We start from the raw sequence: 461,373 nt of genomic DNA, 5'->3' as shown, positions 1-461,373 counted from the left end.
TCGGCCGATCAGCCAGTCGGCCGTGGCGTGATTAGCAAACCTCATGCCGCTTGTGTTGCCTTCAGCCGCCCTGCGAGGTGCGAACATCGCGATGCACCTCGTCACGAGGCGCCCGCGCACGCCTCGTCCAGCAGGGCGAGCACGGCGGAGGGCGCGCTCGGCAGCGCGCGCTCGAGGTCGATGCGCGTGAAGTCGGCGGCGCGGCAGCGATCGAAGAAGCGCTCGACGACGGCTGGCGAGAGCGCCGCGAGCGAGCTCGCGACGGCGACGCCGGCCCGCTCGGCGAGGAGCGCGTTGAGCGTCTGCTCGTTGTGGCGGTCGTCGTAGAGCGCGAGCACGGGCTTGCCGGCGAGCACGCACTCGGCGAGGACGTTGCTGCCGGCGGTGGTCACGACCGCCGACGCTCCCTGCAGGTGAGCGAGGAACGCTCCCGGATCGAAGGGGCGCGCCTCGACGCCGGGCACGTCGAGGCCCGGGTCGCCGAACGCGATGACCCGCCGGCCGTCGCGCGCGACGAGCTCGAGCGGGCGGCGCGCGTCGCACTCGCTGAAGTAGCAGACGACGGCCCCCGACTCGACGGCGCGCGCGGGGGTGAGCCTGCGCTCCGGCCGCGCGACGAGGGTGCCCGGCGTCGCCGGCTCGATCGGCAGGAAGTGGACGGCGACCGCGCGGGGCGCGCGGCTGGAGGCCCAGGTCGTGCGCCGGCACGCGAGCACCCGCAGCGTCGGCAGCCCCTCGGGCAGGCGGCAGCGCGAGAAGACGAGATCGTGGCCGAGCGCGACGGCGGGGATCCCGAGCGCCCGCGCGGCGAGCAGCGACGGCACGTCGCCGTCGCTCACGATGGCGTCGGGCCGGAAGCCCCCCTGCTCGACGAGCTCCTTCGCGAGGCGGCGCGGGAGCTCGATCACGCCCGCGAGCCCGCGGCGGATCGGCCGCACGTGGCGGTGCTCCGGCAGCGCGCCGAGCAGGTCCGCCGCCTGGCCGCCGCCGTAGATCCGTAGCTCGTGGCCGCGCTCGCGGAGGGCCTCCGCGATCGGGAGCGCGCGGCTCGCGTGCCCGCGCCCGCGCCCGTGGACGTAGTAGCCGATCTTCGCCACGGGCCGTCAGCGCACCGGCGCGCAGCGAACGTCGCGCGCGCGCGAGGAGAGCGCTCCCGGGATCGCGCGCAGGCCCACCGTCGCCCCCACGGGGGCCTCGCTGGCGAGCGCGCCATTCTGGACGTCGATGATCACGAGCGCACTTCTCTGCTTCATCCAATTTCCCTGCGGATCGCCGCCCAGATCGCCGCCCTCGGCGGGGCCTCGGGGCGGGCGCGGAGCGCGTCTACAACGGACGCCCCGCCGGCGGAACCCCGGAGGCGCGCTCTTCGAAGGCCTCGCTCGCGGCGTCACGCCCGGAGGCGCTCGCGCGGCGCGCACGACGTGGGCAACGCGTACGACGTGTGCGATGCGTGCGAGGCGTGCAACACGTGCGAGACGTGCGATGCGTCATTTCTCGCCCCTCCAGACAGGCGACGCGCGCTTTGACTCCGCGCCAGCGCGGCGCTCCAATGACCGCCTGCGACACGGCCTGCGCCGCACCATGACCGCCTCGAGCAGCTTTCATTCGACGGGATCCCAGGGACCTCGCGACGCCAGCTCGGCGGACGAGCGCCGCGCGATGGCGCGGGGCCTCCCGACGGCGCTCGTGACCTGGCCCACGTTCGCCGCGCTCGACGTGTTCGTGGTGCTGGCGGTGTTTCCGAGCGCCTCGGTCACCCGGCTGCTGCTCTACCGGCTGCTCGGCGAGGTCATCCTCCTCTGGCTGTACCTCCTCGCCCGGCGCGAGCGGACCTCGGCCGAGCTCCTCGACGCGGCGCACGTCTTCGCGGTCTGGAGCACGGGGGGGCTCATCTCCGTGATGGCCCTGGAGTTCGGGGATCTCACCTGGAACTACATGCACGGGCTCTCGATCGTGATGCTCGTCGACGCCACGATCCTGCCCACGCATTTCTCGCGGTCGCTCCGGATGACGATCCCGGTGGCGCTCAGCTTCCCCATCATCATGGGCGCGGGGGCGTCCCTCGACCCGGCGCTCGCGGCGCAGTGGACGTCGCCGCGGTCGCTCGTGATCTTCGCCTGCAACTACATCTTCGTGCTCGCCACGGCGATCCTTGTGTCGGCGGCGAGCCACGGCCTCTGGTCGGCGCGCCAGCAGGTCTACGAGGCCCGCAAGCTCGGCCGCTACCGGCTCGTGGCGCCGGTCGGTCGGGGCGGGCAGAACGAGGTGTGGCTCGCCTGGGACGAGTCGCTCCGCCGCGACGTGGCGCTGAAGCTGCTCCGCAGCGAGAGCAAGTCCGAGGGCGACGTGCGCAGCTTCGAGCGCGAGGCGCGGGCGACGAGCCGGCTCACGTCGCCGCACACGATCCGGATCTTCGATTTCGGGGCGAGCAGCGACGGCATCTTCTACATCGCGATGGAGCACCTGGCCGGCGCCGACCTGGCCACCCTTGTGCGCGATCACGGCCCGATGCCGCCCTCCCGGGTCGTCCACTTCGCGCGGCAGGCGTGCCTCTCGCTGGCGGAGGCGCACGACGCGGGCGTCATCCACCGCGACATCAAGCCCCACAACCTCTACATCACGCGCGTGGGCGACGAGCAGGACGTGCTCAAGGTGCTCGACTTCGGGATCGCGAAGCAGGTGAGCCTGGAGGGAGACGCGAGCATGACGGACGTCGGCGTCATCAAGGGAACGCCGACGTACATGTCCCCGGAGATGATCTCGGCCGGCGCCGTGGACGCCCGGAGCGACATCTATTCGCTCGGGGTCACGCTCTACTACCTGCTGACGGGCGTCGCTCCCTTCGACGGCCGGAGCTTCGGCAAGCTCGTCTACTCGCACCTGACGATGCCCCCGATCCCGCCGTCGCTCCGCGCGCCCTGGCCGCTGTCGTCGGAGCTGGAAGAGCTGGTGATGCGGTGCCTCGCCAAGCGGCCCGGGGATCGCTACCAGAGCGCGCGCGATCTGCTCGCCGCGCTCGATGCCTGCGAGCCGACGCCGCCCTGGACGCCGGAGGACGCGAGGACCTTCTGGGCAGCGCGCGCCGCGATGCCGCGCGCCGAGCCCCCGCCCCCGGAGCCAGGCCCCACCGTGCGCCTGCGGCCAGAGAAGGCCGTGCCCGCGGCCTGAGGCAGGCCGGGGCGAGCGCAGGGCTGCGCGCGGCCCTTCAGGCCTGGCCCACCCCGAGCTGCGCGCCGTCGGGGAACCGGCGCGAGGGGGGCGGCGCCCATCGCGCGGACGCAGGGGGTTGCGCGTCGGCCTGGAGCGCGGGGCGCCTGTCGAGCACGGGCACGCGCAGCGGCATGGGCGAAAGCGCCGGCGAGCGCCGCTCGCCCCGCGCCGAGAGCAGCGTGTCGTGGAGAGCGCGAGCGCTCTCGTCCCACCCCTTGCACCCGGAGAGCGCCGAGATCCGCTCGGGATCGTACGGCGCGTGCGCCGCGCGCGCCATGGCGTCGGCCAGCGCGGGCAGATCGCCGGGCGAGACGAGCTCGCCGAGCTCGGGGCTGCTGATCACGTCAGGGATGCCGCCGACCCGCGTCGCGACCACCCGTCGGCCCGACGCGAGCGACTCGATCACGACGTTGGGCGTGCCCTCGTGATGGCTCGGCAGGACCAGCGCGTCGCAGGCGGCGACCCAGCGCGCCACCTCGGTGTGCGGCAGGCGACCGGTCAAAAGGACGCGGCCGCCGAGCCGCTCCGCCGCCGACCTGCAGGCCTGCTCGTCCGCGCCGCCCCCGACCAGCACGAGGTCGATGTCGGGGTGCGCCGCGGCGATGCGCTCGAACGCCGCGATCGCGTCGAGCGCGCCCTTGTCGCGGAGCAGGTGGCCGACGTAGAGCAGCGTCCGGCGCTCCGCGGGGCGGCCCAGGGCGGCGCGGGCCTCGCCCCGGTCGCGGGGGTGGAACATGCCGCGATCGACGCCGTTCATGACGACATCGATGCGATCGCGCGGGACGCCGAGCGCGTGGACCCCATCGGCCAGCTGCTTGCTCACCGCGACGACGCGGGCCGCGCGCTGCAGCCCCCACTCGAGCGAGGGCCTGACCGCCGGCCGCTGCGAGAGCACGTCGATGTCCGAGCCATGGACCTTGACGACCGCCGGGACGCCGAGCAGCTCCGCGAGGCACACCGCGGCGAACCCGTCCGGATAGGCGAACGAGCCGACGATGACGTCCGGCGCCGGACGGTGGCGCGCCAGCTCGAAGAGCATCGACGCCGCATAGAGTGGGCCGTTGAGATACGGAGCCACCCTGGGCACATAGAGGAATCGCGGGTGGCGGACCCGCAATCCCTCGATCACTTCTTCATCAGGCGCGTCGACCGACATGGCCCATCGAGAGAACCTGGAGGCCCCCGGAAACCAGGGGATCGTCGCGAAGACGTCGATATCGCAATATCTGGAGAGCGCGGCGAATTGCCGCCGGTTGAACGGCGCTTTCCCCGGGTCCGTCGCGTTCGGGAAGATCTTTGTGATAAGCAGGATGCGCATACCTCTGCTCCTCTGGACTCGACCGCTGGGCTCGGCAGGCGGCCCCCTCCGGATGAAGGTGGTTCTCGCCGCACGGTCGAGCGGTGTCGAGCAGAGAGCATGCCACTCCGAGAAGGCTGGAAATAGGCCCAGCGACGGAGCTGAGGACCCCGACTAGCCATCCTGGAGACAGCCACCCTGCCCCAGCGAGGCAAATTGACACGCACTCGCGGATGCCTCGACAGAAGAGGCAGCACGTAGCAGACAGTGCAGTCAAACGGAATATTTACATCAGGAACGCTACGGAGCAAGTTTCGCCACGAACGCGTCTCCCTGGCCGGCGCTCGAGAGCGCCCCTTGACCGAAGTCGATGCTGCCGTAGAAACGGCCGGCGATCAGCACGTCCGCGCCTGAGCCCGCCGCGATGTCGAGGCCGACTTGCGTCTGGACATCGCCGAAGAGCGAGCTGAACAGGTGATCGCCGGAGGCGTCGAGCTTGACCACGTAGACATCGGTCTTGCCCCGGCTCTTCAGAGGCCCGCCGCCGAAGTCCGCCGACCCGAACAGCGGCCCCGCGAGCAGGACATCGCCGGCGGCGTCCACCGCGACGCTCGCGCGCGCGCCCGTCTCGAAATCGGTGAGCAGCTGGTCCTCCGCGTCGCCGAAGCGCTGGCTCATGAGGTGCGCGCCGGCGCCGGAGAGCCTGGCGACGAACAGATCCCGCGCGCCGGCGCTCACCAGCGGCCCGCCGCCGAGGTCGATGGTTGACGCGAATGTGCCCGTGAGCACCACGTCGCCCGTCGCCTGGTGGACCGCGACGTCGTGGGCCTCGTCCGCCTCGGCGCCGCCGAACCGGGCGCTCCAGAGGTGGTCACCGGAAGGACGGAGCTTCGCGACGAAGATGTCGGAGAGGCCGGCGCTCGCGAGCGGCGCGCCGCCGAGATCGATGTCTCCCTCGAAATGGCCCGCGACGAGCAGGTTGCCGTCGGCGTCGGCCGCGATCCCGTAGGCGTAGTCGTCGCCTTTACCGCCGGCGCGCACGGCGAGGAGCGTCCGGCCGTCCTCCGGGGCGAGCCGCAGCACGAAGGCGTCGCGCATGCCCGCGCTCGTGAGCACGCCGTCGCCGAAATCGACGTCGCCGTGGTAGCCGCCCGCCACGAGGACGTTGCCCGCCGGATCGACGGCGATGCGATCGCAGCGATCCGCGCCGGATCCGCCGAAGATCCTGCTCCAGATGTGCGCGCCGTCGCCGCCCAGCTTGGCGACGAAGACGTCGTCGCTCCCGTGGGACGCGAGCTCCCCGCCGCCGAGATCGATGCGGCCGAAGGCGCGGCCCGCCACGAGGACGCTGCCCGCCGGATCGATCGCGAGCGCCATCGCGAACTGGTTGCCCTCGCCCGGGAAGACCTTGCTCCAGAGGTGCGCGCCGAACCTGTCGAACTTCGCCACGAAGGCGTCCGTGCCGGCGGCCGTGAGCGGGCCGCCGCCGAAATCGACGGTCCCCTCCAGCTGGCCGGCCACGATCACGTTGCCGTCCGCGTCCGACGCGACGGACCGGGCGTACTGGCCGGTCGCGTCGCCGAAGCCGCGGCTCCACACGTCCTCGCAGGCGGGCGCCTTCCCGTCGCAGTCCTCGTCGTCGGGCGTGTCGCACGCGTCGAACGTGGGCAGGACCTCGCCCATGCACGGCCCCCACGACGTGCCCTCGGCGTTGCAGACGCGCGTACCGGCCGCGCAGCGACCGACGCCGCGCGTCGCCTCGGAGCCCGTGTAACACGCCTCCTGCGCGCCGGGCGCGCACACACACCCGGGACAGCCGCAGTCGCGGCCGCTGCACGCGGCCGGCGTGAGCTCCGCGATCCAGGCGGCGACGCACGCGATCTCCTCGGTCGAGTACGGGGTCCCGCCGAGCGGCATGCGCGCGCCGCACGAGGGAGCGTCGGTGAGCCGCACGTAAAGCGCGCTCTCCTCCGGCCGATCGGGGTCGGCGAGCACCCCGGCGCAGCTCGTGGCCGGGCGGCCGGCGACGCGGTCGCCGACGCCGAGCGTGACGAGGTCGAGGCCCGCCGCAGGCTCGCCCGGCCCGTGGCAGTTCGCGCCGCCGCACCGCTCGGCGAACACCGAGGGCACGTCAACGCACGCGGCCTGCGGGCCGCCGTCCTTCCTGCCGAACCGCTCCTGATCGTCGATCGTCCCCGGACACCCCGCGAGCAGCGGCAAGGCCGGCGCGACGAGCGCGACCGCCGTCGCCGCCATGAAGCGCCCGCCGCGGCGGGCAGACACGGCGCGCGCTGCGCGCGCCGAGCGCACCTCACTCCCCATAATAAGCCACCCCCACCTGAACGCTGAACAGCTGATCGAGCGCCCCGCCCGCGATGTACGCGTCCTCGGGCTCGGAGTCGAAGTCATAGAAATACCGCGCGTACGACGCCCCGGCGCGCGCCTCGATCCCCGACGCGAGCGGGGCGGCGACCGCGACGCGGAGGTCGACGCCGCCGGCGCTCGGCGCGCGAAAATGAGACGCGAGCGCTCCCATCGAGAGCGGCGCTTGGTAGCCTCCCCCGGCCTCCAGCGCGACCGGGCCGACAGGCAATCGCCCGTCCACGCCCAGGCGCAAGGCGAGGTAAGACACCGACGCTGCGTCGCGCGACGGGTCGCCCGTCGACTCGATATCGAAGTCCGTCCAGCGGAGTCCGCCTCCTGCAAACAGGATCAACCCCCCCTGCCCGGCGGGGCGGTAACGGCCCCGGAGACCGGCGTGGAGCCGGCTCCACGAGGTCGACACGCTCGCTCCCCCGGCGCCCTCCGAGTCGAGGCCGAAGGCGCGAGCGTACGAGAGCTCGACGCCGACGTCGCGGAGCACGGGGATGGCGCTTCGCGCGAGCGGGTACAGCTCGCCCCGAAAGCACGGCATGGGCACGCCCAGCACCTCGTAGGTGCGGAGGTTCTCGGAGAGCAGATCGCTATAGGAGAGCGTGCGACCCGCGATCTCGAGATCGACTCCCGCGCTGAAGAGCGCGGTCCCCGCGGCGAGCGGGCGGTCACCCGCGCCGCGTTCATCGCGCGGAGCGCGCTCGGCGCCGGGCGCCGCGGCCGGCTCGGCGAGCGCGGAGCCTGGCAAGACTGGCAAGAGGAGCGTCGAGAGCGCCGCGCCGAGCAGCGCGGCCGACGAAGAGCGGCGCGCGCGGCGCCGCGACGGACGAGGAGAGACAGGACAGGCGAGCGTGCGCCTTTGCATTGGGCGCGAGCATAGTCGCTCCGGACACCGCGGGTCGAGCGCCGCCTTCGAGGGCAGGAGTCGGCGGCAACACCGTAAGACACGCGCACACGGGATGATCACATCGGCCCCGTGCTCCCACTTGATTCGGCCGCTCCGAGCGCGGCTCCTATCCCGGCGCGGCGGTTTGCCATACGCTCCCTCGACGATGGCGAGATGCGCGCCGCGCACACTGCCGCGCCGCGCACGCTGCACGGAGGGGACCGCCCCCCGTCCTCTGCTCGCGCTCGCCGACGAGGCACCATGGCTGAACCACGAGCTCTCCGCTGGCCCATCGGCCTGCTCTTCCTCGCCTCCTGCACAGGGCAGTTCGGCGATCTCCCAGCGAACGATGATGGCGAGGCGACAGCACCGCTCTGCGCGTCGCTCGAGCCGGGCGAGTCCCCACTCCGCCGCATGACACGCGTGGAGTACGACAACACCATCTTCGATCTCCTCGGCGACGACACCCGCCCTGCGAGGGGCTTCGTGCCCGAGGAGGAGTCGCTCGGCTTCAACAACCAGGCGGCGGCGCTCGTGGTGAGCCCGCTGCTCGCGGAGCAGTACATGACCGCGGCCGAGGGGGTCGCGGCGCGCGCGGCGGGCAAGCTGCTCGGGGAGGCGCCCGCGTGCCGCGAGGCCGCGGCGGGCGCCGCGTGCCGCGGCGAGATCGCGGCGCTCATCGCGTCGCTCGGCAAGCGGGCGTTCCGCCGACCCCTCGCCGAGGACGAGATCGCCGAGCTCGCGGCGCTCTTCGACCGCGGGCTCGGCCTCGGAGACACACCCGACGACGCGTCGACCGGGCTCTCGCTCGTCGTCCAGGCGATGCTCCAGTCCCCCCACTTCCTCTACCGCGTCGAGCTCGGCATGCCGGATCCGGTGGAGGGCGACGTCGTGCCGCTCACCTCCTACGAGATGGCCTCGCGGCTCTCGTACCTGCTCTGGGGCACGATGCCCGACGACGCGCTCTTCGCGGCCGCCGAGCGGGGGGAGCTCGGCTCCGCCGCGGAGATCGAGGCGCAGGCGCGGCGCATGCTGGGCGATCCCCGGGCGCGCGAGGCCGTGAAGAACTTCCACCGCCAGTGGCTCGGGCTGTCGAAGATCGACGAGATCGCCGCGGGCGGGAAGGATCCGAAGCTCTACCCCGAGTACCGGGACGAGCTCCTGCCGCTGTTCCAGACCGAGACCGAGGCGTTCCTCGATCACGCGATCTTCGAAGAGGACGCGAGCGTGAGCACGCTGTTCACGGCGTCCTACTCGATGATGAACCGGGAGCTCGCCGAGCTCTACGGCGTCGAGGGGGGCCCCAAGGGCGAGGCGTTCGAGCGGGTCGAGCTCGATCCGTCGCAGCGCGCCGGCTTCCTGACGCACGCCGGGCTGCTCTCGCTCTACGCGAAGCCGAACCGATCCTCGCCGGTCCACCGCGGCCGGTTCGTGCGCCAGAGCCTGCTCTGCCAGATCCCGCCGCCGCCGCCGGACGTGGTCCCGGAGCCGCCCATGGTCGACCCGACGAAGACGACCCGCGAGCAGTTCTCGCAGCACGTGTCCGACCCCGGCTGCAGGAGCTGCCACACGCTGCTCGACCCGATCGGGTTCGGCTTCGAGCACTACGACGCGCTAGGCCGCTGGCGGGACGCAGAGAACGGCATCCCGGTCGACGCAAGCGGCGAGCTGACGCAGACCGACACCGACGGGCCGTTCGACGGGGCGGTCGAGCTCGCGCACCGGCTCGCGGAGAGCGAGCAGGTGCGCGCGTGCGTCGTGAAGCAGTGGTTCCGCTTCGGCTACGGGCGCGCCGAGCAGCGCGAGGACGCCTGCAGCCTCGCGCAGGCGACGCAGGCGTTCGAGGCGTCCCGCTACAACATCCGCGCGCTGCTCGTGGCGCTCACCCAGACCGACGCGTTCCGCTACCGGCGCGAGATCCACGTCAGCGGCGCCGCGGAAGGCGCCCCCGAAGGAGAGCCGTGATGAAGCCGTTCCGACTCAGCCGCCGCGCCGTGCTCAGGGGCCTTGGGGGCGCGGCGCTCGCGCTGCCGTTCCTCGAGGCGATGGGCTGCTCGAAGCGGCTCGCCCCGGCGTCGGAGGAGACGGGGCGGGCCGCGTTCGGGGTCGAGTTCCCGAAGCGGTTCATCGTGCTCTACACGCCGAACGGCACCGTCCCGCCGGATTTCTGGCCGTCGTCCTCGACGTTCCAGAGCGGCGAGGAGCTGTCGCCCATCCTCGCCCCGCTCAAGGACCACACAAAGGATCTCTTGGTCCTCGGCAACGTGAGCGCGCTGTCGGCGCTGACGGGGCCGGGCGACGCGCACCAGAAGGGCACGGGGCAGTGCCTGACCGCGCGGCCGATGCAGGAGGGCGACTTCCCCGGCGACGCCGGGCTGTCGTGCGGCTGGGCCGACGGGATCTCGGTCGACCAGGAGATCGCGAACCACATCGGCACGAAGAACAAGTTCCTCTCGCTGGAGCTCGGCGTCCTCGTCTACGGGGCGACCGTGGGCGCGCGCATCGCGTACCGCGGCCCGGCGCAGCCGCTGCCGCCCGAGAACAGCCCGTATGCCGCGTTCGACCGTCTCTTCTCCGACCTGTCCGTCGCGCCGGAGGCGGCGACGCGGAAGACGGAGCAGCGGAGGGCGGTGCTCGACAGGGTGGCCGCCGATTACAAACGGCTGCAAGGACGCCTGGGCGCCGCGGATCGGGAGAAGCTCGCGGGGCACCTCGCGTCGGTGGAGGACATCGCGTCGCGCCTCGATCGCAGCGTGATACCGACCTCCGAGGCGTGCGCGGCGCCGACGCTGACGCCTGACATCGACCCGGACAAGGTCGCCAGCATGCCCCAGATCGCGAGGCTCCAGCTGGATGTCATGGCGATGGCCCTGGCCTGCGATCTCACGCGGGTCGCGAGCCTCCAGTTCACGAACTCCGCGACGACGAAGGTGCTGAGCTTCCTCGGCGCCGACATCACCGAGGGCCACCACCCGATGGCGCACAACGGCTACGCCGACCCGGCGAACCGGCAGCGGCTCATGAAGATCAGCCGCTTCTACGCCGAGCAGCTCGCTTACCTCATCACGAAGCTGAAGAGCATGCCGGAGGGGGACGGCTCGGTGTTCGACAACACGGTGATCTTCTGGACGAACGAGCACGCGGACGGCAATCACCTGCGCCAGAACATCCCGTATGTGATCGCCGGGAGCGCAGGCGGCCACTTCAAGACGGGCCGCTTCGTCTCCCAGCAAAAGCAGGTCGGGCACAACGACCTGCTGGTCTCGCTCCTGCAGGCGACGGGCGTCGACACGGAGACGTTCGGCGATCCGCGCTACTGCACCGGGTCGCTCACGGGGCTGACCAGCTAGAGCGACAAACAGGGTAAAAGTGGTATAAATTCAGCCACTTGCAAAACCCAACGGTCCTCCAGAAAAAGCGCCAAGGACAAGGGAATGCAGAAGAGAAGAGAAACCGCAAGGACGCAAGGACGCAAGGACGCAAGGTGCGCAACAGATGAGAGGTGAGATAGTTTCCTCTCTTCCCCTTGCGCCCCTTGCGTCCTTGCGGTTTCTCTTCTCTTCTGTTGATTTCCCCGACACTCTAATGTGATAGGTGTTCTAGGGGCCGTTCATGAGGAGGATACCGGCCGACAAAGCCCCGGCGACGACCGCCCCGGCGCCGGTGAGCCATACCCACGCCGGCGTCGCGCCGGACTTCTCGGTCGGCACCAGGCCCACGGTGACGCCGCTCAGCGCATCGTCCCGGATCAGGATCGCGGCCTGGTAAGGCACCTTCCCCGGCGCCGTCACCCTCACCACGTGACGGCCGCTCGGCACCATGCCCTCCCACTGCCATTCGCCAAGGAACTCGCCGTCGAGCGCGAGGTGATCGCCCGGAGAGGCAAGGATGGATAGCTTGCCTGCACGGGTCTTCCGCGCCAGCCGGACGTCGAGCGCCAGCTGGGCGCCAGGGGCCACGCTCTCCACGCGGACATGCTCCTTGAAGCCCGGCTTGAACACACGGATACGCCTCGATCCAGCGTCGACGAACACCTTGCCCGAGAGCGGCGTCTTCCCGATCGGCGCGCCGTCGATCGTGACCTCCGCGTCCCGCTCGCTCACGACGACGTCCAGCTGGCCGACAAGGGCCCTGGCGTTCCGCTCGACCTCGGCGATCGTCGCCCAGTCCTCCGGGAGCAGGGCGCCGCGGTCCTCCTGCCTCAGCCTCTCCACCAGCGCAAGGAGCTGGCTGTACCGGTGCATCTTGGACGTGCACGCGATCATGTTCCAGAGGAGGCGCGCGTCCTTCGAGCTCTCGTACGCGCCCTCGAACTTGAGGAAGGCGCCGGCGAAGTCGCCATTGCGAAAGAGCGTCTTCCCGAGCTCGTAATCGGCCCTGGCCGCGCCGCTCAGCCCCTCGGCGAGAGGCGCAGCAGGGGCCTTGCCCGGCGCAGGCGACGTCGGCGCAGGCGACGTCGGCGCAGGAGCGCTCGGCGCAGGGGCCGCCGGCGCAGGGGGGGCTTGCTGCGCTGCCGCGCCGCCGGCCGCGGTCAACGCCACGATGGCGACCGCTGGCGCGAGCCCCCTCGCCAGGCGGCGTGAACGCATCGGCGCCTCGCCTGCCCCCTCCAGGAATGCGCGGTGGCGGGTGGTCGTCAACTTTGCCCGAGAAAGATCACAGGGAGACGGGGAGACAGGGAGATTTACCAAGTCGTTTCTCCCTGCCTCCCTGCCTCCCTGTTCAAATTGGACCAGTACCCGGCGACGCCGGTCGGAGTCCGGTGATTCCTGTCTCATGGGATCGGCATATTCCTACAGATTCGTCTCTCCGGGCGCGGACGTCGCCTTCGGCGTCGCCGGCGCGCTCGTCGTCGAGGGCGCGCGCTGGCCCTGCAGCGCCGGCCTGGGGGGCGCCGCAGCGGTGGCCGGCGCGACGACCGGAGAGGCCGACGGCCGCTGCGGCGGCGTGGCGCCTCCGCCCGCTGGCTGCGGCTCCGGCGCGATCAGCGGGTCCGCGCCGCGCGCCGCGGCGTCCTGCCGCGCGCGACGCGGCGCCGTGTCGTCCCGCGAGGCCGCCGCGGCGGCGTGCAGCGCCGCTTCCTCGGGCGCTCGTCCGGACAGCGCGACCGCGCCCCAGAGGACGAGCGCGAGCACGGCGATCACGACCGCCCCGAGCGCCACCCCGAGGATGCCGCGCGAGGCGGGCGGCGCCGGCGTTCGCGCGAGCCCGCGCGCCGTGGGCAGGAGGCTCACCATCGCGCCGGACGGGGCGCTCGGAGGGCCGCTCACGGGCCGCGGCGGCGGCACAGAGCCGGCCGACGGCGACGCCGCGGGCGCCCCCGCCCCGAGGATCCGCGCGGCGCGCTCCGCGCGCTCCTGCCCGCCCGCCGGAGCAAAGGGCGCCAGCGCGCGCGCCAGATCGGCCACCGTCTGCGGCCGCCGGGCCGGATCCTTCTGGAGGCAGTGGAGGATCACGGCCTCGATCTCCGGCGGGATGTCGCTCCGGAGCGCGGTGGGCCGGATCGGCTCCGCCGTCGCGACCTGCAGCACGAGCTCGGCGAGCCCCGGGGCATCGAACGGCGGCTGCCCCACCAGCAGGCGGTAGAGGAGCGAGCCGAGCGCCCAGACGTCGGAGCGGGCGTCGACCGAGCGCGACGATCGCATCTGCTCCGGCGACATGTAATTGGGCGAGCCGAGCATCTCCCGCGTCTGCGTCAACGACCCGCCGGCGCCCTCGGTGCTGCCCGGCACCTCCTTCGAGACCCCGAAGTCCAGGACCTTGATGAGCTTCGTCCCGCCGGGCGTCGTCGTGAGGAAGAGGTTCGCGGGCTTGAGATCGCGGTGCACGATGCCCGCGGCGTGCGCCTCGGCCATCCCCACGCAGGCCTGCAGGACGTAGTCGGCCGCCTCCACGACGCCGAGCGTGCCGCGGGCGCGGAGCACATCGGAGAGATCTTCGCCCTCCAGATACTCCATCACGATGTACGGGACGCCCGAGCCGTGCTCGCCGACGTCGAATACCCGCACGACGTGCTCGCCCTTGAGGCGAACCACCGCGCGCGCCTCGCGGAGAAACCGCTGCACGAGCGCCGGGCTCTCATCGCTGAGAAGGAGCTTGATCGCGACACGGTGCGGCAGGAACAGGTGGCTGGCCGCGACCACGATGCCCATGCCGCCGCGGCCCAGGACGCGATCGACCCGGTACTTGCCGGCGATCACGTCTCCTTCGACGACAGGTACCTTCATGAGAGCTCCGCGCTTCACGCCCGGCCACGGGGGCGTGCCGCCATCCGAGCCTGCCGTGGTCGATGGTAGCACAGGTGACCCCCTGATGGTCCAGGGGTGGGGGCGCGCAGGCGCCGCGCGGCTCGCCGCTCGCCGAGCCGCGATCGTCCTCAGTCGGTGATCATCTCGTATTGCAGCATCGTCCCGCACGCCGCCGCGAAGTAGCCGAGGAGCAACATCATGTCCACGCCCGGCCCGAACGCGGTCATCTTCGCCGAGGAGAAGAACGCGAACAGGATGTCTCCCACGGCCATGAGCGCGCAGCCCGCGAGCAGCGCCCCCCAGATCGCCCAGACCTTGCCGCCGCGGAAGGCGCGCGTGATCCGCAGCATCACCAGCGCGGGGACGAGCGCGATCAGATCGAGGACGGGATAGGCGACGTTGATCGACCGCTCGCCGAGCGGCACCGGCGCGCGCGCGATCGGGGCGAGCACGGGATAACCGGCGAGCGCCAGCGCCACCGCCGCGCCCGCGGCGATGCCGAGGTGCTCGCGCGCGCTGCCGACGGGGAAGCCGGACGCGCGGTACACGAAGACGAAGCGCACCGACGCGGCGATCAGCAGCGCGTACCCGAGGAGGAACGCGGCGTCCGCGATCGACGGCAGCGGCGCCGGCGCGCGCGCGACGAGCGGGTAGTACACGAGCCCGACCTGGCCCAGGGTGAAGAGCGCGAGCCACGCGCCGAGGAGGAACCACGGGCCGCGCGCCGGGTTGTCGCGCTCGAGGCGCGCGGCGCTGCGCAGCCCGAAGACGGCGCCCACCGCGAGGCACGCGAGCCGCACCAGCGACCCGACGGCGTCGACGACCGGCGTGGGCAGGAGCCGCTCCGAGAGCGCGGCGGTGGGCGGCAGCAGGCGCGGCAGGTACACCGCGCACACGATCGCCACGACCACCGGCGCGAAGCGGCGAACGGGGACTCGCGTCATCGGGCTCCTCCATGCGCGCCGATCGCGGCGCGCGCCTCGTCAAGGATCCGCTGGGTCTTGTCGCGCCCGACGAACACGTTGAGCCCCGACGCGACCGCGGCGAGCAAGCGCTCGACGTCCGCGGGGGAGAGGCGCCCGTGCTTGAAGCCCAGCTTGTCGGCCTGGCTGCGCACGGCCGCGCGCGCCATGTTCTCGCCGAGATACGGCGTGAGCACGTGCACCAGCCTCTTGATGACCTCGTCGGCCGGGAGCATCGCGCTCAGGTTCCGTGCGCGCGGCTCAACGCATCACGCGTGCTCTCCATGCGGGTGCCGCAAGGTAGCCTGCGCCGCGCGAGCGGATCAATCATCGGGCGAAGACCGGTCGGTGGGCGGAAGCCGCCCCCTCCGCGAGGGCGACGCCGAGTCGAACGGGACGAGCGCTCGCGGACTGCAGCGCTGAAGAGACCGCTCTGTCGATCGACGGCAGGGATCGAGCATCGAAATACCGTCGCTTTTCCAGGAGAGTGAACAAATCTGGGTTCTATGATCGGACCTGCGCGCGCAACGTGACTGTATCTTGCAAATCTTGCAAGATGCAGTGGGGACGCCGCTGAGCAAAACGGCCGCGCGACTAAGAAAAGACTCTTGACTTTGTCCCCCTATTTGTATGAATAGCTTAATCCCCCTTGGCGGTCCGGACCGTTCTCGACCGGGCGCCGCAGTCGGTTGCAGGATCGCTCAAGGGCCGGCTAAGAGGGTGGTTACTGCCGGGATTGCTTGCTTTTTGCGGCTGCGCGTCCGAGTTGTTCTTGCTTTCTCTGAGTTGATGCTCGGCCCCATCACACGGGGTGTTCGCATGTGAGCATCTGTCCGACAAACATCGTGATTGCCAGGCATGTGGTCGGCGCAGGCCCGCGGTTGCACCCGTGATCACCGGGATCACGAGCACGCTGGCCGGAAATTTTGAACATTAACCAAGGGCTCGGAGGGCTCGCGGGCGTCTCGATGGTTCACAAATCCATTTCGAGCAAAGTCCCACGAATCAACCGGTCCGATCATGGAGAAATCTTAATGCGCATCGTTCCCTTACTTGGCTGCTTATCCGCTTCGGTCGTGTGCGGCTTGCTGGCATGCAGCGTTGAGCCCATCGCGGACGAGGACATCGACCTCATGGACTCGGCGCTGGAGAGCGCGGATCGCTCGATGTCGGCGAATGTCGCCGTCACCTCGGACTGGGGCAACGGCTACTGCGCGAACGTCACGGTGAAGAACAACACCCGCAGCCCGGCGACCACGGGCTGGAGCGTGGTGGTGGGGCTCAACGGCTCGACGGTGAGCAACGCGTGGAACGTGAACACCACGTCGTCGAACGGGCAGTTCACCGCCACGAACGTGACCCATAACGGAGCGATCGCCAAGGGCTCCACGACGGAGTGGGGGTTCTGTGCGAACGGCAGCGGGCGGCCGTCCGTCGCGTCGGTCACCGGTAGCGGCGGCACGATCGACGGCTCGAGCACGTCCTCCTCGTCGAGCACCACCTCGAGCACCACCTCGTCGACCACCTCGAGCACCAGCTCGGGCGCGGGTGGCGCCGGCGGCAGCGGCGGAGCGGGCGGCAGCGGCGGCTCCGGCGGCTCCGGCGGCAGCGGCGGCTCCGGCGGCGGCAGCACGTGCACGTCACCCAACCAGCAGGTCTGCGCCAACCAAACTGGCACCCACTGCGGCTACACCTTCGAGTACTGGAAGGACTCAGGGAGCGGGTGCCAGACCAACACGGCGACCGGCTTCAACGTAGACTGGAACAACATCAACAATCTTCTGGGTCGCAAAGGCCTGAGGCCCGGCTCGAAGAATCAGATCGTCACCTACTCGGCCGACTACCGGCCGAACGGCAACTCCTACCTGGGCGTCTACGGGTGGACGAAGAGCCCCCTCGTGGAGTATTACATCGTTGACAGCTGGGGCACCTGGCGTCCGCCGGGCGGCGAAGGGTTCATGGGCACCGTCACCAGCGACGGCGGCACCTACGACATCTACCGGACCCAGCGCGTCAACCAGCCTTCCATCGAAGGCAACAAGACGTTCTACCAGTTCTGGAGCGTCCGGCAGCAGAAGCGTACGAGCGGGACCATCACCGTCGCCAACCACTTCAACAAGTGGCAGAGCCTGGGGATGAACATGGGGAGCCTGTACGAAGTCTCGATGGTCGTCGAAGGCTACCAGAGCAGCGGCTCTGCCAACGTGAACGTGTCGATGAAATGAGCGCTGGGTAGGCGGGCCAACCGCACCGGCTCACGCGCACCAGCGCGAGGCCTGAACCGCCGAGGCGCCGAGATCTCTCCCGGCGTCCTCGGCGGTTCGGAGCGATGCTCTCTTCCGTCGAAGTCTTTAGTGGGCGCGAGGTTCGTGGGATACGGACTCAGCGCTCGCCCTGCTCGCCGCGCAGGAAGGCCAGCGCCGCGCGGGCGAACGGCTCCTTCCATTCACCGAAGATGGGGCCGTGTCCGCTGTTCGGCAGGAGCCACAGGCAGGAGCTCGGGATAGCGCGGTACATCTCCAGCGCGATCTCGGCCGGGTAGAGGGGATCGCGGTCGCCGTTCACGATCATCGTGCGCGCCGTGATGGTCGACAGGTAGGGCGGCGTGAAGTTCATGTCGTCGTAGCTGTCCGCGAAGCGGCGCGGCTGCCTCCACAGCGCTCGGATCTGCGCGTCGCCGAGCGCGTGGCGGCTCCTCATGTCCCGCCATTCCTCCTCCGATCGGCCCTCGTCGGAGACGCTCCGCATGATCGCCCTGGCCTGCTCGGGGAAGTACGGCGTCGCGGACACGAGGACCATCGACTCGACGCGCTCCGGCTGCTGCGTGGCGAGGTGCAGGAGGCACTTTGCACCGAAGCTGAGGCCGATGGCCCGGAACGCCTTCACCCCCAGGTGATCGAGGAGGGCGAAGACGTCGGAGGCGCACTGACGAAGGGTCAGAGAGCCCGCCGGGTTTGTCGAGCGCCCGTGGCCGCGCAGATCGGGGGCGATGACCGTGTGCTCGCGCGCGAGCTCGGCGAGGTCGAACACGTGAGCCCAGTCGCCGCCCGCGCCGGTGAAGCCGTGGAGCAACACGAGCGGCGCCCCGTCGCCGCGAGTTTCATAGTACATCTCGATGTCGTTGATGCGCGCCGTGCGCCCGATGGACGTCGCTGTCGCCATTCGCTCCTCCGATCGCTCGACCGCGGCCAATCCGCGGCCGTTCGCGCACGATCTGTAAGCGGGGCGCTTCGCTCTTGATAGCTGTGCTCTTCGGGCGTAGAATGCCACTCGGTCGTTGAGGGGACGGCTGTCTCGCGTGTCATGCGTAACGCGTCACCCGCCGGCGACGCGCGCACGGAGCTGAACAGGCATTCAGCGTCCACGCTCCAGGCGGCGAGGCGCGCTCGTCAGCCGCCGAGGAAATGGCGCAGGAGCTCGTCCGCCTCGCGGACGATGCGCGGGATCGAGGCGACGAGCTCGTGACCGTCATCCACCTCGATGAGCCGGACATGCCGCTTCCCCGCGGCGAATGTCCGCGAGAGCTCGATGTCCACCACCTCATCGCTCCGGCCGTGGACGATCAGCGTGGGCACCCGCACGTCCGGCCAGCCCCCCGAGCGCTCATCCACCTCGGCCGCGTCGACGGCGAAGCCGAAGTCCACCCGGGCTCGCCGCTTCTCCGCGTAATCGTCGACCTCGATCCACCCTCGCTCCTCCCACGCCCGAAAGCCCTCCTCGCCCAGCCGCGACCGCCATCGCTCCATGATCCGGAACGCGGGCGCGAGCAGCACCAGCGCGCACACCCGCGCGTCCTCCTCGGCGACGCGGCACGCGGTGAGGCCGCCGAGGCTCGATCCGAACACCACGGCCCGGTCGCGCTCGCCGCCGATCGCCTGCTTCACGGCGCCGATCATCGCGCGGAGGCGCAGGCGCTCGAGCGACGGGACCCGCAGGTCGAGCCGCTCGACGGCGACCCCGCGCCCCTCGAAGTGCGCGGCGATCCGGACACCCTTTGTCGAGCCAGGGCCCGAGGCGAAGCCGTGCAGGTACAGCCAGCGCGGGCCGGCGGCGGAGGGCGGTGTCGTCGTGCTCATGCGGCGAGGAGCCTAGGACGGGCGCGCGGCGAGCGACAGGCCGCGCCGCGCGCGCCCGGATGCGGTATGACGCGGCCGAGAGACGCCATGATCCGCCCCGCCTCCGCCGCCGACATCCCCACCATCGCCCGCCTCATCCGGATGCTCGCCGAGTACGAGCGGCTCGCGCACGAGGTCACCTTCGATGAGAGAGAGCTAGAAGCGCACCTCTTCGGCCCGAAGCCAGCCGCCGAGGTCGTCCTGGCCGAAGCGGAGGGGACCGCGGTCGGATTCGCCCTCTTCTTCCAGAGCTTCTCCACCTTCCTCGGGAAGCCCGGGATCTACCTCGAAGACCTCTTCGTGCTCCCCGATCACCGCGGAGGAGGTCACGGCAAGGCCCTGCTCGTTCACCTCGCCAAGCTCGCGGTGGAGCGCGGCTGCGGGCGCTTCGAGTGGTCCGTGCTCGACTGGAACGAGCCGGCGCTCGGCTTCTACCGGAAGCTCGGCGCGAAGCCCATGGACGAGTGGACCGTCCACCGTGTCACGGGCGAGGCGCTCGTCCGGCTCGCGCAGGGCTGACGCCCTCGCGACGGGCATTGCTCGCGGCGGCGCACCGGAGCACCACCGGCTGCTGCTGGGGCAGCAGCGACCGCGACCCCTCGGCGCGCTCGCGGCCCGATCGCGCAGGGCGCGCCGTTCACTCGGTCACCGCGCGTCCCGGTGCCGTGGTACGGATGTTGCAATCTTCAGAGTGAGAATCGAACACGCCGCGTGTGCTGAACTCGGCGGCGCGACTCCTGGACTCGGTCGCGGCATGCCCTAAGGCTCATCGTGCATGAGCGAGAGTCCACAGCGCCCCTCCAGGGCCGCCGCACGGGCCGAAATGTCTTCCAACAACCTCACCGGGCTCGGCGTGCTGCGCCACCGGAGCTTCGCGTTCTACCTCGCGGCGAGGCTGCTCTCCGCGGTCGCGGTGCAGATGCAGAGCGTCGCGATCGGCTGGCAGGTCTACGCGCTGACCGGCGACGTCTTCGATCTGGGCCTCATCGGCCTCGCCCAGTTCGCGCCCTTCTTCGCGCTGATCCTCTTCGCCGGCCAGGCGGCCGATCGGTTCGACCGGCGCCGCATCATCACGGGCGGCCTCGCCGTGGAGCTGCTCTGCTCGCTCTTGCTGCTCGCGTTCACGGTGTCGGGCCTGACCGTGGTGTGGCCCGTGTTCGCGGTGCTGGTGCTGTTCGGCAGCGCGCGCGCCTTCATGATGCCGGCGCAGCAGGCGATCTTGATGAACCTGGTGCCCCAGGAGAGCTTCAGCAAGGCGGTCGCGCTCAGCTCATCGAGCTTCCATGTCGCGGTCATCGTCGGGCCGACGCTCGGCGGGCTCCTTTACCTCGCCGGGTCGAAGATCGTGTATTCGATCGTCGCGGCGCTGCTCCTCGTCTCGCTCCTGCTCATGAGCCTCGTGCGCGCGGCCCGGCAGGCGAGGCGCGCCGAGCCGACGTCGTGGAGCGCGGTGCTGGAGGGGCTGCGCTTCGTGTGGTCGAAGCCGGCGGTGCTCGGCGCGATATCGCTCGACCTGTTCGCGGTGCTGTTCGGCGGCGCGGTCGCGCTCCTGCCCGCGTATGCGCGCGACGTGCTCCACGCCGGCCCGACCGGCCTCGGCCTGCTCCGCACGGCGCCGGCCGCGGGCGCCGCGATCACCGCCGGCGTCCTCGCCTTCCGGCCGATCACGCGCCAGGTGGGCCGCTGGATGTTCGGCGGCGTCGCGGTGTTCGGGCTCGCCACCATCGGCCTCGGGCAGACCCGGAGCCTCACCGTGGCGCTCATCGCCCTGTTCCTCGTCGGCGCAGGCGACATGGTGAGCGTCTATATCCGTCACATCCTCGTGCAGTTCGAGACGCCCGACTCCATCCGAGGGCGGGTGAGCGCGGTCAACGCGGTGTTCATCGGCGCCTCCAACGAGCTCGGCGAGTTCGAGTCCGGCCTCACCGCCAGCTGGTTCGGCCTGCTGCGCGCCATCTTCATCGGCGGCAGCGCCACCGTCGTCGTCGCGGCGCTGTGGGCGCTCGGCTTCCCCGTGCTCAGCCGCATGGACCGGTTCCCGCACGCGAAGCGAGATCCCGAGGAGAGCGCCGGCGCGGAGGGGACGACCGAGGCGACCGCGACGACGTGAGGCGCGCCAGGCCGGGTTCAGGCCAACACGGCGAGCAGCTGCGCGATGAGGATCTTGCCGATCATCGCCAGCGGATACACCAGCGCGTACGCGACGTACGTGTCCTCGGAGCGCTGGGACAGCTCGAAGGCCGCCTCCAGCGTGGCCGGCTGGGTCTGCAGGCCGCTCGCGCCTCCGAGCGCCGCCACGACGCCCGCCCCGCCCCAGCGCCGCATCAGGACCAACGCCAGCGCGCTTGTCGTCACGGTGACGCAGGCGCCGATCGCGATGATGGCCAGGCCCTCCCGGTTCATCAACCCCGCGAGCTTGCCCCCCGCGTTCACGCCGACCCCCGCCAAGAACAGGAGCAGTCCGATCTCTCGCAGGCTCAGGTTGGCCTCGTGCGGCAGCACCCACATCAGCTTGCCGGTCCGCCCCAGGCGACCGAAGATCAGCGCGGCCACGAGCGGCCCTCCGGCGGTGCCCAGCGTAACGGACGTCCCGAAGAGATTGATGGGCACCCGCGCCAACAGCAGGCCGACGCAGAGGCCCACCGCCAGCGCGACGTAATCGACATCGATCTCGCGCTCCGAGTCGCCGAGGAAACGGCTCAGCTCGCCCAGGCGCTCGACGGGCGCCACGACGCGAAGGCGGTCCCCCAGCTCCAGGCGGAGCTCGTCGGAGGGGATCAAGTCGAGGTCGGCCCGGCGCAGGCGCGTCACCTGGGCGTTGAAACGGCGCGCGAGGTCGAGCTCCCCCAGCGTGAGCCCGACGAACTCGCGCTTCGAGACAAGGACCCGACGCATGTCGACCCTGTCGCGGCGCAGCTCCAGGCGCTCGCTCGAGACCCTCCCGAAGAACTCGATGGCGGATTGAATCGACGCCAGTGTGCCGACCACCGTAATCACGTCACCCGCGTGAAGCACCGTATACTTGTTCGGGACCGAGTCGACCTCACCACGCCGGAGGCGGGAGACCACGACCCCGAACTCGTCGCGCACGCGCAGCTCCCCGATCGAATGTCCCAGCACGCGGGGGTTCGTGACCTCGATGCTCCTCGACTCGATCGCGACGCGCGACGCGGCTTGCCGCGCGACCTCGCCGGCGAGCTCGTCGCGGCGCCACTTCGCGAAGCCACGTCCGAGCAGGAGCGCCCCCAGCACACCCGCCGGGTAGGTCAGCGAGTAGGCGAGCGCGGGGGTCGCCTCGAGCGCGGTGCCGGCGAGCCGGCTGCTGACGGCGCCGAGCGCCGGTGTATTCGTCAGGGCCCCGCAGAACAGGCCGGCGATCTGCGCGCGGTTCAACCCGAAAAGCCAGCCTGCGACACACGCGAGCAGCGCCCCCGCGACGAGCGCCGCGGCGCACGCCAGGTTCATCCCCAAACCGCGGCTGCGCCACGCGGCGAAGAAGCCGGGAGCGCTGGTGAGGCCGACACAGTACACGAACAGCAGCAGGCCGAGCTCCTTGATCTGCGGCGCCAGCTCCAGCTCTCCCAGAGGGTGCAGCCAGGCGCTGAGCCCCAAACCCGCGAACAGGACGCCGGCCATCCCGAGCCGCAAGCCGCGATACTCCAGCCGACCGAGCATCAGCCCGAGCAGGATGACGGTGAAGAGCAGGAGCAGCTCTTCTCTCGCAAGGAGCTCGTACAGGCCGGTCATGGTGTTCCTCTACAGCCTCCCGAAGCCGTGCACCAGCCGAAGCCCGCTCCTCCGCGAGGCGTCTCCCGCGAAGCCGCGGCTTCACGTCGGAGCGTGCGCGAGCTCCCGCCGCGCCGTCTCGCCATGTCGTCACCACGAGCGACAAGGGCTCGACCTGGAACGCTCAGCGGCCGCCCCCCTGCGCGAGCAGCGCGCTGGCGCTGACCTCTACATGCGCTGCTCGACCCGGGGCGACCCCCTGCCCGACGACACGATGCGGTCGCGCCGGATTGTCGCGCTCCGCGGCTTCCCCTACCCTGGCGAGCGTCTGTCGGGGGCAGCGCACGTCGGGAGGTTCTCTGATGGATTCGCAGGAGCGGTCCACAACCGGTGAGTTCGAGTTCGACATCGGGGTGTTCAACCTGGATGAGCGCGGCCTGGACGCGCAGCCCTTCGGGATCATCCGGCTGGATCGCGAGGGCACGGTGCTCTCCTACAACCTCTACGAGGAGCGCCAGGCGCGCCGGAAGCGCCAGGATGTAATAGGCAAGAACTTCTTCACCGACATCGCGCCCTGCAGCCGGGTGCAGAAGTTCCACGGCCGCTTCCTGGTCGGGGTCGAGCAGCGCGAGCTCAACGCCACCTTCGGCTTCGTATTCCACTTCCCTCACAAGACACGGCACGTCGACGTCTCGCTGTTCTACAGGGCGGCCGCGCGACAAGAGGACGATGCGGTCTGGGTGATCATCCGAGGTTGAGCGGCGCGGACCGGGCCGGCGTCGCGCCGCGGGCCGGCCCTACTCCGAGCGGAGCGCCTCGATCGGGTCGAGCCGCGAGGCGCGCCAGGCCGGGTAAAAGCCGAAGACGACGCCGATCGTGACCGAGAGGCCGAGGCCGAGGAAGAGCGACCAGGGCTCGACCTGAAACGCCCAGCGGCCGACCAGCTTCGCCAGCAGCGCGCCGGCGAGCCACGAGAGGGTGAGCCCCGCGAGCACGCCGAGCACGCCGCCGAGCAGCGAGACGGCCGCCGCCTCGCACAGGAACTGCAGCAGGATCGCTCGAGGCGAGGCCCCGACCGCGCGGCGGATGCCGATCTCCCGCGTCCGCTCGGTCACGGTCACCAGCATGATGTTCATGATGTTGATGCCCCCCACGACCAGCGCGACCACGCCGGTGCTGAGCAGCAGCATCTTGATGATGTCGAGCACGAGCCGCTCCTGGCCGTGGCTCTCCTTGTCCTCGATCTTGAAGTTCTTGACCCCGTGATGGCGGCGCTGGAGCGTCGCGTCGATGACGCCGCGGAGCGCGGCGAGCGGCGTCCGCACGGTGACGAGCGGATCCTGCCGGACATACAGGCGGTCCGTCCCGTGCGACGGCGCGTAGAGCGCGTCGTAGGTGGTCTCCGGGACGAGGACCTTGCGGTTCCAGATGTTCGTGTCGTCCGTGGAGCCGAGGATCGGCCGGTCCCGGAGCACGCCGACGATCGTCCACACGTGCCCGTCGGCCGTCATGTGGAGGGGCTCTGCCTGCGTGGCCCGCGCTGGAGGGCCGCCGAAGAGCTCCGCCCAGACCTCGTGGCCGACGACGCACACGCGCCGCCGCGCCGCGAGATCCGCCTCGACGAGGAACCGGCCCGCCGCGAGCTCGAGGTCGTAGAGGGCCGGCGCCGCCGGCACGGCGCTGACGAGGGAGATCCGCTTCTTCTTGCCGCCGGCGCGGGCCTCGGTCGAGCGCACCGACTCGCTCAGGGCAGAGGCGCCGCCGAGGGCGCGCGACGCGGCGAGCGCGCGGGCGTCGTCCCGCGAGAGATCGCGCCGGGTGCGGCGCCGGTCCTTGACGCTCACCTCCGCGGGGTAGACCTGGATGAGATCGGCCTCCACGGCCTGCTGGCTCGCCCGGAGGAGCGCCTCCTCGCCGCCCGCGAGGAGCGAGGCGAGCAGGACGATCGAGCCGGTGCCGATGATGATGCCGAGCAGCGTGAGCGCGGCGCGGGTCCGGTCGGCGACCACGGCGCGCGCCGAGTGGAGCAGGTCGTCGAGCCTCATCGCCGCATCGCCGCCACGGGGTCGAGCCGGCCCGCGCGCTGGGCCGGCAGCCACCCGAAGACGACACCCACGCCGGAGGAGACCACGAGCGCCGCGATCACGGCCGACGTGGAGACCGCGCCGATCCAGCTCGGCGTGAAGCGGCGGATGATCGACGAGGCGAGCTCGGCCGCGGCGGCGCCGCCGAGGACCCCGAGCAGGCCGCCGAAGCCCGACAGCAGCGCCGCCTCGGCCAGGAACTGGGCGCTGATGTCGCGCGGCGACGCCCCGAGCGCCTTGCGGATGCCGATCTCGCGCACGCGCTCGGACACGCTCACGAGCATCATGTTCATCACGCCCACGCCGCCGATGAGCAGCGCGACGCCCGCGATGAGGCCGACGATCGCCTTCATCACGGCGAGCATGGACTCGAATTTCTGCATGATGCTGCTGAAATCGAAGAGGGTGAAGTCGTCGACGCCGTGGTGGCGATCGACGAGGAGCGCGTTGACGATCCGCTTCACCGGGTCGTTGTTGCGGACGTCATCGGTCTTGATGACGAGGAGCGCCGCGGCGCCCGCCCCCTTCTCGACGTCCGCCACCGTGTCGATCGGGGCGACGAGGAGGTCGACCCAGCTGAAGCCGAAGTTGACGCCCATCCGATCGGCGTCGGCCAGCACGCCGATGACGCGGCAGCGCAGGCCCCCGACCGTCACCCACCGGCCGATCGGGTCGCCGCGCCAGAGCCGCGCCGCGAGCTTCGGGCCGGCGACGCAGACCCGGGCCCGGCGGCGGTCCTCCTCGTCGGAGAACGCGCGGCCGCGGGCGACGGGCATCCGGAAGGCGTCGAGGAAGCCGCTGTCGGCCGCGACGAGGTCGGTGCGATCCTCCTTGCCCTCGTCGGAGATGACGTCGCGCGAGCCGAGCATCGCGTACATTGTGTGCTCGGCGACGTGCGGGACGCCGCGCGCGAGCCGATCGCGATCCTTGCGGGTGAAGCCGGTGACGTACATCGTCTTCTTCCGCTCGGCGCGCTCCGGCTCCTTCGGGGCGACGAGGATGAGCCGCGCGCCGCCGAGCTGCTCGATGCCGCGGCCCAGCGTGAGAAGGCCGCCCTCCGCGAGCGAGGTCATGAGCACGATGGCGAAGGCGCCCAGGGTGATGCTGAGGACGGTCAGCAGCGACCGCAGCTTGTGCGCCGAGAGGGCCTTCGCGGCGATCCCGAGGTAGGCTGTCCACCTCACATCTTGGTCTCGTTCTCGGCCGCGGAGGGCGGGTTGATGAGCACGCGGGCCCCCTCCGGGACGCCGTTCACGATCTCGACCTCGCGATCGTTGCGCGCGCCGAGCGCGACCTCGACCTTCTCGGTCGTCTGCTTGCCGTCGGGGCCGTCGACGACGCGCGTCACGAGCTGCTTGCCGCCCTCGTCGGACACCGCCTCGATCGGCAGGGAGACAACGCCCGGCCTGCTGTCGAGCCGGATGCGGACGTCGGCGGTCATGCCGGGCTTGATGAGGCCGTCGATCTGGGTGAGCTCGGCCTCGACCGGGAAGACGTCGACCTCGCGGCCCTGGAGCTTCACCGAGGCGGGCGCGATCTTTGTGACCCTGGCCGCGTACGTCTTGCCGGGGAGGGCGTCGAGCGTGAGGGTCGCCGTCTGGCCGAGCGCGACCCTGGCCACGTCGATCTGGTTGAGGTCGACCTTCACCACGAGCGTCGAGAGATCGGCCACGGTGAGCAGCGGCTTGCCTTCGAAGGTCGACTGCACCCCCGGCGTGACGACCTCGCCGGGCTCGATGTTGCGCTGGATCACGGTGCCGTCGAGGGGCGAGGAGATCTTCGTGTACCGGAGCCGGTCCTTGGCGGCGCTCAGGGCGACCTCGGCGAGCCGGATGGCGATGGTCTTCTCGGCGAGGTCGTGCTTGGCCGTGTCGAGCTCCTGCGAGGCGACGACGCTGGCCTCGACGCCGGCGGTCCGCTGCGCGACGACGCGCTTGGCGAAGCCGGCGGCGGCCCTGGCCTGGGCGAGCTCGGCCTCGGCGCGGGCGACCTCGCGCTCGAAGTCGGTGGGGTCGAGCACGAGCAGGAGCTGGTCCTTCTGGACCCGCGCGCCCTCGTCGGCGTGCACCTCGGTGACCTCGCCCGCGACCTTGGACTTGAGCTCGACCTGCTCGCGGGCCTCGATGCGCCCCGTCTCCAGGATCTCGACGGCGAGGTCGCCGCGCTTGGCGGTCACGACGAGCGCGGGGTCGATCGGCGCGGGGCCGGAGCCGGCCTTCGCGAGGACGACAGCGCCGCCCCCGGCGAGCGCCAGCGCCCCGACGAGCCACGGCCAGAGGCGCCGCCGCCTGCGGGCGCTCACGAGAGGCCTCCGGGAGGCGACGACGGCGGTCCAGCAGGCGACGACGGCGGTCCGGCCGGCGACGATGAGACGTCGGCGCGACGGCCGCGAGGGCCGGTGTCCTCGACGATGGCGCCGTCCCTGAAGGTGACGACGCGGGTGGCGTAGTCGGCGATCGAGCGGTCGTGGGTGACGACGACGACCGTCATCCCCTGCGCGTGCAGGGCGCAGAAGAGCTCCATGACCTGCCGGGTGGTGGCGGAGTCGAGCGCGCCGGTCGGCTCGTCCGCGAGGAGGAGCGGCGGCTCGTTGACGATGGCGCGGGCGATCGCCACGCGCTGCTGCTGGCCGCCGGACAGCTGGTTCGGCAGGTGGTGCGCCCGGTCCTCGAGGCCGACGCGCGCGAGCGCGCGCGCGGCCCGCGCCCGCCGGTCGGTCGGTCGGACGCCGGCGTAGACCATCGGCAGCTCGACGTTCGCGAGGGCGCTGTCGCGCGGCAGGAGGTTGAACGACTGGAAGACGAACCCGATCATGCGGTTGCGGAGCTGCGCGAGCTCGACCTCGTCGAGCTCCTCGACCGGCTCATCGTCGAGGAGGTAACGGCCGCCGGTGGGGCGGTCGAGGGTGCCGATGACGTTCAGGGTCGTCGATTTGCCGGACCCCGAGGCGCCCATGATGGCGACCATCTCGCCCCGCGAGAGCTCCAGCGAGACGCCGCGGAGCGCCTGCACCTCCACCTCGCCCATCCAGTAGACCTTGGTGATCGCGTCGAGCTTCACGAGTGGCGACATGCGGGGTTCTCGGGAGGCGTCAAAATCTGTCCGGGACGTTCGCCACGGGCGCGCTCGGGGACCTCCGAGCGCGCGCCGTGAAGATGAGCCGACCCCTAGCACTCCTTGCGGAAAGTTGCCCCGGATCAGCAGAAAAACCGCCATGACGCTAAGACCGCCAACAGGAGCGGGGACGGGCCGCCCCGGCGTTCCCCTCTCCTATTTCCCTGGTTTCTTGGCGCCCTTGGCGTCATGGCCGTCCGCTTCCCGGGCCGACTTCCCGCAGCGGACGAGATGCGCCTGCGCCGCACCACCATGCATTGGAATTCAGCCACGTAGCTCGCGATTCCCAGGGCGGCGCCCCAGGCGAACGACGATGGCGAGCCAATCGGAGCGCACGGGCGAGTCGCGCCTATGGAACGCATATCGGAGCGGACGCCATCTTACAGGATCACCGCCTCTTCCGCAGAACACACGGTCTCCAGCGGTCTGTCCATGTGAAAGCGGGCCATTCGAAGGGAGTGGGGGCGGACACCACGCGTCACGGAATGACACCATTGCTGTCGAGACTCCCGGTCATCGCGTGCGCGCCGGATCGGGTCGACGTCTGGTATCGTGTCTCCTCTATGCGCTCACCGCTCCTCCCGCCCCTCGTCCTCGCCGCCCTGCTCCTTCCCGCGTGCAGCTCCACGCCTCCGGACGAAGAGGTGGACAGGCGGATGCGCTTCGAATCGCCCGAGGCGACGGTCGAGATAAACACCGCGCCCTTCGCGCTGCGCATCCTCGACGCCGACGGCAAGACGGTGCTCGCGACCGCGACGGGAGCCGGCGACGGCGCTTACGGCGGCCCTGCGGCCACGGTCGACGAGGGCCCCCGCGGCGCGAAGATCCTGCCTGGCTGGGATCGCTACACGCCCGTCGAAGACCCCTGGCGGCGCGTCGGAAACGCGAGGGTCCGCGCGGAGCGGATCGACGGTGTCGTGCTCGAATTCGCGGGCCGCGGGCTCTTCCTGACGCTCGACGTATCGCTGAAGGGCCCGCGCGTCCGCCTCGAGCTCGACGCCCGCGAGGCCGAGGACGAGGCGACGCCGGGCACGCTGAACAAGACGAGCCTGTCGTTCGCGCTTCGCCCTGACGAGCACTTCTACGGCCTGGGCGAGCGCTTCGCGACCGTCGATCACCGGGGCCAGTCGCTCTACGCGTGGGCCGAGGAGGGCGGCCTCGGCCAGGGCGAGGAGACGCCCGAAGGGCCGGGCAACCCCTATCCGAACGGCCCGTCGATGACCTATTTCCCGGTCCCGTTCTTCGTCTCGAGCGAGGGGTACGGCGTCTTCGTCGACACCACGTTCCGGAGCGAGGTCCACCTCGGCAGCGAGTCGAGCGACGCCTGGCGGACGGCGGTCAACGCGCGTTCGTTCGCGACCACCATCTATGTGCGATCCGAGCCGCTCGCGGCGATCGCCGATTATACCGAGGACACCGGGCGCCCACCCGTCCCCGCGCCGTGGGTGTTCGGCCCGCGACGGCGCGTCAACCGAGGGGCGATGGTCGAGGGGGTCGACGAGTACCTCCTCATGCGCCAGCGCAAGATCCCGATCACCGGGATCGACGACGCCCTCCATTTCCTCCCCGCGCTCTCCCATGTTGGCGTCGAACCCGACGTGGCGCAGTGGACGAGCGACCTGCACGCCGCGGGCTACAAGGTCATGGCGTACAACAACCCCTACGTCGCCGAGAGCTCCCCGAAGGCCGAGGGCGACTACACCTATGGCAAGGACCATGGCTACTTCGTGAAGGGTCCGGACGGCGAGCCCTCGCTCACGTCGTTCATCTCCGGCAACCCCCTCACGGTGGCCGCGATCGACCTCACGAACCCCGAGGCCGTGGACTGGTACAAAGGGCTCCTGCGCCGCACGCTCGACCTCGGCTACGACGGCTGGATGCACGATTTCGGCGAGTACACGGCGTACGACGCCGTGTTCCACGACGGCCGTCGCGGCGACGAGGTCCACAACGAGTTCCCGGTCCTGTCGGCCCGCGCGGCGCACGAGCTGCTGGAGAAGGAGCGCCCCGGCGATTACCTCTTCTTCGTGCGCTCGGGGTACCGGGGGACCCAGGCGCTCGTGCCCGCGGTCTGGGGCGGCGACGCCGAGGCGACCTTCGACGAGACCCAGGGGCTGCCGTCGGCGGTGCGCGGCGGGCTCAACCTGTCGATGTCGGGTGTGCCCTACTGGGGCAGCGACATGACGGGGTTCAAATGCATCACCGACGCTCCGAACGACAAGGAGGTCTTTCTCCGGTGGGTAGAGTTCGGCGCCGTGTCGCCGATCATGATGGAGCAGAACGCGTGCTCCAACCCGGTCCTGAAGAAGACGAAATGGAGCCTGTGGAATGACCAGGAGACGCAGGACGTCTATGCAAAATACGCCCGGCTCCACACGCGCCTCTTTCCTTATTTCATGACGCTGGCCCGGGAGGCCGCTGGCAGCGGGCGACCGCTCACGCTGCACCCATTCTTGCTCCACCCGCGCGAGCCGGCCGCGTGGTCCGTCGGGGATGCTTATTACCTCGGCCCGGCCCTCTACGTGGCGCCGGTGGTGCGGCGCGGCGAGACCACGAAGAAGGCGTGGCTGCCGCCCGGCGCCATGTACGTCGATCTCGACGATCTCACCGTCCTCGCCGGCGGCGGCGAGCGGATGATCCCGGCGCCGCTCGAGAAGCTGCCGCTCCTGCTCGTCTCGGAGCAGATCCTCCCGCTGCTCGACCCGAGCATCGACACGCTGGCCAGCGCGACCGACCCATCGGTCGTGACGCTCGATCAGGTGAGCGATCGGCTCGACGTGCTGGTGGCGCTCCCGCCCGGCGGGCGCGCGAGCCTGACGCTCGCCGACGGCACCGTCCTCGAGGCGTCGCGCGCGGCGGATCAGGGGAATCCGGGCGCCCTCGCGAAGGCGAGCGCCGCGACAATCGACGCGTGCGCGTCGTGTTTCCTCGCGACGCGCGAGGGCGATGTGGAGCGCCTCCGCGCGACTTCGGCGCTCGCCGCCGGTTCGGAGCTCGTGATCGAGGATGTCACGCTCACCGTGAAGGGCGGCCCCGCACGCCGGGTGCGCTGGGACGTGCTGAGGATCGCGCCGTGAACGCCGCGAGCGCGCCGCGCGCCTGGCGAGCTGAGCACGGATCTCTCCTGTCGTGTAGATAAGAGGAAATCCGCGAGACCGTGATTTCGGAAGATCCGATCAGGCGCGATCGCGCAGGGTGGTGCGATCCTGCTCTACCACGCGCTCCAGGGCGCGGAGACCCACTCACAGTACATTCAGGACGCGAAGCAGCAGGGGGACCAAGAGCTCGCCTCCTTTTTCAGCGAGGTCCAGCAGGAGGAGCTGCGGCTCGCCGAGCGCGCGAAGCAGCTCCTCGGACAGCGGCTGAGCGGAGGGCGCCAGGGCCAGGGAGGAGCCCGCGCGAGCGCTTAGCTCCGCGTACCAGGAGCCCCGCCAGGCCCGCCGCCGCTGAGTCTACCTACGTGAGCGCGACCTGCGCGGCCGAGACATCAACGATGTATCCAGGCCTCTAAACAAGGTCGCGCTCACTCGACAGCCTTCGGGGCTCGCTGGGCCCGCTGGCGTCAGGGGGAGTAGATCTCGGAGCTCGTCAGCATCGAGGCGCCGCTCCCGAAGCCGCCCGTGACCAGCACCCGGCCGTCACCGAGCTCGGTCGCGAGCGGGATCCTGCGGGCGGTGCTCAGCGACGAGGCCGTGACCCAGACGTTCGACAGAGGATAGTAGAGCAAGGCGGTCGCCAGCACGGTGGGGCTGCCCAAGGTGCCGTTGAAGCCCCCGGCGACCAGGATGCTGCTGTCGTTCAGCTCGATCGCGACATGACCCGCGCGGGCGGTGATGGAAGGCGTGTTGTTCCAGGTGTTCGTCCCTGCGTCGTAGACCTGGGGGACCGTCGAGTACGCGCTGCTGTCGTGTCCGCCCGCGACAAGCACTTTGCCGTTGAGCATCCGCGTCAAGGTGTGCTCCGCGCGCGCGCTGTTCATCGGTGCCGCGGAAGTCCAGGTGTTGGTCCCCGGGTCGTAGATCTCGGAGGAGCTCAGGTAACCACCGACGTTGAAGCCTCCTGTGACAAGCACCTTACCGTTGCCGAGCAGGGCCGCAGCATGGTTGACGCGAGCCACGCTCATCGACGCCTTGACCGTCCACAAGTTGGTCGCCGGGTCGAAGATCGTGACGGTGTTCACGGGGGCCGGGATCGCGCCGGTGCTCCTTCCCCCGACGATCAGCACCCGGCCGTCGGCGAGCACCGTCGCGGTATGGTCGCTGCGGACGGAGCTCGCATCACCCACGTACGACCAGCTGTTGCCCGCGGGATCGTACAGCTCGGCGCTCGTCAACGGGGTCGTGAGGGTGGTCCCCGCGACAAGCACCTTGCCATTGCCGAGCCGCGTCGTGGTGCTCCACGAGTGGCTGGCCCCCGTCCCAGCGGCCGATGCCCAGCCGTTCAGCGACGGATCGTAGAGCTGGGCGCTCGTGCTCCCCGAGGAGTCCAGACCCGCCGCCAGCACCCGACCGTCGTTGAGCACCGCCAGGCCGTTCCAGGCGCGACCGCTGGTCATGCCCGCGGCCGGCCTCCACGTGGTGGTCCACGGGTCGTAGAGCTCGCTGCTCGCCAGGTAGTTTGTCGAGAACGCGCCGTACTGGTGGCCGCCCGTGATGAGCACCCGGCCGCTGTTGAGCAGCGTCGCGGTGTGCGAGGTGCGTTCGGTGGCCATGCTCGCGATCGAGGACCAGCTGTTCGTCGCGGGGTCGTAGAGCTGGGCGCTCGCAGTCCCCGTGCTGAGCCCGGTGTCTCCGCCGGTCACGAGCACCTTGCCGCCGCTGACCGGAATCGCGTTGTGCCCGGAGCGGGGGACGCTCATCGTTCCGGCCGACGTCCAGGCGAGCGTTGACGGGTCGAAGACCTCGGCGCTCGACAGCTCGCCGGAGGTCGAGTTGTAGCCGCCCGACACGAGCACCTTGCCGCTGCCGATGCTCAGCCATGCCGAGGCGGCGCGATAGCGGCCGGTGGCCATCGATCCGACGGTCGTCCACGAGTTCGTGCTCGGATCGTACAGCGCGGTGCTCGTCAGGTAACTGCCGTTACGCCCGCCGGCCACGAGGACCTTTCCACTGGCGAGGATCTCCGCGACGTGTCCGGAGCGGCTCGTGGCCAGCGACGCGGCCGTCGTCCACGTGCTGCTCAGCGGATCGAAGATCTCGACGCTCGACAGGTACGAGCCGCCGCTCCCCATTCCGCCGGCCACGAACACCCTGCCGTTGGCGTCGGCGAGACGCGTGGCGGTGTGCACGCCGCGGGCCGTGGCCATGGGCGAGGTGGAAGACCAGCTGTTCGTCGCGGGATCGTAGATCTCGGCGGCCGCGACGGGGGTGTTGATGGCGCTGAAGCCGCCCGCGACGAGCACCTTGCCGCTGTTCAGGATCGTCGCCGTGTGGTTCATGCGGGCGGTGATCAGCGTGCCAGCCGAGGACCAGGTGTTGTTGGCCGGGTTGTAGAGCTCCGCGGTCGACACGGAAGCGCTGCCGTTGTAGCCACCCACGACGAGCACCTTGGCGTTGTGGAGCTTCGTCGCGGTGTGCTGATCGCGCGCCGCGCTCATCGAGGCGGCCGACTGCCACACCGGATCGATCAGCGCCGGCTCGCCGCCGGCGTCGGCCCACACCTCGATCGTCTGGCCGTGCACCTGGAGGCGCACCGCGATGGGCCGCCCGCCGCGCGCGTACGCGGCCGGCGCCGTCACGCGCAGCCGCGCCGCGCCGGACTCGTCGACGACCTCGACCGCGTCACCCTGCTGCCGGAGCGTCGCGCCCTCGACCTCCCAGGCCGCCGCGGGCGCGTCCGCGCGCGCGCGGCCCGCGTCGAGCAGCAGCCACTCCTCGTAGCCTTCGTCGATGGCGGACCAGAACGACGAGCCGCCGTCGCGCCGGTAAGCCACCGCCTTCTCGACGATCTCGCCCTCGCCCTCGGCGCCGATCTCGCGCACGCGCGCCTCGAAGCCGCCGGGCAGATGGAAGCGGAGCTCGCCGTCGCCGTGCGCCGGCATGGCGGCGTGCAGCCCGCCGCGGCGGCGGAACAGGGCCTCGACGTCGCCCGTCGGCGCGCTCGTCGAGGCGAGCCCGAAGCCCCCTTCGACCGCCACGAAGGCCTCGCTGGTCCCGAGGACCTGCGAGGCCTGGTCAGGGAAGTGAAGCCGCAGATCGTCGGCCGTGGGCGGCTCGGCGCCCATCGTGCAACCGGCGACGCCGGCAGCGATCGCGCTGCCGGCAAGCAAGGTGGATGCGATAGACCACCAACGATGAACCGGAAAGTTCATTCAAGATCCTCTCTTGAGCCATGGGCTCGTCAGAGACAGCCGTCTCGGTGCGCACCCGTGCGTGTTCACATCCACGGGCACGCGCCGCGTCAATGTTGTGATTGCAGGGCGCGTGCCAGCCTGACGCCCTCGGCTCCTCGGGTGGATTGAGATCGGATCTGGAGCTCCGGAAGGCGCGCGCGGAACGCTCCGGCAGAACAGGGCTGCCTTGGAGCGCGATCATCGGCGCGCCGTGCATGATCTCGAAGATCGAGAGCCCCCACAGCGCGCCTCGCCGGCGCGGAATATCAGGCCGAAAAGGCCGATTCTCGCCGCCCGCCGGACCGGGGATCTCGGCGGGATCGCCGGACGAACGACCGTGACATGTCACGCTCTCCGTCGTGACATGTCACGGTGGATGTCACGCTTCACCGTGACATGTCACGCTCTCCATCGTGGCTGGTCGGTCGCGCTTCACGGTCGGCGCGCCCCTCCTGGGCGCGAGCACGGCGGCCGGGGTGATCACTGGAGGGTCGGCGTCGTCCACTTCATCCACTTGGCCAGATCGGCCCTCGCCCCGTCGCCCTTGAGCAGGTTGGTGTCCGCGGTGCCGCCGCCGACAAGGAACTTCTTTACGTACGCATCGAGGGCCGCCCTCTGCGAGGACGGGAACGCGCAGTGGCTATGGCCGGTGGTCTGCCAGTAGCCCATCTTGTCCTGCACCCCGAGCCCCTTCCAGATCTCGCGGGCGATCGACCCCGCCGTGAACGTGCTGTCGATGCCGAGCCAGTCGATCTGGTTGTCGATGACGAGCAGCGCGCGCGGCGCGACGAGCCCCATGACCATGTGATGATCGAACGGCAAAGATGTCACCCTGTTGCCGAAGGTCGAGCCGAAGTTCGCGCGGAACCACGGCTGCTCGCCGGCCGCGCTGGACAGGGTCTGCACGTTCTCCCCGGCGTTGGCGCCCGCCTGCGAGACGCGCCAGCTCGCCGAGCCTCCGGCGCCCGACTCTTGAGGGATCGTCAGCACGATCCGCTCGTCGAACGCGCCCACCGTCAAGGCCCCCTTGCCGTTGCGCGAGCAGCCCGTCACGGCGATGCGCTTCGGGTCGATGTTGGCCCCCGGCGTCTTCTCCAGCGCGTCGATGATCCGGCTCACGCCCCAGGCCCACGCGATCATCGAGCTGGCGGAGTGAGAGCTGCCGTAGAGGTTGTAGAACGTGCCCGTCCCACGCGAGCCGCCGCCGCTCTGAGCGCCCATCGCGTTGTTGTCGAAGTTGGCCATCGCGACGCCGTTCTGGGTGAACACGCTGGTGTCGAGGTTGTTGCCACCGATGCCGATGACGAGCGGGATCGGACCAGAAGGCGCCCCGGAAGGCCGGCTGATGTTGATGGAGAAGGAGGCGCTCTTCCCTGCGTCGTTGACGTTGACCGTCAGCTTGTTGGCCGAGAACTGACCCGTGACGTTGTCCTTGGACACCACAGGCTTCGATCCGGACTCGTACTGCTCGACCTGCGCCTTGATCTCCGAGCGCCGGCACGCCCACTCCGACTTCTTCGTGATGCGCGAGCCGCTCAGCATCAGGAACGGATCGTGGTGCGTCTCGAACACCGGGAGAGACGAGGCAGCAGGCAACGTCGGCTTGGGGCAGCTCGTGCCGCTGTCTTCGACCGCACCCGTGCTCCCTCCGGCACCGCCGGAGCCGCCGGAGCCGCCGGAGCCGCCGGAGCCGCCCGCGCCTCCGGAGCCACCCGCGCCGCCGGAGCCGCCCGCGCCGCCCGCGCCGCCGGAGCCGCCCGAGCCGCCCGAGCCGCTGCTCGACGACGCGCTCGAGCTGCTGCTCGACGACGCGCTCGAGCTGCTGCTCGACGAGGAGGATGCGCCCGTGCCGACGACCATGCCCCCGCTGCCGGTGACCGACGCGACAGTGGGCCGTCCGGTGCCGTTCGCGCAGAACCCCCACGTCGTCGAGCCGTTCTGGTTGATCGCCCCGTTGTGGCTCACGTTCGTCGCGGTGAACTGCCCGCTCGCAGACGCGACGCTCACGTTCCACGAATTGGCCATCGTCGAGCCGTTGAGCCGGACGACCATGCTCCAGCCGGTGGTGGCCGGGGAGCGGGACTTGTTCTTCACCGTCACGTTCGCGCAGTAGCCGCTCCCCCAGTCCGACTGGAGCGCTATATCCGCCGACATCGTGCCGTCAGCGCTGTCCAAAGCAGCGTCGAGCGTGTCGAGCTCCTCTTCCTCGATGGGCTCGACGGCGCACGCGAGCAGACCGAACGCGAACGAAGCGGAGATGTAGCCAAGCAAGTGAGCAGTACGCATAAGGTTCTCCATGATCGGAACGGCTGAGTCGCAGGCCTCTGCTCGAGGTGAATACGTGCACCAGCGAAGCGCCTGCGAACCCCCCGTTCTATGGGTTAGAGTTCGAATTTCCCGGCCAGCGCGCGCCCGTTCACGGGCGCTCCGCGGACCTGTGCCGACCACATGCCTGGCAATCACGGTGTTCGTCGGACAGACACTCACACGCGGATACCCCGCGATGGGGCGGGGCACCGTGAGAAAGCAAGAGCAACTAAGACACGCAGCTGCAAGGAGCGAGTGCTCCGAGCAGCAATCTCCCCCCGAGTCAGCCCCTCAACATTCAGCGACCGACGCGGCGCCCGGCAACTACCGGCCTGGGACGCCAAGGGGGATTAGAACATTCATACAGACAGGGACCCAAAGTCAAGACTCTTTTTAAATCGTCGTGTCGAGATCGTTGGCTTCGTGTTGCGTGTTGCGTGTTGCGTGTTGCGTGTTGCGTGTTGCGCGTCGCGCGTTCCGCTGTTCCGCGAGCTTGCCGCGTTTACGGCTGCGGTTGCTGCGGTTGTCACGGTTGTCACGTATGAGTACAGCCACATTGAAGCCGGGTGTCACGCCGGCGTGCGCCCCGACACCAGATAGAACGTCACCCCGCACGCCCCGCAGAGCGTGCGCTCGAGCGCGGCCTGCTTCCACGCGCGCGTCTCCTGCGCGGCGATCGCCCAAAGACGCTCGAACTGCGCCGGATCGCCGCCGCCGGCCAGGTACCAGGCGTGGGTCTGGTCGCGGGTGCCGCCCGTCCCAAGCCAGACGCCGCCGTCGATCCACGCCAGCACCTGGCGCAGCTCCGCGCGCTCCGCGGGCGTCTCGTAGGGTGGGATGAGCGCCGCGCACTTGTCCGACTGGTACACGCGGAGCTCGCCGAGCCCTGCCTCGCGGAGCAGCCCTGGCAGCCGCTCGCCCACGGAGCTGTCGCCCTGCCCCAGCGCGCGCTTGCCGTCCTGGCAGGTGGCGTCGAGCTCGAGCAGCGCGAGCCGGTCGGCGCGCGACAGGCCGGGCGCGGTCACCAGGGAGGTGGCCTTCTCGGCGAAGTTGTTCGGCTCGACCGCGAGCAGGAGGCCGCCGGGGCGGAGGACGCGGCGCATCTCGCGCAGGACGCGGAGCGGATCGGCGACGTGCATCAGGACCGTCTGGCACGTGGCGAGGTCGACGCTCGCGTCGGGCAGCGGGAGGGCCTCGGCAAGGCCTTCCCGGTACGACGCGCGCGCCGCGACCCCGCGCGCCTCGGCCTCGGCCGTGGCGCGCGCGACGAACGACGGCTCGCGATCGACGCCGACCAGGGTGGCCTCGCCGTGGAGCACGGGCAGGAGGGTGCGGCCCCAGTGCCCGACGCCGCAGCCGACATCGACCGCCGCGCGCACCTCGTCGAGCCGGAGCCGGCGCGCGATGAGGTCGACGAAATCGCGGTTCCACCAGGTGTCGCGCCAGTCGCCCTCGAAACCGGCGAGCCAGCCGTAGTCGCTGGCCTCGAGGGCCGGAGGCGGAGCGGTCACTCCGGTCGCTCGATCGTCGGCGCTGTCCACTTCATCCACCTGTTCAGATCGGCCGGAAGTAACGTGGTTCCGAGGAGGAGTTTGGAGTGATTCGTAAGTAAGTGCATCGCGGATCTCGCTGGTCTCTAAGGCTCGGCGTCGTCGTGCGCGAGCCGTTCGCGCGGCGTCATCCTCCGTCGGGAACACTGGACCGCAGCGCGATCGGGTGAGCATTCCCAGTGGAAGGCACATTGATCACGTCACTGGCCGTTGCAGTCCGCGCTTCTGCCGTTTTCTTGCGCTGACCCCGCCAAAAGTTCAGGGACGTTGAACACTTCGCGCACGACCACACAAGAAACGTTCTCTCACGATGGGGGCAACGGACCGGCGGAACCACGGTGCGTTGCGGTCTTACACGGCGCGTTTAGCCCTTGACGGGCGTCGCGATTCACCCTCGAGATCCCCGAGTCTGTTGGTCCCTATTCCCCCAGGCCCCCCTCCACGGAAAGGCTGTTTCAGATGATGCCTCCTTCGGAAAACAAGAGCTCGAGCTGCCCGGGCCGACCGCCCACCGGACGGCCTCGTTCGATGAAGATCCTGAGGGTACCGCTCCTCGTCGTCGGGCTCTTGAGCGCCGCGCTCTCGGGGGCCTGCTCCTCGAGCGGCACCGATGAGCCGAACGAGGTGACGGGCAGCGGCGGCTCCAGCTCGGCGGGGAGCTCCGGCCAGGGCCAGGGCCCGGGCGCCGGCACGGGCAGCACCAGCGGCGGCACGGGCGGCGGCGCCTCGGTCGGTCAAGGCGGCGACGACACGGGATCATCGACGGGGAGCACGGGCGGGATGTCGGGCTCCGACGAGGAGTACGTCCCGCCGGAGTCCCTGCCGGACGAGAACGGCGCTGACCTCTGGCTCAGGTACCCGAAGGTGCCGATTCCGGGGCGCCTCGCGGAGTATCAGGCGGCTTTCAAGCGCGTGGTCAAGTCGGGGACCGGCGCGAGCCTCGACGTCGCCGAGGCCGAGCTCGTCAAAGGGCTGAGCGGCTTGACGGGCGGAGCCGTCGAGGCGGGCGCGGCCGTCGAGGGCCCGGGCGCCGTGGTGATCGGGACGGCCACCGCGGCTGTCATCAAGGACCTGCCGCTCGCAGCGCGCCTCGGATCCCTGGGCCCCGAGGGTTACCTCGTCGAGGCCGCGGACGTCGGAGGCCAGCCGGTGATCGCCGTGGCAGGCAACACCGAGGTGGGCGTGCTCTATGGCACCTTCGCGCTCCTCCGGCACCTCCAGAGCCACAGCGGCCTCGCGAAGCTGTCGCTCAGCGGCTCTCCCAAGATCGCCCATCGCATCCTGAACCACTGGGACAACCTCGATCGCAGCGTGGAGCGCGGCTACGCGGGCCGATCCATCTGGGACTGGAGCGCGCTGCCCGGCACGCTCTCTCCCCGCTACAAGGACTACGCGAGGGCCAACGCATCCATCGGCATCAACGGGACGGTGCTGACGAACGTGAACGCCAACGCGCAGGTCCTGACGCCGTCGTACCTCACGAAGGTCAAGGCGCTCGCCGACGTCTTCCGGCCTTATGGCATCAAGGTCTACCTCACGGCCCGCTTCAGCGCGCCGGTCGAGATCGGCAACCTGAGCACGGCCGATCCGACGAACTCCAGCGTCAAGCAGTGGTGGACGAACAAGGTCGACGAGATCTACAAGCAGATCCCCGACTTCGGAGGTTTCCTCGTGAAGGCGAACTCCGAGGGGCAGCCAGGGCCGCAGGACTACGGGCGGACCCACGCCGACGGCGCCAACATGCTCGCCGACGCCCTCGCGCCGCACGAGGGCATCGTGATCTGGCGCGCCTTCGTCTACTCGGACACCAGCCCCCCGGACCGCATCAAGCAGGCCTACGAAGAGTTCAAGCCTCTCGACGGCAAATTCAAGAGCAACGTCCTCGTGCAAGCCAAGAACGGCCCCCTCGATTTCCAGCCCCGAGAGCCGTTCCATCCCCTCTTCGGAGCCATGCCGAAGACGCCCCTCGCCCTCGAGCTCCAGATCACGAAGGAGTACCTCGGCGAAGACACGCACCTCGCCTATCTCGGCCCGCTCTACGAGGAGGTCCTCAAGGCGGACACCTACGCGGCCGGCGAGGGGTCGACCGTGGCGCGGGTCATCGACGGCACCCTCCACAAGTACACGACGACCGCGATCTCGGGCGTCGCCAACGTCGGTGACGACGCGAACTGGACCGGGTCGCAGATGAACCAGGCGAACTGGTACGTGTTCGGACGCCTGGCGTGGAACCCGGACCTCTCCTCCGAGGGCATCGCCGAGGAGTGGGTCCGACAGACCTTCTCGAACGACCCCGTCGTCGTCGAGCCGGTCGTTCAGATCATGATGAAGTCCCGCCAGGCGCTCGTCGACTACATGACGCCCCTCGGCCTCGTCCACATCATGGGCAACGACCATCACTACGGGCCAGGGCCGTGGCTGAACAGCCTGAGCCGCGCCGAGTGGAACCCGGTTTACTATCACAAGGCGGACGCGAACGGCATCGGCTTCAACCGCTCCTCGTCGGGCAGCAACGCCGTTGCCCAGTACGCCGCGCAGGTAGGACAGAAGTTCGGGAGCCGGGACACGGTGCCGGACGATCTGGTGCTCTTCTTCCACCACGTCGGCTGGAAAGACCAGCTGAGCTCGGGGAGGACGGTCTGGGAGGAGCTCGTCCATCGCTACAGCCAGGGCGTCGATGAGGTGGGCGTCATGCGAGAGACATGGAAGGCCGTCGAGGGCCGCATCGATGGCAAGCGCTTCGCTGACGTGAGCGACTTCCTGGAGATCCAGCACTACGAGGCGCGCTGGTGGCGCGACGCGTGCCTCGCCTACTTCGGCTCGGTGTCGAAGCTCCAGGTCCCGAGCGGCTACTCCCCCCTGGCGAACACGCTGAGCTTCTATCAGGGGCTCCGCTGCCCGTCCGACGTGAAAAAGCCCCGCTGCTCGCAGGTCTATACGGGGAATCCGTCGCCGGCCATCCTCCAGTGAGTGAGAGCCGCGGGCCGGCTCGGTCCGACCCGCCGCCTGCTGGCGCTCTTCACGACCCTGCGACTGTCAAGCGCGCAGCATCCTCTGGATCTCGCTGACTCCCCGCCATAACACCGCATCGCCCAAGGACGAGCGCTCGCCGGGCGGCATCCTCGTCATATCCCGGGGCCGTCGTCGCTCTTCGCCAGCGTCGCGGCGTTTTCTTTCACCTGCGCGAGGGTCAGCGGCTTGCCGTACAACGCGGCATACTGGATCGAGCCGCGGAGAGAGCGCCCTCCCTTCCGCGTGTTTCCGAGCACGAGATACCACGTGGGCTCCGCCCACGTGAAGACATAGTCGGCGGGCGGCCGATCCGGGATCGCATTCGTTTGCACCTCGCCGTTCACGTAGAGATCGACGACGCCCTCGGCGGCGTTCAGCACGAGGTGCAGGACGCACGGCCGCTCCAGCGCCTCGAGGGGGACGAACCACTGACCCACGAACTGCGTCTTGGAGTCGGCGTAGATGTGGAACTGCAGCTCTCGGTTTCCCATCCCGTCGGGGTCGCCCGCGCTCAGCGAGTACTTCCCGAACTCTCCGGTATCGGTCCCGAGGTACAGAATGCGAGCCGGCACGCCCTCGACCGCCGCGGCCGTCACGCTCACCACGGTCTCGAGCGTGAGCGCCGCCTTCGAGACGAGGAGCTTGCTCGGGGGCGTGGCGGTGGACGGAAACGCGGCCTCCACGCGCGCGTTGCCACCCAGGTTGTTCCACCAGATGCCCACGCGCCCCGCCTCGCCTTGCAGGTTGAGCCTCTCTCCGTCCGACACCACGTCGAGCGAGAGCCCCGGCTCCGGGCCCGAATCGACGAGCTTGCCATCCGTGCCGTACGCGTCGAGGAAGTACCGCGCGAGCAAGCCATCATCGACAAGGCACGTCGAGATATGGCTCCCCGGCCCATCGCAGCCCTCCGGGGGCGCCCCGCCGCAGCCGCCATCCCCCTGCCCGCAAGGCTCCACGGTGCCGCCGGCGCTGCCGCTCGTTTCGCCCGTTCCGCCCGTTCCGCCCGCGCTGGCGACGACATCCTCGTAGCTGAAAAAGATGCAGCTACCTCCGCTGAGCGCGACAAGCGGGACGATCATCGAGAGCGCCCGGCCCATCCACCTCCAAGATACGATGCGCACCATCGGGAAGATCCCTCTCCTCGGAAACCTCACCAGCGCTTGCTGAGCACGAGCCCGCCCGGCACGGGGATCACCGACAGGCCGGTTGCCGTCGCGTCCCGCGCGTCGGGCTGTCCTGTCATCAGGACGTACGCCACCGTGCCGAGCCCCGCCGCGCCCGCGGCCAGGAAGCTCCAGACCGCCGCGTTCGCGAGGTCTGCCTTGGCGTGTCCCAGGTCGTTGTACTCGCGCAGGTCGAGCCCAGGGCAGCGCGCGGGGTCCGTGCAGGTCGGCCCCAGGAGGCGCGACTGCGAGCTCGCCTTCCCGTTCGAGAGGAGCACGAACGCGGTGCCGAGCCCCGTCCCCGCGGCGGTCACGGCGAGCCCCGCGACCACGACCGCGGTGCTGCGTGAGCGCGGGCGTCCATCCGCCGCGTCGGCGCCCTCCTGGGCGCTGCCGTCGGCCGTTGCCTGCCCAGGGCCGAGCGGCTCGCCGGCCTCCTGGGCGCTGCCGTCGGCCGCACCCTGCCCAGGGCCGAGCGGCTGCGGCTCGCCGCCCGCGCCGCGCCCGGTCCCGTCGCTCTCGATCCGCACCTTTCCGGCCGCCAGATCGACCTCGACCCTGGCCCTCATCCCCTCCTTGAGGACGATCTCCTTCGTCAGCCCGCGTCGTCCAGGCGCGCCCACGGCGAGCGTGTGGCTGCCCGGATCGCGCGCGACGGGCGTCGACAGCGGCACGTCCAGCCCGCCGAGCGCCACCTGCACGCCCCCCGAGCCCGCGCCCGTCACGGTGATCTCCACGGTGGGGATGCGCGACGAGACGGCCTCGAGCTCCGTCCTCGCCTCGGCCTGAGCCTGCCGGAACGCCTGCGAGGCGTCGGCCGGGAGCTGTTCGTCGACGATGACCTGGTAGACCGAGCGCGCCTCGGTCAGGCGGCCGAGCTTGTGGCAGGAGCGCGCGACCATGATCAGGAAGGTCGGCGCGTGCACCGTGGCCTCGGCTCGGCGGAAGGCCTGGAGCGCTTCCCGGTACCGGCGCGCTCGGTAGGCCGTCCACCCCTGGTTGGCGTACCCGACGGCCGCCTGTCGCGCCTTCGCCGACGGCGGAGGCGCCTGCGCTGACGCCTCCGCGCCGGCGAGAGTCACCAGGAGGAGCACACCCATCACCGCCGCTCGGAAGCGCATTCTTGCTCTCTGGGGACGCGGAGCCACCCGGCTAGAGCCCCCAGTCCGGCCTGCTCCCGCCGGACTTCTTGCGAGGAGCCGGCAGCGCCTTGCGCGGCGCCGGTGTCGACGCGGTCCGCGCGGTGGCCGGGGACGTGGGGCGCGCGGGCGCGGCGCTTCGCGCCGCCGCGCTGGAGGGGACAGAGGGCGCGGGTGATGCCTGTGCCAGCGCCGGGGAAGCGGCGCTCGGCGCGCCCGCGCCCGGGTCGAGCGGCAGCGGGGCAGGCACCACCGCAGGCGTCGCCGCGGTGGGCGCCTCGGGAGCGCTCGCGATCGCGGGGGCCGTGGCGAGCCCGGCCGGCGCGCCGCCCGAAGGCACGGCGGGCGCGGGCGCTGATGCGGCCGCGGACGCCTGGGTCGTGGTCTGGTCACCGTCGGTCGATGCGCTTTTGAGCGTGGCGACGAACAGGCCGACCCCCACGACGGCGATCGTCGCCCCGACGGCGACGCGCCCCGCGACCCGCGCGATGGCAGCGCGCCCCGTGTGCGGCGCCGACAGGTTGATCGCGCCGGTCAACGTGCCCGGCAAGGATGCCGGGTTCGGCGTCGAGGCACGGACATCGTTCGGCTCCGAGCGCCGCTGGATGGGCATCGTCGTCACCTGCGCCACCGGCGCGGAGCCGGGGTCGGCGAGCCCTGGCTCCCCGCCGGAGCCCCGCCGTGACCACCCGGTGCCCAGCGAGGTGTCCCCCCCGAGCGAAAAGAAGGGCGGCGCGCCCGCGACGCGCGCGAGCTCGTTGATCATCTCGCGCACGTTCTGGAACCGCTCGTCCCGATCGCGCGCCAGCGCCCGCGCGAAGAACGCGTCGATGCCGCTCGGCAGATCGGGGGCGAGCTCGCGCGCCGACGGCACCGAGCCGAGGATCACCTTCGTGACCACGCGCCCGATCGCGTCGCCCGGGAACGGCAGCTGCCCCGTGAGCATCTTGAACAGGATGACCCCGAGCGACCAGAGATCGCTGCGCGCGTCCACGTCCCGTTCGCCATAGAACTGCTCCGGGCTCATGTAATTGGGCGAGCCCATCACCTCGCCCGTGGACGAGATGTCGGCCGCGAGCGCCGCCGAGACGTCCTTCGCGATCCCGAAGTCGAGCAGCTTCACGATCTCGCCGTCCTCGCCGTCGACGCGCGCCAGGAAGAAGTTGGCGGGCTTGAGGTCGCGGTGCACGTACCCCGCTTCATGGACGCTGCGGAGCGCCTTCCCGGCCTGGACGGCGATGTGCAGCGTCTCCGGGAGCGAGATGCGGCCGCAGCGCTGGAGGCGCTTGCTGAGATCCTCGCCTTGCAGGAGCTCCATGACGAGGTAGGGCACCTCGTCCTCCTCCTCGAAGCCGAAGTCGTGGACCTGCACGATATGAGGGCTCTTGAGCTGCGCGGCGGCGCGCGCCTCCCGCTCGAAGCGCGCCCGGAGCACCGGCAGCTCCGAATACGCGTGGCGCATGAACTTGACCGCGACGAGCGTGCCGAGCTGGACGTGCTGCGCCACCCAGATCGAGCCCATCCCGCCGTGCGATAGCTCTCGCTCGAGGCGGAACTTGCCGGCCAGAAGGACGTCTTTCTCGAACCTCATACGCCGGACACCTCCCGAGGGGGGAGTCGAGAGGATACCGAATCCCGGGCGGGACGCGAAGCTTCGTGTGGTCGAGCCGACGCGGGGAGCAGCACCTCGTACGGCCGTCACGCGGGGCGGTATGCAACGGTGCGAGAATGTGAGGAACGCAGGACCCCCCGGTCGTGCCGGAGCGGCCTCCCTGCCCCCCTTGGCGGCGCGCCTGCCCTGACGAGCTCGTTAGCGCGTCGGAGCTCGCTAGAGTACCGAACAGGTTGAAAGTTGCCTGAATTCAATGAATTGCGAAGCCCGACCGCTCTGCCGGGAAGCGAGCTCCAGGGACCAGGAATGCGAGAAAGATAGAAACCGCAAGGGCGCAAGGGGCGCAAGGGACCAGAGACGAGATAGTTTTTGTCTTCCCCTTGCGCCCCTTGCGGTTACTCTTCCCTTCCGTTGGTTTCTTCGGGACTTCAACGTGATCGGTGCCCTAGGCGCTCTCGCCGTGCAGGGCCGTGCGTGTGGCACATCCATCGACGAACTCTTGCAGCTTCCGCAGCTGGTACGTCCGTACGAGCCCCCTGAGCTGATCGAGCCACGGGCCGAGTCGCGGGTCGATTTCCTCCATTCGCACCGCCTCCGCCACCACGTTCCGGACGCGCCCCGACGCCACCAGCCGCGATAGAAGGGCAAGCTCCTCGGCCGAAGGCGGCACCAGCGGACCATTCTCCCTCGCCGCCGTGACAGGGGCCTTCTCCTCGGCACGAATCCACTCCACGCCAAGGAAGCGCTGGATACAGTCGAAGAGCGCGCCCGCTTGCACGGGCTTGTGCAAGGTGTCGTTCCAACCGGCGCAGGCGCCCTCCTGCTGTTCGGCTCCGGATACGTTCGCCGACGAGATCAGGATGACGACCTCGCCGAGCTCGGGCACCTGCCGCATGCGGCGCGTCGCCTCACGGCCGTCCATGCCCGGCATGACAAGGTCCATCACGACGAGCGCCGGCCTCCGCTCCAGGGCCAGCCGGAGCGCCGCCTCACCGTCTTCGGCCTCCACGACATCGAAGCCGATCGGCACCAGCAGATCGCTCATCAGGGCGCGGTTGTGCGGGTTGTCATCCACCACGAGGATCGTGCGGCGCTCTCCGCGATACCCGGTGATCGTATGCCACCCGAGCGCTTTGTCGGCGAGCGCGGAGGCAGGCCCCTCCGCGAGCGCGAGCGTCACCGTGAAGGCGCTGCCTCGGCCGAGCTCACTCTCGACTTCGATCGTGCCGCCCATCTGGTCGACGATCTTCTTTGTGATGGCGAGGCCGAGCCCCGTGCCGGCGCTTTTCGCCTTGTGATCTCCGACTTGCTCGAACGGATCGAAGATGCGCGAGACGTGCTCCGGGGCGATCCCGGGGCCGGTATCCTCGACCCGGAACCGCAACGTGCTCCCTTCGTCGGGGCCGCGCTTCAGCTCGTCAATGACGAGCGCGATGCTCCCTCGCTCGGTGAACTTGATGGCGTTGCTCAGGAGGTTCAACAGCACCTGCGTCAGGCGCTTCTCGTCGCCATAGAACGCAGACGTCGTCACACCGCGCATCTCATGGGTGAAGGCGATGCCCTTCTGGTCCGCGCGTACGCGGCACAGATCCACCACCGTGCGCACCAGGGCTTGGACATCGAACCTCTTCGAGACGAGATCCATCTTGCCGGCCTCGATCTTGGCGAGGTCCAGCACGTCTTCCAGCAATGAAAGGAGGTGCTCGCCCGATTTCTTGATGACCTGCACCCCATCACGGCTCTTCACGGAGAGCTCGGGCGCGCGAGCGAGGACCTGCGCATAACCGAGGATGCCGTTGAGCGGCGTGCGCAGCTCGTGGCTCATGCTCGAGAGGAAATCGCTCTTCGCCCGGTTCGCTCGATCGGCCGCCTCCTTGGCGACCTGGAGCTCGGCCGTACGCTCCTTGATCTTGGACTCCAGGTCCCGGTACAGAACGGCATTCTCGACGGCGATGGCCGCCTGCGAGGCCAGCACCGACAGGAACTCCACGCGCGCAGGAGGGAACGCCGACGGCACGTCGCGGTGCTCGAGGTACAGCACGCCCACGAGATGGCCCCTGTGCGTCAAGGGCAGCGCCAGCAGCGAGAGCACCACGCGCGCCGCGAGGTAAGGGTCGGCGGCGAAGCGCGCCTCGCTCGTCGCGTCGCCTGTCACCACCGGCTCGCCCGTGCGGGCCGCATACTGCACCATGGTCGCCGGCACGTCGCGGCTTTGCCCGAGCGGCTCCGACAGCCCCGTCTCGATGCGAGCCCCCTCCACCGACAGCCGCGCCACGACGGAGAGCGCCTCCCCTTCGCGGAGCACGAGGGCGCCGCGCTGCGCCCCCGCGTTCGCCAGCACGAGCTCCATCAGCCGGCCCACGACGCGCTCCGGATCGCGCTCGCTCGAGAGCGCCTGCGCCGCGCGCACCGCGGTGTTCACGTCGAGGCTCGCGCCCGTGGAGGCGCCCGTGGTCGCCGTGGTCGCCGCCGCCATCATCGTGCGCTCGACAGGCGCCCCCTGCACGGCCGCCTTGAGCAAGGCAGGGTATTTCGCGTTCAGATGGGCGACCAGGTTGACCGCACCCCAGCGCGCATGGGCGTCGCGAGCCTCGCGCAGGTACATGGCGCCGATGTGCCTCTTGCCCGCTTGCAGTCGGAACTCGGCGGCGAGCTGGATCGAGAGCGCCTCGATGTGCAGGAAGCGGTGCTCGCGCGCGAGCTCGATGGCCTCGTCGTACCTGGCGATGGCCTCTTCGGCCTCGCCGAGGACGCGGGCGTATTCGGCCTCGACGAGGCGCAGCTTGTGGACGAAGTTCGGCGCACAACCTTCCGCGAAGTAGCGCAGGCGCTCGAGGCCGCGCTCGATGTGCTCCCGCAGCCGCGCCTGCTCCTCGGCGCCGGCGGCGTCGTGCCAGCACTTCGCCGCCGAGAGCGCGAGGAAGAACGGGATATCCGTCACCGGCGGCATGCCAAGGATGTCTGCGCGAAACTTGTCTGCCTCGCGCGCCCGCGACAGCGCTCGCTCCCACCTCCCGGTGACACAGAACAGATAGGCTTCCAGGGTACGAGCGAGCCCTCCCGTGAACCCGTCCCCGTCGGCCAGGAGGGACTGCGACCCTCGCGACAACGGCTCGTCGTTCAGGAGCTTCGGGGCGCCCTCAGGGGTCATCAGCACCTCACAATAGGACGCGATCGCCTCGAAGTGGTGCCTCCCCACGGCGTCCCCCGCGCGCTGCACGAGATCCCAGCGAGCCTTGACCTGCGCGTCGACCTGGCCGAGCGGCAGGCCACGCCAGACGCGGTGATAGAACAGCTCGGCGAGGAGGCCCCAGCTCGTGCCCTGGAACGAGCCGATCTTCAGGCCGGCCGCCATGCCTCGTTCATAGAGGGCAGCCGTCTCGTCGACAGGCCTGGAATAGACCATGTAGATGCCGTGGAGCACCAGGCACTCGGGGAGCATCGGGGACCCCACGCGCTCCGCGGCGCGCACCCCGGGCTCGACCCAGCGCAAGACGCGGCGGTACATGCCCGTGGCCACCGACCACACATTGGCGAAGCTGCAGAGCATGAGGGTGGCCGCCGGCGTGAGGGCCCCCCGCCGCACCGCCTCGGAGACCAGGCGAACGATGATGAGCGTGTAGAGCATCGGCCGGCCGCCGTAGATGGAGCAGAGCTGCGTCTGCGTCATCAGGGCATCGATGAGCCGGTGCTCCGGGGACTGCTCGGGCGGCATTCGATCGAACGCGCCGAGGTCCTGCTCCAGCCATCGATCCAGCGTGGCCGACTCCTCGAGGAGCGCCGGCTGACACGCTTCGTCCGTCTCGGGGAAGGAGAAACCCCGCTCCGCGAGCGCCGCGATGCCAAGCCCGATTCCGCGCGCATACTGGCCCGTCGCCAGGCAGCAACGGACTCGGATCTCCTGCGCCGACAGCCAGGGCACCGCCCCGAGAGGCCTCGCGAGCAAGCCGAGCGCACGCGCTTCGACGTCCTCGAAATCTCGCAACAGATAGGCCGCCTCGAGGCGCTCCAGCGCTATCTCCACCGACAGCGCTCGCTGTTCGTCGGCGGCTCGCTCGCCGAGGAGCGCCCGCGCGTTCTCCAGCAGGCTGGCCATCAATCGGTGGGAGCTCGCGGCCTTCGCGACGCGGGCGGCCTCCAGATTCATCCGCGCGACGTCATCGAGCTCTTCCACGGACGAGATCCGCGCCGAACCCTGGTTCATGTGCCGCGCGAGCTCCAGGAGCTGCTGCGCCGTGCCCCCTTCTGCTCGATACCGCGCCCAGAGCCGCCGGCCGATCTCGAGGTGCGCGAGGACGCGCTGCTCCGGCGAGATCCGCTCGTAGCTCGCCTGCTGCACGCGGTCGTGCAAGAACCGGTACGCGGCGTCCAGCGCTCCGTCGCCCACCCCCCCGAGCGCCTGCGCCGGGCGATAAGCCCCATCGACCGGCACGACCAGCTCCTCCTGGAGCGCCGGCCATAACGCTCCCGTCACCCGGGCGGGCTCCCACCCGCTCAATCGCTCCAGGTCGTGGAGGTGGAACGTGTGCCCCGCGCACGCCGCGAGCCCCATGAGCTGCTGCGTCGCGTCCGGCATCTCCCGAACTTTGTCCGTCAAGAGCGCCACCACGTTGTCGGTGATCTGCGCTCGCTCCAGGCTCGCTTGATCCCATTGCCATTCCCCGCTCTCCGCGTCCCTCACAAGGAGCCTCTGCCGGTGCAGGGAGAACAGCAGTTGCTCCAGGAAGAACGGGTTTCCTCGCGTCTTTTGCCACTGCACACGCGCGAGCGGCTCCACGCGCCTCGGCTCGCTCTCGAGCGTGCGCGAAAGCCACTTTTGCACCTGCTCTTCGGACAGGGGGCCGACCGTCAGCCTGGATACCTTGGCATCGCTCGCCTCCACGGCCTCCACGAGCTTCCACAGCGGATGCTCGGGCGGCGTCTCGTTGTCACGGTAGGCGGCGATCACCAGCAGCGACCTTCGCTCCACGTCCGTCAGCAGCGTCTGCAGGATGATCAGCGTGGCGCTGTCTGCCCACTGCATGTCGTCCAGGAACATGACGAGCGGCGGGTTCGGCGTCGTGACGGTTCGAACGAAGTTCAGCCACGTCAACTTCTGCCGATTGAGCACCTGCTCGCCCTCCACCGGCGGCACCGGCGGCAGCTTGCCCATGACGAGGTCGAGCTCCGGCACGACATCCGCGATCAGCCGCGCGTTGTCCCCGACCTCGCTCCGGATCCGATCCTGCCAGGTCTCCAGCACCGTCTTCGGGCTCGAGATCCATTGACGCATCAGCCCACCGAACGCCTGGGCTATCGCGGCGAACGGCGTCGACCGCGCGAGCTGGTCGTGTTTTCCTGCGATCAAGAGGCCGCGCCCCGCCTTCGCGATGTCGTGGTAGACCGTGCGCACCAGCGCCGTTTTGCCGATGCCCGACGGCCCTCCGACGAGCAGGAGCTCCGCCGCGCCTCGCTCGGCGCGGGCGAACGACTCGCCTACCCGCTCGACGTCCTGCTCCCTTCCCACGAGCACGTGCGGCAACCGCAGCTTCCGTGAGAAGTCCTTCCTTCCAAGCGAAAAGGGCTCCGCCGTACCACGCTCGTGGAGCGCGCGGAGCGCCTCCTCCAGATCCTCGGCCGCGCCTCTGGCGGTCTGGTACCGCCGCTCCGGGTCCTTCGCCAGGAGCTTCGATATGATCGCCGACACGGCGCTCGGCACCTCCGGCGCGACCGCGTCGAGCGGAGGAGGGCTCTTGGCCAGGTGCGCGTGCACCAGCGAGAGCGGATCGCGGTCCGTGAAGGGCCGCCGCCCCGATAGCACCTCGAAGAGCGTCACGCCCAGCGAATAGAGATCCGTGCGCGTATCGAGCGCACGCGCCGTGCGCCCCGTTTGCTCTGGCGAGATATACGCCAGGGTCCCTTCCAGCGCCTCGGGAATGCTCGCCTCGGTCGCTTCCTGGGACAGCAGCGAGGCGATGCCGAAGTCGAGCAGGGTGACCTGCTCGTACGTGTCATCCACGAGCAGGTTCTGCGGTTTGACGTCCTTGTGCATCACGCCGGCGGCGTGTACGCCCTCGAGCACCCGAGCAAGGCGTCTCCCGAACCGCAGCCCGGCCGCGACCGGCAGACGACCGTGCTTGGCGAGCACCTGATCGAGCGAGCTCGCTCCAGGGTTTTCGAGCACCAGCGCCGCCGTGCCGTCCCGCTGCTCGAACGCGTGCACGCGCGCCACGCCGGGCACGTCCGCGAGTTGCCGGAGCACTTGATGCTCGTGGACCAGTCGCCCCATGACCCGCGGGTTGGGCACCTCGGCGAGCGGGAACTTGATCGCCACCTGCGCGCCCGAGGGGACATGCACCGCGCGACAGACGCGCGTCTCGCTTCCCTCGTATGCGATATCCCTCAGTGCATACTCCGACAGTTCCATGCCGAACCCCTCCCGTGCACCTGCACCGCGGCACGATAGCCGAGTGTGCGTTAAACTAGCCTGGGCAGACCGACACAAGTCAATGCAATTGTGAAAGACGCTTCGCGACTGCCACATTCGCGCACCCCGCGCACGTGCGCGAGCGCACCCGGGTGCGCCGTTTCCAGATCGTGACCAGCGTTGCGCAACGCCGTACACGTTGGCACACGTACAGTTCTATCTATCCTGGGATTGTCGACGTGAAGCAAGTTACAGATACGTCTCTGAGCACATGCAGGGATCGTCGAAGCCGCGCTCCCCGGAGCGCCGCTGCACGCGTGGCCCTTTACAGTCGTCACGCTCCTTGATAGGGTCCACCCTGCGTTTTTCAGGCACTGGGGGCACGATTTGACGCAATTCAATGGTTTCGTGGTCGCGGTCGACGACAATCCCGCCAACCTCGACACGCTCCTCGACGCATTGTCGAGCGAGCACCTGGACCTCGCCGTCGCCACGGATGGCAGCATGGCGATCAGCCTGATCGAGCGCGAGCAGCCGGATCTCGTCCTCCTCGACGTCATGTTGCCAGATATCGACGGTTTCGGGGTGTGCAGGCGCCTGAAGGCCAACCCGCAGACCGCCGACACTCAGATCGTCTTCATGACCGCCTTGAACAATCGGGAGCACCGGCTGCAAGGGTTGAAGGCGGGCGCCGTGGATTACATAAGCAAGCCCTTCGATACCGAGGAGCTCCTCGCGCGGATACGCCCGCACATCGCCGTAAGGCGCATGACGCGAGCGTTGCAGGAGAAAAATGCGAGCCTGGAGTCGGAGGTTCGGCAGCGCGTCGCCGTCGAGGCCGCGCGCGAGGCGCTGCTCGTCGAGCTCATGACCCGTACCGACGAGCTGCGCGAGGCCAAGGAGGGGCTCGAGCGCGAGCTCGTCGAGAAGGGGCACGCGAACGCGGAGAGGACGGCGCTGCACGAGCAGATCATCGCCGCGCAGCGCGGCCGGCTCCTCGAGCTCTCCACGCCGCTCATTCCGATCACGGATCGCATCCTGGTCATGCCGCTCATCGGTACGATGGACAGCGACCGGGCTCAGCAGGCCAACCATGCGATGCTCCACGGCGCCAGCAGCCGAGGCGCCGAGTTCGTGATCATCGATATCACGGGCCTCAAACGTGTGGACGAGAGCGTCGCCACCATGCTCCTCGCTGCTGCCAGCGGCCTGCGGCTCCTGGGGGCGCGCACGGTGATCACCGGGATAGGTCCGGAGGTGGCCCGGACGCTCGTGCACCTCGACGCACCGCTGCAAGGCGTCGTCACGAAGGCCACGCTCCAGGACGGCATCGCCGTCGCAATGCACGTCTCCCGTCATCGAGGGTAGTGCGTCTGCTCTGCCGGAGGCTCCCGCTCGCTTGGCGCCGAATCCGCGTCAGCGACGCGGCAGCCGTCGGTCGACGTGCCCTCGATCGAGCCGTTGTCCGCGGAGCTGCGCCCCGTGCGCGGGTCGTAAATCGCGTTTACCGGGCGAGCGCGAAGGCGAACGGCGCGAGCCCTCGCCTCCGCACCACGGAGGGGATGAGCAAGACGACCGCCTCGGGGCCGCGAGCGGTCTCGATGTCTCCGAGATCTTCGATCCAGTCTGCCGGCCAGCCCAGATCGCCGAGCAACCGCCCGACGACGGCCTTCGCGCCCTCGTCGTTGCCGGAGAGGAACGCGGTCGGGGCCGCGCGCAGGCTCCTTGGATCCGCCATGACGGTGAAGAGCATGGTGTTCAGCGTCTTGACCACGGCCGTCTCGGGCAGCGCGGCCTGCAGGCGCTCGGCGACGCTGCCGTTCGGGTAGAGCAGGCTGCCGGGAAGGCCGTCGGGGCCGCGCACCGTCGCGTTGGAGACGTCGACGAGGATCTTTCCCTTCAACGGATCGCGGAGGGCGCCGAGCCGCTCCACGCTCGTCTCCCCGGGGGTGGCGTTGATGACGATCGCGGCCAGGCGCGCCGTCTCCGCGTGATCCCTGAGCTCGACGCGCGCTCCCGACCATTTCATCGCTGCTCGCACCGGGTCTCTGGCGCCGATCGTGACGGCGTGCCCGGCGCTCGCGAGCTTGTTAGCGAGGACCGTGGCGACCCGGCCCGAACCGAGGATTCCAATGTTTCCCGCGACGTGATCCATGTTCAGCCTCCTCCTCTCATCGGATGGTCGAAAGGACGCCGACCGCGCCGGCGTGGAGCCCGGGCGCTGCAGCCAGGAAGTCCTCGCTGGCCAGGCTCCAGCGGTCCCCGCGTGTGTCCGTGACCGCGCCCCCGGCTTCCGCGACGAGCAGCGCCCCCGCGAGGAGCCCGGAGCGGATCTGGCTGAACTGCCAGAAGGCGTCCATCCGGCCGGCCGCGACCTGAATGAGCTGGAGGGTGGCCGGGACCGAGACGCGCAGGACGAGCGTGCTCCGGAGCATCGCTGTGACGGACATGCCAATCCGCCTGTACGTCTCGTCGTCCTCGCCCGGCCTCGCCTGGCCGGTCCCGACGAAGGCAGCGCCGAGATCCGTCTTCGCCGACGCTCGAATCCTCCTCGTCCCGAGGTATGCGCCGGCGCCCTTCCGGGCGGTGTACGTGTCGCCGGTCAAGGGCAGGTGCATCGCCGTCAGGACCGGCTCGTTGTCGCGGACGAGGGTCGCCGTGACGCACCAGTCCGCCATCCCGTGAACGTGGTTGATGTTCCCCTCGACGGTGTCCGTGACCCACCACTCCCCTTTCGGGAGGGGCCCGCACTCGAGCTCGTCCTCGACCCACCGGGCCTCCGGGCGAGCGCGCGACAAGGGCTCGCGGAGCGCCTCCAGGGAGACCGCATCGTTGGCGGCAAGAGCGGCGAAAATGTCCTCTCGACTCCTCAGGCGCGGCTCTGTCGAGAAGCGACCGACGAGCCGCTCGCCTGCCGCGGAGAGCGCCGCGACGACCGCGGGCAGCAGGGGCTCGTCCTCCGCGCGGCCCGCGCTCCGGTCTCGCCCTGTCGCATCGTTGTTCATCTGCTCGGAACGGGTCGACATGAATCCTCCTCGGACGAGCGGCTCGTGAACCGCTGAACCGCCGCGCGGTGGAATAAACCCTGGACGACTCATGTCGTCCAATGCATAGTTGTTATGAGGAATAATTACCGACATGCATGTGGACCTGAACCTGTTGCCGGCGCTGGACGCGTTGCTCGAGGAGCGGAGCGTCAGCGCTGCGGCGGCCCGCTTGCACCTGTCCCAGCCCGCGATGAGCCGGACGCTGGGGCGCATCAGGGACGCCACGGGGGACCCGATCCTCGTGCGCGCCGGCCGGACGATGGCGCTCACGCCCCGTGCGCTGGCCCTGCGACAGGAGGTCCAGGCCATCGTCCAGCGAGCGCAGGCGGTGTTCGCGCCCGAGCGGGAGCTCGACCTGGCGAGGCTCGAGCGGACGTTCACCGTCCGCTGCCACGACGCCCTCACGACGGCGCTCGGTACGCGGCTCTTGCGAGCGGTGCAGGAGCAAGCCCCTCTCGTGAAGCTCCGGCTCCTGGCCGAGCCCGCGGGAGATACGGACGACCTGCGCCACGGGCGCGTGGATCTCGAGATCGGCTCGGCGGAGCCCGCGCTCCCCGAGATCCGCGGGGAGCGGATCGGCGAAGATCGCATCGTCGTCGCCCTCCGCCGGGCTCACCCGCTCGCGCGCGGCCGGCTCACCGCCAGGCGCTACGCCCAGGCGCTCCACGTCATCGTCTCACGCCGTGGCCGCCTGCGCGATCCGATCGACGACGCGCTCGAGGCTCTGGGGCTGCGGCGGCGCGTCGTCGCGGCGGCTCCCACGTGCGCGGCGGCCATCCATTTCGCCCACGAGAGCGATCTCGTCGTCGCGCTGCCGGCGCGCGTCTGCGGTCCCGTCGTGCGGACGCTGGGCCTCAGCGCCCGTCCGCTGCCGCTCGATGCGCCGGAGCTCAGGATCGTTCAGCTGTGGCACCAGCGCTGCGAGGACGACAGGGCACACGCATGGCTGCGCGGGCAGACGCGCGAGATCGTCCGAGCGATCTGCCATGGAGAGACGTGACCCAGGAGCAGGGTGCCAGTCGCCCAGCGCTCGCAGGCGCTGAGCAGCCTGGCGAACGTGCTCCGCCGCCGGAGGTGCGGCTGGCGCGGCCCTCTCACCCCCTCCTCCGGCGGCGCGGGGCCTTCCCGGCCACCGCCGGCGCCCCGGCGCCGTGGCCGCAGCGCCGCAGCTCCTCCCAGAGCGCCTGCGCGACGACGCCGTGCGGCCGGTCGCGGCGGCGGATCACGAACAGCTCCATCGTGTCGGCCACGAACTCGGGGACCTGCAGCGCCACGAGCTCGCCTGCCGCCAGCGCGCCGGCGGCCACGTGCTCGGGCAGCCCGCCCCAGCCCATGCCCGCGAGGATGACCTCCTTCTTCGCCGCGACGTCGGTGACCGTCCAGCGCAGGCCGCCCTCCAGCACGTTGAGGGACGGCGAGCCGCTCCCCCTCGCGCTGTCGCGCAGGACGATCTGCGCGTGCGCCCGCAGCAGCGCGGGCGGGATCGGCGCGCCGCAGGTGGCCACGGGGTGATCGAAGCGCGCCACGGGGATCACCCGCACGTCGCAGAAGCGCGCGATCTCCACGCCCGACGCGTCGATCCCGAGCGTCGTGGCGACGGCGAGATCGGCGCGATCCTCCCGCAGCGCGTCGGCGGTGCCCGCGAGCCGCTCGGTGCCGAGCTCGATGCGCACAAGGGGATATCGGGCCTGCAGCGCCCGGAAGATGTCCATGATGGGGCCGAGCGGCGTCACCGCGTCGACGGCGAGCCGCACGATCGGCTCCACCTTGCCCGAGAGGCGCATGCCGAAGCTCCGCAGCGCCTCGGTGCCCTCGATGACGGCCGCGGCGCGCTCGTGGAACAGGCGGCCGGCGTCGGTGAGCGTGGCGCGGTACTCCCGGCGATCGAACAGCTCGACCCCCAGCTCGCGCTCGAGGTTGCGCACCAGCTTGCTCACGGCCGGCTGGGACTTGTGCAGCCGCGCGGAGGCGGCGCTGAACGTGCCCTCGCCCGCGACGGCGAGGAAGGCGACGAGCTGATCGTAGGTCATGGCGGCGCCCGCAGGATCAGAACCTGTAGTTATGGAGTCCATCGAAACATACCACTTTCTTGGTTCGAGGGGAGGTCCTAGGTTGTCGACGCGAAAGGAGCGACACTCCATGTCCACCAGGATCGATCGCGTCATCATCACAGGCGCCAGCAGCGGTATCGGCCTCGACCTCGCAAGGCGCTTCCTTGCCGAGGGCTCGAGCGTCATCATGAACGGGCGTGACCCGGAGAAGCTCGAGCAGGCGAGGCGGAGCCTCGACGGCGGCGCGCGCGTCGTCGCGGTGCCGGGCCAGGTGGGTGATCGGGCCACGGCGCGGGCCGTCGCCGCCGCCGCGCGCGAGCGCTTCGGCGGCGTCGACGTGCTGATCAACAACGCCGGGATCTTCGGCGTGAAGCCGTTCCTCGAGAGCACGGAGGAGGACCTGGAGCGGTTCTTCGCCACCAACGTGAGAGGGACGTTCCTGATGACGCAGGCGGCGGTGCCGCTGATGATCGAGGGCGGCGGGGGCTCGATCATCAATGTCGGCACGGTGCTCGTCCAGCAGGCCATGGCGCGGATGCCGGCCTCGGCCGCCATGGCCAGCAAAGGCGGCGTCCACGCGCTCACCGTCTCGCTGGCCGCCGAGCTCGCACGCCACAACATCCGCGTGAACACGCTGGCGCCCGGCATCATCCGCACGCCGCTCATCGGCGATAACGCGGATTCGATGGCCTCTATCCACCCGCTGGGGCGCATCGGAGAGGTGCAGGATACGACGGACGCGGCGCTGTTCCTGGCCAGGGCCGGCTTCGTGACGGGCACGACGCTCGACGTCGACGGAGGCTACTCCCATGGGCGCTGAGGGCCGGCAGCACGTGCTCCTGGTGGGGCTCCAGCTGGAGGACGAGACGACCTACGCCCGCTACCGCGCCGGCATGATGCCGATCCTGTTGTCCCACGGCGGCGCCTTCGGCCACGATTTCGTCGTGGCGCGCGTGCTGAAGGGCGACCCGGGCATCAACCGCGTCTTCACCCTCGTGTTCCCCGACCGCGCGGCGCGGGAGCGGTTCTTCGCCGACGCGGACTACCGCGCCGTGCGCGCCGAGCTCTTCGAGCCCGCGGTCGCGGCGACCTTCATCCTCGGCGAGTTCGAAGCGACGGCGGGCTGAGCCGCCTGCGGCGAGGCGAGGTCGCCGGGCGTCGTGCCGCCGGGCGCCGGGCTCTGGGCTGTACCGATCGCGCGGCTGATACAGTGCTTTCGCGCGGCCCAGCCCCTGTGCCTTCACCGGCGTACGCCGCCTCCTTACGCTCTGGCAATCCCTTACCGGAGCGACCCGCGATGACCGAGCTGCTGCCTCTGGTGACCTATTGTTTCGTGATGTCCAGCACCCCGGGGCCGAACAACATGATGCTCACGGCCTCCGGCGCCAACTTCGGCTACCGCGGATCGCTGCCGCATCTCCTGGGCATCAGCGTGGGCGGCGCGGTCCAGAGCTTCATCACCTGCCTTGGTCTGGGCGCGCTGTTCACCGCCTACCCCGTGCTGCACGGCGTCCTGCGCGTGGCCGGCGCGCTGTACCTGCTGGTGCTGGCGTGGAAGCTGACCGGCGGCGCCGTGCTCAAGGGCGCCGAGGTGCCGCGGCCGCTGTCGTTCGCGCAGGGGGCGCTGTTCCAGGCCGTCAACCCGAAGAGCTGGGTCAAGGCGATCACGCTCGCATCGGTGTTCATGCCGGCGGGCATGGGCGCGGCGAGCGGCGCGCTCCTCGTGTCCGTCGTCGGCCTCGGCATCACCTTTCCGTGCACCTCCGCGTGGGCGCTGTTCGGCGTGGCGATCCGGCATTTTCTGACCGATCCGCGACGGCAGCGGCTGTTCAATGGCATCATGGCCGGCGCGCTGGCGGTGCTGGCGCTCCTGTTCCTGCGCTGACCCATGTTCTCGCTCGACCGCGACTCCGCAGTTCCACTGGCCGATCAGATCGAGGCGCGGCTGCGCGCGCTGATCGAGGGCGCGCGGCTGCCGCCGGGCGCGCGGCTGACGTCGATCCGCCAGCTGGCGGGTCAGCTGGGCGTGAGCCCCAACACCGTGGTGACGGCCTACGATCGGCTGGTGGCGGCCGGGCTGCTCGAGTCGCGCGGCACGGCCGGGTTCTTCGTGTGCGAGGCGGCGTCGGCCATGCCCAACGAGGCGTGGCTCGAGGCGGGAGAGGAGCAGGAGCCGGTGTGGCTGGCGCAGCAGTCCAACGACCAGCGCGCGGGCGTGCTTCTGGCCAGCAGCGGCGCCCTGCCGGCGAGCTGGCTGAGCGACGCCATCCCCGCGGCCGTGCTCCAGCGCGCGCTCGCCCGCAACGACGCGGGCATGGCCGCGCGCTGTCCGCCGCAGGGGCTGCCCGAGCTGCGCGAGCGCATCGCGATGCTGATGCGCTCGCAAGGCATCGCGGCCGACGCGGGCCGCGTGCTCACCACCTGGGGCGGCACGCACGCGATCGACCTGATCTGCCGGAGCTACCTTCAGCCCGGCGACGCGGTGCTGGTGGAGAACCCCGGCTATTTCTTGATGTTCGGCCGCCTGCGCCAGGCTGGCTGCCGCGTCGTGCCGGTGGCGCGAAGGCCGGACGGCATCGATCTGGACGCGCTGGAGGCGGCCTGCCGCGACCACCGGCCCAAGCTGCTGTTCCTCCAGAGCGTGCTGCACAACCCGACCGGCTGGGGCTCGAGCGCCGCGAACCTGCACCGCGTGCTGGTGATCGCGCAACAGCACGGGGTCCTCATCGCGGAGGACGACGTGCACGGTCACTTCCACCCCGGGCACCCCACGCGGCTGGCGCAGCTCTCAGGGCTGGATGGGGTCATCTATTACTCGAGCTTCTGCAAGGCGCTGAGCCCCGCGCTGCGCCTGGGCTACATCGCGGCCGAGACAGCGCGGCTGAAGCCCCTGCTGCGCGAGAAGATCTACTCGGTGCTGACCACCGGCGCGCTCAACGAGCTCGTGCTGCTGGAGGTGCTGTCGGCCGGTCGGTGGCGCAAGCACATCGACCGCCTGCAGCAGAAGCTCGGCGCGGCGCGCAACGCTGCAGCGCGCCGCCTGCGCGACGCCGGCGTGCAGCTCGACCACCCGGGCGAGGGCGGGCTGTTCCTCTGGGGGGAAGCGCCGCCCGGCGTGGACGTCGACGAGCTGGTGAAGGACGCGTATCTCAACAAGATCCTGCTGGCGCGCGGCGCGACCTTCAAGGCCGATGGGGCGGCGGATCCGCACATCCGGTTCAATGTAGTGTTCAGCCAGCACGCGAGGGTGGCAGAGCACCTCGGGCAGCGGTTCGCGGCGCTGGCGAGCGCGCGGGCGGCGATGGAGCGGGCGGAGGCGGCGGTGGTGCGAGACGACGAACCGTGGCGAGGGCTCGAGCGATGAGAGGCGCGTCGCCGTCCTTTACACGACTACACGACGAGGCTTTGACGGGCGCGCGGCCGCCGGGGCTCGCCGGTACGGATGCCATCGCCGCCCGAGTCGCCCGTTGGCCCGCGCGGCCGGCACCCAGGCGTGGAATCAAGGTGTGTAGACGATGTCGCCGTCGTTGAAATAGCCGCCGGGGATCGAGGCGCCGACCGCGCCGTAGTAGTTCACGTCGACGTAGTCGACACCCGCGCCTGGGCTGCCGTAGTCGACGAACACGAAGCGGTTCGCCGCGGCGAACGTGCCGCCCGAGCCCCAGCACGTGCCATAACCATCGAAGTTCCAGCTCGCGCCGCTCACGACGTTGGGGCGGAAGCGCAGGTAGCGGCAGGTGACGGGGTCTTCGCCAGGTTTGTGGATGACGATCGTGAAATGCCCCCTGAGCGAGCCGTCGGCCTGCTGGCTCACCGAACCCATGAAGCTGCCGTAATCGCGCACGCCCCAGCCGGAGAGCGTCGGCAGCGGCCCGGCCGCCGCGGGGGACGTGAACGCGGTGACGGCCAGGCCGGCGGCCATCGTGAGCGACAGGACGAGGGAGCGGGTCTTGTGGGTCGTGTTCGTGGGCAGCATCGTCTCTCCTTGGTCGTTGCAGCGAGCGTCGCGCGCGGCTTGTTTCGCGCGGAGACGAGGGGGACACTCGCACGCGCCGTACCAGGGCCGACGAGGGGAGCGGGTCGAGCGGGAGAGGCGGTTTCAGCCGAGATTCTGGACGTTGCGCGGCGCGAGGGGGGCGGGGCTGGAGGGGCGCGCCTCCATGTCGGGTGGTGGCTCGCGGCACCATGGGGGGCGCGACCCGCCGTGCCTTGGTGAGAGGGCATCACAAGCAGGCTTCGCTCTGACAAGCAGGCTTCGGCATCGAGGGCGCGCTCGCGCCTTCGTCTGGCGCAGAGAGGGAACCGCCATGGCGCCCGCTGCTCGGGGCGAACAGAAATGAAGATCATCTCCCTCTCTTCCCTTGCGCCCGTTGCGCCCTTGCGGTCTTCTCCCTCTTCTCATTCACGCGGCCCAACAGCCCGCTGCTGCCCGCAGCGCTTCGCGCCGCGGCAGACTGGAGCTGCGTTGTGCGGCTGTCCTGCCGAGCTCCGGCGTCGCCGGTACGACCGGGTGCGCACGCCGCTCGTCGTGGCGCGGCGCATGAGGTATGATGCACCTCTTACCTCCAGTTGCTGGCAACCGCATGTCACGCTAGCCTGGCATCCAAGGAGTCTGATTTGGAAGCGGAGCAGCGGATCGAGTATGGCACCATGACCGACGACGTGTACGCGAAGCTGCGCGTACACGCTTACGTCGACGACCGCTACGCCGGGCATGTCTTCCAGTACCTTGTACTTCCGTCGTTTGGCGCCCCAGTTGCCTGGGATGTGTTCAGACGCCGACGTGAAGGGTACGATGACGATCACGTCCTCGTAAGAACAACATGGGACTGCGGCGCGGACCGCAGCAAGTTCAGCACGCCGGTCGAGCGCCTCCGCCATCCGTATCCCCTCGTTCCAACCATCGAGGTGCACCAACTCGCGGCGCCGTCGGACACTCTGCGTGAGCTCGCGGTCGAGCTCGCAGGGCTTGAGATCCGCATCGGCTCACTGGGGGTGGGCGGCCTCGACGGGACGACGTACGAGATCGCCCTCGACCAGCCGCCCCACCACATCCCGTTTGCGGCGAAATGCCGGCTCTCTTTCTGGCACGAGCCGCCCACGGGCTGGAGAGGTCTCGGCGCGTGGGTGTCGCGCGCCGAGCGCGTCTTCATCGAGGCGTGGAGCACGCATGGTCCCGCGGCGCGAGTTCCGCTGCCCATCCGGGCCATCGACGACGGTGCTGCGCGGCAGGAGGCGCAGCGCGCCTTCCACGCGGGAAGCTATGCTAGAGCCGCCGAGCTTCTCGCGGATGTCGCCTCGCGTGAGCGGCTCACGCCGGCCGAGGCGAAGATGCTCGAGCTGGCGTTGAAACGCATGGGTGGCGGCCGTGGGGGTTAATTGGCACCATGGCCGCACCGGCCGCCATCTACACAGCGGGCACCTGCTTGACGATATCGATGATCGCGGCGCGCACGAAGGCGCACGCGTCGTCTCCGTCGAGCGCGGCGGGCCAGAGTAAGTCCATGCCGCCGGCGGGGTGCGCGAAGGGAAAGGGCGCGCTGCGAAGGTGCGGCCGCTGCCGCAGGAGCTGCGCCGCGAAGACGTCGGGCAACGTCGCCACGAGCGGGCTGCCGTCGACGATGGCGCCGATGGCGCTGAAGCTCGCGACCGAGCAGCGGACACGCCGCTCGACGCCGAGCCTGTCCTCGACCGTGCCGCGGAGGTCGGCGTTGTACGAGACGATGACGTGCTCCTGCGCGAGGTACGCGCGCTTAGTGGGGCGCGCGCCGAGGCGCACGTGGCGCGGGTCGAACAGGCAGACGAAGTGGCCGCGGTTGAGCGGCGTGTGCAGGATGCCCCGCGGCACCTTGCCGACGACCGTGGCCGCGAGGTCGACGCGACGGGTCGCCAGCGCCTCGAACACCGTGCGGAACTGGACCGGTGTGCAGATGAACCGCATCTTCGGCGCCTCGCGCCCGAGCCGGCGCAGCAGCGGCGCCAGCAGCCACTCGTCCGAGAAGTCGGAGAGCCCGAGGCGGATCGTCCGCTCGCTCGTGCGCGGATCGAAGCGCGCCGGAGCGAGCGCGGCCTGGACCATCGCCTCGAGCAGCGGACGCACCTCGGTCACGAGCCGCGCTGCCCGGCTCGTCAAGATCACGCCGCGGCCATGGCGCACGAGCAGCGGGGTGTCGAGCGATGCGCTGAGCCGGGCGAGCGCCGCGCTCACCGCCGACTGTGTGAGGTAGAGCCGCGCGGCCGCCTTCGTGACCGATCCCGTGTCGGCCACGGCGACGAGGACGCGCAGAAGGTTGAGGTCGAGATCTCTGGCATGAACAGCGCTCATGGTTGCCATGCATGCTATTTGCTGGTGTGACGTGTGACCAGCACTAGGATCGAGCGCATGACGACTACAGAAAAGCTCGGCGGTCGGTTCACGTTCCCCGGCACGGCGCTCACCGTCCACCGCATGGGCTACGGCGCCATGCAGCTCGCGGGCCCGGACGTCTGGGGACCGCCGCGTGATCCCGAAGCGGCTGCAGCGGTGCTGCGCGAGGCGATCGCGATCGGCATCGACCACGTCGACACGAGCGACATCTATGGGCCACACGTCACGAACCAGATCATTCACGCCACGCTGCATCCGTATCCCAAGAACCTCGTGATCGTGTCGAAGGTCGGTGCGCGGCGTGGCGCGGACAAGTCGTGGATCCCGGCGCTCTCGCCCGCCGAGATCCGCTCGGCGATCCACGACAACCTGCGCCACCTCGGGCTCGACGCGATCGACGTCGTGAACTTGCGCATGATGAGCATGACGCCGACGGAAGGTCCGCTGGACAAAGAGCTCTCTGCCCTCATCGACCTCAAGCGCGAGGGGCTCGTCCGCCACATCGGTCTCAGCAACGTGACTGCGCGTCAGGTCGAGCAGGCGCAAGCGCTCACCGAGATCGTGTGCGTGCAGAACCACTACAACCTGGCGCACCGCGGAGACGACGCGCTCATCGACGCGCTGGCGAAGCAGGGCATCGCCTACGTGCCGTTCTTCCCGCTCGGCGGCTTCACGCCGCTCCAGTCATCCACGTTATCGAAGGTCGCGAACGAGCTGGGCGCGACGCCGATGCAGGTCGCGCTCGCGTGGCTGCTGCACCGCGCGCCGAACATCCTGCTGATCCCGGGCACGTCGTCGGTCGCGCACCTGCGCGAGAACGTGGCCGCGGCGTCGCTCGTGCTGCCGGCAAAGAGCATCGCCGCGCTCGACGGAATCGCGCGTGAAGGCACCAAGTAGTCGTGTCGCTGCCGCTGGGCGCGAGGGAGCTCGCCTGAGCTTCACCTCGAGGCCGATCAACCGCGTCGCCCAACGTGATCGGCCAGGCGGCGGCGGAGCCCCAGCTCCAGGAGCAGGCGCGAGCGGTGCCTGGAGCTGTTCGATGTCACCAGCAAGGGCGTGGCCGAGGTCTGGCTGCTGGGCCAGCAGGAGATTGACTTTCGGATCGCGTTTGGATTTCCTTCTATGTAGTGGCAAGAGAGATCCCTAGCCCCCCCGGGGCTATCGTAGAAGGGGAGGCGGCCCCGGCGATGGCGCGGCCCGCGCAGGCAGAGCGGCGCTGGCTCTCGGCGGCGATCCCCGGCGCGCTGTTCGCGCTGGCCCTGGCGGTGAGGCTGGTGTTCGTGTCGCGGTATCACTCGCCGGAGGACTTCGTGTTCTCGGACATGTGGGTCCATGACCATCGGGCGAGGAACTTGCTCTCGGGGTCGTTGAGCGCCTGGGACACGTTCACGCCCGTGGGCTACCCGGCTCTGCTCGCGCTTGTGTACCGGCTGGGCGGGACGGCGCAGACGGTGGGGCTCCTGCAGGCGGTGCTGGGCGCGCTCACGGTGGTGGCGACGTGGCAGCTGGCGCGGCGGGTCTTTCCGGGCTGGGTCCCGGCCCTGTGTGTGGGTGTGGCCACCGCCTTGCACGTGCCCGCGGTGTTCTACACGGGCTTCTTGCTCACGGAGACGCCGTTCTCGTTTCTTGTGCTGGCTGGCGCCTGGGCGCTCGTCGTGAGCATCGAGCGGCGCTCGCTCCTGGGTCTCTCGATCTGCGGGCTGCTCTGGGGGGTCGGCGCGACGGTGCGGCCCAACCTGCTGGCGTTCCTGCCGTTCGTGCCGCTCATCCTCTGGCTCGGGTCGGGGCGCCGGTGGCGTGACACGGCCGTGGCGACGCTGGTGCTGGCGGGCGCGTTCGCCGTGCCCGTGCAGGCCGCCGCGGCCCACAACGCGCGCATCGTGGGCACGCCGACGCTGGGCACGAACGGCGGGCTCAACTTCTATCTGAACTTTGCGTCGGTGCGCGGGGTCCTCTTTCGCGACCAGGTCGGGCAGCACCGGATAACGCCCATCCCGAACCTGCTCTATTACCCGAGCGATGAGTGGGTGAAGGTCCCGTTTTACGTGGACGCTCACTACTACCGGCGGGGCCTCGGGCTGGTGCGCAAGGAGCCAGCGCGCCTGGGGGTCACGGGGCGCAACCTGACGGAGGCCGCCGGGGTGGGCCGCCAGGGGTACTGGCCCGGAAATGACCAAGAGCCCTGGCTGCGGGCGCAGCGCCAGGCGTTCTTCTACCTCGCGATCGTGCCGAGCCTGCTGGGGATCGCGCTGCTCGCACGCCGGCGCCGGTTCGCGACGCGGTCGGTCCTGCCGCTGACGATGGCGGCGGCGCTGGTGCTGTCGAGCATGGTCACCGTGCTGTTCTTCCTCGGCGCCCCGCGCATGCGGGTGCCGTTCGATCCGCTCCTGATCCTGCTCGCCGCGGCCGCCTACGTGTGGGGCCTCGAGGCCCTGAAGCGCCGGATCGAGGCCAGGCGCCAGGGCCGCGCGGCCCCGCCGGCGCCGGCGTGAGCTCAGTCCTTCAGGGACGCCCCCTTGTCCAGGTCACGCCGTCAATCCTGGAGCGAGCCATTCCCCCGCTGTAGCGCTCTCTGGTGCATCCGGGCAACGGGGGCCTGGTCGCGAGCCGGAGGTCCTCGGTATCGACCTCTAAACGTCACATCCCGTCGCAGAGCGGGAGCGGGTCAGGACACTCCGTCGGAAGGCGCGGCATCGTCTGAATGCAGCCGGATACGCCCTCGAAGGTGTTCGTCGGACGGAAGTTGACGAGCGTACCGTCGAAGCCCTGCGTGATGCCGTGACCGGCGATTTCCTTGAACACGCTGTTGGTGATGAAGGCGCTCGGCGGCTGCATGCTGAAAATCACCGCTGCTTCGGCGGTCTCGACGTTCCCGCTGCACGTGACACGACTGCAGCCGCAGTCGTAGCCGGCGTACTCGATGCGCACGTGGTCGAAGACGTTCTCCGCTCGAGGGATGCCGCCAAACCACAGCCCGCGCCAGTCACCAGCACGCGGCGTAGGCGACGCCGAGGTGAAGACGATCGGCTCGTCCGCGGTCCCGAGCGCTCGCACGACCGCGGTCGCAGGTTCTTCTGTCGTGAAGTGCTGGATCTGGAAGGCGGTCTTCGGCTCGAACTTCATGACGACGCCTGGCTCGATCGTGAGCGTGACGACCTTTCCATCCGCACCGCCGCCGATGGTGAAGGAGTCGCTTTCACCGTCGCCCATGTGGTACGGCACGCCGCGCGCGTGAAGCGTGGCATCCGCCGTGAGACCGCTCCCGGCGGTCCCGTCGCCCTCCGTGCGCACGAGGATCTCGTCCTTCCGGTTGCCGGTGTATTGACCGGTCGGGAGCGAATCGATGGCTTGATCGGAGATCTCGAGCGGGTACGGCGCCTCGTCGTCTCCGGACTCCGTTACGGTCAGCTCTTTCGATCCGGCGACGAACAGCGAGCGACGCTTGAGCCAGAGGCCCGTGCCGCGGGACTTCTTCACGGTGACATGATCGACGAAGAACACGGGATCAGGTGGGGTCTCGTCGTCGCCGACCGAGACGAGCGTGGCGCCGCGCTCGAAATCGTCTCCGCCGCCGTCCTCGAACGTGGCGTAGGCAAAACGCGCCGTGCCCGGCGCGACGACGTAGACGCTTCCCCAGCGCGCCCCATCCTCGCCGGCGAAGGAGATAGGCTGACCCGCGGTGCCCTCCGCGATGAGCGTGCCGCTGTTGGGTGTCAGGGGATACGCGACCTGAATTCGCTTCCCGGCAGCGACGAGGACCGAAGCGCAGGGCTCGATCGTGAGCGTCGCGCCGTCGCGGACGTTCACGTCGCCCTCGACGATGTGTGGGCTGCCGTCAGCCGTCCACACTTCGCCATCCTGGACGTCACCCGAATGCCTCGTCGGGCCCGCCGTCGGAGTAGCGCAGCCGGCGGGGGGGCTCTCTTCGTCGGGGTTCGCGACGGGGTCCTCCTGCGGCTTGCAAGCGGGAGCGAGGGTGAGCAGGCAGGCGAGCGGTACGTGAGCGGCAAAGCTAGAACGCGATCGCGTCATCGACATAGGTCCTTTCGATAGCGGATGATGCCCGTCGCGAGCCGGGTTGCGGAGCACGAACGTCTTCATAGGTACCTACGGGCCGCCGGACCAGCGCGCCATGATGCATCTGCGCCATCGAACGGCACTGCCGGGCTCCAGCTCCCATGAAATGGCAACCTCGTCACCCGCCGCGGAGCCCCTGTAGGAATTCCGCCCCCCATTTTGCGTTGTGCCTCCCGGGCAGGGCCTCTACGAACCTGCTCCCGCTATAGGCGACATGAGGCGTCGGCATCCGCCGGGGTAAGCTGTGTCTCTTCGGCCTCAGCTCGACACCCTCGTTCACGGTCCCTGGGAATGAGGAAGTCCGCTGAGTACCGTGGCTCATCGGCTTCCCTATGTCAACCACCCTGTGCACCGTGGCTGTACTGTGTAACGGCCACTACGAGGAGATTGACTTTCGGATCGCGTTTGGATTTCCTAGCCTCTTCACTGGTTAGCCGGGCGACACTGTCTCGATTCAAGGGAGGCGACGTCTTGCCGTACCGCGACAAGCTGGATGCTGCTTCGGGAACGGGGAAGCTGATCACGGTCCGCCGCTATCTCGATCCGGTCGCGGCTCAGATGGACCGCACGCTGCTCTCGGCGAACGGTATCGAGTCTCACGTGTTCGAGGCGGCGAGCTACAACCCGTTGCTGAGCGGCGCCGCCGGCGGCACGCAGCTCCAGGTGCGCGAGGGCGATCTCGAACGCGTGGAGAGGCTCCTCGAGGTCCATCCCGGGGAGGCCGCTAACGACGACGACGACGAGGAGGCGGCCGGGGTCCGCTGCCCGCGCTGCGAGCTCCCCTACTGCTTCCACGAGCGCCTGCGCCTCGAGGGCTCGAGCGCCGCCACCGCGCTCGCGATCCTCGCCGCGCCGCTCTTGCTGTTCTTGCCGAGGCGCTGGCACTGCCACAAGTGCGGCCATGTCTGGGACGATCCGAAGGAGGGGCCCGCCGCGATGACGAAGCTCGAGGAGGGCGATCCGCGGCCGGTCTTCCGCCTGCGGCGCGCGCACTCGGGCATGGGCCTGTTCCTGGGCCTGTTCGCGGGCTTCTGCGGGGCGATCCTGGTCGCGGCCGCCCTGCCGCGCGGCGCCGGTGGGGAGCTCGCCTTCGCCGTGCTCGTCGGAGCGGCCTTCGTCGGCTGGGCCGTCGGTCGCTGGTGGCAGTACGATCTCTGCTCCGAGCCGGGCTGCCGCACGGCGCTGACGTCCGATCGGAGCGAGTGCCCGCGCTGCAGCGGCGCCATCGCCGGCGTCGTTCGGTCGGCTGAAAAGCACTACGCGGCGGCCGCGGATTTCCGGCGCGAGCTCAGCGCGCTGCGGGCGGCGGACCGGGCGCGCGAGGGCGAGAAGAAGAGAAAGAAGAAGCGGCCAGCCGGCGCTGCGGGTTGACGACGAATGGCCGTAGCTGCCAGACACGCGGATCGCTGGGAGCGGCGATCCCGCGTTGTACGCGTCGGAGGAGCGCCCGGGGAGCGCAGCCGGATTGGGCATCAGAGGGGTCGAAAGCTGATTGCGCAGACGACGGTCGCCGCCTTGCCGCTCGCCAGCGCCCGCGGGCTCTACCGACACCGTCTCGTTCACTTGCGCAGAGCGCTGGCGATCTGGCCGACGAGTATGGCCCAGGGCATGTCGAGCGCGGCGTAGACGGCGCCCGCCTCCGGACGGCCGTTGTCCTTGAGGATCTCGACCATCATGGTCGCGTAGTCGGACAGGATGACGCCGGCTTGCTGCATGCGGAACAGGTTCACGTCGTGCTTTGTCTCGCTGAACGTCCCGGAGGCGTCGACGGCCACATACGCGTCCAGTCCGCGCGCGACGGCCGTCATCGCCGGGAAGCCCGCGCACACCTCGAGCGAGATACCGGCGAAGATGAGCTTCTTGCGGCCGGTGGCTTCGATGGCCTTGGCGACGCGCGGGTCATCGTAGGCGTTCACGGTCGAGCGATCGATGATCTCGATGCCGGGCAAAGCGTCGACGAGCTCGGGGAAGGTCGGCCCCCACATGCTGTCGCGCGCCGTCGTGGTGACGACGATCGGCAGCTTGAGCGCCCTGGCGGCCTTCGCCAGGGCGACGACGTTGTGCTTCAACTCGCCGGTCGAGTAGTCGCGGACGCCGGTCATGAGGCCGACTTGGTGGTCGACCAGGATGACGGCGGCGTTGTCCTGGGTGAGCGGCACGTACTTGCGCATGGTCATCGGGTCCTCCTGGGTTCGTCTCCTGATCCCGGTGGGTCCGGAGCTTCGGGGTCACGATCGTTTGCCGTGACGACGCGAGGACTAACCGCTGGACGAACAACCCAAAAGACGTCAATTTTCGAACTCAGCGTCCGATCGATTGGACGATGGGGAAACATGTTGGATTTGAACGATTTCTTCCTGTTCGTACAGGTGGTCGACCGGGGAGGATTCACGGCCGCGAGCCGCACGCTGCGGACCCCCAAATCGACGCTCAGCTACCGCATGCAGCAGCTGGAGAACAACCTCGGGGTCCGGCTCCTCAACCGCACGTCGCGCAAGTTCGGGACGACGGATGCGGGCGAAGAGCTCTATCGGCACGCGGTCATCATGCTCCGCGAAGCCGAGCTGGCCGAGGCCACGATCCGCCAGCGCTTGGGCGAGCCGAGCGGCACGATACGCTGCACCGGCGGCATGGCGACGATGCAGTGTGCGATGTCCGACATCGTCGCGGATTTCCTTGTGCAGTACCCGAAGGTCAACGTCGTCGTGCACGCGGTCGACCGCGCCGTCGACATCGTCGGAGAGAACTTCGACGTTGCCATCAGAGCGCACTCCGATCCGCTGCCGGATTCCAATCTGGTCCAGCGGACGCTCGCGCCCGCCCCCTGGTACCTGTTCGCCGGCTCCGACTACCTCGACAAGAGAGGCGAGCCGCAGAGACCCCAGGATCTGCGCGAGCATCCATCGCTGTTCATGATGCGGACCGGGGTCGAGCCGGTGTGGCGGCTGCGCCACGTCCGTCAGGCCAAGAATGAGGCCGTGGTGCCGCTGACGCCGCGGCTGTTGAGCGACGACATGGTCGGCCTGCAGCAGGCGGCGATCAGAGGTCTCGGGATCGTCGCCCTGCCCGGCTACGTCTGCCGGGCGGCCGTGAAGTCCGGCGAACTGCGCCGGGTGCTGCCGAGCTGGATCGCGGGCGACTCCACGATCACCGCGCTCATCCCCCACAGGCAGGGGCTGCTTCCATCGGTGCGCGTCTTCCTCGATCATGTGGCGGCCGAGCTTCCGAAGACCGTGCGGATGTAGATCGTCCAGCCAGCTGGACGCTACGTCCCAAACATTGTGTCTTTTCGGTCGACGTTCCCGCCCCTAGAGTGGCCATGTCCAGCGATGGAGAATGAGGATGTCGGAAACGCAGCTGCAGGATCGCCAACGGAGCAAAACGGAGATCATCAAGCTCTCGTCCGAGGAGCGGCAGCGCGAAGCCGCGCTGCGCGAGCGGTTCGCCAGCTTCTGGGCGACGGCGACGGGAGACCAGAGGACCGTCTACGATGCTTTCATCTCCAGCTCTCCTTTGACCAGCGACGTCACGCTCGAAACCGTCGATGAGGCGGGCGTGCGGGGCTTCCTTATCCGCCCGCAGCAGGCCGAGCCGAAGCGCGCGATCCTCTTCCTGCACGGCGGCGGCTACGTCCTCGGCTCGGCGAAGGCATACCGCGGATTCGTCAGCCAGATCGTCAGCCGCACGAAGGTTCCGGCGCTCGTCATCGATTATCCTCTGGCGCCCGAAGCTTCGCTGCCGGCCGCTCCAAACGCGGCGCGGACCGCATCCCTGTTCCTGGTCGCCAAGGGCTTCGACCGCATCGCGATCGTCGGCGACTCCGCGGGCGGCGGCCTCACGCTCGTGACGCTGGCGGGGTTGACCGGGAAGCCCGCTGGTCCGCCGCCGGTCGCGGGCGTCGTGTTCTCGCCGTGGGCGGATCTCTCCTTCACCGGCGCGTCGATGACGGATCCGGGCATTGTGGATCCGTTGATCGGGCACGACTACCTGCAGGACTGCGCCCGCAAGGTTCTCGGCGCCCATGGCTTCTCCGATCCGCTCGCCTCGCCGCTGTTCGGCGACCTGAAAGGCCTGCCGCCGCTCCTCATCCAGGTCGGCACCGACGAGCGCCTGCTCGACGATTCCAAACAGTACGCCGCTCGCGCGGCGAAGGCCGGAGTCCCCGTCGAGCTCCAGATCTTCGAGGGCATGCACCACGTCTTCCAGCTCGACGTCGCGCACCTCGAAACCAGCAGGAACGCGCTCGATCGCGCCGCCCGCTTCCTCCGCGACGCCTTCGCTCGCAGCTGAAAGGGGCCCGTCGGAAGAGGAGAAGCCCCAATGGCCAACGAGGCCCAGGACTTCGACGTCGTCATCGTCGGCGGCGGATCCGCAGGCGCCGTGCTCGCGAACCGCCTGAGCGAAAGCCGGGACCGTCGGGTTCTTTTGCTTTAAGCTGGCCAGGCGTACACGCCAGCGAGCTATCCTGACGTGATCGCGAGCGTGCGCTGAAACCCGAAGCCAAGTCGATGACCGCGGTCGCCGATGCGTCGATCATGCCGGACATCATCTCGGCGCCGACCAACGTGACGACGATCATGATCGCCGAAGCCATCAGCCGCAAGCTCCGAGGCGACGAGCGGCTTGGGCCTCGCTGGACGCGCGCCCGACGTCGCCCAGCGCTCAGCGTGCGCCGTACGGTGGGACGGCCACTACGAGGAGATTGACTTCCGGGTCGCGCTTGGATTTCCTAGCCCCAGAAATTTAAGGATGGCCATCGATGACGTTCATCAAGCTGACATATTCCTCGGGCAACCGTCAGCCTCTTCATATTCGTCCTGATGCCATCGAATTTTTGTTACAGGAGGAGCAGGGGACGCTTCTCAATGTGCTTTATGGACGACGTTACCTAGAAAGTCGCCCGATCGAATCCTTGCTAAGCGTCATCCACGGGGATGATCCACTCGTAGAAATTCCATTTTTAAAGAAATCGACACAGGCACGTGGACACATTCGCCTCAGCGCGATTGAGTATATTACAGACATTGGCGACACAACGACGGTGCATACCTCAAGCGGTCGATATTACACGACCGCAGAGTCACCGAGCGAGTTGATGACCAGATTCCCCGGCGAGGCATTCGACTGCATGCAGAGCAACGGCGGGCAAGCCGTCTATTTTCGACGCGATCGATTGCTCGGAGCGTCTCCCCTCCAAAATCTACCCACATATATCTACACATTCAACAGTCGGGAGAGCCTGTACAGCGACCAGCTCGAATCGAATTGGATAGCGGACATGACAGCCGCTCAGACCACATACGGACGAGCATTTTTCCGAGCGAACAGGATAAAAGGCTTTCGGACGGACCGAAGTGGAAACATCGAATTGCACGGGGCGGTCAAGCTTGCAGGCGTATCGGCCGAGGCTTTGCTGAAAGCGTGCCCGATCGCGCATCCGGTGTCTTTCGCGCAATGCGCCGCCGGACAAGGCGGGTCGGAATATAGATACGACTGGGTGTTGAATCGGAATACAATCGACGCGATTGTTCCGAGAAATCCTGGATTAGGCTTGGACACCTATATCGGCACCCCATTCCTAGGTCTCGACACGTTCGATCCGATCGACAAGCTTATAACTCAGCTTGACGTGACGTCATTTATTCGATTGACCCGCAGCTCGGACGGGCGCGGCCCGAACGTTCCATCAGACTACAACAGCCGGCATCCGTGGGCCTACTATCGTCCGGAATCTATTCTGGCCATGGAAGCGGGAGGCCATGGAACAGCAATTTCAACGGGAGCCCATTCGCACATCGTCGACGAAACACCGGAAGAAGTTCTAGCTTCTTTAGTTGACCCAAGGAATCGATAAAACGTTGTAGATCTCTTCAGAGCGAGCGGGTTGCATCGGGATCACCTCCTTCAGGTCCAATCTCATGATCGCCCTGGTCGCCATCGCCCTGGTGTTCACCACCGTCCCGATCGCCGTCTTCATCACGAAGATCATCGGTCGATGCGGAGCGGAAGAGAGCGAGAGCACCGATCTCGTTGGAGTCGCGAGGAATTCAACAGAAGGGAAGAGCAACCGCAAGGGCGCGAGGGGCGCAAGGGGATGGCAAGAAAATATCTCGTCTCTGGTCCCTTGCGCCCCTTGCGCCCTTGCGGTTGCTCTCCTCCCCGCATTCCTTGCCCTTGGAGCTTGCTTCGCGGCAGAACGGTCGGATCTCACAGCTTATTGAATCCAGACGACTTTCAACCTGTTCGACGCTCCAGGCGCTCCAGGGCCGGGCCGGCGCCCTCGTCGAGTCGGTCGTCGCGCGAGCCGCGAGACGCCACGCACCGCGCATCAGGCCACAGCGTGACATGTCACGCTCGCGGCGTGACATGTCACGCGACATGTCACGCTCGCGGCGTGACATGTCGCGCGGAGGTCATGGAGGCGACAGCGCCGGCGCGAGGCGGCGGCGCCGCGCCAGCCTCATGACGGCTGCGACCCGGAGCCATTAGCGGGCCGCGCAGGCGCGCCGAAGGGGATTGCAGCGCGAGGTGGCGGGAGACGAGCGCGCCCCTCTGCGAGCATCGGCTGGTACGCCTCCTGCATACGACGCATCGACGATATCTCGACGATATCGTGCGCACAGGAGGCCTGCCGCCTCCAGGCGCCGGTGGCTTAAGAGGAGATCCGCGATGCATTTCCAATCACCATTTCAATGATGGCTATTCATCTTATGGACGTGGCTCGTAGGCGGGGCGCTGTCGGCGGGCGGCGCCGGCTGCGGCCCCGAGCAGCCCGCCGGCGACGACCTGCGGCAGCAGTTCCCTGATCAGGCAGCGCAGGTCCTCGAGGTCAGCGAGGAGTTCGTCGCGACGGACAGCGGCTTCGCGCTCGCCTCGACCAGCGATCCGAGCGGCGAGCTGGATATCGAGGCAGCGCTGCGGCGCCGCGGCGGGCTCCACGCCGCCTTGCCGGCCCGCGGCGAGAGCGAGATTCGGTTTCATCTGCCCGGCGGGTTCGAGGCGCGCGTGCGCGAGCTCGACGCCGAGGGTGAGGGCGAGCTCGCCGAGCGCGCGGTGGCGTATCCGCGCAAGGACGGCACGTCGTTCTGGTCGGCGATCGACGCGGGCTACGAGGAGTGGCTGCTGCTCGACGCGGGCGTCGCTCGCGCGGACGCGCCTGCGGCGGCCTGGGAGGTCGAGGGCGCGACGCTCCGGCAGCAGGGCGACGCGGTCGAGGTGGTCGACGAGGCCGGCGCGGCGCGGCTGCGCGTGACGGCGCCGGCGGCGTACGCGCGCGGCGGGCGGCCGATCGCCGCGCGCCTCGCGGTGCACGGGGCGACGATCGAGCTGTGGGCCGACGCGGGCGGCGAGCCGGCGCTGATCGACCCGATCTGGACGCCGGTGGCCTCGATGGGCGCTTCGCGCAGCGCGCACACCGCGACGCTGCTCCAGAACGGCAAAGTGCTCGTGGTGGGCGGCTACAACGGCGCCGTGCTGGCGAGCGCGGAGCTCTACGACCCGATCGCCAACAGCTGGTCATCGGCGGGCGCGCTGACCACCGCCCGCCGCTATCACACGGCGACGCGGCTGAACAACGGCAAGGTGCTCATCGCGGGCGGCAGCGACGCCTCCAACACGTCCCTCGCGAGCGCCCAGGTCTACGACCCGAACACCAACACCTGGTCGTCGGCCGGCACCCTGGCCGCGGCGCGCTCCGCGCACACCGCGACGCCGCTCGGCAACGGCAAGGTGCTCGTGACCGGCGGCATCGGCGCCACCTACCTGGCGAGCGCCGAGCTCTACGATCCCGGATCCAACAGCTGGTCGTCGGCCACGGCCATGGCCACGAGCCGCAGCGGGCACTCGGCGACGCTGCTCCTCGACGGCAAGGTGCTCGTCTCGGGCGGGCGCAACGGCAGCTACCTGACGAGCGCGGCGCTCTACGACCCGAACAACAACACGTGGGCGTCGGCCGGATCGATGAGCACCGGGCGCTATCGCCACACGGCGACGCGGCTCCTGGACGGCAAGGTGCTCGTGGCGGGCGGCTACAACTCGACCTCTTTCGAGCTGTCGAGCGCCGAGATCTACAACCCGGCGACGCTCACCTGGAGCGCGGCCGCGTCGATGACCAACCCCCGCTCCTCGCACACGGCGACGCTGCTCGACGGAGGCAAGGTGCTCGTCACGGGAGGAGACGTCGGGGTCAACACGGGGACCAGCAGCGCTCAGCTCTACGACACGGCGACCAACACGTGGACCCTCCTCAAGCCGATGGGCAGCGAGCGCGCCCAGCACGCCGCGACGCTGCTGGACAACAAGAAGGTGCTGATCACGGGCGGTCAAAAGCCCGGAATCTTCACGACCCAGTACCTGGCGAGCGCCGAGCTCTACGACCCGGACGCGGAGCAATGGAAGTATGTCGCGCCGAACATCGGGCGCCACCTGGACGGCGCCGTGGTGCGGCTCCAGGACGGCAGAGTGTTCATCACGGGCGGGCTCGACGACGTCAGCTCCACGCTCGTGAGCACCGCCGAGCTGTACAACCCGGCGACAAACACCTGGACGTCCACCCCCAACATGGCAACGTACCGAGCGATTCACTCGGCGACGCTGCTCGCGAGCGGCAAGGTGCTGGTCGTGGGAAACTGGACCGCCATTCCCGCGTTGGTGTCCGCCGAGCTCTACAACCCCGCCACAAACACCTGGTCGTCTGTGGGCTCCACGAGCGTCGATCTCGTTCGGCACGCCCACACGGCGACGCTGCTCGGGAACGGCAAGGTGCTGGTCGCCGGGGGAAGGGCGTCCTCGTTCAACTCCGGGACGACCAGCGTCGCGCTCTTCGACCCGGTGAGCAACACCTGGTCGCCAGCCTCGCCCATGGCCGACGCCCGTTACAGTCACACCGCGACGCTGCTCGCGAATGGCAAGGTGTTGGTCACCGGAGGTAACAACGCCTTGGGTTATGTCAACAAGGCCGAGCTCTACGACCCCACGACCGGCGCCTGGTCGTCTGCAGGGACGATGAGCGATGCGCGCGAATACCATACCGCGACGCGGCTCAACAACGGCAATGTCCTGATCGTCGGAGGGTACAACGGCCTGAGCCACGAACTGTCGACCACCGAGATCTATAACCCCGGGACGAACACGTGGTCATCCGGTCCCTCGCTCATCAACCGCTCCGAGCACTCCGCGACGCTGCTCAACGACGGCAGGGTGCTGGTCTCGGGTGGGTACAACATCGGCGGGCCGATGATGAGCGCCCAGGTCTATGATCCGGCATCGAACACCTGGACCAACACGGGACCGCTGAACCAGGTCCGCTACCACCATAGCCAGACGACGGTGCTGCTCGCGGACGGCAAGGTGATGGCGCTGGGCTACTACGACCCGAGCGTCGAAGTCTACACCCCCTGACGCCCGCGAGGCCATCGCGCCCGCCCGGAGCGCGGCCGCGCCGGGATCTCCCGGACGAGCTCCAGCTCGCGCGGAACCACCGCGGCTCGCTGGCCGCGCTCGGCAGGGTTTGAACGTTCTCCCCGGCATTGGCGCGTGCCTGCGAGGCGCGCCAGCTCGCCGAGCCGCCAGCGCCCGACTCCTGAGGGATCGTCAGGAGGAGGCCTTAGAACATCGATCACATCAGAGTCTCGGGGAAATCAATAGAAGAGAAGAAAAACCGCAAGGACGCGAGGGGCGCAAGGGGAAGACAGGAAACCATCTCATCTCTCATCTCTTGCGCCCCTTGCGTCCTTGCGGTTGATCTCTTTCGCGCAGGATCTGCCGTGGGTCCGTCGCAGGGGGCGCAAAAGGTTGCCGACGGGTGTCGGGTCCCGGCCCACGTTCCCCGCCGGCTGCAGGGTGAACGAGGCCCCCTGGATGCGTGGATAAGTTGCTGAACCAGCGCCACTTTTCCAGAAGGGATGCGGATCCCGTAAGGTTCTCCATGTCAACCAGCCCGTCCAGCGTGGCTGTATGGTGGGACGGCCACCACGAGGAGATTGACTTTCGGATCGCGCTTGGGTTTCTTGGCTGCCAAGGAGTCGGCCGCCCGCATGCCTACGAGCGCTCTCACCGACGTTGTCGATGACAGGATCTGGACCCTGGACCGCCCCGTGTGGTTCAGCGGGGTTCGGCTGCGCGCCCGCACCACTGTCGTACGCCTCGACGACGGCGGTTTACTCCTCCACAGTCCGGCCCCTCCCACCGATGCGCTGGCAGAGCAGCTTCGAGCCCTGGGCCCAGTGCGCTGGCTGGTGGTGCCCAACTGCTTTCATCATCTCGGGACACCCGAGGCGGCGGCCCGTTTCCCTGAGGCGCAGGTGGTGGGACCGGCGTCCGCGCTCAACAGGAACAAGGCCTTGAGGCTCCACGTGGATATCCACGATGCCCGATTCGGCGAGCAGGTCGCCGAGTTCGAGGCCTTGCCGCTCCTGGGCGTGCCGTTTCTCGACGAGACAGTGCTCTACCATCGGCCAACGCAGACCCTGCTGGGCGCAGACGTCGTCCTTTGCGCCGGCGCCGAGGACCACTGGACCTGGCGCTGTGCCGCGCGCATTACCGGCTGCTACGAGCGGCTGCGCGTGCCTCCCGACGTCAAAAAGAAGATTCCGGACAAGACCGCGGCCGCGCGCTCCATCCACGCCATGCTGGAGCGACCGGCCCAGCGCCTCATCGTAGGGCACGCCGACGTCATCGAAGCAGGTTGCCGCGACCGCCTCGCACAAGCCTGGCGACTGGAGGGCGTGGAGGTGTAGTTTGCGAAAATCGGGGCGCTCGCGAGCAGAAGAGCGAAAAGAAGGTCGATGGTCGCGGCGGCCGTGATTTTCTGAGCACCGCTCATGGGTAAAACGGCCAAGCTGTCCTCGGTTCCGAAAGAGCGGCAGATCGAGGCGCTCTGCGCACGCAGCGCCGAGATCCGCGGCGAGTTTCGAGGGTGCTTCTCCGTGTCGCCCGGACACCCGAAGACACACGAGGAGCCGCGAGGAGCCGAAGAGCCCAATTTCGACGGGCTTTGGGTCTTCGGGGATGGGCCCGGCGTCGTGGTGGGCGACACCGGCGCGTACGTCGAAGCCGAGCTCCTTTGCAATCGCGCGCTCGGGGAACGCTCCTACGTGCAGTACGAGTACCGCATCGAAGCGCTCGATCTCCGGTACAAGGGCGACTACGCGCCGTATTACAGGAGTCGCGGCAGAATCCTGAAGCACATCGGAAAGCGCCTGGAGCTCTTCTGCGCGTACTCGCTGCTCGAGCTCTACGAGCTGGTGCAGAGCCGCGAGGTCGAGGACACGACGCTCGCCGCCCTCTTCTCGCCCAGGCACGTGAAGGCCATGTTTACGGCGTTCCGCGTGCCGATCCGCTTCACCGGCGATCTTGGTTAAGGTGCGGCCCGACGCCTCGCGGGGAGGGCGCGTGAAGGGCACGTCGCCGAGGAAGGCGGCGGCCTTCCTCGGCGCTCAGCGCGGGCGGCGCTTCAGGCGGCCGAGCAGCAATCCCAGCGCCGCGAGGAGGAACCCCGTCTGGGCGCCGGAGCCTCTCGCGTCGCTGCCCAGGGCGCAGCTGCAACCGGAGCTCGAGCTTTCTTCTCCCGTCGAGTCACCGGCTCCCGAGCTGGCGTCTTGTCCGTTCCCTCCCCCGGAGCCGGCGTCAATCGCGCCGCCGCTGCCCACGCTGCCGCTCGAGGCGCTTTCCATGGCCCCGCCCGCACCACCGGTTCCGGCCGCGCTGCCCGCACCACCGGTTCCAGCCGCGCCGCCCGCACCGCCGGTTCCGGCCGCGCCGCCCTCACCGCCGGTTCCGGCCGCGCCGCCGGCACCTCCGGGGTCGCTGCCGCCGGGAACAGCGCCGGGACAAGCTGCCGTCTCTGGATCCTGACCACCGGCCGTGTCGAGGCCGAAATAGGCGGCGACGGCGGGCCCGTCGAACGGCACGGAGTGCCCGACGCCGTCCATGGAAAAGGCCTCGAAGACCGTGTAGCCGCAGGAGCTCTTCCAGGACCGGCGCGTGGTTCCGGACTTTGGGGTGTCGGTCCCATCCGCGGTCTCGCTCAGACCCAGAAGGTTCGTCCACTCTTTGACGTCTTCAGCCATGTTCTTGTAGCTGAGGATCGTGTCGGCGGTGCCATGCCAGTGCTGCAGGCGCGGGCGATGGCCTGTGTAACCGGGATAGTACGAACGAACGAGATCTCCCCACTGCTGCCCGGTCTTCGTGACGTTGCCGCCCCCGCAGGGACCGCTCCACTGGGCCGAGCTCCCCGTCCCGGTGACGTCGTTGTATCCCTCGGCCCAGCAGCCGCACGGAACGCCCATGAGCGACACGCCGGCCATGAACACGTCGGGGTACACCCCCAGCAGCGCCTCGGTCATGATGCCGCCCGACGACCCGCCGACCGAGTACACGCGGCCCGCATCGCCGCTGTACTTCGCGAGCGTGTATTTCACCATCTGGACGATGGCCCCCGTGTCGCCACCGCCGCCGTGGTTGAGCGACCTCTTCGATCCCGCGTCCCAGCAGTTCTGCCCGGTCGCCTCCGGGAAGATCATGATGAAGCCACGGGTGTTCGCTATGGACACCAGGCTCGACATCTCGCTGAACGTCCCCTGGCCATTTCCCTGGCAATGATGGGGAGCGACGACGATGGGAGGCTTTGTCGCCAGCTTGTCAGGCACGTAGATGTACATGTTGACGTAGCTGGGGAGGCCGGCCGCCCCCCAATCGCTCTGGTTGACTTTTTGCAGCGATGCCCCGCGCGCAGGCAGCGCGGCGAACAGCGCCAACGAGAGCGATGCGAGCCCGAGTACGCGACTTTGAAATTTGTCCATCGGACAGAGATCCTAGTTCAACGCCAGCTTGGCACGCAAGCCAGCACCGGGTTGCTTCGCGCTCTACGGCGGTTTCCGCCCACCTCTGCACCATGCAGAGCAGAGCGGCGGTCTCCCGCACAGGAGACGGGCCCAGATCGGCGTTTTCGGCGCGCAAGCGCACTCCGGTGCGCTGAGCACCGAAAACGTCGAGGTGGGCCCGTATCCGAAGCGGGTGACCGTCGCTCTAGAATTGGCTCAGGAAGGTCCAGACTTCCTGGGGCATCCACGACATCTGCTGCCCGGCGTCGTTCGGTGACGGGGTATGACCGCCGTCGTAATCACACCAGCGGGTCGGGTGCCCCGAGGAGCAGCCCTTGTAGTCCGAGCAGGCGTGACCACCTCTGGGCGCCTTGGCCAAGGCCTCCACCGTGCAGCCATTTTGCTTGGCGAAGAAATCGCTGTTGGAGGTTTGTCCGGCGCCGCCGCTCTCCTGCTGACCGAGCGACGACATGAAGGCGACCGGCTCACAGCTCGCCGGCCGGGCGAGACCGCCGCCGGAGTGGACCACCGCGGCGCGGTAGACGTCCGGACGCGCGCAGGCCAGCGTCCACGCCATGGCGCCGCCCTGGCTGAAGCCTTCGAGCTCGATGCGCGAGGTGTCGATGCAGAGATCGTCCGTGACCTGCTTGAGGATGTCGTCGACGAAGGTCACATCCTCGCCGGCTGACCAGATCCCGCCGACGGCGTCGGGCGCGATGAAGATGGTGCTCCCTTCGGAGAGCGACCAGAGCCCGAAGTACGAGGGCGCGACCTGGCCGCTGTTGCCCGTGGCCCCGTGGAAGGAGAGAATGAGCCGGTACGGGTGGCCGTTATCGTAATCGTCGGGAATGCGCAGGGTGTACTTGCGGCTCTTCCCGCCGCTCTGCACGGCCCCGGCGCCGCTCTGGAGCGTGCGCGCTTTGCCGCAGCCGGCGGACCTCATCGCGTCACCTCCGCCGCCGCCGGCCCCGCCCGTGCCGGCACCGCCCGCGCCGCCCGCTCCACCCGAGCCCGCTCCACCCGAGCCCGCTGCGCCCGAGCCCGCTCCACCCGAGCCCGCCCCGCCCGAGCCCGCGGCCGCTCCGCCGCTGCCGGCTGCATCACCGCTGCTCGTGCCGGCGGAAGCGGCGCCACCGCCAGAGCCGCTCGCGGAGGTCCCACCGGCGGCTGATGCGCCGCCCTCGCCGTCGTCGCCACAGCCGGCGCTGAGCGCGGCGCAGAGGCCCAAGGCGCCCCAGAGCGATCGCTGCCAGCGCGAGCGACGGTGCGTGCAATCGGAGGTCACATAACCAACACTGGACGACATGGGTGCTCTCCTCGGCCGATATCCAATCGAAAGGGGTTACGAGCCAGGCGCCGCGCGGACGGGCGCCTCCCTCGACGTAAGGTCATTCCCAGTTCTTGCGCTGGGGATTCACCCAGGGGGAGGTGCACATCACGCAATCATCGCCGTAGAAATAGTGCTTCCCGCCGGTGTCGTTGTAGATCCAGTAACGGAGCCAAGCGACGATCGCCGGCCGCTGGACGCCTCCCACGTCGCGCGTGATGTACCCGTGATCCGCGCCCATCACCGTCGCCAGGAACGTCTGGGTCTGGGACATGTCGTAGGTTTTTTGCTGCATTGGAAGCCCGACAGTGTCCTGCGTTCCGCTCGTCTGCAGCATGGGCCCGTGCAGGGCCGCCGTCGCGACGTGGCCGTGGATGGAGACGACGGTGGCCACGGCCTCGTGGCCGCCGAGCTCCACGGCGGCGGTACCGCCGACCGAGTAGCCCATGGAAACGGCGTGCTCCACGTCGAGCTTGCCCTCGTAGATGCTGCCCGCCTTGCTGTTTTGCGCGATGATCCAGTCGAGCCCCTCGAGCATGGCCGCGCGATTGTTCGGGGCGTTGGGGCCGCCCGTGAGGAGATTGGCGCCAACCACCACGAAGCCGTGGGAAGCGAAGCTCGACAGGAGAGCCGTGTAGCTGGTCACCTGCGTATTGATCCCGGGGCCAAAGATGATCGGCGCATGCAGGAAGCCGTTCTCACCGAGGCGTTCGGGCCTGAATATCGTGTGGTTTCCGCTGGGCCCCGAGCTCCGCTCCACGGTCGTCGCGAACGGCCCCTCGGCAGCGTAATCCGTGATCGGCGGGAGCGGCGAGCCACCGGCTCCGCCCGCGCCCGCGCCGGCTCCGCCGTCACCGGCTCCGCCATCACCGGCTCCGCCCGCCCCGGCTCCGCCCATTCCACCGTCGCCGATGTCGGCGCCCCCGGTGCCGCTGGCAGCGCCGCCTGACCCGGCCGTTGCGCTTGTCGACGCCCCGCTGGTGGCTGACACGCTCGATCCGCCCGCGCCCGCAGCTTGTGCCCCGCCGCCGCCCTCTTCGCCGCACGCCAGCAGCGCGACGCTCGCGAGCAAGCAGAAGCCATGGAAACGCCTGACGGCTTTCTTTTCGTAGTACACAGAGGCGTCTCCGGTTACGTCACGCCAGCGCGAAGCGCTCGCTTCAGGCCGGCGGTGGCGAGAGATTGATTGGCAGACAGACGGTGTCAGACGTTCCGCCGTTGAAGTGCGCCCTGATGTCATCCCAGCCGAGCCCAACTTCAACTCCCCTTCCCCCTGCGTGCGCCTCGTCCGGACCCAGGGCGCGACCGCCAAGGTGAACGCGCAGGAGGACGCAGGGCCCGGTGCGCACGACGGCCTATCCAGGGCAAGGCAAAGGAAGTCCTGGAGCACTAGATGTGAACGCTCACACGGCCGGCGTCAATCATAAACTGGCGCGCGGTGATCGCCGGCGAGGGCCCGCTCCGCCGGAGCGCCGGAGTCGCGCCCCGAGGCGAGGGCGGCCGCGGGGCGCAAGGACGTCGTGAGTGCGCGCAGACGAGCCAATTCGTTCGACAATGCGTCGATCACGAGCCGCTGTCGCTCACGTGAGCAGCGCCGGCATCGCGCAGCGGGATCGGTGGTGCGACCGCGCGCCGACCGCGAGGGCTCTGGCAGGCGCGCCGGGCGATCGCCGAGCCGCGGAGCAATCCGCGCCAGCCGCCGGAGCCGGACGGGCAAGCGCCCCCGAACACCGGGGCCTTTCTGGAGCGCCCCCGAACGCCGGGGCCTTTCTGGAGCGCCCCCGAACGCCGGGGCCTTCTGCCTGGGACGCCGGACACGGCCCGGACCGCCCAGCGTGTGGCGCCGCCCGCTGACCCGTTGTAAACGCGGGGCGTGACCCAGGTGCGCTCGATTTTCGCCCCAGGACTCTTCGGACACCAGGTAGCGATCGTCACCGGCGGGGGCAGCGGGATCGGCCTCGCGTGCGCGCGCGAGCTCGCTCACCTCGGCGCGAAGGTCGCCCTCTGCGGCCGAAAAGCCGACAAGCTCGAGGCCGCGGCGAGGACGCTCGCGGGGGATGGCGTCCCCGGGGACGACGTGCTCGCCGCGCCGTGCGACATCCGCGAGCCGGAGCAGATCGCCGCCTTCGTGGGCCAGGTCCTCGAGCGCTTCGGCCGCATCGACGTCCTCGTGAACAACGCGGGCGGCCAGTTCCCGAGCCCGGCCGCCGACATGACCCCGAAGGGCTGGGAGGCGGTCGTCCGCAACAACCTGAACGGCACGTTCTTCATGACGCGCGAGGTCGCGCGGCGCGCGATGCTCCCGGCGCGCCGCGGCCGCATCGTGAACGTCACCGCGGCGGTCAGCCGCGGCTTCCCGGGCATGGCGCACACGGGCGCCGCCCGCGCCGGCGTGGAGAACCTGACGCGCTCGCTCGCCGTCGAGTGGGCGGCGCTCGGCGTCCGCGTCAACGCGGTCGCGCCCGGCAGCAACATCCGGTCGAGCGGCACGTCGCAGTACGGCGACGAGCTCCTCGAGCTCGCGCGGCGCGCCACCCCGCTCAAGCGCCTCGCCGCCCCCGAGGAGGTCTCGCGGCTCATCGTCTTCCTCGCCAGCGACCGGAACGACTTCATCACGGGCGCGGTCTACGGCGTCGACGGCGGCCAGCCGCTCTGGGGCGACATCTGGTCCATCCCCGAGCCGGAGGGCGCTCCGCGGGACGACGCCGCTCCGCCGGGCGCGAAGGGCTGAGAGGGGCGGCGTGAGCACTCCGCCCCCGTCCCGTGCCGCCGAGCACGCCGCGCTGGAGCTCCTGCCCGACGCGCTCGACGACGACACGACGACGCCCTACGGGCCGCCGTCGTCCGGGCCGCCGCCGTCCGGAATGCCGCCATCCAGGCCGCCGCCGTCCGGAATGCCGCCATCCAGGCCGCCGCCGTCCGGCATGCCGCCGTCCGGGCCGCCGCCGTCCGGCATGCCGCCGTCCGGGCCGCCGCCGTCGGCGGAGCCGCCCGCCGCGCCGTCCTTCCTCGGGGGCGCCGCGCGGCGCGTGCGCGACTACTTCCTCGCGCTCGACCCGACCTTCCTGTCCGCGGCCGCGCCGCTCGCGGTGATCGCCGTCATCCTCTTCACGCGCTCGCCGTCGACGAACTACATCTTCGACGAGCAGGAGGCGCTCCTCGCGAACCCCTACGTGAACGCGAAGGGCGGGGTCGGCTTCCTCGACGCGATCCACCGCGATTTCTGGGGGCTGCCGCCCGACCGGAGCGTGGGCTCCTACCGCCCGCTGCCGAACTTCCTCTGGCGCACGATCTGGGCCGTCACGAAGCAGCCTTTCTTCCACCACTTCTACAACGTCCTCTTCCACGCGGCGAACGGCGCGCTGCTCGCGTGCGTCACGTTCTGGCTCACGCGGCGGCGCGGGCTCGCCTACCTCACCGGGCTCCTCTTCGTCGGCTGCGCGGTGCTCACCGAGGCGGTGAGCGGCATCGTCGGCATCGCCGACGTGCTCGGGGGCCTCGGGGCGATCGCCGCCCTCGCGGCCCTCGCGCTGCCCGGGTGGGCGATGCCGTTCGGCGTGTTCGCGGCCGTGATGTTCGGCCTCTTCTCGAAGGAGAGCGCGCTCGTCTGCGTGCCGCTCATCCCGTTCGCCGCGCTGATCGCCGCGCCGCTCACGCACCCCACGCGGCCGGCGCGGTTCGTCCGGGCGCTGCTCGCCCTGCTCGCCGCGAGCGCGGCGTTCGTGCTCTACGTCGAGCTCCGGCGGCGCTGGTTCCCCGCGCCCATGCCGGCCGAGCTCTCTGCGCCGCTCCCCGAGGGCGCGCCGCTCGTGAAGCGCGCGCTCCACGAGGCGCTCGTCTGGTTCCACCAGGCGCCCCTGCCGCGCGATCCGCTCAACAACCCGCTCGGCGCCGCGGACACGCCGCACCGGATCGCCGGCGCGCTGCGCGTCTACTGGCGGGGCCTCACCCAGCTCGTGTTCCCGTGGACGCTGAGCGGCGACTACTCGTTCCCGCAGGAGCCGGTGCCGGACCGGCTTGTCTTCTTCGGCAGCGTCGCCGGCGCCGCGATGATGGTGCTGCCGCCGCTCGGCTCGCTCGCGCTCTGGATCGCGGCCCTCCGCCGCGAGCACCTGGAGCGGCGCGAGCGGCGCTCGGTGCGCGCCGCCTTCCTCGTGGACGGCGGCCAGGCGACGTCGCGGAGGTGGCCGATGCTGCTCGTGGGGGCGCTCCTTGCGATCGCGACGGCGGCGCTCGCGGCGTACGACTGGCACGTGCTCCGCCCGGCGGGGCGCCTGCCGCTGCTCCGGGCGCTGCCGCTCGTGCTCTGGCCGCTGCCGTTCCTGCCCACGTTCCTCCTCGGGCTCGGGCTGCTCGTCGAGGGCGCGCGCCCCCTGCCCTGCCCGGCGACCGCGGACCGGAGCGCGTGGGTGCCGCTGCGCCGCGGCTACGCGGGGATGTGCATCGCCGCGATCGGGCTGACCTGGGTCGTTGTCAGCTACTTCCCGCACTCGAACATCCCGGTCGTCCTGCCGACGGTGCGCGCCGAGCGCTTCTGGTACTTCCCGGCCATCGGCTCGTCGCTCGTCCTCGCCGTCGCCTTCTCGTGGCTCCACGAGGCGCTCGCGGGCTCGACCCTCACGCCGCGCGCGCGCTGGTCGTGGCGGGCGTGGGTGACGCCGGCGCTGTTCGCGCTCTTCTTCGGCTTCCAGTGCGTGCAGGCCTACCGGCACGCGATGGACTACCGCAACGACCTCGACTTCTGGGCGGCGACGAAGGAGGCGGTCCCGAACAGCGCCAAGGCGCACCTCAACTACTCGGTGATGAAGGGCGCCCGCGGCGACCTGGACGCCCGCCTCGCCGAGAGCAAGATCGCGATGGATCTCGCCCCGACGTGGCCGATGGCCCACGTGTACACGGGCGACACGCTCTGCCGGATGCACCGCCCCGACGAGGCGTTCCCGCACTACAAGCGCGGCATGGAGCTCGGGCCGAACGAGCTGAGCCTCATCGCGCTCGCGCTGCAGTGCCTGCACGACGAGCAGCGGCTCACGGCGCACGACGGGGAGCTCCGGCAGCTCGCGGAGGAGCACCCGGGGACGTGGCTCGCGTACCTCGCGATCGACACGCTCGACAACGGCGCGACGCACGGCGGCGTGGACCCGAAGTACCGGCCGCGCGGCTACAACGAGGGGCCGAAGGAGTGACCGCGGCCTGGCACGTCTACATCCTGCGCTGCGGCGACGGGTCGTTCTACACGGGGATCGCCCGCGACGTGGAGGCGCGCGTGGCGCAGCACGCGGCGGGGCGCGGGGCGCGGTACACGCGCGGCCGGGGGCCGCTCGCGCTGGTCCACGTGGAGGCGGCGGCCGACAGGGGCGAGGCGCAGCGGCGGGAGGCGGCGATCCGGAGGCTCGGGCGCGCGGGGAAGGAGGCGCTCGCGGCGGGGGCGGCAGCGGTGAGCCGGGGCGGCGCGGGAGCGAGGGAGGAGAGGCCCCTGTAGCTCGTCGCCCAGAGGCGTCGCTGGTCGAGGGGAGGTCGTCGCGAGCTGCCCGGCCCTCGGAGCCCGTGCTCGCCGGGCGGCGCGGGGGCCCGGCCGCTGGCACCCCACGTCGAGCGGGTCGACGACCTCGCGAGATCCCGTCGAAGAGCCTCGCCAGGAAGCCCGAAGCCGTCCCGGCACCCCCGTTCGGGGCGGGCGGGACGCCGTGAACCCATCCGGGTGACCTGGGTCGTCCACGCGGGAGATGGGTGGCACCCGTCTCCCGGTGGACGTGCCTCCAAGAAAAGACGAGTAGCACTCGTCTCCCGGTGGACGTGCCTCCAAGAAAAGACGAGTAGCACTCGTCTCCCGGTGGACGTGCCTCCAAGAAAAGACGAGTAGCACCCGTCTCCGCGGTGGACGTGGCTACAAGAAAAGACGAGTGGCACCCGTCTCCAGGTGGACGTGGCTACAAGAAAAGACGAGTGGCACCCGTCTCCAGGTGGACGTGCCTCATTGCGGTGCGGCGGGCCGGCTGCATCGACGCCACGATGACGCGGGTTCGTCGGCAGCTAGTACTACAGCCGCACGTCGGTGAGCACCGAACGAGCTGGGCTCCACCAGTGTGCGGACAAGCCAAGCGTCACGATCGCCCGCCCGCCCATCGAAATCTGCGGAGATTCCGCGACGTGCGGCTGTAGTACTAGGGGAAAGGGCTACACCGGATCTACGAAAGTCCATGCGATCGAGAAGAGGCACATGTTGATCGTCGCCTTGCCCATAGACGCCCCGTCCATCGCCACATCTGGTACCACCTCGTTCCCGAGCTCCGACGGGATCGCTCGGTAGCCGGGGTACGTGGCCTCGATCTCCCGAGCGATCTCGCGCGCCACCGGTTCCTCCTCGGGGATGCCGGGGAGGTGGATCCCGTGGTATGGCCCGAGCAAGGACACATGGAAGCTGAGCGCCGTTTGGTCGGTGAGCCAAACGCGGGCCGAGTACGCCGGGTCGGCTCCGCCGGACAACAGGTGGAGCGACTCGTTTTGAAGGCCATATCGATCCCCCAGGCGGCGGATCATCGCTTTCCACGTTGGGTACTCCGCTCGCCCGCGGCTTGCGGCTTCCACCAGGCGGCAGTGCTCCTCCGTGTCGTCGTAGAAGGGCTCGTTGGGAGGTACGTGGATACGTGCGAAATTTTGCACGCCCCGCGGGTAGAAACAGTAAACGACGCCGAGCAGCTCGGAGCGAGTTATCACCATTATTTCGTCACCCTGGCACCGAGCCGCGGATACTTGAATTTGAACGTCGCCAGCATCTCGTCGATCAATCTATCGCAGAAGGCCGCCTGCGGCAGGTAGTAGTCCATGCGGTTTGCGACATCCTCTGCGATCTCCTCGCTGAGGCTGGCTGCGCGGCTTGGATCGATTCGCCCCATCAACTCGGTCCGGAGCGGCATTTGGATGGTGAGAGGGCAGCTCCAGCTCTCGATCTTGCGCGGGGTCGTGAGTCTCTTGAAGTTCAGTTTCGCCCTGGCCTCTTGCCACCCTCCGCCCTTGCCCTCGCCATCGTCCTCGACAATGGTGACAAACTTGAACTCCGACGGCTTAAAATCTACGTATACCCATGGGGCCATGCCAGGCGGCGGGCACTTCGAGCTGCACGCTTCGCTACAGCTAAAGAAGGTCGCGCCGTCTCCGGCTATGTCGCCGACTTCGGGGCACGGATCTGGCGGGCTCTCCGGGCTATCTGTCGGCCTCTCCGAGCTGTCGCTCGGGCTCTCCTCCTCGTCTTCGTCGTCCGTTTTGTTGCACTGCAGCTTGCGCTCGCTACCGTACTGCGATCCGCTCGGCGGCGCATCGCCGAAGTCGCCTGACGCGACGGAGGTGATGACGGGAACAGACGGCCCGACTGGTCCACCTGCACCCGCACCCCTCTCCCACTCCTCACGGGGATAGCAGTCTCCTACCGTCCAGTTGCATGCCGCTAGCACGCAGATGAGGACGGTCACAATCGGCAGCAGAATTCCTTTTGTGTTCATTTTACACGCCATCGAAGCACGGGACCGGCGACCACAAGCAGCGACACATAACCTGGAAGCACAAGACTGCTCCCTCCGACCCAATCCACGTTTGCGCTCACCGAAACGCCGAGCGGTCCGGCAACGTACGCATTGGTTTGTGCATGGACGCCTGCCGCCATCCCGGCAACGTGCCCACACATTGTACGTCCGCAAGCCGGCATGAAGTAGGCCGCGACCGATGGTCCCGCACTCAAGTCGCCATTCTCCCAACTATATCCGAGGGCAACGATGGCACTGTTGTAGACACCAGCTCCACCTATCTGGATTGGGGGCACGACACTGAACAGATCGTGAAGACTAAACAGGAGATCACTCTTGATGCGCCACGATATTCCCGCATGCGGGCTCACCGCGAGGCGCGTCGCGGTGCCAGCCTGGAGCCACCCGAAGTTAATTCCGGCGCTCAGCTCGGATGCGTTTGCCTGCATCGGAACGACACTGAGGACGAGTGCGAGCACTATCACCGATCGGATCTGCCGGCCTGTCGTCTTCATCGCCCCCTCCCGTCTTCCGCAACTCGCGAGCAACCTGCCGACGCGGGCCATTCTTCTGATCGCAGAATCGGCGTCAAACGGAATCTAGTCGGGCATATTACACTGGCCAGGGGTCGTACCGTCCAGAGTGTGCGCCAGCGGGCAGCTACCCGCGCGGCTCCAGCGCGTGTCGGCCTACGGGCGCCAGCTGCCTGCCCACGCCGCCGCGAGAGCGCGCTACCGGCCACGCGCCCCGGGCTGCGCGTGTCGGCTGCAAGCCCGATCCAGCGCGGCGCCGCGCGCAGGCAGCGGTGACGGTGCGCTGTGACCACCACGCGCGTGGCGCGGCACGACATCGCTCGCGCGGCCACGCCGCCCGCGAGCGCGGCGCCTGACGGTGGCCTGCGCGGTCGGCGGCGGCGACGCGCTAGCGCTCACGCGCCTGGAGCTGCACGACGTCGCTCGCGCGTCCGCGTCGGCGCGAGCGTCACACGTCGTGGCCCCATCGGCGGGCAGCCATGAGACCGGCTACGGATGGCCCGATAGGGCTCCGCAGGCACCGCATCGCAGCCCGGACGGTCCCGCAGCCCTCGCCGCTGCTCGCTGGCATCGCCGCTGTTGCCCCGGCCGGCGGGCCTCTCGGCGTCGTCGAGCTGCCGAGCCGCGCCTACGCCGATCACCACGCGCGGACGATCCACATCGCCCAGGAGCGCTATCACCTCGATCACACCGCGCGCGGTACTCCGGCGAGCGAAGCGGGAGAACAGACGGATCAAGAGCTCGACCATGCCGCTGCGCAGCCGCGCGTCTTCGATCGACGGCGCCCGTGCGACAAGGGCAGGGCGCGCCGGTTCCTCACGGTTCTGCCGTGCCGCGACCACGCACGGCTTGGACGCCCGCGCTCGCAACGAGCGACGGCCGGGCCCGACGCGCTTGAGCACACGGACATCGGCGGCCCCGAACTCGCCGGCATCCACCTCGACCCCGGCGCGCGGAGCGGTCGCGGACCTCGACCCTGCGGCCTGTCTGCCCGAGCGCCATGTAGCGCGCCGTCGGCGGCCCCGCGCACCTGCGGCCGCTCCGGAGCGAGGAACGCGGCCTTGCTGTCTGCTCCGCCGCCGTGTACGCCACGCAGAACGGGCGCCAGCTGGCCGACCCGCGCCGTGCCGACTTCGCGCGCGGAGTCACCCAGGTGAACCTCGACGCCGGCGACGGCTCCGCGCGCGCCGGCGTCCACCTCGACCCCGCGGCTGCTGTCTACTCCGGCGCCAAGAAGCGCGACGCCGGTGCGATCCCGAACTCGCGTGCGTCCATCATGTGGCCGCAGCCGCTCCCGCGGAGCGCCCGGCGTGCCTCTTGATCTCCGCAGCCGCCCCTTCGCGTACTCAACCAGGCAGACGGCGGCGTCGATTTGCTGGCAACGTGAGCTCGGTCGGGCGGACAGCGTCGCGGATCATCTCCTCCAGGTAGAAGCGCCTCCAACAGTGGGCTCGGCTACCCTGCGGAGCCGCTGACGCCTGAGAAGGCGCATTCTCGGGCATCACGCAGAGCATCTCTCGCCTTGTGCGACCCCGCAGCGCTCCCGCCGAGCTCCGTGCACCACACGGCGGCTCCGGCCCTCCGCGGCACCACGGCACGGCCGCAGCCCCGGCGGCAACGGTGCGGAGTTAGCGGTGGGCACTCCATCTGGGTCGCCTTCACAGCGCCGTCAGTGTCTGAGGAAGGGACCGGGTGGACATCGAAGTTCGCCTCGACGCCGGCCGCACCGAGTTCGCGGCTCATGCGAGAGCCAGCCGCTCCGCCGCACCGTCCGACCGCTCCTCTGGTACACTCGCACCGTGCGTCCCGCTCGCTATCCCTGCTCTGCTGCCGAGATCCTCCGTTCCATCCCGCAGCGCGACCGCGCCCTGCTGCGCCGGCTCGGCCTCAACCAGGACAACCCCGCCCACGCGGAGTTCTTCGTCGAGGGCGTGCGTGCCGCGGACGACGCCATCGCGGACCAGGTGCGGTGGGAGCGGGAGCGGCTGGGCTGAGGGCCGCCCGTTCCGTTGACTGCGGGAGCGCATCGATTGCCGGCGCGGCCCAGACCTCGCATTCTGACCGCCCGCCGAGGGCTCGTTCCACATCGCCCCAGCGCCCCGGACCCAGCGCCGAGGGCGACCTTCGCAGCCCCCGCGTCCGGCACGTCTTGCACCGGGTTCCCTTCCCGGCGCCTCCACGCAAAAAGACACGGCGAGAGCCGTGTCTTTTTGCGTGTGAGCTGCGTGTGACCTGAAAATTTCGATAAAGCTGGATTTGGAGTAGGATCCTGAGTGAGCAGGTCCACCGGAAGTGGGCGAAGCGGGTGGACGCGAGGGTATGGGGCTCCACGGAGCTCCACGGCGGGCACCAAGCCGACGGGCGGGATCCCGGCGCCGAGCTGGCGTGCTGGCACAGCACGGAGTTGGGCGAGCGGACCCTACTGTCGGTGATCATCACGTCCCGCGTCGGGCCGGTGAAGACCGCGGCCCCATGATCGGCGGCGTTCACCGTTCACCGCCGGCCCCCACGCCGATCTGGGCCACGCTCGCCTCCGCGGCGTAGACGTTACGCCCGCCGAAAAGTCGAAGGCCCGAGGGGTGCCACCCTCGAGCCTTCTGGAGCTCCGCGTTGCCGGAGTCCCCCACCTTCATCACAAGCCGGGCTCCAGGTCCAGATAGCGGCGGCATGGAGCCCGTTGTCTTCGTCCGCCTACCGCCTCGCCCACTGCGCCCGCTGCCGCGTCCAGCTTCGCCTCTGCCGTCGTTGCGATCGCGGCCAGCGCCTCTGCCCCGACTGCCGCCCGCTCCGGCGTCGTGAGTCGCTCCGCCGCGCCGGCGCCGCCTACCAGACCCAGCTTCGCGCTCGCCGCCTCCATGCCGCTCGCCAGGCCCGGTACCGCGACCGGCGGCGGGACAAGTTCTCCGCGCAGAAAGTGACGCATCACGGGGTGACACAAGCCGCGGGCGCGCCTCACCCGGCCCGGCCGGGTTCGCGGCGAGCCGCTTCCCTCGCGGCGAGCCGCTTCCAGGTCAGATGCCGGCTCCACGCACCAGAAGCACGATCCCCGTCGCCATCACGACGGCGCCGGCATAGCGCAGCCCCCGCGACAGGGACTCTCGACCGGCGGCGAGCTCGCCGAGGACGAGACCGCAGAGATGAAGCACGGTCGTGCTCAGCAGAAAGCCCATGGCATACAGCGCCGGGCTGGCCGCATGAGGCATCTCCAGGCCGTGGGCATGTCCGTGAAAGACACCGAACATCGCCACGCATCCAGAGAGCAGGCACGGTGAGGAGCCACGGGTCGTGGTGACGATGCCGAGACCGAGCGCCGCGACCGACGCCGCGATGCAAAGCTCGCCCAGGGGCATAGGCCATTGCGCCATTCCCAGGAGGCCGCCGACCAGCATCGCGGCGACGAACGTGGCGGGGATCCGGAGGAGGTGCTTTCCGCCGAGCTGCGAGCTGACGACACCGACGCTAACCATCGCGAGCAGGTGGTCCGCGCCGAACACCGGATGGAAGAGGCCCTTCAGAAATCCCGCATCGGCGTCGCCCGGGTGCGCCCAGCTCACGGAGGGCCACGAGACGAGCGTGGCGACGAGCAGGGCGCGCGCGCCGGGATATGAAGCCCATTCCATCGTCTTTTGGATCGTGGATTTCATGAAGCGCCTCTCCTCGTCAGGCGTTCGCCACGCGCGCTGCCGTCGATGCAGGATCGCTGTGGAATAGCTTGTAGGCGAGCGCCGCGAGCAAGAGCTCGGTACCTGCGATGAGCACGTTCGGGTAGAGCGGGACGCCCGCGACGACCGGGAGCGGCATGTCGGGTCCCGCGAGCAGGCTGGTCCCAGGGACGAGCCACGTAATGTAGAAGAAGGGCGACCAGATGATGACGACGACCCAGGCCGCCACGTTGAACCCGACCTGGGGCTCCATGGACCGCCGCCAGATCATCCACAATCCGACGATCGTCACGCCACACAGGATGAGCAGCATGAGGGCGCCATGAAAGCGCGCATGCTCATGCCATGCAGGGTTGAACAGGTGGGTTTTATTGTAGTCCACGCCGACAGCGACGATGGCGCTGCTCGCCAGAACGAACGTGAGAATGACTCTTCCCAGGGTACTTCGGTTCATAGTGATAGGCTCCTGACTCTCGTTGGTTGAAATGGCCCGTCTCCCTCATGGTCTTTTGCTTCTGCACGGTTTGGTTCGCTTCGCTCGGCGATGCGGTGGAGCTGATGATGTCCCCGGGGATGAGCACGATCTCGGGAGCGTCGGCGCGCCCTGCCGCGCTGTCGTCCTCCGAACCAGGGGCTTCGCAGCTGCACAAATCCAGCGTGCCTAAGATCGACGCGACCAACATGGCCGTGAACCCGAGCTTTCCCTTCCGCATGCGCTTACTATGGGAGCTCCGTGGTGAATCGCGAAGACCATAGCCGCCGATTCTCACCAATAACAATATATTGTTCCAATCGATCGATTCGATCTTCTGATTGATCCATGGTACGGTCGATGCCGTGGACCTACGACACCTTCGCTATTTCCTGGCCGTCGCCGAAGAACGCCATTTTGGCCGCGCCGCGCAGCGGCTGCACATCGTTCAGCCGGCGCTGAGCATGCAGATTCGGGCGCTCGAAAACGAGATCGGCGGCGCGCTGTTTGTGCGGACGAGCCGGCGCGTGGAGCTGACCGAAGCCGGCGCATTGCTGGTCGTCGAGGCGCAGCGGGCGGTCGCGCAGGCGGAGCGGGCCAAGGCGATCGTCCAGCAATCGCTGCGCGGCGATATCGGCAAAGTTCGCATCGGTTACGCGGGCAACGCGATCCTCACTGGCAAGATGACGGACCACCTGCGAGCGTTCCGCAAAGCCCATCCTGCCGCGGAGATCGAGCTGCACGAGATGCCACCTTCGAGGCAAGCAGAAGCCGTGTGGGCCGGCGAGATTGACGTCGGCTACTGCCCGGCGCTCGCTCTCAGGGTAGATCGGCGGTTGAGCGTCGAACCGATCGGCGCTTGGCCGCTGGTGGTCGCGATGGCAGAGGAGCACACGCTCGCGGCGCACAGGCGCGTGACTCCGAAGATGCTCGCCGGAGAGCCGCTCATCACGTTCCGATCGGAAGAGGCCGATGACGACGTGCTGAAGAGATTGATTCTCGTGATAGGACGTGAGCCGCGCCGGGTCCACCGCGCCGACACCACCTTGAGCATGCTGGCGTTGGCCGGCGCTGGCCTGGGCGTGGCGCTGACTCCAAAACCGCTGATTCAGGTGAAGATTCCCCGCCTCGTCTATCGTCCGTTGGTCGCGCCGAAGAACGTCTTCGCCGAGTTGCACCTGATCAGCCGCGCTGACGAGACCGCCGGCGCTGTACGCGCCTTCGTGAAGCTGGCATCCGGCTCCTCGGCTCGGGCCACCTCACGGTATTCCTGAGGCAGCTTCAGCTCATCCCGCCCGGTCGCGGCACAGTGGTGCTAGAAGGCCGAACAGGTTGAAAGTCGTCTAAATTTAATGGATTTCGAAACCCAACGATCCGCCGGGGACCAAGCTCCAAGGGAATGCGGGAAAGAAGAAACCGCAAGGGCGCGAGGGGCGCAAGGGATGAGAGATGAGATATTTGTATCTTCCCTTGCGCCCCTCGCGCCCTTGCGGTTTCTTCTTCTCTTTCCGCTAGTTTCCCGAGGCCCTAATGTGATCGGTGTTCTAGGAGCGCGCATATCCGGGCAACCTGGCTGACCTCCTCGCCCCGGCCGACCGGGAGGACCACGATGCGCTCCGAGGCCTGATCAGCCGGAGCTGGGCCAGCAGGTCGCGCGCCTCGACTGGGCCGCAGGGGGGACGGCGCCTGCTGCTCGGCGACGCAGTGCGGGTCCGCGAAGGCCACGTCCCGGCGTCGGTCGGGCTTGCTACCGGCGCGACCTTCCTCGCCCCTCCGGTTCCAGGCCGAGCAGCCGGCCAATCGCCTCGTGAACCACCCGGGCCGCCTCCCCATCACCGAGGGCGGCGGCGCGGCTCAGGGTGCCGGCGAGCGAGGCAACCACGGCGGCTCGAGGCGAGTGATCGACTATCGCGAGTTCGCCGAGCCCCACGCTCGCCGGTTGGACCAAGCCGCCGCTTTCGGGCGCTTCAAGGTCCGCCTCGAGGCGCTCGGCGACCTCGCAGGCGGCCGGCACCTGGCCGGGCGACGCGGAGGCAGCTTCGTTCGCCGCGCGTGCTTCCGGTGCCGCGTCTACGGGGCCGTCTGCGCCTGCCGAGCCTCCCTTGCCGCTCAGCTCGGGGATCGCCTCATCCAAGGGGGCAAAGTCGCTCAAGCCGAGTTCCGCGGCCTTGCGCGCGGCGCGCTTGTAGTGGTGGATCTAGCGGCTCGACCTATGCCCGGTTCGGTCGGAGATCCACGTCTCTGTGCGGCCGTTCGCGAGCTTGATGGTGATGGTCACCTACACGCTCGGACCGCCAGGTAAGGGCGGCGTGAGCTGGGATTGGTCTGGCGACGAGATCACGGGGGAGGACGGCATCCAGGTCGAGACGCAGCGCTTCCCTGAATAGGATCACGACCCATCAGGCGAACCCTGTAAACGGTGTGAGCGGCATACGCCTCGGGCGATCCGCCATAGCGTGATCGCCGTAACATCCGCCGTGGCGACCGAAGCAGCCGCGGAACTCGGCCAGGTCCGAGACACGCGAACAAGAGCTCGTCAATCCAAGATAAAGTGAGCGTCCTACCGTCCGCTCGAGGGAAGAATGCCGCCTGGTGGGTACCCAGCTCTGCGAGATCGTTCGGTACTCGATCTGCGCGCCCCCCCTCGATCGACAGGATCGGAGACCGACCGGACACCTTTCGCCAAGAGCGCGCCATGTGCTGGACGCGCGTCCGAGATAGAGTGAGTGTGTCGTCCAGACCGCGGCGCGCGTCAGCTGGCTTCACGTGAACGAATCCACGGCCAAACCCATCCTCCGGCGCGTCTCCCAGGACGACGATGTCGAGATCCGGCTGCTCGGGCCAGTAGCCGAGCCTCCACGCGCAGAGCGCCCACAGCATCAGCCTATCCCTCCACAACCCGGACGTCCACACGACGATTCTCTGCCGCGACTTTAACGCGTTGATGACATCATGAAACCGCGAACAAAATTGTGTCCTTTCCCGCCCTCGAAGATTCCAATAATCGCTCCGCCTCTCACAATGGACTTCGGGGTCGGACGCGCACGGCCCCTCCAGCACGTTGTCGCCCACGAAACGCACAGGAAGGCGAAGCCCGCGCCGGATCGCTCTCCGAATATCCTCATTTGAAGTGACGTGAATCGTCATTGGAGCCTCAGAACAAACACTTCTTGCAATCCCGCGATGGAGGATCCCCGGACTCGCATCGTCTACTGCAGGTCTTCGCCACCGCTGAACTCGAGTGCCTGCGCCGACGCCGGAACAAGGACGAGCGCGCATGCGCAGAGCAGGCCGACGTTGCCGTGTGCGCACATGGACATGGCGGAAGCCCAGGCCAGCTCGCGACGCGCGCTGTGGGGTACGAACGATTTTCCTGGGCGTGTGGCGCGGGCGTCAACGAGAAACGCCGCGGTGCAACCGCAGTGGATGGGGGTCGACCCGTCCCGGGTGTGCGCCGGTGCGCAAGGCGGCTACGCGGCTGGAGTGTTCGTCAACCAGATGGTTGGCGAACGGCCCTCACCGTAATTCGCAGCGCCGCGACTATTCCGCTTGACTATGGCGGACGCACCGTGCGGCCCGGCATGCGCTTCGACCTCTACGACCGCAGCGGCGGAGAGGAGCCGAGCTCACCCCCCGCCGCCTTTCAGCGGTACAACGTCATCCGGCGCCGGATCGAACGTGCGCTGGAGGCGCGGTCACGACCACGACACCTCGAACTCGCACGCCCTGGCGCCGCGGAAGCGGCAGCGGGTGTGCAGGCAGCGGCCCTCCCGGGCGCCCACGTGGGACAGGATCCGCTCCTCCCATGCCGGGATGCCCACCGCGCAGGTGACCGGCCCGGGAGCGCGGTCCGGGAGCCGCGACGCGGTGAGGCGGACCGTGAAGCGCTTCGGGGCGACCTCGGTCGCCTCCACCGTGCCCTCGTCGAAGTAGCGCTCCCACAGCGAGGAGGACCGGCGCAGCACCGTGGCGGGGGACGCGGCCTTGAACAGCACCGTGAAGAACCGTTGCAGGTCCGCCGCGGCGATGGCGCTGACCACGGGCCGGAAGCACTGCGGATTGCCATCTCCGAACAGCGCCACGTAGCGGTCGATGAGGCTGTTCCAGAGGCTGACCGGGTACCAGCCGTGCGGCAGGATGATGCCGCCCACCTGCGCGGCGTCCTGCGGGCTCAGGCCTTCCAGCCACCGCGCCACGCCGGCGGCGCCGTGCTGCGCGGCCACGAAGTCCTTGAACCCCCCCAGCGCGTTGCCCTTGACGTTGCTCATCGAGATCGCTCCACCGGGCGGCCGTCGCCGGACCCGTCGGGTGCCGGGCAGGAAGGATCCTGACGAGGGTCCCGGGCAGATGCAATCGCGCCGGCCGGGTGCCGCGAAGAGCCGGCGGGCGTGGTTGGGAGCGCGCTTTCCGGCGGGCGCCGTACTACAATCGCCGGCGTGAAACCGTGCCCCTTCTGCGCGGAGCAGATCCAGGACGCCGCGATCAAGTGCCGCTTCTGCGGCAGCATGCTCGACGATCGAGCGGCGGTGGCCGCGGCCCCCGCCGCGCCGCTCGCCCCCGCCGCCCACGCCGGCGGCGCGCTCGCCCACGCTGGCGGCGCGCTCGCCCCCGCCGCCCACGCCGGCGGCGCGCTCGCCCCCGCCGCACACGCCGGCGGCGCGCTCGCCGCCTCGCCGGGCGCGGCCCGCGTCATCTTCGAGGGGACGCCGAGCTGGAAGGCGTGGTTCTGGTCCTACGTGGCGGCGGGCGTGCTCTCGCTCGTGCTGGTGGGCCTCGTGTGGCTCGGCATCCTGCACTGGAAGCGAAAGAGCCTCCGCTACAAGATCACCGATCGCACGATCGACTACGAGGCCGGCCTGCTCACCCGCCGGATCGAGACCCTCCAGCTCTGGCGCGTCCTCGACATCGACCTCCGCCAGACGTTCATGCAGCGGCTGCTCGACGTCGCGGAGATCCGCGTGTTCACGAAGGACGCGAGCGACCCGGAGCTCGTGATCCGCGGGCTGCCGGCGTCGCGCGACCTGTTCGAGGCGCTCAAGAACGCGGCGGAGCTCGCGCGCCAGCAGCGCGTGCTCGGCGTCGTGCAGTGAGCGGCGGCCCACGCAGGCCGGATCGGAGCCCCACCATGCGCCCGAGGCGATCCCCGCTCGACGAGCTCCCGGACGTGCGCGACGGCCTGACCCGCGCCGAGCGCATCATCCTCTGGAAGCTCTCCGAGCTCGAGAAGGAGTTCGGCGGCCGCAACGTGCCCACGGCCACGCTCTACGGCCGCGTCGTCGAGCACATCGACCTGTCGGTCCCCGAGTTCCAGCGCCTGATGCAGCGCCTCGTCGGCGTGCGCTGAGCGCGGCGCGGCCCGCCCTCGCGCCGGATCGCCGCCGCCCGTCACGCGGCCGCCTGCTCGATGGCGGCCCGCAGCGCGGACACGGACGCGCTGCGCAGGTACACGACGGGGGCGCCCTCCGCCGCGAGGCGCTGCATCTGATCGCGCAGCGCGTGCGAGACCATCGTCACCATGATCACGATGAGCGCGATCCTGCCGACGCCGTGGCGCGAGCCCGGCGGCACGCGGTTCTCGTAATGGCGCAGCGACCAGCCGTGCTTCTCGGCCACATCGCGGTAGCGGCTCGACATGCCCCCGCTGCCGCCGATGACCAGCACCGTCTGCTCCTCGCGCTTCCTGTCGACCGCCTGGGAACGCCGCTCCGCCTTCATGCCGAGCCTTAGAGCAAGGCGTAAGCCACGCTTCTCGACCGGTTATCTCGGCGCAAATCTCATCGTTTTGATCTATTCCCGGGGATTTCCCGGCAAAATGTCGGTGAGGCGCGGGGACCTTTGTCATCGTGACATGACGACCGCGCGGGCTCGGCGGCGCTGGCCACGCGGGCGCGCCGGCGCTGTGGTACGAGAGCGGCCCCGCCCTGTCCCGCCGCGCCATGCCGTCTCCCCCCGCACCGCCCTGCGACGCGCCCCCGCCCGGCACCGTCGAGCGCTGGGCCTGGGATTACGTCCTCTCGACCGATCTCGAGCACAAGCTCTCTCCGCCGCCCGTGCCTTCCCTCTGGGAGTCGGATGCCACGCTGTCGACGTCGAGCGGCGCGCCGTCCCCGCCGCGGCGCCTCGATCGACCTGGACGGCCCGCCGCGCTGCACATCTCGGCGCGCGCGCAGAAGAGCCCGGGGCCCGAGGCGCTGCGCAACCCGGCGCGCCGCGCGCAGCTCTTCCACGCGTTCCTGCACCACGAGCTCCAGGCGGCGGAGCTCATGGCCTGGGCGCTGCTCGCCTTCCCGGAGACGCCCCGCGCCTTCCGCGTCGGCCTCGTCCGCATCGCCCTCGACGAGGTGCGCCACATGCGGCTCTACGCCGCCTACCTCGCCGCGATCGGCCACCGCTTCGGCGACTTCCCGGTGCGCGACTGGTTCTGGTCGCGGGTGCCCGCCGCCGCGTCGCCCGCGCAGTTCGTGGCCGTGATGGGCATGGGCCTCGAGGGGGGCAACCTCGACCACACGGCGCGCTTCGCCGAGCGCTTCCGCGCCATCGGCGACGTCGAGGGCGCCGAGCTCACGGAGCGGGTCTGCGCCGAGGAGATCCCGCACGTGCGCTTCGGGGTCCGCTGGTTCCGCCGCTTCACGCAGGCAAGCGGCAGCGATGGCCGAGGGGGGCGTTGCACCTCGACCGGAGGCGATCCGGCCGGCGCGGGTGATGCCGCGCCGCGCGGACCGGACGACTCCTCGCCGCGCGGGCAGGACGACTCCTCGCCGCGCGGGCCGGACGACCCCTCGCCGCGCGGGCCGAGCGACTTCGAGGCGTGGGTTCGCCACATCCCGCCGCCCCTCTCGCCGCTCCTCATGCGGGGGGATCCGATGAACCGCCGCGACCGCAGCCGCTCCGGCCTCTCCGAGCCGTTCCTCGACGCGCTGGCCTCATGGACCGAGCGAGCGCCTGGATCCTGAACTTCGACGCGGACGAGGAGCTGGCGCGCCCTCGGGGGTACACCCCGCGCGCCGCGGTCGCCGGCCGGGCTCCTTGGCTCGCCGGCCTTGTCTCAGCCCTGCTGCGCCCCGGCGACGTCGTGCTCAGCCCCGAGCTCCCCTCGCCGCTCGTCCCGCCGGCGCCGCCTGGCGCCGCCCTCGTCGGGCGCGCGTGGTGCCCCACGCCCCGCGCGCTCCGCCTCCTCGGCCGCGCCGGCGTCGCCCCCGCGGAGGCGCCGCCGCTCGACGTGCTCCGCCGCGTCAACCACCGGAGGTTCTGCGCCGACCTCGGCCAGACGCTGCCAGGCGCCCGCTACGTCGTCTCCCTGGCCGAGCTCGAGGCCGCCCTCGCCGAGCCCACGCCGAGCGGCCACTGGCTGCTCAAGCGGCCGTTCGGCTTCGCCGGGCGCGGCCGGCGCCGGGTCGCCCGCGGCGCCCTGCCGCCCGGCGCGCGGCCCTTCGCCGTCGCGTCGCTCGACCCCGCCTCCCCGGACCGCGGCCTGCAGGTCGAGCCCTGGGTCGAGCGCCGCGGCGATTTCTCGCTGCACGGCCACGTCGCCCGCGGCGGCGCCGTGCGCCTCGGCGCCCCCTGCGTGCAGCGCTGCGACGCCGCCGGCGCCTACCTGGGCGCCGCTCCGGCCGGCGACGGCGACCTCGACGCCGACGAGCGCCGGCGGCTCGTCGACGCCGCGCTCGAGGCGGGGGAGGCGCTCGCCGGCGCGGGTTATTTCGGCCCCTTCGGGATCGACGCCTTCCGCTGGGAGGACGAGCGAGGGGGCGTGCGCTGGAATCCCCGGTGCGAGATCAACGCCCGCTACACGATGGCGTGGGCCATCGGCATGGGGGGCGCGCGGCCCGATCTCGAGTGACGAGCCCCTCGCTCGGGGGCGTGCGCGGCGCGCCGCGCCCATCCCGTCATCCCAGGTGCCCCAGGTCCCGCGCCGCCGGCAGGTGCGCTGAGCCAGCCGTCACGCCCTGCGCCGCGCGGACGGCGCGCACCACGGCCCGCGTGCACACCTCGGCCGCCATCACGGAGAGCGTCATCATGCCGAGCGCCTTGCCGGACGCGCCCGTGCCCAGCGCGAAGAGGGCGTCGCCGTCGGAGAGCGTGTGGAGCGGGTGGATCGCCCGCGCGAGGCCGTCGTGCCCCACGGTGGCGAGGCGGCAGGCCTGCACCTTGGTGAGCACGGCATCGGTGGCGATCACGCCGATGGTGGTGTTGCTGCCCACGAGCATGGGCCTGGGCACGTCGCCCCGCAGCAGCGCGCGCCGCGTGTCCAGAAGGCGCGCGCCGTCCTCCGTGCGCGCGCCGGCGAGCACCTCGCCCGTCTCCGGGTCGACGACGTCGCCCAGCGCGTTGCACGCGACGATGGCGCCCACGGTCACGCCGTCGACGGTGACGGTGGCGCCGCCGATGCCGCCCTTCATCGCGCGGTGGAAGCCGAAGATCTTGCCGACCGCGGCGCCGGCCCCGGCCCCCACGTTGCCTTCGGCGGGCGGCGCGTTCGACGCGGCCTCGCAGGCGGCGTAGCCGGCGGCGGCGTCGGGGCGGATGCGCTGGTCGCCCAGCGCCAAGTCGAACAGCACGGCGCCGGGCACGACGGGCACGCGGGCAGGGCCGACGGCCATGCCCACGCCGCGCTCGTCCAGCCAGCGCATCACGCCGCTGGCCGCGTCCAGGCCCCAGGCGCTGCCGCCGGCCAGCAGGATGCCGTGCACGCGCTCGACCACGTTGGACGGCGCGAGCAGGTCGGTCTCGCGCGTGCCAGGCGCGGCGCCGCGCACGTCCCCGCCGGCGACGGCGCCCTCGCGCGCCAGCACCACGGTGCAGCCCGTGGGGCGGCGGCTGTCGGTGAAATGGCCGACCTCGATGCCGGCGACGTCGGTGATCGCGCCGGGGCGCGGGGAGGCGGACGCGGGGGCGCTCGAAGGCATGAAGTCATTATCCATGGCCCCCAGCGCCCGCGCCACGCGGCCGCGGCCAGCGCGCGGCCGCCGGCTTCGGCAAGTTGGTTTGAATCTCCACCGGCGCATCGGCGTGCTCTGCTCGCGCGGTGGCCCGAGAGATCGGCATCCGCGACTACGACGCGGCCAGCCACGACGACGACAGGTGGTGGGCTTCGTACTACACCAGCGACAAGAGGAAGAGCAGCTCCAAGGGCAAGGGAATGCGGGAGAGAGAAAAACCGCAAGGGCGCGAGGGGCGCAAGGGGAAGACAAAAAGCTATCTCATCTCTCTTTTCTTGCGCCCCTCGCGTCCTTGCGGTTTTTCTTCTCTTCTGTTGAATTCCCCGAGACTCTAATGTGGTCGGCGTTCTAATCGCAGCCGGGCGGGGCGGGCAGCCCGAGCAGCGAGAAGAATGAGCCGAACGTGTTGTCCTCGAAGCAGCTGCCGTGCGCGTCCGGCACGGTGAGCAGCGTCAGGTCGCTCGCGGCAAAGGCGAAGGGGTTCTCGGCGGGCGATCCTGGATCCAGCCCGTTGCCCAGCACCGTGTTGCCTGCCACGTGGTTGTCGCGGGCGTCCTGGTCCAGCAGATACGGAACGGTGATCGAAGGATCCGCCTGGCAGTCGAGGTCCGGCGCGCTGCTGGCCGCCGCACAGTAGTCTGCGATCGCGATACCCGAGAGCTTGTTGCCGAAGACACGGTTGCCCGAGATCTCCGACTCGTCCACGCCTACATAGAGAATACCGGACCCGGGCGGGATAACTGAAAGGAGGCTCCCCGGCCGCGCCGTGTTCGGCCTGTTGTTGTCGTACACATCGTTGTCACGGACGTTGATCCGCTTGGCGCCCGCCCGGACGTCGAAGATGCCCGGCAGCAGCACGACCGAGAACCCCACGGAGTTGTTCCTGGCCACGTTGTACGTCAGATCGATATCGTCGCTGTTGGACACCTCGAAGCCGTTTGTGTTGTCCTCGACCAGGTTGTGCGTGGCCAGGACGTCCTCGGAGGTCTCGATCCAGATGCCGCTATCGTCGGCGCCCGTGGCCTTGCTCAGCGCGATGAGCCCGTTGCGTGAGCGCGTGGGGAAGATCCCGTAGTTCTTGTTGTTGTCCGAGTGGACGTCCACGATCCGGAAGCCATCGACGCGCTCCGTGAACAGGCCGTTGTTGACGAAATTGCGGATGGTGATGCCGCGGATCTCGACGTCGTACAGGACGGGGGCGTCGCTGGTCGACCCGCTGTGAACGCCGGGCCTGAGCTCGAACGGCGGCGCCATGCTCTCGTGGCAGCCCATGCAGTCGTTGCGCTCGCTGGGCACGACGACGATGCCGTTGCGCTGGCCGCCGGCGTTCTCGAGGACGACGCGCTTTGTCGGGGTGCTCTGCCCGATGAGCGAGATGCCGCTCTTGTTGATGATCAGGCCGTTGGTCGGGCTGGCGGTCTCCCGGTACACGCCTGCCAAGACGAAGATCCTGGCCCCATCGCTCGCCTGGTCGATCGCTTCCTGGATCGACTGGCCTGGCCGGACGACGATCGTCTGGCGCTCGTGCCCGCCGAGCGGGAGCAATCCATCCATCCGATCTGCCAGCATCGCGCCGGAGGCACGGGCCTGTACAGAGACGAGGCACGCGGCAGCTCCGCCCAACACGGCACACAACACGACGAGCACGTCGCGATGAAACTTCATGGAACCCCCTCTGCGATCCCGGCCATCGGGATCTTCTCATGGCTCGGGTCCAGCACCGGCGCGCGGGAGACTCTGAAAATCGCGTCCTGGAAGCGCCACGTTGCCACCTACCCCGCGCCGCGAGCGCGATCCCGTTCGCCTCGTCGACGCCGAGCCTTTCGGCAGCATCCTGTGGTGCACACTCGCCCGCGCTGCGTCATACGACAAATGAACGCGCGATTTCTCTATATCGCGATATACCATGACTTCCGCTCGTCGGCAAACCATGGCGCTTCACGACTTCAGCGGATCTCGACGCCAGGAGGCGGAGATTGGCAGGAATCCCCGGCAGCTCTCTGGCGCGGTCCCCGCGGTCGTCCGGAACAACATCTTCGTCGGACGGGGAACGCTGACGAACCAGGGCAACGCGAGCCTCTGGACGAATTTCGGCGGCAGCAGGCGAGCGAGCGCCTCAGGGCGAGCTGCGGCTGCTCGGCGCGCGGGGGGGTCTTCGGGGCTGACCCCTCCTGCGCGGTTGACGCTGACACGCGAGGCCTTGTAGGTACGCCGGACCTGAACGGAGAACGACGGGAACATCATGATCTCGAATCGACGCTATGTCGCGCTGGCCTCCCTGTGCCTCGCGCCGCTGCTCGGAGCGTGCGGTGACGACGCCGGTGATTCCGGTAACGGCACCACCTCGAGCGGAACGACCACGGCATCGGGCACGGGCGGTGGCGGCGGAGAAGAGACCACCACCTCCTCCGGCAATGGCGGTGGGGGCGGCACTGGCGGCGACGGCGGCGGACAGGCCTATACGTTCCGGCAGGTGGGCGGATTCGCCACCCCCGAGAGCTGCTACTGGGATCCGGACGACCGGGTCTGGTACGTGTCGAACATCGGCGGAGACAGCGAGCCGGGCTGGATCAGCCGGCTCGACGAGGATGGCGCGGTGCTCGACGCGAAGTGGGTCGAGGGCCTCAATGATCCGAAGGGGATCCGCCGCTTCGAGGGCGCCCTCTACGTGGCCGACGTCGACAGGGTCCTCGGAATCGCCCTCTCGGACGGCAGCGTCACCGAGTACCCCATCCCGGACGCCCAGTTCGTCAATGACGTCGCCGTCGACGAGGCCGCGGGACAGATCTACACGTCCGACTCGCTCGCGCAGACCATCTATCGATTCGACGCGGGCGACCCCGAGAGCGTCGAGCTCTTCCTGGAATCCGAGGACATCACCGGCCCGAACGGCGTCCTCGTCGACGGCGGGGCGCTCCTTGTAGCGAGCACCGGGGAGCTCAGCACGGAGGGCCTGCTCGGGCAATTCCTCTCCATCGATCTCACCGAAAGGACCGTCACGCGCATCGGCGAGCTCGAGGGCAAGCTCGACGGCGTCGAGAGGGACGGAGACGGCTTCTGGGTGTCGGAGTGGACCTCGAGCAAGGTCTTCCGCGTCTCGGCCGACGGTACCTGGACCATCGCGTACGACCTGGCCGCGGATCACGAGCTCGGCTCGGCCGCCGACATCGGCTTCGATCCGGGGCGCGGGATCCTCTGCGTCCCCGATCTGAGCAGCAGCGTCGCGTTCATCACCGCAGAGTAGGCCGGCTCGGTCCGGCGCCGCGGAGGCGGTCCAGCCGGGGGATGCTGCGCGTCCCCTCCAGACGCGCGCCGCCCCTGCGCGCCCCCGAGCGCCGGGCGCGCCCCCTCGTGCCGCGCTCGAAGGTGGACCGCCCGTCGGCTACGCTGCGCGTCGGACATGAAACAGCACGCGCCGCGCTCCCCTGACGCCCCGGCCCCCGGGGCCCACGCGAACGCGCCCTCGCTGCCGTCGCCGCCGCCTTCCGGCGCCACGACGCAGGTCCACAAGACGCGCGTCCCGGAGGCCTTCGGAGAGGCGCCCACCATCCTGTACATGCCAGGCGACGAGCCCGCTCGCGCGCCGGGCCATGCCCCGCCCCCCGCCGGCGCTGGCGCCGCGGCGCCCGGAGACCGGGACCGCGGCGCGATCGACGAGGTCACCCTGCGCATGCCGCCCAGGGCCGGCGCCCCCGCCGGGGACGAGGCCACCCTGCGCATGCCGCCCAGGGCCGGCGCCTCGGGCGGGGAGCACGACGACCGCACGCTCAAGATGCCCGAGCGGCCGTCGCGCGGCGCGGCCGCGGACGAGGACAACGCGCCGACCGTCAAGGCCGAGCCCAAGGCGTCCTTCGTCGACCTGGACGCCGAGAGCGAGGGCGGGCCCCGGGATCTCAGGTCGTCCGCCCGCGCCTTCCTCAAGCGCCATCACAAGAAGCTCTGGTGGCTGCACACCGCGTATGCGCTCAGCCTCGGCGCCTTCGTGGTGAGCTTCGCGCAGAAGGGGTTCCAGCACGCCCGCTTCCTCGCGGTCTCGGTCAGCGTCGCGTGGCTGCTCGTGCTCCTCTTCTTCCGGCTCTTCGGCACCGGCGCCCGACAGGACTTCGCGACGGCGTGGCGGGGCGCCCGGCTGCGCTTCCTCGTGATGACCTATGTCCTGAAGAACCTCTATCAGGGCATGCTCTTCTTCCTCCTCCCGTTCTACTGGAAGAGCGCCAGCCTGGACGCGCCGAACCGGTGGTTCGTCCTGCTGCTCGGCGCCTGCGCGGTGCTCTCGACGCTCGATCTCGTCTTCGACCGCGTGCTCATGCGCTGGAAGACCCTCGCGTCGGTGTTCTACGGGGTGACGCTGTTCGCGTGCCTGAACCTCGTCATCCCCGCGCTCCTCCCCGACACGCGGACGCTGTACACGCTGCTCTCCGCCGCCCTCGTGTCCGTGCTCGGCTTCTGCACGCTGCACCTGCCGTTCGGGGCCCTCTGGAGCCGGATGGGCGTCGTGTTCCTCGTCGTCGCGATGACCGCCGGGGTCGGGCTCGCCTACGGGACGCGAGAGCTCATCCCCCCCGTCCCGATGCACCTGTCCTCCGCGGCCGTGGGCCCCTCGGTGCTCCCGGACGGCCGGCTCGCCATGTCCGTGAAATCGCTGCATTTTTCCGTGATTCGCGAGCTCCGCGCGGTGACCGACGTGGTGGTGCCGGGCGGCGACGGAGATCACCTCCTCCACGTCTGGCGGCGCGAGGGGCGCGAGGTGCTCCGCGCGCCGGAGGAGACGCTGCGGGTGCCCGGCCCGGAAGGCGCGGTGCGGCTCAAGTCGCAGCTCGTGGGCGGGAGCCTGCCGCGCCGCCTGGCAGGACGCTGGACGGTGGATGTCGAGACCGAGGACGGCCAGCTTGTCGGCCGCACGTCGTTCGAGGTGACGGAATGAGCTGGCCGCTCCGGAGCGAAGGTGAGGCGGGCGCCGCGCAGCGCGCGCGCTGGGTCGACGCGGGCAACATCGCGAACGGGTTCCTCGTGTTCGGCAACGTCGTCACGGGGTTCATCGCGATCGGCAACGTCGCGCGCGGCTTCATCGCGATCGGCAACGTCGCCGTCGGCGTCGTCGCGATCGGCAACGTCGCCATCGGCGTCCTCGGCGGGTTCGGCGCGACGATCGCCGTCGGCGCGATCGCCGGCGCGGGCGTGATCGCCCTGCCGGTGCTCGACGGGGTGGCGGGCGTGACCAGCATGCTCGATGTGCACCCGCTCCTGTCGGTGCTCCCGATCTGCCTCTGGGTCTTCGCCGCGCGCGTCCTCCCCGGGCAGCGCGCGCCCCGGCTGGGCCCGGAGCCCGAGCTCGCGCCGCTCTCGTCGGTGCTCCGCGGCGAGCGCTCCGAGGGCTGGGTCCGCGGGCGGGTCGAGCGCACGAGCGGGGGCGCGCTCCGCCTCACGCAGCGCGGCCGGACCGTCGAGCTGCCCGCGACCCCGGAGGCGCTGCGCGCGGGCGCGGCGCTGCTCCCGGAGGGGCGCGGCGCGCGGCTCTTCGCCCTCGTGCGGGCGGAGGAGCACGTCCGCGGCGGCGAGGGCGGCTACCGCGCGGCGCAGGAGCGCGAGCGGGTCCTCACCGTGGCCGATCTGCTGGCGCCGCCGGCGTGGGTGCCGCCGTGGATCAACGGCGCCGAGGTGCAGTGGTGGCTCGCGCGCGCGTGGGATGTCGGGGCGGCGGTGGCGGTCGTCCTCAGGGTAGCGCAGCTCGTCGCGGGCGCGCTCGGGTGAGCGGCTGAGCGCTCCGGAGCGGCTGAGCGCTCCGGCCCGGCGCGGCCCGCTTGGCGCTCAGAAAGCCGCGTCCCCAGCGCCGGCGCAGGCGAGCGGACGCGCTCACCAGCGCTGACGCCCACGGCGCCCTCGCGAGCGCGCGCGCCGCGCCAGCGAGAGCAGCAGGAGCAGCGCGGCCCACGGCGCGGGCGCCGAGCGCGACGCGCCGACGACGCACCCGCACCCCCCGCCGCTGGAGGGATCCGCGCCGTCTCCGCCGGCCGAGCCGCTCGACGCTCCCGCCTCGCCGCCCGCGCCGCCGGTGTCGACCGCGCACTCGCCCGCCACGCAGACGCCTCCCCGGCACGGCGTGCCGTCCGGCTTGGCCGCGCGGTCGCACGCGCCCGTCGCCGGATCACACGAGCCCGCATAGCGGCAGTCGATCTCCGCGCACGAGACCGGGCTGCTGCCCTCGCAGACGCCGCCGCGGCACGCGTCCTCCTGCGTGCACGCGTCGCCGTCGTCGCACCCCGACCCGTCCGGCAGCGGCGCGCTGGCGCACCGGCCCGTCTCCGCGTCGCACTCGCCCGGCGCGTGGCACGCCGGCGGCGGCGGGCACTCGACCGACGCCCCCGCCACGCACGCGCCCCCGACGCACGCCTCGCCCTCGGTGCAGCCGTCGCCGTCGTCGCACGCCGCGCCGTCGGGGCGCTGCGTGGCGATGCACTCCCCCGTCGCCGGCTCGCACGCCGCCTCGTGGCACGTGTCGGGCGCCGCGCAGACCACAGGCGTCCCGGCGCACGCGCCCGCCTTGCACACGTCGGCCTGCGTACACGCCTGCCCGTCGTCGCACGAAGGGCCCGTGAGCGCGGCGCACCGGCCGTCCTGCGCTGCGCCCGCCGCGACCGAGCACGCGTCGCACGGCCCGCCGTCGCAGGCCGCGTCGCAGCACACGCCGTCGACGCAGTGCCCCGCCGTGCAGTCCGATCCCGACGCGCACGCGGATCCGAGCGCCACGCCGTAGATCGCCGTGATCGCCATGGCGCCCTCGGACCGTGAGGGCCTGGAGCCGCCGGTCAGGAGGACACGCTGATCCAGGAGCAGCGTCGCCGTGTGGTTCGCGCGATTCGAAGGCAGGCCCCCCGCTCCCGACACCGAATCGCCCGTCACCGGATCGAACAGCGTCACCGACCACTCGTGTAGGGGGGGTCCGCCGCTCAGGCTCATGGCATACCCGCCCACAAGGAGGACTTTGCCGTTGGGGAGCAGCGTCGCAGTGTGCTCCCCGATGCCTCGGAAGAAGCTCAATCCCGGCAGCGTCCACGTGTTCGTCTCGGGCTCGTACACCTCGGCCGGGATGTAGCGCGCCTGGTTCGAGCCCTCGCCCACCTGCGTGCCGCCGACCAGCAACACGTCGCCGTCCGGCAGCAGCGTCGCCGTGTGATGGTCGTGGAATGCCGCCGTGATCACCGGCGGCGACCAGCGGTCCGTGGTCGGATCGTAGACCTCCGAGTCGTCCCCTCCCACGACGAGCACCCGCCCGTCGTTCAGGCGCACCGCGGCATGGCCGCTCCGCGCGCGGGCCAGCGGGGCCCGGGGGGCCCAGGTGTTCGAGGCCGGATCATAACGCTCGGCGGTCGCCACTGGGGAGTCGCCGACCCTGCCGCCCGTCACGAAGAGCGTGCCGTCCTCGAGCAAGGTCGCGGTATGACGAGCTCTGCTGGCAGCCGGCGGCGCGGCGACGCTCCAGGTGTTCGTGGCCGGGTGGTAGAGCTCGGCCGTCGCCCCGCCCACCACGAGCACGTCGCCGCCCGGGAGCAGCGTGGCCGTGTGGTCGGCGCGCGCGGCGCTCATCGGCGCTGCCGGCAGCCAGAGCCCGCTCGCGGGCTGAAAGAGCTCGGCGCTCGCCAGGGCGTCGCTCGAGTCGTTGCGACCGCCGACGACAAGGACGCGGCCGTCCGGCAGCAGCGTCGCGGTGTGGTCCTCGCGCGGCTGGCTCATGGGCAGCGAAGCCACCCATGCCGGGTCGATGAGCAGCGCCTCGCCCGCGTCGGCGACGTCGGCGAAGAGCTCCACGGCCCGGCCCGCGGTGCGCAACGCAACGCGCACAGGACGGCCGGACGACGAGAACGCCGCCGGCGCGCTCATGATCAGCCGCGGCACGCCGGTGGCGTCGTGCCATGCGATGGACTCGCCGTCCTGCCGGGGCGACGCACCGTCGACCTCCCATGAGGCGATCGGCCGCCCGGGCGCTGCGACCCCCGGCTCGACGAGGAGCCACTCCTCGACGCCGGTGCTCGTGGCGACCCAGAACGACGCGCCGCCGTCGCGCGGATAACGCACCGCGGCCCCCTCGCGCACCCCCTCGCCGCGGAGGCCGGACTCGCGAACGTGCAGGGTGATCCCCTCGGGCAGATCGAGGCGGATCGTCTCCGCGCCGATCCGCCGAGGCAGCTGGGCGCCGAGCACGCCGGACGCTCGCCCGGGCAGGGCCAGGGCCTGCACGAAGCCCTCGGCGGACTCTTGGAAGCCTCGAGGGCTCTCGAGCACGAGCGTCGCCTGCTCGGGGAACCTGGAGCGCAGCGCCTCGCCGCTGCTCGTGCTGGCGGCGCCGCCGCCCTCCGAGCACCCGAGCAGCGCGACGAGCCAAGCGAGATGTGGAGACGCGGAGCGAACCAGCTTCATCGTGACATCACCCCCTTTGCCGTTCACGAGCATCCGTTCCGGTGGCGCGCCCGTTTCGCTCTCGCGAGCGCGCGCGCCGCGCCAGCGAGAGCAACAGGAGCAGCGCGGCCCAGGGCGCGGGCGCCGAGCGCGACGCGCCGACGACGCACCCGCACCCCCCGCCGCTGGAGGGATCCGCGCCGTCTCCCCCGGCCGAGCCGCTCGACGCTCCCGCCTCGCCGCCCGCGCCGCCGGTGTCGACCGCGCACTCGCCCGCCACGCAGACGCCTCCCCCGCACGGCGTGCCGTCCGGCTTGGCCGCGCGGTCGCACGCGCCCGTCGCCGGATCACACGATCCCGCATAGCGGCAGTCGATCTCGCCGCACGAGACCGGGCTGCCGCCCTCGCAGACGCCGCTGCGGCACGCGTCCTCCTGCGTGCACGCGTCGCCGTCGTCGCACCCCGACCCGTCCGGCAGCGGTGCGCTGGCGCACCGGCCCGTCTCCGCGTCGCACTCGCCCGGCGCATGGCACGCCGGCGGCGGCGGGCACTCGACCGACACCCCCGCCACGCACGCGCCCCCGACGCACGCCTCGCCCTCGGTGCAGCCGTCGCCGTCGTCGCACGCCGCGCCGTCGGGGCGCTGCGTGGCGATGCACTCCCCCGTCGCCGGCTCGCACGCCGCCTCGTGGCACGTGTCGGGCGCCGCGCAGACCACCGGCGTCCCGGCGCACGCGCCCGCCTTGCACACGTCGGCCTGCGTACACGCCTGCCCGTCGTCGCACGAAGGGCCCGTGAGCGCCTCGCACCGGCCGTCCTGCGATGCGCCCGCCGCGACCGAGCACGCGTCGCACGGCCCGCCGTCGCAGGCCGCGTCGCAGCACACGCCGTCGACGCAGTGCCCCGCCGTGCAGTCCGCGCCCGACGCGCACGCGGCCCCGAGCGCCACGCCGTAGATCGACGTCGTCGCCATGGCGCCATCGAGCCTCGCGGGGCTGTGGCCGCCCGTCAGGAGGACCCGCTGATCGAGGAGAAGCGTCGCCGTGTGCGCTGCTCGATCCACGATCGTGGTCCCCCCTCCGGAGACCTCATCGTTCGTCACCGGATCGAACAGCGTCGGCGGTCCCACGGGACGCGGACGGCCATCGCCCAGGGAGATGCTGAATCCACCGGCGATAAGGACTCTGCCGCTCGGCAGCACCGTCGCGGTATGGCTCGCGATTCCTCCGAAGAAGCTCAGTCCCGGCGCCATCCACCCGCGCGTCTCGGGCTCGTACACCTCGACGAGAGAGGTGCGCATGCCGCCCGTAAAGTCGGTCACCTGAGTGCCGCCGACGATCAGCACCTTGCCGTTCGGCATCAGGGTCGCCGTGAGATGGTCGTGAAGGCCCGCCGTGATCACCGGCGGCGACCAGGCGTCCGCCTCCGGGTCGTAGACCGCCGAGTCGTCCCCTCCCACGACGAGCACCCGCCCGTCGTTCAAGCGCACCGCGGCGTGGCCGCTCCGCGCGCGGGCCATCGAGGCCCGGGGGGTCCAGGTGTTCGAGGCCGGATCGTAGCGCTCGGTGGTCGCCGCCGGAGAGCCGCCGACCAGGCCGCCCGTCACGAAGAGCGTGCCGTCCTCGAGCAAGGTCGCGGCGTGAAAAGCCCTGCTGGCAGCCGGCGGCGCGGTGACGCTCCAGGTGTTCGTGGCCGGGTGGTAGAGCTCGGCCGTCGCCCCGCCCACCACGAGCACGTCGCCGCTCGGGAGCAGCGTGGCCGTGTGGTCGGCGCGCGCGGCGCTCATCGGCGCTGCCGGCAGCCAGATCCCGCTCGCGGGCTGAAAGAGCTCGGCGCTCGCCAGGGCGGCGCTCGACGTGCCACGACCGCCGGCGACCAGGACGCGTCCATCGGGCAGCAACGTCGCGGTGTGCTCCTCCCGCGCCTGGTTCATGGGCAGCGCGGCCACCCATTCCGGGTCGATGAGCAGCGCGTCGCCAGCGTCGCCAGCGTCGGCGAAGAGCTCCACGGCCCGGCCCGCGGTGCGCAGCGCGACACGCACAGGACGGCCGGACGACGAGAACGCCGCCGGCGCGCTCATGATCAGCCGCGGCACGCCGGCCGCGTCGTGCCAGGTGATGGACTCGCCCTGCTGCCGGGGCGACGCACCGTCCACCTCCCACGAGGCGATCGGCCGCCCAGGCGCTGCGACCCCCGGCTCGACGAGGAGCCACTCCTCGACGCCGGCGCTCGTGGCGACCCAGAACGACGCGCCGCCGTCGCGCGGATAACGCACCGCAGCCCCCTCGCGCACCCCCTCGCCGCGGAGGCCGGACTCGCGAACATGCAGGGTGATCCCCTCCGGCAGCTCCAGGCGGATCGTCTCCGCGCCGATCCGCCGAGGCAGCTGGGCGACGACCGTGCCGCGCGCATCCCCGAGGACAGCCATCCCCGGCGCGAAGCCCTCGGCGGTTTCACGAAAACCCCGGACGCCATCGAGCACACGCGCCGTCTGCTCGGGGAACCGGAGGCGCAGCGCGCCAGGATCGAGCGCGCTCGCCGGCCCATCATCGGCCGAACAGCCGTACGCGCCCATCAGCACCGATGAGAGCAGGACGAGCTGACCACGGTGTCTTCTCATGACGCCTCCGGGCCCCTGGTCGTCATCACGAAAGGAGCGGCCATGGTCTTCGCTCGCGTCGCCTGCGCCGGCGGCGCGCCGCGACCAGGAGCACCGCCAAGGCGGCCGCGGCACCGCGGTGACCGTGGCCTCGCGCGAGACGGCAGCCGCACCCTCCGCCTGACGACTCCTCACCTGGACCGGCGCCGGCGCCCGTGGTGCCGACCGGGTCCACGGAGGGAGGAAGGCACTGCCCGCCCACGCACTCGCCTCCCGGACACGACGCGCCGTCGGGCAGCGATCGGAGCGCGGAGCACTGGCCCGAGGCCGGGTCGCAGGTGCTCTCGCGCTGGCAAGGGCCGGCGACGGGGCAGCGCACGGCGACGCCGGCGCACACGCCCGTGCGGCACGCGTCCCGCAGCGTGCAGGCGTCGCCGTCGTCGCAGCCGGTGCCGTCGGGCGCAGACGTGAACGCGCACGTCCCCTGCGCCGGATCGCACCGCGCGCCGGGCTGGCAGGTGCTCGGCTCACAGGCGACCGGATCCTCGCCGACGCACGCGCCGCCCACGCAGCGGTCGACCTGCGTGCAGGCGTCCTCGTCGTCGCAGGGCGTCTCGTCGGGCAGCGCGGGATAAACGCAGCCCTCCGTCGGCTCGCACGTAGCGGGCTCGCGGCACGGGCCTGGCGGAGGACAGGTCACCTGCGCGCCGGGCGCACACGCCCCCGCCGCGCAGGTGTCGCCCGCCGTGCACGCATCGCCGTCGTCGCAGGGCGTGCCGGACAGCGCCGCGCAGGTGCCGTCGGCGGCCGCGCCGCGCGCCACGGTGCACGCGCCGCACCCGCCCGCGCACGCGGTGTTGCAGCAGACCCCGTCGACGCAGTGGCCGCTCACGCACGCGGCGGCGCTCGCGCACGGCGCGCCGAGCCCCGCGCCGACGCCGTAGATCTCGGCGCTCGCAAGCGCCTCCCCCGCGGCCCCGTCCCCCCCCGCAACGAGCACGCGGCCGTCGACGAGCAGGGTCGCGGTGTGACCCCGGCGGGCCGCGCTGAGCGGCGGCATGTCGGTCCAGCGGTTCGTCGCGGGGCTGTAGAGCTCCACGGCCGCCGTGCCGCCCCCCACGACGAGCACCTCTCCGCCCGAGAGCAGCGTCGCCGTGTGGCCGTTGCGCGCGGTGCGCATCGGCGGCGCGGGCTCCCACGCGTTCCTGGCCGGATCGTAGAGGTCGGCCTCGGCTCCGGCACCGCCGACGACGAGCACCATGCCGTTCAGCAGCGTCGTCGCCGTCGGGTTGAAGGTATGAGGCGAGGGCGCCAGCGGCGTCGCTGTCCACCGATCCGAGACCGGATCGTAGCGCTCGGCGTTCATGCCGGCGGCTCCCACGACGAGCACGTCGCCGTTGTTGAGCAGCGCGGCCGCGTGACTTTCGCGGGAGAGCTCCATGGCGTCCGCGCCCGACCAGCCGGCGCCCGCCGTGTACCGGGCAGCGCTCGACGTGGACTCGGTAAGATAGCTCACGCCGCCCGCGACGAGCACCAGGCCGTCCTGGAGCAGCGTCGCCGTGTGGCTGTAGCGCGGCGACTGCGACGGGCCGTTCGACCAGCTGTTGGTTTTGGGGTTGTAGAGCGCGGACGAGTCGAGCACGGTGTTCGACATCCCGCGGCCCGCGACAACGAGCACCTCGCCGGTGGTCAGCGGCGTGGCGGTGTGACGGGCGCGCGCAGGGCCCATCGGGGCCGCCTGCGTGAAGGTGTTCGTGGCGCTGTCGTAGAGCTCCGCGGAGTTGAGCACGCCGGTCGCGCCATCGCCGCCAGCCAGGAGGACGCGCCCGCTCGGGAGCAAGGTGGCCGTGTGGGCGGAGCGCGCCCGGATCAGGTTCCCCGCCGGGATCCAGGCCGGATCCACGAGCACCGCCCCGGAGCTCGCGCCGAGCCGGAGCGCGATCGACTGCCCGCGGACCTCGAGCCGCGCCTCCACGGGCGCGCCGTCTTCCTGGTAGGCCTCGCCGGCGCTCACCGTCAGCGCGACGGCGCCGCCGCCGTCCAGGCAGTCCACGACGCCCTCGCGCGCGCGCAGCGTGGCCCCCTCGACCTCCCAGGTCGCCACCGGCCCGCCGCCGCGCGCGACCTCCCCGTCGAGCAGCAGCCACTCCTCGTAGCCCGCTGAGCTCGCCGTCCAGAGCGCGGTGCCGCCGGGGCGGGCGTAAGCCACCGCCTGCCCGTGCAGCGCGGCGCGGCCGGAGAGGCCGGCCTCGCGCACGGCGAGCTCGAGCCCGCCCGGGAGCCGCAAGGTGATGGCGTCCTCGCCGCGGTCCGGCAGCGACGCGTCGAAGCCGCCCGGCGTGCGCGCCACGAAGCCGCGAGCGACGGCGTCGCGCGCGAAGCGCTCGTCACCGCCGACGATGGCGGCGGCGTGCTCGGGGAAGAGCGCGCCGAGCTGCTCGGGGCCGGGCGCGGAGCCGCCGTCCCCCGCACACCCGGCGAGGACGAGGAGCGCTGGGGCTCCCGCAGCGGAACAGCGGTAGATGGCGCTGCGCGCGCCCCGCCTCGTCATCCTGTCTACGCTTCTCATCGCATCTCCTCCGGCGCTCCGGAGCGCCGGCGCCGCGCTCACGGCGCGCGGCTCGCGGGGGCGCACCTCGGGTTACGGCTTCGCGATCAGCAGGACGGCTCCGTTCGACTCGTTGACCTCGCCTTCGTTGAGCCAGACCACGTGGAGATCGTCGACCCGGAGCGCCCCCGGCGAGCGCTGGCCCCGCGCGAGCACGGACGGCTCGTCGCCCGACGCGGCCGCCTTGAGCAGCCATTTCACCGCCCCGTCGCCGCGGCTCGTCCAGTACACGCGCGCGCCGTCGACCGCGATGCCGTTCGGAAAGCGCTGTCCTGTCGCGAGCTTCCGCGGCGCCCCCGCGGCCGCCCCGCCCTTGAGGGGGAGCACCATCACGTCGCCCGAGTAGGCGAAGCTCGTCCAGTACACCGCGGTCGCGAGGCCGTCCTTCCCGACGTCGAGGGCTAGGTGTCGAGGGGTCTCCAGCCCCTCCGCGAGCGGCGCCGGAGCCGGCTCCGCCGCGCTCCGCGGCGAGACCATGACGGCGCCGTTGGCGCTGCCGCCGTCGCCCTCGTTGGTCCAGTACACGTACGCTGCGTCGGCCGCGATCCGGTAAGGGTGGCCCTGCTGCTCGGCCACCAAGGCGGGCGCGCCGGCGTCGTCCGAGACGCGGTGGACGACGCCGTCCCCGAACGACGTGAAATGGATGTCGCCCCCGCGCGCCACGACGCCCTCGGGGGTGCTCTGCCCCGACGCGAGCACGCCGGGCGCCGCCTGCGGCGCCTCCAGGTCGAGCCGCAGGACGCGGCCATCGTCCACGCCGAGCCCGCTCTCCGTCCAGACGATCGCGCCCTCGCCGAGCGCGACGTCGCGCGGGCCGGCCTGCGCCGAGGCCAGCGTGACGCGCGGCCCGCCGCTCGTCGGCGCCGCGCGGAGCTCGCCGTCGGCCGCGGTGAGGGAGCCGAGGTTCGTCCAGTAGATCCGCTCGCCGTCGAGCGCGAGGCCGGCCGGGCGCTGCTGCAGCGCCGCGATCGCGACCGGCTCGGAGGTCCCGGGCGGCGCGGCCGCGGGCCCCACCGAGGACCACCTGCCGCACGCGGGGAGCGACTCCGTCTTGAGCGAGCACGCGCCCGTGACCGGCGCGGTCACGACCGCGAGGTTCTCTCCGCTGGCGATGCGATCGCACACTTTCTTGGGCAGCCGGCGGGCCCCCGCGGCGCCGTCCGCGGTCTGCCAGCCGAGCGCGCTCTCCGCGTCGAGCGCGACGAAGCAGCCGGAAGGTCCGCACACCCCATCGCTCTCGGTGGCGAGCGCGAGGTTCACCGAGGCGTCCACGGCGACGGTACACGAGGCTAGGTCGACCTCCGCCCGCGCGCTCTCCTGGAAGCACGCCGCGACGTCGAAGCAGCGCCCTTGCCCGGGCGTCTCGCCCCCGCCGAAGATCTGTCTGGGGTCGTAATCCGGCAGCGACTCCGGCGCGATCTCCTGCGGCACGCAGCCGCCGTTGACGCAGGTCTCGCCGCGCGGGCACCGGCTCGTCACCTCGTCGCCGCCGCCCCCGCCCGCCGCGACCTGGCCGCTGCACAGCCACTGCACCGGTAGCCGCAGCATCGCCGCGCGGTCCGCGGGTACCGAGGTGACCACCTCCCGCAGCACCCGCGGCGTCGCGCCCTGCCACGCCGTGACCCGGAGGGTCGCGGGCCCGGCCGCCCCGTTGCCCTCCACGACGGCGAGCGTCGATGGCAGCTTCAGCCAGGTCGCCGGGTCGCCGAGATCGTAGCTGGTGTCGAACCGGTGCTCCTCGCCCGACAGCACCTCGACGCGGATCCTGTCGATGTCCTTCGGCACCGACATGTCCGTCTGGACGACGACAAGGAGCTCTGGCGGCCCGTCCGCCGACGAGCAAGCGGCGGCGCAGCCGGCGAGGAGCAGCGCGGCCACGCGGCGCGGGCAGGCCGCCGCGCTCACGGCCTCGCTCCGAAGCGGAGCCCCGAGCCATCGTACGAGAGCTCCACGGTCCCCATGATGCCCGGTATCGTCTCCGGCTCCGTGGTCCTGAGCGCGAAGTAGCCACCCACGACCAGCCCAACGACGACCGCGCCGCCGCCGATCAAGAGCCACGTCTTGCCGGAGCCGCCGGGCTGCTCGATCGGCTTCAGGGTCACCGCCAGCCTGCGTGTCTTCTCCTCCTCGATGAAGACGTCGGCCTGGTAGGGGACCTTCCCCTGGGCGGTGACGCGGAGCGTGTGCGCCCCGCGCTTCAGCGCTCCGCTCCAGCGGCCCCGGGAGACCTCGCGCCCGTCGACCGCGATGGCATCGCCGTCGCCGGCCTCGACAAGGAGCCGCCCCTCGAGCGAGATCTCCTTCAGCGACGCGGCGACGCTGATCTCCGTGGCTCCGGCGATCTGCTCGGTGCGCGCGTACTCCTTGAACCCGGGCTTCACGACCCGGATCCTCCGCGCGCCGATATCGACGAGCACGGGGCCGGACAGCGGCGATCTCCCGATCGCCTCGTCGTCGACGAAGATCTCCGCGCCCTCCTGATCGACGGTCACGGTCAGACGGCTGACGAGCTTCTTCACCTCGCCGATGAGCGCGGCCGTGGCCTGCCGCTCCGCGTCCGTGAGCAGGGGGCCGGCCTCGCGTTCGTACCGCTCGAGCAGCGGCAGCAAGCTCGCGTAGCGGCGGAGGCTCTTCTCGCACGCGGCGATGTTCCAGAGCAGCCTCGGGTCGCCGGAGAGCTCGTGAGCGCGCTGGAACTTGATTCGCGCGCCCTTGAAGTCACCATCGTTGTAAAGGAGCTTCCCTGTCTCGTAATCCACCTTGGCCGCCCCGGTGAGCGCCTGGGCCAGCGGGACCCGCGACGGCTGCGCGGCCGGGGCGGGCTGGCCTGGCGGACGCTCTGCGAGCGCTGGCCCGCTGAGCAGGATCAAGGCGCCGGCCAGGGCGCCTCGGAAGCGAGATCTGTGGTTGTCCGGTCGCACGAATCCCTCGGCTCGGGGCGGTAACAGCGGGGTCACTGCAACGGCATGTCGAGCACGCTCCTCGTGGGTGTCGGCGCCGGCCGGGCCGTCGACGTCGGCGCCGGCGTGCGCGCCGAGGCGGTCGGGCGCGGGGTCCCGACGACAGCCGGCTTGCGCGGCTCCTTCGCGGGCTCCGTCGGGGCCGCGGAGGTCGCGGGCGCGGAGGTCGCGGGCGCAGGCGCCGAGGTCGCGGATGCGGGCGCGGTCCCCTCGGGCGATCGCGCGGAGTCCGCCGGGATGGCCGGGCTCGGCGCGTGGGCGGCGGCGGTGGTGTACGCCGAGGCGTCCTGGCCGGCCGCCGCCGACGTCGCGGGCGCCTGAGGATCTGTCGCGGGGCGGAGCGCGTACGCGTGGTAGAGCGCGCCGCCCGCGCCGAGCGCGAGCGCGAGCGCCGCGGTCGCGGCGAGCGGGGCAGCACGGGACTTCCTTGCCGCCTTTGTCGGGCCCGAAGCCCAGGAGCTGTTCGTGATGGGGGTCGGCGCGAGGCCCGCGGCGGCGTCGGTCCCCGGCGTCTGCGCCAGCGACGGCGACGGCTGCGACGGCTGCGAGCTCCCTCCGCCGACGTGCGGCTGCGACGGCTGCGAGCTCCTTCCGCCGACGTGCGGCTGCGACGGCTGCGAGCTCCTTCCGCCGACGTGCGGCTGCGACGGCTGCGAGCTCCTTCCGCCGACGTGCGGCTGCGAGCTCCTTCCGTCGATGTAGGCCGACGGCGTCACCTGCATGCCGAGCACGCGCTCGATCCGCTCCAGCGAGATCGACGCCTGCTGCGGGGGTCCGAAGGGCGCGATCGCCCGCGCGAGCTCGGCGATGTTGGCGAACCTGCGCGCGGGGTCCTTCTCGAGGCACCTGTAGATGGCGCCCTCGAGCGGGAGAAGGAGATCCGTGCGCACCTGAGCGATCGGGTCCGGCGGATCGCCGTTCACCTTGAGGATGAGCTCGCCGAACGTGTCCGATGGAAAGGGGATGCGCGCGGTGAGCAGCTGATAGAGGACCACGCCCATCGACCAGATATCGGAGCGCGCGTCGACGCGGTGCGAGGCGCGCATCTGCTCGGGGGACATGTAAAGCGGAGAGCCGAGGAGCGCGCTGCTCTTCGTGAGCGCGAGCTCTGGCCCGCCGGCCTCGTCGGTGAGCGCCTTGGAGATGCCGAAATCGAGCACCTTGATGGTCTGGGAGCCGTCCGCCGCCCTCGTGAGAAAGAGGTTCGCCGGCTTGATATCGCGGTGGATGATCCCGTGAGCGTGCGCCTCGGCGATGGCCTCGCAGGCCTCCAGGACGTAGCCGACCGCCTGCGCGATCGGCTGCGGGCCCTCTGTCGCGATCACCGCCGCGAGATCGCGGCCATCGAGGTACTCCATCACCATGAAGGGGGCGCCGCTCGGCAGCGTGTCCACGTCGTGGACCCGCGCCGCGTGCTCGCTCCTGATTCGGACGCTGGCGCGCCCCTCCCGCAGGAAGCGCTCGACGGCCTCGGGGGTCGCGCTGGACAGCAGCACCTTGATCGCCACGAGCTGGTGGAGGTGGGTGTGCCGCGCGGCGACGACGAGGCCCATGCCTCCTTGGCCGAGGACCCGCTCGACGCGGTACTTCCCCGCCAGCACGTCGCCTGCTTTCACCGAGAGCTCCATCTTGCCCGTGTGCGTCCGCCGGAGGGCGGCGCCTCCGGCGCATCGTACTGCATCGCACCGCCGGCTGGCGACCGGTGAACTCCGCCCCCCGCCGCGCCCCGATCTCCCGGAGCGCGCCGCCGGCGGCGCTGGGGCTACCTCGCGCTAGAGGAGCGCGAGCGGGGCTCACCTGCGCCGGGCTGACGGCGCCGCCGGGCGGGGTCGCGCCGTGTATCGACGGGAGCGAGGCGCAGCGGTGGCTGGAGCACGCGTCACGCGCCTCCGTACCCGAGGTCTTCTGCTCCGCGGCTCCGTCCCTCCGCTGCTCCGCCCCTCCCCTACTCCGTCCTTCCGTCGCTCCGTTCCACCGCCGCCTTCCGCTCGCTCTCGGGCGCCATGGCGGCGTCGCCACCTTCGATCTCCGGAGGCAGCGGCAGCCGGACGCGGAACGTCGTGCCCTTGCCTGGCTCGCTCTCGACAAGGATCTCGCCGCCGTGCGCCCATACGATCAACCTGCAGACGTAGAGCCCGACGCCGAGCCCGCTGTGCGCCTCCGGTGTCCACCGGAACGGCTCGAAGAGCCTGGCCTGCTGCTCCGGCGTGATGCCGACGCCGCGATCGTGCACGGAGATCACCGCGAAGCCGGCCTGCCGGACGACCGAGAGCGTGATCGGCTGTCCAGCGCCGTGCCGTGATGCGTTCGACAGCAGGTTCGTAATGGCCTGCTCGATGCGCGCATCGTCCCAGTAGCCGAAGACCGACCGGTCGAGCTGGAGCTCCAGGGAACACCCGTCGGCCTCGAGCTGCTCGGTCACCTGCCGGGCGGTCCTGCGGACGATCTCGTTGAGCTCCGTCCTCTCCAGGTTCAACGCGGGCGGGCCGGTCGCGAAGCTCGCGACGACGAACATGTTGTTGATGACCTGCGTGATCCGGGCGAGCTCCCGCGAGGACACCTTCAAGAAGCGGCTGATGTCCTTCGTGCCCAGCGTCACCATGAGCGGCTGGGATCGCGATCGCAGCATGTGCTCGTACAGGAGGCGCAGGCTCGTCAGCGGCGTACGCAGCTCGTGCGAGGCGAACCGCAAGAACTCCTCGCGGATCCGGATGGCCTCCTTGAGCTCCGTCTCCGCGCACTCCAGGCGACGGACACGATCCTCGAGCTCCCGGCGCAGATCCTGCTCGCGACGCACGCCCGTGGCCAGGTCCCTCGCGCGCCGCTGGAGCAGGATCGTCAGGATGAGCGTGGCGAGCACCATCACGCCGCAGGCCGCGAGGACCACGCGGCGCGTGACGACGAACACGCCATAGGCGTCGTCTTTATCGATCTCGGTCGCGAGGCCGAGGTCGAGCTCCTGATCCCACAGCCACGAGCCGACGACCTCGACGCCGCGATAATCGCGGTATCCCTCGACATCGACCCCGGCGATCCCCGCGATGGCGCTGGTCGCCATGCGCGTGAGCGGCTGCTCCGCGCGCGGCAAGAGGCGCCAGGAGCCGTCCGGCGCCTCGCCCCCGGGATCGCGCACCTCCACGTTGAGGCTCGTGCGCTCGCCGGCCGCCAGGATGCCCATGTCGCGGAGGTTCTGGGCGAACCTGAGCTCCGTGACGACGCGACCGTGCCTGTCGAACGCGTAGGTCTCCCCGGCCGCGCCGACCTGTCCGCGATGGGCGATCTGCGTCAGCTCCTTCCCGGGATCGATGCGGAAGGCGAGCGCCGCGATGACCTCCCCTCCCCCGGCGAAGGAGCGCACCGGCGCCGCGACGACGAGGGTGGGGGTGACCCTGCCGAGGACGGGAGACCGCATGGTGAAAGGAGGCCCCATGACGGTCGAGCCCCGCAGGGCCGCGGCGATGGTGTCCGGGTCGTAGGCGCTCAGCGTCTTTGTGGCGAGGAGCTCATCGCGATCCGAGGCGATATGGGCGCCATCCAGCGCGATGACGTCGAAGCCGAGGCACTGCTCCCGCTGAACGACGTTCTCCAGCTCCCGCCGCAGCTCCTGGAGGTGCGGGCTATCGAGGAGCGAGCCATTGTCGCGGTGCAGCTCGACCTGGGCGGCGATCGCGCGCCGTATCCTCGGCTCGCTCGCCCAGAACCCCACGGCGCCCTTCGCCTGCCGCGCCCAGGTCAAGAGCCCCTCGCGCGTCGTCGAGAGCACCGCCTGCAGGGTCGCCGCGATGTTCCTGCGATGGACGTCCTGGATCTGATGGAGGCTCAGGAGCAAGACGACGCCGATCGGCAGCAGCGCCGCCAGAGGCATCCAGTCGAGCCATTCTTTCCTTCGTCGTTCGATTCCCATGAATGACGCAGGCGAGACGCGGGGGGCAGCACCTCACAAACCACGCCACCACCGCGTGTGAGCGCGCTTCACGCCCGCCCGCTCAGCCCGGGCCTGCCTCGATCCCCCGCGCGCCCCACGTCGAGGCGAGCCGGCGCCTCACGTCGGTCACTGCGCGGGCGAGCCCGAGGGCGCGGGGCTCCCCTCCACGATCGCAGGGCTCCCGCTGTACACAACCGCGTCGAGCAGCCGCTCCTCCCGCACCATCGCGAGCGCCGGCGCGTCCCGGCGCACCGAGAGGCTGCCGCCAGGATCCGCGAACCCGCACGCCTCCGCCCCCCGCTGCGAGCCGATCTCCCAGAGCGCCTCGGCCGGCGTCGCCCCGCCCTCGCCCCGCAGCGTCACGCGCCGGCCCGTCCGCAGCCGCTCGCCCAGCTCGACGCCGCGCATGTCCTCGAACGGATCGGTGATCACGTGGCTGTCGATCCCGACGCACAGCCGCGCGCCCGCCGCGCGCAGCGCGCCCACGTCGGGCAATCCGTCGCCGAGGTCGCGCTCGGTCGTCGGGCACAGGCACGCGAACGCCCTCGCCGCGCCGAGCAGCGCCGGCTCGTGCGGCGCGAGGTGCGTCGCGTGCACCGCCACGAAGCGCTCGCCGAGGACCCCGCGCTCGGCCAGGAGCTCCACCGGCCGCCGGCCGGTCTCGGCGAGGCACGCCTCGATCTCGGCCGGCTGCTCGGCCACGTGCATGTGCACCATGAGCCCGCGCTCCGCGGCGTACCGCGCGATCTCGCCGAGCCACGCCGGGGGCACGGCGCGCACGCTGTGGGGCGCCACCCCGACGCGCACGTCCTCGCAGCCCGCGTAGCGCGCCCGGAGCGCCTCGACGTCCGCGAGCGCCGCGTCGAGCGAGGCGTCCGAGAACCGCCGCTGCGCCCCCTCGGGCGCCCTGCCCGCGCCGGCGCGCGCGTAGACGACGCGGAGGAGCGCGATCCGGAGGCCCTCCTGGCGCGCGGCCTCGATCACCGCGTCCGCGAGGACGGTGCGATCCGCGTAGGGCGCGCCGCCCGGCTGGTGGTGCACGTAATGGAACTCGCCCACCGTGCGCACGCCCGCGGCGCGGAGCTCGCGGTACGCCACCTTCGAGATCGCATGGATGGACTCCGGCGTGAGCGACTCGGCGAGCGCGTACATGGCGCTGCGCCACGACCAGAAGTCGTCCGCCCCCGACGGCCCCGGCCGCTGCGCCTCACCGCGCATCCCGCGCTGGAAAGCGTGGGAGTGGGCGCTCGCGAGCGCCGGCAGCTCGATGGCTCGCTCGGTCAGCCTCATGCCGCACGTCTATCACGTCTGTCACGCCCGGGTGGCCGGGGAGAGGCGCGAGCCGGCCGCGCTGCCGGCGCGGCCGCCTCTACCGCCGGAGCTGGAGCAACACCGGCCTCAGGCGCGCTCCTGTCGGTCAATCATCGCTCGGCGTCGTCAGCAGCGGGAAGCAGCCAATGCTGAGCTTGCCGCAAGCCCCTTCGAGCAGGTAAGCGCCCCTGTCGGTTTGCTCATAGAAATCCATGGTGAGGGCGCTGCACTCGGGGAGCACATTGCGCGAGTACGCTCGCAGGTCGGCGGCGCAGGCGTCGATCTCCGCGATCGTGGCCGTACACTGCGTCGGCTGGCCGCAGGGCTCTGCCTCGACCTCCGCGAGGACCTGCTCTATCAGCTGCTCTGCCTTGCTCGGGTCGGCCATGCACCCCTCGACCAGCTCGGAGCACTTCGCCCGCAGCTCGGCGTCGTTGGTCCCGGCGTCGTCCCCGTACGCCGCGCCGAGCACACCCTGCATACGGCACATGAGGTCGACGGTCATCTGCTCGGCGCTGCAGCTGCGATACCCCTTGCACGCCTGCTCCACCTCCGCGGGCGAGAGCTCGCTGACGAGCGCCGACGTGTCGAGTCCGGAGCAGGACGCAGCCCCGGGGCCCTCACCCCCAGCCGAACCCGCCGATTCGCGGGGCGTCGCGCCGTCGTCGTCTCCCCCGCAGCCCAGCCCCGAGAGGCCGGAAGCCAGGCACACCACCACACAAGCCCAGAACGTCGTTCGCATTCCTCTGCACTCCCGATGAAAGGGTAAGAATCGAGCCCTGCCGCGGCGGCAGAACCACCTTTCCTTACGCCGGGCTGCTCCGGTTCCCTCCCTGGCGAGGCCGTCACGATGCTGCTCTCCCCGCGCCGCGACGCCGGCCCTCTGGCCCTCTGGATCTTCCTCGGGCCCTCGTGCCCGAGCGCACCTCACCGCTTCGGCTCGATCTCGAGCTCGGGCAGCCCCGCGAGCTTCACATCGACATCCGCGGCGGGCGGCGCTTCACGGGCCTCCTCGCGGCGGGGCGCCATGACCGTCAGGGCGCGCGGGAGGCACTCCACAACGAGGGGCGTGGTCCCCGCCTCCTCGCCGTCGATGAGCACGTGCTGGGGCGGATCGGTGGTGATGCGGACCCGGCGGGCGGCGAGGAACCCGACGTTGTCGCGCTCGGCCGGCTCGCCGTCGATCGCGGTCCTCAGGAGGTGCAGCCCGGTCGCGACCGCCTCGACGAGCGTCGTGGCCGACACGATGGTGACGTCGAGCCGCCCATCCTCGGGGGACAGGACGGGCGGCCCCTGCGCCAGCACCGTGCGCGGAGGCGCCATGTTCGCGACGGTCACCGCGACCGCCCGGCAGTGGACCCGCTGGTCCTGGGTCTCGATCTCGACCGCGAACGGCTCGAGGCTCATCAGCTTCTTCAGCCCGGTGAGCATGTACGCGAGCACACCCCAGCGCTGCTTCTCGTCCTGCGGGGTCTCGCCGACCGTGTCGGCGTGCAGCCCGACCGCCGACAGCAGGATCATGGTCCTCCCGTTCGCGCGGGCGGCGTCGATGCGCGTCGGCTCGCCGTGGACGAGCACCTCGATGGCCCCCTCCAGGTCGGCCGGGATGCCCAGGGAGTTCGCGATCGAGTTCGCCGTTCCGAGCGGCAGGATGCCCAGGCACACGTCGCTCCCGAGGAGCGCGGACGCCACGCTGGAGACCGTCCCGTCGCCGCCCGCCGCGATCACCAGGGAGGCGCCCTCGCGGCGCGCAGCCTCGGCGCACGCGGCGGCGGAGCGGCCCTCGCTCGTCTCGTAGACGCTCAGCGCAAGCGCGCGCTGGAGCCGGGCAGGCAGCGACTCGACCGCATCGCCCGCATGGCCTGCAGCCGGGTTGAAGATCAGCGCCGCTCTCCGCTCGGTCATCGCGGCATCGTAGAACGCCGAACCGGTTGAAACCCGAAGAAAAATCGGCAGGGTGGCCGCGGGCAGCGCCCGCGGGCGGCCCGCGCGGCTGTGCCTGCGTGCGCCACGCGCGCGACAGCGACGCCCCGCCGCCCAGCGCGGCGACGCCGCTCGCCGCACGGTGGCACGGCAGTTGTACCGCAGCGTTATTCATGAAGTTTCAGCGGTTCGGTCGAATGGATTGTCTTGCGCTCGCGCTCCTCGGCGCAGGGACGCTCACCGCCTGCGGGGCGGACTCGTCGAGGGACACGGGGGACAGAGGCGCCGCGAGCGCCGGGAGCACCGGAGGCGGCGAAGGCGGCACGGGCGGCGAAGGCGGGGGGAATGGCGGAGGCGGCGCGTCATGGCCCGTCGACACCTACCCGATCGACATCACGCCATCCGAGGACTGGAAGAACCAGATCAGCTTCCCCTTCGAGCCCTTCGCCGCCTGGCCTGCGACCTTCGGGGCGCCGGGCTGGGTGAAGTTCACCGTGCTGATGCACGATCCCACGAAGGTCTATTACCAGGACAGCAACAAGCTCCCGTTCCACGGCGAGTTCGCCACGACGCGACTCGACCCGTTCATCGGCAAGTCGCTGGACGAGTTCGACCGGATCTCGCTGTACGAGGAGGGACAGGAGGCCATCCTCGGCGCCGTGCTCTTCCCGCCGAGCCCGGAGAGCGTGCCGGAGTACGGCATCCAGCTCGTCCGACAGGACGCCTACGATCCCGAGGTGGCGCGCGTCGTCCTCGAGCTCGTGAAGGAAAGCGTCATCGCGCCCGGGGGGGTGCGGCCCTTCTATTTCCCCACGTACGAGCAGGCGGCTTCGGCCGCTGAGAACAGCGCGTTCTTCGCGCAGAGCGGGTTCCCGGTGAGCTCGGTCGAGCGATGGCTGGACGGCGACGCGTGTTATGCGACGGGCTGGGCCGTGGGCCGGCTCCGCTATGTCCCGCCGGACGCGATCGACGCCGCCTATGCGAGCGGCGATCTCCGGGCCGAGGACATCCTGCTCACCGACTCGATCCCCGCGGAGGTGCCTTATGTGGCGGGCATCGTGTCGCTCTCGCCCGCGACGCCGAACGCGCACACCGCCCTCCTTGCGACCTCGTTCGGCATCCCGTTCGTCTACCTCGGCGATCCGGCCGCCGCGGAGGCGGCGAAGGCGCTCGACGGCGAGCAGATCGCGCTGCGGGCCTCGCTGCAGTACGGGACCCTCTGCCGCGCGGAGCTCTTCGACGCCGGCGGGATCACGCCGTCCGACAGGGAGCAGCTCCTCTCGCTGAAGCGGCCCGGCGATCTGGAGCTCCGGCCCAAGGAGCCCCTGGGCGCTTATACCGGGTCCACCGAGGATCTCGGCCCCGCGGACATCGTCCATTTCGGGGGCAAGGCCGCGAACTATGGCCTGCTGCGGGACGCCATCCCGGAGAGCTCCGATGTCGCGGTCGCGCTGTCGTTCGATCTCTGGGACGATTTCCTCGATCAGGTCATGCCCGGCGGCCGCACGCTGCGCGCCGAGATCGCCGAGCGCCTCGAACGCCATAGTTATCCGCCCGACATGCTGGCGCTCAAGGCCGATCTCGCCGCGATCCGCGCGCGGATCACCGGCGAGACCGCCTTCTCCGCGGGGCAGCGGCAGGCGATCGAGGCGGCGCTCGCGGGCTTCACGCCCACGAAGAAGATCAGGTTCCGGAGCTCGACCAACGTGGAGGACAGCGCCGTCTTCACGGGCGCGGGCCTCTACGACAGCTACAGCGGCTGCCTGGCCGACGAGCGGGACGCCGACCAGGCGGGGCCGAGCCGGTGCGACGCCGGCGAGGCCGACGAGCGCGGCGTGTTCCGCGCGCTCCGCAAGGTGTACGCGAGCTTCTACAACGACAACGCCTTCCTCGCCCGGCTCCTCCATGGCGTGGACGAGGCCGAGGTCGGGATGGGCGTCCTCGTCCATCACTCCTATCCTGACGAGGACGAGATGGCGAACGGCGTCGCGACGCTCGCGCGGCGCGAGCTGGTAAGCGATCAGATCCAGATCGTGACGCAGCTCGGGGCGACCTCCGTCACAAACCCGGAAGGCGGAGCGCAGCCGGAGGTCGTGACCGCGAGCCGCTTCGACGATGGCACCTCCGTTTACCTCCTGTCCGGCTCGACGCTCGTCCCGCTCGGCGGCCACGTGATGCAATGGGAGGACGATTACCACGCGCTCGCCGCCCTGCTCGGCCGCGTCGAGGAGCGGTTCAGCGAGGTGAACCCCGGCAGGAAGTCGTTCCTTCTCGATTACGAGTTCAAGAAGATGAAGCCGGGAGAGCTCGTCGTGAAGCAGGTGCGCGAGGTCGCGCTCCCGGACACGACGCCGAGCCTCACGCCGTTCCTGCTCGACGAGCCGCGGGAGGTCTGCACCTTCCAGGGCGAGTTCGGCGACGTGTTCGCGAACCACCGGCTCAAGGTGCGGGCGAGGCTCTCGGCGAGGAGCGCGTTCCTCACGCCGGCGGCGCTCGCCAGCACCCTGTTCGAGGACGCGCGGCTCGACTACCTCTCCGGTGGATCGGCGGCGACGCTCTCGGGGAGCCCCGCGTCGTGGCCTGCCGCGTCCCACACGTACGCCGACGAGACGGCCACGGACTCCTTCGTGGACGGCGCCGGGGCCTCGGCGATCACGTATTCGCTCGCCGCCTCCCCGGTGCCCGAGCTCGTGCCGCCGTCGCTGGGCCCGCTTGTCGCGCTGCGCGACCTGGGGATGGTGCTCAGCGCCTCCTATGCCACGCCCGCGCCGGCGCTCGACTGGGACGGCGCGCCGGCCTTCGTGTCCTCGGAGGCGGTGCAGCTCGACGCTTGTCCCGCGGACGGCCCCCCTGTGGCGGGGGCGTTGCCCCAGCAGCGCTCGCTGTCGTGGGCGTCCGGCGTCGTTGTCGAGACGTTATTCTACTGGCCGCCGGCCCCCAAGGGCGTCACGGCGGGGTACACGGCGCCGCTCCACAAGTGGGTGGGGACGCGCATCGAGGGGCTGACAAGCGCTCCGATCGAGCTGAAGGGCTACTACGCGCAGACGTACCGCCCGCAGCACCACAACTTCTCGGAGGATTTCATCTTCGAGCCCCGCCTCGAGCCCGGCCTGGATCCCGCGATCCTCGCCGAGCTGGAGCAGAAGGGCATCCGGCTGATCTACGTCCGGACGTCGGACGGCGGCGGAGGCGGCGACAGGATGTGGACGCTCGATCCAGCGGGCGTGTTCCACGAAGTCGACTGAGCGGCGCTCTCGCGGCCTGCGGAGCCCGGGCGAGCCCCGTCGCCCAAGGCTCCGCAGGGCTCGTCACTCGTCCTCGGAGCGCACGACCGGGCTCGACTGCCGCTCCAGACGACCGCGCGACGTGGCCGATGCCGGCGCGCGCGGAGTTGACACGCGGAGGCTGCGGGTGGACCAGAGACGCCGGCTGCTATTGCCGACGAGGAGAAGCTCATGAGCCTTTACGACAGCTCGTTCCCCCAGATGACCCGCATGCTCGGCCAGGTGCTGGTCTGGCTCGACAAGGCGGAGGCCTATGCGCAGCAGAAGAAGTTCGATCCGGAGGTGCTGCTCGCCGCGCGCCTCGCGCCCGATCAGTGGCCCCTCAGGCGTCAGATCCAGAACGTCATCGCCTGGCCCCTCCGGCTGAGCGCGCTCCTCGCCGGCGCGGAGCTGCCGCAGGTCGAGACGGGCAACGACACGATCGCGGAGCTGCGCGCGCGCATCGGCAAGGCGATCGAGCAGTTGAAGGCGGTGACGCCGGAGCAGCTGAAGGGCGCGGAGGACCGCACGATTCCGCTCTTCTTCCTGCCGGGAAAGGGCATGAAGGCCCCGGAGTTCGTGTTCCAGTTCGCGCTCCCCAACTTCTACTTCCACGCCACCACCGCGTACTCGATCCTGCGGCACAACGGGCTCGACGTCGGCAAGTCCGACTTCATCGGGTCGCTCGCCCTCCGCGACCTGTGACCACGGCCGCCCTCCCCCGCGGGGAGGCGGCAGGGTGCCGTCAGTCGTCCTCGCGCTCGTCCCCGAAGAGCACGCCGATCTGAAGCTCGATCGCGTCGAACGGCTCGGCCCTGATGCGCTCGCCCCGCTCCGCGCGGAGCGCCACGAGGTACCCCTCCGGGGTCCACCGGTGCACGGTCAGCGTCTCTTCCCTGGGATCGACGATCCAGTAATATGGCAGCTGACAGCGCTGGTAGACGCGCAGCTTCTTGACCGTGTCGTTCCGCGCGTTGCTCGGGGAGAGCACCTCACAGACCCAGTCGGGCCGGATCCGGACAGGGCACCCGCCGGGCCGCTCCGGCGCGCGCTCGCGACGCCAGCCGACCACATCGGGCCGGTACACCTGGTCCGGCATGAACTCGACCTCGATCTCCGTGGCGAACCACCATCCCCCGGGCCAGCGGCCCCCGGGGCGCCGCTGGAAGGGGATCTTCACGTGCGCGACGACGGCGGACTGCGCGTCGCCGTGCTCGAACGAAGGCACGGCCTTCTGCACGAGCTCGCCGTCGATGATCTCGTGAAAGCGCCGCTCCTCGGGGATGGCCAGGAGATCCGCCACGGAGGCTGGACGTGGCTTCTGTGCTGCGGTGGGCACGCGCCGAGCATACCGCTTCCGACAAATGGCCGCGACCACTTGCTTTTCATAGCAATTTCAAAATCTTACACTCCAGCGCCGCGGGGGAGCCGACCCGGCTTCGGCGCCCCTCAGCGTGCGCTCGCCTCGCGATCGGCGAGCGCCGCGAGCGTCTCCTGCGCGACAAGCGCCGAGGACGCCGGGTTCTGCCCGGTGACGAGCCGGCCATCCCGGACGGCGAACGGCTTCCACACAGGGCCTCGCTCGTAGCGCGCGCCCAGGCTGCGCAGCCGCGACTCCAGGGCGAACGGGACGACGTCCGCGAGGCCCACGGCCTGCTCCTCCTCGTCCGAGAAGGCGCTCACGCGCCGCCCCTTCACGAGCGGCTCGCCGCTCGCGAGCCGGACGTTCACGAGCGCGCCGGGGCCGTGGCACACGGCGGCGACCACCTTGCCCCGATCGAACGCGCGGCCGAGCAGCCTCGCCGTGGCGGCGTCGCCGGCGAGATCCCACATCACGCCGTGGCCACCGACGACGAAGCAAGCGTCGTAATCGCCGGCGATCCCGTCGATGCGGAGCGTCGACGAGAGCTTCGCCTGCGCCCGTTCGTCGTCGAGGAACGCCCGCACGGCGTCGGACGGCTCCGCGGAGCTCTTCGGGTCGGCCGGCGGCCTGCCGCCCTGGAGCGACGCGATGTCGACGTCCGCCCCGGCCTCGACGAACGCGCGGTACGGCGCGGCGAGCTCCTCGAGCCAGAACCCGGTCGGTTGCCCTGTCTCGCCGAGGCGTGCGTGGCTGGTGACGATCAAGAGAATCCTCGCGTTCATGGCGGCTCGCTCCTGTGTGGGTCTGTGCGCTGTCGCGCCCGAGGCGCTCGGGCCCGAGGCGACGGGATGAACTTAGGCGCCCGCATCGATGAAAACCAGCGAGACGATCTCACGCTATAGATGAGCCGTGCTCATCAATTACGAGCTGCTCCGCACCCTGCTCGACGCCGGCGTCGCGCCCACGTTCGCCGAGGCGGCCAGGCGCCGCCGCGTCACGCCGTCGGCCGTGAGCCACCAGATCAAGGCGCTGGAGGCGCGGCTCGGCGTCCCGCTGTTCGAGCGGGTCGGGCGCAACGCGCGGCTCTCGCCGGCGGGCGAGGGCCTCGTCGCCGCGCTGCGCGAGGCGTTCGCGCGTATCGACGACGCGCTCGTCGCCGTGTCGGACGATCACCGGGAGGTCCGGGGGACCGTGCGCATCGGCGGGCCGGGCCCGTTCTCCCGCATGTGGCTCCGTCCCAGGCTCGCTCGGCTCCTCCGCGCGCACCCCGAGCTCGTCATCGACGTGCGCTTCGACGTGCCGTCCGTGCTCGCGCGGCGCCTGCTCGCGGGAGACGACGATCTGAGCCTCCTCGTGAGCGCCGAGGACACCCCGGGGCTCGAGGCGCGGCCCATCTACGTCGAGGAGTTCTCGGCGGTCGCGTCGCCCGCGCTCCTCGGAGCGCGCGGCCGCCCGGAGACGGCGCGGGAGCTCGCGGAGCACAGGTTCATCGTCTTCGACGCGGATCTCGCGATGCACGCCGCGTGGTGGCGGGCCTCGTACGGCAAGAAGGCCCCGCTGCCGCCGAAGATCGCGTGCCGCATCACGAGCCTCGACGAGATGCTTGCGCTCGTGATCGCGGGCGTCGGGATCGCGGTCCTGCCGAACTACTTCATCGCCGAGGCGGTCGCGGCGGAGCAGGTCGTCATGGTGGGGCCGCGGCCAGGCAAGGTGGGCCGGGGCGCCCGGAACACGATCCACCTGGCCTGGCGCAAGGGCGCGGCCCAGAGCGCGCGCTTCCGGGCCGTGCAGGCGGCGCTGCTGGAGGAGGGCTGAGCGCCGCGCGCGGGCTCATCGGCCCGTGTCACGGAGCGTGCTGGGCCTGGGACGTGCGCCGCCCGTCCAGAGTCCGCGCGCTTCACCGGGCGCGGGCGCGCCGTCGAGCGATTCAGTGAAACGACGGGCAGCGCGGCGGCTACACTCCACACGGAGAGCCCATGCTGACCTCGATCACGCTCGAGAACTTCAAGAGCTTCCGGAAGGCGGCGATCCCGCTGGGCCCCTTCACGCTGCTCGTCGGGACGAACGCCTCCGGCAAGAGCAACCTCCGCGATGCCTTCCGCTTTCTCCATGGCGTCGGCCGCGGCTATTCGCTGGCGGAGATCCTGGGAGAGAAGTACGGCGAGGGCGGCGAGCTTCAGTGGAAAGGGCTCCGAGGCGGCACGAAGGAGGTCGTCTTCGGAGGAGGAGCGGAGTTTTCGATCGGTGCAGAGCTCGGACCGGTAGATTCGCACCCCGATTCGCATATTAGATATCAGATCTCTGTCGCGACCGGAAGCCTGAACGCTGCTCCCAGGGTCACCCGCGAGTCACTCTACTGGAACCCGGAGATATGCTTCGACTCCCATCCACCCGACGGTGCGCTCGAACAGGAAAGCGAAGAGCGGCTCATCGTACGCCTGAGGCAAGCTAGAGAATCTGTTTCATCCAGCTCACCTGCCATCACGCAGGTCCTAGATTCCGGTTATGTTCGAAGAGGAATAAGGGGTACGCTACGAACCCTGCGCTCGATGCGTTTCCTGGATCTCTCACCGGACGCTGCGCGGCTGCCCTCGTTGCCAGGCCGACAGGTGCTCGGGGATCGCGGCGAAAACCTCTCGTCCGTACTGCAAGCGATCTCCCAGGATCCGAAGCGAAGAGACACGCTCCTTGAATGGATCCGCGCCCTCACGCCGCTCGACGTCGTGGATCTCGACTTTCCTCAGGATTTCTCGGGGCGCGTCCTCGTGCACCTCGTGGAGCAGGGTGGGCGCCGGATCTCGGCCTACAGCGCCTCGGACGGCACGCTGCGCTTCCTCGCGATCCTCGCCGCTCTGCTCGATACCGACTCCGCCCATTTCTATTTCTTCGAGGAGATCGAGAACGGCATCCATCCGACACGCCTTCACCTACTCGTGCAGCTCATCGAACAGCAGTGTCGCACCGGGGGTGTCCAGGTCATCGCGACGACCCATTCGCCCCAGCTCCTCGGCTTCCTCAGCCCCGAGTCCAGGGAGAGCGCCCTCCTCATCTACCGGCTCCGCGGCGCCGACGAGTCCAGCGTGCGCAAGGTGGTCGACCTCCCCGACCTGAGCCGAGTCCTCGAGACGCAGGACCTCGCTCGGCTCCACGCCTCGGGGTGGCTGGAAGACATGGTCGAGCTCATGGCAGACGACGCGGGCGAGGCTGCCCAGTGAGCTACCGCGTGCTCGTCATCCCCGAGGACTTTCGCAAAGATCAGTACGTCCTCGAGCCGATCGTCACGAAGATGTTCGAGGCCATCGGTCGCAAAGCCAAGGTGATCGTCTGCCGCGATCCGCTCCTCGGCGGCGTCGACCAGGCGCTCAGGTGGGAGCGGCTCCAGGAGATACTCCTGCGCTACCAGGCGATGATCGAGTGCTTCCTGCTCATCGTCGATCGCGACGGCAAGGCGGGGCGGCGCGATGCCCTCGATCGGCTAGAGTCGCTGGCAAGCGCCGCGCTTCCATCAAGAAAGCGCTTCCTCGCCGAGAATGCCTGGCAGGAGATTGAGGTGTGGCTCCTCGCCGGGCACGACTTGCCCTCGGACTGGCGTTGGAAGGACGTGCGCGCACACGAGAACCCGAAGGAGGCGTATTACCGATCCCTCGCCCAGGCGCGCGGCGTCCTTCACGAGCCGGCCGAGGGGCGCGGGCTCCTGGCCCGCGAAGCAGCCTCGCGTTACGGCCGCATCCGCTCCCTGTGCCCGGAAGTCGTAGACCTCGAGCAGCGCCTCGGCGCCTAGGGAGAGCGTTCCCCGAGCTCGTCCCCTATTTCCACGGTAGGCTCCCGGCACAACCTACCGCACAACCACCAGGAACGAGCTCACCCGGTGCGGAACCAGCGCCCCCGCGCCGCCCGCGCCCCGTACAGCCTCACCCGCCCCAGTCGACCTTGGGCCTCCCGGGCGGCGTGACATTGGGCATCTCGTGGAAGAGCCCCCGCGCCAGGTCGGGCAGCGGCGCGCACGCCTGCTCTCCCAGGTTGGTCAGCTCCAGCGGATCCTCGAGCACGTTGAAGCAGTGGTACTCGCCGTCCCACTCGCGCGCCTCGATCTTCAGCGGCCCCTGCATCATCCCCCAGTTGCGGAACGCGCACCCCCACACCCACGTGCAGTTCGTCAGCGGCACCGGCGCGACCGTGCGCTCCGGCCGCGTCAACGGGTGTCCGATCATCCGCCTCCGGAACGGATCGAGCCCCGGCTCGTCCCAGAGGCCCATCAGATCGAGGAACGTCGGCGCCAGATCGAGGTGCCACACGAACGCGTCCCTCGCGCCCTCGATGCTCGCCCGCTCCTCCGGCGCGAGCGTCCCCTCCGGCGCGTCGACCCACGCCGGGACGAGGATCTCCTCGTCCCAGAGCGAGCTCGTGTGGCCGAGCTGCCAGTGCTCCCGGAACGACTCGCCATGATCCGACGTGTACACGATGACCGTGCGCTCGCCGCTCGGCGTCCCGCGGATGTGCTCGATGAGCCGGCCGACCGCCATGTCCGACAGGTAAACGACGTTCTTGTAATAGTTCTTGAAGTGCTCGTTCTTCTCGGGCGCCTTCGTCAGCTCGCTCGGCTGGAACGGCGAGTGGAGCGGATCGCTCACGTACGGGAAATGGACGTTCGAATAATGGACGACCGCGAAGAACGGCTCGACGAGCTCGTCCCACTCCTCGATCACCCGGTCCGTGAGCTGCCGATCATAAGCGCCGTAATCGAGGTCGGCGCCCGGATCGAGCTGGGTCGCGACCGCCCGGTGGGAGACCGGGATATCCTGCACGTAGAGCCGGGCGTTCCCGAACATGAGGTTCTGGCTCGTCCAGTACGCGGTGTCCCACCCGGCCGCGTGCGCGTAATCCCAGAGCAGCGGGGCCGAGCCGAGCACCGCGAGGCTCTCCGTCGGAGGGACGCCGGACCAGATGTTCGAGATGGAGATGGCCGTCGTCGAGTCGTGGGCCCGCATCTGCAGGAGCGGCATGCGACGGGGCGCCGCGGCGTTGGAGAACGGCGTCGCCAGCTTGCAGGCCGGGTCGTGCTCGACACACGTCACGTCCGCGCGCTGGCTCTCCTGCAGGATGAGCACCACGTTCCGCGGCCGCGCAGGCCGCGCCGAGAGCCGCGGCACGCGCTCCGGGTCGCGGCGCTGCACCCGTAGATCCGGCGAGTCGTCCGTGATGCCGAGGTGCTCCTTCACCACGGCCGTGACGCCATGGAAGTAGATCATGTCGGCCGACGACGACTGGATCACCCGGTAGCTCACAGGGATCCGCGTCACGCCGGCCAGCGCGAGCGGCACGAGCACGGCGGCGACGCGCCGCCGGAGCCGCCGGGGGCGCACGAGCCGGCGGGAGAGCCGGAGCGCCCAAAGGGCGAACCCGAGCGCGACGGCGAAGTGGACGATCACGCGCGGCTGCCCGAGCGGGAGCGTGCCCACGATCGACCAGGGGATCGACTGGGAGTGGATCTGGGAGTCGACCGAACAGTAGATGTTGTAGAGGGCGTGGAAGCCCCCCTGGACGCCGCACACGAGCGTGAAGAGCGCGACGAACAGCGCGCCCACCGGGCCGCGCGCCGCGCCGCGGCGGCCCGAGGCGACATAGAGCAGGACGCCCCAGAACCCCAGCGACGCCGCCACGGTCGCGGCGTACCCCGCGGCGTGCGGCCGATCGAACGTGGTCATGTGGCGACCCCGGCGCAGCACGTCGACGACGAGGAACAAGAGCGCCGGCGAGGCCAGGAGGGCAGCGCGGATCAGGCGGACGCGGCGGAGGGCGGCCTTCCGCGCGGCGCGCGGGCGGGCGCGAGCGCGGGCGGCGCGATCGTCGGCGCGCGCGGGGAGGATGATGGCGGGGGGCGCGGGCGGCGGCTCGGCGAGCGCGCCGCCCTGTCGATCGATGTCCTGGCTCATCCGGCTCAGTCGTGGCGAGGCTCCGCCGCGAGGCCGCGGAGGTGGACGGGGACGTCGACGCTGCCGGCGGGACCGCCGTAGATGGCGTCCGCGAGCCGGGGAAGGTCGCCGCAGGCGGCGGGCCCGAGGTCGCGCTGCTCGCGCGGGTCGGCGAGCACGTCGTAGCAGTGCCAGGCGGTGTCCCAGGCGCGGGATTCGAGCTTCATGTTGCCGCGCATCATCCCCCAGTTCTTGAACGCGCAGCCCCAGATCCCGGTGCAGTTGGTGAGCGCCAGCGCAGCCGGCCCCGGCGATGGCCTGAGCAGGCTGTGCCCGACCATGGCCGCCCGGTAGCCCGCGAGCGCGGGCTCCTCCCAGATGCCCATCAGGTCGAGCAGGGTCGGCGCCACGTCGGTGTGGAAGGCCGGCTCGTCCCGGGCCGCGCGCAGCGCGCCCTCCTCCGCGGCCGTCAGGGTGCCCGGCGGCGCGTCGATCCAGCCGGGCACGCGGATCTCCTCGTCGAGGATCGAGCCCGTGTGGCCGAGCTGGCCGTGCTCCCGGAACGCCTCGCCGTGGTCCGACGTGAAGACGATGACCGTGCGATCGCCGACCGGAGAGCTCCGCACGAAGCGGATGAGCTCCGCGATGGCCGCGTCCTGCCGGTGGACGGCGTTCTTGTAGAAGTTGCGGTACGCCTCGTTGTCGTCCGGCGCCTTGCTCTCGAGGGCGGGCTGGAACGGCGCGTCCTCCGGGTCGACAAGGTAGGGGACGTGGGTGTTGCCGAAGTGGGCGACCGCGAGGAACGGCTCGCGCAGCGAGAGCACCTCGGACTGCACGTGCGCCGACAGCAGCCGGTCGTCGGCCCCGAGATCGATGTCGGCGAGCGGATCGAGCTCGGTCGCGCCGCACTGGTGCGAGACCGGCAGGTCCTGCACGTAGAGGCGCGAGTTGGCGAACATCATGTGGTGGCTCGTCCAGTACGCGCTGTCGAAGCCGGCGGCGTGCGCGTAGTCGAAGACGAGCGGCGCCGTGTGGAGCGCCTCGCGGGTCGCGATCGGCTGGAGGCCGGACCAGAGCACCGCGAGCCCGATCGCCGTCGTCGACGCGTTCGAGCGCATCTGCGTGAGCGGCAGCCGGTCGGGCACCGCCGCGTCGGTGCGCGGCGTGCCGGGGCACGCGGAGGGCGCCTCGCCGGCTTTGACGGGCGCGGGCGCGGGCGCGCGCGCCGAGCACGTCGCGTCGGCGCGCACGCTCTCGGTCAGGATGAAGAGGACGTTGCGCCGCGGGCCCGGCTCCGGGGCGACCTGCGGCAGCGAGGGCGGCGTGCGGAGCCCGGGGCGCACCTGCGCCGTGGTCTGGACGCCGGCGAGCTCCTTGAGCAGGCCGCCGATCGCGTGGAAGTAGATGACGTCGGGCGTGGAGGCCTGCACCGTGCGGTAGGAGCACGGCAGGACGAACGCGGCCACCACGCCCGCAGGCGCGGCGAGGCGGGCGGCGCGGGCCCACGCCGTGCGGCCTGGCCGCACGATCCGCCGGCCCAGCCACACGAGCGCGATCGCGAGCAGGAGCGGCGGGAGGACCGAGCGCAAGAAGTTCTCGCCGTCGGCCCGGAGCTGACCAAAGAGGCTGGCCGAGAGCGAGGTCCCGAAGAGCGTCGCGTCGAGGTTGAGGTACGTCGCGTACTGGCGGTGGAAGTAGAGCTGCCCGCCGAGCGACAGCGTCGCGAGCGTCACGAAGAGCAGCGCCGCGACCCACCGCGACGCGCCCCGCCGCGACGAGGCCGCGAAGAGCAGGAGCCCCCAGAGCGCGGCGCTCTCGATCATCGCGCCGAGGTAGCTCGCCATGTGCTTCCCGCCCAGATCGAGCAGGCGATCCCCGCGGATGCGGGCGTCCGCGATCACGACGAGGAGCAGCGGGAGCGCCAGGAACAGGCGACCGTAGCGGCGGCGGACGCGGGCGACGGCGCGCAGCCGCGCGCGCGCCGCGGCGCGGTCCGCGCCCAGATCGCGGGCGAGGCCGCGAGACGAGCGGCTCGAGGCATCGGCCTCGACCGCCTGAGGATCGTTCAGCGCCTTGGAACGGAGCACAGAGGCGCGCGAGTTTACCGAGGACGTGGCGTATCGGGAACGTTTCTGAGGCGGCTCGGTGGCATCGAGATGACGGGGCCGCCCGGCAGGGGCCGCCCGGAATACGGAGAAAACCCTTCGACCGCCGCGCGAGGCGTGCCATGAGAGGCGTTCGCATGGCGGAGCAGCTCTTCCTGAACGGGTTGCGCGGCGCGCAGGCCTCCGGGGCCGCGGCGCCGCCGGCCGAACCCTCCCCCACCGCGGCCGCCGCGCAGCCCGAGCCGCAGCCGCCCGCCGCGCCGGCGCCCGAGCCGCCGCTCGAGACGGCGGCCAGGCTCAGCGCCGAGCTGGAGGCCGCGCTCGTGCGCGAGCTCATGGCGGCCTACCAGAGCCTGAACTACACGCATTTCCGGCGGAAGCTGCGCTCGGCGTCGATCGAGCTGTCCGACGCCGCGAGCCGGCTCGGGCGATGGATCTCGGAGGCGCGCGTGATCGAGATCTCGCGGCCGCTCGTCCTGACGCAGCCGTGGGGCGTCGTGATCGAGGTGCTGAAGCACGAGATGGCGCATCAGTACGTGCACGAGGTGCTGGGCGTCCGGGACGAGGCGGCGCACGGGCCGGCGTTCCGCGAGGTGTGCACGCGCCTCGGCATCGACGGGACGGCGTCGGGGATGCCGGCCGCGGCGCGCTCGCCGGCGGATCCGGGCGGGGCCGCGCGCGGCGACGGGGGCGCGACGGAGGCGAGCGTGGACGCCCGGATCCTCGATCGCATCGCGCGGCTGCTCGCGCTCGCGGACAGCCCGAACGCGAACGAGGCGCAGGCGGCGATGAGCGCCGCGCAGCGGCTGATGCTGAAGTACAACCTCGACGTCGCGAAGGCGCGCGCCGCGCGGCAGTACGGCTTCCGCCACCTCGGCGCGCCGAGCGGGCGCGTGGGCGAGACCGAGCGGATCGTCGGCGGCATCCTCGGGAAGCACTTCTTCGTCGAGGCGATCTGGGTGCCCGTGTACGTGCCGCTCGAGGGCAAGCGGGGCAGCGTCCTCGAGATCTGCGGGACGCCGGCGAACCTGGAGATGGCGGCCTACGTGCACGCGTTCCTGCACCACACGGCCGAGCAGCTGTGGAACGAGCACAAGCGGGTCCACGGGGTGAGGGGCAACAAGGACCGGCGGACATACCAGGCCGGGGTGATGCTCGGGTTCCTCGAGAAGCTGAACGCGGAGCGGAAGGTGTCCGTGGAGCAGGGGCTCGTCTGGGTGAGGGACGCCGATCTGGACGGCTATTATCGGACGCGCCACCCGCACGTGCAGCACCTGCGCCACACGGGCAATCAGCGGACGGCGGCGCACGCCCACGGGCGGGAGGCGGGGCGGAGGATCGTCCTGCACCGCCCGATGCAAGGGGCGACCGGCAACCGGGGAATGCTGCTGCCGCCCGGCAAGAAGGGCTGAGCTCACGACTCCGGATCCGGGCCGCGCGCGGAGCTCGGACGGAAGACGGAAGACGGAAGACGGAAGACGGACAACGGACGACGCGCGATGGCGCAGCGCCGGGGTCTGGGCAGCGGCGCGCGCTCGACGCGCTCGTTGACGGAGAAGGAGCGGTTCCGGCACGATGGCGCGGCGCGCGGGCCAACCTAGGAGAGAACGAGATGCCGCTCCTGTTCACCATTGAAGAGCGCTTCGATGCACCGCCCGAGGACGTCTTCCGGCTGGCGACCGACATCGACTCGTTCAGCGACTGGATGCCCAATTTCGTACGGGTGGAGAAGCTCACGGGCGCGCTCGTCGGCAAGGGCGCGATGTGGCGCGAGACCCGCAAGATGTTCGGCAAGGAATCGACCGAGCTGTTCGAGGTCACGGAGGCGGAGCCCGGGAAGCGCCTGGACCTCTTCATCGATGGGCAGAAGGGCACCACCGGGCGGGGCGCATACCGCTTCCGGTACGTCTTCGAGCCCCAGGGCGCCGGCACGCTGCTCAGGATGGAGGGCGAGATCGCCGGGATGGGGTGGTTCATGGAGGCGCTGGGGCGGCTGTTCATCGGCAGCTTCAAGAAGGCGGTGCACGGGGATCTCAAGGCGATGAAGACGCACCTGGAGCGGCAGCGGGCGAGTTAGCAGGTTCTATTCGCCCGGGCCCCGGAGAGCGGCTGTCCTGGCAGCCCGGCGGCCCGCACGCGCGCCGCTCCGGCATCCTGGTTGTGGCCGGAACACGCCTCATGCGACGCTCGAGAGCGCCATGGGCAAGGTCACCGCTCTTCACATGGACACGATCACGGAGAAGTCGGGGCACCAGATGACCGGCATGGCCGTCAGCGTGTGCCTGACGCCCGCGGCGCCGAGCCCGCTGCCGATCCCGTACCCGACGATGGGCACCGTGGCCGAGGGGATCATCGATCCGTGCATGCGGACCAAGATCGAAGGGGCGAAGATCCTCACGGTCGGCGGCTGCATGAAGGCCTGTCACGGCAACGAGCCAGGCACACTCAAAGAGGTCGTCAGCCTCAACACGGGGGGACCGAGCTTTCCCTGGCTGGGCGCGCCCAACGTCCTCATCGAGCTCGGCATGGCCGGCATCACGGGCAGCATGGGCCAGATGAACAAGAGCATCACCGCCGGCGCCGGGGCGAGCGCGAGCAACGCCGCGGGCGGCGGCGGCGGCGGCGGCGGGGGCGGCAGCAGCGCCGGCGGTCCGGGCGGGGGCGGCCCTCAGGGCCCGAGCAACGGCGGCGGTGGCGGAGGCGGCAGCAGCCAGGGCGCGGGCCCGCCGGGCCCACCCGCGCCGCCGGGCGCCGATGGCCAGGCGTCCGCGGGGCACCCGATCGACGTCGTGACCGGGGCCATGTACACGAACCCGGTCACGGACATCGAGCTGCCGGGGCCCCTGGTGCTGACCCTGGAGCGAAGCTACTCGACCGCGGCGGTGCGGCATCGCTGCGGCATCGGGTGGGGGTGGTCGCACGACCTCGCCTGGAGCGCCCGGCGCCGCGGCGATGAGCTCGAGCTCTCCGCGCCGGGCGGTCGCGCCCAGGTGCTCTCCTGGCCCGCGCAGGATCAGGTCCTGCTCCTGCCGTTCGGTGTCCGCGTCGCCGCCGTCGGAGAGGATCTTCTCGTCGAAGAAGACGACGGCCTCGTGCGGGTGCTGCGCCGCGCCGCCCCGGAGGAGCGCTTCGCGCTCGTCGAGCTCCGCGACGCGTTCGGCAACAAGGCCACCCTGGAATGGCGAGGCGATGAGCTCACGGGCATCGTCGACGCCGTCGGGCGGCGCGCCCGGCTCGAGCGCCAGGGGCTCTTCGCCTGGTGGGAGGTGATCGCGACCGACGAGCAAGGCACCCCGCACTCCCGCCGCGCCGTGACCTACGAGCTCGACGACGCGGGCGATCTCGTGCGGGTCATCGACGCGGGCGGCGCGGAGATCCGGTACGAATACGACGAAGAGCACTACCTCGTCCGGGAGATCTTGCCCGACGGGCTCACCTACCACTTCAGGTACGAGGCGATCGAAGGCGCCCGACGGTGCGTCGAGACCTGGGGCGAGATCGCCGGCCGCGACGTGCTCGCGGAGCTCGGCGCGCCCCGCCTCCCGGGCGCTCGGGGCGTTCACCACACCCGGCTTTCGTATGACCCCGACCGCAGCAGGACCGTGGTGATCGACGGCGAGGGCGGGACCCACACGTACACGGGCAACGCGCTCGGCCTCGTCACCGCGTACGTCGACCCGCGCGGCCACGCGCGCACCTACGCGTACGACACGATCGGCAGGCTGCTCTCGGCCCGCGACGGCGGCGGGCGGACCACGCGGCGGTCGTACGATGCCGCGGGGCACCTCGCGAGCGTCACCGAGCCCGACGGTGCGACGTGGCGCGACGCGGTCGACGCGGAGGCGCGGACGATCGTCCGCACGCGGCCCGACGGGAAGAAGACCCGCACTACGTACTGGAGGGGCCTCCCCACCGGGAGCGTCGACTGGCGAGGCCGCGAGCACGCCCTCGAGTGGGACGCGCACGGCCTCGCGCGCGCGTCGACCGGGCCGGACGGCGCCGAGTTCACGTACGACTACGACGCGCACGGCAACCCGATCCGGGTCGAGACGCCGGCCGGTGACGCTTACGAGTACGTCTTCGACCTGTTCGGGTGCCCCGTCGAGGCGCGCACCCCGAAGGGCGGCGTCTATCGGTTCGCGTACGACTCACGCTTCGCGCTGGTGCGCCTGGAGGAGCCGAACGGCAACGTCCTGGAGCTGGAGATCGACGCCGGCCGCCGCGTCACCGCGCGCTCCGACGCGAGCGGGATCACGCGGTACCGCTATGTCGCCGGCGCGCTCGTGGAGGTGGTGCGCCCGGACGGCAGGCGATTCCGGCTCGGCTACGATGCGCTCCTGCGGCTCCGCTGGATCGAGAACGCCGCAGGCGAGCGCCATGTGCGCGAGTACGACGGCGGCGGCAATCTCTCCCGCGAGACGTCGTTCGGCGGCTCGACCACGGCGTACGAGTACGACGGATCGAACCTCCTCGTCCGGACGACCCACGCCGACGGCGCGTGGGTGCATTACGAGCGCGATGGGGCCGGTCGCGTCACGAAGCTCGAGACCTCGGGCGGGCTCGTGGAGGAGTTCCACTACGACGCGCTCGGCCACCTCACGCGCGCGCGGAGCGCGGACGTGATGATCACGTTCGAGCGCGACGAGGACGGCCGGGTCGTCCGGGAGGTCCAGGAGGCTGGCGGGTTCGCGTTCGCCGTCGCCCGCCGCTTCGACGACGCGGGCCGCGTGCTGGACCGCCGATATGCGACGGGGTGGTCGGTCGAGGTGCGCCGGCGCGAGGAAGACGGCGCGCCGGCGTCGCTCGCGGTCGCCGCCGGCGAGGCGGACGGGCTCGCCTTCACGCGGGACGCGCGCGGCGAGTCGCGGCGGACGCGGCTCGACGGGACCTGCGCGCTCACCTGGTCGCGCGACGTCCAGGGCCTGCCGGAGAGCGTCGCCGTCCTGGATGAGCGGGGCGAGCCCGTCCGGACGCGCGCGTGGACCTGGAGCCCGGTGGGCCCGGTCGCGGCGGTCGAGGACAGCGAGCGCGGCGCGCGCCGGTATGACCTCGACGTCGAGGGCAGGCCGCTCCGCCTCCACGGCCTCGGCGCCGACGAGCAATTCGCGTACGCGCCCCAGGGGACGCCGATCCCGTCGCGCGGCCCCGCGTGGTCGATCGGCGGGGACGGCCGCCCCCTGCGCGCGGGCGGCGCCGAGATCCGGTGGGACGCCCGCGGCCGCCTCGCGGGGCGCGTCGGCCAGGGGCCGCTGCAGACCTGGCGCTACCAGTACGACGAGCGCGACCGCCTCGTCGCAGCGGTCCGCGGCGACGGCGTCGCCGTCCGTTACCTGTACGACCCCCTCGGCCGCTGCGTCGCGCAGGCGCACGGCAACGGCGAGAGCACCTGGTTCGGCTGGGATGGCGAGAGCCTCGTCGAGGAGCGACCGACGAGCGGGCCGTCGATCCAGCGTGTGTTCGACGACGACGGCTTCACGCCGCTGCTCGAGGCGCGCGACGGCAAGGACTGGCGGATGGTCGTGACCGACGCGGCCTCCACGCCCTGGCTCTACCTGCACCGCGACGGGCGCGCGTCGGAGATCGATCTCGGCGCCTTCGGCCGCGTCACGCGCGCGACGGGCGATCCCGGCGCGCTCCGGTTCGCCGGGCAGCGCGCCGACGCGGTGACCGGCCTGCACTACAACCGCCACCGCTTCTACGACCCGGCAACGCACGTCTTCCTGACCCCCGACCCGCTCGGCCTGCTGGGCGCGCTGCAGGAGATCGGGTTCGTCCCCAACGTCACGATCTTCATCGACCCTTCCGGGCTCACGACGATCGTCGTGGGCGCGCCGGCCGACGCGACAATCCAGCAGCATGTCGCCCTTCTTCAGGCACAGCACCCGGGCGCGCGCGTGCTTCGACACGATCAGCTCACGCCGGGCAGCCTGGCGCGAGAGGATCACGTCATCGTATCGACGCACGGAGCGCCCAACCTGGTGGAGTGGGGCAACGGGTACATCGACGGCCGCCAGCTCGGGCAGCGGCTCACGGCGGCGGGGTTCCGCGGCCAGAAGCGGGGGCGAAAGCGGCGCGTCGAGCTGTCCGCGTGCAACAGCGCGACCCCGGCGCAGGGCGGGGGGTCGAGCGTGGCGAGGGAGGTCGCCTCCGAGACCCGCGCCATCACGTACGGCGCGCGCTCCGAGAACCTGCCGGACACGTATCGCAACGTCACCGCGCCCGGTCCAGGCGGCCACCCGTGGGGTCCTGGCATGATGGCGCCAGACTGGACCGGCGGGACGACACCGTATGTACACGAAGGTTCGTGGGTCCAGGCGCGCCCCAGGCCGGCAGGTGGCCGCCGCCGGCGTTGACGCCGAGACCCCGAGGAGTGCTACTGGACCCGCCGTGCGCTTCATCAATCCGTACCCGTACGGTCACCCTCCGCGGAACGAGGACCTCCAGCGCGCGCTGGCGGCGTCGTCCCGGGGCCAGCTCATCGACGGCGGCGATCGCGCCCTGGCCGAGCTGGACCGAGCGGCGCTGGAGGCCCTTGGACCGGCGCTCGAGATCTTCGAGGACAAGCCGTACTTCGACGAGCGATGCCGCGCGCCGCGCCGGCAGCCGCAGCTCGGGATCGTCCTTGCGGCGGAGGGCGGGCCGGCCGGCCGGGTGGACCTCTACCCGGAGAATCGTTCCATCTACTGGCGGGGCCTCGACTGGAAGCAATGGTGCGGCTGGGCCGAGCTGCGCGACGACCGCGCGCTGCTCGAGTGGCTCGCCGCGCACGGTGTACCGGAGCCGCTCGAGGACGTGACGCGCTGGAACAGCGAGGAGGGCGAGCGCGCGCGGACCGAATGGCGCAAGGCGATCCCGCCGAACCTGAAGGGCCCCTGGTGCGGGCCGGTCGATCGCCTCCTGGACCCCTGGCACATGCTGGAGGCGGCGGCGTGGATCCGTCAGGCCGGCGCGAACATGCGTAAGGCCCGAGGGCTCCTGGAATGGTACGGGGCGGGGTCGGGGCCGTTCGCGCGCCGGCCCGATTACGAGTTTCTCCCGCGGCTCCTGCTCGGCCGCTTCTCCGGCGAGGATCTCCAGCGGGCGCTCCAGTCCCAGCCGAGCGACCAGATGCTCGCGGGCGCAGGGCGCTATATCCTGGATGCCGGGCCGCTCTCCCCGGGCGCCCACGCCGGCTATGTCGAGCCGATCGATGCGAGGCTCCGCGAGGCGATCGTCGGTGCGGTGCGCCGGCTCGCGTCCGGCGAGGACGCGGATCTGCTCCGTGAGCGGCTCTTCCCGGCGCCGTTCGTCCCGCCGGAGCACACCGCGCTGGTCGGCGCATCGAGCACCCTGCACCTGCGCCGCCCGGTGGCCGACGGCAACGCGGTGGTCGCGGTGGATTTCCAGGACATCGTGCGCCTCGAAGGCGGCGCGCGCACCGTCCTCGGCAAGCTCCTTGGCGACGCCGTCCTCGCGGTCCGGAATGGCCGGCTGCTCGTGGGCAAGGGCGGCGGCGTGCAGGAGCTCGACGCGCGGGGGAACGTCGTGGCCGTGCACCCCGCCGTGACCCCCGAGCAGGCAGCCGCGGCGCGCGCGATCACCGCGGCCTGGTCCGCGCCGGCCGCGGCGCCGGCCCTGGGCGAGCCGCTCGGCCCCACGCCCGAGGAGCGCGAGGCGTTCGAGGCGCTCGCGCACCTCGGGCTCGGCGCGCCGCCCTCGGCGCGCGCCGTGGGGCGCGATCACCTCGAGGCGGGCGGGCGCGCGATCGTGCGCCGTGGCGAGGCGGGCGCGCCGCCCCGGCGGATCGCGCTGCCCGGGCGCGCCGCGCTGCTCACCTTCTCGGCGTCGCACCTCGTGCTCGCGCTCGATGCCGGCGGTGCCTGCCGGATCGCGTGGGTGGAGGAGGGGAGCGATGTGCTGCGTCTGTCGCCGCCGATCCGGATCGCCCCGCGCGCGCTCCGCTTCCTGCTCGCCACGGACGACGCCGCGCTGCTCGGCGTCGACCTGGACGCCGGCGAGGTCGTGCTGCGCGTCGGCATGGCGTGCGCCGATGTCGAACGACCGGGGCGGCCATGAGCGCTCCAGGCGCCGAGTTCACGCTGCTGGGCGACCATCGCGGCGTTGGCCCTCGGCGGTAGGGTGCCCAGAAAGACAAGGACGACGACCTGAGCGGTTGCTCGTTCCTCATTCCTCGACACGCGCCCAGGGGACATCCGCAGATGCAGCGCTGCGGATCCTCTGCGGCTCCGGCGCTCCTCCGGCGTTGCGCTCGGGCGGACGGCGGAACAGCATCCCGGCATGGATATGCGAGGGCGGAAGGACCCGGCGAGGTCCAACTCTTCTCTTATGCTCGAGCGGCTGCCGTCTATCCTGCTGTCGCTGTTCGCGGCGTTCTTCGTCGCTATCGGGAGCTTCGTGATCTCGGCCGCCTACGCAGAGCACCGAGCCGCCGAGATCGACGCGGCGGCCATGAGCTTGGCGGAGAACGCCACGCCGAGCATCATGCACCTGGCGGCCGCGCGCGCCGAGCTGAGGCATACCCAGGCGCTCCTGAGCGATCTTGCCAACAACGCCGTGATGGGCCGCCCGCTCGACCGACACGAGCTCGATGAGGCGCGTGACAATCTATCCCGCAGCCTCGACGCCTACCTCGGCATGCCCGTTTATCCGGGAGAGCTCAAGCAGTGGCAGACCGTCGCGCAGGAGCTCGGCAAGCTCAATATGGACATCGACCGGGCCCTCTCGCTGCTGGCGAGCGGCCATTCGGGCGAGGCCAACAAGCTCGTGGACGACGGTGTGCGAGTGGACTTCAACGCGACGAGCGAGGCCGTGATGGCGAGCATCGAGCTCAACGCGCGGCAGACACGTCGTCTGGCGGTCGAGATCGCAGCCATCCGCGTTCGCTCTCGTCGGATCGCGCTCGGGCTCAACACGGCGAGCGTGACGTTCGCGCTGCTGGCCTGCGCGGCGGCCACCGTGCAGATCCGTCGCCATGTGAGGCTGCTCTGGCGGCAGGGCGTGCTCCTGGAGCGCCGGGCGGATGAGCTCGAGCAGTTCGCCGGCCGGGTCGCGCACGACGTGCTCAGCCCCCTCGGCTCGGTCGCGCTCTCGCTGGACCTCGCCTTGCGGCGGTGCGACGAGGGAGATCCGGTGCGAAAGGCGCTCGAACGGGGCCGGCAGGCCATCGCGCGAGTCAAGTGCGTGACCGACGGCCTCCTGGAGTTCGCTCGCGCGGGCGCGAGGCCGGAGCCAGGCGCGCGCGCCGAGGTGCGCCCCGTCATCGACGATCTCATGGGCGAGCTCGTCCCTGTCGCGGCAGAGCTCGGCGCGGAGCTCCGCGTCGAGCCCTTCGCCCCGTGCGCGGTGGCAGCGAGCCCCGGCGTGCTGACGAGCATCCTCGCCAACCTGATCCGCAACGCGCTCAAGTACCTCGGCGACGCGGCGGTCTGTCGCGTCGTGATCCGGGTGCTCGACGCGAGAGGCGGCGTGCGGATCGAGGTGGAGGACACGGGGCCAGGCGTCGCGCCGGCCCTCGAGGAGATGGTGTTCGAGCCCCACATCCGAGCGCAAGGGGCTCGAGTGCCGGGGCTGGGTCTGGGCCTCGCCACCGTCAAACGCTTGACCGAGGCGCACGGCGGCCGCGTGGGGCTCCGCACGGTCTTGGGCAAGGGGAGCATCTTTTGGTTCGAGCTGCCCAGCGCGAGCGCCGAGGCGACGCGCGCGCCCGAAATCGGCTCGAGCACCGGCGCGTGACCTCCGGGAGGCTGCGGCCCGGTTGCTCCGCGAGCGGCGTCTCCGTTGACGCGCAGGGCGCGCTCCGCGCCCCCTCTCGGTTTTCTATCTCATGGCGGAGTCCTTCGAGTCTCAACGTGATCGTTTCAACGGACGAGGAGGGCCCCCGCGGCGCCCGACGGCGGGGGACGCGGAGGGTGTGGAGCAGGAGGGCGACGAACGGCCGCGCGGCCCAGAGGGACTCGATACGAGGGCGCGACCACCGGGTGGAGCGACGCTTTCGGCGCGCTGCGTGTCCGGCGGCGCGTCCGGGGTCCGACTTCCGGTATCGGGACGGATTTTCTCATGAATGAAGTTGCTTGATGGCGTTTTCTTCCGATTGACGCCGCGCGCCCGTCGCCCCTACCGTCGCCGCGCGCGTCAGGAGGGCGGATTTGCGGTTGCCCCGTCTGCCGTTGAGGTCACGACGGCACTTTTCCTCCAGGACTTCATCCGGTCTGCTGCTCACGCCGGCTCAGGATCGGCGCTACGGTGCATGCGTGGCGGACGGGCGAGAGCCGGCGTGAGGATCGTGGAGATGCACTGAGGACTCCGGGAGCCGAACAGATGCGTTCGAAGGAAGGCCGACGCATGGCGACGTCCGTCATCGCCGTCGCTATGTGCGCGTGCGGCGCGAGCGCGTTGACCGCGTGCCGTTACTCCGATGCTTGCTGGGAAGCGCTGGACTGCGCCCCCGATGCAGAGCCTCCGCCCGACCCGTGCGCGGGAGAGCCCGGTACCGCGCTGGCGCTGGACGAGTGCGGGGTGTTCGTCAGCGCGTCGTCAGGCGACGACGCGAGCCCTGGCACGAAGGGCGCGCCGGTGAGGACCTTGCGACACGCGATCGGGCTCGCCGCGCACGGACGACGTGTCGGCGAGACGCCGACCCGGCGCGTATACGCTTGCGGCGAGGCGTTCGACGAGAAGATCGCGCTGCCTTCCGGGGTCGACCTCTGGGGCGGCCGTCGCTGTGGTGACGGCGGCGACTGGTCGTATGCGTGGTCGTTCGGCGGGCCCGACGAGCCGACCTCGATCGCTCCGCCCACGGGGATCCCGGTGCGGGTCCTCGGGGGCGACAACGCGACGTCGACGATCGTCGGCGTGCACGTCGTCGCGGCGGACGCCTCGTCGAGCGACGGCAAGTCGTCCATCGCGATGATCTTGAGCCCTGGGGCCGGCGCGATCGTGCGGGACAGCGCGATCGTCGCGAGCAACGGCAAGGATGGCGAGCCAGGGGAGGACGCCGACAGCGAGCGGGCGAAGGACGGAGAGCTGGGGAACGACGGCGTGGACGCCTGCACGGCCGACTCCGCGACGGGCGCCCTTCCGGTCGCGACCGCGTGCGACGACGGCATCGAGTCCACGGGAGGCTACGGCGGCGACGGCGGGCTCGAGTCGGGCGACGACGGTGCGCCGGGGCAGCCGGAGCCGGCGGAGAATCCGGAGGGCAAGGGCCGCGCGGGGCTCGGCGCGGGCAGCGAGACGTGTACGGCGGGGAAAGACGGCGCCAAGGGCACCGCCGCGGGTCGCGCTGCCGGCGCCACTGGCCCAGGCCAGCTCACCGAGCGAGAAGGATGGGTCGGTGTCCGGGGTCAGGACGGGGCACGAGGGGGCGTCGGTCAAGGGGGGGGCGGCGGCGGCGGCAGCAAAGGGCGAGGCGACATGGTCGCGTGTCGCGCGGGCAGGCCGCAGGGCGGCGCTGCCGGCGGCTCGGGCGGGAGCGGCGGCTGCGGCGGCGACGGAGGCAAGGGCGGCGGCTATGGCGGTGCGAGCATCGGGGTCGTCGCGTTGCAGGGGAGCGCGCTGACGCTCGAGACGACGAGGGTGACGACGGGCAACGGCGGCCGCGGCGGCGTGGGCGGAACGGGCCAACCGGGCGGCACGGGTCGACAGGGCGGGTCCGGTGGAAAGGGCGTCGTAGACAATCGCATGTGGAATGCGTGCGACGGCGGCGCGGGTGGACATGGTGGCCGCGGCGGCGATGCCGGCGGCGGCCTCGGGGGCCCCTCGTACGGCGTCGCGTCCGTCGCTGCCCGCGTGGAGTTCGGGCCGTACGCCACGGTAGAATGGGGAGCAGGCGGCGAGGGCGGAGTCGCCGGCAACGCAGCGCCCGATGACGACGCGGGCAAGGGCGCCGATGGCGACAACATGCCCTGGCGTCAATTCGACGTGTCCAATCCGGAGCCGCCCCGTTGACGGGCCCTGTGCGCGCGCCGTCGCGTGGAGGAGCACCATGAAGCCGACCTTCCCCGTCCACCTCGCCTTCGCCCTTCCGCTCTCGGTCATCGGCTGCGGGACCACGCCGGGCCCGCTCGACCCGGGCCCTGATCCCTGCGACGACGGCACGCCCTGTCTCGACGAGCCGCCGGCGGAGTCGGTCTGTCTCGATCACCTGGCCGCCGATGTGCTGGACGACGGCTGCGGGGTGTTCGCCGGCGGTGTCTTCGGCGGCGGGGACGACGCGAACCCCGGCACGAAGGACAAGCCGGTGCGGACGCTCCAGCGCGCCGTCGCGCTGGCGCGAAAGGGACGGGGGCGCGTGTTCGCGTGCCACGAAGCTTATTTCGACCCCCTCACGCTGCCCTCCGGCGTGGATCTGATAGGCGGGTTCGATTGCCGGACCTGGGAACGCATGATCCCCTGGTCCGATGGCAACCGCATTCGCTCGGTGCTGCAGACCTCAACCGATTTTAGCCTTCTCCTGACCGTCGAGCCGGCGGGCCCCGAGGACACGGGCGCAGCGGACGGCGTATCGAGGATCGTCGACTTCAGGGTGGCCGCGCACGGCCCGATCGCCGTGCTCGCGAAGTCCGGCGCGACCGTCGAGTTCCTCCGAGGCATCATTAAAGCCTCCGAGGGATGGGCGGGCCATGAGGGCGAGGAGTTGCCTGGACTGGATCAGGCAGCCGACGGACGGCACGGCCTGTACGGCGGGGATGCGTGCTCCGCCGACAGGGTCCCTGGCGGCGCCGCCGTGGTGAACCCGTGCGATGGCGGGCTCCCGAGCACCGGCGGCAAGGGGGGCGACGGGCTCTCCGACGGCGCCGAGGACGGGGACGACGGGGCGCCGACGTCCTCGGAGTATGGTGGAGGAGGACGCGGGGACGTGCCCGGCATCCACTGCAGCAGCGGGTCCTATGGAATCCGCGGCGCGTGGGGTGCCTTCGGCGCCGCGGGCCAGGGGATCGGGCGGATTGACGAGACGGGATGGCAGGGCGCCAAAGCCGGCGACGGCACCTGGGGCATGCCGGGTCAGGGCGGCGGCGGAGGGGGCGGGCGGCGAGGCGGGCTCAGCGTGTGCGGCGTGGCCGACAAGGGAGGCGCCGGCGGCGGCTCCGGAGGCGCCGGCGGCTGCGGCGGCAGGGGCGGTCGCGGGGGCGAGAACGGGCACCCGAGCATCGGCATCCTCGCGCTCCATGCGAAGGTGACGGTGCGCGACAGCGAGATCATCACGCGTTCCGCCGGCCCGGGGGGTGCTGGGGGCAAGCCCCAGGACGGCGGCCTGGGCGGCCGGGGCGCGCCGGGGGGCGCGTTGGGGGACGGCAACTGGTCCTGTCCGGGCGGCAACGGGGGCGAAGGGGGCCCCGGCGGCTACGGCGGCCCTGGGCGCGGCGGCGACTCGATCGGCATCGCGTACCTCGACGAGGACCAGCTCACGGTGGAGGGCGTCACCTACGATCTCGGGCCGCCGGGCAAGGGCGGCGTGAGCTGGGATTGGTCCGGCAAGGAGATCACGGGCGAGGAGGGCACCGTCGTCGAGACGCTGCGGTTCCCCGAGTAGCTGGAATCCTCGATGCTCGCCTCCGCCTGCCTGGAAGGGAGCAGGAAGGACCGCTTTGCGTGGGTTTCAGATTTCGTTCGAGTATTTGGATGGAAAATGGACGCGCATAGGAGCAGCGACGAGTCGGACCCTCCGAGCAAGCTGCCATGAAGAACTTCGTGATGCACCTCATGTGCCTGATGGAGATCGCGTCATTCTGTGCTTTCCCTAAACTCAGGGCGAAAGCGACTGGCGCGCCGACCCGCGAGCACGTCCTCCATCACCTGGACGCCTATCTGCCGATTGCACGGGAACACGATGCGAGAGAGGCTGGGCCGCAACCTAAAAAGACGATGTCATGGGTACATGCCGTGAAGCTTCGCGAGCTCTTCGGCGAATGGACTCCCTCAAAGGATGTTCCGCCCGAGATCGTGGAGGAGTCACGGCGCTCCCTCGCTGGGCTCGCCTTCCCCGACCCGCGGGACGAAATCTGGGATACGTGGGACGGATCAGACGAAGCGCCAGGACCGATCCCCGCGGGCGGTCAATCCACGGACCCGACGGGCGGGGATCATCGATGAGACCTGAGCTCGCCGTGAACGAGGCGGTCCTTGGGACCTGCCTGTTCACGACCAAGGAGCCACGAGCGTGGAAATCTTTCCTGGAGTCCGTCGAACACGCGTCGTCGTGGCCGTCGAATCGTGCTCGTGCGCATGCGTGCAGAGGCAGGCGCCCGGTGGGTGGAGTCCGCCCGTAGCATCGCGAGAGCTAGCGAGGCTCCGCCCCAGCCCGCCGGAGTGTCCAGGGCGCGATGCAGCGCTCTCCACGGGCGGCTTGACAGCAGCAACCTCCACGCCTTCCATGTTGGCCATGAAAATTGCCATCATAAAACGACCTCTTTCGGCTGTTGCCGCAATTGGTGCTTGGGGCCTTCTGGCCTTCATCATGGCACCAGCTTGCACCATTACAATCGGCGCACGAAAGAATGACAATGCACAGGATGACACAAACAGCGCAGATAAGAATTCACAAGACGGAACAAGTGACACAGATGACATCACCACGGTTCAGCCTTCTCAAAGCGAGGAGGACATCGGCGAACAGGTGTATACCCAGCTCGATCCGCATGAGCTCGCGCTCGCCCAGGCCAAGGCCGGCCATCTCTCATGTGCTTTGGCAGGCACGCTCGATTCGCTGAACCTTGATCCGTCCACGCTCGACGACGCGACCCTCATGAGCCTCATCGAGCAATACGGCCCCGCGGCAGCGGAACTAGCTGACACTTGGTTTTCGGAGAACATTGATTCGTCGACGGTATCCGCCGTCAACGGCCCGAAGTTTGAGTGCAAGCGCACGCACGGCTGCGAATATTGGACCAAGTGTTCGCTAATTATGTACCAAACGTGGCGCACTCCTGCTACGTCGACGACTGCGGCACGGCGAAGTGCTCTACCTGTCCAGATTTTGTGAACACGCCACTGCAGAACGTTGCCATCAAGGCATGGTGCTCTTATGTGTGCACAGAGGAAGGAACGAGAACCCCAAATGTTGTAGCCGTAGGCGCGGGCGGGATTTCTCCGCTTGGCAACCACTTCATAGGGACGTTCTGTCTCCCGTACCCTTAGTAACGAGCTCCGATGGACCTTATGCCGGTTCAGATAGGATTTCAGGTGGAGCGACAATGAGCGAAGATCTGGAGAGACGGCGTCAAGAAGTGCTCGCTGCGGCTCGGCTCGACGAAGAGCGCTATGCGTCGGCTAAAGAGAAGGCTCTGGAGGGGCTATCTTCGTTAGGTCGCGTCATGGGCCTGATGTCCATCCTCGCGGCGCCACGCCTCCTCGCTCGGATAGCCGCCGGCGGCTCCGCGGCGGTGCCCCAGGAACACGCCATGCAACTCCTCGATGGTTACTTGGCCATCATTGAGGCAGTCAAGAATGGAAATTTCCAGGACGCAAAGGGCGACATCCAACGAACAGAGGAGTCTGCGCGAAGGGTGCGCAAGCTGATCGAGACGTGGGACTTCTGTGGTCACGCCCCAGCGCCGCTAGTGCAGGCCGGGCGGGACTACTTAAGAGCGTTCGGGTTGCCGGAACCGGAAGAAGGTTGGGACCGATGGGAAGGCCCCTCAGACGAGGACGAGGCGCACACGTCGATGTGAGCTCACGTGGCATCGATGGCCTCCTAAAAAGCGCCGCCTATCCATGGTTATGCGACAGATTGGAGCGGGGCCGCCGGCAGGCGCGTCGAGAGCCGGCGCCTCGCTCCTCAGCCCACCGGCTGACGCGCCTCCACCAGCGCGCCGGTCCCACCGGACGCGCTGGTTCGTCGTCGTGCGCCTGCTGATGCGACCCTCTCTGGAGCGCCCACAGAGAACCAGAGACCTAGGGAAGGAACGAGCCTTTCGAGAAAATCCCTTGACTCCGCCCGCCTGCCCATGATGTGGATAACAGTCAAGGGAGGTATTCTTCATGGCAAAGTCCATCCCCTTCGATCCGACTCCATACCTGCGTCCTCCGAAGCTCGACGTCCGGCAGGCCGTCGCGCTCGCGATCGCGCTCCTCTCGGCGCTGCCGAGGGACGCGACCGACGGAATGAAGCGCACCGCGCGCGCCGTGCGCAAGGCGACGCTCGCCATGAACAAGGCTTGGGATCAAAAGCGGCGCGCGGCCGGCGCCCCGAAGCCCGCGAGCAAGGCCAAGGCGGACTACCGCGTCGATACCGCCTGGGCCGCCCTGAAGATGCGGGTCGATGCCTGCGCCTTCCTGCCGGCCACGGCGCACCCGAGGGCCGAGCGAGCCAAGGAGATCTCGCAGATCTTGTTCCCGGAAGGCCTCGAGTTCCTCAAGCTCTCGATGGACCTCGAGTGGGCCGAGAGCAACGCCCTCCTCGGCCGGATCGCCGAGGACGACGCGCTCGGCAAGGACCTTGTCGCCATCGCGGGTCCTGAGTTCTTGGCCGAGGTGCGCGCAGCCCATGAGGCCTATGGCGAGGTCCTGGGGATCACGAAGGCGCACGAGACGCCGGCGGACGTGGCGGCCCTGCGCGAACCGCTCCGGGAGCTCGTGAGCGCGATTGGCGATTACATGCTCCAGGTCGTCGCCGGTGTCGATCGCGAGAGGCCGGAGACGGTCCAGTCGGCGCGCGCCGCGCTGGCCCCGCTGGACCGCCTGCGCCAGGCCGCCGCCCGGCGGGCGGCCGGCAAGAGCGGCAAGGGCGCGCCAGCCGCGGACGAGGACGACGAGGAGGCGCTCCCCGAGATCGAGCTCGACACGCCGGTCCCGGACGTGCCCCAGTAGCCGCCCTGTCCGAACGGAGCTGGCGGCGCCTCCCCCTCGCTCAAAATTGCCCCCTCGGACGACGCGCGGCGCCTCGAATTTGTACAAGGTTGCCGCCTCGGGCGACCCACGTCGCCTCGAACTTGTACAAGGTTGTCCTCTCGGACGACCCGCGGCGCCTCGAATTTGTACAAGGTTGCCGCCTCGGGCGACCCACGTCGCCTCGAACTTGTACAAGGTTGCCCCCCTCGGACGACCCAGGTCTCCTCTAGTTCAGGCCTCTCCGTCTTTGTTGACCCGGTGCGCGGCCCCAGGCACCATCCCCGCGCAGCGCCCTGCGGGCCTGCATGGCCGGAGGCTCGACTCCGGCTCGCCACCTTCCCTAACAAGCTGTTGAGGTGCTTTGATGCCCGTTCGTACGATTCTCTTGCTCTGCTTCGCTCCCTTCGCCATCGGCGCTCTCCAAGGCTGCGGCGGTGATGACGGCGACGGCAGCAGCGGCGAGACCTCCGGGGGGTCGCTCGGAGAGTGTCCGCCCGACTCCGATGCGCAGGCGATGGCGGGCTACAACGCGCTCCAGGAGCAGTGCGCGAGCTGTCATTCGACGACCAAGGAGGGCGCGTCCCGCATCGGCGCTCCGGAGGACGTCAATGTCGACGACCCCGCCAGCGTCACCGCCGAGGCGGAGGAGATGTACGAGGAGATCCAGATCGGCGGGGCGAACGGCGCGGACGGGATGCCGCTCGGCGTGAAGCTCCCCGACGAGACCATCGAGTCCATCCGGGTCTTCCTCGCCTGCGACGCGGCCAAGTAGCGCCACGCCGCTGATCATCCCCTGCGGCGCCACCTCCGACGCCCTGGAGGTCGGCGCCGAGGGAGAGCTCGCCGTGGGAACGGCGTTCAACCTGAAGCTCGTGGCCCGCTCGGGCGACCTCCTCCGCTTCGCCGGGGTCGGCGCCACGGTAGCGCCCGCTCGCTGAGCGCGGCGCGTCGATCGCTGTGCGATCGCGCGATCCGGAGTATGGTGCAGGCATGTTCAGGCTGGATGCCCGCTCCGGGGCCGCAGCGCTCGCGCTGGTCTCCACGCTCGCGCTGACCGCCGCGCTCGGCGCCTCCTCGTGCGCCGGCGCGCCCTCCGCGCAGCGCGGGGCGACGGCCTGCCCGCCGCTCTGCCCGCAGCCGGCGCCCCCGCCGAACGCAGCGCCGCCGGGGCCCGTCGTGCCGGGCACGCCGGGCGAGGCGCCGGGGTTCGATCCCGAGCGCCTCACCCTCGTGCTGGACGACCCGCGGCTCGCGCAGGTGCAGAAGCTCGTCGAGCAGGAGGCGTACGCGGGCGCGGCCACGGCCATGGCCCAGGTGCTCTCCGCGCCCCTGTCGCCCGCGGATGCGGCGGCGTTCCGCTACCAGCTCGGGCGGCTGCGCGCCCTCGCGGGCGACCCCGTGGGCGCCGCGAAGGAGTACGACGCCGCCGCGGCGGCCGGCGGGCCCCTCGCCGATCACGCGCGGTTCGCGGCGGCCGATCTCCTCGCCAAGGCAGGACAGCCGGACGCGGCGCTCGAGCGCGCGCGCGCCGTCGCGTCGGACGTCGCGATCGCCGACGAGCTCGATCGCATCGTCGCCGGCGCGCTCGCCGACAAGGGCGACATCGAGGGCGCCGCCGCGCGCTGGCGCGCGTACCTCGCCCGGAGCTGGCCGGCGTCGACGTGGGTGCCGGAGGCGATCCGCTTCGCCCGCGCGCTGCTCCGCCATCCGAGCGAGGACCACGCCGAGGAGGCGATCCGGATCGCCCGGCGCGTCATCGACGAGGCGCCGGGCGGCGCCGGCGCCGGGGAGGCGAAGGAGATCCAGGACCAGGCCCTGTCGACGCTGCCCTTCGCCCGGCGCAAGCCGTTCCTCGATCCAGGCCCCGCCGATCTGCTCGCCCGCGCGCGCGCCCTGCTCGCGTCGCGCCAGGACAAGGAAGCGCTCGCCGTCACGGACGCGCTGATCGCCCTCCCCGAGGCGCAGGCGCCCTCGGCCTTCGCCTGCGACGTGTACGCCGCGCGCGGCGAGGCGCTCGGGCGCCTCCGGCGGCGGGCCGAGGCCGCCGACCTCTTCGGCACGGCGATCGAGCGCTGCGGGCCGGCTGCTCCCGCTGCAAGCGCGGCGTCCGCGACCGCTGGAGCGAGCGCCCCTGCCGTCGCCGCAAGCGCGCCTGCCGCCGCCGCGAGCGCCCCCGCCGCTGCGTCAGGCGCCCCCGCCCCCCGGCGGCCCGAGACCCTCTACAACGCAGGGCGCGCGTCGTTCCGCGTCGATCGGCACGCCGAGGCGGCCACGCGCTTCGCGCTGCTCGAGAAGGAATACCCGGATCACCGGCTCGCGGACGACGCGCGCTACCTCGGCGCGCGCGCGCTGCTCGCGCTCGGGGACCAGGCGCAGTTCGTGCAGCTGCTCACCGCCATGCCCGACGACTTCCCGTCGGGCGACATGGTGGCCGATGGCCTGTTCGAGCTCGCGCTCTTCGAGATGGAGCGCGGCGACTGGGCGGGCGCGGTCAGGCCGCTCGAGCGCGCGCTCGAGCGGTTCCCGCACGAGCGCGCGTACCAGGCCGCGGGCAGGCTCCCCTATTACCTCGGGCGCGCCCACATCGAGACGGGCTCGCCCGACAAGGGCAAGGCGCTGCTCGAGCAGGTGATCCGCGACTACCCGCTCTCGTTCTACATGGCGCTCGCCCACGCGCGGCTCGCCGACGTCGACCCCGCCGCCGCCCAGCGCGCCCTGTCCGCGGCCCTGGAGCGCGACGCGAGCGCGCCGTACACCGAGCTCAAGAGCCCGCTCTTCGCGCACCCCGCGTTCACGCGCGCGGTCGAGCTCGCGCGCCAGGGGGAGGCGAAGCTTTCGCGGCGCGAGCTCGACCAGCTCGGCGTCGGAGGCAAGACGGCGCCGCGCGAGGTCGTGTGGGCCTCGGCGTTCCTGCTCGCGCGCACGGGCGCGCTGCCGCAGTCGTACAGCATCCTGCGCACCGCCATGGCGGCGCCGGCGGCCGTCGAGCTCGCGGGCGAGTGGGTCGATCACTACCCGGTCGGGCGCTGGCGCGGCGCCTGGGAGCTCGCGTATCCGCGCCCCTTCGCCGGCCTCGTCGCCGCGGAGACAAAGCGGAGCGGCATCCCCGAGGCCCTCGCCTACGCGATCATGCGCGAGGAGTCGGCCTTCGATCCGAGGGTGGCCTCGCCCGCGCAAGCGTTCGGGCTGATGCAGCTCATCGTGCCGACCGCGAAGCGGGTGGCCAAGCCGCTCGGGCTGCCGTGGAGCGCCGATGCGCTGAGGCGCCCCGAGGTCAACATCGCGCTCGGCTGCCGTTACCTCTCGGAGCTTCGCGGCCAGTTCTCGGACAACCCCCTGCTGGCGATCCCCGCCTACAACGCGGGCGGCGGCGCGCCGAAGCGGTGGATCGCCGAGCGCCCGTCGCAGAGCTTCGATCTGTGGGTCGAGCGCATCCCGTACGAGGAGACGCGGCTCTACACGAAGCGCGTGATGACGAGCCTCGCCGTCTACGAGCTCCTCTACACCGGCGCTCAGCCCGGCGAGGCCTTGCGGACGCCGCTGCCCGCGAGCCCGGCCGCGCGCTCTGCCGTGGCGAACGCCGCGCCCTGACCCGCGCCGTGGAAGCCGCACGCCGCCGCGCGATCAGCGCCGCCGACGCTGACCGCGCGCCCGCCGCCGAGGTTTCGGCGAGCGGGCGATGCGGAAGCTTTGGTAGAGTCCGCGCGTGATCGACCCATCGAGCCCTTCCCATCAGCTCGTGGGCGCCGTGCTGAGCGGGCGCTTCCGGATCGTGCGTCTCCTCGGCGAGGGGGGCATGGGCGCGGTCTACGAGGCCGAGGGCCTGCGCGGCGAGGGCAAGCGGGCGATCAAGGTGCTCCACGCCGAGTTCACGCAGGACGAGCAGGTCCTCCACCGCTTCTTCGCCGAGGCGGAGGCGACGAGGGGGTTCGTCCACCAGAACATCGCGTCGGTCTTCGAGGCGACCCGCGCCGAGGACGGCACGCCCTACCTCGTCATGGAGCTCCTGCAGGGCGTCCCGCTCGCCGCCTACATCGACACGGGCAACCCGATCCCGCCGCAGCAGGCCGTGCCGATCATCCACGAGGTGCTCCAGGCGCTCATGGCGGCGCACAGCCACAAGGTGATCCACCGCGATCTGAAGCCGGAGAACCTGTTCCTCGTGCGCGATCCCCGCGGGGGTTTCCGCGTCAAGGTGCTCGACTTCGGCATCGCGAAGGTGATGGACGCGGCCGGCGGAATGGGCCTGAAGACCCGCGCCGGCACGCTCCTCGGGACGCCCGGCTACATGAGCCCCGAGCAGATAAAGAACGCGCAGGGCGTCGACGCGCGCGCCGATCTCTGGAGCGTCGGCGTGATCTTCTACGAGATGCTCACGGCGACGCAGCCGTTCCCTGCCGAGAACGAGTTCGCGCGGCTCACCGCCGTGCTCGCCAAGGAGGTGCGCCCGATCGAGCAGGTCGCGCCCCACCTCGCCGCCTGGGGCCTCTTCTTCCAGCGCGCCCTCTCCAAGGACGTGGCCGGGCGCTTCCAGACGGCCGAGGAGATGGCGCAGACGCTGGGCGCCATCGCGCACCGCACGGGCATCGCGACGCCCAGCGGGTGGCCCGAGGCGCCGGCGTCGCCCTCGCTGACGCACCAGCTGCCCTCGCTGCCGCCGCCGCCGCCGCAGAACCTGACGCCGCCACAGCAGAACCTGACGCCGCCGCAGAACCTGGCGCAGCCGCCGCAGAACACGACGCAGCCGGTGCAGAGCATTCCGCCGGTCGCGTCCAGGATCCCCACGGTTCCCCCGCCGCACATGACCACGCCGCCCGTCCGGGCGAACCCGTCGGTGGCGCCCACGGCGACCTTCCAGGCGGCCGCCGGGCCGACCCACGTCAGCGCGCAGCGGCCGACGGGCGTGCCCACGCTCACGGGCGGCCATTACGACGTGCGGGTCGTGGAGGTCCCCATGGCCCCCGAGAGCGCGGCCTCGGAGGGCGCGGCCTGGTGGCTCGTGGGGCTCATCGGGCTCGTGTGCCTCGGCGTCGGCTTCGCGCTGGGCGTGCTGGTGAGCGGGTGAGCGGGTGAGCGCATGAACGGCAGAGCCCGCGCCCGCGCCCTGATCGCCGTCACCTGCGCCGCCGGCGCCCTGGCCGCGCCGCAGCCCACGCGCGGCGACCCGCCCTCGGGCGCCGCTCCCGAGCCGCCCGTGCCGGTCGTCGACCTGCACGTCGACGTGCCGTGGCAGGTCCACTTCAAGGGGCGCGACAGGCGCCTCGACGAGGGCCACGCCCGCCGCGAGGCGCTCGTCGCGGGCCACTACCTCGGCATCGTGCTGCCGATCTACCTGCCCGACCAGGCGCACCCCGATGGCCCGAAGATCGAGGACGCCAGCGCGATCCTCGCGACGATCGAGGCGATCATCGCCGCGAACCCGGTGTTCCTCCCGCTCGGCGCGGCGCGGGCCGAGCCGGGGAAGGTGAGCACCTTCCTCTCGATCGAGGGGGCCGGCGCGTTCGCGGCGGACATCGCGCAGATCGATCGCTTCATCGCGCGAGGCGTCCGGCTCATCAGCCCGAACCACGCGAAGAACTCCCTGCTCTCGTCGTCCGCGACCGGCGAGCCGGCGGCGTACGGGCTGACCGAGCTCGGCAAGCGGTTCTGCGAGCGCGTCTACGACCGGGGCGCCCTCATCGACGTCTCGCACATCTCGGACGCCGCGTTCGCGGATCTCGTCCCGATCGCCGCGGCGCACGGCGCGCCGATCGTGGCGACCCACTCGAACGCGCGCGCGGTGGCGAACCGTCCGCGCAACCTGACGGACGAGCAGCTGCGGCTCATCGCGCGGAGCGGCGGGGTCGCGGGGCTCAACTTCCACGCGCCCTTCGTGAACGGCACGAGCGAGGCGGACATCGACGACGTGGTCGCGCAGGTCGACCACATGGTCCGCGTGGCCGGCGTCGATCACGTCGCGATCGGCTCGGATTTCGATGGCGGCATCGTCCCGCCCAGGGGGCTCGGCGACGCGTCGGCGCTGCCGTCGCTGGCCGCGCGGCTCATGCGGCGTGGGATGTCGCGCGAGGACGTGATGAAGATCTTCTCGCAGAACGCGCTGCGCATCCTCGGCTGGCGGCCGGCGGGGGCGAGCGCGGCCAGCGGCGCGAGCCCGTAGCCGAAGGCTGCAGCGCGCGCCGGCGCGATCGTGGTAAGGGCCCCCATGCGCAGGGAAGTCGCTCGGTCGGCGCGGGGGCTGCTCACCCTCGCGATCTTCGCCCCCATCGCAGGCCTGAGCTGCGCGGAGCTCGCCCACCTCGATGGCGTCGGCGAGGCCGTCTGCCCCGAGCTGCGCGGCCCGAGCGACGTGCTCGGGGCCCAGTTCTCCGCGGACGCGCGGGCGAACGCGAAGGTGAGGACGTTCGTGCAGGCGGCCAAGGACATGGCGGCCGTGTCGGCGGCGATCGAGGCGCAGGTGGCCGACGCCTGCCGCCGGATGGGCGCGGATCTCGGGATACCGCCCGCGCAGATGGCGCCGCGCGACGAGGCGGGGGGCCAGGCGAGCGGCGCCTGCGGCGCGGTCTCGATGGCGATCGACGCCATCCTGCGCCAGGGCGCCGCGGTGCAGGTCGCGGTGACGCCGCCGGCCTGCCAGGCGAACGCCCAGGCCGGCGCGCAGTGCAGCGGCTCCTGCGACGTCCAGCTGGATCCGGGGCAGATCGTGGCGCAGTGCGAGCCCGCGCGGCTCTCCGGCTATTGCCAGGGCCGCTGCGCCGGGCGGTGCGACGGGCGCTGCGTGGGGCAGTGCCGCGGGCAGTGCTCCGCCTACGACGCGCAGGGGCGCTGCGTGGGGCAGTGCAGCGGCGAGTGCGACGGCGGCTGCGACGCCACGTGCCACGCGCGCTGCGAGGGCACCTGGCAGGCGCCGCAGTGCGCTGGCATGGTGCGGCCCCCGAGCGCCGACGCCGAGTGCGAGGCGAGCTGCCGCGCGCACGCCGACGTCTACGCGGCCTGCACGCCGGCGCTCGTCCAGGTGCGCGCGTCGCCGGGCGCCGAGATGGTCGCGCGGCTCGCGGCGACGCTGCAGGCCAACCTGCCGGCGCTGCTGCACGCCGAGGTGGCGCTCGGGCGCCGGCTCCTCGGCGACGCCCAGACGGTGGTCCAGGTCGGCGCCGCGCTCCCGCGGATCGTGGGCGACGCGGGCGCGCGCGCGCTCGCGTGCGTCGCCGGGGCGGCCGAGGCCTCGACGAGCGCGTCGGTGCGCATCCAGGTGAGCGTGCGCGCGAGCGCGAGCGTCACGGGGCGGGTCGGCGCGACGGGCGGATAACGGCGGGAACGAGCGGGAACGGGCGGGGAACGGGCGGGAACCGAGCGGGAACGGGCGGGGACCGACGGCGAGCGCCCGCGCGCGAACCGCGCGGCGCCGCCGGCGCCCCCGCGTCGACGAGCCCCGATCGACGCGCGCCCGCGCCGGCCTCGACGTCCCGGTCGCAGCGTCCGGCGCCGGCGCCCGCGGCGGCGCCGGCGCGCCTTCGTCTGCACGGATGGCCTGTGGACGGCGCCGCGCCCCTCGGACTACCCTCGCGCTCCCGCCGGGAGGATCCCATGACCGATCTCGACGACCGCTGTCTCGACACGTTCCCCGAGTGGCTGCGCAGCCTCGCCTCGGACGCCACCGATCTGGCGGGCCTGCTCGCCTCGCCGGACAGCTCGGAGGGCACGCGCCGCTCGCTCGCGGCCGGCCTGAACTATCTCTTCAAGTCGCTCGACCTCATCCCGGACGGCATCGAGGACCTCGGCTTCCTCGACGACGCCTTCGTGCTGCGCGTCGCCGCGTCCTTCGCCGCGGCGGAGAGCCCGGAGCTGCGCGACCAGGCGCCGGCCCTCGCGCGGCTCGCCCGCGACGCGGAGCTCATCGCCGAGCTGCTCGGCGGCGACTACGCCCGGCTCAAGGGCTACGTGCGCTCGCTGGAGAAGGGCGCCGCGCGCGGCCGCACCGTCGACGACATCCTGGGCGACGAGCAGGTCCGCTCCTCGTTCATGCACGAGATCACCGGCTGGGCGTCGAGCTACACCGCCCCGAGCTTCAGCCGCGACGCGAAGAACCTGATCAAGCTGAAATCCTTCCTCTCCACGAAGCTCCCGGCCTGATCGCGCGCATCGACGATCGACGCGCCGCCGCGGCGCGTCCGCCGCCCGCGTAGTACACCCCGCCGCTCATCCCCCCGGAGGACCGCGTCCGATGTCAGCCGCTTCCCGCTTCACCGCGCTGCTCGCCGCACTGCTCGCCGCGGGCTGCGACGCCGATCGACCCGCCTCGACGGCCCACGGCCCTGCCGCCGCCGCCTCGTCCTCGCCGTCGCGCTCCGCCGGCGCTCCGCCCGCGCCGCCGCCCGACGCGGATCGCTCCTACGCCTACCCGGCGGCCGACCGCGTGGTCGCCATCGGCGACGTCCACGGCGACCTCGCCGCGACGCGCGCGGCCCTGCGGATCGCGGGCGCGATCGACGGCGCGGATCGCTGGATCGGCGGCAAGCTCGTGCTCGTGCAGACGGGCGACGAGGTCGACCGCGGCGACGGAGAGCAGGCCATCATCGACCTCTTCGATCGCCTCGCCGTCGAGGCGCGCGCCGCCGGCGGCGCCGTGTACGCGCTGAACGGCAACCACGAGGTCATGAACGTCCAGCTCGATTTCCGCTACGTCACCGAGGGCGGCTTCAAGGACTTCGAGGACGTGCCCGGGCTCGACGCCTCGGCCCCCCGCCTCGCGCCGGTGCCGCCCCCCGCGCGGGCCCGCGCCGCCGCGTTCTTCCCCGGCGGTCTCTACGCCAAGAAGCTGGCGGCGCGCGACGTGATCATCACGGTCGGCGACACGGTCTTCACGCACGGCGGCGTGCTCCCGGCCCACACGCGGTACGGCATCGCGCGGATCAACCGCGAGGTCCGCGCGTGGATGGAGGGGAAGAGCACGTCCGCGCCGGCCGTGGTCGCGGCCGAGGACAGCCCGGTGTGGGCGCGCCTCTACTCGAGCGAGCCTCCGCCGAGCCCGGGGTCACCCCCCTGCGAGGCGCTGGACCAGGCCCTCACGGCGATGTCCGCGAAGCGCATGGTCGTGGGCCACACGGTGCAGAGGCGCGGCGTCACCTCGGCTTGCGGCGACAAGGTCTGGCGGATCGACGTCGGCATGGCCTCGCATTACGGCGGAAAGCCAGCAGCACTGGAGATTGTCGGTGACACCGTCCGGGTCCTGACGGCCAGCGCGGCCGATGCGTCCAACGCAGCCGATACGCCTGGCGCGACAAACGCGAAAAAATAGGCGCCATCGTGAGAAAACTTCGACGCCGTCCACAATGAGATCGCGGTGGTTCTCGGCGACGGGGGCCCAGGGCGCGCCTCAGCTCCATTGACGCGCGCCGCGAGGACCGGATAACGTCGATAGCAAACTGGGGTTCTTCGATCCCCAGGGGAAGGGAATCAGATGCCCGAGCGACCGCTCGCGCTGATCCACGAGGCGAATCGGAGCAACGGGGAGCCTGCCCTGACGCTCGGTGAGGTGCGCCTCCTCCTTCCGATCCCTCCTGCCGCCCGCGCGCGCCGGTGCCGGCGGGTCGAGCGCTGTACCGCGTGCCTCGACGCGGGGAGCGGCTGATGGACGACGACGAGCTGCTCCGCGCCCTGACGCGCATCGCACAGCGGGATCCTACGGCCGATCCGCGCTGGCGCAGGCTCGCCGAAGGGTCGCACCCGGAGGACGCGCGGGGCGCTCCGGGAGACACCGCGGACACCGCGGCGCCCTCGATCACCGAGCGGGAGGAGCGCGAAGCCCGGACGCCCCTCGACGACGAGACCCGCGCCCGGCTCGCCGATCAGCTGCTCGCCCAGCTGCGGGAGCCGCGCGGCGATGCGCCCGCTCCGCCGCCGCGGCCTGCGGTCGATCGGAAGTCAGGGATCCGCTTCCGGTGCCCCCAGGAGTGGGACTGCGACGCCGAGGAAGCGTGCGACGTCACCGACGCGCCGACGCTGGGCGCCGACGCCGACTCGCTCAGCGGGACGAGCTCGCCGTCCACCTCGGACGCGCCTGTCTGTCGCGCGATCAACGGCGAATCGGTGCCCCCCGAGATCTCGGCGTCGGAGCCGCCGCGCGGCACGCACCCGAGCGCGGCGCCCGATCAGCGGTCCACCCAGGGCGCGCAGGACGGCGCAAACGGGGCCAGGCCGCCGCGCGGGGGCCTGGTGTACCCCGAGCTGGTCGTCGAGCGGCGGGGCGAGCGGCGGACGACGCCGGCGGCGCGGGCCCGGGCGGTCGTGGGCGTGGCCGGCTGGGTCGTGGCGGTCGCGCTCGTGTCGCTGCTCGCGCTGCGGCCCGCGCCGTTCGCGCCGGGCGCGGCCCCGCTCCCCGAATACACGATCGCGACGACCCTCGGCGACGGCCCGCAGCAGGGCGATCGCGAGCCCGGCGCCCCGCGCCACGTCGGCAGGGGCGCCCGCCTCACGATCGCGCTCTCGCCCGACGCGCGCGTGCCAGCGCCGGTCGCGGTAAGGGCCTACCTGGTGCAGGGCGGGAGCGCGCGCCCGTGGTCCGTCGACGTGGCGCTGGACGGCGCAGGCGGGGCGCACATCTCGGGTACCCGCGAGGCGCTGTTCCGGGACGTCGCGGGGGGCCCGTGCGAGGTCGTGCTCGAAATCGGCCACCCCGACGCGCTGCCAGGCCCAGCCGAGGCGCTGCCCGACGAGGGCGCCGTCCATCTGGCGGGCGGCCGGCTCCTGCGGCAGCGTTTGTTCCTTGACTGACCGCCGCCTGGACGCATGAGGTAGCCCGTCCTTCCCCGGGCGGGGGGCGCGCCTCGCCCGCGGGCGTGCGGCGCGCCTCGACCGGCGCGCACCGCCGTCCCTGGCCGGGGGGGACCGAGGTCATCACGCATGAATCGACGGATGTTCAAGAGCAAGATCCACCGCGCGACCGTGACCCACGCGGATCTGCACTACGAGGGCAGCGTCACCATCGACGCCGATCTCCTCGATGCCGCCGACATCCTGCCGTACGAGGCGGTCGACATCTGGAACGTGACGCGCGGATCGCGGCTGACCACGTATGCGCTCGCGGGGGCGCGCGGCTCGGGCGTCGTGTGCATCAACGGCGCCGCGGCGCACCTCAACCAGCCCGGAGACCTCGTGATCATCGCGACATTCGCGGACATGGACGACGCCGAGGCGCGGCGGCACGCGCCGCGCGTGCTCCGCGTCGACGGGCGCAACAGGCCGCTCGCCGACCAGCCGCCCGAGACGCCCGGGCCGCTCGCGCCGGCGGCGCCGCTGGCGGGCCCGGCGCTCGCGGGCCAGCCGGGCGCCTCGGGCGAGGCGCCGGCGCCGCGCGCCCCCAACTGAGCGCGCGGGCCAGCCGGGCGCCTCGGGCGAGGCGCCGGCGCCGCGCGCGCCCAGCCAACCAACGGAGCGCGCGCGTCACCCGGCGTGCGGCAGCGCCCGCGCAACCGGCGCGCGGGCCAGCCGGACGAAGCGCGCCGAGAGCACCCCCGCGACGGCGATGAGCCCCGCGGTGAGCCCGAACCAGAGCCCGCGGACGCCGAGGTCGAGCCCGAAGGCGAGCCCGATCGACAGCGGCAGGCCGAAGGCCCAGTGGGCTCCGAGGTTGGCCCAGAAGGGGAACCGCACGTCGCCCGCCCCGCGCAGCGCGCCGGCGGCGACCGCCTGGACGCCGTCGAACAGCTGGAAGAGCGCGGCGATGCGGAGCAGCGGGACGCCGATGGCGAGCACGTCGTCGTCCGGGGTGAACGCGCCGATGAGGGCGCGAGGGAACGCGGCGTACGTCGAGGCGCTCACGCACATGATGCCGGCGCCGAGCAGGAGGCCGAGCACGCCGGAGCGCAGCGGAGACCGGCCCGCGCCGATCGCGTGCCCCACGCGGACGGCGGTGGCGCCGCCGACGCCGAGGGCGCCCATGAACGTGAAGGAGGCGAGCCCGATGGCGATCTGGTGCGCCGAGACCACGGCCGCGCCGAGCCGCCCGGCGAGCAGCGCCGTCATCCCGAACACGCCGACCTCGGCGAGGAGCTGCAGCCCTATCGGCACGCCGAGCCGGTAGACCACCGCCACCGGCACTGCGCCCTCCTCCTCGCGGGGCGCCGCGCGCCGGCGCTCCGCGGAGAAGAGCACGATCGACGACAGCACCACGCTGGCGAGGCTCGCGGCGAGCCCCGCGCCGAGCGCGCCGAGCTGCGGCAGGCCGAGCGGCGGCAGGCCCACCCAGCGCAGCGCCTCGTCGCCGCGGACCATCAGGTTGCACGCCACGACGTTGACCGCGTTCGCCACGATGACGGCGACGAGCGCGGGCCGCGTCGCGCCGTGGGCCTGGAGGAAGTTTTTCCCTGCGAGGAACACCGGCCAGAGGAAGATCCACAGCGCGTGGCCGAGGATGTACCGGCGCACGCCGGGGACGAGCGCCGGGTCCACGCCCATGGGCGCGAGCGCGAAGGTCGCCGCGAGCGCGGCCCCGAACGCGACGGCGCTGACGAGCAGGCTCGCGCGCAGGGTCGCGCGCAGCGCCGCCCACGCCTGCCCCGGGCGACCGGCGCCGATCGCCTGCGACGCGAGCGGATCGACCGCGGCCGAGACGCCGACCCCGAGCGCGTTGCTCGTGTGGACGATCGTCCTCCCCATCGCGCAGGAGGCGAGCTCGTTGACCGAGACGCGCCCCACGATCGCGACGTCGACGAGCGCCATCGCGACGAGCCCCGCCTGCGCCACCGCGATCGGCAGCGCGAGGCGCGCGAGGGCGCGCATCTCGGACCGCGCGCTGTCGGCGGCGAGCGGGGTGGAAGCGAGGTTCACGGGTTCAACGGAGCGATACGATCAAGGGGCGCCAACCCTAGCGCGCCGGGGTGGGAACGCTCGCCGGAGGTGGGGACAAACATCTAAAAGATCAACAACTACAGCGGTTTATCGCGGAACAAGCGGGCCCCTTCGAGAAGAGAAGAAGAAAAAAAACGCAAAGGCGCAAAGGCGCAAAAATGCAAGGGAGAGGGATAGAACATCTCCCTGCTCCGGGCGTCACCGCAGATAGAAGATTTCCGAGCTTCGGGCGTCGCCGTGCGCCCAGCAGGCTCAGAACGCTCTTCTCTCTTTTTTGCGCCTTTGCGCCTTTGCGCCTTTGCGGTTTTTCTTCATTCCCGCCGCGCGTCGCCCTGCCCTCTTCGCGCCAGCGCCCCGGGCCTCACCAGGCGAGGTGAAGCCTCCCGTCGAGGTACACGCGCTGCGCCTCGCCGAGGCCCGTCGACTCGCCCTCCACGACGCGCAGGATCCCCGTCGCGGGCCCGAGCGCCACGTCCCGCCCCGCCTCGAAGCGCTGCGCTCGCACCAGGGCGCGGTACGCCTTGTCCAAGAGGAGCGCCCGCTCGCGCGACGGCGCCACGAGGTACGCGAGATCGCGGTCGCCGCCGGGCGCGCCGCGCCGCACCTCCGCCTCGTCGAGCGCGCCGCCCGGGAAGAAGCGGGCGAGCATCTCCGCGTTCCCGCGGTAGTCGTCGGCCCCGCGGGCGCGGCGCAGGTAGGTCAGCACCTCGGGCTCCGCGTGGCCGGCCTGCGGCACGTCGGGCATGCCGCGCAGGTCCTGGTGCCGCCAGCCGGCGGCGCCGGGCACCTTGCGCGCCAGCGAGAAGGTCTGGTCCACCGTCACCCCCACGGCGCCGTGGCAGCCCATGCACGCCCGGTGCTCCTCCGCGGTCTGCAGACGGAGCCGACCTCGCTCGTCCTCGATGAACGCCTGGATCTGCCAGCCGAACGCGTTGCGCAGGCCGACCTCGGGCCCGCCCGGGTGGAACGGCGGCTGCCCCTCCGCCTTCTCTTCCGCCTCGCGCTCGTACGCGCGCGCGATCGCCCAGTCGTCCGGCTCGTCGACCTTGCGCGCGTAGCGCAGCTCCTTCATCCGCGCGGCGAGCAGCGCGGGGCGGTCCGGGTCGAGGTACCGCACCGAGTGCAGGAGCTCCGCCCCGCGCGGGTACAGCCACGCCCGCACCGGGACGCCGGCCGCCCCGCCGGCGTACCGCGCGGGCAGGCGGACGATGCGCGTCACCGCGGGCTCGAGCGCGCCGTCGCCGTCGAGATCGAAGCCGGCGAGGAGCTCGCTCACCGGCTCCACCTCCCGCCCGGCGATCGCCTCCGCGGGCCCGGCCGCGCCCTCCCCCGGCAGGGGCGACGGGGACGCGATCGCCGCCTCGAGCAGCGCGAGGTTCAGCTTGTACACCTCGCGCGACGGCGCGCCCGAGGCGTCCTCGCGGAACGCGGCCGGCAGCCGGAGGAACACGTCGCCTGCGCTGCCGTTCGTGGGCCAGAAGCTGCCGGGGAACGGCTTGTAGCGGACCGCGCGGAAGCCGCTGCCGTCGCGCGCGAAGCCCTCCTCGTCGAGCCCGGCGACGAGGTCGAGATCCGGCACGTAGCCCGGGTAGTCCGGGCGCGCGGCGAGCGCCTCGCGCAGCGGCGCGTAGTTGTCCTCCCGGATGTACTCGAGGATCTCCGCGTCGCTCGTCCGGGCGGCGGCGGCCGAGAGGTCTTCGAGCAGGTTGGTCCAGGGGTTCTTCCGGGCCGCGTCCGAGAAGCTGTACTCGCGCTGGAGCTCGTGATCGGCGAGCGTGTTCGGGCCGATCCCGATCGTGTGGCACGTCCAGCAGCCGTTCGCGCCGCCGGCCGTTGTCGCGTAACACATCGGCGGGATCGACGCCTCGGGGTTGCCCGCGTGCCCGGCGCGCGCGGCCGCGGTGGCGAGCGGGTCGTAGCCGCCCCCGCCGCAGCGCGCGCCCGCGGCGAGGACGGCGCACACCGCCGCGAAGGCCAGGGGCGCGGAGAGCAGGCGCGCGCGGCGGGCGGGCATGGAGATCACTCCGGCAGGAAGGTGACAGCGATCACGCTCGACAGGGAGGCGTCGCCCTTCGGCCAGGTGCTGTAGGCGTTCTCGCCGGGGTGCTGCACCGACATGAAGATCGTGCCCATGTCGGGCGTGAAGGACGGGCCGGTCGCCTCCGCGTCGCTCGGCAGCGCCACGACGCGGAACGCCTTGCCGAAGCTCGGCTGGGTCACGCCCGGCTGGCCCTGGCGGTGGGCGGGGTCGAGATCGAGGTAGTAGAAGGCGTCCGCGTGCGAGGCCACGCCGAAGTTGCCGTCGGTGCCGAACCACACGCCGCCGTCGCGATCGAGGAGCAGGTTGTCCGGGCAGGAGGCGTCGAAGACGCCCTGCCCCTTCGCGCCGTGCCACACCTCGAAGTACAGGAACTCGGTCGACGCGCCCGGGTTCGCGGGGTCGGACTCCTCCAGCGCGAAGATCGAGCCCACGGCGTCCGCGCGCTTCGGGGACTGGGTCGGGTGGGTCGCCGGATCGTAGACCGCTCCGTCCTGATCGAGCGACGTCTGCCCCGTGTGGTTGGTGAACGCCACGTAGATCCGCGGCGTGCCGCTCGGGTCGCGCGGGTTCCACTCGATGTCCTCGGGCCGGTTCAGCTCCATGATCCCGACCTTGTTGCTCGCCGTGAACAGCGCGCGCCAGACGTCGTAATCCGTCGGGAAGCCGCCGATCCGGTTCCAGCTCACGTCGCGCAGCGCGGCGCCGACGGTCTTTGTGGCGTCGCCGAGCGCGGCCGCGTTCGGCGCGAGGGCGGCGCTGTCGACGGAGAGCTCGATCCACTGCCCCGTGCCCGGGGCCGCCTCGGTCGGGGCGACGCCGGTCGCGAGCAGGGTGTTGCCGGTCTTGTTGTCGAGCCCCGCCATGTGCGCCGCGTAGAGCTTGCCCTCGTCGAGCAGCGCGCGGATCTGGGCCCGCGTCATCCCGGCCGTGTAGCTGCCGCTGGTCACGTACTTGAAGATGCGGCCGCCGCGGCGATCGTCGGTCCCGTAGACCACGATCGGCCGACCCGGCACGAGCCTCCACGCGTCGTCGACCGCGAACGTCGCGGCCTCCCAGCGGGCGCGGCCCATGAAGCCGAACTTCTTGTGGCCGGTGCCCGCCTGCGTCTTGCCGTCGTACTCGCCCGCGGGCTGCCCCGGGTCGATCTCGGTGAGGTAGCCGTAATGGTCGCGCGGCTGCCGGCCGTTCGGATCGGAGATGCGCCCGAACTCCGCGCTGGTGCTCGCCGCGAAGACTGGGCTCACCGGCGCGCCGGGATCGAAGCCCCGGCCGGTGAGGAACCGCTGATCGCTCGACCAGCTCGCCTCGAGATCGCCGTAGAAGTCCTGCACGTTCTCCTCGGCGGTGATCACCGTGCCCCACGGCGTCTGCCCGCCTGCGCAGTCGCCCATGATGCCGGCAACGATCCCTCCGGGGAGCGGCTCGCCGGTCGTGTCGTCGTGGCCCGGGCCGGAGAGCTCGTGCCCCGCGACGCGGCTCAGCGTCTTGCTCGTCGCGTCGTAGCGGACGGCGCTCCCGCTCCGGTCGAGCGACCACGCGCCCGTCGCCGGATCCTGCACGATGCGGAGCCAGGAGCCGCCGACCTCCCTCTTTTCCCAGCGGATATACGTGTCGACGTCCGCCTGCGACCAGACGTTCGACTCGACGTCGTTCGTGAGGACGCCGAGGTTGCGCAGGTGCCGGGCCAGCGTGAGCTGCTGCCCGGTTGGCGCGGAGGTGACCGTCGGGACGCGTCCGGAGACGTACTCGTGGTTGACCCAGAGCCACCCGGCGGTGGCGGAGCCGTTCCACTGCGGCGCGTCGCCCGCGGCGGCGGACCACCCCTCGCCGAAGAACGCGGTGTAGTCGTTGTTGGCGCCGAAGCGGGGCGCGTCCGGCGCGGTGCTGAAGGTCAGCGGATCGAGCCAGCTCACCACGATTTCGGAGCGCACGCCGGCGAGCGCCCGGAGGGTGTCGGTCGCGGCCGCGCGGAGCGGGAACTGCTCGCCCTCGGGCAAGGTGCCCGTGGCGAACAGCGCAACGCGCTCCCTCACGTAGTCCCCGAGGTTCGCGGCGCTGGTCCACACCGTCGCGTCCTCGCCGGGCGCCCCGGGCTCACCAGGTGCCCCGGGCTCACCAGGTGCCCCGGGCTCACCGGGCGCCCCGGGCTCACCGGGCGCCCCGGGCTCGCCGGGTGCCCCGGGCTCACCGGGCGCCCCGGGCGCCCCGGGTGCCCCAGGCTCACCGGGTGCCCCGGGCTTCCCCTGCTCCCCGGGCTCTCCCTGCTCGCCGTTCGCGCCGTCCTGGCCCGGCGCCCCGTCTTCGCCGGGCGTGCCCTGCGCGCCATCCTTGCCGCAGCCGCTTCCGATCGCGGCAAGGCCGCCCGCGAGCACCAGAAGCAACGCCGTCCTCAGGGTCCGCCTTGTCATCATTGTCTCGTCTCCGCCGGGTAATGGCCGCAGACGATGACTGGCGACGGTGGCGCCCCAATGCTCCTCACGCGACGTGTTGTTGTCAGAGATCGCCTGACCCTCGAACGGGCGTCATCTGGCGCACAGCACGACCGGTCACGCGCGGGGGCTACAGTGAAGATGCCCTCAGAGGACCGGCAGCGGCGCTGCGCAGCTCGTCATCGCCGCGCGGCGCGTCGTCGCGCTACTCGTCGTCCTCGTCGGGCACGACGACCTCTTGACCGAAGCGCGCGCGCGCCTCGAGCAGCTCCCTGTCCGAGATCCAGGTGCGCTCGCAGCCGAGGAGCGGCGCTACCTGATAGACGTCCTTGCGCTGCTCGCCGTGTCCGTCTTCGAGGACACGGACAACCTCGTGATGGAGGCCGCAGGAGGGGCAGAGCGCTCGCATGCAGGGTCACTATAGTGCAGGCGCGCTGGGTGCAAGGCCCTCCCCCCCGCCCCATCGACCGCGGAGCGGCGTCGGGCGGCAGGGGAGGTCAGCGCGTGTGAGGGGAGCGCCGGGGCGCAGGGAGCGAGAGGCGAGCCCGGCTCAGGCCGTGGCGCGGGCGCCGGCGGCGGCGGCCGCCTTCTCGTCCGACTTGATCCGCATCCCGTAGAAGGAGCGGTACACGAACACCGTCGAGAGCACGAAGAAGATGCCCGCGAGCACGAGGCTCGTCCCGCGGTCCATCTCGATCGCCAGCTCGACCGCGAGGAGGCCGAACAGCGTCGTGAACTTGATGATGGGGTTCATCGCGACCGACGAGGTGTCCTTGAAGGGGTCGCCCACGGTGTCGCCGACGACCGTCGCCGCGTGGAGCGGCGTGCCCTTCTCCTTCAGCTCCACCTCGACGAGCTTCTTCGCGTTGTCCCAGGCGCCGCCGGCGTTCGCCATGAAGATCGCCTGATAGAGCCCGAAGAGCGCGATGCTGATGAGGTAGCCGATGAAGAAGAACGGCTCGAGGCAGGCGAAGGCGAGCGTCGAGAAGAAGACGCCGAGGAAGATGTTGAACATCCCCCGCTGCGCGTACTGCGTGCAGATCTCGACCACCTTCTTGCTGTCGGTGATCGAGGCCTTCTCCACGCCATCGAGGCGGATGTTCGCCTTGATGAACTCGACAGCGCGGTAAGCGCCGGTCGAGACCGCCTGCGTCGACGCGCCGGTGAACCAGTAAATGATGGCGCCGCCCGTCACGAGGCCGAGCAGGAACGGCGGGTGGAGCGGCGAGAGCAGGCCCATGATCTCCTTCAACCGCTCCTGGGGCGTGAGATTCGCCGCGTTCTTCACCAGCGTGTTGCTGAGCACGACGATGATCGAGAAGATGAGCGTCGTCGCGCCGACGACCGCCGTCCCGATGAGCACCGGCTTGGCCGTCGCCTTGAAGGTGTTGCCCGCGCCGTCGTTCTCCTCGAGGTAGTGCTTCGCCTTGTCGAAGTTCGGGGTGAAGCCGAAATCCTTCTTCAGCTCGGCCTCGACGTTCGGAACGTTCTCGATGAGCGAGAGCTCGTAGACCGACTGCGCGTTGTCGGTCACCGGGCCGTAGGAGTCGACCGCGATGGTCACCGGGCCCATGCCGAGGAAGCCGAACGCCACGAGGCCGAAGGCGAAGACGCTCTCGGCGATCATGAGCTGGCCGAGGCCCTGGGCGGAGAAGTAGTACGAGATGCCCATCAGCACGACCAGGACGAGGCCCATCCAGTACGCGCTGAAGTTGCCGGCCGTCAGGCCCGACAGGACGTTCAGCGAGGCGCCGCCCTCGCGCGAGGCGGTCACGACCTCACGGACGTGGCGCGACTCGGTCGAGGTGAAGATCTTGATCATCTCCGGGATGATCGCGCCCGCCAGCGTGCCGCAGGTGATGATCGACGAGAGCTTCCACCAGAGCGTCGTGTCGCCCCCGAGGTTCGGGATCATGAACGCCGAGACGGCGTAGGTGAGCGCGACCGACACGATCGAGGTCAGCCAGACGAGGCGGGTCAGGGGCGCCTCGAAGTTCATCTTGTCGGCCTCGGCGTAGGACGCCTTCGCGATCGCCTCGTTGAGGAGGTACGAGCCGATGCTCGCGAGGACCATCACGATGCGCATCACGAAGATCCAGACGAGCAGCTGGACCTGGACGGCGTGGTCGGGGACGGCGAGGAGGATGAACGAGATGAGCGCGACGCCGGTGACGCCGTACGTCTCGAAGCCGTCGGCGCTGGGGCCGACCGAGTCGCCGGCGTTGTCGCCGGTGCAGTCGGCGATGACGCCCGGGTTGCGCGCGTCGTCTTCCTTGATGTTGAAGACGATCTTCATGAGGTCCGAGCCGATGTCGGCGATCTTCGTGAAGATGCCGCCCGCGATGCGGAGCGCGGAGGCGCCGAGCGACTCGCCGATGGCGAAGCCGATGAAGCACGGGCCGGCGTAGTCGGCGGGGATGAAGAGCAGGATCATCAGCATGAGCATGAGCTCGGTGCTGATAAGGACCGCGCCGATGCTCATCCCGGCCTTGAGCGGGATCGCGTACGTCGGGAACGGCTTGCCCTTGAGGCTCGCGAACGCGGCGCGCGAGTTCGCGAACGTGTTGATGCGCATGCCGAACCACGCGACGCCGCAGCTTCCGGCGATGCCGACGAGGCTGGCCAGCAGGATGACCACGACCTTCATGGCATCCATGTGACGCAGCACGCCGAAGTAGAGAACCATGACCGCGCCGATCAGGATCTCGAGGACCAGGATGAACTTGAACTGCGTGACCAGGTACGTCTTGCAGGTCTCGTAGATGAGCTCCGAGATCTCCCGCATCGCGCGGTGGACCGGGAGCTTGTTCAGCTGCGAGTAGATGACGAGCCCGAACACGAACCCGAGCACGCTGACGCCGATGCCGCCCATGAGGAGCGTGCGGCCGTCGATGCCGCCGAAGGACTGGCTGCTGAGGTCGGGGAGGACGAGATCGGATTCACTGGCGCTGGCGAGCCCGCCGCTGAGCAGCAGGGCGAGCGCAGCGAGCCCGGCCAGCAGCGGTGCAAGCCAGGCCTTTTGGGACCGGATGACGTTCATGACGGTGTGCCTCCATCGCAAAATCCGAGGCAGAGGACGGCGCCATCGCCGCCCGCAGCTTCGTGGTTCCGAGGGGTTGGCCGCCTGCGTAAAGGGGAAGGGAACCGGCGCGCTGCCGGATGGGCTCTTGCTCTAACGCCGACGCTTCAGCACAGCCTCGTCCCTCGACGACCCGTGGGGTGTCGGAGTGCCCAGAGCTGCCAGGCATGCCTCCACCGTGACCGGACCCCCGAGGCGGGCGCTAGCTACCATGCACCTGAGACGCCGTCGAGAGGGTGTGATGCGCGCCCACGACGAGAGCGCCAGTCGGCGCCACGACATCAGGAACATGGCGTGGGAGATCTCGGTGGTGGAGCAGGCGCGCATACAGCCGCGCGCCTCCACCGATTGTCGCGTCCGGTCGGATTTAACCGTCCTGGACATCTGCGCTCGGCTGCTTCCAGCTGAGCGCGATCGTGGTCAGTTGCGCTCTGTCGCGTTGTTCAGCCGCCGATCCGAGCCGGAGAGGCGCTGATCCGAGCCCGAGTCCGCGCCCGGGCTGGCGTGGGACGTGAGGAGCTCCGCCACGAGATCCCGACACTCCGGCTTGTTGCGGAGGTGGCTCAGCAGCAGGTTCGACGCCTCGCTGAACGACTTCTCGTAGGCGAGCCCCTCGCGCGTGCGCGCCGCGACGCGCTCGCGCCCCTGCGCCAGGTCCTCCTCCAGGGCCTCGGCGTAGCGGGCGAGCTGGGCGCGGAGCTCGTCGATCTGGCGGCGCAGATCGCGCGCGTTGGCCTCGCGCGTGTTCTTCTTGTGCTCGTAGCGCCCGAGCTGCTCGCGCTTCGCCTGCGCGGTCGCGCCGGCCGCGCCCGCGCGCTCGTAGACGAGCGGATCGTGGTTGCCCTGGCGGGCCGCCCCGTCCGCGAGCTGGCGCGCGGACAGCGCGAGCTTCTCGGCGGCGGCCAGCTCGACGCGGACCTTCTCGACGTCCTCGCCGTCGGTCATCGCCTCGCGCATCACGCGCGACTCCTCGTGCGCGAGCTCCTCGACCTTGCGGCCGATCTCGGCGCGCAGCGCGCGGCCGCGGCGCTCGAGCGCCTCGAGCTTGCGGGTGAGGCTCGCGACCTCGCCTTCGAGCTTGTTGGCGCGCGCGGCGAGGTCCCAGGCCTGCGCAAGGCCGTTCTGGACCTCCTGCGGCACCTGCCCGGACGGGTAGGCGCGGGAGACCATGCGCGAGAACAGGGCCGCACGGCTCGCCCACTCGATGACGCCGGCGCTCTGCGGCGGCGGCGGCGGCGGCGGCACCGGCACGCCGTCGCTCCCCTCGACCTCCCACGCGTGGGCCGGGAGCCCGCGCTGGAGCGCCTTCAGCTCCTCCTGGAGGTGGTGGGCGTCGCGGTAGCGCTTGCGGATGTCCTTCTCGAGCAGGCGCAGCACGATCGCCTCGCCCTGCGCGTGCGCGTCGGGGCGGATCGAGCGGGGCCGCGGCGGCGCGTGGGTCCGCTGCATCTCGAGGAGGGTGTCGCGGTCGTTCGCGCGGAAGGGCAGCTGCCCGGTGAGCATCTCGAAGAAGAGCACGCCGAGCGCGTAGAGATCGGACTGCGCCGTCGCCTCCTCGCCGCGCGCCTGCTCGGGCGACATGTACTCGGGCGTCCCGAAGACCGCGCCCTTCGGGGCGAGGCGCGGGTCGCGCGCGATCGCGGCGAGGCCGAAGTCGAGGATCTTGACGAAGTCCTTCCGGCCGCCTCGGTGGGTGAGCAGGATGTTGTCGCTCTTCAGGTCGCGGTGCACGACGCCGAGGTCGTGGGCGCGCGCGAGCGCGGCGCACATCTGCTCGAGGATGTCGACCGATCGCGCGATCGGCATCGGGCCGCGCGCGAGCTCCGCCGAGAGCGGCGTGCCGACGAGGTATTCCATGACGAGATAGAGCTCGCCCTCCTCGGTCTCGCCGATGTCGTGGATATCGATGATGTGGGCGTGATCAACGCGGTTTGCAGCGCGCGCCTCGCGCAGCATCCACGCGCGGAGGTGGGTCTCTCCGCGGAGATCGGGCCGGATGAGCTTCAGGGCGACGACCCGGTCGATCAGCACGTGGCGAGCGCGATAGACGACGCCCATGCCGCCTTCGCCAAGCCGTGCCTCGAGCCGGTACCTGCCGGCCACGACCTTGCCGATCAACGGATCGGTGCTCGAAGCCTTGGGACCTGCCGGTCGCTGAATCGCGCGCTCCATGGTGCCTTCGTTTCTCCTCAGCGCTCCCCCGAGAGCCGTTCGCGTTTCTCAGGAGCCTTATTGCGCTGTGCGGTGAGTCGGATCGCTCGCTGAACGTATCCGGTTTGAAACAGCTGGTCTACGGGCCCGCGGTCGGGTGGCGATGAATCTCGTGAGCGCTCCGCGTGGAGGTGGGGTGGGAGACCGGCGCCGATGGCGCGCGCGTCAATCCTGCCCGCGCGCAGGCGGCGCGGGCGGGCCTGCCCGCGCGCAGGCGGCGCGGGCGGGCCTACCCGCGCGCAGGCGGCGCGGGCGGGCGCGCCTCCGCGGATGGCCTTGCGGGCGGGCACGCCTCCGCGGACGACCGTGCTGGAGGAGGGGCATCGCCTTGCGGACGGGCGCTGGCTGGGCGAGGATCGAGGGGCAGGCGACAGACGAAGCGCGCGCCGTGGACAGGGGCCGGTGCCCCGCGGCGCGGGCCTCCGCCGCGCCCGTCCTCTGCAGGCGCGAGGGCGAGCGTGCCGCCGTGCCGCCGGACGATCTCGGTCGAGATCGACAGCCCGAGGCCCGTCCCCTGCCCTCGCGGCTTCGTTGTGAAGAACGGATCGAAGATGCGCTGCGCGAGCTCCGGCGGCACGCCAGGCCCGCTGTCCGCGATCGCGACGGCCGCCATGTCCTCGTCGATCCAGGTCTCGACGCAGATCGCCGGCTCGCCGGGCGGGCGCGGCGCCGCGCCGCCTCCGCCGGCCCCCTGCCCTGCACCCCCGCTGGCCCCCTCCCCCGCCGGCGCGGCGGGAGCCGGCGGCGCGTCGCTCGCCGCCTCGAGCGCCTGGATGGCGTTGACGAGGAGGTTCATGAACACCTGGTTGATCTCGCCGCTCCGGCAGGTGATGGGCGGCAGCTCGCCGTAGCGCCGGATCACCTCGATGCGCGCCTGCCGGAGCCGCGGGCCGAGCAGGAGCAGCGTCTCCTCGAGCCCCGCGTGCAGATCGACCGGCAGCGGCTCACCCGAGACGCGCGAGAAGCTCTTCAGGTTCGTGACGATGCGGACGCTGCGCTCGACCGCGCGGTGGACGAGGGTCGAGATGCCGACGAGGTCGTCGAGCGCCGCCTCGGTCTGGAGCCTCTCGCGGAGCGCCTCGAGCGCGCGGCGGCGGTCATCCGGGAGCTCTCGCTCTGCCTCGCGGTAGGCGTCGAGGACGGCGCGGAGCTCCGCGGCGCGCTCCTCGATCGGCTGGGCGGCGCCGGCGATGGCGTTCAGGGGGTTATAGATCTCGTGAGCCACGCCCGCGACGAGCTCGCCGATGGAGGCGAGCCGCTCGCCCTGGATCAGCGCGGCCTGCGTCCGCTTCAGCTCGGACAGCGCGCGCGTGAGCTCCGCGGTGCGCGCGGCCACGTTCTCCTCGAGGCCGGCGCGCTCGGCCTCGAGCTCGGCGATCGTCCGAGACAGCGCCTGCCGCATGCGCTCGACGCTCTCTCCGAGGCCCACGACCTCCTTCGGCCCGGACAGCCGCGGCACGGCGGCGTCGAGCTCACCGCGCGCGACCTCGTCGGCGGCGCGGGCGAGCTGCGCCATGGGCCGGGAGAGCTCCCGCGCCGCCCGCGCGACGACGCCGAGGGCGGCGAGGACGAGGAGGGACAGCGAGCCGAAGAGCGCGGAGATGGCGTTGAAGTCCTCGTCGAAGGACGAGCCGGTCGCGAGCGCGCGGTAGAGGCCGATGGAAGAGAAGAGCGAGAGGAGCCCGGTGAACAGGAGGGGCAGCCCGAAGTCACGGAGCATGCGCCGCCGGAGGGGCATCGGGGGCGCGCCGCCGCGCTCGGGCGCGCCCGTCCAGGCGCGCAGGAGGTCGACCGCGCGCGTGACAGAGTCCTTGTGCCAGGCGCGCTGGTAGAACGAGACGCCGAAGGCGAAGAGGGCGCCGAAGCCGAGCTGCATGAGCGCGTCGGCGACGCTGGAGGTGGCGCCGACGCGCACGTAGGCCATGCCGATCGCGGTGCACCCGAGCCACAGCGCGAAGTTCAGGGAGGCGAGCACGTCGGGGAGCCGCTCGGCGCGGGCGAGGCCGCGGCCGAGCAGCGCGCGGTCGCCGGAGGGGCCGGCCGCGAGGGCGGCCACGATCGCGCGCGTGGCGGGGCGCACGGCGAGGGTGAAGCCGAGGGTGCCGGAGAGGGCGAGGAGGGGGACGACCTCGAACCAGGCCTGGAACACGACCTGGCTCTGCGTGCGGAGGAACGCGACGCAGAAGAGCAGCATGACGTGCCCGCCGACGATGCCCGCGGTCGCCGCCGACTCCGCGAGCCTCGGCCGGAGCGCCGCGGCGAGGGCGCGCGCCGAGGCGGCGTCTCCGGCGCCGCCCTCGACGGCGCCTTCGCGGAGCAGGCCGCGGTAGATCGCGCGGCGCATGCCGCCGGCCATGATGCCGAAGGCGACCGCGGTCACGAGCAGGCCGAGCCACGACGGCGGCGTCGCGTGGCCTATCCCGAGCGGTCCTGGCCAGGAGGGGGGCGCGGCGGGGGCGCCCCGGAAGGCGAGCGGCGAGACAGCGAGCGGCCACGAGAGCGTGCGGATCGCCGCGGCGACGGCGAAGCCGCGGTCGCCGCGGCGGGTGAGCGCGCCCGAGAGCGCGGCCGAGACGGCCAGCGAGGCGAGAAGGAGGATCGCCGGCCACGGCGTGGTGAGGGCGGCGGGGACGACGGCAGAGAGGAACAGGAGCGCCGAGAACAGCTCCCAGCCGGTCGCGACGAGCTCCGCGCGGACGCGCGGGGCGCGGGGCGCGGCGGGCGGGGGCGGCGGCGGCGTGGTCACGGCGCGGGCGGCATGGAAGCGCAGGGCGCGCGCCATCGCAACGGCGCGCCTCCCGGCGACAGAGCTCCAGCAGCGGAGCGCCCCTCGCGGCGGCGCGCTCCGCCGCGCGTCAGCGGCCGGGCAGGCGCACGCCCGGGAGGACGGTGCGGCGCTCGACGACCTCCTCGAGCGCGTCCGCGTCGATCAGGAGGTGCGCCCGCAGGCTGTCCTCGATCGCCGAGAACACCTTGCCCTGGTAACGGATCTCGCCGCCGGGCCCGGCCGCGAGCCAGTAGTTGCCGCCAGGGCCGCTCCCCTCATCGGACGCACCCGGGCTGGCGAGGAGCGGCTCCGCGTTGCCGGGGAACGGATCGGGCGGGGTCGCGAAGCCCGGGAACGACGGCGCGGCAGCGGAGGGCTCCGGGCCTGCGGAGAACGTGAGCGACGCGCCGGGCTCGAAGCTCACCGACAGGGCGCCGCCTCGAGCGGCGACCACGACGCCCGGCGTGCGCTCCTCGACGACGACCTCTTCGATGACTTTCCCGGAGACGAGCAGGAGCTTGTGGCTGCTGGTCACCTGCGAGCTCTCGGCCGTGAGCTCGCGGCGCAGCGCGATCTGGTGCGAGACGTAGAACTGGAGGTTCTTCACGTCGCTGTCGCTCAGATCGTGCTGCACCCGGAGCTCGTGGGTGAACGGGACGAGGCGGGGGCCGCAGCCCAGGAGGAGGAGCGCGAGGAGCGCCAGGAGGAGGAGGACGGCGCGCGCCGTGGACGGAGGACGACACGCCACCGCGTGGGTCGGGAGGACAGAGAACCGCATGGGAGCCCTCGTTGAAGAGGCCTCGGCGAGATGGCCGCGGCGCACCTCTTCGCAACGGGGCGGCCGAGGGCAGCTTACAGCGAACGACGAACCTCTCGTCGCGAGGGTGCCTGGCGACACCATGGCGGGGTCGTCGCCGCCTCGGGCGAGCGCGTGGCGGAATGAGGCGCTCAGCCGGCTTCGGGACGTCCGGCGGGACGTTCGGCGATGCTCGCCAGGTGCCGTTTCAGCACGTCCGCGCGGATCGGCTTGACCAGGTGCACGTCGAACCCGGCTTCCTGGGTCTTGCGGCGGTCCGCTTCCTGGCCATAACCGGTCATCGCGAACAGCGACAGAGCCGCGAGGCCCGGCGTGCGACGCAGCGCGCGCGCGACGTCATAGCCCGTCATGCCCGGCATGCCGATATCGAGCAGCACGACGTCCGGCAGGAGCCGCGCCGCGAGATCGACCGCTGAAGCACCGTCGAACACGGCGTGCACCTCGTTGCCCATGCGCTTCAGCAGCAGCGCCATGCTCTCGGCCGAGTCCCGGTTATCGTCGACGACGAGGACGCGCAGCTTGCGCCCGGCTTGCGCCGCGGGCGCGCCCACCGTCGATGTCGCGACAGGGCGTGTCAGCCGCGGCAATCGTACGATGAACTCGCTGCCGCCGCCGGGGCCCTCGCTGAGCGCCTGGACCGTCCCGCCGTGCAGCTCGACCAGCCGACGCACGATCGTGAGGCCGATGCCCAGCCCGCCCTCGGCGCGATCGAGGCTGCGATCGCCCTGCGTGAACAGGTCGAACACGTGCGGCAGCAGCTCGGGCGATATACCCACGCCATTGTCGCGGATACGCAGCGTCGCCTGCGCGTCGTCCGCCTCCAGGGTGATCCGGATCGAGCCGCGGGGCGGCGTATACTTCGCCGCGTTGTGCAGCAGGTTGTTCACCACCTGCGTGAGCCGCGCCAGGTCCCCCTGGACGATGGCGACCGGCTCGACGGGCAGCTGCACCTCCAGGGCCTGCTCACGCGCGTCGATCCAGGTCCGGGCCGCTTCCACCGCGCGCGTCACGACGTCGGCGAGATCGATGCGCTTGGACTCCAGGGCGATCTTGCCGCGCGTGATGCGGCTCACGTCGAGCAGGTCGTCGACGAGCCGCACGAGCTGGTCGACTTGCCGTTCCATCAGGCCGGCCGCCCAGACGATCTGGGCGTTGTCCTTTCCTTCCAGCTTGAGGACGCTGGTCGCGTTGGAGAGCGGCGCCAGCGGATTGCGCAGCTCGTGCGCCAGCATCGCCACGAACTCCTCCATCTGGCGCGCGTTCGACTCCATCTGCTCCAGGCGCTTGCGCTCGGTCAGGTCGCGCGTGATCTTGGAGAAGCCGCGCAGCTCGCCGCTCGGGCCGTGGATGGGTGTGATGACGACGCTCGCCCAGAACCTCGATCCGTCCTTGCGCACGCGCCAGCCTTCGTCCTCGAAGTGGCCTTCGCGCCGCGCGCGGGCGAGCGCCGTCTCTGGCAAGCCGCGCTCGATCGCCTCGGCCGGATGGAAGCGCGAGAAGTGCGTGCCGATCACCTCTTGCGCGGAGTACCCTTTGATCTGCTCCGCGCCGGCGTTCCACGTGGCCACGCGGCCCTCGGGGTCCAGCATGCAGATGGCGTAATCCTTCACGCCGTCGACCAGCAGGCGGAAGCGCTCCTCACTCTCCCGCAGCAGCTCTTCCTGGCGCTTGCGCTCGGTCAGGTCGCGCGTGATCTTGGAGAAGCCGCGCAGCTCGCCGTCGGGGCCGTGGATGGCCGTGATGATGACGTTCGCCCAGAACATCGAGCCGTCTTTGCGCACGCGCCAGCCTTCGTCTTCGAAGCGACCTAGGCGCCGTGCTTCGGCGAGCTCTGTCTGTGGCCAGCTGCGCGCGATCGCCTCGGCCGGATAGAAGCGCGAGAAGTGCGAGCCGATCACCTCTTGTGCGGAGTATCCTTTGATCTGCTGCGCGCCGGCGTTCCACGTGGTCACCCGGCCCTCGGGGTCCAGCATGAAGATGGCATAGTCCCTCACGCCTTCGACCAGCATGCGGAAGAGTACGTCGGCGCCGAGCCCCGTCGGATCCATGCGGCACAGCCTACAACATGGTACCACGTTTGCCACGGCGTGATGCTCCGTTCTCGCCCTGCTCTCCGCGTCCGCGAGCGGTCATCGCGGCGGCCCCAGCAGCGAGTGGCGAGCACAGCAATGGCCACGTGCGCCCGCCCAGCGGGGGCTCGCCCTCGGCGCACGAGTCGGGCGCTGCGGCCGCCTCCACGTCCGTCATTCCCGCCCTCGCCTGCGGCGACGAGGCCGCTCAGCGATCCGGAAGAGGCATGCCCGAAATCGTCGCCAGTGCCCGGACGAGCTTATCGAGGCTGTCTGATCGCTTACGGACGAGGGGAACGTCGATCCTCCGTGTCTCGCTCAGCTGGTGCGTCGTCGGCAGGTAGCCCGGGACGAGCCGTTTGAGCACCTCCTTGGCGCCGCGCTTGCTCTCTGGCCTGGGGGCTCCGGCCCGCTGTAGGGCATCCTCGGAGAAGTTGAGGAGCAGCCACGTCTCGTACTCACAAACAGCCATGACGGCATCGCCAGGCATGAGCCCTTTGACCACGCGCGCTGCGTCGGGGCCCCACGTCGCGGGGCAATCGTCGTCCGCATCGCACAGGACGAGCACTGCGTCCGCCTTCCGGGTCTGCCGCGCGAGCAGGACGGCGCGACGCACGCCATCGGCGTGACAGAGGCGCAGCGGGCTCTTGCGCGTCCCGTCCACCAGCTTGCCACGAGGTTGTCGGATCGGATCCTGATCGACAATCCACGCAATATCTCCGAGATACTGGCGGAGGATCCGCATACAGAGGTTCGGGATGGCCGCGACCTCGCCCTTGCCCTCGACAATGCAGACGAGCCGTCTCATCGGGCTCAGAGCTGGACGCTCGCGGGTTCTTCCCCCTCAATCCGCAACGGCTCGGAGCGCATCAGCTCGGCGACGGAGAATAGGCCTTGTCGAACGACCTCGCGCTGCGCCGACGACAGCGGACCTAGCTGCGTCACGCCGTCACGGTACGAGCACACCAGGATCTCCTCCTCGCGCGCCGCATCTAGCAGATCGGCGCTGTGCGTGGTGATCAGCAGGGAACCCCTGGTCGACGCTTCCTTGAGCACGTCGAAGAGTAGCTGGGCGGCTCCGACGTGGATCGCGACCTCGGGCTCCTCGATGATCAAGAGCTCATCTGCGGTCATCTGCTGGGCCGCAACCAGGATACCGAGCGCACGCAGGGCGCCCTCCGACATCTCGCTCGCCGAGAACCGCGCCACGTGTCCTCCGGGCTGGCGCTGCTCGAACTTGAGGAGCAGGAATCGATCGAACGCCTCCACGGCGATCCGCACGAGCCCCGGGACGATCCGCTGTATGGCGGCGAGGACGCGCGCCTGCCCGTCGGCGCCGAGGCTCCGGAGCGCAACGGCAATATTACCCCCCGATTCGTCCAGGCGTGTGGTCTCCGATGCAACCTGCGGCTGGCGCATCACCTCGGCGTTGAGCCGGATCCGCGTGACGCTCCGCAGCGCTGCGACCCCGGCGACGTCGGCCAGCTGGCGCGCGAACACCATGGCGCTCGCGGTCTCACTGAGCCTGGGAGCGCTCCCGCTCGGGACCACACGCCGTCCCGGCTCGGTCTCCACCTCCAGCTCCAGCCCCTCGGGTGTCCGCTCGATCCAGAGCATCGGGGCGCCTCGGGCGAAGAGTTCGATGGTCTCGCTACGGAACGCCCACCCTCCGTCGGCCTTCGCGCGGATCGTGAACCGATGACGCAGGTAATCCGTCTCCAGCGCCGAGCGCGACGTCGCGGCGCGGATATCGACGACCACCTCGGTCCGCTCGTCCTCCTCCGGTCGCCAGCGCATGATGCCGGTGACGCCCCCGCGCCTCTCGATCGCGGTCGCGGCGTCCGTCGCGACGTCGCGCGCGAACACGATCGCATCGGCGAAATTGGACTTGCCGCTGCCGTTCGGACCGACGAGCACCGTGAAGGGGGCGAGCTCGATGCTCGCCTCAGCGATACTCCGGTAGTTCTTGAGCTCGACGCGCCGCCACGTCTGCGCGGGGGCTTCGTCGATCGGCGGTGCGCCGCTATCCACGTACCGACGGACTGCCAGGCTGAACCCGTTCGTCGCAATCTCGTCAACGTCGACGAGGCGCGCATACCCGGGGACATCGGTGGCCGAGCGGAAGGTCGTCGCGATCTTCGTCACGTCCTCGGGGCCGAGCCGGTTCCGCCTGCGCTCCTCCTGGAACCCTCGTGACGCATCGATGAAGAGCACCTTTCGCTTCCTCGACACCGGCCTGTCGCGGCTCAGTACAAGGAGCGCGGCGGGACTCCTCGTCGCTGGGAGCAGGTTGGCCGGGAGCCCGATAACGGCGTCGAACAGATCGTCCTGAAGCATTCTCTTGCGGATTTCCCCTTCGATTCCTCCGCGAAACAGCACGCCTTCAGGTGCCAGCATCGCCATCCGACCGGAGCGGCGGAGAGTGGTGAACATGTGCTGCAAGAACGCAAATTCACTGCGGTTCCTGGGAGGCACGCCGTATCGAAAACGACCATGGGGATCGCGCTCCGCCGCCTCAAGCCCCCACCATGTGAGACCGAACGGTGGAGTGCAGAGGGCGCGATCGTAGAGCACGAGATGGCCGTTCATCGTGCAGCGCGGGTCGCGGAGCGTGTCGCCCTTTTCAATCCGCGCGCCCGGCAGGCCGTTCAAGAGCATGTTGATCCTGGCGAGCGTCCAGGCCTCGACGCTCTTCTCCTGACCATCGAGATAGATGCCGCGTCTGTCTCCGCCATGACGCTTGACGTATGTCGCGCACGCAACCAGCAAGGTGCCGGAGCCGCACGCCGGATCATGGATACGCATCCCCTCGGAGGGCTCGAGAAGCTCCGCCATCAGTTCGGCGACCGCGATCGTGGGGTGGGACTCACCGCCGCGCTTGCCTTCTCGGATGGCCATCTCCTCGAGAAACAGCATGAAGGCGATCCCTAGGGTATCAGGAGTGGCCAGATCCTCGTCACGGAGCGGCAGCTCCGAGAAGATACGGACGAGCGCGTACATGAGAGGAGCGCGCTCTGCGACGCCCCCGAAGCGTCGCTCGTCTGTGAAATCAACCGAGGAGAGCAGGCCATCGAGGGCGGCGTTGTGCTTCTCGAGCGCCTCACAGGCCAGGTTCAGCGCATGATCGACAAGCATCGGGTCGATCGCATCGATCTGTGCCCATCGCGCCCGAGCCGGCACGGAAATGTCGTATACGGAGGGCTCCGCATCGTTCAGACGTTTCAGAAGGAGAAGGACGGCGATGGTCGTCCGATGCTGACCGCTCGGCCCCGGCGTGTGACGAAGAAGCTTCACAGCCTCGAGGAGGCAGCTCACAATGCGCTCTTTCGTCACCCGATCTTCACGAGCTCCGCTCTCCGGGCCGAGCCTGACGCCTGTAGCCTCCCCTGTCCCCGCGGCACCGCGCGCCGCGCTCTCAGACGAGCGATCCTCGAGCAGGCGCTCGACGAGCATGGCCTTGTCGCGCGCGCGAGCGTCGAGACCGAGCGCGCGGCATAGCTCTTTTAGCTCATCTATGCGCAAAGCGCGCAGCAGCTCGTGGAGCTGCAGCCCCGGCGCCGAGAGCATCGCGTCGATGATCGCCGCCTTCTTCCGCCGGTCGAGCAGGTCCACCCCGAAGCGGTCGGCCAGGGCAGCGAGGTCAGCCCGGGAGAGCTGCAGCAAGACGTCGCGGGGCGTCGGCATGGCTGCGCGAACAATACACGCGCACGCCGCGGGTCGCGAGCCTGCCTCCTGCCACACCGCGAACGACGTCTCTCCGCTCGGTCGCGCACGCCGCGGTCGCGCGTCTTCCCCGCGGTCTCCAGCCCGGCCTTGCCGTCTACTCCCAGTACAGCGTCGCCCGCCCGATCGCCGTGAACGGCCACCCCGGCGAGTAGTGGATCCCGGTGACCGCGGCCGGCTCGTACGGCAGCCGCGACTCGCTCGCGAACTGGACCTCGCGCCACGTCGTGTTGAAGAGGTTCTGGACGTCCACCGCCGCCTCGACGTTCTTCCACCGCAGACCGGCATTGGCGTCGACGACGGTGAACCCCTCCGCCGTGAGCGACTCGTCCTCGGTCGCGGGCCGCGCGCCGATCGCCTTGACGCGCAGCGCCGCGAACGGCGTGAACGCGCCGAACGTCGGGCGCACGCCGACGCCTGCGGTCAGCGTCCGGGTCGGCGCGAGGGCGACCGCGCTCGCGTTGCCGGCGTTCTCGCGGAAGCGCGCGCGGGTGAAGGTCGCGTCGACGTCCGCGAAGAGCCAGCTCCCGATCCGGTAGCGCCCGCCGATCTCGATCCCGTAGCGCCGCGTCTGCCCCGACGCCTCGGTCTCGCCCGCGTCGCCGCTCCAGACCAGCTCCGAGTCCAGGTCGAGCAGGAACCCGGCCGCGTTCAGCGACAGGCCGCGCAAGGGCGCGACCCGCGCGCCGACCTCGTAGCCCGTCGCGGGCGTGATCAGCGTCGCCGCCCCCCCGCCCAGCACCGCGCCCTGCGCGTCGTTCGAGTGGAAGCCCCGCCCGAAGTGGGCGAAGAGATCGAGCCCCTCGACGGGCGACACGATCGCCGAGACCTTCGGGAGCAGCTGCATCTGCCCCCGGGCGCCGCTCGCCTTGTTCCCCGTCGCCGCGAGGTCCTCGCCCGGGTCATCGACGTTGACGTCGATCCACTGCCCGCGCGCCCCGAGCACGACGCGGAGCCAGCGCCGGAGCCGGGCGTCCTGCTCGACATAGACGCCGATCTGGCTCTCGTCGACGTGGGTCCTGCTCTTCTCCTCGATCCGCTCGCGCGCCTCGTCGTGGTGGAGGGACTTGTCGACGGCGTCCGCGCGGATCTGCGCGCCGAGCGAGGTCGTGAACCTCGCCCCGCCGATCTCGTACTGCTTGCGGAACCGGAGATCGGCGCCCCCGACGGTGCGGTCGTCGTTCTGCTCGATCCCATCGCCGTGGACGGGATCCTCGCTGAAGAACGTGAAGTTCGAGTACAGCGTGAATCGATAGCGGACGAGGTAGGCCATCGCGCTCAGGTCGGTGTCCCGCCACGCCGTCGAGTAGGCGACAGACGCCATGTGCCGCGCGGTCGCCCCGCCCTCGGTCGGATCCACGGCGCCGAAATGGTCGATGCACGGCTGTCCGAACGCGGAGGGCGGCGGGTTCAGGCCGCCCTGCTCGCCCTCGCCGCACACGGCGCGCGCAGGGATCTGACCGGAGCCGTGCCAGGTCGATCCGTACGACATCCATGTCATCTGGACCTTCCCCGTGTCGCCGATGTCGTGCGTCGCCCGCAGGTACACGTTGAAGCGCTTGAGCCGCTCCGGGCTCAGGAACGGCCCGTCGTTCCGGTAGATCTCGGCCGCGGCCACCGCGCGCCACGTGTCGCCGAGATCCGGCGACGCGATCACGAGGCCGCGCTGGATGCCGTACTGCCCCAGGCTGACCTGCGCGTAGCTCTCCTCGAGCTTCTCGGCGAAGCGCAGGTTGACGGCGCCCGCCGTGCCGAAATCGCCGATGCTCGCGTAATAAGGCCCCTTGTAGCCGTCGAGCCCTGTCACGATCTCCGGGATCATGAAATAGAGATCGGTGAAGCCGTGACCGTGGCCGTGGCTGACCATGTTGACGGGCACGCCGTCGACGAAGAAGGCGACGTCGGTCCCGTGATCCGCGTCGAATCCGCGGAGGAAGTACTGGTTCGCCTTGCCGCCGCCGGCGTGCTGCACGGCGAAGAGCCCGGGGACCGACTCGAGGATGTCGCCCGGCCGGAGCCTCGGCCTGAGCTCGAGCTCCCGGCGTCCGACGGAGACGCGCGACGCGGCCTCGCTGCCCGGCTTCTCCGCCTGGATCGTGACGTCGATCGCGCCGCCGTCCGCCGGCGCGCCCGCGCTGCCCTCCGGCGCTGCGGCGCTGACCGCGCTGCCCTCCGGCGCGGCGACAGCGCTGCCCTCCGTCGCTGCGGGCGCGCCCGCGCTGCCCTCCGTCGCTGCGGGCGCGCCCGCGCTGCCCTCCGTCGCTGCGGCGACGCGCGGCGCGCCCTCACCGGTGGGCGCTGCAGCGGCGGCCTCCGGCGCGGCCGAGGGAGCCTCGGGGGTGTCTCCCTCGGCGTGCGCGGGCCGCGCGACCGCCAGCACCATGGAGAGCGCGGCAAGCAGATGAAATGGTTGGCGGTGCCCTCGGCTCGTCGTGACCGTCTCGCGCAGCATTCGTGTCCTCCTTCGCCGCAATCGCGCGGAGCGGCTTCGGGCCGCTCGCGTCGAGCTCCGCGAGGACGAAATGGCTGGCCATCGCACGGTGCGCTGGACCGACCTCTCGCCCCCGCGGGCGACCGGAAGGCGACGCGGGGGCGGTTCGGTATCCGGGACGTGCGCAGAGGAGACAGAGCTGCACCGGCTCGGACCTCACCGCCTCCCTCGAGGCTCCCAGGTCGAACCGGCGCCGGATGTCTCCCGTCGCCGGGCGCTGGCAGGTCTTCGGGCTTGCGAGCGCTCCGGCGTTGCCGGCTCCCTACTGTCCACCGCTTCCCGGCCCTCGGAGGGCCAGTGCTTGTAGTGGAGGTCGTTCTCGCTTACCGCTGCGGGGCAGCCCCGGAATTTCACCGGGTTCCCTCTTCAGCCCAGGCGAGCGCCCGGGCACCAGCACGGCGCGCACCCTATTGCGGTGCGCTTCCGGCTGTCAATCGCCACCGCTCACCTCGCCCGCTCGGCACGCCGCGCGCTCCCCGCGCTCCCTACGCCCGCTCGGCGCGCCGCGCGCTCCCTACGCCCGCGCTCGCCCGCGCCACGCGCTCGCCCGCGCCACGCGCACGCCTCGCGCTCTCCACCCGAGCGCCGCACCTGCACGCGCCTCGCGCCCTCCACCGAGCGCGCCCTCTTCGTGCGGCGGCACCGAGCGCCTCCCCGCGCGGCTGCGGTGCAGGCCGAACGTTCGGGCTCTAGTAGGATGGGCTCGCTCCTCCGTGAGTCGCGTGCTACACGGCCGCCGCCGTATATGCCCCGTAACGATCTCCGCAATATCGCCATCGTCGCCCACGTCGACCACGGGAAGACGACACTCGTCGACCACATGCTCCGCCAGTCGGGCGCCTTCCGAGAGAACGAGGTCGTGGCCGAGCGGGTCATGGACTCGAACGACCTCGAGCGGGAGCGCGGCATCACGATCCTCGCGAAGAACACGAGCATCCGGTACCGCGGGGTCAAGATCAACATCGTCGACACGCCCGGCCACTCCGACTTCGGCGGCGAGGTCGAGCGCACGCTCATGATGGCCGACGGGGCGCTGCTCCTCGTCGACGCCGCCGAGGGCCCGCTGCCGCAGACGCGCTTCGTGCTCTCGAAGTGCCTCCAGCGCGGCTTCCCGGTCATCGTGGTCATCAACAAGATCGACCGGAGCGACGCGCGCGCCCACGAGGTGCTCTCCGAGGTGTTCGACCTCTTCTGCGACCTCGAGGCGAGCGACGCGCAGATGGACTTCTCGACGCTCTACGCGATCGCGAAGTTCGGCCAGGCGAAGCGCGAGCTCGAGCACGAGGCGAAGGACCTCGAGCCGCTCTTCGAGACCATCCTCGATCGGGTCCCCGGCCCCTCCGGCGACCCCGACGGTCCGCTCCAGGTCATCGTCTGCAACACGACGCACGACGAGTACGTGGGCCGGCTCGCGGTCGGCCGCGTGGTCCGCGGCACCGCCCGGTCCGGCGCCGACGTCGCGCTCCTCGCCGAGGGCGGCCAGTCGCGCGGCTACGTGAAGATGCTCTACGCCTACGAGGGGCTGAAGCGCGTCGCGGTCGAGAGCGCCGTCGCGGGCGAGGTGATCGCGATCGCCGGGCTCGACGCGGTCACGATCGGCGACACGATCACGGATCCGGCACACCCCGAGGCGCTGCCGCGCATCGTGGTCGAGGAGCCCACGATCAAGATGAAGATCGGCGTGAACACGTCGACCTTCGCCGGCAAGTGCAAGCAGTCGAAGTTCCTGACGAGCCGTCATCTGAAGGAGCGGCTCGAGCGCGAGGCGATGAAGAACCTCGCGATCCGGGTGGAGCCGACCGATGTGCCCGACACGTTCGTGGTGCTCGGCCGCGGCGAGCTCCAGCTCGCCATCCTTGTCGAGACGATGCGGCGCGAGGGGTACGAGATGCAGCTCTCGAACCCCGAGGTGGTGACGCGCGAGATCGACGGCGAGGTGATGGAGCCGCTCGAGCTCGTCGTCGTGGACGTGCCGGACACCTACGTCGGCATCGTGACCGAGCGCCTCAGCAGCAGGCGCGGCCGGATGGTGAAGATGACGAACCCCGGCTTCGGCCGCGCCCGCCTCGAGTTCCGGGTGCCGTCGCGCGGGCTCATCGGCTTCCGCGGCGAGTTCCTGACGGCGACGCGCGGGACGGGCCTGCTCAACACGATGTTCGACGGCTGGGCGCCCTGGGGCGGCCCGATGATGCGCCGCCCGACCGGCGCCATCGTCGCCGATCGCGTCGGCGTGGCGACCCCGTACGCGCTGCACCACCTCCAGCCGCGCGGCATGTTCTTCATCGTCCCCGGCGTCGAGGTCTACGAGGGGATGATCATCGGCGAGCACAACCGGCCGAACGACACCGACGTCAACGTGATCAAGGAGAAGAAGCTGTCGAACGTGCGCAACCACGGCAAGGACGAGAACGTCCTCCTGGCCAGCCCGCGGCTCCTCACGATCGAGACGGCGATGGAGTGGATCGACGGCGACGAGCTCGTCGAGGTCACGCCCGAGGCGGTGCGCGTCCGCAAGAAGGTGCTCGCGTGCAACCGCCGGGAGCGCCGCGAGGACGCGATCGAGCAATCGCAGGCGGTGGAGTGAGCGGCGCGGGGCGCGCGGGACGTGCGACGCGCGCCCCTGCCCTGCCCGCCGCGGTATAGGATCCCCGGATGAGAACGGCGCTGCGTTCGGCTCTCCTGGCTTCGTTCGTCGCGCTCGCGGGGGCGAGCGCTTGCGGCGGGGCGGTCGTCGTCGACGGGCTCCCCGGGGGCTCCGAAAGTACCGGGGACGCCGGCGCGACCGGAGGGCCGCAGTCGTCGAGCTCCGGCGGGCCCTCGCGCGACGAGCAGAGGGCCTCGTGTGATCAGTTCTGCTCGCTCTTCGACGGCGTCACGTGCCCGGAGCTCCGGTGTCGCGCGCGCTGCGCCGACCTGCTCTCCGAGCAGCGCCCCTGCAACGCGCTGACCGCTCCTTTCTTCGACTGCGCCGGCGAGACCATCGCCTCGGTGGACCAGATCCCCTGCTCGTTCCTCGCGCCGTCGATCGCGTCGCTCTTCGATTGCCTGAGCGGGCGTGATCCGGAGTGCACGACCGATTTCCTGCCGCAGACGTGCGATCCTCAGTACGAGGAGCTCAGCGCGTGTCTGCTCGATCAAGGCCGGTAGCGGGGGCGCCCGTCGCCTGACGCGCGCGGCCGCGCGCCGGGGTCGAGGGCGCTCCGGAGCGGCCCGAGGGCGTCGGCGACGAACGCGACGAGCGCCTTCACGCGCGGCACCCCGCGCGTATCGCGGTGCACCCCCAGCCACAGCTTGCGCGCTGGCGGCGGCGAGGGCGGCGAGAGCAGGCGGAGGCCGGCGGTCGCGTCGCCCAGGTAGCGGGGCAGGCAGACGAGCCCGACGCCGGCCGCCCCCATCGTCGCCTGGGGCTCGCGGCCGTTGGTGCGGGCGGCGACGCGGGCCTTCGCGGCGACGGCGCGCACCCACGACAGGTCGGCGATCGCCGGCGGATCGTCGTTCATGGTGACGAGGGCGTGGCCCTCGCACTGCCGGCCCCAGTCCGGCGGGCCGTGCTCGGCGAGGTACGCCTCCGACGCGTAGAGGCCGAACCCGATCCGCGCGACCTCGCGCTGGAAGACGTCCTGGTGCTCGAACGCGGCGGGGCGAAGGGCGATGTCCGCTTCCCGCCGCGGCAGGCTCAGCCACCGCGCGTCCGCGATGAGATCGACGGAGATGGCGGGGTGACGCGCGAGGAACGGGACGAGCAGCGGCCCGAGGACGCGCGTGGCGAGCCACTCGGACGCGGTGATGCGGAGGTGGCCTCGCAGGCCCGCGTCGCGTCCGGCGGCGGCGCGCTCGGCGGCGAGCGCGTCCTGCTCCATGCGCTCGGCGTGCCCGAGCACGCTCTCGCCTGCGGCGGAGAGCGCGAACCCCGACGGCGAGCGCTCGAAGAGCCTCGCCCCGAGCCGCCGCTCGAACGCCGCGACGCGCCGCCCCACCGTCGGCTGGGTGACCTTCAGCGCGCGCGCGGCGGCGGAGAGGTTGCCGTGCCGCGCGACGGCGAGGAAGTAGCGCAGATCGTCCCAGTCGAGCATGGCTCCGGGGCGCGGGGCGCTGCTGCCGTGGAGCGCTCCGCGCCATGCAAAGGTGCATGGCGAGTCTACGTCGATGGCGGATCCCCGGGCAACGGCGGACCGCGCATGCTCTCCCGCATCAATCGCGCTCTCGCGCGCTCGCGCTCTCGCAAGTCGCGTGTTTCGCGTCGGATGATCTGATGGAGGCCGGCATGCTGACGAATCGTCGTGAGTTTCTCCACCGCGTGACCGGGACGGCCGCGGCGGGCTTCCTGGGCTCGGCCCCGACCGGGGCCGCCTCCTGCGCCGCGCAGCGCGGCCCGGCGCCGCCGCGGCCGGCGGCGGGGTCGAAGATCAGGGCGGTCGCCTTCGACGCCTTTCCGATCTTCGATCCGCGGCCGATCGCGGCGCTCGCGGAGGAGCTCTGTCCGGGCAAGGGGGCGCTGCTGATCGAGGCGTGGCGCGCCCGGCAATTCGAGTACACGTGGCTCCGGGTCGCGGCCCGTGAATACGCCGACTTCTGGCAGGTGACGTCGGACGCGCTGCTGTTCGCCGAGCGCGCGCTGGCGCTCGATCTCGGGGAGGAGAAGCGGGCGCGGCTCCTCGACGCGTATCTCGATCTCCGGGCGTGGCCTGACGTGCTGCCGGCGCTCGGGGCGCTGAGGGGCTCGGGGATCCGGCTCTCGTTCCTGTCGAACTTCACGCCGAGGATGCTCGGGGCCGCGATCGAGAGCTCCGGCCTGGGGGGCCTGTTCGAGCACGTGCTCAGCACGGACCAGGCGAGGACATACAAGCCGGATCCTCGCGCGTACCGGATGGCGCTCGACGCGTTCGGCCTCACGCGCGAGGAGATCGTGTTCGTCGCGTTCGCCGGCTGGGACGCCGCGGGGGCCCGGTGGTTCGGCTATCCCACGTTCTGGGTCAACCGCCTGGGCCTGCCAGCCGAGGAGCTGGGCGTGAGCGCCGACGCGACGGGAGCGAGCCTCTCGGATCTGGTGGAGTTCGTGAAGGAGAGGGCGTGACCGGTGGGGCCATGCACGCCTCTGAAAATGCGCCGTTGACTCGATAGCTCAGTCACGCGCCGAAGGCTCGTCGATCACTTCGAAACGACCTTCGTGCACGTCGCGCCGAAGTCGACATAGCCGACCGGGCAGCTCCCCCAGCACACGGGGCCCGCGCCGCTGTAGCCGGAGGCGCAGGTCGGGTAGCAAAGACCCGCGTCGTACTGCTGGCCCGCGCCGCAGCTCGTCGGCACGGAGCCGGCGCCGCGCCCGTAGGAGCTCTTGGCGAAGATGTGGGCGTCGATACGGCACGTGCAGCCGTCGTTGGTGTACCCCGACGGGCAGGTCGAGCAGCCCTTGGCGAAGGTCAGGCCGCAGGCGTCATACCAGGGGCACGCGGAGTTGTTGGCGTTGATGATCTTCGCGTCGCGCCGGCACGTGAGGCCGTCGTCCGTGTACCCGGACGGGCAGCTCTGCCAGCACACCGGGCCGACCCCGTAGTAGCCCGACGCGCAGAGCGGATAGCAGAGCCCCGCATCGTACTGCTGGCCCGCGCCGCAGAGCGTCGGCGCCGAGCCGACGCCGCGCCCGTAGCTCGGCTTGCTCAGCGTGGAGGAGCACGTCGCGCCGTCGTCGCTGAAGCCGGGCGGGCAGGCCGGCACCGCGGCGGGCGCCGGGACGGCAGCGTTCAGCACGTGGAGGCGCGACTGGAACTCGACGAGGCTGTGGATCGTGCCGGGGTTCGCCTCCAGCACCTGGATCATCGCGCTGTCGCCCACGACATCGGAGAGATCGAGCAGCGCGTTGGCGATGAGCTTCTCGTTCCAGTCCCGGTACTGGCTCGACGGGCACGCGGCCCCGCCGCCGCAGAGGCGGCCGCGGGAGCCAGCGCGGGCTTGCTCCCAGTAGTTCGCGAAGCCCTCGTTGAAGGCGTACCCCTGGTTGGCGATCTCGGTGCCGTCGTGAGAGCGCCCATAGACGTAGGCCACGTCGTCACCATTCCAGTGGTTCAGATCCCCGTCGGCGACGTGCCGCACGCTGTGCCCGAACTCGTGGGTGATGAGCCTCCGGCGCTCCGCGGCCGTGCTCCCCCAGGTGCTCGTGAGGAAGTCCGTGCGAATGTTGATGTAGTCGTAGAACGTGAAGGGCGTTCCCACGTAGACGCCGCTCCAGCGCAGCATGCGCAGCGCGTGCGCGGGCGGCTGAGCGCCGCGGACAGCGTGGAAGTCGCGCAGGGTGTCGACGCCGAGCCGCCACAGCTCGCAGTCGACGCCGCTCAGCGTGACCACGTCGACGTCGAGATCGCCGCTCGAACGCGGGCTGCCGGCGACATCGATCCCCTGGCCGCGCGGGGCGTGCAGGTCGTCCATGATCGTGAGCGGCGTCGTCACGCCGCTCGAGCTCACGACGCCGTCATACGTCACGTCGAGGTGCACGCTCGCGCTTGCGGTGGCCGAGATGGGGATCCTGAAATCGCCGTTCGCGTCCGTCACCCCGCTCCCGAGGCCGGGAATGCTGAGCGGCACGAACGCGAGCGCGTTCGTGATGGTCCCCGCGCCGTCCGGCGCGGCGCACTGCAGGCGCCCGATGACGGACGCGGACGCCGGGACGCAGTGGAGGCTCGTCACCTCTGCGGCGCAGAGCGAGTCCCACTGGTTGGTACAGCAGTACGGGTCCGCCGCGCAAACGCAGCTCTGGACGGCCGCGTCGTTGCAGCCGGCGAACGGGTGTGGGTTCACGCAGTCGTTCGCCTTGAGCTCGCCGTCGGCCTCCGCCGTCGATTCATCCACGGCCTGAAGCTCGCCTGGATCGCCGGACGGCTCGAAGCCCTCATGATCGCCGGAAGGCTCTGCGCCCTCGGGGACGGCGCACGCGGCAAGCGCCCCCGCGGCGAAGAACAGCACGGCGGACGCAGAAACCCCCGTCACCCTGACGTTTCGTGTCGATGACATGCCCCTCTCCTTGATGTGGGCTGAACAGCTCGCTCTCGTTCAGCCACCCCAGGTACGCGGGCCGCGCTCGGTCGTTTCGGTCCACGGTCCAGTTTCGTCGCGGCTCGCCAGCGCCGACGACCGGAGCGGTTCACCTGCCCCCAGGGCTCCCTGGAGAGGCCGCACCGGGAGCTGCGGAGCTTCGGGGAGCCGCGGGGGATGCGACTCCATGTGCCGGCGGATGGCAGTGCGGACGCTCGCGTGATGGGGTGATGGCGCGCCCGGCGCGCAGGTCCCGGTCACGAGGACCGCTCGGCGCCCAGCACGCCTCACGGCGGCGAGATCACGGCGCCGCGCATCGCGCGCATCGAGTCGCGGGCGAACCGCCCCTGGACCAGGCGCGCATAGGGATAACCGAGCCGGGCGAGGGGGTGGTTCGGCCGCGAGACGGCGAAGATGTCGTAGGCGACCTCGCCGGAATGCTCGTCGTGCTCGACGAGGAAGCGCTCCTCGCCGCGCTCGCCGTGCTCCTCGAGCGTCCCGTACGCGAAGCCGAACCGGCGCACAGGGCCGGCCGTCTCATCGACGGTGTAGACGATCCGGCACGCGTTGAGCCAGTGAATCCCGAGCACGCGGACGAGGATCACCACGGTGACGCCGGCCTGGAGGGGAGCGTCGGGATAACAGAGCTCAACCCAGCCGAGACGGAACTGTGCCCAGCGCCGCATCGCCGCGACGGCGCGGCCGAAGAGCTCGGCGCCCTGGCCGAGCACCGCGCGGTGGTGGTCGACGTTGAAGCCGATAGGCGGCCGCGGGCGGCCATCGCCGGCGCCGGTGCAGCCGACCTCCGCGTACGAGAGCGGCCGGCCCGCCTGGCGAGCAAGGAAGGCGCGGATCGCGGCATCCGAGGGGCGGGCGCGGGAGAGCACGGGGGCAGGATAGCCGACCGCGAGCCGCGAGAGCGCGTGCAGCGACGATCACGCGGCGCGAGGTGCCTGTCAGAATCTCGGTTCGAGATCCGTCGGCCCGTCTCGGAGTGAGCGAGCTTCGCGGTGTCGCCGCCTCACTCGCGGATTCGCGTCGTCGTGTTGTAGCCGCCCGGCGCGAGGGGCGACAGCCTCTCCAGCCAGATCTGCTCGAGCAACGTGAGCTCGTCCGCCAGGGAGAACCCCGGCTCGTCCTTCTGCTTCACGATCTCGAGCACCTCGAACGTGAAGGCGTCGGCGCCGTGCTGCTTCCAGTCCTGCTGGAGCTCCTGGTTCGAGTGGCCGCCGATGGACAGCATGAAACGGTGCTTGTTGAGCGGCCCGTGCAGGTTGGTGCTGCTGCCGAGCAGCACCTTGCCGTTCACCTTGTTCTTGACCTGGAAGATGCCCGCCTGCTTCGGTGTCTCGAGGTACTTCCGCTTCAGCTCCTTGCGCGTTTCCATCGTGTTCACTCCCGCTTTCTTCGTCCCCGCCTCGGGCGTCTCGACCCCTGCCCCGGGCGCCCGGGTCCCGGCCTCGAGCAGCTCATAAAACTGGCCGTCACGCGCCATGTAACCCTCGTCCACGAGCATGCGCCGGATCGTGCAGTGGTCTGGATACAGGGTCTGGATGATCTCGTTCACCTCGCGCTCCCGGTAGCGCCGGCCCGCCTGGAACTTGCCCAGGAACTGCTCGAGCACGATGCGCCGCTTGCGCCACTGCTTCGGCAGCTGGACCAGCGCGCCGCCGCGGAAGAAGCTGCGCATCACCTGGCCCCGGGAGCGCTCCGCGCGCCGCCGCTCGGGGCCGCTCTCGGCCGACGGCAGCGCGACGAGCTCCTTCAGCGTGAGGCGGAGCAGATCGTCGCGCAGCGCATAGACGAGGTAGTACTGCGTCTTGCGCTTCGTCACGAGCCCGGCCTCGTCGAGCTTGCGCAGGTGGAAGGAGACGGTGGACGGCGCGCGCCCCAGCCGCTCGGCGAGCTCCTCGGCGCAGTGCGGCCGCTCGATCAGGGCGTTCACCACCTGCAGCCGTGACGCGTCGGCCAGCGCCTTGAGCACGCCGATCCGCGCCTCGAGGCCCAGGGCCAGCGCCGGAGGATCTGGTTCGACAACCATCGAAACAAATGTAGCGGGCGCGCCGCGGCCGTCAATCTGATTCGACGGACGTCGAACCAGATCTGCCGGCGCGCGCCACGTCGCCTCCGGCGCGAGGCGCGGGGCGCGGGGCGCGGGGCGCGTCGGGACACCTCGATCAGAGGCGGCGGGACGTCAGGCGCGGAGCCAGGGGCGCAAGCCGAGGCCGTTCCAGCGAGAGGCCCAGCCGACGTCGAACACCTCGGGACACGCCTCGATCCACGAGCGAATGTCCCATAGGTAGCGGCGCTCCTTCAGGGCGGTGCGGAAGCGGTCGACGTCGATTCGATACCAGCTCAGGTAGTCCTGGTTGCTCCACAGACCGACCATATAACCGTCGTTCCAGCGGACGCACGCGCCGTGGATCTCGTACTGATGGAGCTCCAGGAGCGCCTCGTTGACCTCCGTCTCGATCGCGTCCGGGTGCGGTAAAAAGACCGGCGCGGGGAGCCGCGCGATATCGGCTCGAGCAGCCAGGCCCAGCGGGCAGCCAGCGACCGTGACGCGCTCGAGCGCCGGGAGGTGATCCAGGAGCGGGCCGAGCTCGGTCAGGTCGCACGCGGTGAGATGGAGATCCGTGAGGTGGGTCAGCAAGGACAGGCCCGACCAATCGGCGATCCGGCAATGCGTGGCGAAGAGGCGACGAAGCGTGGGAACGGCCGACAAGGCCTCGAGATCGGGGAGCTCGCAGGAATCGAGCGCGAGGTTCTCGAGCCGACGAAGCGGCTTCAGGTCATCGAGCTGGGTCGCCTCCTCGTAGAGGAGCGAGCGGATGCGGTCTGGATGGGTGAGCCGGCGGCGCGGCAAGCGGACGTCGCTCGAGAGGACAACGTCCGCGCGGACACACAGAGCGTCGAGGAGCGCACCGAGCGGCACCCCCGTACCGAGGCTCTGCCCCGGATCGTCGTGCAAAAGGAAGTACACCGTGGGGTTCGACGGGTTCGGATCATCGAGGCGGAGAACCGCCCAGTCATCGTTCGGCGTCGCGATGCCCACGAGCGGCGCGGGCCCGTCGGCGTGACGGATCGGCTCGTCGGGCGCCCACACGCCGGCGAACTCCACGCGGCGCAGCCACTGCTCGTCGGAGACCGGGCCTGTCGCGCTGGGATCGAGGGAGAACGCGATCCCCTCGGGCCACTCGATGGCCGCAAACTGACGCAGCGGCTCCGGCACAGGCAAGCCCAGGAGCTCGCGCGGCTGCTCATCCCAGCTCGTGGGCGCGGCGAGCCCGAGACCCGAAAGGCCGCGCAACACCTCAGACGAGAGTGCCATCGTTTTCCTCCGTCAGCGCCCGCCCGGGCAAGGCAGGGCCCGACTGTACACGCGCATCAGCCGCTGAGCACGCCAGCTCGGCGACCAGCGCTCGATGACCCAGGTCGAGCGCCCCCAGCCCGCGAAGGTGCCCGTATTTGCGATCCCACGCCCCCGACGCGAGGTCCGCCCTCAAACGCGCGAGCCCTTCCGCAAGACTGCCCTCCTCCACGAGCGCAAAGTTCGAGATGTTGCGCCGGACCTCGCCATCCAGGTACATCTCCGGCCGCCCCCAGTACGCGACGAACAAACCGTCGGCGCAATCGCGAGGCAGCTGGAAAGGCCGCGCCACGACGGACGGGAGCTCTTCTCTTATCGCGTCGACGATGGCGGAGCTCCTTCGCGACGGGTCGAGGGAAGGAAGGTAATCCTCGGTCAGCCAGAAAGGGCTACCGCTCGCCGGGTCACGCAGGAAGATGACGATTCGCGTGCGCGCGACCCTGCGGAGCTCGCGCAAGCCTGCCCGCAGATCGGTCCAGTGGTGCAGCGTGTTGACGGCCATCGCGGCGTCGAAGCTGCGGTCGGGAACGGGCAGGTCCTCGGCCCTGGCCTGGACGGCAGGCGCCGAGCCGTGCGGCCTTTGCGCGATCATCGTCGCCGAGGGCTCGACCGCGAGCACCTCTCGGTCGGCCGGCTCGTAGGCGCCGGTGCCCGCGCCCACGTTGATCACCGATCGCGCGTCGCCAAGGGCGTCCCTGATCAGCGCCTCGATGCGGGGATCCGTCCTCCGCGTCGCGGAGTAGCCTGTGCCGATACGATCGTAGAGCGTGCTCATGAGCTTCGGTCCTCTCACGCGAGCTGACGGGGCGAGCTGGTCACGGGACCAGACTAGCGCCTCCCCTCGCTCCCTCGCGCGCCCGCGCTATCCTTCCGCTCGCCCGGCGAGCGCGGCCTCCCGGTGGGTGTGACCGCGCCCCAGGGTGAAGGGGCACCGCTCGCCCGCAGCCCGCGGGCGGCCTGACCGCCCTCCCGTCGATGCACCAGGACCTCCTCGATCTCCTCCTCGCCCTCGACCGCGTGCCGCAGGATCCGCGCTGGCACCCCGAGGGCGACGCGCTCTTCCATTCTCTGCAGGTCTTCGACCTGGCCCGCCGCGAGACCGCGGATCGCTCGCTCTGGGCCGCGGCCCTGCTCCACGACGTCGGCAAGGCGTTCGCCTCGGCCGACCACGCCGAGGAAGGCGCCGACGTGCTCGCGGAGCTCGTGTGCCCGCGGATCGTCTGGCTCGTGCGGCACCACCTTCACCTGCTGCGCGCGCCCGGCGCGACGAAGCGGCGCCTGCGGCGCACGAAGGCGCTCGCGGACCTCGCGCGGCTCCGCCGCTGGGACGTCGGCGGCCGCTCGCCGGCGGCGACCGTGCTCCGCCCCGAGGCCGCCGTGGAGCTCCTGCTCGACGGCGCGGACTGGACCCTCCTCTCGATCGGCGGCGAGCCCGCCCCTGCCCATGACCTGCGAAAGGAGCCGCTCGCCTGAGCGCAAGATCCGACGGGAGGTCCTCTGCGACGACGTCGACCGCTGGGGCGACGATCGCCGGCTCTGGGGCGGCGAGGCCGAGCCGCCCGGGCGAGAGCGGCTCTGCGCCGCGGTGCGGGACGCGGTCGAGACCGCGCTGACGGCGAAGCAGCGGGAGGTCGTCGAGGCCTATTTCTTCGACGGCCTGTCGCAGGGCGAGATCGCGCGCCGCCTCGGCGTGGCGCAGCAGGTGGTGCAGAAGCGGCTGTTCGGGGCGGCGCGGGGCGGCCGGGTGGTCGGCGGCGCGATGCTCCGGCTGCGGCAGGCCCTCGCGCCGGCGGTCGCCGCGGCCCCGGCAATGCGCGCGGCGCGGGTGATCCGATGAGCGCCGAGCGCTTCGGCGGGCTGCGGGCCCGCATCGCCGCGGAGGCCGCGCGCCTCATGTACGAGGAAGGCGTGGACCAGTACTTCACCGCCAAGCGCATGGCGGCGAAGCGGATCCTCGGCCGGGTGGAGGGGCGGCGAGCGCGCTACCGGCCCGCGGATCTGCCCTCCAACGGGGAGATCCGCGAGGCGCTTCTCGCCTTCGCCGAGCGCGCCGAGGGGAGCCAGCGGACGCGCCGGCTCTTCGCGCTGCGCATCGTGGCGCTGGAGGCCATGCGCGCGCTCGCGCCGTTCTCGCCGCGGCTCATCGGCTCGGTCTCCACCGGCCATATCCGCCGCGGGAGCGACGTCGATCTGCACGTGTTCCCGGCCGACGAAGAGGCGCTGGAGCGGCACGTGCGGGCGCTCGGCTGGACCTTCGACCGGGAGCGCGTGACCATCCAGAAGGGCGGAGAGCTCCGGGAGTACGTCCACTACCACGTGGCGGACGCGGCGCCCCTCGAGCTCACGGTGTACGCCCCGCGCGACCTGAGGACGCGGCCCCGCAGCAGCACCGATGGGAAGCCGATCGTGCGCCTGGGCGTCGCCGCGCTCTCGGCGCTCTGCGCCCGGGATCACCCCAATGCGTGGGAGCGTTACGTGGAGACCGGCGAGGTGGAGGGCATGGACGCGCTGCTCGAGGCGGACGAGGACGAGCCGCTCCCCGGGCCGTTCGATGGGCTGCTCGGCGACACCGGCGGCGCCGGAGAGGAAGGCGACGAGCCGGCCTGCGCCGAGCCCGGCGAGGAGGACGACCCCGACCAGGACTACGATCCGCTGCCGGGATTCGAGGGCGCAGCCTGAGGCCCCTTGGCGCCATGACGGTCGCTCTCCTGAGCCAGGGCAGCTGCCGGGTCCTTCTGGCTGCATCGCGCGCGGAGGTCGCGACGGCGATGGGAAGCGCCTTTATCGAAGAGCTCGCGACGTTCCGAGAGCGAGCGGCGGATGGGCCGGCGCGCCTGCGCTCCTGCGACGACACGGGATATCTCAGCTCGCCAAGCGATGTCCGACACCGATGGATCCAACGGACGACTCGCCGGCTCCGGAGCGTGCGTTCGTCGCCGGGCTCTCCCTCTTTCACCGGCGCTGAGAGCGCCGAGAAACGTCATCGGTGGGCGATCGGGCGAACGTCGAACGATGCCGCGTCGTCGCATGGCAGGCTTGACCCTCGCAATGCCCCGGTGCTCTCATGGCGCGGTGAAACCGGAGGCCTCGCCCACTCCCAGCGCGCTCGCGGCGCCTCCCGGAACGGCAGCGGCGGGGGTCGTGTGGCGCGCGCGGGGCCGGCTCAATCTCACGGTGGTCGCCAAGGCGACCTTCGCCTTCGTCGACGGCGCAAAGATGATCCCCGTCGAGCCGCAGGGGATCGTCGACGCCGACATCCACCATCACAACAACCCGGGCCGCAGCGTCCGGCTGACCAGCGACCTCGCGCCCTACCTCGCGCGCATCGACGTGCTCTTCACGGGCCACGCGCACGCGCCGCCGGGCCCGCCTGCAGCGCCCTTCTCCGTGCGCCTCGCGCTCTTCGCCGGCGAGCGCCCGATCCTCGACAAGGCGCTCTCGATCGAGCCTGCCGGCGCGGAGAAGGCGATTCCCCTCGTCTACGAGCGCGCATTCGGGGGGATCGGCGTGGCCGACAACCCGTTCGGCACCGGCCGCCCGAGCGTCCTGGACCCCGCGCGGCGTGACCGCGCGGCGAGCTTCGCGCCGATCGGGAGCGTGTGGCCGGCGCGCAGCCGGCTGCTCGGGCGTACGGCCCGCAAGGCGCTCGAGGGGCCCATCCTCGAGATCCCCGACGATTTCGACTGGAGCTATTTCCAGGCGGCCCCTCCCGATCAGCGCGTCGAAGCCCTGGTCGGCGACGAGTGGCTCGTGCTCGCGGGGCTCCACCCGACGCTCGCGGTGCTGCGGACGCGCCTCCCCGGGGCGCGCGCCCTCGCGCGCGTCCATGGGCTCTCCGCGCTCGGCGTCAGGGAGGGGCAGCCGCTCGATCTCGTGCTCGACACGCTGCACATCGACGGCGACCGACAGTCGTGCTCGCTGGTCTGGCGACGCAGCTTCCCGCTCGCGGGTGAAGCAGCGCTCGCGGCGGTGCGTGTCGTCGTCGGCGTCGAGGTGCCGGGCGCCCCGCACGCGTGGCTGGCTCCCGCCGAGATCGCGATGGCCGCCCCGCACGCCGTCGCGACGCCCGATCTGACCGGGGTGACGCACGAGCTGACCGGTAAAGCCGTCGAGGCGCACGATCGGCGCGGCGCCGATCGGCGCCTCGATGCGACCGTCGCGCAGACGGAGCGAGCCCCCGTCGGGTCGGCGGCCCCGCTCCCGTTCCGCCCGGGTGCCGCGCCGGCGCCAGGCCCGCAGGCGCCACGCCCACCGAAGCGGAGTTCCGTCGCAGAGACCCTGGATGTCTCCCCTGCGGCGCAGGATCACACCATCGAGCAGGCCCTTCTCCCGTTTCGACGGGCCGGGCTTTCTCACGCGCCGCCGGCCGCAGCGCCTGCGCCGTCTGCCGTGGCTGCGACTCCATCGCCCGCCGCGGCTCCCGCGCCGCCGCCCGCCGCGGCTCCCGCGCCGCCCGCCGCGGCTCCCGCGCCGCCCGCCGTGGCTCCCGCGCCGCGAGCGCCGTGGCGCGGCGCCGCGGGCGACGTCGCGCTCGAGCCCGCGCCGCCTCGCAAGGCCCCGAAGCAGCAGAAGCTCGACATCCAGCAGGTCATCTACGGGTCCAGCAAGGGGCGGCCCTAGGTGGCGGTCCTTCACAACGCTCAAGGGGCCAGCCGAGCCATGGAAATCCTCGTCGAAACCGCCGGCGTCCAGTGGGAGGGCGTGCGCGTCCGCGTGCTCTCGGGCCGCGAGGTGATCTCCCAGGTCTTCTCGTTCGACCTCGACGTGGTGTGCGATCCGCAGCAGGACCTGCCCGAAGACGCCGTCCCCGGGGCCCGGATCAGCGTCGTCTTCCTCGTCGAGGGTGAGGAGATCCGCCGGATCCACGGCATCCTCGAGCAGATCCGCGATCGCCTGGACCCGGCCGGCGAGCGCCGCGCCTACCGCCTCCGCGTCGTCCCGCGCCTGTTCAAGCTGACGCTCGTCGAGACGCAGGAGCTCTACATGGATGTGAGCGTGCCGGACGTGATCCGGCGCAAGCTCGAGCGGCACGGCCTCGGCACGGGCGATTTCGAGCTCCGCCTCCTCAGGGCATACCCGCTGCGCGAGCTCATCGTGCAGTACAAAGAGAGCGATCTCGCCTTCATCAGCCGCCTCGCCGAACACCTCGGGATCAGCTTCTATTTCGAGCACCGGGGCGACCGCGACGTCGTGGTCTTCACCGACCACCCGGCGGGCTTTCGCTCCGTGGAGGGCGCCGCGGAGGTGCAGTTCCGGCCGCGCGGCGAGGCGTCCGACGTCTTCGCGCTCGAGGTGACGCGCAGGATCATCCCCTCGGCGTACGTGGTGCACGACTACAACTACCGCAAGCCGCTGCTCGACGTCGCCGCGTATCACACGCTCGACGGGGCGTCGGGCGGGGGAATCGTCGAGTTCGGCAGCCACGTCAAGACGGCCGAGGAGGCGAAGGAGCTCGCCCTGATCCGCTCCGAGGAGCGCCTCTCCGGGCAGCGCGTCTACGAGGGCAAGAGCGCGCGGTCGGCGTTCACCGCAGGGCACCGCACGCTCCTGCGGGAGCACCCTCGGTTCGAGGCGCCCGAGGACCTGCTCCTCGTCGCGGTCGAGCACGCGGCGACGCTGCCCGCCTTCGACGAGGAGGGCGTGCAGGCGTCCTACGCGAATACCTTCACGGCGGTGCCCGGGAGCGTCCGCTACCGCCCCCCGCGGCGAACGCCGAGGCCGCGCATTCACGGGTTCGTCACTGGCGTCGTGCAGGCGGGCCCCGAGGGCGAGACCGGCGGCGTCGCGCGCCTCGACGGCGACGGCCGCTACACCGTGCAGTTCCATTTCGACACGGCGCTCCCGGGGGAGCAGAAGAGCTCGCACCCGGTGCGGATGGCGCAGCCCTTCGCCGGGCCCAATCACAACATGCATTTCCCGTTGCGGCCCGGCGCTGAGGTGCTCCTCGTCTTTGCCGACGGCGATCCGGATCGGCCGATCATCGTCGGCTCGGTCCCGAACGCGGCGGCGCCGTCGGCCGTCAACGCCGCGATCGCCGAGCGCCACCGGATCACGACGGCCACTGGGGCGATGATCGAGATCCGCGACCGACGCTGAAACGAGATGGAAGATCCCCGCATGAACCAAGCCCCCGCTCCTTCCGCGGCGCGCCTCCGCTGCCTCGACGGCCAGCCCGCGCCCGCCGACGTCGTCCGCGACTGGAGGCGGTTCCTGGAGCTGCCGGACAAGGCCCGCCAGAACCTCTGGGAGATCCTGGCGCCGAGCCTCGGCGGCTCCGTCGACGCGGCGATGGAGAAGCGCGCGGAGGCGTTCTGCCGGCTCTACGACCTCGCCGCGCCGGAGCTGCAAGCGAGCCTGCGCGTGTGCCGCTTCCTGCTCTCCCGCGCCAGCAGCCTCGATCTCCCCGCGGCCGACGTCGCCGAGGACATCGCGGCGCTCTCGGGCGACGACCCGCGTGGCGGAGTCGCGGTGCTCTCGTGGTACGAGGCGGCGAAGGCCGTCGTCCGGCGCGGCATCCTCGAGGAGTCGATCTTCGATCACGGCAAGGTGCTGGTCGGGCTCGACTGGCGCGTCGACCGCATCGCCGGCTCGGACCGGGGCGTCTACCTCGACGCGCCCCTCGCGGTGCTGACGCTGCGCCTGCGGGACGGGGGCCGCGACGAGCGCACGACGATCTACGTGGCGCCGCAGGCGCTCGGGCAGATCAAGGAGGCGTGCGACCGGATCGAGCGGGTGATCGCCGGCTCGCCGCGGCCACCCTCCGGCGAGCCGAAGGCGCAGGGATAGCGAGGACAGCGATCACCGGCGGAGAAGGGCCATGAGCATCACGATCAACAACGGTGCCACGTACACCAACTCGACGTCGGTGACGCTCACCCTCGCCGCGCCCGCGGGCGCTACGCAGATGCGGTTCAGCGACGATGGCACGACCTTCGGCGCGTGGGTGCCGCTCTCGACCTCCGCGAGCCGCACCCTGCCGTCGGGCGACGGCGCGAAGACGGTCTCGGTGCAGTTCGGCAGCGGCGGCTCCGCCGTGCTCGGCTCCGCCGAGTCGGCCTCGATCACGCTCGACACCGTGGCCCCGACGGGCGCGTCGATCGTGATCAACGGCGGGGCCGCGGACACGGCGACGCGGCAGGTCGCCCTCACGCTCGACGCGACGGACACGGGCTCCCCCGTCGCGCGGGTGCGGCTCAAGAACGAGAGCGGCGCGTGGGGAGACTGGCAAGCCGTGACCGCCAGCGTGTGGTGGACGCTGTCGGACGGCTACGGCCGGAAGACGGTGAGCGCCCAGTTCCAGGACAGCGCGGGGAACACGTCGAGCGAGGTGAGCGCCTCGATCAACTACGTGCAGTACAGCGTCACCGGGACCTGGCTCATCCTCAAGACCCCCGACTACGACGATGCCACGGGGACACAGACGAGCTACCTGCGCATCGGCGCGTCGGACTCGACCACCGAGAACGCGCTGCTCGACACGGGCGTGCAGAACGCCGGTGAGCTCCGCGCCGGAGATCCGGCCAAGACCTACCCGGGCTGGTTCGAGTACACCGACGGCGACCGGACGCTGGTGGTGCGGGGCAACAACCGGGAGAGCATCGAGAAGGACGAGACGGTCGTGATCGGCGGCAACAAAACCGACACGGTCGCGGGCAAGTACCGGCTCAACCTCGGCGCCGGCACGCTCGAGGTGTACAACGCCGATCCCGTCTACCGGGTCGAGTTCTTCGAGCAGAACGTGTACGCGGCCGGGAAGAAGACCTGGCGCAAGCGCGAGATGGGGCACAACTCCAGCGACACCTACACATTCGGCGACACCGAGAGCTTCTTCGGCGGCTACAAGTTCGACGCGATGTTCGGCATGACGAACACCGTGTTCCTCGGCGGCAAGGTCGATTTCAGCCTAGCGCTGGCGCTGACCGCGAGCATGGGCTTCGTGGTCGAGTTCGGCGCGGGCCTCAAGTACTCGAACGTCGCGGGCAAGGACATCAGCACGGCGGGTGATCACGAGATCAAGGCGCGCGAGGAGATCCACCTGCGCATCAAGGCCGATCACGAGAGCGTCGGGGGGAACCGAAATCTGGTGCTCGCGGGGATCGCCGCCGCGACGGCCGTCCCGGTGGCGATCCTCTCGGGGTGCACAGCCGCGGGGACCGTCGACAGCAGCGGTGTGGCGGCCACCCCGGCCGGGTGCCTCGGCACCGCGGCCGGCGTCTTCGCAGCCGGGCTCATCGCCGCGGTGGTCGTCGCGCTGAAGGACAAAGCGGGGGCTCCGATCTCGCAGTCCGAGATCAAGATGGATAAAGATTCGGTCACCATCCGGCACAACGACGCGGCGGGCAATCCGCAGAGCCTGATCTACGCGGGCAACGACGGCATCCAGTCAGGGCAGGTGGGGCTCGCGAACCACCTGGACTCCTTTGTCGAACTTCAAGTCGACGCTGACGTCGTCGTCAACGCAGGGAAGGATCTTTATCTCCAAACGGAGGACAGTCGCGCGGTCCTGAAGCTGTTGACCGGCGGCGACGTCCGACTCACGAGCACGAGCGCCAACATCCGCGGACAGATCACCCTGGGCAACAACAACGAGCTGACCATCCAGTAGGCCGCGCGTGGAGATCCTCAACGACACCGGTCTCAAGCTCGGCTGGCTCGCGGGCCGGGTGCGGCCACCTGCGCACAGCCTGACGGTGATCGTCAAAGGCACCTTCACGCTGGCGCCGAACGCGCCCGCCGCGCTCGCCGCGCCGGACGATCGCCTCCTGCTCGAGAGCGATCGCCACCTCGACGACACCCCTGGAAAGAGCCTCCTCTACGCCTCCGACTTCGCCTACTTCAAGCCGCGCGCCGACGTGCTCCTGGTCGGCACCTGCCGCACGCCCCGCGGCGAGGCGCAGCAGATCTCGTACGCCGCGCTCGAGGTCGGCCGCCTTCGCAAGCAGATCGCGGTGATCGGCGACCGGGTCTGGGACGGCGAGGTCGCGACCGAGCCGCGGCCGTTCCGCGCGATGCCGCTCCGGTACGAGCTGAGCTTCGGCGGCGAGGGCTTCGCGAAGAACCCGTTCGGACGAGGGCGCGGCAAGGTCAAGAGCGCCGCCGGCGTCGAGCGCTGGCCGCTGCCCAACCTGGAGCTGCCGGGCAGCCTCATCACCTCGCCGCGGCAGACCCCGGATCCCGCGTGCTTCGGCCCGATCGCTCGGACGTTAGCGCAGCGCGCCGCCGGCGTCGGCACCTACGACGATCGCTGGCTGACCGAGCGCTGGCCCGGCCTCCCCGAGGACTTCGACTGGGGCTATTTCAACGTCGCCCCGCCCGACCAGCAGATCGCGGGCTACCTGCGCGGCGACGAGGCGCTCGCGCTCGAGAACCTTCACCCCGAGCTCCCGCGCTACGAGTCGCGGCTGCCCGGCCTGCGCGCGCGCTGCTTCGTTGAGGCCTCGGCGCGCGGCAAGGCCGAGGTCCGCGAGGTGCAGCTCCACCTGGACACGCTCTGGATCGACGCGGACGCGGGCCGGCTCGCCCTCGTCTGGCGCGGCCTCACGCCGATCGCGTCGCGCGATCACGAGGAGCTCCGGCGGATCCTGCTCGTGACCGAGCCGCTCGCGGAGCCGCCGCTCCCGGCCGCGCGCTACCGCGAGCCCGCGTGGTGGCAGCGCCCAGCGGCGCCCGAGATCACGGCCAAGCCGCGCGCGGCGAAGGCGCCGAAGGGCGAGGAGGGCAAGCCTGGCGAGGTCGACCCCGAGATCGCCGCTGGGCTCGAGCAGGCGCGCGCGATGCTCGAGAAATCCGGGGTCCCGCGCGACGTGATCGAGCGGCTGCGCGGCGTCACCTCGCCTGACGCGTTCCTCGCGATCGTGATCGGGGAGCTGCGGCACGACCCCGAGGCCGCGGCCCGCCTCGAGCGCGACTCGCGCGAGCGGACGCGGCGCTTGCTGATCGAGCACGGCCACGATCCCGCGCTGCTCGACGGGCCGGCGCCGCCCGAGGACCCGTCCGCGGCGCCGGCGCTCACGCGCGAGGACGTAGCCGCGCGCGCGAAGGCCGGCGGGAGCTTCGCGCGCGCGAAGCTCGCCGGCCTCGATCTGTCGGAGCTCGATCTGCGCGGGCTCGTCTTCACGCGCGCAGATCTCACGGGCGCGCGCCTCCGGGACGCGCGCCTCGACGGCGCCGATCTGACCGGCGCCCGCCTCGAGCGGGCCGATCTCACGCGCGCGTCGCTCGGGCGCGCCGTCGCCGTCCAGGCCGAGCTGTACGGCGCCGACCTCTCGGGCGCGGACCTCTCCGCGGCGAACCTCTCGGAGGCCGGCCTCCGCGGCGCGGCGCTCCCGGGCGCCAGGCTCGACGAGGCCGACCTCACGGGCGCGACGCTCGCGCAGGCCAACCTCGAGCGCGCGTCGCTCCGCGCGGCCGAGCTCGGCGGCGCGAACCTCACGGAGGTACGGGCGCGCGGGGCGAGCGCCGCAGGGGCCCGCCTCCGCGGCGCGACGCTCACCGCCGCCGACCTGCGCGGCGCCTCGCTCGACGGGGCCGACCTCACGGGCTGCGCGCTGGATCGCGCGCAGCTCGGCGGCGCGTCGCTGCGCGAGGCCTCGCTCTACGGCGCCTCGGGCGAGCGCGTCTCCATGGCGGAGGCCGATCTCACTGGCGCGCGCGCGGTCGACGGCGCGTCGCTCTGGCGCCTCGACCTCCGCGCGGCGCGGGCCGACGGGTCCAGCTGGACCGGCGCGTCGCTCCGCGAGGCCGATCTGCGCGGCGCGAGCCTGATCCGCGCCGATCTGTCGGGCGCGGATCTGTCGGGCGCGAACCTGCACCGCGCCGTCCTCAAGAACGCCAACCTGAGCAAGGCGAAGCTCGACTCGGCGCTGCTCACCGCGGTCAACCTGTTCCAGGGCACGCTCGAGCAGGCCGATCTGACCCGGGCCGATGTCCGAGACTCGAACCTGTACGGGTGCGAGCTGCTCGACGCGATCTTCGCCGGGACGCGGCTCGAGGGCGCGAACCTCAAGGCGACAAAGCTCGCCGGGCGGAGCACGGGATGACCGCGGGCGCCACCGGCGACGACGTGGCGGGCCTGCTCGACCGCCTCCGCGCGAGCCCGGCGTCCGATCCGCCGGTGTTGCCGGAGGTCGATCTCGCCGGCGCCGATCTCCGCGGCGCGCCCCTCGAGAAGGTGGTGCTCCATCGCGTTCGCCTCGCCGGCGCAGATCTCTCGGGGGCGCGGCTCGCAGGGGCGATGTTCATCTCGTGCGACCTCCACGGCGCGAAGCTCGCGGGCGCCGATCTCGCGGGCGCGGTCTTCAGCTCGCTCGACGTGGCGGTGGATCGCGAGGCCGTCGTGGAGATCCCGCTCGACGCCGCCGCGCTCGCGCGCGAGCAGATCGACGCGCTCGCCGGCGCGGGCGTGCGAGGCTTGCAGCGCCGGCTCCTCGATCTGGGGAGCGCTGATCTCACGGGCGCGGGGCTCCAGGGGGCCGTGCTCGAGGGGGTCGATCTCGCCGGGGCGCGGCTCGCGGGCGCTGATCTCACCGGCGCGATCCTCGAGCGCTGCACGCTCACCGGGGCGTCTCTCGCGGGAGCGCGGCTCGACAGGGCCTTCATCAGCGACGGTAAGCTCGCCGGCGCGGACCTCTCGGGCGCGCACCTCGCGGAGACCGCGCTCTCGGGCTGCGACCTCTCCGCGGTACGCCTCGACCGCGCGACCCTCCGCGCCGCGCGGATCGAGCGCTGCGACCTCGGGGGCGCGTCGTTCGACGGGGCGCACCTCGACGGCGCGGCCCTCGTCGAGGTCACCCCCGCGGCGCCGCCGCTCGCGGGCGCGCGGGTCGACCGCCTCCGGCTGGAGGGCATGTCGCTCTCCGCGCTGGGCGCGCTCGCGGGCGATCACGGCGGCGGCCGGCTCGCGCGCTGCGACCTCCGCGGCATGGATCTCACCGGCGGCAGCTTCGCACGGGCCGAGCTCGCGGGGAGCGACCTGGCCTTCGCGAAGCTCGCGGGCGTCGATCTCACCGGCGCCGACCTCCGCGGGTGTGAGCTCGGCGGCGCCGATCTCCGGCGGGCGCGCCTGGCCAACTCCTCGCTGTCGGCGGCGAAGCTCGCCGGCGCCAAGCTCGACGGCGCGATCCTGGACGGGGCCGACCTCGCCGGCGCGATCCTCGCCGGCGCCGAGCTGCGCGGGATCTCGGCGCAGGGCGTCGATCTCGCAAGGGCCGACCTGACGGGCGCGGTGCTGGACCGTACGTCGCTCGCCGACGGCACGCTCACCGGCGCGAAGCTCTCGCGCGCGAGCCTCGCCGGCGCGGCGCTCGAGCGGTGCGACGCGAGCGGCGCCGACCTCGAAGGCGCGAGCCTTGCCGGGGCCCAGCTCCGGACGAGCAGGCTCGCGGGAGCGCGGCTCGCGGGCGCCGATCTCCGGCGGGCCAGGTTCACGGGCGTCGATCTCTCCGGCGCCGATCTGTCGAAGATCAGGCTCCAGGCCAACGCGTTCGTGCGCTGCCGCCTCGCGGGCGCCAACCTCCGCGGCGTCGACCTGTCGGGAGCCGATCTCACCGACGCCGATCTCTCCGGCGCCGACCTCACGGGAGCGCGGCTCGACGGCGCCACGCTGACCCGCGCGGACGCCGGCGGCGCGGCGCTGCGCCGCGCGACGATGAGCGGCGCCAACGCCGAGGCCACGAACTTCAGCGGGAGCGATCTGAAGCAGGCCGACCTGCGCGAGACCAACCTCCGCATGGCGTACCTCGAGGGGGCGACGCTCGAGGGCGCGAACCTGGCCCAGGCCGATCTACGCGAGGCCATCCTGGTGCGCGTCGAGGCCCCGCGCGCGCTCTTCCGCGGGGCTCGGCTGGGCTACGCCGATCTCTCGCACGCGCGGCTCGCGCGCGCGGACTTCACGCAGGCCGACGTGGAGGGCGCCAACCTGCACCGGATCGACGATCCCGGCGCGATCTGGGCGCTCGCGAACCGCGAGCGGGCCCGGGGCACCGATCCGGATCTGGCCGCTGCCGAGGACTGGCAGCCGCCCAGCGCGTAGTCACCCGAGGCGGAGGGACGATGTCGAAGCTTGCCGTATCCAGCGTGAGCCCGAGGGAAGCGACCACGAGCTACGTGCGGCGCGCCGCCGTGGTCGAGGTCGCGAGCGAGCGGCGGTGCGTGGTGCGCGTCGAGCACGAGGGCCGCGCTCTCGAGCTGGGCGCGGAGGTGGCGATCTCACCGGTGCCCCGGATCGAGGTGGGCAGCCGTGTGCTGGTGACCGGAGAGGACCTCGAGCTCTGCTACGTCATCGGCGTGCTCGGCGACGAGGTGGTCCCTGCGTCGGAGCGACGGCTCACCACGCGGTCCGGCGCCTCGACGGCCGTGTCCACCGACGGCGAGCGCGAGCGCATCGAGGTGCGCGACCCGGCCGGGCGCCTTGTCTTCGAGTATCGCCCCGATCTGGGCCGCGGCCTGCTCTCCGTGCCCGCAGGCGATCTCGCGCTCTCCGCGCCGCAGGGGAACATCGAGCTCGTCGCCGGGGGCGCGATCCGATGCCGCGGCGCGGGCGGGGTGGCGCTGGAGGCCGGCGACGGGGAGGCAAGCGCTCGGCCGTCGCTCGCGCTGGGGCAGACCGAGATGCGCCTCGGCGCCCGCACGCTGAAGCTCGTCGGCGAGCGGGCCGAGGTGCTCTTCGCGGAGGCGAGCTATCGAGGCGTCCAGCTATCGGCAGCGGTCGAGCAGGTCAAGGTGGTGGCGGATCGGATGGAGACGGTCGCGGTCCACGTCCTCGAGCGGCTCAAGCGCTCCTTCCGCCGCGTCGAGGACCTCGACGAGGTCCTGGCCGGACGCGTGCGCACGCGCGCCTCCGGGGCCTACTCGGTCAAGGGTGGTCACACCTCGATCGAGGCCGAGGACGACGTGAAGATTGACGGCAAGCGCATCCACCTCGGATGAGCGGAGGAGGGCCGATGTTTCCCATCGCGACAAAGCAGGGAGGGACCTGCGAGGCCTTCCCGGACACGTGCAAGACCCCGGCGCCGCCGGCCCCGCCCGTGCCGGTGCCCTACCCGAACACCGCGCAGCTCGTGCAGGCCAACCCGGGGACCTGCGCGAAGAAGGTAAAGGTGTTGAACCAGCCGGTGATCACAAAGCAAACGGTGATCCCGATGAGCGCCGGCGACGAGGCCGGCGCGGCGGGAGGCGTGGTTTCCGGCACGATCAAGGGCCCTGTGCAGTTCAAGCAGGGGTCTGCCAAGGTCAAGGTGGAGGGGCAGCCGGTCGTCTTCCAGACGTGCATGACCGCGCACAACGGGACGAACGCCAACATGCCCGCCGGCGTGCACTCGTCTCCATCGCAGACGAAGGTGTCTGTCGCGATGTAGGCCGGGGCGGGATCCCCTGAGCCGCCTCGCGCTCGGCTCCCTCGCCGGATCAGCGCACACGGGCGGCGCGCGGCGCACGGGCGCGCTCGATCCTCGATGCACCTGGCACGGCCGACTCGCGGCGACGCAGCGTGGGCGCTGGGCGCGTTGCCCGGCCTCGCCGCCGCAGATACAGTCGGTGGACCATGGAGGTCACGACGCTGGCGCGGGGCGAGGCCATCTCGGTGCTCGACTACCGGTGCTGCTCCGGCCCCGGTGACGCGCCGTTCGTCGAGCTCCACCGCGGCTTCTCCGTCGCCTACGTGCGCAAGGGCAGCTTCGGTTACCGCGTCCGGGGGGAGACGTTCGAGCTGGTGGCCGGGTCGCTGCTGATCGGCCACCCCGGCGACGAGTACACGTGCACGCACGAGCACGTCGTCGGCGACGAGTGCCTGTCCTTCCAGCTCGCGCCGGCGCTGGTCGAGGCGCTCGGCGACCGCGGCGGCGCGTTCCGGACCGGCGGCCTGCCGCCGCTGCCCGAGCTCATGGTGCTCGGCGAGCTCGCGCAGGCGGCCGCCGAGGGCAGGAGCGACATGGGCCTCGACGAGGTGGGGGTGCTCCTCGCCGCCCGCCTCGTCGAGGTCGCCTCCGGCCGGAAGCGGAGGCCGCCGAACACCGGGGCGCGCGACCGCCGCCGCGCGGTCGAGGCGGCGCTCTGGCTGGACGAGCACGCGCACGAGCCCGTCGACCTCGAGGGCGCCGCGCGGGAGGTCGGGCTCAGCCCGTTCCACTTCCTGCGGCTCTTCGGGAAGGTCCTTGGCGTGACCCCGCACCAGTACCTGGTCCGCGCCCGGCTGCGCCGCGCGGCGCGCCTCCTCGCCGACGGCGCCCGGTCGATCACCGACATCGCGCTCGACGTCGGCTTCGGCGACCTCTCCAACTTCGTCCGCACCTTCCACCGCGCGGCCGGCGTCTCGCCCCGCGGCTTCAGGAAGGCGGCGAGAGGGGATCGCAAGATCTTCCAAGACCGACTCGCCGCGCGCTCCTAGGATGTCCGCCGGACGCGGGGGCCCTGCCTGCCCGCGTGGACCCTCATGACAGCACACGGCTTTCTCCTGTTCGACACGGCGATCGGCCGCTGCGGCATCGCGTGGGGTGAGCGCGGCGTCGCCGCCTTGCAGCTCCCGGAGGCGCGCGAGCCCGAGACGCGGGCGCGCCTGCTCCAGCGCTTGCCAGGCGCGCAGGCGGCGGCGCCGCCGCCCGAGGTGCAGCGCGCGGTCGACGCGATCGTCGCGCTCCTGCGCGGCGAGGCGAGCGATCTGTCCGCCGTCGCGCTCGACATGGATCGCGTGCCGCCTTTCCACCGCCGCGTCTACGAGGCCGCGCGCGCCATCCCGCCGGGCGCCACGCTGACGTACGGCGAGCTCGCGGCGCGCCTCGGGGCGGTCGGCTCGGCGCGCGCCGTGGGGCAGGCGCTCGGGCGGAACCCGTTCGCGATCGTCGTGCCGTGCCACCGCGTGCTCGCCGCCGGCGGCAAGGTCGGCGGCTTCTCCGCGAACGGCGGCGTCACGACGAAGCTCCGCCTCCTCGCGATCGAGAGCGGCCAGGCGCGCGGCGCCCCCTCGACCTCGCCCGGCGGCGGCGCCTTCGGCTTCGATCCGGGCGCCGCCGTCGAGCACCTGCGCGCGTCCGACGCGGCGCTCGGGCGCCTCATCGACGCGGTCGGGCCCTTCGCCATGCGGCTCGACAGGACGTCGAGCCTGTTCGTCGCGCTCGCGGAGTCGATCGTCTACCAGCAGCTCACCGGCAAGGCCGCCGCGACCATCTTCGCGCGCGTGCGCGCGCTCTTCCCGCAAGCGCACGAGGGCCCGACGCCCGCGCAGCTCCTGCGCGTGTCCGACGAGAAGCTCCGCGGCGCCGGCCTCTCGCAGGCGAAGCTCCTCTCGCTGCGCGACCTCGCCCGGAGGACGGAGGACGGCGAGCTCCCCACGCTCGCCGAGGTCCACGGCATGGAGGACGAGGCGATCATCGAGCGCCTCACGCGGGTGCGCGGCATCGGCCGGTGGACGGTGGAGATGCTCCTCATGTTCCGCCTCGGCCGCTCGGACGTGCTCCCCGTGGACGACTACGGCATCCGCAAGGGGTTCACGATCGCGTTCAAGCGACCCGAGCCGACGGCGCGCAAGGATCTCGAGAAGCGCGGCGCGCGGTGGAAGCCGTACCGCACGGTGGCGAGCTGGTACCTCTGGCGCGCGGTGGATCTGGCGCGGGGCGGCTGACGCCTCGCCGCGGCGGCGCTGGAGCAGCCCGGAGGGGCGCCTGCTCGCGCGTCCGATCGCCGGCGCCTGCTCGCGCGCCGCGGCGTTCTGTCCAGCCCGGTTCGAGCCGGCGCGCCGGCCTCTGGAGCGACGCGCGACGGCTGGCCCGCGTCGAGGCGCGGGATTAAGTTCTCGCCGGCCCGAGAGCGCCGCGTGGAGCGCCGCACGACGTTGAACAACGTTGCCATCGCCGATGGCAACGACAAGAGCACCGGAGGAGCACGACAGTCATGCTGAAGAACCTCGAAGGGCAGCGCGTTCCGGATGTCACGTTTCGCACCCGTGTCGACGGTCAGTGGAAGGACGTGACCACCAAGGAGGTGTTCACTGGCAAGAAGGTCGTGGTGTTCGCGCTGCCGGGCGCCTTCACGCCGACCTGCTCGAGCAGCCACGTGCCGCGCTACAACGAGCTCGCGGAAGAGTTCAAGCGGCGCGGGGTGGACACGATCGCGTGCGTGTCCGTGAACGACGCGTTCGTGATGGATGAGTGGTGCAAGGCGCAGGAGGCGGACAAGGTCCTATTCCTGCCCGACGGGAACGGGGAGTTCTCCGAGAAGATGGGCATGCTCGTCGACAAGGCGAACCTCGGGTTCGGCAAGCGCTCGTGGCGCTATTCGATGCTGGTCGACGACGGCGTGATCAAGAAGATGTTCATCGAGCCCGAGGTGGAGGGTGATCCCTTCGATGTGTCGGACGCGGACACGATGTTGAAGCACCTGGATCCGTCGTCGAAGGCGCCGCACGACGTGCTGCTGTTCACGAAGCCGGGGTGTGGATACTGCGCCAAGGCGAAGAAGCTCCTCGACGCGCGGAGCATTCCTTACGAGGAGGTGGCGGCCTCGCCGCGCCGCCTGCGCGCGGTGAGCGGCAAGGGCACGACCCCGCAGGTCTTCGTCGACGGCAAGCACATCGGCGGCGCCGACGAGCTCGAAGCCTACCTCGCGAAGGCCTGACCCACGAAGGCGGCCTGGGCGCCCCCGCCGCCGGGGGGCGCCTACGCGCCGCCCTCGGGATCCGAGGGCTCGGCGCGGAAATGGGTCACCGCCGGCGCCGAGGCCGGCGCGGGAGCCGCCGCCGAGGCCGGGGACACCGCCGGCGCCCCCGCGGGGACGACGGCCGGCGTGCGCCGCGAAGCGGTCGCGCACCTGTCGCTCGCCATCGCAAACTCCCCGATGCTCTGCCAGAGCGTGTTGAACTGGCTCTGATCGAAGCCGGAGCGGGACTGGAGCAGGTCGTAGCCGCCGTAGCTCGGGTCGGCCCCGTCGCCGTCCTCCGGATCGATGAAGCGATAATGGCCCATGACGTCTGCGTGGTCGGCGTCGACGAGCACGCTGTGCGCCGCGTCCGGGTAGACCATCGATACAGAGTTGACGATCCCGTCGTTCATCTCGGGCGTGAGCCGCTCGCTCCGGCTCGGGTCATCGAGCCAGGGGACGGCGCAGGATGGCCCGAGGGCCTCGACCACCCGCGGACGACTCGTCACGTCGGCCGTGATGCCGTAAAGGAGGCTGAAGATGCCCAGGAACGCCCCGCCCGGATCGCGCTTCGCTCTGGTGACGATCGACCGGAGCGCGATGCCCTTCTGCCTGTAGTAGTCGCTCAGGTCCTCCTCGAGCTCGGCCCCGAGCAGCCCGGCTTTCCCTGTCTTCCTCGCGCTCTCGGCGCAGGCCGCGAGCTCGCGCCGCCAGGTGGCGCCGCTGCTCACGGCCAGGCGACGCCGGGAATGGCCCGCGTCGCGCCGCGTCGCGCCTGAGGACGACAGCGGATCGAGATCGTCGAAGGCCCCGGTGTCCTCGGCGACGTTCAGCAACCAGCAGAGCACGTCGAAGTACCGGCTGCGCGCCTCGGCCATGGAGAGGCCGTCGCGCTTCGCGGCGTGGAAGCGATCGATCGTGTCGAGGGCGGCGCGCGCGATGCCATCCGAGTGGCCGAGCGTCCGCAGGGCCGTCCTGGCGAGTCGGGCCGTGACGCTCGCGTTCTTCTGGCCAGCCAGGCTGAGCAGACCGTGGGCGACTCCGGCCGTGGACATGACGCCAGGCCTCCACCGACGGAAGACGTGCGCGAGGTTCGTCCCGCGGTGCGGCGTCGAGAGGAACTGGATCGAGCAGATGCTCTCGAGGATGGTCCTCGCCGGGACGCCGTAGACCGTCTGGTCCTGCTCGGCCGCGGCGAGGAGCAAGAGCATGAGCGTCTTGATATCCCTCCCGCCCGTCGAGTGGCCGACGAGATGGAGGCAGTCCCGCTGGTCACTGCCCACGTCCCCGTAGAACACCCCCTTCCTGAACCGATCCGCGAGCCAGTGAAGGAGCCCGTGCGCGCGCGTGTCCACGCTCGCCGTGGGCACGTTCGCGAAGCAATGCACCGAGAGAGGCGCCCGATACGCCCCGGCAGCCGCCTTCCGGAGGACCTCCGTGACGCCGTAGTAATAGGAGACCGAGCCCAGGATATCGAAGCCCGCAAAGCCGGGCACGAGGACGAGGTGGCTTCTTGATTGACTCATGCCTTTTCCCTCCCACTTGACGAGCTGCGCTCACCCGCTCCGGATACGAGCACAGCCAGACGATCTCGTATCGAGCAGGCGCCCCCCGCGCTTGCTAGGCCCCACGGCCCCGCGGCCCCGCTCACTCGGGGGGATACATCTCGTCGATGGTCCTGCGGAAGCGCTGCTCGATCACGTTGCGCTTCATCTTGAGCGTCGGCGTCATCTCGCCGTCCTGCACCGAGAACTCGCGCCCGAGGACGGTGAACCGCTTGATCTGCTCGAAGCTGGCGAGCTCCGAGTTCAGGGCGTCGATGTGCACCTTCACCTGGCCGACGACCTCGGGGCTCGTGATCGCGGCGTCGCTGCTCAGGGCGCCACGCTCCTTCAGCTCGGCGAGCTTGCCCTCGGTCAGCGTGATCAGCGCCGAGAGGTACTTGCGGCCGTCGCCCACCATGCACACCTGGCTGATGATCTCCGCCGCCTTGAGCTTCTCCTCGATCGGGAGCGGCGCGATCATCTTGCCGCCCGACGTCTTGAGGATCTCCTTCTTGCGGCCCCGGATCTTGAGCTGCCCGCGGTCGTTCCACTCGCCGAGATCGCCCGTGTGCAGCCAGCCGTCGTCGAGCGCGGCCTCCGTCGCTGCCTTGTCCTTGTAATAGCCCACGAACACGTGCCGGCCGCGCGTCAGGATCTCGCCGTCGTCGGCCAGCTTGAACTCGACGCCCGGCACGGGCTTGCCCACGGTCCCCGCGCTCTCGATGCCAGGCTCGGTCATGCAGATGACGCCTGTCGACTCGGTCTGGCCGAAGTCCTCGAGGATCTCGAGGCCCAGCGCGCGGAACCACGTCGAGATGTGCGGCGCGAGCGCCGCCGCGCCCGAGGCGAGCACCTCGGCCTTGCCCAGGCCGAGCGCCGCGCGCACCTTGCCCAGCACGAGCTTGTCGGCGAGCTTGAGCTGCAGGGCGTCGAGCGGGCTCGGCGCGCGCTGCGCGTACTTCGCCTCGGCCACGCGCGCGCCCACGGCGAGCGCCCACTCCGCCAGCTTCTTCTTGGCGCCCTTGCCGCCGCGCACCTTCGCCATCACGCCTTCCATCATCTTCTCCCAGAGCCGCGGCACGCAGAGCAGCAGCGTGGGCTGCACCTGGGGGAGCTCGAGAGAGACGTTCTCGAACTTCGAGCAGAAGTTGACGGTATAACGCTGGGTAAGGCCGGCCCCGACGCACTGCAGCTTCTCGGCGATATGGCAGAGCGGGAGGAACGAGAACATCGAGCCGCGCGCGAACGGCAGGTTCCAGTACTTCACGGCGATGTCGGCCGTGTAAGCCAGGTTGTCGTGCGAGAGCATGGCCCCCTTGGGGTTGCCCGTCGTACCCGAGGTGTAGATCAGGAACGCGCCCGCCCTGGGATCGATCTTCGCCAGGTAGTCGGCGAACGTCTTCGCGCCCGGCTGCCCCGCGAGCGCGCGGCCCTCGGCCAGCGCCTGTTCGTACGAGATCGCGTTGGGAGAGATCGACGTGTCCCCATCGAAGACGAGGATCCACTTCACGCTGTCAGGGACGGAATACTCGCCCTTCTCCCCGGAGATCTTCTGAAAGTAGTCCTTGTTTTGCACCGAGAGCAGCGTCGCCTCGGTGTGCGTCAGGATGTACTGGATGTCTTTCGCCGTGGAGTTCGGGTAGAGCCCCGCCGACTTGCCCCCGACGAGCAGCGCCGCCAGGTCGACGTGGACCCACTGCGGGCAGTTGTACGAGAGGATCGCCCCGACCTGGCTCACGTCGAAGCCCTTGGACTCGAGGAAGAGCGCGAGGTGGTGGACCCGGTCACGGTACTCGCGCGCTGTCAGCGTCTTCCACTCGCCTTGAGATTTGTAGCGCTGGGCCGGTGCCTCGGGAGATTCGTTAGCCCACTGTTCCAGACGGTGGAGGACGGTGCTCATGGCATCTCCTGCGGCTCAAAGCCTAGGGGGTCGCGGGGTGACCAGGATGCGGGAGCCGCCGGGGCATTGTCAATCCGCGTCGAGGAGCGCCTCGGGCCGCCGGCGGCGAGCCGCCGCGCCTGCCTCCCGCGCCGGCCCGAGCGCCACGGTTCGGCGTGGCCGCCCCGCGCCGCGGCCGCTGCGCGTGGCGCTCGAGGGCGAGGGCCTCGGCCGCGCGGTCGCCCGCCAGGACCGCGTAACGGGCCGCCTCGTCGGCGCGCCCCGCTCGGGTTACTTGGCGACCTTCATGACGGCGCCGCTGCTGAAGTCGTTGGTTCCCCAGTAGACGCTCGTCGCGTCCACCGCGATGGTCCACGGGCTCGTCTGTCCGGTCGCGAGGGTGATCGGGGTGGTGCTCCCCCGCCGGAGCGCCATGATCGTCCCGTTCGCGCTGTCGACCCAGTAAATCCCGCTCTCGTCGATCGCGATGTCGGTGATCCTGCCCTGTCCGGCGGCGATCACCGCCGGCGCGCCGCCGGCGATGGGCACCGACATCAGCGTCCCGTTGTCGAGGTTGCTCCAGTAAACGTTGCTCCCGTCGACCGCGATGGCGAACGGGAACCCCTGCATGGACGCGAGCACCGTGGTCGTGGAGGTCGCGAGCTCGTGCTTCCGGACGCCCGTATCGCCGCCATAGTTGTTCGTCCAGTAGACGTTGTTGTCGTCGACCGCGACGCCGCGAGGGTTCATCTGGCCGTTCGCGTGGTTGGTGATGCGCCCCCCGCCGGCCGGCATCGAGGAGACATTGCCCTTTCCGTCGGCGAAGTCGATCCAGGTGACGACCCCGCGGCGCACGACGAAGTCGTTCACCTTGTTCGTGCCCTGGTAGAGCACCTGCTCCACCGTCGTGCCGCGCGGCAGCAGCTTGAGCGCCGCATCGGGGACGAAGATGGTCGACCAGTAGACCCCGTTCGGGTCGACGGCGATGCACTCCGGGTTCCGCTGGCCCGTCGCCAGCGCCATGGGGGGCCCCCCCGCGAGCGGCACCGACATGACGTTGCCGCTCGATTTCGCGGTCCAGAACACCGCCATCGGGCCTACCGCGATGCTGTACACGTCCCGCTGCCCCGTGGCCAGCGCGACCGGCTCGCACCGGCCGGCGTGACACGCCCCGCCCTGGCAGTCATGGCCGCATTCGCCGCAGTGCTCCGGGCTGCTCTGTGTGTCGACGCACTGTCCTTCGCATGTCACCGCCGGGGACATACAAGGACCTGTCGACGCGCTCGACGAAGCGCTCGTCGCGCCTGCGCCACCGCTGCCGCCCTCGCCGCCGCTGCCGCCCGCTGCGCCGCTGCCGCCCGCGCCGCCGCTGCCGCCCTCGCCGCCGCTGCCGCCCGCTGCGCCGCTGCCGCCCGCGCCGCCCGGACCGCCGCCGCCGCCCGCGCCGCCGATCCCCGCGCCGGCGCCTCCATCACCGGCGCCTGAGAACTCCCTGACCTGCGGCGAACAAGCGATCACGAGCGTGAGGCTGAAAGCGAGGGCGAGCGGCCGACGTAACGTGGAATGCATCGGAGGGTCTCCAGGGCGAAGCGTCCGCACGAGCGAGCCTCGATCCTGTGCAATCGTGCGACGAAGCGCAACCACCTTGGCGATCCACCCGATTCGATCGGGCCGACGGCAGGACGAGAGGAGCGGCGCATGGAACTCGAGAAGACGATTCCGCGCTCGGCGAAGGTGGCTCTCGCCTCGTTCTCTTCAATGCTCAGCCAGGATCGCGCCCGGGGATCTCCGGCCGCACGCGCACGCTCTTCCACCGCGCGAGCTGCACGAGCCCGGCGGGCGCGCCGCGCGGCTTGCTCACGTCCGCGACCCGGCAGACGTGGACCTCCACCTTGGCGGCGCTCCTCGCCTTCGAGTACCACGCGGCGATCGCGGCGGCGCGCTCGACCACCTCCTTCGGGACCTCCACGCGCTCGGGGTTGCGCACGATGACATGGCTGCCCGGCGTGCCGCCGGCCACGTGCAGCCAGAGGTCGTGCGGCGCGCCGATCTCGAAGGTGAGCGCGTCGTTGTCCTCGTCGCCGCGGCCGACGAGCACCTCGAAGCCATCGATCGTGAGCGTGCGGTACGGCCGCCCCTTGCTGCCCATGCCGGCCCTCGCCGTCAGCCGGACGCCGCGCCGGCGCGCGGCCCGGCGCCCGATTGCGCGGGCCTCGCCGGGGCTCTCACCTCGCCCGTCACCTCGGCGGCGAGCCACGCGAGCAGGTCGCGCACGACCTCCTCGCGGTTGATCTCGTTCAGCATCTCGTGTCGCCCGCCGGGGTAGAACCGCTGTGTCACCCTGCGGAGGCCGGCGGCGCGGTACGCCTCGATCATCTGGGTGACGCCCCGGAGCAGCCCGCCGACCGGGTCGCGAGAGCCGGAGAAGACGTAGATGGGCAGGTCCTTCGGGATCTGCGCGAGCCGCTCGGGCCGCGCGAGGTCCACCATCGCGTCGAGCAGGTCGACCCAGAGCGAGGTCGTCGCGGGGAAGCCGCAGCGGGGATCGGCGATGTACCCGTCGACCTCGGCGCGATCGCGAGAGAGCCAATCGAACGGCGTGCGCGTCGGCGCAAACACCTTGTTGAAGCTATCGAAGCTCATCGTCTGGAGGATCTGGCTCTTGCCGCGCTCGCCCAGCCGCCTCCGCTCTGCGCGGGCCACGAGCCGGCCCGCGTCCACGAGCGCGTTCGCCTTGCCCGAGGCGCCGGAGAGCACCGCGCCGTCGATCGAGCCGCCGTGCTCGATCAAGTACCTCTGCGCGAAGGCGGCGCCCATGCTGTGGCCGAAGAGGACGACCGGCAGGCCAGGGTGCTCGCCCCGCTCGCGCGCGATGAGCTGCGCGAGATCGCGGACGACCCGCTGGAAGCCGCCCTGGCTCGCGAAGAAGCCGAGCTCGTCGCTCCCGCGCGCCGTCGCCCCGTGGCCGCGGTGGTCGTTCGCGTAGACGGCCCATCCGGCGGCGCAGAGCGCCTGCGCGAGGCGCGCGTAGCGGCCCGCGTGCTCCGACATGCCGTGCGCGATGTGGAACACGCCGCGCGCCGCGCCCTCCGGGAGCCAGCGGTACACGAAGAGCTCTCGACCGTCGTCCGCCTGAAACGTGAAGGTGTCCGCGGGCATCGGGAGCGGACCCTACCACCGCTCCGCGCTCGGCTGACCACGATTCTCGATGCTTCGGCGCCAGAAAGGAGTTTTCGGTACGGTCCTCCATGGCATGACGTTCGCACAAGAGCCCGGCCATGCCCGAGCGCCGATCGTTGCCCGTGCTCTCGTTGCGCGACACCGTCCTCTTCCCTGGGATAGCGACGCCCATCACGGTCGGACGGCTGAAGACGCTCCGCGCGGTGGAGGCCGCTCTCCGGGTCGAGGGAGAAGACAAGCGCATCTTCGCGGTCGCCCAGCGCGACGCGGCCGAGGAGCCCACCGCGGGCGGCCTCTTCTCGATCGGCGTGATCGCCCGCATCACCCAGGTTCAGCGCTTCGGGTCGGGCCTTCAGCTCGTGCTCTACTGCGAGCGGCGAGCGGCCGCGCCCCGCTACACAGAGGTCGACGGCGTGATCCGCGCCCCCGTCATCGAGCTCGCCGATCTCCCCCTCCGTCCAGAGGAAGACGGCGCCCTGGAGGCGCTCTCCCGCGAGGTGCGCGAGCGCGCCGTCGAGTACGGCCGCCACCGCGGCGCGCCCGAGGACGTGCTCAAGCAGTTCGTCGGCAGCATGTACGGCCCGGCCGAGCTCGTGAACCACATCGCCTTTTACTTGGACCTCCCGACCCCCGAGAAGCAGGCGCTGCTCGAGATCCTCTCGACGGAAGAGCGGATGCGCAGCCTCGCGCTGCACCTCTACCGGCAGATAGGCATCGTGGAGACCCAGGAGAAGATCAGGACGACCGTCGAGGAGGAGCTCGGCGAGCGGCAGCGGGAGATCTACCTCCGCGAGCAGCTGCGCGCGATCCAGAAGGAGCTCGGCGAGGAGGACGACGAGAACGCCGCGGCACGTCTGGAGCACAAGCTGCAGCGGGCCAACCTGCCGCCGGAGATCCTGCAGGAGGCCCGGCGCGATCTCGCGCGGCTGCGGCGCATGGGACGGGAGACGTCGCCCGAGGCGCAGGTCCTCATGACGTGGCTCGAGTGGGTGGCGGATCTGCCCTGGAACCAGCGGACCGATGACCACGTCGATCTCGATCGGGCAAGGGCGGTCCTCGACGAGGATCACTACGGCCTGGGCGACGTGAAGGACCGCATGCTCGAGTTCCTGGCCGTCCGGAAGCTTCGCATGGATCAGGCGAGGAGCGAAGGCGAGCGGAGCCGCGCGGTCTCCCGCGGGCCGATCCTGCTCTTCCTCGGCCCGCCCGGGACCGGCAAGACGTCCATCGCGGAGTCGATCGCGCGGGCGCTCGGGCGCAAGTACGTCCGCGTCTCGCTGGGCGGGGCGCGCGACGAGGCGGACATCCGCGGCCACCGGCGCACGTACGTGGGCGCGATGCCCGGGCGCATCCTCCAGGGCATCAAGCGGGTGGGCTCGAAGAACCCTGTGATCGTCCTCGACGAGGTCGACAAGCTCGGCGCCTCCTTCCAGGGCGATCCCGGCGCGGCGCTGCTCGAGGTGCTGGATCCCGCGCAGAACGACGGCTTCGTCGATCACTACCTCGGACTGCCGTTCGACCTGTCCGAGGTGCTGTTCATCTGCACGGCGAACTTCCGGGAGACGATCCCTCCTCCGCTGTTCGACCGGATGGAGACCGCGCTGTTCGCCGGATACACGGAGCAGGAGAAGCACGAGATCGCCCGGAAGTACCTGCTCCCGCGCCAACGGAAGGAGTGCGGGCTGCACGAGGAGCAGCTGCGCGTGACGGGCGCGGCGCTCGGCGGGATCATCAGCGGATACACGCGCGAGGCGGGCGTACGGCAGCTGGAACGGACGCTCGGCGCGCTGGCGAGGAAGGCCGCGCGGAGGATCGCGGGCGGCGAGATCGAGCGGGCTCTTGTGAGCGCCGAGGCGGACGTGAAGGATTTGCTCGGCCGCGCGAGGATGCGCCTTGAGCGGAGGCTGCAATACGATCAGCCCGGTGTCGCGACCGGCATGTATTACACGCAGATGGGTGGCGATATCATGCACGTCGAGGCGAGCGTGATGCCCGGCAAGGGCGATTTCGTCCTCACGGGGCAGCTCGGCGACGTCATGAAGGAGAGCGGCCGCGCGGCGCTGAGCTATGCGCGCGCGCACGCGGCGGAGCTCGGCGTGCCGTCCGACCGGCTGCAGCGTCGCGACATCCACATCCACGTCCCGGCGGGGGCGGTGCCGAAGGACGGGCCGAGCGCGGGCGTGACGATGGCGGTGGCGCTTGTGAGCGCCCTGTCGGGCAGGCCGGTGAGGAGCGACATCGCGATGACGGGGGAGATCACGCTTCGCGGGACGGTGCTGCCGATCGGGGGGATCAAGGAGAAGGTGCTCGGGGCGCACCGGGCGGGGATCTTCGAGATCCTGCTCCCGGCGGACAACGAGGCGGATCTCGACGATCTGCCGGCCGAGGTGAGGAGCTCGCTGGAGTTCTACCTTGTGAACACGCTCGACGAGGCGATCGCGCTCTGCCTGCGGCTCCGCTCGATCCCCCTGGAGGCCCCCGGGGAGATGCCGCACGCGCGGGCGTCCTGAGGCGGAGCCGGGCGGTGCAGGCGCGGCGCACGGGCGATCGCCTCGTGCCCTCGAAGGGGCGCCGGGGCCTGAGCCACGGGCCCTTCAGGGCCACCATGGCGGCCTGGAGCGCCCGCTCCGGGGCGCGGGCGAGACACGGCGTGCCTGCCGGGCGCGCGCTTCAGGTGGGCGGGTGGGAGGCCGGCGTGCCCTGGGAGACCGGCGTGCCTCCGCCGCCGAGCGCGTCGGCCAGCGCGGCGGCGGCCGCGGCGGCGAAGGCGTCGTGTGTGGCGGGCTCGGTCCAGCGCACGGCCTCGCGGGCGTCGAGCGCGTGGTGGGTCTCGACGAGGATGGAGGGCATGGCGGGGCGGCGCAGCACGAAGATGCGCTGTCCCGGGGGGTGCCGGTCGACGAAGACGCCTGGCTGGGCGGTGTCCGGCTCGTACAGGCCGCTGTAGGCGGCGCCGTCGTAGGGCAACAGGCCTGCTTCCTCCATGCGCCTGGCGAAGCCGCGCGCGAGGGCGAGCCGCAGGGCGCAGAGGGCGGGATCGCCGTCGTCGGACCAGAGCACCGCGAACCCCGGCGCGGCGAGGCTGAGCGGGCACTGGCGGCCCTGGCCGGGCGACCACGTCTCGGTCCTGCCGCGCACGTCCGAGTGCAGGCTCACGAAGGCGTCGGCGCCCCACCGGGCGGCGTCGTCGACGCGCTCCGCGTAGGGCAAGGGCCGGTCGCCGGTCCTGCCCACGCGCGCCTCGAAGCGGCCCGTCGCGTTGAGCCGCTCGGCCAGCGCGCGCGCCGCGGCGAGGGTGAAGTCCTGCTCGTCGACGCAGAAGCAGGAGACGTTGCCGGAGTTGCCGGGGGCGCCGTGGCCGGCGTCGAGGTAGATGCGGCGGACCCCGAAGTCCGGCGGGAACACGGCGGAGGGGGCGACGACGCGGGCTCCTGGAAAGGGCCACCCGCTCGGCGCCATCGGGAGCTTGAGGGCGCGCCGCGCCGCGGTGTCGCGCGGGTGTCCAGCGGCGAACCCCCGTGCGAGGGCGGCGGCGCCGGCGGCGCCGGCGAGACCGAGGACGAGCTTCCTGCGCGAGAGCACCGCAGCTCCGCTTGCTATCAAAGGCGGGGCGCGACGTCAGGTTCTCGGCAAGCGAGCGTGGGCCAGGTGACGGAGGGCGGCGCGCCGCTCGACGCCGTGGGATCGCCCGGGACGTCTGCGCGATCGTGCCCCCGGCGCGTTCCTCCGCACCTCGTGCCAGATCCTGCTACTGGGCCGGCGTGTAGCAAACCTCGAGCTTCGGCCGGCGCGCGACGTTCACTTGCTCGCTCGAGCGGATCTCGGTCCGACCGTTCACATCCTGGAGCGCGATGCCGTAGTTCGGGGAACCATCCACCCAGGACTGGACGAGGGCCGCCACGCTGGCGGTCACGACGGCATCCGCTTGGGCGGCGGTGGAGATCGTGGCCTCGACGGCCGGGGTATACCCGGGGAAGTTGCCGGCGTGAGCGGTCGACTCCTGCCAGGGGCCGTTCACGCGGTGCACCTCGATGGTGGTGGCGCTCGCCTTCCACGGGTGGGACAGCGAGAGGGTCGCGGACTCGACGTCGGAGCCCGCCGGGATGAACGACAGATCGAAGGCCAGCACGCCCGGCATCGGGCCCTCCGGCAGCGTGTTCGTGACGATGTACGGGTAATCACCGTACGCCCACGAGACGCCAGGCTGGATATGGGTATCCTGCACGCTGCCGTAGGTGCCGCGCTGCACGACGACGCACTGGGCCTGGACATCGCAGGCGTCGCCGATGCCGTCGGCGTCGGCGTCGGCCTGGGACGGGTTGGGCTGCGCCGGGCAGTTGTCGCACGAGTCGAACACCCCATCGAGATCCGTGTCGGCGGCGACCACGGTGACATTATCGAGGAGCGTCCCCTGGCCGTTCGAGACGCCCAGGTCGTTGAACTGGAGGCGCGTCGTCGTGCCGGAGGCCACGAGGGTATAGGTATAATTGACCCATGCGGAGCTGGCGGTCGTGAGCGTGGCCACCGGCTGGCCGCCCCAGACGACGCCTAGCACGTTCTGGCTCGCGTTCGTGCCGGGGCGCGCGGCGAAGGCGAACCGGAGCTGGTAGGTCGCTCCCGGAACGGTCGTGAGATTCTGATAGACGCCGCTCGAGTCCGTGGCGTCCAGCTCGAGGTGCTGGGCGCCGTGCGCGGGGCTCATGCCGTTCGAGTGGTCATGGATCTGGATCTGACCATAGGCGGCCTGCCAGCCGGAAATCGAGCCGTTGTATATCGACGACGTGCCGGACCACACGTCCGGCGATTCGAAGCTGCCGTTCGTGACGATGTTGCCGGAGGGGAGCACCGAGCAGGAGACGAGCGCCGCCGCGCCCTCCCCGATGGCGTCTTCGTTGTCGTCGTGCGGCTCGGCTGTAGCCATGCAGCCGGAAATCATCGAGGCGAGCGCGAACGTAAAGGTAGAGATCGACAACAGATGATAGGCGGTCCTCATGGGAGAGCTCCTCGTTGCGGCGCCGGCATGGGCGGCGCCGCGTTGTGCGGCGAGCTGCCGCACGTTGTGGACTTTAAAAATACTATTTCCAAACAGGGAAGACGCTGATACGGTGCTCCATTTGCCCGGAGGCGGAGCGCTGAAGGAGTCATTCGTCAACCAGCGCGTGCGGCACGACGGCACGACGAGACGGCCGTTACCAGGCGCTCGCCTCCCGGATCGTGGCAGACCTCGTGCCCCTGGCCCCCAGGAGGATCTCACCCCCTTGGGGGGATGAGGGCCGTCGCCGGCCGGGCGAACGATGGACGAAGTCGGGCGAGCGCGGTCACGAGCGACTCTTGCAGCAGTCAGCCGTAGCGCTGTCTGGTTATATCACGAAATGGGCGCGCGGATCATCGTCTTTCGCACCAGCCACCACCACAACGCAAAGGCCTGTCCCCTGATCTCGTGAGAAAAAGATCCATTGTGGGCACCGAGGGCGCGGAGGGAAGAGGAGAGAGAGAAATTCTTCATCTCTCAGCTTTCCCCTGCGCCTCGGCGTTTCGGCGTTTCGGCGCTTTCGTTGCCTCTGCGATTCAATTTCGCCACGTCACGGAACTGGGGCAAAAATGGACACTGGGGCAAAATGGGGCGGCCGGGCCCGCTCACCCCTCACCCGCTCTCCGCTCCCGCAGCGGCACGAGCAGCCAGAGAAAGACCACCGAGATCACGGTCCCCAGGGCGAACAGGCCTGCATAGCCGAGCCGCTGGGCCAGCGCGCCCGACAGCCACACCGCGGGCGATTTCCCGAGCACCTCGACGCTGGCCAGCAGCGTATAGTGCGTCGCGCCGACCGACCGGCGGACACGCGACATCATGAATGCGAACACCGCCGTCGTGAGGGCGCCGCCGAAGAGGTGCTCGGCCACGGTGACGGCGACGACGGCCCCCGCGGTGGGCGACCCTGCCGCGGCGAGGTACCACTCGCCCGCCATCGCGACGGTCCGCAGCGCCGAGGTCGCCCCGACGGCGGCGAGCAGCGGGATCCGCTGCGACAGGAGGCCTCCCGCGAGCGAGCCGGCGATCGACGCGACGAGGCCGTAGGTGCCCACCCAGAGGCCGATCCGGTGCGGCGGGAAGCCGGCGTCGACGAGGAACGGCTTGAACATCATGTCGACCATCGCCTCGCCGAGCTTGTAGGTCCCGAGGAACGCGACGACCCAGAGCGCGCCCGGCGCCCTCAGGGCGGCGAGGACCGTGGCGAGCACCTCGCGGAGCGACCGGCGCGCGCGCGCCTCGACCTCGGTCGTCGGGGGCTCGCGCAGCGCGAGCGAGGCCATCGCCGAGAGGAAGACGAGCGCCGCCATCGCGCCGAACTGGCCACGCCAGCCGATCCAGGCGCTCGCCCACACGAGCAGGCCTCCGGCGACGAGCATGCCGACCTTGTAGCCGACCACCTGCGCGGCGTTCGCCAGGCCGAGCTCGCCGTGTCCGAGCAGGTCGATCGCGAGCCCGTCGACGGCGATGTCCTGGGTGGCCGCGAGCAGGTTCATCAGGAAGACCAGCGCGAGCAGGACGCCGAGGTGGCGCGACGGCGGGACGAACGCGGCGGCCGCGCACGTGAGCGCGAGCAGCACCCCGAGCGGCAGGATCCACGAGCGGCGCCTGCCGATCCGCTCCCAGCCGTAGCGGTCGACGAGCGGCGCCCAGAGCGCCTTGGCCGCCCAGGGGAGCGCGAGCGCGCCGGCGAAGCCCACGCCGGAGAGCGAGACGCCGCTCGCCCGCAGGAAGACGGGGAGCGCCGTCGCCTGAAAGCCGAACGGGATGCCCTGCGCGAAGTACAGCGCGGCGAGGGCGGCGATCTTGCTAAAGTTCGTTCGAGTAGGCGTTCGACTGGGCGTTCGAGTGGGCGTTCTATCCTGCATTCGAAGGTGCGTTCGACTGGGCGTTCGGTCCGTCACGAGCCAGAATCGTAACCGGGCGGACGAGGCGCGGTCGCATGAAACGTCGACACTGAGGTTCGATCCCGATCGAGGATGTCGATGACCACACCGCGCCGACTCCCCACGTCTCCCGATCGCGCGAGTCTGGCCCGATGATCGCGGACACGTTCTCTCCGCGGTCGCTTGCGCCGGCGGGGGAGGTGCGGGTGCGATGGCTGGGCACGGCGGGGTTCGCGATCGAGCACGCCGGCACGGTCGTGCTCATCGATCCTTACGTCACGCGCGCCTCGCTCCGCCGCTGTCTGCTCGATCGGCTCGTCCCCGACGCCGCCGCCATCGCTCGCCACGCGCCGCGCGCCGACGCCATCATCGCCGGCCACACCCATTTCGATCACGCTCTCGATATCCCGGAGATCGCGCTCCGCACGGGGGCCACGGTCTTCGGATCCCGCTCCGCGGCGGCCCTCTGCCGGGCCGCCGGCGTCCCCGCGGCGCGGGTGCGCGACGTCGAGCGCGCGCCGGGGGGCGAGCCCGTCGTCGCCGAGGTCGGCCCGTTCGAGCTGCGCTTCTTCCCGAGCGCTCACTCCCGCCTGCTGCTCGGCCGGGTCCCCTTCCCTGGCGACATCTCCGATTGTGACCAGATCCCTCTCCGGGCCGAGCGCTACCGGTGCGGCGCCGTCTTTGCGGTGGAGATCCGGGTCGCGGGGCGGCGTATCGTCCACCTGGGCAGCGCGGAGCTCGTCGAGGCGGGCCTCGATTGCAAGGAGCCCGATCTGCTCCTGCTCTGCGTGGCCGGCTGGACCGCCTCGCGCCGCTTCCCCGAGCGCGTCGCACGCGCCCTGTCGCCGCGCGCGGTGCTCTTCTCGCACTGGGACAACTTCTTCCTTCCCATGGATCGCCCGGCCATCGCGCTTCCTGCGATGCAGGGAGAGCGGCTGGCGGAGCGGCTGGGCCGCGCGTCGCGCGACGTGAGGATGGGCGTGCTGCCGCTGCTCGGCGAGGTGTGGATTTAGGAGCCGCTTCCGGAAATCGTGTTTGTCGAACGGGAGGCTCTACTCACACGGGCGGCCGCCTCGCCGGGTTCGATGCGCCTGGTCCATAGGCGGTCGTCGACTTATTCGAGGACCGATTCGAGCCGGCGAGCTCATCGACTGCTGCTAGAGCACCGAACAGGCTGAAACTTGCCTGAATTCAATGGTCGCGAGCCCCTACCGATCTGCCAGGAAGCAAGCTCCAAGGGCAAGGAATGCAGGAAAGAGAGCAACCGCAAGGGCGCAAGGGGCGCAAGGGACCAGAGACGAGATATATTCTTGCCTTCCCCTTGCGCCCCTCGCGCCCTTGCGGTTGCTCTTCCCTTGACGGGCCTGTCGAAACGATGCGACCAGCATCGCCCCCGCTGGTCACTTTCCGTGAGTGAGCGACAGAAGGCCTCCTTGGCCCTCACACCGGGTTCGCGCTGAAGAGCGCAGACACATAACCGCCCTCCCCCGGCTCACTCCGGACACGCCGCGTCGCACCCCTCGCCGCCGCAGTCGACGCCGAGCTCGTCCCCGTTCTCCACGCCGTCCTTGCACATGGGCGGCTCGCACGCTCCGGCCCAGCAGACCCCGCTCTCGCAATCCTCGCCGGACGCGCACCCGCGGCCGTCCGGGCAGCGACGAGGGCACGTGCCGCTGCAGTCGACGCCGGTCTCATTGCCGTTCTTCACGCCGTCGTCGCACGTCGGAGCCTTGCAATGGGCCATCGCGCACACCCCCGACTGGCAATCCGCCCCGACCTTGCACGGGTCCCCGTCCTTGCACGGCTTGCACGGTCCACCGCAGTCCTGCGACGTCTCTCCGCTCGCCGCGTCGAGCGCCTGGTTGACGCAGTGGACCGGCACGCAGAGCACCCCATCGCACGCCAGCCCGTCGGGACAGTGCAGCGCGGGATCCTCGGCGAGGCACTCGACGCAGCGCCCCTTGTAACACCGACCCGAGCCCGAGACGGGGCAGATCACGTTATCGAGCGGCGCGCTGAGCGGCTGATCGTAGTCGCAGAAATCGGTCGTGCACTGGTTGCCGTCGTTGTACACGTCGTAGGCCGGCACGCTGATCACGTTCCCGTCCCAGGTACACTCGTCCTGCTTGCAGTCGCCGCGGATCTGCAAAGTGAGCCGCCCCGGCCTGGTCTCGATCTCGCATCGCCCCCTCACGCACCGCCCCGCGCCGCACCGCGGGTCCGGCGGCCCTGGGCAGTGCGCGTCGCGTTGGCACCACCGCGTCGGTGGGTCGATCACGCCCGAGCACTCCGGCGTCCCTTCCGCACACTCCTCGCAGGACCGGCACTTGAGAAAGCAGTCCGGCTCCTTCTCGCCCGGCGGGCAGCAGATCACCTGGCCCGGCTCGGCGCACACGCAGCTCTCCTCGATGCAGACCGTGCCCGGCACCATCTGATGGCTGGACAGGCAATCGTCCGTGGTCGCGCAGTCGCCACCCATGTACGGGACGTCACCGCACGCAAAAGGAAACCCCAGTGCCGTGAGAGAAAGAATCCCCACGACCCAATGCTTGACAGAGATCATCGCGTGTCCAGTCCTCCGGCACAAGGCTGTGCAACCGGCGCCCTGGCGGCCCCAATCCGCCGGGGTGTCGTTGGCCTGATCCTCGAACGGGCGCAGTATGCCGCGCCCCGCCCGCCGCCGTCACGCAAGTTTTCGACAGCAGACCTCCTGGGAATGCCGGCGTCCGCTCAGGCGCCGCGACGGCGCGAGAGCGTGCTCCCGGATCGCGGCGGCGCCCTCCAGCCCGTGCTCGCATCGCCGTGGCAAGGCTCGGCGTCCCCGCGGCGCGCGTCGGGTCGCGCTCGCAGGCGACGTCGTGCAGCCCAAGCCGCACGGCGGCCAGCGCGCTCCACCACCTGCGCCAGCACCGACTCCGAGCCCCAGAGCGAGAAGGGAAAGGTCACGCGGTGGCCGTCCGCGTCGCGCGAAGGCCGAGCCCGCGGCGCGCTCCAGCATCGGCAGGCGGCGGCGCTTGTCGAGCAACCAGGGGTTCTCTTCCTTGATGTCCGGGTCCAACTCGAACGGCCCTCGAGGCGGTGGCGTCAGCCCGCACTGAAGCTCATAGACGAGCTCGTCCAGCCGCACCCGCCCGCAGCGTCCTCCGCACGGGGCCTTTGCTGCACTAGCTGTGGAGGTCGAGGTGCACGTCGGCAAGATCGACGAGGCCATGGGCTCACGACATCGAAATATCGATCTCGGGGAACCCGACGCACTCCATTTCGAACCGCGAGAGCCGGCCAATTGCCTCATACTTGGATAGCATCGTCGGGATCAAGTAGAGCGCGCCATACAGCGCTTGAAATGCATCGATGCCGGCTCCATGGGACTTATGGGTGTCCCCCGCCCCAGTGACTTCTACGTCAGCTTCCCAGCACAGGGCTGCTGACCTGTACTCGGGCGCCCAGACTCGAACCTGGATATTTTCTCGGCTCCCGTTCGGTAATGTTAGCATGATGGAGCGTTCCGCGATCGGGTCCGGCATGACCACCAGCTAGCGCACTGGTAGGCAATGTCAAGTGCCCGAGCTCAGCAGGAGCTTAGGCACTTCTCCTGCCCATTGTTGCGCGCCTGTACGCAGATGCTCTTCAGGAACATGGGCGCGCGCTCTTCACAGTAAAGATCCCATCGGCTCGATAGCGCGAGGCATGCAGTAGGGCAGCTGGATCTACACTTATTGTGGCCAGCGGCTCGACCTTGCATGTGTTCCCGCAGGCACATAGCTGTTTCCCCATGCGTCAAGAGCGCGGCTCCGCCTGCCGCTCCACACATGAGCTGCCAGATGTCGGCCCCATCGTCCACCGCATCTTCGCACCTGCCTCGTGTGGCTCGAACTTCCATGGGGTCAACCGCGGTACGACTCTCCTCATCAGGCACAGCCTCCGATCCCGGTGTCGGGTCCAACGCGCACGCGGAGATGGAACAGCAGATTATGACGGTGGTGATGGCGTCGAATTCTCGCATGTCGGCACCTTGCGATCGGCGTGCCGGTCTGAGGTGTGCTGGCGTGGGGCGCGTCATCAGCGCTGCGTTTGCCCAGGTCTTTAGGGCAAAGCGTAGGTGTGCACGACGCCGCGTCAATTTATCGCCATCATCATCTATGCTGAATCTCGTGTCTTTGCTGGCCCTTGGTCAACCGGCAATCGATGGATGGGAAGAACGCATCATGATGCCGGGTCCTCCATCGATTTGCATGAAAGCCAGCCCTCGCGGCGGCCGCATCCCGAGCTTGCCACCATAACTACAGCACTCTAGCGCTAAGGTAATGGGTGTTCTCTGGAGCAGACGGTGCCGCGCGGCATCCAGGTCAAGGAGTGACGGCGCTGGCATCGCCCTGGCCCGAGCTTGGCCGCGCTGCCGGCAAGGGATCGAGGCGAGGTGGGCGGCGCCTTCTCCGCGGCAGCGGGGGCGCTGGGGTCGAGGTGCGCGTCGGCGAACTCGGGACGTCCGCCGTCCAGGTGGTCGAACTCGGCCACGCCGCCCCCGAGGGCGAAGGGCGAAGGGCGGAGCGGCTGGCGTCGGCGAAACGGGCGCCGCGGGGCGCTCCTCGGCCGGGCTCATCTCCTCCGGGTAGAAGCGCCGCGCGAGTTCGGGGACGTCGATGCCCACCTAACCGGGACGGCGCGGCCGCCCCGATGTTCACCTGGCGCGCCGGCGGGTCCGGCTGTCACGCGATCGGTGGCTGCTCCGGCGCGCCCGGCGCCGCGGCCGGCGGCGGAGTCGCGGCCGGCGCCGACGTCGGCGCGGCGGGCTCGTCCTCGCCGGTCTCGGGATTCACATCCGCGATCGCGCGCCGCGAGCGCAGGTATTGCCCGATGGCCTCGTCCTGCTGAAGGATCGGCGCGAGCAGCGCGAGCCGGGCCTCGGTCCCCTCGCGTGTGCGCTCGTGGTGCTTGCCCAGGATGATGGCGACCGCCTCGAGCAGGAGCCCCTGGCCCTCGGCGCGCGCCGCGCGCACCCGGCCCCAGTCGATGAGCGACGGCGGCGGCGCTTCGAGCGCCTCGCGGTACTGGACGGCGAGATCCGCGAGGCGGGTGACCAGGCGGCCCAGGCCGAACTCCCTCACCGCCGGGGCGAGCTCGCCCTTGAGCAGGGCGGCGATATCATCGACGGCCGCGAGCTCATCGATATAAGGCAGGGAGGTGATCGCCTGCACGCTCACCGGGAAGATCGGCTTCAGGAAAGCCGCCACCTCCTTGTGGACGGGATCGTCGGGCGCGGCGCCCTGCGTCTGCGCGACGACATGATCGCGAATCGCGCCGAGCGTGCGGTCGACGAGCACGTCGATGCGCTGGGCGGCCGGGTTCGCCCCCGTGGCCGCGGGCTCGCCCGCCCAGCGACGCTCCATCGCGCGCGTGGCGAGGTCGTGCTCGATGGCGACGTCGCAGTGCTTCACGAGCTCCGTGAAGCGCTGCACCTTGGCGATGGCGCGGACCTGACGGAGCGCGAACAGCCGGCGGCCGGTGGTGAAGACATACAGGTTGAAGATCGACTCGAGCGTACCATCCATGAAATCCTCCCTTCGGGGGAAGCGGAGAACGTACACGGAAGGAGCCCACGGTCGGCAAGCGGAGACCATTGAATGGTGAGCGGATAGCACGGAGTCGACGCGCTCGAGCTATCGAGCTATCGAGCCAGCTCCGCTCACCGTGGCGCTTTCGGCTCGCTGCCCGATCGCCAAGGCGAGCGCATCGCTCGACGAGGATCCGGCCCCTGTTTCCAGTCCTCCGGGAGCAGGGGCCTGTAGCTCAGGGAAGCGTCACCGCGGCTTCCGGTCAGACGTGTTGCAGGGCTCCGCTCGTACAAGCTGCTCGAGGGGGTTCGACCCTCCTCGAGCCTGGCCTTGGGCCTGGTCGTAGGAGGCTCGACCCCCGTCCAACCTGACCTTGGGCCTGGTCGCAGGGGGTTCGACGCCCCTCAAGCCTGGCCCGGCGCCTGCTCGCAGGGGGACTCGAGCCCCGTCCAGCCTGGCCTTGGGTCTGATCGTAGGCGACTCGATCCCCGTCCAGCCTGGCCTTGGGCCTGGTCGCAGGGAGGCTTGACCCCCCTCAAGCCTGGCCCGGCGCCTGCTCGCCGGGGGGTTCGACCCCCGCCAGCCTTGACCTGCACACCGACTGGGGGCGCATTGACCGCGGGGGGGAGCCCTGCGAACCTAGACTCCCGAAAGGGGAGGCGATGCCCGGCATATCAGGTGCAAAGCTGTCCGCCATCCTGCTCGCGGCGATGTGGGGTACGTTACGGTTCCGGCTTGCACGATCACGATCGGCCCCGGGCAGGGTGACGCGGCCGCGGAGGGGAGCGCGGCGGGCGACGACCGAGAAAGCCGGGAAGCGAGACGACGCCCGAGGCGCCAGGTGAGCCGGAGGCGCCGGCCGAGCCAGAGCAGCCGGCCGAGCCAGAGCAGCCGGCCGAGCCAGAGCAGCCGTCGTTCGAGGACCTGGATCCGCAGGAGCTGGCGCTCGCCTCGGCGAAGGCCGGGTTCGCCGCGTATTACCTGACAGGAACCGTGGAGTCGCTCGGCCTCGACCCCGCCACGCTCGACGAGGCCACGCTCGCACAGCTCGTCGAGCAGTACCTGCCCCTGGCGGCGGCCGAGGCGGACAGGTGGCTCGAGAGCCTCGACCCCGCCACGCTGCCGCTAGCCGTCATTCCGCGGGGCGAGTGCGAGGAGAAGTTTGGCTGCCCCTACAGCACGCGGTGTCAGATCAACCCGCCACCCGTGCGCCACGCCTGCTTCGTGACCGACTGCGATGATGCAAAGTGCCGCCAGTGCCCTGAGGTGTTCAGCGAGATCGCATCGCGCCTCATCTTCAAGTCCTGGTGTTCATACGTCTGCATACAAACCGGGATCTCCCCGCCCCCGGTGGTCGCCGTTGGCATCGGCTTCATCACCTACTTCGGCGGCAAGTTCTCCGGAGTCATCTGTCTCCCCCCGTGAGGCCTGCTATGTGCAAGCGTGACGAGGAGTGCATCCAGGAGTTGGCGGACGCGATCTACGAGAGCTTCAAGGCCCAGGATCCCACCTATGCGACTCCGCGGACCAAAGCCGGGATCGACGAAGCCATTAGATTCGCGACGCTCGTGGCGACCGTCCAGCTCACCATGGGCATCCTGGCCGCGCGACGCTTCCGAGCGAAAGTTGTGCAGAAAGCACCGATGCGAGACAAGCTCCTGGATCTCCTCGACAGGTATCTCGTGGCGGTGACTACAGTCAATACAGCAGCCGATGCGCCAATCCTGCGCACCATCGAGCTCACACGCCAGATGCGCGGCCTCTTGGAGACGTGGGAGTTCAGCCTCGACGCCCCGGAGCCGATCGTGAGCGTCGCGCGCGCGTGGCTCGCGGCCTACGAAACTCCCGAGCCACCCGAAGGCTGGGACGAGTGGCCTGGCCTCGACGTCGTACCTCCTCCGTTCGAGCTCGCTGAGCAGCCCTCGCGAGGCGGCCCGTAAGCCCCCGGACCGGCGCCATCTCGGCAGGCGCCAGGATCGAGCATTCGCTTCAATCGGTTCCTCGCGCCCCACGCCTGTCCGTCGTCGCGGCTGCATCGCGGCGAAGGTCATCGGCATCCAAGCCGAAGCCTGTCGTCATGCGAGGTGAGGCCATCGTTATTACCCGGCCGCGAACCCGTCATCATCGGCCCGGGACGCATCGTTCCACGGCCTGGCCCCGCCCTCCTACGCCCCATCACGACCCGGCCCTCAAGAACGCCACCTTGATCCGCTTCTTCCCCCACCCGGAGAACTTCACGGTCGCGATCGGATCCGCCCCCGGATCCACGCTCTCCACCACGCCCGGCCCGAACCGCTCGTGGTACACCCGCATCCCGCGCCGCAGCGCGAGCCCCTCGCCGCCCTCTGCGCCCGGATCGACGGCCTCGCGCTCGACATACCGCTCGCCCGGCGCCCGGTCGGGCACGTCCATGCCGCGCACCGCAGCACCCCTCGCCGGCTCGCCCTCCCGCGAGAACCGCGGCCCCCCGAACCGCTCTTCGCCCTGCGCCTGCGCCCCGGGCCTCCGCTCCCGGCCCTCCCACGAGCGCTCCGGGCCGCCGAACCGGGGCCCGGACGCGGCGTACCCGCCGCCCCCGCCGAACCCGCCCTCGACCCGGCGCTGCGCCATCATGCTGGCGGGCGTCGCGATCCCGCGCACCGAGGCCGGCGGCAGATCCGCGAGGAAGCGGCTCGGCAAGCCGTAACGCGTCTGGCCGAAGATCGCCCGCCGCGCCGCGTGCGTGATCCAGAGCCGCTCGCGCGCCCGCGTGATCGCGACGTACGCCAGCCGGCGCTCCTCCTCGATATCGCCCTTCCTGTTCGGATCCTGGCTCCGGAACGGGAATAGGTCCTCCTCCATGCCGGTCAGGAACACCGCGTGGAACTCCAGCCCCTTCGCGGCGTGGATCGTCATCATCGCCACCTTCGGCACGTCCGCGAGCGCGTCGACGTCCGACACCAGGCTCACCCGCTCGAGGTAACCCGCGAGCGTCGCCTCCTCGCCCGCGGCGATCGCCTCCGACTCGTAGTCCACGAGCGACTGCACGAGCTCGCGCAAGTTCTGGAGCCGCGCCTCCGACTCGACGCTGTCGTCCTGCTCGAGCACCTTGGCGTAACCCGACCGCGCGAGCACCTCCTCCGCCAGCGCGCTCGGCGACGCGCTCTTCGCCTCCGTCATGAGCCCGAGGATCAGATCGCGGAAGCCGAGCAGGCTGCGCTTCGCCGCCGGCGCGAGCGGCGGCAGCTGGCCCCCCGGCATCGCCGACGGAGGCACCCTCCCCTCCAGGAGCGGGTCGATCGCCTCGAACAGCGACACACCGAGCAGATCCGCCGCCTGGATGAGCTTGTCGACCGTGCTCTGGCCGATCTTCCGGGCGGGCACGTTGATGATGCGGTTGAGATCCACGTCGCTCTTGGGGTTCGCGATCACGCGCAGGTACGAGAGCAGGTTCTTCACCTCCGCCCGCTCGAAGAAGCGCGTGCCCCCGATGATCTGGTACGGGATGCGCGCCTCGCGCAGCACCTCCTCGAGCACGCGCGACTGCGCGTGGATCCGGTAGAACACCGCGATCTCGTTCGGCGAGACGCCCTCGGCGATGAGCTCGCGGACGCACTCGACCACCCACGCCGCCTCGTCGTGCTCGCTGTCCGCCGCCACCACGTCGATCGGCGTGCCGTCCTGGTTCGCCGTCCAGAGCTCTTTCGGCTCGCGATCGGACGCGTGGCGGATCACGCCGAGCGCGCCCCGCACGACGTGCCCGATCGAGCGGTAGTTCTGCTCGAGCTTCACCACCGTCGCGTGCGGAAAATCGCGCCGGAAGCCGCGGACGATCCGGACGTCCGCGCCGCGCCAGCGGTAGATGCTCTGGTCGTCGTCGCCGACCACGCAGAGGTTGTCGTGGCTCTTGCAGAACGCCCGGACGAGCCGGTACTGCACCTGGTTCACGTCCTGGAACTCGTCCACGAGCACATGGCGGAAGCGCCCCCGGAGATCCTCGCCGGCGAAGCTCGTCGGGTCCTCCGCGATGCGGAGCACGGCGAGCAGGAGATCGTCGAAGTCCACAGCGCTCGCCGCCTTGAGGTGCCGCTCGTACGCCTCGAAGCACCGCGCGATCGCGTCGTCGAAGTAGCCCTTCCGCTCGAACTCGGCGGGCCCCCGCCCCTCCTGCTTCTCCGCGTGGATGCGCGAGAGCACCTGGCGGGGCGGATAGCGCCGATCGTCGAGGTTGAGCTCCTTGAGCACGCGGGTCATGACCGCCCGCTGATCGTCGTCGTCGTAAATGACGAAGTTCTTGTCGAGCCCGGCCGCCTCGTGGTGCCGGCGCAACAGGCGCGCGCACACCGCGTGGAACGTGCCCACCCAGAGGTCCTTCACGATGTCGGCCCCGATGAGCCCCTCCAGCCGGCGCTTCATCTCGGTCGCCGCCTTGTTCGTGAAGGTCACCGCCAAGATCCGGTAGGGCGGGACACGGTGCGTGACGATGAGGTTCGCTATCCGGTACACGATGACCCGCGTCTTGCCGCTCCCCGCGCCCGCGAAGATGAGGAGCGGCCCCGCCGCGTGGCTGGCCGCGCGCGCCTGCGGCTCGTTCAGCTCCTCGTAAGGAAGGCCAGGCTCGGGCGGCGGAGAGCGGTCGGCGTCGTGTTCGGCAAAACGATCCACACGGGGTCGCTAGCACGACCTCCGCGGGAGCGGGAGCCCGCCGAGCCCCGGAGACCCCCGCGGCGCTCCCCGGTTTTTTCCCCGGCAAATCAGGCCCGCTGGCCGTAACCTCGCACGCGCGTGCCCCTCCGGTAGAGCGCCGGGAGGCGCGGCCCGGACGATCGGCACAGGAGAGACCATGCGCATCGCGCTCACGCACAACCTGAAGATCACGAGCTCCGCCGAGGAGGCCGAGTTCGACAGCCCGGAGACGATCGCCGCCATCGCCGGCGCGCTCGAGCGGGCCGGGCACGAGGTGGAGCGGATCGAGGTCAGCGGCCCGGCCTCCCGGGTCCTCGCGCGGCTCGAGGCGCTCCAGCCGGACCTCATCTTCAACACGGCCGAAGGGCACAAGGGCAAGACGCGCGAGGCGTTCTATCCGTCGCTCTTCGACGAGCTCGGCATCCCGTACACCGGCTCCGACGCCTACACGCTGAACGTCGCGCTCGACAAGTCGCTCACAAAGCGCGTCCTCGCGAGCTACGGCGTCGCCACCCCGCGCGCCCGCTTCGTCAACCGGACCACCCTCGAGAGCGGCGCGCTCGATGACATGAGCTTCCCCGTCATCGTGAAGCCCAATTTCGAGGGCTCCTCCAAAGGGATCTTCCGCGAGTGGAGCGTCTGCGAGGACGCGCACCACCTCGCCGAGGTCGTCGAGCGGCAGCTCGCGCGCTTCGAGGCGGGCCTGCTCGTCGAGCACTACATCGCCGGCATCGACGTCGCGTGCGCCTTCGTCGACGGGCTCAAGGACGCGAGCTCCGCGCGCTCGAGCGGCACCGGCACCCCCGAGGGCGTCCTCACCCCGATCGAGTTCGTGATCGATCCCCAGGTGCCGGGCAGCTACAACGTGTACGACTTCAACCTGAAGCACGCGAAGCCCGAGCACGTGACGCGCCGGCCCGCGCAGCTCCCCGCGGCCACGATCGAGCGCATCCGGTCGCTCACGGCGCGCGTCGTGCGCGCCCTGGACCTCAAGGACCACGCCCGCTGCGAGTTCCGGGTCACGCCGTCCCCCTCGCGCAACCAGGGCGACGACGTCCACTTCCTCGAGGTCGACGGGCTGCCCACGCTCCAGCCGGGCGCCAGCGTCTTCGTCGCCGCGGCGCAGCGCGGCGTCGACTTCGACGGCGTGATCCGGGCCATCGTGCGGAGCGCCTGCAAGCGGCGGGGGCTCCTGCCGCTCTTGGAGAGCAACCAGCCGCGCCGGGCGAAGCGGACCACGCTCCGCGTCGGCTTCACCTACAACATGAAGCGGAGCGACACCGCCGCGGGCGACAAGGCGGGCCCCGGCGCGATGCACGACCTGGAGGCCGAGTTCGACTCGCCGCGCACGATCCAGGCGATCACGAGCGCCATCGAGAGCTACGGCCACACGGTGGTCCCGCTCGAGGCGACCCCGGACCTGCCGCGCGCGCTCGCGGCTTCGGGGGTCGACGTCGTCTTCAACATCGCCGAGGGGCTCCGCGGCCGCGGCCGGGAGGCGCAGGTGCCGGCGCTCTGCGAGCTGCTCGGCATCCCCTACAGCGGCTCGGACGCGACGACGCTCTCGCTCGCCCTCGACAAGGGCCTCACGAAGCAGATCCTGCGGGCCGCCGGCATCGAGACGGCCGAGTGGCAGGTGGTCACGACAGGGCGCGAGAAGCTGAAGCCGTTCCGCTACCCGGTGATCGTCAAGCCCAACGCCGAGGGGACCTCGAAGGGGATCACCTCCGCGTCCGTCGTCAAGGACGAGGCCGCCGCGCGCGCCGCGGCGAAGCAGCTCGTCGATCGCTACCACCAGCCGGCCCTCATCGAGGAGTACATCACGGGCCGCGAGTTCACCGTGGGCCTGCTCGGCGAGCGGCGGCCGAAGGTGCTGCCGCCGATGGAGGTCGTCTTCGTCGACCCGCCCACCTACCCCGTCTACGGCTACGACGAGAAGCAATCGGACACGCCGCGCGTGCGCTTCGAGTGCCCCGCGCAGCTCACGCCGTCGGAGCTCCGCCGCGTCGAGAAGGTCGTGCGCGACACGTTCGCGGCCCTGGCGTGCCGCGACGTGGCCAGGGTCGATCTGCGCATGGCGAAGGACGGCAGGGTGTACGTCATCGAGATCAACCCGCTGCCCGGCCTGACGCCCGACTTCAGCGATCTCTGCGTGATCGCGAAGGTGGCGGGGATGGATTACCGGATGCTGATCGGCGAGATCCTGGCCGGCTGCCTCAAGCGCTACCGCGACGCCCGGGCCGCCGCGGCGCCGCGGCCCGCGTTCACCGCGGCGGCGCCTGCGGCGAGCGCCGCCGCGCCCTCCGCGAGCGCGGCGGTCGCCTCGCCGGCCGCCGACCCGGGCCCGCTGACCGCGCCCGGCCCGGCGCTCGGCGGGCCCGCGCCGCTCCCGCCGGACAGCGCGCCCCTGTCCGACGCGGCCTCGGTCGCGAACCGCGAGGTCGCCGGCCCATGAGCGCGCCCTCGACCGCGCTCAGGCGCCCTCGGCTGCGCGATCTCGGCGTCGCGATCGGCCGCTTTCCGACGGGGCCGGAGAACGCGATCACGGACGTCGCCGGAGTGCGGGTCCACCACGTGACAAAGATCGAGGGCCAGGGCGAGCTCGTCCCCGGCATCGGCCCGGTGCGCACGGGCGTCACCGCGGTCCTGCCGGCCGACGGCGACGTCTTCCTCGATCGGGTGTTCACCGCGAGCTACGTGCTGAACGGCGCCGGCGAGGTGACCGGCCTCTCGCAGATCAACGAGTGGGGCCTCTGCGAGACGCCGATCCTGCTCTGCAGCACGCTCTGCGTCGGCCGCGTCCTCGACGCGAGCGTCGCGTGGCTCTCGCGCCGGCACCCCCAGATCGGCAAGGAGTACGACGTCGTGATCCCGGTCGTCGCCGAGTGCGACGACAGCTTCCTCAACGACACCGTGGGGCGCCATGTGACGCAGGCCGACGTCGACGAGGCGATCGACAACGCCCGGGGTGGCCACGTGGAAGAGGGGTGCGTCGGCGCCGGCACGGGCATGCAGACGTTCCACTTCGCGGGCGGGATCGGCACCTCGAGCCGCTCGGTCCCCGTCGGCGGGGTCGACGCCGTCGTGGGCGCGCTCGTGCTCTCGAACTTCGGCGATCGCGAGCTGCTCCGCGTCGATGGGGTCCCGGTCGGGCGGCTCATCAGCGACCGCTTCAACCACGTCCCGCGGCGGGGCCCCGCCGGCTCGATCATCGTGCTCGTCGCCTCCGACGCCCCCCTCATCCACCGTCAGCTCGCGCGCCTCGCGCGGCGCGCCGCGCTCGCGATCGGCCGGACCGGCGGGTACGCGGCCAACAACTCCGGCGAGATCGTCCTCGCCTGGAGCACCGCGAACCGGGTCCCTCGCATCGCCACGGAGCAGTGGAGCGCTCCCCGGTCGAGCCGCTCGCTCAGCGTTCACCCCCTCGCGCCCGGCCGGCACATGGCCGAGCTCGTCCTCGACACCGAGCTCGACGCGCTCTACGAGGCCACCGTCGACGTGGTGGAGGAGGCGATCCTCAACGCCATGTGCGGCGGCGTCGACATGACCGGCCACAGCGGACACCACGCGCCCGCCCTGCCGCTCGACGCCGTGGCCGAGGTCCTGAAGCGCTACCGCCCCCCCCACCCCTCCGATCCGCCGTCCCGCTTCTAGCGCAGCGGCCCCCTGCCCTCTTGCCCACGCCCCGCAGGGCGACGCTCACTCGGGATCACCGTGGAGGAGCCACTCGTGCGCGGCGTCCTCGTCCCAGAACCGCCGGAGGACCTTGTCCGTGCCGCTCTCGCGCGCCACGCGGTTGAGCTGGAGGGCGACGATGTCGCTCTCGATGATCTCGGCGACGCGCATCACCCCGAGCTCCAGACCGAACTCCTGGACGGCGCGGATCTTCTCCGCCACGTCGGGAGCCATCGGCCTGAACCCCCGAACATCGGCCTTGATCTTGATCTCCCGGCCCTGGAGGCTCTCGCACGCCTTCCTCAGCTCGCTGACGAAGTTCTCCATCTCCTCGAGGCGGACGCGCCCCTCGAGGACGAAATCCACCATGGCGGTCATCCGGTCGACTTTAATCTCGAACACGTTGAGAGACCTCCTGCCGGTTCCCGAAGGGGCGGGATGGGGCCGCGTAATCATACTCCGGATTGCGCAAGGACGAGCCTCGGGATCGCGACGCTCGAGCGGCAACGATGCTGGCGGTCCGCGGTGGGAGGTCAGGGCTGGGGTCGCCGACGCTTCACGCCGCGCGCGGCTCGCCGACGCGGGCCTTGCCCTGTCCGCGCCGCACGGCGATCGCCTGCTCGTAGATGGTCGTGTACCGCGAGAGCAGGGTGGGCCACTGCCGCTCCTTGAGGATCCACGCCCGCGCGTTCTTGCCGACCTGATCGAGGCGCGCTGGATCCTTGAGGGCCTCGACGCACCGCCTCGTGAGGTCGACGCTGTCGCCGGCCTTGAAGACGAACCCGGTCTCGCCATAGCGGACGAGCTCCCCCATCGCCGGGACGTCGCTCACCATCACGGGCCTGGCCATGGCCATCGCCTCGAGCGGCTTCAGCGGTGTCGTGAGCGCGGTCGTCCGGGTCCGGATGCGCGGATAAACGAGCAGGCTCGCCATCGCGTAGATGTTGAACACCTCGTCGTGCGGCACCCGCCCGGTGAAGGTCACCTTGGACTCCACCCCTCGCTCGCGGGCGAACGCCTTGAGCTCCATCTCCTGGCCGCCGGCCCCGGTGATCACGACGTGCGCGTCCGGGATCTCGCGCGCGATATCGCCGATCGCCGCGATGAGCGTCTGGAGCCCCTCGTACGGCTGAAAGGTGCCGACGTAGCCGATGAGCCTCTTCCCGGCGAGCCCGAAGCGCTCCCAGGCGCCGGGCGGGGCCTCCCGCGGCGCGAACTTGTCCGCGTCGACGCCGTTGCCCACGACGTGGAGCGCGTCCGTGCTGCGCACCCGAGGAGCGACGGCGTCCTTCAGGCTCTCGCAGATCGTCACCGTCGCGTCCGCGTACTTGTAGACGATCGTCTCGAGGCCGGCCGCGATCTTGTAAGGCACCGAGTCCTCTTTGAATTTGCCCCGGTCGACGGAGGCGTTCTCCCAGAGATCGCGCACCTCGTAGACGAGCGGCAGCCCGAAGCGGCGCGCCGCCGCGAGCGCCGGCAGCCCGACGAGCATCGGCGAGTGCGCGTGCACGAGATCGGGCTGGAACTCCCGAATCGCGTCCTCGACGCGCGCCTCCAGCGCCCGGACGAGCGAGAGCTCTCTGACCAGCGGCAGCTGCTTGCCGGCGGGCTCGCGCGTCCTCCAGTACGAGATGCCGCCGATCTCCTCCTTCGGCGCGTCCCCCGTCCCTTGCTGCGCCGAGGTCACCACCGCCGGACGCATCCCGTGCTCGGCCTGATGCTTGATGATGTAGTCGCTGCGGATCGTGTACCCCGCAATCACAGGCAGCGACGTATGAAGAACATGGAGCACGCGCAAGAATCACCACCCTTGTTTATGGTGCGTCGCGCAGCCTACCCGAGGCCGTCCCGACCGTCACCAAGCTCCTCCACGCGAGACGTGGGCCGAGCAACGTCGCTCTCGACAGCGCCGCGGCGTCCACGGTGAGCGGCGGGCGGGCCGAGAGCCTAGCTCTCCGCTGCCCCGTTGCGGTACGCTCCGCCGCCGCATGACCCTCAAAATCGCGATCGTCGGCTGCGGCAAGATCGCCGACGGCCACATAGAAGAGATCCAAAAGATGCCGGAGCGGGCTCGGGTCGTCGCCGTATGCGACCTGGAGCTCCTGATGGCCGAGCAGATCGCGGTGCGCTACGGCATCCCGAGCCACTACGACTCGTTCGACCGGATGCTCGACGTCGAGAAGCCCGACGTCGTCCACATCACCACCCCTCCGCAGTCGCACCTGTTCCTCGCGCGGCGAGCCATCGAGGCGGGCGCCCACGTCTACGTCGAGAAGCCGACTGCGCTGAACCTCGCGGACGTGCGGCGCCTCATCGAGCTCTGCACCGCCGCCGGGAAGAAGATGACCGTCGGCTGGGAGTACCAGTTCGATCCCCCGGCCGTCGAGATGCGCAGGCTCGTCGGCGAGGGCGTGCTCGGCGATCCCGTCCACGTGGAGAGCTGCTTCGGCTACAACCTCGCCGGCCCCTTCGGCACCGCGCTCCTCGGCGACGGCTCGCACTGGGTCCATCGCCTCCCGGGCAAGCTGTTCCACAACAACATCGATCACCTGCTGAACAAGGTCGTCGAGTTCGTGGACGACGAGCAGCCGAAGGTCACGGCGACCGCCTACGCGCTGAGGGAGAAGCGGTTTGGCGACGCGCGCGACGACATGCTCGACGAGCTCCGCGTCACGGTGCAGGGCGCGCGCGTCAGCGCCTACGGGACCTTCTCCTCGCACGCGCGGCCGCCCGGCCACTTCCTCCGCGTCTACGGCACGAAGAACACGCTCCACGTCGACTTCACGAGCCGCACGGTCACCCTCGACGCGTCGCCGAAGCTCCCGAGCGCCATCGGGCGCGTCGTCCCGGCCTTCGATCAGGCCCTCTCGTACCTCCGCGAGGGAGGCAAGAACGTCGTGCGCTTCGCCCGCAGCGACTTCCACTTCTTCTCGGGGATGAACCGCCTGATCGGGCTCTTCTACGACAGCATCACGCGGGGCGCGGAGCTGCCCATCTCGTACCGGGACATGATCCGGGTCGCGTGGATGATGGATGAGATCTTCCGGCAGGTCCCGCAGGAGAAGGCGCGCACATGAAAGTCCTTGTCACCGGCTCGAACGGCTTCCTTGGGTCGGCCCTCGTCGACCGGCTGCTCGCCCACGGCGAGACCGACCTCCGCTGCCTCGTGCGCCCCGCGAGCAACCGCTCGCGGCTCGAGGCGATCGAGAAGCAGCGGGGCGTCCCCCTCGAGATCACGGTGGGCTCCCTCGCCACGAAGGAGGCCGCCGAGCGCGCGGTCGAGGGCGTGGACGTCGTCTACCACGTGGCCGCGGCCATGGGCGGCGCGCCCGCGGACATGTTCCTGAGCACCGTGGTCGCCTCGAAGAACCTGCTCGAGGCGCTCGTCCACACCGGCCGATCACCGCGCGTCGTCCTGGTCAGCTCCTTCGGCGTCTACGGCGTCGCCGACCTCCCGCGGGGGTACATCGTCGACGAGAACACGCCCCTCGAGACGCGGCCCGCGCAGCGCGATCTCTACTCGCAGGCGAAGCTCCGGCAGGAGAAGCTCTTCTGGGAGTACCAGGCGCGCTACGGCTTCCCGCTGACGGTGCTCCGCCCCGGCGTCATCTACGGCCCCGGCGGCAACGCCTTCTCCAGCCGCGTCGGGATGAGCCTGTTCGGCGTGTTCCTGCACCTCGGCGGCCGCAACCTCCTCCCGCTGTCGTACGTCGACAACTGCGCGGAGGCGATCGCCGTCGCGGGCCGGAGCGACGTCGCGCGGGGGCAGGTCTACAACGTCCACGACGACGACCTGCCCACGGCCGACGTCTACCTCGCCCGCTACAAGCGCGAGGTGAAGCCGCTCCGATCGCTGACGGTGCCCTACTTCGCCCTCGCGGGGATATCGAAGCTCGTCGAGCGCTACCACGCCTACTCGAAGGGGCAGCTGCCGGCCATCTTCACGCCCTACAAGAGCGCGACCTCGTGGAAGGGGAACCGGTTCGACAACACGAAGCTGAAGGCGCTCGGGTGGAAGCAGCTGGTCCCTACGGAAGAGGGCATCCAGCGGACGTTCGCGTACCTCAGGGAACGCGCGACATGACGGGTCGGCGGTCGCTGGCGTCGCTCGCGCCGCTCGGGCTTTCGCTCGGCCTCGCGGGTCTCCTCGCCGGCTGCGAGCGGCGGCAGACCCCGGGGCCCCCGCCGGTCCACAGCGGCGAGGGCACCCAGTCCGCCGCGGCGGCCCTCGCGGTCGCGGCGCCGCGCTTCGAGGCGCCGCCCGCGCCGCCGGCCACGCCGACCCAGGGGCACCCGAGGCTCTGGGTGCGCGCGGCCGATCTGCCGAAGCTCCGGGCGCGCGCCACGCAGGCGAACCCCATGTTCAAGGAGCTCGCCGCCGTCACGGCCGAGGCCGTGGCGGCGATGGACAAGGGCCAGATCCCCTCCGAGGGCGACTGCGCCCACGACCGCGTCTACTGCGAGGCGCACGCGGAGCTGTTCGCCTTCATGTCGCTCGTCTCGAGCGACGAGGCGGCCCGCAACGACTACGCCGCCCGCGCGCGCAAGATCCTGCTTTACATCGTCGATCGCGCGAGCAAGGGAGATCCCAAGGATCCCTTCGTCCGCAGGTTCTCGACCGGCGACCGCGCCCGCTGGGCCGGCGAGGCGTTCGGCCTCACGGTCGACTGGATCTACGGCTACCTCTCGCCTCAGGACAAGGCGGCGATACGGCCCGTCTTTCTCCGCTGGGCGGAGGAGCAGCTCAAGTCGTCGACGACGAGCCACGATCACCCCGAGCCGGTCGGCAAGCTGAACGACGCGGCGATGCTGAAGGAGCCGAGGAAGCGCAGGTACGCCGTGAACAACTACTTCACGTCGCACATGCGCAACCTCACGCTCCTGTCGCTCGCGTTCGACGAGGCGGACGACCCGCCGGATCCGAAGCCGAGCGGCACGTACCCGCGGCTCCGGGACTACTTCGCCAACGTCACAGGGGCGTGGCTCTACATGACGGACAGCGTCCTGCGGAACGACGCGCGCGGCGGCGCGCCGCCGGAGGGCTTCCAGTACGGCCCCGCGACGCTGGCCTACGTGAGCGAGACGCTGCTCGCCATCCAGACGGCCGGCGAGGCCGATCCGGCAAAGTGGGGCCCGCAGGTGCACCTCGACGGCAACCCGTTCTGGCACGAGTTCATCCCGGCCCACCTCCACAGCCTGAGCCCCGCGACGGCGGCCGCCCGGCTCGGACCGACCCAGGAGGCCGCGTGGACGGGGGACGGGGAGCGCTACGAGTACCAGGACCACATCGACCCGTTCGCGGCGCTCGGCCTCCACGCCGAGAACAGCGGCAACGCCGAGCGCCTGAACGCGCTCCGCTGGATGGCGATCCACACGAGCCCGGGCGGCGCCGCGGCCCTCGCGCGGCGCGCCCGCTCGCAGTTCGGCCAGGTCCACAAGCGGCACTCGATCCTGTACTTCCTGCTGCTCGACCCGGCGGTCACCCCGACCGACCCGCGCCCCTCGATCCCGCTCACGCACTTCGGCCCCGGCCTCGGCCAGGTCTTCGCGAGGACGAGCTGGGGGCCCGAGGCGACGTGGCTCCAGTTCCAGCTCGGCTGGGAGCAGATCGACCACCAGCACGGCGACGGCCTCAGCTTCGGCTTCTACCGCAACGGCGAGTGGCTCACGAAGGAGCGCGTCGGGTACGGCGCCTTCATGGCGAACTCCGAGCAGCACAACACGCTCACGGTCGAGAACGACAGGAACCGCCGCTACGACGACCCGAACCGCGGCGAGCTCTGGAGGCGCGGGTCCCAGTGGCCGCTCGTGCACACGGGCGATCCCCGGCTGCTCGCGAAGAGCTTCGCGCAGGACTACGTCTACGTCCTCGGCGACGCCACCCCGCTCTACAACTCCGAGTACGAGAACATCGGCGACGTCAGGCACGTCAGCCGCTCGCTCGTGTGGCTCAAGCCGGATCACCTCGTCCTCTACGACCGCGCCGCGACGGGCAAGGAGGGGCGCTTCAAGCGCTTCTTCCTGCAGACGCCGAGCGACGCGCAGGTCGCGGGGAAGCTCGCGACGGTCACGACCCCGAAGGGGCAGAAGCTCTTCGTGACCACGCTCCAGCCGGAGAGCGCCGTCGTCGCGGCCGAGCCGTACAAACCCACGGGCACCTGGGACACGAAGCCGGCCGAGGGCGAGCCGATGCGCGCGACCCTGCGGATCGAGCCGCCGGCGCCGATGCCGAAGGACGCGCGCTTCTTGCACGTGCTCCAGGGAGCCGCCGGCAACGCGGCGGCGGATCCGGCGACGCTCGTGCGCACGAAGCAAGGGACGCCGTTCGCGGGCGCTGCGGTGAAGGGCACGCTTGTCCTGTTCCCTGTCGACTTGGGCGCCGTGTCCGAGGTGCGGTTCACCACGCTCCCTGGCGTGACGAGGCACCTCGTCACGGGGCTCTCCCCCGGCGCGTCGTACGACGTGATCAGGAAGCCCGCGGCCGGCGGCGACGAGATCACGATCCGCTCCGGCTCGACCGCCAAGGCCGACGAGGGCGGCGTCCTCGCGTTCTGAGCGGCTGAGCGTGATACGCGGTCGATCCACGCGGGCGCGCGGGCGTCGACGCAGGCGCCGCGCCTCCGGTCGGCTTGTCCTCGGCGCGGCGCGCTGCGATAATCCATGTTCTCTGCTCGAGTCCTGTACGGAGATACCATGAGCAAGAAGCGACTCGTCTCTGCCGGCGCATTCCTCGTCGCGCTGGGTGCCCTGTTCATCCCCATCGAGGGCACGGCGCCGGCAGCTACCGGCCGCATCGTGAAGGCGGGCTCGCTCGATCTGTCGGGCTTCTCTAGCGCCCGGCCCGGTACCCCGCTGGATCTCCTGTTCATCCACCACTCGTGCGGCGGCCAGCTGCTCACGGATCCGGGCGCCGAGAAGGAGAAGGCGTCGTGCGTCTACGAGGCGCACCCGAACGGCGGTGGGCTCAAGAAGAAGCTCGCGGAGCAGGGATACCGCGTCCACGAGGCCTCCTACGGCAGCGAGATCGGTGACAAGACCGATCTCTTCGACTGGGCGCCGAAATTCCGCGACAAGATGGACAAGGTGCTCCGGGTCGCGCTGAACGACCAGATGCACCCGGACGGCGTGGTCAACCGGATCGTCGTCTTCAAGTCCTGTTATCCCAACAACCGCTTCGTCGGCGAGGGCGCCGCCCCCGGCAACCCGGCCGGCCCGGATCTCACCGTCTGGAACGCGAAGGCCACGCTGACGGCCATCCTGCCCGACCTCGCGAAGCGGAAGGACACGCTGTTCGTCTACGTCACCGCCCCCGCCAACATCCTCAAGCGCTCGAAGGAGCCCGCCTGGAAGTGGACCGCGAAGCGGCTCCTCGGGAAGCCCTCCGACGCCGAGATCGCGCAGCGCCAGGCGGATCTCGCCCGCTCGTTCAACAACTGGGTCAAGTCGCCCGAGGGCTGGCTCAGCGGCTATCCGGAGAAGAACGTCGTCGTCTTCGACTACTACGACGTGCTCACGAACAAGGGCGAGTCCAACTTCTCGCTGTACGGCTCGGAGGGGAACACCGACCACCACCCCTCGAACGAGGGCAACGCGAGGGCCGCGGACGAGTTCGTCCCGTTCCTGAACCAGGCCGTGCGCCGCGTGGGCCTCAGCACGTAGCACCGGGAGCCCGGCCGCTCCGCCGGGTGGCGCGAGCGCAAGTCGCTTGACGCGAGCCGCGATTCTCCGGAACGTCCCCCTCCACCCGAACGGCGTCTTCGCCGAGGACCCTCGCCATGCTCGCGCTCCCCGGGGTCATCCTTCTCATCATCTTCATCTACGGCAGGCCTCAGGAGTGGGACGAGCGCTTCGAGAACCTGCCGTTCCTGTACCTCTGGCTCGGCCTCGCCTTCATGGGCATGGGCTTCGACCTCGCCATGGGCAAGGTCAGGCTGAAGGCGACGCCTCAGCTCCGGTGGGCCATCGTCGTCTACCTCTGGTGCGTGTTCACGCTCGGCTTCCGGAACCCCGCCGAGTTCTCCGAGGGCTTCGTCTCGATCAGCGTGACGTTCGTGCTCTTCTTCCTGATCGGGCACAGCGCCGACGGCTTCAAGGGCTTCCAGAAGCTCGCCTCCACGGTGCTCGTCATGGGCCTCTTCGTGGCGGGCGTCGCGGTGCACCAGGGGTTCTCCCCGTCTCAGTGCCTGGCGGTCTCCCAGACCATCGGGGGCTCGCGCGGCGAGTCGGGCATCCCTGACGGCCGGTCCTGCGAGCTCCGCGTGGACTGCCGCGAGGGGCCGGGCGCCGATCCCGAGGTCGAGTACCTGTGCGAGCGCGTCGGCCTCTTCAAGACGTCGACGATCAACGGCCGCGTTCGCTGGCGCGGCGTGCTCCAGGATCCGAACGAGCTCGCGCTCACGTCGGGCATCGTGCTGCCGTTCAGCTTCGCGATGTACGAGCAGAAGCGCTCCTTCCTGCGCGCGCTCCTCGTCTTCGGGTCGCTCCTCCTGATCGCGACCGCGATCATCCTCACGCAGTCCCGGGGCGGCCAGCTCGTCTTCGCGACGGTGCTGGGCGTCTACTTCGTCAAGAAGTACGGCATCCGCGGCGCGATCTTCGGCGCGATCTGCGCGGCGCCGCTCATGATGCTCGGCGGCCGCGGCGGCGACGAGGCCGACGAGTCGGCGGGTGAGCGCACGGAGATCCTGGGCGAGGGCCTGATTATCTACCGGATGTTCCCGCTGATGGGCGCGGGCTTCCGCCAGTTCACGGAGCACCACTGGCTCACCGCGCACAACGCGTACCTCCTCGCGCTCTCGGAGCTCGGCCCGCTCGGGATGTTCGCGTGGACGGCGATGATCTACCTCACCCTCAAGATCTCGCTGGTCGCGCTCAAGCGATACGAGCACGGCGCCCAGTTCGCGACGATCCGCGCATGGGCCATGGCGATCATGGCCGGGTTCTGCGGGATGATGGTCGGGATCTTCTTCCTCTCGTTCACCTACCACTACGTGCTCTGGATCTACTTCGGCCTGGCGGGGTCGCTGTATTGCGCCATCAGGAGCGTCGATCCGAGCTTCTCGATCCAGCTCGAGAAGCGCGACGTCTACCGGCTCATCCTGGCCGACCTCGGCCTGGTGTTCGTGATCTTCTTGCTGAGCAAGAGGCACTAGCTGCCGCGGGGGGCCGCCCGGCTCCGCAGAGAGGGCGCCATGACGCGCCGAGCCATCGCGGCCGCGACGCCCGCGCTCGGAGGCGCGGGCGCCCGCTCAGCGCCCGAGGCCGAGGACCATCACGAGCGGCGTCTTCACGATGATCGAGAGCTCCATCTGCAGGAACGTCGAGAGCTTCTCGAGCGACGCGGCGTACGCGAGATCGAAGAGCAGCTTCATCCGCATGTCGTCGGCCTCGGCCCCCTCCGCCTCCTCGAGGCCGAACGGGTTCGTCAGCGTCGCCTCGAACGCGGCGACCTCGCTCTCCGCCGGGGCGCGGCCGGTATACCCGAGCGACACCTGCGCGAGCCCCGTGATGCCCGGCTTGATGTCGCGCATCCGCTCCTCGAAGAAGGGAATGGCGAGCGCGAGGTTGACGAGCAGCTCGGGGCGCTCGGGGCGCGGCCCCACGATGCTCATGTCGCCCATGAGCACGCTCCAGAACTGCGGGAGCTCGTCGAGGCGCGTCTTGCGCAGGAAGCGGCCGACCCGGGTGATGCGCGGGTCGTCCTGCTGGGCGAGCACGGGCCCCGTCATCTTCTCGGCATCCACGCGCATGGAACGAAACTTGCGCATGTGAAATTCGACGAACCGCGGGTAGCTCACGCCGTCCCGCACTTCCGTGCCGATGAGCATCCCGGCACGCCGCTGCATGTAGAAGATCGGCCCGGGCGACTCGAGGTAGATGGCCGCGCCGATGAGGGGGTAGAGCGGGAGGGTCAGCGTGAGACCCACGAGCGAGCCCGCGATGTCGATCGCACGTTTCGCTACACGAACGCCAGGTGTCACTGTTTACCTTGTGGCTCCCATAGTCGAGAACGTGGTAGGGTACAAGCTCGGATGGAGGTTTGGGCGTGATCCGACTCCGCGTACCAGGTTCGTTGACCTATCGCCACCTCGCTCTCCGCGTGGTGGCGGCAGCATGCAAGATGTCCGCGCCTGGGAGAGTCGAGGGCGGGTCGCCCGGCCTCACCCAGGAGGATTTCGAGGACCAGACCGTCTCGGCGTTCGGCGAGGCGTTCAACAACATCGCGATTCACGGATACCGCGCTGGCCCGCCGGGCGATGTCGACATCGAGATCGAATCCGACGCGGACGGCATTATCATCCGCTTGATGGACACGGGTTGCAGCTTCGATCCCGCGGCCATCGACAACCCTCCCATCGATGACCTCCCCGAGTCCGGGATGGGACTTTTCATCATCAAGTCGTTCATGGATGAGGTCGACTACTGCCCCGGCAGCCCGAATGTCCTCCGTCTTGTGAAGCGGAGGGACGGCAGCTCGTGTATTGCCGGCGACGGGGGCGAGGGCAGCAGCGAACAAGAGCATTCCGATGCCGATTTCGCCGAGGCGACAGGGCATCGGACGAGCAGTTTTCGAATGCGGAGCGTCTCCCGCTCGGGCGCGACCCGCGCCGCAGGGGGAATCAAAATCCAATGAGCTATACGCGGACCGATAACGGCAGTGAGACGGTCGTGCAGTTCGAGGGGACCCTCGACGCAGTGACCGCACCGGAGTTCAGGACATTGGTGGACGAGCTCGTGGCCGAGAACCGGCAGAGCATCACGCTCGAGCTCTCGTCCCTCCGGCTGATCGACAGCTCTGGCGTCGGCGTCATCGTCTCGCTGTTCAAGCGGGTACGGGCCAACGGCGGCCAGGTGCGCATCGTGGGGCTGCGGGATCAGCCGCGCGCCATCTTCCGCCTGCTGCGCCTCGATCGGGTGTTCCCCACGTGATGCTCGGTGGCGGCGCGCTCGCCGCCACCCCGGCCCCCCGGCCCACCCGTCGACAACGGCTGCAGCGGCGGATATCGCCCGGACGGTGTCGCGCGGATGGTCGCGCGGCCGGAGTCGCCGGGACGGTGTCACCTGTCGCCACGGTGCTGGTTGCGCGTGTTGCGCATGTTCAAGGCGTGTTAGGCGTGGGGTTGCGCGCGGCGGTCGCTGCCGGGTGCAACAAGCTGGCGCTCGGGCGTCGCACGTCTACCATAGGCAACCAGCCTGCCTGACCGGGGTGCGCGTTCTCCGGGCCGGGCGGAGCAAGGCAACCTTCGAGGAGCGGGGACCATGGACAAGAAGATGAACCAGCTGCCCTCCGGGCCTACCCCGCCCCAGGAGGCGCTCGGGGCGATCCCCGTCGATGCAGCGGCGCGGCCCGCGGGTCCGCAGCCGCCGAGCATCAGCGCGATGATCAACCGGACGCTGGCGCACTGGTATGTGGCGGTGCTGGTGGCGATCGTCGGGCTCGGGTTCACGGCGCTCGTCGTGCAGTCGAGGAAGCCCGCGTACCGCTCCGAGACCGTGATCTTCTACCGCGAGGGCGTCAAGGCGACGTACTTCGGGCCTGACGGGGGCGATCCGCTCCGCACCCTCTCCGCGCGGCTCAAGGAGACGCTGCTCGCGCGCTCGAACCTCGAGAAGGTCGTGACCGAGTTCAACCTCTTCCCCGAGGTCCTCGAGAAGCGGGGCATGGTCGACGCGGTCGATCGGCTCCGCGCCAAGATCACCTTCAAGGCCCGCTCGCAGGACACCTTCGCCATCTCGGCCGAAGGGGACACGCGCGAGCAGGCGCAGGAGGTGACGCAGCGGCTCGCGGACATCCTCGTCGAGGAGACGACGCGCATGCGCCGGTCGCAGGCGAAGCTGACGAACGAGTTCATCGACGCCGAGCTGAAGCGCGCCGAGCAGGACGTCGAGAAGGCCGAGGCCGACCTCGCGGCGTTCCTGGCCGAGCACCCCGAGTTCGCCGCCGAGCAGAACACCGCCGGCGGCGCCCAGTCCGGCGCCGCCGTCCGCGCGCAGGAGCGCCGCGCCACCGGCACCGACCCGACGCTGGAGGCCCTCGAGCGGCAGGCGCCCCGCCTGCGGGCCCGGCTCACCGGCAAGCCGGAGCAGGCGGCTACGGGGGGCGCCCCGGGGGTGCCCTCCCCGGCGCTCGTCCGGCAGCGGGATCAGGCCGAGCAGGAGCTCGCGACCGCGCGGCGGGATCTGGCCGACAAGCAGTCGCGCTTCACCGAGCAGCACCCCGATGTCCGGGCCGCGGCGTCCCGCGTGACCAACGCCGAGGCGACGCTGCGGCGCGCCGAGGCGGCGCTCCTCGTGCCGCCCCCGCCGGAGCCGGTGGTCGAGGTCCCCGCGACCGACGAGGCCGAGAAGGCGAAGATCAAGGCCCAGCTCGCCAAGATCGAGCGGGAGATCGCGGCGCGCAGGAGCGCGAAGATGGGGAACGCGGCCGACGCGAGCGAGACGGCGAAGCAGATCATCAACACCGAGACCGACTGGTCGCGGCTCACCCGCGAGAAGTCGCGGGCGCAGCAGCGCCTCTCCGACCTCGAGGGCAAGTCGTTCCGCGCGGAGATGGCCGCGAGCTCGGAGCAGGGCGGCTACTCGGCCCAGATCGAGGTGCTCGACCCTGCGTACCGGCCCAGCGCGCCGTCGAGCCCATCGCGGCTGCTCGTCGCCATCGGCGGGCTGTTCTTGTCCGTCGCGGCCGGCATCGCGGCCGCCGCGGCGCGTGGCATCGTGTTCGATGATCGGGTTTACGACATGGAAGATATCGATCGAATGGCGCTCGCTCCGGTGCTCGTCGTCGTTCCGGCCGCCACGCGCGGACCCCGAGGGCGCCGTGGCTGAGATAGGCGGAGCTGAGCCGGGAAAGCCCCCGCCGGTCGCTTCCCTGGAGCGGGCGCTCGATCAGGTGTGCGACTTCCTGAGTCGCGCGGAGCAGACCGCGCGGGTCCGCGCCCTCGTCATCGAGGCGCGCCGGCTCCGCAATGTGGTCGGCAACTGGCGATCGATCGCGCCGGATCCGGACGTGCGCGAGGAGATGATCGCCCGCGTCCTGCGCCTCGCGAACGACGCCGAGGACGTTGTCGCGGGGGAGCGCCCGAGCTCCAGCCAGGAAGACCCGAGCGCCGCGTTCGACTCCCCGACCATCCGGCAAGATCTGCCCCCTCCGACGCCCCTGCACCCGCAAGCGATGGGGTTGCGCCTCGGCGCCGCGCAGGCGCTGGGCGCTCCCCCCGGCGTGCAGCAGCCGCTCAGGGGGCCGTCGCCAGCGACGGCGCTCTTCCTCGGGGGTCCGACGGCGGACCACGGCGAGCTCCGCGCGCACCCGGGTGCCGCGACGGTGCTCGGCATGCCCGCGCCGGCGCTTCCGCCCGGCCCCGAGCGGCAAGGCTCGTCCCCCGCGGTGGCGCGCATCGCCGACCTGAGCGCCACGCTGAGCAGCCCTGGGCTCGTGTCGAGCGGCGGGAGGCAGGGGAGCTCGCCGGCGCTGCCGGTGCCGATCGAGCGGGTCATCGCCCCGCCGGCGCGCGACGTGGGGGTCCGGGACGCGGCGGCGCCCCCCGGGGGAGCGCCGCCCATGGAGCGCTCGTTCAGCGGCTCGTTCCACTCGCCTCCTTCGCTCGTCTTCGATCGCGTGGTGCCGCCCGCGGCGCGCGAGGTGACGGTGCGCGAGGTGCCGCAGCCGCACCAGGCGCCGCAGCCGCCCCCGCCCGAGAGGCCGATCGAGCGCTCGCTGACCAGCACGTTCTCCTCGCCGCCCTCGCTCATCTTCAACCGCGTGGTGTCGACGCCGGCGCAGCAGGCCGTGGACGCGAAGCTGCAGTCGCTGGATCCGACGTTCGAGGAGCCCCCGTCGCTGCACATCGAGCAGCTGCGCTCCCTGCCCAAGACGCCGGAGAACGCCGCGATGCTCCCGGAGGAGTCGCTGGGCGGGCCGGGCGAGATCACCGTGCGCCCCTTGCCGATGCCGGACGCCGCGGCTCCGAACATCGTGATGCTCCACGCGCCCTACTCGCCCCAGGCCGACGCCTACCGGACGCTCCGGCGCAAGCTGCCGACGGGCTCGGGGATCACGATCGCCGTGACGAGCGCGGGGCCCAGCGAGGGCAAGACGTCGTGCGCCATCAACCTCGCGCTCGCGCTCCGCGAGACCGTCCGCGGCAAGATCCTCCTCGTCGAGGCGAACATCCGCAAGCCGGGCATCGCGAAGGCGCTGCGGTTCGAGCCTCCGAGCTGCTTCACCGAGCAGCTCCAGCGCCACGTCAACGACCGGTTCGCGCCCTGGGTCGTCGTCGAGCAGGCGGCGCCGGCGCCCGCCGTGGCGCCCAGCGACGACGGCGGCGAGTCGTCGGACAGGAACGCCGCGCCGATGGGCGGCAGGTCGCCCGACCCGAGGCTCTCCCTCCAGACGCCCGTCCACATCCTGGCCGTCGATCCGCGCACGGAGCGGCCGCCGATCTTCGACGGGGTGGCGTTCTCGACCGCGATCGAGAGCCTCAAGCGCGCGGGCTACGCGTACATCATCATCGACACGCCGCAGGTGCTCGGCAACATGGACATGAACGTCATCGGCGACTCGGTGGACGGCGTGGTCCTGACCTCGCTGGTCAAGAAGTCGACCCGCAAGGCGATCCGCCAGGCCATCGAGCAGCTCCGTCCGGCGCCCATCCTCGGTGTCGTCCTGCTGGACTCCTGAGCCGCCGGCGCGCAGCGTTCGCCTCCCCGCGCCGAAAGGTCGGGGAGGCGTAGCCGCGCGCCGGATCCATTGTTACCTTGCAGCCCTCATGGGCTCCGGACGAGGTATTGCGGTCGCGGCCTTCGGCTGCGCGATCCTCACCCACCACGACGCCCGAGCGCAGGAGGCTCACCTCCAGGGCGTCTTCACCGGGTCGATCGGCATCACCGACAACGCGAACTCCACGGCCGAGCCTCAGGACGGGGCGCCCGGTCCCGAAGCCGACGGCTTCGGGACCGCGAGCCCCGGCCTGATCTTCACCTACGCGACGCCGCGGATCGCGCAGACCCTGTCGTACACGTTCTCGACGAGCTTCTTCTTCCGCCACTTCGAGGCGAGCTCGTACTCGAACACGGCCATGTGGTCCGGAAGCTTCGTCACGTCGCCGAGGACCTCGCTGTCGCTCGGGGTGAGCGGAACGCAAAGTCAGCTCAACACGTTCCAGCTCGAGCAGACGCCGGGGACGACGACGCTCCAGGGAACCGGGGGCGGAACGACGCTCTTCGTGCAGGGGTCGTTCAACGAGGGGTTCTCCTTCCGGGCCTCGCCGGTGTGGTCGCTCGGACAGAGCGCGACGTTCAGCGTCTACTCCCCGCTCCAGGATCGCCCGCCGCGCACGTACAGCGCGGGGAACACGCTGACCGCGCAGCGCACCTTCCGCCACGACACCGCGTCGCTCGCGCTCTCGGTCGGCTACACCCATTTCGACAACGTGCGGGTCACCGGCACCGATCCCACGACCGAGACGTATACGACGCGCGACCAGCTCGTCAGCACGCTCGTGGCGAGCTGGCAGCACGACCTCGGGCGTCGCTTCTCGAGCCAGCTCGACGTCGGCGGGACCATCGCGACGGACCTGATGGGCGACGCCGGGTCGCTCGCTCGTCCAGCCGGGCTCGCGGCGCTGCGCTACACGCACGACCGGGGCGAGGCCGAGCTCGCGTACACCTACTCGGCCTCGCCGAACGTCTTCCTGCAGCAGATCCAGCTCTCTCATTCGCTGTCGCTCCGCGCCGCGGCGCCCGTCCGCCCCGCCTGGCACCTGTCGGTCGAGGGCTCGGCCGGCGCGCAGCTCTCTCAACCTCTCCAACCGAACGCGGAGGGGGAGCTCGATACCGGGCCGACCACGATCGGGGTGCTCACCGACGTCGCGCTCCTCTGGAGCCCGGTCACCGTCATCCCGGATTTCGCGCTCGCGCTCCGGTATCAGCACACGAACCAGCGCGAGCGCTCCGACACGCAAACCGTTCGGAACGCGCTCCTCCTGTCCGTGTCGGGCGGGTTTCCGCGACGCGCGGTGCCAGGCTCGCGCATCTCGATGACCCAGCCGTTCGGCTCTGCGGGCCCTGCCGGCGCGCCTCGCCAGCAGGCGGCGCCGAGCGAGCCGCAGGAGGACGAGGCGCCGCCGTCTGCTGGCGCAGGCGACGCCGCCCGCTGAACGCGACGGGGGCGCTCCTTAGCGGCGGCGGGAAACCCTCCCCCGGCGCGCTCAAGGGCGCCGCGGGGCCCGTCACCAGGGGCCCCCCCAGGGGCGCCGCCGGGCCCGTCACCAGGGCCCCCAGGGGCGCCGCCGGGGCGCTCAGGTGCGCCGCGCGAGGAGGAAGGCCCTGTCGTCCTCGGGCAGCTGATCGCCGCGGAACTCCTCGAGCATGTGCGTGAGCTTGTCGGCGATCGACGCGACCGGGCGGCCAGCGCTGGTGGCGCAGAGCTTGGCGAAGCCCGTACCCAGCGCGTGCAGGCCGAGCATCTGCTTCGACGAGTTGCGCAGCTCGGTGAGGCCGTCGGTGTACATCGCGAGCACCTCGCCCGGCGCGAGCACGCTCTGGTGCGCCTCCATCGGCACGGGGCCGACCCCGAGCGCCGGGTTGACAGCCGCCTGGAGGTGCCGCAGGCCGCCCTCCGCGGTCGCCACGAGCGCCGGCGGGTGCCCTGCGTTGACGCACTCCATGCGGCCCGTCGCGGGGTCGAGGGCGACGGCCACCATCGTGACGAACGAGTGCTCCGGCAGGTACTCGCAAAGGTAGGCGTTCAGCCGGTCCATCATGCCCGTGATCCCGCGGCCGGCGTCGACCGTCGCGCGCACCATCGTGTGGACGCTCGATCCGATGAGCGCGGCCTGGAGCCCCTTGCCGCAGACGTCCGCCACGGCGAGCATGAGGCGGCCGTCCGGCATCGGGACGATGTCGACGTAGTCGCCGCCGACCCAGCGGCACGGCTCGAAGCCGAGCGCCACGTCGAGCGCCTTGAACTCCAGCCGCTTCGGGACGAAGGTCCGCTGGATCTGGTGCGCCATCTCGAGCTCGCGCTCGATCGCCGCGTGCGCCTGCGCGTGGCGCCGCGCCTCCCAGGCCGACTCGGCCTGCTGATAGACCTCCGCCGCGAGCGCGATGAGCCCGAGCCACTCGACGCTGCCGAAGTCGGGCGGCAGGGTCACGTAGAGCAGGTTCATCATCTGCTCCTCGACGCGCAGCGGACAGGCAACGACCCAGAGGGCCATGACGTCGCGCGACATCGTGAGCTCGACCGTGGCGCTGTCGCTCACCAGGTTGCCGGCAAGCACGGGCTCGCGCGTGTCCTGCACCGCCGCGAGCACGCGGCGCGAGATGTACGGCGGGGCGACGGAGTCCTCGCGCCGGAGCGACTGGAACGGGCGGTGCGGCCCGGACAGGATCGTCAACGGGCCGTTCTGCCGGAGCCGCAGCGCGAGCGCCATGCTGCCGTGGAAGTCCTCGCGGACCATCAGCTGGCAGAGCGCGTCGAACCGATCCGTCGCGTCCTCGATGCTGAGGAGCCGCCGCGACAGGTCCATCAGGGTGAACAGGTGCTTCGCGGCGATCCGCGGCGGGTCGAGCTCGCCGAGCTTGCGGATCGCGGTCGGCTTGTCCTCCTCGAAATGGAGACCGCCCGGGTCTATCGGGACGCGGGGGGCGCGCGCCGTGAGCTGGAACTCGAGGATGTAGTCGCCGATCCCGATGCGGTCGCCCGGCTTCAGCACCTTCTCGTTGATCCGCTCGTCGTTGACGAGCGTTCCGTTGGTGCTGCCGAGATCGCGGATCCACCACCGGCCGAACGGATCGCAGAAGAGCTCCGCGTGGCGCCGGGAGACCGTGTAGTGGTCGAGCGTGAGCTGCACGCCCGGGGCCCTGCCGATGACGATGTGCGACTCCGTCAGCGGCCGCCGCGTCCCCGGGAGATCGCCGAGCCGGATCTCCAGGTGGCCCTTCCAATCCGAGCTCGACGGCGCAGGGCCCAGGTTGTCATCTGCAGGCGACATCGTTCGACCTGGCCCGACCATGGGCGGCGGCGTGGACATGGACCGTCTTCGATGGGTACCGAACCGGCGCCCTGACATCAAGGGGATGCTCGCGATTTCGCGAGCACGGCAAGAGTTGCGTCGGTTGCGTCGGTCGCGAGATTACGCGGTTACGCGGGTACGAGGGTACGCGGGTGCGAGATCGCGACGACCCGCGAAGGCTCCCCGCAGGTGCCGAGGAATCACCTGGCGCTCCTCCGCGGCGCCTGCGGGCGCCACGGGCATCGCCGCGGCGCGCCGCCCACAGCGCGGGCATTGAACGACACGCCGCGGCGCCGGCGGCGACGAAGCAAGGTGAGGACGCCGCCGGGGTGCCTGGTCCCTTGTCACAAGCACCGCCGGGCTGGCGTGCCGCGCCTGCCCGCGCCGCACGAGGCGCCCTCGGTCAGGCCTTGACCACCTTGGGGTTCACCGCGCGGTAGACGCCGCGGGCATCGACGATCAGGGCGGCGTGGTTCAGCACCAGATCGTAGTCGACAACGGAGTGATCGGTGACGATCATGACCGCGTCGTGGCTCTTGAGCGTGTCCTCGTTGAGGGGGACGGACGAGAGCTCCGGCAGGTGCGGCCAGGTGCGCATGCGCGGCAGCTTGGGCACGTGCGGGTCGTGGAAGCTCAGCACGGCCCCGAGCTTGCGCAGGAGCTCGATGATCTCGAACGCGGGGCTCTCGCGCGGGTCGTCGATGTCCTTCTTGTAGGCGACGCCGAGCAGCAGGACCTTCGTGCCCTTCAGCGCCTTGCCGCGCTCGTTCAGCGCGAGCTGGAGCTTGTTGACGACGTAGTGCGGCATCTCGACGTTCACCTCGCCGGCGAGCTCGATGAACTTTGTGGACACGCCGTACTCGCGCGCCTTCCACGCGAGGTAGAACGGGTCGAGCGGGATGCAGTGGCCGCCCCAGCCCGGGCCGGGGTTGAACCGCATGAAGCCGAACGGCTTTGTCGACGCGGCGTCGAGCACCTCCCAGACGTCGATGCCCATGGCGTCGTAGACGACCTTGAGCTCGTTCACGAGGGCGATGTTGATGGCCCGGAAGATGTTCTCGGTCAGCTTCGCCGCCTCGGCCGCGCGCGCCGAGGAGACGGCCACGACGCGCGCGATCGCCTGCGAGTAGAGCGCCTGCGAGAGGACCAGCGACGCGCGATCGACGCCGCCGACGACCTTCGGGATGGTCGCGGTGCTGTGATCGCGGTTGCCCGGGTCCTCGCGCTCGGGCGAGAAGGCGAGGTAGAAATCCTGCCCCATGCGCAGGCCCGATTGCTCGAGGATGCCCTTGACGAGCTCATCGGTGGTGCCGGGATACGTGGTGGACTCGAGGACGACGAGCTGCCCCTTCCGCAGCCGCTCCTTGATCTTCTGGGCGGAGCCGACGACGTAGCTCATGTCGGGCTCCCGCTGGGCCGTCAGCGGGGTCGGGACGCAGATCAGGATGGCGTCGGGCTCGCCGAGCCGCGAGAAGTCCGTCGTCGCCTCCAATCGGCCCGTCTTGGCTGCCGCCGCGATGCGCGCGGGATCGAGGTGCTTGATGTAGCCTTTCCCCTCGCTGAGCGCGGTGACCTTCGCCGGGTCCACATCGAAGCCCAGCACGCGGAAGCCCTTCTCGATGAACGTGAGCGCCAGCGGCAGGCCGACATAACCCATGCCGATGATGCCCACCTGGGCTTCGCGGGAGTTGATCTTGGCCAGGAAGCTCTCGACCGCAGGGGGATGCGTCTCTGCCATTTCCTTTTATCTCCAGTGGTGGAGGGGAGCCGCCATGCGGATCCCGACCCAGTTTCTAAGAGAGGGGCCCGACGCTACCACAGGGCCTCCAGTTTCGCTCGAGTGTCGCGTGAGGCTCCAACGTTGGGCGGAGGAAAGGTGCTCCTCCTTGCGCTGGTTGCGCTGGTTGCGCTGGTTGCGCTGGTTGCGCTGGTTTGTGTGGGTTACGCCGGTTGAGCTGGTTGAGCTTGCTGCGCTCGCCGCGCCTCGCTCGTCACGCCGGCGAGGGTGATATTCAGGAGACCCCTTAACGGCGGCGGCGGACCGCTTCGCGGGCGAGCTGGAGGAAGTCCCGTGATGCCTGCCGCGCGATGGCCAGCGCGGACACGACGAAGGCGAGCCCACCGACCAGCACCTCGGCACCAAGGCGGAACCCTCGGGGCAGATCGTGGTGGAACGACCGCATTCCGTAGCGGACCGCGAGCACCGCGGCGACCATGGGCAGGCACGCGGCCAGCGGGCGGACCAGCGGCCGCAGGAGCCGCATGTACGGGACGCCGTCGGCGCGCTTGACCACCCAGAGGCTCGCCAGGGCGTGCACCCCGAACGCCACGCCGACCCCGGCGCACGCCCAGAGCACGCCGCCGAGCATTCCGAGCAGCGCGATGCTGCCGACGATCGCGGCCACCTTGAGCCACTCCAGGACCATGATCGTCCGCGTCCGGCCGTAGACCTGCATGTACGAGGACATGACCCAGCCGATCGGGCGCGTGACGCCGAGCGCCGACAGCACGGCGAGGAGCGGGCCAGCTGGCTCCCATGCATCGTTGAAGAAGGTGTCGTCGAGGATCGTCGGGGCGACCGCGCCGAGGCCCACGGCGAGCGGGAAGATGAGGAGCGAGAGCAGCGTGAGCGCGCGGACGAGCGCGGCCTTGCGCTGCTCCGGCTCGAGCTTCGAGAACGACGGGACGAGCACGTCGCCGATGCGCTCGCCGACCTGGGAGGCCGGGATGTCGGCGAGGTTCCACGCCAGGTTGTAGAGCCCGCCGACCTGCTCCCCGAAGAGGCGGATCATGACGAGGTTGTCCCACTTGGAGGCCCCGAAGTTCGCCAGCGACCCGAAGTTGAGCGGGATGCCGAAGGCGAACAGCTCGCGCGCCTTCTCGCGCGACAGCGGGCTCGGCGTCAGCCACTCGGCGAGCTTGACCGCCGGGACCGTGGTGATCACGCGCACGACGGCGCGCATGAGCGTCGCGACGACGATCGCGTTCCCCCCCCACCCGAGCATGGCGAGGGAGACGGACGCCGCGGTGTAGGTGAGCTCGCCGGCGGCGTTCCGGAGGCTGACGCTGCGGAAGCGCATCTCGCGGATGAGCAGGCGATCGGGGATGTACCAGAGCCGATCGATGAACATCGCGACGATGAGCCCCGGCATGAACTCGAGCATCCCGGGCGCGCCGACGAGGCGCACCGCGATCGGCTCCCGGAAGAGGTACACGGCGGCGATGGCGATGAGGCCCGCCACGTGGAAATAGACGGTCGCGTTGAAGACCATCTGGCGGTCGAGGTTGGGCCTCGACGCGATGAACTGGCCGGTCCCGAGGCTCGACAGGAAGTGCGCCGTCATGATGACGACGGACGCCGCCGACACCTCGCCGTACACATCCGGCGCGATGAACCGGGTGAGCACGAGGGTGCCTATCAAGCCGAGCACGCGGGAGCCGAGCCCGGTCGCGATCGTCCAGACCGCGCCGAGGACAGCCTTTCGGGCGAGCGCCGAGGAGCCGGCCACGATCAGGGCACGAAGACGGTATCGCCGGCCTTGAGCACGAGATCCTGCTCGGGCCGCTTGCGCGAGGCGATTTCGTCGTAGTTGATGGGGATGTGCCGGAACTTGCCCGGGCTATCCATGCGGATGAGCAGGATCTGATCCGTCGAGGCGAACTGGTTTGGACCGCCGGCGAGCGCGAGCGCCTCGGAGACGGACACGAAGTAGTTGGCGTTGAAGATGCCGGCGTGGGCGACGTTGCCGCTGACCACGAACCGGTAGCTGTTGATCCCCGTCACAGCGACGGTGATCACGGCGGTCTCGTCCTTCACGAACTCGGCGAGCCGCTTCTTCAGCTCCTCGCGCACCTGGGTCGGGGTCCTGCCGGCCACGTAGACGTCGCCGATGAGCGGCATCGTGATGACGCCGTCGGCCCTGACGAGCGCATCGCTCGAGAGGTCGGCCATGCGCCATACGTTGATCCGGATCTGGTCCCCTACCCCGATCGTGTATTCGTGCTTACGAGGATCGAACTCCTTCGCGTAGTTCGCTGGATTGTAGACGTACGTGGGCGCGCACCCGGCGGAGAACGCGGCGAGGGCGAGCCCTGCCGCTACCGTCAGAAGCACTCCTCTCATGAAGGACCGTTTCGTGGGACGGGCTGTGCCTTCCATGGGCGTCTGCATCGAGGAGGAGATCAGGCGGTACGAGGTTGCGATCGCGAGGCGATCACCGGGGGATCACGAGGTGAGCTCTGCCACGCTGCGGCGTGCTCCACCGGGCGACGCCAGCATTGCAGGAAGGCCGTCCGCCGCCAAGGGGAAGTTTTCGTACCGCGGCAAGACGCGGGATCCTCGCGAGGAACCAACTTGACGAGCCGATGACCTCTCTCGAAAGTCGGCTTTGATGCTGCTTCATCTGCAACGGATCGCGGTCCCCTTCGAGTACCCCGTCTATTTCACCGAGGGCGTCTTTTCGCCGAGCAACGACGATCTCGCGGCCGCCATCGCCGCGAAGGAGCCGCGCCGGCGTCACCGCGTGCTGCCGGTGATCGACGGCGGCGTGGCGGCGGCGTGGCCGTCGCTGGCAGACGACATCGCGCGGTACGTCGATGCGCGACCGGAGCAGCTCACGCTCGCGGCCGAGCCTATCGTGGTGCCCGGCGGAGAGGCGGCGAAGAACGACGGCGCGGCGACGGCGGCGCTGCAGGCGAGGCTCGACGCGCTGGGGATGGATCGGCAGTCGTTCGTGATGATCGTCGGCGGGGGCGCGGTGCTCGACATGGTGGGCTATGCGGCGGCGACGGTGCACCGCGGCGTCCGGGTCGTGCGGATCCCGACCACGGTGCTCGCGCAGGCCGATTCCGGGGTCGGCGTGAAGAACGGCATCAACGCGTTCGGGAAGAAGAACCTGCTCGGCACGTTCGCCCCGCCGTTCGCGGTGCTCATCGATCCGCGCTTTCTGGAGACGTTGCCCTTGCGCGACAAGGTGGCGGGGATGGCGGAGGCGGTGAAGGTCGCGCTGATCCGGGACGCGAGGCTGTTCTCGTGGCTGTCCGAGCGCGCGCCGGCGCTCGCGTCGGGGTCGCTCGCGCCGCTCGCGGAGCTCGTGCGTCGCTCGGCGGAGATCCACCTCCAGCACATCGCGAGCGCGGGCGATCCGTTCGAGCTCGGGAGCGCGCGGCCGCTCGACTTCGGGCACTGGGCCGCGCACAAGCTGGAGTCGCTCACGAAGCACAGGCTCCGCCACGGAGAGGCGGTCGCGATCGGGATCGCGATCGACACGCTGTACGCCGAGCTGGCCGGCCTGTGCAGCCAGGCGACGGCGGCCGCGGTGACGACGGCGCTCGAGGCGCTCGGCTTCTCGCTGTGGGACGACGCGCTCGAGATGACGCGCCCGTTCGAGCGGGAAGAGCGGGGCGGGCGCGGCGAGCGGCTCTGCGTGCTCGACGGGCTGGACGAGTTCCGCGAGCACCTCGGCGGGGAGCTCACGGTGACGTTGCTCGAGGACGTGGGGCGCGCGCGCGAGGTGCACGCGATGGAGGAGCGGCACATCGTCGCGGCGATCGCGCGGCTCCGCGAGCGCGCCGGCCGGCGAGCCGCGCTCGCGGCGGCGGGCGCGGCGGGGGCGGCGCGATCATGAGGCTCGCGTGCGCGGGCGCGCCGCACCTCACGTACTGCACGAACATCCACACGGGCGAGACGTGGCCGGAGGTGAAGCAGAGCCTCGAGACGCACCTGCTCGACATCTGGTCGCGCGCGGCCGGCGGTGACGAAGGGGCGCACCGAGGGGGAGGCGACAGAGGGGGAGGCGACAGACGGGCGGATGGCGTCGGCGCGAGCGCGCGCCGCCGGTGCGGCGTGGGGCTGCGGCTCTCGGCGAGGGCGGCGGCGGAGCTCGCCGTGCCGGCGGAGCTCGACGCGTTTCGGGATTTTCTAGAGCGGAACAGCCTGTACGTGTTCACGCTGAACGGCTTCCCTTATGGCCGGTTCCACGGCGCGCCGGTGAAGGAGCAGGTGTATCTGCCCGACTGGCTCGACGACGAGCGGCTCGCCTACAGCGACCTGCTGGCGACGCTCCTCGCCGAGCTATTGCCGTCGGACGAGGGCCTGATGGGCAGCGTCAGCACGGTGCCCGGCGCGTTCAGGCCGCGGGTGCGCACGCCGGACGACGCGGCGGCGATGGCGCGGCGGCTGGTCGAGCACGCGGCGCACCTCGTCGGGATCCGCCGCCGCACGGGGAAGCGCGTCGCGCTGGCCCTCGAGCCGGAGCCGTGCTGCTTCCTCGAGACGACGCCCGAGGCGATCGGCTTCTTCACCGATCACGTGTTCGCGCCGGAGCGCGTGCGCGAGCTGTCGGCGCTGGCCGGGATGAGCCTGCCGGACGCGGAGGAGGCGCTCCGTACGCACCTCGGCCTCTGCTTCGACGCGTGCCACATGGCGGTCGAGTTCGAGGACGCGCCGGAGTCGCTCGCGGCGCTCCGCTCGGCGGGCATCGGCGTGCACAAGGTCCAGATCAGCGCCGGGCTGCGCGCGCGCGTGGCGGAGCGCGATCCGGCGACGATGGCGAGGCTGCGCGCGTACGCGGAGGACGTCGTCTACCTGCACCAGGTGGTCGAGCGGCGCGGGGGCGAGCTCGTTCGCTACCTCGACCTGCCCGAGGCGCTGGCGGCGCTCGAGGGCGGGAGCGCGGCGCCGCCCGAGGCGACGCCGGAGGAGTGGCGCGTCCACTTCCATGTGCCGATCTTCCGGGAGATCGAGGGCGCGCTCGCGACGACGCAGCCGGAGCTGGCGGCGCTGCTGTCGCACCTGCGCGAGTCCCCTGCGACGCAGCACCTCGAGGTGGAGACGTACACCTGGGATGTGCTGCCAGAGGACCAGCGGCGCGGCGGGATGGTCGAGGCGGTGGCGAGGGAGCTTCGCTGGGTCGAGGAGCGGATGGTCGGCGACAAGAGCGTCGGGGAGGCAGGGCGATGAGCGCGCGCGCGCGGGTGTATCTGCGGCTCGGCCGCGTCTCGAACTTGCCCACGGTATGGACGAACGTGCTCTGCGGAATGGCCCTGTCGGGGTCGGGGCTGCGGGCGCTCGAGGTGGCGCTGGTGGGGTTCGCGGCGTCGCTGATGTACGTGGGCGGAATGTTCCTGAACGACGCGTTCGACCGGGAGATCGACGCGCGCGAGCGCCCCGAGCGGCCGATCCCGTCCGGATTTGTGAGCGCCCGGGAGGTGTTCGCGGTCGGCTACGGCCTGCTCGGGGCCGGAGTGCTGCTCGTGGGGGGCCACGCCTTCGTGGCCAACCGGGGGATGGCGCCGGCGGTGGCGAGCGCGCTGCTGGCCGGGGCGATCGTGCTCTACGATGCCTGGCACAAGGGGAACCCGCTGAGCCCGGCGCTCATGGGGGTGTGCCGCGTGCTGGTCTATGTGACGGCCGCGCTCGCGGCGGGGGGACAGCTCGGGAGCGCGGTGATCGGCGGGGCGGTGGCGCTGCTCTTCTATCTGATCGGGCTGACCGCGATCGCGAAGCAGGAGAACCTGCTGGCCGTGCGCAGCTTGTGGGCGCTCGGCTTCATGGCGGTCCCCTTCCTGGCGACGATCGGCGCGCCGCTCACGGGGATGATGGGGACCGTCGCGTACGGGGCGCTCGCTGGCTGCGTGATCCACGCGATAAGGTTGCTGCGGGGGACGCGCAAGGACCGGATCCCGCGCGCCGTGGTGACGCTCATCGCAGGGATATCGCTGCTGGACGCGGTGCTCATCGCGAAGAGCGGAGCGCCGGGCGCAGTCGGCGCGGCGGCGCTGGCGATGGTGGGATTCCCGCTGACGCTGATGATGCAGCGGGTGGTGAGGGGGACGTGAAAGGAATGCGGGAAAGAGAGAAACCGCAAGGGCGCAAGGGGCGCAAGGAACAAGAGACGAGATGTTTTCTTGCCTTCCCCTTGCGCGCCTCGCGCCCTTGCGGTTGCTCTTCCCTTTTGTTGATTTCCTCGGAACTCCAACGTGATCGGTGCTCTATAACATCCCTACACCGGTCTCGGTTCAGTCGAAGATGTGGCTCAGGATGAGCCTGCCCACGTCGACGGCGTGAGCCTGAGCTTCCGGCAGGAGCGCCGCGTCGGTGGACAGCACGACCGGGCCCTCCTCGGCGCGCTCGGTCAGCCGGCCGTGAGAGCCCTTCACGAGGGAGGCGTCCAGCGGGATAACGTCCATCAGGTAGCGGAAGCCGAGCTTCTTCTTGAGCAGCCGCCACGCGACGTGCGCCGGCAGGACACGCAATTTGGGATCGGCGAAGAGCTCCACGGGGTCGTACCCAGGCTTTCGATGGATATCGACCGTCTTCGCGAACTCCGGGGCTTTGTCGTCGTCCAGCCAGTAATAGTAGCTGAACCATCGGTCCTTCGCCGAGACCGCGACGAGCTCACCGGACCTCGGGTGGTCTAGCCCGGCGGCGCGCTTGCCCTCCGCGTCGAGGACGGAGTCCACCCCGGGCAGCTCCTCGATGAGGCGCTTCACCTCGCCGATCCGCTCGGGGCGCCGCACATAGACGTGCGCTACCTGGTGGTCTGCCACGGCGAACGCCTCGGAGGCTCCCGCGTCCAGCTTCTCCCTCCCACGCTCCACGCGGACGCGGACGAGGTCTCTCTCCCGGAGCGCTCGATTGATGTGCACGGCCCCTGTCACGCGGGTGATGCCGTACTCGGAGACGACCATCACCCGCGCTCCGTCCTTGCGCACGTGCTCGATGAGCTCCCCACAAACGGCGTCGACCGCCCTGAGGTCCTTCTCGATGGCGGGATGATCCGGACCGAGCCGTTGCAGGTTATAGTCGAGGTGCGGAAGGTAGACCAACGTCAACGTCGGCCGCCGCGTGTCATATACATGGCGCGCGCACCGCGCGATCCACTCCGAAGATCGGATATCCGCGTTCGGCCCCCAGAAGTTGAAGAGGGGGAACTCGCCTAGCCGGGAGACGAGCTCATCGTGCAACGACGCCGGCTCGGTGTAGATATCCGGCAGCTTGAGCCCGTCCGCCCAGTAGATCGGCCGCGGCGTCACCGCGTAATCCGCCGAGCTGTACATGTTGTACCACCAGAACAGCTTGGCGCAGGTGAACGCCGGGTCGCGCCGGCGCGCGGTGTCCCAGATCTTCTCCCCCGTCACGAGCTGGTTCGCCTGGCGCCAGAGGTTCACCTCGGCGATGTCGCGGAAGTACCAGCCGTTCGCGACGCAGCCGTGCCCGCTCGGCATGAGCCCTGTCGTGAAGGTCGACTGGACCGTGCATGTGACAGCTGGCAGCACCGTCTGGAGCGGGCGCATCGCCCCCTCCCCGGCGAGCCGCTTCAGGTTCGGCGTGGCGTCGCCGAGGAGCTCCCCCGTGAGCCCGACGACATTGAGGACGACGGTGCGGTGCATACGCGCGCTCGATCAGCCCTTCACGACGGGGGTCTGCCCGCGCAACACCGAGTTCCCCTCGAACAGGGCGCGCTGATCCACCGCGGGCGCTTCGCCGAACTCCGCGAGGTCGAGCCGACCGCTCTGGGAGAAGAAGGCGAGCGGGTTCTTCCAGACGATCCGCTCGATCGCCTCGTCCGAGATCCCGTTCTCGCGCATCCGCGCCGCCGTCTTCGGGACCTTGAGCGGATCGCTCACGCCCCAGTCCGCCGCGCTGTTGATCAGGATCCGCTCGGCGCCGTATGTCTTGACCAGCGAGACCATCCGGTCCTCGTCCATCTTGGTGTTGGGATAGATGGAGTGGCCGGCCCAGCATCCGGTCGCCAGCACGAGCGGAAGCGTCTCCTCGTTGTTGTGATCGACGAGCACGCGCTCCTCGGGGAACCGGAGCTCCCGCACCAGGGCGAGCGTCCGCTCCGTGCCGCGCTTCTTGTCGCGGTGCGGCGTATGCACCAGAATCGGGAGCTCGTGCTCTCGCGCGAGCTCGACCTGCTGGGCGAAAACCCTTTCTTCTTCTGGCGTCATGTCATCAAACCCGATCTCGCCGACCGCGACGACGCCCTCCTTGTCGAGATAGCGCGGCAGGAGCTCGATGACCCCCTGCGCCACGCGAGGGTTGTTCGCCTCCTTCGGGTTGAGCCCCAGCGTGCAGAGATGACGGATGCCGAACTGGCTGGCCCGGAAGCGCTCCCAGCCGAGCAGCGACGTAAAGTAGTCCTCGAAGGTGCCGACATGGGTCCTCGGTTGACCGAGCCAGAACGCCGGCTCGAGGACGGCGACGATGCCGGCCGCGGCCATGGCCTGGTAGTCGTCCGTCGTCCGCGATGTCATGTGGATGTGAGGATCGAATAGCTTCAAGGGTCCCTCCGCATCGCGCCGCGTCACTCCGGGATCCGCGTCGCGCGCTCGCGCTCATGGTCGTCCAGGGAGAGCAGGCCGATGTCTGCCGGGACGCTCCGGCCAGCCGCCCTCCGTTCGCTCGCGAAGTCCTCTGCCATCCTGGCGAGCTCGCTCGATCGCCGCCGGTCGAGCCCGACGATCCGGGCGAGCGCCACGCCCATGAACATGGCCTTGAGGACCACCTGGTTGAAGTTGAGATCGGGAAAGCACGCGGCCGGGTAGGGATTCTCGCAAGCGATCGCCTCGAAGACAGGCAGTTCGTTCGTGCGGCACGCCTCGACCGCGAGCGGAACGAAGCGCTCCGCCTCGGCCAAGAACGGCAGTGCCCGCAAGAGCGCCTGACGCTCCCGGCCATCTCCCTGCTCGTAGCAAACTCGGAGCAGCAACTCGAGCTCCGGAACGGGCAGACACCTCGAAACCTGCGCGAGCATCGTTACCCGGCCGAGCTCATCCAGGCCTCGGCCATCGATCCACTCGGCCCACCCGGCGACGCCGGCAGCCTCCAGCGCATCTCGCTCGTCGGCGTGAAGCCCGAGCGGCGCTTTGCCGAGCGCGCGTACCGCTGCAGTGAACGTCGCGAGGAAGTGGTCGCGATCGAACCAGGTCGACGCCTCGCTCACCGGTGCGTCAGGCGCGCCGCCAAGACGCGCAGCGGTCCCGATCATCCTTTCAACGCGCTCTAGCCAGGAGCGCGCTGTCGGCGGAATCCGGCGCGACAGAATTTCAAGCAGCAGTAGGGAAGGGTCTTGCATTGTAGTCATGCTCGCCGGTCCATGCGTCTACCGCAAGATACCGACGTCGCCGAGCGGTGGAAAGTTATACCAAGGGGCGCGCTGTTCGGATAGTGTCCTACTGCATGATAGACCAGAAGCGTTTCCGTTTGTCTTTCATGCCCATCGCAGCCGCCGCCGTCGGGATCGGGCTTATGCTGAATGGCTGCGACAGCGGCGATTCGGGGGCAGGGACAGGCGGCGGGGGAGGCTCCGGCCCCGGTGCGACGGGCACCGGCGGCGGCAGCACGTCGACGGGCACTCCCACGACCAGCGGAACCAGCTCGGGCACCAGCTCGACCAGCTCGGGCACCGACTCGACCAGCTCGGGCACCGACTCGACCAGCTCGGGCACCGACTCGACCAGCGGCGCGGGAGCCGGCCCTGCGAGCGGAACCGGCGTGGGAGGGAGCGGGACGATCGAGTGCGACGAGCCGGGCGGGACCGTGCCGCCGCTCCGCCTCACGGAGGTAGCGAGCGGCCTGCGCCAGCCCTTGTTCGTGACGAGCGAGCCCGAAGATCCCAGCCGGCTCTACGTCGTGCAGCAGGGCGGGACCATCCGCCTCATCAGCGGAGGTGAGCTGCAGAGCGCTCCGTTCCTCGACATCACCGCGGACGTCCAGGGGAGTGAGTACGACGAGGATGAGCGAGGGCTCCTCGGGCTCGCGTTCCACCCGCAGTATGCGAGCAACGGAAGGTTCTTCGTTTACTACAACACGAGGTCGCGAACGCTGGCCCTCCGAGAGTACAAGCGTTCAGCGGGCAATCCGGACCGAGCTGACCCGCAGCGAGTAGCCGAGCTCGTCTCGATACCGGTGCTGGTCGGCAACCACAATGGCGGGATGCTCGCGTTCGGCCCGGATGGGATGCTCTACATCGGCGTCGGCGACGGCGGCGGGGACACCTCCAACCCCGATCCGGACAACAATGGCCAAAACATCAATGTGAAGTATGCAAAGATACTTCGCGTCGACGTCGAGAATCACCCGACGGCGCCGGCCGGGAACGTCCCCGGTGGAGACCCGTACGTGTGGGACTATGGACTTCGCAATCCGTGGCGTTTCAGCTTCGACCGCTGCAGGGGCGACCTCTACATCGGAGATGTCGGAGGACGCCTCTTCGAGGAGATCAACATCGAGCCGCGCGGCCAGGGCAACAAGAACTACGGATGGAGCGTCACCGAGGGGGGCACGTGCCTTCAGAGCGACCAGGCGACAAAGTGCGACTCGCCGACGATCACACCGCCCGTCCTGGCATATGACCACGACAGCGGCGATGGCTCGGTGACAGGCGGCTATGTCTACCGTGGGAGCAGGATCCCCGCGCTCCGAGGGAAGTACCTGTTCGGCGACTTCGAGACGGACCGAGTCTGGATGCTCACCTGGAAGGATGGCGTCGCCACGCCGAGGAGCTCGCTCAGCCAGGACCTCGGCTCCGAGAGCACCATCCAGGGCCTGGCCTCGTTCGGCGAGGACGCGGCGGGCGAGCTGTACATCGTCTCCTACGGAGGCAGCATCTTCCGGATCGATCCGGAATAAATCGGCCCGCGGCCCACGGGGACCAACGCGGCCGTCCATCGTTGGTCCCTATTTTCCGAAGAGCAGCTTACCAGATCTGGATTCGAGCCATGCAGAAGACGCGGAGACTGGCGGTGGGTTGGGCGCTCGCGCTCGGGCTGTTGAGCCACGAGGCGGCAGCCGGGATCGAAGACCTCCTGGGCACGGGGCCCGGCGAGATGCCACAGCCGAACAACCTGGGCACCGCCGAGCGCTGCTCCGGCTGCCATCGAGCAGAGGTTCAGGAACACCAGGATTACATGCCCACCGACACATGGGCAGGTACCATGATGGCCAACGCGTGGCGCGATCCTGTCTTCAAAGCCGCTCTTGCGATCGCCAACCAGGACGCGCCGGGGGTCGGGACCTTCTGCCTGCGATGCCACTCTCCCATCGGGTTCCTGAACGGGCGAGCGACGCCCCCGGACGGCTCTGGGTTCGACCCCGAGGCGTCGGTCGACGGGAAGATCGTCGATGGCCAGGGGGTCAGCTGCAGCGTTTGTCATCGCGCGATGACGACGCCGGACCTTGAAGACGGGGCACCGTACATCGTCGGCAACGCTCAGCTCGTGTTTGACCCCACACCCGAGGCTGCTGGGTTCACGGCTACACCCTTGGTGTATGGCCCCTATCCGGACGTCGTCTCTCAATCTCACAGGGGAGAAGACACGCCCGCGCTGGCCGAATCCGAATTTTGCGGCCAATGTCATCAAGTCACGAATCCGGAGGTCATGCTGAAGGACGCGAGCGGAAAGGACACCAAGATCGAGTTTCCGCTCGACACGACCTACGAGGAGTGGGCCTCCAGCGACTTCCGCAATGACGCCGCGAGCGCTCAAAGTTGCGTCGATTGCCATATGCAGAGGAAGATGGGCGAGCTGGCTGTCGGCGAGCGCGGGCCGCTCCGAACCGATCCCCGCGCCCACCTCCTCGTCGGCGGCAATCACTGGGGCATCCAGGCCGTCATGGCGGCCAACAAGGAGCGCGCCGCGGAGTACGCGGACTCCTTCCAGCTCGCGCTCGACGGTACGCTCAAGAGCCTCGCCTCGGCCGCCTCGGTCACCCTCGTCGAGGCCCCGCAGGACGCCGCGCCCGGAGAGGAGATCGCCGTCACCGTCCGGGTCGAGAACCTCACCGGTCACAAGTTCCCGACAGGCTATGCGGAGAGCCGGCGCGCCTGGATCGCCGTGTTCCTCGTCGACGAGAGCGGGGTCGAACGGCCGCTGCTCGGCGGCTACGACGCCGATACCGGCGAGATCCAGCACGAGCCGCCCACCCACGAGTACCGGGCCGTGCACGGACAATGGAAGGCCGAAGCGGGCGCCGGCGAGAAAGAGGAGCACCTCGCGCTCCACGACATGATCATCTCCGACACGCGCATCCCGCCGAAGGGCTTCGTCCCGTCGCAGAGGACCCAGCCGACCCAGGAGATCGACTTCGCCGATGGGAACGGCGGATACCGCAACTACGACGAGGCGCGCTTCACGCTCACCGTCCCGGCCGACGCCTTCGGTCGCCAGACGCTCTCGGCGCGCGTGTACTACCAGTCGATGACGAGGGAGTACATCGAGTTCCTGCAGTCCGAGAACCGCACGGACAGCACGGGAGATGACCTCCGGACCATCTACGAGGAGACCGGCGAGGCGCCGCCGATCCTCGTCGCGGCCGATGACGCCGAAGCGCCGCTCGATCTGGGAGAGCCGCCGGCGAATGCGAGCAGCGGCAACGGCGGCAGCAGCGGCAACGGCGGCAACGGCGGCAGCGGCACCGGCGGCGATAGCTCGACCGGCGGCACCTCGAGCGGCGGCTCCAGCGACGACGGCGGGTGCGGCTTCCGGATGCCCGCCGACGGGCGCGGCGGATGGCTGCCTGCGGGCCTCGCAGGGCTCGCCCTCGCCGCCGCAGCCAGGCGCCGGCGAGCGCGCCAGCGGCGCTGAGCCGCGACGCACCCCGACAGTCCCGGCGCGCGTCGCCCCGGACGTTCAAGTCCGAGCCCCCGGTCGCCTCCGCCCTGCCGCCTCGCACGAGGCGCCCTCTTTTCGCTCGCATCACCCCCCGGCGCCTGCATAGATTGAGCGCACCCAGCGCCTCACGGCGAGCGTCGCCTTGCCCATCTCCCGCCTCGTCGATCCCCTCTTCGTGCTCCTCGTCGCCGCGGGCGTCGGCCTCGCGCTCTCGGGCGGCGACTGGAGCTTCCGGACACGCGGGGCGAAGATCGGGCGGGCGCTCGCGTGGAGCGCGTGGCTCGCGCTGTGGCTCCTCTCCACGCCCTGGCTCTCCAGCGCGCTCGTGCGCCGGATCAGCACGGTGCCGAGGGACCTCCACGCGGAGCTCGGCGGAAGCTCACCCGAGCGGCGCGTCCTCGTCGTCCTCACCGCCGGCATCGACGCCGACGAGTTCGGCGAGCCGGCCATGGAACGGCAGTCGGGGGCAGGCCTCGAGCGCAGCCTCGCCGCCGTGCGCGTCTACCGCGAATACGGCTTCGGCCACGTCATCATCTCGGGGAAGGACGTCCTGCGCCCGCCCGACGAGCTCGCCGGCGCCATGGCCGACCTCCTCGTGGAGCTCGGCGTGCCCAGGAAGAAGATCATCCTGGAGATCGAGGCGCGCGATACCCGAGAGAACGCCCTCAACTCCGCGCGGATCGCCCGCGAGCTGTCGGCCGACGCCGTCGTGGTCGTGACCAGCGCCCTCCACATGCCGCGCTCCATCCGCATGTTCGAGCGCGCGGGGCTCGACGTCCTGCCCGCGCCGGTCAGGTTCCATTCGCTGCCGCCCGAGGGGATAGAGAAGATGATCCCGAGCGCGCTCTCGCTCCGGTGGTCGGAGCGCGCCGTTCACGAGCTCGTGGGTCTCCTGGAGCCGTGACCCTCGCGCGCCTCGGCGCTACCAGGTGACCTTCTGCGAGCCGCGGAGGAACCGCCACAGGCCGACCACCGCCGCCGCGTTCAGGACCACGAACGTCCTCGCGAGCGCGCCGAGCTTGCCCGCAGCGCCCCCGAGCGCCGCGAGCAGGTAGAAGGCCACCTGCCCGCCGACCAGCGCGCGCCACGCGTGGAGCAGCCACGAGGCGTCGCCGCTCACCTGGGCGTCCACCCACGCGACCGTCGACGTGCTCAGCAGCGCGGCGAGCGCCCAGGGGCACACGAGACGGAGCAGCTTGTGCGAGAAGACCTCGAACCAGGACGGGTTCCTGAACGGGACGAGGAGCGCCGGGAGCAGCGAAAAGAGCTGATAATTGCCCGCGAGCGTGCGCACCTTGCGGCCGAACTCGCGCTCGTCGCCGAACGCGTCGTCGTACGCGATCGCGTCGGGCGCGAAGAGGATCGAGCGCCCCTCGAGGCGGAGCCGCATCGGCACCCACATGTCGTCGAGGATGACGCCCTCCGGCAGCTGGCCCATGTCGGCGCGACGGATCGCGTAGATGGGACCGGTCACCCCCACCATGCTCCTGAACCGCCCCTCCTGGAGGCGGATCCAGTTCTCGTAACGCCAGTAGGCCCCCGACCCCGCCGACCCCTTCAGCACCAGGTTGCCGGAGACGCAGCCCGCGTTCGGATCGGACAGGAGCCGCACGAGCGCGCGCAGCGCCCCGGGCACGAGCGGCTGGCGGATGTCCGTCATCAGCAGCACCTCGCCCGTCGCGACCTCGAGCATCGCGTTCACGCCGATCGGCTTGCCACGCCGCGCCTCGCTGACGAGCACCTTCACCCGAGGATCGCGCTCGGCCAGCTGCCGCGCCACGAGCACCGTGTCGTCCGTCGATCCGTCCGAGTAGAGCAGGACCTCGATCTTGTCCTTGGGATAGTCGAGCGCGAGGAGGCTCTCGACCTTCGCCGGTAGATACGACGCCGCGTTGTAGACGGGGATGCACGCCGTCACCGTGGGAACGTAGTCCGGATCCTCCTTCCGCTGCGCAGGCCAGAGGCGCGCCAGGATGCCGATAACGATCGGGTACCCGAAGTAGGTGTACACGAGCACCGCGACGGCCAGAAAGGAGGCAATGACCACGCTAAACTGTAGAGCGCCGCTCGGGGGCGGTTGTCAACCGACATGGATGGAGGCGCGTCGCCACGACCCGCGGGATCACGCGGCGCGCGTCGTCACTTGCATCGCGCGCCGTCACTGGCGTCGCGCGTCGCGCACCGCGCGTCGTGCGCCACCCGCGTTCAGTTCCGCACCTTCACGCTCCGGATGACGTCCCCATCGGCGAGCGCGGCCCACGGCCCGGCGGCGACGCCGACGGCCGCGTACTGGCCGTCGAGGTGCGGCGCGCGCGCGTGCATCACGAAGAGCTGGCTCGATCCGGTGTCGCGGCCGGCGAGGGCGACGCCGACGCGGAGCGGCTCGAACGCGACCGGCGACGTCTCGCAGCGCAGCGCCGGCTTGCCGGGCGGGCCGCCTGCGCCGTCGCCGAACGGCGCGCCGAACTGGGTGACGAAGCCGGGCACCACGCGGTGGACGATCTTGCCGTCGTAGTAGCCGGAGCGCGCGAGGTCGACGAAGCGGGTCACCGCGACCGGCGCGAGCGAAGGGTCGAGCGTCATCGTGAGCTCGCCGGCGTCCGTGTCGAAGACCAGCGCCGCCGGCGCGCGCACGAGCGCGGATGCCTCGGCCGGCACCTCGCCGACCGGCGGCGCGACGGCCGGCCGACCCGCCGCGCCCGCGTCCGCCGGCAGACCGGCGTCGCACGCGATCTTGCGGCCCCTGAGCACGCCGAGCGCCGTCCCAGCGCGCGCGCGCGTCGTGGGGTGGCTCGATCGGCAGAGCTGCTCCAGCCGAGCCTCCGCCGGCTTGAGCGAGAGCGCCCCCGCCGCGTCGACGACCGCGCCGATCAGCTCCGGATCGTCGCGCGCACCGGGACGGTCGAGGATCGAGAGCAGCGCGCCCTCGATCGCGGGCGACGTGACCGCGGCGGGAGCGTCCTTCTCGTCGCCCCGCTTCCTGCGCTTCCGCTTGGCCTGCCCCGGCGCCTCCGACGCGCGCTGGGGCTGCCGCGCGATGACCTCCGCCGCGGCGGCGACCAGGCCCGGCTCCTCCGCGGCGAGCGCCTTCGCGAGCAGATCGGGCGCGCCGGCGATCTCCTCGTGCGAGGCGATGAGCTCGATCGCGGCCTCCCTGGCGCGCAGATCGCCCGACGCGGCGTACGCGCGGAACGCGGCGAGCCGCGCGCCCGTGATCGCGTCGCGGCCGATCACCTCGACGACCGCCCTGGCGCCGATCGAGCCGCGCACCGGCGCGCCCGCGTCCGGCTTGCTCCCCGGCTCCGCCGGCGCCGTGACGTCGCAGCCGAGCAGCAGCGGATCGCGGTAGTCCCCGCCCGCGAGGAGCCTGGCCGCGCCGCAGCGGAGCCACGCGACGCGGCGGAGGATCGCCGCGGGCGCGCTCGGCGGCGGCGGCAGCGCGGCGAGATCGCGGAGCGCCTTGCGCGCGGCGCCCGCCGACGCGAGCGCGTCGAGCGCGGTGAGCAGCACGCCGAAGTCCTCGCTGACGAGGCTCGTGAGCGCTATCGGGTCCGCGCTCGGGGCGAGCGAGGCGACCGCGTCGGCGAGCGCGCGCTGGCCGGGCGGGCCGAGCCGCTTGAGGGCGCGCGCGGCCTCGGCGCGCTCGCTCGCGGTGAACACGCCCTTCGCGGAGAGCACGCGGGCGAGCTCGGAGGCGGCCTCCTCCCCTGCCCTGCCGAGCGCGCGCACCGCGAAGAGCCGCGCGTCGGAGGCCTCGGCGAGCCGCGCGGTCGCGACGTCGCGGATGCGGGGGATGACCGTGAGCGGGACGTGCTCGAGCCGCCCGATCGGGTAGAGCGCCTCGGGGACCGGCGGGCTCGCCGCGCTCCCCGAGGCGAGGTTGAGCAGCGCGACGAGCGTCTCCTCGCGCAGCTTGAGCTTGATCGAGGCGAGATCGCCGAGCGCGTACGCCGCGTGGATCGCGCGCTCGCGCGGGCCGTCGAGCCACGCGACCAGCGTCGGCTCCGACGCCTCGGCGCCGCACCGCCCGATGGCCCGGGCGAGCGCGCCGCCAGCGTCGAGCGGCGTCGCGCCGGCGGCGGCGCCGCTCGACGCCGCGGGAGGCGCAGCCGCGCGAGCGTCGCGGGCGAGGGCGCGCGCGACGAGCGCCGAGACCGTGTCGGCCTCGTGCTCCTTGCAAGAGAACCCGAGGCCGTAGGCGGCCCACGCGACCACCTCGTCGTCCTCGTCCGCGAGCGCCCGCGCGAGCCCAGGCCGCGCCGCGTCTCCGCCGATGCGCGCGAGCGCCCGCGCGGCGGCGCGCCGCACGCCGACGTCGCGGCTCTGCTGGTCCGCGGGGCTCACCTCCACGGCGGCGCGGCGCTGCTCGGCCGCGAGGAGGACGTCGACCCGCTCCGCCGCTCCGGCGCTGACGGCCGGCGCCGCCGCGGAGCTCCCCGCGTCGGGCGCGGGGCCGGACGCCGGCTGCTCGGAGCAGGAGGGGAGCGCGGCGCTGGCGGAGAGGGAGAGGAGCAGCGCGAGGAGAGGAGAGGAGCGCCTTCTCGGCATGATCACGGTTCACCCTGACGAGCTGTGTCGAGCAGCCAGGCGGCGCTCTCGCTGAGGACCCGCCTGCGGCGCATCGCGCGCGCGTCGAGCCACGTCGAGACCACCTCGTGACCGCGCTGCAACGCGCGCGCAACCATCGGCTCGCTCACGCGCGGCGCTGGCAGGCCGCAGGCGTCGATCCCGACGTCGCGGAAGTTCTGGAGAGCCCTCGCCATGTGCCAGGAGCAGGTGACGATCGCCGCCCGCCGCGCGCCCGCGCGGCGCAGGAGGGCCGCGCTGAAGATCGCGTTCTCGTGCGTCGTCAGCGACCAGAGATCCTGCAGGATCGCGTGCGCCGGTACGCCGCCGCGCTGCAGCTCGGCGGCGAGCACGCGCGCCTCGATCTGCGCGCCCCAGCGGCGCCCGCCGCTGGCGATCACCCACGGCGCGACCCCGTCGCGGTAGGCCTCTGCCGCGCGCGCCGCGCGGCGCGCGCCGGGGGCCGCGGGGCGCCCGGATGGAAGCACCCTGCAGCCGAGGACGACGATGGCGTCCGCGTTGAGCGGCATGCGCCCGACCATAGCCCATCGGCCGTGGCCGTCGCGCGCCCGCTGCGCTCGATCGTCCAGCCCTCCGCCGGCGCCCGCGCCGCCCGCGGGCCCTGCCGCGGCCATGCCTGCGCCGCCGCCCTCAGGCCCCCTCTCGCCGCCGCCTGGGCCTCCGGCCCGCCGCCTCCGCCCGCGCCCCGCCGCCCTTCCGCCGCCCTTCCGCCGCCCTTCCGCCGCGCGCGCTTCCGCCCCCGAGCAGCGGGCGTGGCCTGGCGCGGGGCCCGCGCCTATCCCGCAACTACATTGGCGCCTTGGCCCGGTTCCCCCGGCCAGGTCTCCACGTCTGCGACCTTCCTTGCTCTCGGTGCACCAGGCGGCTTGACGCTGCCCGCGCTCGGAATCTAATAGCTCTACCTTGAAACGGGCGGGGTTCAGCGAGCGAGGCAGGATGCGGATCAAGATGTGGGGGGTTCGCGGAAGCATCCCCACGCCCGGTGCAGGCACGGTCGAAGTAGGCGGCAACACGAGCTGCTATGAGATTCGTGCCGGTGAAACGCTGGTCATCCTCGATGGCGGGACGGGGCTCCGTCTCCTCGGCCAGGAGCTGGTCAAGGAGATGCCCTTCGAAGCCTGGATGTTCTTCAGTCACGTGCACTGGGATCACATCCAGGGCTTCCCGTTCTTCACGCCCGCGTTCGTACGCGGGAACAAGATCCATCTGTACGGCGGCCTCAACGTTTCCCGGACGCTCGAGGAGACGCTGGCCGGACAGATGGACTACCCGAGCTTCCCGGTGCACCTCACGGAGATGGGCGCGGCGATGACCTTCCGCGACCTCTACGAGGGCGAGGTGGTCACGATCGGCCCGAACGACGACGTGCGCGTGACCAACGCGCGCGGCAACCATCCGAACGGCGTGTACGCGTACCGCGTGGAGCACGAGGGCAAGGTCGTCGTGTACATCACCGACTCCGAGCACTACGCGATCGTCGATCCGAAGCTGAAGAAGCTCGCGATGGGCGCCGACGTGCTGATCTTCGACGCCATGTACACGCCCGAGGAGTACGCGGGCGAGGTGGGCGGCGGCCCGAAGACGGGCTGGGGTCACGCCACGTTCGTCGCGGGCTGCGAGCTCGCGAAGGCGGCGGGCGCCAAGCAGCTCGTCCTGCACCACCACGACCCCAACCAGACCGACGCGATGGTGCGCGAGAAAGAGATGCGCGCCCGCGAGCTCTTCCCCAACACCATCGCCGCGCGCGAAGGCACGGTCATCGAGATCTAGCGCGCCGCCTCGCCAGGCTCGCAGCGCGCAAAACTCGCCACACGTCCGCACGCGACGACGGGCGACTGCGCGCCGCCCCAGCAGCGCCGGCGCGGGGCTCTCCCGCGCCGCAGCGCCGGCGCGGGGCTCACCGCACCGCAACGCCGGCGCGGCGTTCTCCTGCCCCGCGCCCTAGGCGCTCTTCGCCATGGGCTCTCGGGTGATCTCTTCAATGCGCGCGCGCATCCGCTTCTTCGCGCGCTCCTCGATCTGCCGCACGCGCTCCTTGCTGACGCCGAAGTCGGCGCCGAGCTGCTCGAGCGTCACGGGGCTGTCGGTCAGCCAGCGCTGGTTCATGATGCTGCGCTCGCGGGGCGACAGCTCGTTCACGACCTGGAGCAGCGCGCGCGAGAGCTGCGCGCGCTCGTCGGCGGCGCAGGCCTCCTCCTCCGGCGTGTGCGTGTTCGACGCGAGCCGCTCCACCGGAGCCACGCCGTCCTCGGTCGGCGAGCGCTCCAGGCTGACGTCGCGCGCCATGAGCAGCGGGAGAAGCTCGGCCGCCCGCTCCTCCGACAGGCCGCTCAGCTCCGCGAGCACCGCCGGGTCCTTCTCGTGCGTCTTGCGGTAGATGCGCAGCGCACGCCGCTCGCTCTTCGACGAGCCGAGGCGCACGATCCGGTACCCCCGCGCCACGTGCTCGCGGATCTCCGCCCGGATCCAGTAGGCCGCGTAGGTCGCCAGGCGGCACCCGCGGTCCGGATCGAAGCGCTCCGCGGCCTTCAGGAGGCCGATGTTCCCCTCCTGAACGATGTCCTCCATCGGTAGCCCCCAGCGGCGGTACTCGAGAGCGATCGTCATCACGAACGGCAGACACGCCTCGATGAGGCGCCGGCCAGCGTCCCGGTCACCAGCTCGCCAGCGGAGCGCGAGCTCCCGCTCGGCGTCCGGGCTCAGGGTGGCGTAGTTCGCGAGCTCTGTACGATAAGCCGAGAATGCCGCACGATCCCAGGTGGCGCTCATGATCTCTTCGCTCTCCCGCCGCGCGCCGATCAAGGGGGACTGGATTGCGGACCCCTGCGAGCCGGCGGGCAGCACCGCCACAGATGCAGGCGCGATGCCGGGATAAACCCTAGGAAATCGCCTTTTTTTGCGCTGGAATGCGCAACGTGTTCGGATCCCCCGACGGAAGCGAAAGCTTTGCGGGAAAGCGGAGGAGCACGAATGCGCAGCGCTGAGCCCAGATCCACGGCGCGCGAGCAGCGAACGAGGCGAACGAGGTGCGCGCCGAACCTCCAGGCGGCGAGCGTCGGCGGCGGTGTCCGCGTCGAGCGCGCGCGCCCTCTCCGCGCGGACGCCTCCGCGGTCGCCCCTGCCCCCCCGCGCCGCATCGTGATATCCGGGGAGCAGTGAGGACACGCGTCGCGAGCTCCGTCGCGTGCATCGCCGCAGGCCTGGCGACGGTCGCCTTGCTCTCGCGCGAGGCGGAGATCCCCCTCGCGAAGGCGCGGCGGGGGATCGCGCAGCCCCTGCTGCACACCGTCGCGCCGGACGACGAGGAGATCGATGGCGTCGGCTGTGATCCGAACGCCCTCGATCGCGGCATCGCGGTCCCGACCGGAGCACCGACCTCGCTCGGCTGCGATCAGGCCCGCGCCATCGTCGCCCAGGCCCGCACCACGCTGGCCGCTCCGCCGCTCCGCGTCGATCCCGCAAAGTTTGCCGAAGCGACGTCCGACTGGCTGGATCCGCACGGGCTGTGGTCGGTCGCGCCCGACGCGCCCGTGGGAGCCTCGCTGCGGCGGGAAGCCGCCGCGCTCCTGGACGAGCTGCAGGCGCCGGTGGGCAGCGGGCCGTGCGCCGCGGCGCTGCGCGTGGGCCAGGAGCTCGCCCGGTGGTCGCACGAGCTCGACACGCTCTTCGATGACGGCTACCGGCGCGGCCTGGCCAGCCCGCCCGCGACCCACGCCGCGGCGTGGGAGCTGATGTCGTCGGCGCCGTTCGAGGACGGCGAGGTGACGCGCAGCGCCCGGGACCTCGCCCGCAAGCTCGGTCGGGAGGTCGGCGGGCTGCGAGCGCACCTCGGGGAGCCGCTCGCCCGTTATGCCGACGCCGTGCGCGAGCGCGCGGCGCCCTCGATGAGCGAGGACGGCTGGGCGCGCACGGTGATCGCCGCCGCGGTGCGCGCCTACGTGCCCCAGCTGGACGCGCACGGCGCCTGGGCGCCGCTCGAAGAGGAGGTCTCCATCTACGATCTGGACCTCGAGGCGCACCCGCCGGCCCGGCTCTGGCAGGAGATGACGCGCACCGCGATCGGGGTGCGCATCGACCGCGGCGCGCTCGCGCCGCTCGAGGACGGAGACGTGGTGATCCGGATCCAGGATCTGCCGATCTCCGGCATGAGCGTCGAGCAGGCCGAGCAGCTCGCCGTGCTGTCCGACGTGCACCCCGGGACGACCGCTCGCGTGGCGCTGCTGCGCCGTGGCGTCGCGGCGCCCCTCGAGCTGACCGTGGCGCCGCGCCCGGCCGGACCGCCGCCGTCCGAGGCGGCGCCCTCGGAGCTGCCGCTCGATCTGGTGCGCTACGGAGACGGCAAGGTCGCCGTGATCGCCATCCCCGACGTGCCCGACGATCTCGGCGATCGCGTCGCGGCGGCGCTCCGCCGCGCGCGCGCGCAGGGCGACACGCGGGGCGTGATGCTGGACGTGCGCGCGAACGGCGGCGGCTCGACCGACGGCGCGATCGCCGCGCTAGGGCTGTTCTTGCCGGGCGTACCGCTGTTCCCGATGCGGCGCCGCGACGGCGGCGTCGAGGTGGAGCGCTCGCCCGACGTCCCGGAGGAGCGCGGGTGGAGCGGGCCGCTCGCGGTGCTCGTCGACGGCGACTCCGCGAGCGCGGCGGAGATGATCGCCGGAGCGATCAGCAGCTACCGGCGCGGCGTGATCATCGGCGATCGCACCTACGGCAAGGGGTGCGCCCAGGAATACCTCGACGACGACGCCCACGTCGGCGTGCTGCGACTCACCACGCTGCTCTACGCGCTCCCCGACGGCGCGCCGGTGCAGAAGGTGGGCATCGTGCCGCAGGTGCAGCTCTCGCTGCCGGCGACGAACGAGCGAGAGGCGCGCGTGGACAGGGCGCTCGGCCCGTGGCGAGGCCCCGACGTGCGCGATCTGCACCGCGTGCACGACGTGCCCTGGCCGGCGCACGCGGGGCGGATAGGGCCGTGCCGCGACGAGACGGTCTGCCGCGCGCTGCGGTCGCTCGGCGCGGTGCCCGCGGCAGCGCGCTGACGCGCGTGCGCTGACGCGCGTCAGCGCTTCCAGAACTTGCCGAGGAGGCCGCCCGTGGTGGGCGTCGGATCGTTGCTCGTGCGGCTCCGCATCTCCTGCAGGCGGACCTCGCGGATGGCGTCGAGGTTCTTCGGGTTGAGCTCTGCCGCCAGGCGGAAATCGCCGATCGCCTTGTCGAGCCTCCCCGAGCGCTTGAGGAGCATGCCGCGGTAGAAGAGGGCCCGCTCGTAGCGAGGCTCCTTCTCCAGGACGGCATCCAGCGTCTGGATCAGGTCGTCGTAGTGCGCGCTCGTGGCCCCCTCCGCGAGCGCAGGCGAGTCGCCGCGCCGCTGCGCCTGGATCCAGACGAGCAACGTCGTGTACTCGGGCTGATCCGGATCGGCGCTCAGCGCGCGCCGCGCGCGGGCCTCGGCGCCCGGGAGGTCGTTCTTCTTGAGCAGGATCTCGGCCTTCTGGAACTCGAGCGCGGCGTCGACGACGCGGGCGATCCTCTGCTCGTCCTCGGCGGGGGGCGGTGCCTCCTTGGGCGCCAGGTACTCGGCGCGCCGCTTCGGATCGCTCAGCGTCTGATAGGCATCGCTGATGCGGGCGAACACGCGCGCGACGAGCGGCTTGACGTCCTGGAGCTCCGGCGGCGTCCGGTCGGGGTGCCACCGCTTGGCGAGCGCGAAATAGGCGCTCTGCACGCGCTCCGGAGGTGCGTCCTCCGAGACGCCGAGCATCTCGAAGAAGCTCTCGCCGTCGATCGACGCGGCGCGCGCCTCGATCTCGGCGCGGCGCGCGGCGATCTCGGGGCTCGGCGCGGCGCGAGGCAGCGGCGGGAGATCGGGCGCCAGCGCCTGCGGCCCCTGCGGCTTCGCCGGCTCCGGGGCGCGCGCCGGAGGTACCGGCGACGCCGCCTCGGCGCGCCCTGCCCCTCGCGCGGCCCTGCCTTCCGCGCCGACCGCCGACATCTTGACGGTGGGCGCCTGCGGGGGCGGCGGCTGCGCGCGCGGGCTGGCGAAGGTCGGCGCAGGCGGCGGCCTCAGCGCCTTGGGATCGATGCCGCGGTAACCGCCCGGATCGCCGCCGGACGCGCGCGGGTCGAAGGGCGCCGCCGGGCTCGGGATCGGCGCGCCTCTCGACGTTGCCGCCTCCTGCGCCGCGGATGGGGGCGGCGCCGTCGAGCGGCGCGGGGCGACCGGGACCCCTGCGCGCTTGCTGGGCGGGATCGCGGCGTCGTCGGGCTGCCTCTGCGGTGCGCGGCCTTCGCCCTCGCCGCGCGCCGGGCGCGGACCGGGCCTCGTCGAGCCCGCGGCGGGGCGCGGCGAGCGCGCCGCCGCACCCGACGGGTCGCGCTGCGGGGCCGGCCCCGCGTCGGTCGGGAGCGCGCCAGCGGCCCGCTCCCGGCCGGGCCCAGCGGGCCCGCCGACCCCGACAGGGCGCCGGCCCGGCGCGCCGAGATCGAGGTGCCGCGTGATCGCGAGCGCATAGATCGTCAGCCGCACGACGCGCTCCTGCGCGACGCCGGCCGCGAGCAGCTCGGGCAGCGTCATGCGCCGCATCCGCAGGAGGTCGACGATGGCCTCCTCGTCGCGGTGAAGCTGGAACCGCTTCATCTCGGCCTCGGCGTGGAGCCCGAGCTGCCGGTTCTGGATCCGGTCCAGGGTCGCGTCGATCAGCGGATCGTCGGCTTGGAGCCGGACGCCCGCCATGATCACCGCGAGCGGCTCGCACCCGATGAGATCCGGACCGCCGTAGGACGACAGCAGGTTCTGGCCGTCGTAGTAGGCGTAACGCGTCGCTGGCGAGAGATCGTAGAGCGCGACCAGCTTGCGCACGAGCTGCTCGCGCAGCACGCCGAACACCGTCTCCCTGTCGAGGAGGCCCCGGGAGATGAGCAGCCGGCCGTGCAGCACCCGCCGCCTCGTGATGTCCCGGAGCGTCTCCCGGAGCGTCGCCTCGTCGAGGAGGCCGAGATCGAGGATCACCCGATCGAGCGGGGCGATGATCGTCCCGGTCCAGATCTTGGCCGGCACACCGTCGCTGAAGAAGATGCCGTGGCGGACGCCGTTGGGGTCGATGAAGCACGTGGTGCCGGTGAGCCGCCGGTCGAGCATGTACACGAGCAGGTGGACGAGCGGCGTGCGCGCGAGCGTGCCCTCCGCGGTCGGCGGATCACCCGGCAACGACAGCACGGCGATCGGGCCGGCCATGGCCGACGGAGGCAGATCGGACACCGGGTTTCGCTCGCGCCGCTGCGGCTGCGGCTGCTCTCCCCAGGGGCGGGTACGCCCCGCGGACGGCCGCGCGCTCTCCTCGGGGATCTCATCCGGATCGCTGTCTGTCTGCACCGACCACGACTCCTCTCCGTGAGCGCCCCGGGGGGGCGAGTACGGCTCCGCCACCGCGGCGGGCTCCAGATGCGGCGGATCGGGCCAGCGCGCCGTCGTGCGCCCTGGCCGCAAGGTCGGAGAGCGCATGCCGGACGGCGCGGGCGGCAGATCCGCGAGCATCCTGGCGTCCGCGCCGTCGTCGGGCAGCGCCCCCTGCGAGGCCTCGGGCCCGCGGGCGGCGTCGCCGGGCCGCGGCTGCGTCCTCCGGCTCGCCGGCGCGTTGGTCATCGGCAGCGTGGGCGACGAGGGCCGCGTGATCTGCTGCTGCGGCATGCGCAGGTTGGCGAGCGGCGACGCCGCCGCGGCGCGGATCGGCGGCGGCTCCGCCGCGAGCGCCTGCGAGCGGAGCGACACCTGCGGCGCCTCCTGGATCGCCGCGTGGGCGCGCATGGACGCGGCGGCGGGGTCGTCGCTCGTCGCGACGATGCGGCGGATGTGCCGCGGCGGCTCGCCCTGGCGAGGCCGCTCGGCGAGATCGACCTCGAGCGCGCGCGGGATGGGACCGCCGGAGGCGTCGAGGACCAGCCGGACGCGCGGCTGCGAGTACCGCGCCGGGTGCGCCGGCGTCTGCACGACGAGCGCGACCTCCCCGGTCGAGAGCTCGACGAGCGTGCCGGTCGGAAAGATGCCGAGCGCGCCCACGAGCAGCCGCAGCACCGTGCGGTCCGCCGGATCGGCCGCCTCCTGCTCGAGCTTGGCGATGGCCTCGTCGGCGGAGAGCGGCGCCTCGCCCGGGGCCGCCGTCAAGAGGTCGTTGAAGGCGCGGGCGGTCGCGAGGATCCGCGCCTGGAGCGTCGGCTGGCGGAGGCCGCGGTAGACCGGGCCGAGCGCCGGCTGGCGGCGCACCCAGTGCGCCTCGTAGGCCACGACGGTGCGCATCACGCTGGGCTCGTTGACGAGGCCGAGCGCGGTCAGCACGACCGCCGTGCCCGCCGGGACGTCCGCCTCCTGCTGCTCGCTCAGCTGCGGGACGAGCCCGCCCGAGCCGCTCGTCGCGGCGCCCGTGAGCCGCGGCCGCGCGATGTCGAAGAGCAGCGCCGCCATCGAGAGCCGCTGGAGGAGGACCACGTCGCTCGTGATCTGCCGGGCCATCGCGAGGCTCAGGATCGCGGTGTTCACGGCGCGCCCTGCGTCGTCGTGGTTCTGGTTGCGCAGCGCGGTGACGCCCAGGAAGGCCGGCGTCTCGTTCGCGGAGAGGTCGACGAGGCGCTGCGTGATGCGCTTGACGCCCTGCCGCAGGGTGTACCGGCCGCTCCGCAGATCGTCGTAGAACCGGCGGATGATCACGATCGCCGTCGCGTAGGTCCGCACGATCGCTGAGGTCTCGTCGCCCTCGCGATCGATCGCCACCTCGCGGCGGAGCACGGCCTCGTCCACGGCGCGCAGGCGGACGCGCGGCGCCGGGCGATCCACGAGCGCCGGCTTGCTGCTGCGGAGGGCCTCGGCGAGCGCGGAGGCGAGCGCGTAGAGATCGCTCGAGCGGACGTCCTTGGCGACGCCGAGCTCGGAGTAGCCGCAGCGGCTCAGGATGTCGCCGAGCTCGAGCGCGCCCTCGTAGACGGCGCGGTTCGCCTTGAGGAGCTGCCCGGAGACGAAGACCGAGCCGCGGGTGAACAGGATCGAGACGTTGTGACCGGAGCGCTGGCCGAAGTCCTGGACCAGCGAGACCGTCTCCTCGACCTGCCGCACCATCGCCTGGTTGTCGATCGCGTGCAGCGTCGAGAGCTTCACCAGCCGGAAGAGGGCCTGCACCACGCTGGCGGCGAGCTCGCGCGCCTGCTCGCGGCGGATGTTCTCCGACACGTTCTGGCTGATGACGTCGACCTGGGGCGCCATCACGGGATCTCCCCCGCGGTCGAGATCCGCTTGCCGAGCCGCGCCGCGATGGCCTCGGCGGCGGCGCCCGCGGCGTCGCGCAGCGCCTGGCTGTTCCAGGGCCGCCGCTTCGCGGCCGCGAGCGCGGCGTCGAGCGCCTCCTGCGAGCGCGCCTCGCGGCCGAGCAGCTCCGCCGAGAGGCAGCGGGTCTGCTCCGCCGCGTCGTCCGCGAGGAGGCCGTGCCGCTGGAGCAGCTCGACGGCGACCGACTCGCCGCGCGCCGGGTTCAGCGTGTAGAGCGCGCCGAGGAACTCGCGCCGCTCGTCGAGCGTGAGCTGGTGGAACGAGCCGTCCTGCACGCGGCGGACGAGCAGCGGGCCGGCGGCGCGGACCTGGTGGTGCGCCAGCGTCCGGAGCGCCGCGACGCGCACGTCGGGCGGCGCCGACTCGGCGAGCGAGAGCAGCTCGTCCCGGATCTGCTCGGGGCTCGTCGCGAGGTGCGCGATCGCCTCGCAGCGGAGCGCCGCGTTCGCGCAGCCGGAGAGCCGCTTGAGCGCTCCCAGGGCGCCCTGCGTCCGCGACGCGGCGAACATCTTGAGGATCGGGCGGGCCACGTCGAGATCCAGCGTCATGAGCGCGTCCACGACGCCCTCCTCGTGCCCGGGCAGCGTCCGCTCGACGTGGCCGAGCAGCGCGCGGCGCAGCGCCTCGTGGCCGGTGTGCCCCACGACCTCCATCGCGACCGGCAGGGTCTCGCTGCCGAGCTTGTGCAGGATGGGCGCGAGCCGCTGCGCGACGAGATCGAGGTCCACCGGCGCGGGCTGCGCCGCGCCGCCGGGGGCGGCCGTCGTGACGACGCGCGTCGCCTCGCGGAGGAGCAGCCGCATCGTGTCGGGCGGGAACATCCCCCGGGCGAGCTCCGTCGCGAGCGCGCCCCCCTGCGGCTTGGGCGCGAGCGCGTCGAGCGCCTTCTCGATGGCGTCGTGCATCCCGAAGAGCACGTCGAAGCGGCGCGCGAGGATGAGATCGCGCGCCGAGGCGGCCATCGGCTCGGTCACGAGCTCGACGTCCTTGTAGCGCTTGGCGTTCAGGAAGGCGTCGGCCACGACCTCGACGAAGCGCTCGCTCCAGCGGTCCGGGCTCATGACGAGCTGCGTGCCGAGCGCGCGCTGCGCGACCGGGTCGAGCGCGAGCGCGCTCGCGGCGCGGCGCGCCGCCCGCAGCGCGGCCGCGTCGGTGTCGATCACCATCGCGGCCGCCTCGGCGCGGTTCGCCCTCTCCTCGGCGGCGCGCCGGGCCATGCCCTCCAGATCGTCGGCCTCGTGCCAGAACTGCTCGCGATCGGCCGCGTCCCCCTCGACGAAGATGCTCACCACGTCGTAGCGCACGTGCTCGAGGCGGCGCTCCCACAGGGCGGCCGCGACGTCGTCCTCCGGGGGGAGGTCGCGCAGCGGATCGAGCAGCAGCACCTCGCAGAGCGCGCGCAGCTCGTCCTCGGTGATGCCGGGGAGCAGCTGGACGCGCCGCACGCCGGCCGCGAAGAGGTTGTACGGGACCAGATCGAGCGGGTGCGACGGCTCCCACACCGTCCGCCGGCGGTGCTCGAAGGCGTACGGCGTCAGCGTCCAGTGGACGAGGTTCCCGTCCGCGCGCAGCGCCTCCACGATCGCCTGGAAGGTCGCGCGGAGCTTGTTGTCCGCGTCCGGATGGCGAAAGCCGTAGTGACGCACCGCCGGGAGCAGCCGCTCCATGCGGCGGAACACCTCGACGAGCCGCGTGACCGCGGGATCGTCCGGCTCCGCCTCGGCCGGCTCGTCCTGGGGCGCGGGCTCTTCCGCCTGCCGCATCCCCACGGCCGTGGGCGAGTCGTCCGGCGGGGGGCGCTTCGTGCTGTGCGGCGAGGAGCGGCGGGGGACGGACGCGCCGGTCTCCTCGAGGACGCGCAGCACCTCCTGCCGCATCTGCGCGGCGGAGTCGAAGCGGTTGCGCTTGTCCCAGGCGAGCGCCTTGTCGACGAGGCCGATGACCGGGGCGGGCAGCTCGGGCGCGATCCTGGCGAGCGACGGCGCCGGCGTCGTCGCGGCGAGGATGAACGCCTCGTTGTCCGATCGCCCCTGGTGGAGCCGCTGCCCGCTGAGCACGGCGTACAGGGTCGCGCCGATCGAGAAGAGATCCGCCCGCCCGTCGACCCCCTCGGTCAGCCCCATCGCCTGCTCGGGCGCCATGAACGACGGGGTCCCGAGCGCCGTGCCCGCCTTTGTCTTGTCGCCGGGCGCGCCGCGCATCCTCGCCACGCCGAAGTCGAGCAGCTTCACCACGTTGTCCTTCGTGATGAAGATGTTCGCGGGCTTCAGGTCGCGGTGGACGATGCCCTCCGCGTGGAAGCTCTCGAGCGTGAGGAGCACCTCCCCCGCGATCCAGAGCGCCTCGGCGACGGGGAGCTTCCGGTTCTTGCGCTTCCAGAGCTGCTGCACGGTCTCCCCGTCGAGCAGCTCCATCACGAGGAACGGCTCGTCCTGCTCGGTGATGTCGTCGTCGATGATCGCGACCCGGCCCGGGTGATCGATCTTGTTGGCGACGTAGCCCTCGCGCAGGAACCGGTCGCGGATGCCGACGTCGCGCGCGAACTCGGCGTGCAGGATCTTCAGCGCGGCGCGCGAGCCGTTCCGGTGGTGCGTCGCGGCGTACACGGACGCCATGCCGCCCACGCCGAGGAGCGAGTCGATCCGCCACTTGTTCTTGACGGTCATCCCGAGGCGGGCGCGCGCCCGCTGCTTCTCGTCCGGCGCGTCCGTGACTTCCGAGGGCGGAGGGATGACGGACTCGGGGATGACGCCACGTGAGGTCATTCGGCCACCGGAAGGCGGGAAATCGTATCACCTCCGCGCCCTCACCAGGTTCCGGATTTCGGGGGGCAGGCGGTGCGCCTTACCGTTTCCTGGCGCCAGGCGGGTGCAGGGCGATCGCTGGTACGGTAGCTCTTTCCACCGCCGGAAGTCCGGCCGGGGATGCGATGAAGCGCCGCACGGGCGGCGAGCCGGCCGGGATTAGGAGGGCTGACCGCCGGTCGATGTCGAGGGGGCCGCGGGCGCCGCCGCCGGCTTGCCGTTGGCCTGTCCGACCTCGGCGGCCTTGCGGGCCTTCTCGCGCCGCGCCGCCACGCGCCGGCGCCGCTCGTAGGCGCTCGTGACCTCACGGACGATCTCGGGGTGGCGCCGGAAGACGTGCGCCGCGGTCTTCCGGACGGCGGCGACGCGGTCCACCAGGAGGTGCAGCATCTGGTTGCGGATCGTGGCCGCGGCGGCCGAGGCGCCGGCCTCGGGGGCCGTCTCCAGCGCTCGCCGCTGCAGATCCTCCGCGAGCTTCCTGGCCTCGGCGATGAGGCGCACGTCGAACTCCTCGTCCGCCTCGACAAGGCGGTCCTTGAGCGACTCCGCGAGCCCCGCGTAATCGCGGAGCGCCTGGGAGAGGGCGCTCGAGCGCTGGCCGTCCTGCGCGTGGAACTCCTTGATGCGCGCGAGCTGCGCGTCGGCGGGCTCGTCGACGTCGTCGTCCAGCAGGAACTCGAGCGCCGACTCGAGCTCATCGACGACGAACCGGGCGCGTTCTCCGACATCGGTGACCGCGGGATCGATGATGAGAAGCAGCCGCGTCTGCGCCTCCTGCACGGCGTGAACGATGGAGAGCAGCTCCTCGCTCGTCGACGCGGGCAGGCGGCTCTTGACCCGCTTGAGGCCGGGGCGATCGCCGTCGGGCTCCCAGTACTTCTCCACGAACGCCGCGGCGGCGACCGCCTCGCGCACGGCGACGTCGTACGGCACCTTCAGCGGGTTGTCGGTCCGCCCCGTCTCGGCGGCCTTGACCCAGCGATCGTAGTCCTTTCCCTGCTTTGCCATGGCGATGCCTGTTCCCTCCTCCTGCGTCCCGCGCCTTTCCGGCGCGGCGCGAAGCAGCAAGGTTGAGCTCGCTCGCAGAGATGTCCAGTTCGAAACGTGCTGTTCCGGATGCGGGCCGGAGACATCCGCGGCGATCGGGTGGAGCTGCGGTGTCCGGATGGCGCGGCGGCGCGTCCGGATGACGGCATGGCATGTCCGGATGAGGGGCGGCGCGTCCGGATGGCGCGGCGGCGCGTCCGGATGACGGCATGGCATGTCCGGATGAGGGGCGGCGCGTCCGGATGACGGGCGGTATGTCCGGATGGCGCGGGGGTGCGTCCGGATGGCGCGGCGGCGCGTCCGGATGGCGCGGCGGCGCGTCCGGATGCCGGCGTGGCGTGTCCGACGAGTCCAGTCTGCGCAGCCATGCCCTCGGGGAGCGCAGCCGCACCCGCAGCCGCCCGTGGTTTTCCCGAGACCGATCTCTTTTCTGAGAAATCGGCCACGCAAGGTCGATGGTACCCACCGAAGGCAGGAGCGACGACCCCTTCGGATGTCGCGCCCGGGATCCGTCGCCGCCGCCGTCTCATGCCTGCGCTCATGCCCGCACTCGCTGGAGAGGAACTTGGCCGTGACCGCCCGCAGCTCGATCGAATGCTCGCTCGCGACCGTGCCCCTGGACGAGGTCCTTCGCGCCGGCGAGGGCGCCGCCGGGCCGCTGGGTCGCATCGCGCCCTCTCCGGCCCCGCTGCTCACCGCGCCGCTTCCCGCGTCGTTTCGCCCGGATTCGCCTCTTCCCTGGCAGCCGTCCCAGGCGCCGCCCGCTTCCCTGGCGACGGCGCCGGTGCTCGTGGCGACGGCGCCGGTGCCCGTGGCGACGGCGCCGGTGCCCGTGGCGACGTCGCCGTCGCCGTTCGCGCCGGTCGCACCGGCGGCCGTCACGCGACCTGTCGTGACGCGACCCATCGTGATCGAAGTGCCCTGTCCTCCGGTCCGCCGGGCTCCACGCTCCGATCCGACGGAGGGGCGCGCGTCGTCCGCGCAGGCGCTCGCTCCGCGTCCGCCAGCGCCCGTGGCGAGCTGGCTCGCCGTCGCCGCGACCGCGGCGTTCTTTGGTATGGTCGGCGCGCTCTTGATGCGGGGGTGGCTTGGATGAGTCAGGGCGAGCGCAGCACGCGAGACGACGACGCCGGGACGTCCTCGCCGCCGGCGACCTATCTTCCGGGGAGCACCGTCGCGGGCCACAGGCTCGTGCGGGCGATCGGCGCGGGCGGCGTCGGCGTCGTCTACGAGGCGGTCCACGAGTTCACGCAGCGGCGCGTCGCGCTCAAGCTGCTGCTCCCGCACTACGCGAGCTCCGAGCAGGTGCGAGAGCGCGCCCACAAGGAGGCCATCGCGCTCTGCCGGCTGCGGCACAAGAACATCGTCGCCGTGCACAGCGCCGACACGCTGCCCGACGGCACGGTCTGGATCGCCATGGAGCTCCTGGAGGGCCAGTCGCTCCGCCGGATCTGCCAGGTGGAGTCGCCGCTGCCGATCGCGCGGGCGCTCCACATCGGGATCGAGATCGCCGACGGCCTCGCGGCGGCGCACGACCTCGGGATCGTGCACAGGGACGTGAAGCCGGAGAACGTGTTCGTCGACCGGCACGGCGAGGTGAAGCTGCTCGACCTGAACATCGCGAAGATCCGGGTCGACGGTCTGCCGAGCACCCGGCCGGGCCAGCGGTTCGGCACGACGGCGTACACGGCGCCGGAGGAGTGCTGGGGAGAGCCGTGCTCGCCGGCGAGCGATGTCTACGCGCTGTCGCTGGTGATCTACGAGCTCCTGGCCGGCCGTTACGTGTTCGCCACGGGCCGGGGGCTCTCGGGGATGCCCAGCGAGGGCCAGCTCGTGGCGGCGCACATGCTGCGGATGCCGGTGCCGGTGCACGAGATCGTGCCGTCGATCCCGGACTACGTCTGGCCGGTGGTCCAGACCGGCCTGGCGAAGCGGCCGGTCGAGCGCTTCAGGCACGCCGGCGCGGCGGCGAGCGCGCTGCGCGAGCTCCGGGAGCGCTACCTGTCGGACGTGCGCGCCGGCCGGCTCGCCGCGGGGCCGGACCCAGGGACGCCGGGGGCCCGGCGGGAGCACCACGGTCCGCGATCGCCCGAGCGGCTGATCACGGCGCCGCAGCTCGACGAGAGCCGGGTGATCGTCCCCGGGCCGGCAGCCCCGGCCGAGCTCGGCGGGAGCGATGCGCGCGATGACGTGGACACGGCGCCGGCGGCGCGCGAGGAGCACGCGGCGCGGCCAGCGCAGCCTTCGGCTCCTCCGTCGCCCCCGCCGCGGAGCGCGCCGCCGGGGGCCGACCCTGGCTGGCCGCTGCTCGTGACCCCCGGGCCGGTCACGGTGCGATCGTCCCCGGGAGCCGAGGGAGCGAGCCTCGTGGGACCTGGCCTGCCGGCGACGGACCGCGTCGCCGACAGGCGCTGGCGAGCGCAGCTCCTGCACCGCTGCGCCGTCGCGGCGGTGCTGGCGATCGCCGTCTCGGGCGCCGCGACAGCGCTGTACATCCATGTGCGCCGCGAGCGCCCTGCGATGGCCGCCTCCGAGAGCGGGGCCGTGCCGGCCGCGTCTGCCGGCGGGGTCGTCGCGAGCGCGCCGGCGGCGCCGGCGCGCTCCAACGCCATGCACGCCACGCGCGCCGCCCACGAGACCGGGGCGCCGCCGAACGCGCGCGTGCCGGAGAGCGCAGCCGAACCCCTCGGCGTCGAGGCGTCCGAGGCCGCGCCGTCACCTCCCGCCGAATCCACGGGGACGGCGGCCCGACCGAGCGCGCCTGCGGAGGCGAGCACGCCGGCGCAGGCGAAGGCGCCACTGCAGACGAGCGTGCCGGCGCCGCCGAGCGTGCCGGCGCCGCCGAGCGTGCCGGCAACACGGGCGCGTCCGGTCGCGGGGGCGGCGCGCGCGCCCGCGCGGCGCCCGTGGGACTGGCTGTTCACGTCGAAGGGGCGTGGCGGGCAGAAGGGCATCTCCCCGGACGAGGAGGAGGACATCTACCCGATGCCCTCGAGCGGGCGCGCCCCGGCGCCGGCCGGGCCGGCACCGCCCCGGGCGAGGCGACACGAGGAGCTGCCGTTCGGGAACAAGCCCAATTTCTGAGGGTGAGCGCAGAGCGACGAGCAAGGAGCGAGGACATGTCGAACGACGAACCCAGCGCGACCGATCCCTTCCTCGACGAGGTGGTCGAGCGGACGCTCGCGCGCTACCGCGGGATCGCGCCGCACGACGTGATCGAGACCATGCGCGAGCTGCTCGTGGAGGCGCTCACCGAGGACGAGGTCGGGCGAGACCTCCTGGAGCGCGCGCGGCCTCGCGCGGCGCCGCTCGGGAGCGGCGTGGCGGCCCGGGACGGCGCCGGGGAGCCCCGGCGCAAGGCGGGGGGCGGCGAAAATGGCTGACCCCGAGGCGAGGCTCACGCCGGCGCAACAGGCGCTCGCGGCGTCGGCGCTGCACGAGGTGAGCGGCGCGGCGCGCCGGCTTTCGCCGAGGCTGCGAAGGCACCTCTCGTTCGACGAGCTGATGTCGCTCGGCCGTGCGGGGCTCATCGAGGCGGCGCTCGCCTACGATCCGGCGCGGGACGACAGCTTCCCGCGCTTCGCGCGGCACCGCATCCGGGGCGCGATGCTCGACGGGTACCTCCGGGAGGCGCGGGAGCAGGACCGGGTGGTCGCGCTCTGCCTGCAGGGCGGGTACGACTACATCGCGCGGCAGCGGCGGCACGGCGACGTGATGACCGACGTCGACGGCAAGGCGGAGGAGCGGCTCCTCGACCATGTCGACGGCCTCGCGGCGAGCGTCTTCGCGACGGCCGCCGGCGTGGCGACGCCGGAGACCGGGGAGGAGGCGCTGTCGCGGCGCGAGCGCCACGGCCGGGCGCACGCGCTGCTGCGGCGCACCCTGGAGCGGCTGACGCCGCGCGAGGCCGAGGTGCTGTCGATGCGCTACGTGGAGGGGCGGCCGCTCGCGGAGATCGGCGGCGCGCTCCGGATCCCGCACCCGGGCGCGTACCGGGTCCACGACCGGGCGCTCGTGCGGCTCGGCAAGCTGCTGCGCGCGGCCGGGGTGACCGAGCCGCCGCCGCGCGAGGACGAGCTGTGAGCGGGCGGCGGGCGGGCGGGTCGATCGGCGACGGGTCGATCGGGGATGAGAAAGATGAGAATTCGCGCGCGCAGGGACGATGGATCGCGGTGAGGGGCCGGCGGCACGGACAGGAGGCGAGGCGGTGAAGGACGAGGACCGGGACGAGCGCGGCGACCGCGAGGCGGCGGTAGGCGCGGCGAGCGAGCCAGACGCCGGCGCGCCGGCCAGCCCAGCGCCGGCACCGAGCCAGCTGGTGTCGCACCCGGCGTTCCGGACGGGGGTGATCTACATCGAGCCGGATCTGCGCGACGAGGTGGAGGCGTACTGGAAGGCGTACGCGGTGTGGGAGAGGACGAAGCAAGGGCCGCCGCCGCGGGAGCCGCGCGTGAACGTGCGGGTGGACCACGAGGAGAAGCCGAGCACGGCGGCGCGGCTGCGGGAGGCGATGGCACCGCGCAAGGGGGCGGCGCGCAGGAAGAGCGGCGCGGAGAAGAGCGCCGGGGGGAGCCCGTGGGCGGCGGACGCGCCGGCAGCGGCGGCGGTGATCGACAAGAGCGCGCTGCCGTCGGCGCACCGGCCGAGGAGCGAGGCGGCGGAGGAGAAGGACGCCAGGCCGGGGATGGCGCGGCGCGCCGGGACGGTGGCGGCGGTGCTGGCGCTGGCGGCGGGGATCGGGGCCGCGGCGATGTGCGGGGCGAAGGAGAAGGCGCCGGTGGAGAGCGCGGCGCGGGGGTCGACGCCGGAAGCGGCGGCGAGCGGGGAGCGCGCGACGAGCGCGGCGGCCGACGCGGCGAGCGAGGCCGCGGCGCCGCGCGGCGAGAGCACGGCGAGCGAAGCGGCTGCCGTCGCGGCGAGCACGTCGGGGCACGGAGCACCCGAGGCGCCCGTCGAGCGCGCAGCGCCCGTCGTGACCGCGGATCGGAACGAAGCCGTGGGCGCAGCGCGCCGGAGGCCGGCGCCGGAGGCGCACGCGCCGGCACAGAGGGCCCCCGCGGCGCAGCCGCCGGAGCGGCAGGCTTCACCCGCGACGGCGCCCGACGCCACCGCCCAGGCGCCGGTCGCGTCCGCTGTGTCGGCGCCAGCGCCGGTCCCGAGTTCTGCGGCTGGAGCAGCCGAACCACTCTCGACATCGAAGCCCTCTGCAATGCAACCCAAGCGCAAGTTCTAGCCATGACCCTTCACCGTTCCGCAGCCATCGCCAGCCTCATCGTCGCTCTCGCATGGAGCCCTTCGGGGCTTGCAGGCCCGCCCGAGCGGCCCCGTGCAGATGTCACGGAGGCCATGACCGAAGAAGCTCGAAAGCTCTACGATGACGGCGTCCAGGCGGTCTCTGAGTCGCGCTGGGAAGCCGCGCACGCCCTGTTCCTGGCGGCACGCGCGCTGCACCCGCACTACACGATCGTCGGCAACCTGGGCGACTGCGAGCTCCAGCTAGGCCGGTACCGCGAGGCCGCCGAGAACCTGGCGCTCTACGTGCGCGAGCTGAAGAAGGACACGACGAGCACGGCGGAGGAGCGCGCCCGAGCAGAAGCAGCGTACGCGAAGGCACGGGCGAAGGTGGGGACGCTGGTGGTGCACACCAACGTGGACGGTGCGCGTGTGTTCGTGGACGGGGCGTTTCGGGGAGTGATGCCGCTGCCGGATCCGCTGTTCGTGGAGCCGGGGGCGCACACGCTCTCGGTGGAGCACGAGGACTACGAGACGAAGAAGACGACGGTGCAGCTCGGGGCCGGTGGCACGATCGAGCACAGGGTGCCGATGGAGCGGAAGCCGGCGGGCACACCGCCGGCGAAGCCGCTCGACACGACGATGGCGCCGCCAGCCGGCGGCGCGGAGGAGCACGCAGGCGGGCCGAGGCGCGCGGTGATCACTGGCGGTGCGGTTGCGACTGGCGTTGCAGCCGGCGTCGGAACCGTGTTGGCGGTGGTGGCCGCGAGCAAGTGGTCCGCCGCCAGTGACCAACGAGACCAGTTGACGAGCACAGGAGGCATTTACGCGTGCGCCGCGGGGCAGCGCACCGCGAATTGCCGCGATGCGGTGGAGCGGTATGACGACGCGTCCGCGATGTGGAATGCGGCGATCTGGACCTGGATCGGCGCGGGGACGGTGGGCTTGGGAACGGCGGCCTATGCCTGGCTGGCGACGGAGCCTGCCCAGCGGACGGGACACGTGACGGTGAGCCCGATGTTCGCGGCACACGGCGGCGGCTTCGTGGTGACGAGCGCGTGGTAGCGCCGCGAAAGAGGCGGTGGATGGAGCGCATGGACGCGAGAGAGTGCGGGGCTGGGACGATGGCGCGAACAGGACAGGCTCACGTGACGCCGGTGGCGACATTCGCGAAGTCTCGTCAAGGCGTTCGACCTTCTTCGAGGATGGCTGCGATGCGACGCGCGCGGTGGATGAGTGGGGCGATCATGATGCTCGGGACGGTGTTCGGCGCGAGCGGAGCGGGATGCTTCGTCCAGCCACCGGAGTGCTTGTTGGGCATATGTCTCGATACTGTGCCGACCGGTTCCGGCGGTGGCGGCGGCAGCAACGCCATGTGCGATGCGGATCCGACCGAGAACGCGAGCACGGTGACGGAGGAGTGCGCGGTGTTCGCGAACGCGAGCGCCGAGGCAGGTGGGGATGGAACGAAGGACAAGCCGTACGCGTCGCTCGGGGAAGCGATCGCGAACGCGAACGGCAAGCGGGTGCTTGCGTGCGCGAGCGGGGCGTTCCCGGAGAGCGTGACGATCGGAGCCGAGGTCGAGGTGATCGGCGGCTTCGACTGCGGGGCGGGGTGGACGTGGAGCGCCGAGGCGCGGAGCGCGCTCGAGGGGCCCGCGGATGAGATCGCATTGACGCTGACGGAGGGAGCGAGCGGGGCGAAGGTGCGGGGCTTCGCGGTGCGCGCGGCGAGCGCGACGCTGCCGGGCGGGTCGTCGATCGGCGTCGCGGTCGCCGACGTCGAGGCGGAGCTCGCGCAGGTGGATGTGACGGCGGGCGACGGGATGGACGGCGAGAACGGGGCGACTCCGACGGAGGCACCACAGGCGGGAGCGCCGGCGGGAGCGGTGGGGAACGCGTGTGGCCTCGTCCTCGGCGGCGACCCCGGCGTGACGACGTGCGAGGACGGCGGGACGACTGGCGGCCGAGGCGGGCGCGGCGGAACCCCGGGGATGGACGAGGGCAACGGGCAGCGCGGAGAGGACGGCGCACCGATGCCGGAGCCGAACCCCGACGAGTACGGGCTGGGCGGCGCTGGGCAAACCAATGCAGCCGGCAATTGCAGACGCGGCGAGGATGGCGAGCCAGGCGGAGCCGGCGTCGCCGGCCTCGCCGGCAGCAGCACGACGCTGACGCTGACGGGCATCGCAGGCGGTGACGGTGATACCGGCACAAGTGGGAAGAAGGGTCAAGGGGGAGGTGGCGGCGGCGGGGCGAAATCGGGGCTCTTCTGCAGGCCAGGCGCGGACATCGTGGAGGGCCCCGGCGCGAGCGGCGGCGGGGGCGGCGCCGGCGGGTGCGGCGGTAAAGGAGGAGGCGGCGGCAAGGCCGGCGGGTCGAGCGTCGGCATCCTCAGCCTCGGAACGAAGCTGGTGCTGACGGACGTAACCGTCGCCGTCGGCAAGGCGGGCAAGGGTGGGGATGGAGCGAGCGGACAACCGGGTGCCCTTGGAGGTGCAGGTAGTGCCGGCGGTGATAGGTCGGGACTGGGAGAGTCAATCCCCGGCTGCGATGGCGGTCGAGGCGGCCGAGGCGGTCTTGGCGGCTCAGGCGCTGGCGGCCGAGGCGGCCACGCCGTAGGCATCGCCTATGCGGCGGCGCCGAGCGAAGCGCTGGCGGTCACTTTCACCCCCGGCACGGCGGGCGACGGCGGCAACGCCGCGCCGGGCGGCCCGCCCGTGAGCGCCGGGGCGCCGGGGGCGAGCGGGGTTTGCTGGGATTTCGCGGCGCAGGCGCCGTGTGAGGGGTCAACGCCATGAAAAGCATGGAGGACATCCGCGCCCAGCTGCGAGCGGATCCGGCAGCCTCGCTCGATCCGTGGATGGATCCGGTGTGGTGCGCGACGACGCCGGCGGCGGAGACGCAGCGGCTCGCGGAGAAGCGTGCCCGACGGGTCATGGAGATCTATGGGGTCGAGGACCCCCGGATGGAGGCGCTGCTCGTGCGGCTGGCGAGCCAGGTGGAGCAGTGGGCCGCCGAGGAGCGAGCCACCACGCAGGAGGCGGACGACGAGGCGTGGGTGAGCGCGGTGCCGGACAAGGGCGAGACCGCGCGGCGCAGCTCGCGCCTGGCGCTCGTCGGCACCGTGCTCTTCGTGCTGGGAGTCTTGTGCGGCGTGGTGCTGGCGACGCTGCGGCTGCGCTGAGGTAGCGACGTAGTGAAGGCCGCGCGCGGCGCGGCCTGATCGCATCGAGGAGAACGCGCGTCGCCGTCTGCGGCGCGCCATGGCTCGGCTCGTCCCGAAGACGAGCGCGCGAGGAGGACGAAGGTGTATCCACAGCTCGCCATCGAGGCGGCAGCGCAGTCGGACGTGGGCCGGCGCCGTAGCCACAACGAGGACAGCTTCGCAGCGCTGCCGTGCCTCGGGCTGTTCATGGTGGCCGATGGGCTGGGTGGCCATGCGGCTGGCGAGGTCGCGTCGCGAATGGCGATCGAGGTGGTCAAGAGCTGCTTCGAGGAGGACGGCGATCTGGAGGAGACGTGGCCCTACGGCACGGCGACGCCGCACGACCGGGACGAGATACGGCTGGTGCTGAGCGTGCGGAAGGCCAACCGGGCGATCTACGAGGCGAGCCAGCGGCGGGACGAGGTGCGCGGGATGGCAACGACCTTCGCGGGCGTGCTGCTCGGGGCGGGGATGGCGTACATCGCGCACGTGGGCGACTCGCGCGTCTACCGGCTGCGTAACGGAAAGCTGGAGCGGCTGACGCGAGACCACACGCTGCTCGAAGAGTTGCTCGGCGCCGGCGACGGAGCGCGGGAGGCGGTCGAGGCGCTGAGCAATCGGGCGAGGACGATCACCCGCGCGCTGGGGGCCGACGAGAACGTCGAAATCGAGTCGCGGGTCGAGGCGACCCTGCCGGGCGATGTCTTTCTCGTCTGCTCGGATGGGCTGTGGGGCCCGGTGCCCGAGCGGCGGATCGCCGGGATCCTCGGGGCGCACCGCGACCTGGGCTTTGCGGCGGAGCTGCTCATCGACCTCGCGAACGAGCACGGGGGCCCGGACAACGTGACGTGCGTGCTGGCGCGGCTGGGAGACGGGGCGAAACGGCGCGCCGTGGCAGGCGCGACGAAGTGCGGATTCGAGGAGATGCTTTAGGTCGGGCAGCACAAGGCCTGGCTCCGCCGTACAGCGGACAAGAAGGCTCACGGTTGAGGAGGGAACATGGAGGACATGCTGGGTGCAATGTGGCTCGTCTCGCCGCTCGGGCTCGCAATGATCGCGTGCGTCGCGATCGGCTTCGCGGTCACCGCGCGCGAAGCGCTGGGACGCGAGCGGGGGTTTCGTGAGGCGCGCGAGCAGGCGCATGATGAAGAGGAGGCAGCCCTCACCGATGCGAAGGAGCAGGCAGCGGGGGAGCGGGACCGTTACCGGCGCCTCCTGGACTGTCACGTCGATGCGGCGCTCGCCGAGCTGAGAGACGCCCGAGGGCGCCCCGTCCCCTGGCCGGGAAGGGTCCTCGAGTCGTTCTGCGCGACGACGCCTTCGTGGAGGAGGAAGCTGGCCGAGTGCACGGGGTTGGAACCGAGGGCGGTGGAGCGGCTGCTCAGGAGCGACCTGCCTATGACGCCGGGCCTCGCGCGGCAGCTGGAGACCTTCACCGGCACGCCGGCGCGGTACTGGGAGCGCCTCTGGCGGCTGCACGACGACCGCCGAACGGACGCGGAGGATACCGTGGTGATTCAGGTCGGCGAGCCCGTCACCAGGCGCGAGAGCCCGGCGTCGCCGCCTCCGTCGACGGTACCTCCCCGCGCGCTCGACACTCCTCCGCCCGTGGTGCCGTCTCCCGAGCTCGCGGCCAGGAACCCGCGGGCGAAGCTCCCGCCGCCTCCAGCGCCGCAGCTCCGGCCACCGCGCCCTGTCCGCGCCGCCACGGGGGAAGAGCTCGCCCGTCGCGCTGGGACGTTGACGAGCTTCCCGCTACAGCCCGACGAAGGAGGGGCGAGCGCTGCCAATGTGTCCGACTGGGAGGAAGCAGAGCGCTCTCCACTGAACACGACGCTCCCGGGAGTAGGGCGCCATGGGTGAGAAAATCTCTGCCTCCGGGATCCCGTGACGTGTGTGCTGGCGCGGCTGGGAGACGGGTGACGTGAGCGGCAATTCCATGACAACCGAGGCACTGGCGACGGACGCACCCGCCCCGTCCCGCGCGGAGCGCGGGACATGGGGCGGGCGGGCCGCGCGCAGGCCCGCAGGGCCGAGCACGGACCGGGGTGGGGCATCGATCACTCTCCTGCTGTTGTCGCTTCTCTGCTCTGCACCAATCTCTGCATCAATTCAGGACGAGGACCGGGACGAGCGCGGCGACCGCGAGGCGGCGGGAGGCGCGGCGAGCGAGCCAGACGCCGGCGCGCCGGCCAGCCCAGCGCCGGCACCGAGCCAGCTGGTGTCGCACCCGGCGTTCCGGACGGGGGTGATCTACATCGAGCCGGAGCTGCGCGACGAGGTGGAGGCGTACTGGAAGGCGTACGCGGTGTGGGAGAGGACGAAGCAAGGGCCGCCGCCGCGGGAGCCGCGCGTGAACGTGCGGGTGGACCACGAGGAGAAGCCGAGCACGGCGGCGCGGCTGCGCGAGGCGATGGCGCCGCGCAAGGGGGCGGCGCGCGGGGGTGGCGCGAAGGGTGGCGGCGGGAAGAGCGCCGGAGAGAAGAGCGGCGGCGGGAGCCCGTGGGCGGTGGACGCGCCGGCAGCGGCGGCGGTGATCGACAAGAACGCGCTGCCGTCGGCGCACCGGCCGAGGAGCGAGGCGGCGGAGGAGAAGGACGAGACGGGGGCCGGGCCGTGGAAGGTGCGGCGCGCCGGGACGGCCGTGGCGGCGCTGGCGCTGGCGGCGGGGATCGGGGCCGCCGCGATGTGCGGGGTGAAGGAAGGGGCGCCGGCCGGAGAGACGGCGCGGGCGAGCGAGAGTGGGACGGTGACTGGTACGGCGGCCACGAGCGGCGCGCCGCCGATGAGCGCTACGCCGCCGATGAGCGCTACGCCGCCGGTGAGCGAGGTGCCGGCGTCGAGCAGTGCGCCCGCGGGGAGCGCCAACCGCCCAGAGAACACGGCTCCCACCGTGAGCGGCGCGCTCGCGGCGCCGTCGAGAAAGCGGCCGCCAGCGCCAAGCAATGCGGTAAAGGCCCTGGAGGAGCGGCGACAGGTCAAGCCGGAGTCGGCTGCGACCGCCGAGCCTCCCGCCGGGATGCCGCCGGCGACGCCGCCTGCGGCGACAACGTCGACGCCGCCGCCGGTGGAACAGCGGACGCGCATGTTCGGAGTCGAATCATGAAGAGCAGAACGATGTGGATCCTGTGCGCCGCGCTCGCGGCGCCGTTCGCGTGGGGCTCGGAGGCGCGCGCGGCGGAGCCGACGGCCGATGTCGTCACGCAGCAGCGCGCGCTGTTCGAGCAAGGCAACGCGCGTTACGACGAGCGGAGGTGGGCCGAGGCGCGCGACGCGTACCTCGCGGCCTGGAAGCTCAAGAGGAGCTACGACGTGGCCGCCAACCTGGGGGACGTCGAGCTGGTGCTCGGCGACGCGCCGAGCGCGGCGGAGCACCTGGCGTATGCGCTTCGTGAGTTTCCCGCGGGCGGCAAGCCGGCGCTGCGGGAAACGCTCACCAAGCGGTTCGAGGAGGCGCGGGCGAAGGTGGGGACGCTGGTGGTGCGCACCGACGTGGAGGGTGCGCGGGTGTTCGTCGACGGGACGCTACGAGGGCTGACGCCGCTCGCGGATCCGGTGTTCGTGGAGCCTGGCGCGCACGTGATCTCGGTGGAGCACGAGGGGTACGAGACGCAGAAGATGACGGCGCAGCTCGGGGCCGGCGGCACGATCGAGAAAGAGCTGCAGCTCAAGCGGAAGGCGGCGGGCGCGCCGCCGACGGCGATGAAGGTGCCGGAGACAGGCGAGGCGCCGCTGACGAAGCTGCCGGAGACCACCGCGGCGTCGCCCGCAGCGCGGAGCTGGGTGCCCGTGATCGCGCTGGGGGCGGCGAGCGTCGTGGGGCTCGGGGTGGCGGTGGGGTTTACGGTGGCGTCGAACGGGGCAAGCGCGGATGCGCATCGATTCAGCGATGTGCTCGCGCAAGCGAACGAGCAGTGCATCAAGCCAGGAGAACAGTTCGCGGAGACCTGCACACAGACGAGCCACGCCGCCTCACGTGCAGGCACGATGGGAGATCTCGCGTTCGGCAGCTACATCGTGTCGAGCGGGCTGGCTATCGCCGCGATCGCAGCCGCGGTGTGGCCGACTCCTCAGAAGTCGACAGCAACACGGGTGCGTGTGGTGCCGTCCGCCGGCCCAGGCACGGCGGGCATCATCGCGGTAGGTGCATGGTGAAAACCTCAAGGACAGGGAGAACGAGCTTGCGCGGTCAGCGCTTGCTTCTGGTGATGTGGATGAGCGCCATGCAGGGCGCTGGCTGCGATGACCTCTGGTACCACATCGAGAACGACTGCGAGCTGCTCCGGACGTGCTCCCACTTCCTGAGCAGCAGCACTGGCGATGGGCTCCCCAGCGCGTGCATGCCCAACGAGAACGCCACTGCAGTGGACGACTCGTGCGGCGTGTTTGTGTCGACGGCTGGCGACGACGGGAACGCGGCGACGAAGGAGGCGCCGGTGAGGACGCTGGCGGAGGCGCTCGCGCTGGCGGCGGAGAACGGGACGCAGCGTGTGTACGCGTGCGCGGAGACGTTCGAGGAAGCGGTGGAGGTCGCGGGGAGCGTGACGATCTACGGAGGTCTGGACTGCGCGAACGGGTGGCGATGGATCGGCGAGGAGAAGAAGACGATCGTGGCGCCGGGCGTGCAGGCGATCCCGCTGAAGCTCGTGCAAGGCGACGGCGCTGTGCGGCTCGAAGACGTGTCGGCGCGCGCCGCGGATGCGCAAGCGGCAGGAGGCTCGTCGATCGCGGTGCTGGTGGACGGCGCGACGGTCGAGCTGGCGCGGTGCGAGCTGATCGCAGGCAACGGGGCCGACGGCGCGTACGGCACGGATGCACCGAGCGAGGCGGCGATGCAGGGGCCGCGAGGAGAGGACGGAGCCAGCGCGTGCAGCGACCTGGACGCGTCAGGCGCACCGGATGAGACGCTCGCGGGAGGGGCTCAGGTCGAGAGCGCGTGCGGCGTCGACGCGCTGTCAATCGGTGGCGAGGGCGGCGGCGGCAAGGTGAGCAACGGCGGCGGCGGTGATGTTGGCCAGACCGGGGTCGAGGGACAAGCTGGGGCTGGAGAGCCTCCGTCGAACAGCGACAGCTGGAGCTGTGGTGCCATCCCGAACGATCCAACCAAGGGCGGTGGCAGCGCCGGCGCCAACGGCACCCCCGGCCCCGCCGGCGTCGGCGCCAGCGGCCTCGGCGCGCTGCGCGCCACCGGCTACACCGGCGTCCCCGGCGGCGACGGCACACCCGGCACGCCCGGCCAGGGCGGCGGCGGAGGCGGCGGCGCGAAGGGCGGAGCTGTCTGCGCAGGCGGCGCGACCGGAGCGGGAGCCAGCGGTGGCAGCGGCGGCGCAGGTGGCTGCGGCGGTCTTCCGGGAAAGGGCGGCGGTCCGGGCGGCGCGAGCATCGCCCTAGCCAGCGTCGACGCCAACGTCACCCTCATCGACTGCACCCTCACCGCCGGGCGCGGAGGTAACGGTGGCAAGGGTGGCAATCGCCAGCCGGGAGGCGTCGGCGGCGTCGGCGGTCTCGGAGGCATGGGCGTCGGCGGCTCGAAGAAGGCATGCGCTGGCGGAGAGGGAGGTCAGGGCGGCAATGGTGGGCCCGGCGGCGGAGGTCTCGGTGGGCCCTCACTCGCGATCGCGTTCCGCGGTGAGTCGGTGAAGCAAGAAGGCAAGACGACGCTGATGCCCGGAGCCCCGGGCGCCGGTGGTCTTGGCGGGAGCAACAACGTGGCGAGCAACGCTGGAGCTGACGGCGTGACGGCGGCGGAACAGGAGCTGCCGTGAGCGCTCCGGTGGGGTGACGTCGAGCGCCGTGAAGAGCGACGCCGACATCGCGGCGTAACGTGGTGCGAGATGAGGCGGAGACGCGCGCGGGCAGAGCGCGCGTAGGGGCGAGGTGCGCCTTGCGGCAACGCGCGGCGTCTCCGAGGGCAAGGCGTGGGACGAGGGCGCGATGGGAACGATGAGCAGCAAGGCACCTTCTTCATCACGTGCCGTCCGGTGAGCGACGGGCGTGTGCATGCAACGCCTCTCGTCGGGTCGAATGATCTCGGGATCGAGGGATGCGATGACTTCTGAGCAGGGTGTAGCGGATCGAGGAAAGCGAAGCATGTGTCGGACGTCTCGACGTATCTTGGTGCTCCTCCTCGGGGTAGTGGCTGCGGGGAGTGAACAGGTGGGATGCTTCCCGTATGCGATGCCGGACGACTGTACGCTGCTCCTGACGTGCCCGCCGGAGGGCACCGGAGGCGGTGGTGGCGGCGACGTGAGCCCGGCGTGCGAGGCGGACCCGACGGAGGACGCGAGCACGGTGACGGAGGAGTGCGCGGTGTTCGCGAGCGCGAGCGCAGAGCCTGGTGGCGACGGGACGAAGGCGATGCCGTACGCGTCGCTCGCGGAGGCGGTGGCGAACGCGAACGGCAAGCGGGTGCTGGCGTGCGCGAGCGGAGCGTTCGCGGAGAGCGTGACGATCGAGGCCGGCGTCGAGGTGATCGGCGGCTTCGACTGCGGCGCGGCGTGGACGTGGAACGAGGGCGCGCGGAGCTCGATCGAGGGGCCCGTAAGCGAAATCGCGCTCACGCTGACGGAGGGCGCGAGCGGGGCGAAGGTGCGGAGCTTCTCGGTGCGCGCGGCAAGCGCGACAGAGCCGGGCGGGTCGTCCATCGGCGTGGCGGTGGCGGATGTCGAGGCGGAGCTCGCGCAGGTCGACGTGACCGCGGGCGACGGGATGGACGGGGCGAAGGGCGAGACGCCCGCGGAGGCACCACAGGCGGGAGCGCCGGCGGGGGCGGTGGGGAACGCGTGCGGCCTCGTCCTCGGCGGCGACCCCGGCGTGACGACGTGCGAGGACGGCGAGACGACTGGCGGCCGAGGCGGGCGCGGCGGAACCCCGGGGCTGGAGGACGGCAACGGGATGCGCGGGGAGGACGGCGCGCCGCTGCCGGAGGAGAACCCCGACGAGTACGGGCTGGGCGGCGCTGGGCAAACCAATGCAGCCGGCAATTGCAGACGCGGCGAGGATGGCGGGCCAGGCGGAGCCGGCGTCGCCGGCCTTGCCGGCAGCGGCACGACGCTGACGCTGGACGGCATCGCGGGCGGCGATGGCGGCACCGGCACATTCGGGAAAAAAGGTCAAGGGGGCGGCGGCGGCGGCGGGGCGAAGGCCGGCCTGTTCTGCGCGGTCGACGCGGGCACCGTGGAGGGCCCCGGCGCCAGCGGCGGCGGAGGCGGTGCCGGCGGGTGCGGCGGTAAAGGAGGAGGCGGCGGCAAGGCCGGCGGGTCGAGCGTCGGGATCCTCAGCCTCGGGACGAAGCCGATGCTGACGGACGTGACCGTCGCGGTCGGCAAGGCCGGCAAGGGCGGGGATGGCGCGGCAGGCAAGGCTGGCGCGGCCGGTGGAACAGGCGCTGCCGGCGGGGAAAGCTCCGGACAGGGCGATTCGAGGCGCGGCTGTCAGGGAGGAAATGGCGGTGACGGCGGTCGTGGGGGCTTCGGCGCTGGCGGTCGCGGCGGCCACGCCGTAGGCATCGCCTATGCGGCGGCACCGGGCGCAGCGCCGGCGGCACAGTTCACGCCGGGTACGGCGGGAGACGGCGGCAGCGCCGCGCCCGGCGGTCCGCCCGAGAGCGCCGGCGCGGCCGGTGCGAGCGGAGCTTGCTGGGACTTCGCGCGGAAGGCGCCGTGTGGAGGATGAGCGCGATGAAGGCACCGAAGGACGCGGGCATTTCTCTCCAGGCCCCGGGCGTCGTGCGCGGTCAGTGGACCGATCCGGTCTGGTGCGCGACGACGCCGGAGGCCGCGAAGAAGCGTATCGCGCGGGTGGAGGCCCGACGGGCGATGGCGCGCCACGGGGTGGAAGACCCGCGGATGGAGGCGTTGCTCGTGCAGCTGGCGGGCTGGACGGAGAAGTGGGCCGCCGAGGAGCGCACAGCCGAGCAGGCGGGCGACGACGTGTGGGTAAGGGCGGTGCCGGTGAAGGGCGAGATCGACAAGCGCAGGTCGCGCCTAGCGCTCGTCGGCGCCGTGCTCTTCGTGCTGGGGGTCTTGTGCGGCGTGGTGCTGGCAGCGCTGCAGCTGCGCTGAGGTAGCGACGTAGCGAAGGACGCGCGCGTCGCGGCCTGATCGCATCGAGGAGAACGCGCGCCACCGTGTGCGGCGCGCCATGGCTCGGCTCGTCCCGAAGACGAGCGCGCGAGGAGGACGAAGGTGTATCCACAGCTCGCCATCGAGGCGGCAGCGCAGTCGGACGTGGGCCGGCGACGGAGCCACAACGAGGACAGCTTCGCGGCGCTGCCGTGCCTCGGGCTCTTCATGGTCGCCGATGGGCTCGGCGGCAATGCGGCCGGAGAGGTCGCGTCCCGGATGGCGATCGAGGTCGTCAAGAGCTGCTTCGAGGAAGATGAAGAGCTCGATGAGACGTGGCCCTACGGTACGGCGACGCCGCACGACCGGGACGAGGTACGGCTGGTGCTGAGCGTGCGGAAGGCCAACCGGGCGATCTACGAGGCGAGCCAGAGGTATGAGGAGGCGCGCGGCATGGCGACGACCTTCGCAGGAGTGCTGCTCGGGCCGGGCATGGCGTACATCGCACACGTGGGCGACTCGCGCGTCTACCGGCTGCGTAACGGAAAGCTGGAGCGGCTGACGCGGGATCACTCGCTGCTGGAAGAGCTGCTCGGCGCCGGCGACGGAGCGCGGGAGGCGGTCGAGGCGCTGAGCAGCCGGGCGAGGACGATCACCCGCGCGCTCGGGGCCGACGAGAACGTCGAAATCGAGTCGCGCGTGGAGGCGACGGCGCCGGGCGACATCTTCCTCGTCTGCTCGGATGGGCTGTGGGGCCCGGTACCCGAGCGGCGCATCGCCGGGATCCTCGGGGCGCACGGCGACCTGGGCTTTGCGGCGGAGCTGCTCATCGACCTCGCCAACGAGCACGGCGGCCCGGACAACGTGACGTGCGTGCTGGCACGCCTGGGAGGCGGGTGACGTGCGCGCCGTGGCAGGCGCGACGAAGGGCGGACTCGAGGAGATGCCTTAGGTCGGGCAGGACAAGGCCTGGCTCCGCCGTACCCCGGACAAGAAGGCTCACGGTTGAGGAGGGAACATGGAGGACATGCTGGGTGCAATGTGGCTCGTCTCGCCGCTCGGGCTCGCGATGATCGCGTGCGTCGCGATCGGCTTCGCGGTCACCGCGCGTGAAGCGCTGGGACGAGAGCGGGGGTTTCGCGAGGCGCGCGAGCACGCGCACGATGAAGAGGAGGCAGCCCTCACCGATGCGAAGGCGCAGGCAGCGGGCGAGCGAGATCGATACCGGCGGCTCCTGGACTGTCACGTCGACGCGGCGCTCGCCGAGCTGAGAGACGCCCGAGGGCGCCCCGTCCCATGGCCGGGAAGGGTCCTCGAGTCGTTCTGCGCGACGACGCCTTCGTGGAGGAGGAAGCTGGGCGAGAGCACGGGGCTATCGCCGAGGGAGGTGGAGCGGCTGCTGAGGAGCGACCTGCCCATGACCCCCGGCCTCGCGCGGCAGCTGGAGGCCTTCACCGGCACGCCGGCGCGGTACTGGGAGCGCCTCTGGCGGCTGCACGACGACCGCCGGACGGACGCGGAGGATACCGTGGTGATCCAGGCCGGCGAGCCCATCACCAGGCGCGAGAGCCCGGCGTCGCCGGCTCCGCCGACGGTACCTCCCCGCGCGCTCGATACTCCTCCGCTCGTGGTGCCGTCTCCCGAGCTCGCGGCCAGGAACCCGCGGGCGAAGCTCCCGCCACCTCCAGCGCCGCAGCTCCGGCCACCGAGCCCTGTCCGCGCCGCCACGGGAGAAGAGCTCGTCCATCGCGCTGGGACGTTGACGAGCTTCCCGCTACAGCCCGACGAAGGAGGGGCGAGCGCTGCCAATGTGTCCGACTGGGAGGAAGCAGAGCGCTCTCCACTGAACACGACGCTCCCGGGAGTAGGGCGCCATGGGTGAGAAAATCTCTGCCTCCGGGATCCCGTGACGTGTGTGCTGGCGCGGCTGGGAGGTGGGTGAGGTGCACGGGCAGCGGGGCGAGACGCACGGGAGAGTGGCCCCCCTCCCGTCACGCGCGGAGCGCGGGACTTGGGAGGGGCCGGCGGCGCGCAGGCGCGAAGCGCCGAGCACCGCCGGGGGGTGGGCATCGATCCTTCGTTGCGGCGCCCCTCTCGCCGGCTTCGTCGCGCTTCGTCGCCTTGATCTGCTGGACCGCGCCGGGCAGGACGCTCCCCCTCGACCCGGGGGCTGCCGCCGCGGCGGCGACGGCGGTCAAGGCGGCGCAAGGGGCCCTGGCGGCCGAGACGGCCACGCTGTAGGCCTCGCCGATGCGGCGGCTTCGAGCGAAATACCGGCAGTACACCTCACCGCCGGCATCGCCGGCGGCGGCAACACCGCGCCGGGTGAGCGCCCCTCGCCTTGCGTCCCCTGGGCTCGCCCTCGTGATGACAGCCATCGGCGTCCCGCTATGCGGCTGCGTGGTCCAACTGCCCGCACCCCCATGTCCGCAGGTCGAACAACGACCGGTCGACGACGCGGCGCCACCGGAAAGCCCCGTTCGACAGGCGGAGCGCCTGGCGAGGTACGCGCGTGAGACGGCGGAGGACACGACGAGAACGGCGGCGGAGCGTGAACGAAGCGCCGCGATGTACGCAGAGGCACGGGCGAAGGTGGCCACGCTGGTGGTGCGCACCGACGTGGAGGGGGCGCTGGTGTTCGTGGACGGCACCCTGCGAGGGATGACGCCGCTTCCGGATCCGCTGTTCGTGGAGCCTGGCGTGCACTCGATCTCCGTGGAGCACGAGGAGTACGAGACGCAGAAGATGATGCTGCAGCTCGGGGCCGGCGGCACGATCGAGAACGGGCTGCAGCTCAAGCGGAAGCCCGCCGGCACACCGACGCCGCCAGAGCCGCCGAGGCCCGCGCCCGGCACGTGATGGCCATCCGCGCCGGGCCTCCGAGCGCAGCGGCGGGATCGGGCGCGCGCCATCGCGACGCCCGCCAACGCGACGTCCTGCGCCCGGAGGAGCGTCACGAAGCGCCGAGCGAGAGCTCCATGGCCAGCGCGTCCACCAGCGAGCGCAGCACCTCCGCCATCCGCGCCACGCGATCCGGGTCGAGCGCCGGGCGGCGCCGATCGCCCGGCGCGCACACGAGCGCCCGGGCCAGCTCGATCTGGATCGCGTCGATGTCGGGCGCTGCGTGGCGGACGACGGAGTAGCCGCCCGGAAACGGCGCCTCGATCCCGACGGACAGCCCATGGTCCCGCGCCGCGCGCGCCAGGGCGTCGCGCACCGCCGGGCGTGCGCATCGGCCGTTGCGGGTCCCGAGCACGACGTCCGCCGCGTCCTTCCGGCCTCCGTCGGGGTACGTGTGGACCGAGAGGAGGGCGGCGCGGCCGTGGCGCGCGCGCGACGCCGCGAGCTCGGCGGCGACGGCGCCGTGGTACGGCTCGAAGACCTCCGCGAGGAGCTCGTCGACCTCGGCGCGCGATCGCCGGCGCTCCCACCACATGGCGCCGGCGCACGAGATGCGGCGCACGTCGCCGAGCCCCGGCGGGAGCTTGTCTTCATAGGGAGTCGGCACGCGCGGCTCCACGTTGAGATCGATCACATAACGGCTCGCCGTGGCGACGACGCGCCGCACGCCTCGTTCCTCGAGCCCCTCGCACACGGCTGCGGCGCCCACGTCGGAGTCGGCCCAGGGCGCGCCCGCCTCGAGCGCGGTCGACGGGAGGCCGAGGCCCCGCACGGTGAGCGGATCGAGCCCGAGGCCCGCGTGGGGGACCTCGACCACGACGGGGCCGGGCGCATCGGGGCCCAGGATTTCGAAGTGCCGAGCGGTCATCGTGCCAAGGGCCGGATTCCTCCGAAGGACGTGTCGTCGCGAGGGGCGAGCGCGTGGTGCGCGTGGCGCGTGCGGCAGGATACACCGGTCCGGCGAGCGCTCCTCCACCGCGAAGACCGCGAGCGCCGCGAAGAAACGCGCGTCGAGCCCGCCCACCCCCCGGGCTGCTACCCCGGCGATCTCCGGCGGCAACCCCGCCCCCCTTGACGTCGCGCGGGCGGGCTAGTGAAACTTATAGGTCGGCGGTCCTCGTGGATAAGTGTGATGCACCCGTAAGCGACAAGTCGCCCCTCGACCAGGCCCTCGAGAAGCTCAACGAGGCCATGCGCCCGAGCCTCGGCGGCAGCACCGACCCGGCGCGGCGCCGGGTCGCCCAGCGCCTCGCTCAGCTCGCGCGTTGCGAGGACGAGGATCTGCCCGCGTTCGCAGCACGGCACATGCCTGGGCGAACCGTCGAGGAATCCGGGCTCCGCTCGGCGCGGGACCTCTTGCTGGCGATCGGCGGCATCGCGGACATGGAGGAGGGCGGCCCCGACGCATGGGCGGCGCTCGCCGAGGTGCAGCAAATCCTGGAGCGCCGCCTGGCCGAGGCAAGAGCAGCGGCGTTGAAGCGCAAGGCCGAGGCGAAGGACGAGGCGCTGAAGCGCAAGGCCGAGGCGGAAGAAGCGGCCGCGAGCCCGCTGCCGCACGTCGCGCCGATGCTCTCCCAAGGGATGGCAGCGCCGCTCTCCCCGCCAATGCCCGTCCCGGGCCTCCCGTTCGCTGTCGCGCCCGCGCCCGCCGAGCCCGTCCCGTTCTCCGCGCCCGCGCCCGCCGAGCCCGTCCCGGGCCTCCCGTTCGCTGTCGCGCCCGCGCCCGCGCCCGCGCCCGCCGAGCCCGTCCCGTTCTCCGCGCCCGCGGCGGCCACGGCGGGGCCGCTGCCGTTCACATCGACCGCCGCGGCGGTGCCGACGCCCCTGCTGGGGGACGCCACGCTGCCGCCCACGCATCTACCGCTACCGCCCGCGCCAGGCGCGCCGCCTTTCGCGTCCACGCCGAGCCCGCTCCCGTTCGCGGCCAAGGCGGGGCGGGACCGTCACACTCAGCCGTTCTCGGCGCCTCGGTACGATTCGGTGCTGCCGTTCCGCGCCCCTACCTCCCCGGCGATGCAGGGCTCGGTGCCACCGCCGGCGGCGCCCGCCGCGCCGGTGGGCCCCATCGTCGCCGCGCCCCTGCCCGGGCCTGCCCCCACACCTCCCCTCGCGCCGGCGGCGCCGGCCGTAGCCCCGCGCGAGGAGCGCGCCTCGGCGGCTCCCGAGCGCACATCGTGGCGCGCTCCGCCCCAGTCCGCCGGGGCAGCACCGTCTTCGGGCCCGGGCGCTGCCGCCAGCATCCCCCCGCTCACGTTGGAGCAGTATGCGGGGATGGTGGTGGCCTGCGAGCTCTATCCTCTCTATGCGCAGAGCACCCAGAGCCGATATGGAGTGAGGACCCCAGACGAACGGGCGGCGCTCGACCGCTTCTGGCACGCGCGGCTCTCGGCCGATCCCGTGCTCGCCGAGCACTGGGAGCGCATGCGGGAGAGCGCGCGGAGGTACTTCCGCCAAAGCCCCTGACCGCCCGTCCCACGATCTCGGAACGCGATGGGGAACGCGTGCCGCCGGGATACGGGCGCGGCGTGAGCGGTTGACACGGAACGAGGCCCAGCCGAGACTCTCTGGTCCCACTTTCCGCGTCGTACGAGGCAAGACATGCCCACCGCGCTCTACTCGCTTACGTGTTCGAAGCTCGAAAACGTCACCTTCGCCGGGTTCCGCGGCAAGGAGGAGATCTCACGGCCGTACGAGATCGAGCTGTTCTTCACCGTCCCGGTTGGCACCGCCGTCCAGGCCGCGGTCGGCGAGCGGGCCAAGCTCACGATCAGCCGCGGCGACGACACGGCCCCGATCGTGTTCCACGGCGTGATCGCGGGGACGCGGCTGCTCCACCAGACGGCCGAGCGCGCCCTGTACCGGGCGCTGCTCGTCCCCAAGCTCTGGATGCTCCGTCACTTCTGGCGGAGCTTCATCTTCACCGACAAGAGGGTGGACGAGTTCCTGACCGACACGCTGAAGGCCGGCGGCCTGAGCACCAGCGAGTTCCGGTTCTCCGTCGTCGACACCTACGCGAAGGAGGAGTTCGTCGCGCAGTACCGCGAGACGCTACTCGACTTCTTCCACCGGTGGTGCGAGCGCGAGGGCCTCTACTATTATTTCGAGCAGAGCGACGACAAGCCCAACGAGGTCCTCGTCATCGTGGACAACCGCGAGCTCCACGCTGACTTCCCGGGCAGCGGCCACGTAAGGTACACGCCGATCCTGGGCGACGACGTCACGGCGCCGCCCGGGCTGCACTCGATGGAGGCCGACGTTCGGTGGCTCCCGAAGACGGTCACCATCGCCGACTACAACTACGCGAACCCGTCGGCCTCCGTGAAGAGCGACAGCGACGTGACCGAGCGCGGGATCGGGACGATCCGGGAGTACGGCGCTCGCGTGTTCGGCGAGAGCGACGCCAAGCACATCGCGACGGTCCGCGCCGAATCCATCGGCTGCCGCGAGCGCACGCTCCGCGCGGCGGGCAGCGCCCTCGGGCCGCGGGCAGGCTACCGCTTCACCATCGACGACGGACCGGACGACCTCGACGAGAGCTGGCTCGCCGTGGAGGTGGAGCACGAGGGCTCCAACGCCGGGGCGACGCCCGAGGTGGTCCGCATGACGGGCATCAAGGGCTCCGAGACGTACAGGATGAAGCTCTTCGCGGTGCCCGCGAGCGAGCAGTACCGTGCGCCGCAGTCCACCCCGTGGCCGCGGATCTACGGCTTCGAGAACGGGGTCGTCAGCGGCCCGGCCGACAGCCCTTATGCCCAGATCGACGCCGACGGCCGGTACCTCGTCCGCTTCGAGTTCGACACGAGCGATCTCCCCGACGCGCAGGTGTCGACGCGCGTCCGGATGCTCCAGCCGCACGGCGGAGAGAACGAGGGTTTCCACTTTCCGCTGCGCAAGGGCACCGAGGTGATGGTCGGCTTCCTCGGCGGCGACCCGGATCGGCCGTTCATCGCGGGCGTCGTGCCCAACGCGCACAAGCCGAGCGTCGTCAAGGAGCGCAACCGCACGCAGAACGTGATCCGCACGGGCAGCAACAACCAGATCGTGATGGAGGATGAGCAGGGCAAGGAGTTCATCTTCATCCAGTCCCCGAACAAGAGGACGGGCATCTACCTCGGCCACCCCTCCGGCGATCAATCGAAGATCTTCACGGGGGAAGGAGAGCAGCCGACGAGCTGGTACTTCACGACCCCCGGAGCCGCGGCGACCGGCGACACGAACGCAGGGACCGACGTCGGCGTGAGCCTCTGGCAAACCACCGACGGCAACTCGGGCCTCTTCGTCGGCGGAGACTCCTGGGTCAACGTCTGGGGAACACAGAACTGGTTCGTGTACGGCGCCGTATCGCACGGTTACCTGTCGACGTTCACGCTCGACATCGGCGCCGACTCGAACGAGAAGTACCATGCCCATCGGAATACGGAGATCACCTCCGGCCGGACCGACAAGGTCCTTGCTGGCGGCATGACGCAGGATATCCACGGTGGGCTGACCCAGACGATCGAGCCTGGAGGGAAGTCGACGGTCACCGGCAGCTGGGAGCACAACGTGACGGCGACGAACACCGACCACTACGGGACGTGGGTGTCCAACATCGACAACACCTGGACCGCGACCGTCGGTCAGGCCATCTCGGTCACCAGCACGGGCGCGAGCATCGAGATCAAGGCCCCCGCGGGGAACGTCGACGTGAAGGGCCTCGGGGGCCACGTCAACCTCCAGGGCTCGGCGAGCATCGAGCTCACGGCGCCCAAGGTGACGGTCAACGGCACCGACGTGCAGGTGAAGAGCACCAAGTGGTTCGACTGGTATACCCACAAGGGCGCCGCGGGCGTCCTCAAGCTGGACGAAGCGGCGATCTATCAGTCCGCCTATGGCCTGAAGATCGACACCGTCGGGGTCAAGGTCGAGAACGAGTTCTGCAAGAAGCTCACGGGCGGGATGTTCATGCGCGCGTACGCCATGTCGAAGAAGACTGCCCTGTTCGGCATCGCGGACTACGCCATCGGAATCTGGAACGGCGCGTTCAAGAAGGAGTGACTAGCCGGTGAAGGTCTGCAAGCCACTCAAGATCCCGATCCTGACGCGAGTGGTCGAGCACCTGCGGAGACCTCAGTTCCACGTCGCCGCGATCATCGGCTTTCCCCTCGACCGCCCCCGGGCGCTCCTCGACGAGCTCGCGTTCTGGTCGGCGGTCACACCCGATCTCGGGATGGCCGTGCTCGACGAGGGGATCTCCAAGGCGCGCGGGGAGCTGCTCGTCGCCGGGCGCTGCTGCACCCCGGGCGGCCGGCCCCTGACGGCGTCGTACGTCCGGGCAAAGGTGGGCGCGATCGACAAGAAGCTCATGGTGATGGGCGATCGCCACCGGCAGTTCGGCTTCGCCACGGAGCCGAAGCCGTTCGCGGAGATGCCCATCGACTGGGCGCACGCCTACGGCGGCAAGGACTATCCGCGGAACCCCTACGGCATCGGCGCGGAGGACATCGAGCGCGACGGCAAGCGCGTGCGACCGCTGCCCAACATCGAGCCGTTCGGCGGTCTCCTCGGCTCGAACAGCGACCAGCCGGAGTCCTTCGCGCCGATGGACATGAGCTTCGCGCCGCGGCGCGCGCGGGCAGGGACCTTCGGGCGCGACTACGTCGAAAAGTACGCGCCGGGCCTGCCCCCCGACCACGACCCCACCGTGTACAACGCCGCGCCCGAGGACCAGTGGATCCCCGGCTTCTGGCGGGGCGACGAGCGCTTCCTTGTGGAGAACATGAACCCGGCGAGCCCTCGGATCGAGGGAGATCTGCCGGGCCTCGTGGCGCGGGCGTTCGTGACCCATCGGACGGCGGACGGCGAGCGCTTCGTCGAGATCGGCCTTCGCTGCGACACGGTCTGGCTGTTCCCCACGTCCAAGATCGGCGCCCTGATCCTCCACGGCTGGATGCTCGTCGCCGACGACGACGCGCGCGACATCGTCCACCTCGTCGTCGCATGCGAGGAGCCCGCCGCGCCCCGCCCCGTCGAGCACTACCAGCAGGCCCTCGTGCGCAGGCTCGACAAGGACAAGGGGTCGCTGAACGATCTGAGCGACAGCGACCTCATGCCCGCGCGCGCGTCCGGCGTGGTCGCCAACATGGACCTCGGGCCGATAGGCCAGTGGCTGAAGCCCGGGCTGATCGCGATGCAGAACGAGCGGCGTGGCGCCGAGCGCCGGCGCCAGGAGCGCGTGGCCCAGTTCGAGGCGCAGGGGCTCGATCCGGCGCTGCACGGTCTGGCCGAGCCGCTCCCGGCCGTCGAGCTCCCGCCGACGGACGATCTCGACGCCATGGCGGAGTACCTCCTCACGATCGAGGCGCAGGTGGCCGAGGAGGAGGAGAAGGCGAAGAAGGCCTCCGACAAGCTGAGGGAGGAGCAGCGGGCGGCGATGGGCGCCGCCGGCTTCGACCCGGCCGCGGAGCCGGCCGAGATCACCGGCGGTCCACCGACGTTCCGCGCGGAGGCGCACCTCCGACAGCAAGCCGAGCTCGCGAGCATCGCGCGGACGGCCGGCGAGCCGGACCTCGAGCTCGAGGCGAAGCTCGCGAGCCCCGCGTTTCACGAGGAGCTCCTCCGGCTCGAGGAGCTGACGCGCACGGGGTACCAGCAGACAGCCCACCTCGCGCCCGCGGCTCCACCGATGACGGAGGAGGCGGTACAGCTCGCGCGCGCGCTGGTCCAGGTGGCGCGGGACGCGGGCGAGCCCCTCGCGGACCGCGACCTCACCGGCGCCGACTTTCGCGGGATGGACCTCACCGGCATGGACTTCTCGCGGGCGTTCCTCGAGGGCGCCGATCTGCGCGACGCCGACCTCTCGGGCGCCAACCTCGAAGGCGCCGTGCTCACGAGGGCCAACCTGCGCGGCGCGAGCCTCAAAGGCACGCGGCTCGTCGGCGCCAACCTCGGCGCCGCGAGCCTCGAGAGGGCCTCCTTCGAGGGCGCCGATCTGTCGCAGGCCGTCCTGATGGGCGCGCGCGTCGAGGGCGCGAGCTTCGCCCGCGCCACGCTCACGGGCGCCGACGTGCTCGAGACGAGGTGGACCGGCGTGGACCTCGCGGGAGCGCGGCTCGACAAGTGCACCTTCCTCAGGGCCGATTTCACGGGCTCGAGCGTCGCGGCCGCGCACCTCGTGCAGACGACGTTCATCGAGTGCCAGCTCGATCGTGTGGACTTCTCGGGCGCCGACCTCCAGCGCGCCTGCTTCGTCACCTGCAAGGGGGAGGACGCCCGCTTCGTCCGCGCCCGCATGAGCGAGGCGGTGATCGCTCACAAGAGCGAGCTTCCGCGCGCCGACTTCACCGACGCCGTGATGGAGAAGTGCTGCCTGCGGACGACCGTGCTGCGCGGCGCGAAGTTCGTCGCCGCCAAGATGGTGATGTCCGATCTGTCGGAGTGCGACGCGAGCGCGGCCACCTTCGATCGGGCGCTCCTGAACAGCGCGCTCCTGATCCGGGCGCGGCTCGACGGCGCGTCGCTGCGCGGCGTGAACCTGACCGAGGCGATCCTGTCGAAGTCCAGGCTGGCCGGCGCTGATTTCACCGGCGCCCAGCTCACGCGCGCGGACTTCAGCCGCGCCATCGGCGACCGCGACACCCGCTTCACCGAGGCCGTCGTGAAGTTCACTCGCTTCGACCAAGGGGGAACGAGGCCCACGACGTGAACCGCGACGAGCTCATCGACCTCATCCGCCACGGCACGGTGATCCAGGGGGACCTCTCGGGGCTCGACCTCTCGGGCGCCGACCTCTCGGGCGGCGTCTTCGACCGCGTGCGCTTTCCCGCGCGCATGGCCGGCGCGCAGCTCAAGGAGGCGAGCCTCAACGAATGCGACCTGTCCGCGTGCGACTTCTCCGGCAGCGACCTGCACATGGCGACGGTCTTCCGCAGCAAGCTCGACGCCGTCAGCTTCTCGAGCGCGAAGCTGATCTGCGCGACCTTCGTCGAGTCGCCGGCGCCCGGCTCGAGCTTCGCGGGGTGCGAGGCGCCGCTCGCCACCTGGACGAACTGCGCATTTTCGGGCAGCTCGTTCGAAGGAGCCAACCTCGACCGCGCCAACGTGCTCGAGTGCGGCCTCGACCGCACGGACTTCCGGCGCGCCAACCTCGACCGCGGGACCTACTACAAGCTGGACCTCGCGACGGCGCTGCTCGACGGCGCCAACCTCACGCTCACCACGTTCGTCGAGTCGAGCCTCGGAGCCCGCTCCTTCGCGGGCACGAAGCTCTTTCGAACGCAGTTCATGCGCGGCAGCGTGGCCGGATCGAGCTTCGCGGGGTGCGACGCGACCCAGTGCAACTTCACGGCCGTCGACATCGCGGGCTGCGACTTCTCGGGGGCCGTGCTGACCCAAGCGCTCTTCGGCGAGGCGCGAGGCGCCAAGGTGAAGTTCACGCGCGCAAAGCTCCAGAACGCCATCTTCGAGCGCGCGAACCTGCCCGGCGCGGACTTCGCGGACGTCGATCTGACGGAGGCTTACCTGGCGAAAGGGGCGTTTCCCGGCGCGCGCTTCGTCGGCGCGACGCTCAGCTACGCCGACTTCTCCCATTGCCAGTTGAACAGCGCGGACTTCAGCAGGGCTTCGATGTTTCGCGCGAAGCTGCACCGCGCGGCGCGCGACGGGGCGCTGATCCCGAGCGGCGACTGGCTCGGTGACGACGCCGAGGTCGCCGCGCTCGAGGACTGGAAGGCGCGCCACGGGGCCGATCGGACGGCCCGCTGATCCGAGGTAGGGCATGCACGCGACGAACATCGAGAGACAGGAGCTGCACGAGGAAGCCCCGTACGAGGAGCGACCCTCGCTCGATCAGCTCGTCGACCTCGATGCGCGCCCGACGCCCGAGCCCCGAGGTGAAGCCGGCGGCGCCGGCCTCAGCGCCGGCCCGCCGGTGCTCGCCTACGGCACCGCGCTGGACGGCGACGAGCTCGTCGTCCAGCTCGATGGCGGTCCCCGTCCGGCGCGGCGGGCCAAGAGCTGCCTCGTCGCCGTCACGCCGGGCGACCGGGTGCTGTGCTCGGTCTCCGCCGACGCCGTGTACGTGCTGGCCGTGCTCGAGAGCGCCGGCGCCGGGCCGACCCGCGTCGTCGCCGAAGGCTCCCTCGAGCTGCAAGCCGGCGGAGAGGTGGCCATCGACGGCGCCTCGCTCCTCCTGCGCGCGAGGTCCGCGAGCGTCATGATCGAGGAGCTGAAGGTCCTGGGCCGCTCCGTCGAGGCGAGCTTCGCCGAGAAGGCGACGTTCTTCGCCGAGCGCGTCGAGTCGCGGGCCTCGCGCGTGCTCCAGCGGGCGAAGCAGGCGTTCCGCTTCGTGACCGACCTCGAGCAGGCGCGCGTGGGCAACTACGACCTGCGCGCCGAGAACCTCGCCGCGGTGCGCGGTGAGAACACCATCGTCTCCGCGCGGGTGCTCGCGAAGCTCGATGGCGAGCAGGTAAAGATTGGTTGAACGGTTCGATCGGATGGATGGAGGACGCGATGCTCGCAAAGACGCAGGCCGGTGGGATGAATTTCGCGTTTCCCGACGTGTGTTTGACCCCGACCCCGGCGGGACCGGTACCCATCCCCTATCCCAACATCGCGCTCGAGCCGACGAACATCGCCTTCGTGCCGAACGTGCTCATCACCTGTGCACCCGCTCACAACATGATGACGATCGCGCCGATGACCAATGGTGACAACCCTGGCGTCGCGCTGGGCGTGGCCTCGGGAACGGTGATGGCGCCGCAGCGGAACCTGACCGGAGCCTTCACCGTCATCGTCGGCTGCGCGCCGATCACCCGGCTCACGAGCCTATCGATGCAGAACAGCACGGACGCGTTCGGCGCCAAGATCGTGCCCAGCGTGACGAACACCATCGTGCTGTCGCCGTGAGCTGGGCGCTGCGCCGCCCCTCACCTCGCGGCCCTCGCCTCGAGGTCGGTGCGCGCGCCGGACGGGCCCCGGAACAGGACCCATAGCCGCGGCACAGGGGACCGCGAGGGCGGGGGCACCGCGGGGTCGACGATCGCGGCCGACCCGCCGCAGTATTTGCACGTCACCCGGCGCACCCCTTCGGGCGCGTCGAGCGGCGCATGGCAGCGGGGGCACTCGAGCGCGATCACGGCGGCGCCACGGGCCGGGCGCGGCCGGTCAAAGACGAGCGCGACCACGCCGCGCGGCATCGCGCGCCGGACGAGCGCGGGCACCTCGCCCGAATGGCTCACACCGCACGCGCACGCGTGGGGGCCGCCGCGCCACTGGGGATCGACGAGAGCTCCGCACGCGCAGATCGGGTGGCCGGGGCCGGCGACGAGGTCGACGGGCGTGTCGTCCGTGGGCCGGAGCCGCTCGCCGGGAACGTCGGCGCGCTCGATGCCGATCTCTTTGAAGGGGTTGAGGATCGCGATCGGCGGCCGGCCGATCGCGCCGCCCTCGGGGTCGGGGCCAGCCATGTCGGCGACCGCATGCGCGTGCCGGAGCGCGGTGCGCCAGAGCAGGGCGGGGAGCTCCTGCGTGTGGCTGCACGTCGGGCACACAGCGCGGCCGTCGTCCGCGAGCGAGGCGAGCGGCACGCGCCCGGAGCAGCCCGCGCACGCCCACGCGAAGGCGACATGGCCCCAGTACGCGTCGTCGGCGCGCCGCACCACCTCGACAGGCTCGGGCGGGTCGTCGCCGCACACGCGGCACGCCTTCTGGCGCGTCGGCACGACGCGGCCGCACTGCGGGCAGATGCGCAGCGCATTCGCGGCGACGTTCGGCGTCGGCTCGCCGGGCCCGAAATCCGACTCCGCGAGCTCCGCTGCCGTGAGCTCCGCCTCCGCGACATCCGCTGGCGGGACCGGCAGGCCGCAGTTGCGACACAGCCGTGCCCCCCCGCTGTACCGGGTCTTGCAAGACGGGCACGTGGCCATGCGGCGAGTATATACCAGCGGAGATCCCCGGCGGGGCCGCTGATGCGCGGAGCTAGGATGGCCCGGCAGGGCCCCCGAGCGCGCGACAGCGCGCGTCGTCGAGCACGAGGCGCACGCCGCGGTTCGATGGAAAGAGCGCGTTGAGGCGCGCGGTGACCGCAGGATCGCCGGTGAAGACGTCGATCTGCCGTCCGACGACCTTGATGCCGCGATCCTCGGCGACGAAGCAGCCGTCGTGCAGGCCTCCACCGGGGAGCGGCAGCCCGACGAGCTCGGGCACGAAGAGGGACGTGCCGAGCGGGATGACGCTCGAGTCGACCGCGACCGTGCGCAGCGGCGTGATCGGGCGCCCGGTCGCGCCGCGGCCATACGGGAACCGCCGCGGGTCGAGCCGCTCGAAGCAGACCTGCTGGCCGGTGCGCGGGCAGACATCGGCGCACGCGCAGCCGCGTCGCGCGAAGCTCACCGTGGCACCCGATGCGAGCCGACCGCTGCCCTGGACGCAGACCTGATCGTGGAACGCGCGCGGGACGCTCGCGAGCGGCGCGCACCCAGCGTCGTAGAGGACCGCATCCTTCGGCCCCGCGCCCTCGCTCGGGAAGTCGTAGTAGGTGTTCCGGAACAGCCCGGGCGCGAGCCCCGGCGCCACCTGCGGCGCCGGCGCCGGCGCCGGCGCCGCGCGCGCGGGCCTGCCGTGCTCGCGCACGAGGATCGCGGGCTCGTCCTGCGCCGACGCCGCGCCCTCGACGCCGCCCGGGTCGGCCTGCGCCGCGTCGGGCGCCTCGCCCGGCGCGCCGCCGACACGTCGCGCGCGGCCCCCGGGTTCACCTGCGGCGCCGGCGCCCCGGCCGCGATCGCCGTCGTCCGGGGCGGGCTCGTGGAGCCAGCCGCCGCCTCCGCGCGCGATCTGCGGCTCGCTCGATCCGTCATGGACCCAGTCCGCGCCGCCCTTGCCCGCGCACCCCGCGGCGAACGCGAGCAGGAGCGCATGGATCCCGCGGGCGACGAGCGCCTTCGCGCGCGCCGCGCTCGTCAAAAGGCACCGCCGAGCCGGGCGAGCTCCCGGATCGCCGCTGCGGCGATGTCTGCGCGCGCCCAGAACGCGGCGGGGGCGCCGGCGCTCTCGGGCGCGGCGCCGGCGGCGATCACCACGGGCGCGGCGTCGCCCGCGCCCGGCTGGCCCAGGCGGCTCGCGACGAGCCGCAGCGGCTCGACCACCAGCGCGAACGCGATGTCCGAGCCGAGCGGCGCCAGCGCGGTCTTCATGGCCGGGACCTCGCCGAGGCGCTCTCCCTGGAGCGCGGCGACCACGCTGCGGAGCCCCGCGCCCGGATCGTTGCCGACGGAGGCGAAGAGGCCGTCGTCGCGGATCAGGTAGAGCAGCTCGATCGACGACGGCGGGAGCGACGCCCCCTGCGCGGCGGGCCCCCCCTGGCCGCCGGACGGCCCCGCGCCCTGCGGCCCCTTGCGCGCCGGCGCACCTCCCGCGCCGGCAGGCCCGCTCGCCCCGGCGGTCCGCTCGAACCGCACCCGCCGCACGTCGCCCTCGAGCCGCGGGAGCTCCGCCTTGGCCGCGGAGACCCGGAGCCCCTCGCGCTGCAGCGCGGCCTTGATCGGCGGGAGCTCCGAGGTCCCGAGGAGGTCCTGGATGGCGGCCTCGAGCTTGGCCCGGTCGCCCACGGCGGCGCGCACGAACGCCGTGGGACCCGCGCCGTCGAAGCGGAGCCCGCCGGCGAACCAGTCGCCGCGCGCGTCCGACGCCGCGCGGATCGCGGCGCCGAGCCGCTCCCGCTCCGCGGGCGGGAGGTCGCCCTCGACGAGCCCCGCGAGGGCGTCGACGAGCCTCGGCACGCTCTCGGCGCGCGTCGCGGCCCGATCGCGCACCAGGATCCCGACGAGCGAGTCGGCCGGCAGATCGAGCAGCGGCTTCACGTCGCCGACGGCGAGATCGGCCGACGCCTTCGACGCCGGGCCGCCCCCTGCCTTCGGCGTCCCGGAGGCGCGCAGGTGCACGTTGTCGTCCAGCACGAGCGTGAGGCGCGCCCGCTCGAGATCGCCGAGCACCGCGAGCGCGCTCTCTATCATCGGGCCGAGCGGGACCGCGGTGGCGCGCGGCGCGCCGTCGGGCCCGCGCGCCTTGTCCCAGGCGCTCCGCGCCGCCTTGAGCACCGGGCCCTCGAGCGCGGACCGAGGGAGCTCGACCGCGAGGTCCTCCTTCGGCGCCTGCGCTTGCGGCATCGTCCGCGCGACGTACGGGCCCAGGGAGATCAGATCGCCCGGCGTCTCCGCGACGAGGAGGTAGTTGCCGAGGACGCCGAGGGCCACCGGGCTCGCCCCCTGGAGCGGCTCGAGCAGCGCGATGGAGGTCGCCGCGTCGAGCTTCGCGCGGAAGCGCGCCCCCTCGCCTCGCGTGAGCTGATCGATGAAGCGTCCACCGTCCTTCACGTGGATGCCCAGCGCGGCCCGCGGGCGCGCGCGGTCGGCGGCCTCCACGGCCGCGCCGAGCACCGGCACGCCGCCGTCGATCTCGGACGCGACGGTGATGGGCAGGCCGAACAGCGACGCGGCGAGCGCGCCCGCGGTGCTCGGGAGGAGCGCCCCCGAGCTGCCGATGAGGGCGCGCGCCTTGGCCCACGTGGCGTCCGGCGTCGGGAGGAACGCCTCGGCGATGAGCCCCGCCGGCGCGGGCACGGGGCTCATCGCCGAGGCGCCGGCGTCGGACGGCGCGCCAGGCGATTTGCAGCCCAGAGCGCCCGCGCTCAGGCCGAGGGCGATGGCCAGGAGCGCGGCAGCGCGACGGCGCGTGGTAGAGGTCGATCGCACGATCACGACCCGAACGGTAGCGCCTTCCCGCCGCGGTCGACCACGAACCTGCAAAATCCCACGCCCCTGGCCGCGGTCCACGCCCCGGCCGGACAGCGACGCGGGGCACGGCCGCTGCCCCCATCGGCCCTGCGCTGGTCCGAGCGGCGTCAATGGAAAGCTGCGGAGCAGGCACACCGCTGCGCTAAGCTCGGTCCGATGCCCCGCCCCGGCTACGACAGCGTGGTGCTCGTCACCGGCTTCCCCAAGTTCACCGCGCGGAAGATGCTGCTGCACATCCTCGCGTCGGAGCCGCGCACGCTCGTGTATGCCGTCGTGCTCGCGAAATCGTCCGCGCAGGCGAGCGCGGAGCGCGAGGCGCTCCCGGCGGCGGACCGCGAGCGCGTCGTGCTGCTGGAGGGGGACGTCGCGGCGATGGATCTCGGGCTGTCGGGCGCCGAGTTCCGGCAGCTGGCCCGCGAGGTCGACCGGATCCATCACCTCGCGTACGTGAGCCACGCCGGGGCCGCCCCGAGCACCGCCCACGCCGTGAACGTCGTCGGGACGGCCGAGGTGATCGAGCTCGCCCGCGCGTGCGCCTCGCTCCAGTGCCTCGTCCATCAATCGACCGCGTTCGTCGCGGGGGACCGGACGGGGACGGTGTACGAGGACGATCTCGAGGCCGGCCAGGCGTTCCGCAACCCCGTGGAGGAGACGCGGATGCGCGCGGAGGTGCTCGTGCGGCGGGCGATGCGCCACGTGCCGGCGGCGATCGTCCGACCGACAACGGTGGTGGGCGACTCGACGACCGGGGAGATCGACCGGTTCGACGGCCTGTACCTCCTGGTGCTGCTCATCATGGCGGCGCCGGCCGACATGGCGATCCCGATGCCCGGCCGCGGCGACGTGCCGCTCAACATCGTCCCCGTCGATCACGTCGTCCGCGCGACGCACGCGATCGGCCTGAGCCGCCTCGCGCCGCGGCGCACGCTCCACATCGCCGACCCGCACCCGCTGTCGGCGCGGCGGGTGTTCGATCTCATCGCGCGGGCGAGCGGGCGTCGCGCCGCGCGCGGTCACATCCCGTCGAACCTCGCGAAGGCGCTGCTCCGCACGCCGGGGATCGAGCGCTTCGTCCGCAGCCCGCGCGCGTTCGTCGAGCAGCTGATGACCCCGGTGCGCTACGACGCCCGGAACGCCGATCTCGTGCTCACGGCCGCCGGAGTCGCCTGCCCGCCCTTCGAGTCGTACGTCGACGTGCTCGTCGGCGCCGTCCAGGAGCGCGTCCGCGAGCGGCGCGAGCGCCAGGAGATCGAGGTCAGCGCGGACGCCGAGCTCGACATCGAGGATCCGCTGTCGTGAGCGGCGCAGCCTGCTCCGCGGCCCGCGCGGAGATCCCGGAGCGCGGCGCGGCCCCCTGCAGCGCCCCACGGCGGCGCGCGCCGGCGAGGCCCCTCTCCGCGGCGACGGCGTGCGCCCTCTCGGCGCTGATCGCGGCGCTGTCGCTCGGCTGCAGCTCGACGCGCGAGCACGTCGCGCCGCCCGCGCCCGAGGTGGGATCCGCGCCGCCCGCGCCTTCGCCCCCGCCGCGCCTCGCGGAGGCCCCCGCGCCCGTCGGCGAGCACGCCGCTGCGCCGCCCCTCGCGGAGGCCGCGCCGGCGCGCCCGCCGGAGCTGGATCTGCTGCGCCCTCAAGACGGGCCTTACGCCCACTTCTTCGCGGCGCTCCGCGCGCTCGAGCAAGGGCGCCGCCGGGATCACGTGCGCATCGCCTGGCTCGGCGACTCGCACGCCGCCGCGGATTTCTGGAGCGGCGCGGTCCGCACGGCCCTGCAGCGGCGCTTCGGCGACGGCGGGCTCGGCTTCGTGCACCTCGGCTATGCCGCCTATCGCCACGACGGCGCGCGGCTCACGGCCGACGGCAAGTGGCGGCCCCGCCCGAAGGCGCCGGGCGGCTCCACGCCGGTCGACGACGGCGTCTTCGGGCTCGGGGGCGTCCTCTTCGGCGCGCAGACGGCGCCGGTGCGCGCGGAGATCACGGTCACCGCGGCGGGGCCCCCCGCGCGGCTTTTGTGGGACGTGTGCTTCCGCCCGAGCGCTCCGGCCGACGAGGTCGCGGTGACGATCGAGGGCGGTCCGAGCGAGGTGCTCCGCGCGGCCGCGGGCGAGGCGCCCGGCGCGCTGCAGCACGCGAAGCTCGCGAGCGTCGGCGCGACGAAGCTCAGCGTCGCGCCGTCGGGCGGGGCCGAGCTCTGCGGGCTGGTCGTCGAGCGCGGTCCCGAGGCCGGGCCCGGGGTGGTGATCGACACGCTCGGCATCAACGGCGCCCGCCTGGCGACGCCGCTGCGGTGGAACGAGCTCGGCTGGGCCGCCGAGCTCGCGCGGCGCTCGCCGGAGCTCGTCGTGATCGAGTACGGCACGAACGAGGCGGGCGACGTCACCACCGATCCGTCCCTCTACGGAAAGCAGCTCGCGGAGCTGCTCGCCCGCGCCCGCAGGGTGGAGCCCGACGTCGACTGCGTGGTGCTCGCGCCGACGGACCGGAGGGACGCGCCGGAGCGCACGCCCCTCGTCCGAGACGTCCTGCGCGACGCCGCGCGGGAGGGCGGCTGCGCGTTCTGGGACACGTACGAGGCGATGGGCGGAAGGGGCTCGATCGAGGCCTGGTACCGCGAGCGACCGCCGCGCGCGTCGCGCGACGGCGTCCACCTGACCTACCGCGGCTACCAGGAGCTCGGCGTGAAGCTCTCGAACGACATCCTCGAGCGCTATCGACCCTGACGAGCGGCTCCGCGTTCGGGGCCCATCCGACACCGACGGCACGCGGCCGGCCCGGTGGCCTTGCTCGTGCTTTGCCCCTGTCGTTGCTCGCTCGGCGTGAAGGCTTCTCACGCGCGATGGGCGAAGGGGGCACATGCTGCATGCCGGGGACGTTGCAGGCGGTCGCTTCCGGCTGATCCAGCAGATCGGCGCGGGTGGGATGTCGAGCGTCTGGTGGGCGCGCCACGAGCTCATCGGCCGGGACGTGGCGCTCAAGCTGTCCCCGGCGCTCCGGGATGAGCAGGTCGTCGGACGTTTCATCCGGGAGGCGAAGATCATCGGCAAGTTCCAGCACCGCAACATCGTCGGCGTGGTCGACGCCGGGGAGCTCCCGGACGAGGGCTACCTCTTCCTGGCGCTGGAGCTCCTGCGGGGCTCGCCGTTCGCCGACCGCCTGCTGCCGCACCGGCCGCTGCCGCCCGAGGAGGTGGTGCCCGTCCTCATCGAGGTGTGCTGCGGGCTCTCGGCCGCCCACGCCGAGGGCGTCGTACACCGCGACATCAAGCCGGAGAACATCATGATGGCGATGGTGCCCGGCGAGGGGATCGTGCCGAAGATCGTCGACTTCGGCATCAGCCAGCTCACGGGCGCGGGCGACGCCATCACCGTCGACGGACAGCTGCTCGGGACGCCCTCGTACATGAGCCCGGAGCAGGCGCTGGGCAAGCGCACCATCGACGCGCGCGCCGATCTCTGGGCGGTCGGCGTCATGCTGTACGAGGCGCTCAGCGGCGCGCAGCCGTTCACGGGAGGCAACCACCACGCGCTCCTCCGGCGCATCCTCGAGACCGAGCCTGCGCCGCTGCCGACCTCGATCCCGCAGCGCCTCCGGAAGATCACCGGCCGATGCCTCGAGAAGGACCCGGTGCGGCGCTACCCGGACGCGGCCTCGCTGCGCGCGGATCTCCAGGCCGCGCTCGACGATCTCCGGGCGAGCGCGCCCGCGCCGATCGCCATCCTCTCGCCGCAGGCCGTGGGCTCGCGGTCGGAGGAGACGACGCTGCCCCGCGACGCGCTCGTCGCGCCGCCGAAGCCCGCCGTCCACGCCCTCCGGCGGCTCTGGACCCGGCTGCCGCGGGCACCCGGGTGGCGCGAGGCGACGACGATCGGGCGCACGCAGGGCGCCGACGCCCCGCAGGACGCGGCGCGCCGCGCGAAGACGATCATGGCGCTCCGGCTCGCGGGCGCGGCGGCGCTCGCGGCGGCGCTCAGCTCGGCCGCGCTGCGGGCGCAGGGAGACGCGGGGCCCGAGACCGCGGCGCGCGAGAGCCTCCGCCCCGTGCTGGCCGCGGCCTTCGAAGGCAGCGGCGCCGCCTGGCGGCGCGGCGCCGGCGCACCCGAAGCGGCGGGCAGCGGCGCGTCGCCCCGGAAGGTGGCGGGCCGCGACGGCGCGCTGCGCTCGCCCGGGCTCGCCTCGGAGGACCCCGACGGCGCCGACGCCCCGTCGGCCTCCGAGGACAGGCCCCCGCGCTGGCAGGCGCCGCGCGGGCCATCGCGATCCCGCATCACCAGCCCCGGGTTCTGATGACCAGCGCCGCACCGCTCACCGCTCGCCGCCGACGCTCCTTCAGGCGCGCCGCCGCGCTCGGGCTCGTTTGCTGGGCGCTGCTCTCGCCCTCCTGGGCGCACGCGCAGGACGACAACGCGACGCGCGCGCTGCGGCTCCAGTTCGCGCAGGGGCTGACGCTCGAGATCGCGGGGCGCTGGGCCGACGCGCTCGCCCGGTTCGAGGGGATCGCCCGCCAGCGGCCGACCGCGAACGTGACGTACCACGTCGGCCTCTGTCACGAGCGGCTCGGCCGGCTGCGCACGGCCGAGCGGACGTACCAGCACGCGCGCGCGATCGCGAACGTGGACACGCGGCCAGCGACGCCGGCGGTGCTCGTCGAGATCGACGCGCGCCTCCAGGACCTCGAGGGACGGATGCCGAGGATCGTGCTGAACCTCGCCGGCGCGACCGACGGCGTGACCTTGCTGCTCGACGGCGAGGTCGCGCAGCCGTCGCGGGCGATCCGGGTCGATCCGGGCCCCCACGTCGCCGTGGCGCTCCGGCACGGGGTCCCCGTCGCGGCGAGCGCGTTCTCGAGCCACGAGCGCCGCACCAGGTTCGTGACGCTGACCGTTCACCCCGTCGCGCTCCGCGTGTCCAGCGTGTCGCGGCCCTGAGATCGCCGAGCCGTCGGCGCGTGAGGGGCGGCTCGCGCCTCCTGGCGAGCAGCGGCTGGCCCTGCGCCTCGCGCGCGGTGTTCGCCTCGCTGGTCCCCCACCCTGAGAGACATCGCCTGCTCACCCGCGCGCGGCGCTGGCCTGGACGGCGCGCGCTGAGCTCCCCACACCCGGACACGTGTATGTGAGCGTCGGGACCACGCCCTCGCTCCGGACGTGATCGCTCCGCGGCGGCGCGCCCTTCGAAGAGCTCCCTGGCCGTGCGGCCCTGCGCTCGTCATGGGCGTGTGCCCGCCCGCGCTCGGAGCGTCCACGCGCCGCGAGATCTCGCGGGAACGTGGGCGCGTCAACGCACGCGCGGCGATGGCCCCAGCGTCCGGCGCCTGCTTGGATCCCATGCGAGGCTCGCCTGACAGGACGCTCCGGACACGCCCAAGCCCGCCGTGCCATCGGCCGTGAACGCTGGATCCAGCTTCTGACGTCCTGTTAGCATGCGAGACCCATGGCGCTCGACAGGCCGCCCGGTGCGGGCTCTGCTTCGCGACTCGGCAATTATGAGCTGCTGAAAGAGCTCTCCGGCGGCGGCATCGGCTCCACGTGGCTCGCGCGGGCGTCGTCCGACGAGGGCGAGGCGAAGAGCACGCCGCCCGTCACGATCCTGCGCATCTACCGGCACCTCACGAAGAGGGCCGAGACCGCCGACAGCATCCTCCGTGAAGCCGGGATGGCGCAGCAGATCCGCTTCCCGAACGTGCTCTCGGTGATCGACGCCCGCACCGCCGACGGCGAGGTCTTCATCGTCTCGGAGTACGTGGAGGGCGAGCCGCTCGGCGCGCTCGTGCCTCTGGCCGGCGCCGAGGGGCTGCCGCCTCCGGTGTCCCTCCGCGTCGCGGTCGACGTGCTGCGCGCGCTCGCGTCCGCGCACACGGCGCAGCCGGCGCCGCTCGTTCACGGCGAGCTGAGCCCGACCCACGTCTCCGTCGGCATCGACGGCGTCACGCGGGTCGGCGGGCTCGGCGTCGCGCGCGCCATCGCCGGGCTCGCGCCCATGGGGACGAGGAACCCCGATCGGCTGGCCTATGCGGCGCCCGAGCGGGTCAAGGCGATGGCGGCGCACGCGGAGGCCCCGCTCGATCCGCGCGCGGATCTCTTCTCGGTCGGCGTGGTCCTCTGGGAGCTGCTCGCGCGGCAGCGGCTGTTCTCGTCGAAGCTGGAGGCGGCGGTCATCCAGAAGGTGCAGACGGCGCCGATCCCGCCGCTCTCGGGGCTCGCGGGAGGCGCCATCCCGGCCGAGGTCGCCGCGGTCGTCCAGACGGCGCTCGAGCGCGATCCGGCGCGCCGCTTCGAGAGCGCATCGGCGATGCTCGCGGCGCTGGAGGCCGCGGGAGCGGGGCGGATCGCCGGGGATGACGACGTGGCCGCGGCGGTGAACAAGCTCGCCGGCAAGACGATCGAGCCGCGCAGGACGATGATCGCGGCGGCGATGGCGAGCCCCGCCGCCGCGCCCGGATCGCGGCCGCCGCCGCGCGCGCGGGGGATGACGCTGGTGGGCGTGGCGATCCCTGCCGCCGACGGCGCGCTCGCCCCCGGTGGCGACAGCCCGCGTCACGCGATCACCGCGCCGTCGCCGCGCGCGCGCGCGATCCCGGCGACGCCGGGCGCGCCGCCCGTGGCCGCGGGAGGCGCGGTCGCCGCGGGCCAGGTTCGCCCGTCGAGCGGCGCCACGGCGCCGAAGGACGCCGCCGCGCCGAAGAACGGCCTGGCGGCCAGGCCGGCGGCCGGCGCAGGCGCGTCGAACGGCGCCGGGCCGGCGGGTGCCGAGGCCGCACACGCCAGCATCGACACCGGGTGGGGCTCGGTCGACGATGCCCCCGCCCTGCCCAAGCCGCGGCCCCCTGCGCAGACCCTGCCGCGGATCGAGGTTCCGGGCGAGGGGACGGCGGACCGCGCCCCCGCCGCGGCGAGCCTCGGGCGCGCCGCAGCGACGGGGACGGCCACGGCAAAGGAGCAGCCGCCGGCGCGGCCAGCCGTGCCGCGCCCGGCCGATCCAGGCGACACCCTCGTGGCGGCGCGAGCGACGCCGACGCCGGCCGAGGGGACGGTGCCGAAGCGGCCGACGCCGATCCCGGGTGCGCCGTCGCCGAGACCGCCACGCCCGCCTCCGCCCCCTCGCGCGGCGGCGCAGCCCGAGGCCCACGGCAAGGTCGCCGCTGCAGCGCCCGCGGCTGTCGGGCCAGCGATCACGCCCAGCCCTCCGACGCCTCGAGTCCCTGTGCCGCCCCCGGCGCCGCCGGCCGCTGCCGCGCGCCGCACGCCCGTGGTGCCTGCCGTGACGCCGGCGCCGCCGCGCGCAGCGGCCGCACCCGCGGCGCCAGCCACGAGCCGCGTGCCGATGGCGCCGGCGGCGCCCTCTCCGCCTGCAACGCCCCCTCCGCCTGCCGCGCTCGCGCCGGCCGCGCCGCCAGGCGCTCCCCAGCCCCCGCCCGCTGCTGCGCCCGCGTCGGCCACCTCGCCTGCGATCCCCATCGCGGCGAAGACCCCGCCGCCCCCGCCGGCGGCGCTCGCGCCTGCGGCGTCGACGGCTGCGGCGCAGGAGACTGCGCGCGGCAGCGGTCCCGCGTCGACCTCCAGCAGGACGATCGCCACGCCGACCGGGGCCCAGACGAAGCTGTGGGGTCGCGCGGCGTCGGCCGTGGACCGGCTGGGGCCGGGGAGCACCCTCGGCCGCTACGAGATCCTCATGCCGGTCGCCAAGGGCGGCATGGCGGCCGTCTGGGCCGCGCGCCTGCAGGGCACCCGCGGCTTCAGGAAGATCGTCGCCATCAAGACGATGCTGCCCGACGTCTCTGACGACCCCGACTTCGAGTCGATGTTCCTCGACGAGGCGCGGGTCGCGGCGCGGATCCGGCACCCCAACGTCGTCGAGATCCTCGATCTCGGCGAGGAGGACGACGTCCTCTACATCGTGATGGAGTGGGTCGACGGCGAGACGGCCGGCACGCTGCAGAAGGCCGCGAAGCGGCTCGGGGGCATCCCGCAGCGGATCGTGCTCCGCATCGCGTCGCAGATCTGCGCGGGGCTCCACAACGCGCACGAGCTCCGCGACGACAGCGGCGTGCTGCTCGACCTCGTCCACCGGGACATCTCGCCGGCGAACGTGCTCATCTCGACCGCCGGCTTCGTGAAGATCGTCGACTTCGGCGTGGCGAAGTCGAAGGGACGCCTGCACGTCACGCGCGCTGGCGGCATCGTCAAGGGGAAGACGCCGTACCTCTCGCCGGAGCAGCTCGGCGGGCTCCCCATCGATCGCCGGAGCGACATCTTCTCGCTCGGCGCGCTGCTGTACGTGCTCACGACGGGGCTGCACCCCTTCCGCGCCGAGACCGAGCTCGCGACCATCGAGAACATCACCATCAGGAACCCGCTGCCCCCGCGCGAGCTGAACGGCGCGATCCACCCCGAGCTCGACAGGATCATCCTCAAGGCGCTCGAGAAGGATCCCGAGAGCCGCTTCTCGACGTGCGCGGAGATGCAGCGCTCCATCGATCAGGTGGCGTCGACGCTGGGCGAGCCCACGACCGACGAGGACGTGGCGGCCTTCGTGCGGCAGGCGATCGGCGAGATCCAGGCGAAGCGCGCGCAGGAGCTCCGCGACGCGATCGTGGCCGTCGACGCGGGCGCGGCCGTGAACTCCGAGCGCCGGCCCGGCGCCTCGCCGGAGAGCCACGCCGCGCTGGCCGACGTCGGCGTGGGCTCGCGCGAGGGCGGGCCCGCCGCCGCGGCGGCCTCCGCCGCTGCCGGGTCCCCCGCGGCGACAGCGGCGCCGGCTGGCGTCGGCCTCTCGTCGAGCGGCGCGGCCCCCTCCCCGATCGCGGCGAAGGAAGAGGAGGTGCCGATCAGCCTGGAGCCGATCTCGCTCGAAGAGATCGCGGTGCCGGCGCAGCCCGCCGAGACTCCGCCGCGGCTCATCATCGCGCCCTCGCTGCAAGCCGACATCCCGCCCGGCGAGCCGGTCGCGCCGGTGAGCCCGCGGCCCGCCGCCCGGGAGGGCAAGCCGCTCGGCTCGTCCGCCAAGCGCATCCTCCCGGCGGCCGGCATGCCCGTCACGAAGGTGCTCGCTGAGGCGGACCCGCCCTCCTCCCGGGCGGCGGCGCTCAGAGAACGCCTTGCGCGGAGCTCGCGGAGCCTCGCCAACGACGTCGGCGAGGTCACGGCGGTCGACAGATCGTACGAGACCGGCCAGCGACGAAAGCGGCTCCAGCTGATCGTGGCTGGCGCTGCGATGTTCTGTGTGGCCCTCGGGGCCGTCGCGCTTGTCGCGCGCAGCGGCGACGAGCGCTCGCGTCCCGAGATCGGCAAGGCGCGCGTCGACGCGCTGCCCGCGCCTGCGGCGGCCGACACCACCTCCGCCGCGGCCGCGGCGGAGGCCGTCCCGGCCTCGCCCGTTTCGCCCGTGGATCCTCCTCCGGCGGCGCAGCCGCCGTCACCGCCCGCGCCCGAGCCGTCGGCGACGCCATCGACGACGCCTCCCGAGGCCACGCCGACGGCTTCCGCGACGCCCCTCGCGGCGGCACCGGCGCCCTCCGAGACGGCCAAGGCGCCGGTGGCGGCCACGTCGCAGCCCATCGCGGCGCCGCAGGCCTCGCGCCCGCCGTCGACCTCGCGCCCCCGGACGACCTCCACGGCGACGAAGGCTGCGCCCAAGCCAGCGCCGGCCGCCAAACCCACCCCCAAGAAGAAGTACAACCCATCGGGTATCTAAACATCGTGCGATCTCGACCCTGGCTCCGTGCGCTGCTCTTCGGTGCGGCATCTTGCCTGTGCTTGTGCACGCTCCCCGGCCCCGCGGCCGGCGCGGACGGCGCCGCGGCGACGCCCGCGCCGGACGCGGTGGAGAAGGCGCAGAGCCTCTTCAAGAAGGGCGCTGCCCTCTACGAGAGCAAGCGCTACGCGCTCGCGCTGGAGCAGTTCCGGGCCTCGTACGCGGCCGTGCCGAGCCCGAACTCACGCCTCTACATCGCGCGTTGCCTCGCGGATCTCGGCGATCACACCGAGGCGTACCTCGAGTTCGATCAGGTCGCGGCGGAGGCCGCGTCCCGCGCGAAGGACGAGCCGCGTTATGCCCAGACGGAGCAGACGGCGCAGCTGGAGCGAGACGAGCTCGCGCGCAAGATCGCCCTCGTCACGGTCACGGTCGCGCACCCGGACGCGGCGACCTCGCTCGCGGTGGCCGGCAAGGACGTCCCGCGCGAGCGATGGGGCAAGCCGTTCCCGGTCAAGCCGGGCAAGACCGAGATCGTCCTGCGCACCAAGCTCACCTCGACGCCGCAGACGGTCGATCTCTCGGTGGGCGAAGCGAGGACCGTCTCGCTCGACGCCGAGCCGAGCGGCCCGGTCGAGGCCGTCTCCGGCTCTCCGCCGCTCCTCGACGAGGGCGCGCTCCCCCCCTCGACGGAGGCGCCCTCGCCGCGCGCGTACCTGCGTCCTTACGCCTATGCCGCTGGTGGCGTGGGCGTGGCGGGCCTCGCCATGTTCACCGTCGCCGGGCTGATGGCGAACAGCACGTACAGCGAGCTCGCCGAGAGCTGCCACGGCCCCTGCCCCAGCGATCGCAAGGACGACGTCGACGCCGGCAAGGCGCAGAAGACGGTCGCGAACATCGGCGTCGTGATCGGCGCGCTCGGGCTCGCCACGGGCACGACCCTGCTGATCCTGAGCTTCACCGGAGGCGGCGCTGACGGCTCGCAGAGCGCCACGGCCTCGACGCAGCTGCTCGTCGGCCCCGGGTTCGCCAGCCTGCGCACCAATTTCTGAGGCGCGGGGCTCCCCCGCTGCGGATACGGGGGTGCCGAGACGGCAGCTCTCGAATTGCAACTGCGGAAATAAGGAACGGGCAGGATCGCTGTTGCGACCCTGCCCGCTTCATGTCGGTGCGCTCGCGGTTGACGCGGAGCGATCAGCGACCGCCCGGACCGCCCTTGGCGACCTTGGCCTTCTTGTCCCCGGAGTGGCCGTGGAACGTGCGCGTCGGGGCGAACTCACCCAGCTTGTGGCCGACCATGTTCTCCGTCACGAACACGGGGACGAACTTCCTCCCGTTGTGCACGGCGAAGGTCAGGCCGACCGACTCGGGCAGGATCGTCGAGCGGCGCGACCACGTCTTGATCACCTTCTTGGCATTGGTCGCCTGGGCCGCCTGGATCTTCTCCAGCAGGTGACCGTCAATGAAGGGCCCTTTCTTAATGCTCCTCGGCATGACTAACCCTTGGTCCCGCGCCGCCGGACAATCATCCCGTCGGTGCGCTTGTTGTTCCGCGTCTTGAGGCCCTTCGAGAGCTGACCCCACGGCGAGCACGGATGGCGCCCGCCGCTCGTCCGGCCCTCACCGCCGCCCATCGGGTGATCGACGGGGTTCATCGTGACACCGCGGTTGTGCGGCCGGCGCCCGAGCCAGCGCGAACGCCCCGCCTTGCCGAGGCTGATGTTCGCGTGCTCGGAGTTCGACACCTGCCCGATCGTGGCGCGGCAATCGAGGTGCACCTTCCGGATCTCACCGCTCGGGAGGCGGACCTGCGCATAGTCGCCGTCCTTCGCCATGAGCTGCGCAGCCACGCCGGCCGAGCGCACGAGCTGACCGCCCTTGCCCTTCTTGACCTCCACGTTGTGGATCGAGGTGCCGGGCGGGATGAAGCGGAGCGTCAGGCTGTTGCCAGGCTTGATGTCCGCGTTCCGGCTCGCGAGCAGCGTCGCCCCGACCGCGAGGCCGTCGGGCGCCAGGATGTAGCGCTTCTCGCCGTCCACGTAGTGCAGGAGCGCGATCCGCGCCGTGCGGTTCGGATCGTACTCGATGGCGGCGACCTTCGCCGGGACGCCGATCTTGTCGCGCCGGAAATCGATGATCCGATAGCGCTGCTTGTGACCACCGCCGCGGAACCGCGACGTGATCCGGCCGTTGTTGTTCCGGCCGCCGGTGGACGTCTGCTGCTCGAGCAGCGACCGCTCGGGCTCGACCTTCGTGATCTCCTTGAAGTCGCTGACCGAGTAGTAACGCCGCGCCGGCGAGGTCGGCTTGAAGGATCTGATTCCCATGGCTATTCCGCCTTCTCGTCGAAGAACTGGATCTCGTCACCCTCCTTGAGGGTGACGATCGCCTTCTTCCAATTGCGCAGCTTCGCGTAGCCGCGCCCCATGCGCTTTTCCTTGCCGCGCATGATCATCGTGTTGACGTCCAGGACGCCCACCTTGAAGAGCGTCTGGATGGCGTCCTTGATCTGGATCTTGTTCGCCTCGCGGCGGACCTCAAAGATGACCTTGTTGCCTTGGTCGCGGAGCCGGCTCGACTTCTCCGTGAGGATGATTGGCCGGCGGATGATCTGCTCGGGCTGCATGTCGGACTCCCCTGACTAGCGAAGGCAACGCGCCTCGAGCGCCTTGGCGGCGTCCCTCGAGACGATGAGGTGGTCGTGCCTGAGGAGGTCGTAGACGTTGACCCCTTCCGGCGGCAGGTACTGGTGGTTCTCCAGGTTGCGGAGGCTCTTCACCAGCTTCTCGTTGCCGGCCGTGTCGACGACCAGCGACTTCCGATCAGCCTGCAGCGTCGTCAGCGTGGCAGCGATCGCCTTGGTCTTGACCTCGGCGACCTCCAAGCTATCGAGCACGATGAGCCGCCCCTCCTTCGCGAAGAGGGAGAGCGCGCTCTTCAGGGCGCCGATGCGCACCTTGCGCGGCGGACGGTACGACCAGTCCTTCGGCTCCAGGGCGTGCGCCATGCCGCCGCCCGCGTGGTGCGGCGCGCGGATCGAGCCCTGGCGAGCGCGGCCGGTGCCCTTTTGACGATAGAGCTTCTTCGTGGAGCCGGCGACCGCGCTCCGCTCCTTGGTGGCCTTGGTGCCCGAGCGGCGGGACGCGAGCTGCGCCTTCACGACCTCGTAGAAGAGGTGCTCTTTCACCTCGGTCCCGAAGACCTCGTCCGAGAGGTCGAGCTCCCCGACCTGCTCCCGCTTGAGGTTGTAAACGGTAACCTTCATGGTACCTGGACTCCTAGCTCTTGATCTCGACGTCGACGCCGGCCGAAAGGTCGAGCTTCATCAGCGCGTCGAGGGTTTGCTGAGTCGGCTCGATGATGTCGAGAAGCCGCTTGTGCGTCCGGATCTCGAACTGCTCGCGCGACTTCTTGTCGACGTGGGGCCCCCGCAGCACCGTATAGCGACGGATCTCGGTGGGCAGCGGGATGGGTCCCGCGACGTGCGCTCCGGTCCGCTTCGCCGTCTCGACGATATCGCTCGTCGACTTATCGAGCAGCTGGTGGTCGAAGGCCTTGAGGCGAATCCGGATCTTGGTTGTATCAGCCATGGTGCTCTTCCTACGCGAGGATCTTGGTGACGACGCCGGCGCCCACCGTCTTGCCGCCCTCGCGGATGGCGAAGCGCATCTGCTCCTCCAGCGCGACCGGGGCGATGAGCTCGATCGTCATCGTGATGTTGTCGCCCGGCATCACCATCTTCACCCCCTCGGGGAGGTTCACCGTGCCGGTCACGTCCGTCGTGCGGATGTAGAACTGCGGCCGGTAGTTGGTGAAGAACGGCGTGTGGCGCCCGCCCTCCTCCTTCTTGAGGACGTACACCTCACCGGTGAACTTCGTGTGCGGCGTGATCGACCCGGGCTTCGCCAGCACCTGGCCGCGCTCGATCTCTTCCTTCTCGACACCGCGGAGCAGACACCCGACGTTGTCGCCCGCCTGCCCCTGATCGAGCAGCTTGCGGAACATCTCGACGCCGGTCACGACCGACTTCTTCGTGTCCTTGAAGCCGATGATCTGCACCTCGTCGCCGACCTTGATCACGCCGCGCTCGATGCGGCCCGTGGCCACCGTGCCGCGGCCCTTGATCGAGAACACGTCCTCGATCGCCATCAGGAACGGCTTGTCGATGTCGCGCACCGGCTCGGGGATGTAGCTGTCGAGCGCGCTGAGGAGCTGCTGAATCGTCTCCTCCCACTTCGGGTCGCCCTGCAGCGCGGGCAGCGACGCGCCCCGGACCACCGGCGCGTTGTCGCCGTCGAACTTGTACTTCGACAAGAGCTCGCGGACTTCCATCTCGACAAGGTCGAGCATCTCCGGGTCGTCCACCGCGTCGCACTTGTTGAGGAACACGACGATGTGGTTCAGGCCGACCTGCCGGGCGAGCAGCACGTGCTCGCGCGTCTGCGGCATCACGCTGTCGAGCGACGACACGACGAGGATCGCCCCGTCCATCTGCGCCGCGCCGGTGATCATGTTCTTGATGTAGTCGGCGTGCCCGGGGCAGTCGACGTGCGCGTAGTGGCGGTTGGCCGACTCGTACTCGACGTGCGCCGCCGCGATGGTCACCGTCTTCGTCTCGTCACGGACCGTCCCGCCCTTCGCGATGTCGGCGTACGAGATCGCCTTCGCCAGGTTGCGCTTCGACTGCACCTTGACGAGCGCCGCCGTGAGCGTGGTCTTGCCGTGGTCGATGTGACCGATGGTGCCCACGTTCACGTGCGGCTTCGTACGAGTGAATTTCTCCTTGGCCATGGCGTCTCTTTAACCTCGCTGCTTGACGACGATCTCTTCCTGGATCGCTGCCGGAACCGGTGCGTAATGAGAAAACTGCATCGAATGGGTCGCGCGGCCTTGCGTCTTGGAACGGACGTCGGTCGCGTAACCGAACATGGTGGCGAGCGGGACCTCTGCGCGGATCACCCGGGTGTTCGCGCGTTGCCCCATATCGAGGATGCGGCCACGCCGCGAGTTGAGGTCCCCGATGACGTCCCCGAGGTAGTTCTCGGGCGACACGACCTCGACGGCCATCATCGGCTCGAGGAGCACGAGCCCCGCCTTCTTGGCGCCGTCCTGGAAGGCCATCGACGCGGCGACCTCGAACGCGGGCCCCGAGGAGTCGACCTCGTGGTAGCTGCCGAAGTGGAGCCGCACCTTGATGTCGACGACGGGGTAGCCCGCGAGCACGCCGCGGCCCATCGCGTCCCGGATGCCCTTCTCGATCGAGGGGATGAACTCCTTCGGGATGATGCCGCCGACGATATCGTTCTCGAAGACGAAGCCCGCGCCGCGCTCCGCCGGCTCGATGTCGATCCTCACGTGACCGAACTGGCCGTGCCCGCCCGACTGCCGGACGAAGCGCCCCTCCACGTCGGTCGCCTTCTTCGAGATGGTCTCCTTGTAGGCGACCTCGGGCTTGCCGACGTTGGCGTCGACCTTGAACTCGCGCTTCAGGCGGTCGACGATGATCTCGAGGTGGAGCTCACCCATCCCGGCGATGATCGTCTGCCCCGTGTCCTCGTTCGTGAAGGTGCGGAACGAGGGATCCTCGTAGGCGAGCTTCTGCAGGCTGAGCCCGAGCTTGTCGAGATCGACCTTTGTCTTCGGCTCGATGGCGATCGAGATCACGGGGTCCGGGAACTCCATCCGCTCCAGCACGATCGGGTGCTTCTCGTCACAGAGCGTGTCCCCGGTGCGGGTGTCGCGGAGCCCCACGGCAGCGTAGATGTTGCCCGCGTAGCAGACGTCGATCTCCTCGCGCTTGTTCGCGTGCATGCGGAGGATGCGCCCGAAGCGCTCCCGCTTGCCGCGCGTCGAGTTGAGCACGCTGACGCCGCTCTTCGTCGTGCCGGAGTAGACACGGAAGAAGGTGAGGTTGCCGAACTGGTCGTTCATGATCTTGAACGCCAGCGCCGAGAACGGCTCGTCGTCGCCCGCCTTGCGCGAGACGACCTTGTCCTTCTTGTCGGGCAGCGTCCCCTCGACGGCCGGGATCTCGACCGGCGACGGCAGGTAGTTCACCACGCCGTCGAGCAGGAGCTGGACCCCCTTGTTCTTGAACGCCGAGCCGCACAGGACGGGGACGATCTTGAAGCCGAGGGTGCCCGCGCGGATCGCCGCGTGGATCTCCTGCTCGGTGATCTGGTCGAGCTCGCCGGCGATGAACTTCTCCATCACCTTGTCGCTCGCGTCGGCGCACGCCTCGATGAGCTTCTCCCGGAGCTCCTTGCACCGCGGCAGGAGGTCCGCCGGGATCTCCTGCCAGTCGTAGCGCTGGCCCTTCGTCTCCTCGTCGAAGACGGCGGCCCGGAGGGTCACGAGGTCGATCACGCCGCGGAACGAGTCCTCCGCGCCGAGCGGGTAGTGGATCGCCACCGGGTTCGCGCCGAGGCGCTCGCGGATGGAGTCGACGCACATGTCGAAGTCGGCGCCGATCTTGTCCATCTTGTTGATGAACGCGATGCGCGGGACGCCGTACTTGTCGGCCTGCCGCCACACCGTCTCGCTCTGCGGCTCGACGCCGTTGCCGCCGTCGAACACCGCCACCGCGCCGTCGAGCACGCGGAGGCTCCGCTCGACCTCGATGGTGAAGTCGACGTGACCGGGCGTGTCGATGATGTTGATCCGGTGAGAGACGCCCTTCTGGGGCCCCTGCTCCGGCGACCAGAAGCAGTTCGTCGCGGCGGACGTGATGGTGATGCCGCGCTCCTGCTCCTGGACCATCCAGTCCATCGTGGCTGCGCCCTCGTGGACCTCGCCGATCTTGTAGTTGACACCCGAGTAATAAAGGATGCGCTCGGTGACCGTGGTCTTGCCCGCATCGATGTGGGCCATGATCCCGATGTTGCGCGTCCGTTCCAGGCTGTACTCGCGTGCCACTTTTCCTTCTCCGTCGTGTGATGCGTGGGGTGAGGGTTCCGGACTCAGGATGCAAAACACCCTCTCCAGCCCGGCCCGCCGCCGTTGTGGCGGGCACTTGAACCTGGAGAGGGTGTCGGGGTACAGCAGCAGCTTTTCTAGGTCCCGCGAGGGCGAGCGCTGTCGCGCTGCCTCGAGAGGACCGGCTCTGTAACCCGATCCTTATGTCGACTGTGCCATCTCGCTCTACGCGTCTCCTCGCCTGGAAATGCGACGTGACATACGTGAAATGACGAACCAGCGCAGATCCTGGATCTGCGCTGGCCTCGCTGACCTACCAGCGGTAGTGGGCGAACGCCTTGTTGGCCTCCGCCATCTTGTGCGTGTCGTCGCGCTTCTTGACCGCGTTGCCGCGGTTCTGCGCCGCGTCGACGAGCTCGGCGGCGAGCCGCTCGCGCATCGTCTTCTCGCCGCGGCCGCGCGAGTAGGTTACGAGCCACCGCATCGCCAGCGCGACGCGACGCTCGGGGCGGACCTCGACGGGGACCTGGTAGGTCGCGCCGCCGACGCGCCGGCTCTTCACCTCGAGCTTCGGCTTCACGTTGTCGAGCGCCTTGCGGAAGACGTCGATCGGCTCCTCCTTGAATCGGTCGCGCACGATGTCGAACGCGCCGTAGAGGATCCCCTCGGCGGTCGCCTTCTTGCCCGACTGCATCAGGGAGTTCGTGAACTTGGCGACGAGCTTGTCCTTGTACTTCGGGTCCGGAATGATCTTCCGCTTCGGGACTTCGCGACGACGGGGCATCTTCGTTCCTCTGCTGGCTTTCGCGCGTTCAGGCCGATCAGGCCTTCGGGCGCTTCACGCCGTACTTCGAGCGCTTGCGGTTGCGGGTCGCCTTGTTGGTGGAGCTCGGCCCGGCAGCGCCGGACGCGTCGAGCGTGCCGCGGACGACGTGGTAGCGCACGCCCGGCAGGTCCTTAACACGGCCGCCGCGGATGAGGACGACCGAGTGCTCCTGCAGGTTGTGACCTTCGCCCGGGATGTAGCTCGTCACTTCCATCTGGTTGCTCAGCCTGACGCGGCAGACCTTGCGGAGCGCCGAGTTGGGCTTCTTCGGCGTCGTGGTATAAACACGTACGCACACGCCTCGCCGCTGCGGGCAGGACTTGAGCGCAGGAGAGGCCGTTTTGTAACGAGCGGCCTCGCGGCCTTGGCGGATGAGCTGGCTGATGGTCGGCATAGTGACGCGGATTTCCACCTGAGGGATGGGGACGCGCAGGATACCCAGGAGGCGACCCATGTCAAGCGGGACGACACCCGTTCGTGTTGGATGCGCCAGCGTGCCGTTCGGCCACGTGGATTGCGGCCATCGCGAGCGTTGCGTCGGTCGCGTCGGTCGCGTCCGTCGCGTCCGTCGCGTCCGTTGCGAGCATCGCATCGATCGCGTTGCCGCGCTGCTTGCGGCGGCTGCATCGTCCGCGTCGTTCGGCTCGGTTGCGTCGTTCGGCTCGGTTGCGTCGGTTGCGTCGCGCCTGCGGGGGCCGCCCGTGCGCGGTTCGTAGAGGGGCTCGGCGTGCGCCGGCGGCACCGGGAACACGCGGGAGCCTCCGCGCGCCGCACGAGTCGGACGCCGTCACACGCCGGCGGCCCTTGGCGGCCCGGCTGCTGTTCGGTACGGTCGCTGCGTGGCGAAGAAGCTCTCACGCGCCCAGCGTAAAGAAGGCCGGCGCAAGGCGCCGCAGGGCGGCGCCGCGTCGACGACTGCATCCCCCGTGGACTCGGGCGGCGCGGCGCCCTCGTCGCGAAGCGATCGGGGCGACGGCGCGACAGCGCGAGGCCCCACGGTGACGCACGTCGAGCCGACGAGCCGCAGCGGCGACGGCGCGCGAGCGCGCGGCGCCGCTGCTCCGAGCAGCGTGAAGCCCGCACGAGCGCGCGGCGACGACGATCGATCCCCTCGGCGGGGCGGCGTCGAGGCGCAGCCCGCGCGAGCGCGCGGCGGAAGCGCACGGACGAAGCCAGGGAGAGATCGCGTGCTCCTGGTCTTCCTGGGCCTCGTGGCGCTCGCCGCGGTGATCGTGTTCGCCGCGCAGTCTCCCCGCGCACCGGAGCGCGCCGCGCCGGAGCCCACGACGGCCGACCCGGCAAAGGAGCACGCCGCGAAGCCGTCCATCGCTGACCCCGCTGAGCCGACCGCAACGGGCGAGCTGCCGGCGCGACCTCCCGTCGACTCGTCGCCTCCAACGATCGTCACGGCCGAGCCGGCCGCGGGGGAGCCGGCGCCCGCCGCGAGCCAGCAGCGTGCTGCAGCCAGCGCCTCGCCAGAGGGAGCAGCCGCCAGCGCCGCTCCGCAACGAGCAGCCGCCAGCGCCACCGGACCAGCGGCAGCCGCCCCGCCGAAGAAGCGCGCAAGCGCAGCGAAGCCGACCGCCGCGCCGCCCGGGGCGACGCCGACAGCGCGGGAGACGCCGACGGCGGCAACGCCGACCGCGGCGACGCCGACCGCGGGGGCGGCGCCTCCGCCGGAGCCGGCCCAGGCGCCTGCCGAGCTTCCACACGAGTGATCGCAACCGCCGTGATGAAAGGACGCCCGAGATGCTTCGCTTGAATGCCTTGCTCGACGCCGCCCGAAAGCCGGGTTGCTCGCCGCGCTCCGGCGGGCAGACGCTCGCCCTGCCGCTCGGCGTCGCGCTGTCCGGCCTCCTCGCCGCGACGACGGCGGTCGCGCAACCGGCGCCGCAACGACAGCCTCCTGCTGGCGCCCCCGTGGCGCCGAGCGTCGCGCGGCAGCAGTCCGGTGCCGCCGCAGCGCCGCCTGCCGCCGCACCGCCTGCCGCCCCGTCGCCGGCTGGTGCGGCGCTGCAGCCCGGCGGCGCTGCCCCTGCGCCGCCAGGCGCTGCGCCACAGCCCGCTCCGCCAGCTGCCGCCGCGCCGCCGTACCCGGCGGTCCCCTACTACCCGGCGCCGCCACAGCACGCCCCTCAGGCTGACCCGGGCGCCGCCCCGCGCTATCCGCCGCCTGGTCCCCCGGGCGCCTACGCGCCCTATGGCGGCGCCTACCCTCCGCTCCCGCCGGGTTATCCGGTGAACCCATCGGAGATCCCGCCTGCGCCGCCCCCGATTCCCCTGCGCCGGAAGAGCCCGAGCATGATGTGGGGCGGCATCGCGCTCACCGCGGGCGGCACGATCGCGTTCTTCACCGGGACCGGCCTGCTGGCGTCGGCGAGCAATCGCTACGAGATCTACTGCGATTTCGGGGGATCCATGGGCGTCTGCGAGACGCGTGCCGATGGGCCTCGCCAGGTCGCCGGCGCGCTCGTCTCCGTGGCGGGCGGCATCATGATGGCCGTGGGCATCCCGCTCTGGGTCATCGGCGGCAAGAAGGTGCCGGCCGACGGCGCGGCCCCCGCGGCGCCTGCGCAAACCACGCTCTCGATCGGCCCGGGATCCGCCGCGTTGCAGACCCGGTTCTGAAGCGCTCCCCTCGCCCGCTCCCGGGCGCGCGGGGCCGCTGGAACGCCTCTTCCACGTCTACCCTTGCGCTGACGCTTCGTCCCTCAGGACAGGCCCTTCTTCTTCTTGACGCCCTTGCGGTGGCGCGGCCCGCCGTCCGCCATGCCCGTGGGCACGCGGAGGATGTGGAAGCGCCCGCCGCCCCGCGCCAGCGGATCGCTGAGCTTCACCCGCTCGCGCGCGAGCTCGATGAAGCGAGACTGCGCCCGGAGCTGCGGGGCGCCGGCGGGCTGCTGGAGCTTGTGGTAGCTGCCGTCGCTCGCGAGCTCCCAGGTCTTCGCCGTGTCGGACATCACGGTGTTCAGCATATCCTCCACGCGCGTGCGGATGGCGGGCTCGATGATCGGGATCATCAGCTCGACGCGGCGATGGAAGTTGCGCGGCATCCAGTCGGCGCTCGACATGTAGACCTCCTCGTTTCCGCCGTTCGCGAACCGGAACAGGCGCTTGTGCTCGAGGAAACGATCGATGATCGCGCGCACCTGGATCCGCTCTGACAGGCCCGGGATCCCCGGCCGGAGGCAGCAGATGCCGCGCACGGCGAGCTTGATCTCGACCCCGGCCTGCGACGCAGCGTAGAGCGCGTCGATGACGTCGACGTCCACGAGCGCGTTCATCTGCGCCACGATCTCCGCCTTGCGCCCGGCCCGCGCGTGGGCCTCCTCACGCGCGATGAGGCCGAGCACCGCCTCGTGCAGGCCGAGCGGCGCCACGAGGAGGCGGTTCCACTTGGGCGGCGCGCTGTAGCCGGTCAGCAGGTTGAAGAGCGAGGTCATGTCCTCGCCGATCTCCCGGTTCGCCGTGAACAGGCCCATGTCGGTGTAGAGCCGCGCGGTCTGCGGGTTGTAGTTGCCCGTCGAGAGGTGCACGTAGCGGCGCAGCTTGTCCTTCTCGCGCCGCACGACGAGCAGCGCCTTCGCGTGGGTCTTCAGCCCGAGCAGGCCGTAGATCACCTGCACGCCGCTCTGCTCGAGCGTCCTCGCCCACTGGATGTTGCTCGCCTCGTCGAACCGCGCCTTCAGCTCGACGATGGCCGTCACCTGCTTGCCGCTCTCGGCCGCGCGCGCGAGCGCCTTCAGGATCGGGGAGTCGCCGCCGGTCCGGTAGAGCGTCTGCTTGATCGCGAGCACGTTCGGGTCGTCGGCAGCGCGGGAGACGAACTCGGCGACCGGATCGAACGACTCGTACGGGTGGTGCAGGAGCACGTCCTGCTCCCGGATGACGGCGAAGACGTCCTCGACGTCCCGGAAGAGCGGCGGGACCTGCGGCGCGAACGGCTCGTCGCGGTACTCGCGGCGCTCGTCGTCCGCGACGATGCCCATGAGGTCGGCGATGTGGAGCGGCCCAGGCACCCGGTAGACGGCGTGCGCCGCGTCGACCTTGAGCGCGCGGCAGAGCCGCTGGACCGAGGTGCCGGCGCCCTCGCCGAAGCCGATCTCCAGGCGCACGGCGTTGCCGCGATCGCGCCGGCGGAGCTCGGCCTGGATCGTCTCGAGCAGGTCCTCGCCCTCCTCCTCGTCGATCTCGAGGTCCCAGTTCCGGGTGACGCGGAAGGGGTACGTGCCGCGCAGCCTGCCCGAGGGGAAGAAATCCTTCACGTGCCGGGCGATCACGTCCTCGAGCAGGACGAACGCGCGCGTCGCGCCCTCCACGCGGACCCGCATCAGCCGGCTCAGCCCCGGCGGCACCTGGATGACCGCGAAGCCGGGCTCCTGCGCTTCATGCTCTCGGGAGAACATGATCCCGAGGTTGATCATCTTGTTCCGCAGGTGCGGGAACGGGTGCCCCGGGTCGATCGCGATCGGCGTGAGGATCGGGAAGATGTCCGTGCGGAACCGCTCGTCGAGCGCGCTGAGCTCGGTCGCGTCGAGCTCGTCGGGCCGGACGATCACGATGCCGGCGCGCTGGAGCGCCGGGATCAGATCCGAGTGCCACAGCTGGTAGGCGTCATCGACGAGCGCGTGGACCCGCGCGCTGATCGCCACGAGCTGCTCGTGGGGCGTGAGCCCGTCCGGCGGGACCTCCGCGATCGTGCGCTGCGTCTGCGCCTGGAGGCCGGCGACGCGCACCATGAAGAACTCGTCGAGGTTGGAGAAGAAGATGCTCAGGAACTTGAGGCGCTCGAACAGCGGCACCTCATGCGCCCTGGCCTCCGCCAGCACCCGCGCGTTGAACTCGAGCCATGAGAGCTCGCGGTTCAGGTAATGCGCCGGGTCCCCTTCGACAGGGATCACCCCCGCGACGGCCGGGATCGACACCGGGCCGCTGGACGGGGCCGCGCTCCCCCCGGATCTCACGCTGGGTGGACCGCCCGGGCGCGATCCGGGCCCGGCGGCCTGAGCGGAGTCGATCTCGTCTTCGGAATCTGGAGCGAGGGCGTTGTCTGGGGTGGACGGAGGGTCAACCATGATCGAAGCTCCGATTCTGCCGTACAGCTGATAGGGTTCAATTATGGAGTTTTGGCGACATCCTGGCGACCTCAGGGTGGCGTGCGACCGGGCTCGAGCGGCTGGGCGCCGCGTCGGCCTCGTTCCGACGATGGGCGCGCTCCACGCAGGCCACCTCGCCTTGATCGCGGAGGCGCGGCAGAGGGCGGACTTCGTGGCCGTGACCATCTTCGTCAACCCGACGCAGTTCGGCGCGGGCGAGGACCTGGCGCGCTACCCGCGGACGCTCGAGCGAGACCTCGCCGCCTGCGCGGAGGCCGGCGCCACCGGGGTGTTCGCGCCGGACGTTGCAGCGATGTACCCGCCCGGCGAGGAGACACGCGTGCGCGTCGGCGCGACCGCTGCCCCGCTCTGCGGGGTCTACCGGCCCGTGCATTTCGAGGGCGTCGCCACCGTGGTGACGAAGCTGCTCTCGCTCGCCGGCCCGTGCGTCGCCGTCTTCGGACGGAAGGACTACCAGCAGCTCCAGGTCATCCGGCGGCTCGTCGCCGACCTGTTCCTGCCCATCGAGGTCGTCGGGGCGACGACGGTGCGCGAGCCGGACGGCCTCGCCATGTCGTCGCGGAACGCCTACCTCTCGCCCGAGCAGCGGAGCGCGGCGCGCGCCATCCCGCTCGCCCTCGCCGGCGCGTGCCGCGCCTTCGCCCGCGGCGAGCGGCGCGCCGCCGCGCTCCTCGAGCCCGCGCGCGCGCGCCTCTCGGCCGTCGCGACGAGCATCGACTACGTGGATCTCGCCGATCCGGAGTCCCTGGCGATCTGGAGCGACGCGGCGACCATCGGTGATCGGGCGCTGCTGGCGGTCGCCGTCCGCCTCGGGACGGCGCGCCTCATCGACAACGTCGTGCTCGGGGAGGACGCGCCGCCCGTCGCGGAGGCGAGCGAGGAGGCCAGCTAGATGGCGAAGGCGAGAGCCGAACAAGAGGGCCCCGCGTCGCGCCCGGCGGGGGAGGCAGGCCGTGGCGTCTTCGTGGTGTTCGAGGGCATCGACGGCGCAGGCACGAGCACGCAGGCCGAGCGCTACGCGGCGCACCTCAGGGCGGCGCGGCGCCTCGTCCACGTCACCCGCGAGCCGAGCGCCGGGCCGGTGGGCGCGCTGCTCCGGCAGGTCCTGACCCACCGGATCTCGCTGCCCAGCGCCCGCCAGGCGGAGATCATGGCCCTCCTTTTCTCGGCCGACCGCCTCGATCACCTCGGCGCCGAGATCGAGCCGCTCCTCCGCGACGGATACGTCGTGATCTCGGATCGCTACGACCTGTCGAGCCTGGCCTACCAGTCCGCGACGGCGGGCGAGGACGGGGGGGGATCGGGGGGAATCATCGAGTGGATCCGCGAGCTCAACCGCCACGCCATGAGGCCCGACGTCACGGTGGTGATCGACGTGGCGCCCGAGATCGCCGAGAAGCGCCGCCTCGGCCGCGGCGGGGCAGAGGAGCTGTTCGAGAAAACCGAGCTGCAGGCGCGGCTCGCTGAGACGTACCGCCGGGCGGAGGAGCTCGTGCCGGGAGACCGCGTCATCCATATCGACGGGGGTGGCGCTGTCGACGACGTCTCCCGCGCGATAACGTCGGCGCTGGCGACCATCGTGGAGCGGTGAGCCAGGGCTCCGGCCCGAACATCAGAGTCGAGCCACGGAGGAGGCAAGGTCCCTGTGCCTCCCCCGCCCTCTGCGCCTCCGCCGTTCGCTCCCCTGGCCCGCTCTACGGGCAAGCCGCGTTCGCGATCTCCACATCGTCGATGTTCCAGCTCGACACGTTGTCGACGAAGGATTCCCGCCCGATCTCGTAGCCGAAGCGGACCCGCAGGTCGGCGTTCTTGTAGGACGTCAGGTCGTAGACGACCTTCGTCCAGACCGAGTCGCGGACGCCGGGGTATGCCCCCGACTCGAAGAGCACCTTCCAGCGGACGCCGTCGTAGACCTCGACACGGTTCGTCATGTGGGGCGTCTCATCGCTGTTCAGGAGACGCCAGAACGTCAGGTATACGCCGCCCTCGACATCGGTGTTGACGATGGGGCTCGTCAGGTAGAAGTACGGGTGGACGCCGAGGGGCGCGTTCCCTCCGATGATCACGCCGGCCACCCCGTTGTCCGACGTGGCCGTGTGATCGAGCGCCGGATCGGCGTGCCCGTAGGTCTGCCCGGATGACGCCTTCGCCGAGCCGATCTGCCAGGTCGGACCGAGCTCCCACCCGGCCGCGTCGCTCTCGAACGTATCCCGGAAGTAGACCATCGGCGCCGACGCGGCGGCGCCACCCTGGCAGACGCCGGCCAAGCAGGACTCCCCCACGGTGCATGAGTCGCTGTCGACGCAGCCCCCCCCGTCGGCGACCGGGCGCGCCGTGCACACCCCGGCGTCGCTGCAGACGCCGCGCGTGCAACCGACCGTCTTCGAGGGGCACGACTCCCCGGGGGTAGGCATGGAAATACAGGCGCCGTGCTCGTCACAGACGCCACGATTGCACTCGTCGGTCCCGGAGACGCAGGCGCCGCCCGGTCCGATCGGCTCAGCATAGCAATTGCCAGAGCCCGGATCACAGGCGCCATCGTTGCACCCGACGCTCAGCGCGCTGCAGTCCTTGGGGACGCCCCCCTCGCAGCGGCCGCTCTGGCAGGTCTTGCCGACCATGCACAGATCGCCGGAGTCCGCGCACGGCGCCCCCTCGTTGCCCGCGACCGCCTCGCACGCACCGGTGGCCGGGTCGCACGCACCGACATGACAGGAGTCCGGCACGTGGAAGAAGAAGCAGTCCCGCGGGGTCCCGACGCAGGCGCCGTCCAGGCACGCCGCGTCGAGGATACAGCGGTCTTCCGTCGTGCACGGGGTCCCGTTCTCCCTCGGCTCCACCCCGCAGCGAGCGTCACCCCCCGCGTCGACGCAAGTGACCACGTGACAGGCATCCGGCGCGATGCCGCAGTCCTCCTGGGCCCCGCCCTGACAGACACCGTCCTTGCACGCCTCGCCGACCGTGCAAGCGTCCCTGTCGTCACAAGGCTCTCCGCCCGCGCTGGGGACGAGCTCGCAATCGCGCGTCGCCTCGTTGCACACGGCCACGACGCACTGCGAGGTCGGAACGAGCGAGCAGTCGATCCGGCACGGCGCGCCGTCCCCGCCCCCGCCGCCCCCCCCGCTCGAGACAGCCGCCGCAGCGGGGGCGCCGCCGGCCCCCGCCGCGCCCGAGCCGCCCGCGGACGTCGCGGTCGAACAGCCGAGATCCGTCAGGGCGACAGCGGCAAGTACCCATGGAATCCACCTAGTCATGTTCGCCTCTTTCCAGCAACCGTGACGCACCTCGTGGGAATTACGCGTCCTTCGCGGCCGCGCAAGGAAACATGATGTTCCCGCGCGCGAGCACCCGGAACGGTCGGCGCACGCGGCGACGAGCGAAGACGCCTTACCCCGCCGCGCCGGCGAGAGCGCGAGACAAGCGAGAGCCACGACAAGCAACACAAGCGACGAGAGCCGCGACAAGCGACGAAAGAAAAGACAGCGACGACTGCGACGACAGCTACGACAGCGCGACACGAGCCGCGCTTACAAACCGGAGAGCCCCTATCGCCCCTCTATCGAGAGTTGTAGTACACTGACGAGTTCGTCTCGGATCTCGGCTATCCCTCGATAGACAGACCACTTCGCGCGTGGAGCCCCCCGGCCGCGAGCCACGTCGCACCCATTTCCAGAGGAGCGCAGAGATGTCCTTCCGACGTCATTTCGTGTTTGCCCCTTTCCTCGTCGCCGCCGGGATCGCAGCTCAGTCGGGCGGCTGCGCGGCCATCGACGACGAGAAGAAGCCCGCGTGGCGTCCCCGGCCGGATGACGCCGCGAGCAGCGGCGGCGGCGACGGCGCCTTCGACGCGAGCAGCGCGACCGGAGGCACGTCGCTCGGCGCGGGGGGAGGGCTCAGCGGCGCCGGCGAGGGCGGCTTCGGGGCGTCGTCCTCCTGCGCCCAGGCGAGCGCGGAGGCCACGCTCGTGCCGCTCGATATGCTCATCCTGCTCGACCGATCCGGCAGCATGCTCGGCTCGAAATGGAGCGGCGTCACGAGCGCGCTCTCGGCGTTCGTGAACGACGCCGCCTCGACCGGGATGAACGTGGGGCTGACCTACTTCCCGCGGAGCAGCAACGGGCAGAGCGACTGCAACCACACGAGCTATGACGACCTCGCGGTCGCCATCGGCGAGCTGCCGCGGAACACACCGGAGCTCACCGCCTCCATCCGGAGCACTTCGCCAGGCGGCGGGACGCCCATGCGCCCGGCGCTCCAAGGGGTGCTCACGAACGCGACCGCCTACAAGGACGCGAACCCTTCGCACAAGGTCATCGTCGTGCTCGCGACCGACGGCGATCCCTCGGGCTGCTCCGGCAACACGGTCGCGAGCACCGCGGAGATGGCGCAGAAGGCCCTCCGCTACAACGGCGTCCAGACCTACGTCATCGCGGTCCAAGGCTCGACGCTCGCCAACCTGGACCAGATCGCCGCCGCGGGCGGAACGGCGCGCGCGTTCGACGTCACGACGGACATCGCGGCGTTCTCGGCGAAGATGGCCGAGATCCGCGCCTCGGCGCTCCCGTGCGAGCTCCTCATCCCCGCGCCGCCGGCGGGCTTGGTCCTGGACACGAGCCGGGTCGCGGTCAGGCTCGCGCCCCAAGGCGCAGGCCCGCTGGAGATCCCGAAGGCGGACGACGCAGCGGACTGCGGCACGGGGCCGGGGTGGTACTACGACGACGACGTGCTCCCGAAGAAGATCATCCTGTGCCCCGCGTCCTGCACGACCGTGCAACGCGAGGTGCACGCGGAGCTCGACGTGCTCTTCGGGTGCGCGCCGACGCTGAACTGAGCTGCGCGCGCCCCGCCCCCGCCGCCCGCGCGGGGCTCACGGGCGCTCCGGCGCCGCCGTCTTCAGGGCGTCGAGCGCGGCGAGGAGCTCGGCCTCGGTGAACGGGAGCCTCGCGAGGGCCGCCCGCTCGTCGGCGAGCGCGAGCTCGATCTCGCGCTGCGCGTCGCGGGCGCGGAGGATCCACGCCGACGACTCGCCGGTGCGGTCGCCGAGGCGGACGGTCCCGGCGAGCATCTTCTGACCCTTCTCGAGGAGCACCCGGTAACGCAGGCGCATCGCCCCCTCGAACAGCTGCTTCTCCCTCGGGGTGTCGGCGCTCGGCGGCGGCGGGACCTGCATCACGTCGCGGTGCAGCTCCTTGTAGAGCTGCCCGATGCGGTATCCCGCCATCGCCGACCAGTGGGCGTCGAGGCTGCGCATGGCCTCGGTGTAGGCGCTCTGCGCATCGAGGAGCCCCTGGCAACGCCGCTCGAGCGCGTCGGCGAAGCCCGCCGGCGCCGGCACGAAGGTGATCGCCTCGCTCCGGCGCCGCCGCACCTCGCCGAGCGCAAAGCTCACCTGCGCGAGCTCGATCGGCGGCTTGCCGGCCTCGCCCAGCCGGTGCGCCTCGATGAGGTCGCGCGCCTGTGCGACCTGACGCGCCGCTTCCTCCACGAGATCCTGCTCGACCAGGCCGAGCGCGAGCGCGCCGCGCGCCTCGATCGCCTCCAGCACGCTCAGATCGCCGAGGCGGAGCAGGCGGCGCGACACCTCGACGAGCTCGGGCCACCGCTCGAGCGCGGCCGCCGCGCGCGAGAGCCGGAAGAGCGCGCCGCGCGCGACCGCGTGCTCCGGGAAGCGCTGCGCGACCTCGCGGTAGCGCTCGGCCGCGAGCGCGCGGTCGCCGAGCGCCTCGTGCGCGAGCCCGGCGTTGAACAGGCTAGGCGGCGCGACCTCGCCGTCCGGCGCGAGGCGGACGAGCCGCTCGAACAGGGGCGCCGCCTCGCGCGCCTTGTCGGCCAGGAGCAGCGCGCGCGCCCGCTCGAACTCGGCCGCGAGCTCGGCGTCCGAGTAAGGCGAAACGACGACCGGCGCGAGCTCGACCGGCGCGCGCGCCGAGGCCGGTCGCGGCGACCGCGCCCGGGCCGGCAGGGTGGCCTCCGAAGTGCATCCGCCCAGGACGACCGCAAGGGCCAGAAGGGCGACCGACGTGGCGCAGGAGCTCGACATTGCCTGGGAAGAATAGCCCCATGCTCGAGGTTGTTCCGCAACGTGCATGGACGGAGATCCCAGCCCGACCGTCCGGGACACCGGTGGATTGCTGTACGCCGTAGGGCAATCCCTGGCTACAACGGCCGCTCTGTCAAATTGCAGAGAGGCGTTGCCCGACAAAAAGCCTGCATGGATCCGCCACCTTGCGGTAATCTCGCATTCGTTCATCAGGCCGCTGTCTCGGCGTACAGCTCGGTCGGCGGCGATCTCCTCTCCAGCGACGATCAGAACGAGGGCTTGTGTTGTGAGCCCTCGAAGGCATCACGGCCCCGTTGTGGGGCCTTGGAGGTGGGCACATGAAGCATCAGATCATCTCTCCTCGCGCGATGACGGCAATCGGCCCGGAGCAGCGGCTGACCATGGCGGAAGCGCGTCATCGCGAGCTCGATTCACGCCTCAGGCAGCTGGGTCGACGGGCTTTCTTGACACCGGGGGAGAGGATGGAGGCTGCCCAGCTCAAGAAACGCAAGCTCGCCGCGAAGGACGAGATCGAATCCCTGCGCCGGCGGTTGTCTTAACGACCGCCCCCTAGCCGACCACCGATCCCGCGCCACGCGCGGGGCTACACCCCGCACCTCTCCGTTCCCCTACAGACATCCCTCGCACCGACGCAATGCGCGGCTCGCACGCTGTGCGCACCGCAGGGAAGCGCGCACGCCCGGTCGCCGCAGGGACGCACATGCGCACCGCAGGGACGCACGCGCGCCCGGTCACCGCAGGAGGGACGCACGCACGCGGCGCGATGCTCGCAGCCGAGCCGATGCCAGCGATGCGCCGAGGCGCGAGGGCGTCAGCGCGCGACGGTCAGAGCGTGGGCGCCGCCGGCTCGGACGGAGCCTCCTCGGGCGATGCGGGAGCGTCGGGCTTCGACGCGTCGGGCGCGGCGCCCCCCTCCGGCAGCGCCTCGGCGCCGCCGTACACGTCGCGGTTGAGGTCCGCGAGCGTCTCGGTCAGGCGGTTCTTCTGCTCGCTGGTGATGCCTCCGGGGGCCTGCTTCTCGGTCGCCGCGGCGAGCCCGAGCCAGTGGCGCGCGTTGTCGCGGTAGCCCTTGCGCGGATCGGCGACGCCGGTGCCCTGCGGCGCAAGATCGGCCAGGCGGTAGTCCGTCATGCCCCGGAGGTAGGCGTACTGCGCGCGCTCCGGGACCGAGAACGAGTCCTGGTCGTTCTCGAGCACCCGGAACAGGGCCAGCGCCTGCTCGAACCGGTTCGCCTCGTAGTGGCTGCGGGCGCGATCGAGATCCTGCGTGTAGGTCGCGCAACCCGACGCGAGGGCGAAGGACGAAAGGAGGAGGACGCACGAGACCAGGCGGCGCATGCGCGCAGGGTATCTCCCGCGTCGCGGCGCGATCAAGCGGGAACGCGGGACTCCGCGCGACGTCCGCCGCCTCCCGGCACCCCGGATCGACCGGAGCGCGGCGCCGGCCGGATCGACCGGAGCGCGGCGCCGGCTGGATCGACCGGAGCCCGGCGCCGGCGGGGTGGCCAGGCGCGCCTCGGAGGGCGGCTCGCGCGCCGTCATTGCCGGCGGGGAGCGGACAGCGGCCGCAGGCGAGGCGTGGAGGACATCCGCCGTGCTCGACCGGAGCGCCGGCGAGGGTGGGAGATGGAGGTCGCAACGCGGCGGAGCGCCGCGACCGAGCCGGAGCCGGTGAGCCCGACCGAGCCACCGTCGGGTCGCGCGTCTGGCTCACGCAGCCCAGCGCGCTCACAACCGCTGTCATGCGGAGATGTCGAACGACCGGTATCATCCGCTTCGACCGCATGGGGGGATCACCGATATGGCCTGAGTCAGCAATACCTGGGTTCGCGCCTCGCAGAGGGTGTACCCTCGAGGGCCATGGCGACGAAGCTCTTCAGCTGGATCCACCTCTCGGACATCCACTTCGGTCACGGCAGCGCGGGTGATCGATGGGACCAGCGGCGCGTCCTCCACCTCGTCCGCACGGACATCGCCGCCATGGTGGAGCGCGGAACGGTCAAGCCCGACGCCATCCTGGTCACAGGCGACGTCGCGTTCAGCGGCAACGCGCGCAAGCCGGCCCCGGACCAGGAGCCGCGCGAGTACGCGGATGCCGCCGTGTGGCTCAAGGGCATCGCCGGCGACGTGGGGATCACACCACAGGACATCTTCGTCGTTCCGGGCAACCACGATGTGAACCGGAAGGTCGACGACGACGACGACGTGGCCCGCCTGATCCGCGATCTCCGCGCGGGCGTCGCCCCGCTCGACAGCGAGCTCGCGAAGCCGAAGATGCGCGCCCGCCTCGCGAGCCGAATGAGCGCGTACCTGGAGTTCGCCGCGCAATTCGCCCCCGCGTGCCGCTCGCCGGCGGCGGCGCCGGAGGAGCGGCTCTTCTGGACATACCGCATGCAGCTGAGCGGCCTCCGCCTGCGCCTCGTCGGGCTGAACACCGCGTTGCTCGCCGCGGATGAGAGGACCTTCGGAGAAGATCGGGGGCGCCTCCGCGTCGGCGCGGAGCAGGTCACGCGCGCCATGCTCGAGCCGCCGGTCGCGCGCGACGAGCTTGTCATCGCGCTGAGCCACCATCCGCTCCGCGCCGGCTGGGTCGCCGATGAGCGGGACGTGGACACCTGGATCCGCAGCCAGATGCACATCCACCTGTCCGGCCACGTACACCAGGCGGAGACCGAGACGTCGCGCGCCGGCTCAGGGGGCGAGTTCGTGCGCGTGACGGCGGGGGCCGCGCACGGCGAGCTGGAGCCGAACGTGCCGGCCGCGCACGGCTACAGCTTCGCGTCCGTGATGCGAGACGACGCGGGGAAGCTCTGGCTGCGCGTCTGGCCGAGGAGATGGAGCCCGGCCAAGGCAGCCTTCCAGCCCGACGCCGATAACCTGAGCGGGCTGGACGAGGGGCGCCTCTACGAGGACCACGTCCTCCGGCTCCGGCTCGCGCCGCTCGCGCCGGACCGCGCTCCGGAGCCCACGCCGCCGGTAGTCCCTCCGGTGCCGCAGCCCCAACGACCCGAGACCTCCTCGGCGCCCACGACCGGGAACGTCACGGCCGATCCCCCCCCTGCGCGCGCCCCGGCGACCGGCCCGCTCCAGGTCTTCATCTCGTATGCGCCGGAGGACGCGAAGCTCCTCGAACAGCTCGAAAAGCACCTCAAGATGCTCGGGCCCGGGCCGCACCGGCTGGGCCTCATCGAGAGCTGGAGCGCGAAGCGCGTCGGCGTCGGTGGCGAGGAGAAGCTCGAGCGCGACCGCCGCCTGAAGTCGGCGCACATCATCTTGCTCCTCGTGAGCCCCGACTTCCTGAGCTCGGATGAGTGCTACGACGTCGAGGTCCAGGCCGCGATGGCGGCCCACGAGCGCAAAGAGGCGTGCATCGTTCCGGTGCTGCTCCGCGAGGTGAGCTACGAGGGGACGCCGTTCGCAAAGCTGAGGCCCACGCCGGACAACCGGAAGCCGGTGACCGAGTGGGAGAGCAGGGACGCCGCGTTCACGGACGTCGCGAAGGACATCCGCAGAGCCGCGGAGTCGCTGCGGAAGCGGGCCTGAGCCGCGGCGGGAGCGACGGGGATCCCGGCGGCCGGCGCAGCGCCGGCCGCCGTCGCGGTGGCGCTCGGTGATGGGTCGCGGGAGCGCGGGGAGCGCCGCCCCGGCTCACCCGCCGAGCCGCCTCCCGAGGAGCCGCGCCGCGAGCTTCCGCAGCCAGTCGGCGCGCCGCGCGTCCGGCGGCACGAGCCGCCCCGTGCGCGCGGCCTCCAGGATCGCGGCCGTCTCCGGCGTCGGGTCGGCGCACGCCTGCAGCACCCGGAAGACCGTCGCGTCCTCGTGCGCGACGCCCGCCTCCTCGACCCAGGCGTCCACCGACGCCGCGAACGCTGGATCCCCGGGGAACGGCTGCTCGTCCGCGTTGCTCGGGCCGAGCCCGTTGATGCCGCTGATCACGAGGTCCTTGCGATCCTTGTAGGTCAGCCCCGCGAGCTCCTCGGGCAGCAGCGGGCGGCCGATCCAGATGTCCTGCACGCCCATGCCGAGCGGGAACTCGAGCCGCCGATCGAGCGGCTCCGACGGCAGCGCGCCCGAGAAGCGCACCGGCACCACCGGGACGCCCACCGCGAGCGCCATGTCGATGAACGCGCCGCTCATCTTGCGCACCGGCGTGCGGCACTCGAGCGACCGCGTGCCCTCGACGTGCACCATCACGCCCTTGCCGGCCCCCTGCATCTCGACCCCGAGCTCCGCGATGATGCCCCCGAGCGAGGCCTTGTCCTCGCGATCGAAGTACGTGATCACCTTCGGATCGCGCGCGCCCGGGTAGGCGAAGCAGTGCGCGAGCATCGTGCCGAGCCACGTCGCCCGGTGCTCGGCCTTCGCCACCGTGACCGTAGAGACCTCCGTCAGGCCGGATACGGCGATGCCGAACAGCAACGACTCGACGCCGACCTGGTGGTTGCCGAGGTAGAGCAGGCTGCGGCCCTTCACGGCGCGGAACGCCGCGGGATCGACGACGTGTATCCGGCGGATGAACCGCTCGATGAGGCCGAAGTACAGGTCCTCCGCCGGCCACCGGCCGATGCCCATGGCCGCGCCCCAGTAACGGCGGACAGGCGCGATGTCGATCACGGGCGGGCCCGCGTCGCGGACCACGACCTCGGAGCCCTCGCGCGCCACGGCGAACGGCCAGCGCGTGAGCGGCTGCGCCGAGGAGATCCCGGCGAGGGACACGGTCGACGGGTGCACGCCCGCGCGCCGCGCGACGTGATCCTTCACCGCCGCCGCCTCGACGAGATCGCCCGACGCTTCATAGAGCTGCGCCACGGTGCCGGGCATCCAGTCCATCGTGCGCACGTCGGCGGGGCTGCAGCGCGCCTCGCCCGACGCCGCGTCGACGCGCGAGACGCCGAGGTCGACCGGCGCGCGGTCGCGCAGGAACGCCCGGCGGATGCCGGGAGGCGCGCCGCCGATCGACCCCTGCGGGAGCAGCACCTCGACAAGCCGGAGCTCCAGCCAGACGCGCTCTCCCGCGGCGGCCCCCGCCTCGGCGCCGGCCTGCGCGATGGCCTGCACCCGGAACGAGACGAAGCGATCGTCACGGCCCTCGTAGCGCACTTCCACGCGCACCGGCGATCCGGGCGCCGGCCCGTACAGGCGGAGCGACGGGATGCGCGACGGGAACGCGATCTGGGCGGGCGGGCTCCCCGGATCCCACAGCTGCAGCCGGTCGTGCGGGATGGTGTGGGTCAGCGCGTCGAGCATGCCCTGGTGCAGCGTCCCAGGGGGCACCGTGCCCCTCGCGGGGTCCAGCACCGCCGACGACCCGCGCGCGCCTAGCCGGAGCGCGGTCAGGTACTGGAACGCCGGGCCGTGGAACAGCGTCCCCGCCGCGTACGGATTCTCCGCCTCCGGCGCGTCGAGCGCCGGCTCCGGCGCCGGGGCAGGCGGGTACGCGCGGGCCACCTGCACGCGGCCTGTGCACACGGGCTCGAACCGCGAGAGCGCCGGGTTCGATGCCTCGCGCCACGCGAGCAGCCGGACGTCGAGGACATCGCCCGCTCCGGTCGCCTCGGCCTTGACGCGCACCGGCCCCGGCACGGGCAGCCAGCGCTGCACCACCACGTCCTCCACGGCCACGACCACGCTCCCCGGGCGCGCCCGCAACGCGGCGCCGGCCAGCCGGTCGACCATGCTCATCCCCGGGAGCGCCGGGAGCGTCCACGTGGGGCGGTGGTCCGCGACCCACCCGTCCGGATCCAGCACCTCCTCGACGTCGTCGATCGCCGTCGCCGGCGCGGCCTTCGCCGCGGGCTGCTCTTGCGGGTGCAGGCGCGGGCTCCGGCCCACGGCGCCCGGGAGCGACGCGAGGCGTCGCGCGCTCCCGCGGACGTCGAAGTCGAGCTCGCGCCGCGCGCGGGGCGAGGCGCCGTCGACGATGCGAACGCCGAGCGTCGCGCCGTAGATGCGCAGGCCGTCCACCCACAGGTACGACTCGGCGATGACGTAGGGCCCTCGGTCGTCGCGGCCGACCTCGAGGATGTCGGTGTCGACCGTCACCCGCCGGCTGGTCGGCAGCACCTGGCCCCGGTACCGCCAGGAGTGCTCGTGCCCCGTCATGACCGGCTCGAACCGCGGGTCGCGGAGGCCCGCGTGGAGGTCGTGGTGCAGCATCCAGAACTGGATCGTCTGCAGCATCGCCTCGATGCCGAGCGAGCCCGGCTGCACGGGATCGCTTAGGAAATGGGCTTTAAAAAACCACTCCGACGCGTGGACATCCCGCCGCGCGCGGAGCCGGCCGAGCCCCTTCCGGCCGCCGGTCTCCCACAGGCCGTCGACGCGGTCGATCATCAGCAGCGACGGCCGCGCGAGCCCGAGCTTGTCCCCGCAGTACCGCGCGGGGCGCTCGCGGAGATCGACCTCGAAATCGGACGGCTCGTCGAGCGCGGCGACCTCTTCGGGCTTCGGCGGGATCCCGATCTGCGTCGCCAGCGCGGCCTTTGGAAAGAAGCCGAACACGGTGTCGAGCTCGTACACCCGGGCGCCGCCGAGGCTGCATTCGACCCGGAACGACAGGATGATCATGCCGCTCGACCGCGAGATGTTCGTGAGCCGCGACCTCGTGCGCAGCGCGCCGCCGGCCCGCGCCGGCAGGACCTCGGCGTGCAGCGTTCCCTTGCCGTCGAGGTTGCGGAAGTACAGCGCGCCGTCGGTCGAGAGCGCGCAGCCGGCGTAGCTCGCGAGCCAGCCGCACGTCTGGAGCGCGGCCTCGAGCACCACCGCGAACGGCATCGTGAGGCTCGCGTTCTCGTCGAAGTACCACGCGTCCTCCGGGACGTCGTACTCGACCTCGACCTCGGCGCCGGCCTTCATCGCCGCCATGGGGCGCGAGACCGACAGGACCCGGCTCATGAAGTGGTACGGCGGCCCCGGGAGCCGGGCGACGTGCTGGCCCCCGTCGAACCTGCGGTAGAGCGGGCCGAACGCGTCCGACGGCCTTCCCCAGGCGCACGAGAGCAGGCTCCTGTAATCGAACGGGAAGCCGCCGGCGTCCGCGCGCCCCGCCGCGACCGCGCCGTCCGGCGGCGGCGCGCCCGTCTCGGACCAGGGGACGCGCGCGACCGGCACCGGCTCGACGTGGCCGTCGAGCAGCTCGGGGGCGCTCGTGAGCGGCCAGTCGGGGCTGAGGCGCAGGCCCACGCGGCGGGCGTGGAACGCCTTGAGGCCGTCGACCGTGCACAGGAAGTCGGCGAACACCGTCGGGCACGGGCCGTCGTGGACCTCCTCGACGAACACCTCGTAGGTGAGCACCCGGCTCGTCGGGACCACCTGGCCGCGGCAGCGGAGCAGGTAGGGGATCTCCGGCACGGGCTCGAAGCGGAAGCCGTCCGCGTCCACCGTGAAGCCCATGGCCGCCATGTAGAACGCGAGCGCCTGCAGGCAGCCCTCGAACATGAGCGTCCCCGGCATGCAGGGGTCGTCCTTGAAGTGGCCCTCGAAGTACCAGCCGTCCTTCGTGATCGGCAGCGTCGCCCGGAGATAGCCGCGCTTCCACGGGCCGCCCGCCGGGTCGAACGCGTCGACGCGCTCGAAGAACAGCATGGGCGGGGCGCTGATCCGCGGCGTCCTGACGTGCGTGCTCAGGCGCTCGAAGCCGGGGCCGAACACCGCCGCGCCGTCGCCGGCCGCGAACGCGAGGAGATCCGCCCGCTCGAACGCGGACTTCCGGCACGCGATCCGGGGCGGATCGAGGCGGGCGGTCGTCGCGTGCTCGGCGGTGTCGGCGTCCCAGAGGACGCCCCCGGAGCTCGCGAGCTCCTCGTCGGTGAAGAAGCCGGCCTGGCCCTTGCGCGTCTTCAGGCGCAGCTCGCCGCCGATCCGGCAATCGTAGTGGAAGAAGAACAGGCGGACGTCGCCGTGCTTCGCGTGCCCGTCGACGTGGATGTCGTAGACGAGCGTGTCGCCCGGGCGCGGCAGGCCGCCGTAGAAGGTGAGCTCGCAGCCGAGGAGGCGGTAGACGCGCTCGCCCTTGTTCTCGAAGTCCGCGCCGAGCCAGCTGATGAGCAGCAGGTCGGCCTGGCCGCTCTCGATCATGATGCCGGCCGGCATCGCGCCGTCGTGCAGGTACCAGGAGTCCCACCGCACGTCGGTCTCGGTCCACATCGTGCCGAGCTTCATCGAGCCGGGCTCGGCGTCGATCCCGGTGACCCGATCGGCGAGCAAGAGCGGCGGCATGGGCATGCGCACCTGGCGGCGATAGCCGTCCTGCCGGGCGAAGAGCGGGCCGAACACGTCGGAGATCCGGCCCGAGGCGAGGAGCTCGAGCTGCTCGCGGCTGAACCGGGGGCCGCGCGGCGCGAGGACATCCGCCGCGGGGAGCTCCGGCTGCGCGGAAGGCCGAGGCGCGGCGGCGGGGCGCGATGGCTCGACGGCGCGCGGCGACTCGGCCGGGCGCGGCGACTCGGCGCGGGCGAGCCGCGGTGGCTCGGTCGGCCGCGGCGCAGGCGGCGCGGCGGCGGGGCGCGGCGGATCGACCGGGCGCGGCGCCTCGATGCGGACCGGCGCGACGTGGGAGGCGCGCGCCTGGGGAGCCTCGTACACCACCGCGGCCGCGCCCGACGACGCCTGGACGAGCGAGTCCAGCGCGCGCTGCCGCATCTGCAGGAAGCGGCGATGGACCTGAGCCTGCTGCTCGGCCCACTCCTTGTGGATCTGCGCGAGCTGCACGGTGAACGCCGCCGCGCCGGCGACCACGTCGCCCGGGATCTCCACGGCAGCGGCCGCGACGAGCGCCGGCCCGACCGGCAGCGGCTCGTCCGCGATGCCCGCGGCAGCGGCCACGACGACCGCCGGCGCGTCCAGCGGAGGCTCGTCCCAGGAGGGCGTCCGATCCACGTCGGCGGCAGAGAACCCCGTGGGCCCGGGGTACAGCGGCGGCAGGTCGTCGAGGGCGGACGGCAGAGGCGGCGCAGGTTCCATGGAGTCTCCGGGGGATGAACAGGAGGCCGCGCCGGGCACGACGATCGCCGGCGGGTGGGCGGGGAGCGTGAGCGTCGGCCCCGCCGCCGATCGCGGCGGCGGGAGCGGCGCAGCAGGGCCGCCGGCCCCGATGCGGACCGACAGCGAGCCGCCGCCGAGGCCGGCGCAGCGGACCTCGGCGACCCGGATCTCGTCGGACCACGGCGCGCCGTCGGGCTTGCGGCCGTGACGACAGGCGAGCACCGCGGCGGCGACGTGCAGCAGGCCCGAGGCGGCGTGCGCGTGGCCGAACCGCGGCGCGAGGTCCGTGGACGACAGCACGAGGCCCGGGTCGGCCGGCTCGTCCACGATCACCGCCAGCACCGGGTGCCGCTCCCGGACCGCGTCGTCGAGGCGCTCGAGCACGAGCACCACGGCGGCGTCGCCGGGGGGCAGATGGACGCCGAGCGCCTCGAGCGCGGCCGCGTGGGCGGGCTCGCACGAGAGGTCCACCGCGCCGACGACCGCCGCGTCCACCGCCCCGGCGCGCAGGGCGCGGGACGCGACGCGCAGCGCCCAGGGACCGGACAGCTCCTCGGCCGCGACCGTGAACGACGGCCCGCCGAGGTCGAGCTGGCTGTTCAGCCGGTTCGCCGGGATGTTGGGCATGTTCCCGACGACGCCCGCCGCCTGCAGGGCGGGGATGATCGCGTCCTGGAGCGCGCCGACGTCGAACGACGGGCCGAGCCGCGCCGGCGCCGTCTCGGCGAGCCGCCAGCGAGTCATGTACCGGCACACCTCGGTGTCCGCGCCCATGCCGATGAGCACGGCGGTGCGCTCGCGCGGCAGCGCGAGCCCCTCGGTGGCCTCGATCGCCGCCTCGAGCAGCAGCGTCTGCTGGGCGAGCGCCTGCTGCAGATCGCGCGGCGGGAACCGGAGCCGATCCGCGGGCAGCGTGACGGCCGCCCGGCGGGGATCCGCGCCGCGGCCCGAGAGGAGCGGCTCGGCGAAGGCGCGGGCGCCGCTGAGCTCACCGACGCACAGGCCCATCGCCACCACGGCCAGGTGACCTGCCGGCGCGGGGCGCGAGGCCGCGCCGGGCTGCGGCGCGGCGTGGGCCGCGCGGCCCTTCGGCGAGGCCGGCTCGTACGCCTCCACGAGGAGGTGAGCGTTGTTCCCGCCGAACCCGAACGCCGACAGGCCCGCGAGCCGCCGGCCCTCCCACGGCTCGGCCCGCTGCAGCACCCGGAACGGGCTCGAGGCCACCGCGTCGCTCAGCGGATCGGCGTGCAGCGTGGGCGGGCGGATCCCGGCCTCCATGGCGCCGAGCAGCTTGAGGAGGCCGGCCGCGCCGGCCGTCGTGACGAGGTGACCCAGGTTCGACTTGAGCGAGCCGAGCGGGACATCGCGGGCGCCGAACACCTCCGTGAGGGTCGCGATCTCGGTCGCGTCGCCGAGGGGCGTGCCCGTCGCGTGGCACTCGAGGAGCGACACCTCGCGCGGATCGAGGCCGGACATGGAGTACGCGGCGCGCATCGCGCGCAGCTGGCCCTCGACCGAGGGCGCGAGGAGGCCGCGGCCGCGGCCGTCGTTCGACAGGCCGACCCCGCGGATCACGCCCAGGATGGGCCTGCGCGCGGCCTCCGCGTCGGACAGGCGCTCCAGGACCACGAACGCCGCGCCCTCCGCCGGGACCAGGCCGTCGGCCGCCGACGAGAACGGGCGGCTCTGCCCGGTGCGGCTCATGGCCGACAGCGCGCAGAACCCGATGTGCATGAAGAGGTCGTCCGAGCGGCACACCGCGCCGGCGAGCATCCGGTCGGCCTCGCGGTCCTGCAGGCGCTCGCAGGCGAGCGCGATCGCGTACAGCGACGACGCGCACGCGGCGTCGAGCGCGAACGCCCCGGCCCCGAGGCCGAGCACGTCGGCCAGCAGGTGGGCGGGCAGCCCCGACATGAACCGGTTGCGCGGATCGGGCCGCGGGACGCCGGCGAGCTCGCCGAGCCACGTCGACTCGACCCACGCCGACATCGCCGACGACGGGAACGAGAGGTTCCCGAACACCGCGCCCGCGCGGTCGGACCGCCCCTCGTGGCCCGCCTCGCGGAGCGCTTCACGGCCCGCGCAGAGCACCCACTGGAAGAGCGGGTCGAGCGCGAGCAACGACTCGGGCGGACCGCCCCGCCGCGGGAACGGGTCCCGGGCGAGCACGCGGCGGAAGTGCTCGTCGAACCCGGTGACGTAGCCGCCGCGGTCGCTCCACGCGCGGTCCTTCGCCTCGCGAACGTCGCGCGCGCCGCGCGCGCCGGGCCCCTCCCGCGCGAGCGCGCGCTCGCGCGAGAGGCGCCAGCGGCCGTCGGGGGCCGCGGACAGGAGATCCCTGCCGGCGAGCACGTTGTCCCAGAGGGCCGTGGGGTCGAGCGCGCCCGGCAAGACGCACCCGCGGCCGACGATCGCGATGGGCTCGAACACGCTGGCCTCGATCACGCCTGGCCGCGCGCCGTGTCGGGGCGCAGCACGTACTGCACGTCGCGCAGCTCCGCGACGAGCGAGCCGCGGTCGTCGACGAACGCGATGTCCGCCTTCGTGCGATCGCGGGCCACGATCTGCCCGCGCACCACCGCGCGCAGCGGGCCCTCGGACGGGCCCTCGGCGAAGGTGTGCAGCGCGCCCACGGACATCGGGAGCGCCGCGCCGCCGAGCACGTGCTGCGTCCACAGCGTCGCGAGCTGCAGCCCGCCGTCGAGCGCCGCCGGATCGGTCTTCCACGGCTGGGCCACCCAGCCGGCCTCGCGGAGGCCCACGACCGTCCCCGCGATCCCGTCGCGGCTCACGCCGTCGAGCTGCCGGATCACCTGGAAGTCGCGGCCGTGGAAGAGCGTGCGGCCGTCGTACACGTCGCCGCCGGACGGCCACGGGCCGAGCTCCGGCGCGGCCGGGCCCTTCGGGGCCACGCGCCCTTCGGGCTGCCGCATCTCGATGGTCGCCGCGTAGTGCAGCGCCCCCTGCGGCCCGCGCAGCTCCGCCGCGAGCACCGCGCCGTGGCCGTTGCTCACCTCGCGGCAGTCGACGCGGAACACCTCGCCGCCGGACTCGTACGCAGCGAGCTTGATCCCGCGCAGGACCCGCACGTCGCGGAGCTCGGTCACGACGAGATCCGGCCGGCACGCGCGCGCGGCGCGGGCGAACCACTCGAGCGCGATCACCACCGGCACCACGGGGACGCCGTTGATGGCGTGATCGCCGAGGTAGGGGTGCGTCGCGCGGTCCGCGCGGACGGCGAGCGCGACCCGCTGGCCGTGGCCCTGGGCCGCGAGCGCCTTCGGCTCCGCGCCGAGCACGAGCTCGACCGCGCCGGGCGTGGCGTCGCCCTGCCCGCGCGCGCCGCGATCTCCCGATGCGTCGCACAGCTCGTCGAGGAGCATCCTCGCGCCTGCGGCGAGCGGGATGAGCGGGACGCCGAGCTGCGCGAAGTGGGCCTCGAGCGCGGCGTTCACCATCCCGCCTTGCCAGGGGCCCCAGCCGAGCGACTTCACCCGGCAGCCGGGGCGGCGGGCGGCCTCGGCGGCCGCGACCTTGTTCAGGACCTCGTTCGCCATCGCGTAGTCGCACTGCCCCTTGTTGCCGCCGCGCGCGGCGATCGAGCTAAAGAGGACGATCGCCTTGAGCGGGTCGCTCGCGGTCGCGCCGAGCAGGGCCCGGAGGCCGTCGACCTTCGTGCTGAACACGCGGTCGAACTGCTCGACCGTCTTCTCTGCGACGAGCTTGTCGGCGAGCACGCCCGCGCCGTGGACGATCGCGGTGACGGGGCCGAAGGCGCTGCGCACGCCGTCGAGCGCCGCGGCCACCGCCCGCGTGTCGTTCACGTCGGCGGGGACGTAGAGCGCCTCGCCGCCGGCCGCGCGGATGGCGTCGAGCGTCGCGCGGATCTCGCGGCTCGCGAGGATCTTCGCGACGCTCCGGCCGATCTCCGCCGGGGTCACCCGCTGGCCCGCGGAGGTCGCCGCCTTGACGAGCGCCGCCTTGAGCGCGGCCTCGCCGTCGACGCCGCGGCACGCGGCCGGCTCGTCCTCGATCGCGGTGCGGCCGAGCAGCGCGAACCGCGCGCGGCTGGCCCTGGCGAGCGCGATCAGCGTCGCCGCGGTGACGCCGCGGGCGCCGCCGCTCGCCACGATCACGTCGGACGGCCCGAGGGGGAGCGGCCCGGGCTGCGCGTCCTTTCGGACGCTGCGCGGCGCGGTGCGCCGGCCGTCCGTGTGCAGGCCGATCTCGAGCTCGACGCCGCCGGACAGGAGCTCCGAGGCGATGGCCTCCGCGAGCTCGCCGGCGGAGCGGCCGCCGCGCTCGAGATCGATCGCGCGGCACGAGGCCTCGGCCCACTCCAGCGCCGCGGTCTTCACGAGGCCAGGCAGCCCGCCGACCCAGGCTCGGTCCGAGCCTGCGAGGCCGAAGTCGCCGCCGGTGTCCTGGACCGTGACGAACAGGGCCGGGCTCGCGGCGATCGCCTGGGCCGCGAGGAACGCCTCGCGGTGGACGGCGAGCGCCTCGTCGGCCGTGGCCAGCTCGCGCAGGCCGCCGAGGAACACGGCGCCGCGCGCGCCGCGGGGCACGGCGGCGGCGTACTCGGCGGCGATCCCGCGCGCCGCGAGGGCCGCGACGAGCGCGGGGCCGATCGCGTCGTGGCCGGTCACCACGATGGAGCCGGCGTCGAAGAGGCCGGGCATCGCGAGGCCGGCGGCGGGCGCCGGCTCCTCGACGAGCGTCCACCGGCCGAGGGGCGCGGCGGCCGGATCCTCGGCGGGCGCCGGCGGTGCGGCGCTGGCGGCGGCAGGGCCGAGGCTCGCGCGGAGGTGGTCGACGACCTGCCCCAGCGTGCGCAGCTGCGCCAGCGCCGAGGCGTCGACCTCCGCGAGTCCGGGCGTCCGGTCCCGCACCGCCGACAGGATCTCCACCCGCTTGATGCTGTCGATGCCGAGGTCGCTCTCCAGCTCCATCTGCAGCCCGAGCATCTCGGCCGGGTAGCCCGTCGTCTCCGCGACGACCGCCATCACCACCCGCTCCACCTCCGACGCCGCAGGCGCCGCGGCGGATGCGACCGCCGGCGCAGCGGCGGCAGCCGCCTTGGCGGCGGGCGCGGTGACGGCCGGGCTCGCGCTGGCGGTCGGCGCGGCGGCCGGCAGCGAGGCGCGGAGGTGGTCGACGACCTGCCCCAGCGTGCGCAGCTGCGCCAGCGCCGAGGCGTCGACCTCCGACAGCCCGGGCGTCCGGTCTCGGACCGCCGACAGGATCTCCACCCGCTTGATGCTGTCGATGCCGAGGTCGCTCTCCAGCTCCATCTGCAGCCCGAGCATCTCGGCCGGATAGCCCGTCGTTTCCGCCACGACCGCCATCACCACACGCTCCACCTCCGACGCCGCAGGCGCCGCGGCGGATGCGATGGGAGGCGCTGCGGCCGCAGGCGCCTTGGCGACGGCCGCGCTCGCGCTGGCGGCCGGCAGCGAGGCGCGGAGGTGGTCGACGACCTGCCCCAGCGTACGCAGCTGCGCCAGCGCCGAGGCGTCGACCTCCGAAAGGCCGGGCGTCCGGTCCCGCACCGCCGACAGGATCTCCACCCGCTTGATGCTGTCGATGCCGAGGTCGCTCTCCAGCTCCATCTGCAGCCCGAGCATCTCGGCCGGATAACCCGTCGTCTCCGCGACGACCGCCATCACCACACGCTCCACCTCCGACGCACCGGGCGCCGCGGCGGAAGCGACGGGAGGCGCTGCGGCCGCAGGCGCCTTTGCGGCGGGCGCGGCGACGGCCGCGCTCGCGCTGGCGGCCGGCAGCGAGGCGCGGAGGTGGTCGACGACCTGCCCCAGCGTGCGCAGCTGCGCCAGCGCCGAGGCGTCGACCTCCGACAGCCCGGGCGTCCGGTCCCGCACCGCCGACAGGATCTCCACCCGCTTGATGCTGTCGATGCCGAGGTCGCTCTCCAGCTCCATCTGCAGCCCGAGCATCTCGGCCGGGTAGCCCGTCGTCTCCGCGACGACCGCCATCACCACACGCTCCACATCCGACGCCGCAGGCGCCGCGGCGGAAGCGACCGCCGGCGCAGCGGCGGCAGGCGCCTTGGCGGCGGGCGCGGCGACGGCCGCGCTCGCGCTGGCGGCGGGCGCGGCGGCCGGCAGCGAGGCGCGGAGGTGGTCGACGACCTGCCCCAGCGTGCGCAGCTGCGCCAGCGCCGAGGCGTCGACCTCCGACAGCCCGGGCGTCCGGTCTCGGACCGAGGACAGGATCTCCACCCGCTTGATGCTGTCGATGCCGAGATCGCTCTCCAGCTCCATCTGCAGCCCGAGCATGGAGACGGGGTATCCGGTCTTATCCGCGACAACGTCGAGGACCATCCGCTCGATATCGACACGCGGGGCGGCGGCAACCGCCGCGTGCGTTGCCGCGGAGGGAGCAGGCGCCGCCACGGCCGCCTTCGCTGCCGCAACGGGCGCAGCAGCGACCACAACAGGCGCCGCGACCGCCGCCTTGGTCACCACGGCAGGCGCCACGGCCGCGGCCTTCGTCGCCACGGCGGGCGCCGCCTGCACCGGCAGCGCGGCCGCCGCGTCGAGCTCCCCAGCTCTGCCGTTCAGGCCGTCCTGGACCCCGTTGCTCCTGCCCTCGCCGGTGCGCGGCGTCGGTGCCCCTGCTGGCCGCACGGACGCCTCCGAGACAGGCCCCAGCACCGGAGCGAGGAGAACGGGCGCAGGCCGTGTCTCGGGCGCCGTCGTGGGAGCGACCGGGTACGGAGCGCCGGTCGCCAGCGCGGCGAGCCCTGCGAAGGACGCCTCGGCGGCCTGAAGGAAGGCGATGTGGCTCTCGGCCATCGTGCGCTGGTACACGCTGTGGGCTTCCGCCGTGGCGCGCTGCGCCTCCTGATATGCAGCCAACCACGACGCGCTCGCCGCCGGCCGCGACGCGCTCACGACGGGCGCCGACGTGCTCACTACCAGCTTCGACGCGCTCACCACCGGCGCCGACGTGCTCACTACGGCCGCCGACGTGCTCACTACGGCCGCCGACGCGCTCACCACCGGCGCCGACGCGCTCACGACGGGCCCCGGCGCGCTCACCACCGGCGCCGGCGCGCTCGCCACCGGCTTCGCCGCGCTCACCACGGCCGCCGGCGCGCTCACCACCGGCTTCGCCGCGCTCACCACGGGCCCGGGCGCGCTCACCACCGGCTTCGCCGCGCTCACCACGGCCGCCGGCGCGCTCGCCACCGGCTTCGCCGCGCTCACCACGGCCGCCGGCGCGCTCACCGGCTTCGCGGCGCTCACCACCGGCTGCACCGTCGCCCGCGCCGCCTCTGGCGCCGCCTTCTGGGCCGCCCGCGGCGCGCTCGCCGCCGGCAGCGCCTTCGCGCCCCCCTGCGGCGGGTACGGCTTGCCGTAGTTGCTGCCGTTGATCGGCAGCGCCAGCTTCGGCTTCGGCAGCGCCCGCGGATCGCTCGGCGCCGCAAAGCCGTCCCAGAGGACCCGCGCGTCCAGCGGCACCCCGGCCACCGCGAGCCGCGCCACCGCCTCGAGCAGGCTCGTCACGCCGTGCTTGCCCTTGCGGTCGAGCGCCACCGCGCGGTGCGGCCGGCCGCTCAGGATGTCGCCGACGAGGTTCGTGAGCACCGAGCCCGGCCCGACCTCGACGAACGTCCGCACGCCGTCCGCGTACATCCGCTCGATCTCCTCCACGAACCGCACCGGCTCGGCGAGCTGGCGCGCCAGCCGGTCGCGCGCCGCGTCGCCGCCGCCCGCGTACGGCTCGATCTCCGCGTTGCTGTACACGGCCGCGCCCGGCGTCTCCACCGCGATGCCCGAGAGGAACTCGCGGAGCGGCGCGCTCGCCTCCGCCACGAGCGGCGAGTGGAACGCCGCCGCCACGTCGAGGCGCCGCGCCTGGATCCCGAGGCCCTTGAGCCGCTCCTCCGCGGCGTCGATCGCCGCGACGGAGCCGGACAGCACCACCTGCTTCGGGCCGTTGTGGTTCGCGATCACGACGCCGCCGAGCCCGAGCGCCCGCACCTCGTCGATCCCCCGCGGGACCGCGATCATCGCGCCCCGCTCGGACGACGCGGCGCCCATCAGCTCGCCGCGCCGCCGCGCGACGCGCAGGAGATCCGCCGCGGACAGCGCGCCCGCCGCGTGCAGCGCGCTGATCTCGCCGAAGCTGTGGCCCGCGAACGCCTCGGCCCGCACCCCGAGCGCCGCGAGCAGCGCGAGGTGCGCGAGGCTCGTCGCGCCGATCGCCGGCTGCGCCCACCGCGTCTCGCGGAGCCGCGCCTCCTGCGCCGCCCGGTCCTCGTCCGAGAACACCGGCCGCGGGAACACCACCTCGTGCAGCGGCGCGTCCGCGATCGCGACGCCCGCCGCCACGTCCCAGGCCGCGCGGGCCGGGTCGAACGTCATGAGCACGTCCGCGCCCATCCCGACGTACTGGCTCCCCTGCCCCGGGAACAGGAACGCCACCCGCCCCGGCGCCTCCCCGCTCGCGCAGTGCACGAGCGGCGCCGAGAGCGCCTGCTCCGGCCTCGCGTCGAGGTGCGCCGCGACCTGCTCGAGCTTCTTCCTGAGATCCGCCTCGTCCGTCGCGCACAGCCCGAGCCGCGCCGGCCTCGACCCGTCGAACGAGAGCACCGACGCCCGCGCCAGAAAGCGCAGGATCTCCGGCACCTCCGCCTCCTTCGCCAGCGCCCGCGCGCGATCGGCGAGCGCCGCCGGCGTGTCCGCCGACAGCAGCACCAGCTCCGCCGGCAAGGCCCGCACCCGCCACGCCTTCGGCGCCGGGCCCGTGTACTCCTCCAGCGCCACGTGGAAGTTCGAGCCGCCGAAGCCGAACGAGCTCACCGACGCCCGCCGCGGGTGGTCCCCCGGCCGGATCCACGGCCGCGCCTCGGTGTTCAGATAGAAAGGTGTCTTTTCTATCTCGAGCTTGGGGTTCGGCTTGTCGACCTTGATGGTCGGCGGGAGCACCTTGTGGTGCAGCGCCATGATCGCCTTGAACAGGCCTGCGGCGCCGGCCGCCGCCTTTGTGTGGCCGATCTGCGACTTCACGCTGCCGAGCGCGCACCACTGCCGGTCGGCGCGCCCCGACTCGTCGAACATCGCGCGCAGCCCCTCGAACTCGGCCGCGTCGCCGGCCTTCGTCCCGGTGCCGTGGGCCTCCATCAGCTCCACGGTCTCGGCGCCGTACCCGGCGGCGGCGTAGGTCCTGCGGAGCGCCTTCGCCTGCCCTTCCGGCACCGGCGCGTACACGCTCTTGCTCCGCCCGTCCGACGACGAGCCGATCCCGCGGATCACCGCGTAGACCCGGTCGCCGTCGCGCTCGGCGTCGTCGAGCCGCTTCAGCGCCACCATCCCGATGCCCTCGCCGAGCAGCGTGCCGTCGGCCTTGTCGGAGAACGGCCGGCAGTCGCCCGACCTCGACAGCGCCGGCGTCTTGCTGAAGCACATGTACATGAACGCGTCGTTCATCGTGTCGCAGCCGCCCGCGATCACGAGATCGGATTGCCCGAGCGAAAGCTCGTTGATCGCCATCGACATCGCCGACAGCGACGACGCGCACGCCGCGTCCGTCACGCAGTTCGTCCCGCCGAGGTCGAGCCGGTTCGCGATGCGCCCGGCCACCACGTTCCCGAGCAGGCCCGGAAAGCTGGACTCCTGCCATGGCACGTAATTGCCCGCGATCTTGTCGCAGGCGCGCTTCACCTCGTCCTCCGGATACCCGAGGTCCCGGAGCGCCTTCGCCCACACCGGCCGCTGGATCCGGCTCACCATCGAGGCGAGGAGCTCCTGCGCCGACGTGACGCCGAGGATGACGCTCATCCGCTCGCGGTTCATCGACTCGAACTGCCCCTGCGCCGCGTCCTCTAGGACCCGCTTCGCCACGATCAGCGCGAGAAGCTGCGTCGTGTCCGTCGCCGGCACGATCGAGGGCGGGACGCCCCACTCGAGCGGATCGAAAGGCACGTCCTTGAGAAAGGCGCCACGCTTCGCGTACGTCTTGTCCTGGGCGGACGGGTCGGGATCATAATAATCCTCGACGAGCCAGTGGGTGCTCGGGACGTCCGTGATAAGGTCTGTCCCGGACAGGATGTCTCGCCAGAAGCCGTGCGCGTCGAGCGAGCCGGGGAAGATGGCGCTCACGCCGACGACGGCGATGGACGGGATATGCGAAGAGGAAGGGGACATAGCGGACCTCGGCAGGTGATCAGGCGCTCAGGCGAGCGGGCGAGGAGTGAAGTGGAAGGCGGCGCTCGGCACGGGGACGCCGTACGTCCGGAGCTGCTGCGCGCGCGTGACGACGGCCGCGCCCTCGAGCAGGTTGCGCGCGACCTGGACGGCGGTGCGGCGCGCCGGGTCCTCGAGGAACGACCCCTTGACCCAGCGGTTGAACGCGCCCATGGCCGGCCCGCACCAGATCTGGTAATCGGCGCGGCGCTTCGGGTCTCCGGCGATCGCCCACTTGCTGGACATGCCGAGATACCAGCGGAAGATCAGCGCCATCTTGTGCTTCGGATCGCGCGCGGCGCGCTCGAGCTCCGCCGGGTCGCGCTCCGCGAAGAACCGCTCGCACCCCGCCCACACCTCGTCGCACGACATCTGGAACAGCTCTCTCTCGATCCGCGCGCGCACATCGGCGGGCAGCGACTCGATGGAGTCGTGGGCGACGTAGAGGTCGTAGAGCCGCTGCGCGCGGACTCCGAACATCGTCCCGCGCTTGAGCACCTGGACCTGCACGCCGAGCTCGAACATGTCGGCGGCCGGCGTCATCACCACATCGGGGAGATCGGCCTGGGCCAGCATCTTCTTGCCCTCGTCGGACAGGCCCGACTCGATGCACGACTGGTTGACCGAGCCCGTGAGCACGTACGCCGCCCCGAGCGCGAACGCGGCGGCGACCGACTCCGGCGTGGAGAGGCCGCCCGCGGCGCCGACGCGGATCGGCCGGAGATACCCGTACTTCGCCGCGAGCTCGTCGCGGACGCCGAGGATCACCGGGAACAGCGCGACGAGGGGCTGGTTGTCGGTGTGACCGCCGGAGTCCGCTTCCACGGTGATGTCCTCGGCGACCGGGAGGCTCCGCGCGAGCTCCGCCTCGTCGCGGGTGAGCCACCCGTTGCGAACGCAGGTATCGAGCAGCTCGGCCGGCGCGGGCGACAGGAAGCGCGCGGCGACCTCCGGGCGCGAGATCTTCGCGAACAGGTGGTTCCTTCGGTCGACGCGGCCGTCCGGCAGGCGCCGCACGCCGCTGTAGGCGTACCGCACGACCATCGGGTTCAGGCCCATGTAGGCGGCGGCCTCGGCGCGCCGGACTCCCCTCTTCAGGTAGAGCTCCACCGTGTCGCTCTCCAGCCTGGGCTGGTTCGGAGCGTGGATGAGATTGCAGCCCCACGTGGGGCCGTCCGCGCCGAGCGCGGCGGAGATCTCGTCGATCGCCTGCTCGATCCGGTGCAGTCCGAGGCCGGCAGCGCCGAAGAACCCCATCATGCCTGCGCTGGCCATCGCGATCGTGAGCTGCGTTGTGTGGATGCCGTTCGCCATCGCGCCGGCCACATAGGGGAAGCGCAGGCCGTGGACCTCGAGGAAGGAGCGGTCTCCGAGCCACTCCGGGTACAGGGCCGGCAGCGTGCCGAGGAGCGGAAACGTCGGTACCCCGTTGACCTGATCCTCGCGGAGGACCGCGCCTCCGCGGGACACGCCGACGCGCCCCTCCCGCGTCTCGCGCACCACGTGCACCGGCTCTCGCACGCAGGAGACGGCCTCCCGCAAGTCTGTCGATGTGAACGCGGGGAGCCAGGGCCCGCTGCGCCAGATGCCGATCGGCTGGAGGCCGGCGCTGCGGATGGCCTGCGGATCCTCAATCATGCTGGGCTGCCTCCTAATGACAAGCACGGCCTCTATAACACCCGTCGTGAGCGGCCCGCGGTAATGGTTCGGTCATGTCGCAACGGCGCGCCGGACCCCAACATCAGGCCATGAAAGCGCTTTCCCTCGGCTCCTGCGCGCCTGACGCGCCCGCATGACGCACCGCGCCTTTGTTTCGTATCGGTCACGCGCCGCAGCGGGTGACGGCCGCTCTAGAGAGAGTATCCGCCGTCCGAGATGAGGAGCGCGCCGGTCATGGTGGCGGAGGCGTCGGAGAGCAGGAACGCGATGAGCCCCGCGATCTCGTCGGCGCTCGCGTAGCGGCCGAGGGGCGTCGCCATCGCCGCCATCTGATCGAACGCGGCGCGCTCGCTGCCGGCCGGCAAGAGCTCCGGCCCGCGGAGCTCGCCCGCGAGGGCGTCGAGCGCGTCGCGGCGCCGATCGATCAGGACCAGGCCGGAAGCGGTCTGCGACAGCTTGCGCGCGGTCGCCGCGCCGATACCCGACGCCGCTCCCGTGATGAGCGCGACTCCATCCAACATGGGCGTACCTCCTCTAGCACGGCGGAACCGCCGCGCGCAGGCGCCAGTCCAGGGCCAGTGGGACGCGGTGATCGATGCGCGCAGGCCGGCGCCGCCATGCCTGGCCTCGACACAGGGCCGGCGGCGAGCCCTACCACGGCGCCCGGCGGCGAGGTGAGCGAGTGAGCGACGGCTCCGACGCGCATGCGCCAGCCTGCTCGGGCGTCATTTTACACGGCCACGCGTGCTCGACCGCGGTGTTCCCGTGCTGAGCAGGTTTGATGTCGGCCGCGCTCGCCTTATGCTCCGTGGCGGTACGATGCGACGTCTCTACCGCCTCTCTGCCAAGATCAGCAGGCTTCTTCCGGCCCGTCGGACGCGCACAACACAGGCGCGGACGCGTGTGGCGCCGGCCGAAGCCCCGACTGGCAGCGCCGCGCAGGCGCCGACGCCGGAGCCCCGCGACCATCAGCAGGCGGTGCTCAAGTACGTCATCTCCAACCTCCCCCACGCCATCTTCTGGAAAGACCGTCACGGACGGTTTCTCGGTGGAAATCAGAACTTCCTCAACGACACCAACACGAAGGTGCTGGAGAACCTCGTCGGCAAGACCGATTTCGACGTGTGGGGCAGCGAGGACGCGGAGTGCTTCGTGCGCATCGACCAGGCTGTCATGGAGCGCGGCGTCCCGATGCTCGACATCGAGGAGCCGGTGCTCCGCCCGGACGGCGAGCAGCGGGTCCTGCTCACCAGCAAGGTGCCCATCCGCGACGGGCGCGGTGAGGTGACCGGAATCCTCGGGATCTACGCGGACATCACCGAGCGCAAGCGGATGGAAGTCGAGCTCCAGAAGGCCAAGGAGACGGCGGACGCCGCCGCCTGCGCCAAGGGAGAGTTCCTCACGGTCATGAGCCATGAGCTCCGGACGCCGCTCTCGCTCATCCTGGGACCGATCGAGTCGCTCCTGTCCAGCCAGGACGAACCTCTGTCACCGCGGGTGCGGGCGGACCTCGAGCTCATCCAGCGGAGCGGGCGGCGGCTCCGCCGGCTGGTCGACGATGTCCTCGATCACCAGAAGATCGAGGCTGGCAAGATGCAGATCGACTGGGAGGCCGTCGACGTCGGAGAGCTCGTCTCGGACATGGTGGAGGAGGCTCGCCCGGCGGCGGAGCGCGGGGGGATCGAGCTGTCGATTCACAAGGATCCCGAGCTGCGGATGGTCCCCGCCGATCGGCGCAAGCTGGAGAAGATCGCGCTCAACCTGCTGGGCAACGCGCTGAAGTTTACCCCGCCTGGCGGTCGCGTCGCCGTCGACCTGCGGGCGCTCGATGGTCTGTTCGAGCTCTCGGTCGAGGACACCGGTCCTGGCATCCCGGAGAACAGGAGACACCTGCTCTTTCAGCGGTTTCAGCAGATCGACGCCTCCACGACGCGCAAGCACGAGGGGACCGGGATCGGGCTGTCGCTGGCCAAGGAGCTCACGGAGCTCATGGGGGGCACGGTCGGCGTGGAGAGCGAGCCAGGGATCGGCTCTCGCTTCTTCGTGCGGCTCCCGCGCGCCGCGGATCGCCAGGCAGCGCGGCAGGCGCCCTTCGCGCCGGAGCCGCGGAGCGCGTCGAACGGCGCAGGCACCTCGGAGCCCCCCCCGCCGTCGGTCGACCTCGGCGGCGGCTTCGAGGTGCCCGCGTCGGCCGCCGCGTACCCGCCCCGCGTCGGTCACACGGATGGGTCGCGCGTGCTCGTGGTGGAAGACAACCCGGATATGAGATCGTATCTGGCGGACATCCTGTCGGCCGGACACGAAATTGTCGTGGCGACGAACGGCCGGGAAGCGCTCGAGTCGATCGCGGCGAAGCGGCCGCATGTCATCGTCTCGGACGTGATGATGCCGGAGATGGACGGATTCGAGCTGGTCAGGCGGCTCAAGGGGGATCCCAAGGTCCGGGACATCCCGGTCCTCCTCTTGACGGCCAGGGCGAGCGGCGCCGAGGCCGTAGGGGGGCTCGACGTCGGCGCCGACGAATACATGAGCAAGCCGTTCGATCCGATGGAGCTCAGGGCGCGGGTCCGCGCGGCGGAGCGGCTGCACCGCGCCTATCTGGAGCTCGCGGCGAAGAACGGAGAGCTCGCGGCGGCGCTGGAGCGGCTCTCGGAGACGCAGCAGGAGCTCCTCCAGGCGGGCAAGATGGCGGCGATAGGGACGCTGGTGGCGGGGCTGTCGCACGAGATGAACAACCCGGTGTCGGCGATCCTGATGAACGCCCAGCTGCTGCTCAGGCGCCATCGGAAGGGGCACGGCCTGCCCGACGAGGCCACGATCCTGAAGGCGCTCACCACCATCGAGCGGCAGGCGAACCGGTGCTCGGAGCTCGTGACGGCGCTGCTCGAGTATGCGCGCGGCAAGCCGATCGGCCGGGAGCCGTGCGACGTGCGCGCGGCGCTCCGCCGCGCGGTCGACCTGTCCGCGCCGCGGGCGCGCGAGCGCAGGGTCCACCTCGAGGCGAACAGCGCCCCATCGGCGCTGCCCGAGGTGCTCGTCAACGCATCACAGCTCGAGTCGGCCTTGCTCAACGTGATAGGCAATGCGCTCGACGCCAGCCCTCGCGGCAGCGCCGTGGTGGTCGGGGCCCGCCCGCTCCCGCGCGGGGACATCCACGGCGTCGAGATCGACGTACACGACCGCGGCTGCGGCATCCGCGCCGAGGACCTGAGCCGCATCTTCGAGCCGTTCTTCACGACGAAGCCGCCCGGGCAAGGGACCGGGCTCGGGCTGTCGCTGACGCACAGGTTCATCGAGGAGCACCAGGGCAGCATCCGTATCGAGAGCGAGCTGGGAGAGGGCACGACGGTGCGGATGTGGCTGCCCGCGATGCGGGCGCAAGTGGCCGAGTAGGTAGGCGCGGGCGCTGCCGCGCCCCTCGGGTCAGCTCGCCGGCGAGGCGCGGAGCTCCGCGGCGAGCGCCAGCCCCAGGGCGAAGAAGGCCGCACGGGCGGGCGCCGGACCGCCGCCCACCCGCCTCGGGTCCCAGCCGCAGGCCTCGAAGGCCTCCAGGGCGTGCCGCTCGCGCCTGGACAGCCGGGCCCTGGCGCCGTGGAGCGCTGAGGTCATCGACGGCAGCACCTTCGAGAGGGCGCGGCCGGTCTCCCCCCAGTCGTCGAGCGACGACGGGCTCTCCAGCACATCGACGACGAGGCCCGTGAAGAACAGGCCGACGACGGCCTCGCAGAGGCGATCCAGGGCGCCGAGCACGGCGTCATCGCGCATCGTCCAGAGGGCCGGGTCCGGGTTGAAGTAGCCCAGGAACGCTTGCAGCATGAGGAGCGGCGTCTCGGGCATCAAGAAGCGAGGCTCGCCTCGCTCGCGCGCCCGCCTGCGGAGCACGCGCATCATCGCGATCATGATCTCGCCGACGGCGAACCCCTGCAGCTCCTGCTCGGCGCGATCCTCGCCCATGTCCACCTCGGCGTGGACGCCGGGGGTGAGCCGGGCGACGAACGAGATCCCGAGCGGGTGTACGAACAGCGTCCTCGTGGCGAGCACCTCGACGTCGCGGAGGACGTCGGCGGGGAGCAGCGCCGCATAGACGGCGAGCGCACGCTGGACCGCGCCGGTGATGAGCGGATCCTCGGGGACGTCTTCGACCAGGTCGTCCAGGCTCATGAGCGACTCCGCACGATCGCGGAATAGCACAGCTGGACGAGGAGCGGCGTCCGCTTCGCGCCGAGCGCTCTCGATGACGCCGCGAGCGGCACGACATCGAATCTGTCACTTATTTGCGACGAGAGATCTGTCATCTATTTGTGACGAAACATCTCGTCATTTATTTATGACGAGAAAATGAGTCACGTCCGGACCGGCGGCGTCGATGCGGTGGACGCGCGCGTCGCCAAAAGAGGTCGCGGGCGGCGGTCGAGCAGCCCGCTCCGAGGGTCACGGGCAGCTTCAGAGCGGATCGTCCACAGCGCACTTGTGGTCCGCCGTGGCGCCGCGGGCGCTGGCGCGGCACCGGGGCTGAGCCTCGTCGCCAGGATGGGCCTCCTCGCCAGGACCGCGGTCCGATCGGCGCGAGCCGACGGCGCACCGCATCGAGCTCGTCCTCGCGGCGGAGGTCCGCCTGCTTCATCCCCTCCACCCTCTTCTTGACGGCCGACAGCTCCTCGGCGATCTGGCCGCGGCGCGCCGCGAGGGGCCGGAGGTCGCCTCGGTGGGGGGTGGGCATGGCGGTTTGGATGCCCTGGACCGACCCGAGCTTTGCTCGAGGCCAGCGGCGCGACGGCGAGAGATCCTGGCACCGCCTCCGGCGCCGAGCGCGCCGCGGGCGCGCGCCGTCAGGGCGCCCCCGTGTGGTAGCTTGGGCGCATGACCAGCGCGGGCGCGACGTTGCCAGTCCCGATCGCGACGCCGCGTGGAGCCGCCTTTCGCGCCCGTCTCCTCGAGTTCCTGCTCGTCGGGGGCGCGACGCTCGTGCTCTTTCCGCTCGCGTGGCTCCTCCGCAGGGCCGTCGGGCTCGACGCGGCGGAGCTCGCGATCGGCTTCCTGACGTTCCACGCCGCGTCCGTGATCAACGACCCTCACTTCGCGGTGACGTACCTGCTGTTTTACAAGGACGCGAGGCGCCGCGCGTTCGACGGCGTGTTCGCGCCGGCGCAGCGGGCCCGCTACATCGTCGCCGGTCTCGTGGTCCCGCTCGCGCTGCTCGCGTGGGCGATCGGGGCGCTCTCGACCGGCTCCGCGCGGGCGATGGGCTTCATGATCCAGCTCATGTTCCTCCTTGTGGGCTGGCACTACGTGAAGCAGGGGTTCGGCGTCCTGACGGTGCTCTCGGCGCGGCGCGGGTTCCGCTTCGGCCCCGTGGAGCGCAAGGTGATCCTCGCGCACTGCTTCTCGGCCTGGGCTTACGCGTGGGCGAGCCCGGCGGATCCGGGCAGGGAGGTCGTGGAGAAAGGCGTGGTCTACACCTCGCTCGCTCACCCGCCGGCCCTCGAGCTCGTCACGGGGCTCGCCTTCGGGCTCAGCGCGCTCGCGCTGCTCTGGGTGATCGCGCGCAGGTGGCGAACGGAGCGGCGTCCACCGCCGCTCGCGCCGCTGACCGGCTTCCTCGTCACGCTCTGGCTCTGGACGGTCTACTCGAGCCTCGACCGGCTCATGGTGTACGTGATCCCGGCGCTGCACTCCGTCCAGTATCTGTATTTCGTCTGGCTCTTGAAGCGGAACGAGGCGCGCGACGCCGAGGGCCCGCCGCTGTTCGGGAGGCCGACCGCCCTGCGCCTCGCGATCCTGGCGGCGAGCGCCGTCGGCCTCGGGTGGGTGCTGTTCCGCGGCGCGCCCGCGCTCCTCGACGGCGCGCTGGTGCTGAGCTCGAGCGACGGCGAGGCCATGACCGACATGGGCCCGACACCGTACTTCGCGGCGATCTACGTGTTCGTGAACATCCACCACTATTTCATGGACAACGTGATCTGGCGCCGGGAGAACCCCGACACAACGTATCTGCTGCGACAGGACGATCGAGCCGACGCGACCGGCTGAGCGAGGAGCCCGGCGCCGAGGCGCCGGAGCGGCGGCGCCTCAGGCCCCCGCCCCGGCCTTGCAAAGACCGGAGCCCCGGGCACCACTCAAGGCCGCCTCACGCGCTCCTCTCACGCTTCACGCTTCACGATTCACGACCGCCCCCGCCGCGCGCGCTGCGAGCCGGACGGCGGCCGCCGCGGCGCCGAGCGCCGTGGCCGCGACAAGGGAAGCCCGCAGCCACGCAGCGGCGACCTTCTCCGGCCGGTAATCGGGCAGGTACGGCCTGGCGGCGCGCGGCAGCACCCAGGCCTCGCTCCCGGGACCATCGCCGCCGATCGCGTGCACCGCGCGCGCGAGGCGGGTGCCGGGGTACGAGCGGCTCTGCAACCAAGGGATGAACCGGAAGAAAGGGACGTGGCCAGGCGCCTGCCGCTCCATCCAGGCGAGCGCGCGCTCCAGCTCGGCCGCCGTCGCGGGAGCGCCGCCGTCGCCTTCGAGTCGGCGCCATTCGCCGTGGCCAGGCAGGAGCCACGCGAAGCGGAGGTGACCAGCGCCCGCCAGGGCGATCAGGCGGCGTACGGAGCGGATCTGACGCTCCCAGTCGTGCCAGCAGTGGAGCCGGAACGCCACGATCTGGCCGATGCGGCGCGAGTAGGAGAGGTGGTCGCCCGTGAACAGGAAGCGGCCCCGGTACAGCAGGCACATCGACCCGGCGGTGTGGCCGGGCTGCGAGAGCACGGCGAGCTCCGCGCCGGCGAGCTCGCCGTCGGCGAGCGGCGCGCCTTCGAGGGTCATGGGCTCGGGGCGGTCGGCGAGCTTGATCTCCACATCGGAGGTGGCCGCGTTGCGCGCGCCGCGCGGGTTCACGTCCGCGACGCCGAGGACGCGGCGACACCCGGGGAAGCGGGCCGCGAACTCGGCGTGGTGCGCGGTGTGGTCACGGTGGGTGAGGAAGATCCACCGCACCCCGCCGTGCTCCTCGAGGAAACGGAAGACCGCTTCGGTCGGCCTGGGCAGGTCGACGAGCACGCCCCCGCCGGGGCGCTCGATGAAGTAGGCCGTGGCGCCCGCGTTTTCGCGCGCGGGATGGCCGAGGGCCCAGACGTCCTCTTCGATGCGGCGCGGCCAGGCGCGGAACGGGGCGCCGTGCGTGCCGGGGCGCGCGCGGGACGGCGACGGGCGGAAGCGCAAGGCGTTGACCGGGCAGGAGGCGACCGCCGAGCGCGCCGCCTCGACGTCGGCCTCGCTCCGCGGCTGGCGCAAGATGCCGGTGAACGCCCCTTCCTCGTAGGTGCCCGCGAGCACAGCGGGGCCGCGGCGCCGGACGTCGCCGTCCATGGCTTCCCAGTGCGCGGGCGCGACCTCGCCCAGGAGCTCTGGAGCGAAGTTCCTGCAAACGCCTGCGCCACAGCAGGCGCGCGTGACGTGAAGTCGTCCCCAGTCTCCCTCATCTATACCGTCGCTCTGCGCATTATCCATGAACGAACAGACTACCACGCTGAAAGCGAGCAGGCATGTGCCCCGACCCGCCTCGAGCGGCCGAACGCACCGAGCGGCACAACCACCATGGCATCTTCACCACATCACCCGATCGTCCAAGTTGTACACTACCGTCCTCCACATCAATGACATCCGTGTTGCAGCGATGTTCGTCATGCCAGCGACTGAAAGTGCGCATCGTCTCGGTAGAAGAACGGGGATAGGGCACAGCGAGCAGAAAGTTGTACCCACGACCACCCGACAACCATGACAATTCCAAGAACAATGAACCGGTTAATTCTGCGCCGTAGGCAATCCGCAGGCGCCGCCACACACGCGCGACGCCCCGATGAGCACCTCGAGCCGCGACGCTCAGCGGCATCATCCCGGGGCGAGCGCGACGAAACCGGCGCGAAACCGGCGGCGGCGACGTGCGCAGCAGGTGACCGTTGACACTGAACCGATTAACACGCTCTATTACCGCCACGTCACTACCACCGTCCGCAGGGAAGAACCCATGAACCTCATCCAGCTCAGCCCACGCATCTATGCCGCATTCCTCGTGTGCTTGACGGCCGCCTGCGGGTCGTCGAACGAGGACACGCCGCCGGAAGGCGCGGGAGGCGGCTCGTCGAGCACGTCCGGCGACACGTCCTCCTCGAGCGCCTCCGGAGGCGGCTCGTCGAGCGCCTCGGGAGGCGGCTCGTCGAGCACCTCGTCAGGCACGCCGGACGACACACCCGAGTTTCCGGACACGCCGAGGGGCGACCTCCTCGAGGATCTCTGGACGTCGTCCCGGGCCGGCAAGTTCCGGTTCGGATACGAGAACGCCATCACCTGGGGGCTCTACGATCCCGGCACCAAGCAGCTCGTGTCGACAAACGACTGGTTCTCGAGCATGGCCGGCGCCGCGAGCCGCGGCGAGCGGGGCTGGTCGTCGGACGCCGGCGCCACCGTGGGAGAGAACCCCGGGCTGGTCGGCATCTCGCTCGACGCGATGGTCTTCGATCCGGTGCCCTGGAATCGGCGCGACGTCACCGCGGCCGCCGCGGCGTACACGCTGGAACAGCCCGGCGGGATGGTGGCCTTCGACTGGCACACGCCCCCGTGCAACTACGACATCAGCACCTCCGACTTCGCAGACGCCATCGAGACGCCGCTCGCCACCCTCTCGGTCGACGGCCAGAGCGTCCCGATCCACGCCCAGGGCGGAGGCACTCCGTTCTACGCCGAGACGTACTATTCGCGCTCCATCGGCTCCAGCGAGGACATCCCGGAGAACCTGAAGTGCATCTGCAAGATCGCCAACGACGTGCCGATCGAGCAGGGGACCCACGCCGGCATCTCGGCGCGCGACTGGCTCGTGGCCCACGCGAAGTACGTGGCCCAGTTCTTCCGCGAGCACGGGCTCGGCGGCAAGCCGGTCGTCCTCCGGCCGTTCCACGAGCACACAGGCGCGTGGTTCTGGTGGGGTCAGCCGTACTGGAACTGCCAGGCCCTGCTCGACGACGATAAGGCCGTCACCGGCCCCGCTGCCTACAGCGCCGCCTACCGCACGTTCGCCGAGGCCGTCCGGAGCGAGCCGGGGATGGAGAACGTCATCTTCGCGTACTCGACCGACAAGGTGCGAAAGCTGAGCGACAGCTCGGTGACGGCCGCCGAGGCGAAGGTCAGAGATCCAGAGAGCCTCTCTCGCGACCTGCTCCGGGCCCGCCTCGTCGAGGATCTCTCCGAGCTCGGCGCGGCGTACGAGAGCCCGCCCCAGGAGGCGATCGCGGCGCTCGAGAACGACGGCCAGCCGCCGTCCGCCATGCTGGAGGAATACTACCTCGAGGCGTACCCCGGAGACGACCTCATCGACATCCTCGGCATCGATCTCTATTACCCGTACGAGCGCGCAGCGTCCTCGGCAGATCTCGAGGACATGAAGGCGATGGCCAGCGCCGTCGCGGCGATCGGCGCGGCCAAAGGCAAGCCTCACGCGCTCACCGAGACGGGCACCTACCGGCTTCACCTCCTCCACCGGGTCAGCAAGCTCGCGGCGGGCGCGTCGCTCACGCTCTACCCGGCGGACCACGTGAGCCGGTGGCACGACACCCTGTTCGATCAGAGCCTGCGGACGGAGTTCTTGGACAACTACGGCCTCGGCTCGGCGTCCGCCGTCGCGCTCACCTCGGCCGAGGTGACAAGTTTGTTTCCGGGCGCGGGGCAGGGCGCGCTCACCGAGGACTGGTACAACACCCACCTCCTCGATCTCGCGAAGAGCGCCGGCGTCGCTTACGCGCTGACGTGGCAGACGTATTACGACGGCAGCGATTTCGACGACAAGGCCGTCTACTACTATGTCCCCTTCCCGGGCCACCCGGAGGCGGACAACTTCCGTCGCTTCGCGGAGGATCCCGCGGTCTGCTTCGGCATGACAGCCTGCGAGTAGCCCCCGAAGGGGCGGAGCGCGAATATCCGCCATAGACGTGAAGGACACGCCGAGGCCCTGACCTCGCGGCCAGGCGTGGACGTTCAGGCGGTCCCAGTCGGCCCCGGGCCGCCGGAGCAAGGGAGCTCCGGCGGCTCTTTCACTGTCATTGTCACCGCGGCCGAGGGCTCGCTCTCCGGGGCGCGGTCCGGCCTCTCTGACGCCGGTCGCGCGCTGGCCTCGACGACCGCGGTGGAGTAATGGGAGAGGCTTCAGGAGGCACCATGGGCATCTCCATCGCGTACACGGGCAAGCTCCGCGACCCGACCGTCGTCCCCGAGCTCGTGGCGGATCTCGCGGCCAAGGCCGCGGCCGCCGGCTGGCCCAGCAAGACCATGAAGGAGCTCATCGAAGACCGGCGCGTCACCTGCTCGGGTCTCGAGGGCATCACCCTCTATCCTCATCGCGAGTGCGAGCCTCTGCACTTCCACTTCGATGGGGAAGGCACCTTCACCAACCACACGTACCACGCGCTCCTCAGCGACACGAAGATGGCGGACATGATGCGTCAGGCGCTGGCGGAGTCCGCGGCCATCACGCGCAACCTCACCCGCGCATCGCAGGAGAAGGCGGGGCGCGGCGGCGCAGACGCGCGCGGCGGCGGGCCGCGCGTCAGCGTCAGCGTCCCCAGCCTGCCGGAGGCGCCGGGGGTCGAGTTCTTCAAGGAGGGGAGCCGCTACAACTGGACGAAGACGCAGTTCGCCGGCCCCAAGGTTCACGTCGCCGTGTGCGCCATCTTGCGGTACGTGAAGCAGCGCTATGCGCCCGAGCTCCAGGTCAACGACGACAGCGGGTACTTCGTCGACGGGGATTACGAGAAGCTGGAGGGCCAGCTCGCCTACGTCGAGCGCCTCACCTCGCTCGCCTCGCAGGCCATCGAGGCCGCCGCGGCCGCGAGCAAGGGTCCGATGACGCTCGACGCGTTCGTGGCTCGGATCAACGAGGAGCTCGCCGAGGCCAAGGACAAGCTGCACTGACGAGCGCCGGCGCCGGCGGACGGAGGGCGCGCACCGCCTCGTGCGAAGCCGCGGCCTGATGGAGGAGCTCGCGGCCGGGCGGCGCCTCTACGGCTCGCCCCTGTCCTGGCCAAGGCGCGTGCTCCACGCGCTGCAGGGCAAGGGCAAGAATGTCCCGGTCGAGGGGGACCGGCACGGCGTCGTCTTCCTCGCCACGAAGGGGCGGGCCGACGACCCGCACGGAAACGGCATCGCCCGCGTCGACGTCGACACGGGCGCGATCACGGTGGCACATCGCGCATCACGAGCGCCCCTAGACGTTCCACGGGGCGTTCCTCCCCCGGACGCGCTGAGAGCCGCCGCGCTCCAGCGCGACCGCCCTGGTCGGTTCGGCGCCGTCTGGCCCTGACGACGCGGCGAACGCCGCTCTAGAAGATCGGGAGCCCGCTCATGGTCGAGTTGGGCACGGAGCGCCGCGAGTCCCAGTCCTTCCACGTCTTTTTCATGTCCTCTCCCAGCAGGCCAGGGAACACGACAACATCGCTCGTACCAAGCTCATGACAAGCACGCCGTTAGCCTTCTTCTGCATACCGGATAACCACGCTGCTAAAGCCGCCCTTGGGGTCGAAGCCAGACCACACGGAGCCCCAAGCGTATTTCTCTCCGGGCGTAAGGCCGTGAGCCAGCAACCACCGATCATTCGCCTCCTTCCGCTGCGTCTCTTTTTCCTCGCTCCAATCATCCCAGCCGGCGCCAAATCTTGGATCGATCACGGCGAGGTGGACTGACCCGAGCACCTCGGCCTTGAAGAACACAGCGAGCACGACGTTCTCCGCTGCCGCTTCGAAGCGAAACGAGCACCATGGCTCGTTTCTGACCGACACGGTGCTCGCCACGCCCGCAGGCGACGCAAGGAACTGGGAGCGGCTCAGCGCTGGCGACAATACCAAGCCGCTTTCCAGCTCAAGCCTACCTGTGGACGAGTCGATCTTCATTTCAATGACTCACGATTTACCGTTCAACGGCGAACACGCGACCGACCGAAGGGAGCGAGCCTGACCATCGGCCGCGATTGCAGGTTGCCCAGGTCACGATCCGTAAACTTTGCCTCCGCACACTGGGCAGACCATGTGCTTCGCCCAGCTCCGAACCTGCGAGGAGCAGCTCTCGCAGACCCCCCATTGGCAGACTGGAACCCCCGGAGCCCAGCCGGCCTGGTACACCCCCGGATCCTCTCGGGCGATGACGTCGAGAGACCACCTCCCATCTTCATAGCTCACGTCCGCCAGAACAAAATGGCGCTTCGCGGCTTCGACGTCCTCGGGCGGGCGATCACGGACCGCATCGTAAAAGATCTCAGCCAGCTCCTTGTCGGCCAGACTTCGGAGATAGCTCACGACCGCTTGACGAATTTCCATAAGCACCTCCGCCACCCTGGCCAACGATTTACCGATCTTCCGCGGCGCGAAGCTCCGCCGGCAGCAGCGGTTTGTTGGGCCGCATCGATGAGAAGAATGAGAAAACCGCAAGGGCGCAAGGGACGCAAGGGGAAGAGATGGAGATGGCCTTCATTTCTGGTCCCGAGAATCGGGCGCCATCGCGGCTCCATCTGCCTGGTTCGACGGGCGGTTCCGAACGATGCGCTTCACGCCGCGCAGGAGCACAGGCACGTTGAAGTTGATGAGCAGCGCAAGTGGATGCCCTGCGGCCTTCAGGTACGAAATGGCTTGTGCAACATGGACCTCGGTGAAGCGCTCGACCGCCTTGAGCTCCACTACCAAGCAACGCTCGACGAGCAGATCCATTCGGCCCTCGCCGACGTCGTGCCCCTTGTACTCGATGCGAAAAGCCACTTGACGCTCGAAGGGAATACCACGAAGACCGAGCTCGACGGCAAGCGCGTTCTCGTAGACAGACTCCACGTACCCAGGCCCAAGATCCCGATGCACTTCGACTGCAGCCTCGACGACGCGCCGCGCGGCATCGTTCACCTCCGGCGGCGTCTCGCAGAACCTCGGGTCGCGCTTAAGAAGAATCCCGACCTTCCCTTCTGGTCCTTGCGCCCCTTGCGTCCTTGCGGTTTTCCCTTGTTTTTCTGTCATTAAACGAAGCCTCGCTGTTGCGCCCAGCAGCCCCCGATGCGCTGCGGCCCAACGACGAGTCGACAGGTCAAACGAAGCCAGTAGACCAGGACTACCGATGCGGGCGCGTTTTGTGACCTCCCGCACAGAGAATCCCACGGATCGGCGCCGCGCCGCAACCACCGAGCGCTGCCCAGCGCCGCAGGGCGGATCCGTCCGACACCGGCTGCAGTCGCCGATTTCCGTGGTACCGGGGTGCGACGCCCCTCGGCCGGGCCGAGGTCGCAGGGATATGGCCGCGGCTCGCGCGGCCGGACGTTCAGGGCTCGCCGGCGAGCTTCTTCACCGCGGCGAGCAGCAGATCCGGCTTGAACGGCTTGATGATCCAGCCCTTCGCGCCGGCTTTTCGGGCCTTCTCGATGAGCTCCGGCTGCCCCTCGGTGGTGAGCATCAGGATCGGGACGCCGGACGCGAGGCCCTTCTCCCGCAGGCTCTGGATCATCTCGATGCCGTTCATCACGGGCATGTTCACGTCCGCGATGATCATGGACAGCTCGTCCTTGTGGGCGGCGACGGAGGCGACCGCGTCTCGGCCGTTGTCCGCTTCCAGCGTGCCATAACCCGCGCCCGACAGGAGGATGCCAACCTGCTGGCGGACCGTACTCGAATCCTCGACGAGAAGAATTTTCTTGGCCATGTGACGTGTCTCCTCTTGCGTGTACGGCCGACCGGCTCAGAACAACAGCACTTCGCCCTCGGGCTGCGGATCGGGCATGTTCACTTCCTCGAGCTCCAGCGCCGTATCGGGGGCGAGCGCGTCGAAGAGCACGACGAGCCGGTCGGGCCCCGCGGCGAACAGGAGCCGCCGGAAGCCCTCGCTCTGCTCCTCCCTGGCGCGCAGGTGCTCGCCGATCGCGGCGCTCGGCGTCGAGAGCACGATGACCAGCCCGAGGTGGCGCAGGCGGTTCTTCACCCGCCCGAGGAGCTGATTGGCGAGCTCGCTCGCCCAGTCGCACACCATATCTTCGTCGATCGCGCGCCGATCTCGCAGCGGGTGGCAGCGCGTGATGAGCGCCACGGGCGCGACGATCGTCAGGCTCCCGCGAAGGTGGTCGCCCGTGAAGCCGATGAAGGAGACCACCGCGTTGCCCGGCGTCGCCTCCGACGTCCCGTCGTCCAGCCGCCGGAGCTCGACGCCGTTGTCGCGAAACAGGTGGACGCACGACGTGGCGAGCTCCTCATGGATGCGGTCCCAGCTCTCCGAGTTCATTCCCCTCTCCTCGATATCTCGCTCTGCATTGTCGATGTGCTCACCGTGTCACGCGCTCCCCGACGCCATGCCCGGGCTCGATCCGCCCCGCGAAGGGGGGGGTACCAGCGAGCCTCGCCTGCTCGAAGGCGGCAGCGAGGCGGTCAACGGCACGCCCGCGGCGTCGCTCGGCTCTCGAGAGAACCGGAAGCGGAAGGTCGTCCCCTTGCCGCGGTCGGTGTCGAGCTCCACCCGGCCCGCGAGCCGCCGGCACTCGTGGAGCGCGACGCCGAGGCCGACGCCGCGGCCGGAGACGTCCGTGACCTGCTCGGCCGTGCTGAAGCCTGGAGCGAACAGCGCGGCCTCGAGATCTCGCCGCGTCGCGCTCGGCAACCCGACGGCCGCCGCCTTCTCGCGCACGCGCTCCCAGTCGATGCCCGCGCCGTCGTCGCCGATCTCGATGACGATCTCGTCCGCCGTCATCCGCGAGCGGAGCGTGAGCGTGCCTCTCGACGGCTTGCCAGCCGCCTCGCGCACCTCCGGCAGCTCGATCCCGTGGTCCATCACGTTGCGCACGACGTGGCCCAGCGCCTGCCACATCCCGGCGAACCGCGGCGCGGCGAGCCGGACGCCCCCGGCGTCGATACGCACGTCGGGCTTCGGCTTGCCGAGCTTCCGGGCCAGCGTCTCGGCCTGGTCCTTCATCCGGTTGAACCGCACCTCGGTCCGCTCGTCGCGGAGGGCCGCGATGGCCCGCTCGATCTCGGCGGGGTCGCGGCGCTGGCGCACCATGTCGAGCAAGGCGTCGATCTCCTCGTGGCCGACGTCGGCGCGCGAGGACTGCGCCGTCGACACGAGCAGGACGCTCACGCGCCCCACGAAGGCGAGCCACGCGTCCCTCAGCGTGTCGATCTGCTCGTCGGACGGCAGCGCGCGCTCCTCGACGACGAAGCTCTCGATCTCGTGCGCCACCCGCGCCACGCTCGTCACGTCCCAGAGCCCGGCGTTCCCCTTGATCGTGTGCACGAGGCGCATCACCTCGTCCACCTCGGCGGTGGACCGCGCGCTCACCGCGTCGACGAGCTTCGTCGTGTCGTTGACGAAGCCGATGAGGCCGAGCCGATCCTTCACGGCGCGCTCGAACACCTGGATATACTCGTGCTGCTGCTCGGACTCCCGCACGGAGGCGATCGTCGAGGTGACGTCCGTAATCACCATCAGCGCCCCGCTGAACTGGCCCTCTCCCGACAGGATCGGCTTGAAGCCGAGCGCGAGGTAGCGGCCCTCGCGGTGCAGGGTCTTCGGGAGCTGGTCCAGGACGACCTCGAGCGGCAGGAAGTCGTCGCACGCGGCCTCCCACCCCATCCTGAGGAACGCGCGGACCCGGAGATCGTGGCCGGCGATGCGATCGGCGAAGTGCTCGTCGGGCGCCGGAACGCCGAAGAGGCGCTCGAAGGCGGCGGAGTGCACGGGCTCCATCGTGCCGTCTCGATGGATGGTCACGAGGGCCTGATCGACGTTGTCGAGGACGAGGCGCATCTCCCGGTTGCGCTTCTCGAGCTCCGAGGTCCGCTCCGCGACCGTGGCCTCGAGGTTCTGCCGGTGGCTCTCGAGGACCTCGTCGCGCGCCTGGATGCCCGCCAGCATCTCGTTGAACGCGTCCGTGAGCGCCCCGAACTCGTCGTCGGCGGTCTTGCGGGCGCGCGTCGTGTAGTCGCGCGTCCGCCGGACGTGGGCCGCGGCCGCGCCGAGGACCTCGAGCGATCGCGATATCCCCCGCACGAGGACCAGCGCCAGCGCGACCGACACGAGGAGCACGAGCGCCGAGACCGCGACGCCGTCGCGCACCGTCCTCCGCGTGTCCGCGACCCTGACCGCCGCGGCGCGCCTCATGCCGGAGATCGCCTCGTGCTCGATCGCGGCGAGCCCGTCGACGCGCCCCTGCTGCGCCTCGAACCACGCGTCGTGGTTGATGGCCAGCGACTCGTCCGTCGACGCGATCGCCGCGGCGCGCAGCTCGTCGGCGCGCTGCACGCGCGGGTCGGCGCGGGCGGCGTCATAGAGGGCTCGCGCGGGCTCCGACGCGTTGGCGATGAACTCCTCGTGATAGAGCTGCTCCTCCGTCATCAGCGTCACGAGCGTCTTGAAGGCGCCCGGCTCGAACTGGGTGGACGCGAAGGCGTGCGCGAGCAGCGCGTGCTGGCGGCTGGCGCGCTCGGCAAACTCGTTCACGGCGACGATCGACTGGATCCTGCGCAGGAGCTCGCCTTCGTCGCTCAGCTCGGAGAGCCCGGCGTTGGCCCGGATGAGGCTTATGTTGATGCCGCCGAACAGCTTCAGCACGGCGTCGAGCGACACCGTCTTCGCGTCGGCCTGGCCCCGGAACGCGCCGAGCTCGCCGACCTTGGCGCGCGCCTCGGCGAGATCGCGGGCGAGCCGGGGCGGCAGCCCCGAGAGGTCGCGCTCGGCCAGGAACGCGTCGAGATGGCCGAGGCTCTCGTCGGTCGCCGCCCGCGCGTCGTGGAGCTGGCCCCTCGCGCTCAGGAGCGCCGCTGCGCGGTCGAACGGCGGCGCGACGCGCCGCTCGCCCTCGGAGTCGCCCGCCTCCGGAGGCCGGGCCTCCAGCCCCTCGACCAGCGCCGTCCACGCCCGCTCCTTCTGGAGAGCGTGCAGCGGCTTCGCCATGATCGACGAGAGCTGCGCGAGGTCCTCTATGGAGCCGATCCCCGCCGCCCTCGCCGCCTGCTGCCGCGCATCGCCGACGATCATCGCCGCCAGCAGCAGGGCCCCCGCGACGGGGACGCCGGCGAGCGACCACAGCTTCAGTCGAATCGAAGCGCTACGCAATGTCGGCATGCACCCGTCCCCCTGGCGTGGCCCGCGCGGCGCCGCGGCCGCGCGCATTTCGTGTGCTTCGCAACAAGGGGTCTTGCGCGAACGCCTGTCCCCCCGCGCGGAGCGCTCAGCACGAGCACCGGGCGAGCTGAACCCCGCGCGCGACGCTGAACATGCAAACGACTATCGACGCGTGCACACGTGGAGTCCTGATCGACGTTCGCCCGCACACCATGTGTGCTCTCCTGATTCACGTTCTTTCCTGTTGTGACGTCTCACCTACCGTGGCGCGTCGGAGCGCGGCGGAGCGCGGCGAGTTCCCCCCCGCTCTCGTTGCTGGGCATGCTACGCGTGAAGCTCGCGAGTCCGCAAGAGCGCGTGCGACGTCGGCTGGGGCCGCAACGAAGGCTCTGCTAACGGGGAGAAATCAATGATGGTGGGTCGGAGTTCACCGCGGCGAGCGCGGGAACGGCGCCTCGCGCGCGCGGCGACACCCGCCACCGCCGCTGCCGGCGGCGGCGCTGGCGGCGCCTAGAGAGCGCGGAGCAGGCGCCGCGCGAGAGCGCTCAGAACAGGATCACCTTTCCATCGAGCGGAAGCGGCGATGAGTTCGAGAACACCAGCGAGCTCTCGTCGAAGTCACCGCCCACCGAGACGACCACCTCGCCCTTCAATGTCCGGAAAGCATAGCGGAAGAGCTGCTTGCTCCCCCGGTACCGACGCTCCACGTCGCTCGCGCGGCGCAGCTGCGGCAGCTCGGTGTGAAGCGAGATCTGGAACCGCGCGAGGCGGCTCTTCACCTTTCCCATGAGCTGATTGGCGACCTCGCGCATCCAGTCGTCGACGCTATCGAGCGCGGGCGGCAGCCCCGTCATGGCGCGAAACACGTCAGCGCTGGCCGACAAGGCCAGGACGCCGGAGAAGCCGGGCGCGGCGAACTCGACCGTGCTCGCAGGGTCGCTGTGGACCCGCGCCTCGTCGCGGCCCTCTCCGCTGTCCGCGGGCGCGATGGCGACGCCGTAAAAGTGGAAGAGCTCCACTGTCGCCCCCTGAACGAGGACGTCGATGGTTCGCACCTTGCGGGACGAAGGAGACCGTGAAGCAGGCGACCTCTCGCTGGACGGGCCGGAACGCCCAGGCCCGGACGGCTGCCCGACTCGAGGCGGCAGGCTCGAGTCGCGCCCCTCGGCGCCCGGGCGGTCATGGGCGCCGTTCCCCGACCTGATGTCGGACTCGCCTTCCCGTGTCGTGCCCCACCGCCGCATGGCAAACGTTCAAATTAGCTCATCTGTCCCTTGAGGACCATTACAGTTCTCGGACAGGATTCACGAGCACGCGAGGGCTCATCGAACCACGTTTGACCACGCTCGTCAACGTTCGGCAACGATTGGCCACACTTGGCCGCACTTGGCCACCCGTAAGCGCCCTCACATACCCCGCTCACCGGACGCTGCTCTTTACAGGGGTGTTACAAGGGTAGCCGGCAGCGAGCGCAGCGCACGGGATCCGCGAGGAGATTGACTTCGGCGAAAGTTCCAGGATCCCTGTTCGCCCAATGATGAAGCGCAGAGATTTCCTTCGAGCCACGCTCGTCACCGCCGGGGCGCTGGTCGTCCCGGCCTGCGGCGACGGCACCGAGACGATCAACCCGGTCGATACCGAGCGCGAGCTCGCCGACGGCGCCGAGTTCTTCCCCCAGTCGGTCGCCTCCGGCGATCCGCGCCCTGGCAGCGTCGTCCTCTGGACCCGCGTGCAGGACGGCGCAGCGGACCTCGAGCTCGAGCTCGAGGTCGCGACCGACGCCGGGTTCGCGCAGCGGGTGGCGATCGAGGCCGGACAGGCGAAGGTGAAGGCGCTCGCGAAGCACGATCACTGCGTCAAGGTGAAGGTACGCGGCCTCTCCGCGGGCACGGTCTACTACTACCGCTTCATCTACGTGAAGGGCGACACGAGCTACGCGTCTCGCGTGGGGCGCACAAAGACCGCGCCGGCCGAGGACGCCGACGTCAAGGTCCGCTTCGCCTACGTGTCGTGCCAGGATTACGTGGGGCGGTACTACAACCCCTACCTGGCCCTCGCCCAGGAGGAGCTCGATTTCTTCGTCCACCTCGGCGATTACATCTACGAGACGGACGGCGATCCCAGCTTCCAGAGCACCACCGGGCGCCGCGTCGTCTTCACCGACTCGGCCGGCAGCATCGCCCTCGGCGACGGCGCCTACCACGCGGCGAAATCGCTCGACAACTACCGGGAGCTCTACAGGACATACCGCTCCGACGCGAACCTCCAGAAGGTCCACGAGAGCTTCGCGATGATCGCCACCTGGGACGACCACGAGTTCTCGAACGACTGCTTCGGCGCCACGGCCACCTATTTCGACGGCCGGCAGGACGAGACCGACGCGAACCGGCGCAAGGCCGCCAACCAGGCCTGGTTCGAGTACCAGCCCGTCGATTACGGCGACGACGTCGAGGTCGACCCGGAAGCCTCGCTCCCGGACCAATTCCGCATCTATCGCGACTTCGTGTTCGGCCGGCACGTTCACCTGGTGATGACCGATCTGCGCAGCTACCGGCCCGATCACCTCATCCCGGAGGACGCCTTCCCCGGCAGGGTCGTGCTCGATCAGGCGAAGCTCACCGCCGAGCTCGGGGAGGTCCCCGCGGTCGCCCTGCCCTACGTGGACGTGGAGACCTACGGCGACGGCATCTATGCGCCGGTCCTCACCGGGGCCGCGGAGACGCTCGGCTACGACCCTGCCGAGGTGACGGGGAAGATCAGCGTCGCCTTCATCAACGAGATCGTCGCCGCCGCGAACGAAGGTCTGCCGGCGGACGTGCAGATCCCGCTCATCGACCCGGCGGACGAGGGCCTGGAGCGGGGCATCGCCTACGTGGATTTCGGCAAGATCAGCGCGCACGGCATCATCGGCACCCGCTACTTCACGGCCAAGGACACCTTCGATATCTACGCTGCCGTCCGGTACAAGGAGACGGAGGGCGCGAGCGAGGACGTGATGGGCGCCAAGCAGGAGGCCTGGTTCCTCGACACCATGGAAGACTCGAAGGCGACCTGGAAGGTCTGGGGCAACGAGTTCTGCCTCGTCCAGCTCGCCGTCGATCTCAGCCCCTATTCCCTCCCCGCCCAGTTCAAGCGCAGCTTCTACATGAGCGCCGACGCCTGGGACGGCTTCCGCAACAAGCGGGACGAGCTGCTGGAGAGGCTTGCCGAGCTGGGGGGCGTCGTGGCGATCACCGGCGACGTCCACGCCTTCTACGCGGGGACGCCAGGGCTCAACGGAGATCCCACGAAAAAGATCGTCGAGCTCGTGGGCGGCGCCGTGTCCTCGGCGTCCTTCCGCGAGATCCTGACGAGCCAGGTGTCGGGCGATCCGACGCTGCGCGCGCTCCCCGGTGCCGCGGCGCTCGCCCTCAGCGTCGACTCGCTGCTCATGTCGAGCTCGACGAAGATCAACCCGCACCTCGCCCACGCCGACAGCCATGCCCACGGCTACGTGGTGGTCGAGGCGAGCGGGCAAGAGCTCCTGGCCGACATGCGGAGCATCGACGGCGCCGAGGCGCAGACCGACTACTCGGGGAGGAGCGGAGATCTGAAGATCCGCGGCAAGCGATTCCGCACCCTCCCCGGGGAGAGCGAGCTCTACCTGGACGACCACGGCGCCTGGAAGCGCTGGGATCAATCCACGCAGGCGTGGATCTGACGCTCGGCAGCCCTGGCGCCTCATCGCCCGAGGACGGGCGTGTTCACGGCATCAAGTGGAGCATCGCCATCATCCCCAGATCCGCGTGGTCGAGGATATGGCAGTGGAACATCCACATGCCGGCGCGATCGTCGAACGGGATGGCGATCCGCACCGTCTCCTCAGGCACGAGGTTGACGGTATCGCGCCATGCGCGCACGGGCGGCTCGGCGCCGTCGATGTCGAGCACTTGAAAGAAGAACCCGTGCAGGTGGAACGGGTGATCGTAGTTCGTGGTGTTCGTCAGCGTCCAGATCTCGACCGTGTTCGTCCTCGCAGACAGCATGAGACTGCCGTCCGTCTGGCCGTTGATCCCGAGCACCGCTCCTTCGGGGTCGCCCTGCTGCATGAACTCCACCGAACGTCCTTGCGCGCCCCTGGTGTCGATCGAGGCGATCTCGGCCAGACGCGCGGGGAGCGGCTGCGCGCCGCGCCCAGGAGGCTCGTCGACCAGATCGAGGCGCATGAGCTCCTTGGGCTTCTCCTCGGTCGGCAGGTGGAATCGATTCGCGTCGAGGAGCGGTATCACCACCGGCTCTCCCTCGACAGGCAGCATGTAGAGCTCGGCGCGCTCCCCCGGCGCGAGCTTCACCTCGTCCACCGGTAGCGGGCTCTCCGACAGGCCCCCGTCTCCGCCGATCAGCACGAGCGGCTGGCCGGGCACGGCGAAGCGGATGTAGCGGCTGCGCGCTGCGTTGAGCACCCGCCAGCGCTGCGGAACCCCCGCCCGCGCCGAGACCGTCGGCAGGATCTTCCCGTTGACAAGGACCTTCGAGCCCTCGCGACCGAAGTAATCGCCGAACCATCCGCTGGAGTCTGCAGGCGTGAGCGAGCCGTCTTCCTCGATGCCGATGTCGCTCATCACGAGCAGCAGCTCATCGCCGAGCGGCGCCTCCTCCACGGCGTCCTCGACCACGAACGCGCCGTAGAGGCCCGCGCCGACCTGGGCGCTCGAGCGAATGTGCGGGTGGTACCAGAACGTGCCCGCGTCGGGCACGGTGAACGAGTATTCGAAGCCCTCACCCGGCTCGATGGGCTTTTGCACGTGCTCCGTCCCATCCATGGCCGCCGGCACGCGCAGGCCGTGCCAGTGGATGGTCGTCGCCTCGGGCAGGTGATTCTCGAATTTCACAACCACGCGGTCGCCCTTCTTCGCGCGGAGGGTCGGACCGGGGAGCATCCCGTTATAGGTCCAGACCTCGGTCGTGAGCCCTGGAACCACCTCGACCTCGGCCACCCTGGCCTCGAGGTGCACCTCGACCACGCCGGGCGCGGGGTCGTGATCCTCGGCATCCGGAAGGCGCAGCGCGTCGTCCCAGCCCACCGGCTGCCGGAGGTCCGGCGGCGGCTCTTCCTCGCCGCACCCCCCGAGCTGGGCCACGAGCAGCACGAGCAGCACGAGAGCCGCGGACCTTGGCGCAAAGCGTGCCGAGGACACGCATCCTTTGCGCCCTGCGCAGGGCAAAGCACGTCCAATCCAACCCATGCGCCACGGCTCTGCAAGGCATGTGCAAAGCATGATCCGTCACGCAGCCTTGACATCTTCGGATTGTTTTGGTTTTGCTTTTCCCCCGTGCATCCGGCGCGGATTCTTGGAGGAATGCGATGGAATCTGGGTGGATGCAGATCTCACGGTGCAGGTCGCCTCGATCGCTTGATGCAGCGCAGCGGGGGGCGCTCCGATCTCGGCACGTCCCGCTCGCGTTTGCGGCCGCGCTGACAGCGCTGTTCGGCGGCTGTGCCGATGACACGGGAGGAGCGCCGCCGAGCGGCTCCGGGGAGGAAGCGGGCGCCACGTCGGGCACGGTGAGCGCGGGCGGAGGGCTCGCGTCAGGCAGCGGAGGCGGCGAAACCGGCGCAGGCGGCGGCGCGGGCGGCGACCCCGGCCCCGCCAGCACGGGCAGCGGCGCGGGCGGCGACCCCAGCCCCGCGGGCGCGGGCGCAGGCGCGGGCGCGGGCGCGGGCGCGGGCGCGGGCGGCGGCGGCGGGGGCGCCGGTCCTGCGTCCATCTGCCCGGGCGGGCCCTACGCGGCCGATCCGATGCCGGTGGGCGGCGGGCCGAAGCTGGTGCGAGGCGGGTTCGACTACGTCGAGGGGCCGGTCTGGGTCGACTCGCTCGGGGCGCTGTTCTTCTCGGAGATCCATCCCGAGGCGGCGAACCCGCCGCCCCTCAACGGCCCGCGGGCGACGATCCAAAAGCTCACACCGCCGGACGCCATCGAGGTGTTCATCGAGAACAGCGCGACGAACGGGCTGGGCATCCACAGCGATGGGAACCTCATCGCCTGCACCCACGACACGCGGAGCATCTCGGTGTTCGACCTCGGCTCGAAGCAGCGGCGATCGGTCGCCGAGCGCTACATGGGAAAGCGCTTCAACTCGCCGAACGACGTCGTCGTCCGGAGCGACGGCAACGTCTACTTCACCGATCCCACGTTCCAGCTCAGCGGCCAGTCGGAGCTGCCGACCTCCCTCTACCGAGTGTCCCCGTCCGGCGAGGTGAGCGTCGTCGACACGCTCGTCACCCCGAACGGGGTCGCGCTCTCGCCGGACGAGGGCGTGCTCTACGCCGACGAGTTCGACCGCGGCCGGGTCAGAAAGTACACGCTGCAGCCTGATGGATCGGCCGGCCCGTCGTCCGAGCTCGCAGGGAACCTGCCGAAAGCCGACGGTATGGGCGTCGACTGCGCGGGCAACCTCTACGTCGGCTGGCGCGACGGCGTCGAGATCATCGCGCCGAGCGGCGCGAGGCTCCGCACGATCCAGGGCGTGGGCGAGGCGTCGAACATCGCGTTCGGCGGGGCCGATCGGAAGACGCTCTACATCACCGGCGGCAGCTCGCTCTACGCGATCGAGATGAACATCCCCGGCTACCCGTACTGAACGCAGCGCGCCTGCCAGGCGAGGCGAGCTCTGCCCATCACCGCCCCGCGCGACGGGCCCCCTCCCGGGGGGCCCGCGGCGGCACGGCGCGCGCTACAGCCCGAACGCGCCGATCGTGAGCGCCTGGCCGTCGTTGCGCGCCCTGGCCTGCTGGTGGGGCGTGTACTGGTGCTCGACCGCCGGGAGGCCGTCGAGGGAGGCGCCACCGCCGATGAGCGGCGCGCTCGTGGCCGGGATGAAATCCTGGTCCGCCGCCGACGCGAACGGCGGATCGACGCCGAAGAGCGAGCCGTCCAGGCCGTCCACCCGCCCGACGACCTTCACCACCTCCCTGACGGGATCGAACGGCAGCCACCCGTTCGTCACCCAGTTCCCGGCCAGGGTGAGCTCGCCCGCGGCCAGACCGTCGCGATCGCCGAGGAAGGTGACCGCGCGGATCTCGGTCGGCACCAGGCTGCTGGCGAACACGTTGTTGCGGGCGTCGATCCGCTCTTCGTTGGTCGAGGCCTCGAACACCGCAGAGCGATTGTAATCCTCGTACGTGTCGTTCTCGACGAAGACCGTGTTGGCGAAGAAGTGGAGCGTGCCCTTCCTGTAGTACTCGGTCTCCCCGCTGTCCCCGCCATAGTGGATCATGGACGCGCCATAGCCGGTGCGCAGGAGCACGTTGCCATAGATGAAGGTCTCGTGGAACGACGGCAGCGCGATCGTGTCAGTCGCCTCCTGCGCGTCCACGAGGTCGATCAGGTGGGCGCCGTCCTCGATCCAGTTGTACCGGATCACGACGCCGGCCGAGCGCTCCTTGATGTTGTTGCCGTTGCCGCCGCGCGTGGGGCCGAAGCGGTTGAACTGGTAGACGACGTTCGAGGCCTCGTTGTAGACGTTGTGCTCGTTGTAATTATCGAGGCTGCCGTTGTCGTGGATGTAGTTCGACTCGATGAGCACGTTCGTGGTAAGGATGTCCCCGCCGGACGTGCCGATGAAGAGGCCATTGGCATTCTCGTGCACCTCGCAGGCGCGAACGGTCACGTGATCGCCGCGCTCCACGAAGATGCCGGCCGCGTTGCCCGAATAGGCCGTGTTCGATCCTGCCTTGTCGGTGAAGCTGTAGGGGGGTGAAGCGTTCTTGATCTCGAGCCCTTCGATCGTGATGTGGGTGGGCTCGAGCTCCTCCGGATCGTCGTGCTTGTGCCCGACGATGATGAGCCCCCGCACCTGGTGGCCAGTGAAGGGGAACTGGAGCTCGGGCCGGGTGGTGGCGTCCTCGCCGTCGATCACCGGCAGCTCGCCGTTCGGCCCCGGGACGCCGCAGACCCGGATCGGCTGCTCCGCGGTCCCCTGGCCGCCGACCATGATCTTCTCGTGGTACCCCTCGGCACGCCAGAAGATGCGCACGGTGTCGCCGGCGACGAGCGATTCGAGCGGCACGTCGCCGATCGCCTCGAATTCCTTGCCAGGACCGACCTGGTAGTCCGTACCGCTTCCGACGTGAGTGCAATCGATGTGCACCGGCGGAATGTTCACCACGGGCGGGGGGAGCGGCGCCGGACCGCTGCGGCCGGCCGTCGTTCCGCCAATTTCGCCGGTGCAGCCGGCGGCGAGGAGCAGTCCCGTCATGCAGGCTCGAACTCTCACAGAGGCCTCCTCAAATCTGCTATTGCTAGCGATGTTGTATTTTTACACAGAGCGCGCACGCTCCGCGGTGGACCAAGATGACACGTCGGCGCTCGTTGTCATTGGCCCGGAAGGCGTTTCTTATCGCGGATTCCGTGCGTCGGTGGGAGGATGTGTCCCCGCGCTCCCGGACGGCCCGGTGAAGAGGGGGTTGTCGCGCCTCGGGGGTAGCTTGCTCATCGCCCGCTCCGCCATGGCGGTAATGGTGAGCGACGGATTTACGCCCAGGTTCGAGGGCACCATCGAGCCGTCGACAACATAGAGCCCCTCGTGGCCGAACACCTTGTTGTGCTGGTCGATCACCCCGCGCTCGGGGCTCTCGGCGATGGCGCAGCCGCCGAGGATGTGCGCCGTGGTCGGCACGTTGAGCACGGCTTCATTGAGGGCGTTGCGCGGGGTGCCGTCCATCAACACGGCGAGCCGCTTGCCGACCTCGTTGGCGACGGGGATGTACGCCGGCGGCTTCGGCTGGTCGGGCGGCCTGCGGGTCGTCATGCCGCCGCGCTTCCAGACGAGCTGCATGTAATTGTCCAGCGTTTGCATCACGAGGAGGATCGTGGAGCGCCTGGCGAACTTGAACGGCAGGAGCCCGGAGATCAGGTCGATGGGATGGATCAGCCGCCGCCCAAGCCAGCGCAGCCAGCGCGGCAGGCCCGGCGCGTCGTCGGTGAGCACCGTGCCCAACGCACCCATCACGTCGGAGCCGGCCGGGTAACGCACCGGCTCGATATGCGTGCGTGCGTCCGGGTAGATGCCGCTCGTGATCGCGATGCCACGGGAGTAGTCGACCCGATCGTCCCTGGCCGTCACCCCGAGGATGACTTCGCTGTTGGTGCGCACGTAATGGCCGAGCTGCGGGGAGAGATGGGGCAATCGGCCCTCCGCCTTCGCCTTCAGCAGGAGCTTCACCGTGCCGAGCACACCGGCGCTGAGCACCACCGCGCGCGCCCGGAGCGTGCGGCGACGCTTCCTGAGCAGCGCGGTCGAACGCTCCAGGGTGAGCTCGTAACCGCCGCCCGGGAGGGCGTCGAGGGCGGTGACCAACGTCTCGGGCTGGATGGTGCAGCCCTTCTTCTCGGCCAGATACAGGTAGTTGAGATCGAGCGTGTTCTTGGCGCCGAAGCGGCAGCCCACCATGCAGCCGCCGCAGTGGACGCACGTGGAGCGCTCGGGCCCTTCGCCGCCGAAGAACGGATCCGGCACGCGCTGCCCCTCCTGCTCGCCCTCCTTCGCGAAGAGCACGCCCACGCTGGCGACGTGGAATGTGTCCCCACGGCCCATCTCGTCGGCGATCTGCCGGAGCTGCCGATCCGCCGGCCAGAGCTTCGGGTTCGGGGTCACGCCGAGCATGCGCTTCGCGGTCTCGTAGAAGGGCATCAGCTCGTCGCGCCAGCTCGTGCCGGCGGGCCAGCCCGGGCTTGTGAACGCCTCGGGCGGGGGCACCAGCAAGGTGTTGGCGTAGACGAGCGAACCGCCGCCCACCCCAGCGCCCGAGAGGATGAGCGTGTCCCTGAGCAGCGTCAGCCGCTGGATTCCGTGACAGAGCAGCCTGGGCGCCCAGAGGAACTTCCGTACATTCCAGTTGGTCTTCGGGAAATCCTCCTTTTGCCAGCGCTTGCCGCACTCGAGCACGGTGACGCGATAGCCCTTTTCGGCGAGGCGCAGCGCGGAGACGCTGCCGCCGAAGCCCGAGCCCACGATGGCGAAGTCGACGTCGAAATCCATGCCTCCCGCTTCTCGCGGCGAAGTATGGCCCAGCTGGTCTCCGGAGCCCACACCGTCGGAGGCGGCTCGGCCTCGCGGATGCGGCGCCGGCCATCCCGCGTCACCGCGAGCGGCGCGCGCCGCCGCAGGGAGGCGCGCGCCTCCGCAGGGACCTCGGACGCCGGAGGACGGTCTCGTCGCCTCTCGACGTCTGCGTGCGCCCAGGCCAGCCACGGTGCTGGTCGGCTGCTCCCTGCGCAGCAGCGTCGCGCGGCCGCGCGCGGCGAAACGCCTCCGCCCGCGGCTCCCACCGCTGGTACGCCCCGTGCGTGACGCCGCAGCGGACGAGGAGACGCGACGCATGGGCCATCCGACCATCTACCCCACCGGGGTCACCCTCTATGATCCGGACCGCAGCTGGAACGGCTATACGATCTTCCAGGCCGCGGGGCTCGGCGCGCTGCTCATCGACATGAACGGCCGCGAGGTGCAGCTCTGGAGAGGGCTGCACGGGTTCCCCAACAAGCTCCTTCCCGGCGGACAGGTGTTCGGCAGCACCGGGGAGCGCAACCCGCAGCACGGGGCGCAGGACCAGATCGACCTCGTCCAGGTCGACTGGGAAGGCAACGTGGTGTGGCGCTTCGATCGCCTCGAGCACATCCACGATCCCGGCGAGGCGCCGCGCTGGCTCTCGCGCCAGCACCACGACTTCCAGCGGCAGGGCAATCCGGTCGGCTACCACGCGCCCGGCCAGGATCCGCTTGTCGACCGGGGGAGCACCTTCCTGCTCGTGCACGAGAACGTGCGGAACATCGCCATCTCCGAGCACCCGCTGCTCGACGACAAGATCGTCGAGGTGGACTGGAAGGGGAACGTCGTCTGGCAGTGGCGCGCCCATGAGCACGTCGAGGAGCTGGGCTTCGACGAGGCCGCGCGCGCCGCCCTGCGCCGCGACCCCAACCTGCGGGCGCCGGGCGGGAGCGCCCTCGGCGCGAGCCCGGCCCCCGGGGGGATCGGCGACTGGCTGCACATCAACTCGCTGTCCCTGCTCGGGCCGAACCGCTGGTACGACGCCGGGGACCAGCGCTTTCACCCGGACAACCTGATCTGGGACGCGCGCGAGGCGAACATCATCGCGATCGTCGACAAGAAGACGGGGCGCATCGTGTGGAAGCTCGGCCCGCGGTACGACGGCAGCGAGGCGGAGCGCCGGCTCGGCTGGATCATCGGCCAGCACCACGCGCACCTCATCCCGCGCGGGCTGCCGGGCGAGGGCAACCTCCTCGTCTTCGACAACGGGGGCTGGGCCGGCTACGGCGCCCCCAACCCAGGCGCGCCGAGGGGCCTCAAGACGGCCTTGCGCGACCACTCGCGGGTGCTGGAGATCGACCCCACGACGCTGGAGATCCGCTGGCAGTACACGCCCAAAGAGGCGGGCTTCGTGATGCCGCTCGACGCGGCGCGCTTCTACAGCCCCTTCATCAGCAGCGCCCAGCGGCTGCCCAACGGCAACACGTTGATCACCGAGGGCTCCGACGGCCGCATCTTCGAGGTCACCGCGGGGCACGAGATCGTCTGGGAGTACATCAGCCCTTACTGGCGCAAACCGCCGCTCAGCCTCAACCTGGTATACCGGGCCTACCGGGCGCCGTACGCCTGGGTGCCCCAGCTCCCGGCGCCCCGGCAGGCGCCGGTGCCGCGGATCGATGTCACAACCTTCCGCGTCCCGGGCGCGGCGCCCCTCGGCCGGGACCGGGTGGTGGAGCTCCGCGGCGCCCAGGGCTACGCCGCCGAAGCGGATTTCTGCGTCACGCCCGCGGAGGGGAGCGAGGCGGGGAGATGAGTGGCATCAAACGGACCTGCGCGCGTGCGCGCACGAGCTCGGCGTGCTCCCGTGCGCCTCGCGGCGCAGCGAGCTCGGCCTGTCGATCGCCGCGCGGGACGAGGAGCCCGCGCCGGTGATCGGCGCGGGGCCCGTGGGGGCGCCCCGGGAGGCGCTGAGCGTGGTGGCCGAGCCTGGAGGCGAGGAGGCGTCGACGGCCCTGCTCTGGCGTGCGTAGCGGCCTGCTCCCCTGTCAGGATCTCCTCCTTCGACCGAGAAAGGAATCGCCATGACGCCAAGGACGCTGAGATGCTCCTCTCTTCTTGGCGTTCTTGGCGTTCTTGGCGCCTCCGCGGTTCGAAATTCCGCTCTCTTCTGGCGGGTTCAACCCGTTTGTCGCGCTAGCGGCAGATACCTGTGATGCAGTTCTGTCCGTCGGCGCAGGCGGTGCCGCACGCTCCGCAGTTGCTCTCATCGTTGCTGAGGTTCACGCATCGCGTTCCGCAGTACGCCAGCCCCGCATTGCACGTGCACTCGCCAGCGGTGCAGAAGGAGCCGCCGCCGCACGTGTTGCCGCACGCCCCGCAGTTGAACTGGTCGAGGTTCGTGTTGACGCAGAGCGGGTCGCAGTAGGTCTGCCCCGCCAGCGGGCACGTGCAGGTGCCGGCCTGGCAGGTCGAGCCCGCTCCGCACCTGGTGCCGCAAGCCCCACAGTTCATGTTGTCCGTCTGCGTATCGACGCACAAGGGATCGCAGAACGTCTGGGCCGGGGGACACAGAGGTTCGCTCGACCCACCCTGTCCCCCCGAGCCGTCAAGGCCACCTTGCCCCCCCGCACCGCCGGTACCAGTGGCGCCGCCCGCGCCGCCATCACCGCTCCCGCCTTGCCCTCCGGCGCCGCCGGTGCCACCCGCGCCGCCTTGTCCTCCAGCGCCGCCGAGTCCGCCCGCGCCGCCAGCGCCGCCCTCGCCCTGCCCTCCGGCGCCGCCGAGCCCGCCCGTGCCCCCCTGCATGTCTCCACCGCTCCCCGCGTCCCCCCCAGCAGCGCTACTCGCGCTCGTGGTGGCCGAGGCTGAGGTGGCGCTCGTCTCCTGGGTGCTCTCGCTGCTGCTGCATCCGAGCATCGGTACCGAACAGACGCCCACGCCCGCCAGCCAACCCAGGATCCACATGTTCACGCGTGCACGATGCATCTCGTCCTCCAGATGTAAGAGGTAAGTGGAGCCGTGCCGACACCATGGCTTGCTCTAGGCAGCTTCGACGACTCCCATGGACCGCTGTCGCTGCGGGCGGCGCGGGCGGCTCAGCTTTTTCTGATCACGGGTCCGAAAAACGACAGCCTCTGTTCGGGGAACCACGGAGAGCCCAGGACGGGACCTTTGCCCGACGCCTCGCGTCCCCTACATGGCGGATGCACCCGCATTCAGCAGGGCACGCCTGAGCACGATAGCGGCCGACCGGCCCCGTCCTTCACAAAGCGAGGAGGCGCGCAACTCGCACTGTTGCGACCCCACGGCGGTGTCGACCCACGGCCACGGTCAACGGCGCACATGCAACGATGGGCTCCGCTCCTAGCGCAGGGTTGGCCTCCTCTCCCGATTCGGCAGCACCATGGCGGCCGCCGTACACGCCAGGGCGAAGATCCCCAGAGCTCGAGCGCCGCCTGCTGAGCAGCGGGCGGCGCTACTCCTCAGCCATTCTCCATCTCAGACTCGTCATCACTACTCTTCATCTCGGTGTTCGGCGTGGGCCGGGATACATCGTCTTCCTGCCGCAACCCCGAATACACAACGAAGGATCCCGCGACCGGCAATAGCCATATCAGCGCGCTTTGCAGGAGCTTCTGATCGCGCGAGTACAGCTCGCTCCGCCACAGGCGCACTGTGATGAACACCTGAGCGAGCATCGCCGCGGCGACTGCTGTCCAACCGAGGATCGAACGCATGACGTGCAGCGTAGCCGCCATCCGCCTGACGCGCCCCGGCCAGCGCGTCGAGCGGGCTCAGCCGGCGCCTTGGCCGGGATCCAGCGGCGCGCCGCCGGCCGAGCGCGGCCGCCTCCGGTAGCGCAGCCGGCTCACCGGCAGCCCGTCGGCTATCGCGTGGTGCTCGCGGGGGCTCCGCGCGCCGTACGGGTTCTCGGCGAGGTGCGGCGAGCCGGGCGCGTCGCCCGCCGGCTCGAACGCGGGGTGCGCGCCGATCTGCTCGGCGTAGAGCGCGCCGCGCTCCTCGACGTCGGTCTGCACGAAGAGCTCGCCGCCGTCGACGAGCAGGCGCGCCAGGCTGTCGAGCAGCCCCGGGCCCATCACGAGGCGCTTCGCGTGGCGCTTCTTCCACCACGGATCCGGGAAGTGCAGGAAGAACCGCGCGATCGACGCGTCGGGCCGGAGCCGCGCGAGCGCCTCGCGCGCGTCGGCGTTGAGCGCCCGCACGCGGCCCCCGAGGCCGCCCTTCCTCAGGCGCCCGTCGACGATGGCCGCCCACTTCAGGCGGATCTCCAGCCCCAGCAGGCGCGCCTCGGGGCTCGCCGCCGCGCGCTCGAACAGGAAGCCGCCGCGGCCGGGGCCGATCTCGATCTCGACGGGGCCGGCGCCCGGGAGCAAGGCGTCGATGGAGACGTCGTCGCCGTCGGGGAAGCGAGGCGCGTCGGCGTAGGGGTGGTTCGGGCGCGGCTGGAAGACCATGGAGCCCCGGCGCTCTACCAAATGCGCGCCGCCCCCGCGCGGGAAATCCGCCGGCCGCCCCGCGCGGGAAATCGCTGTCCCCGGGCGGCACGGTGGTATGCGTCGGGCGCCATGGCGGCTCCCCCGGCCCCCTCCCGGCTGCGCGCCCTCGCCGCGCGCGCCCTCCCCTATGCGCCCGCCCTCGCCGCGAGCGGCGCGCTCGGCGCGCTCTGCGTCAGGGCCGTCCTTGCGCAGGCCGGGCGCCCGGCGCTGCCGCTCGACGACGCGTTCATCCACATGCAGTACGCCCGGCGGCTCGCGGAGGGCGGCTTCTTCAGCTTCGTCGCAGGCGACGGCTACTCGAGCGGCGCCACAAGCCTGCTCTGGCCCGTGCTGCTCGCCCCCTTCCACGCGCTCGGCCTGCACGATCTCTCCCTCGTCTACGCGCTCTGGGCGCTCGGGCTCGTGTTCCACGCCGCGCTCGCCGTCGAGACCGCGCGCCTCGCGCGACCCCTCGCCGGCCCCGCGGCCGCGGCCGGCGCGGGCGCGATGTGCGCCGGGTTCGCCGCGTTCGCCTGGTTCGCCTGGAGCGGGATGGAGACGGTCGCCTTCGCCTGGATCCTCACCCGCACCGCCCGCCTGGCGGCCGCCCTCTGCGAGCCGGCTCCGCCAGAGCCCGCCGCGGACAGCGCAATCGCCGCGCAGCCGCCCGCCTCCGCGCAGCCGTCCGCCGCCTCCTCGCAGGCGCCCGCCTCCGCGCAGCCGTCCGCCGCCTCCACGCAGGCGCCCGCCTCCGCGCAGGCGCCCGCCTCCGCGCAGCCGCCCGCCGCCTCCCTCGCCCGCTCCCTCGCGCTCTGCGGCTTCATCGCGCCCCTGCTCCGCCCGGAGGGCGCGCTCGCCTCCCTGCTCGCCGCGCTCGCGCTCGCCTTCTCGGCGGCACGCTCCGCGCCGCCTCCAGCGCCCCTCCCGGCGCCGCCGTCGTCGCCCTCATCGCCGCCCCGCCGCGACGGCGCTCTCCTGCGGCGCGTCGGAGAGCGCCTTCTCGCCCTCGCGCCGCTCCTCGGTGCGCTCGTCGTCCCCGCCTTGAACCGGCTGCTCGCGGGCCACGCCGCCTCGTCGACGACCTCCGTCAAGTGGCTGATCGGCAACCCCAACTACGACGGACCGACGCTCCGGGCCGCCCTCCTCGACAACGTCCGGCTGCTCGTCACCGACGTGATCGACGGCGGTCAGTGGACAGCCGTGTTCCTTCCCAGGGGCTCCGCCGCCATCATCGCCCTGGGGGCGATCGCGCTCGCCGTGGCAGCGCACCGGAGAGGCCGCCCCGCGCACGCCGCGATCGTCGGCGCCCTCGCGCTCGGGACGCTGCTGCCCTGCACGTACCTGAGCTTCCTCTGGAACCGCGTGCGGTATGTCTGGCCCTTCGCCCCGGCGTGGATCGTCATGGCCGCCTGCCTCGCGCGCGAGCTCGGCGACGCCGCCCAGCGGCTCCGGCCCTCGCTCCACTACGTGACGCCCCTCGTCGCCGGCGCGTTCGCCGGCGCCCTGGCCGCGCGGCTGCCGTGGACCATCGACGATCTCGCCAACTCCGCCCGCGCCATCGATCGGCAGCAGGTCTGGCTCGGCCAGTGGGCCGCGCAGCACCTGCCGGAGGACGCCAGGATCGGCGTCAACGACACGGGCGCGCTCGCCTACTTCAGCGGCCGCAGGACCTTCGATGTCGTGGGCCTGACCACCGAGGGCGAGGCGCGCTACTGGGTGGCCGGCGCAGGCTCCAGGTTCGAGCACTACGAGAAGCTGCCTCCGGAGCGACGGCCGACCCATTTCATCGTCTATCCGCACTGGATGGCGTGCGCGCCGGTGCTGGGCCGCGAGCTCGTCGACGCCACCGTCGAGGACCAGGCCATCCTCGGCGGCACCACGATGATCGCCTACGAGGCGCGCTGGGACCTCCTCGGCTCAGGGGCGCTGCCGGTGCGGTCCGTGCCCGGCGAGCGGATCCTCGACGAGCTCGACGTCTCGGACCTCGAGTCCGAGGCGGCGCACGCCTACGCGCTCGATCCGCTCGCGGACCAGCGCAACATGGCGATCTCGCTCGCCGCACCCGAGAGCAGCGCGCCAGGGGAGCTCGACCCCACACGCCCGGAGCTCGCCGACGGCGGCCGGTACCACCGGACCACCGACAGCTTCGTCGCCCACCTCGCGGCGCCCCCCGCCGAGGCGCGCCTCGTGCTCCGGGTGGCCTCGGACGACGGCGCCGAGCTCGCCATCTCCGTGGCGGGCGAGGAGATCGGGACCGTCGACGTGCCGAGTGGACCGTGGGTGGAGCGGGCGCTGCCCCTCCCGGCCGCGCGCCTCTCGACACCGACCCCGATCGCGATCGCCCTGCGCCGCGGCGCCGGATTCCACGCCTTCCATTACTGGATCGCCGGGCGCTGACGCCGGCGGCCGCGAGAACGGCCCCGGGGACGACCACCCCACCTTCTCCCATCGAGCTCGCCGCATCGCGCCCAAGGAGCAACACCCGCTCACAAGGTGCGCTCTCGAGAGCGCTCCGGCGCCCCGTAGGCCCTCTCACATATCCAGCGTTCAGGACAGCCGTTGACGGATCCTGGCGTTCGTGTAGCATCGGGATGTTCGCACAACACAGCAAGTTGGCGAACAACTCAGAGAACGGCTTGTGGGGAGACCGGGCAGCACAAGCCCCCTGGAGCGGCCACGCCAGCGATGGCCGGCGGCCCAGGCGTGCTCCAGGACATCGGGCGACCGGCACGCCGGCTCGCCCTGAGCCTGTGAGCCCCGCGCGGCGCTCGAACGTGGGGGAATCGATGCGTAGGTCGGCTTTGCTCCTGTGCTCGCTGCTGTGCCCTCTCGGGGCGGCGGGCTCCGCGTGGGCGCAGACCCCCGGGAGCGAGGCGCTGGCCAGCGGCGATGACGGCGGTCAGGGGCAGTTTCTCTCGCTCGATCTCGAGGAGCTGCTCGACGTGAAGGTCTCGTCGACTGGCTTCTTCGAGACCGAGAGCAGGACGTCGACCGGGCAGGCGCGCCTCTACGACGCGCGCACGCTGAAGCTCTATGCCGTCCGCTCGCTCGACGACCTCTTGCAAGCCCACCAGCCCGGCGTCTTGATCGGCGAGCACGAGCGCACCTCACGCCTCATCGGCGTGCGCGGCGTGCTCATCGACAACAACGCCAAGACGCTCGTCATGGTCGACGGCGTGAACACGAACATGCGCGCCCATTTCGGCGCCATCGGGAGCACGCTGGCGGTGCCCCTCACCGGAGACATCGAGCGGGTGGAGGTGATCCTCGGCCCCGGCGCCATCGTCCACGGCTCCGGCGCGATCAGCGGCTTCGTCAACGTCCTCAGGCCCACGGGGATCACCCGCCCCGGGCTCTGGGGCAAGGCGTCCTATGCCTCCGGCGACACGCGCACGCTGGAGGCCAGCTACGGCGGCCTGCTCAGCGAGAAGCACAACGCCGATTACTTCCTCTACTTCGGCCACGCCGACAACGAAGGAGAGCTGCCCCCGGCGCCCCGGCCGAACACGGCAGAGCTGTACGGCAACGGCTACGCCGGCGTCGCGACGTCTCCCTACCTGCACCGCACGCGCGTCGACGCCCTCGGCGAGCCGAGCTACAAGGGCTTCGGCCGCTTCCGGTACGGCTCCGAGCGCAGCCCCGTCAGCGTCGATCTGCGGCTCGACTACGCGCAGACGTCGATGATGGGCAACGCCCCGAACAGGAGGACATCCCCCGATGAGCTCGTGGGCCAGTGGTCCGACAGCAACACCGGCCATGTGCGGCAGCGGAGGTTCGCCGTCACGCCGGAGCTCCACGTCCACCTGTCCAGGCAGCACAAGATCGAGCTGGTCCCCACCTTCTCGGCCTTCGAGACGGCCCTCGTCCCGGCCGGCTGGATCGCCGAGGAGCTGGCGAAGGCGTCGAGTCCTGTCGCCGGCGCAGGGCGCTTGCCGGTCGCGGGCCTCGGCGAGGAGCACCGGGACATCAAGGCGATCTACAAGACGACGGCGCTGCCGAACGGCCAGCTCGCCATCGGCGCGTCGGTGAGCAACAAGCGCTTCAACGGCCAGAGGTCCCGCTGGGGACGGCTCTACGGGACCGCCTTCGAGTCCCCGGACAGCTTCTCGTGGACCGAGCTCGCCGCCTTCGGCGAGAGCACGGCCACCTTCCACGATCTCACCGTCTCCGCGGGCGTGCGGTTCGATCACACCGAATTTGGAGAGCTGAACCTGCGCAAGGGCCTCTCGCGCGAGCCCGAGCCGGTGAGCAGCCCCTCCTACCGCGTGGCCGCCGCCTATGCGATCAGCGACACGCAGAACGTCAAGCTGTCCTACCAGAAGGGCTTCCGCTTCCCGGACGCCGCGTACTTCAACTGGCTCGAGCGATTCAACGCCGCCTTCGAGGACGAGCCCATCGCGCCGCTGCCCTCGCTCGTTCCGGAGTCCTCCCACCTCGTGGAGCTCGACTATGTCGTGGGCCTGCTCGACGAGCGCCTCGCCCTCGACGCCGCGCTCTTCTACGAGCACTACAAGAATACCCTCGGCTGGGTGTCGTGGGATCAGGTGCGGCCCGAGGACTTCGAGGACCACGTGGCCCACAACCCCAGGCACCCGTCCGCGGGCGGCTGGTGGGGCAGCTTCTCGAACAGCACCGCGGACGTCGGCGCCCTCGGCGGCGAGGTCGGCCTGATCGGCGATCTCGGCGGCGGGTTCGCGGGCGACCTGTGGTACAGCGTGACGAAGCCGTTCGGCGCCGAGAGCGACATCAACATCCTGACCAACTGGGACGGCGAGACCTGGGCCAACTACCCCATCCACCTCGTCAAGGGCCACCTGAGCTACGTCGCCAGCCGGTTCACCGCGGGGCTCGCCGCGACGTTCCGGACTGGCATGAACAGCCATGGCACCCGCGACGCGCCCGCCTACCACACGGAGGACCTGCCGCCCAGAGACCGGCTGGCGGCGCGCTCGGCGTTCAACCTCGACGCCTCCGTGTCCTTCTCGCCGCTCGACCGCGTCTGGGTCTCCGTGTTCGGCAAGAACCTCACCTTCAACAAGGTCCCTCCGCCGTCCTACGACCCGCGCCGGCTGATCATCACCACCGGTCGCCCCTACGTCGGCGCCTCGGTCGAGGCGGCTTACTGACGCCGCCGGCCATGCGCACGACAGCGACAGCAGAACCGACGTAACCGACGCAACCGACGCAACCGACGCAACCGACGCAACCGACATCAGAAATCTCCTGACACCGCGCAGCCCGACACGAATGCACCCCCCGGCATCAACCCTTGTGATAAATCGAGGACACCTTGTCCGAAGCCATCAGCCAGGTTCACGATCCGCTCGACCTGCACGACGACTCCTCGGACAAGGGCCTGCGCGAGAGGGCCGCTCTCGACTTCCTGCTCTTCGACCTGGGCGCGGTGACCTTCGCGCTGAGGGCGCAGCAGGTCGAAGAGGTCATCGCGTGGCGTGACCCCTTGCCGCTGCCGCGCACCGATCCCCGGGTGATGGGCATCCTCCAGGACCGGGGGAGGATCATCGTGATCGTGTCGGCCGCCCTCGCGGGGCCGGCGGCCGCCCCGCAGCGCATCGTCGTGTGCCGCTCTCCGCGGGGTTACGTGGGGTTGCCCGCGGCGAAGACGCGGTGTATCGCCGCGGTCAAGGTGTTCGGGGAGCCCGTGCCGAACGCCGTGCTCGACACCAGCGAGGGGGTGGTGACCTTCCTCGACGTGGCCCGCCTGCTCGACGCTCCCGACGGCGCGCCTCGGCCATCGGTCGCGACGCGGGAAGCTCAGGCCCTCTGGTCGACCCCATGAGCGTCCCGAGCTCCCGATCGCCTGCGTCCAAACCCAGGCCGCCGCTCGATTCGGTCGATGATGCGCCCCCGGCGAGCGTGGCCCCGTCGTCGCGGTCGCCGGCGAGCGCGCCAGTGCTCGTGATCGACGACAGCGAGATCGCCCGAGAAGAGGTGTCCCGCGTGCTGCGCTCGGCCGGATTTCAGGTGCTGGCGCTCCCCTCCCCCATCGGGGCGACGCAGGCCATCGTGCGGCTCAAGGCGCGCGTCGTCGTCGTCGACGTCTTCATGCCCACCATCCGTGGGGACCGGCTGCTCACCCTGTTCCGGAAGAACCAGCGGCTCGGGCAGCTCAGCGTCATCCTGATCTCCGGCCACTCCGAGCGGGAGCTCGAGCAGCTGAAGCTGGAGGTCCAGGCGGACGCGGTCCTCTCGAAGAGAAACCTCGATCGTTTGCCGGCCCTGGTCAAGCAACTCGCCGGAAAGGAACGTTGACGTGTGGACCGTGGTCGCCTGATGCCGCGCCCGTCGAGGCTTCGTCCGCGGTCACACAAGGCTCGCCAGCGGAAGATGGTGTCTCCGATCTCTTCGATTCGAATGCTGATGGCCGCGGCGCTCTTCACCACCGTGAGCGCCGAGAGCCACTCTGCCGCCTCCGTCCCCTACGAGCTGCGGGGCGCCATCATCCTGCGGTCGATCGGCTACGAGGGCGGGTTCGCGAGCCGCGCGGGCACGGCCGTGCTCGCGGTCGTCGGGGCGGAGTCGGGCGAGAGCGCGGTGGACGCGAGCGCGATGGCGGCCGTGCTCTCCAGGCTGGCCGCGAAGACGACCGTGGCCAAGCGTCCGGCGACCGTCCTGCGCGTGACGTACAGCGGAAAGGCCCAGCTGCAGGAGGCGCTGCGCGCCGCCGGCGCCGAGGTCGTCTATGTGGCGCGCGGGCTCGCCGCCGCCATCGCGGACATCCCTTCGCGCGAAGGCGCCGTCGTCCGCATCGTGGTGTGCGGCGACGGCGACGACACGAAGCGCGGCTGCGCCGTCGCCGTGGGGCTCTCGGGCGCCAAGCCCGAGCTCCTGCTGAACGTGAAGCACGCAAACGCCATCGGCCTCCGCTTCGATCCGCAGCTCCTCCGGCTCGCCCGCATCGTCGAGTGAGGCCCACGAGGCGCCGGTCGACGTCGGTCGACGTCGGTCACCGGTCACCGAACATCGCCGCTCGCAGGTTCACGGCTCACGATTCACGACTCGCCATCTCCCGTCTCCCCTCCAGCGTCCCTCGTTCAGCGTCCGCCATCCCCCACCCTCGCCCGCCATGCTCAACTTTCGCTCTATCCGCTGGAAGATCGCCGCCCTCGTCGCGTCGGTGGCCATCGTGCTGTCGGCGCTGGATCTGTGGCTGATCCCCGATCGCACCGCGCGGGCGAGCGAGGCCGAGCTGCGCGAGCGCGCCGGGATCCTCGCCACCATGCTGAAGGACCCGATCGGCGTGGCCATGGACCTCGAGCAGCCGCCGGAGACCTTCCCGGACACCCTGCGCACCGCGATGACCGATCCCCTGGTGAGCTGGGTCTCCGTCCGTGACGCGAGGGGGCAGCGCATCGCGGCGGTCGGCGCGGAGCAGGCGCCCGAGGGCGCGCCGAGCCAGAGCGACGCCGGCGTCGTCGTCAGCGAGGCCCCGATCCGGTCTCGGAACGGCGATCGCCAGCTCGGGACGCTGGCCGTCGGGCTGCGCAGCGACCGGATCGCCGAGCGCCGCGCCGACTCGCGCAGGACGATCGCCCTGCAATCGGCGGGGATCGCGCTGCTCGGGCTGGGCCTGGCCTGGATCATCTCGGCGCGCATGACGCGGTCGATGGCGCACATCAAGGAGGCGGCGGACCGCATCGCCCGCGGCGACGTCTCGGCCCGGCTCTCCCTCAGGATCTCGAACGACGAGCTCGGGGACATGGCCAGCGCGTTCGAGCGGATGAACACCCAGCTGCGCGAGCTCCAGGAGACGGCCGCGCGGGTCGCAGGGGGCGATTTCACGTGCACGATCACCGGCGACGGGGAGCTCTTCGCCGCGTTCCGCGCCATGGTGACGAGCCTCCAGGAGCTCGCCTCGCGCATCGGCAACACCTCGGCGGAGGTCGCGTCGGCGGCCGCCGGCATGTTCTCGTCGGTCCGCGAGCAGGAGACGACCGCGAGCCAGCAGAACGCGGCGCTCGAGGAGATCCGGAGGACCGTCGAGGCCCTGACCGCCAGCGCGGATCACATCGCGAAGGACGCGGCGACCGTGCACGAGACGGCGCAGCGGAGCCTCGTCAGCGTCCAGCACACCGCGGAGCAGACGCGCCTCGTCAGCTCCCACTCGGACCGCATCGGCGAGATCCTGTCGTTGATCCAGAGCATCGCCGACAAGTCCGACCTGCTCGCGCTCAACGCCGCGCTCGAGGGCACGAAGGCCGGCGAGGTGGGGCGCGGGTTCTCGCTGGTGGCCGCCGAGATGCGCCGCCTGTCCGAGCACGTCATGGACTCGGTGCGCGACATCCGCAAGCTCGTGGCGGACATGCGCGCGGCCTCCCACGCCTCCGTGCTCGCGACCGAGGACGGGATCAAGCAGGCCCGCGACACGGCCGCGGCCGCCGCGAAGATCTCGGACGCGGTGGACCACCAGCGCGAGGGGACGGCGCGGGTCAAGACGGCGATCGTCGACATCGTCGGGGCGGTGAACGACACGCTGACGAGCAGCGCGGCGGCGACGCGCTCGGCCGAGTCGCTGCTCCAGCTGTCGCACGTGCTCAAGACGACGGCGAAGGCCTTCCGGGTCAAGCCCCTCGGGGTGAAGGCCGGCCAGCCGGCCATCGCGGAGACGGACGCGGATTGAGGAGCCGGGCTGACCTCGTCGCCGCGTTCCACAGGACCATGCCGGACCGCGTGGCCCAGGCGACGGACCTGTGGCTCGGCTTCGAGCAGGGCCAGGGCGGCAACCTGCAGGTGCTGCGCCGGCTCCTGCACACGCTGAAGGGCGAGGCGCACATGCTGGAGCTCGCCGCGTGCGGCGACCTCGCCGAGCTGGCGGAGGACGTCATCGACGCGGTGCGGGGCGGCGCGCGCCCCACGCAGCTCACCGGCGACAGCCTCCTCGGCGCGCTGGAGGGGCTCGGGCTCCTGTCGGCGAGCGCCGGGGCGGAGGGAGCGGAGCTCGCGCCCGAGCTCGAGATCGTCAAGGAGACCCTCCGCGCGGCGCGCGCGGAGCTCGGCGGCGGCCCGCCCGCGGACGCGCTCACGCCGCCGCCCGTGCCGCCGCTCGTGCCGCCGCCTGATTCCGCGAGCGAGAGCGCCCTGCCCCCGCGGCTGGACCAGGCCGACGCGCCGCCCGACCCCGCCCAGCCGAGCGCCCGCGCGGCCCTCGACGCCGAGGCCGTCGGGGCGCTCGTGCAGGAGCTCCAGCGGCTCCACAGCGAGCGGGACGTCATCCAGCGGCGGCTCCGCGAGTCCCAGCGCATGCTCCGCGCGCTGCTCGTCGAGATCGACCCCGGGGGGGCCGCGGCGGACCGGATCGCGGAGCGCATCGCGAAGACGCTCGGCTACGGCGCGGAGATCGAGCGCCTCCTGGGCGCCGTCCGGGCGGACTGGTCCAGCAACGAGTTCGCGGCCGGGCGCGCGCTCGGCGAGCTCGACGAGGTGGTCCGGAGCGCGTCGGTCGTGCGCACCGAGCGCCTGCTGAACCAGGTCTCGCTCGCCGCCCGGACCGCGGCGCGCATGCTGGGCAAGGACGTCGAGGCGCGGGTCGAGGGGACGGGGCTCCTCGACGCCGCCGTGGAGCGCCGCCTCGAGCCGGCGCTGCTGCACCTCGTGCGCAACGCCATCGACCACGGGATCGAGCCGGCGGACGTCCGCGCGCGCCGCGGCAAGCCCGCGCGCGGCACGGTGGCGGTGACCGTGGTCCAGACCGACGCCGCGGTGCGGGTCGAGGTCAAGGACGACGGCGGCGGGGTCGACTTCGGTCGCCTGCGCGAGGTGCTCGCGCCGTCGGTCCCGGACGCATGGTCCCTCGACGACGCCGAGCTCATCCCGTACCTGTTCGCGCACGGGCTCACGACGAGCCGCAGCGTCGGCGCGATCTCGGGCCGGGGCGTCGGGCTCGACATCGTGGCGCGCGAGATCGGCGCGCTGGGCGGGCAGGTCCGGATCGACTCGAGGCCCGGGATCGGCACGACGATCCTGCTCGTGGCGCCGAAGAACCCGCACGGCGAGGAGGTCGTCCCCATCGCCAGCGGGCGCTTCCGGTGCGCGGTGCCGACGCACGCCGTGCACTCGGTCGTGCTGCTGGAGGACGAGGAGCTCCTGCGCACCGCCGACGGGCCGCGCGTGCGCCTGACCAGCGGCGCCGGCGTGGAGCTCGCGCCGCTCTTCTCGCTCGCGGCCGTGCTCGGCGACGCGGGCCAGCCCGCGCCGGGGGACGCGGCGCTCGTGCTGCACCACGCCGCGGGCCTGTTCGCGGTGAGCGTGGACGGCTACGAGAACCCCCGGCAGGTCGCCCTTGTGCGCTCGGAGGAGATGCCGTTCACCTCGCCGCTCGTGCGCGGGGTGGCGCCGACGGCGGACGGCGAGGCGATGCTGCTGCTCGACGTGGAGCGGCTGTTCGCGTACGCCCGGCAGGCGCCGCGGGAGGCGCCCTTCGCCGCGGCCTTCGAGCCGAAGCGGGAGCCGCTCGCGCTTGTCGTGGAGGACGCGCCCGTCGCGCGGGAGCTGCTCTGCGGCATCCTGCGGTCGATCGGGCTGCGCGTGGAGGAGGCGAGCGACGGGCGGGAGGGGCTCGCGCGGGCGCGGGCGACGCCGCCGGACGTGGTGCTGACCGACCTGGAGATGCCCTACATGAGCGGCCTCGAGATGGTGGCGGAGCTCAGGCGCTCGCCCGGGCTCGCCCGGGTGCCGGTCGTGGTGCTGACGACGGCGGCGCAGGGGCAGAGCGAGGCCGCGCTGCGCGGGCTCGGCGTGCGGGCGGTGCTGTCGAAGCAGCGGTTCGTCGAGGAGGAGCTGCGCCGGATCATCGCGGCCAGCCTGGGGGGCGCGTGACCGCGCGGTGGGGGGCGCGTGACCGCGCGGCCGTCACTTCGCGTCGCGCGGCTCGGCCGGCAACGCGACGGAGATCTCGACGCGCCCCGGAGGCATCTTTGTGGCCCCGAGCGCGGCGGCCGCGGGGTCGTGCTCGGCGTGCCCGACCGCCGACAGCCGGGCCCCTGCCACGGCGCACTTGTCCTGGAGGGCCTGCGCGACGGTCGCCGCCCGGACCGCGGAGAGCTCCCACGCCGTCGGATAGGCGGCCTGCAAGGCGGGCGGTACCGAGTCCGGAGGTCCGCTGACCGCGCCGACGCGCAGCGGCGCCTGGCCGCCGCCGCTCGCCGACAGCGCGCCCGACACCTGGCACAGGAGGCCTTGCCCCTGCGGGTTCACGTCGACCGTGTTGGGGAGGAACACCGCGCTCTCCGAGAGCACGACGAACGCGTGTCCGTCCGCGACCGCGACCGCCGCGACCCCTTTCTTGATGTGCTTGTCGAGCTTCCCCGCGAGCTCCGCCTTGATCTGCTCGAGCCGCTCGAGGCCCGATTTCTTCGCGGCCTCCGTCTGCTGCCGCTCCGCCTCGATCTTATCGACCTGCGCCGCCTTGGCCTGGAGCTCCCCGCGCACCTGGCTCAGCGTCTGTTCGAGCTCTTTGCTCTTCTGGTTCGACTTCCGCTGCTCCTCCAGCAAGAGCACATGAGCGCGGTGGAGCGGGACGTAATATGCCGCCACGAACGCCGCGGCCGCGACGAGGAGGAGCGCCGGCATCACGCGGACCCAGCGTCGGAAGCTGGACGATCCAGCGCTGTTGCCGGCCGCGAACGCGTCATCCGCGATGTTCATGACTACCTCCGTGCTCCGCCGCCATCGCCGGCGAGAATACCGGCATGGCGAGGATCCCGCCAGCGCCACGGGCCGCGCCTCACTCATTGCAAAAATCCGCACCATCTCGAAAGCACGCCGAGCGTCATGTCGGTGTGTACAGGTGCGCTCGCGCCGTGGCATCCTCTGGGTCGCAAGGGAGGACTTTGTATGAAACCGCCGCCCCTTCCGGCCAGGCGCCCTGCGCCGCCCGTTCCGGCGACCGATGATCGCGAGAGTCTCTGGCACGTCGCGATCGCGCCTGACGACATCAAGGTGCTCACGTTGGAGAAGCTCGACGATCTGTTCCGTCTCGACGTCATCGATGAGACGACGAAGATTTGGCGCCCTGGGATGGCCGCCTGGCAGCCGCTCGGCGTCGTGGCGGGAATCGAGCCGACGCCGCCCGAGCCGGCGCAGGTCCAGGGTCCTCCGCCGAGCACGGCGCGCCGGGGCCCGCCGCCTCCGCCCCCGCGCGCCCCTGCGCGGCGGAACATGGACTCCGACCATCCGACGCCGGTGGCGTCGAACATGTCGTCCACGATGCCGCTCGGCGCCCCGATGTCGCTTGGCGACACGATGCCGCTCGACGCGCTGGACAGCTCGCCGAACCTTGTGACGCGGACCGAGGTGCAGGCGCCGCCTGCGGCGATGCTCGCGGCGTCCCGTCCCACCTCGCCGCCGTGGATGCCGGCGGCGCGGGAGCCGGAGTCGTTCAACGAGGTGCCCTTCGCGGCGCCTCGCGCGCGCGAGACGGGCCGGGTGCAGCGCCTGACGCTCGCGCTGTCGGTCGTGGCGGGGCTGCTCGTGACGCTCTACCGCAATGACGTCCTCCTCGACGCCGCGCGCTCCGCTGGGCACCAGGGCGAGTATCTGAAGATCGAGACCGCGCTCGGCGGGCCTGGCTTCGGGACCCCGCGCTCGATCGAGAAGCTCAGCGTGTCTGCAGAGCCGGCGCCGGCGAAGTAACCCCACCAACACCCAGCGCTCTTCGCGCGACACGCGACACGCGGCATCGCGCCGCTCAGCCGCCCTCGCGCAGCGACCCAGACACGAAAGCCGTTGAGGCGTAAGCGACGCCACGAGAGCGAGAACGGCTCGCTCCTCGGCCCTCCGGCGGCTCATCTTCGCCTCAGAGCACCTCCGCCGGCGCGGTGGATCGCCCCGCAGATCGCCGCAACGCAGCTCGCGCTTCGCGCTCGGCTTCGAGCCGACCTGGACAGCAATGTCCGCGCCAGAAACAGCGCGCCTCGTTCTCGCACAATGTCATCCACCATAATCGGAAATCAACGTTGGTAGTGCGGGCGAGCTCCTCCTTTGCTATAGTAAAGACCTTACTCTAACCGGGGAACCCCCTACCGGATGTCATGTGATCCCCGGTTGCAGGTCGAGATCTGCCCAGCGCGTCCGCCGCAGCGTGGCGCGGTGGGATCCGGTCATCACGGTTACTTAAAAGTCCTTTGACCGAGACAGGGAGGTGGTCCTATGTCGCCCTTTATCTCACGCAGCCCAGCTGTTTTCCTGGCTCAAGTTGGTTTGCTCACCACGGCTTCGTGGAGCCTCGCCGGGTGTGGCCAAGCGGATCCGGTGGACGATCCGCTCGTGTCCCATGCCCAGGCCATCGTCGCCGAGGAGGCCGATGACGCCGGTGATGCCGAGGCCCTCGACGACGGCGATGAGGCGTGCTCCGGCGGGGAGCCGACCTTCGCTTCGCGCGAGGTCCTACGGGATCTCTCGTTTCCAATGCGGATCGTCTGGGGACCGGATGACTACCTGTGGTTGACCGAGCGCACCGGGAAGCGTGTCGTGCGGGTGAGGCCGGAGGACGGCCTTCAGAAGACCGCGATCACCGTCTCGGAGGCGTTCCAGTCGGGAGGTCAGGACGGGCTGCTGGCCCTGGCGCTGCACCCGGATCTGCTCAAGCACAAAGGGAAGGACTACGTGTACGTCTCCTTCACCTACAACGTCGCTGAGGAGCCAGCGGTGGATCGCAGGACGAAGATCCGCCGCTACACGTACAACCGGGCGACCGAGACCCTCGGGAGCCCTGTCGACGTCATCACGGGCTTGCCGGGGAGCGACGATCACAACTCCGCGCGGCTCCTGTTCGGCCCCGATGGGAAGCTCTATTACACCATCGGGGATCAGGGGAACAACCAGTTCGCCAGGATGTGCAACCCGAACCGCGCGCAGGAGCTGCCCACGGCGGCCGAGGTCGCGGCGAAGGACTGGTCGAAGTACGTCGGCAAGATCCTGCGCTTGAACGTCGATGGCTCGATCCCGAAGGACAATCCGAAGATCGACGGGGTCCGCAGCCATATCTATTCGTACGGCCATCGCAACGCGCAGGGCCTCACGTTCGGCCGGGGCGACAAGCTCTACGCGAACGAGCACGGGCCGAAGAGCGATGATGAGCTGAACCTCATCCAGGCCGGCAAGAACTACGGTTGGCCGTACGTCGCCGGCTACAAGGACGACCAGGCGTACACGTACGACAACTGGGCGGCCTCGAGCCCGACGCCCTGTGACCAGCTCGCCTGGAGCGACTGGGCTCCTCCCGCGTCCGTGCCGCGGCAGCTGGAGAGCGCCTTCAGCCACCCGGACTTCAAGGAGCCGCTCCTCACCTTCTACACCGTCCCGAACGACTACGTCTTCTTCGACTGGGCGTGCGGGTTCAACCAGTACATCTGCTGGCCCACGATCGCGCCCTCCTCGCTCCACTACTACCCGGCCGGGCACGGCATCCCCGGGTGGGATCACTCTCTCCTGATGACCTCCCTCAAGAAGGGCGCCGTGTACCAGGTGAAGCTGAGCCCGAACGGGAAGACCGTGGAGGGTGAGCCCGCCGTCCTCTTCCAGACCACGAACCGGTACCGCGATCTCGCGATGAGCCCCGACCGCAAGACCTTCTACATCATCACGGACACCACGGGGAACACGAGCGGGCCGACCGGCGGCGTCACGACGGTCCTGGACAACCCGGGAGCGATCCTCGAGTTCAAGTACACGGGATCGCACTGAGTCAGCACCCGAGTCGCAGGGCCTTCGTCGTGCCGGCGCAGGCCCGCGATCTCGCCGGGCCCGATTGTGTCGTTCTCCAAGGACACGCCTGACGTGCGCTGATCCTGTTCAGGGAACGGAGCGCCTCGACGGCGAAAGCGCCCTGCCCTCGTGATCATTCCGCCATTACAATCCCAGCTGGTGGCCCTGCACCGGCGGCCTTGGCTCACGCGCCGGCTTACAGGGTGAGCCGATCCCCGTCGACGTACGCGATGCCGCTCGAGCCGCCGCCGCGCTCGAAACGGATAGCGCGGCGGCCCTGTGTGTCAGTAGTATGGAGGATCCTTGAACTCTGAATGAGGTCGCAGTGGAAAATCATGCTATGGCCAAACGAGGGCGCTTTTCCCGGTTGCACCGTTCCATCTCGCTCGCCCTGATCTCGCTGAGCGTTGCCTGCGGCCAGGCATCGGCAGGCGACGACAACGGCAACGGCGGAGGCAACGGTAACGGCAGCGGCAGCGGCAGCGGCAACGGCGGCGGCAACGGTGACGGCGGCGGCAACGGCGACGGCAACGGCACCGCGGCGCCGCCCCCCTCCCTGATCGGGGAGGTGTCGTTCTCCACGCCCAGCCAGACGTTCAGGGATCAGATCCAGGTGGGGATGTCCACCCCCGTCGAGGGGGCCGAGATCCGCTACACGCTGGATGGGCAGCTGCCGACCGCGTCCTCCACGTTGTACACGGGCGAGCCCGTGACCCTCACCCAGACGACGCAGGTCCGCGCGCAGACGTTCGTCGGAGGCGCCGCGAGCGGCGCTGTGAGCACCGGCCTCTACATCGCGCGCACCTTCGACGCGACCTCCAATCTTCCCATCGTGATCATGGACGGTTACGGCATGGGCAAGCCGACGGACAAGGAGGTCTACTTCGACGCGGCGGTGATGATCTGGGAGCCGGTCAACGGCGTCGCGTCGATCGCGTCGCTGCCCACGCAGGCGATGCGCGGCGGGTACCACGTGCGCGGTCAGTCGTCGCGGAACTTCCCGCAAACACCGTACAAGGTCGAGCTGTGGGACAACGACGGCAAGGACCTCGACTACCCGGTGCTGGGCATGCCCGCCGACTCGGACTGGGCGCTGATCCCTCCCTACTACGATCGCACGTTGATCCGTAATCCGTTCACCTACACCCTCGGCCGCGACATGGGTATGACGGTGCCGCGCGTCGAGTTCGCCGAGGTCTACCTGAACTACGACGCCCGCGTCGTCGGCGAAGCGGATTACCAGGGCATCTACTGGATCTCGGAGACCATCAAGAACAACAAGGTCCGCACCGATCTCAAGGGGCTCGAGGAGACGGACAGGACGCTGCCGGACATCAGCGGCGGCTACATCTTCAAGTTCGACCAGGCGGCCGCCGAGGAGCCGAAGCTCACCTGCACCGGCTCGGATCCCCTCCCGTCGTTCAGCTTCGGTGGCGGCGGGGGTCCCCGCCCCGACGAGGGCGGCACGTGCTGGATCGATCTCGAGGTCGTGGATCCCGATCCGCTGAACGACGAGCAGAAGACCTGGCTGACGCAGTACATCCAGCAGTTCCACGACAGCATCCACCAGACGCCGATCGGCGATTACGCGTCGTACATCGACGTGCCGTCGTTCATCGATTATCTGATCATCAGCGAGCTGACGCTCAACGTGGACGCTTACGTACGGAGCGCCTATTATTACAAAGATCGCGATCAAAAGCTCAAGGCCGGCCCGCTGTGGGACTACAACTTCGCGCTCGGCGGGGTGGGCGCCCAGAGCGCGACGCCGCAATCGGCGAACGACACCGGCTGGCGCTTCAGCGGAACGAGGAACGTCAACAACTGGTATCAGAAGCTGACCGCGGATCCGAGCTTCATGGCGCAGGTCAAGGCGCGCTACACGGCGCTTCGCCAGACGCACCTGTCCGAGGCCGCGATCGAGGAGCGCATGAACAGGCTGAGCGCGCCGCTCTCGCAGGCCGTGGCCCGCGACTTCGCCAAGTGGCCTGTGTCGAGCATCATCGAGTCGAGCGAGGGCTTCCTCGGCGGCCCCACCGCGCCGACGTGGGAGGGGCAGCTGCAGGTCATGCGCGACTTCCTGCGGGCCCGGCTCGCCTGGATGGACGCCAACTTGCCTTGACGCGGCGCGGGCCGCGCGCGGAGATCGCGCGGCCCTCCTCGGCCGCGCGCGGCGAGGCGCTAGCTGCGCTGCAGGCGGCTCACGGCGAACGCGCCGTCGCCGAGGAGGGCCTGCGCGCCGAGCGCGATCATCAGGAAGGCGACGTACTCCCAGCCGCCCCCCTGGCCGGCGAACATCCAGCCGTTCGGCAGGTGCACGAGCAGCGCGCCGATCATCACCGGCAGGAGCAGGAGCGAGATCAGGCGCGTCCTGAGCCCGGCGAGGAGCGCCGCGCCGCCGAGCAGCTCGGCGAGAAACACCGGATACGCCGTCCAGCCCGGGAAGCCGCTCGCCGCGAAGAACGCGACGGTGCCCGGCAACGTGTATACTAGCGGCTTGGCGAGCGCGTGCGCCAGGAACACGGCGCCCAGCCCGAGGCGCAACATCAGCGCGGCCAGCTCGGTCGAGCGGGGAACGGGGAGGATCGTCTCGATACGGTTCATCTCGATACGGTTCATGGGTGATGTCTCCATGACCCGAGAAGTAAGCCCCGGCGCCGCGCCACGGTAGAGCGCGCCCGGGAACGAATTGTTCTCCGGGGAGAACGATCTGCCGCTACACCCACGAGGCCCCGCGGAACGCGGCTGCCAGGTGCTCGATGAGCCGCCGCACCCGCGCAGGCGGGCGCCGGCCGGCCGCGTGCACCGCGTAGATGCCCATGGGCCGGGGGGCGAACGCGTCGAGCAGCGTGACCAGGCGCCCGGCCCCGAGATCCGCGTCGACCATGAAGCGCGGCAGCACCGCGAGGCCGATCCCGGACACGGCCGCCTCGCGGAGCGCCGTCCCGTTGCTCGCCGTCAGCGGGCCGGAGACGGGGACGGAGATGCGCCCGCCGGCCCCGTAGAAGCGCCACTCGTCCTCGACGCGCAGGTGGAGGTAGCGCAGGCAGTCGTGGCGCAGGAGATCCCCCGGCTGCTCCGGCCGCCCCCGCCGCTCGAGGTAGCCCGGCGCGCCGACCACGTGCAGCGCCGTCGTGGCGAGCTTTCGCGCGACGAGGCTCGAGTCCTTGAGCTTCGTGATCCGGATGGCCAGGTCGACGCGCTCCTCCACCAGGTCGACGAGCCGGTCGTTCAGCATGAGCTCGACGTGCGCGCCCGGGCTCGCCCGGAGGAACCGCGCGAGCGGCTCCGCCAGGTACATCTGCGCGAAGCTGACCGGCGCGTTGAGCCGGATGCGGCCCCGGTCGGCGTCGGACGCGCCCCGCACCGCGGCGCCGGCCTCCTCGAGCACGCGCGCGCAGCGCGCATAGAGGTTCATGCCGGCGTCCGTGACGGTGAGCTTGCGCGTGGTGCGCACGAGCAGGCGCTCGCCGAGGCGCTCCTCCAGACGCGCGACCCGGGTGCTCACCATCGACTTCGACACCCCGAGCTCCGCCGCGGCCGCCGTGAACGAGCGGCGCTCCACGACGCGCGCGAAGCACAGCAGGGCGGGCAGATCGTCGAAGAGCGGGTCGACCATGCGCCCACTGTGCGCGACGGGGCGGATTGTTCGCAACGGCGAACGTCCTGGGATCGGTGTGGGGGATTTTCCAAGCCGCCACGGGTAGCCGGAGCGCGGCGCGCTCCCACGAGGTGCCCGGCGGCGAGGCTCGACGCAGGTCAGGTCAGAGCGTGTCCTGACGGTTGAGCACGGCGTTGAAGACGACCGCCGGCACCCGCAGGCGCTCGTCGCCCTCGTAGAGCTGGCGCAGCTCGGCGAAGCGCGCGTCGGGCGAGCGGGTGATCGCCGCGACCCGGTCGAGCAGCGCGAGCTGCTCGTCCTTCAGCGGCTCGTCGGGGCCGGTGATCGCACCCCAGTCGTCCCAGGGCAGCATCTCCATGTTGTTGAGCGCCGCGAGATCGCGCACGAGGTTGCCGCCGATGAACCAGAGCCCGCGCATGTCGAACATGCCGAACTTCGACGGATCGGCCTCCCCGGCGCGACACTGCGCCCAAGCGTCGCCCGCGACCACGAAGCGATGGCGCGGCACGTCGAGCACGTCGAAGTCGGGCTTCAGCGCCGCCCGCTGCACGTCGTCGAGCTGCGCATCGACCAGGACCCAGCGCGCCTCGGCGGCGCTCCAGTACTCGCAGACCCAGTGGTCGACGAGGTCGCCGGGGTCGAAATAACCGCCGAATCCGCAGCGGGCGCGGGCAGGCACCCCCTTGGCGCGCAGCAGGGCCACGAGGAGCACCGTGAAGTGACGGCAGTTGCCGACGAGGCGCGTGTCGAGCGGCCGGGCGGCGCAGAGCGGCCGCTCGTCGTGGGCGAGGAGGCGATCGAGCATCCGGTCGAGCGGACGGAGGTGGGGCTCGTTGCGGCGCTCGTCCGACAGCGCCACGCCATAGGCATGCACCCAGTGCTGGTGCAGCAAGAGGCCCTGCACGACGCGGACGAGCGAGGCCACGTCGCCCGGCAGCTCGTCGAACCTGGGCGCGTGCGCGCCGCCGGACGTCATCGCGGCGGGGCGCGTGTAGAAGTCGAGGATCTCTCCTGCGGTCGTCATCGTTCGTTCTCCACGAGGCTGGGCCGTTCGGGGTGGTGCTGTCGCCTGCACGGAGAGCTTTATAGGAAGACAGCAAGAAATTCGAGCACCGCCAAGGCCCCGCCGAGGCCTGTCGAGCCGCCAAGGCGCATCCCTGGTTCATGCAGAAATCTCCTACACGTACCGGTGAGCCTCGGCGATCTGCTCCAGCGGATACCACCTGTCGATGACCGGCTTCAGCCTCCCCGCCTCGATGAGCTCTCTCATGAGGACCAGGGCATCGTCCTTCTCGACCGACATCGCGCACACGGCTCTCTTGCCGCCCACGACGTCCAGACGCTCTGAAGGAGGAACGGCGCCGGTTCGCTCGGTGCGGCGCTGGACATCGCGGCGCCGCTCGGGTGACACTCGGGCATATGGGATACGAGGGCGATGACGATCACGCTCAGTTCTTGCGCCGCCTGGAGGCAATGGAGCAGGAAATGGAATCGTTGCGGGCGGACGCACGGAGATGGCGCGCGCTGATGACAGCCCGCTGCATCAGCGTGTCGGTCCACCAGCCCGTCGGCAGGACCCACGCCGTCAATCCCGGATGGGAAGCGCTCTGGCGGGCCCCGGCCGAGGTTTTCTTGCAAATGAACTACAACATGCTGCAGGATCAGCAGCTCGTCGAGAACGGCATCATGCCGCACATCCAGCAGTTCTTTCGCGGCGAGGAGGTGTCGATCCCGCCGATCAGCTACGATACCAACACGGTCGAGGGGCTCGCGAGCAAGGCGGGCGGCTCGGTGTGGGTCTGCTCCTACGGCGTGCCGGTGCGCGACGCCCCGGACGGCTTCGAGGGCGTACTGTTCCAGTTCGCCGTCCCGGAAGCGGCCGAGATCCAGCACAAGTATGAGGCGCTGATCGAGGAGCAGCGGACGCTCCAGGCGTCGCTGGAGGCGCGCAACCGGGAGCTCGAGGAGACGGTGCGGCTGATCGCGGCGCAGCGGGACGCGATCCAGGCGATGAGCGTCCCGGTGATCCGCATCGCGGACGGCGTGCTCTGCCTCCCCATCGTGGGCATGATCGACGACGCGCGGGCCAGCACGCTCCTGGAGCGGCTGCTCGAGGCGATCGCCGCGCAGCAGGCGGCGCAGGTGCTGCTCGACATCACCGGCGTGCCGACGCTCGATGCCCGGGCCGCCGCGCAGCTCGTCGGGGCGGCGTCCGCGGCGCGGCTCCTCGGCGCGTCCTGCACGCTGGTGGGCGTCTCGCCCGCGCTGGCGCAGACGCTCGTCGAGCTCGGCATCGATCTCGGCGGCCTGGACACCGCGGCGACGCTGGCCGAGGGGCTGACCCGGGCGCTCTCCACGCGCCGAGGGTCAGCGCAGCGGAGCGCGGCGCGCGCGCTCGAACGGGGCGAGCGGGGAGAGGCGCAACGGTCGGCGGCGCAGCCCCGTGGAGACGCTCCTTCCCGCAGGCGTTGAGCGCTCGTCCGATCACCTGCCGCCCGCCATCTGCTGGTTGACCTCCCGCGGGACGCGGTCGTGGCGACCAGGCGACGTCATGCACACCTTGCATGGGGTCCATGAACCATTCGAGTTGGAAGGGCGCCAACCGTCGCCCTAAACACGCTCCGTCGCACCGATACGACGAGACCTCGCGCGGGCGGTTCCATCGGACAGCCGCGCTTCACATTGCGCTCGACGTGTGCCCCACGCGGGGCGCGCCCTCCGCTGACGCTCGCACCCGGGAGAGCGGGACACCGCGCGTGTCCGCCGCGCCCCGCGCGAGCGCCGCCGCTGGAGATCGCGGGCTCCCGGGCACGAAGCGCAATGTGGGCGACGGGGCGCGGGCCATCGAGACCTTCGGGGCGGCAGGAGAAGCAACCTGTGCGCGCACCTGTATATGCTTTGCTCTCATTGTGCTTTGTCGCATGCAGCGTGGAGGGCTACGGCGAGACCTCCGAGGAGATCGGCGCGGCGGACGACGCGCTGATCGGCGGGCAGCCGGCGCTCGAATCGCAGTATCCGTCGACCGTCGTCGGCCCGGGGTGCACCGCGGCGAAGGTCGGACCGCGTCACTTCCTCACCGCCGCTCACTGCGTGGATGACGAGCACGCCGCCACCGTGGCTGCGGGCTACGGGCCGGGCGGCTCCTACGCGGTCAGCGCCGACAACACGTCCCCGTACTCGCCTATCGTCAACCTGACGATCGAGCAGACGTACATCCACCCGAAGTGGATCGAGGTCTGCGCCGCCGCGCTGGCGGGAGGAGCGACCGATTGCGGGGTCAACGTGCTGAACCCCGGATACGCGCCCGACGTCGCCGTGGTCGTCGTCAACGAGCTCTCGCCGACGATCCCGGCGGCGGTGGTGGACGGGGCGGCGGTCGCGGTGGGGGATCCCGTCGTGGCGACCGGCTACGGCTGCGAGGACCCGAGCGGCTCGGGCGGCGGCGTCTTCAAGCTCCAGAACCTCAGCGCGTCGCCCGCCTCGATCCTCGATCACCCCGGCTCCTACGTCCCTGCCTCCGCCGTGAACGACGTCGCGGCGGCGTACGTGGTCACGCCGGGTTATGCCAGCAGCACCAGCTACGCCAGCTTGTGCCCCGGCGACTCGGGCGGCCCGCTCTACCGCCAGAGCGCCACCGACCTCGTGGTCGTGGGCGTCAACGCTTATTACACGTTCCCGTCGGGCTGGAGCGGCCCGGCCCCCTCGCAGACAAACTGGCACACGCGGCTCGACACCGCGGCGCGCTACCCGGTGACGACGTGGCTCCAGGGCCTCGGGGTGAGCGTTATCAACGGCGGCACCGCGCCGACCTGCACCGACGGCGTCAAGAACGGCGCCGAGACGGACGTCGACTGCGGCGGCACGTGCACGGCCGACTGCGCGAATGGCAAGGCGTGCGGCACCGGCGCGGACTGCACGAGCCATAACTGCGTGGCCGGGGTCTGCCAGCCCAGCACCGGGACGGCGCCGTGCAGCGACCTGTGCACGAGCCCCACCGTGTTCTCGAGCGCGAGCTACAGCTCGGGCAACCTCGGCACCGGCGCGCGCTGCTTCGAGACCACGGCGAACCTGAGCGGCGCCAACTGCGGCAACTTCGCGAGCGGCCGCACGTTCGCGGTCAACGGCACGACCGTGACCTGCAATGGCGGCAACATCAGCCTGCCCGCGAAGCGAAACGGCGGGTACTGCTTCCAGGCCTCCGCCGGCAACGAGGCGTGGGCTTACTTCACCAGCTGGTAGACTGAAGCAGCGCTTCGAATTTCCCCGTTCTCACTTCGCCGGCGGGACGCCGAGCCCGAGCTCCTTGAACAGGAACGCCAGCACGTCGGCTTGCTCCTCGATCTCCTCCGAGAGCGGCGTCCCGGCCCCGTGGCCCGTCGAGCCGCTCGCCCGGAGCAGGATGGGCGCCGAGCTCGACGTGGCCGCTTGCAGCCGCGCCGCCATCTTCCGCGAGTGCCACGGATCCACCCGCGGGTCGTTCGCGCCGGTCAGGAACAGGATCGACGGATAGGCGGTCCCGTCCTTCACGTGGTGATACGGCGAGTAGGCGTAAAGGGCCTTGAACTGCTCCGGGTCCTTCACCGTGCCGAACTCGGTCACGTTGAACGCCCCGTTCGGCGTGAGCTCCACCCGGAGCATGTCGTAGAGGCCGACGCGCGACACCACCGCCTTGACCATCTCCGGGTGCTGCGTGAGCTGCGCTCCCATCAGCAGTCCGCCGTTCGAGCCGCCGTGGATGGCGAGCCGCCCGGGGCTCGTGAAACGCCTGTCGACGAGGTGCTTTGCGCACGCCGCGAAGTCGTCGAAGACGTTCTGCTTCTTCGTCAGGTTGCCGCCGCGGTGCCACGCCTCCCCGAACTCGCCGCCGCCGCGCAGGTTGGCGATCGCGACCACCCCTCCCTGATCGAACCACAGCCGCCAGAGGGGGCTGAACCCGGGCATCATGCTCGTCCCGTAGCCGCCGTATCCCGTGAGCAGCGCCGGCGCGGTCCCGTCGAGGGGAGTGCCCTTCCGGCGCAGGATGCTGATGGGAACCTGGGTCCCATCCTTGGAGGTGCACGCCTCGCGGACGACGTCCACGTCGGCATAGGAGACGGGGGCCGTCATCGCGAGCGGCGTCTTCGTCACCTTGCCGTCCTTGGCCGAGTACGCGAACCAGGCCGCTGGCTCGGTGTAGCTCACGCCGCGAAAGAGCATCTCGTCGCCTCGCGTGCGCACGAGCTGCCGCACCGAGGAGACCTGGGGGATCGGCACCGTTCCGAGCGCCCTGCCCTTCAGATCGAAGACGCGGATCTGCGACGGGCCGCCGAGGAGATCGCGGACGTAGAGCCGCCCTGTCGTGGGCAAGAAGTCCTGGATCACCGCCTCGCTCTCGGGCACCACGAGCTCCGCCTTGGCGAGATCCAGCTTGCCCGGCGAGAGGCGCAGCACCTTGCCGCGCGGCGCGTCCTTGCGCGACAGGAGATAGAGCCGGTCGTCGCTGCCGAACACGACCCCGATGACCTTGTCGGGCAGGTCGGCGAAGCGCGTCCACTTGCCCGAAGGGTCGCGGAGATAGTGCCAGTACTCGCCGCCATCGCCGTTCTGCACGCTGGCGAGCACGAGCCTGCCGCTCTCGCTCGTCGTGAGCTCGACCTCGGCGATGCGGGGGAATTCCTTGCCGAGCTCGTACCTGTCGTCCTTGTCCGGCGTGCCGAGCTTGTGGAAGTAGATCTGCTGAAAGAAGCCCATGTCCTCTGGCGGGCGCTCCCCGGGCCGCGGGTGCCGGGTATAGTAAAAGCCCTTGCCATCGCCGGTCCACGCGAGGCTGCCGCCCGCGGTGCCGCTGTTCGCGTAAGGGATCGTGTCGCCCGCCTCCTTGCCTGTCGCCACGTCGTAGACGCGCACGGTGCCGTTCTCGGTGCCGCCTTCGGACAAGGAGACGGCGACCTTCTTTCCGTCGCGCGAAGGGACGAACCAGTCGATGGTCGTGTGCCCCTTCGGGTCGATGACCTCCGGATCGACGAGGGTCCGCGCGGACGCGGGGTCGTTCACGGACCTCAGGACGACGAGGAAAGGCTGCTGCTTCGGCGGCTGGTTCTTGAGCGCGAAGAGCTGTCCGCCGGCGTCGTCGAGCGCGTAGTAGTTCGCGGAGGTCGCCGACAGGATCTCCTGCACGCGCGCCCGCAGGGCCGCACGCGCCGGCACGGCGTCCAGGTAGCCGCGCGAGAGCCGGTTCTGCTCGTCGACCCAGCGCACCACCTCGGGGGCGCTCCCGTCCTCGAGCCACTGGTAGTCGTCGACGACCCGGATGCCATGGTACTCGCTCGTCACGGGCCGCCTCGCGGTCGCCGGGTAGGGCAGGCGCTGCGGGCCTGAGGGCGCCGCCGGGGCTGCGTGCGCCGGTCGGGTCGCGGCGGCCGGGGGCGCGGCCGGCTTGTCCAGCGGCCTCGACGAGGGCGCGCTGCACGCCGCGAGCAGCGGGAGCGCAAGGATGACGACGGGGGTCGTGCGCAGGCGGTTCATCCCCCGACGCTAGCCGGCGCCAGGGCGGCCACGGAAGAGAATCGGCCGGGCGAGCGCCGTCGCGATCCTGCAACCGTGCAAGCCCGACCCTCGCAGAATCGAAACCTTTTCGGTCGATGCCCGAGACATAAGTAGGGGATTTTCCGAAGCATGGGCCTGGTACGGAGAATGCTTATACGTCGGCCAGCTCCGCCGGCGGCCTCCGCCTATGCCCGAGGCGCCCGGCGGCGCTGCTATTTTGTCCTCTTGATTTCGGGCAGCTGGTTCGATCGGTTCGATCACCGCGCCTCGGAGCTCGAGGGTTGAAGGCGCGGGGCGCCAGCGTCCCCGCGCCGATGGCAGAGGTCGCCAAGGCACCTTGAGGGCCTGGCAATGCGAGGCGCCCTTCGTGCTACCGTGCGCCACATGGCGACCTACTGGAAGGAAGGGGCGGCTGCGAACGGCGAGGTTCGCGAGGTCCGCGAAGTCGACGAGAGCGTCCTGAAAGATCTCGAGTCGAGGTATGCCGATGTGGCTTGCCCGGTGCACGGCGACCCGCCGAGCTTCGAGCTCGCGCCCGACGGCTCCGTTGTCGAGCGCTTCTGCTGTCCGGCCCTCCTCTCGATCGTCCGCGAGCTCCAGGTCGCCGCGGGCGAGCGCCCTCCGCCCCCAGAAGGCGAGGACGAAGAGGTCAGAAGCTAGACGACGAGCCTGATCAGAGCTCCGGGATGTCGAGCAGATCGGCGGCGTCGATCATGCTGCGGACCAGGGAGCCCTCTACCGTGTCATCGCTCTCGCGCTGAACGAGCGAGAAGAGCTGGCCGAACGGGGTCTCGATCTGCTCGGCCGTCGGGGCCCCGGAGCTCCACATGTCGGGCACCGGCGGCAGCGCGTCGCCGGGGAGCGCGGCATACGCCTCCTCGATCCGCTCGAAGCCATCGAGGACCGCCCGATCGACAGCGGCGGCGTCGCCCTCCTTCGAGAGGAGCCAGCCCTGGAACGCGTCGTAGGTCAGCCTCCCAGCGGCGACGTTCGCGCGCATGTCGGCGAGGGTGTACTGTGCATAGCGGGACTCCTCCTCGCCGGTGGCGGCCTTCGCTACCTTCTCGACCTGCTCGCTGAGCGAGCCGATGACGCCCCGGAACGCCGACGGCGCGTCGAGCGCCAGCCCGCGAAAGTCGGATTGCATCTTCCTCGTGTCCGCCACGAGGCGGGCGCAGAGGCCGCGCTTGAACGCCTTGGCTTCGGCCTCCGTCGCGGGGAACGCCGCGGGGAGGTATCTGGCCCCGAGGCCCGACTCGAACTCGACGACCGCGGGCGGGATGGCGTCGGACCAGAGGATCCGCTCGATCGCGTGGACGCCGGTCACCCCCTCGCCATCGAACGGATCGGCATCGCCGGACGCCTCGATGAACGCATCATACCGGGCGTCGGTGGACTCATCGAGCTCCCGGAAGATGACCGCGATCGCGCCCTCCACGCGCTCGTAGGCTTGCCGCGCCTTCTTCCACTCGGCCTTCATCGCGTCGACGGCGTCCTTGTCGGCAGCCGCGCTCCACCCGTCCTCGTCAGCCTCGGGCGCAGCGGCCTGCAGCGCCGCTGCCGCGGAGGCGAGGTCGTCGAGGTTCGTCTGGATGAACGCCTTCACGTCCAGCACGGCTCGCTCCTCGTAGCCGAGCCCAGCGCGCGGCCCCTCGTCGTCGCTGCCGCACGCGAGCAGCGTGAAGGAGGCGGCGATGGCGAAGCAGCCGGGGATGTAAGTTCGTCGCGCGCTCACCGCGCCCTCACGTCGGGTCATACACCTCGGCATTGCACTCGATGGTGAAGCTCCCCGCGTCTTGCGTGCAGACCGGCGGGCCGTAGCAATTTCCCACTCTCATGGATTCGGCGGCATCGCCGACGCAGTCGCACGACGGCTCCGGCATGCAGGAGACAGGGATCGGGTGACAGAAGAGCTGCGGCGGCGGCTTGAACGGCTCTTCGTGCGGCTCGTCGAGGATCTCGCAATATTGATCTGCAGATCTACAGAAGTAGCTGCCGCAGGCGAAGGTCCCCGGAGGCGCGGCGGCAGCGGCGCACGTCTCGGCCGCGCCGATGCTCTGGCCTGCCCGCTCCGCCTCGCACGGGCTCGCGTAGGCGCGCCCATCGCAGCCGCACACCTGCGTATCGTCCTGGCACGTCGTCGGCCGCAACAGACAAGCTCCGTCCTTCCCTCCACAGGCCCCCGGTGGATAGTAACAGAACTCGTCTTCGGCGCAGATCGCCCCGCTGCATGACGTCGGCTCAGCGAGGTTCGGCTCGCTTCCGGCGCCCTCGGCGCCGCATCCGACGAGCGCCAACGCGGCGCTCAGCAACAGGAACCGTCGTGCCACATCCCGGCACATGGACAGATTCATATCAGGCTCTCCTGCCCGCTCGACGGGTCCTTCTACCGGCAACGCTCCTGGCATCGGCGTGGAGATTGAGTGACAAACGGGCCTGCTGGCGTTCGGGCGACCAGGAACCAGTTAATGACCCGCGTTCATTTGTAACGATATCTCCACGACAAAAGGACGAGTCGCTCCTATAGGGTCGCCCTCCCATCCAGGGGTAAGGCCTCGATCTTGACGGCGGCATCGGGAGCGTCGAGCGCTGTGCGCCTGATGGAGAAGGAGCGGAGACATGATGACTCAAGGGGAGATGAACAAGCAGGCGGAGCCCAAGAAGGCTCCCCTCGCGCGGATGCTCGGTCTCGTCATCGGCGCCATCGCGCTGGCGCTGTCGATCGGGACCGGGGTGGCGGCGTGCAGCAGCGCGGACGGCGACGAGGGCCCGTTCAACGATTCGCCGGATCCGCAGGGGATCCGCGACGATCGGCAGGAGGAAGGTGCTCTCGAGCCGAGCGCGATGACCTCTGCCGCGCTCAACGGGACGGTCTCGACGGATCCGAACCTCAAGATCGCCTTCATCGGAGACACGGGCACGGGCAGCAGCTTCACGAGCGTATTGAACCTCGTGTCGAGCGAGGGCGCGGCGGCTGTCGTCGTCAACGGCGACATGTCGTACTCGGCCAACCCGACGACGTGGTGGAACCAGGTCGAGTCCGTCCTCGGCACGACGTTCCCGGTGTTCATCTCGCGCGGCAACCACGATGACTCCTCCTGGAGCGGCTACCTGCCCAAGGCGGCGAGTCACCTCGGCGGCGCGACCCGGGTCGCCGGCGCGCACGACGCCAACTACAAGACCACCTTCCGCGGCCTCGTGCTCGTGACCGCCAAGAAGGGCGATAACGGGGCGACGCATATCACGCCGTTCCTCGACACGGACACGCACATCTGGAAGATCTGTCAGTGGCACCAGAACCAGGCGGCGATGCAGGTGGGCGGAAAGGGCGACGAGATGGGCTGGGACGTCTACGAGACGTGCCGGAAGCAGGGCGCGATCATCCAGACGGGGCACGAGCACAGCTACGAGCGGACGAGGACGCTCACCAACATGACCTCGCAGACCGTCGACCCCACGTGCAACGGGGCAGGGGTCCTCTGCGTCGGAGGAGATGGGACGAACGGGCGGACGTTCGTGACCGTCGCCGGCCTCGGCGGCAACAGCATCCGCACCCAGACGCGCTGCACGCCGACGACGTTTCCGTATGGGTGCAGCAACACGTGGGGATTCATCTACACCTCGAACCAGAGCGCGAACTACGGTGCTCAGTTCATCACCTTCAACGTCGGCGGCAACCCCAAGGCGGCCACGGGCTACTTCAAGACGATCAGCGGGACGACCGCCGAGACGTTCTCGATCACCCATGACTGAGCGCGCCCGCCGGGTCTCCCGATCCTAGTTTCGACGCATGTTGCGCGAGCTCTCCACCGGCCGCCGCGGGCTCCTCGCCGTCGCCGCGCTGGCCGCCGCCGCCCACGCGACGGCCCTCGGCGGCGGCTACGTCTGGCTCGATCACGCACACCTCGGTGAGGGGCGCGCGCTCGCCGCGCCCTCCGGATGGCCCGGGCTGTTCACCCGGGGTTTTGCGGATACCAGCTTCTACCGGCCGCTCATGGCGCTGTCGCTCTCCATCGACGCGGCCGTGTCGAAGACGCCCGCCTTCTTCCACGCGGTCACGCTCGGCTGGCATGCGCTCGCGTCGGTCATGACCACCGTGGCGGCGCGGGCCCTCGGCCTCTCGCCCCGAGCGGCGCTGGCGGCCGGGCTGCTCTTCGCGGTGCATCCGACGACGTCCCTTGTCGCTTCCGCGATCGCATTCCGCTCCGAGGCGATGATCGCGGTCTTCCTCCTCACGCTCGTCGCCGCGCACAAGGCGCAAAAACCCGCTCTCGCGGCCGCGGCGCTCTTCGCCGGGGCGCTCACGAAGGAGACCGCGTGGCTGCTTGGTCCGCTGTTCGTCCTGGCGCTCTCTGCCTGCCGACATCGGGACGGCGGCTCCGCGGCCGATGGGGAAGCCGCCCGGCACACCGGGCCGCTCCCCCAGGCCCCCTCTGCCGAGGGCGCAGCGCACCTGCGCCTGCTCGCAGCGGAGGGCGTCGCGTTCGCCGCCGCCACCGGCCTTCGCCTGCTCTATGCGCCCCACTTCCGGGCAACACATCCCGCGCTGCCGCTGGACGAGAGCGTCGGCACGAGGCTCGCTGCGCTCGGGAAAAGCGCCCTGGCGCTGCTCGTCCCGCTCGACCAGAGCATCTGTGACGCGTTCCGGATCACCCGCACGGCGAGCTTCTCGGCCCTCCTCGGCGCCGCCGTGCTCGGTGGCGTCGCCGTGCTCGCCGCGCGCCGGCGGAGCGTTGCGTGGCTCTTCGCGCTCGCTCTCGTTCCGTCGCTCCAGCTCGTCCCGATCATGCGCTGGTGGTCGCCCCATTACCTCTACGTTCCGCTCGCGTTCGGCGCGATGCTCCTCGCCGGAGCGGCCGACCGCCACGGCCTTCGCCTCTCGGCTCTGGTCCTTGTCCTCGGCGTGCCCTTCGCGGCGCTCTCGCTGCGCGAAGGCCGAAGGTATGCGAGCGATGCGCGCCTCTGGGCGCCGGAGGTGAGCCGCGAGCCCGCGTGCCGCGAGGGGCAGTTCTTCCTCGGCGAGGTGGCTCGGAACGCGCGTGACTGGGAGGCGGCGGCTTCGCGTTATGAGCGCGCCGCGTCGCCCGTCGCCGACTATCTCTCCTACGCCGACGAGCTCGCGGCGCTCCAAAACCTCGGCGCGGTGCGCTTCGCTCAAGAGCGGTGGGCCGACGCTCGCGCCGTCTGGATGTCCGCCCTCGAGCGCTCCAGCGACGACCGGGAGAAGCGCCAGATCGCCCACAACCTCGCCGCCGTCGCGCTTCGCCGCGCTGATTCCGCAGAAGCGGCCCGCCTGCTCGAGCCCGAGGCGCGCCGCGACGATGCGCTCCCCGCGTCGCTCCTCCTTCGAGCCAAGGCATTGCACGATCTCGGCCGCGAGGACGAGGCTCTCGAACACGTGAGGCGGCTCGAAGGCCTGGCGCAGAAGCGCACCCGCCAGCAGTGACCCTCGGGTGTGAGCCCGGCTCATCGACACTATCGAGGCTTCGGTGCGAGTCCTCATCGACGAGCACGCCGTGGCAGCGACGGGCTGCTCCCCCGCCGTCGCCAGCCGTACCGACTCCGCCTTGATCCCGGGCTGAACGCCCTCCTCTTTCTCCTTCCCATCCCTGCCCTCTCGGACCATCGGCGGTGTCCACGAATGCAGGGGAGGACCGCTCCCGGCCAGCGCGCATTAAGCTGCGCGCCATGTTGGACATCGATCGCCGCACCTTCATCACCGGCGCCGCGGCCGCCGGAGCGCTGGCCTCGTTTCCCCGCCTCGCCAAGGGCGCGAACGGCAAGGCCGTCGACCTCTCGCCGGTGTACCGCAAGATCGCCGAGCAGAAGAGGCAGTCGATCGAGCGCATCCAGCGCTGGATCCAGCAACCGTCGATCTCGGCGCAGAACGTCGGCATCGCCGAGTGCTGCGACCTCACGATGGAGCTCCTGCGCGACGCCGGCTTCGGCACGGTCAAGAAGATGAAGACCGACGGACATCCGGGCATCTTCGCGACGCTCGACGCCGGCGCGGACCAGACCATGGGATTCTATTTCATGTACGACGTACAGCCGGTGGAAGAGAGCGAGTGGTCCTCGCCCCCCTTCGCCGCCAAGCTGGTCGACAAGGCGGATGTCGGCAAGGTCATCGTGGGGCGCGGCGCGGTCAACGAGAAGGGGCCTCAGGGAGCGTTCCTGGCCGCGCTGCACGCGGTGCGCGCCGCCGGCTTGAAGCTGCCTGTCAACCTGGTGGTGGTCGCCGAAGGAGAAGAGGAGCTCGGCTCGCCGCACTTCTCGCAGGTCGTGTGGAACGAAGAGGTGCTGAAGGCGCTCGAGCGATGCCAGGGCGTGATGATGCCGTCGGCGCAGCAATCGCTGTCCGGCACGGTCAACCTCGCGCTGGGCGCGAAGGGCATCGTCTACGTCGAGCTCACGGCGAGCGGCGAGGCGTGGGGGCGCGGCCCGCGCGACGGGGAGATCCACTCCAGCATGAAGGTGGTCGTCGACAGCCCGGTCTGGCGGCTTGTGCAGGCGCTCGGCACGCTGGTCTCGGCGGACGGCAACGAGCCGATGATCGACGGCCTGACCGACGCCGTGCGCCCGGTCTCCAGCCTGCAAAAGAAGCTGCTCGACGACCTGTCGGCGCGCTGGGACGAGGCCGACTGGAAGAAGGTCTTCAAGGTCGATAGGTGGGTGAACGACCTCGACGAGCGCGCCATGCTCGAGCGCTACGTCTCGCGCCCGTCGGTGAACATCGACGGCCTTTACGCCGGCTACATCGGCGAGGGCTCCAAGACCATCCTGCCTCACCGCGCCTTCGCCAAGATGGATATCCGGCTGGTGCCCGACATGACGGCCAAGGACGTGCTCGCCAAGCTGCGCAAGCACCTCGACAAGCGCGGCTTCAAGGACATCGCGATCAAGAACATCGGCAGCTACGACCCGACGGACACCGCGCTCGACGCGCGGCCCATCCAGACCCAGCTCGCCGTCTACAGGGCCGCCGGCCTCGACCCGGTGATCTGGCCGCGCCTCGGCGGCTCCTGGCCCGGCTACCTCTTCACGGGAAAGCCGCTCGAGCTCCCCGCCGGCCACGTCGGCCTCGGCCACGGCTCAGGCGCTCACGCCAAGGACGAATACTTCGTCATCGACCCCGCCGCCGGCAAGAAGTACCTCGGCCTCGACGGCGCGACCCGCTCCTTCGTCGATTTCCTCTTCGCCCTCTAACACGCGCTCGGCTCCTCCTAGAACGACGAGCAGGTTGCAATTCGTATAAATTCAATGGGTTGCCAAACCCGACGATCCCCCGGAGAGCAAGCTCCATGGACAAGGGAATGAGGGAAAGAGAAAAACCGCAAGGACGCAAGGGGCGCAACAGATGAGAGATGAGATAGTTTCCAGTCTTCCCCTTGCGCCCCTCGCGCCCTTGCGGTTTTGCTTCTCTTCTCTTGATTTCCCCAAGACTGTAATGTGATCGGTGTTCTAGCGCTGCTCGTCGAACGCGGCGCCCGCGATGACGTCGCAGAAGTGGAGGCGTCGAAACCCGTCGAGCGTGCGCTCGCCGACGTCGGCCACGATCGACGAGGCGGCCGGCCCCACAGACGGTGGAGCGCGCGCTCCCCTCCGGTGGGATCACTTGAGCCAGCCGCCGCCACGCCCTATCGTGGTCGCCGGCGATGCTGCTGGGACACGACGCGCTGAGGAACCTCTGCCGGGCGCGGGACCTGCTCTCCGAGGTGCGCGAGTCGAGGCTGTCGATCGAGGATGTGGCGCGCGAGGTGGCGATCTCGCCCTATCACTTCATCCGGCAGTTCGAGGCGGTGTTCGGCGTGACCCCGCACCAGTACCGCATCCGGCGGCGCCTTGATCTGGCCAAGCAGCTCCTGGCAGCTGGGCACCACTCGGTGACCGATGTGTGCATGGAGGTCGGGTTCTCCAGCCTCGGCAGCTTCAGCGCGCTGTTCGCGCAGCGGATCGGCGTGCCGCCGTCGGCGTACCGGCGCCGCGTGCGCGCGATGGTCCAGGTGCCGGGGAGGCTCCCGTGGGAGCTCGTCCCCGGCTGTCTCACCCTGATGGGCCGGCTGCCGCCGGGCGCGTTTCGCAGTTTTCGAGAAGCGTGAGCCGGGCGGCCCTGGCAGAGTCGGCCCGAACCATCAGCACAGCGAGGCGATCGATGAGGATCAAGCTCAACAGCATCATGGTCGAGGACCAGGAGCGAGCGCTCAAGTTCTACACGGAGGTGCTCGGCTTCAAGAAGAAGAGCGACTTCCCGGTCGGCGAGTACCGGTGGATCACCGTCGTGTCGCCGGAGGGTCCCGACGACGTGGAGCTCGTGCTGGAGCCGAACGCCAACCCGGCGGCGAAGACGTTCCAGCAGGCGATGTTCGCACAGGGCATCCCGCTCACCGCGTTCGAGGTGTCGGACGTCAAGGCCGAGTTCGCGCGCCTCAGGGAGCACCAGGTCGCGTTCACCCAGGAGCCCACGCCGATGGGCCCGGTCATGATCGCGGTGTTCTCAGACACCTGCGGAAACCTGATCCAGCTTTACCAGCCGCTCTGATATCGCGCCGCCAAGGCCGTCACCACCCTGGCAGGGTGTCGCCCAGGGACGAGCGGCGCGTGTGGTAGTCCACGCGTCACCGCGGTGGCGCTGGTTCGGGCTCGGGCTCGACGTCGCGGTCTGGATCTCTCCGGTCTCGACGACACGGGCCGAGGTTCTTCAGCAGCTCGACGGGCAGCGCCACGTCGACCGAGAAGCGTTGCTCCTCCGGCTTGCTCTCCCAGGGAGGGCGCCGCGCCTGCGTCTCCACCTTCGCGTAGTCGAGCAGCTCGGCGAGCTCGTCGCGGCCTTCGCGCTTCGCGTTGAGCCGCCCCATGGAGAGCGCGGCGCCGAACAGCCTCGACAGATCCTTCATCTCCTGGCCGGCGGGGCCGGCGACCTCGGCGACGACGGCGACGTCCTCCGAGGCGTCGATGTGGATCTCCACCCGCTCGACGGTCTCGCGGATCCGCTCGGCGAGCTGATCCTGATCCGACGGCAGCATGTTCGAGAGATCGTCGGGCGAGAGCACTCCATACACGTCGCTGTAGGCCTGATGTTCCTGAAGGATGGATCCCTGCGTGGGATCGGTCGATTCGAGTCGATCGATCGCATCCTCGACGAGACCGGGCTCGGCCCGTGGGTCCGCGAGCAGGAGGTCGGGCCCCCACGTCGCGACGACCCTGCCCGTGTCCTTTTCCTCGTAGAGGATGCCTTTCTCACCGTACGTCCGCGTGCTCCATCGCTCGCGCTCGAATTTGGCGCCCTCGAACGATCCCTGGAGCACCATGAGCCCCGTGCTCGACGTGGCGATGCGCTCCACGTCTTCCAGCACGTCGATCCCGTATCGGTCCTTCAAGCGCGCGAGGCCGGCGCGCTCCTCGCCGCGCGACAGCATGCAATCGAGCCATATCTGCATGATCGGCGACTCTTTGAGCGCCTCGATCTCGAACACCATGGCCGAGCGCTTCGGATCGGCGGGCAAGGCGGCGAGCACCGGGTCGCGCTTCCATTGCGGCGCTTCGACGCCGGGCGGCGGCGCGGTCAGCGGCGGCAGCGTGCGGCGACGGCTGGCGCGCTCCCACTCTGCCTGCTTCGGATGGCGCGGAAACTCGATCTTCCGGGGCCGGACCGCGGGCTTCTCCTTGTCACCGCGCGACATCAGCCACGCGGCGAGCGCGAGCAGGACCATCGCCGCCGCGAGCCACACGCCCCGCCTCTTCGTCGGTCTCATCGGGTCGTCACCCCCGCCGTCGCGGCGCGGAGCTGCCGATCTCGATCGCTCACTGCCTCGTCGAGCATCGCCGCTTCACCCTAGAAATCCTTCTCTTCGAACACGTGGATGCCCAGCGCGAGCGCGGCCAGGCCGAAGACGAGCAGCCCGGCCACCTGGCTGGCGAGCACGTCCCCCTTGATCGCCGTCGCCACCGCGATATCCGCCGACGCGTCGGCGAGCGCCGACACCCGCGGCAGCGCGAGCGTCGCCGCGCGGAAGGCCCCGCGGGCCAGGCCAGGCTCGAAGAACGAGTCGAGCTGCTCGCGGTACCCCGCGACGATGCCGAGGAAGAACAGCGCGATCCCCACCGCCGCGGACAGGGCGGCGCTCCGCACCATCACGGCGACCGTGAGCATCGCCCCGTAGATGCCGGCGAACGTCGCGCTCGCGAGCAGCGCCGCCACGATCGGGCTCGCGATCCACACGCCCGCCCTCACGCCGAAGATCAGCGTGATCCCGACGGCGCCGTACAGCGTGCTGACGAGCGAGAGCGCGAGCACGCCGAGGAACGTGCCGAGCAAGAGCTCGAACCGCCGCACGGGAAGCGAGAGCAGGTGCTCGATGCGCCCCGGCGCCAGGAGGCTCGGGCCGAAATCGGCGCAGGAGACGATCCCGAACGCGAGCCCCCCGTAAAACAGCACGTACGCCAGGGCGCGGCCCACGTAGCGGAGCGCGACGTCGACCGAGCGGATCTCTCCGCGGCCGACCTCCTTGCCGAAGAGCCGCGTCGCCGCGAGGGCGCCGTCCACCACCTCGAGCTGCAGCGCGCTCCCGACCACCACGAGCGCCATCGTGACGCCGATCCCGAGGGCGAGGAACCACCTCCGCGACGAGGCCTCGCGCAGGAGGTCGCCGGCGACGGTCAGCGCCGCCTTCACGCCGCGCCTCCGCCGGCGACGGTCAGCGCCGCCTTCACGCCGCGCCCCCGCGGGCGCCGCCCGCGCCCAGCGCCTCGGCCAGCACGTCCTCCAGATCGCGCAGGTCCCGCGACAGCTCGACGAGCAGGGCGCCGGCGCGCCGCGCCTGATCGAGCGCCTCGTTGAGCGCCGCCGGGCTCTCGGCGTCGAGGCGCCACCCGCCCTCCCCGTCCACCGGACGGAACCCGAGCGCGGCGACCCTCGCCGCGTCGACGCCGTCCGCGAACCGCACGCGGTACGCCGTCTCGCTGCCGCACAGCTCGACGAGCGCGCCCTCGCGCACGAGCCGCCCGCCCGCGAGGATGCCGATGCGGTCGCAGACGCGCTCGGTCTCCGACAAGAGGTGCGAGTTCAGGAACAAGGTCGCCCCCCGCGCGCGCTCTTCGCCCAGGATCCTGCGGATCTCGGCGCGGCCGAGCGGGTCGACGCCGTCGGTGGGCTCGTCGAGCACGAGGAGCTCCGGCTGCCCGAGCAGGGCCGCGGCGAGCCCGAGGCGCTGCCGCATCCCCTTCGAGAACCCGCCGATCTTGCGGTCCGCGTCGGCGCCGAGCCCTACCCTCTCGACCAGCGCGCGAAGCGCGCCCTCGCCCTGCGAGGCGCGCTTCATGCGGGCCACGCTCGCGAGGAACTGCCGCGGCGTGAACGCGCTGGGCAAGAAGAGCCGCTCCGGCAGGTACCCGATCCTGGCGCGCACGTCCGGGTCCTCCGGCTCGCCGCCGAGCACGCGCACGGTGCCGCTCGTGGGGCGCACGACGCCGAGCAGCGTCTTGATGAACGTCGTCTTGCCCGCGCCGTTGAGGCCGATGAGCCCGAACGCGGCGCCGCGCCGGATGGCGATGTCGAGGCCCGCGAGCGCCGTCTGTCCGCCGCTTCTGCGGAAAAAGCCGCGGTAGACCTTCCTCACGGAGGACGCTTCGATGGCGAGCACGGCCGCGTAGTCTGGCCGGCCGACCGCCGCACGCAAGTGGAATGCCCGAGGCGAGGGAGAGCGGAGCAGGAATCCTTCAGTCGCGACGGCGCGACCAGGCGCGTGCTGAGCCAACCTCGAAACACAGGCTCAGAGCAGCGCCAAACACATCGTGAGGGGGCGGGAAGTCCAGACGCTCCGGGGGCGTTCCGGCCCCATCCTCCGCCCGCGGGCAGCGTCAAGCGCCAAGGAGCACGTGGTTATGACAGACCATGTCCGACCGGGTCCACGCCTCGATCACGCCCCCTCCTCTCCAGTTCTCCACAGGGGTTCTCCACAGGAGATCCCCTGGACAACAGCTGGATTCTGTCGATTACCTTCGCGGCGCGCGCCTCCTCTCGACATGGCCGCTCGCGAGGCCGGGACGAGCCCCGCGCCGCCGGGTGAAGCACGCGCGACGATTCACGCAACAACACGTAATCACAAGACTTTTTTGACCCACGGCGCATCCGTCCGCCCTCGACAGGTTGGGACAATGTCCGTCCGACCGATCCCTTTCCCGACGGGTCGAAGATGACTATCCATGGTAGACACCAAGGACGCGGCGCGACGGCGTGTCTCTCGCTCGACGCGTGTCAATGGCGCGCCGGAATGCTTCGTTTTGCAGGAGACTTCATGGAAAAGATCTCGCTCACGTACTTTGTCGACTTCGTCCTCAAGGCCGGCACGCCCAAGCTGACCGGCGTCAGGGAGTTCAAGGAACGGAAGGACGAGCTCTACACGGACTTTTACAGGCAGGTGCGAGAGGCGATCGTCGATATGCACAGGAGCGGAAAGCCCACCAGCGTGCTCGACGGCTTCCTCGCCGCCCAGCACGACGAGCGGCGCCGCCGCATCTACCCGTCGGTGGTGAATGGATATCGCAAGTTCCTCGCCTCGGCGAAGATGACGTGGTTCGAGCCGCCGACGTCGACGTACCGCCTCGGGGATCTCGAGATCAACGTCAATCCGGAGCTCGGGCTCGTCATCGATGGGACGCCCCACGTCATCAAGATGTATTTCCGCGGCGAGCCGCTGTCGTCCAAGCGCGTCTCGGTCGTGCTGAACCTGCTCATGAACGGGCTCGCGGAGAGCACGCCGGGCGGCGCCTTCGCGGTGCTCGACGTACGAAACGCCAAGATTCACACCTTCAAGGTGCCTAACCCGCGGCTCAGCCTGCTGCTCCGCGGCGAGGCGGCCTCGTTCGCCACCATCTACACCGGGCTGTGATCGCGGCGGCGCCGAGCTTGACGCGACGCCCACGCCTCGCTGCCCTGGCTCCGTGAAGCTCAGCGCGCTCTAGAGCTCACGCGGCGTCACGTGCCGGACCTACCGCGCGCGGCCCGATCCATTTCCTCGATCACCGCTTCGGGCCGGACATCCTTCTTCAACTCGTCCAAGCTTGCGTCCTGTCCGCTGGTGATACCGAGATGACGAGCGATGTCGTCCACGAGGCCGATCAAGCGCGTGACCTCGTGCTCGGCGAGGAGGTTGATCTGGAGATCCAGATCAGCCCGTTTGTCTGCGAGCGCCTGCATCCGGTTCTGGCTGATGAGCACGAAGGTCGACAGGAAGATCGCCTCGACCGACGCGATCATCGCCAGCATCACGAAGGGGAACGGGTCGAAGGGCCGGATCACGGGGACGATGCCCATGTTCACAAGGATCCAGCCCCCGAACAGGAGAGCATGGATATAGACGAAAGGCATGCTCCCCGCGAAGCGGGTGATCGCGTCAGCCACGACCTCTTGATGGGTCTTCCGGCTCTCCATCTTCTCTCGTACGGAGATCAGGGTCTCTATGTTGCGTCGGACCAGGTTGTTCAGCTCGCTCCCGTTCGCGTCGCGTCGATTCCGCTCCATCGGGGCCATGCGGGATGCAAGTTTCGCCCCAGGGCACGACCCGAGCCGTCCCCGGCGGGGGCGACGCTGCGCGCAGGCCCGGCGCGCGCCAGCGGAACATCGTGCATCGCCTCGGCCTCGGATTCCCGGCCTGGCGCCGCGCCTGCTCACCCGTCGCGGAGGGCGAGTCCGAACCGCACGATGCGCCGCATGATCATGACCCGCGTGATCCCGAGCAGCCGCGCCGCCGCGGACAGGTTGCCGCGCGCCGCCTCGATCGCCTCCTCGATGAGCCCCCGCTCCGTGGACTTGAGCGCGGCGAACCGCTCGGCCAGGGACGGGCCCTCGCGCGATCCGGGCCCCTTTCTCGGGTCCCTGCGGATCCGCGAGCTCAGGTTGTGCAGGTCCACGATCGGGAGCTCGGTATGAACGGCCGCTCTCTCCATCTCGTTGCGAAGCTCCCGGACGTTGCCGGGCCAGTCGTGGGCCTTGAGGGCGGCGATTGCGGCCGGCGTGAGCTCCATGTCTCGCTTGCCCGCGCTCGACGCCGCGGCCCTGAGGAGCGCCCGCGCGAGGAGCTCGATGTCGTCGCCGCGCTCCCGCAGCGGGGGCACCGCGAGCTCCACCCCGGTGAGCCGGTAATAGAGATCCCGGCGGAACCACCTATGCGCGCCCTCCCCGGCGAGGTCCTTGTGGGTGGCCGACACGACCCTCACGCTCACGCGCACCGCCTCCTCGGCGCCGAGCGGTAGGATCTCCCCCTGCTCGAGCGCGCGGAGGAGCCTGGCCTGCGTGGCGAGGCTGAGATCGCCGATCTCGTCGAGGAACAGCGTCCCGCCGTGGGCCAGCGCGAACCTGCCGAGCTTCTTCGCGACAGCGCCCGTGAAAGCGCCCTTTTCGTGGCCGAACAGCTCGCTCTCGACCATCGACTCCGGGATGGCGGCGCAGTTGAGCGCGACGAACTTGCCCGCCGCGCGCGGGGACGCGCCGTGGAGCGAGTGCGCGACGAGCTCCTTCCCCGTCCCGCTCTCGCCCTGGATGAGCACGTTGAGCGTCGAGGCGCCGAATTTCTGGATCTCGCCCCTGAGCCGCCGAATCGGCTCGCTTGCGCCGAGCAGCTCGCCGGCACGCGTAAATCGATCCATGGCCTGCGGCCCTCCTACGCTCGGTCAGCCGTCCTCTCTCGTCGTTCCGAGCGGCGCGATCACCTTTCCGGGGTTGAGGATGCCGCCCGGGTCGAAGGCGTCTTTGATGCGGCGGTGCAGCGCGATCGACGCCGCGCCGAGCTGGCGGATGAGGAGGCCGCGCTTGAGCGTACCGACGCCGTGCTCGCCGGTGATCGTGCCGCCGAGCTCGAGCGCCTGCGCCATCACCTCGTTGAAGGCCGCGACCGCGCGCGCCTCGGCCGCGGCGTCGTTCCGATCGAACACGACGAGCGGGTGAAGGTTGCCGTCGCCCGCGTGCGCCACCGTCGCGACGGTGGTCTGCGTCGCGGCGACGATCGCCTCGATTCGACGGAACATCTCCGGCAGCTGCGGCAGCGGCACGGCGACGTCGTCGACGAGCACCGTGCCGAGCTTCTCGAGCGCCGTGAGCGCGAGGCGGCGCGCGGTGAGCATCATCTGCCCCTCGCTCTCGTCGTCGGTGGTGGCGACCACCGTCCCGCCGGCGGCCTCGCAGGCCGCCTGCATGCAGGAGAGCTCGGCGGACCCGGGCGCGTCGCTCTGCGCGATCAGCATCGCGGCAGCCTCGGTGTCGAGGTCGAGCGGGCGGAAGCGCTCGACGGCGCGGATGGCCGTGCGGTCCATGATCTCGAGCATCGACGCGTCGACCGATCGGACGATCGCCGCGACCGCCCGCCCCGAGGCCTCGAGCGACGCGAACGTCGCGACCAGCGTGGTCGCCGGCGGGGGCCGCCGCCGCAAGCGCAGCGTGATCTCGGTGATCAGCGCGAGGGTGCCCTCGGAGCCGACCAGGAGCCGCGTCAGATCGTAGCCGGCGACGTCCTTGCGGCTCCGGCCGCCTGTGCGGAGCACCGTCCCGTCCGCGAGGACCGCCTCGAGGCCGAGCACGTAATCGGACGTGACACCGTACTTCACGCAGCACAGGCCGCCGGCGTTTGTGGCGACGTTGCCGCCGATCGTCGAGATGGCGTAGCTCGACGGGTCGGGCGGATACCACAGCTCCCGTTCGTGCGCGGCGGCCTTGAGCTCGCCGTTGAGCACCCCCGGCTGGACCACGGCGAGCATGGCCGCCTCGTCGATCGCGAGGATCCGGTTCATGCGCTCGAAGCTCACCACCACGCAGCCGTCGGTGGCGGTCGCCCCGCCCGCCACCCCGGTCCCTGCGCCGCGCGGCACCAGGGCGATACGGTGCTTTGTCGCCCACCGCGCCAGCGCCTGTACCTCGGCGGTCGAGGCTGGCCGCGCCACCGCGATGGGCCAGCCGCCAGGCGCCCAGAGGGCCTGATCGCGGCGATACCCTTCCATGACGTCTCGATCCGTCACCAGTCCATCGCGCAGGGTGAGTGTGAGCTCGTCGAGCGGGTTCATGTGCCGTAGAACTCCGAGAGGTGCGCCCTGAGGAGCGTCGCGGCCGACTTCGCGTTACCGCGCTCGATCGCGCGCAGGAGCGCCCGGTGCTCCTCGACCACCCGCGGGCGGATCGCCGCGAACGAGCGCGCTCGCAGCGCCTCTTCGAGGTGGAGCCGGATGCTGTCCTTGACCGCGACCATCACGAGGGAGAGCGCCTGGTTGCCAGAGGCCGCGACCAGCGCGGCGTGGAACGCGATATCGACGTCGTAGAAATCGGTGGGAGAGATCTGCACCCGATCCATCTCCTCGAGCGCGGCGCGCGCCTCATCGAGGTGAGCGGCGACCGGCGCGGCCGCAGAGCGGGTCATCGCGGCGGTCTCGATCGCGACGCGCAGCTCGATGAGGTCGGGGAGCGACACATTCCGGAGCTGGACCACGTGGGTGAGCGCCTCGCAGAAGCGGTCCACCGCCGCGTCAGGGCTCGCGGCCTGCATCGGGGAGGTCCGGCCGCGAGATGCGAGCAGCCCCTGCGCCTGGAGGTGGCGGAGCGCCTCGCGGATCGTCGCGCGGCTGACCCCGAACTGCTGAGCGAGCTCGCGCTCGGGCGGCAGGCGCTCGCCTGACGAGAGCGAGCGATTGAGGATCGCGTCGCGGATCTGGTCGGCGACGTCCACGTAGATCGCCGAACGGGACACTGTCTTGAAGCGGGGCGAGCTGGTCATACTGTCCGTTGGTCAGACCAAACGTACGTTCGGCGATCCTCGCCGTCAAGACAAAATTTCCCGCACCGCGCCGCGAGAGCATTCCGTCCCGCCGCACATTGTGAACGCACACATGATCGCCTACGCGCCAGTCGAGCGGGCCGGCGAAGATCGCGATCCTGCGCCCCCCTCTGAACGCCTCACTCCGAAGGAGACCCGCCATCCTCGTCCTCGCTCGGGATCGGGGACAGGAGCAGGCCGGTCGATTGGAATTGACATCCGCGTTGTGAACGCTCACAATTTTGTGAAGAAACGTACTTTTTCTTTGGCGATCGACGGCGATCGACGGCGATCGACGGCGTGCCGTGGGGGTCCGCGGGGCGCCTGAAGACCTGTGAACATGTGGCCCGTCAGCACCACGGGAGGATGGCAAGCTTGGATAGACATCGAATTTGATGCCGCGGTGCTCAGGTACAACGATGCGCTTAGCGACGCCTCGGGGTCACGCCTGGCTCGGCCAGCGGCTCGAATCGCGGAGAAAGGCGGATGAGCCTGCTTTCTTCGCTCGCTCGAGGCAATAAGGGGTCTCTATGAAGAGCAAATCGAATTGGGCTTTCACTTTGGCGGCGCTGGGCATGTTGGTCGGCGCTTGCGACGGCTCGAATGACGACGGCAACCTCGGAGGGAGCGGCGGAGCCTCGACGTCCGCTGGCGAGAGCGTGAGCGGCTCGGGCGGCGAGCAGGCGAGTGTCACCGGAGGGCCTACGGGCTCGGGTAGCTCCCAGACGACCACCGGAGGGTCTGAGCCCTCCGGCTCTGTCGGCGCGAGCGGAGGAGCGCCTGCCGGCGGCGGCGGCGGGGAAACGGCGGGCGGGAACGGAGGCTCGGGCGGCGCCGGCGGCGGCTTTACCGGCACGTGCACCGAGTCACGATCGGTCGCTCGAAACGTGTCGGGGAGCGGCCCTCATAAGGTGGTCGTCGAGACGAACTCCGATCCGGGCATCAACCAGGGCACCATCTTCCGCCCGGCGGATCTCGGTGGGGACGTCAAGTATCCGATCTTCGTCTGGGGGGAGGGCGGATGCTCGCGAGACGGGTTCGCGACGGAGGCGGCCATGGCCGAAATCGCCTCGCATGGCTACTTCGTAGTGGCGGACGGGACACCGGAGAACCGCGAGCCCAACCGCGATCTCGGCGGCGGAGGCGAGGTGCTGCTCGCCTACATCGACTGGGTGATCGCCGAGAACGAGAAGCCTTGCAGCGCCTACTACCATCGTATCGACACCACGAAGGTCGGAGCGAACGGCTTCTCCTGCGGCGGCTTGATGGCGGCGGGGACTGCGGCAGATCCCCGAATGACGACCTGGGGACACACGAGCAGCGGGTCCTTCTCGGTGAATCAGGCCTTCTACAACTCGATTCACACACCCGTGTTGATCGTCACCGGCACCAAGGATAGCCTGGGCGCGAATACCAACGGCGCGAGAGACTTCGAGAACATCGCCGCCCAGGGTGATATCCCGGTCATGATGTTCGCCAAGGTCGGCGCAGACCATGGGGGCGATCTGTGGGCTCGGAACGGGGGCGAGTTCACTCAGGTCAACCTGGCGTGGCTCAACTGGTGGCTCAAGGGCGACCAGTCGGCCACCGGCAAGGGCATGCTCGTCGGCGCGGGGTGCCGTTTCTGCAACGACAGGACCTGGCAGATCTCTTCTGCCAATCTCCCCTAGAGCGGAGATCGGCCTACTTTCCGCCGCTCGCTCGTAGTGGTGAACCCTGACCTTTCCTTCGGGCTTCTACGCGCGTGCGTGCGCACGCCCCTCCCCCGGCGGTACCGTGGCTGGGAGGAGAGCTAGGCCTGCTGTCCCGAACGGGCGCCCACCTGCGTCGATTCCCGGCCGGGCGCACAAAGAGAAAGGGGCGCTCGTTCTCCGAGCGCCCCTTTCGATCTTATCTTGCCGTGTGATGCAGGAGACGAACCGGGACCAGGTTCGCGGCTATCGGGTTACAGCGCTTGCACCCGATGTTCCCGCAAGGGCCCGCCGCGTGTTGCCTGGAGCGGACGGTCGCCTTTCGCAGCCGCATCGCTCGGAGCTTCGCGCGCCGGCTCTTCGTGTTCTGTCCCGCCGCCTTCCATGCTTCGTACTTCGCTCGCTCGGCGGCCTTGCGCGCGCGCTTCGCCGCCCTCCGACGCCACTTGGCCTCGGACTTCTTCTTTTTACTCATGGGACCACCCAACACCGCTTCAGGGATCTCGCGGAGTAGGCGGCCGGGGACGGCGCCCGCGGCTCATCTCGACTGGGCGCAGCGTCCCCGAGCACGCCCGGACACGGGTACCGGGCTAGCGCGTGACGATGCCTCCGCGTGACAACGTCACGCGCAGAGGACGAGGGTGTTCTTCATCGAGCTCCTCCAGTCGAGCCGCAGGTCGAGGATTGACGACGCCAGAATGAGAGAGGCCGCCTCCGGATCCCCGGGGCGGCCTCTTGAACGCGTCGCGCGCTTCTCAGTCGCCCATCAGCGGGGGCTCGCTCGTGGGATGGGCCATGAGCGAGGTAGGGGAGGCGGCAACGACGACCATAGCGGCGGCGGAAGGCTGCATCGAATCGGGCCGGTCGTCAAGGGCCTTGGATCGCAACGGCGGCAAGGCGAACGCGCATGGAAGCAGCGGCGGCGCGGCAAAGGCAGGCGGCGCCAAGGGCAAGCGATGAGCTGCGCTGAGCCCCGGCGTGGTGCGCGTCAGCGAGCTCCCGCCCTCAGGGCGTGAACATGCCCGTGTACGTCTGCGCCTGGGCCAGGGTCGCGCCTTGATACTTGAAAGGCGCCTCCGGGGTGTGCGTTCCCACGTACGCTGTGACCTGCACGCTGTAGTACCGCCCGCTCTCGAGCACGCCCTCCGGCACCTTCACCGTGGTCTCCGTGGTGTCGACGCTGAGCACGCCGGTGCGCTGGCTCAGCACCACACCGTCCGTGTCCTTGACGTCGTCCTGGAGGAGGATGGCGACGCGATACCCGTCTGGCGTGCCCAGATCCGGCGGCTCGAAGGTGATGGTCGGCGTCGCGCCAGCGCCCTCGGTCACCGCGTCCGCTGGCAGGCTCTCGCCGTCGATCCGCAGGTTTCGCGGCAAGCCGAGCAGCGGCTCCACCGCCGCGCCGTTCCCGTCCTCGGCCCTCACGATGACCGAAACATAGCCGCGCAGGACGTCCTGGATCTCGTCGACAGGGTGCATCACCCGCGTGGCGAACGACACCCTCACGTCGAGCAGCTCCATGCCCCTCCCCGCGTACGGGTTGCCGTATTGATACGTCGCCGCGTGGTCGCCGGGGTGGAACATCGTCATGGCGTCGTTGCACCCGTCCGGGCAGAGCTCGATGTCGCACGTGTCGTCCGTGGTTGCGAAGCAGGTCGGGTCGGCCGGCTCCCGGCCGCTCGAGACCTGCGCCAGGAGCAACGTCGGCGTGCTGCTGTAGAGGGGCACGCCGTCGCCGGGCTCCTGGTACATCACCATCGAGGTGACCGTGCTCGAGAGGACGGCCGGCGCGTGCGCCGTCACCTGCGCGATGAACCGCGATATCCTGAGGTCGGCCGCGAAGCTCGACAGCGCGAGCGGCGCGAGCGAGCCGCCGAGGGTGGCCGCCGCGCCGTCTTGCATCACCACGTCCGAAGTCGAGAACGACGCTTCGGCCGCCTGGTAGGTGAACGAGGACCAGGGATCGTGCGGGTCCGCCTGATCCCGGGGCGAGCCCGCCTGGTGCTCCACGAGCTGGGTGACGTGCAGCACGTCGCCCTGGGAGCCATCGATCAGCGGCCGCTGGCCGTCGTGCGAGGCCGGGAAGACGTTGTCCCGCCAGTTGAACGCCCAGCCCGAGCAGGCGGTGTCCCCGTCGGCGGGCGCGCCTTTCGTCCCCTCCTCTGGGACCAGCGCGGCGAGCGCGTCGACATTGAAGCTGTAGAGCTCGATTCCCGTCCTGGAGCGGCTGGACCACCGCGCCTTCCTCGTCGCGGGTGACCTGGTGCCACGGCTTGAGCCCGTCCGCCGTGAACGCGACATCGAGCTCCTGCGTCGCGTTGCCGCCGTCGGGCCGCCCCGCGAACGCACGACCGAAATCGAGGGCGCGCGCCGTCGCCTGCATCATCGCGCGGCTCTTCGGCGCGTTCGCTGCGCGCTCGTCCGGCGCGGTGGTCGTCACCAGCCAGTACCCGCCCTCGGGCACCGCCGGGATCTCCCAGCGCGAGCCGTCCGCCGACAGCGCGCCCGAGAAGGACTGCACCGCGCCGCCCGCGGCAACCACCTGGGCCTCCACGGACTCGAACTCCGACATGTCCCGGCTCACGGCGATCTCACCGCGCTCGGTGACGTACCGATCGGTGAGACTGAGAACCACGCCCTCGAACGGCGCTTCGTCGTTTCCACATCCCGGCACGGCCGCGAGGATGGTTGTCACCAGCACGGAAGAGAGATGAGCCCGCCTACGCATCGTCCCAGTAGACGAAAGCGGACGGAATCAGCGCAAGCGGAAAATTCCACCCGAAACACTCGTCCTCGGCTGCGCTCGCGGTGGCCGCTCACGCGACGACGAGCATCCGTTCCCCGTCGCGCCGCGCCGCCGCCCACGTCTCGTCCCAGGCGGCGTCGGCCTCCGCGCGCGGGAGCTGGCCGAAGGCCCGCACCTCCTTCCGCTCGCCCTCGACCTCGGCACCATCCCCCGGCGGCGCCGGCGCCGGCCCCGTCATCGCGTCGCCGACGGCCTCCCGCACCTCGCGCCCGCCCTCGGCCAGGCAGTAGGCGAGCACACGCCAGCCGAGCTCGGCGTGCAGCGCCTCGTCGCGCGCGACCTCGTCGAGCGCCGCACACACGCCCGCGTCCGTCGCGCCCGCGAGCGACCGGCGGGCCCGGGCCGCCGCCGCGCCCTCGCCGAGACAGCCGTCGTGCCACGCCTCGAGCGCCATCCGCACGAGCGCCGCCTGCCGGCCCGCGTCGCGCGCCGCCGGCGGCGGGAGCAGCGCCGGCCTGAGGCGCCAGCCCGCGAGCGCGCTCGCGATCTCGCTGCACCGCGCGGTGTGGCGCACCTCATCGCCGAGCGCGACGAGCGCCCGCGCCACGAGCGGCGCGGGAGCGCCCACCGTCGCGAGGTCCCGCGCGAGGGCGAGGAACGCCGGGATCGAGCCGCACTCGGCCCGCGCGCTGTCCAGCCACGCCCCCGCGAGCGCCGCCCGGGTCGCGCGATCGAGCCGCGCCGGGCGCGACGCCGCAGGGCCCAGCCCGAGCGCCGGGGGGAGCACGACCCCATCGGCCGTGCGCAGCGGCCGGCCGTCGATGGCATGGGATCGCTCTCCGAAGGGCCGATTGGGGCGGATGCCGATGCCCAACGTCCCCTCGGGGACGAACATCTCGCCCGACACCGGAAACGCCGCGCGCGCCGAAAAATCGAGGACCACCGCGTCGAACAGGCTGGTCATCGCGCCGACGTGGAGGCCGTGCTGCGCCGGAAACTCGTCGCTGATGCGGGTGCGGTACGTCCAGCCGATCTCCCCGTCGATGCTGCTGGAGATCTCGGTGGAGCTGCCCGAGACATCGCCGCCGCCGTGGGCGCCTGCCGCGAAGCGGCCGGCAGAGAAATTGAGCCATGTCGCCTGCACGAACGGACCGAATCCCATGTGCCCCGGGTCGAACACTCCGGGCAAGGTGCCCCCCATGGGGAACGTCGCGCGGAGGTCGCCGCCAAGGCCGAAGGCGAGCTTCTGGCCGAAGGAGACCGACAGGGAGACCCCGATCGACATGCCATAAGGATCGTCGGCGTGCGCCAGTCCGGGCAGCGAGACGAGGGCGGCGACACCGAGGGCGGCGAGCGCAGGCGGGAACGCGCGGGAACCCAAAGACATGGAACCTCCAAAGGCCAAAGGGGCCAAGGATCGATCTCGGCTCCAAATTTACCAGAGGGCGCGAACCGGAACGACCGCGGAGGATGACGGAAAACGGCTCTGGAGGGCGGGAGCACGCGTCGCGCGCGGCCCGTTCGGAGATCCACGTCGCCGTGCGACCGGCGGCGAGCGAGCTCGTGGTGGAGAAGGCGTCACACGCACCAGAGCGCGTCAGTCTGGGCGAAACATCACACCCGAGAGCCCGAAAAAAGTTTGATCCCCGATCCCGCGGCGTCGCCACATAGCCATCTTGGTGTTGCAAAAAGTTTGCCGAATTGAGAAATTCCCCTCGCCAGGCGGATGGGGCACCGGCGCCCTTGGCTGGGTCGTGACCCCCTGTCTCTCGCCTGCTCGACCACGGGGGTGCGGCTGGTAGCAACGATACGTCGGGCTCGGGGGGCGCAAGTCGGCGGGATCCACGGCGATCGCGCCCGGCCGGGTCGCCTTGATCACCTCGCCCCGGATCGAGCAGCCGGCGGTGATCGCGCGGCTCACGTCCTGCAACGACAGCTCGCGGCACCCCAAAGGCAAGACCTGCCGGAGCGCTCTCCCATGCCGATCGACCTCGCCGCGCTGCGGCGCGGCTTCCCCTTCTGCTTAACAAGAGAAAGGAAACAGAGACCATGACACGCACTTATCGCCACTTGCTGCTGCCCCTGACCCTCGCGCTGTTCTCGCACACTGTCGGCTGCTCCGGTTCGGACTCGGATGCGGACACCTCGAGCAGCGGAGCGACAAGCGCCTCGTCCACCTCAGGCGGCGGCACCTCCTCATCCACTTCCGGCGGCGGCACCTCCTCGTCCACCTCCGGCGGTGACGCCACCTCGTCCACCTCCGGCGGCGACACCACCTCGTCCACCTCGGGCGGCGACACCACCTCATCCACCTCGAGCGGCGACACCACCTCGTCCACCTCGAGCGGCGACACCACCTCGTCCACCTCAGGAGGCGGAACGACCGAGAAATTCAGCTTCTTCGTGACCAGCATGGCCGCCATGCGGGAGCTGTCGGGCTCTCAGGACGGCTTCGGAGGCGACCTCCGCTTCGGGGAGACGGGGCCGGGCGCCGGTCTCCGCGGCGCGGACAAGATCTGCGCGACGATCGCCGAGAAGAGCCTCCCGGGCGCTGGAAGCAAGACGTGGCGCGCGTTCCTGAGCGCCACGGCAGGCGAGGACGGGAGGCGGGTCAACGCGATCGACCGGATCGGCGAGGGGCCCTGGTACGACCGGCTCGGCCGGCTGGTCGCGAACGAGAAGGAGGAGTTGCTCAACACGCGTCCCAGCGGGGCCGACGCGGCGATCATGAACGATCTGCCGAACGAGGACGGCGTCCCCAACCACCAGCCCGACCCGGGCCAACCCGCGGTCGACAACCACGACACCCTGACGGGCTCCAACGCCCAGGGGCAGCTCCAGGGCGCCGCGGCGACGTGCAAGGACTGGACGGCCAAGACGGGAGACAGGGCCGAGGGGGGCCCGCAGCTTGGACACTCGTGGCCAAGGGGCGGCGGCGGCGGCCCGGGCGGGGGCGGGAGCGGGTCCCACTGGATAACGTCCCACAATGCACCGGGGTGCGCGCCGGGGGTCAATATCGTCGACGCGGGAGGCCCCCAGCCGGGCTCGAACTCCGTCGGCGCCGGCGGCGGCTACGGCGGGATCTACTGCTTCGCCCTGACGCCCTGACATGGGCGCCCCCCCGACAGCGTCGCTTTCGCAGGGGGGCTGTCAGATCGCATTGAAGCAAGGTGTTGCCCACCCGGGGCAGGTCGCGCGGTTGGGGCTCGACGCCTCCGAAACTCTGGCTCCACTCCCCCCAGCGTCAGCGGCCGCCGAAGCCGGGCGCGAACAGGGCCGCCATCCGATCAGGACGGCTGGCGCCGAGTTGGAACATCGCGTCGTCGGCCGCCCGGACGAGCGCGCGGCCCTCCTCGCCGCCAAGCACCTCCCCTAGCCGCCTGCGCGCTGCCGCGGCGCTCAGCGCGACCTCGCTCGCCTCGAACCCGGCGACCGCCGCCTCCAGGTGGGTGCGCGCGAGCGCCGCGTCGCCGCGCGTCCAGGCGACGGCGGCCAGCGTGAGCCGCGCCTGGGCGCTCGCCCAGCCCACCCGCTCTCGCACGAGCGCGCCGGCCACACGCTCCGCGATGCGCAGCAGCGGGGCCGGCTCCGCCGCGCTCGCCGCCGCGTCGAGCGCCGCCCGCCCGCGCAGCTCGATCGCGCCGATCCCCATCGGGCTCATGCGCAGGTACGTGGAGGCCTCGACCGTCGGCCACGCTGCCGTCAGCCGACGCCATGCGGCGCCCGGGTCCTCGCAGTACAGATCGATGAGCACGTCCGCAAAGAGCCCGAAGAAGTGCTGCAGCTGGAACCCTTGCTGCCGCCACGCGGCGAGGGTCTCCGCGAGATCCGCGCGCGCCCGCGCCGGATCGTCCGCGGCGAGCGCGACAAGGCTGTGGCCCCCCGCGACCACGCGCAGCGACGTGGCGGCATACCTGTCGCCGCGCGCCTCCGCTTCCTTGATCCATGTGGAGAGGCGCTGGGCGAGCCGCCTCAGATCGCCGAGCTTGCTGAGCCCGATCATGCAGACGGTCTGCGCCGTGCCGATCTCCCAGGCCACCCCGGTGCACCGCTCGCGGAAGATGCGCTCTGCCTCTTCTGCGTGCACCACCATCTCTCGAAACGACGTCCCGTGAGCGGCGATCGCCCGCTGGATCCGGAGAACGCCCTCGGCGCGCGCGTCACCGGAGCGCTGGAGGAGCGGCGTCGCCGCGGCGATCGCGCGTTCCACGGAGCCGCCCGCCGACTCGCCGATGATCGACGCGAACAGCGCCATGAACGCGAGCCCGAGCGCGACGCGCCTCGGCTCCCTCGCGGCCAGCGCGAGGAGGATGTGCTGCACGTGAAAGCCCACCGCGCGCACCGGATCGACCGCGCAGAGCCCGAGAAACGCAGAGAAGCAGGCGTCGACGCGGCGGAGCTCGCCGGGATCGATCTGGCTCTCATCGCGCTCCTTGAAGCCGAGGCCGCGGAGCGCGAGCCGCGTCCTGTGAACGAGCGCCGCGGCGAGGGCGCGACGCGTCGTCTCGGGGTACCGCAGGCCCGTCTCGGAGAGCACCTCGCGGAGCACCGCGACGCCCTCTTCGGTGTGACCGCTCGTCAAAAGCTGCTCGGCCGCGAGGCGCTTGCAGTCGAGGACGACAGAGGACGCCGCGGCGTCTCGCGCGGTCTCCGCCGCGCCGAGGTAGGCCCGCGCGGCGTCGGCGCCGCGGCCCGCGTTCGCGAGCGCATGGCCGAGCTGCAAGAGGAGCCCGTGCCGGCGCTCGCTGCCGGCCGGCACGCAGTCGAGCGCCAGCTGGTAGAGCCGCGCCGCGTTCTCGAACGCAAGCGCAGCGGCGGCCCTGTCCGCCGCCTCCGCCGCGTACACGCCCGCCCTGTCGACGTCGCCCGCGCCATGGAAATGACGCGCGATCTGCTCGGGATCAGCGCCCCCCAGGGCCGCGAGCTCCTCGCCGAGGCGGCGGTGATGGACCTTGAGGCGCGACGGCTCGATCTGACCGGACACCGCCTCGCGCACCCGGTCGTGGTACGCTTCGACAGGATTGGCCTCCTCGAGGCCGCCGGTGCGGACGAGGTGCCATGTACGCAAGGAATGCAGCGCCGACGCTGCGTCCCCCTGCAGCCCGGCCGCCCTGAACGCGATGCGCTGCTCGATGGGGAGGCCGGCGACGGCGATCACCTCGAGGAGCCGCCGAGCG

The 461,373-nt window shown here is 71.1% G+C and carries 334 protein-coding genes, 2 pseudogenes and 1 riboswitch (1 of these 337 only partly in view); of the genes and pseudogenes, 176 read left to right on the top strand and 160 right to left on the bottom strand.

Annotated features, from left to right (window positions below; genetic code table 11):
* Positions 1 to 101: 101 nt before the first annotated feature.
* On the bottom strand, positions 102 to 1,097 hold the full coding sequence (locus tag WME90_RS05935) for a glycosyltransferase family protein (protein ID WP_437280096.1): 996 nt from the start codon (positions 1,095 to 1,097) through the stop codon (positions 102 to 104).
* A gap of 6 nt (positions 1,098 to 1,103) precedes the next feature.
* Entirely contained in the window at positions 1,104 to 1,253 is a 150-nt protein-coding gene (locus tag WME90_RS05930) for a hypothetical protein (protein ID WP_437280095.1), read from the bottom strand.
* 406 nt (positions 1,254 to 1,659) lie between these two features.
* Here WME90_RS05930 and WME90_RS05925 point away from each other — a divergent pair, with 406 nt between their 5' ends.
* Entirely contained in the window at positions 1,660 to 3,168 is a 1,509-nt protein-coding gene (locus tag WME90_RS05925; protein WP_437280094.1) for a serine/threonine-protein kinase, read from the top strand.
* A 37-nt stretch (positions 3,169 to 3,205) separates the two neighbouring features.
* Here the strand turns inward: WME90_RS05925 and WME90_RS05920 are convergent, their stop codons facing one another.
* From WME90_RS05920 to WME90_RS05910, 3 genes are all read right to left on the bottom strand, one after another.
* Positions 3,206 to 4,528 (bottom strand): glycosyltransferase family 4 protein, encoded by a 1,323-nt coding sequence (locus WME90_RS05920; RefSeq protein ID WP_437280093.1) that lies wholly within the window; start codon positions 4,526 to 4,528, stop codon positions 3,206 to 3,208.
* A 279-nt stretch (positions 4,529 to 4,807) separates the two neighbouring features.
* On the bottom strand, positions 4,808 to 6,790 hold the full coding sequence (locus WME90_RS05915; RefSeq protein WP_437280092.1) for an SBBP repeat-containing protein: 1,983 nt from the start codon (positions 6,788 to 6,790) through the stop codon (positions 4,808 to 4,810).
* Between the two features lie 28 nt (positions 6,791 to 6,818).
* Positions 6,819 to 7,745, bottom strand: a complete 927-nt coding sequence (locus WME90_RS05910) for a hypothetical protein (RefSeq protein WP_437280091.1) — start codon at positions 7,743 to 7,745, stop codon at positions 6,819 to 6,821.
* 282 nt (positions 7,746 to 8,027) lie between these two features.
* Here WME90_RS05910 and WME90_RS05905 point away from each other — a divergent pair, with 282 nt between their 5' ends.
* Positions 8,028 to 9,731: a DUF1592 domain-containing protein gene (locus tag WME90_RS05905; RefSeq protein ID WP_437280090.1), complete on the top strand. Its 1,704-nt coding sequence runs from the start codon at positions 8,028 to 8,030 to the stop codon at positions 9,729 to 9,731.
* Positions 9,731 to 11,116, top strand: a complete 1,386-nt coding sequence (locus WME90_RS05900) for a DUF1552 domain-containing protein (RefSeq protein WP_437280089.1) — start codon at positions 9,731 to 9,733, stop codon at positions 11,114 to 11,116. Before WME90_RS05905 ends, WME90_RS05900 begins: the two co-directional genes overlap by 1 nt.
* 249 nt (positions 11,117 to 11,365) lie before the next feature.
* Here the strand turns inward: WME90_RS05900 and WME90_RS05895 are convergent, their stop codons facing one another.
* From WME90_RS05895 to WME90_RS05880, 4 genes are all read right to left on the bottom strand, one after another.
* The gene (locus WME90_RS05895; RefSeq protein ID WP_437280088.1) at positions 11,366 to 12,355 is read right to left on the bottom strand and encodes a PEGA domain-containing protein; all 990 of its coding nucleotides are present in this window, start codon (positions 12,353 to 12,355) and stop codon (positions 11,366 to 11,368) included.
* 204 nt (positions 12,356 to 12,559) lie between these two features.
* On the bottom strand, positions 12,560 to 13,993 hold the full coding sequence (locus tag WME90_RS05890) for a serine/threonine-protein kinase (protein ID WP_437280087.1): 1,434 nt from the start codon (positions 13,991 to 13,993) through the stop codon (positions 12,560 to 12,562).
* A gap of 149 nt (positions 13,994 to 14,142) precedes the next feature.
* Entirely contained in the window at positions 14,143 to 14,958 is an 816-nt protein-coding gene (locus WME90_RS05885; protein ID WP_437280086.1) for a hypothetical protein, read from the bottom strand.
* Entirely contained in the window at positions 14,955 to 15,212 is a 258-nt protein-coding gene (locus tag WME90_RS05880) for a hypothetical protein (protein ID WP_437280085.1), read from the bottom strand. The genes WME90_RS05885 and WME90_RS05880 overlap by 4 nt, the downstream gene beginning before the upstream one ends.
* An 840-nt stretch (positions 15,213 to 16,052) precedes the next feature.
* Here WME90_RS05880 and WME90_RS05875 point away from each other — a divergent pair.
* Positions 16,053 to 17,201 (top strand): glycoside hydrolase family 11 protein, encoded by a 1,149-nt coding sequence (locus WME90_RS05875; RefSeq protein ID WP_437280084.1) that lies wholly within the window; start codon positions 16,053 to 16,055, stop codon positions 17,199 to 17,201.
* A gap of 157 nt (positions 17,202 to 17,358) precedes the next feature.
* On the opposite strand, the gene WME90_RS05870 is transcribed toward WME90_RS05875, so the two are convergent.
* Together WME90_RS05870 and WME90_RS05865 are read right to left on the bottom strand one after the other, a co-directional pair.
* Positions 17,359 to 18,138 carry an alpha/beta fold hydrolase gene (locus tag WME90_RS05870; RefSeq protein WP_437280083.1) on the bottom strand — a complete coding sequence of 260 codons (780 nt, stop codon included), beginning with the start codon at positions 18,136 to 18,138 and terminating at the stop codon, positions 17,359 to 17,361.
* A gap of 227 nt (positions 18,139 to 18,365) precedes the next feature.
* The gene (locus WME90_RS05865) at positions 18,366 to 19,052 is read right to left on the bottom strand and encodes a YqiA/YcfP family alpha/beta fold hydrolase (RefSeq protein WP_437280082.1); all 687 of its coding nucleotides are present in this window, start codon (positions 19,050 to 19,052) and stop codon (positions 18,366 to 18,368) included.
* A gap of 87 nt (positions 19,053 to 19,139) precedes the next feature.
* Between WME90_RS05865 and WME90_RS05860 the strand changes: the two genes are divergently transcribed.
* Positions 19,140 to 19,610: an N-acetyltransferase family protein gene (locus WME90_RS05860; RefSeq protein WP_437280081.1), complete on the top strand. Its 471-nt coding sequence runs from the start codon at positions 19,140 to 19,142 to the stop codon at positions 19,608 to 19,610.
* 304 nt (positions 19,611 to 19,914) lie between these two features.
* Entirely contained in the window at positions 19,915 to 21,201 is a 1,287-nt protein-coding gene (locus WME90_RS05855; protein WP_437283563.1) for an MFS transporter, read from the top strand.
* Between the two features lie 17 nt (positions 21,202 to 21,218).
* On the opposite strand, the gene WME90_RS05850 is transcribed toward WME90_RS05855, so the two are convergent.
* Positions 21,219 to 22,838: an aspartate:alanine exchanger family transporter gene (locus tag WME90_RS05850; RefSeq protein WP_437280080.1), complete on the bottom strand. Its 1,620-nt coding sequence runs from the start codon at positions 22,836 to 22,838 to the stop codon at positions 21,219 to 21,221.
* A gap of 341 nt (positions 22,839 to 23,179) precedes the next feature.
* Here WME90_RS05850 and WME90_RS05845 point away from each other — a divergent pair, with 341 nt between their 5' ends.
* Positions 23,180 to 23,575: a PAS domain-containing protein gene (locus tag WME90_RS05845; protein WP_437280079.1), complete on the top strand. Its 396-nt coding sequence runs from the start codon at positions 23,180 to 23,182 to the stop codon at positions 23,573 to 23,575.
* Positions 23,576 to 23,614: 39 nt separating this feature from the next.
* Here WME90_RS05845 and WME90_RS05840 read toward each other — a convergent pair whose 3' ends face one another.
* The 4 genes from WME90_RS05840 to WME90_RS05825 are packed head-to-tail and all read right to left on the bottom strand — an operon-like array spanning position 23,615 to position 27,973.
* Positions 23,615 to 24,862: an ABC transporter permease gene (locus WME90_RS05840; protein ID WP_437280078.1), complete on the bottom strand. Its 1,248-nt coding sequence runs from the start codon at positions 24,860 to 24,862 to the stop codon at positions 23,615 to 23,617.
* Positions 24,859 to 26,085, bottom strand: a complete 1,227-nt coding sequence (locus tag WME90_RS05835) for an ABC transporter permease (RefSeq protein WP_437280077.1) — start codon at positions 26,083 to 26,085, stop codon at positions 24,859 to 24,861. Before WME90_RS05835 ends, WME90_RS05840 begins: the two co-directional genes overlap by 4 nt.
* Positions 26,082 to 27,203 (bottom strand): efflux RND transporter periplasmic adaptor subunit, encoded by a 1,122-nt coding sequence (locus WME90_RS05830; RefSeq protein WP_437280076.1) that lies wholly within the window; start codon positions 27,201 to 27,203, stop codon positions 26,082 to 26,084. Before WME90_RS05830 ends, WME90_RS05835 begins: the two co-directional genes overlap by 4 nt.
* Complete coding sequence (locus WME90_RS05825) at positions 27,200 to 27,973, bottom strand: ABC transporter ATP-binding protein (protein WP_437280075.1); 774 nt, start codon at positions 27,971 to 27,973, stop codon at positions 27,200 to 27,202. The genes WME90_RS05830 and WME90_RS05825 overlap by 4 nt, the downstream gene beginning before the upstream one ends.
* 605 nt (positions 27,974 to 28,578) lie before the next feature.
* Between WME90_RS05825 and WME90_RS05820 the strand changes: the two genes are divergently transcribed.
* On the top strand, positions 28,579 to 31,092 hold the full coding sequence (locus tag WME90_RS05820; protein WP_437280074.1) for a TIM-barrel domain-containing protein: 2,514 nt from the start codon (positions 28,579 to 28,581) through the stop codon (positions 31,090 to 31,092).
* Positions 31,093 to 31,577: 485 nt separating this feature from the next.
* Here WME90_RS05820 and WME90_RS05815 read toward each other — a convergent pair whose 3' ends face one another.
* From WME90_RS05815 to WME90_RS05805, 3 genes are all read right to left on the bottom strand, one after another.
* Entirely contained in the window at positions 31,578 to 34,325 is a 2,748-nt protein-coding gene (locus WME90_RS05815) for a kelch repeat-containing protein (RefSeq protein ID WP_437280073.1), read from the bottom strand.
* A gap of 501 nt (positions 34,326 to 34,826) precedes the next feature.
* On the bottom strand, positions 34,827 to 36,632 hold the full coding sequence (locus WME90_RS05810) for a glucuronyl esterase domain-containing protein (RefSeq protein WP_437280072.1): 1,806 nt from the start codon (positions 36,630 to 36,632) through the stop codon (positions 34,827 to 34,829).
* Between the two features lie 590 nt (positions 36,633 to 37,222).
* The gene (locus WME90_RS05805; protein ID WP_437280071.1) at positions 37,223 to 38,164 is read right to left on the bottom strand and encodes a class I SAM-dependent methyltransferase; all 942 of its coding nucleotides are present in this window, start codon (positions 38,162 to 38,164) and stop codon (positions 37,223 to 37,225) included.
* A gap of 567 nt (positions 38,165 to 38,731) precedes the next feature.
* Here WME90_RS05805 and WME90_RS05800 point away from each other — a divergent pair.
* Positions 38,732 to 41,173, top strand: a complete 2,442-nt coding sequence (locus WME90_RS05800; protein ID WP_437280070.1) for an alpha-glucuronidase family glycosyl hydrolase — start codon at positions 38,732 to 38,734, stop codon at positions 41,171 to 41,173.
* Positions 41,174 to 41,328: 155 nt separating this feature from the next.
* Here WME90_RS05800 and WME90_RS05795 read toward each other — a convergent pair whose 3' ends face one another.
* From WME90_RS05795 to WME90_RS05780, 4 genes are all read right to left on the bottom strand, one after another.
* Positions 41,329 to 42,339 (bottom strand): hypothetical protein, encoded by a 1,011-nt coding sequence (locus WME90_RS05795; RefSeq protein ID WP_437280069.1) that lies wholly within the window; start codon positions 42,337 to 42,339, stop codon positions 41,329 to 41,331.
* Positions 42,340 to 42,365: 26 nt separating this feature from the next.
* Complete coding sequence (locus tag WME90_RS05790; RefSeq protein WP_437280068.1) at positions 42,366 to 43,499, bottom strand: tetratricopeptide repeat protein; 1,134 nt, start codon at positions 43,497 to 43,499, stop codon at positions 42,366 to 42,368.
* Between the two features lie 31 nt (positions 43,500 to 43,530).
* On the bottom strand, positions 43,531 to 45,108 hold the full coding sequence (locus WME90_RS05785; RefSeq protein ID WP_437280067.1) for a protein kinase domain-containing protein: 1,578 nt from the start codon (positions 45,106 to 45,108) through the stop codon (positions 43,531 to 43,533).
* A gap of 466 nt (positions 45,109 to 45,574) precedes the next feature.
* Positions 45,575 to 51,613 carry a protein kinase domain-containing protein gene (locus tag WME90_RS05780; RefSeq protein WP_437280066.1) on the bottom strand — a complete coding sequence of 2,013 codons (6,039 nt, stop codon included), beginning with the start codon at positions 51,611 to 51,613 and terminating at the stop codon, positions 45,575 to 45,577.
* 330 nt (positions 51,614 to 51,943) lie between these two features.
* Here WME90_RS05780 and WME90_RS05775 point away from each other — a divergent pair, with 330 nt between their 5' ends.
* On the top strand, positions 51,944 to 52,903 hold the full coding sequence (locus WME90_RS05775) for a response regulator (RefSeq protein ID WP_437280065.1): 960 nt from the start codon (positions 51,944 to 51,946) through the stop codon (positions 52,901 to 52,903).
* A gap of 136 nt (positions 52,904 to 53,039) precedes the next feature.
* Here WME90_RS05775 and WME90_RS05770 read toward each other — a convergent pair whose 3' ends face one another.
* Positions 53,040 to 53,690 (bottom strand): NADPH-dependent F420 reductase, encoded by a 651-nt coding sequence (locus tag WME90_RS05770; protein WP_437280064.1) that lies wholly within the window; start codon positions 53,688 to 53,690, stop codon positions 53,040 to 53,042.
* 16 nt (positions 53,691 to 53,706) lie between these two features.
* A complete protein-coding gene (locus tag WME90_RS05765) occupies positions 53,707 to 54,561 on the bottom strand; it encodes an inositol monophosphatase family protein (RefSeq protein WP_437280063.1) in 855 nt (284 codons plus the stop codon).
* Between the two features lie 112 nt (positions 54,562 to 54,673).
* Between WME90_RS05765 and WME90_RS05760 the strand changes: the two genes are divergently transcribed.
* A complete protein-coding gene (locus WME90_RS05760) occupies positions 54,674 to 55,582 on the top strand; it encodes a LysR family transcriptional regulator (protein ID WP_437280062.1) in 909 nt (302 codons plus the stop codon).
* A 94-nt stretch (positions 55,583 to 55,676) separates the two neighbouring features.
* On the opposite strand, the gene WME90_RS05755 is transcribed toward WME90_RS05760, so the two are convergent.
* Positions 55,677 to 56,612, bottom strand: coding sequence for a LysR family transcriptional regulator (locus WME90_RS05755; protein WP_437280061.1), 936 nt, complete (start codon positions 56,610 to 56,612; stop codon positions 55,677 to 55,679).
* 109 nt (positions 56,613 to 56,721) lie between these two features.
* On the opposite strand from WME90_RS05755, the gene WME90_RS05750 reads away from it, so the two are divergent.
* The 4 genes from WME90_RS05750 to WME90_RS05735 all read left to right on the top strand — a co-directional run bounded on the left by WME90_RS05750 (position 56,722) and on the right by WME90_RS05735 (position 59,997).
* Positions 56,722 to 57,453 carry an SDR family NAD(P)-dependent oxidoreductase gene (locus WME90_RS05750; protein WP_437280060.1) on the top strand — a complete coding sequence of 244 codons (732 nt, stop codon included), beginning with the start codon at positions 56,722 to 56,724 and terminating at the stop codon, positions 57,451 to 57,453.
* Positions 57,443 to 57,760 (top strand): DUF1330 domain-containing protein, encoded by a 318-nt coding sequence (locus WME90_RS05745; RefSeq protein ID WP_437280059.1) that lies wholly within the window; start codon positions 57,443 to 57,445, stop codon positions 57,758 to 57,760. The genes WME90_RS05750 and WME90_RS05745 overlap by 11 nt, the downstream gene beginning before the upstream one ends.
* Before the next feature lie 170 nt (positions 57,761 to 57,930).
* Positions 57,931 to 58,518: a LysE family translocator gene (locus tag WME90_RS05740; protein ID WP_437280058.1), complete on the top strand. Its 588-nt coding sequence runs from the start codon at positions 57,931 to 57,933 to the stop codon at positions 58,516 to 58,518.
* A 3-nt stretch (positions 58,519 to 58,521) separates the two neighbouring features.
* Positions 58,522 to 59,997 (top strand): PLP-dependent aminotransferase family protein, encoded by a 1,476-nt coding sequence (locus WME90_RS05735; RefSeq protein WP_437280057.1) that lies wholly within the window; start codon positions 58,522 to 58,524, stop codon positions 59,995 to 59,997.
* Positions 59,998 to 60,132: 135 nt separating this feature from the next.
* Here the strand turns inward: WME90_RS05735 and WME90_RS05730 are convergent, their stop codons facing one another.
* Positions 60,133 to 60,609, bottom strand: coding sequence for a hypothetical protein (locus WME90_RS05730; RefSeq protein WP_437280056.1), 477 nt, complete (start codon positions 60,607 to 60,609; stop codon positions 60,133 to 60,135).
* Between the two features lie 641 nt (positions 60,610 to 61,250).
* On the opposite strand from WME90_RS05730, the gene WME90_RS05725 reads away from it, so the two are divergent.
* Positions 61,251 to 62,012, top strand: coding sequence for a hypothetical protein (locus WME90_RS05725; RefSeq protein ID WP_437280055.1), 762 nt, complete (start codon positions 61,251 to 61,253; stop codon positions 62,010 to 62,012).
* A 28-nt stretch (positions 62,013 to 62,040) separates the two neighbouring features.
* Here WME90_RS05725 and WME90_RS05720 read toward each other — a convergent pair whose 3' ends face one another.
* Positions 62,041 to 62,958 (bottom strand): LysR family transcriptional regulator, encoded by a 918-nt coding sequence (locus tag WME90_RS05720; RefSeq protein WP_437280054.1) that lies wholly within the window; start codon positions 62,956 to 62,958, stop codon positions 62,041 to 62,043.
* 57 nt (positions 62,959 to 63,015) lie between these two features.
* On the opposite strand from WME90_RS05720, the gene WME90_RS05715 reads away from it, so the two are divergent.
* Both WME90_RS05715 and WME90_RS05710 read left to right on the top strand, forming a co-directional pair.
* On the top strand, positions 63,016 to 63,897 hold the full coding sequence (locus WME90_RS05715; RefSeq protein ID WP_437280053.1) for an aldo/keto reductase family oxidoreductase: 882 nt from the start codon (positions 63,016 to 63,018) through the stop codon (positions 63,895 to 63,897).
* Between the two features lie 290 nt (positions 63,898 to 64,187).
* Positions 64,188 to 65,492, top strand: coding sequence for an ArnT family glycosyltransferase (locus WME90_RS05710; protein WP_437280052.1), 1,305 nt, complete (start codon positions 64,188 to 64,190; stop codon positions 65,490 to 65,492).
* 145 nt (positions 65,493 to 65,637) lie between these two features.
* On the opposite strand, the gene WME90_RS05705 is transcribed toward WME90_RS05710, so the two are convergent.
* Positions 65,638 to 66,849, bottom strand: coding sequence for a hypothetical protein (locus WME90_RS05705; RefSeq protein ID WP_437280051.1), 1,212 nt, complete (start codon positions 66,847 to 66,849; stop codon positions 65,638 to 65,640).
* 699 nt (positions 66,850 to 67,548) lie between these two features.
* On the opposite strand from WME90_RS05705, the gene WME90_RS05700 reads away from it, so the two are divergent.
* Positions 67,549 to 68,448 carry a hypothetical protein gene (locus WME90_RS05700; RefSeq protein WP_437280050.1) on the top strand — a complete coding sequence of 300 codons (900 nt, stop codon included), beginning with the start codon at positions 67,549 to 67,551 and terminating at the stop codon, positions 68,446 to 68,448.
* 188 nt (positions 68,449 to 68,636) lie between these two features.
* Here the strand turns inward: WME90_RS05700 and WME90_RS05695 are convergent, their stop codons facing one another.
* Positions 68,637 to 69,254: an isochorismatase family protein gene (locus WME90_RS05695; RefSeq protein ID WP_437280049.1), complete on the bottom strand. Its 618-nt coding sequence runs from the start codon at positions 69,252 to 69,254 to the stop codon at positions 68,637 to 68,639.
* A 156-nt stretch (positions 69,255 to 69,410) separates the two neighbouring features.
* Here WME90_RS05695 and WME90_RS05690 point away from each other — a divergent pair, with 156 nt between their 5' ends.
* The 5 genes and pseudogenes from WME90_RS05690 (at position 69,411) to WME90_RS05670 (ending at position 72,931) form a co-directional block, all read left to right on the top strand.
* Positions 69,411 to 70,322, top strand: coding sequence for a LysR substrate-binding domain-containing protein (locus WME90_RS05690; RefSeq protein WP_437283562.1), 912 nt, complete (start codon positions 69,411 to 69,413; stop codon positions 70,320 to 70,322).
* A 97-nt stretch (positions 70,323 to 70,419) separates the two neighbouring features.
* Entirely contained in the window at positions 70,420 to 71,367 is a 948-nt protein-coding gene (locus WME90_RS05685; protein ID WP_437280048.1) for an alpha/beta hydrolase, read from the top strand.
* A gap of 30 nt (positions 71,368 to 71,397) precedes the next feature.
* Positions 71,398 to 71,508: pseudogene (locus tag WME90_RS05680) on the top strand (NAD(P)-binding protein); the annotation flags it as partial.
* A gap of 77 nt (positions 71,509 to 71,585) precedes the next feature.
* Positions 71,586 to 71,783, top strand: a complete 198-nt coding sequence (locus tag WME90_RS05675) for a hypothetical protein (protein ID WP_437280047.1) — start codon at positions 71,586 to 71,588, stop codon at positions 71,781 to 71,783.
* A 53-nt stretch (positions 71,784 to 71,836) separates the two neighbouring features.
* Positions 71,837 to 72,931: a hypothetical protein gene (locus WME90_RS05670; RefSeq protein ID WP_437280046.1), complete on the top strand. Its 1,095-nt coding sequence runs from the start codon at positions 71,837 to 71,839 to the stop codon at positions 72,929 to 72,931.
* 854 nt (positions 72,932 to 73,785) lie between these two features.
* Here the strand turns inward: WME90_RS05670 and WME90_RS05665 are convergent.
* A complete protein-coding gene (locus tag WME90_RS05665; protein WP_437280045.1) occupies positions 73,786 to 74,016 on the bottom strand; it encodes a hypothetical protein in 231 nt (76 codons plus the stop codon).
* A gap of 66 nt (positions 74,017 to 74,082) precedes the next feature.
* Between WME90_RS05665 and WME90_RS05660 the strand changes: the two genes are divergently transcribed.
* Positions 74,083 to 76,476 (top strand): kelch repeat-containing protein, encoded by a 2,394-nt coding sequence (locus tag WME90_RS05660; RefSeq protein ID WP_437280044.1) that lies wholly within the window; start codon positions 74,083 to 74,085, stop codon positions 76,474 to 76,476.
* Positions 76,477 to 76,546: 70 nt separating this feature from the next.
* On the opposite strand, the pseudogene WME90_RS05655 reads toward WME90_RS05660, so the two are convergent.
* Positions 76,547 to 76,666: pseudogene (locus WME90_RS05655) on the bottom strand (glucuronyl esterase domain-containing protein); the annotation flags it as partial.
* A 445-nt stretch (positions 76,667 to 77,111) separates the two neighbouring features.
* Here WME90_RS05655 and WME90_RS05650 point away from each other — a divergent pair.
* Both WME90_RS05650 and WME90_RS05645 read left to right on the top strand, forming a co-directional pair.
* Positions 77,112 to 77,813: a DUF4336 domain-containing protein gene (locus WME90_RS05650; RefSeq protein ID WP_437280043.1), complete on the top strand. Its 702-nt coding sequence runs from the start codon at positions 77,112 to 77,114 to the stop codon at positions 77,811 to 77,813.
* Positions 77,814 to 77,897: 84 nt separating this feature from the next.
* On the top strand, positions 77,898 to 78,437 hold the full coding sequence (locus tag WME90_RS05645; RefSeq protein ID WP_437280042.1) for a hypothetical protein: 540 nt from the start codon (positions 77,898 to 77,900) through the stop codon (positions 78,435 to 78,437).
* Positions 78,438 to 78,512: 75 nt separating this feature from the next.
* On the opposite strand, the gene WME90_RS05640 is transcribed toward WME90_RS05645, so the two are convergent.
* The 3 genes from WME90_RS05640 to WME90_RS05630 form a co-directional block, all read right to left on the bottom strand.
* The gene (locus tag WME90_RS05640; RefSeq protein ID WP_437280041.1) at positions 78,513 to 79,877 is read right to left on the bottom strand and encodes an extracellular catalytic domain type 1 short-chain-length polyhydroxyalkanoate depolymerase; all 1,365 of its coding nucleotides are present in this window, start codon (positions 79,875 to 79,877) and stop codon (positions 78,513 to 78,515) included.
* 226 nt (positions 79,878 to 80,103) lie between these two features.
* Positions 80,104 to 81,204: an alpha/beta hydrolase family esterase gene (locus WME90_RS05635; protein ID WP_437280040.1), complete on the bottom strand. Its 1,101-nt coding sequence runs from the start codon at positions 81,202 to 81,204 to the stop codon at positions 80,104 to 80,106.
* Positions 81,205 to 81,286: 82 nt separating this feature from the next.
* Entirely contained in the window at positions 81,287 to 82,465 is a 1,179-nt protein-coding gene (locus WME90_RS05630) for a poly(ethylene terephthalate) hydrolase family protein (protein WP_437280039.1), read from the bottom strand.
* Positions 82,466 to 83,098: 633 nt separating this feature from the next.
* Here WME90_RS05630 and WME90_RS05625 point away from each other — a divergent pair.
* Genes WME90_RS05625 through WME90_RS05615 form a run of 3 tightly spaced genes read left to right on the top strand, consistent with a single transcriptional unit; the run spans position 83,099 to position 86,707 of the window.
* A complete protein-coding gene (locus tag WME90_RS05625) occupies positions 83,099 to 83,956 on the top strand; it encodes an SDR family oxidoreductase (protein ID WP_437280038.1) in 858 nt (285 codons plus the stop codon).
* A 10-nt stretch (positions 83,957 to 83,966) separates the two neighbouring features.
* Positions 83,967 to 86,411: a tetratricopeptide repeat protein gene (locus WME90_RS05620; RefSeq protein ID WP_437280037.1), complete on the top strand. Its 2,445-nt coding sequence runs from the start codon at positions 83,967 to 83,969 to the stop codon at positions 86,409 to 86,411.
* Entirely contained in the window at positions 86,408 to 86,707 is a 300-nt protein-coding gene (locus tag WME90_RS05615) for a GIY-YIG nuclease family protein (protein WP_437280036.1), read from the top strand. The genes WME90_RS05620 and WME90_RS05615 overlap by 4 nt, the downstream gene beginning before the upstream one ends.
* 695 nt (positions 86,708 to 87,402) lie before the next feature.
* Here the strand turns inward: WME90_RS05615 and WME90_RS05610 are convergent.
* The 3 genes from WME90_RS05610 to WME90_RS05600 all read right to left on the bottom strand — a co-directional run bounded on the left by WME90_RS05610 (position 87,403) and on the right by WME90_RS05600 (position 90,180).
* Complete coding sequence (locus tag WME90_RS05610; protein ID WP_437280035.1) at positions 87,403 to 87,945, bottom strand: hypothetical protein; 543 nt, start codon at positions 87,943 to 87,945, stop codon at positions 87,403 to 87,405.
* Positions 87,945 to 88,724 (bottom strand): hypothetical protein, encoded by a 780-nt coding sequence (locus tag WME90_RS05605; protein WP_437280034.1) that lies wholly within the window; start codon positions 88,722 to 88,724, stop codon positions 87,945 to 87,947. The genes WME90_RS05610 and WME90_RS05605 overlap by 1 nt, the downstream gene beginning before the upstream one ends.
* Positions 88,725 to 89,673: 949 nt before the next feature.
* Positions 89,674 to 90,180 (bottom strand): hypothetical protein, encoded by a 507-nt coding sequence (locus tag WME90_RS05600; protein WP_437280033.1) that lies wholly within the window; start codon positions 90,178 to 90,180, stop codon positions 89,674 to 89,676.
* A gap of 179 nt (positions 90,181 to 90,359) precedes the next feature.
* Here WME90_RS05600 and WME90_RS05595 point away from each other — a divergent pair, with 179 nt between their 5' ends.
* Together WME90_RS05595 and WME90_RS05590 are read left to right on the top strand one after the other, a co-directional pair.
* Positions 90,360 to 90,599 carry a hypothetical protein gene (locus tag WME90_RS05595; RefSeq protein ID WP_437280032.1) on the top strand — a complete coding sequence of 80 codons (240 nt, stop codon included), beginning with the start codon at positions 90,360 to 90,362 and terminating at the stop codon, positions 90,597 to 90,599.
* A gap of 478 nt (positions 90,600 to 91,077) precedes the next feature.
* Entirely contained in the window at positions 91,078 to 91,272 is a 195-nt protein-coding gene (locus WME90_RS05590; RefSeq protein WP_437280031.1) for a hypothetical protein, read from the top strand.
* Positions 91,273 to 92,289: 1,017 nt separating this feature from the next.
* Here the strand turns inward: WME90_RS05590 and WME90_RS05585 are convergent.
* A complete protein-coding gene (locus WME90_RS05585; RefSeq protein WP_437280030.1) occupies positions 92,290 to 92,832 on the bottom strand; it encodes a HupE/UreJ family protein in 543 nt (180 codons plus the stop codon).
* A 106-nt stretch (positions 92,833 to 92,938) separates the two neighbouring features.
* On the bottom strand, positions 92,939 to 93,394 hold the full coding sequence (locus tag WME90_RS05580) for a DUF6640 family protein (protein ID WP_437280029.1): 456 nt from the start codon (positions 93,392 to 93,394) through the stop codon (positions 92,939 to 92,941).
* Positions 93,395 to 93,777: 383 nt separating this feature from the next.
* Here WME90_RS05580 and WME90_RS05575 point away from each other — a divergent pair, with 383 nt between their 5' ends.
* The gene (locus tag WME90_RS05575) at positions 93,778 to 94,686 is read left to right on the top strand and encodes a LysR substrate-binding domain-containing protein (RefSeq protein ID WP_437283561.1); all 909 of its coding nucleotides are present in this window, start codon (positions 93,778 to 93,780) and stop codon (positions 94,684 to 94,686) included.
* A 473-nt stretch (positions 94,687 to 95,159) separates the two neighbouring features.
* Here WME90_RS05575 and WME90_RS05570 read toward each other — a convergent pair whose 3' ends face one another.
* Positions 95,160 to 95,564: a hypothetical protein gene (locus WME90_RS05570; protein ID WP_437280028.1), complete on the bottom strand. Its 405-nt coding sequence runs from the start codon at positions 95,562 to 95,564 to the stop codon at positions 95,160 to 95,162.
* A 112-nt stretch (positions 95,565 to 95,676) separates the two neighbouring features.
* Between WME90_RS05570 and WME90_RS05565 the strand changes: the two genes are divergently transcribed.
* Positions 95,677 to 95,799: a hypothetical protein gene (locus tag WME90_RS05565; RefSeq protein WP_437280027.1), complete on the top strand. Its 123-nt coding sequence runs from the start codon at positions 95,677 to 95,679 to the stop codon at positions 95,797 to 95,799.
* Between the two features lie 1,308 nt (positions 95,800 to 97,107).
* Here WME90_RS05565 and WME90_RS05560 read toward each other — a convergent pair.
* Positions 97,108 to 97,680: a hypothetical protein gene (locus WME90_RS05560; RefSeq protein ID WP_437280026.1), complete on the bottom strand. Its 573-nt coding sequence runs from the start codon at positions 97,678 to 97,680 to the stop codon at positions 97,108 to 97,110.
* Between the two features lie 168 nt (positions 97,681 to 97,848).
* On the opposite strand from WME90_RS05560, the gene WME90_RS05555 reads away from it, so the two are divergent.
* Both WME90_RS05555 and WME90_RS05550 read left to right on the top strand, forming a co-directional pair.
* Positions 97,849 to 98,502, top strand: a complete 654-nt coding sequence (locus WME90_RS05555; RefSeq protein ID WP_437280025.1) for a PH domain-containing protein — start codon at positions 97,849 to 97,851, stop codon at positions 98,500 to 98,502.
* Positions 98,503 to 98,537: 35 nt separating this feature from the next.
* Complete coding sequence (locus tag WME90_RS05550) at positions 98,538 to 98,756, top strand: hypothetical protein (RefSeq protein ID WP_437280024.1); 219 nt, start codon at positions 98,538 to 98,540, stop codon at positions 98,754 to 98,756.
* Between the two features lie 41 nt (positions 98,757 to 98,797).
* Here WME90_RS05550 and WME90_RS05545 read toward each other — a convergent pair whose 3' ends face one another.
* The gene (locus WME90_RS05545) at positions 98,798 to 99,127 is read right to left on the bottom strand and encodes a DUF2325 domain-containing protein (RefSeq protein WP_437280023.1); all 330 of its coding nucleotides are present in this window, start codon (positions 99,125 to 99,127) and stop codon (positions 98,798 to 98,800) included.
* A 221-nt stretch (positions 99,128 to 99,348) separates the two neighbouring features.
* On the opposite strand from WME90_RS05545, the gene WME90_RS05540 reads away from it, so the two are divergent.
* Together WME90_RS05540 and WME90_RS05535 are read left to right on the top strand one after the other, a co-directional pair.
* Positions 99,349 to 100,365: a ferritin-like domain-containing protein gene (locus WME90_RS05540; RefSeq protein ID WP_437280022.1), complete on the top strand. Its 1,017-nt coding sequence runs from the start codon at positions 99,349 to 99,351 to the stop codon at positions 100,363 to 100,365.
* Entirely contained in the window at positions 100,338 to 101,252 is a 915-nt protein-coding gene (locus tag WME90_RS05535; RefSeq protein WP_437280021.1) for a hypothetical protein, read from the top strand. Before WME90_RS05540 ends, WME90_RS05535 begins: the two co-directional genes overlap by 28 nt.
* Before the next feature lie 46 nt (positions 101,253 to 101,298).
* Here WME90_RS05535 and WME90_RS05530 read toward each other — a convergent pair whose 3' ends face one another.
* Together WME90_RS05530 and WME90_RS05525 are read right to left on the bottom strand one after the other, a co-directional pair.
* Positions 101,299 to 102,318, bottom strand: a complete 1,020-nt coding sequence (locus WME90_RS05530) for a P1 family peptidase (protein ID WP_437280020.1) — start codon at positions 102,316 to 102,318, stop codon at positions 101,299 to 101,301.
* Positions 102,319 to 102,699: 381 nt separating this feature from the next.
* Complete coding sequence (locus WME90_RS05525; RefSeq protein WP_437280019.1) at positions 102,700 to 104,016, bottom strand: right-handed parallel beta-helix repeat-containing protein; 1,317 nt, start codon at positions 104,014 to 104,016, stop codon at positions 102,700 to 102,702.
* Between the two features lie 577 nt (positions 104,017 to 104,593).
* On the opposite strand from WME90_RS05525, the gene WME90_RS05520 reads away from it, so the two are divergent.
* The 3 genes from WME90_RS05520 to WME90_RS05510 all read left to right on the top strand — a co-directional run bounded on the left by WME90_RS05520 (position 104,594) and on the right by WME90_RS05510 (position 108,102).
* A complete protein-coding gene (locus WME90_RS05520; RefSeq protein WP_437280018.1) occupies positions 104,594 to 105,595 on the top strand; it encodes an SMP-30/gluconolactonase/LRE family protein in 1,002 nt (333 codons plus the stop codon).
* 156 nt (positions 105,596 to 105,751) lie between these two features.
* Positions 105,752 to 107,275 carry a DUF5924 family protein gene (locus WME90_RS05515; RefSeq protein WP_437280017.1) on the top strand — a complete coding sequence of 508 codons (1,524 nt, stop codon included), beginning with the start codon at positions 105,752 to 105,754 and terminating at the stop codon, positions 107,273 to 107,275.
* Positions 107,272 to 108,102: a hypothetical protein gene (locus tag WME90_RS05510; RefSeq protein WP_437280016.1), complete on the top strand. Its 831-nt coding sequence runs from the start codon at positions 107,272 to 107,274 to the stop codon at positions 108,100 to 108,102. The genes WME90_RS05515 and WME90_RS05510 overlap by 4 nt, the downstream gene beginning before the upstream one ends.
* Positions 108,103 to 108,204: 102 nt before the next feature.
* On the opposite strand, the gene WME90_RS05505 is transcribed toward WME90_RS05510, so the two are convergent.
* The 10 genes from WME90_RS05505 to WME90_RS05460 all read right to left on the bottom strand — a co-directional run bounded on the left by WME90_RS05505 (position 108,205) and on the right by WME90_RS05460 (position 126,098).
* Positions 108,205 to 110,766, bottom strand: a complete 2,562-nt coding sequence (locus WME90_RS05505) for a kelch repeat-containing protein (protein WP_437280015.1) — start codon at positions 110,764 to 110,766, stop codon at positions 108,205 to 108,207.
* 7 nt (positions 110,767 to 110,773) lie between these two features.
* Positions 110,774 to 113,365 carry a kelch repeat-containing protein gene (locus WME90_RS05500; protein WP_437280014.1) on the bottom strand — a complete coding sequence of 864 codons (2,592 nt, stop codon included), beginning with the start codon at positions 113,363 to 113,365 and terminating at the stop codon, positions 110,774 to 110,776.
* A gap of 25 nt (positions 113,366 to 113,390) precedes the next feature.
* Positions 113,391 to 115,913: a Kelch repeat-containing protein gene (locus tag WME90_RS05495; RefSeq protein ID WP_437280013.1), complete on the bottom strand. Its 2,523-nt coding sequence runs from the start codon at positions 115,911 to 115,913 to the stop codon at positions 113,391 to 113,393.
* Between the two features lie 72 nt (positions 115,914 to 115,985).
* Entirely contained in the window at positions 115,986 to 117,857 is a 1,872-nt protein-coding gene (locus WME90_RS05490) for a hypothetical protein (protein ID WP_437280012.1), read from the bottom strand.
* Positions 117,854 to 118,873, bottom strand: coding sequence for a PEGA domain-containing protein (locus WME90_RS05485; protein WP_437280011.1), 1,020 nt, complete (start codon positions 118,871 to 118,873; stop codon positions 117,854 to 117,856). Before WME90_RS05485 ends, WME90_RS05490 begins: the two co-directional genes overlap by 4 nt.
* A gap of 32 nt (positions 118,874 to 118,905) precedes the next feature.
* Positions 118,906 to 120,528 carry a protein kinase domain-containing protein gene (locus tag WME90_RS05480; RefSeq protein ID WP_437280010.1) on the bottom strand — a complete coding sequence of 541 codons (1,623 nt, stop codon included), beginning with the start codon at positions 120,526 to 120,528 and terminating at the stop codon, positions 118,906 to 118,908.
* 329 nt (positions 120,529 to 120,857) lie between these two features.
* The gene (locus WME90_RS05475) at positions 120,858 to 122,777 is read right to left on the bottom strand and encodes a sensor histidine kinase (RefSeq protein ID WP_437280009.1); all 1,920 of its coding nucleotides are present in this window, start codon (positions 122,775 to 122,777) and stop codon (positions 120,858 to 120,860) included.
* A 186-nt stretch (positions 122,778 to 122,963) separates the two neighbouring features.
* Positions 122,964 to 124,127, bottom strand: a complete 1,164-nt coding sequence (locus WME90_RS05470) for a formimidoylglutamate deiminase (RefSeq protein ID WP_437280008.1) — start codon at positions 124,125 to 124,127, stop codon at positions 122,964 to 122,966.
* A gap of 127 nt (positions 124,128 to 124,254) precedes the next feature.
* Positions 124,255 to 124,890 (bottom strand): hypothetical protein, encoded by a 636-nt coding sequence (locus WME90_RS05465; protein WP_437280007.1) that lies wholly within the window; start codon positions 124,888 to 124,890, stop codon positions 124,255 to 124,257.
* Positions 124,891 to 125,075: 185 nt separating this feature from the next.
* A complete protein-coding gene (locus tag WME90_RS05460) occupies positions 125,076 to 126,098 on the bottom strand; it encodes a YegS/Rv2252/BmrU family lipid kinase (protein WP_437283560.1) in 1,023 nt (340 codons plus the stop codon).
* A gap of 146 nt (positions 126,099 to 126,244) precedes the next feature.
* Here WME90_RS05460 and WME90_RS05455 point away from each other — a divergent pair, with 146 nt between their 5' ends.
* Positions 126,245 to 129,316: a PEP/pyruvate-binding domain-containing protein gene (locus WME90_RS05455; protein WP_437280006.1), complete on the top strand. Its 3,072-nt coding sequence runs from the start codon at positions 126,245 to 126,247 to the stop codon at positions 129,314 to 129,316.
* Between the two features lie 210 nt (positions 129,317 to 129,526).
* On the top strand, positions 129,527 to 130,039 hold the full coding sequence (locus WME90_RS05450) for a DUF1993 domain-containing protein (RefSeq protein WP_437280005.1): 513 nt from the start codon (positions 129,527 to 129,529) through the stop codon (positions 130,037 to 130,039).
* 40 nt (positions 130,040 to 130,079) lie between these two features.
* Here the strand turns inward: WME90_RS05450 and WME90_RS05445 are convergent, their stop codons facing one another.
* Positions 130,080 to 130,673, bottom strand: coding sequence for a Uma2 family endonuclease (locus tag WME90_RS05445; protein ID WP_437280004.1), 594 nt, complete (start codon positions 130,671 to 130,673; stop codon positions 130,080 to 130,082).
* A gap of 110 nt (positions 130,674 to 130,783) precedes the next feature.
* The gene (locus WME90_RS05440) at positions 130,784 to 131,479 is read right to left on the bottom strand and encodes a type 1 glutamine amidotransferase domain-containing protein (protein WP_437280003.1); all 696 of its coding nucleotides are present in this window, start codon (positions 131,477 to 131,479) and stop codon (positions 130,784 to 130,786) included.
* 127 nt (positions 131,480 to 131,606) lie between these two features.
* Here WME90_RS05440 and WME90_RS05435 point away from each other — a divergent pair, with 127 nt between their 5' ends.
* From WME90_RS05435 to WME90_RS05425, 3 genes are all read left to right on the top strand, one after another.
* Positions 131,607 to 132,512 carry a LysR family transcriptional regulator gene (locus WME90_RS05435; protein WP_437280002.1) on the top strand — a complete coding sequence of 302 codons (906 nt, stop codon included), beginning with the start codon at positions 131,607 to 131,609 and terminating at the stop codon, positions 132,510 to 132,512.
* Positions 132,513 to 132,673: 161 nt separating this feature from the next.
* Positions 132,674 to 133,912, top strand: coding sequence for an AAA family ATPase (locus WME90_RS05430; RefSeq protein ID WP_437280001.1), 1,239 nt, complete (start codon positions 132,674 to 132,676; stop codon positions 133,910 to 133,912).
* Positions 133,909 to 134,478, top strand: a complete 570-nt coding sequence (locus WME90_RS05425) for a hypothetical protein (RefSeq protein WP_437280000.1) — start codon at positions 133,909 to 133,911, stop codon at positions 134,476 to 134,478. The genes WME90_RS05430 and WME90_RS05425 overlap by 4 nt, the downstream gene beginning before the upstream one ends.
* A gap of 130 nt (positions 134,479 to 134,608) precedes the next feature.
* Here WME90_RS05425 and WME90_RS05420 read toward each other — a convergent pair whose 3' ends face one another.
* Together WME90_RS05420 and WME90_RS05415 are read right to left on the bottom strand one after the other, a co-directional pair.
* Entirely contained in the window at positions 134,609 to 136,630 is a 2,022-nt protein-coding gene (locus WME90_RS05420) for a sulfatase-like hydrolase/transferase (protein ID WP_437279999.1), read from the bottom strand.
* 5 nt (positions 136,631 to 136,635) lie between these two features.
* On the bottom strand, positions 136,636 to 138,696 hold the full coding sequence (locus WME90_RS05415) for a sulfatase-like hydrolase/transferase (RefSeq protein WP_437279998.1): 2,061 nt from the start codon (positions 138,694 to 138,696) through the stop codon (positions 136,636 to 136,638).
* Between the two features lie 155 nt (positions 138,697 to 138,851).
* Between WME90_RS05415 and WME90_RS05410 the strand changes: the two genes are divergently transcribed.
* The 20 genes from WME90_RS05410 (at position 138,852) to panD (ending at position 166,905) form a co-directional block, all read left to right on the top strand.
* Positions 138,852 to 140,126 carry a SprT-like domain-containing protein gene (locus WME90_RS05410; RefSeq protein WP_437279997.1) on the top strand — a complete coding sequence of 425 codons (1,275 nt, stop codon included), beginning with the start codon at positions 138,852 to 138,854 and terminating at the stop codon, positions 140,124 to 140,126.
* Positions 140,127 to 140,326: 200 nt separating this feature from the next.
* Positions 140,327 to 140,791: an SRPBCC family protein gene (locus WME90_RS05405; protein ID WP_437279996.1), complete on the top strand. Its 465-nt coding sequence runs from the start codon at positions 140,327 to 140,329 to the stop codon at positions 140,789 to 140,791.
* 121 nt (positions 140,792 to 140,912) lie between these two features.
* Positions 140,913 to 145,067 (top strand): PAAR-like domain-containing protein, encoded by a 4,155-nt coding sequence (locus WME90_RS05400; RefSeq protein ID WP_437279995.1) that lies wholly within the window; start codon positions 140,913 to 140,915, stop codon positions 145,065 to 145,067.
* A gap of 34 nt (positions 145,068 to 145,101) precedes the next feature.
* Positions 145,102 to 146,769 carry a hypothetical protein gene (locus tag WME90_RS05395; protein WP_437279994.1) on the top strand — a complete coding sequence of 556 codons (1,668 nt, stop codon included), beginning with the start codon at positions 145,102 to 145,104 and terminating at the stop codon, positions 146,767 to 146,769.
* Between the two features lie 270 nt (positions 146,770 to 147,039).
* The gene (locus WME90_RS05390) at positions 147,040 to 148,446 is read left to right on the top strand and encodes a sensor histidine kinase (protein ID WP_437279993.1); all 1,407 of its coding nucleotides are present in this window, start codon (positions 147,040 to 147,042) and stop codon (positions 148,444 to 148,446) included.
* 609 nt (positions 148,447 to 149,055) lie between these two features.
* Positions 149,056 to 150,660 carry a hypothetical protein gene (locus WME90_RS05385; RefSeq protein ID WP_437279992.1) on the top strand — a complete coding sequence of 535 codons (1,605 nt, stop codon included), beginning with the start codon at positions 149,056 to 149,058 and terminating at the stop codon, positions 150,658 to 150,660.
* A 37-nt stretch (positions 150,661 to 150,697) separates the two neighbouring features.
* Positions 150,698 to 152,245, top strand: a complete 1,548-nt coding sequence (locus tag WME90_RS05380) for a hypothetical protein (RefSeq protein ID WP_437279991.1) — start codon at positions 150,698 to 150,700, stop codon at positions 152,243 to 152,245.
* 146 nt (positions 152,246 to 152,391) lie between these two features.
* The gene (locus WME90_RS05375) at positions 152,392 to 152,805 is read left to right on the top strand and encodes a hypothetical protein (RefSeq protein ID WP_437279990.1); all 414 of its coding nucleotides are present in this window, start codon (positions 152,392 to 152,394) and stop codon (positions 152,803 to 152,805) included.
* A 289-nt stretch (positions 152,806 to 153,094) separates the two neighbouring features.
* Positions 153,095 to 153,694: a hypothetical protein gene (locus WME90_RS05370; protein WP_437279989.1), complete on the top strand. Its 600-nt coding sequence runs from the start codon at positions 153,095 to 153,097 to the stop codon at positions 153,692 to 153,694.
* Positions 153,695 to 153,905: 211 nt separating this feature from the next.
* Positions 153,906 to 154,382, top strand: coding sequence for a hypothetical protein (locus WME90_RS05365; RefSeq protein ID WP_437279988.1), 477 nt, complete (start codon positions 153,906 to 153,908; stop codon positions 154,380 to 154,382).
* Positions 154,383 to 154,692: 310 nt separating this feature from the next.
* Positions 154,693 to 155,520 (top strand): hypothetical protein, encoded by an 828-nt coding sequence (locus tag WME90_RS05360; protein ID WP_437279987.1) that lies wholly within the window; start codon positions 154,693 to 154,695, stop codon positions 155,518 to 155,520.
* Between the two features lie 385 nt (positions 155,521 to 155,905).
* On the top strand, positions 155,906 to 156,313 hold the full coding sequence (locus WME90_RS05355; RefSeq protein ID WP_437279986.1) for a c-type cytochrome: 408 nt from the start codon (positions 155,906 to 155,908) through the stop codon (positions 156,311 to 156,313).
* 218 nt (positions 156,314 to 156,531) lie between these two features.
* On the top strand, positions 156,532 to 159,132 hold the full coding sequence (locus WME90_RS05350) for a transglycosylase SLT domain-containing protein (protein ID WP_437279985.1): 2,601 nt from the start codon (positions 156,532 to 156,534) through the stop codon (positions 159,130 to 159,132).
* 115 nt (positions 159,133 to 159,247) lie between these two features.
* On the top strand, positions 159,248 to 160,606 hold the full coding sequence (locus WME90_RS05345) for a protein kinase domain-containing protein (RefSeq protein ID WP_437279984.1): 1,359 nt from the start codon (positions 159,248 to 159,250) through the stop codon (positions 160,604 to 160,606).
* A 12-nt stretch (positions 160,607 to 160,618) separates the two neighbouring features.
* Positions 160,619 to 161,698 carry a dipeptidase gene (locus tag WME90_RS05340; protein WP_437279983.1) on the top strand — a complete coding sequence of 360 codons (1,080 nt, stop codon included), beginning with the start codon at positions 160,619 to 160,621 and terminating at the stop codon, positions 161,696 to 161,698.
* Positions 161,699 to 161,743: 45 nt separating this feature from the next.
* Positions 161,744 to 162,847 carry a hypothetical protein gene (locus WME90_RS05335; protein ID WP_437279982.1) on the top strand — a complete coding sequence of 368 codons (1,104 nt, stop codon included), beginning with the start codon at positions 161,744 to 161,746 and terminating at the stop codon, positions 162,845 to 162,847.
* Between the two features lie 278 nt (positions 162,848 to 163,125).
* Positions 163,126 to 163,671 carry a DUF1232 domain-containing protein gene (locus WME90_RS05330; protein ID WP_437279981.1) on the top strand — a complete coding sequence of 182 codons (546 nt, stop codon included), beginning with the start codon at positions 163,126 to 163,128 and terminating at the stop codon, positions 163,669 to 163,671.
* Between the two features lie 91 nt (positions 163,672 to 163,762).
* On the top strand, positions 163,763 to 164,836 hold the full coding sequence (locus tag WME90_RS05325; RefSeq protein ID WP_437279980.1) for a metallophosphoesterase: 1,074 nt from the start codon (positions 163,763 to 163,765) through the stop codon (positions 164,834 to 164,836).
* A gap of 332 nt (positions 164,837 to 165,168) precedes the next feature.
* Positions 165,169 to 166,311, top strand: coding sequence for a hypothetical protein (locus tag WME90_RS05320; protein ID WP_437279979.1), 1,143 nt, complete (start codon positions 165,169 to 165,171; stop codon positions 166,309 to 166,311).
* Positions 166,312 to 166,440: 129 nt separating this feature from the next.
* Positions 166,441 to 166,905: an aspartate 1-decarboxylase gene (panD, locus tag WME90_RS05315; protein ID WP_437279978.1), complete on the top strand. Its 465-nt coding sequence runs from the start codon at positions 166,441 to 166,443 to the stop codon at positions 166,903 to 166,905.
* A gap of 75 nt (positions 166,906 to 166,980) precedes the next feature.
* On the opposite strand, the gene WME90_RS05310 is transcribed toward panD, so the two are convergent.
* The 12 genes from WME90_RS05310 to WME90_RS05255 all read right to left on the bottom strand — a co-directional run bounded on the left by WME90_RS05310 (position 166,981) and on the right by WME90_RS05255 (position 189,975).
* Entirely contained in the window at positions 166,981 to 168,366 is a 1,386-nt protein-coding gene (locus WME90_RS05310) for an MATE family efflux transporter (RefSeq protein WP_437279977.1), read from the bottom strand.
* Between the two features lie 382 nt (positions 168,367 to 168,748).
* Positions 168,749 to 170,401: a hypothetical protein gene (locus WME90_RS05305; RefSeq protein WP_437279976.1), complete on the bottom strand. Its 1,653-nt coding sequence runs from the start codon at positions 170,399 to 170,401 to the stop codon at positions 168,749 to 168,751.
* A gap of 5 nt (positions 170,402 to 170,406) precedes the next feature.
* Entirely contained in the window at positions 170,407 to 172,839 is a 2,433-nt protein-coding gene (locus WME90_RS05300; RefSeq protein ID WP_437279975.1) for an alkaline phosphatase PhoX, read from the bottom strand.
* Positions 172,840 to 173,062: 223 nt separating this feature from the next.
* Positions 173,063 to 173,266 (bottom strand): hypothetical protein, encoded by a 204-nt coding sequence (locus WME90_RS05295; RefSeq protein WP_437279974.1) that lies wholly within the window; start codon positions 173,264 to 173,266, stop codon positions 173,063 to 173,065.
* A 141-nt stretch (positions 173,267 to 173,407) separates the two neighbouring features.
* Positions 173,408 to 175,897: a sodium-translocating pyrophosphatase gene (locus WME90_RS05290; protein ID WP_437279973.1), complete on the bottom strand. Its 2,490-nt coding sequence runs from the start codon at positions 175,895 to 175,897 to the stop codon at positions 173,408 to 173,410.
* 459 nt (positions 175,898 to 176,356) lie between these two features.
* Complete coding sequence (locus WME90_RS05285; protein WP_437279972.1) at positions 176,357 to 178,108, bottom strand: protein kinase domain-containing protein; 1,752 nt, start codon at positions 178,106 to 178,108, stop codon at positions 176,357 to 176,359.
* Positions 178,109 to 178,376: 268 nt separating this feature from the next.
* Positions 178,377 to 180,929, bottom strand: a complete 2,553-nt coding sequence (locus WME90_RS05280; protein ID WP_437279971.1) for an ATP-binding protein — start codon at positions 180,927 to 180,929, stop codon at positions 178,377 to 178,379.
* A gap of 73 nt (positions 180,930 to 181,002) precedes the next feature.
* A complete protein-coding gene (locus WME90_RS05275) occupies positions 181,003 to 181,692 on the bottom strand; it encodes a DNA-directed RNA polymerase (RefSeq protein ID WP_437279970.1) in 690 nt (229 codons plus the stop codon).
* Between the two features lie 170 nt (positions 181,693 to 181,862).
* A complete protein-coding gene (locus WME90_RS05270) occupies positions 181,863 to 183,779 on the bottom strand; it encodes a hybrid sensor histidine kinase/response regulator (RefSeq protein ID WP_437279969.1) in 1,917 nt (638 codons plus the stop codon).
* A 229-nt stretch (positions 183,780 to 184,008) separates the two neighbouring features.
* Positions 184,009 to 184,608, bottom strand: coding sequence for a hypothetical protein (locus tag WME90_RS05265; protein ID WP_437279968.1), 600 nt, complete (start codon positions 184,606 to 184,608; stop codon positions 184,009 to 184,011).
* A 5-nt stretch (positions 184,609 to 184,613) separates the two neighbouring features.
* Positions 184,614 to 187,484, bottom strand: coding sequence for an N-6 DNA methylase (locus tag WME90_RS05260; protein ID WP_437279967.1), 2,871 nt, complete (start codon positions 187,482 to 187,484; stop codon positions 184,614 to 184,616).
* 136 nt (positions 187,485 to 187,620) lie between these two features.
* The gene (locus tag WME90_RS05255) at positions 187,621 to 189,975 is read right to left on the bottom strand and encodes a TonB-dependent receptor domain-containing protein (protein ID WP_437279966.1); all 2,355 of its coding nucleotides are present in this window, start codon (positions 189,973 to 189,975) and stop codon (positions 187,621 to 187,623) included.
* A gap of 241 nt (positions 189,976 to 190,216) precedes the next feature.
* Positions 190,217 to 190,424: riboswitch (cobalamin riboswitch) on the bottom strand.
* 287 nt (positions 190,425 to 190,711) lie between these two features.
* Here WME90_RS05255 and typA point away from each other — a divergent pair.
* Both typA and WME90_RS05245 read left to right on the top strand, forming a co-directional pair.
* A complete protein-coding gene (typA, locus tag WME90_RS05250) occupies positions 190,712 to 192,598 on the top strand; it encodes a translational GTPase TypA (RefSeq protein WP_437279965.1) in 1,887 nt (628 codons plus the stop codon).
* A gap of 68 nt (positions 192,599 to 192,666) precedes the next feature.
* Positions 192,667 to 193,161, top strand: coding sequence for a hypothetical protein (locus WME90_RS05245; protein ID WP_437279964.1), 495 nt, complete (start codon positions 192,667 to 192,669; stop codon positions 193,159 to 193,161).
* Here the strand turns inward: WME90_RS05245 and WME90_RS05240 are convergent.
* A complete protein-coding gene (locus tag WME90_RS05240; protein ID WP_437279963.1) occupies positions 193,149 to 194,087 on the bottom strand; it encodes a LysR family transcriptional regulator in 939 nt (312 codons plus the stop codon). The genes WME90_RS05245 and WME90_RS05240 overlap by 13 nt on opposite strands.
* A 191-nt stretch (positions 194,088 to 194,278) precedes the next feature.
* Between WME90_RS05240 and WME90_RS05235 the strand changes: the two genes are divergently transcribed.
* A complete protein-coding gene (locus WME90_RS05235; RefSeq protein ID WP_437279962.1) occupies positions 194,279 to 195,088 on the top strand; it encodes a haloacid dehalogenase type II in 810 nt (269 codons plus the stop codon).
* 74 nt (positions 195,089 to 195,162) lie between these two features.
* Here WME90_RS05235 and WME90_RS05230 read toward each other — a convergent pair whose 3' ends face one another.
* The 5 genes from WME90_RS05230 to WME90_RS05210 all read right to left on the bottom strand — a co-directional run bounded on the left by WME90_RS05230 (position 195,163) and on the right by WME90_RS05210 (position 201,185).
* Positions 195,163 to 197,019, bottom strand: a complete 1,857-nt coding sequence (locus WME90_RS05230; RefSeq protein WP_437279961.1) for a hypothetical protein — start codon at positions 197,017 to 197,019, stop codon at positions 195,163 to 195,165.
* A 308-nt stretch (positions 197,020 to 197,327) separates the two neighbouring features.
* On the bottom strand, positions 197,328 to 197,927 hold the full coding sequence (locus tag WME90_RS05225) for a DUF1990 family protein (RefSeq protein WP_437279960.1): 600 nt from the start codon (positions 197,925 to 197,927) through the stop codon (positions 197,328 to 197,330).
* A 134-nt stretch (positions 197,928 to 198,061) separates the two neighbouring features.
* A complete protein-coding gene (locus WME90_RS05220) occupies positions 198,062 to 199,081 on the bottom strand; it encodes a metalloregulator ArsR/SmtB family transcription factor (RefSeq protein WP_437279959.1) in 1,020 nt (339 codons plus the stop codon).
* A 153-nt stretch (positions 199,082 to 199,234) separates the two neighbouring features.
* Positions 199,235 to 200,371, bottom strand: coding sequence for a hypothetical protein (locus WME90_RS05215; RefSeq protein ID WP_437279958.1), 1,137 nt, complete (start codon positions 200,369 to 200,371; stop codon positions 199,235 to 199,237).
* Complete coding sequence (locus tag WME90_RS05210; protein WP_437279957.1) at positions 200,355 to 201,185, bottom strand: class I SAM-dependent methyltransferase; 831 nt, start codon at positions 201,183 to 201,185, stop codon at positions 200,355 to 200,357. The genes WME90_RS05215 and WME90_RS05210 overlap by 17 nt, the downstream gene beginning before the upstream one ends.
* A gap of 200 nt (positions 201,186 to 201,385) precedes the next feature.
* Between WME90_RS05210 and WME90_RS05205 the strand changes: the two genes are divergently transcribed.
* The 14 genes from WME90_RS05205 (at position 201,386) to WME90_RS05140 (ending at position 218,014) form a co-directional block, all read left to right on the top strand.
* Complete coding sequence (locus WME90_RS05205) at positions 201,386 to 201,883, top strand: HD domain-containing protein (RefSeq protein WP_437279956.1); 498 nt, start codon at positions 201,386 to 201,388, stop codon at positions 201,881 to 201,883.
* A complete protein-coding gene (locus tag WME90_RS05200) occupies positions 201,855 to 202,247 on the top strand; it encodes a sigma factor-like helix-turn-helix DNA-binding protein (protein WP_437279955.1) in 393 nt (130 codons plus the stop codon). The genes WME90_RS05205 and WME90_RS05200 overlap by 29 nt, the downstream gene beginning before the upstream one ends.
* Positions 202,244 to 203,089: a nucleotide-binding enzyme gene (locus tag WME90_RS05195; protein ID WP_437279954.1), complete on the top strand. Its 846-nt coding sequence runs from the start codon at positions 202,244 to 202,246 to the stop codon at positions 203,087 to 203,089. The genes WME90_RS05200 and WME90_RS05195 overlap by 4 nt, the downstream gene beginning before the upstream one ends.
* Positions 203,090 to 203,482: 393 nt before the next feature.
* The gene (locus WME90_RS05190) at positions 203,483 to 205,030 is read left to right on the top strand and encodes a DUF2169 family type VI secretion system accessory protein (protein WP_437279953.1); all 1,548 of its coding nucleotides are present in this window, start codon (positions 203,483 to 203,485) and stop codon (positions 205,028 to 205,030) included.
* 39 nt (positions 205,031 to 205,069) lie between these two features.
* Positions 205,070 to 206,506 carry a type VI secretion system Vgr family protein gene (locus WME90_RS05185; RefSeq protein ID WP_437279952.1) on the top strand — a complete coding sequence of 479 codons (1,437 nt, stop codon included), beginning with the start codon at positions 205,070 to 205,072 and terminating at the stop codon, positions 206,504 to 206,506.
* A gap of 21 nt (positions 206,507 to 206,527) precedes the next feature.
* A complete protein-coding gene (locus tag WME90_RS05180) occupies positions 206,528 to 207,196 on the top strand; it encodes a COMM domain-containing protein (protein ID WP_437279951.1) in 669 nt (222 codons plus the stop codon).
* 31 nt (positions 207,197 to 207,227) lie between these two features.
* Positions 207,228 to 209,015: a hypothetical protein gene (locus WME90_RS05175; protein ID WP_437279950.1), complete on the top strand. Its 1,788-nt coding sequence runs from the start codon at positions 207,228 to 207,230 to the stop codon at positions 209,013 to 209,015.
* 7 nt (positions 209,016 to 209,022) lie between these two features.
* Positions 209,023 to 211,449, top strand: a complete 2,427-nt coding sequence (locus WME90_RS05170; RefSeq protein ID WP_437279949.1) for a DUF2169 family type VI secretion system accessory protein — start codon at positions 209,023 to 209,025, stop codon at positions 211,447 to 211,449.
* Positions 211,446 to 213,440, top strand: a complete 1,995-nt coding sequence (locus WME90_RS05165) for a pentapeptide repeat-containing protein (RefSeq protein WP_437279948.1) — start codon at positions 211,446 to 211,448, stop codon at positions 213,438 to 213,440. Before WME90_RS05170 ends, WME90_RS05165 begins: the two co-directional genes overlap by 4 nt.
* 20 nt (positions 213,441 to 213,460) lie before the next feature.
* The gene (locus WME90_RS05160; RefSeq protein WP_437279947.1) at positions 213,461 to 214,336 is read left to right on the top strand and encodes a DUF3540 domain-containing protein; all 876 of its coding nucleotides are present in this window, start codon (positions 213,461 to 213,463) and stop codon (positions 214,334 to 214,336) included.
* A gap of 14 nt (positions 214,337 to 214,350) precedes the next feature.
* The gene (locus tag WME90_RS05155) at positions 214,351 to 214,764 is read left to right on the top strand and encodes a PAAR-like domain-containing protein (RefSeq protein ID WP_437279946.1); all 414 of its coding nucleotides are present in this window, start codon (positions 214,351 to 214,353) and stop codon (positions 214,762 to 214,764) included.
* Between the two features lie 185 nt (positions 214,765 to 214,949).
* Positions 214,950 to 215,792 carry an AraC family transcriptional regulator gene (locus WME90_RS05150; protein ID WP_437279945.1) on the top strand — a complete coding sequence of 281 codons (843 nt, stop codon included), beginning with the start codon at positions 214,950 to 214,952 and terminating at the stop codon, positions 215,790 to 215,792.
* A gap of 45 nt (positions 215,793 to 215,837) precedes the next feature.
* Positions 215,838 to 217,022 (top strand): methylated-DNA--[protein]-cysteine S-methyltransferase, encoded by a 1,185-nt coding sequence (locus WME90_RS05145; protein WP_437279944.1) that lies wholly within the window; start codon positions 215,838 to 215,840, stop codon positions 217,020 to 217,022.
* A gap of 269 nt (positions 217,023 to 217,291) precedes the next feature.
* Positions 217,292 to 218,014 carry a glutathione peroxidase gene (locus WME90_RS05140; protein WP_437279943.1) on the top strand — a complete coding sequence of 241 codons (723 nt, stop codon included), beginning with the start codon at positions 217,292 to 217,294 and terminating at the stop codon, positions 218,012 to 218,014.
* Positions 218,015 to 218,055: 41 nt separating this feature from the next.
* Here WME90_RS05140 and WME90_RS05135 read toward each other — a convergent pair whose 3' ends face one another.
* The 5 genes from WME90_RS05135 to WME90_RS05115 all read right to left on the bottom strand — a co-directional run bounded on the left by WME90_RS05135 (position 218,056) and on the right by WME90_RS05115 (position 224,617).
* A complete protein-coding gene (locus WME90_RS05135; RefSeq protein WP_437279942.1) occupies positions 218,056 to 219,561 on the bottom strand; it encodes a hypothetical protein in 1,506 nt (501 codons plus the stop codon).
* A 121-nt stretch (positions 219,562 to 219,682) separates the two neighbouring features.
* Positions 219,683 to 221,479: an AMP-dependent synthetase/ligase gene (locus WME90_RS05130; protein WP_437279941.1), complete on the bottom strand. Its 1,797-nt coding sequence runs from the start codon at positions 221,477 to 221,479 to the stop codon at positions 219,683 to 219,685.
* 270 nt (positions 221,480 to 221,749) lie between these two features.
* On the bottom strand, positions 221,750 to 223,027 hold the full coding sequence (locus WME90_RS05125) for a hypothetical protein (RefSeq protein ID WP_437279940.1): 1,278 nt from the start codon (positions 223,025 to 223,027) through the stop codon (positions 221,750 to 221,752).
* 193 nt (positions 223,028 to 223,220) lie between these two features.
* Positions 223,221 to 223,607 (bottom strand): NFACT RNA binding domain-containing protein, encoded by a 387-nt coding sequence (locus WME90_RS05120; protein ID WP_437279939.1) that lies wholly within the window; start codon positions 223,605 to 223,607, stop codon positions 223,221 to 223,223.
* A gap of 14 nt (positions 223,608 to 223,621) precedes the next feature.
* Positions 223,622 to 224,617 carry a lysophospholipase gene (locus tag WME90_RS05115; RefSeq protein WP_437279938.1) on the bottom strand — a complete coding sequence of 332 codons (996 nt, stop codon included), beginning with the start codon at positions 224,615 to 224,617 and terminating at the stop codon, positions 223,622 to 223,624.
* Positions 224,618 to 224,736: 119 nt separating this feature from the next.
* Here WME90_RS05115 and lon point away from each other — a divergent pair, with 119 nt between their 5' ends.
* Entirely contained in the window at positions 224,737 to 227,148 is a 2,412-nt protein-coding gene (lon, locus tag WME90_RS05110) for an endopeptidase La (protein WP_437279937.1), read from the top strand.
* Between the two features lie 160 nt (positions 227,149 to 227,308).
* On the opposite strand, the gene WME90_RS05105 is transcribed toward lon, so the two are convergent.
* From WME90_RS05105 to WME90_RS05095, 3 genes are all read right to left on the bottom strand, one after another.
* Complete coding sequence (locus WME90_RS05105) at positions 227,309 to 228,220, bottom strand: N-acetylmuramoyl-L-alanine amidase family protein (protein WP_437279936.1); 912 nt, start codon at positions 228,218 to 228,220, stop codon at positions 227,309 to 227,311.
* Between the two features lie 166 nt (positions 228,221 to 228,386).
* On the bottom strand, positions 228,387 to 229,559 hold the full coding sequence (locus WME90_RS05100) for a DNRLRE domain-containing protein (protein WP_437279935.1): 1,173 nt from the start codon (positions 229,557 to 229,559) through the stop codon (positions 228,387 to 228,389).
* 716 nt (positions 229,560 to 230,275) lie between these two features.
* Positions 230,276 to 231,535 carry an MFS transporter gene (locus tag WME90_RS05095; RefSeq protein WP_437279934.1) on the bottom strand — a complete coding sequence of 420 codons (1,260 nt, stop codon included), beginning with the start codon at positions 231,533 to 231,535 and terminating at the stop codon, positions 230,276 to 230,278.
* Between the two features lie 170 nt (positions 231,536 to 231,705).
* Between WME90_RS05095 and WME90_RS05090 the strand changes: the two genes are divergently transcribed.
* On the top strand, positions 231,706 to 232,566 hold the full coding sequence (locus WME90_RS05090; protein WP_437279933.1) for an MBL fold metallo-hydrolase: 861 nt from the start codon (positions 231,706 to 231,708) through the stop codon (positions 232,564 to 232,566).
* A 479-nt stretch (positions 232,567 to 233,045) separates the two neighbouring features.
* Here the strand turns inward: WME90_RS05090 and WME90_RS05085 are convergent, their stop codons facing one another.
* From WME90_RS05085 to WME90_RS05075, 3 genes are all read right to left on the bottom strand, one after another.
* Entirely contained in the window at positions 233,046 to 234,092 is a 1,047-nt protein-coding gene (locus WME90_RS05085; RefSeq protein ID WP_437279932.1) for a hypothetical protein, read from the bottom strand.
* Positions 234,093 to 234,768: 676 nt separating this feature from the next.
* The gene (locus WME90_RS05080) at positions 234,769 to 235,077 is read right to left on the bottom strand and encodes a DUF6968 family protein (RefSeq protein WP_437279931.1); all 309 of its coding nucleotides are present in this window, start codon (positions 235,075 to 235,077) and stop codon (positions 234,769 to 234,771) included.
* A gap of 1,182 nt (positions 235,078 to 236,259) precedes the next feature.
* On the bottom strand, positions 236,260 to 237,102 hold the full coding sequence (locus WME90_RS05075; protein WP_437279930.1) for a hypothetical protein: 843 nt from the start codon (positions 237,100 to 237,102) through the stop codon (positions 236,260 to 236,262).
* A gap of 996 nt (positions 237,103 to 238,098) precedes the next feature.
* Here WME90_RS05075 and WME90_RS05070 point away from each other — a divergent pair.
* Positions 238,099 to 238,530 carry a hypothetical protein gene (locus WME90_RS05070; RefSeq protein WP_437279929.1) on the top strand — a complete coding sequence of 144 codons (432 nt, stop codon included), beginning with the start codon at positions 238,099 to 238,101 and terminating at the stop codon, positions 238,528 to 238,530.
* 41 nt (positions 238,531 to 238,571) lie between these two features.
* Positions 238,572 to 239,045, top strand: a complete 474-nt coding sequence (locus tag WME90_RS05065; RefSeq protein WP_437279928.1) for a hypothetical protein — start codon at positions 238,572 to 238,574, stop codon at positions 239,043 to 239,045.
* A gap of 235 nt (positions 239,046 to 239,280) precedes the next feature.
* Here WME90_RS05065 and WME90_RS05060 read toward each other — a convergent pair whose 3' ends face one another.
* Positions 239,281 to 241,749, bottom strand: coding sequence for an ATP-dependent helicase (locus WME90_RS05060; protein WP_437279927.1), 2,469 nt, complete (start codon positions 241,747 to 241,749; stop codon positions 239,281 to 239,283).
* A 178-nt stretch (positions 241,750 to 241,927) separates the two neighbouring features.
* Here WME90_RS05060 and WME90_RS05055 point away from each other — a divergent pair, with 178 nt between their 5' ends.
* Complete coding sequence (locus tag WME90_RS05055) at positions 241,928 to 244,225, top strand: D-alanine--D-alanine ligase family protein (protein WP_437279926.1); 2,298 nt, start codon at positions 241,928 to 241,930, stop codon at positions 244,223 to 244,225.
* Entirely contained in the window at positions 244,222 to 245,424 is a 1,203-nt protein-coding gene (locus WME90_RS05050; RefSeq protein WP_437279925.1) for a P1 family peptidase, read from the top strand. The genes WME90_RS05055 and WME90_RS05050 overlap by 4 nt, the downstream gene beginning before the upstream one ends.
* Positions 245,425 to 245,469: 45 nt before the next feature.
* Here WME90_RS05050 and WME90_RS05045 read toward each other — a convergent pair whose 3' ends face one another.
* Positions 245,470 to 245,847, bottom strand: a complete 378-nt coding sequence (locus WME90_RS05045) for an STAS/SEC14 domain-containing protein (protein WP_437279924.1) — start codon at positions 245,845 to 245,847, stop codon at positions 245,470 to 245,472.
* A gap of 154 nt (positions 245,848 to 246,001) precedes the next feature.
* Positions 246,002 to 247,237 (bottom strand): glycosyltransferase, encoded by a 1,236-nt coding sequence (locus WME90_RS05040; RefSeq protein ID WP_437279923.1) that lies wholly within the window; start codon positions 247,235 to 247,237, stop codon positions 246,002 to 246,004.
* A gap of 196 nt (positions 247,238 to 247,433) precedes the next feature.
* Between WME90_RS05040 and WME90_RS05035 the strand changes: the two genes are divergently transcribed.
* From WME90_RS05035 to WME90_RS05015, 5 genes are all read left to right on the top strand, one after another.
* A complete protein-coding gene (locus WME90_RS05035; protein ID WP_437279922.1) occupies positions 247,434 to 248,522 on the top strand; it encodes a Gfo/Idh/MocA family protein in 1,089 nt (362 codons plus the stop codon).
* Entirely contained in the window at positions 248,519 to 249,529 is a 1,011-nt protein-coding gene (locus WME90_RS05030) for an NAD-dependent epimerase/dehydratase family protein (protein WP_437279921.1), read from the top strand. The genes WME90_RS05035 and WME90_RS05030 overlap by 4 nt, the downstream gene beginning before the upstream one ends.
* Positions 249,526 to 252,000: a hypothetical protein gene (locus WME90_RS05025; RefSeq protein ID WP_437279920.1), complete on the top strand. Its 2,475-nt coding sequence runs from the start codon at positions 249,526 to 249,528 to the stop codon at positions 251,998 to 252,000. The genes WME90_RS05030 and WME90_RS05025 overlap by 4 nt, the downstream gene beginning before the upstream one ends.
* Before the next feature lie 138 nt (positions 252,001 to 252,138).
* The gene (locus WME90_RS05020) at positions 252,139 to 253,104 is read left to right on the top strand and encodes a hypothetical protein (RefSeq protein WP_437279919.1); all 966 of its coding nucleotides are present in this window, start codon (positions 252,139 to 252,141) and stop codon (positions 253,102 to 253,104) included.
* A gap of 116 nt (positions 253,105 to 253,220) precedes the next feature.
* Positions 253,221 to 254,597, top strand: a complete 1,377-nt coding sequence (locus WME90_RS05015; RefSeq protein WP_437279918.1) for an O-antigen ligase family protein — start codon at positions 253,221 to 253,223, stop codon at positions 254,595 to 254,597.
* Positions 254,598 to 254,693: 96 nt separating this feature from the next.
* Here WME90_RS05015 and WME90_RS05010 read toward each other — a convergent pair whose 3' ends face one another.
* Positions 254,694 to 255,425, bottom strand: a complete 732-nt coding sequence (locus WME90_RS05010) for a sugar transferase (protein ID WP_437279917.1) — start codon at positions 255,423 to 255,425, stop codon at positions 254,694 to 254,696.
* A 92-nt stretch (positions 255,426 to 255,517) separates the two neighbouring features.
* Between WME90_RS05010 and WME90_RS05005 the strand changes: the two genes are divergently transcribed.
* From WME90_RS05005 to WME90_RS04985, 5 genes are all read left to right on the top strand, one after another.
* Complete coding sequence (locus WME90_RS05005) at positions 255,518 to 256,078, top strand: ATP-binding protein (RefSeq protein WP_437279916.1); 561 nt, start codon at positions 255,518 to 255,520, stop codon at positions 256,076 to 256,078.
* Complete coding sequence (locus WME90_RS05000) at positions 256,075 to 256,374, top strand: STAS domain-containing protein (protein ID WP_437279915.1); 300 nt, start codon at positions 256,075 to 256,077, stop codon at positions 256,372 to 256,374. Before WME90_RS05005 ends, WME90_RS05000 begins: the two co-directional genes overlap by 4 nt.
* Positions 256,375 to 256,704: 330 nt before the next feature.
* Positions 256,705 to 258,270 carry a GumC family protein gene (locus tag WME90_RS04995; protein ID WP_437279914.1) on the top strand — a complete coding sequence of 522 codons (1,566 nt, stop codon included), beginning with the start codon at positions 256,705 to 256,707 and terminating at the stop codon, positions 258,268 to 258,270.
* The gene (locus WME90_RS04990) at positions 258,263 to 260,122 is read left to right on the top strand and encodes a hypothetical protein (protein ID WP_437279913.1); all 1,860 of its coding nucleotides are present in this window, start codon (positions 258,263 to 258,265) and stop codon (positions 260,120 to 260,122) included. Before WME90_RS04995 ends, WME90_RS04990 begins: the two co-directional genes overlap by 8 nt.
* An 88-nt stretch (positions 260,123 to 260,210) precedes the next feature.
* On the top strand, positions 260,211 to 261,599 hold the full coding sequence (locus WME90_RS04985) for a hypothetical protein (RefSeq protein WP_437279912.1): 1,389 nt from the start codon (positions 260,211 to 260,213) through the stop codon (positions 261,597 to 261,599).
* Between the two features lie 141 nt (positions 261,600 to 261,740).
* Here the strand turns inward: WME90_RS04985 and WME90_RS04980 are convergent, their stop codons facing one another.
* From WME90_RS04980 to WME90_RS04965, 4 genes are all read right to left on the bottom strand, one after another.
* The gene (locus tag WME90_RS04980; RefSeq protein WP_437279911.1) at positions 261,741 to 263,435 is read right to left on the bottom strand and encodes a SpoIIE family protein phosphatase; all 1,695 of its coding nucleotides are present in this window, start codon (positions 263,433 to 263,435) and stop codon (positions 261,741 to 261,743) included.
* Positions 263,436 to 263,859: 424 nt separating this feature from the next.
* Positions 263,860 to 265,194 (bottom strand): nucleotide sugar dehydrogenase, encoded by a 1,335-nt coding sequence (locus WME90_RS04975; RefSeq protein WP_437279910.1) that lies wholly within the window; start codon positions 265,192 to 265,194, stop codon positions 263,860 to 263,862.
* A 286-nt stretch (positions 265,195 to 265,480) separates the two neighbouring features.
* Positions 265,481 to 266,965 (bottom strand): oligosaccharide flippase family protein, encoded by a 1,485-nt coding sequence (locus tag WME90_RS04970; RefSeq protein WP_437279909.1) that lies wholly within the window; start codon positions 266,963 to 266,965, stop codon positions 265,481 to 265,483.
* Between the two features lie 2 nt (positions 266,966 to 266,967).
* Entirely contained in the window at positions 266,968 to 267,579 is a 612-nt protein-coding gene (locus WME90_RS04965; RefSeq protein WP_437279908.1) for a polysaccharide biosynthesis/export family protein, read from the bottom strand.
* A 265-nt stretch (positions 267,580 to 267,844) separates the two neighbouring features.
* On the opposite strand from WME90_RS04965, the gene WME90_RS04960 reads away from it, so the two are divergent.
* The 3 genes from WME90_RS04960 to WME90_RS04950 are packed head-to-tail and all read left to right on the top strand — an operon-like array spanning position 267,845 to position 271,295.
* Positions 267,845 to 269,083 (top strand): 3-dehydroquinate synthase, encoded by a 1,239-nt coding sequence (locus WME90_RS04960; RefSeq protein ID WP_437279907.1) that lies wholly within the window; start codon positions 267,845 to 267,847, stop codon positions 269,081 to 269,083.
* Positions 269,080 to 270,417, top strand: coding sequence for a metabolite traffic protein EboE (eboE, locus tag WME90_RS04955; RefSeq protein ID WP_437279906.1), 1,338 nt, complete (start codon positions 269,080 to 269,082; stop codon positions 270,415 to 270,417). Before WME90_RS04960 ends, eboE begins: the two co-directional genes overlap by 4 nt.
* Complete coding sequence (locus tag WME90_RS04950; RefSeq protein WP_437279905.1) at positions 270,414 to 271,295, top strand: UbiA family prenyltransferase; 882 nt, start codon at positions 270,414 to 270,416, stop codon at positions 271,293 to 271,295. The genes eboE and WME90_RS04950 overlap by 4 nt, the downstream gene beginning before the upstream one ends.
* A gap of 180 nt (positions 271,296 to 271,475) precedes the next feature.
* Here WME90_RS04950 and WME90_RS04945 read toward each other — a convergent pair whose 3' ends face one another.
* The 3 genes from WME90_RS04945 to WME90_RS04935 are packed head-to-tail and all read right to left on the bottom strand — an operon-like array spanning position 271,476 to position 274,408.
* A complete protein-coding gene (locus tag WME90_RS04945) occupies positions 271,476 to 272,849 on the bottom strand; it encodes an alkaline phosphatase family protein (RefSeq protein ID WP_437279904.1) in 1,374 nt (457 codons plus the stop codon).
* Positions 272,850 to 272,861: 12 nt separating this feature from the next.
* Positions 272,862 to 273,746: a TatD family hydrolase gene (locus WME90_RS04940; RefSeq protein WP_437279903.1), complete on the bottom strand. Its 885-nt coding sequence runs from the start codon at positions 273,744 to 273,746 to the stop codon at positions 272,862 to 272,864.
* Positions 273,747 to 273,769: 23 nt separating this feature from the next.
* Positions 273,770 to 274,408 carry an EboA domain-containing protein gene (locus WME90_RS04935; RefSeq protein ID WP_437279902.1) on the bottom strand — a complete coding sequence of 213 codons (639 nt, stop codon included), beginning with the start codon at positions 274,406 to 274,408 and terminating at the stop codon, positions 273,770 to 273,772.
* A gap of 305 nt (positions 274,409 to 274,713) precedes the next feature.
* Between WME90_RS04935 and WME90_RS04930 the strand changes: the two genes are divergently transcribed.
* The 3 genes from WME90_RS04930 to WME90_RS04920 all read left to right on the top strand — a co-directional run bounded on the left by WME90_RS04930 (position 274,714) and on the right by WME90_RS04920 (position 278,982).
* Positions 274,714 to 276,096 (top strand): PQQ-dependent sugar dehydrogenase, encoded by a 1,383-nt coding sequence (locus WME90_RS04930; protein ID WP_437279901.1) that lies wholly within the window; start codon positions 274,714 to 274,716, stop codon positions 276,094 to 276,096.
* A gap of 89 nt (positions 276,097 to 276,185) precedes the next feature.
* Positions 276,186 to 278,051 carry an MYXO-CTERM sorting domain-containing protein gene (locus tag WME90_RS04925; protein WP_437279900.1) on the top strand — a complete coding sequence of 622 codons (1,866 nt, stop codon included), beginning with the start codon at positions 276,186 to 276,188 and terminating at the stop codon, positions 278,049 to 278,051.
* 169 nt (positions 278,052 to 278,220) lie between these two features.
* Positions 278,221 to 278,982 carry a YdcF family protein gene (locus WME90_RS04920; RefSeq protein WP_437279899.1) on the top strand — a complete coding sequence of 254 codons (762 nt, stop codon included), beginning with the start codon at positions 278,221 to 278,223 and terminating at the stop codon, positions 278,980 to 278,982.
* An 18-nt stretch (positions 278,983 to 279,000) separates the two neighbouring features.
* On the opposite strand, the gene WME90_RS04915 is transcribed toward WME90_RS04920, so the two are convergent.
* From WME90_RS04915 to WME90_RS04905, 3 genes are all read right to left on the bottom strand, one after another.
* A complete protein-coding gene (locus tag WME90_RS04915; protein ID WP_437279898.1) occupies positions 279,001 to 280,125 on the bottom strand; it encodes a glycosyltransferase family 2 protein in 1,125 nt (374 codons plus the stop codon).
* 158 nt (positions 280,126 to 280,283) lie between these two features.
* A complete protein-coding gene (locus tag WME90_RS04910) occupies positions 280,284 to 282,626 on the bottom strand; it encodes a peptidylprolyl isomerase (RefSeq protein WP_437279897.1) in 2,343 nt (780 codons plus the stop codon).
* Between the two features lie 2 nt (positions 282,627 to 282,628).
* Positions 282,629 to 283,174, bottom strand: coding sequence for a YdcF family protein (locus tag WME90_RS04905; RefSeq protein ID WP_437279896.1), 546 nt, complete (start codon positions 283,172 to 283,174; stop codon positions 282,629 to 282,631).
* A gap of 439 nt (positions 283,175 to 283,613) precedes the next feature.
* On the opposite strand from WME90_RS04905, the gene WME90_RS04900 reads away from it, so the two are divergent.
* Entirely contained in the window at positions 283,614 to 284,435 is an 822-nt protein-coding gene (locus WME90_RS04900) for an MBL fold metallo-hydrolase (protein ID WP_236644465.1), read from the top strand.
* Between the two features lie 171 nt (positions 284,436 to 284,606).
* Here the strand turns inward: WME90_RS04900 and WME90_RS04895 are convergent, their stop codons facing one another.
* Positions 284,607 to 285,434 carry a sigma-70 family RNA polymerase sigma factor gene (locus WME90_RS04895; RefSeq protein WP_437279895.1) on the bottom strand — a complete coding sequence of 276 codons (828 nt, stop codon included), beginning with the start codon at positions 285,432 to 285,434 and terminating at the stop codon, positions 284,607 to 284,609.
* A gap of 386 nt (positions 285,435 to 285,820) precedes the next feature.
* Here WME90_RS04895 and WME90_RS04890 point away from each other — a divergent pair, with 386 nt between their 5' ends.
* A complete protein-coding gene (locus WME90_RS04890; RefSeq protein ID WP_437279894.1) occupies positions 285,821 to 287,704 on the top strand; it encodes a S41 family peptidase in 1,884 nt (627 codons plus the stop codon).
* Between the two features lie 20 nt (positions 287,705 to 287,724).
* On the opposite strand, the gene WME90_RS04885 is transcribed toward WME90_RS04890, so the two are convergent.
* From WME90_RS04885 to WME90_RS04875, 3 genes are all read right to left on the bottom strand, one after another.
* Positions 287,725 to 291,915, bottom strand: a complete 4,191-nt coding sequence (locus WME90_RS04885; RefSeq protein WP_437279893.1) for a DnaJ domain-containing protein — start codon at positions 291,913 to 291,915, stop codon at positions 287,725 to 287,727.
* Positions 291,915 to 294,743 carry a protein kinase domain-containing protein gene (locus WME90_RS04880; protein WP_437279892.1) on the bottom strand — a complete coding sequence of 943 codons (2,829 nt, stop codon included), beginning with the start codon at positions 294,741 to 294,743 and terminating at the stop codon, positions 291,915 to 291,917. The genes WME90_RS04885 and WME90_RS04880 overlap by 1 nt, the downstream gene beginning before the upstream one ends.
* Before the next feature lie 198 nt (positions 294,744 to 294,941).
* Complete coding sequence (locus tag WME90_RS04875; protein WP_437279891.1) at positions 294,942 to 295,790, bottom strand: hypothetical protein; 849 nt, start codon at positions 295,788 to 295,790, stop codon at positions 294,942 to 294,944.
* 610 nt (positions 295,791 to 296,400) lie between these two features.
* Here WME90_RS04875 and WME90_RS04870 point away from each other — a divergent pair.
* From WME90_RS04870 to WME90_RS04785, 18 genes are all read left to right on the top strand, one after another.
* Entirely contained in the window at positions 296,401 to 296,925 is a 525-nt protein-coding gene (locus tag WME90_RS04870) for a hypothetical protein (RefSeq protein ID WP_437279890.1), read from the top strand.
* A complete protein-coding gene (locus WME90_RS04865) occupies positions 296,922 to 298,913 on the top strand; it encodes a protein kinase domain-containing protein (protein ID WP_437279889.1) in 1,992 nt (663 codons plus the stop codon). The genes WME90_RS04870 and WME90_RS04865 overlap by 4 nt, the downstream gene beginning before the upstream one ends.
* Before the next feature lie 35 nt (positions 298,914 to 298,948).
* Positions 298,949 to 299,212, top strand: a complete 264-nt coding sequence (locus WME90_RS04860; protein WP_437279888.1) for a hypothetical protein — start codon at positions 298,949 to 298,951, stop codon at positions 299,210 to 299,212.
* Positions 299,205 to 299,912: a sigma-70 family RNA polymerase sigma factor gene (locus WME90_RS04855; RefSeq protein WP_437279887.1), complete on the top strand. Its 708-nt coding sequence runs from the start codon at positions 299,205 to 299,207 to the stop codon at positions 299,910 to 299,912. The genes WME90_RS04860 and WME90_RS04855 overlap by 8 nt, the downstream gene beginning before the upstream one ends.
* Before the next feature lie 124 nt (positions 299,913 to 300,036).
* Positions 300,037 to 301,062: a hypothetical protein gene (locus WME90_RS04850; protein WP_437279886.1), complete on the top strand. Its 1,026-nt coding sequence runs from the start codon at positions 300,037 to 300,039 to the stop codon at positions 301,060 to 301,062.
* Positions 301,063 to 301,175: 113 nt separating this feature from the next.
* Positions 301,176 to 302,126 (top strand): PEGA domain-containing protein, encoded by a 951-nt coding sequence (locus WME90_RS04845; protein ID WP_437279885.1) that lies wholly within the window; start codon positions 301,176 to 301,178, stop codon positions 302,124 to 302,126.
* Positions 302,127 to 302,395: 269 nt separating this feature from the next.
* Entirely contained in the window at positions 302,396 to 303,862 is a 1,467-nt protein-coding gene (locus tag WME90_RS04840) for a hypothetical protein (protein WP_437279884.1), read from the top strand.
* Positions 303,859 to 304,248 carry a hypothetical protein gene (locus WME90_RS04835; protein WP_437279883.1) on the top strand — a complete coding sequence of 130 codons (390 nt, stop codon included), beginning with the start codon at positions 303,859 to 303,861 and terminating at the stop codon, positions 304,246 to 304,248. Before WME90_RS04840 ends, WME90_RS04835 begins: the two co-directional genes overlap by 4 nt.
* 123 nt (positions 304,249 to 304,371) lie before the next feature.
* The gene (locus WME90_RS04830; RefSeq protein ID WP_437279882.1) at positions 304,372 to 305,202 is read left to right on the top strand and encodes a PP2C family protein-serine/threonine phosphatase; all 831 of its coding nucleotides are present in this window, start codon (positions 304,372 to 304,374) and stop codon (positions 305,200 to 305,202) included.
* 66 nt (positions 305,203 to 305,268) lie between these two features.
* The gene (locus WME90_RS04825; protein ID WP_437279881.1) at positions 305,269 to 306,132 is read left to right on the top strand and encodes a helix-turn-helix transcriptional regulator; all 864 of its coding nucleotides are present in this window, start codon (positions 305,269 to 305,271) and stop codon (positions 306,130 to 306,132) included.
* A 358-nt stretch (positions 306,133 to 306,490) separates the two neighbouring features.
* Entirely contained in the window at positions 306,491 to 307,375 is an 885-nt protein-coding gene (locus WME90_RS04820; RefSeq protein ID WP_437279880.1) for a hypothetical protein, read from the top strand.
* Positions 307,372 to 308,424, top strand: a complete 1,053-nt coding sequence (locus tag WME90_RS04815) for a PEGA domain-containing protein (protein ID WP_437279879.1) — start codon at positions 307,372 to 307,374, stop codon at positions 308,422 to 308,424. The genes WME90_RS04820 and WME90_RS04815 overlap by 4 nt, the downstream gene beginning before the upstream one ends.
* A gap of 59 nt (positions 308,425 to 308,483) precedes the next feature.
* Complete coding sequence (locus WME90_RS04810; protein ID WP_437279878.1) at positions 308,484 to 310,034, top strand: PGRS family protein; 1,551 nt, start codon at positions 308,484 to 308,486, stop codon at positions 310,032 to 310,034.
* Positions 310,035 to 310,446: 412 nt separating this feature from the next.
* A complete protein-coding gene (locus WME90_RS04805) occupies positions 310,447 to 311,943 on the top strand; it encodes a hypothetical protein (RefSeq protein WP_437279877.1) in 1,497 nt (498 codons plus the stop codon).
* A 5-nt stretch (positions 311,944 to 311,948) separates the two neighbouring features.
* The gene (locus tag WME90_RS04800; RefSeq protein ID WP_437279876.1) at positions 311,949 to 312,332 is read left to right on the top strand and encodes a hypothetical protein; all 384 of its coding nucleotides are present in this window, start codon (positions 311,949 to 311,951) and stop codon (positions 312,330 to 312,332) included.
* A gap of 123 nt (positions 312,333 to 312,455) precedes the next feature.
* A complete protein-coding gene (locus WME90_RS04795; RefSeq protein WP_437279875.1) occupies positions 312,456 to 313,232 on the top strand; it encodes a PP2C family protein-serine/threonine phosphatase in 777 nt (258 codons plus the stop codon).
* A 118-nt stretch (positions 313,233 to 313,350) separates the two neighbouring features.
* Entirely contained in the window at positions 313,351 to 314,214 is an 864-nt protein-coding gene (locus WME90_RS04790; protein ID WP_437279874.1) for a helix-turn-helix transcriptional regulator, read from the top strand.
* 686 nt (positions 314,215 to 314,900) lie between these two features.
* Positions 314,901 to 315,191 carry a PEGA domain-containing protein gene (locus WME90_RS04785; protein WP_437279873.1) on the top strand — a complete coding sequence of 97 codons (291 nt, stop codon included), beginning with the start codon at positions 314,901 to 314,903 and terminating at the stop codon, positions 315,189 to 315,191.
* A 94-nt stretch (positions 315,192 to 315,285) separates the two neighbouring features.
* Here WME90_RS04785 and WME90_RS04780 read toward each other — a convergent pair whose 3' ends face one another.
* Entirely contained in the window at positions 315,286 to 316,101 is an 816-nt protein-coding gene (locus tag WME90_RS04780; protein WP_437279872.1) for an N-formylglutamate amidohydrolase, read from the bottom strand.
* A 251-nt stretch (positions 316,102 to 316,352) separates the two neighbouring features.
* Here WME90_RS04780 and WME90_RS04775 point away from each other — a divergent pair, with 251 nt between their 5' ends.
* From WME90_RS04775 to WME90_RS04750, 6 genes are all read left to right on the top strand, one after another.
* Complete coding sequence (locus WME90_RS04775; protein ID WP_437279871.1) at positions 316,353 to 317,696, top strand: hypothetical protein; 1,344 nt, start codon at positions 316,353 to 316,355, stop codon at positions 317,694 to 317,696.
* A gap of 135 nt (positions 317,697 to 317,831) precedes the next feature.
* Positions 317,832 to 320,270, top strand: a complete 2,439-nt coding sequence (locus WME90_RS04770) for a type VI secretion system Vgr family protein (protein WP_437279870.1) — start codon at positions 317,832 to 317,834, stop codon at positions 320,268 to 320,270.
* Positions 320,271 to 320,277: 7 nt separating this feature from the next.
* A complete protein-coding gene (locus WME90_RS04765; protein ID WP_437279869.1) occupies positions 320,278 to 322,917 on the top strand; it encodes a DUF2169 family type VI secretion system accessory protein in 2,640 nt (879 codons plus the stop codon).
* On the top strand, positions 322,914 to 323,975 hold the full coding sequence (locus WME90_RS04760; RefSeq protein WP_437279868.1) for a pentapeptide repeat-containing protein: 1,062 nt from the start codon (positions 322,914 to 322,916) through the stop codon (positions 323,973 to 323,975). The genes WME90_RS04765 and WME90_RS04760 overlap by 4 nt, the downstream gene beginning before the upstream one ends.
* A gap of 13 nt (positions 323,976 to 323,988) precedes the next feature.
* Positions 323,989 to 324,696 (top strand): DUF3540 domain-containing protein, encoded by a 708-nt coding sequence (locus WME90_RS04755; RefSeq protein WP_437279867.1) that lies wholly within the window; start codon positions 323,989 to 323,991, stop codon positions 324,694 to 324,696.
* 29 nt (positions 324,697 to 324,725) lie between these two features.
* Positions 324,726 to 325,121: a DUF4150 domain-containing protein gene (locus tag WME90_RS04750; protein WP_437283559.1), complete on the top strand. Its 396-nt coding sequence runs from the start codon at positions 324,726 to 324,728 to the stop codon at positions 325,119 to 325,121.
* Between the two features lie 20 nt (positions 325,122 to 325,141).
* Here WME90_RS04750 and WME90_RS04745 read toward each other — a convergent pair whose 3' ends face one another.
* From WME90_RS04745 to WME90_RS04735, 3 genes are read right to left on the bottom strand one after another with little or no spacing between them, the layout of a single operon-like run.
* Complete coding sequence (locus WME90_RS04745) at positions 325,142 to 326,140, bottom strand: double zinc ribbon domain-containing protein (protein WP_437279866.1); 999 nt, start codon at positions 326,138 to 326,140, stop codon at positions 325,142 to 325,144.
* A gap of 52 nt (positions 326,141 to 326,192) precedes the next feature.
* Positions 326,193 to 327,176 carry a 3D domain-containing protein gene (locus WME90_RS04740; RefSeq protein ID WP_437279865.1) on the bottom strand — a complete coding sequence of 328 codons (984 nt, stop codon included), beginning with the start codon at positions 327,174 to 327,176 and terminating at the stop codon, positions 326,193 to 326,195.
* On the bottom strand, positions 327,173 to 328,963 hold the full coding sequence (locus WME90_RS04735) for a hypothetical protein (RefSeq protein WP_437279864.1): 1,791 nt from the start codon (positions 328,961 to 328,963) through the stop codon (positions 327,173 to 327,175). Before WME90_RS04735 ends, WME90_RS04740 begins: the two co-directional genes overlap by 4 nt.
* A gap of 198 nt (positions 328,964 to 329,161) precedes the next feature.
* Between WME90_RS04735 and WME90_RS04730 the strand changes: the two genes are divergently transcribed.
* From WME90_RS04730 to WME90_RS04705, 6 genes are all read left to right on the top strand, one after another.
* Positions 329,162 to 330,304, top strand: a complete 1,143-nt coding sequence (locus tag WME90_RS04730) for an SDR family oxidoreductase (protein WP_437279863.1) — start codon at positions 329,162 to 329,164, stop codon at positions 330,302 to 330,304.
* Positions 330,301 to 331,722 (top strand): GDSL-type esterase/lipase family protein, encoded by a 1,422-nt coding sequence (locus WME90_RS04725; RefSeq protein WP_437279862.1) that lies wholly within the window; start codon positions 330,301 to 330,303, stop codon positions 331,720 to 331,722. The genes WME90_RS04730 and WME90_RS04725 overlap by 4 nt, the downstream gene beginning before the upstream one ends.
* 133 nt (positions 331,723 to 331,855) lie before the next feature.
* A complete protein-coding gene (locus WME90_RS04720) occupies positions 331,856 to 333,286 on the top strand; it encodes a serine/threonine-protein kinase (RefSeq protein WP_437279861.1) in 1,431 nt (476 codons plus the stop codon).
* Entirely contained in the window at positions 333,286 to 333,927 is a 642-nt protein-coding gene (locus WME90_RS04715; protein ID WP_437279860.1) for a tetratricopeptide repeat protein, read from the top strand. Before WME90_RS04720 ends, WME90_RS04715 begins: the two co-directional genes overlap by 1 nt.
* A 502-nt stretch (positions 333,928 to 334,429) precedes the next feature.
* A complete protein-coding gene (locus WME90_RS04710; protein ID WP_437279859.1) occupies positions 334,430 to 338,689 on the top strand; it encodes a protein kinase domain-containing protein in 4,260 nt (1,419 codons plus the stop codon).
* Between the two features lie 62 nt (positions 338,690 to 338,751).
* Complete coding sequence (locus tag WME90_RS04705) at positions 338,752 to 339,741, top strand: tetratricopeptide repeat protein (protein ID WP_437279858.1); 990 nt, start codon at positions 338,752 to 338,754, stop codon at positions 339,739 to 339,741.
* A gap of 142 nt (positions 339,742 to 339,883) precedes the next feature.
* Here WME90_RS04705 and rpsS read toward each other — a convergent pair whose 3' ends face one another.
* The 9 genes from rpsS to rpsL form a co-directional block, all read right to left on the bottom strand.
* Positions 339,884 to 340,183 (bottom strand): 30S ribosomal protein S19, encoded by a 300-nt coding sequence (rpsS, locus tag WME90_RS04700; protein ID WP_012233480.1) that lies wholly within the window; start codon positions 340,181 to 340,183, stop codon positions 339,884 to 339,886.
* A 2-nt stretch (positions 340,184 to 340,185) separates the two neighbouring features.
* Positions 340,186 to 341,016 carry a 50S ribosomal protein L2 gene (gene rplB / locus WME90_RS04695; RefSeq protein ID WP_437279857.1) on the bottom strand — a complete coding sequence of 277 codons (831 nt, stop codon included), beginning with the start codon at positions 341,014 to 341,016 and terminating at the stop codon, positions 340,186 to 340,188.
* A gap of 2 nt (positions 341,017 to 341,018) precedes the next feature.
* On the bottom strand, positions 341,019 to 341,315 hold the full coding sequence (locus tag WME90_RS04690; RefSeq protein ID WP_437279856.1) for a 50S ribosomal protein L23: 297 nt from the start codon (positions 341,313 to 341,315) through the stop codon (positions 341,019 to 341,021).
* A gap of 15 nt (positions 341,316 to 341,330) precedes the next feature.
* Positions 341,331 to 341,954: a 50S ribosomal protein L4 gene (gene rplD, locus WME90_RS04685; RefSeq protein WP_437279855.1), complete on the bottom strand. Its 624-nt coding sequence runs from the start codon at positions 341,952 to 341,954 to the stop codon at positions 341,331 to 341,333.
* Between the two features lie 13 nt (positions 341,955 to 341,967).
* The gene (gene rpsJ / locus WME90_RS04680; RefSeq protein WP_012233476.1) at positions 341,968 to 342,279 is read right to left on the bottom strand and encodes a 30S ribosomal protein S10; all 312 of its coding nucleotides are present in this window, start codon (positions 342,277 to 342,279) and stop codon (positions 341,968 to 341,970) included.
* Between the two features lie 10 nt (positions 342,280 to 342,289).
* On the bottom strand, positions 342,290 to 343,480 hold the full coding sequence (tuf, locus tag WME90_RS04675; protein ID WP_012233037.1) for an elongation factor Tu: 1,191 nt from the start codon (positions 343,478 to 343,480) through the stop codon (positions 342,290 to 342,292).
* A gap of 9 nt (positions 343,481 to 343,489) precedes the next feature.
* Positions 343,490 to 345,604 carry an elongation factor G gene (gene fusA, locus WME90_RS04670; RefSeq protein ID WP_437279854.1) on the bottom strand — a complete coding sequence of 705 codons (2,115 nt, stop codon included), beginning with the start codon at positions 345,602 to 345,604 and terminating at the stop codon, positions 343,490 to 343,492.
* A 313-nt stretch (positions 345,605 to 345,917) separates the two neighbouring features.
* Positions 345,918 to 346,388 carry a 30S ribosomal protein S7 gene (gene rpsG, locus WME90_RS04665; protein ID WP_012233474.1) on the bottom strand — a complete coding sequence of 157 codons (471 nt, stop codon included), beginning with the start codon at positions 346,386 to 346,388 and terminating at the stop codon, positions 345,918 to 345,920.
* A 37-nt stretch (positions 346,389 to 346,425) separates the two neighbouring features.
* On the bottom strand, positions 346,426 to 346,824 hold the full coding sequence (gene rpsL / locus WME90_RS04660; protein ID WP_012233473.1) for a 30S ribosomal protein S12: 399 nt from the start codon (positions 346,822 to 346,824) through the stop codon (positions 346,426 to 346,428).
* 445 nt (positions 346,825 to 347,269) lie between these two features.
* Here rpsL and WME90_RS04655 point away from each other — a divergent pair, with 445 nt between their 5' ends.
* Positions 347,270 to 348,148 (top strand): hypothetical protein, encoded by an 879-nt coding sequence (locus WME90_RS04655; protein WP_437279853.1) that lies wholly within the window; start codon positions 347,270 to 347,272, stop codon positions 348,146 to 348,148.
* A gap of 31 nt (positions 348,149 to 348,179) precedes the next feature.
* On the top strand, positions 348,180 to 349,058 hold the full coding sequence (locus tag WME90_RS04650; protein WP_437279852.1) for a hypothetical protein: 879 nt from the start codon (positions 348,180 to 348,182) through the stop codon (positions 349,056 to 349,058).
* Between the two features lie 83 nt (positions 349,059 to 349,141).
* Here the strand turns inward: WME90_RS04650 and ppk1 are convergent, their stop codons facing one another.
* Positions 349,142 to 351,355 (bottom strand): polyphosphate kinase 1, encoded by a 2,214-nt coding sequence (gene ppk1 / locus WME90_RS04645; protein ID WP_437279851.1) that lies wholly within the window; start codon positions 351,353 to 351,355, stop codon positions 349,142 to 349,144.
* 193 nt (positions 351,356 to 351,548) lie between these two features.
* Here ppk1 and panC point away from each other — a divergent pair, with 193 nt between their 5' ends.
* Both panC and tmk read left to right on the top strand, forming a co-directional pair.
* Positions 351,549 to 352,439: a pantoate--beta-alanine ligase gene (gene panC / locus WME90_RS04640; protein WP_437279850.1), complete on the top strand. Its 891-nt coding sequence runs from the start codon at positions 351,549 to 351,551 to the stop codon at positions 352,437 to 352,439.
* Positions 352,440 to 353,138, top strand: a complete 699-nt coding sequence (tmk, locus tag WME90_RS04635) for a dTMP kinase (protein WP_437279849.1) — start codon at positions 352,440 to 352,442, stop codon at positions 353,136 to 353,138.
* Between the two features lie 103 nt (positions 353,139 to 353,241).
* On the opposite strand, the gene WME90_RS04630 is transcribed toward tmk, so the two are convergent.
* A complete protein-coding gene (locus tag WME90_RS04630; RefSeq protein WP_437279848.1) occupies positions 353,242 to 354,801 on the bottom strand; it encodes a hypothetical protein in 1,560 nt (519 codons plus the stop codon).
* 431 nt (positions 354,802 to 355,232) lie between these two features.
* Here WME90_RS04630 and WME90_RS04625 point away from each other — a divergent pair, with 431 nt between their 5' ends.
* The gene (locus tag WME90_RS04625; RefSeq protein ID WP_437279847.1) at positions 355,233 to 356,378 is read left to right on the top strand and encodes a vWA domain-containing protein; all 1,146 of its coding nucleotides are present in this window, start codon (positions 355,233 to 355,235) and stop codon (positions 356,376 to 356,378) included.
* Between the two features lie 36 nt (positions 356,379 to 356,414).
* Here WME90_RS04625 and WME90_RS04620 read toward each other — a convergent pair whose 3' ends face one another.
* A complete protein-coding gene (locus WME90_RS04620) occupies positions 356,415 to 357,587 on the bottom strand; it encodes a tetratricopeptide repeat protein (RefSeq protein WP_437279846.1) in 1,173 nt (390 codons plus the stop codon).
* 338 nt (positions 357,588 to 357,925) lie between these two features.
* Between WME90_RS04620 and WME90_RS04615 the strand changes: the two genes are divergently transcribed.
* Positions 357,926 to 358,147 carry a DUF465 domain-containing protein gene (locus WME90_RS04615; RefSeq protein WP_437279845.1) on the top strand — a complete coding sequence of 74 codons (222 nt, stop codon included), beginning with the start codon at positions 357,926 to 357,928 and terminating at the stop codon, positions 358,145 to 358,147.
* A 286-nt stretch (positions 358,148 to 358,433) separates the two neighbouring features.
* Here WME90_RS04615 and WME90_RS04610 read toward each other — a convergent pair whose 3' ends face one another.
* A complete protein-coding gene (locus tag WME90_RS04610; protein WP_437279844.1) occupies positions 358,434 to 358,946 on the bottom strand; it encodes a hypothetical protein in 513 nt (170 codons plus the stop codon).
* A 522-nt stretch (positions 358,947 to 359,468) separates the two neighbouring features.
* Here WME90_RS04610 and WME90_RS04605 point away from each other — a divergent pair.
* The gene (locus tag WME90_RS04605; protein ID WP_437279843.1) at positions 359,469 to 361,151 is read left to right on the top strand and encodes a TIR domain-containing protein; all 1,683 of its coding nucleotides are present in this window, start codon (positions 359,469 to 359,471) and stop codon (positions 361,149 to 361,151) included.
* Positions 361,152 to 361,256: 105 nt separating this feature from the next.
* Here the strand turns inward: WME90_RS04605 and WME90_RS04600 are convergent, their stop codons facing one another.
* The 4 genes from WME90_RS04600 to WME90_RS04585 all read right to left on the bottom strand — a co-directional run bounded on the left by WME90_RS04600 (position 361,257) and on the right by WME90_RS04585 (position 378,984).
* Positions 361,257 to 369,020: a beta-ketoacyl synthase N-terminal-like domain-containing protein gene (locus WME90_RS04600; RefSeq protein ID WP_437279842.1), complete on the bottom strand. Its 7,764-nt coding sequence runs from the start codon at positions 369,018 to 369,020 to the stop codon at positions 361,257 to 361,259.
* Positions 369,021 to 369,031: 11 nt separating this feature from the next.
* Positions 369,032 to 376,765, bottom strand: a complete 7,734-nt coding sequence (locus tag WME90_RS04595) for an SDR family NAD(P)-dependent oxidoreductase (RefSeq protein WP_437279841.1) — start codon at positions 376,763 to 376,765, stop codon at positions 369,032 to 369,034.
* A 27-nt stretch (positions 376,766 to 376,792) separates the two neighbouring features.
* Positions 376,793 to 378,442, bottom strand: coding sequence for a PfaD family polyunsaturated fatty acid/polyketide biosynthesis protein (locus WME90_RS04590; RefSeq protein ID WP_437279840.1), 1,650 nt, complete (start codon positions 378,440 to 378,442; stop codon positions 376,793 to 376,795).
* Between the two features lie 212 nt (positions 378,443 to 378,654).
* Positions 378,655 to 378,984 (bottom strand): SDR family oxidoreductase, encoded by a 330-nt coding sequence (locus WME90_RS04585; protein WP_437279839.1) that lies wholly within the window; start codon positions 378,982 to 378,984, stop codon positions 378,655 to 378,657.
* Between the two features lie 382 nt (positions 378,985 to 379,366).
* Between WME90_RS04585 and WME90_RS04580 the strand changes: the two genes are divergently transcribed.
* On the top strand, positions 379,367 to 381,856 hold the full coding sequence (locus WME90_RS04580) for an ATP-binding protein (protein ID WP_437279838.1): 2,490 nt from the start codon (positions 379,367 to 379,369) through the stop codon (positions 381,854 to 381,856).
* Between the two features lie 30 nt (positions 381,857 to 381,886).
* Here the strand turns inward: WME90_RS04580 and WME90_RS04575 are convergent, their stop codons facing one another.
* The gene (locus WME90_RS04575) at positions 381,887 to 382,624 is read right to left on the bottom strand and encodes a hypothetical protein (RefSeq protein ID WP_437279837.1); all 738 of its coding nucleotides are present in this window, start codon (positions 382,622 to 382,624) and stop codon (positions 381,887 to 381,889) included.
* Between the two features lie 699 nt (positions 382,625 to 383,323).
* Between WME90_RS04575 and WME90_RS04570 the strand changes: the two genes are divergently transcribed.
* Positions 383,324 to 384,493: a hypothetical protein gene (locus WME90_RS04570; protein WP_437279836.1), complete on the top strand. Its 1,170-nt coding sequence runs from the start codon at positions 383,324 to 383,326 to the stop codon at positions 384,491 to 384,493.
* 117 nt (positions 384,494 to 384,610) lie between these two features.
* On the opposite strand, the gene WME90_RS04565 is transcribed toward WME90_RS04570, so the two are convergent.
* Entirely contained in the window at positions 384,611 to 385,954 is a 1,344-nt protein-coding gene (locus tag WME90_RS04565; protein WP_437279835.1) for an MBL fold metallo-hydrolase, read from the bottom strand.
* A gap of 517 nt (positions 385,955 to 386,471) precedes the next feature.
* Between WME90_RS04565 and WME90_RS04560 the strand changes: the two genes are divergently transcribed.
* The 3 genes from WME90_RS04560 to WME90_RS04550 all read left to right on the top strand — a co-directional run bounded on the left by WME90_RS04560 (position 386,472) and on the right by WME90_RS04550 (position 389,792).
* Entirely contained in the window at positions 386,472 to 388,388 is a 1,917-nt protein-coding gene (locus tag WME90_RS04560) for a glycosyl hydrolase (protein WP_437279834.1), read from the top strand.
* A 263-nt stretch (positions 388,389 to 388,651) separates the two neighbouring features.
* The gene (locus WME90_RS04555) at positions 388,652 to 389,404 is read left to right on the top strand and encodes a hypothetical protein (protein ID WP_437279833.1); all 753 of its coding nucleotides are present in this window, start codon (positions 388,652 to 388,654) and stop codon (positions 389,402 to 389,404) included.
* 58 nt (positions 389,405 to 389,462) lie between these two features.
* Positions 389,463 to 389,792 carry a hypothetical protein gene (locus WME90_RS04550; RefSeq protein ID WP_437279832.1) on the top strand — a complete coding sequence of 110 codons (330 nt, stop codon included), beginning with the start codon at positions 389,463 to 389,465 and terminating at the stop codon, positions 389,790 to 389,792.
* A 163-nt stretch (positions 389,793 to 389,955) separates the two neighbouring features.
* Here the strand turns inward: WME90_RS04550 and WME90_RS04545 are convergent, their stop codons facing one another.
* The 6 genes from WME90_RS04545 to WME90_RS04520 form a co-directional block, all read right to left on the bottom strand.
* The gene (locus WME90_RS04545) at positions 389,956 to 390,378 is read right to left on the bottom strand and encodes a hypothetical protein (protein WP_437279831.1); all 423 of its coding nucleotides are present in this window, start codon (positions 390,376 to 390,378) and stop codon (positions 389,956 to 389,958) included.
* A gap of 573 nt (positions 390,379 to 390,951) precedes the next feature.
* Positions 390,952 to 391,485 (bottom strand): GxxExxY protein, encoded by a 534-nt coding sequence (locus WME90_RS04540; protein WP_437279830.1) that lies wholly within the window; start codon positions 391,483 to 391,485, stop codon positions 390,952 to 390,954.
* Between the two features lie 298 nt (positions 391,486 to 391,783).
* Entirely contained in the window at positions 391,784 to 392,161 is a 378-nt protein-coding gene (locus tag WME90_RS04535; RefSeq protein WP_437279829.1) for a response regulator, read from the bottom strand.
* Positions 392,162 to 392,197: 36 nt separating this feature from the next.
* Complete coding sequence (locus WME90_RS04530; RefSeq protein ID WP_437279828.1) at positions 392,198 to 392,734, bottom strand: chemotaxis protein CheX; 537 nt, start codon at positions 392,732 to 392,734, stop codon at positions 392,198 to 392,200.
* A 48-nt stretch (positions 392,735 to 392,782) separates the two neighbouring features.
* Entirely contained in the window at positions 392,783 to 395,569 is a 2,787-nt protein-coding gene (locus WME90_RS04525) for a nitrate- and nitrite sensing domain-containing protein (protein WP_437279827.1), read from the bottom strand.
* Between the two features lie 545 nt (positions 395,570 to 396,114).
* Positions 396,115 to 396,624, bottom strand: a complete 510-nt coding sequence (locus WME90_RS04520) for a chemotaxis protein CheX (RefSeq protein ID WP_437279826.1) — start codon at positions 396,622 to 396,624, stop codon at positions 396,115 to 396,117.
* 479 nt (positions 396,625 to 397,103) lie between these two features.
* Between WME90_RS04520 and WME90_RS04515 the strand changes: the two genes are divergently transcribed.
* Entirely contained in the window at positions 397,104 to 399,269 is a 2,166-nt protein-coding gene (locus tag WME90_RS04515; protein WP_437279825.1) for an alkaline phosphatase D family protein, read from the top strand.
* A gap of 43 nt (positions 399,270 to 399,312) precedes the next feature.
* On the opposite strand, the gene WME90_RS04510 is transcribed toward WME90_RS04515, so the two are convergent.
* Positions 399,313 to 400,746, bottom strand: coding sequence for a multicopper oxidase family protein (locus WME90_RS04510; protein WP_437279824.1), 1,434 nt, complete (start codon positions 400,744 to 400,746; stop codon positions 399,313 to 399,315).
* A gap of 167 nt (positions 400,747 to 400,913) precedes the next feature.
* On the opposite strand from WME90_RS04510, the gene WME90_RS04505 reads away from it, so the two are divergent.
* Positions 400,914 to 402,191: an SMP-30/gluconolactonase/LRE family protein gene (locus WME90_RS04505; protein ID WP_437279823.1), complete on the top strand. Its 1,278-nt coding sequence runs from the start codon at positions 400,914 to 400,916 to the stop codon at positions 402,189 to 402,191.
* A 93-nt stretch (positions 402,192 to 402,284) separates the two neighbouring features.
* On the opposite strand, the gene WME90_RS04500 is transcribed toward WME90_RS04505, so the two are convergent.
* Positions 402,285 to 403,808 (bottom strand): right-handed parallel beta-helix repeat-containing protein, encoded by a 1,524-nt coding sequence (locus WME90_RS04500; protein WP_437279822.1) that lies wholly within the window; start codon positions 403,806 to 403,808, stop codon positions 402,285 to 402,287.
* 138 nt (positions 403,809 to 403,946) lie between these two features.
* Positions 403,947 to 405,590, bottom strand: coding sequence for a GMC oxidoreductase (locus WME90_RS04495; RefSeq protein ID WP_437279821.1), 1,644 nt, complete (start codon positions 405,588 to 405,590; stop codon positions 403,947 to 403,949).
* Positions 405,591 to 405,930: 340 nt separating this feature from the next.
* On the opposite strand from WME90_RS04495, the gene WME90_RS04490 reads away from it, so the two are divergent.
* Positions 405,931 to 407,412: an aryl-sulfate sulfotransferase gene (locus WME90_RS04490; RefSeq protein WP_437279820.1), complete on the top strand. Its 1,482-nt coding sequence runs from the start codon at positions 405,931 to 405,933 to the stop codon at positions 407,410 to 407,412.
* 43 nt (positions 407,413 to 407,455) lie between these two features.
* A complete protein-coding gene (locus tag WME90_RS04485) occupies positions 407,456 to 407,629 on the top strand; it encodes a hypothetical protein (protein WP_437279819.1) in 174 nt (57 codons plus the stop codon).
* A 163-nt stretch (positions 407,630 to 407,792) separates the two neighbouring features.
* On the opposite strand, the gene WME90_RS04480 is transcribed toward WME90_RS04485, so the two are convergent.
* The 3 genes from WME90_RS04480 to trmB all read right to left on the bottom strand — a co-directional run bounded on the left by WME90_RS04480 (position 407,793) and on the right by trmB (position 410,074).
* Entirely contained in the window at positions 407,793 to 408,404 is a 612-nt protein-coding gene (locus tag WME90_RS04480) for an MXAN_6577-like cysteine-rich protein (protein WP_437279818.1), read from the bottom strand.
* A gap of 677 nt (positions 408,405 to 409,081) precedes the next feature.
* Entirely contained in the window at positions 409,082 to 409,336 is a 255-nt protein-coding gene (locus tag WME90_RS04475) for a hypothetical protein (protein ID WP_437279817.1), read from the bottom strand.
* 57 nt (positions 409,337 to 409,393) lie between these two features.
* Positions 409,394 to 410,074, bottom strand: coding sequence for a tRNA (guanine(46)-N(7))-methyltransferase TrmB (trmB, locus tag WME90_RS04470; protein WP_437279816.1), 681 nt, complete (start codon positions 410,072 to 410,074; stop codon positions 409,394 to 409,396).
* A gap of 111 nt (positions 410,075 to 410,185) precedes the next feature.
* Between trmB and WME90_RS04465 the strand changes: the two genes are divergently transcribed.
* From WME90_RS04465 to WME90_RS04435, 7 genes are all read left to right on the top strand, one after another.
* Positions 410,186 to 412,492 (top strand): hypothetical protein, encoded by a 2,307-nt coding sequence (locus WME90_RS04465; protein ID WP_437279815.1) that lies wholly within the window; start codon positions 410,186 to 410,188, stop codon positions 412,490 to 412,492.
* Positions 412,493 to 412,881: 389 nt separating this feature from the next.
* Positions 412,882 to 415,221 (top strand): TonB-dependent receptor, encoded by a 2,340-nt coding sequence (locus tag WME90_RS04460; RefSeq protein ID WP_437279814.1) that lies wholly within the window; start codon positions 412,882 to 412,884, stop codon positions 415,219 to 415,221.
* Between the two features lie 164 nt (positions 415,222 to 415,385).
* Positions 415,386 to 415,895 carry a chemotaxis protein CheW gene (locus tag WME90_RS04455; RefSeq protein WP_437279813.1) on the top strand — a complete coding sequence of 170 codons (510 nt, stop codon included), beginning with the start codon at positions 415,386 to 415,388 and terminating at the stop codon, positions 415,893 to 415,895.
* Positions 415,892 to 416,368, top strand: a complete 477-nt coding sequence (locus WME90_RS04450; protein ID WP_437279812.1) for a response regulator — start codon at positions 415,892 to 415,894, stop codon at positions 416,366 to 416,368. The genes WME90_RS04455 and WME90_RS04450 overlap by 4 nt, the downstream gene beginning before the upstream one ends.
* Before the next feature lie 75 nt (positions 416,369 to 416,443).
* Positions 416,444 to 417,025: a YfiR family protein gene (locus WME90_RS04445; protein ID WP_437279811.1), complete on the top strand. Its 582-nt coding sequence runs from the start codon at positions 416,444 to 416,446 to the stop codon at positions 417,023 to 417,025.
* A gap of 157 nt (positions 417,026 to 417,182) precedes the next feature.
* Positions 417,183 to 418,736, top strand: coding sequence for a methyl-accepting chemotaxis protein (locus tag WME90_RS04440; RefSeq protein ID WP_437279810.1), 1,554 nt, complete (start codon positions 417,183 to 417,185; stop codon positions 418,734 to 418,736).
* On the top strand, positions 418,733 to 420,931 hold the full coding sequence (locus WME90_RS04435) for a hybrid sensor histidine kinase/response regulator (RefSeq protein ID WP_437279809.1): 2,199 nt from the start codon (positions 418,733 to 418,735) through the stop codon (positions 420,929 to 420,931). The genes WME90_RS04440 and WME90_RS04435 overlap by 4 nt, the downstream gene beginning before the upstream one ends.
* Before the next feature lie 33 nt (positions 420,932 to 420,964).
* On the opposite strand, the gene WME90_RS04430 is transcribed toward WME90_RS04435, so the two are convergent.
* On the bottom strand, positions 420,965 to 421,759 hold the full coding sequence (locus WME90_RS04430) for a hypothetical protein (protein ID WP_437279808.1): 795 nt from the start codon (positions 421,757 to 421,759) through the stop codon (positions 420,965 to 420,967).
* Between the two features lie 189 nt (positions 421,760 to 421,948).
* Between WME90_RS04430 and WME90_RS04425 the strand changes: the two genes are divergently transcribed.
* The 3 genes from WME90_RS04425 (at position 421,949) to WME90_RS04415 (ending at position 426,941) form a co-directional block, all read left to right on the top strand.
* Positions 421,949 to 422,746, top strand: coding sequence for a DUF4339 domain-containing protein (locus WME90_RS04425; protein ID WP_437279807.1), 798 nt, complete (start codon positions 421,949 to 421,951; stop codon positions 422,744 to 422,746).
* 633 nt (positions 422,747 to 423,379) lie between these two features.
* Positions 423,380 to 424,798 (top strand): glucose/sorbosone family PQQ-dependent dehydrogenase, encoded by a 1,419-nt coding sequence (locus WME90_RS04420; protein WP_437279806.1) that lies wholly within the window; start codon positions 423,380 to 423,382, stop codon positions 424,796 to 424,798.
* A gap of 388 nt (positions 424,799 to 425,186) precedes the next feature.
* Entirely contained in the window at positions 425,187 to 426,941 is a 1,755-nt protein-coding gene (locus WME90_RS04415; protein ID WP_437279805.1) for a CotH kinase family protein, read from the top strand.
* A 59-nt stretch (positions 426,942 to 427,000) separates the two neighbouring features.
* Here the strand turns inward: WME90_RS04415 and WME90_RS04410 are convergent, their stop codons facing one another.
* The 4 genes from WME90_RS04410 to WME90_RS04395 form a co-directional block, all read right to left on the bottom strand.
* Positions 427,001 to 427,423 carry a DoxX family protein gene (locus tag WME90_RS04410; RefSeq protein ID WP_437283558.1) on the bottom strand — a complete coding sequence of 141 codons (423 nt, stop codon included), beginning with the start codon at positions 427,421 to 427,423 and terminating at the stop codon, positions 427,001 to 427,003.
* Between the two features lie 112 nt (positions 427,424 to 427,535).
* A complete protein-coding gene (locus tag WME90_RS04405; protein WP_437279804.1) occupies positions 427,536 to 428,438 on the bottom strand; it encodes a LysR family transcriptional regulator in 903 nt (300 codons plus the stop codon).
* 145 nt (positions 428,439 to 428,583) lie between these two features.
* On the bottom strand, positions 428,584 to 429,465 hold the full coding sequence (locus WME90_RS04400; protein WP_437279803.1) for a transglutaminase-like domain-containing protein: 882 nt from the start codon (positions 429,463 to 429,465) through the stop codon (positions 428,584 to 428,586).
* Between the two features lie 153 nt (positions 429,466 to 429,618).
* Positions 429,619 to 429,744, bottom strand: coding sequence for a zinc-binding dehydrogenase (locus WME90_RS04395; RefSeq protein WP_437279802.1), 126 nt, complete (start codon positions 429,742 to 429,744; stop codon positions 429,619 to 429,621).
* Between the two features lie 224 nt (positions 429,745 to 429,968).
* Between WME90_RS04395 and WME90_RS04390 the strand changes: the two genes are divergently transcribed.
* Both WME90_RS04390 and WME90_RS04385 read left to right on the top strand, forming a co-directional pair.
* On the top strand, positions 429,969 to 430,913 hold the full coding sequence (locus WME90_RS04390) for an STAS domain-containing protein (RefSeq protein ID WP_437279801.1): 945 nt from the start codon (positions 429,969 to 429,971) through the stop codon (positions 430,911 to 430,913).
* Between the two features lie 435 nt (positions 430,914 to 431,348).
* Positions 431,349 to 432,680: a trypsin-like serine protease gene (locus WME90_RS04385; RefSeq protein WP_437279800.1), complete on the top strand. Its 1,332-nt coding sequence runs from the start codon at positions 431,349 to 431,351 to the stop codon at positions 432,678 to 432,680.
* Positions 432,681 to 432,710: 30 nt separating this feature from the next.
* Here the strand turns inward: WME90_RS04385 and WME90_RS04380 are convergent, their stop codons facing one another.
* Positions 432,711 to 434,945 carry a prolyl oligopeptidase family serine peptidase gene (locus WME90_RS04380; RefSeq protein WP_437279799.1) on the bottom strand — a complete coding sequence of 745 codons (2,235 nt, stop codon included), beginning with the start codon at positions 434,943 to 434,945 and terminating at the stop codon, positions 432,711 to 432,713.
* A gap of 405 nt (positions 434,946 to 435,350) precedes the next feature.
* On the opposite strand from WME90_RS04380, the gene WME90_RS04375 reads away from it, so the two are divergent.
* A complete protein-coding gene (locus WME90_RS04375) occupies positions 435,351 to 435,626 on the top strand; it encodes a hypothetical protein (protein ID WP_437279798.1) in 276 nt (91 codons plus the stop codon).
* Positions 435,627 to 435,639: 13 nt separating this feature from the next.
* Here WME90_RS04375 and WME90_RS04370 read toward each other — a convergent pair whose 3' ends face one another.
* On the bottom strand, positions 435,640 to 436,722 hold the full coding sequence (locus WME90_RS04370) for an imelysin family protein (protein WP_437279797.1): 1,083 nt from the start codon (positions 436,720 to 436,722) through the stop codon (positions 435,640 to 435,642).
* The gene (locus WME90_RS04365) at positions 436,709 to 437,308 is read right to left on the bottom strand and encodes a hypothetical protein (RefSeq protein WP_437279796.1); all 600 of its coding nucleotides are present in this window, start codon (positions 437,306 to 437,308) and stop codon (positions 436,709 to 436,711) included. The genes WME90_RS04370 and WME90_RS04365 overlap by 14 nt, the downstream gene beginning before the upstream one ends.
* Before the next feature lie 277 nt (positions 437,309 to 437,585).
* On the opposite strand from WME90_RS04365, the gene WME90_RS04360 reads away from it, so the two are divergent.
* The 5 genes from WME90_RS04360 to WME90_RS04340 all read left to right on the top strand — a co-directional run bounded on the left by WME90_RS04360 (position 437,586) and on the right by WME90_RS04340 (position 443,505).
* On the top strand, positions 437,586 to 438,719 hold the full coding sequence (locus WME90_RS04360) for a metallophosphoesterase (protein WP_437279795.1): 1,134 nt from the start codon (positions 437,586 to 437,588) through the stop codon (positions 438,717 to 438,719).
* A 37-nt stretch (positions 438,720 to 438,756) separates the two neighbouring features.
* Positions 438,757 to 440,412 (top strand): hypothetical protein, encoded by a 1,656-nt coding sequence (locus WME90_RS04355; RefSeq protein ID WP_437279794.1) that lies wholly within the window; start codon positions 438,757 to 438,759, stop codon positions 440,410 to 440,412.
* A 242-nt stretch (positions 440,413 to 440,654) separates the two neighbouring features.
* The gene (locus WME90_RS04350) at positions 440,655 to 442,172 is read left to right on the top strand and encodes a M20/M25/M40 family metallo-hydrolase (RefSeq protein ID WP_437279793.1); all 1,518 of its coding nucleotides are present in this window, start codon (positions 440,655 to 440,657) and stop codon (positions 442,170 to 442,172) included.
* Positions 442,173 to 442,621: 449 nt separating this feature from the next.
* Positions 442,622 to 443,065 (top strand): helix-turn-helix transcriptional regulator, encoded by a 444-nt coding sequence (locus WME90_RS04345; protein WP_012233393.1) that lies wholly within the window; start codon positions 442,622 to 442,624, stop codon positions 443,063 to 443,065.
* 53 nt (positions 443,066 to 443,118) lie between these two features.
* Positions 443,119 to 443,505: a VOC family protein gene (locus tag WME90_RS04340; RefSeq protein WP_437279792.1), complete on the top strand. Its 387-nt coding sequence runs from the start codon at positions 443,119 to 443,121 to the stop codon at positions 443,503 to 443,505.
* Between the two features lie 76 nt (positions 443,506 to 443,581).
* Here WME90_RS04340 and WME90_RS04335 read toward each other — a convergent pair whose 3' ends face one another.
* From WME90_RS04335 to WME90_RS04325, 3 genes are all read right to left on the bottom strand, one after another.
* Complete coding sequence (locus WME90_RS04335; protein WP_437279791.1) at positions 443,582 to 444,718, bottom strand: hypothetical protein; 1,137 nt, start codon at positions 444,716 to 444,718, stop codon at positions 443,582 to 443,584.
* Positions 444,719 to 444,798: 80 nt separating this feature from the next.
* The gene (locus WME90_RS04330) at positions 444,799 to 445,638 is read right to left on the bottom strand and encodes a hypothetical protein (RefSeq protein ID WP_437279790.1); all 840 of its coding nucleotides are present in this window, start codon (positions 445,636 to 445,638) and stop codon (positions 444,799 to 444,801) included.
* A 34-nt stretch (positions 445,639 to 445,672) separates the two neighbouring features.
* Positions 445,673 to 446,581, bottom strand: a complete 909-nt coding sequence (locus tag WME90_RS04325) for an ABC transporter ATP-binding protein (RefSeq protein WP_437279789.1) — start codon at positions 446,579 to 446,581, stop codon at positions 445,673 to 445,675.
* Positions 446,582 to 447,259: 678 nt separating this feature from the next.
* On the opposite strand from WME90_RS04325, the gene WME90_RS04320 reads away from it, so the two are divergent.
* Entirely contained in the window at positions 447,260 to 447,853 is a 594-nt protein-coding gene (locus tag WME90_RS04320; RefSeq protein ID WP_437279788.1) for a hypothetical protein, read from the top strand.
* Positions 447,854 to 447,939: 86 nt separating this feature from the next.
* Here the strand turns inward: WME90_RS04320 and WME90_RS04315 are convergent, their stop codons facing one another.
* From WME90_RS04315 to WME90_RS04300, 4 genes are all read right to left on the bottom strand, one after another.
* Positions 447,940 to 448,395, bottom strand: coding sequence for a DUF1003 domain-containing protein (locus tag WME90_RS04315; protein WP_437279787.1), 456 nt, complete (start codon positions 448,393 to 448,395; stop codon positions 447,940 to 447,942).
* Between the two features lie 236 nt (positions 448,396 to 448,631).
* Entirely contained in the window at positions 448,632 to 449,609 is a 978-nt protein-coding gene (locus WME90_RS04310; protein ID WP_437279786.1) for a sigma 54-interacting transcriptional regulator, read from the bottom strand.
* Between the two features lie 24 nt (positions 449,610 to 449,633).
* Positions 449,634 to 451,016 (bottom strand): FAD-binding oxidoreductase, encoded by a 1,383-nt coding sequence (locus tag WME90_RS04305; protein WP_437279785.1) that lies wholly within the window; start codon positions 451,014 to 451,016, stop codon positions 449,634 to 449,636.
* Positions 451,013 to 451,720 carry a FadR/GntR family transcriptional regulator gene (locus tag WME90_RS04300; protein WP_437279784.1) on the bottom strand — a complete coding sequence of 236 codons (708 nt, stop codon included), beginning with the start codon at positions 451,718 to 451,720 and terminating at the stop codon, positions 451,013 to 451,015. Before WME90_RS04300 ends, WME90_RS04305 begins: the two co-directional genes overlap by 4 nt.
* Before the next feature lie 569 nt (positions 451,721 to 452,289).
* On the opposite strand from WME90_RS04300, the gene WME90_RS04295 reads away from it, so the two are divergent.
* Positions 452,290 to 453,429, top strand: coding sequence for an alpha/beta hydrolase family protein (locus WME90_RS04295; protein WP_437279783.1), 1,140 nt, complete (start codon positions 452,290 to 452,292; stop codon positions 453,427 to 453,429).
* Positions 453,430 to 454,245: 816 nt separating this feature from the next.
* A complete protein-coding gene (locus tag WME90_RS04290) occupies positions 454,246 to 454,410 on the top strand; it encodes a hypothetical protein (RefSeq protein WP_437279782.1) in 165 nt (54 codons plus the stop codon).
* A 45-nt stretch (positions 454,411 to 454,455) separates the two neighbouring features.
* Here the strand turns inward: WME90_RS04290 and WME90_RS04285 are convergent, their stop codons facing one another.
* Positions 454,456 to 455,751, bottom strand: coding sequence for a hypothetical protein (locus WME90_RS04285; RefSeq protein WP_437279781.1), 1,296 nt, complete (start codon positions 455,749 to 455,751; stop codon positions 454,456 to 454,458).
* On the opposite strand from WME90_RS04285, the gene WME90_RS04280 reads away from it, so the two are divergent.
* Positions 455,739 to 456,164 carry a hypothetical protein gene (locus WME90_RS04280; RefSeq protein WP_437279780.1) on the top strand — a complete coding sequence of 142 codons (426 nt, stop codon included), beginning with the start codon at positions 455,739 to 455,741 and terminating at the stop codon, positions 456,162 to 456,164. The genes WME90_RS04285 and WME90_RS04280 overlap by 13 nt on opposite strands.
* Before the next feature lie 102 nt (positions 456,165 to 456,266).
* Here the strand turns inward: WME90_RS04280 and WME90_RS04275 are convergent, their stop codons facing one another.
* Both WME90_RS04275 and WME90_RS04270 read right to left on the bottom strand, forming a co-directional pair.
* Positions 456,267 to 457,583, bottom strand: a complete 1,317-nt coding sequence (locus WME90_RS04275) for a hypothetical protein (RefSeq protein WP_437279779.1) — start codon at positions 457,581 to 457,583, stop codon at positions 456,267 to 456,269.
* 673 nt (positions 457,584 to 458,256) lie between these two features.
* Positions 458,257 to 458,610 (bottom strand): hypothetical protein, encoded by a 354-nt coding sequence (locus WME90_RS04270; RefSeq protein WP_437279778.1) that lies wholly within the window; start codon positions 458,608 to 458,610, stop codon positions 458,257 to 458,259.
* Here WME90_RS04270 and WME90_RS04265 point away from each other — a divergent pair.
* Positions 458,609 to 459,304 carry a hypothetical protein gene (locus tag WME90_RS04265; RefSeq protein ID WP_437283557.1) on the top strand — a complete coding sequence of 232 codons (696 nt, stop codon included), beginning with the start codon at positions 458,609 to 458,611 and terminating at the stop codon, positions 459,302 to 459,304. The genes WME90_RS04270 and WME90_RS04265 overlap by 2 nt on opposite strands.
* A 136-nt stretch (positions 459,305 to 459,440) precedes the next feature.
* Here WME90_RS04265 and WME90_RS04260 read toward each other — a convergent pair whose 3' ends face one another.
* A protein-coding gene (locus tag WME90_RS04260) for a serine/threonine-protein kinase (RefSeq protein WP_437279777.1) crosses the window boundary here: on the bottom strand, positions 459,441 to 461,373 show its end. 2,204 nt of this gene lie beyond the right edge of the window; 1,933 of the gene's 4,137 nt are visible here — the last part of the coding sequence; the start codon falls outside the window, past its right edge; it ends in the stop codon at positions 459,441 to 459,443.

Origin of the sequence: Sorangium sp. So ce375 (assembly GCF_051473855.1) — a bacterium.
Taxonomy (GTDB): domain Bacteria; phylum Myxococcota_A; class Polyangia; order Polyangiales; family Polyangiaceae; genus Sorangium.
The sequence above is the reverse complement of the archived record's forward strand: the minus strand, read 5'-3'. Positions and strand labels throughout refer to the sequence as shown.

What these genes read in the sequence shown, in the direction of transcription:
- WME90_RS05930 (WP_437280095.1), bottom strand. Translation starts at nt 1,253, where the DNA reads ATGAAGCAGAGAAGTGCGCTCGTGATCATCGACGTCCAGAATGGCGCG.
- WME90_RS05925 (WP_437280094.1), top strand. Translation starts at nt 1,660, where the DNA reads ATGGCGCGGGGCCTCCCGACGGCGCTCGTGACCTGGCCCACGTTCGCC.
- WME90_RS05920 (WP_437280093.1), bottom strand. Translation starts at nt 4,528, where the DNA reads ATGCGCATCCTGCTTATCACAAAGATCTTCCCGAACGCGACGGACCCG.
- WME90_RS05910 (WP_437280091.1), bottom strand. Translation starts at nt 7,745, where the DNA reads ATGCAAAGGCGCACGCTCGCCTGTCCTGTCTCTCCTCGTCCGTCGCGG.
- WME90_RS05905 (WP_437280090.1), top strand. Translation starts at nt 8,028, where the DNA reads ATGGCTGAACCACGAGCTCTCCGCTGGCCCATCGGCCTGCTCTTCCTC.
- WME90_RS05900 (WP_437280089.1), top strand. Translation starts at nt 9,731, where the DNA reads ATGAAGCCGTTCCGACTCAGCCGCCGCGCCGTGCTCAGGGGCCTTGGG.
- WME90_RS05895 (WP_437280088.1), bottom strand. Translation starts at nt 12,355, where the DNA reads ATGCGTTCACGCCGCCTGGCGAGGGGGCTCGCGCCAGCGGTCGCCATC.
- WME90_RS05890 (WP_437280087.1), bottom strand. Translation starts at nt 13,993, where the DNA reads ATGAAGGTACCTGTCGTCGAAGGAGACGTGATCGCCGGCAAGTACCGG.
- WME90_RS05885 (WP_437280086.1), bottom strand. Translation starts at nt 14,958, where the DNA reads ATGACGCGAGTCCCCGTTCGCCGCTTCGCGCCGGTGGTCGTGGCGATC.
- WME90_RS05880 (WP_437280085.1), bottom strand. Translation starts at nt 15,212, where the DNA reads ATGCTCCCGGCCGACGAGGTCATCAAGAGGCTGGTGCACGTGCTCACG.
- WME90_RS05870 (WP_437280083.1), bottom strand. Translation starts at nt 18,138, where the DNA reads ATGGCGACAGCGACGTCCATCGGGCGCACGGCGCGCATCAACGACATC.
- WME90_RS05865 (WP_437280082.1), bottom strand. Translation starts at nt 19,052, where the DNA reads ATGAGCACGACGACACCGCCCTCCGCCGCCGGCCCGCGCTGGCTGTAC.
- WME90_RS05860 (WP_437280081.1), top strand. Translation starts at nt 19,140, where the DNA reads ATGATCCGCCCCGCCTCCGCCGCCGACATCCCCACCATCGCCCGCCTC.
- WME90_RS05855 (WP_437283563.1), top strand. Translation starts at nt 19,915, where the DNA reads ATGTCTTCCAACAACCTCACCGGGCTCGGCGTGCTGCGCCACCGGAGC.
- WME90_RS05850 (WP_437280080.1), bottom strand. Translation starts at nt 22,838, where the DNA reads ATGACCGGCCTGTACGAGCTCCTTGCGAGAGAAGAGCTGCTCCTGCTC.
- WME90_RS05845 (WP_437280079.1), top strand. Translation starts at nt 23,180, where the DNA reads ATGGATTCGCAGGAGCGGTCCACAACCGGTGAGTTCGAGTTCGACATC.
- WME90_RS05840 (WP_437280078.1), bottom strand. Translation starts at nt 24,862, where the DNA reads ATGAGGCTCGACGACCTGCTCCACTCGGCGCGCGCCGTGGTCGCCGAC.
- WME90_RS05825 (WP_437280075.1), bottom strand. Translation starts at nt 27,973, where the DNA reads ATGTCGCCACTCGTGAAGCTCGACGCGATCACCAAGGTCTACTGGATG.
- WME90_RS05820 (WP_437280074.1), top strand. Translation starts at nt 28,579, where the DNA reads ATGCGCTCACCGCTCCTCCCGCCCCTCGTCCTCGCCGCCCTGCTCCTT.
- WME90_RS05815 (WP_437280073.1), bottom strand. Translation starts at nt 34,325, where the DNA reads ATGAACTTTCCGGTTCATCGTTGGTGGTCTATCGCATCCACCTTGCTT.
- WME90_RS05810 (WP_437280072.1), bottom strand. Translation starts at nt 36,632, where the DNA reads ATGCGTACTGCTCACTTGCTTGGCTACATCTCCGCTTCGTTCGCGTTC.
- WME90_RS05800 (WP_437280070.1), top strand. Translation starts at nt 38,732, where the DNA reads ATGAAGATCCTGAGGGTACCGCTCCTCGTCGTCGGGCTCTTGAGCGCC.
- WME90_RS05795 (WP_437280069.1), bottom strand. Translation starts at nt 42,339, where the DNA reads ATGGTGCGCATCGTATCTTGGAGGTGGATGGGCCGGGCGCTCTCGATG.
- WME90_RS05790 (WP_437280068.1), bottom strand. Translation starts at nt 43,499, where the DNA reads ATGCGCTTCCGAGCGGCGGTGATGGGTGTGCTCCTCCTGGTGACTCTC.
- WME90_RS05785 (WP_437280067.1), bottom strand. Translation starts at nt 45,108, where the DNA reads ATGAGGTTCGAGAAAGACGTCCTTCTGGCCGGCAAGTTCCGCCTCGAG.
- WME90_RS05770 (WP_437280064.1), bottom strand. Translation starts at nt 53,690, where the DNA reads ATGGATCACGTCGCGGGAAACATTGGAATCCTCGGTTCGGGCCGGGTC.
- WME90_RS05765 (WP_437280063.1), bottom strand. Translation starts at nt 54,561, where the DNA reads ATGTCGACCCGTTCCGAGCAGATGAACAACGATGCGACAGGGCGAGAC.
- WME90_RS05760 (WP_437280062.1), top strand. Translation starts at nt 54,674, where the DNA reads ATGCATGTGGACCTGAACCTGTTGCCGGCGCTGGACGCGTTGCTCGAG.
- WME90_RS05755 (WP_437280061.1), bottom strand. Translation starts at nt 56,612, where the DNA reads ATGACCTACGATCAGCTCGTCGCCTTCCTCGCCGTCGCGGGCGAGGGC.
- WME90_RS05750 (WP_437280060.1), top strand. Translation starts at nt 56,722, where the DNA reads ATGTCCACCAGGATCGATCGCGTCATCATCACAGGCGCCAGCAGCGGT.
- WME90_RS05745 (WP_437280059.1), top strand. Translation starts at nt 57,443, where the DNA reads ATGGGCGCTGAGGGCCGGCAGCACGTGCTCCTGGTGGGGCTCCAGCTG.
- WME90_RS05740 (WP_437280058.1), top strand. Translation starts at nt 57,931, where the DNA reads ATGACCGAGCTGCTGCCTCTGGTGACCTATTGTTTCGTGATGTCCAGC.
- WME90_RS05735 (WP_437280057.1), top strand. Translation starts at nt 58,522, where the DNA reads ATGTTCTCGCTCGACCGCGACTCCGCAGTTCCACTGGCCGATCAGATC.
- WME90_RS05730 (WP_437280056.1), bottom strand. Translation starts at nt 60,609, where the DNA reads ATGCTGCCCACGAACACGACCCACAAGACCCGCTCCCTCGTCCTGTCG.
- WME90_RS05720 (WP_437280054.1), bottom strand. Translation starts at nt 62,958, where the DNA reads ATGAGCGCTGTTCATGCCAGAGATCTCGACCTCAACCTTCTGCGCGTC.
- WME90_RS05715 (WP_437280053.1), top strand. Translation starts at nt 63,016, where the DNA reads ATGACGACTACAGAAAAGCTCGGCGGTCGGTTCACGTTCCCCGGCACG.
- WME90_RS05710 (WP_437280052.1), top strand. Translation starts at nt 64,188, where the DNA reads ATGGCGCGGCCCGCGCAGGCAGAGCGGCGCTGGCTCTCGGCGGCGATC.
- WME90_RS05695 (WP_437280049.1), bottom strand. Translation starts at nt 69,254, where the DNA reads ATGACCATGCGCAAGTACGTGCCGCTCACCCAGGACAACGCCGCCGTC.
- WME90_RS05690 (WP_437283562.1), top strand. Translation starts at nt 69,411, where the DNA reads ATGTTGGATTTGAACGATTTCTTCCTGTTCGTACAGGTGGTCGACCGG.
- WME90_RS05685 (WP_437280048.1), top strand. Translation starts at nt 70,420, where the DNA reads ATGTCGGAAACGCAGCTGCAGGATCGCCAACGGAGCAAAACGGAGATC.
- WME90_RS05675 (WP_437280047.1), top strand. Translation starts at nt 71,586, where the DNA reads ATGACCGCGGTCGCCGATGCGTCGATCATGCCGGACATCATCTCGGCG.
- WME90_RS05670 (WP_437280046.1), top strand. Translation starts at nt 71,837, where the DNA reads ATGACGTTCATCAAGCTGACATATTCCTCGGGCAACCGTCAGCCTCTT.
- WME90_RS05650 (WP_437280043.1), top strand. Translation starts at nt 77,112, where the DNA reads ATGCCTACGAGCGCTCTCACCGACGTTGTCGATGACAGGATCTGGACC.
- WME90_RS05645 (WP_437280042.1), top strand. Translation starts at nt 77,898, where the DNA reads ATGGGTAAAACGGCCAAGCTGTCCTCGGTTCCGAAAGAGCGGCAGATC.
- WME90_RS05640 (WP_437280041.1), bottom strand. Translation starts at nt 79,877, where the DNA reads ATGGACAAATTTCAAAGTCGCGTACTCGGGCTCGCATCGCTCTCGTTG.
- WME90_RS05635 (WP_437280040.1), bottom strand. Translation starts at nt 81,204, where the DNA reads ATGTCGTCCAGTGTTGGTTATGTGACCTCCGATTGCACGCACCGTCGC.
- WME90_RS05630 (WP_437280039.1), bottom strand. Translation starts at nt 82,465, where the DNA reads ATGACATCAGGGCGCACTTCAACGGCGGAACGTCTGACACCGTCTGTC.
- WME90_RS05610 (WP_437280035.1), bottom strand. Translation starts at nt 87,945, where the DNA reads ATGGTGATAACTCGCTCCGAGCTGCTCGGCGTCGTTTACTGTTTCTAC.
- WME90_RS05605 (WP_437280034.1), bottom strand. Translation starts at nt 88,724, where the DNA reads ATGAACACAAAAGGAATTCTGCTGCCGATTGTGACCGTCCTCATCTGC.
- WME90_RS05580 (WP_437280029.1), bottom strand. Translation starts at nt 93,394, where the DNA reads ATGAACCGAAGTACCCTGGGAAGAGTCATTCTCACGTTCGTTCTGGCG.
- WME90_RS05565 (WP_437280027.1), top strand. Translation starts at nt 95,677, where the DNA reads ATGGTGATGGTCACCTACACGCTCGGACCGCCAGGTAAGGGCGGCGTG.
- WME90_RS05560 (WP_437280026.1), bottom strand. Translation starts at nt 97,680, where the DNA reads ATGAGCAACGTCAAGGGCAACGCGCTGGGGGGGTTCAAGGACTTCGTG.
- WME90_RS05550 (WP_437280024.1), top strand. Translation starts at nt 98,538, where the DNA reads ATGCGCCCGAGGCGATCCCCGCTCGACGAGCTCCCGGACGTGCGCGAC.
- WME90_RS05545 (WP_437280023.1), bottom strand. Translation starts at nt 99,127, where the DNA reads ATGAAGGCGGAGCGGCGTTCCCAGGCGGTCGACAGGAAGCGCGAGGAG.
- WME90_RS05540 (WP_437280022.1), top strand. Translation starts at nt 99,349, where the DNA reads ATGCCGTCTCCCCCCGCACCGCCCTGCGACGCGCCCCCGCCCGGCACC.
- WME90_RS05535 (WP_437280021.1), top strand. Translation starts at nt 100,338, where the DNA reads ATGGACCGAGCGAGCGCCTGGATCCTGAACTTCGACGCGGACGAGGAG.
- WME90_RS05530 (WP_437280020.1), bottom strand. Translation starts at nt 102,318, where the DNA reads ATGCCTTCGAGCGCCCCCGCGTCCGCCTCCCCGCGCCCCGGCGCGATC.
- WME90_RS05525 (WP_437280019.1), bottom strand. Translation starts at nt 104,016, where the DNA reads ATGAAGTTTCATCGCGACGTGCTCGTCGTGTTGTGTGCCGTGTTGGGC.
- WME90_RS05520 (WP_437280018.1), top strand. Translation starts at nt 104,594, where the DNA reads ATGATCTCGAATCGACGCTATGTCGCGCTGGCCTCCCTGTGCCTCGCG.
- WME90_RS05515 (WP_437280017.1), top strand. Translation starts at nt 105,752, where the DNA reads ATGAAACAGCACGCGCCGCGCTCCCCTGACGCCCCGGCCCCCGGGGCC.
- WME90_RS05510 (WP_437280016.1), top strand. Translation starts at nt 107,272, where the DNA reads ATGAGCTGGCCGCTCCGGAGCGAAGGTGAGGCGGGCGCCGCGCAGCGC.
- WME90_RS05505 (WP_437280015.1), bottom strand. Translation starts at nt 110,766, where the DNA reads ATGAAGCTGGTTCGCTCCGCGTCTCCACATCTCGCTTGGCTCGTCGCG.
- WME90_RS05500 (WP_437280014.1), bottom strand. Translation starts at nt 113,365, where the DNA reads ATGAGAAGACACCGTGGTCAGCTCGTCCTGCTCTCATCGGTGCTGATG.
- WME90_RS05495 (WP_437280013.1), bottom strand. Translation starts at nt 115,913, where the DNA reads ATGAGAAGCGTAGACAGGATGACGAGGCGGGGCGCGCGCAGCGCCATC.
- WME90_RS05475 (WP_437280009.1), bottom strand. Translation starts at nt 122,777, where the DNA reads ATGCCTCTGGCGGCGCTGCTGCCGATCGGCGTCGTCTTGCTCCTGAGC.
- WME90_RS05470 (WP_437280008.1), bottom strand. Translation starts at nt 124,127, where the DNA reads ATGAGGCTGACCGAGCGAGCCATCGAGCTGCCGGCGCTCGCGAGCGCC.
- WME90_RS05465 (WP_437280007.1), bottom strand. Translation starts at nt 124,890, where the DNA reads ATGCGAACGACGTTCTGGGCTTGTGTGGTGGTGTGCCTGGCTTCCGGC.
- WME90_RS05455 (WP_437280006.1), top strand. Translation starts at nt 126,245, where the DNA reads ATGAAGTTTCAGCGGTTCGGTCGAATGGATTGTCTTGCGCTCGCGCTC.
- WME90_RS05450 (WP_437280005.1), top strand. Translation starts at nt 129,527, where the DNA reads ATGAGCCTTTACGACAGCTCGTTCCCCCAGATGACCCGCATGCTCGGC.
- WME90_RS05440 (WP_437280003.1), bottom strand. Translation starts at nt 131,479, where the DNA reads ATGAACGCGAGGATTCTCTTGATCGTCACCAGCCACGCACGCCTCGGC.
- WME90_RS05430 (WP_437280001.1), top strand. Translation starts at nt 132,674, where the DNA reads ATGCTGACCTCGATCACGCTCGAGAACTTCAAGAGCTTCCGGAAGGCG.
- WME90_RS05420 (WP_437279999.1), bottom strand. Translation starts at nt 136,630, where the DNA reads ATGAGCCAGGACATCGATCGACAGGGCGGCGCGCTCGCCGAGCCGCCG.
- WME90_RS05410 (WP_437279997.1), top strand. Translation starts at nt 138,852, where the DNA reads ATGGCGGAGCAGCTCTTCCTGAACGGGTTGCGCGGCGCGCAGGCCTCC.
- WME90_RS05405 (WP_437279996.1), top strand. Translation starts at nt 140,327, where the DNA reads ATGCCGCTCCTGTTCACCATTGAAGAGCGCTTCGATGCACCGCCCGAG.
- WME90_RS05400 (WP_437279995.1), top strand. Translation starts at nt 140,913, where the DNA reads ATGGGCAAGGTCACCGCTCTTCACATGGACACGATCACGGAGAAGTCG.
- WME90_RS05390 (WP_437279993.1), top strand. Translation starts at nt 147,040, where the DNA reads ATGCTCGAGCGGCTGCCGTCTATCCTGCTGTCGCTGTTCGCGGCGTTC.
- WME90_RS05385 (WP_437279992.1), top strand. Translation starts at nt 149,056, where the DNA reads ATGGCGACGTCCGTCATCGCCGTCGCTATGTGCGCGTGCGGCGCGAGC.
- WME90_RS05380 (WP_437279991.1), top strand. Translation starts at nt 150,698, where the DNA reads ATGAAGCCGACCTTCCCCGTCCACCTCGCCTTCGCCCTTCCGCTCTCG.
- WME90_RS05375 (WP_437279990.1), top strand. Translation starts at nt 152,392, where the DNA reads ATGAAGAACTTCGTGATGCACCTCATGTGCCTGATGGAGATCGCGTCA.
- WME90_RS05370 (WP_437279989.1), top strand. Translation starts at nt 153,095, where the DNA reads ATGAAAATTGCCATCATAAAACGACCTCTTTCGGCTGTTGCCGCAATT.
- WME90_RS05365 (WP_437279988.1), top strand. Translation starts at nt 153,906, where the DNA reads ATGAGCGAAGATCTGGAGAGACGGCGTCAAGAAGTGCTCGCTGCGGCT.
- WME90_RS05360 (WP_437279987.1), top strand. Translation starts at nt 154,693, where the DNA reads ATGGCAAAGTCCATCCCCTTCGATCCGACTCCATACCTGCGTCCTCCG.
- WME90_RS05355 (WP_437279986.1), top strand. Translation starts at nt 155,906, where the DNA reads ATGCCCGTTCGTACGATTCTCTTGCTCTGCTTCGCTCCCTTCGCCATC.
- WME90_RS05350 (WP_437279985.1), top strand. Translation starts at nt 156,532, where the DNA reads ATGTTCAGGCTGGATGCCCGCTCCGGGGCCGCAGCGCTCGCGCTGGTC.
- WME90_RS05340 (WP_437279983.1), top strand. Translation starts at nt 160,619, where the DNA reads ATGAACGGCAGAGCCCGCGCCCGCGCCCTGATCGCCGTCACCTGCGCC.
- WME90_RS05335 (WP_437279982.1), top strand. Translation starts at nt 161,744, where the DNA reads ATGCGCAGGGAAGTCGCTCGGTCGGCGCGGGGGCTGCTCACCCTCGCG.
- WME90_RS05330 (WP_437279981.1), top strand. Translation starts at nt 163,126, where the DNA reads ATGACCGATCTCGACGACCGCTGTCTCGACACGTTCCCCGAGTGGCTG.
- WME90_RS05325 (WP_437279980.1), top strand. Translation starts at nt 163,763, where the DNA reads ATGTCAGCCGCTTCCCGCTTCACCGCGCTGCTCGCCGCACTGCTCGCC.
- WME90_RS05320 (WP_437279979.1), top strand. Translation starts at nt 165,169, where the DNA reads ATGGACGACGACGAGCTGCTCCGCGCCCTGACGCGCATCGCACAGCGG.
- panD (WP_437279978.1), top strand. Translation starts at nt 166,441, where the DNA reads ATGAATCGACGGATGTTCAAGAGCAAGATCCACCGCGCGACCGTGACC.
- WME90_RS05305 (WP_437279976.1), bottom strand. Translation starts at nt 170,401, where the DNA reads ATGCCCGCCCGCCGCGCGCGCCTGCTCTCCGCGCCCCTGGCCTTCGCG.
- WME90_RS05300 (WP_437279975.1), bottom strand. Translation starts at nt 172,839, where the DNA reads ATGATGACAAGGCGGACCCTGAGGACGGCGTTGCTTCTGGTGCTCGCG.
- WME90_RS05295 (WP_437279974.1), bottom strand. Translation starts at nt 173,266, where the DNA reads ATGCGAGCGCTCTGCCCCTCCTGCGGCCTCCATCACGAGGTTGTCCGT.
- WME90_RS05290 (WP_437279973.1), bottom strand. Translation starts at nt 175,897, where the DNA reads ATGAACGTCATCCGGTCCCAAAAGGCCTGGCTTGCACCGCTGCTGGCC.
- WME90_RS05285 (WP_437279972.1), bottom strand. Translation starts at nt 178,108, where the DNA reads ATGGAGCGCGCGATTCAGCGACCGGCAGGTCCCAAGGCTTCGAGCACC.
- WME90_RS05280 (WP_437279971.1), bottom strand. Translation starts at nt 180,929, where the DNA reads ATGGCGCGCGCCCTGCGCTTCCATGCCGCCCGCGCCGTGACCACGCCG.
- WME90_RS05275 (WP_437279970.1), bottom strand. Translation starts at nt 181,692, where the DNA reads ATGCGGTTCTCTGTCCTCCCGACCCACGCGGTGGCGTGTCGTCCTCCG.
- WME90_RS05270 (WP_437279969.1), bottom strand. Translation starts at nt 183,779, where the DNA reads ATGGATCCGACGGGGCTCGGCGCCGACGTACTCTTCCGCATGCTGGTC.
- WME90_RS05265 (WP_437279968.1), bottom strand. Translation starts at nt 184,608, where the DNA reads ATGAGACGGCTCGTCTGCATTGTCGAGGGCAAGGGCGAGGTCGCGGCC.
- WME90_RS05260 (WP_437279967.1), bottom strand. Translation starts at nt 187,484, where the DNA reads ATGCCGACGCCCCGCGACGTCTTGCTGCAGCTCTCCCGGGCTGACCTC.
- WME90_RS05255 (WP_437279966.1), bottom strand. Translation starts at nt 189,975, where the DNA reads ATGCTGCGCGAGACGGTCACGACGAGCCGAGGGCACCGCCAACCATTT.
- typA (WP_437279965.1), top strand. Translation starts at nt 190,712, where the DNA reads ATGGGCTCGCTCCTCCGTGAGTCGCGTGCTACACGGCCGCCGCCGTAT.
- WME90_RS05245 (WP_437279964.1), top strand. Translation starts at nt 192,667, where the DNA reads ATGAGAACGGCGCTGCGTTCGGCTCTCCTGGCTTCGTTCGTCGCGCTC.
- WME90_RS05240 (WP_437279963.1), bottom strand. Translation starts at nt 194,087, where the DNA reads ATGCTCGACTGGGACGATCTGCGCTACTTCCTCGCCGTCGCGCGGCAC.
- WME90_RS05235 (WP_437279962.1), top strand. Translation starts at nt 194,279, where the DNA reads ATGCTGACGAATCGTCGTGAGTTTCTCCACCGCGTGACCGGGACGGCC.
- WME90_RS05230 (WP_437279961.1), bottom strand. Translation starts at nt 197,019, where the DNA reads ATGTCATCGACACGAAACGTCAGGGTGACGGGGGTTTCTGCGTCCGCC.
- WME90_RS05220 (WP_437279959.1), bottom strand. Translation starts at nt 199,081, where the DNA reads ATGGTTGTCGAACCAGATCCTCCGGCGCTGGCCCTGGGCCTCGAGGCG.
- WME90_RS05215 (WP_437279958.1), bottom strand. Translation starts at nt 200,371, where the DNA reads ATGGCACTCTCGTCTGAGGTGTTGCGCGGCCTTTCGGGTCTCGGGCTC.
- WME90_RS05210 (WP_437279957.1), bottom strand. Translation starts at nt 201,185, where the DNA reads ATGAGCACGCTCTACGATCGTATCGGCACAGGCTACTCCGCGACGCGG.
- WME90_RS05205 (WP_437279956.1), top strand. Translation starts at nt 201,386, where the DNA reads ATGCACCAGGACCTCCTCGATCTCCTCCTCGCCCTCGACCGCGTGCCG.
- WME90_RS05200 (WP_437279955.1), top strand. Translation starts at nt 201,855, where the DNA reads ATGACCTGCGAAAGGAGCCGCTCGCCTGAGCGCAAGATCCGACGGGAG.
- WME90_RS05195 (WP_437279954.1), top strand. Translation starts at nt 202,244, where the DNA reads ATGAGCGCCGAGCGCTTCGGCGGGCTGCGGGCCCGCATCGCCGCGGAG.
- WME90_RS05185 (WP_437279952.1), top strand. Translation starts at nt 205,070, where the DNA reads ATGGAAATCCTCGTCGAAACCGCCGGCGTCCAGTGGGAGGGCGTGCGC.
- WME90_RS05180 (WP_437279951.1), top strand. Translation starts at nt 206,528, where the DNA reads ATGAACCAAGCCCCCGCTCCTTCCGCGGCGCGCCTCCGCTGCCTCGAC.
- WME90_RS05175 (WP_437279950.1), top strand. Translation starts at nt 207,228, where the DNA reads ATGAGCATCACGATCAACAACGGTGCCACGTACACCAACTCGACGTCG.
- WME90_RS05165 (WP_437279948.1), top strand. Translation starts at nt 211,446, where the DNA reads ATGACCGCGGGCGCCACCGGCGACGACGTGGCGGGCCTGCTCGACCGC.
- WME90_RS05160 (WP_437279947.1), top strand. Translation starts at nt 213,461, where the DNA reads ATGTCGAAGCTTGCCGTATCCAGCGTGAGCCCGAGGGAAGCGACCACG.
- WME90_RS05155 (WP_437279946.1), top strand. Translation starts at nt 214,351, where the DNA reads ATGTTTCCCATCGCGACAAAGCAGGGAGGGACCTGCGAGGCCTTCCCG.
- WME90_RS05150 (WP_437279945.1), top strand. Translation starts at nt 214,950, where the DNA reads ATGGAGGTCACGACGCTGGCGCGGGGCGAGGCCATCTCGGTGCTCGAC.
- WME90_RS05145 (WP_437279944.1), top strand. Translation starts at nt 215,838, where the DNA reads ATGACAGCACACGGCTTTCTCCTGTTCGACACGGCGATCGGCCGCTGC.
- WME90_RS05140 (WP_437279943.1), top strand. Translation starts at nt 217,292, where the DNA reads ATGCTGAAGAACCTCGAAGGGCAGCGCGTTCCGGATGTCACGTTTCGC.
- WME90_RS05135 (WP_437279942.1), bottom strand. Translation starts at nt 219,561, where the DNA reads ATGAGTCAATCAAGAAGCCACCTCGTCCTCGTGCCCGGCTTTGCGGGC.
- WME90_RS05130 (WP_437279941.1), bottom strand. Translation starts at nt 221,479, where the DNA reads ATGAGCACCGTCCTCCACCGTCTGGAACAGTGGGCTAACGAATCTCCC.
- WME90_RS05125 (WP_437279940.1), bottom strand. Translation starts at nt 223,027, where the DNA reads ATGCATTCCACGTTACGTCGGCCGCTCGCCCTCGCTTTCAGCCTCACG.
- WME90_RS05120 (WP_437279939.1), bottom strand. Translation starts at nt 223,607, where the DNA reads ATGGGCAGCAAGGGGCGGCCGTACCGCACGCTCACGATCGATGGCTTC.
- WME90_RS05115 (WP_437279938.1), bottom strand. Translation starts at nt 224,617, where the DNA reads ATGCCCGCGGACACCTTCACGTTTCAGGCGGACGACGGTCGAGAGCTC.
- lon (WP_437279937.1), top strand. Translation starts at nt 224,737, where the DNA reads ATGCCCGAGCGCCGATCGTTGCCCGTGCTCTCGTTGCGCGACACCGTC.
- WME90_RS05100 (WP_437279935.1), bottom strand. Translation starts at nt 229,559, where the DNA reads ATGGCTACAGCCGAGCCGCACGACGACAACGAAGACGCCATCGGGGAG.
- WME90_RS05095 (WP_437279934.1), bottom strand. Translation starts at nt 231,535, where the DNA reads ATGCAGGATAGAACGCCCACTCGAACGCCCAGTCGAACGCCTACTCGA.
- WME90_RS05090 (WP_437279933.1), top strand. Translation starts at nt 231,706, where the DNA reads ATGATCGCGGACACGTTCTCTCCGCGGTCGCTTGCGCCGGCGGGGGAG.
- WME90_RS05080 (WP_437279931.1), bottom strand. Translation starts at nt 235,077, where the DNA reads ATGCCGGACCCGATCGCGGAACGCTCCATCATGCTAACATTACCGAAC.
- WME90_RS05075 (WP_437279930.1), bottom strand. Translation starts at nt 237,102, where the DNA reads ATGGATGGTACGCTCGAGTCGATCTTCAACCTGTATGTCTTCACCACC.
- WME90_RS05055 (WP_437279926.1), top strand. Translation starts at nt 241,928, where the DNA reads ATGCGCATCGCGCTCACGCACAACCTGAAGATCACGAGCTCCGCCGAG.
- WME90_RS05050 (WP_437279925.1), top strand. Translation starts at nt 244,222, where the DNA reads ATGAGCGCGCCCTCGACCGCGCTCAGGCGCCCTCGGCTGCGCGATCTC.
- WME90_RS05035 (WP_437279922.1), top strand. Translation starts at nt 247,434, where the DNA reads ATGACCCTCAAAATCGCGATCGTCGGCTGCGGCAAGATCGCCGACGGC.
- WME90_RS05030 (WP_437279921.1), top strand. Translation starts at nt 248,519, where the DNA reads ATGAAAGTCCTTGTCACCGGCTCGAACGGCTTCCTTGGGTCGGCCCTC.
- WME90_RS05025 (WP_437279920.1), top strand. Translation starts at nt 249,526, where the DNA reads ATGACGGGTCGGCGGTCGCTGGCGTCGCTCGCGCCGCTCGGGCTTTCG.
- WME90_RS05020 (WP_437279919.1), top strand. Translation starts at nt 252,139, where the DNA reads ATGAGCAAGAAGCGACTCGTCTCTGCCGGCGCATTCCTCGTCGCGCTG.
- WME90_RS05015 (WP_437279918.1), top strand. Translation starts at nt 253,221, where the DNA reads ATGCTCGCGCTCCCCGGGGTCATCCTTCTCATCATCTTCATCTACGGC.
- WME90_RS05000 (WP_437279915.1), top strand. Translation starts at nt 256,075, where the DNA reads ATGAGCTATACGCGGACCGATAACGGCAGTGAGACGGTCGTGCAGTTC.
- WME90_RS04995 (WP_437279914.1), top strand. Translation starts at nt 256,705, where the DNA reads ATGGACAAGAAGATGAACCAGCTGCCCTCCGGGCCTACCCCGCCCCAG.
- WME90_RS04985 (WP_437279912.1), top strand. Translation starts at nt 260,211, where the DNA reads ATGGGCTCCGGACGAGGTATTGCGGTCGCGGCCTTCGGCTGCGCGATC.
- WME90_RS04980 (WP_437279911.1), bottom strand. Translation starts at nt 263,435, where the DNA reads ATGTCGCCTGCAGATGACAACCTGGGCCCTGCGCCGTCGAGCTCGGAT.
- WME90_RS04975 (WP_437279910.1), bottom strand. Translation starts at nt 265,194, where the DNA reads ATGGCAGAGACGCATCCCCCTGCGGTCGAGAGCTTCCTGGCCAAGATC.
- WME90_RS04965 (WP_437279908.1), bottom strand. Translation starts at nt 267,579, where the DNA reads ATGAGAGGAGTGCTTCTGACGGTAGCGGCAGGGCTCGCCCTCGCCGCG.
- eboE (WP_437279906.1), top strand. Translation starts at nt 269,080, where the DNA reads ATGAGGCTCGCGTGCGCGGGCGCGCCGCACCTCACGTACTGCACGAAC.
- WME90_RS04950 (WP_437279905.1), top strand. Translation starts at nt 270,414, where the DNA reads ATGAGCGCGCGCGCGCGGGTGTATCTGCGGCTCGGCCGCGTCTCGAAC.
- WME90_RS04945 (WP_437279904.1), bottom strand. Translation starts at nt 272,849, where the DNA reads ATGCACCGCACCGTCGTCCTCAATGTCGTCGGGCTCACGGGGGAGCTC.
- WME90_RS04930 (WP_437279901.1), top strand. Translation starts at nt 274,714, where the DNA reads ATGCTGAATGGCTGCGACAGCGGCGATTCGGGGGCAGGGACAGGCGGC.
- WME90_RS04925 (WP_437279900.1), top strand. Translation starts at nt 276,186, where the DNA reads ATGCAGAAGACGCGGAGACTGGCGGTGGGTTGGGCGCTCGCGCTCGGG.
- WME90_RS04910 (WP_437279897.1), bottom strand. Translation starts at nt 282,626, where the DNA reads ATGCCGAGAAGGCGCTCCTCTCCTCTCCTCGCGCTGCTCCTCTCCCTC.
- WME90_RS04905 (WP_437279896.1), bottom strand. Translation starts at nt 283,174, where the DNA reads ATGCCGCTCAACGCGGACGCCATCGTCGTCCTCGGCTGCAGGGTGCTT.
- WME90_RS04900 (WP_236644465.1), top strand. Translation starts at nt 283,614, where the DNA reads ATGTGGGGGGTTCGCGGAAGCATCCCCACGCCCGGTGCAGGCACGGTC.
- WME90_RS04895 (WP_437279895.1), bottom strand. Translation starts at nt 285,434, where the DNA reads ATGAGCGCCACCTGGGATCGTGCGGCATTCTCGGCTTATCGTACAGAG.
- WME90_RS04885 (WP_437279893.1), bottom strand. Translation starts at nt 291,915, where the DNA reads ATGGCGCCCCAGGTCGACGTCATCAGCCAGAACGTGTCGGAGAACATC.
- WME90_RS04880 (WP_437279892.1), bottom strand. Translation starts at nt 294,743, where the DNA reads ATGACCTCACGTGGCGTCATCCCCGAGTCCGTCATCCCTCCGCCCTCG.
- WME90_RS04875 (WP_437279891.1), bottom strand. Translation starts at nt 295,790, where the DNA reads ATGGCAAAGCAGGGAAAGGACTACGATCGCTGGGTCAAGGCCGCCGAG.
- WME90_RS04865 (WP_437279889.1), top strand. Translation starts at nt 296,922, where the DNA reads ATGAGTCAGGGCGAGCGCAGCACGCGAGACGACGACGCCGGGACGTCC.
- WME90_RS04860 (WP_437279888.1), top strand. Translation starts at nt 298,949, where the DNA reads ATGTCGAACGACGAACCCAGCGCGACCGATCCCTTCCTCGACGAGGTG.
- WME90_RS04855 (WP_437279887.1), top strand. Translation starts at nt 299,205, where the DNA reads ATGGCTGACCCCGAGGCGAGGCTCACGCCGGCGCAACAGGCGCTCGCG.
- WME90_RS04845 (WP_437279885.1), top strand. Translation starts at nt 301,176, where the DNA reads ATGACCGAAGAAGCTCGAAAGCTCTACGATGACGGCGTCCAGGCGGTC.
- WME90_RS04835 (WP_437279883.1), top strand. Translation starts at nt 303,859, where the DNA reads ATGAAAAGCATGGAGGACATCCGCGCCCAGCTGCGAGCGGATCCGGCA.
- WME90_RS04825 (WP_437279881.1), top strand. Translation starts at nt 305,269, where the DNA reads ATGGAGGACATGCTGGGTGCAATGTGGCTCGTCTCGCCGCTCGGGCTC.
- WME90_RS04815 (WP_437279879.1), top strand. Translation starts at nt 307,372, where the DNA reads ATGAAGAGCAGAACGATGTGGATCCTGTGCGCCGCGCTCGCGGCGCCG.
- WME90_RS04810 (WP_437279878.1), top strand. Translation starts at nt 308,484, where the DNA reads ATGAGCGCCATGCAGGGCGCTGGCTGCGATGACCTCTGGTACCACATC.
- WME90_RS04805 (WP_437279877.1), top strand. Translation starts at nt 310,447, where the DNA reads ATGCCGGACGACTGTACGCTGCTCCTGACGTGCCCGCCGGAGGGCACC.
- WME90_RS04800 (WP_437279876.1), top strand. Translation starts at nt 311,949, where the DNA reads ATGAAGGCACCGAAGGACGCGGGCATTTCTCTCCAGGCCCCGGGCGTC.
- WME90_RS04790 (WP_437279874.1), top strand. Translation starts at nt 313,351, where the DNA reads ATGGAGGACATGCTGGGTGCAATGTGGCTCGTCTCGCCGCTCGGGCTC.
- WME90_RS04785 (WP_437279873.1), top strand. Translation starts at nt 314,901, where the DNA reads ATGTACGCAGAGGCACGGGCGAAGGTGGCCACGCTGGTGGTGCGCACC.
- WME90_RS04780 (WP_437279872.1), bottom strand. Translation starts at nt 316,101, where the DNA reads ATGACCGCTCGGCACTTCGAAATCCTGGGCCCCGATGCGCCCGGCCCC.
- WME90_RS04770 (WP_437279870.1), top strand. Translation starts at nt 317,832, where the DNA reads ATGCCCACCGCGCTCTACTCGCTTACGTGTTCGAAGCTCGAAAACGTC.
- WME90_RS04755 (WP_437279867.1), top strand. Translation starts at nt 323,989, where the DNA reads ATGCACGCGACGAACATCGAGAGACAGGAGCTGCACGAGGAAGCCCCG.
- WME90_RS04750 (WP_437283559.1), top strand. Translation starts at nt 324,726, where the DNA reads ATGCTCGCAAAGACGCAGGCCGGTGGGATGAATTTCGCGTTTCCCGAC.
- WME90_RS04745 (WP_437279866.1), bottom strand. Translation starts at nt 326,140, where the DNA reads ATGGCCACGTGCCCGTCTTGCAAGACCCGGTACAGCGGGGGGGCACGG.
- WME90_RS04730 (WP_437279863.1), top strand. Translation starts at nt 329,162, where the DNA reads ATGCCCCGCCCCGGCTACGACAGCGTGGTGCTCGTCACCGGCTTCCCC.
- WME90_RS04720 (WP_437279861.1), top strand. Translation starts at nt 331,856, where the DNA reads ATGCTGCATGCCGGGGACGTTGCAGGCGGTCGCTTCCGGCTGATCCAG.
- WME90_RS04715 (WP_437279860.1), top strand. Translation starts at nt 333,286, where the DNA reads ATGACCAGCGCCGCACCGCTCACCGCTCGCCGCCGACGCTCCTTCAGG.
- WME90_RS04710 (WP_437279859.1), top strand. Translation starts at nt 334,430, where the DNA reads ATGGCGCTCGACAGGCCGCCCGGTGCGGGCTCTGCTTCGCGACTCGGC.
- rpsS (WP_012233480.1), bottom strand. Translation starts at nt 340,183, where the DNA reads ATGCCGAGGAGCATTAAGAAAGGGCCCTTCATTGACGGTCACCTGCTG.
- rplB (WP_437279857.1), bottom strand. Translation starts at nt 341,016, where the DNA reads ATGGGAATCAGATCCTTCAAGCCGACCTCGCCGGCGCGGCGTTACTAC.
- WME90_RS04690 (WP_437279856.1), bottom strand. Translation starts at nt 341,315, where the DNA reads ATGCAGCCCGAGCAGATCATCCGCCGGCCAATCATCCTCACGGAGAAG.
- rplD (WP_437279855.1), bottom strand. Translation starts at nt 341,954, where the DNA reads ATGAAGGTTACCGTTTACAACCTCAAGCGGGAGCAGGTCGGGGAGCTC.
- rpsJ (WP_012233476.1), bottom strand. Translation starts at nt 342,279, where the DNA reads ATGGCTGATACAACCAAGATCCGGATTCGCCTCAAGGCCTTCGACCAC.
- tuf (WP_012233037.1), bottom strand. Translation starts at nt 343,480, where the DNA reads ATGGCCAAGGAGAAATTCACTCGTACGAAGCCGCACGTGAACGTGGGC.
- rpsG (WP_012233474.1), bottom strand. Translation starts at nt 346,388, where the DNA reads ATGCCCCGTCGTCGCGAAGTCCCGAAGCGGAAGATCATTCCGGACCCG.
- rpsL (WP_012233473.1), bottom strand. Translation starts at nt 346,824, where the DNA reads ATGCCGACCATCAGCCAGCTCATCCGCCAAGGCCGCGAGGCCGCTCGT.
- WME90_RS04650 (WP_437279852.1), top strand. Translation starts at nt 348,180, where the DNA reads ATGCTTCGCTTGAATGCCTTGCTCGACGCCGCCCGAAAGCCGGGTTGC.
- panC (WP_437279850.1), top strand. Translation starts at nt 351,549, where the DNA reads ATGGAGTTTTGGCGACATCCTGGCGACCTCAGGGTGGCGTGCGACCGG.
- tmk (WP_437279849.1), top strand. Translation starts at nt 352,440, where the DNA reads ATGGCGAAGGCGAGAGCCGAACAAGAGGGCCCCGCGTCGCGCCCGGCG.
- WME90_RS04630 (WP_437279848.1), bottom strand. Translation starts at nt 354,801, where the DNA reads ATGACTAGGTGGATTCCATGGGTACTTGCCGCTGTCGCCCTGACGGAT.
- WME90_RS04625 (WP_437279847.1), top strand. Translation starts at nt 355,233, where the DNA reads ATGTCCTTCCGACGTCATTTCGTGTTTGCCCCTTTCCTCGTCGCCGCC.
- WME90_RS04620 (WP_437279846.1), bottom strand. Translation starts at nt 357,587, where the DNA reads ATGTCGAGCTCCTGCGCCACGTCGGTCGCCCTTCTGGCCCTTGCGGTC.
- WME90_RS04615 (WP_437279845.1), top strand. Translation starts at nt 357,926, where the DNA reads ATGAAGCATCAGATCATCTCTCCTCGCGCGATGACGGCAATCGGCCCG.
- WME90_RS04610 (WP_437279844.1), bottom strand. Translation starts at nt 358,946, where the DNA reads ATGCGCCGCCTGGTCTCGTGCGTCCTCCTCCTTTCGTCCTTCGCCCTC.
- WME90_RS04605 (WP_437279843.1), top strand. Translation starts at nt 359,469, where the DNA reads ATGGCGACGAAGCTCTTCAGCTGGATCCACCTCTCGGACATCCACTTC.
- WME90_RS04595 (WP_437279841.1), bottom strand. Translation starts at nt 376,765, where the DNA reads ATGTCCCCTTCCTCTTCGCATATCCCGTCCATCGCCGTCGTCGGCGTG.
- WME90_RS04590 (WP_437279840.1), bottom strand. Translation starts at nt 378,442, where the DNA reads ATGATTGAGGATCCGCAGGCCATCCGCAGCGCCGGCCTCCAGCCGATC.
- WME90_RS04585 (WP_437279839.1), bottom strand. Translation starts at nt 378,984, where the DNA reads ATGTTGGATGGAGTCGCGCTCATCACGGGAGCGGCGTCGGGTATCGGC.
- WME90_RS04575 (WP_437279837.1), bottom strand. Translation starts at nt 382,624, where the DNA reads ATGAGCCTGGACGACCTGGTCGAAGACGTCCCCGAGGATCCGCTCATC.
- WME90_RS04570 (WP_437279836.1), top strand. Translation starts at nt 383,324, where the DNA reads ATGACCAGCGCGGGCGCGACGTTGCCAGTCCCGATCGCGACGCCGCGT.
- WME90_RS04565 (WP_437279835.1), bottom strand. Translation starts at nt 385,954, where the DNA reads ATGGATAATGCGCAGAGCGACGGTATAGATGAGGGAGACTGGGGACGA.
- WME90_RS04560 (WP_437279834.1), top strand. Translation starts at nt 386,472, where the DNA reads ATGAACCTCATCCAGCTCAGCCCACGCATCTATGCCGCATTCCTCGTG.
- WME90_RS04555 (WP_437279833.1), top strand. Translation starts at nt 388,652, where the DNA reads ATGGGCATCTCCATCGCGTACACGGGCAAGCTCCGCGACCCGACCGTC.
- WME90_RS04550 (WP_437279832.1), top strand. Translation starts at nt 389,463, where the DNA reads ATGGAGGAGCTCGCGGCCGGGCGGCGCCTCTACGGCTCGCCCCTGTCC.
- WME90_RS04545 (WP_437279831.1), bottom strand. Translation starts at nt 390,378, where the DNA reads ATGAAGATCGACTCGTCCACAGGTAGGCTTGAGCTGGAAAGCGGCTTG.
- WME90_RS04540 (WP_437279830.1), bottom strand. Translation starts at nt 391,485, where the DNA reads ATGACAGAAAAACAAGGGAAAACCGCAAGGACGCAAGGGGCGCAAGGA.
- WME90_RS04535 (WP_437279829.1), bottom strand. Translation starts at nt 392,161, where the DNA reads ATGGCCAAGAAAATTCTTCTCGTCGAGGATTCGAGTACGGTCCGCCAG.
- WME90_RS04530 (WP_437279828.1), bottom strand. Translation starts at nt 392,734, where the DNA reads ATGAACTCGGAGAGCTGGGACCGCATCCATGAGGAGCTCGCCACGTCG.
- WME90_RS04525 (WP_437279827.1), bottom strand. Translation starts at nt 395,569, where the DNA reads ATGCCGACATTGCGTAGCGCTTCGATTCGACTGAAGCTGTGGTCGCTC.
- WME90_RS04515 (WP_437279825.1), top strand. Translation starts at nt 397,104, where the DNA reads ATGATGAAGCGCAGAGATTTCCTTCGAGCCACGCTCGTCACCGCCGGG.
- WME90_RS04505 (WP_437279823.1), top strand. Translation starts at nt 400,914, where the DNA reads ATGGAATCTGGGTGGATGCAGATCTCACGGTGCAGGTCGCCTCGATCG.
- WME90_RS04500 (WP_437279822.1), bottom strand. Translation starts at nt 403,808, where the DNA reads ATGACGGGACTGCTCCTCGCCGCCGGCTGCACCGGCGAAATTGGCGGA.
- WME90_RS04495 (WP_437279821.1), bottom strand. Translation starts at nt 405,590, where the DNA reads ATGGATTTCGACGTCGACTTCGCCATCGTGGGCTCGGGCTTCGGCGGC.
- WME90_RS04490 (WP_437279820.1), top strand. Translation starts at nt 405,931, where the DNA reads ATGGGCCATCCGACCATCTACCCCACCGGGGTCACCCTCTATGATCCG.
- WME90_RS04480 (WP_437279818.1), bottom strand. Translation starts at nt 408,404, where the DNA reads ATGCAGGGGGGCACGGGCGGGCTCGGCGGCGCCGGAGGGCAGGGCGAG.
- WME90_RS04475 (WP_437279817.1), bottom strand. Translation starts at nt 409,336, where the DNA reads ATGCGTTCGATCCTCGGTTGGACAGCAGTCGCCGCGGCGATGCTCGCT.
- trmB (WP_437279816.1), bottom strand. Translation starts at nt 410,074, where the DNA reads ATGGTCTTCCAGCCGCGCCCGAACCACCCCTACGCCGACGCGCCTCGC.
- WME90_RS04465 (WP_437279815.1), top strand. Translation starts at nt 410,186, where the DNA reads ATGGCGGCTCCCCCGGCCCCCTCCCGGCTGCGCGCCCTCGCCGCGCGC.
- WME90_RS04460 (WP_437279814.1), top strand. Translation starts at nt 412,882, where the DNA reads ATGCGTAGGTCGGCTTTGCTCCTGTGCTCGCTGCTGTGCCCTCTCGGG.
- WME90_RS04450 (WP_437279812.1), top strand. Translation starts at nt 415,892, where the DNA reads ATGAGCGTCCCGAGCTCCCGATCGCCTGCGTCCAAACCCAGGCCGCCG.
- WME90_RS04445 (WP_437279811.1), top strand. Translation starts at nt 416,444, where the DNA reads ATGGTGTCTCCGATCTCTTCGATTCGAATGCTGATGGCCGCGGCGCTC.
- WME90_RS04440 (WP_437279810.1), top strand. Translation starts at nt 417,183, where the DNA reads ATGCTCAACTTTCGCTCTATCCGCTGGAAGATCGCCGCCCTCGTCGCG.
- WME90_RS04430 (WP_437279808.1), bottom strand. Translation starts at nt 421,759, where the DNA reads ATGAACATCGCGGATGACGCGTTCGCGGCCGGCAACAGCGCTGGATCG.
- WME90_RS04425 (WP_437279807.1), top strand. Translation starts at nt 421,949, where the DNA reads ATGAAACCGCCGCCCCTTCCGGCCAGGCGCCCTGCGCCGCCCGTTCCG.
- WME90_RS04410 (WP_437283558.1), bottom strand. Translation starts at nt 427,423, where the DNA reads ATGAACCGTATCGAGACGATCCTCCCCGTTCCCCGCTCGACCGAGCTG.
- WME90_RS04405 (WP_437279804.1), bottom strand. Translation starts at nt 428,438, where the DNA reads ATGGTCGACCCGCTCTTCGACGATCTGCCCGCCCTGCTGTGCTTCGCG.
- WME90_RS04400 (WP_437279803.1), bottom strand. Translation starts at nt 429,465, where the DNA reads ATGACGACCGCAGGAGAGATCCTCGACTTCTACACGCGCCCCGCCGCG.
- WME90_RS04395 (WP_437279802.1), bottom strand. Translation starts at nt 429,744, where the DNA reads ATGTCGGTCGAGAAGGACGATGCCCTGGTCCTCATGAGAGAGCTCATC.
- WME90_RS04390 (WP_437279801.1), top strand. Translation starts at nt 429,969, where the DNA reads ATGACAGCCCGCTGCATCAGCGTGTCGGTCCACCAGCCCGTCGGCAGG.
- WME90_RS04380 (WP_437279799.1), bottom strand. Translation starts at nt 434,945, where the DNA reads ATGAACCGCCTGCGCACGACCCCCGTCGTCATCCTTGCGCTCCCGCTG.
- WME90_RS04375 (WP_437279798.1), top strand. Translation starts at nt 435,351, where the DNA reads ATGGCGACCTACTGGAAGGAAGGGGCGGCTGCGAACGGCGAGGTTCGC.
- WME90_RS04370 (WP_437279797.1), bottom strand. Translation starts at nt 436,722, where the DNA reads ATGACCCGACGTGAGGGCGCGGTGAGCGCGCGACGAACTTACATCCCC.
- WME90_RS04365 (WP_437279796.1), bottom strand. Translation starts at nt 437,308, where the DNA reads ATGTGCCGGGATGTGGCACGACGGTTCCTGTTGCTGAGCGCCGCGTTG.
- WME90_RS04360 (WP_437279795.1), top strand. Translation starts at nt 437,586, where the DNA reads ATGATGACTCAAGGGGAGATGAACAAGCAGGCGGAGCCCAAGAAGGCT.
- WME90_RS04355 (WP_437279794.1), top strand. Translation starts at nt 438,757, where the DNA reads ATGTTGCGCGAGCTCTCCACCGGCCGCCGCGGGCTCCTCGCCGTCGCC.
- WME90_RS04350 (WP_437279793.1), top strand. Translation starts at nt 440,655, where the DNA reads ATGTTGGACATCGATCGCCGCACCTTCATCACCGGCGCCGCGGCCGCC.
- WME90_RS04345 (WP_012233393.1), top strand. Translation starts at nt 442,622, where the DNA reads ATGCTGCTGGGACACGACGCGCTGAGGAACCTCTGCCGGGCGCGGGAC.
- WME90_RS04340 (WP_437279792.1), top strand. Translation starts at nt 443,119, where the DNA reads ATGAGGATCAAGCTCAACAGCATCATGGTCGAGGACCAGGAGCGAGCG.
- WME90_RS04335 (WP_437279791.1), bottom strand. Translation starts at nt 444,718, where the DNA reads ATGAGACCGACGAAGAGGCGGGGCGTGTGGCTCGCGGCGGCGATGGTC.
- WME90_RS04320 (WP_437279788.1), top strand. Translation starts at nt 447,260, where the DNA reads ATGGAAAAGATCTCGCTCACGTACTTTGTCGACTTCGTCCTCAAGGCC.
- WME90_RS04315 (WP_437279787.1), bottom strand. Translation starts at nt 448,395, where the DNA reads ATGGAGAGCCGGAAGACCCATCAAGAGGTCGTGGCTGACGCGATCACC.
- WME90_RS04310 (WP_437279786.1), bottom strand. Translation starts at nt 449,609, where the DNA reads ATGGATCGATTTACGCGTGCCGGCGAGCTGCTCGGCGCAAGCGAGCCG.
- WME90_RS04305 (WP_437279785.1), bottom strand. Translation starts at nt 451,016, where the DNA reads ATGAACCCGCTCGACGAGCTCACACTCACCCTGCGCGATGGACTGGTG.
- WME90_RS04300 (WP_437279784.1), bottom strand. Translation starts at nt 451,720, where the DNA reads ATGACCAGCTCGCCCCGCTTCAAGACAGTGTCCCGTTCGGCGATCTAC.
- WME90_RS04295 (WP_437279783.1), top strand. Translation starts at nt 452,290, where the DNA reads ATGAAGAGCAAATCGAATTGGGCTTTCACTTTGGCGGCGCTGGGCATG.
- WME90_RS04290 (WP_437279782.1), top strand. Translation starts at nt 454,246, where the DNA reads ATGAGCGAGGTAGGGGAGGCGGCAACGACGACCATAGCGGCGGCGGAA.
- WME90_RS04285 (WP_437279781.1), bottom strand. Translation starts at nt 455,751, where the DNA reads ATGTCGCGTTCACGGCGGACGGGCTCAAGCCGTGGCACCAGGTCACCC.
- WME90_RS04275 (WP_437279779.1), bottom strand. Translation starts at nt 457,583, where the DNA reads ATGTCTTTGGGTTCCCGCGCGTTCCCGCCTGCGCTCGCCGCCCTCGGT.
- WME90_RS04265 (WP_437283557.1), top strand. Translation starts at nt 458,609, where the DNA reads ATGGCCGCCATGCGGGAGCTGTCGGGCTCTCAGGACGGCTTCGGAGGC.
- WME90_RS04270 (WP_437279778.1), bottom strand. Translation starts at nt 458,610, where the DNA reads ATGCTGGTCACGAAGAAGCTGAATTTCTCGGTCGTTCCGCCTCCTGAG.